Below are 447,808 nucleotides of genomic sequence, written 5' to 3' on the forward strand. Positions count from 1 at the left end.
GGCGCGCGCCGCCGCATCCTTCCGCCGGGCCTCGTCGATGACGATCTGCGTGATGTCGTCGCGGCCGGCCAGCCGCTCGCGGATCTCCAGCCCCGTCGTACCCGCGCCGCCGTCGATGAAGACCGAGACGGTCATGCGTCCGCCGCTCCCAGCGCCGCGGCCGGCACGTACCCGACCAGGCCGAGCGACGGCGCCACGCCCCAGGCGGTATCGCCGATCAGGTCGAGCAGCTCGAACGAATCCCCCACGGACAGCGTCGCCAGCACCTCCGACGCCGGCTCGCGCGCGGCCCGAAGCGGCGACGCGGTCGTCAGCCGGTGGGGAACATGCGCGGCATAGTGCGGCGCGAACACCTGGTCGGCCAGCCGCACGTCGGCCAGATCTGGGCGGACGGCGTTGGTCCGGGGATCGAGCGTGACCGAACGCCCGGCCAGCGCGAACGACTTACGCGACGGCGTGTGCGCGGGCGGGCTGGGGGCCGACGGCGCCATCGCCGATGAAATGCCCGAACTCTTCAAGAAACTCTGCCCCTTCGGAAGTACGCGCCACGAAGATGTTGCGCTTGTCCGCGTCGTCGCGCTGACGGCGCAGATAGCCGAGCGCCCCTAGCCTGTTCAAGGCGCGCGTGACGACGGGCTTCGATACGTTCAACGCACGCGCCAAACCGCGCACGGTATGGGGGCCGGGTTTCAGGTAGACGAGGAGCAGCAGCGCCATCTGCCGGTTCGTCAGATCTGGCTCGCCCGACCGGACATAATCGACCAGGGCGGTCATCCAGATCGACAGCGAATGGGGATCGGCAGTAGCCACGTTGTTGCGCTTCCGTCGGTCGCTTCACCCATCGGGAGAATGGGTTTCGTTACGTCGGCATAACGCCCGGGAAGCGGCAGGTTTCCGTCCTGATTAACCCTTTGTGCGAGCGACTCGCGAGAAGACGGGGCACGGCCCGAGTTGATCGCGGCGACCGCCTCGCCTATGTGCGCCCCGCTATCCTCGATTAACGGAATTGCCCCGGCCCATGTTTGCCTTCCTGCTCGTCGTCCACGCCATCATCGCCGCCGCTCTGGTGACGGTGATCCTGATGCAGCGGTCGGAAGGGGGCGGGCTGACCACCGGCGGCAGCCCCTCGGGCCTGATGTCCGCCCGCGGCGCGGCCAATTTCCTCAGCCGGGCGACGGCGGTGCTCGCCGGTACCTTCATCGCCTTCTCGATCGTCCTCGCCTTTGTGGCGGCCGGTCATCGCGGTACCCAGTCGATCGACACCTCGCTGGCGCGCAGCGTTCCGGCACCGAAGCAGGATGCCGTTCCGAACACGCCCGCCGACGGTCCGGTGACCACCGGCGCCGGCGTTCCCGCGTCGGTCGGTCCGGGCAGCCCGGCCGACAATTCGTCGGTCCCGCTCGCCAACTGATCTCGCTTCATCGCAAACATCCCTCACCCTGCGACGATGATCGCGGGGCGAAGGGGTGTTGCGGCTTGTCCTTCCTCCCCCATCCAAGCTAGGCGACTCCTCCCATGGCGCGGTATATCTTCATCACCGGCGGCGTGGTCTCGTCGCTCGGCAAGGGCCTCATGGCGGCCTCCCTCGCGGCTCTGTTGCAGGCACGCGGCTACCGCGTCCGCATCCGCAAGTTCGATCCCTATCTGAACGTCGATCCCGGTACGATGAGCCCGTACCAGCACGGCGAGGTCTATGTGACCGACGACGGGGCGGAGACCGACCTCGATCTCGGTCATTACGAGCGTTTCACCGGGGTTGCGGCGCACCAGTCGGACAACGTCACCTCGGGCCGCATCTATCAGACCATCATCCAGCGTGAGCGGCGCGGCGACTATCTGGGTGCGACGGTTCAGGTCATCCCGCACGTCACCGACGCGATCAAGGCGTTCGCGATGGCGGACACCGACGATCTCGATTTCGTCCTGTGCGAGATCGGCGGGACCGTCGGCGACATCGAATCGCTGCCCTTCATCGAGGCGATCCGCCAGCTGAAGAACGAGATGGGCCGCGGCCAGTCCATCTCGATCCACGTCACGCTGGTCCCCTACATCGCCGCGGCCGGCGAGCTGAAGACCAAGCCGACCCAGCACTCGGTCCGCGAACTGGCCGCGCTCGGCGTCGCGCCCGACGTGCTGGTCTGCCGGTGCGAGCATCCGTTGCCGGTCAGCGAGCGTGCCAAGATCGCGCTGTTCTGCAACGTCCCCGCCTCCGCGGTGATCCCGGCCCTCGACGCGAAGAGCATCTACGCGGTGCCGCTGCAATATCATGCCGAGGGTCTCGATTCGGAGGTCATGCGCGCCTTCGGCGTCGAACCGGGCGTCGCGCCCGACCTGTCGCGCTGGACCGAGATCGTCGACCGCCTGACCAATCCGGAAGGGGAGGTCACGATCGGCGTGGTCGGCAAATATGTCGGGCTGCAGGACGCGTACAAGTCGCTGAACGAGGCGCTGGTCCATGGCGGCATCGCCAATCGGGTGAAGGTCAACGTCCGCTGGATCGATGCCGAGCTGTTCGAGGGCGACGACGACGGCAAGATCGCCGCGCAGCTGGAGCCGTGTCACGCGATCCTCGTCCCCGGCGCCTTCGGCGAGCGCGGTGCGGAGGGCAAGATCAAGTCGGTCCGCTTCGCCCGCGAGCATCGCGTGCCCTATTTCGGCATCTGCTTCGGAATGCAGATGGCCTGTATCGAGGGTGCGCGCGACCTGGCCGGGATCAATGCCGCTTCCTCGACCGAGTTCGGTCCGACGCCGGAGCCCGTGGTCGGCCTCATCACCGAGTGGATGGGCCGCGACGGTCTGGAGAAGCGCGAGGAGCAGGGCGATCTAGGCGGCACCATGCGCCTCGGCGCCTATGAGGCGCGGCTGGACGGCAACAGCGTCGTCTCGTCGATCTACGGCGGCACCAGCATCTCCGAGCGGCATCGCCATCGGTACGAGGTGAACACCAACTACAAGGAACGGCTGGAGCAGGGGGGGCTGGTCTTCAGCGGCATGTCGCCCGACGGCACCTTGCCCGAGATCGTCGAGCGCCCGGATCATCCCTGGTTCGTCGGGGTTCAATTCCATCCGGAACTGAAGTCGAAGCCGTTCGACCCCCATCCCCTGTTCGCCAGCTTCATCCAGGCCGCCGTGCGGCAGAGCCGCCTCGTTTGACGACCCCGGGCGCCGCATGCCGGCGCCCGTCCTGTCCTACAGCGCCGGTTCCCTGTAGGGGCGTCGCCAGCTGTTTGACATCGCTGCACTTCATGCTCCCGGCACGCCGCCGCGGAAACATGTTCTTGGCCTTACCTTAGCCTTACCTTCCGATCCGCGGTCGGGATCGCCGGCCGCTCAACCGGCAAGAAAAAAGCGCCCGGGCCTTGCGGCCCGGACGCCCCACAGCGCCTGGAAAAGGGAGCAACAGGCGCCGAGCTGTTAGGCCGCCTGCGCCGCGTCGGCGGCAGGCTGCGCATCGACCGCGGCGAGCGGAGCGCCCGTCTTGATCGCGATGCTCTTCGGCTTCATCGCCTCGGGCACCTCGCGCACCAGCTCGATCACGAGCAGGCCATCGTTCAGCCGCGCATCCTCGACGAACACGAAGTCGGCGAGTTCGAAGCGCCGCTCGAACGAGCGATTGGCGATCCCGACATGGAGGAAGTTGGCGTTCGCCGCCTTGTCGTCCTTCTTGCCGGTGACGAGCAGCAAATTCTGCTGCGCGGTGATCTCGATCTCGTCGCGGCTGAAGCCGGCCACCGCCAGGGTGATCCGGTAACGGTCGTCCGCGATCCGCTCGAGGTTGAAGGGGGGATAATTCTCGGCCGACGACGCACGGGCGTTCGTCTCGAGAAGGTCGAACAGCCGATCGAAACCGATGGTCGAACGGCGATAGGGGGTAAGGTCGAGTCGCATATCAAAACCTCCGACAGAAGCGAGTTGACGATCGATGCCCACCAACCGGTGCGGCATCCGATGCGCGGCCCGGAAGCGGCGCCGCGCATCGTCAATCTGGGTTTTTCACCATGACTTTCAAGGGCTCCGGCAGCCGCCATCGCGCGGCGTGAAGCTGCGCTACGTCGCGCGAAAGACCTGCCTTGTTGATCGCCCACCAAAACAGTGGAGTTTAGCGTCAACGAGAAAAAGGGAGCTCCCGAATGACGATGACGCTTGCGCTGCTGATCGCGGCCCAGATCGCCGCTGCGGCCGATCCGGCGGAACAGGGCGCCACGCCGACTGCCCCGGTCGCGACCGCCGATCAGGAAACCGGCGACGACACCCGCACCGGCGGCACGATCAGCGCGGTCAGCAGCGACATCGTCGTCACCGCCCGCCGGCGGGCCGAACAGGCGCAGGACGTGCCCATCCCGCTGTCGGTCATCGGCGTGAAGGAGCTGGACAATACCGGCAGCTTCAACATCGGCCGGCTCCAGCAGCTGCAGCCGACGCTGCAATTCTACTCGACCAATCCGCGCAATTCGTCGGTCAACATCCGCGGCCTCGGCGCCCCGCTCGGCCTGACCAACGACGGCATCGACCAGGGGGTCGGCGTCTATATCGATCAGGTCTATCTCAGCCGGGTCGCGGTCGCCACGCTCGACTTCCTCGACGTCGCCCAGATCGAAACGCTGCGCGGTCCGCAGGGAACGCTCTACGGCAAGAACACCGTCGCCGGCGCGATCAACATCACCAGCAAGGCGCCCAGCTTCGACCTTGAGGGGCGTGCGGAGGTGACGCTGGGCAATCTGGAGTTCAAGCAGGCCAAGGCGTCCATCTCCGGCCCGCTCGCCGACGACGTTGCCATCCGTCTCGGCGTGGTCACCACCAGCCGGCGCGGCACGATCTTCAACGTGCGCAGTGGCAACTACGTCAACGAACAGGACAATCTCGGCATCCGCACCGCGATCCTGTACAAGCCGACCGACGATCTCAGCTTCACCCTGTCGGGCGACTACAGCCGCCAGAACCCCGAATGCTGCGCCCAGATCTTCGTGCGCGTCGGCGCCACGCAGCGCCCGCTCAACCGCCAGTTCGATGCCCTCGCCAGAGCGCAGGGGTACGAGCCGCCCAGCCGCAACCCTTTCGACCGGCTGACCGATCTGGATGCCGACCTGAACGCCCGCAACGTCCTGGGCGGCCTGTCTCTGCGCGGCGAGTACCAGCTGGGTTCGGGCACGCTGACCTCGGTCACGGCATGGCGCTTCTGGGACTGGCTGCCCGCCAACGATCGCGACTTCACCGGCCTGCCGATCACGACCCTGTCCCAGAACCCCACCCGGCAGGACCAGTATACCCAGGAATTCCGCTACGCCGGCGGCGGACAGCGGCTCGACTATGTCGTCGGCCTGTTCGGCTTCTACCAGGACATCCACACCACCGGCACCCAGCGTCAGGGTCCGGCGGCCAGCCGCTGGCTGATCAACCCGTCCAGCGCGCTGGCGAACGATCCCACGGTTCTGGACGGGCTGACCGCCAGCAACGACATCCGCCTCAAGAACTTCTCGGGCGCGGTATTCGGCAAGCTGAACTGGAAGGTGTCGGACCGCTTCACCCTGTCGCCGGGCGCGCGCCTCAACTATGACGACAAGGTCGGCAGCTATGTCAGCATCGTCCGCGATGCGCAGGGCAATCTCGTCCCCTATTCGGGCGGCACCGCCCGCCAGGCAGCGCAGCGCGATGCGATCCAGCCCCAGGCCTTCAATGACGAGGCGTTCCGTGAATGGAACGTCACCTACGACCTGACCGCCTCGTACAAGCCGTCGCGCGACCTGATGATCTTCGGCACCTATGCCCACACCTTCAAGTCCGGCGGGCTCAACCTGAACGGCGTGCCCGTCGTCAACGGCGTGGTGCAGACCCAGCTGGCGCAGATCGCCCCGGAAAAGGTCGATCACTTTGAGCTCGGCGTGAAATCGCAGTTCTGGGATCGCCGGATCACCCTGAACCTCGCCGGCTTCTGGACCGAGATCAAGGACTACCAGGCAGTCGTCAACAACAGCTCGACCTCCACGCTGCGCGGCTATCTCGCCAATGCGGGCAAGGTCCGGGTGAGGGGTGTCGAGGGCGACTTCGCGGTCCGGCCCAGCGAGCGGCTGAACCTGTACGTCAACGCCGCCTTCACCGACCATGAATATGTGGACTTCCGCAACGCTCCGTGCCCGCCGGAACTGTCGGGCGGCGGCACGCCCACGGCCGCCAATCCGTCGATCGGCGCACCCGGTGCGCCGGGCACCAACAGCCCGATCGTCTGCGACATCTCGGGCCAGTGGCTGCCCGGCATCTCGCGCTTCGCGGTGTCCTATGGCGGCGAGTACAACCTGCCTGCCCGCGTGCTGGGAAAGCCGGGCCAGGCCTATCTCGGGGTGGACGCCAATTCGCGTACCAAGTTCTCGTCGAACGCCTCGCGCTCGATCTACACCGATGTCGACGGATACACGCTGACCAACGCCCGTGCCGGGTTCCGGACCGATTCGGGCGTCAATGTCTTCGCCTGGGTCCGCAACCTGTTCGACACGCGCTATTACGAGGTGCTCGCGACGACACCGGGCAATACCGGCCTGATCGCCGGCAATGTCGGCGATCCGCGCACCTATGGCGTGACGCTGTCGTCCAGCTTCTGATCGGTCATGTCCGGTTAAGCCCCGTCCAATGAAAAGGGCGGGGTGCCGACGGCGGGTCGCAGTGTGGAAGCTCCCGTCCCGCCGCCGGCATCCTCCCGGCGATCGGGGGCGGCACGCCTGTCGGCCGGAAACGGCAAACGCCCGGACCGTTTCCGATCCGGGCGCCTGCGTGACGATCGCTCGTCAGCCCCCAATTTTCCCGCTCTCGCCCCGGCCTCTATGGGCGGGCGTAAGAGCATTCCCCGAACCACGGCCTTGCCTGTGTTCCAGCAAGTTCGTGCTAGGTCGCCGAACCCGTTTTGTCACGGGGCGAGTGGCTCCGCCAACACGATTGCGTCGCGGATGTGGATTCCATGCAACAACGCCGCCGGTGTTGCGTCGCTCCGGCCCGCCACGTACAGCCGACGGCGATGATCCTTTCCCGATATGAGCGAATGATCGCCCGACGCTATCTGCTGCCGGGAAAGGGGGAGGGGTTCATCTTCCTCGTCGCCTCGATCAGCCTGGTGGCGGTGATGCTCGGCGTCGCCGCGCTCATCATCGTCATGAGCGTGATGAACGGCTTCCGGGCCGAGCTGTTCGACAAGATCGTCGGCCTGAACGGCCACGCGGTCGTCCAGGGCGTGGGCGGCCGGCTGCCCAACTGGCGCGAGGTGGTGGAGCAGGCCCGCGCCACGCCGGGCGTCACCCGTGCGGTGCCGCTGATCGAACAGCCGCTCGCCGCCACCTATGGCGGCCGGTCGGAGGCCGTGCTGGTCCGCGGCATGCGCATCGCCGACATCCGCTCGAACGCGACACTGGGCGGCAAGGTGATCATGGGATCGCTGGCGGGCATTACTCCCAACAGCGGCACGATCGCGATCGGCAGCCGCCTGGCGGAGGCATTGGGCGCGCAGGTCGGCAGCGAGATATCGCTGTTCAGTCCGCAGGGGCAGTCGACGCCGTTCGGCACGGTTCCGCGGATCGTCAGTTACCGGGTCGGTGCGATCTTCGAGATCGGCATCTACGATTACGACAAGGCGTATGTCGTCATGCCGATCGAGGACGCGCAGACACTTCTGCTGATGGGCGATGCCGCGGGCATGGTCGAGGTGCAGACCGTCGATGCCGATCGCGTCGCCGACATCCTCCGCCCGCTTGCCGCCCGGATCGGCGGCAACGCGGTCATCAGCGACTGGCGCACCATGAACGCCCAGCTGTTCGAGGCGCTGGCGGTAGAGCGGGTGGCGATGTTCACGGTGCTGTCGATCATCATCCTAGTCGCGGTCTTCAACATCCTGTCGTCGCTGATCATGCTGGTCCGCGCCAAGACGCGCGACATCGCCATTCTGCGGACCATGGGTGCGACGCGGGGCGGGCTGATGCGCATCTTCATGGTGGTCGGCACCACCATCGGCGCGCTCGGCACGCTCGCCGGGCTGGCGCTGGGCGCGGTGTTCCTCTTCTATCGCCAGGGCGTGGTGAACTTCGTCCAGCTCGTCACCGGCCAGAACCTGTGGGATCCCTCGATCCGCTACCTGACCGAACTGCCCTCCAAGACCGATCCGGTCGAGGTGATGGTGATCGCCGGCATGGCGCTGGTCTTCTCCTTCCTCGCGACGCTCTACCCGGCGTGGAAGGCGGCGAGCACCGATCCCGTACAGGTGCTCCGCTATGAATGACGCCGTCCTCCAGCTGACCGCCCTCTCGCGCAGCTTCACCCAGGGCGGCGAGACGATCGAGGTGCTGCGCGGCGTCGACCTGACGATCGCACCCGGAGAGATCGTGGCGCTGCTCGGTCCGTCCGGGTCGGGCAAGTCCACCCTCCTCCAGGCGGTCGGCCTGTTGGAAGGCGGCTTCGACGGATCGATTCGCATCATGGGGGAGGAGGCGGCGAAGCTCGATGCCCATGGCCGCACCGTGGTGCGGCGCGACCGGCTCGGCTTCGTCTACCAGTTCCATCATCTGCTGCCCGACTTCAACGCGACCGAGAACGTGGTCCTGCCGCAGCTGGTCCACGGCGCGCAGCGGGCCGCCGCGGACGATCGCGCCGCCTCGTTGCTGACGGCGCTCGGCCTCGGCCATCGCCTGACCCACCGTCCCAGCCAGTTGTCCGGCGGCGAACAGCAGCGCGTCGCCGTCGCCCGTGCGCTCGCCAACCGGCCCGCGCTGGTGCTTGCCGACGAACCCACCGGCAATCTCGACGAGAACACCGCCGATATCGTGCTGGCGGAGTTCCTTCGCCTCGTCCGCGGCGAAGGATCGGCGGCGCTGGTCGCCACCCATAACGAGCGACTCGCCCGCAAGATGGACCGGGTCGTACGGCTACACGAAGGAAGGTTGCAGTGACCGACTGGCGCACCGCCCCGACGCTGACCGGACGCCACGTCACCCTGCGTCCGCTCGATGCCGGCGATCTGGAGGCGCTGACCGCCGCGGCGCGGACGGACGATCTGTGGGACACCTTCTACGCCAACGTGGCCCAGCTGAAATCGCCAGCCCGCTGGTGGGATGCCGCCCGGCCCCAGCAGGATGCGGGCCGCGCGCTGCTGTTCGCCGTGCTCGACGCCGATGGGGAGGTGGTGGGCACCACCCGCTTCATGCGGATGAACGAGGCGCATCGCCGGCTGGAACTCGGCGGCACCTTCTACGCCACCCGCGTCCAGCGGACGGGCGTGAATACCGAGGCGAAGCGGCTGCTGCTCGCCCACGCGTTTGACGTCCTTGGCTGCCAGTGCGTCCAGATCCGCACCGACGCGCTGAACCTGAACAGCCAGCGCGCGATCGAGCGGTTGGGCGCGAGGAAGGACGGCGTGCTGCGCGGCCACCAGATCGTCGATGGCCGGCTGCGCGACAGCATCGTCTACTCGATCCTTGATCGCGAATGGCCGGGCGTGCGCCAGAACCTCGACTTCCTGATGCGCCGTCACGATCGGTGACGATCACCGACTTCACCGTTCGCACGCCCGCCGGCAGCGCCGATCTGGCGACCTATGCGGGCCGGGTGCTGCTCATCGTCAACACCGCATCGCAATGTGGCTTCACGCCGCAATATGCCGGGCTGGAGGCGCTCCACCGTCGCTATGGCGAACGGGGTCTGGCGGTGCTGGCGTTCCCCTGCAACCAGTTCGGCGCGCAGGAGCCCGGCGATGCTGCCGAGATCGCCGGCTTCTGCTCGCTGACCTACGGCGTGACCTTCCCGATCTTCGCCAAGGTCGACGTGAATGGCGCCAACGCGGATCCCTTGTTCGAGGCGCTGAAGACGGCAGCTCCCGGGCTTCTCGGGTCGAAGGCGATCAAGTGGAACTTTACCAAGTTCCTCGTCGACCGCTCGGGGCGGCAGGTCCGCCGCTATGCCCCGACGACCAAACCGGAGGAGCTTGCCGCCGATATAGAGGCGCTGCTGTAGGCGACGATCAGCCGGGCACGGCGAAGGCGGCGGCACCCCGGCGATCGCCCATTCCCGCGACGATCGATGTGATGCCGCCGAACAGGAAGCTGATGCCCAGGATATATCCCGGCAGGGTCAGTGCCGAATAGGGGAGGGTCGCGAAAACGAATGCCGCCAGGATCAGGTTGACCACACCCAGCGCGATCATCATCCCGCGTCCGCGCCGCATCCGCATTCCCCACGCGATCTCCAGCGCACCGCGCACCGCCAGCCACGTGGTGATCAGCAGCGTCAGCGACAGGGCGCCGGTCGCGGGTTCGAACGCCATGATTGCGCCGATCAGCAGCGATACGATACCGAACCCGATCGCATAGCCGCGGCCGTCATGGCCCCGGCCGAACGCCCCGGCCGCGATCGACACCACGCCTGCCGCCATGAAGAAGGCGCCGATGACCAGCGTCGCTGCCAGTGTCGCGGCGAACGGCCAGACGAACGCCGCCACGCCGAGCAGGACGGACAGCACTCCATAGGCGATGATCCATCCCCATCCCGCACCGGCCGTGCCGGTCGTGTCGCGCATCATGTCCGTCATCGTTCGCAGCCCTGATCGTTCGGCCGCGCAACGGCCTGCCGCAACCACGGTTCCGTCGTCCGCTTCGCCGCTGGTCGAATCGGGTGCCCGCGCCTAGGTTGTGGCGATGCATTCAGGGTTCGTGCCGCTCCGTATCTTCTCTTCCTTCACGATGCTGGACGGCGCGATCGATCCCAAGGCGATCGCCACCCAGGCGAAGAAGCTCGGCTTCCCCGCCGCCGCGCTCACCGATCGCAACGGCCTCTATGCGGCGATGGCCTTTTCCGATGCAGCGAAGAAGGGCGGCGTGCAGCCGATCATCGGCACCATGCTGGGCATCTGCCGCCCCGACATGCCCGAGGGCGTGTCGATCCCGCTCGACTGGATCGCGCTCTATGCGCAGGACAAGCGTGGATACGACAATCTGTGCGCGCTGGTGTCGGCCGCCCATCTCGACCGCCCGATCGAGCAACTGCCGCATGTCTCGATCGACACGCTCGCCCGTCACGCGGACGGCCTGCTGGCGCTGACCGCCGGCGGGGAGGGGGCGATCGCCCGCCTGTTCGCCGAGGACCAGCCGGCCCGCGCCGCATCCTATTGCGACCGGCTTCAGGCGATCTTTGGCGACCGCCTGTTCATCGAGATCTGCCGCCGCACCGACCCGGTCGAGATCGCCGCGGAGGCGGCACTGATCGACCTGGCCTATGATCGCAATCTGCCGCTGGTGGCGACCAACCCGTGCTGCTTTGCCGAATCGAGCTTCGGCGACGCCCATGATGCCATGCTCTGCATCGCCAACTCGACCTATGTCGAAACGGAGGAGCGTCCGCGAAGCTGCCCCGATGCCTGGCTGAAGCCGGCCGACCAGATGAAGGCGCTGTTCGCCGACCTGCCCGAGGCGATCGCCAACACGCTGGTCGTCGCGCAACGCTGCGCGGTGATGGCGCCCAGCCGCAAGCCCATTCTGCCGACGCTCGCCGGCGATCTCGCCGGGGAAGCCGACATGCTCCGCCGCGATGCCGAGGCGGGCTTGGAGGCGCGGCTGGACCGCATCGCCGAACTCCGCACGCTGAAGGGCGAGCCGGACGGTGCACCCGGCTGGCGCGACGGGTATCGCGAGCGGCTGGCGTTCGAGGTCGACGTGATCGTCCAGATGGGCTTTCCCGGCTATTTCCTGATCGTCGCCGATTTCATCAAATGGGCGAAGGATCACGACATCCCCGTCGGCCCGGGCCGCGGTTCGGGTGCCGGCTCGGTCGTCGCCTGGGCGCTGACCATCACCGATCTCGATCCGCTCCAGCTCGGCCTATTGTTCGAGCGGTTCCTGAACCCCGAACGCGTGTCGATGCCCGACTTCGACATCGATTTCTGCGAAACCCGGCGTGGCGAGGTCATCCGCTACGTCCAGGAGAAATACGGCCGCGATCAGGTCGCGCAGATCATCACCTTCGGTAAGCTGAAGGCACGCGCCGTGCTGAAGGACACCGGCCGCGTCCTCCAGATGAGCTACGGTCAGGTCGATCGCCTCGCCAAGCTGGTGCCGAACCACCCCACCGATCCCTGGGACCTGAAGCGCGCGCTGAACGGCGTGCCCGAGCTCGCCAAGGAGTACAGCAACGACAATCAGGTTCGCCGCCTATGGGATCTGGCGACCAAGCTGGAGGGGCTGCCGCGCCACTCGTCGACGCACGCCGCAGGCGTCGTCATCGGCGACCGGCCACTGGCCCAGCTCGTCCCTCTCTACCGCGATCCCCGGTCGGACATGCCCGTCACCCAGTTCGACATGAAATATGTCGAGGGCGCCGGACTGGTGAAGTTCGACTTCCTCGGCCTGAAGACGCTCTCGGTCCTCCAGAAGGCGGTCCAGCTCCTCGCCAAGCGCGACATCCACGTCCAGCTCGACGCGCTCGAGTGGGACGATCCCAAGGTCTATCAGCTGCTCCAGCGCGGCGACACGGTCGGCGTGTTCCAGCTGGAATCAGAGGGGATGCGCCGCACGCTGTCGGCGGTCCGCCCGACCAATTTCGGCGACATCATCGCGCTCGTCTCGCTCTATCGGCCGGGACCGATGGACAACATCCCCAGCTTCGGTCGCCGCAAGCAGGGGACGGAGCCGATCGTCTACCCGCACAAGCTGCTCGAGGGGATCCTGTCGGAAACCTACGGCATCTTCGTCTACCAGGAACAGGTGATGCAGGCGGCGCAGGTGCTCGCCGGCTATTCGCTGGGCGGCGCCGACCTGCTGCGTCGCGCGATGGGCAAGAAGATCAAGGCCGAGATGGACGCCCAGCGCGCCACCTTCGTCGAGGGGTGCGAGAGCGCGAACGGCATCGCCAAGGGCAAGGCGAACGAGCTGTTCGACCTGATCGACAAGTTCGCCGGCTACGGCTTCAACAAGTCGCACGCCGCCGCCTATGCACTCCTCGCCTATCAGACCGCGTGGCTGAAGGCGCATCATCCGCATGAATTCTACGCCGCGTCGATGTGCTACGACATGGCGCTCACCGACAAGCTCGGCATCTTCGTCGAGGATGCGCGCCGCGCCGGCGTGGCCATGCTGCCGCCCTGCATCAACGCCAGCCAGCCCGATTTCGACGTCGAGCAGGACCCCGCCGGCGAACTCGGCGTCCGCTTCGCGCTGGGCGCGCTGAAGTCGGTCGGCGAGGGTGCGATGGAAAAGCTGGTGGTCGAGCGTGCCAACGGCGCCTTCCTCACGCTCGACGATCTGTCCACCCGTGTCGATCCGCGCCTGCTCAACAAGCGCCAGCTCGAAACCCTCGCCGCGGCCGGTGCCTTCGACGGGATCGAGCCCAACCGCGCCGGCGTCCATGCGGTCGCGGAGACCATCCTGGCCGTCGCGGCGCGTACCCATCAGCAGAAGATCAGCGGGCAGGGGGGCCTGTTCGGCGATTCCAGCCATGCCGGCGACACGATCAAGCTGCCGCTGACCGCACGCTGGTCGCTCGCCGAGCGGATGGAGCAGGAGAAGGAGGCGTTCGGCTTCTACTTCTCCGCTCACCCGGTCGACCGCCACGCGCATCTCGCCCGCATCCACGGCGCCCGCAGCTTCGCCTCGCTGACCAAGCTGATCATCCCCGACGACGGCAGCCGCGCCGGCGCGACGATGGCCGTCCTGGTCGAGGATGCCCGCTGGCGCACCTCTGCCCGGGGCAAGCGCTACATGATGGCGCAATGCTCCGATGCCAGCGGCCAGTTCATGGCGACGTGTTTCGACGACATGGTCGCCGGTGACCTGGAAGAGGCCGCGCGGGAAGGAGGTTGCGGCCTCGTTACGGTCGAACTCGATCGTCGCCCCGGCGAAGAGGCGCCGCGCGTCTCGATCAAGCGCATCCAGCCATTCAACACCCTCGCCAACACCGCCCGCTTCGTGCTGGAGGTGGAGGTGGCAGACTCCGCCGCCTTCGCCGCGCTGGCCGCCCTGCTCGCCGATCATCGCGGCGCCCGCGGCGAGGTGAGGGCGATGGCGCCCGATGGTTGTGCCCTGCTGCTGGGCCGCGACTTCCTGCTCGATGCGGAACTGGTCGGCCATGTCGAGACGATACCCGGCATCGCCCGCGCCGCGATGAAGGCGTCGGAAACACGGCTCGCGCTGGTCGGGTAAGGGGGATCGATCCCGGCGGAAGCAGCGGCCGTGACCCGTCCGCGCCGCGCAAGGTCGAAGCACAGCCCGTCAGCGGACGTCTATATCGACTGCGCTAAGCGCCAATGGCTATGCTTCGATCCTGGCAGGCCGTTCTAGAGTCACCGTCGATCAGCTTTATACAGTCGTCATCCCGGACTTGATCCGGGATCCCGCTGAACGGGGGACCAGCGGGACCTCGGATCAAGTCCGGGGTAACGATGCTGTTGACCAGATCTGATCGAAATCCAGTCTAGAGTGTGAGTCATCAAAGATGGAGCGCCACCCCGGCGAAGGCCGGGGCCCAGCTGGGATGGCCAGCTTAACGATGCGCAACGACCGTCTCCGCGGCTCCTCCGCTGGACCCCGTCCTCCGCCGGAATGGTGATTGCGAGTGGTTGAACCTAGAGGGATCAGGCCCCACCGGCCGGATCTTTCCAGCCAGATAGTCCGACCTCTCACAATCCAAACGTCTCAGGCGAAGTCGCCGATGTCCTCGTTCTCCGCCGGATCCTTCTTGCCACCGACATCCGAGACGCCGCCCTGCTCACCGGCGTTGTTGCCGTATCCGGCACCTGACTCCTCGCCGTCTTCCATGCCGCCGGCGCCACTGCCGGCACCACCCGCTGCACCCTCGCTCGTGCCCTGATCCCCGTTCACCGGCCGCGGATCCTCGTTCCGGTTTGCGTCATCGCCATTCTGTCCCACGACATTCTCCTGTCCGTTCACGGCGCGGTACGCTCCGCCACATCGACGACAACCAACCAGGTCGGCGAACGTGCCTCAGAACAACTCGCCCTGCGGCCCTGCCGGCGCACGGAACAGGTCGCAGCGCAGCGTCAGCCTCTCCCTGTTCAGCCCATGCTTGCGGCAGGCGATCTGGAAACGGGTCCGCAGCAGGTCCGCCCACGGCCCCGATCCCTTCATCCGCGTATGAAATCCCGGGTCGTTGTCGCGCCCGCCGCGGATCGACTGGACCGTCGCCATCACCTTGCCTGCCCGATCAGGGAAATGCTCGTTGAGCCACGCGCGGAACAGCGGCGCGACCTCCCATGGCAGCCGCACCGGAATGAAGAAGGCGTGCGTGGCACCGGCCTGCGCCGCGCGTTCGATCAGATGCTCGATCTCGTGATCGGTCACCGCCGGGATCACCGGCGCGATCGAGACATAGACCGGCACGCCCGCATCGGCCAGCCGCCGCACCGCCGCCAGCCGCCGCTCCGGATGCGGCGCCCGCGGCTCGACCGTGCCGGCGATCCGCGGGTCGAGCGAGGTGATCGACATGCACACCGCCGCCAGTCCCTTCGCCGCCATCGGCGCGAGCAGGTCCAGATCCCGCACCACCCGGTCGGATTTCGTCGTGATCGTCAGCGGATGATCGGCCGCCGCCAGCACTTCGACGATGCCCCGCGTGATCCGCCACTCCCGCTCGATCGGCTGGTACGGATCGGTGTTGGTGCCCAGCGCCATCGGCCGCACCTCGTACCCCGGCCGCCGCAGCTCTTCGCGCAGCAGCGCCGCCGCGTCGGGCTTGGCGAACAGCCGGCTTTCGAAATCGAGCCCCGGCGACAGGTCGTGAAACGCATGGCTCGGCCGCGCGAAACAATAGATGCAGCCATGCTCGCAGCCGCGATACGGGTTGATCGAGCGGTCGAACGGCACATCGGGAGAGGCGTTGCGGCTGATGATCGTGCGCGGCCTCTCGACGGTTACCGTCGTACGCAGCGGTGCCAGCGCGCCGTCGATCCCTTCGCGCTCGTCGAGCCAGTCGCCATCCATCTCGATCTGCGGCAACCCGAACCGGTCGCTCTCCGCATTGACGGTTGCCCCTCGACTCGGGCGCGTGGGGCGACGCTCGCGGATCATGCGACCAGCGTAGCGTCACACGGGAACATATCAAGAACAATACGCCAGCCGCATGCAGCTCGTACATGTCTCGCCGGGATCATCGCCGTCGGTAAAGCTAACGAGCCTCGTCGGCGGCGGTGGACCTATCGCTCGAGCAGCCGCGGCATCAGCTCGACGAAGTTGCAGGGGCGATGCCGGCTGTCCAGCTGGTCGCGGAGGATACCGTCCCACGCATCTTTCACCGCCCCGGTCGATCCCGGCAGTGCGAAGATGTAGGTGCCACGCGCCACGCACGCACAGGCGCGCGATTGCACCGTCGAGGTGCCGATCGTGGCATAGCTCAACCACCGGAACAGTTCCCCGAACCCGGGGATCATCTTGTCGGCGACCCGCTCGACCGCCTCGGGCGTCACGTCGCGCCCGGTCACGCCGGTGCCGCCGGTCGTGATGATGCAGTCGACCGCCTCGTCGTCGATCCAGCGGTGCAGCTGCGCGACGATCGCGTCGGTATCGTCGCGCAGGATGACGCGGTCGGCAAGGACGTGGCCCGCCTCCTCCAGCCGAACGACCAGCGTATCGCCGGACCGGTCGTCGGCCATTCCGCGCGTGTCGGATACGGTCAGCACCGCGATCCGCACCGGCAGGAAGTGCCGGCTCTCGTCGATCGGCATCAGTTGGCGGCGGTCATCGTCGGCGGGGCGGCGGCGGCAGTCGCGGTGGCGCTCGGCCGTGCGTCCATCCGCACCGCCGCCGCGCCGGGCAGCCCCGGAAAACGCGGCCACATGCCTTGGGCCAGCGCGTTGCGGCTGACCGACTTCGCCTTGCCGCCCTGCGCCTCGTACATCCAGTAATTGCGCAGCACCGTCGTCACGTAACCGCGCGTCTCCCAGTACGGGATGCTCTCGATATACAGCAGCGGGTCGCCCCCGTCATGGACCAGGCTGTTCCACTCGCCGACCGGCTTCGGCCCGGCGTTGTAGGCGGCGATCACCTTGGGCAGCAGCCCGCCGGTCAGCCCCATGTCGCGCAGCCGCTCCAGATGGCGCTGGCCGATATCGATGTTGGTCGATGGCTTGCCCAGCGCGGCCTTGTCGATCGTCAGCCCCCGCTCGCGACCGAAGTCGGTCGCCGCCGCGGGCATGATCTGCATGAGGCCGTATGCGCCGGCCGGGCTCGTCACCTTGGCGCGGAACCGCGACTCTTCCAGTGCATGGGCATAGACCAGCGCCTTGTCGACGCGCCAGCCGCTGTCGGGCGTCCAGTTCGGGGTCGGATAGCGTGCCTCCGCGGTCGCGGTCACGCCGGCGGGGCAGTTGTGCGCCAGCCAGATCGTCGTCGCCGGCAGGTCGAGCATCTCGGCGACCCGAACCAGGCTGCCGAATTCCGCAGGGCTGCCGATCTTCGCCTGCTGGCGCATCACCGTGTCGGCCAAGTCGGTCTCGCCCAGTTCGGCGAGCGCGGCGGCGACGCGGATGTTGGGACGCCGGTCGATCGCCGCCCAGTCGGCTGCGACCAGCCCGATCTGCGGCTTGCCCCGATCGCGCAGCCCCAGTGCCTGCCGGGCCAGCTGGCCGTAGAAGCTCTCGTCATACTGCGCCGCTGCCTTCAGTCGCGCCTCGACGCGGTCGGGCCGCGCGCACGCCATGTCGGCCCGCGCCGCCCAGTAGAAGCCGGCCGCACGCAGGTCGACATCGCCGGCCCGCGCCGCCACGCCGGCGAACGCATCGCCCGCCGCACGGCAGTCCTGCTGCCGCCACGCCGCCAGTGCCGTCATCCAGCGGCCCTGCACCGCCCAGTCGCCGGCGCCCAGCGCAGCGCGCCCGCCGAGTTCGCGCACCTTCTGGTCGTTGCCGGCGAGGTAGTACATCCAGGCGACCTTGGCCTGCCACTCGGTCGCGGCTTCCGGCGTCAGCCCGCCCGTGCCCGCCAGCAGCGCCTCTGCGCCGACCCCGTCGTCGACCTTCACGAACGGCTGCATGCGGTTGGCAAGGTCGGCGGCGACCAGATCGCTGGCGGTCGCCTTGGCGCGCACCCGGCGCGGTGCGCCGTCCTGCCAGATCAGTCGCTGCGCGGCGGGCAGCGGCGGCAGGTCGCTCGCCCCGCGGGCCAGCGCCAGCCGGCGCAGCGCCTCTGCCTGCGGCAGTTCGGGCGCCTCGTTCAGCAGCCGGACCAGCGCGTCCAGCTCGACCCTGGGCGATCCCTTGGCGGTATAGAGTTCGGCGCGAGCCACCGAGTGGAGCGGCCCCGGCGCCATCGCGTCCAGCCCGATCTGCGCATCCTGCCAGCGCTGCTCGCGGATCGCCGCGAACACCGATCGGTACGCCGATTGCTGCGCCGGCTCCAGCAGGGCAGGCGGGCGTATCGCGGGCGTCGTGCGGGCGTCCACCGACGCCGCGTCGACCGCGGCCGCATCGCCCAGGTCCGGCGTCGCCGCCTGTGCCGCCATGGGCAGTCCGGCCAGGGTCACCGCGATCAACCAGCTACGCATCATGCCGTCTGTTCATCCCGTGTCGTTGCACTCATGTCCGCCACCAGCATCCGCAGGTCGCGCCAGCTTTCCGCCTTCAACGCCGGCCGTTCCATCAGCAGGCGCGGATGCAGGCTGGCGATCACACCGGTTTGTCCCTTCTTATGGTTGAAGGGCTGTAAACGTCCGCGCACCGACTGTCGGTCGGCCGACAACACGGCACGGCTCGTCGCATCGCCCAGCAGCAGCAGCCGTTCCGGCGCGACCAGCTCGACATGGTGGCGGGCGATCTCACCCAGCCGCGCCTCGACCTCCCGGGCAATCCGTCCCGCCGCCGGTCGCCGCGCGCAGACCGCCGCCAGGTGCACCGTCTCGCGCGACAGTCCGATCGCCGCAAGCATCCGGTCCAGCAGCCGCCCGCTCGCGCCGGACAGCAGCGCGCCGGCATCGCCATCCTCCCGCTCGGGGCAATCCACCAGGACCATGACGCGCGCGTCGACGGGCCCGCTCGCCGCTACGGAAATGCCGCTCCATCCCGCTTCCGGCGCCTCCGGTCCCAGCCGCCACGCGGCGAACGCGGCGATGCTGTCGGGCAGGGGATCACCGGGCACTGGGGCATCGGCCGGCGCGGTATCCGCCGGTACCGCAGGCGTCGCCACCGCCAGCCAGTCGCGCACCGCATCGTCGACCAGTACGTCGACGCCGGCGTCGCGCCACCATTCCAGGGCGCTGGCATAATGTGCCGGATCGATGCTTTGATATGCCCCCACGCCGGCTTCATGCTGCAAGGTTGACGGGGCGGTCAACTTGTCGGATCGGCAGGAACGACGGGAAGGTGCCGGGCCGCGCCCGGTGGAGCCCCGGTGAAACGAAGTCCCGCGCGGCTGGAGAAGATGCGATGAGTGAACGCGAGTCGATGCCCTACGACGTGGTGATCGTCGGTGCGGGCCCCGCCGGCCTCTCCGCCGCGATCCGGCTGAAGCAACTGGCGAACGATGCCGGCAGCGAGCTGTCGGTCTGCGTCCTCGAAAAGGGGTCGGAGGTCGGCGCCCACATCCTGTCGGGCGCGGTGATCGATCCGCGCGCGATGGACGAACTGATCCCCGACTGGCGCGATACCGACTGTCCCATGGCGGAAACGCCGGTCGTCGAGAACCATCACTGGGTCCTGACCGAGCGCCGGAAGTTCAACCTGCCGCACCTGTGGACGCCGCCCTTCCTCCATAACAAGGGCACCTATACCTGCTCGCTCGGCAATCTCTGCCGCTGGCTGGCGGGCAGGGCGGAGGAACTGGGCGTCGAGATCTTCCCCGGCTTCGCCGCCGCGGAGATCCTGTTCGACGAGCAGGGCAGGGTGAAGGGCGTCGCGACCGGCGACATGGGCGTGGCGCGCGACGGCACGCACAAGGGCGACTGGCAGCCGGGCCTCGAACTGCACGCTAAGTACACCTTCTTCGCAGAGGGCGTTCGCGGCCATCTGACCAAGGAGGTCATCCGCACCTTCGATCTCGCCCGCGACAGCCAGCCCCAGGTGTACGGCCTGGGCGTCAAGGAATTGTGGGACATCGCGCCCGACAAGCACGTGCCGGGCAAGGTCGTGCATACGCAAGGGTATCCGCTGGGCGACGACGCCAATGGCGGCGGCTGGATCTATCATCAGGCGAACGGCCAGGTGTCGATCGGCTTCGTGACGTGGCTGGGCTACACCAACCCGTACCTGTCGCCCTTCCAGGAAATGCAGAAGTGGAAGACCCACCCTGCCGTCGCCGAGCTGCTCGCCGGCGGCAAGCGCGTCTCCTACGGCGCGCGGGCGATCAACGACGGCGGGTTGCAGTCGATCCCGAAGCTGGTCTTTCCGGGCGGCGCCCTGATCGGCTGCTCGGCGGGCTTCCTCAACGTGCCCCGTATCAAGGGCACGCACGGCGCGCAGAAATCGGCGATGATGGCGGCGGAGGCGGCGTTCGCGGCGGTGCAGGCCGGGCGCGAGCATGACGAGCTGACCGCCTATCCGCAGGCGTTCGACGCCAGCTGGCTCAAGAAGGAACTGTCGGTCGTCCGCAACGTCGTGCCGCTGGTGAAGAAGTTCGGCGATTTCGTCGGCTCGGGCCTGTCGGGCGTCACGATGTGGCTGGAGCATTTCGGGCTGAAGATGCCCTTCACGATGAAGCATCATCCCGATCACGAGAGCCTGTGGCGCAAGGACCTCGTCAAGCCACCCGTCTATCCCAAGGCGGACGGCGTCCTCACCTTCGACCGCCTGTCGTCGGTGTTCCTGTCGAACACCAATCACGAGGAGGATCAGCCGGTCCACCTGACGCTGCGCGATCCGAACATCCCGATCGACTACGACCTGCCGCTCTACGACGAGCCGGCACAGCGCTACTGCCCGGCCGGCGTGTACGAGGTCGTCGGCGTCGAGGAGGGCGATCCCCGGTTCGTCATCAACGCCCAGAACTGCGTCCACTGCAAGACGTGCGACATCAAGGATCCGACCCAGAACATCAACTGGGTCGTGCCGGAGGGCGGCGGAGGACCGAACTATCCGAACATGTGACGGTAGAAGCGACGGCGGCAAAGCTGCACGTCGCTTCTACCGTCCGGCCGGCGGCGCCCGGGCGCCGACCGACGGCGCGGCTTCGCCGCGACGCCCCTTCTGCTATCGCGCCCCGATGATCCAAGAACCCGCCCCCGCCAAGATCAACCTCGCTCTCCATGTCCGCGCCCGCCGCCCCGACGGCTATCACGATCTGGAAACGCTGTTCGCCTTCGCTACCGACGGCGACCTGATCGCGCTCAACATCGCGGCGACAGACCGGTTCGACATCACCGGACCGTTCGGCGATGCACTCGACGCCGCGGGCGACAATCTCGTCCTCCGCGCCCGCGATGCCTTTCGCGATGCCTTCGCCATCGACGCGCGCCATGCGATCACGCTGACCAAGAACCTGCCGATCGCCTCCGGTATCGGTGGCGGCTCGGCGGACGCCGCCGCCACGTTGCGCGCGCTTGCCAGGCTCCACCGGATCGACTTGGCCGACGACCGGCTGATCGGGATGGCCCGCCGCCTCGGTGCCGACGTTCCGGCCTGCCTGCTCGGCCGCACCACGCTCGGCACCGGCACCGGCACCGCACTGGCGGTCCTCGACGGGTTGCCGGGCCTGCCGCTACTCCTCGTCAATCCCGGTGTCGCCGTGTCGACGGCGGCGGTGTTCGCCGGCTGGGACGGGATCGATCGCGGCCCGCTTGCCGGTGGAACGCCGCTGGCGCGCGCACTGGCCGGGCGCAACGATCTGGAGCCGCCCGCCCGCGTGATCGCCCCGACGATCGCCGGGGTGCGCGACCTGCTCGACGCCAGCGCGGGTACCGTACTCTCGCGTATGTCGGGCTCTGGCGCGACCTGCTTCGCGCTGTTCGACAGCGAGGCGGCGCGCGATGCCGCCGCCACCGCGGCGCGTGCACGGGGCTGGTGGACCCTCGCCACCCATGTCGCGAGCGACGATCAGCGGGTACAGTAGAACTTGCCGTCCCGCTTGGCATAGGGGCGGTATCCGGTCGGGCATTCGCGGATCGCGATCACGGTCTGCACGCGCGCCGTCGTGCTGACCCGCTGCTGCCAGCCGACCGGCGCCGTGGTGAAGTTGTAGGTGCCGGTCATCGCGTTGCACGCCGGCGGGTTGCTCTGCTGGTACACGCTCGACTGGCACCAGAAGAACCCGACCGCACTGCCGCAACGGTTGACGTACTGGACGTACGAACTGTCGTAGACGCCGTTGACGATCCGGACGATCTCCGTCGAGATGCACTGCTGCCCGCCGGCCAGTACCTGTGCCTGCGCGGCCGCGGGGGTCGCCGGTACCAGGGCACCGGATGGCAGCAACGCTGCGACGGCAAGTATCGTCTGAACGGCGCGGTACATGGCTGTCTCCCGTCGGGGTCGTCGACCGGCCGCTCCCACGACGCGCCTGCCGGAGCAACCGCGATCATGTCCGTATCGGAGCGACCGGCGATGCTGAAGTTCCCTACTTGTTCTCGGGGAACAGATTGCGTACATAGCGTCGGACGCGTTGCCCCGGCGGCGCACTTGCTCTAGCGATGGGAGCCCCATATGGCCGCCAGTCTGAAAGTGATCGATTCCGTGGCAGTAGCAGCAACCGACCGGCAGAAGGCGCTTGACGCCGCACTGGCCCAGATCGACCGCGCCTTCGGCAAGGGCTCGGCGATGAAGCTGGGTGCGAAGGAGACGATGCAGGTCGAGACGATCTCGACCGGCTCGCTCGGCCTCGACATCGCCCTGGGCGTCGGCGGCCTGCCCCGCGGCCGCGTGATCGAGGTTTATGGTCCTGAATCATCGGGCAAGACCACCCTGGCCCTGCACGTCATCGCCGAGGCGCAGAAGGGCGGCGGCACCGCCGCGTTCGTCGATGCCGAGCACGCGCTCGATCCGGTCTATGCCAAGAAGCTGGGCGTCAACATCGACGAACTGATCGTCTCGCAGCCCGATACGGGTGAGCAGGCGCTGGAGATCGTCGACACGCTGGTGCGATCAAACGCGATCGACGTGCTGGTCGTCGATTCGGTCGCGGCACTGGTCCCGCGTGCGGAAATCGAGGGCGAGATGGGCGACAGCCATGTCGGCCTGCAGGCGCGCCTGATGTCGCAGAGCCTGCGCAAGCTGACCGGCTCGATCAGCCGCTCGCGCTGCATGGTGATCTTCATCAACCAGCTGCGCATGAAGATCGGCGTGATGTACGGCAATCCCGAGACGACGACGGGCGGCAACGCGCTGAAATTCTACGCGAGCGTCCGCCTCGACATCCGCCGTACCGGCCAGATCAAGGACCGCGAGGACATCGTCGGCAACGCCACCCGCGTGAAGGTGGTGAAGAACAAGGTCGCGCCGCCGTTCAAGCAGGTCGAGTTCGACATCATGTACGGCGAGGGCATCTCGAAGATCGGCGAGATCCTCGATCTCGGCGTGAAGGCCGGCCTGGTCGAGAAGTCGGGCAGCTGGTTCAGCTACGATTCGGTACGCATCGGTCAGGGTCGTGAAAACGCCAAGACCTATCTTCGCGACAATTCGGAGATGGCGGACCGCCTCGAAAAGGCGATTCGCCAGCGCACCGAAAAGGTGGCCGAGGAAATGATGACCGGCCCCGATGCCGACGACGATATCTGATCCTGCCCGGGCCCGCCCTCACCGGCGGGCCTTTTCGTATTCGTGCGCGACCGCGTGGCCGTCCGCGGCCTTTGCCGGATGACCGACGCGCTCGACTGGCGGACCCGCGTCGGCGACGTCTGGGCCGCGGAGTGGCACCGGACCGATCGCAGCCTGGCCGATCTCTCCCGCCACCTCGACGCCGCGATCCTCGCTGCCGCGCCCGGCGCGGGCACGGCGCTCGACATCGGCTGCGGTGCCGGCGCCACCAGCCTCGCCCTTTCGACCGCCCGGCCGGACCTGCAGCTGACCGGTGTCGACCTGTCGCCCGCGCTGCTCGCCATTGCCCGGCAGCGGGTGCCCTCCGCCCGTTTCCGCATCGCCGACGCGTCGACGGACCCGATCGGGCCACCGCCCGATCTGCTCGTCTCGCGCCACGGCGTGATGTTCTTCGCCGATCCGCTCGCCGCCTTCACCCGTCTGCGAGCGCAAGCCGGCACGGGCGCCCGACTGGTCTTCTCGTGCTTCGGCCCGGCCGATCGCAATGCCTTCGCCTCCGATCTCCCCGCCGCCCTTTTCGGCATGCCCCCCGCGGCCCCCTCCGGCTATTCGCCCGGTCCCTTCGGGTTCGCCGATCGCGAGTGGGTCGCCCGCATGCTCGCCGATGCGGGCTGGACCGGTGCCACGGCGGACGCCGTGCCGTTCGACTATGTTGCGGGCGCCGGCGTGAATCCGGTCGCCGATGCGGTGTCGTTCCTCACCCGCATCGGCCCGGTCGCGCGCGGCCTTGCCGCGTCGGGCGACCGGCCGTCGCTCGTCGCGCGCCTGACCGACATCCTCGCGCGTTACCGCACCGGAAATCGCGTCGTCCTGCCCGCCTTCGCATGGCTGTGGCAGGCGCGGACGTAGCAGCAAGGGCAGGGGAGCCGTCATGACCATCATCGTCCACCACCTCGAAAACTCGCGCTCGCAGCGCGTGCTCTGGATGCTCGAGGAACTCGGCCTGCCGTACCGGGTCCATCGCTACGAGCGGAACAGGGAAACGATGCTCGCCCCGCCCGAGCTGCGTCAGGTCCACCCGCTCGGCAAGTCGCCGATGATCGAGGACGAGGGCAGGGTGATCGCCGAAACGGGCGCGATCGTCGAATATCTGGTCGAGAAGGCCGATGGCCGGCTCGGCCCGCCGCCGCACCGCGACGCCGCGCTCCGCTACCGGTTCTGGCTCCATTATGCCGAGGGCTCGCTGATGCCGCCGCTTCTGGTCAAGCTGATCCTCGGCCGCGTCCCGCTGATCGGAAAGAAGGCCGCGCAGAAGATCCAGCCGATGATCGACCGCCATCTCGACTATGTCGAGGCCGAGCTCGCCGCCCGTCCCTGGTTCGCCGGCGACGCGATCACGGCCGCGGACATCATGATGAGCTTTCCGCTGGAGGCGGCACGCAGCCGCGCCGGCCTCGACGCCGCCCGGCCCGCCACCATCGCCTGGCTCGCCCGCATCCACGCCCGTCCGGCCTATCAGGCGGCGTTGAGGGCCGGCGGCCCCTACGCCTACGCCTGACCGGCCGTCATCAGGGCCGGGGCGGCGTCTGCCCCGGCTCGATCGCGTCGAAGCTGTCGACGGCCACCGCCGGCCCGCCGCCGCTCGGCGCGGCCGCGGCGACGATGTCGGGGGCCTCGTGCTCGTCCAGTCCGCCCTCCCATTTCGCCACGACGGAGGCCGCGATCGCGTTGCCGACCACGTTCGTCGCCGACCGTCCCATGTCGAGGAAATGGTCGACCGCCAGGATCAGCAGCAGCCCCGCCTCCGGGATCTTGAACAGCGACAGCGTCCCCGCGATCACCACCAGCGATGCCCGCGGCACCCCCGCGATCCCCTTCGACGTCACCATCAGCACCAGCAGCATGGTGATCTGTTCGCCCAGCGACAGGTCGATGCCATATGCCTGCGCGATGAACAGCGACGCGAACGTCATGTACATCATCGACCCGTCGAGGTTGAACGAATAGCCGAGCGGCAGCACGAAGCTGGCGATCCGCGGCGGCACGCCGAACTTGTCCAGCGCCTCCAGCGTCCGCGGATAGGCCGCCTCCGACGAGGCGGTCGAGAACGCCAGGATCAGGGGATCGCGGATATACCGCACCAGCAGCCGCGTCCGCGGCCCGATCAGCGCGAACGCGATGCCGATCAACGCCAGCCACAGCACCCCCAGCCCCAGGTAGAAGCTGCCCATGAAATAGGCCAGGTCGCCCAGCACGCCCGGCCCGCGCTCGGCCAGTGTCGAGGCGACCGCCGCGAACACCGCGACCGGTGCGAAGCGCATGACGTAGTTGGTGATCTGCAACATCACCGCGACCAGCGCCTCGACCGCGCGGACCAGCGGCGCCGCCTTCTCGCCCACGGCGGTGATCGCCACGCCGACGAATATCGAGAAGACGACGATCTGCAGGATCTCGTTGGTCGCCATCGCCTCGATCATCGACTGCGGCACGATGTGCCCGACGAAGGTCTTCAGGTCGAATGCGGTCCGCTCCACCCCGCTCGCCGCGATCGCGGGCGGGATCGGCAATGCCAGCCCGACGCCGGGTTGCAGCACGTTGACCAGGATCAGCCCCAGCGTCAGCGACAACAGGCTGGCGCACACGAACCAGCCCAGGCTCTTGGCGCCCACCCGGCCCAGCGCCGCGGTATCGCCCATATGCGCGATGCCGACGACCAGCGTCGAGAACACGAGCGGCGCGATGATCATCTTGATCAGCCGCAGGAACAGCGTCGTCAGGATCGAGAAATAGCCGGCGATGTCGGTCAGCCGTGCCGCCGACGCCGCCCCGCCGTCGTCGATCGCCAGATGCAGTCCCCATCCGACCACCAGGCCCAGCACCAGCCCGATCATAATCCAGTAAGTGAGCCGCGTGGCCATCCGATACTCCCGACAATCGGTGCGAGCGAAGGGGATTGTCGCCGCCGGGTCAAGCGCCGTATCGATCGCCGATGCCCTTCGCGCCCCCCGGCATCACCCGCCGCTCGCTCCTGTCCGCCGCCGCCGCGGTGCCGCTGCTGGCGACATCCGGCATCCTGCGCGCCGCCGGGCCGGACCTGTCGGCGCTGCGCGACATCACCACCGGCGCCCGGCCGATCGACGCCGCGGAGCGCGCGCGCCGGCTGACACGGGCCCAGGCGCTGATGAAGGCGAACGGCATCGGCGCCGTCCTGATCGAACCGGGATCGTCGCTCGTCTATTTCACCGGCGTCCGCTGGGGCCGGAGCGAGCGGCTCACCGCCGCGATCCTCCCGGTCGAGGGCACTCCCTGCATCGTTACCCCCTTCTTCGAGGAGCCGTCGGTCCGCCAGACGCTGGCGATCCCCGCCGAGGTCCGCGTCTGGCAGGAGGATCAGGATCCGCTCCGCCTCGTCGCCGGCTTCCTCGCCGATCGCCGGCTCGCCGGCCGCCCGGTCGGGATCGAGGAGACCGCGCGCTTCTTCGCCTTCGACGGTCTCGCCCGCGCGTTGCCCGGCGCCAGGCTGGTGTCCGCCAGCCCGGTCGTCCGCGGCTGCCGCCTGATCAAGACGCCGGCGGAAATCGCGCTGATGCAGTGCGCTACTGACGTCACCATCGCCGCCTATCGCTGGACGCAGCCGCGCGTCGAGAAGGGGATGACGGGTGCGGAGATCGGCGCGCTGATGAACGCCGCGACCAGCGCACTGGGTGGTGATCCCGAGTTTGCGCTGGCCCTGATCGGCCCGGCCGCCGCCCTGCCGCATGGCAGCCGCGAGGTGACGCGCATTGCCGATGGCCAGGTCGTCCTGATGGATTGCGGCTGCACGGTGCAGGGCTACCAGTCCGACGTGTCGCGGACCTGGGTCCACGGCACCGCCACGCGGGAACAGCGCACCGTCTGGAATCACGTCGCCCGTGGCCAGCAGGTCGCCTTCGCCGCCGCCCGCATCGGCACCCCCGCCGGCCGCGTCGACGACGCCGTCCGCGCCTTCTACGAAACGCTCGGCTATGGCCCCGGCTACCGCCTGCCGGGCCTGTCGCACCGCACCGGGCACGGCATCGGCATGGACGGGCACGAGCCCGTCAACCTCGTCCACGGCGAGGCGACGCCGCTGGCAGCCGGCATGTGCTTCTCCGACGAACCCGGCCTGTACCTGCCCGGCCGCTTCGGTGTCCGCCTAGAGGACTGTTTCCACATGACCCCCGCCGGCCCGCGCTGGTTCAGCACCCCGCCGGCATCGCTGGACGCGCCGGTTTGATACCCCATGTCGCGCCACCGTGCTGGCAGTTTCGGCGGCCGACCGCTGTCCTACGACCCGCGATCCGCGGTATCCTCCGCCAATGCCTCATGCATCGCATCCGACCGGCGACCTGACCCGCCCCCGCTTCATCGCGTTCGTCGAATCCGCGCGTCTGACGCCGTTCCGCCACCCACAACGTTCGCGCCCGGCAACCCGCAACATCCTCAACATTCGCCGGGAGCCCGCCTCAACATTCGCCGCCCGAACCCTCCGCAACCCGAAACTTCCTCAACATTCGCGCCGTCCCACTCCCTCGTGCAGCACCCGCTTGAGGCAACCGGCGCTCTCGCCTAAGCCGACGCGCATGACCTCGCCCTCCTTCGTGTCGACCAACGACATTCGCCGCGGCTTCCTCGATTATTTCGGCCGCCACGGCCATCAGGTGGTGCCCTCGGCGCCGCTGGTGCCGCAGAACGATCCGACGCTGATGTTCGTCAATGCCGGCATGGTGCCGTTCAAGAACGTCTTCACCGGGCTGGAAAGCCGCCCCTACGTCACCGCGACCAGCTCGCAGAAGTCGGTCCGCGCGGGCGGCAAGCACAACGACCTCGACAATGTCGGCTACACCGCGCGCCACCACACCTTCTTCGAGATGCTCGGCAATTTCTCGTTCGGCGACTATTTCAAGGAACAGGCGATCGTCCACGCCTGGGCGTTGCTGACCAAGGAGTGGGGCATTGATCCCGCGCGTCTGACCGCCACCGTCTATCACACCGACGACGAGGCGTTCGACCTGTGGCGCAAGGTCGCCGGCCTGCCCGACGACCGGATCATCCGCATCGCCACCAAGGACAATTTCTGGGCGATGGGCGACAGCGGCCCGTGCGGTCCCTGTTCGGAGATCTTCTTCGATCACGGCGACCACATCCCCGGAGGCCCGCCGGGCAGCCCGGACGAGGATGGTGACCGCTTCGTCGAGATCTGGAACCTGGTGTTCATGCAGTACGAGCAGGAGGCGAACGAGATCGTCGCCGAACTGCCGCGCAAGTCGATCGACACCGGCATGGGGCTGGAACGGATCGCCGCGGTGCTGCAGGGCGTCCACGACAATTACGATACGGACACGTTCCGCGCGCTCATTGCCGCGTCGTCGGCGCTGACCCACAGCGATCCGGCCGGCGACATGAAGGCGTCGCACCGGATCATCGCCGATCACCTGCGCTCGGCCGGCTTCCTGGTCGCCGACGGCGTGCTGCCGGCCAATGAAGGCCGCGGCTATGTCCTGCGCCGGATCATGCGCCGCGCGATGCGCCACGCCCATCTGCTCGGCGCGAAGGAGCCGCTGATGCACCGGCTGGTCCCCGCGCTGGTGGCCGAGATGGGCGCCGCTTATCCCGAGCTGGTCCGCGCACAGCCCCTGATCGAGGCGACGCTGCAGCAGGAGGAGACGCGCTTCCGCCAGACGCTCGATCGTGGCCTGAAGCTGCTCGACGACGCGACGGCGACGCTACCGGCCGGCGGCACCCTGTCGGGCGAGACGGCGTTCCGCCTCTACGACACGTTCGGCTTCCCCTATGACCTGACGGAGGACGCCTTGCGTGCGCAGGGCCTCGCCGTCGACCGCGCCGGCTTCGACGCCGCGATGGCCGAACAGAAGCGCGCCGCCCGTGCAGCGTGGAAGGGATCGGGCGCCAAGGCGTCCGACGATATCTGGTTCGACATCGCCGAGCAGCACGGCTCGACCGAGTTCACCGGCTACGCCAACGATGTCGGCGAGGGCGAGGTGCTGGCGCTGGTCAGGGACGGCCAGCGGGTCGATGCCGCCCAGACCGGCGACACCGTGTCGGTGGTCGTCAACCAGACGCCCTTCTACGGGGAGAGCGGCGGCCAGGTCGGCGATGCCGGCACCATCTCCGCCGACAACGGACTGCGGGCGCAGGTCACCGATACGTCGAAGCAGCTCGGCCGGGTCTGGGTCCACCACACGCTGGTCGAGGCGGGCGAGATCAAGGTCGGCGACCCCGTCCGGCTCGCCATCGACCTGACCCGTCGTGCCGCGATCCGCGCCAATCACTCCGCGACCCACCTCCTGCACGAGGCGCTGCGCCAGCGGCTGGGCACCCATGTCGCGCAGAAGGGTTCGCTGGTCGCGCCCGACCGCCTGCGCTTCGACTTCTCGCAACCGGTCGCGATGACCCCGGCCGACATCGCCGAGGTAGAGCTGCGGGTGAACGAGCAGGTCCGCGGCAACGGCCCCGTCGTGACCCGCCTGATGACCCCCGACGAGGCGATCCAGGAAGGCGCCATGGCGCTGTTCGGCGAGAAATATGGTGACGAGGTTCGTGTCGTATCGATGGGTCAGGACGCTGACGGCACCTACTCCCTCGAACTCTGCGGCGGCACCCATGTCGGTGCGCTGGGCGAGATCGGCCTGTTCAAGGTGGTGGGGGAGGGGGCCGTCTCCTCCGGCGTCCGCCGGGTCGAGGCGCTGACCGGCGAGGGCGCCCGCGCCTATCTGTCGCACCGCGACGAGACCCTGCGCGAGGCGGCGTCGGCCTTGCGCTCGACGCCCGACGAGGTGCCCGGCCGGATTGCCGCTTTGCTCGACGATCGTCGCCGGCTGGAACGCGAACTGGCCGAGGCCAAGAAGGCGCTGGCGCTCGGCGGCGGTCAGGGCGGCGCGCCCGCCGGTCCCGAGCAGGTCGGCGGCGTTTCCTTCGTCGGTCAGGTCCTCGAAGGGTTCGAGGCGAAGGGGCTGCGCGGCGCGGTCGACGATGCCAGGCAGCGGATGGGCTCGGGCATCGCCGCGATCGTCGCGGTGAACGACGGTCGTGCGTCCGTTGCGGTCGGCGTCACGCCCGATCTGGTCGCGGCGCACAACGCTGTCGATCTGCTCCGCACCGCGGTGGCCGTACTCGGCGGGCAGGGCGGCGGCGGCCGGCCGGACATGGCGCAGGGCGGCGGTCCCGACGGCGCGAAGGCGGCGGACGCCGTCGCGGCGATCCGCGTCGCCCTGTCGACGGAGCCGGGCGGCGCCTGATCCGTTTGGGTCATGATGCCTGCCCTGTCATGCGGCACAATAGGCGCGACGATAGAGGATGATGGATGCGGTTTGGATCGACGTGTGCGCTGATACCGCTGTTCGCCATCGCCCTGCCACAGGCCGCCGCCCCCCAGAGCGCGCGCGACCTGCTGACCCAGGCCGCGTTCCAGGACCGCAGCGGCCCGGTGGCACTCGCCCGCATCGACCGGGCACGTGCCGCCTCGCTGGCCGCCGCCGCCCGCGACCCTGACGATCAGGACGCCGCCGTCCTGGCCGTGATCGCGCTCGGCTACCGTGCCAAGCTCACCGGCAACCGGTCGGAGGCGATGACCGCCCGGCGTCAGTTCGAACAGGTCGTCGGCCGTTTTCCCCGCAATGCGGAGGCGCAGGCCGGCCTGGGCGCCTGGCACCTCGGCATCATCTCCCATGTCGGCCGCTTCGTCGCCCGGGCCGTCGCCGGAGCGCGGGAGAATGTCGGCATGGCCGCGCTCGACCGCAGCGTCGCACTGGGTGGCGATCGTGCCTTCTTCGCCGGGTTGTCGGGGCTGCTCCGGATCAACTTCGATCCCGGCGACGCCCGCGGTTTTCAGCTGCTCGAGGCCGCAGCCCGCGCGCCGACGCCGACACCGCTCGACCGGATCATCCAGCGCTCGGTCATCGCCGTCCTCGCTCCGCTCCGCCGTGGCGACCGGGCAGGCGCCAAGGCGCTGGCCGATCGCCTGCTCCCGTTCGGCTGGTACGACGACAAGGACAAATAGGCCCGCCGATCAGGTCGGTATCTGCCCCTTGCGCACCCGCCGGATGCGCGGCTCACGCTCCAGGGCAGCCTCACGCCGGATCAGCTGGCGCAGCTCGTCGCGCTTCTCGTGGATCGATGCGATCACCGGCCCCATCGCCACCCCCAGGTCGACCAGCACCGCTTCCGACAATTGCAGGGAACTCTCCAGTGTCTCCGGGACGGCATCGGTCACTCCGGCGCGATACAGCTCGGCCGCATGGGCGGCATCGCGCGCGCGGGCGATGATCGGCAGCGTCGCCGACAGCGCCCGCATCCGCCGCGCCAGCCGCACCGTCAGCACCGGATCGTCCATCGTCAGGATCAGGGCGCGCGCTTCCGCCAGGTTCAACCGGTCGACCAGTTCGTTACGCGCGATATCGCCGAACATCACCGGATACCCCGCCGACCGCGCCTGCGACACCGTGTCGATATCCGCCTCGACCGCCAGATAGGGCTGGCCATGCGCCGTCAGCATGTCGGCCACCATCCGGCCGACCCGCCCGAACCCGATCAGGATCGTGCCCGGCCCCTCGACGGGGGCGATGTCGATCGGCTCCAGCGATCGCGCCTCGATCCGCCGCGCCACCAGCCGGCCCGCCTTCGCCAGCAGCGGCGTGATCGTCAGGCCGATCGACGTCACCGTCTGCCAGAAGGCCGCGGTCGACGGCATGATCAGCTGCGCCTGCGCCGCCGTCGCCAGCACGATCAGTGTCGTCTCCGACGGGCTGCCCATCAGCAGCCCCGTCTCGGCCGCCGTTCCCAGCCGCGCCTGTCCGACCCTCAGCAGCAGGAAGGTGACGATCGCCTTCACCGCAACCACGCCGACCACCGCCAGCAATAGCGGCGACCAGTTCGCCGCGATCGATCGCAGGTCCAGGTCCATGCCCACCGTGATCAGGAACACGCCCAGCGCCAGCCCCTTGAACGGCGCGGTAATTACCTCGACCTCGCTGTGATACTCCGTCTCGGCGATCAGCAGTCCGGCGAGCAGCGCCCCGACGATCGGCGACAGCCCCGCAGCCGTGGTCGCGACCGATGCAACGATCACCACCAGCAGCGATGCCGCCAGGAACAGCTCCGGGCTCTTCGTTCGCGCGGCCTGCGCGAACAGCCTGGGGAGCACGATACGTCCGCCGATATACATCCCAACCACGGTCAGCGCGCCGCTCAGCGCGACCCCGCCGATGCTGTTCCAGCCGTCGCCTCCGGCCGCAGCCGGTGCCATCGCGCCCAGCACGAAGATGATCGGCACCAGCGCCAGATCCTCGAACAACAGCATGCCGAATGCTGACCGTCCCACCGCACTGGTGGTCCCGACCAGCGGCAGTACCAGCGCCGTCGAGGAGAGCGCCAACGCCAATCCCAGCCCCGCAGCGCCGGCGCCGCCCTGGCCGAGCAGGTGCAGCGCCAGCCCGATCAGCACCGCCGACCCGGCCAGTTCGGCAAAGCCCACGCCGAACACCAGCCGCCGCATCGCCCACAGACGCTTGAACGACAGCTCCAGTCCGATCGAGAACAGCAGCAGCACGATGCCGAACTCGGCAAAGGGCGCGATCGACTCCCGGTCGCTGATCGTGACGTAATATAGCCAGGGAAATCGGTCGGTCAGCGTTCCCAGACCCGCCGGCCCCACGGCCACGCCGACCAGAATGAACCCGATGACCGGGCTGATGCGGAACCGGGCGAAGGCGGGGATCACCAGCCCGGCCGCACCCAATATCACCAGCGCATCGCTGAATGCCGCATTGTCTAACCCGATCGCCATGACATCGACCTTAGCGTCAGTCGCATCGGATTGTCAGTACGGTGCCGGCGCCAGCGGCATCACCTCCACGATCAGGCTTGTTGCCTGACCAGCCGCGCCGCGCGAAGACCGGCATCGTCGGTATGCAGCAGCCGTCAGTTTTCGGATCGCGGTAAGGCGGAGCAAAGGGTGCCGGCACCCGACCATAGAGCTGCGCCGCTCTGGACAGAGCGGGTCTGCCGCGGCCATTTGCCGCAGCAGACCCGGCCGGGGTTCAGGCCCAGCTGCCCATCGCAGTTTCCAGGTTCAGGCGGACCTGCTCGAAGAACTGCTCGGTGGTCATCCACGGCTGGTCCGGGCCGATCAGGATCGCCAGGTCCTTGGTCATGTGGCCGTTCTCGACCGTCTCGATGCACACGCGCTCCAGCGTCTCGGCGAAGCGGGTCACGTCGGGCGTGTCGTCGAACTTGCCGCGATACTTCAGGCCGCCGGTCCAGGCGAAGATCGAGGCGATCGGGTTGGTCGAGGTCGCCTTGCCCTGCTGGTGCTGGCGATAATGGCGGGTAACGGTGCCGTGCGCCGCCTCCGCCTCGATCGTCTTGCCGTCGGGGGTCATCAGCACCGACGTCATCAGCCCCAGCGAGCCGAAGCCCTGCGCGACCTGATCCGACTGCACGTCGCCGTCGTAGTTCTTGCACGCCCACACGAACTCGCCGTTCCACTTCAGCGCGCTGGCGACCATGTCATCGATCAGGCGGTGTTCGTAGACGATGCCGGCGGCGGCGAACTGGTCCTTGAACTCCGCCTCGAAGATCTCGGCGAACAGGTCCTTGAAGCGGCCGTCATACGCCTTCAGGATCGTGTTCTTGGTCGACAGGTACAGCGGCCAGCCGCGCCCCAGCGAATAGTTCATGCTGGCGCGCGCGAAATCGCGGATCGATCCGTCGAGATTGTACATGCCCATCGCGACACCGCCCGCCGGGAAGTCGAACACCTCGTGCTCGATCTTTTGGCCGTCCTCGCCTTCCCACTTCATCGTCAGCTTGCCCTTGCCGGGCACGACGAAGTCGGTCGCCTTGTACTGGTCGCCGAAAGCATGACGACCGACGACGATCGGGTGAGTCCAGCCGGGGATCAGCCGGGGCACGTTCTTGATGACGATCGGCTCGCGGAAGATGACGCCGCCCAGGATGTTGCGGATCGTGCCGTTGGGCGACTTCCACATCTTCTTCAGGCCGAATTCCTCGACCCGCGCTTCGTCCGGGGTGATCGTCGCGCACTTCACCGCGACGCCGTATTTCTGCGTCGCATGTGCCGAATCGACCGTGACCTGGTCGTCGGTCGCATCGCGGTTCTCGACGCCCAGGTCGTAATAGTCGAGCTGGATGTCGAGATACGGCTTGATCAGACGCTCGCGGATCCACTCCCAGATGATCCGGGTCATCTCGTCGCCGTCGATCTCCACGACGGGCGTCTTCACCGTGATCTTGGCCATGCGTTCTCGGTCCTTGGCAAATGGGAAAAAACAGGATGGCCCGCGTCTAGGCAACAGACCTGCCACTGGCAACGGGGCAGCGGCAGTCCGCCGCCGGAACGCGAAGGCTCCGGAGCCGTTGCAGGCCGGTAACCATGATCGACAACATGGGATGGCCGCGTGGCCGGATAGAGGAGAGGACGATGCGTTCGATACAGATCGGATATGGCGCCGCGCTGGCCCTGTTGCTCGGTGCGACGGCGGTACCGGCGACGGCCCAGGAACAGCCGTACAGCCGGCTCTTCGTGTTCGGCGACAGCCTCGTGGATTCCGGCAACGCGCAAACGTTGCGTGCTCTGGCGAAGGGAGAGGATCCGGCACCGGCCAGCCTCGGCTATTTCGCCGGACGCTTCTCCAATGGCTACAACTTCGCTGATTATCTGTCCGTCGGCATCAACGGCGGCCCAGCCACGGCGTCGGAGAGAGGCGGGCTGAACTTCTCGGTCGGCGGCGCTCAGGCCGCAGAGGTCGCTGGCGACGCAAGCCCCAGTTTTCTTGAGCAAATCGCCTCGTTCAGGTCGAGCGGTCAGCAATTCGGTGACGACGCGCTCGTTCTGGTGACGCTGGGCGGCAACGATGTCCGCGCGCAGTTGAGCGCTTTGGGCACCACGCCGGGTTATCAGCCGACGCTCGCGCCCGCCGTCGCGGCACTGACCGCCGGTCTCGGTGAACTCTACGCGAGTGGCGCGCGGAACTTCGTCGTCACGGGCCTTCCCGATATCGGCCAGATTCCCGCCGTGACGAGCATCGGATCGAGCGCGCTGGCCACCGCCGGTACGCAATTGTCCTCCGGCCTGAACGACGCGTTTGCCCAAGTCGTCGCGGGGTTCGGCCGGACGACGGGCGCCAATGCCAGCTTCTTCGACCTCTTCTCGTATCAGAAGACGCTCTACGCCGATCCCGGCGCCTATGGATTGCCGGTGGCGCTCGACCGCCGCAATCCCTGCCTCGTACCACCGTCCCCCGCATCGGGATGCGAGGACAATGTCTATTTCGACTCCATCCATCCCACCTCGCAGATCCACTTCGCCATCGCCCAGGGGATCGGCAACCAGATCGGCGTCGCGGTAGTGCCCGAACCGGCTACCTGGGCGATGATGCTGCTCGGCTTCGGCATGGCAGCCACGGCCCTCCGCTACCGCCGACGGCAGATGAGGGTGGCCTTTGCCTGATGTCAGCGGTCGCGCGATTGTCACGAGGCGCCGGGGCAGGTACACCCCGGCGCCATGACCTCGCTTGAAAAGCCGCCGGTGGCGACCACGACGGTGAAGTGGCGCTTCCCCACCGTCCACCCCGAAGGCCGCAAATACGCCGCCATCTCCCTTGGCATCACCATGTTGCTGACCATCGTCTCGAACGTCCTGTTCTGGCCGATGATCGGCGTCACGATCTGGGTACTCGCCTTCTTCCGCGATCCCGTCCGTACCACGCCTCAGGGGGACGGACTGATCGTCGCTCCGGCGGACGGGCTGGTGACGATGATCCAGCGGGTGCCCGTTCCACGCGAACTGGTCGGCGATCTGGGAGAGGCACCGCTGGTCCGCGTGTCGATGTTCATGTCGGTGTTCGACGTCCATATCAACCGCACGCCGATCGCCGGCACCATCCGCCAGGTCGTCTATATCTCGGGCAAGTTCCTCAATGCCGATCTCGACAAGGCATCCGACGAGAACGAGCGTCAGCACATCGTGGTCGAAGGCCGCCCGCTCGCCGACGGCACTGTTCGCCGCGTCGGCTTCACCCAGATCGCCGGGCTGGTGGCGCGCCGCATCGTGCCCTTCGTGAAGCCGGGCGACATGGTCGCGACGGGCCAGCGCATCGGCCTGATCCGCTTCGGCAGCCGGGTCGACGTCTACCTGCCCGACGATTGCGCTCCCCAGGTTACGCTCGGCCAGCGAACGATCGCGGGCGAGACGGTGATCGGTCGCGTCGACGGTATCGTCGTCGCAGGCATCTCGCAGTGAGCGATCCGGCCGCGCAAGGAGCCGACGACGCGGAGCCGAGGCGGGCCGACAAGATCAAGGGTATCGGCCCACGCACCGCCGCCTTTCGCGCCGGCGGCCGCTTTTCCCGTCCGCCGCGCGGCCTGCCGCTGCGCGCGATCGCGCCCAACGCGGTCACCGCACTGGCACTCTGTTCCGGCCTGTCCGGCGTGCGTTTCGCCATTGCCGGTCAGTGGGAACAGGCCGCGGCGATGATCATGGTCGCGGGGGTACTCGATGGCATCGACGGCCGGATAGCCCGGCTGTTGCGTGGGGAGAGTCGCTTCGGTGCCGAACTTGACTCGCTCTCCGACGCGATCTCGTTCGGCGTGGCGCCGGCCCTCATCATGTATTTGTGGTCGCTGGCAGCGCTGCCGCGGATCGGCTGGATGTGTTCGCTGCTCCTGGCGGTCTTCTGCGCGCTCCGACTGGCGCGGTTCAACGCCAAGATCGACGAGACCGAACAGCCCCACAAGTCCGCCGGTTTCCTGACCGGCGTTCCGGCACCGGCGGGAGCGGGGCTGGCCCTGTTGCCGCTGTTCTTCTGGTTGTGGACGGACGAGCCGCTGTTCACCAATCCCTATATCGTCGCGCCATGGGTCGCGTTCGTTGCGGTGCTGATGGTATCCAGCGTGGCGACCTTCTCTTGGTCGTCGCTGCGCCTGCGTCGAAGCATCCGGTTCGAGGCGCTGGCCGGAGTTGTCCTGCTGGGCGCGGCGCTCACCACCGCTCCGTGGCACACGCTCAGCATCATCGCCGTTCTCTATCTGGCGACGCTGCCGTTCAGCATCGCCAGCTACGGCCGGGTCAGGCGGCTTCGCGCAGGTGACGGATCGCAACAGGAACCGGCGTCGCCGCCCACCGCCTGACGGCGATCCGCCGCTCTGCCTGCGCCAGTTCGCGCAGCGGAGAGAAGGATGCCTCGACCTGGCCGGAGGCCAACCGCAGGATACGGCGCCACTGCGGCAATACCGACGCCAGGATCACCGACGCCGCCAACCCCATCGCACCTGCAAAAACCAGAACACTGATGACCGCCATGTTCGCCTCCCTGACGCGAACGCCATTCAATCGACGTTCGAAAACCGGCAGACGCACGTTCAGGTTCCGAAAAACGACGGATAAACGCCTGTTTTTACGGCATTTAGCACCGAAATTGCGGTGTTTGACCCGATGTGCCTCTGTTGAACACCTTATGTTCCACTTGCGTTCCCGGTGTCAAGCAGTTGCGTACGGGATGGCTCTGCGCTAAGCCGCGCGCCTCAACTCCGCATGGGAAGCATCATACACCGGTGCGCAGGCTTTCAGCCGCCGCGTCATCCGCTTCCCAGAGGCTTTAACCGGAAGGAATTATCTATGGCGGCACCTGTCGTCACCATGCAGCAGCTTATCGAGACCGGCGCGCACTTCGGCCACCAGACCCATCGCTGGAACCCGAAGATGAAGCCTTACATCTTCGGCGACCGCAACGGGGTCCATATTCTCGATCTGTCGCAGACCGTCCCCCTCTTCGCCCGCGCGCTCGAGTTCGTCTCGTCGACCGTCGCCGGCGGCGGCAAGGTCCTGTTCGTCGGCACCAAGCGCCAGGCGCAGGAGCCGATCGCCGATTCGGCTCGCCGCGCCGGCCAGCATTTCGTCAACCATCGCTGGCTGGGCGGCATGCTCACCAACTGGAAGACGATCTCGAACTCGATCAAGCGCCTGAAGAACCTCGAGGAGCAGCTGTCGGGCGACACCCACGGCCTGACCAAGAAGGAAGTGCTGCAGCTGACCCGCGAGCGCGACAAGCTGGAGCTGTCGCTGGGCGGTATCCGTGACATGGGCGGCGTGCCCGACGTCATGTTCGTGATCGACGCTAACAAGGAAGAGCTGGCGATCAAGGAAGCCAACACGCTCGGCATCCCCGTTGTCGCCATCCTCAATTCGAACGTGTCGCCGGACGGCATCGCCTTCCCGGTTCCCGCCAACGACGATGCCGCCCGCGCCATCCGCCTGTACTGCGAGGCGATCGCGATCGCCGCGACCCGTGGCGGTCAGGAGCAGCAGCAGCGCCGCGGCGTCGACTTCGGCGCGATGGCAGAGCCGCCCGCCGAGGAGCAGGTCGAGGTTGCCGCCGAGGATACCGGTGCCGCCACCGTCGAGGGTGCGGGCGCCGAGACCGAGCGCCAGATCGACGCCTGAAGCGTCAACAGATCGTCACGCGGGCGGGGCAGGGCGAAACGCCTCGCCTCGCCCGCAGGCATATTCAGACTGGAAGGATTGAAGACATGGCCGATATCACGGCAGCGATGGTCAAGGACCTGCGCGAGAAGAGCGGCGCCGGCATGATGGATTGCAAGAAGGCGCTGAACGAGACCGCCGGCGACATGGACGCCGCACTCGACTGGCTGCGCACCAAGGGGCTTGCCGCCGCGCAGAAGAAGTCGAGCCGTACCGCCGCCGAGGGCCTGGTCGCCGTCGCGACGTCGGGCACGAAGGGCGCTGCGGTCGAGGTGAACTCGGAGACCGACTTCGTCGCCAAGAACGACCAGTTCCAGCAGTTCGTCCGCGAGGTGACGCAGATCGCACTTGCCACCGGTGACGACATCGAGGCGCTGAAGGCGGAGACGATGCCGTCGGGCACCTCGGTCGCCGACGTGCTGACCAACAATATCGCCACGATCGGCGAGAACCAGTCGCTGCGTCGCGCCAGGCGCCTCGAAGTGACGAAGGGCGCCGTCGTCAGCTACGTCCACAATGCGCAGGCGCCCGGTCTCGGCAAGATCGGCGTGCTCGTCGCGCTCGAATCCGATGCGTCGGATGAGGTGCTGCAGGGTCTCGGCAAGCAGTTGGCGATGCACATCGCCGCCGCGTTCCCGAAGGCGCTGAACGAGGCCGACCTGGACGAGGCCGAGATCGAGCGCGAGCGCGCGATCGCTGCCGAGAAGGCGGGCGAGAGCGGCAAGCCGGCCGACATCGTCGCCAAGATGGTCGAGGGATCGATCGCCAAGTACCGCAAGGAGCACGCGCTGGTCAGCCAGCTGTTCGTCATGGACGGCAAGACCAAGATCAGCGACGTCGTCGCCAAGGCGGGCAAGGACGCCGGTACCACGATCGTGCTGAAGGACTATGTCCGGTTCCAGCTGGGTGAGGGCATCGAGAAGGAGGCATCGGACTTCGCCGCCGAAGTCGCCGCCGTCTCGGGCGTGCCGCAGGGTCAGTGATCGCGAAGCGGGGAGGGGGCGATGTCCTTTCCCCGCCATCGTCGCCAGCGTCCATGCGCCGGCATGGGCGTCGCGGCGGATCCGTATGGGTGAGCCGATCACACGGAATCCGCGGGCCGACCGCGCCGGCAACCCATCCGCCATGAATTTCCGGTGCAGTGGCGGCACTCGGCTTGCCCGGTCATCGCCCCCCGCCTAAGGTCCGCGCCGCTCCCCCGAATTGACCGAGACGCATGACCGAACCCCGCTACAAACGAATCCTGCTGAAACTCTCCGGCGAAGTATTGATGGGGGAGGGTGGCCTCGCCATCGATCCCGTCATCACCGCTCGCGTCGCGGGTGAGATCGCGGATGTCCGCGGCGCCGGTTATGAACTCTGCGTCGTCGTCGGCGGCGGCAACATCTTTCGCGGCCTGTCCGCCGCGGCCAAGGGCATCGAGCGCGCGACCGCCGATTACATGGGCATGCTTGCCACGGTGATGAACGCGCTGGCGGTGCAGAACGCGCTGGAGCAGATCGGCGTCGATACCCGTGTGCAGTCGGCGATCCCCATGGCCTCCGTCTGCGAGCCCTTCATCCGTCGCCGCGCCGAGCGGCACCTGGAAAAAGGTCGCGTGGTGATCTTCGCGGCGGGGGTCGGCAGTCCGTTCTTCACCACTGATTCTGGCGCGGCCCTGCGGGCGGCCGAGATGAAGTGCGACGCCCTCTTCAAGGGCACCAGCGTCGACGGCGTCTACGATGCCGATCCCAAGAAGGTGCCCGGCGCCACCCGCTACGAAACGGTCAGTTTTTCGAAGGTGCTGTCCGATGACCTGAAGGTCATGGACGCCTCCGCGATCGCGCTGTGCCGCGACAACGATATCCCGATCGTCGTTTTCAACATCCGCGAACACGGCAATTTCGCTGCCGTGCTGCGCGGCGAAGGCATCTCGACGACCGTTCAGAACCAGGAGACTATCGATGCCCGCCTATGACAAGGCCGATATCCAGCGCCGCATGACCGGCGCCGTCGACGCGCTGAAGCACGATCTGGGCGGGCTGCGTACCGGCCGCGCCTCGATCACGCTGCTCGATCCCGTCAACGTCGAGGTCTATGGCAGCCACATGCCGCTGACCCAGGTCGCGACCGTGTCCGCGCCGGAGCCGCGGATGCTGTCGGTACAGGTGTGGGACAAGTCGAACGTCGGTCCGGTCGAGAAAGCGATCCGTTCCGCCGGGCTCGGCCTCAACCCGATCAACGACGGCCAGACGCTGCGGCTGCCGATCCCCGACCTGACCGAGGAGCGTCGCAAGGAACTGGCGAAGCTTGCCAGCCAGTATGCCGAAAAGGCCCGGATCGCCGCTCGCAACGTGCGCCGCGACGGCATGGACAGCCTGAAGACCGACGAGAAGAAGAACGTTTTCGGCGAAGACGAGCGCAAGCGTCACGAGACGGAGTTGCAGAAGATCACCGACGCGACGATCGCCGATATCGATGCGGCGGCCGGATCGAAGGAAAAGGAAATCCTGGGCAAGTGACGGGCGGGCAGCGCCAGCTGTTTGGCTCATCCTGCGGGCATGAGCGGCCCGGCGCTCCTGTGGAGCACCGGCGGGACGGAGGGGCCTCGCCCTGCCTGTCCGAATGGCGCGCCTCGGCATGAGCACCGCGCCCGTCCTTGCGCCCGCTGACGGCACCGTTCCGCGCCATGTCGCCATCATCATGGACGGCAACGGTCGCTGGGCGAAGCGCCGGCACCTGCCTCGTGCGGCCGGGCACAAGGCGGGGGTCGACGCCGTCCGCCGCGTCACCCGCGCCGCGCGCGCGATGGGGATCGAGGCCCTGACCCTCTACGCCTTCTCGTCGGAGAACTGGCGGCGGCCGGAGGAGGAGATCGGCGAATTGATGAAGCTGCTGCGCTTCTTCATTCGTTCCGACCTCGCCGAACTGGCACGAGAGAATGTCCGGTTGCGGGTAATCGGCAACTATCGCGCATTCAGCCCCGATCTGGTCGACCTGATCGATGACGCGATCGCGCGGACCGCATCGAACAGTGGCCCGCTACTCGTCATCGCCCTGAATTACGGCGCGCAAGCGGAACTGGCGGCTGCCGCCCGTCGCCTCGCCGCACGCCTGCCCGCCGACCAGATCGACGAAGCCGCGATCGAGGCCGAACTCGACACCGCCGATCTGCCGCCGCTCGATCTCGTCATCCGCACGTCGGGGGAACAGCGGCTGTCCAACTTCCTCCTCTGGCAGGCGGCGTATGCCGAACTGCTGTTCGTCGACACGCTCTGGCCCGATTTCGATGCGGACGCCCTGGCCGACGCCGTCGCGGTGTTCGGCCAGCGGCAGCGCCGCTACGGAGGCTTGTGACCGCGCCTTTGCCCACGCCCGATCTGCCCACGCCCGACCAGAAGCTGCGGACCCCGTCCAACCTCCGGTTGCGGATGATGGCCAGCGTGGCGATGATCGCCGTGGCGCTCGTCGCGCTAACCGCGGGGGGTATCCTGTTCTGGCTGCTCGCGGTCGTCGCCGCGCTGTTCATGATGGCGGAATGGGCGAACCTGTCCGGTGCGTCGGCACGGGAAAAGCGAATTGGCCAGTTTGCCCTGTCGGTTCCGCTGGCATTGATGGCGCCGGCTTCGGTGATCCTGGAAGTCCATGACTTCTTCACCCTGGGCCTGCTCGTGGGCGCGGCGTTCTTCGTCGTGATCGTCACCAACCGGCGTCAGCTGGCGTTGGGCATCCTCTATTGCGGGCTACCCGTTCTGTCCCTCGTGGTACTGCGCCGATACGAATCGGGGCTGGTGCTCGCGCTGTGGACGCTGGCGCTGGTCTGGGCGACGGACATCGGCGCCTTCTTCGCTGGCCGTTCGCTCGGCGGTCCGAAATTGGCGCCCCGGATCAGTCCGGCCAAGACCTGGTCCGGTTTGATCGGCGGCATCCTCCTCGCCACGGCCTTTGCCTTCGTCATGCACCTGGCGGCAGGACTGCCGTTCCGCCTGGTGATCGCCACGCCGCTGCTCGCCGTCGTGGCACAGGGCGGCGATCTCTTGGAAAGCTGGATCAAGCGCCGCGCCGGCGTGAAGGATTCGGGTAATGTCCTGCCCGGCCATGGCGGCGTGCTCGATCGCCTCGACGGCGTGGTGCCGGTCGCGCCGCTCGCCGCGCTGCTGGTCCTGTTGGCGTGAAGACCATCACCGTCCTGGGGGCGACCGGCTCAGTCGGCAGCTCCACGCTCGATCTGGTCGAGCGGGAGCCCGATCGCTTCCGGATCCGCGCCCTGACGGCCAATTGCGACGTCGCCAAGCTCGCCGCTGCCGCCCGCCGCACGCGGGCGGAACTGGCGGTCGTTGCCGACGAGGCCTGCCTGCCCGCGTTACGCGAAGCGCTGGCCGGAACCGGCATCCGCGCGGCGGGCGGCGCCGCGGCGATCGTTGAGGCCGGCGCCTCGGGGGCGGACTGGACGATGGCGGCGATCGTCGGCTGCGCAGGACTGGCGCCGACGATGGCGGCGATCCGCGCGGGCGGCACCGTGGCACTGGCCAACAAGGAGGCGCTGGTTTCCGCCGGCGACGTCGTGATGGATGCGGTGACCCGGCACGGCACCCGCCTGCTGCCGGTCGACTCCGAGCATAACGCGATCTTCCAGTGCTTCGACTTCGATCGTCCGCATCAGGTCCGCCGCATCGTGCTCACCGCCAGCGGCGGGCCTTTCCGCGACGCCACGCTGGAGCGGATGGCACGTGTCACCCCGGCGGAAGCGGTCCGGCATCCCAACTGGTCGATGGGCGCCAAGATCTCGATCAATTCAGCGACGATGATGAACAAGGGGCTGGAACTAATCGAGGCGGCACGGCTGTTCCCGGTCAGCCCCGACCGGATCGAGATCGTCGTTCACCGTCAGTCGGTGATCCACAGCCTGGTCGATTATGTCGACGGATCGATGCTCGCCCAGCTCGGCCCTTCCGATATGCGTGTGCCCATTGCCCATGCACTCGCCTGGCCGGAGCGGATGGTGACCCCGATGGAGCCGCTCGATCTGGTCAAGCTCGGCCGGCTCGACTTCGAGGAGCCCGATCCCGCCCGCTTCCGCGCCCTGTCGCTGGCGCGTAGCGCGGTGAACGCCGGCGGAGCCGCGCCGGCCATCCTCAACGCCGCCAACGAGATCGCCGTCGCGGCCTTTCTGGGGGGGCGGATCGGCTTCCTCGAAATTGCCGCAATCGTCGAACATATATTGCAGCGCTACGATCCGCCATCGCCGGACACGCTCGACGCGGTACTCGCCGTCGACGCGCGGGCGAGGGAACTGGCGGCAGAGCGGGTAGAGGATTGCGTCCGTTGATCGAGGCTCCCGGTATTCTGCTGACCCTGATCGCGTTCGTCGCGGTCATCGGCCCGCTCGTGTTCGTGCACGAGATGGGTCATTACCTTGCGGGCCGCTGGTTCGGGATCAAGGCCGATGCCTTCTCGATCGGCTTCGGGCGCGAGGTCGCCGGCTATACCGACCGGCGCGGCACCCGGTGGAAATTCGGATGGCTTCCGCTCGGCGGCTATGTGAAATTCGCCGGCGACATGAACCCCGCCGGCCAGCCCAGCGCCGACTGGCTCGCCTTGCCGGTCGCCGAACGCGCACGGACGTTCCAGGCCAAGCCGGTGTGGCAGCGCGCCATCGTCGTCGCGGCCGGACCGGTCGTCAACTTCGTGGTCGCCATCCTGATCCTGGCCGGATTCGCCCATTTCTACGGCGTCCGCTACGCCCCCCCCATGGTCGGCGAGGTGGTGGCCGGCAGCCCCGCTGCGGCCGCCGGGCTCCGTGCGGGCGATCGCATCGTGGCGCTGGGCGGTCGTTCGATCGAGAGCTTTGCCGATATTGCCCAATACGCGATGATGCGCCCCGGAGAGGCGATCCGCGTCGATCTCGTCCGCGCCGATCGTCCTGCCAGCACGACCGTAAAGATCGGCACGCTGAAGCAGCGCGATCGCTTCGGCAACGAATACCAGATCGGCCGCGTCGGCATCGGCAGCCCGCCGGTCGAGTACCGGCCCGTGTCGATCCTGCGCGCACCCGTCGTCGGTGCCGAGCAGGTGGTCTCGATCGTTCGCGGCTCGCTCGACGCGATCGGCCAGATCATCAGCGGCCGACGGTCGGTCGACGAGCTCGGCGGGCCACTTCGCATCGCCAAGGTGTCCGGCGAGCAGATGACCCTCGGCTGGCCCGCCTTCATCGGCCTGATCGCCCTGGTTTCCATCAATCTCGGGTTCATCAATCTGCTGCCAGTGCCGATGCTGGATGGCGGCCACCTGCTCTTCTATGCGATCGAGGCAGTGCGGCGCCGGCCGGTCGATGGACAGGTGCAGGAATGGGCGTACCGGGGCGGTTTGGCGGCGATCCTGGCGTTGATGATCCTGGTGACGTTCAACGATCTGGCCCAGCTGGGACTGTGGCGGAACCTCGCCGGGTTGATTGGTTGAGGAAGCTGGGGCAGGGCGAAATCGACAGGGGTCGGTGTCACGTTATCCTGGGGTGGTTTTCTAGTGAAGAATAATGGTCTTTCGGTCGCGGCGGTCGGCGCGACGCTGCTGGCGAGCACGATGCTCGCAGGCGTCCCTGCGCTGGCGCAGTCGGGCAGCGGCCCGGCGCGCGCTCCCGCGGCCGGCACCGGCACGCCCGACACCGCAGCGTCGCCCGGCACCGGGCGCATCGCTCCCGTGCCGACGCCGGCCGGCACGCCGACCCCGGCTCCCGCCGGTACCGCGACTCCGGCCACCACCGCACCGGTCGCCGCCGGCACCATCAAGTCGCTGAAGGTGGAAGGCTCGCAACGGATCGAGCCCGAGACAGTGCTGTCCTACACCAAGCTCCGGATCGGCATCCCCTACACCACCGCCACGCTCGATCAGGCGCTGGTCGATCTGCAGGCGTCGGAGCTGTTCGCCGACTACTCGATCTCCGGCGTGGAGGACGGAAACATCGTCCTGCGCATCCGCGAGAACCCGATCATCAACCGGGTGATTCTCGAGGGGAACAAGGCGATCAAGAGCGACAAGATCCAGAAGGAACTGAAGCTCGCTCCGCGCCAGATCTTCACCCGGACGGCCGTGCGGGCCGACGTCGCCCGCATCATCGAGCTGTATCGCCGCGGCGGCCGCTTCGCGGCGATCGTCGAGCCGAAGATGGTCAACCTCGACCAGAACCGCGTCGATATCGTCTTCGAGATCAGCGAGGGATCGAAGTCGAAGGTCCGCCAGATCAATATCCTCGGGAACGAGAAATTCTCCGACGACGAGCTGCGCGGCCAGATGGCGACCAAGCAGTCGCGCTGGTTCCGCCTGCTGTCTTCCGGCACCAGCTACGACCAGGATCGTCTGAACTATGATCAGCAGAAGCTGCGGCAGTTCTACCTGACCGAGGGCTATGCCGATTTCCGCGTGACCAGCGCGGTCGCCGAGCTGACCCCGGACAAGCGCGATTTCATCATCACCTATGTCGTCGAGGAGGGGCCGCGCTACAAGTTCGGCGACGTCACCGTCGACAGCGAGATCCGCGACTTCGACAATACCCGGCTGGCCGCGTCGCTGCCGATGAAGAAGGGCGACTGGTACAACGCCAAGCTGGTCGAGGATTCGATCGACAACCTGTCCCAGTCGGCGGGCCTGTTCGGCTATGCCTTCACCCAGGTCGATCCGGAATATCAGCGTGACCGCGAAACGCTGACGATGGGACTGAACTTCCACATCGCCCAGGCTCAGCGTACCTATGTCGAGCGGATCGACATCAATGGCAACACCCAGACGCAGGACAAGGTCATCCGTCGCGAAATGCGGCTGGGCGAGGGCGATGCCTTCAACGATTTCCAGATCAAGCGCTCGCAGGATCGCATCAACTCGCTGGGCTATTTCCAGGACAAGTTCGAGATCAAGCGGACGCAGGGCTCCTCGCCCGACCGCATCCTGCTGGAGGCGCCGGTCGAAGAGAAGTCGACGGGCGAGCTGCAGCTGTCGGCGGGTTTCTCCAGCCTCGAACGCTTCATCATCCAGGCGAACGTCACCCAGCGCAATTTCCGCGGCAAGGGGCAGGAGCTGCGCTTCGGCGTCAACTATTCCAGCTACCAGAAATCGGTCGAGGCGGGCTTCACGGAGCCCTATCTGTTCGACAAGAACATCGCGGTCGGCGTCGATGTTTTCCGTCGCGATTTCAATCAGTTCAACTTCGATCTGAACGGCAATCGCAACACCATCTACAACCAGGTGTCGACCGGGTTCCAGGTGCGGTCGGGCGTGCCGCTGACCGAATACTGGTCGCTGTCGGCGCGCTACGGCCTGTCCTATGACGAGGTCGGGCTGGACGACAGCCTGCTGGTCAACGGCCAGTGCACCAACGCGACCGTCGGCCGCTATCTGTGCGAGGCGCTGGGCAATCGCTGGACCTCGTCGGTCGGCTATTCGCTGATCTACAACAGCCTGAACAGCAACCTGCGGCCGACCGCGGGCATGCGCTTCAACTTCAGCAACGATTTCGCCGGCCTTGGCGGCGACGTGAAGTACATCCGCGCCCGTGCCGAGTTCGCCAAGTACAAGGGACTGGGCAGCGGCTTCGTCCTGTCGTTCCTGGGCGAGGGCGGCTACATCAAGTCGCTGGAGAAGAGCCGCGGCGAGGGGATCGACAAGGTCCGGATCATCGACCGCTTCTATCTCGGCGAGCCGAACTTCCGCGGCTTCGATATCCGCGGTGTCGGCCCGCGCATCCAGCGCGTCCCACTGGCTGGTGATCCCAGAACCGGTACGCAGCTTCTGGTCACCGATCGCAACCAGATCTCGGACGATCCGCTCGGCGGAAAGGCCTATTATCTTGGCCGCATCGAGCTGGAATTGCCATTGGGTGCCGGTGCCCGGGAAATGGGCTTGCGCCCGTCGATCTACGTGCAGGCGGGCAGCCTGTTCAGTTTGACGCGTCCGTTGCCGACCACGGATTTCACCCAGTTGCGCAATCCCGATGGATCGCTGCAAACGAACAAGGACGGCTCGCCAAGCCTGATCGGCGCTCCGATTACCACGAGCGTCAACGGGCAGACGCTGGCGCTCTACTCGGTGTCGGCGGCAGACACGGTCAACGCCGGTCGTCCCACGACCTGTGCGATCGGCTATTCGGCAACGCTCGGCGGCACCTGCTCCGGTACGTCGACCAACATGCCGCAGGAAACCTCGCCCTTCGTCGAGAATTTCCTCGGCAACTCGCCGCGTCCGCGCCTATCGGTCGGCATCGGCGTCAACTGGAATTCGCCCTTCGGTCCCCTGCGCATCGATCTCGCCAGGGCATTGATCAAGCAAAAGGGCGACGACGACAAGCTCATCACCTTCAACGTAGGAACCCAGTTCTGATGACCCGTATCACCGCACTCCTCCTCGCCGCGGCGGCGCTGCCGCTGGCCGTCTCGTCCGCTTCGGCACAGGTGAACGGCGTCGCCGTTGCCAATCCGGAAGGGGCCGTCGCCAATTCGCGCGCCTGGGCCGCCGCCCGCACGCAGATCGAGACGACCTACAAGACGCAGATCGATCAGGCGAACGCCCGCCGCGAGGCGATCAGCAAGGAGTTGCAGCCGCTCGTCACCGCGTATCAGACGGCCGCGCGTGCGCCCAACGCCAACCAGGCCTCGCTGCAGAGCCAGGCCCAGGCGATCCAGACCCGCCAGCAGGCTGCCGAGCAGGAGCTGGGCCGCCTGACCCTGCCGGCCCAACGCGCGCAGGCCTATGCGATCGAGCAGATCTCGGGTCGCCTGAACGAGGCGGTGCAGACCGTGGTCCGTGCCCGCAACGTCAGCCTGCTGATCCGTCCTGACGCCGCGCTGTTCACCCAGCCGACGGCAGACATCACCCCGGCGATCACGACCGAGCTTGACCGTCTGGTTCCCAGCGTCGGCATCACGCCTCCCGCCAATTGGCAGCCGGGCCAGCAGCAGCAGGGCGGCGCTCCCGCCGCTGCGCCGGCGGCGACGACCACCACGCCTGCGCGTCCGGCGCAGCCCGGCGGCCGGTGACCGACGCCGCCGCCGGGGGCGGCACGGAGGTGAACCAGGGCCCGCTCGATATCGGGCGGGTCATGGCCGCGCTGCCCCACCGCTATCCCATGCTCCTCGTCGATCGTGTCGAGGAGCTGGTGATCGATCACCGCATTGCGGCGATAAAAGCGGTGACGATCAACGAAGGCTTCTTCCAGGGCCATTTCCCCGGGCGGCCGATCATGCCGGGTGTCCTCATCGTCGAGGCGCTGGCGCAGGCGGCCGGCATCCTCGCGGTGGAGAGCCTCGGCCTTGCCGGTTCGGGCAAGCTCGTGTACTTCATGGCGATCGATGGGGCCAAGTTCCGCAAGCCTGTGGAACCCGGCGTCCTGCTCCGGCTGGAAGCATCGTTCGTCCAGAAGCGCGCGTCGGTCTGCAAGTTCGCAGGGATTGCAAGGATCGACGGCCAAGTGGTTGCAGAAGCTAACTTTACTGCGATGATCGCCGATCCGCCAAAGGCAGGATGAACGCGATTTATCCCTTACCTTAGCCTTACCTTAGGCGGCGGTTTTGACTTTGGGCGCTCCGTTGGATAGGGGGCGCCCTTCTTTTCCGGCTGGTCGGAACCAGCCACTTGGAAGGCAAGGCAATGAAGCAGGACACCCACCCCGACTATCACATGATCAAGGTCCAGATGACCGATGGCACCGTGTTCGAGACTCGCTCGACCTGGGGCAAGGAAGGGGATCTGATGACGCTCGACATCGATCCGCTGGCGCATCCGGCCTGGACCGGCGGTCGCGGCACGATGCTCGACACGGGCGGCCAGGTGGCCCGCTTCAACAAGCGCTTCGGTGGTGGTCTCACGCTCCGCAAGTAACCTGAAATTAGGCATGGCGGCGTTAGCAACGTCGCCATGTTTGTCGCGGAATTCGAGCAGGTTGATCCAAAGGGGCGCCGTGCCTCGCCGCGCGCTCCGCTCGCCATTACCGCCAGTCTCGATCACCGCCGGCTCGGCCGCGCGGTTTGCCGTGTCGTTGACCTGTCGACCACCGGCGCCAGGCTTCAGACCTACTCGGCCCTGCGCCGCGGCAGCATGATCTGCCTGCTCCTTCCGGGCCTTGCCGGTGTCGAGGCGGAGGTGATGTGGTCCAACGACTTCCTCGCCGGCTGCCAGTTCCGCCGCCCCATCCTCCAGACCGTCGTCGATCGCCTGGCCGGGAACGACGGATAGCGGCTGTGGCGGAGAGAGTGGGATTCGAACCCACGGTGAGCGTGAACCCACGGCGGTTTTCAAGACCGCTGCCTTAAACCACTCGGCCATCTCTCCGGGCGCGGCCCTACCTAGCGTCCGCGTCGGGTCGTGCAAGCCCGGCGACGATCCGACTTGCCGCGCCGCTTCCAACGCCCGACAAGCAGCCATGCTCAGATCACTCGGTTATCTCGCCTCTCTCCTGTTGGCATCATCGGCCGTCATCATCCCACCCGCTGCCGCACAGGACGGCACGGTCGCGGAAGCGCCCGTTTCCGTCATAGATCCCTTTCGGCAATATCTCGATCAGGTCCGCACCCGCGCCATCGCGCAGGGGGTGAGCGGCGCAACGATCGACCGCGAGTTGGCCGGCCTTACCGTCAACCAGCGTGTCATCGATCTTGATCGCCGCCAGCCCGGCAACCCGCAGAGCACCAGCTTCTCACCTTTCGCCCCCTACCGGGCTGAGCATGTCGATATGGCGCGGATCACCCGCGGGCAGGCCGTCTATCAAGCTCAACGGGCGCGGCTGGCCAGCATCGAGCGGCAGAGCGGCGTCCCCGAATCGATCATGGTCGCGATCTGGGGGCACGAGACGAACTACGGCAGCTACACCGGCAACTTCGACCTCATCCGCTCGCTGGCCAGCCTGGCATTCGACGGCCGCCGCCGCACGCTGTTCGAGGGTGAGCTGATCGCCGCCCTGAAGATGATCGACCGCGGCGTACCGCGTTCGCAGCTGAAGGGCAGCTGGGCCGGCGCAACCGGCAATCCGCAGTTCCTGCCCTCGATCTACCTGCGCCTCTCGCGCGACGGCGATGGCGATGGCCGCGCCGATATCTGGAGCAGCGGCGCCGACACTCTGGCGTCGATCGCCGCCTATTTCGTCGATGCAGGCTGGCGCCCCGGCCAGCCCTGGGGAGTGGCGGTGGGGGTGCCGGCCACCTTCGACCGTGCCGCCCTGCGGAACCGTCTCGTCAGTCCGCGCTGCCCCCGCGTGTTCGAACGGCACAGCGCGTGGCGATCGATGGCCGAGTGGCGGGCGCTGGGTATCACGCCGCTCGGCCGGCCATGGCCCGGCGACGATGTGCAGGCCGCATTGATCGAGCCCGACGGGCCTGGAGCCACCGCCTACCTGCTGACGGGCAACTACCGGGTGATCCTCGATTACAACTGCTCGAACTTCTACGCCCTGTCCGTCGGGCTGCTGGCCGACGCGGTCGAGGGATGAAGGCGTGACGCGCCGTCGTGGCGGCGCTATGCCCATGATCCAGCCACCTGCCGACATTCACCGCCGACAACGGACCATCCCATGAAGAAGCTGATCCTCGCCCCCGTCATGGCCGCGCTGCTCGCGTGCCCGTCCATCGCCGCCGCCCCGCAGTTCCAGACGCCGGCGCCCGTCGCCTTCCTCCAGGACCTGTCGACCGGCGCGATCCTCTTCTCCCGCGATGCCGAGCGCCGGATGCCGCCTGCGTCGATGGCGAAGATGATGACGGTCTATGTGGCCTTCGACCTGGTCCGTCGCGGCGAGCTGAAGCTGACGGACATGGCGACGGTGCGGCCGGAGACGTGGCGCCGCTGGCACGGCCCGGCCGCCGGGTCGACGATGTTCCTGTCGGCCAACGAGCAGGTCAGCGTCGCCAATCTGCTCTACGGGATCGTCACATTGTCCGGCAACGACGCCTGCGTCGTTCTGGCCGAGCATATCTCCGGCTCCGAACAGGCTTTTGCCGAGCGGATGAACCGGGTGGCGCAGCAGATCGGGCTGAACAACAGCCACTTCGGCAATTCGAACGGCTGGCCGGACGAGGGGGTGACGTACGTGACCGCGCGCGACCTGGCGAAGCTGGCATCCGCGACGATCGAGAATTATCCCCAGCTCTACAAGCAGTTCTACTCGCGCCGGGATTTCACCTGGGGCAAGACGATGGGTGGATCGGAGATCACGCAGGCCAATCGCGACCCGCTGCTCGGCCGGGTTGCCGGTGCGGACGGCCTGAAGACCGGCCACACAGAGGAGGCCGGCTACGGCTTCACCGGATCCGCGATCCAGAACGGGCGCCGGCTGGTGATGGTGATGGCCGGGCTGAACGGCTTCAACCAGCGGATCGAGGAGTCGGTGCGCTTCATGGACTGGGGCTTCCGCGCGTGGCAGGCCAAGCCGATCGCCGCCAAGGGCAAGCAGGTGGAGACCGCCGAGGTGCAGATGGGCAGTGCGAGCAGCGTGCCCCTGATCGCCGGCCAGGATCTGAAGGTGACGCTGCCCGCAGGGCTGGCGCCGGAACTGAGCGCCAAGGTGGTCTATCAAGGGCCGATCAAGGCGCCGATCAAGGCGGGTCAGCATATCGCCGATCTGGTCATCAGCTCGCCCGACGTGCCGGAACAGCGCCTGCCGCTGGTCGCCGGCGCGGACATCGCGGAGGCCGGCTTCTTCCGGCGGGCCTGGAACGGACTGACATCGTTCTTCGCCTGAGCGGACGACCGGCACGATGACGTATCGGCCGCTGGGCAACGAGGCGGCGCACGCCGCCTTCCTGGGCGCGCTGGGCACCGGGACGCTGCATCACGCCTGGCTGCTGGCGGGGGCGGAGGGGATCGGCAAGGCCGGCTTCGCACTGGCAGCGGCCCGGCGCATGCTGGCCGAGGGCGCGAGCGAGACGCTGCCGCCCGGTCTCGACGTTCCCGCGAGCAGCCGCACCGGGACGCTGATCGACGCCGGATCCCATCCCGACCTGCGCATCCTTGCGCGGCTGCCGAAAGATGCCGAGAAGCCGGACGGCGAACTGGCGCGGTCGATCAGCATCGCGCAGGTCCGAACCCTGCAGCCGCTGTTCGCTACGGCACCGTCGATGAGCAGACGACGCGTGGTGGTGATCGATGCGATCGACGATCTGGAGCGCAACGCCGCCAATGCCCTTCTGAAGAATCTGGAGGAGCCGCCACAGGGAACGATCTTCCTGCTGGTCAGCCACATGCCCGGCCGCTTGCTGCCGACCATCCGGTCGCGATGCCGGCTGCTACGGTTCGAGCGGCTGTCGGACGAACAGGTCGGCGGGATCCTGCGACAGGCACTGCCCGACGCGGACGAGACGGAAATCGCGGCGCTGGTGGCAGCGGCCGATGGCGCGCCGGGGCGGGGGATCCGGTTCGCCGGGCTGGATCTGGCCGGCGTCGATGCGGCGATCGCGGCGATCGCGGCCGAAGGCGATCCCGACAACCGTCGGCGCGCATCGCTCGCGAAGCAACTGGCGGGCAAGGCAGCACAGCCGCGGTACGAGGCGTTCCTGGATCGTGTGCCCGCCTACATCGCCAGGGCAGCCAGATCCCGACAGGGCGCCGGGCTGAAGATCGCGCTGGAGGCCCATGCGGCCGCCCGCGACGTCGCCGGCGCGGCACGCGGACTGTCGCTGGATGCCGGCGGAACCGTTTGGGAAATGGCGGAATTGCTGTCGCGGCTGCGGTAAGTTGAGGCGCGAATGTTGAGGAAGTTGCGGAATGCGGGCCCTCAACCTTCATCCCTCAATTAACCGCACCGACAGACCCGATTGCGGCGATGAGAAAGAGCGATGCCGTTATCGCAGGCAAGGGTGACGTAGGACAGCGCCACCCACCGCAGCCATTGCCGATCAGCAGTGCGGACCGTAGAGCGTCGGCCATGTCCGCCCCCTATTACATCACCACCGCGATCCATTATCCCAACGGCCGGCCGCATATCGGCCATGCGTACGAGATGGTCGCGGCCGACGTGATCGCCCGTTTCCAGCGGCAGGCGGGGCGCGACGTCCTGTTCCAGACCGGTACCGACGAGCACGGACTGAAGATGGCGCAGGCCGCCCGTGCGCGCGGGCTGCCGACGCGCGAGTTCGCCGACGAGATGTCGGCCTGGTTCAGCCAGATGGCCGACCGGTTTGACATCTCGTACGACCGTTTCATCCGCACCGTCGACACGGACCATTATGCGGCCAGCCAGGCGATCTGGCAGGCCATGGTCGACGCCGGCGACCTGTATCTCGACCGATACGAAGGCTGGTACTCGGTCCGTGACGAGGCGTTCTACGACGAGAAGGAACTCGTCGAGGGAGAAGGGGGGGCCAAGCTGTCGCCCCAGGGCACGCCGGTGGAGTGGACGGCGGAGGAGACATGGTTCTTCCGCCTGTCGAGATACCAGCAGCCGCTGCTCGACCTGTATGCGGCCGAACCCGACTTCATCCGGCCGGAGAGCCGCCGCAACGAGATCATGCGCTTCGTGGAGGGCGGGTTGAGCGACCTGTCGGTATCGCGGACCAGTTTCGACTGGGGCGTGCCGGTGCCGGGCAGCCCCGGCCACGTCATGTACGTGTGGGTCGATGCACTGACCAACTACCTGACGGGAACGGGTTATCCGGACACGAGCGGGGAAAAGGCACGCTTCTGGCCGGCCGACCTGCACCTGATCGGCAAGGACATCGTCCGTTTCCACGCGGTCTATTGGCCGGCGTTCCTGCTGTCGGCGAAGCTGCCGCTGCCCCGATCGATCTTCGGCCATGGCTTCCTGCTGAGCCGCGGCGAGAAGATGTCGAAGTCGGTCGGCAACGTGGTCGATCCGATGGATCTGGCCGATGCCTTCGGCGTCGATGCCCTGCGCTACTTCTTCCTGCGCGAGGTCAGTTTCGGGCAGGACGGCAGCTACTCGCCCGAAGCGATCGTGACGCGGGTCAATGCGGAACTGGCCAATTCGTTCGGCAACCTGGCGCAGCGGACGTTGTCGTTCATCGCCAAGAACCTGGCAGGTACGCTGCCGGAAGCCGGTCGTGCCGATGAAGCCGATGCCGTCCTGATCGAGGAGGTCGTGGTCGCCTGCGCGGGGCTGAAGGCGGCGTTCGGCGACCTGATGCTGAGCCAGGGGATCGAGGCATGGATGCGCGGCGTCTATGCCTGCAACCAGTATATCGATGCGCAGGCGCCGTGGGCGTTGCGCAAGACCGATCCGGAGCGGATGCACGCGGTGCTCGGCACGCTGGTTCGGGCGATCCGCATGCTCGCCATCGCGATCCTGCCGGTCGTGCCGTCCGGCGCCGGGCGGATCCTGGACGTACTGGGCGCCGACGCCCGCGATCATGCGGCGGTCGACGACGATGGCTGGTATGCGCGCCAGACGGCTGCGGGTTACCGGATCGACGCACCGACGCCGGCGTTTCCCCGACTGGAAATGCCCGTGGAGGACGCCTCCTGATGCTTGCCGACAGCCATTGCCACCTGAACTACGAAGGGCTGGTCGACGATCAGGCCGGGGTGCTGGCGCGGGCGCGGGCGAGGGGGGTGACGGCGATGCTGAACATCGCCACGCGCGAACGCGAGTGGGATGCGGTGGTCGCGACCGCCGAGCGGGAGCCGGATGTCTGGGCGACCGTGGGTATCCATCCGCACGAGGCCGACCAACACGCGCATGTCGATACTGCCAAGCTGGTCGAGCGGGCCCGACATCCACGCGTGGTCGGCATCGGTGAATCCGGCCTGGATTATCATTACGACCATTCCGACCGCGCGCGGCAGCGCGAGAGTTTCCGCGCGCACATCGCCGCGTGTCGCGAGACCGGCCTGCCGTTGATCGTCCATACCCGTGACGCCGAAGAGGATACGGCCGCGATCCTGGCGGAGGAAATGGGGAAGGGGACCTATAGCGGCGTCATCCACTGCTTTACCGCCAGCGGAGATTTCGCCGACAAGGCATTGGATCTGGGCCTCTATATCTCGATCTCGGGGATCGTGACGTTCCGCAACGCGATCGACCTTCAGGCGGTGGCGGCCCGGCTGCCCGCCGAACGACTGCTGATCGAGACGGACGCGCCGTTCCTCGCCCCGGTGCCCCATCGCGGCAAAACGGGTGAGCCGGCGTTCGTCGCCGACACGCTCGCGTTCCTGGCCAAGCTGCGGGGCGACGATCCGGACATGCTGGCGGCGCGCACCGCGGCCAATTTCCACGACCTGTTCGCAAAGACCAGGGCCGACGCGTGAAGGCACATATTCTCGGCTCCGGCACTTCCTCCGGCGTACCGCGCATCGGCAACGACTGGGGTGCCTGCGATCCGGCCGAGCCGCGCAACCGGCGATCGCGCGCGTCGCTGCTGGTCGAACATCAGGGCGTGCGGGTGCTGGTCGACACCAGCCCCGACATGCGCGAGCAGTTGCTGTCGGCCGACGTGGCGGCGGTGGATGCGGTGATATGGACGCACGATCATGCCGATCACTGCCACGGCATCGACGACCTGCGGCAGGTGTATCACGCGCTCGGCCATCCGGTACGCGGCATGGCGCGCCCGGCCACGCTGACGACGCTGGAGACGCGGTTCGCCTATGCCTTTCGCGGACGACCCGGCTATCCGCCCACGATCACGGCGGAACCGCTGACCGATCGGTTCACGATCGGCGGGATCGACATCGCCGTCGTCGACCAGCCGCACGGTAACACGTCGAGTGCGGGACTGCGGTTCGAAGCGGGTGGCAAGTCGATCGGCTATGCGACTGATTTCCATGATCTGACCGCAGAGATGCGGACGCTATATACTGGCGTCGACCTGTGGATCGTCGATGCGCTGCGCCGCGCACCGCACCCGTCACACCCGACCGTCGACGCGGTCGTCGGGTGGGTGGACGAGTTGCGTCCGGGCCGGGCCGTCCTGATCCATATGGACCAGAGCATGGATTATCGATCGCTGTGCGCCGAACTGCCGGACGGTATCGAACCCGGGTTCGACGGGATGGAGATTGCGGTATGACGAACGGTCCCGCGCTGGTCTTCTACCTGCTGGTGCTGATCCTGCCGATCGCCGCTTTAGTGTCGCGCCGTATTCCGATGAAGACGACGGCGTGGATGGTCGCGGCCTGGGTGGCGATCTTCGGGATCAGCTATCTGCTGCTCCGCAATTTTACATAATATGTATTATCGGACTTTGTGATGGACGATGCGAGCGGGTCCCCTGCCAACCTGACGCGGCTGATCGCGATCATGGCGCGGTTGCGCGATCCGGTCGGCGGCTGCGAATGGGATGTCGCGCAGCGCTGGGAAACGATCGCGCCCTATACGATCGAGGAAGCCTATGAGGTTGCCGACGCGATCGAGCGCGGCGTACCGGCGGAGGTGCGTGACGAATTGGGCGACCTGCTGCTCCAGGTCGTGTTCCAGAGCCGGATCGCGGAAGAAAACGGCCTGTTCACCTTCGACGAGGTGGCCGCGGCGATCGCCGACAAGATGGAGCGACGGCATCCCCATATCTTCGGCGATGCCGCCGAGCGACCCGATTGGGAGGCGATGAAGGCTGAAGAGCGCGCCGTGGGCGGTGCGCTGGACGGCGTGGCCAGGGGACTGCCGGCCCTGCAGCGGGCGGAGAAGCTGCAGCGGCGGGCCGCCCGGGTCGGGTTCGACTGGCCCGACGAGAGCGGGCCTCGCGCCAAGATCGACGAGGAACTGGCGGAGGTGGACGCCGCGCCGACGAACGAACTGGAAGGCGAGATCGGCGACCTGCTGTTCAGCGTCGTCAACTGGGCACGCCATCGCGGCATCGATGCCGAACAGGCACTGCGAACGGCGAATGCCAAGTTCGAGCGCCGCTTCGCCGCGATGGAGGATGCCGCAGGTACGGGTTTCGACGCGCTGCCGCTCGACGCCAAGGAAGCCCTGTGGAGTGCCGTCAAGCGAAGCGGCGGGTGAAGCGGGCGTGATCCTCCGGCGACAGGCGCACCTCGACGTGCATCATGTCGCCCTCTCCCTCCTGCCCCATCACTTCGCCATGCGCGTGCAGCCACGCCATGCCGGCACCGTCGCCCGCGGGCAGGTCGATGTGGTAACGACGATGCGCCTCGGTCAGGCGGGCCGCGACGGCCGCGACGAGATCGTCGATCCCCTCGCCGGTCAGCGCCGAGATGGTCATGACCCCTGCCCGCCGCGCGGCGTCGCCCAGCACATCCTCGCGCCCCTCCGCATCGAGCAGATCGAGCTTGTTCCACGCCTCGAACCGCGGTGTCGACTCGTCGACACCGAGTTCGGCCAGCACCTCCTCGACATCGGTGCGCTGGGCCTCGGTATCGGGATGGGCGATGTCGCGGACGTGGATCAGCAGATCGGCGGCCACGACCTCTTCGAGCGTCGCCTTGAACGCGGCGACCAGCTGGGTCGGCAGATCGGAGACGAAGCCGACGGTGTCGGACAGGATCGCCTTGTCGACCCCGGGCAGCGAGATCTGGCGCAGCGTGGGATCGAGCGTGGCGAACAGCAGATTCTCTGCCATGACATCGGCCCCGGTCAGCCGGTTGAAGAGCGTCGACTTGCCGGCATTCGTGTAGCCGACCAGAGCAATGATCGGCCACGGTGCGCGCTGGCGCCGCTCACGGTGCAGCCCCCGCGTGCGGCTGACCTGTTCCAGTTCGCGACGCAGCCGGGCCATGCGATCACGGATCAGCCGGCGATCCGCCTCGATCTGGGTCTCGCCGGGGCCGCCCAGGAAGCCGAAGCCGCCGCGCTGCCGCTCCAGATGGGTCCAGCTGCGCACCAGCCGGCCGGACTGATAGTCCAGATGGGCGAGCTCGACCTGCAACCGCCCCTCTGCGGTGGCGGCGCGTTCGCCGAATATCTCCAGGATCAGGCCGGTGCGATCGATGACCTTCGCCTTCAGCGCGGTTTCCCAGTTGCGCTGCTGGATCGGGGTGAGCGGCGCATCGACGACGACGAGGGCGGCGTCCTCCATCGCGACGCGCGTCGCCAGCTCCTCGATCTGGCCGCTGCCGATCAGAGTCGCGGCGCGTGGCTGGCGAACGCGGATGGCGACCCGGTCGACGACGTCGATACCGATCGCCGCCGCCAGCCCGGCACTCTCCTCCAGCCGGGCGTCCGCGTCACGCGTCGACTCGCCACGGTCGGGCAGGACAACGATGGCGCGGGCGCCGCGGGTGAACTCGTCCCGATCGCGTTCGAAACCGGTACTCAATCCTCGTCCGCCGGGCCGTTCTGTTCCTCGGCCAGGTTCAGCGGGCGGGCCGGCTGGATCGTCGACACGGCGTGCTTGTAGACCAGCTGCACCATGCCCTCGCGCTGGAGGAGCATGCAGAACAGGTCAAAGCCGGCGATCTGGCCCTGCAGCATGACGCCGTTGATCAGGAACATGGTCACGCTGTCTTCGGACTTGCGGACCGCGTTCAGGAACAGCTCCTGCAACAGCGGCGTCTTGCGCTGGTTCTCGCCCACCTGATCGACGATCGCGTCGGCATCGAAGGTGCCGCCGGGCATGATGGTGGAAATGGCGTGCTTGTAGATCAGCTGCGACTGACCGTCGCGGCGGAGCAGGACCGAGAAATTGTCGAACCAGGTCACGATGCCCTGGAGCTTGACGCCCTTTACCAGGAACATCGTCACCGGCACCTTGGAACGGCGGAGAGCGTTCAGGAACAGGTCCTGCAGCGAAGTCTGCTTGTCGGCCATTGGCAAAGCCTTCTTGTTGGCGGGCCATGGCCCGCGACTGCACCGTTTACCGGCGTCGGCAGGCCGCCCCGACGGACGACCGCTGCCTATCTAGGGATGCGGCGGTGCGGCGTCCATGGGTTAGGTCCGAAAGCTCCTCAATCCTCGCGCGTCTCGGTGATGCCGAGCAGCTTCAGCTTGCGATGGAGGGCGGAGCGTTCCATGCCGATGAAGCTGGCCGTGCGGGAGATGTTCCCGGAGAAGCGCCGGATCTGAACGCGCAGATACTCCCGCTCGAACGTCTCGCGCGCCTCCCGCAAGGGGGCGCCCATGATTGCGCTGGCCCCGCGATCGCCGCCCCCTTCCCCGCCCAGCACCTCGGCCGGCAGCATGTCGAGGTCGATCCGGCCGATCCGGTCGCCGGGAGCGAGGATGACGGTGCGCTCGACGACGTTGCGCAACTGACGGACGTTGCCCGGCCACTCATAGGATTGCAGCGCGACCATCGCGTCGGCGGCGATCTCGGGCACCGGCACCCGGCGCTCTCCGGCGTAGCGGCCGAGGAAGTGCAGGACGAGCGGGGGAATGTCCTCGCGCCGGTCGGCCAGCGGCGGGATCAGGACCGGCACGACGTTCAGGCGGTAGTACAGATCCTCGCGAAACCGCCCCGCGGCGATCTCGTCGGTCAGGTCGCGCGCCGTGGCGGAGACGACGCGGACGTCGACCTTCACCACCCGGCTGCCGCCGACCCGGGTGAAGCTCTGGTCGGTCAGCACGCGCAGGATGCGTGCCTGGGTTCCGAGCGGCATGTCGGCGATCTCGTCGAGGAACAGCGTGCCGCCATGGGCCTGTTCGAGCAGGCCGGGACGAACCAGGTCACCCCCCTCCTCGATCCCGAACAGCTCCTCCTCGACGCGTTCGGGCGCCATGTTCGCAGCGCTGACGATGACGAAGGGAGCGGCGGCACGCTGGCTCCAGCCCTGGAGCAGGCGGGCGGCGACCTCCTTGCCGACGCCGGCAGGGCCGACGATCATCACCCGGCTGCCGGTGGCCGCGACCCGTTTCAGGGTTGCACGAACGCCGTTGATCGCCCCCGACGTACCCGTCAGGTCGACATCGCCACCCACCGACGCGCGCAGCGAGGCGACCTCGCGGCGCAGCCGCTCGCTCTCGGTCGCGCGCTCCACCATCAGCAGCAGGCGTTCGGCCTCGAACGGCTTCTCGATGAAATCGACCGCGCCCTTGCGGATCGCCGCGACCGCCGTGTCGAGGCTGCCGTGGCCGGAGATGACGATGACCGGGATCGACGGATCGCGGCGCTTGATCTCGTCGAGCAGCTCAAGCCCGTCGAGGCGGCTGCCCTGAAGCCACACGTCGAGCAGCGCGAGCGACGGCCGCCGTGCGGCGATCGCCTCCAGCGCAGCATCGCTGTCCGCGGCGCTGCGGGTCTCGTACCCCTCGTCCTCGAGCACCCCCGCGACAAGCTCACGAATGTCCAGCTCGTCATCTACTACGAGAATGTCTAACGCCATCAGTTCATGTCCGATTCTGTGTGAGTGCCGCGAGTTGGCCCTCCCCTGCCAACTCGGGTTCGGGATCCCCTTGGTCGAGCGAGGCGAGCCGCGCCGCATCGAACGTCATGGTCACGATCGTACCGCCGCCGGGGCGATCGGCGAACGCGATCGTGCCACCATGCTCCTCGACGATCTTCTTGACGATGGCGAGGCCGAGGCCGGTGCCCCGCGCCCGCGTTGTCATATAGGGCTCGACGATCCGGTCCCGCGCTTCGGGCAGGCCGACGCCGTCGTCCGCTACGGTCAGCACGACCTGATCCGGCGAGGGCTCGGCCAGGGTCAACACCACCTCTCCGCCTTCCCCGCCCCTCGCTTCGATGGCTTCGACAGCGTTCTTGACGATGTTGGTCAGTGCCTGACCGATCTGGCGCCGGTCGCAGACGAGGCTGGGCGCCGTGTCGGCATGGACCAGTTCGAAGCGGATGGCGGGATGCGCGACCTCGTGCAGGAACATCACCTGACGGGCGGTATCGATCAGCGCCTCGCTGCGGAACACCGGCTTGGGCATGCGGGCAAAGGACGAGAATTCGTCGACCATGCGGCGCAGGTCGCCGACCTGACGAACGATCGTCTCCGTCAATCGCTGAAAGGTGCCGTCATCCGCCTCGATCTTGCTGCCATAACGCCGCTGCAACCGTTCGGCGGCCAGCTGAATGGGTGTCAGCGGGTTCTTGATCTCGTGCGCGATGCGCCGGGCGACATCGGCCCAGGCGGCGCGGCGCTGGTCGGAGAGCTGCTGGGTCACGTCGTCGAACGTCAGGATCGGGCCGCGATCGATCTCGGCACAGCGGACCGCCAGCGTCCGGGCACCGGCACCCTGCCCCACCTCGACGACCGCCTCCCGCACGCCACCGCCGACCAGCGCATCGAGCGCGGGCGCGACATCGCGCAGCTCGCGACCGACGACGCCGTCGGCATTGGCGCCGAGCAGCCGGCCGGCCGACGCGTTGGCGATGCTGATCGTACGGTCGGGCGTGGTGGCGATGATGCCGGCCGACACGCCGGCCATCACCGCCTCGATCAGGGCGCGACGGCTCTCCAGCTGATCGTTGGCGGTGCGCAGCTCCGTATTCTGCTCCTGAAGTCGCCCCGTCATCTGGTTGAACGCGTTGGCAAGCGTGCCGACCTCGTCCCGGCTGCGCGGGTCGGGAACGCGGGCCGACAGATCGCCCGCCGCGACACGACGGGCGGCGTCGACCAGCTCGCCGACCGGCCGGACCAGACGATCGGCGACAGCCAGCGCGATCCACACCGCGATGCCGACGATGAGGAACGAGATGGCGAGCAGGGCCGCGTTGAACTGCAACTGCAGGCTGCGCGCCCGCGCCAGCAGGGCACGGTAATCCTGCAGCACCGTACGCGCGCGGACCGACTGCTGGTTCATGAAGCGAAGATTGCTGAACCGTCCGGCGTAGAGATACGCGTTCTCGACACCGGGCAAGCGGGTGACCACCTGGATCCGCTGGCCCGTATCGGTCACCACGAACGCCTGCCCCCGCATCAGCGCGGCGATCTTGCCGGCATCGATGACCTGGCTGAGATCGCGGTCGTAGGGATTGACCAGCGCGATCGTCTGCACGCCATTGCGCGCGCCCGCATAATAGATTGCTGCCTCGTTCAGGTTGCGGTTGTACACCTGCCGGGCGAAATATTCCTGGAACTGGCGCGAGTCGGGCGACATCGCGGACAGGCCATCGGCCAGATCGCTCGCCATCGCCGTCGCCTCGCCGGTCCAGCGCTCCAGGCTCATTTGATAAGCGGTGGTCGCCAGCTCGGTCGCGTTGTTGATCATGCCGCGCGCCTGATCCGAGTACCAGAACTGCACACCGTACTGGAACAGCAGCGACGCGAAGATGGTGACGAGCAGCATCGGCACCGCCGCCACGACGGAGAACAGCGCGACGAGCCGCACATGCAGCCTGCCCTCCCCCCAACCGGCGACCGGGCAGCGCGGCGACGGGCGATACGGCGGCCCAGCAACATCAGCAGGAGGATGCCGGGGACTAGGTTGGCGATCAGCAGCAGCGCCACGAACGGCGGCGGGATCAATCGCTGGGGATCGTCGAGCCGGGACAGGAGCGCGTAGCTGGCGACGGCGATCGCGATAGCGATGACCAGCACCGACAGCTCCACAGCCGGCGTGACCGTGAAGCGCCGTTCGAGGGCGTCATCGCTTCGGGATGGGGCCGCGCTGGCGATCATCGACGCCGCCGTACAGCCTCCATTGTTGCATTAAAACCACATAATTCACGTAGCGGTCAGCTTTTCGTCCCGCGGGCGGGCGCCTCGCGCGACTGGTCGCGGGCCGGATCAATGCCCAGCACATCGAGCCGTTTGCGCAAGGTGTTGCGATTGATGCCTAATGCCCTGGCGGCACGCAGCTGGTTCTGCCCGTGACGCGCCAGCATCGCCAGGATCAAGGGTCGTTCTACTTCGCCGATCACCCGCTCGTACAGCGAACCATCATCAAGCGCGCCGGGACGTTCCCGGCCGACGCGTTCGATCAGGGCGCGTACCGCCGCATCGATCCCGCCATCGGGCGTGACCGTATCCGCGGCGGCGGTGCCGAGCATCAGGCGGACGCCGTCACCGTCGATCACCTCGTCCCGCGCCAGCACGGCAAGGCGGCGCATGAGGTTCTCGAGCTCGCGGACGTTGCCCGGCCAGTCATGCGCCTCGAGCACGCCGACCGCATCCGGCGACAACCGCCGGCGGGGCAGCCCCTGCTCGGCCGCGGAGGCGAGGAAATGCTGGGCGAGGAGCGCGACATCCTGTCGCCGCTCACGAAGTGCAGGCAACGCGATCGGTACGACGTTGAGGCGGTAGAACAGATCCTCGCGGAATTGGCCCGTCCGCACCTGATCGGTCAGGTCGCGATTGGTCGCGGCGACGATGCGGACGTCCGCCCGGATCGTGCGGGTGCCGCCGACCGTGGTGAACTCACCGGTCTGGAGGACGCGGAGCAGCCGGGTCTGTGCCTCCAGCGGCATGTCGCCGATCTCGTCGAGGAACAGCGTGCCGCCGCCGGCCTGCTCGAACCGGCCGGATGTGCGGGCGGCAGCGCCGGTGAAGGCGCCGCGTTCGTGCCCGAACAGCTCCGCCTCGATCAGCTCGCGCGGGATGGCGGCCATGTTGATCGCAACGAACGGCCCGGTCCGGCGGGTGCCGAGATCGTGGACGGCGCGGGCGACCAGTTCCTTGCCGGTGCCCGATTCGCCCGAGACCAGCACGGTCAGGTCGTTCGACACCACGCGGGCGATCACCCGGTACACGTCCTGCATCGCCGGCGAGCGACCGATCAGTGGCAACGCTTCCTCTGCCGCCTGCTCCGGCTCTGCCGTGCCGCCGCTGCGGGCGAGCGCGCCGGCGACCGCCTGAACCAGGATGTCGAGGTCGAACGGCTTGGGCAGATATTCGTAAGCGCCGACCTCCGCCGCGCGGACCGCGGTGGTCAGGGTGTTGCGCGCGGACAGGATGATGACCGGCAGCGTCGGAAACCGTTCCGCCACCTCACGCATCCGGTCGATGCCGTCGCCGTCGGGCAGGACGACGTCGCTGATCAGCACGTCCGGCGCACCGGCCGCAAGCTGGCGATCTAGCTGGGTAAGGCTGTCCGCCGTGGTGACACTGTGCCCGGCACGGCGCAGCGCCTGTGCCACGACCATGCGGATCGCGGCATCGTCGTCACAGACCAGAATGGTGCTCATGTCGCGGCCCGGGGCAGCAGAAGGCGGAAGACGGTGGCGGCCGGCTCGCCTTCGCGCGCATACTGGACCATGCCGCCCATGTCGCGGACCAGCTTGTCGACCAGCGAAAGGCCGAGGCCCTGTCCCTCGGGATTGCCCGACACGAAGGGGTCGAACAGATGCTCGACGATATCCGCCGGCGCGCCGGGTCCGTTGTCGATGACGCAGATCTCGATCGGCAGGGGGACCCGCAACCCACCCTCCGACCGGGTGATGCCGTGGCGGTAGCCGGTGGTGATCGTCAGCAACGGATTGCGTTCCCCCCGAACGGCCTCGCGCGCGTTCTTCAGAAGATTGATGAGAACCTGGGTCAGCGCGTCGCGGTTGACCAACGCGAGCGGCAGCGAGGGATCGTAGCGCTCGTCGATCCTGACGCCCCGTGCGAACCCCGCCAGCGCGACGCCCCGGACATGTGCCAGGAGCGGATAGATATTCTCGCCTGCCAGCGGCAGCGGCCGGGTGTCGCCGAACTCCTGCATCCGGTCGATCAGGCCGGCGATTCGATCCACCTCGGTCGTGATCAGGCGGGTGAGTTCCCCGGCTCCCAGCAACTGCGCCGCGCCACGGATGCCGGAAAGCGGATTCCGGATTTCGTGGGCGAGCATCGCCGCCGCCCCCACCGCTGCACGGGCTCCGGACGACCGGTCGCTGGACTGCGCCAGCCGCCGCGAACTGGCCGCATTGTGCAGGGTGACGACGTGCCAGCCGGGATGATCGGAGATGCCGGTCTCGACGAAATCGACGCGCATGCGGACACCGCGCACCGTCTCGATCTCGGTATCGTAGACCGCGAAGCCGAAGCCATCGCGCGCCTCCAACCCCTGGGGCGGCGGCAGGATGGCGGCAAGCGGCTGGCCGACCATCAGCCGCTCGGACACGTACAGCATCTGCTCGGCGACGGCATTGGCGTGGGCGATCCGATCGTCCGGGTCGATAACCAGCACCGCGACCGGCATGGCGGAAAACAGCTCCGCAAAGCCGGGGCGGCCACGATGCGACCGATCAGGCTGCGGCAAGGCGGCGCCAGGGTGCGTAGAACTCGGCCAGCATCGCCTTCACCCGTGCGGCATCGGGCTCCTGGTTGACGGCGTTGCGGAACTCGGCGGAGCCGGGCAGCCCCTTGGTGTACCAGCCGATATGCTTGCGGGCCATGTTTACGCCGGTGAAGCTGCCGTAATGCGACAGCATCGCATCGTAATGCTCGACGATGGTGCGGTACTGCTCGTCGAGATCTGGGTCGGAGACCCGGCGTCCATCGGTCAGCCAGGTCATCACCTGACCGAGCAGCCAGGGCCGGCCATAGGCACCGCGACCGATCATCAGGCCATCGGCACCCGACTGGTCCAGCGCGGCCTCCGCATCCTCGATCGAGCAGATGTCGCCGTTGACGATCACCGGGATCGACACCGCCTCCTTCACCTGCGCGATGAATCGCCAGTCCGCCTGGCCCTTGTACATCTGGTTGCGGGTGCGGCCGTGGACGGTGATCAGCTGGACGCCGAGATCCTCGGCGATGCGGGCGAGTTCGGGTGCGTTCAGGCTGTCGTGGCACCAGCCCATGCGCATCTTCAGCGTCACCGGTGCCGCCACCGCCTTCACCACCGCACGGACCAAGTCGGCGGCGAGTACCGGATCGCGCATCAGCGCGGAGCCGGCGTCACCATTGGTGACCTTGCGGACCGGACATCCCATGTTGATGTCGATAATGGCGGCGCCGCGATCCTCGGCCAGCTTCGCCGCCTCGCCCATTTCGTACGGCGTGCAGCCGACCAGCTGCATCGAGACCGGCTCCTCCGACAGGTGCCATGCGGCCTTCTGGATCGACTGGCGCGTTTCGCGGATCGCGGCCTGGCTGGCGATCATCTCGGTGACGTTCAGCCCGGAGCCGTAGCGCCGGACCAGCGTGCGGAACGGCATGTCGGTGACGCCGGTCATGGGTGCGAGCACCACCGGACATTCGATCCGGACGGGGCCGACCTGGATGGGAGAGAGTGTGCGCATCTATTTGCCCGAAAAACAGGCAGGGTCCCTACCCTTTGCTCCGGGTGCTGGCAAGCCGAGGCGGGGCGCGCTAGGCGCCGCCGCCATGAACACCGCCCCTCGCACCGCCGCCATCATCGTCGCCGCCGGCCAGGGCCTGCGCGCGGGAGGCGATCTGCCCAAACAGTTCGCCTCCATAGCTGGCCGGCCGCTGCTGGCGCATGCGTATCGATGCATGGCCGATCATCCGGCGATCGGCACGGTGCTGGTTCTGGTGGCGGAGGGACAGCAGACGGCGGCACGAGCGATCCTGGGCGAGGACGCATGGGTGGCCGTCGGAGGTGCCTCGCGACTGGAGACGGTACGGATCGGGCTGGAAGCGCTGGACCAGTCGGTCGAGCGGGTGCTGATCCACGATGCCGCGCGACCGTTCGTGCCGCGGGCGGTGATCGAGCGAGTGATGGGCGCGCTGGACATCGCCGATGGCGCGGTCCCGACACTGCCGGTCGTCGACACGCTGAACCGCGACGACGGAACACTGGTGCCGCGCGGCGGATTGCACCGGGTACAAACGCCGCAGGGTTTCCGCAGGGCGACCCTCGCCCGGGCGCATGCGGCCTGGCCCGCGGCGGAAGACGCGAGCGACGATGCGCAGATGGTACGGGCGCTTGGCGGGCGCGTCGAGTTGGTGCAGGGCGATCCGATGCTGGAAAAGGTCACGTATCCGGAAGACTTCGCGGCGGCGGAGGCCCGTGTTCGCTGGGAAAGCCGGTCGGCGAGCGGGTTCGACGTCCATCGGCTGGAGGCAGGCGAGGAATTATGGCTAGGCGGGCTGCTGATCCCGCACCACCATGGCCTGTCCGGGCATTCGGATGCCGACGTGGTGCTGCACGCGCTGACCGATGCGCTGCTCGGCACCATCGCCGCCGGCGATATCGGCACCCATTTCCCGCCCAGCGACCCGCAATGGCGTGGTGCCGCCTCCGACCAGTTCCTGCGCCATGCGGCGACGTTGATCGCGGAGAAGGGTGGCCGGATCGACTTCGTCGACATGACGATCATGTGCGAGGCACCCAAGATCGGCCCATATCGGGCGGCGATGACTGCCCGGATCGCGGCTATCCTGAACATCGACCCTTCACGGGTGAGCGTGAAGGCGACGACGACCGAGCGGCTCGGCTTCACCGGTCGCGAGGAGGGTATTGCAACGCAAGCGATCGCCACGATCAGCCTGCCGGAGCAGGCACGATGATGCGCGTCGTCGGGACGCTGGCCATGCTGGTGCTGGTCGCGCAGCCGGCGGCGGCGCAGCGCCGCTGCGTCACCGATGCGGAGGCCGAATCGCTGGCGCTGGTCGCCCTGCCCGAGATCATTCGCGAGACCGGTCGGGTTTGTGCCGCTCGGCTGCCCGACGCCAGCCTGATCCGCAGTCCGGCCAGCGATCTGCTTGCCCGGTATCAATCGGCCGCGGACCGTGCGTGGCCTGCGGCACGCAGTGCGATCGCGCAGCTGAGCGACCCTGCGGTCGAGTTGCTGCTGCAGTCCGACTATGCCCGCCCCGTGATCGCCAGCGTGGTGGTGCCGCAGATCGTCGGACGCATCGATCTGGCGGATTGCGGCACGATCGACCGTCTGGTCACCCAGTTGGAGCCAATGCCGCCGCGCAATACCGCATCGGTGATCGTGACGGTACTGCGCTACCTGAAGGTCGACAAGGCACGCGCCGGCAAGGCAGCGGTGCCGCAATTGCCGCTATGTCCGGCCCGCTGAGGAAATGGTGATGGACACGCTGCTCCCGCCCGCATTGATCGACCTGGCCCGCCGGGTGGTCGAGGAGAACCGGGCTGCCGGCCGCCGGATCGCAGTGGCGGAAAGCTGCACCGGCGGCCTGGTAGCCGCCGCGCTGACCGAGGTGCCGGGATCGTCCGACGTGCTGGAGGCATCGGTCGTCACCTATTCCAACGAAGCGAAATCTTCGTTGCTGAAGGTCAGTCGCGACGTGCTGGAGACGTTCGGCGCGGTATCGGTCGCGGTCGCCTGGAGCATGGCGCGCGGCGTGCAGGAGGCGACAGGCGCCGATGTGGCCGTGGCGATCACGGGAGTCGCCGGGCCGGGCGGCGGATCGGAGAAGAAGCCGGTCGGCACGGTCGTCTTCGCGGTGGCGGAGAAGGGTGCGGATCCGTCCAACGTCCATGCCGATCGACGCCAGTTCGATCCGCTGGCCGGGCGCGGCGAGATACGGCTTCAGGCGGCGCTGTGCGCACTCGAACTGCTGCTGCCGCCCCCTGCCCCGTAAAGGGCCGCGGCGCGCGTCTCGAACGCACCGATCATCCGCCGCAGCGCCTGGCCGAACACCTGCCCCGCCAGCATCTCGAACACACGATTCTTGAACGCGAAATCGACCGAGAAGTCGACCGCGCAACCACCCGGTTCGGGACGGAAGCGCCAATCGTTCCGCAGATATTTCAAGGGGCCGTCGACGTAATCGACGCTGATCCGCTCCGGCCGATGCTTCTCGACCCGGCTGGTGAACGTCTCGCGCAGGCCCTTGAAGCCGACGATCATGTCGGCAAGCGTTTCGGTATCCCCGTCCTTGCGCACCCGCATCGCAGTCACCCAGGGCAGAAATTCCGGATAGCGCCGGACATCCGCGACCAGATCGAACATCTGCTCGGGCGTGTACGGCAGATGGCGGGTTTCCTGATGCTGGGGCATAAAGGCGTTACGCCGGCACGGACGCCGTTACCGAGGAGCGGCCCAGCTTCGCATCCCGGGCGGCGCGCAACCGCTGGAAATCGTCACCGGCATGATAGCTGGACCGGGTAAGCGGCGAGGACGCGACCAGCAGAAATCCTTTGGCGCGGGCGATCCCGGCGTAGGCATCGAACGCCTTGGGCGTCACGAACTCGGCCACCTTCGCGTGGCGGGGCGTCGGCTGCAGATACTGCCCCATCGTCAGAAAATCGATGTCGGCGGAACGCATGTCGTCCATCACCTGATGCACCTCCAGCCGCTCCTCGCCCAGGCCGAGCATGACGCCCGATTTGGTGAAGATCGACGGATCGTGGCGCTTCACGCTCTCGAGCAGGCGCAGCGACGCGTAATAGCGGGCACCGGGACGGATCGTCGGATACAACCGCGGCACCGTTTCCAGATTGTGATTGTAGACGTCGGGCCGTGCCTCGACGATCGACTCGATCGCTGCCTGCGCCTTGTTGCGGAAATCGGGCGTCAGGATCTCGATCGTCGTCGCGGGATTGCTGCGACGGATCGCCTGGATGACCTTGACGAACTGCGACGCGCCGCCGTCGGGCAGGTCGTCGCGATCGACCGAGGTGACGACGATGTGGCTCAGCCCCATTTGGGCCGCCGCGTCGGCAACGTTTTGCGGCTCCATCGCATCCACCGCGCGCGGCATGCCGGTCTTCACGTTGCAGAACGCACAGGCGCGGGTGCAGGTGTCGCCCAGGATCATGACCGTCGCGTGCTTCTTGGTCCAGCACTCGCCGATGTTCGGGCACGCCGCCTCTTCGCACACGGTCGTCAGGCTCTTAGAGCGCATCAATGCGCGCGTCGCAGCGAAACCTTCAGACGTAGGCGCTTTTACGCGGATCCAGTCGGGCTTCCGGAGGCGTTCCGGACGGGCGAGCGGCGTCATGTCGTTCATGCCGGCGAGATAGGGCCGTGCGGGACGAATGTCACGGCACGTGCGACTTTCCCCAACAAACATGACAGACTTGTCATGTTCCGTCGCACTGCGGTATCGACCTGTCGCAGATCATGGAACGGCCCGCCGCGCGGGCAGTTCGGTGATGATGGGCCGGTTCGGCCGTACATACATGGAGCAATGAATTCGATGACCGACTTCTCCAACCTGATCGACGGCTATTACAAGTTCCGGGGCACGGAATGGCTGGAGGAGAAAGAACGCTGGAGCGAACTGGCCACGGGCCAGTCCCCCAAGGTGATGGTGATCGCCTGCTCCGACAGCCGGGTCGATCCCGCGACCATCTTCGGCAGCCGCCCGGGAGAGGTGTTCGTGGTACGCAACGTCGCCAACCTCGTGCCGCCTTTCGACGAATCGGGCGGCTTGCACGGCGTGTCGGCGGCGGTCGAGTTCGCTGTCACCAAGCTGAAGGTGAGCGAGATCGTCATCCTGGGGCACGGCGCCTGTGGCGGCATCAACGCCGCGCTGACCCGCAGCCTGGCCGATGCCAAGCCCGGCGAGGGCGGGTTCGTCGCCGAGTGGATCGGCTTGCTCGACGACGCGCGCGACCGGGTCGCCGAGCAGTACGGTACCGGCCCGGAGGGTCAGAGCGCGCTGGAGCAGGAAGGCGTGAAGGTCTCGATCGAGAACCTGAAGACCTTCCCATTCATCCAGAAGGCACTCGATGCCGGCGAATTGAAGATTCATGGCGCCGTCTTCGCAATTGCGGACGGCAAGCTGCGCGTGATGCAGGACAGCGGCCAGTTCGAATCCGCCTGAATTTCAGCGGGGCGGGGCGCCGGCAGCCGGCGCCCCGCTCCATCCGACCGTCACCCTGCCGAAGGTGAGACGGCCTTGTCGACGTCCTTCTTCGCCTCGACCGCGGTCGAGCGGAGATTCAATTCCCGCAGCTGCCGGGGCGTGGCGAAGTTCGGCGCGCCCATCATCAGGTCCTCGGCGCGCTGGTTCATCGGGAACACCACGACCTCACGGATATTGGGCTCGCCGGCGAGCAGCATGACCATGCGGTCGATGCCGGGCGCCGATCCGCCGTGCGGCGGGGCGCCGCACTTGAATGCATTGATCATGCCCGCGAAATTCTGGTCCACATCTGCCTGGGTGTAACCGGCGATCTCGAACGCCTTGTACATGATCTCCGGTTTGTGGTTCCGGATCGCACCGGACGACAGCTCCACGCCGTTGCAGACGATATCGTACTGATAGGCGAGGATATCGAGCGGATTCTTTGTCTCCAGCGCCTCCATCTCCCCTTGCGGCATGGAGAAGGGATTGTGGCTGAAGTCGACCTTCTTGTTGTCCTCGTCATACTCGAACATCGGAAAGTCGACGATCCAGCAGAACTCGAACCGGTTCTGGTCGATCAATCCCAGAGTCTCGCCCACACGCGTACGGGCGAGCCCCGCGAGCCGGGCAGCCTGCGCCTCTTTCCCGGCAGCGAAGAACAGGCCGTCATCGGGACCGAGGCCGAGCGCATCGGCCATCGCGGTCATCTTGTCCTCGCCATGGTTCTTGGCGATCGGCCCGCCCCACTCGCCACCCTTGCGGGTCGCGTAGCCGAGACCGGCGAACCCCTCGCCCTGCGCCCAAGCGTTCATGTCATCGAAGAACTTGCGGCTCCTGTCGGCCGTGGCGGGCGCAGGAATGGCGCGGACGACATCGCCCGCCTCGACGATGGAGGCGAAACGGCCGAAGCCGGAGCCGGCGAACTGCCCGGACACGTCGCTGATGACGATCGGATTGCGCAGGTCGGGCTTGTCGTTGCCGTATTTCAGCATCGATTCGCGGTAGGGGATGCGCTTGAACGGCAAGGCGGAAACCTGCCGACCCTTGCCCTGCCAGTCGGCGAACTCCTCGAACACGCCGTGCAGCACGGGCTCGATCGCCTGGAAGACATCCTCCTGGGTGACGAAGCTCATCTCGAAATCGAGTTGATAGAATTCGCCGGGCGACCGGTCGGCACGGGCATCCTCGTCGCGGAAGCACGGCGCGATCTGAAAGTAGCGGTCGAAGCCGGCCACCATCAGCAGCTGCTTGAACATCTGAGGCGCCTGCGGCAGCGCGTAGAACTTGCCGGGATGGACACGGCTGGGCACCAGATAGTCGCGCGCGCCCTCGGGCGATGACGCGGTCAGGATCGGCGTCTGGAACTCGGTGAAATCCTGCTCGATCATCCGCCGGCGGATTGATGAGATCACCTTCGATCGCAGCATGATGTTCGCGTGCAGCCGCTCGCGGCGCAGATCCAGGAAGCGATAGCGGAGGCGGATGTCCTCGGGATATTCCGCATCGCCGGCGACCGGCATCGGCAGCTCGGCGGCGGCGGACTGGATCGTGATGGCTTGGGCGAATACCTCGATCTCGCCGGTCGCGAGGTTGCCGTTCACCGTCGCCTCCGACCGGGCCTTCACGACGCCGTCGATCGTCACGACCGACTCGGCACGCAGGGATTCCAGCGCCGGAAGCGCGGGCGAATCGCTGTCGGCGACGATCTGGGTGATGCCGTAATGGTCGCGCAGGTCGACGAACAACACGCCGCCATGATCGCGCTTGCGATGCACCCAGCCCGACAGACGGACGGTGGTGCCGACATCGTCCGCGGTCAGCGCGGCGCAGGTGTGGGAGCGATAGGCGTGCATAGCATTCGTCTTTCTTCGTCATCCCGGCCGGGTGCCGGAGCCCCGCGTCTCGTCACCGAGCAGAAGCAGGATCCCGGATCAGGACTGGGGTGACGTGGAGGGCAATGGCGAGGCGCATCCCCTTCCCGCCCCCTATTTGTCAAGCCGCGCGGGCAGTCTATGGGATGGCGATGCATATCCACCCGCTCATTACCGACAGCGCCACCCTCGCCAATCTGTGCGCCCGGCTTTCCGAGGCAGACTTCGTCGCGGTCGACACCGAGTTCATGCGGGAAAGCACCTATTGGCCCGAACTGTGCCTCATCCAGATCGCCGACACACAGGAAGCGGCGGCGATCGACCCGCTGGCGCCGGGGCTGGACATGACGCCGCTGCTGCAACTGCTCACCGAGAATGAGGACGTGCTGAAGGTCTTCCATGCGGGCGGGCAGGACATCGAGATCGTCTACAACTTGACCGGCAAGACCCCCCACCCGCTGTTCGACACGCAGGTCGCGGCGATGGCATTGGGACAGGGCGAGCAGATCGGGTATTCGAACCTGGTCGACAGCTGGCTGGGCATCCAGGTCGACAAGGGAGCGCGTTTCACCGACTGGTCGCGGCGGCCCCTGGACGCCCGGCAGATCGAATATGCGATCGGCGACGTGACGCACCTGGCGCGCATCTTCCCCAAGATGCTGGAACGGCTGCGCACCACCGGGAGGGGCGCGTGGCTGGACCAGGAGATGGAGCGGCTGGCCGATCCCGCGAACTATGCCAACGAGCCTGATCTGGCGTGGAAACGGGTCCGCATTTCCAGCCGCAAGCCCGAGGTACTGGGCCGGCTGAAGGCGCTGGCGCGGTGGCGCGAGCTGGAGGCACAGGCGAAGGATCTGCCGCGCGGCCGCATCGTCAAGGACGAGACGCTCGGCGATCTGGCGGGAAATCCGCCGCGGAAGCAGTCCGATCTGGCGAAGGTCCGCGGCTTGTCTGCGACATGGGCGGGCAACGACATCGGCGGCCGCCTGATGGCGGCGCTGGACGGCGCGGAGCCACTGTCGGCCGACGAGCTGCCGCCGCGCGACGATCGCAAGCCCGGGTTGGGCAAGGACGGATCGCTGGTCGCCGACCTGTTGAAACTGCTGCTGAAGATCCGGGCGCGCGACATCGATGTCGCCTCGAAGCTGCTCGCCCGGAGCGACGAGCTGGAGGCGCTGGCAGCCGGCACCCGCAAGGGACTGCCGATGCTGGAGGGGTGGCGATACGATCAGTTCGGGCGGGATGCGGTGGATCTGGTTGAGGGCCGACTGGGTTTCACGGTCAAGGGTGGTCGATTGACGATGACCCGCGCGGAGGAAGTGGCATGAAGACGCGGTTTATCGCCGGCCTGTTGCTGGCCGCAGGATGCACGCCGACGGCTCCGGTCGAATTGACGCGCGGACCGTGCGTCGTCGACGAGGCGATGCGGATGCGGCTTGCCGGGGTCAAGTTCAACATGGATATGCGCGACGCCATCCAGCGGGGGGCGAACGCCCGTACCGTACGGATCCTGCGGCCGGACGATGCCGCGACGATGGATTACCGGGAAGACAGGCTGAACATCATGCTCGACGACAACGGGCAGGTTAGCGGGCTTCGCTGCGGCTAAGGCCGAAAGCCGTTCACCGAAAGCCGGCCTTGCCTCAGCCCAGCGCCGGTTTCCGGTTCATGACGTTTGCCAGCGCCACGTGCCGCCGCTCGGTCGTCTCGGCGTAGAGCGGACGGTCGGCCGCCTTCAGGATCAGGGTGACGGCACCCTCGCTCAATGCGAGCGAGGAGCGCGTCAGCGGGCCAGCCAGGCCGCTCGACAGACGCTGGCCCAGCCGCATCGCCAGCCCCCAGACGACAGCCCGTCGGAGTTCGTCGGCACCCGCCAGCCTCTGCAGCGGATCGGCGATCGCCGTGCCTCCGCCCAGACTGGTGAACAGCGCCTGTGCCAGCATCGCCCGTTCCGCCGCCTCCATCGCGACCCAATTGCCGTGGAGCGCGATTTCCAACCCGCGTTCGGCACGAAACTCCGGATTGGCGCGCCAGCCGACATCGGCCAGCAGACAGGCAGCGTGGCGAATACGCGCCAGTTCAGCCGGCTCGGCGGCGAACAGCGGCGCGATCCATCGGTCGAGCAGATCGCCATGTTCCGGGAAGCGGCCGAGGATGCGGCCTTCCTCGCGCGCGGCAACGATCAGCGGGTCGAGCGCCCGCGTCGCCTTATCGAGCGCCTCGTAGAGGAGCCCCTCACGCAGGCCGTAAGCGGAGACGATCGTCGTCCGGCTTCCCAGACGGCGGACCAGTACACCGAGCAGTGCCCCAGCGTCGGCCAGCGTCCCGGCCCGCGCCGAGGAAAGACCCGAGACGGCGCGCAGCTTCGCCTTTGCGAGGTGCGACACGCTGCGGCCCAGCCGCAAGATCGTCTCCGGTGGGAGCGGATACTGGTGCGCGATCGGCAGGGGATAGTCGGACTGCGCCATGTCCAGCCGCGCCAGCGCTCGCCACGACCCGCCGACCAGATAAAGGGGAAGGCCCGCCCCGCGACCCGTCCAGCCGGCGTCCTCGATCAGACGGGTGACCTTGCGGTCGAGCGGCTTGCCACGCGTGCCGGCGATGCGCAGAACGCCCAGCGGGAACGAGACGCGATCCTCGACGCTGCCGGCGCGAACCCGCACCAGTTCCAGGCTGCCACCGCCCAGATCGCCGACGATGCCGTCCGCATCGGGGATCCCCGACAGCACGCCCAGCCCGGCCGCCATCGCCTCCTGCTCGCCGGTCAGTATCTCGACCCGCAGGCCCAGTGCTTCCGCGGCGGAGATCAGCATATGGCCGTTCTCGGCGTCGCGCACCGCCGCGGTCGCCACCGTGCGGATTGTTTCAACCTCCATCTCGCGCGCCACGGCGGCGAATCGGGCGAGCGACTGGTTGGCGAGCGCCAGCGCCGCAGGATCGATGCTGCCGGTGGCGGCGAGCCCCCGCCCCAGCCCCGCCATCACCTTCTCGTTGAACAACACGGCGGGAACGCGCCGCTGCCCCTGATAGACGACGAGGCGTACGGAATTCGAGCCGATGTCGATGATCGCAATCCGGGGCGTCGCGGATCTGGCGGAACCGTCGCCCACCAGCCGGCCGAGCAGGCTCATGAAATCGTCCGCAGCAGCAGCGTCGGCACCTTCTCCAACGCCGCCCCCCGGCCAGAGAGCGAAGGATTGGTCATGAAATAGCGATGCAGGTTGAACGGCCGCTCGCCGGGGACGATGCGGGTATATTCGCCGTCTGGACCCAAGATCCAGCTCTGCTCGTCATCGAGCAGGTTGGCGACCATCACCTGATCGAGGATCTGGTCGTGAACCGTTCGATTGGTGATCGGCAACATGTATTCGACCCGCCGGTCGAAGTTGCGCGGCATCCAGTCCGCCGACGAGATGAACAGTTTGGCGCCATCGTTGGGCAGCGCCTTGCCTGCACCGAACGCCCAGATACGGCTGTGTTCGAGGAAACGGCCGACGATCGATTTGACCCTGATATTCTCCGACAGGCCGGTCACCTGCGGTCGCAGGCAGCAGATGCCCCGGATGATGAGGTCGATCTGCACGCCGGCCTCGCTCGCCTCGTACAGCTTGTCGATGATGGCGGAATCGACCAGCGAGTTCATCTTCGCCCAGATCGCCGCGGGCTTGCCGGCCCGGGCTGCCGCGATTTCGTCGTCGATCAGGCTGGTCAGCCGGCGTCGCAGCCCCAGCGGCGACAGGCTGATGCAGTGCATGTCGCGTGGCTCGACATAGCCGGTGACGTAGTTGAACATCTGCGCCGCATCGCGGCCCAGCGCCTGATCGGCGGTAAAATAGCTGAGGTCCGTGTATATCCTGGCAGTGACCGGGTGATAGTTGCCGGTGCCGAAGTGGCAGTAGGTCCGCACGCGGCCATTCTCGCGCCGGATGACCATCGACACCTTGGCATGCGTCTTCCAGTCGATGAAGCCATAGACGACCTGCACGCCGGCGCGCTCCAGCTGCGAGGCCCAGAGCAGGTTCTGTTCCTCATCGAACCGCGCTTTCAATTCGACGACTGCAGTCACCGACTTGCCGGCCTCGGCAGCGGCGACCAGCGCGTTGATGACGGCGGACTGCTTGCCGGCACGATACAGCGTCTGCTTGATTGCGATGACGTCCGGGTCGGCGGCCGCCTGTTTCAGGAACGCGATCACCACCTCGAACGACTCGTACGGGTGATGGACGACGATGTCCTTGGCGCTGATCGCGGCGAAACAGTCGCCGTCGAATTCGCGGATGCGTTCGGGAAAGCGCGGCGTCATCGGCGGGAATTTGAGGTCCGGCCGATCCTCGTCGACCAGCGCGTCGAGATCGGTGATGCCGAGCAGATGGCCGCTTTCGGTGATGATGGCGTCCGCTCCGCCCAGTTCGCCCTTCAACACGGTGGCGAGAGCGTCGGGCATGCCCGTCTCGAGCTCCAGCCGGATGACGCGGCCACGGCGGCGGCGCTTGATCGCCTTGGCGAAGTAGCGGACGAGGTCCTCCGCTTCCTCCTCGATCTCGATGTCGCTGTCGCGCAATACGCGGAACGCCGCGGCGCCGTTCACGACGTAGCCCGGAAAGATCAGGGGAGCGAACCGCTTCACGATCGTCTCGATCGAGACGTACCGCGCGTCATCGCCCGGCAGGCGGACGAAGCGGGGCGTGGTGGCGGGCAGCATCACCAGTTCACGGATCGGTTCACCGTCGGACACCCGTTCCAGATCGAAGATCACCGACAATCCGCGGTTGGGGATGAAGGGAAATGGGTGTGCCGGATCCAGCGCCTGCGGGGTGAGGATCGGAAAGATCTGGTGCCGGAAATGATCTTCCAGCCAGATGCTCGCATCGTCGTCGATCGCGTCGCGCCGGAGGACCCATACGCCGGCCTCGTCGAGCAATGTGCGAAGGTCGCCCCAGACCGCCTGCTGGCTTTCCATCAGGCGATCGGCCTCGGCGATGATCGCGCCCAGCTGCTGCCCTGGTGTAAGCCCGTCGGCGGAACGACGGTCGACATCCTGCGACTGCTGCCCCTTCAGCCCGGCGACCCGCACCATGAAGAATTCGTCGAGGTTCGACCCGCAGATAGAAAGGAAGCGCAGACGTTCCAGCAAGGGATGAGCGGCGTTGCATGCCTCCTCCAGCACGCGGCGGTTGAAGGCGAGCCAGGACAGTTCGCGGTTGAAATAGCGATCGTTGGGCTCGGCGACCGCATCGTCGTCGTCGGCAGCCACCAGGGGTGCGATATGCGCGGGGCGGTTCATGCGTCCTCCAGATGGCCAGGCGTCGGACCGGTATCGATCAGCCCGGCCTCGATCAGCAGCGATCTCGCCAGGGGAATGGTCAGGCGCCGTCGTCGTTCCAGCGAGGCGCGATCCAGTGCCGCGACGATCCGTTCGATGGCGACATGGCTGCGCTCCGTACGGGCGGCGAGCCATGCGACGAGATCGGGCGGCGCGGGCAGTCCGCGACGCTCGAAGTGACGGGCGAGCAGCGCATTGGCGAGCGCGTCGTCGGGGGCAGCGATGCTGGCGAGTGGACTGGCGGTCAGCCGCGTGCGCAGATCGGGTAACGCGACCGGCCAGATCGGCGGCGCGGCGGCAGCGACAAGCAGCAGCGGACGGTGCCGTTCCTGCGCGGCGTTCCACGCGTGGAAGAGCGTCTCCTCCGCCTCCCCGGCCGCGTCGTCGATCACCCGGCCACCGGTACGCTGCATGAACAACCGGGCGAGGGTGCTGCGCCCGGACCGCGGCGGGCCGACCAGCAAGGCGGTGCCGACCGGCCAGTCGCGCCACCCCTCAAGCGTCCGCACCGCCGCCTCGTTGGACGGCGTGACCAAGAACGCAGCATCGCCGGGCTCCGTCGGCTGGGCGAGCGGCAGCGCCATCTGGCTCATCAGCCCGGACCGTCCTCGGCGGAAGCGGCGCGACGGATGCGCAGCGTCGTGCCCGACGCGCCGACCTGATAGCCGCGCGCCTCCAGTTCCCGTTGCAGAGCGGCGGGATCGCCGTCGATCACCACCCGCATCAGCGACACGCCGCCCAGCGCCAGACTGCTGGTCGCGGCGCTGCGGACGCCGGGTATCGTGCGGACGAGCGCCTCGGTGTTGGCGACGCTCGTCACGCCGGGCGTATCGTACTGGACGGTGAAGGTGGTGCCGGTGGATACGGCCAGCCCGGCCGCCTCCCCGCTCTCGGCCAGCAGTTCCGCCTCGGGCACGGGCGTTGGCGTCGCGTTCGGGTCGGGAGGCGGCGACAGCGACGGATCCGTACCCAGCCGACCCTGACGCAAGGCCTGCTGGTAAAGCGCATCGAGGCGGCCGACACCGACGTCGAGCAGTTGCGGAATGCCCTCGGTACTGCCGACGCGCAGGGTGAAGCTGCCCAGCACCTCGTCGTCGGGGCCGTGCCGAGCCTGGAACACGCCGATGACCGGGCCGCCGGGCCATTGCCGGAACAGCCGCACGCTGGGAACGAGCACGTCGGCGGCGCCATATTGATCGATGATCGTCCGCCACCAGCCCCGGCCCGGCCTGGTGACCTGGCCGAGGTTCAGCAGGAGCGAGTCAGGCCCGGTACCCGCGGGACGGACGTAATCCACCGTGCTGTTGCCGGTGCGGAACCGGGCCCAGGCCTGCTGCCATTCCGACCGCGCCTCGAAGATCTGGCCGACGCCGGCCGACCACTGCACCGGCAGCACCAGCATCGGCAGCGACCGATCGGCATTGGGGGCGATGCCGAGCAGCGAGCCGGCCCGGTTTCGATCGAACAGAACGCCCAGCCTGGCGATGTAGCGATTCGGGCCGATCTGCTCATTCTCGACGACGATGCCTGACACCAGCTGGTCCAGCGTACCGTCGGACACCAGCGCGCCGCCACCACCCAAGCGGCGCGACAGCTGCACCCACGCCTTGCGCTGCGCCAGCCGCCAGCCGGCCAGACGCGCGGTTTCCGCGGTCTTGCCCCCGACGTCCACGATGACGCCGCCGACCTCGAACGCGCCGCCGCCGTCGACGGGCGCGATGCCGCGGCTGCCACCCTCGATCTGGGCGAGCGTGGCGCTACCCGCGGCAAAAGCCGCGATGGCGACGAGGACGATCGACGAGCGGCGCATGCGAGGCGCCTTTTGCAGAAGCGGGCGTGGAAATCCAAGCGCGATATCGGTAGGCGCATCGGTCATGAGCCAGAACGACGACGCAGCGACCTCCTACACCTATGCCGATGCGGGCGTTTCGATCGCCGCGGGCAACGCGCTGGTACGCGCCATCGCACCGCTTGCCCGGTCGACCAGGCGACCGGGCGCGGATGCCGACCTTGGTGGATTCGGCGGTCTGTTCGACCTGAAGGCGGCGGGCTTCACCGACCCCCTGCTGGTCGCCGCCAACGACGGGGTCGGCACCAAGCTGAAGCTGGCGATCGAATGGGACCGGCACGAGGGCGTTGGCGTCGATCTGGTCGCGATGTGCGCCAACGATCTGATCGTTCAGGGTGCGGAGCCGCTGTTCTTTTTGGATTATTACGCCAGCGGCAAGCTGGAGGCGGGCATCGCGGAGCGGGTGATCGCATCGATCGCCGAGGGATGCCGACAGGCGGGTTGCGCGCTGATCGGCGGCGAGACGGCGGAGATGCCGGGCATGTACGCGCCGAGCGATTACGACCTGGCCGGGTTCTGCGTCGGCGCGGTCGAGCGGGAGCGTCTGTTGAGCGGCGACCGCATCTCGCCGGGCGACGCGATCCTGGGGTTGGCGTCGACTGGCGTGCACTCCAATGGCTTCTCGCTGGTGCGGCGACTCGCGAGCGACCTCGGCTGGAAGCTCGACCGGCCGGCGTTGTTCGATCAGGACCGGCTGCTGATCGACACGCTGATGGCGCCGACGCGCATCTATGTCGCCAGCCTGCTGCCCTTGCTGCGGACGGGCGCGATCAACGGGCTGGCGCACATCACCGGCGGCGGCCTTCTCGAGAATGTACCGCGCGTGCTGCCGACGGATGTCCATGCCGTCATCGACGCCGATGCGTGGCCGCTGCCGCGGCTGATGGCGTTCCTGCAAGCGCAGGGCCGAATCGAGCCGGAGGAAATGGCCCGCACGTTCAACACGGGCGTAGGAATGGTCGCCGTCGTCTCGCCGGAGCGTGTCGACGCCGTGACGACGGCCCTCGAGGAAGCGGGCGAGACGGTATTCCGGATCGGGCAGGTCGAGGCGGGAACGCGCGGCTGCACCGTGCGGGGGTCGGCCGAGACGTGGAGTGCGCGCGCCGACTGGTCGGCGACGCACCATGGCTGACCGCCCGACCAGGGTCGGCATCCTGATTTCGGGACGCGGATCGAACATGATGGCCCTGGTCGAGCAGGCGCGGGGTTATGAGGTCGTGCTGGTCGCATCGGACAAGCCGGATGCCCCCGGCCTCGAATGGGCGCAGGCGCGCGGGATCGCGACGTTCGCCCTCTCGCCGAAGGGCATCGGCAAGCCCGCTTACGAAGCGGCGATGGATGCAGAGATGCTGCGTTCCGGCGTCGAGGTGATCGCGCTCGCCGGATATATGCGGCTGCTGTCCGACGACTTCGTCGCGCGCTGGCGCGGCCGCATCCTGAATATCCATCCCTCGCTGCTGCCGAAGTACAAGGGTCTCGACACCCACCAGCGCGCGATCGTGGCGGGCGACGCCGTCGCCGGCTGTTCGGTACATGTCGTGACCGAGGAGCTGGATGGCGGCGCGGTACTGGGGCAAGCCGAAGTGCCGATCCTTGCCGACGAAACATCCGCCTCGCTGGCGGCGCGCGTCCTCGACGCCGAGCACGCGTTATATCCCCGGATACTGGCGGAGTTCGTGAACCGATGACCGATGACACTGCCCTTCGCCGCGTCCGCGATCTCGCCCTGCTTCTTCCCGAGGTGGAGGAGAGGGTCAGCCACGGACAGCCGACCTTCTTCGTCGCCGATCGACAGTTCGCGCAGCTGCGCGACGATCACCATGGTGACGGCAGGCTGGTCGTCTGCGTGCGGACCAGCGGCAGCGACGAGCAGGCGATGCTGATCGACAGCGCGCCGGAAACCTATAGCCGTCCCGCCTATCTGGGCCCCGCCGGTTGGGTGAGCATCGACCTGTCCACCGATCCGGACTGGGCGCTGGTCGAGGATCGTATCGCACGCAGCTGGGAACTGGCTGCACCGCAGCGTCTGCTGGAAGCAGGCGGGCGATGAGCGGCGAGACCCCGCAGGAGCGCAGGGAAGCAGCGGCAACGCGGCGGCGCTGGGTCTCGCTGGCCGAAATCGTGGCGGTGGCCGGGCTGCTGATCGGGGCGCTGACGCTCTGGATGAACTGGTCGGACCGGCGGGCCGATCAGGCGGACAAGACGGCGGCACAGACTGCGGAGGCGCGCGAGAAAGCGCGCGTCGAACTGGCGGCGACGGTCGAGGATGGCGGGCGAACCCTGGCATTGAAGGACGAGCGCCACGACCTGTCGGATGCAGTCGTCGCCTTTCCCCGGCCTCTCGCCATCGCCACCCAACGCCCGTCGGGCGACCCGGCGATCGACGCGGGATGGTTTTCGGACCAGCTGCTGGCACTGACCGACGGCGGCGCCGACGAACGGGCGGGACGACTGCCGATCCTGCTGACCGTCCGCTACTGGGACGGGGACACCGCGCGGACCGCGACGGGCATCTACGATGTCGTCTGGAAGACCGAGGGACGGATGCTGCGCGGCCGGACGCTGTCGTTGCAGGGGCTGCGCCTTCGCCAGCGCGGCGGCACGCAGGCGCAACTCGATGCGGCGTGGGCGCGAGAGAAGCCGAAGGTCTGACGCGTTCAGATCGGGCGGGCGTAGACCAGGTCGTCGTGCCAGGTTTCGCCGACCTTGAAGCGGCGCCGTTCGGCGATCGCGAAGCCATGCCGCTCGTAGAAGGCGCAGGCACGGTGGTTGCGCGCGAATACGCCGAGCAGCATGCGTGTCGAGCCCAGCGCCCGCGCGTCGTCCAGTGCCCTTTCCATGAGCGCCGCGCCCAAACCGGTGCCCCGGGTCGGCGACAGCGTGTAAATGCGACGTAGCTCGATATCGCCGGGGCCGGTGTCGCCGACCTCGTCCGGCGCGGTCAGCACGGTGTAGCCGACCGGCGCGCCACCCCGGACATGCTCGGCCAGGGTCACTGCGCTGCCCGGATCATCCGCCCATGCGGCGAAGGCCGCCGGCGAGCTCTTGTTCGCGAGATGCGCGACGATGTCGGCCCCCGGCAGGATCCCGGCAAAGGTCTCGAGAAAGCTCGCCGCCGCGACCAGCGCGACCGCGGGCCCGTCCGCCGGGGACGCGCGCCGCAGCCGCCAGTCGGTCATCAGCCGACGATCTCTTCGGGCTTGAAGAAATAGGCGATCTCGATCTCGGCATTCTCGTCCGAGTCCGAGCCGTGGACGGTATTCGCCTCGATCGATTCCGCCAGTTCCTTGCGGATGGTGCCGGGTTCAGCATTGGCGGGGTTGGTCGCGCCCATGATGTCGCGGTTGCGCTGCATGGCGTTCTCGCCCTCCAGCACCTGCACGACGACGGGGCCGGAGATCATGAACTCGACCAGATCATTAAAGAACGGACGTTCGCGGTGAACGGCATAGAAGCCCTCGGCCTGCTCCCGGCTCATCTGAATGCGCCTGGACGCGACGACGCGCAGACCGGCCTCCTCCAGCATCTTGGTAACGGCGCCGGTGATGTTGCGGCGGGTGGCATCGGGCTTGATGATCGAAAAGGTACGGTTCGCGGCCATGACGGTCACGGGCTCCTGTGGATTGAGGGCTTTCGGAATGCGCGCCGCCCTAGTCGCAGGGACGGGGATTGGCAACTAGGCTGCTTGTTCCCAGCGACCCGTGTCGCCCTGCTTCCAGTACCGCCGCTCGACGCCGTCCCGCACGGACAGCGCCTTCCAGGCAAGCCGTGCCTCCTGAATGCGATCGTCGTCGAAGAAGTGGAAGGCGCGATCGAATGCCAGCGCCTCGTCGCGCCAGAAGCCGTCGACCATCGCGATGTGACGGGCACCGTTGGCAGCCGCCGGAGTATCGCCGATCAGGATCGGCTGGTCGCCAGCGTCCGGCGCGCCCGCCTCGCCGTGCGGCAGGAAACTGTCCGCCGCATAGCTCCAGAGCAGCCGGTCGAGATGATGCCGCTGTTCCGCCCCTTCCGCCACGATCAGGAGCCGGTCGCCGCCGGCGATGATCCGCTCGGCGATCCGTGGCAGGGCGCGGTCGAGCGGCGTGACCGTCAGATGATAGAAGTCTACCTGCATCGGCCCGGCCTAGCGTGATCGGACGAGGTCGTCACCCCGTCCGCCCGGGTCGGCGGCCGAGCGATCTACCGCTCGAAATTGTCCGCCACGAACCGGTCGAGCAGTTTCACGCCATAACCGGTCGCCCCCTTGTCATAGGTGGTTCCGGCCTTGTCCGCCCAGACCATGCCGGCGACATCCAGGTGCGCCCACTTGACCCCGTCGTCGACGAAGCGCTGGATGAACTGCGCCGCCGTGATCGATCCGGCGCCGCGCGGCCCGACGTTCTTCATGTCGGCGATGGGGCTGTCGATCAGCTTGTTGTAGGTATCCGATAGCGGGAAGCGCCACAGCTTGTCGTCCGTCGCGGTGCCGGCGGCGATGAGTTGATCGGCGAGCGCATCGTCGTTGGCGAAGATGCCGCCATATTCGCTGCCCAGGCTGACGATCATCGCACCGGTCAGCGTGGCCAGATCGACGATCACCTTCGGCCGGTACGTCCGCTGGGTCCAGGTAATGGCATCGGCCAGCACCAGACGCCCCTCGGCATCGGTATTCAGGACCTCGATCGTCTGGCCCGACATCGAGGTAACGACGTCACCCGGCCGGGTCGCCGCGCCGTCCGGCATGTTCTCGACCAGACCGCACACGCCGACGACGTTCGCCTTCGCCTTGCGTCCGGCGATGGCCTTCATCGCGCCGACGACGGCGCCCGCGCCGCCCATGTCCCACTTCATGTCTTCCATACCCGCGGCTGGCTTGATCGAGATGCCGCCGGTATCGAAGGTGACGCCCTTGCCGACCAGCGCCAGTTCGGGATCGCCCTCTCCTGCCCCCTGCCAGCGGAGCGCCAACAGCCGCGCCTCGCGCGCCGAGCCGAGGCTGACGGCGAGCAGCGAACCCATGCCGAGTTCCTCCATCGCCGCTTCGTCGAGGACCGTGATCTCGAGGCCCAGGCCCTCGACCTCGGCCCGCACGCGTTCCACGAACGTTTCGGGATAAAGGATGTTGGGCGGCGCGGCGACCAATGTGCGGGTCAGCTCGAGCCCCCTGGTCACCGCCTCCTGTGTCCGCCACGCCTCGTCAATACCGGCCGGCGCGCCGGCGATGGTCAACGTCGTCAACGTCGGCTTCTGGTTCTCGGGCAACTTGGTGCGATAGATGTCGTAGCGCCAGGATCGCTGCGCCGCCGCCGCGGCAAAGCGCGCGACTGCCATCGCCGGCGGTGCCGCGGACAGGACCGACAGGTCCAGCGTCGCCTCGGCCGTGCCCGACGTCAGCAGGCGGGCGACCAGCGCACCGCCGGCCTTCGCCCAGTCATTGTCTCCACTGCCCCCGACGCCGATCAGGATGACCCGGCGTGCGCCACCCTTTCGCGGGACGACCATATCGACGATCGCTCCCGCTTCTCCGGTGAAACGCTGCGCCGCCGCCGCCACCGTCGCCAGCTCCGCCGCATTGTCGGCATCCGGCCCCCAGCCGACCTGCGGCAAGCCGTCCTTGAGTACGGGATAGACGAGCAGCGCCGTGTCGGCAGACGCGGCGGCGGTGAACTGGATGTGCATGGAAACCTTTCGTGCGTTGTCCGCAATCTAGGGTGCAGGCGGGCGACCGGCAACCGTTGCGCGTCGTACGGAGGGACGACACACGTTGCCCCGGACCCGGCGGTGCGATAGGCGCTGCTGCAAGGCGGCCGTATCGGGGCGGGCGCATGGCCTAAAGGGGTCGAGCAACACCGTGTCGCGTACCTGCCTGCCATCGGGCGGCATTGCCCTCGTCGTCGCCCTTGTCGCTGCCGCTTGTCCCGCCGCGGCACAGGACCTGCAGGATCGCGATGTCGGGCCGGCCGCTCCGGTAATCGATGGCGGAGTTCCGACGACGGCGGCTCCGGTCGGGGCGGATCAGGTTCAATTCAGCGCCGGCAATCTCGAATATGACTATGAGGCGGACATCGTGACCGCCACCACCGATGTGCGCATGCTGCGTCGCGACGATCGCCTGCGCGCGGACAAGGTCGTGTGGAACCGCAAGACCGGCAAGGTCGTCGCCAGCGGCAACATCGCGATCGCCAATCCGCAGGGCGATGTCGCCTATGGCGACGAGATCGAACTTACCGACTCGCTGAAGGACGGCGTGGTCGACAACATGCTGCTCGTGCTGAAGGAGGGCGGCCGGCTCGCCGCGGCACGCGGCACGCGGGGCAAGGACGGAACGGTGACGCTCGATCGTGCCGCCTATACCGCCTGCTCGGTAGAGACGAGCGAGGGCTGCCCGAAGGAGCCGAGCTGGAAGATCACCGCCGTGCGCGTCACCTATCGTCCCGATCGGCAGCGGGTCTATTACGACGGTGCGCGGATCAATCTCTTCGGCCTGCCCACCCTGCCGCTGCCGCGCTTCTCGCATCCGGTGGGCGGCGGCAGCGACAGTGGCCTGTTGAGTCCCAACGCCCGTTACAGCCGGGTGAACGGGCTGGAGCTCGCCCTGCCCTACTACTTCCGCCTGGCGCCCAACCGCGGCCTGACGGTTACTCCACACGTCTATTCCGGCGTACTGCCGATGATCGAGGCGGACTACTCGCAACTGAGCGGCACGGGCGCGTTCCGGGTTCACGGCTATGCGACCGAGAGCCGGCGCAGCGACGACCTTCAGACGCTGGATCCGACCGACACCAGCATGGCCTTTCGCGGCTATATCGACGGCATCGCACGTTATCAGTTCACGCCGGAGTGGAGCGCCAGCGGATCGCTGCGGCTGGCGACCGACCGGACGTTCCTGCGCCGCTACGACATTTCCCGGGACGACCGGCTGCGCAACACCGCCACGCTTCAGCGCATCGGCACCGATAGCTATTTCGCGATCACCGGCTGGGCGGTGCAGACGCTCAGGGTCAACGATGCCCAGGGGCTGCAGCCGATCGCGCTGCCCGAGATCGATTACCGGCGGCGAATGGCGGAAGGTCTGCTCGGTGGTCGACTGGAATTCCAGCTGAACAGCCTCGCCCTGACGCGGACCGAGGGACAGGATACGCAGCGCGCCTTCGCCAGCGTCCGGTGGGATCTGCGCAAGCTGACAAACTGGGGCCAGGAAGTCACATTCACCGCCTTCGCCCGCGGCGATGCCTACAATGCGAACGATACGCTCGCGACGGCGGTGGCGAGCTATCGCGGTACCGAAGGATTCCAGACGCGGGCGATCGGGGCGGTCGCGATCGATGTTCGTTGGCCGTTCGTGGGTCCGCTCGGCGGCGGTAACCAGCGCTTCACGCCGCACCTTCAGATCGTGGCGGCGCCGCGGGTGGCGAACCTGTCGATCCCCAACGAGGATTCGCGCGCGGTCGATCTGGACGATTCCAACCTGTTCGCGCTCAACAGGTTCGCCGGCTATGACCGGTTCGAGGATTCCACCCGGGCGACCTATGGCGCGGAATACGGACTGGTGCTGCCCGGCTTCACCCTCGATGCGGTGATCGGGCAGAGTTACCGCCTGTCGGCTCGGCCGACGATCCTTCCGGAGGGGACCGGCCTGTCCGATCGCTTCTCGGATTATGTCGGGCGCACCGAATTGCGGTTCCGCGACTTCGTGTCGCTGGTCCATCGCTATCGCCTCGACAAGGATAGTTTCGCCGTGCGGCGCAACGAGGTCGACGCCACGATCGGGTCGCGCAGCACCTATGCGCTGGTCGGCTATCTCAAACTGAACCGCAACATCACGACGGTAGAGGATCTGCGCGATCGCGAGGAGGCACGGGTCGCAGGCCGCGTGCAGTTCGCCCGCTACTGGTCGGTGTTCGGATCGGCCATCGTCGACCTGACCGACCGGGCCGAAGATCCGCTGTCCGTTGCCGACGGGTTCGAACCGATCCGTCACCGCCTGGGCCTTCAATATGAGGACGACTGCCTGCGGCTGGGCGTGACGTGGCGCCGCGACTATCGCCAGATCGGAGACGCGCGGCGCGGCAACACCTTCCTCTTGACGCTGGCCTTGACCAATCTCGGGCGCTAAGCGCTGGTTCAGCATGTCGCGATTATCGGCGACGGCGCCCGGTCGATCGGCGCCCCATGGGAACGGACATATACGTGAAGCATAAGAGTCGATTGGCCAACCGCAGCGGCCGGCTGCTGGCAGCAATGATCCTGGCGGCGATCGCCGGTGGCGCGGGCGCGCAGCAGGGTGGCCCGGCGGAACAGCCCGACATGGGCGGGCTCGATTTGCCGGCCAATCTCGAGATTTTCGGCAAGCTCGACCCCAACGTCCGCAAGCCGACCGCGATCGTCAACGACACGGTCATCACCGGGACCGATGTCGACCAGCGTGTCGGCCTGATCCTCGCGGCGAACAACTCTGCCAATCTGGCGCCGGCAGAGCGCGACCGGCTGAAGCTGCAGGTATTGCGGCAGCTGATCGACGAGACACTGCAGATCCAGGAGGCGAAGACCGCCGACATCACGGTCACGCGCGACGAACTGCAGCAGAGCTACGACCGGATCGCCCGCAACTTCAATCGCACGCCGGCCCAGATGGCCACGTTCCTTCGCGAAGCGGGATCGTCGGAGCGGTCGCTCAGGCGGCAGATCGAGGGCGAACTGGCATGGCGGCGTTATCTGGGCCGCAAGGTCGAGCCGTTCGTGAACATCGGCGATGCCGAGGTGAAGGCGATCCTCGACCGGCTTGAGGCGGCCAAGGGCACCGAGGAGTTCAACGTCCGCGAGATCTACCTGTCCGCCAACGACGCGACGGCACCCCAGGTGCTCGCCCGGGCCAAGCAGATCATCGCCGAGATCCAGAAGGCGCAGCAGCCGTTCGGCTTCTTCGCGCGGCAGTATTCCGAAGCGTCGACGCGCGCGGTCGACGGTGATCTTGGCTGGGTGCGCGCTGCGCAGTTGCCGACGGAACTCGCCACCGCCACCCAGCAGATGCAGCCCGGCCAGGTCGCCGGGCCGATCGCCGTGCCGGGCGGCTTCTCCATCCTCGCACTGGTCGACAAGCGGCAGGTCCTGACCGCTGATCCACGCGATGCGCGGCTCAGCCTGAAGCAGCTGACCCTCGCCTTCCCGCCTGGCCACACGGAGGCGCAGGCGGCAGCGAAGGCGGCGGCTTTCGGCAAGGCCCTGCAGACCATCCAGGGCTGCGGCACTGTCGAGAAGGTGGCCGGAACGATTGGCGCCGAAGTCGTCGACAACGACACCATCCGCATCCGCGACCTGCCGCCGCAGTTGGCGGAGATCATGACGCAGTTGCAGGTCGGTCAGGCGACCCCGCCGTTCGGATCGCGGCAGGAGGGGGTTCGCGCGCTGGTGCTGTGCGGCCGCGATGATCCCAAGGGCGGGCAGCTGCCGTCGTCCCAGCAGGTCGAGAACCAGCTTCAGTCGCAGCGCGTGAACCTGCGCGCCCAGCAGAAGCTCCGCGATCTGCGTCGCGACGCGGTTGTGGAATATCGCTGACATGCCCGGGCCGCTCGCCGTCTCGCTAGGCGATCCGGCGGGCATCGGACCCGAGATCGTCGCCAAGGCATGGGAGGCCCGTGGTGCGCGATCGCTGCCGCCTTTCTTCGCGGTCGGCGACCCGCGATCGGTCGCACGTGTATGGAGTGGACCGGTCACCGTCATCGACAGCCCCGGGGCCGCGGCGAACGTCTTCGATCGAGCATTGCCGGTCCTCGGCATCGAGAGTGAAGGTACGATCGTACCGGGGCAGCCCGATCCGGCAGGTGCACGTTGCGCGCTACGGAGCCTGGAACTGGGCGCCGACCTGACGATATCCGGCGCGGCGGTGGCGTTGGTGACCGGCCCGGTGTCCAAGGCGCAATTATACGCGATCGGCTTCCTCCATCCCGGCCAGACCGAATTCGTCGCGGATCGCTGTGGCGTGGCGACGGCGGATGCGGTGATGATGCTGGCCGGACCGGGGTTGCGCGTCGTCCCGATGACGACGCACGTACCCTTGCATGAAGTGCCCGCGCTACTCACCGAAGACCTGATCGTCACCAAGGTACGTGCCACGCTCCACGGCCTCCGGACGCTGTTCGGGATCGACTGTCCGCGCCTCGCGCTGGCCGGGCTCAATCCCCATGCCGGCGAGAATGGTGCGATCGGACGCGAGGAGATCGCCGTGATGATTCCGGCCGTCTCGCGCCTGCGGGCAGAGGGCGTCGATATCGCCGGGCCGCTGGCGGCCGACACGATGTTCCATCCACGGGCCCGTGCACGCTACGATGCCGCGCTCTGTGCCTATCACGATCAGGCGCTGGTTCCGCTCAAGACGCTGTTCTTTGACGACGGGGTCAACATCACCCTGGGCCTTCCGATAGTCCGCACCTCGCCGGATCACGGCACGGCCTTCGCACTGGCGGGGCGCAACGAGGCGGAGCCCGGCGCCATGATCGCGGCGATCGTAATGGCCGCAGAGGCGAGCGCCCGGCGCGCCGCCGCCTCGTGAGCACGAGTCCGGACCTGCCACCGCTGCGAGAGGTGATCGCCCGCCACGGGCTCACCGCCTCCAAGGCGCTCGGCCAGAATTTCCTGTTCGACAGCCAGTTGCTCGCGCGGATCGCCGCCGTCCCGGGCGATCTGACCGATGCCGAGGTGCTGGAGGTGGGTCCGGGCCCCGGCGGACTCACCCGCGCCCTGCTGGCCGCTGGTGCGCGCGTGACCGCGATCGAACGCGACCGGCGCTGCATCCCGGCGCTGGCCGAACTCGGCGACGCCTATCCCGGCAAGTTGCGGGTGATCGAGGGTGATGCGCTCGCAGTTGACGCGCCGTCGCTGTTCGATGGTGCGCCGCACATCGTGTCCAACCTGCCCTACAACGTCGGTACCGCACTGCTAATCGGTTGGCTGTCGGCGGAATGGATGCCGTGGTGGCGATCGTTGACGCTGATGTTCCAGCGCGAGGTAGCCGATCGGATCGTCGCGACGACCGACAGCGACGCCTATGGCCGGTTGGCGGTGCTGGCACAGTGGCGCTCGACCGCCCGGATCGCGATGCCGGTCCACCGATCCGCCTTCACCCCGCCCCCCAAGGTGATGTCGGCGGTGGTCCACCTTGTCCCCGTCGAAGCGCCTGCCGATGTCGGGCTGGCCACGCTGGAGAAGCTGACCGGCGCCGCCTTCGGCCAGCGGCGCAAGATGCTGCGCCAGAGCCTGAAGGGAGTGCCCGGTGCCGCCGCGGCGATGGAGGTGTTGGCGATCGACCCCACCCGTCGTGCCGAAACCGTGTCGGTGGTCGAGTTCGTGGCGCTGGCTCGCACGATGGATGCCGCGCGCGAAAGAGGCTGATGGGCCGGTAGGTCCGTAGGGTCGCAACTGCCGGAGTTGCGTCATTCGAAAAAGCGCCGATACGGCTGACCGTTCGCGTTACGGCTTGCCCGTCGGGTTCGGCTCGACCTGCGCGGTCGTCACCGGCGGGCCCTTGACGATGCTCGCCGCAAGGCTCGTCGCCTCGGGGCAGCTTCCCTTGCAGATCGTCTTCAGCCGCGCCAGGTTCGCACGGGCGCGGTCTAGGGCCCCCTTGGCCACGAGCGCTTCGCCCTGCCCCTGCAACGCGACCCTGTCGTCCGGTTCCAGCAACAGCGCCTCGCGATACAGCCGGATCGCCTTGCCCGGCAGGCCCCTCGCTTCCGCGACCTGAGCGAGGGTGATGAAGGCGCCGCCGTTTCGCGGATCGACCAGCGCCGCCGTCTCCAGCGTATCGGTCGCTGCGTCCAGATTGCCTGCGGCCTTCAGCGCCCGGCCATCCGCCAGCAGCTGCATCGACCGCGGATCGATGCGGGTATCGGCGCGCTGCCCCTTCAGCGAAGTGGTTACGCTGACCGTCGCCAGCACGGCGACCAGGGCGACCGAGGCGAAGCGCATCATTATCTCCTGACGGGACACAGATGCCCGGCTAGCATGGCGCGATGAGGCGCGCGACGAAAAATCCGTCGGTGCCGTCGCTTGCGGGATCGAGCCGGACACCCGCCCCGTGCGGCCGACCGGCCGGCAACGTCGGCGTATCGGCCCGCCAACCCGAATGTGCCGACAGGAAACGGGCGACCTGCCCCGTTCCTTCATCGTCGAGCAGCGAGCAGACGACGTACACCAGACTACCACCGGGCCGAACCAACGGCGCCGCTACCGCCAGCACGTGCGCCTGCGTCTCTACCAGCCGGGCCAGCCGTTTGGGGTTGAGGCGCCAGCGCGCCTCGGGATTGCGCCGCCAGGTGCCCGTGCCGGAACAGGGCGCGTCGACCAGAACGCCGTCGGCCGTGGCGCGCCAGCCGACCAGCGCGTCCGCTTCGTGCCCCGGATCGAGCAATCTGGTCTCCACGATCGACACGCCCGCGCGCTCGGCGCGGGGCGGCAGCCGCGAGAGGCGGCCGCGATCGGTGTCGCAGGCCAGCAGCGCCCCGTCGTTCGCCATCCTCGCCGCCAGCGCCAGCGTCTTGCCACCGGCGCCGGCGCAAAGATCGACAACCCGCTGTCCGGGCTCGACCGGCAGCGCCAGCCCGACGATCTGGCTCCCCTCGTCCTGCACCTCCACCGCGCCTTCGCGAAAGGCGGGTAGCTGCTCGACCACGGTGCCGCTCGGCAAGCGGAGGCCGCCGGGCATATGTGGAAGCGGCTCGGCATCCGCGATCTCCGGACTACCCTTCAGCGTGTTGATCCGCAGGTCCAGCGGCGCGCGTGACACCAGCGCGGCCATCGACGCAGGGGTGAGGCCGGATGCGGCGAGCGCATCGACCAGCCAAGCGGGTGCGATACCGGTCGCGGCCCGCTTCTCGCCCGGGCCGATCGGGGCGGGTCCATGGGCCGATCCGTCGAAGGTCGCGGCAATCGCCGGATCCTCGTCGGCGAGCAGCAGTATCGCGGCCCGGCCGCTCGGCGGAATGTCCCCTGCTCGCCGGATGGCGGCATAGACCAGTTCGCGCACCGCGCGCCGATCTTTTGACCCCGCATAGCGGCGCGTCGCGAAATACCGGGCGACCAGCGTGTCGGCCGCCGCCCCGCCCTCTCGCGCGGCATCGACGATGGCATCGAGCAGCTCGATCGCGGCCTCGGTCCGCGCGGCCGGCGTCATGATTCAGCGCGTCGGGTAATTGGGTGCTTCACGCGTGATGGTGACGTCGTGGACATGGCTTTCCTTCAGGCCGGCGCCGGTGATCTGGACGAATTGCGCCCGCTGCTGGAGATCGGCGATGGTGGCGGCCCCGGTATAGCCCATCGCCGCCTTGATGCCGCCGACCAGCTGGTGGATGACGTCGCGCGCCGGCCCTTTGAAGGCGACCTGCCCCTCGATCCCTTCGGGTACCAGCTTCATCTGATCCTTGATATCGCCCTGGAAGTAGCGGTCGGCCGAACCGCGGCCCATCGCCCCGACCGAGCCCATGCCGCGGTAGGACTTGTAGGAGCGGCCCTGATACAGGAACGTCTCGCCCGGCGCCTCCTCGGTGCCGGCCAGCAACGATCCCACCATGCACGTGGCCGCACCCGCGGCCAGCGCCTTGGCCAGATCGCCCGAGGTACGCAGGCCACCGTCGGCGATCACCGGCACCCCGGCCTTTGCGCCCGCCTCGGCGCAATCCATCACCGCGGTCAGCTGCGGCACCCCGACGCCGGCGACGACGCGCGTCGTGCAGATCGATCCCGGCCCGATGCCGACCTTCACCCCGTCCGCGCCCGCATCGATCAGCGCGCGGGTCGCCTCGCCCGTGGCGACGTTGCCGGCGACGACCTCGACCGCGTTCGACAGCTTCTTCACGCGGCTGACAGCGGCAGCCACCTCGGCATTGTGGCCATGGGCGGTGTCGATGATGATCAGGTCGACGCCGGCATCGACCAGTGCCTCGGTCCGTTCGAACCCCTTGTCCCCCACCGTGGTCGCGGCGGCGACCCGCAGGCGACCTGCCGCGTCCTTCGTGGCATCGGGATGGATCGCCGCCTTCTCGATGTCCTTGACCGTGATCAGGCCGACACAGCGGTACGCGTCATCGACCACGACCAGCTTCTCGATACGACGCTGGTGGAGCAGGCGGCGCGCCTCTTCCTGCCCGACATCGGTCGATACGGTCGCCAGATTCTCGTGCGTCATCAGCTCGGCGACCGGCTGGCGCGGATCGCCGGCGAAGCGGACGTCGCGATTGGTCAGGATGCCGACCAGCCGGCCGTCGCTCTCCACCACGGGGATGCCGCTGATCCGGTGCTGCGCCATCAAGGCCTGTGCCTCGGCCAGCGTTGCGGTGGGCGCGATCGTAATCGGATTGACGACCATGCCGCTCTCGAACCGCTTGACCTGGCGGACCGCAGCGACCTGTTCGGCCACGGACAGGTTGCGGTGGAGCACGCCGATGCCGCCAAGCTGCGCCATGACGATCGCCATGTCGGCCTCGGTCACCGTGTCCATCGCCGCCGACAGAACCGGGATGTTGAGCGCGATGCCGCGCGTCACTTGCGTGCGCGTGTCCGCCCGGCTGGGCAGCACCGACGACGCCGCCGGCACCAGCAGCACGTCATCGAAGGTAAGGCCGAGGCGAATGTCCATGGAGCTGCCGAATCCTGCATGTGGGGCAAGTGGCGGGCCATGTAACCAAGATGGTCGCCCGCGGCTAGTGCCGCCGAGGACGACAGGGCTAACCGCTTTCCTTTGCTAAGCATGCTTATTATATGCGGCTGATGAACGACGATATGGCATTTCTGATCGGCGACGTGTCGCGACTGATGCGTCGGCGCTTCGACGAGCGGGCGCGGCGGATCGGCGTGACCCGTCAGCAATGGCGAGTCCTTCTGAAGCTCGGCCGACACGAGGGCGCAACGCAGGGGACGCTGGCGGAGCTGCTGGAGGTGGAGCCGATCACCCTCTGCCGCATGGTCGACCGCCTGGTAGAGGCCGATCTGGTCGAGCGCAGGCGCGATCCGGCTGATCGGCGGGCCTGGAACATCTATCTTACCGATCGCGCCTATCCGCTGATCGACAAGCTTCGCGGCGTTGCTGACACGTTGTTTGCCGAGGTGATGGACGGGATAGATCGCGATGCGTTGCAGGCGATGAGCAACACGTTGGCGCAGCTGCGCACCAATCTGCAGGCGGCGACGCCGAAGGAAGAGGCCCATGGCTGACGCGGATCCGCAGCGTACGCTCCGGGCGGATGGCGACGACGCGGCCGCACTGCCGGCACGCCGTCGCTGGCGCCCCCTGTTGATGATCAGCGTGCCGTTGCTGGCGGCGCTCGTCGCGGGATGGTTCTGGATGACCAGCGGGCGCAGCGTCTCGACCGACAATGCCTATGTCGCGCAGGACAAGGTGTCGGTGTCTGCCGACGTCGCCGGCCGCATCGTCGAGGTCGGCGTTGCCGAGAACCAGCGCATCAAGGCCGGCGACCTGCTGTTCCGCATCGATCCCGATCCCTATCGGATCGCCGTTGCACAGGCGGATGCCGCGATCGCCGGCGCTCAGGTGCAGGTCACCTCGCTACGGTCAGACTATCGCGGCACCAGTGCCGACATCACTGCCGCGCGCGACGCGATCCAGTCGGCGAAGGAGGATTACGATCGCCAGACCGAGTTGATGCGCAGGGGCTTCACTACACGCGCAAGGTTGCAGCAATCGGAACACGCCCTTGAACAGGCACGGGCACAGCTCGGCAATGCACAGGCGGAAGCGGACAAGGCGCAGGCCAAGCTGTCGACGGGGGCCGCGGTCCCCGGCACAAATCCGGCCATCGCGGCAGCGCGCGTCGGCCGCGACAAGGCTGCGCTGGACCTGTCGCGCACCGTCGTGCGGTCTCCGGTGGGCGGCACCGTCAGCCAGACCGATCGGCTTCAGGTAGGACAGATGATGATTACCGGTCTGCCCGCCATGACGATCGTCGCCAGCGACCGGTCATGGGTCGAGGCGAACTTCAAGGAGACCGACCTGCAAAACATGCGCGTCGGTCAGCCGGCCGAAATCACCTTTGACGCCTTCCCGGGCGTCGCGCTGAGGGGGCATGTCCAGTCGATCGGCGCCGGCACGGGATCGGAGTTCTCCGTGCTCCCGGCGCAGAACGCCACGGGCAACTGGGTGAAGGTGACGCAGCGCATCCCGGTGCGGATCGCCATCGACCAGAAAAGCACGCGCCAGCTGATCGCGGGCCAGTCGGCCGATGTGACAGTGTACATCCGTTGATGTCGACCGGCACTCGTCGGCACCTTGCGGATGGCCGATAGCATGGCTGCATCCGGGCCGGCCGCGGCTCCTGCTGACGAGCCCGCCCTGCATACCACCAATCGGCCTCTGCTGACGCTGGGGGTGATGGCGGCGACGATCATGCAGATCCTCGATTCCACCATCGCGAACGTCGCGCTGCCGCACATGCAGGCATCCCTGGGCGCGACCGCGGACACGATCACCTGGGTTCTGACCAGCTATATCGTGGCATCGGCGGTGGCGATCCCGGTAACCGGCTGGCTGTCCGACCGGATCGGAAGTCGCAACCTGTTCCTGTGGTCCGTGGTCGGTTTCGTCGCGGCATCGATGCTGTGCGGGCTGGCGCAAAACCTGCCCGCGATGGTCTTCTTCCGGATTCTCCAGGGTATCGCGGCCGCGTTCATGAACCCGCTGAGCCAGACGGTCATGCTCGACATCAACCGACCTTCGCGCCAGGCCGGAGCGATGGCGGTATGGGGCATGGGCGTCATGGTCGGGCCGATCATGGGGCCGGTGCTGGGCGGCTGGCTGACCGAGAACTACAACTGGCGCTGGGTGTTCTATGTCAACGTGCCGATCGGCATCGGCTGCTTCGCGATCCTGTGGTCGCTCCTGCCCGGTCGGCCGATACTAAAGCGCGGATTCGACCTGTTCGGGTTCGCGACGCTGGCGATCGCGATCAGTTCGCTTCAGCTGATGCTCGATCGCGGCCAGTCGGAGGACTGGTTCGCATCGTGGGAGGTGTGGCTGGAGGGTCTGATCGCCCTTTCCGCCGCCTGGATGTTCGCGGTGCATCTTGCCACCGCCGATCGCCCGATGTTCGAGCGCGACCTGCTTGCCAACCGCAACCTGATGACCGGGATCGGCTTCATGCTGGTGGTCGGCATGCTGATGATGGCGACGATGGCGCTGCTGCCGCCGATGCTGCAGAACCTCTATGGTTATCCGGTGCTCGATACCGGGCTGCTGCTGGTGCCGCGCGGCGTGGGCATCATCTTCAGCATGGCCATCGCCGGGCGGCTGGTGGCGCGGGGCACCGATCCACGCTGGCTGGTCGGGATCGGCCTTGCGATCGCCGCCATCTCGCTGTGGGAAATGACCGGATGGACGCTGGTCATGGGTGCGCGCCACTTCATCCTGACCGGGCTGATCCAGGGTGCGGGGCTGGGCCTGATCTTCATCCCGCTCAACATCACCGCCTTCGCGACGCTGGGCCCGCACCAGCGGACCGAGGGGTCGAGCCTGATGAACCTGTCGCGAAACATCGGCGCGTCGGTCGGCATCTCGATCGTTGTCGCCATGCTGGCCCGGAATATCCAGACCAGCCACATGGAACTGGCGGCACACGTGACCGCCGGCGGCTTGACGGGACAGGACCCGATCGTCGCCTCTGCCATGGGATCGAATACCGACATGGCGCTGTCGGTGATCGACGGCCTGGTCAACCAGCAGGCGGCGATGATCGCGTATCTGGACGATTTCAAGCTGATGATGATCCTGACCGCGTGCGCGATCCCGCTCGTCCTTCTGATGAGGCGCCCGCGTGGCACGGCGGCAGCGAAGGCGGGTGCCGACGCGATGGGCCATTGACGATCCCGGTCAACCTGCCGAGAGGCTGACGGTGGAGGATGCCTGGTTCAGCCAAGGAACCGGGATTTGGACGATCATCACACCCCGCCGCGTGGACGCCCGCATACCAGGCTGGAGGACGGCTACGGGCTGGCGATCGGCTGCGTCCTGATCGTGCTGGGATTGATGTTCCTCAAGGCCGCCGGGCTCGTCACCGGGGGCATTGCCGGCGTCGCGCTGTTGCTGTCCTATCTGGTTCCGCTGCCCGCGGGCGTATTGTTCACGCTGATCAACATACCGTTCTTCGTTTTTGCGCAGCGAACGATGGGCCGGGCATTCGCGGTGAAGACCATGCTGGTGAACGCCGGCATCGCCGCCTTCTCGGCACTGTCACGACTGTCGATCAGGGTGGTGGAAGTTCACCCGGCATTCGCCGCGCTGGTCGGCGGTACGGTCATCGGGATGGGCATCCTCTGCATCGCGCGCCATCGCGCCGGCGTCGGCGGCACCGGCGTCGTCACACTGTGGCTGCTGCGGACGCGCGGATGGAATGCCGGCGTCACGCAGATGGCGCTCGACGTCGTCGTCCTGGCCGCGGCGGCGCCGGTCATCGGCGGCGCGGCACTAGGCTGGTCGGTCCTGAGTGCGCTGGCGATCAGCCTGATCCTGATCGCCTGGCACCGGCCGGGCCGTTACATCGGCCACTGACCGAACGGATCAGTCCTCGTCGGCCACGGCGCTCTCGCGGGCGTCCTGCTCGTCGGCGATCAGCGCTGCCTCGTTTCCCTTTTTCAGGTGACGACGACCCAGCAGTTCGGCGATCTGCACCGCGTTCAGCGCGGCACCCTTGCGGAGATTGTCGCTGACGCACCACAGCGCCAGCCCGTTCTCGACCGTCGGATCCTCGCGGACGCGGCTGACGTAAGTGGCGTCGTCGCCCGCCGCCTCGATCGGCGTGATGTATCCGCCGTCCTCGTGCTTATCGATCAGCATGATGCCAGGCGCCTCGCGCAGGATGCGCTTGGCATCCTCCGCTGAAATCTCGTTCTCGAATTCGATGTTCAGCGCCTCGGAATGGCCGACGAACACCGGCACGCGCACGCAGGTGGCCGTCACCTTGATCTTGGGGTCGAGGATCTTCTTGGTCTCGACCACCATCTTCCATTCCTCCTTGGTCGATCCGTCGTCCAGGAAGCTGTCGATGTGGGGAATGACGTTGAAGGCGATCTGCTTGGTGAACTTCTTCGGCTCGGCGGGATCGCCGACGAAGATGTTTCGGCTCTGCTCGAACAGCTCGTCCATGCCGATCTTGCCCGCCCCGGATACCGATTGATAGGTGGCAACCACGACCCGCCGGATCGTCGCCGCGTCGTGCAGCGGCTTCAGCGCGACGACCATCTGCGCGGTCGAGCAGTTGGGATTGGCGATGATGTTCCGCGCCTTGTACCCGTCGATCGCCTCGGCATTCACCTCGGGCACGATCAGCGGCACGTCGGGGTCCATCCGGTACAGCGACGAATTGTCGATCACGATGCAGCCGGCCGCAGCGAAGCGTGGCGCATGGACCCTGGTCGCCTCGCTCCCGATTGCGAACAGCGCCATGTCCCAGCCGGCGGGATCGAAGTTCTCGATGTTCTGGACCTTCAGCATCTTGCCGGTGTCGCCATATTCGATCTGGTCGCCCTGGCTGCGGCTGGACGCCAGGACGGCGATCTCGTCGGCCGGAAATGCACGCTCGGCCAGGATGTTGACCATCTCGCGCCCGACATTGCCCGTCGCGCCCGCGACCACCACCCTGTAACCCATCGTACTTCTCCGCCTTCGACCGGGCCCGCGCCCTAACGCTATTGCGTCAGGGGGTATACCGTCTTTCTGGTTGTTGCGGACGATAGCTCTGCTTCACTTCGCGTCGCTCGCGGCGGGATCCTCCGCTGGCGGCGCGGGTTCGGGCCGGTCCTTCACGGTCCGGTCCAGGAACCGCAGGATCGTTCCCCACAGATGCTCGCTGACGCCCGCACCGCCGACCCGGTGGGTCTGCCCCGGGTAGAACATCATCTCGAACGGCGTCGCGCTCTTCTGGAGTTCCGCCACCAACGCCGTCGAGTTGTCGAGGAACACGTTGTCGTCGGCCATGCCGTGGATCAGCAACAGCGGATCGCGGATCTTCGCGGCCTCTCCCAGCGCGTTCGATGCCGCATATCCTGCCGGATCGAGGCGCGGATCGCCCATGTAGCGCTCGGTATAGTGGGTGTCGTACAGCTTCCACTCGGTCACCGGCGCGCCGGCCACCGCCGCGGCATAGACGCCCGGCGTCTTCTCCAGCATCTTCACCGACATATAGCCGCCATAGGACCAGCCATAGGTGGCGATCCGGGCCGGATCGACGAAGGACAGCGTCTTCAGGTATTCGGCACCGGCGAGCTGGTCGGCCACCTCCACCGATCCCATCGCGTGGAAGATGTGGTCCTCGAACGCCTTGCCCCGGTTGGGCGAGCCGCGATTGTCGATCTGGAAGAAGATCCATCCCTGATCGACCAGCAACTGCGGCAGCGGGCCCTGCCATCCCCGCGTCACCGTCTGCGATCCGGGGCCGCCGTAATGCTGGAAGAAGACCGGGTAGCGTTTGCCCGGCTCCAGCGGCGGCGTGATCATCTCCCAGTGCAGCACCGATCCGTCCGCTGCCTTCAGCGTGCCGAACTTCGTCTCCTGATGGCTGGCGAGATAGGGAAAGTACGGGTGCCCCGCGACGACCGCGTTCTCGTTCAGCCATGCCAGCCGCATGCCGTCCGCGTCGGCAAGATAGCTCTGCGCAGGTTGCGCCGGTCCGGAGCGCGAGACGATCAACCGGCTGGCGGCACCGTCCATCGTCGCCCCGTTGGTGAAGCCTCGTTCGGTCAGCCGGGTGATCGCATTGGGCTTGGCGATGTCGACCCGATAGACGTGCTGCTCCAGCACATCGTCCTTGTTGGCGGTGAAGAAGATCCGGCCGCCCTTCTCGTCGACCCCGATCAGGTCGGAGACGACCCAGTCGCCCCGCGTCAGCTGCGTCCACCTGCCCGCGGCGAAGCGGTACAGATGGCCGTAGCCTGATCGCTCCGATCGCCAGACGATGCTGCCGTCCCCCAGCACCCGGTAGGCATCGGACAGGTTCAGCCAGCTCTTCGCCCCGGCACGCTCGCTGAACAGCAGCGTGGCGCGGCCGGTGGCCGGATCGACGCGCAGCATGTCCAGCCGCCGCTGGTCGCGGCTCTGCCGCTGGACGAGCAGCGCCGTTCCGTCGGGCACCCAGTCCACCCGGGCCAGATAGATGTCCGGCTCCGTCCCCAGATTGACCTTCACCGCACCGCTGCCGTCCGGCTTCATGATGTGCAGTTCGACCAGGACGTTGGGGGTACCGGCGGCGGGATAGCGCTGTTCGTAGACGCTGGTGCCGGTGGCACCGATGGCGGCGCGGACGGCCACCTTCACCGGCGCCTCGTCGAAGCGCTCGACCGCGATGTACCGCTCGTCCGGGCTCCACCAGTATCCGGTGCGGCGATCCATCTCCTCCTGGGCGACGAACTCCGCCTCGCCCCAGTGGACGGTGCCCTTGCCGCCGCTGGTGATCGCCTTCGCCGTCGCACCGGCGCGCAGTGGCTGGACGTAGAGGTTCTGGTCGCGCACGAAGCTGACCGACGTGCCGCGCGGGCTGATCACCGGGTTCAGTTCGCCTCCCGCGGCCTGGGTCAGCCTGGTGGTCTGCCCGTTGAGCCCGGCCAGGTACAGGTCGCCGTCCAGCGGAACCAGGATCGATTTGCCGTCGGGGCTCCAGTCATAGGCCACGATCCCGCGGCTGCCGCCGATACGGCTGCGCTCGCGCTGCATCTTCTCCGCCTCCGACAGCTCGCTGCCGGAGCCGATCGCGTGCGAATCGACCAGCATGCGCTCGACGCCGGTGCCGGTGTCCATGGCCCACAGGTCGAACCGTTCCTTCTCGTCGGCCCGCGCGCGCAGCATCGTCACCATCCGGCCGTCGGGTGACAGGCGGACCGCGCGCAGCTGCGCTCCGGCCAGATCGGGATTGCCGAAGACGCGGGACAGCGTCAGCGTGCCCGGCTGCTCCACCGGCGCGGCCGGCACGACCGGTGCCGCACCGCCGACCGCAGATACCGGCGTCTCCTGGTCAGCGGCCATCGCGGCGCTCCCGCTTGAGGCCAAGGCAAGTCCCAGCAACCATGCACGCATCCCGTCATCTCTCCGGATCCCGGCGCCGGCAGCGCGGGTCAAGCGGCCGTTATCGCGGCCACCGTCCGCCGCATCAAGGGCTGCGGCGCTTTCGTGAACCGTCATGCCGCCGATCTTCATCGACATGGACCGAAGCTTAATGCCGCGTACACCCTGTCTTTACGCGCTTCGTATAGCTCGGGAGGCAATGGGTATCCGTACGGGCGGGCTGCCCGGCGACGACCGGCGGCTGTGGCCGGGAAAGAGGTGACGTGGACAAGTCGATGAACGGCGCGATCGATGGACGGCGGGGTAGCGCGTTCGACCTGCTGGCCGGCCTGGTCTCGACCGATGGTAGCGCGGGGCACCCGCATGTCCGTCGCCTGATCGCACCGCGCGCGCCCAATCGCGATCTCGCCGATGCGGTCCATGCCCTTTGCGCCGTCCATGGCCGCCATCCCGGCATGATCGACGAAGCGCACGATCACTGCGCCCAGCCGGAGGCATGCGCCTGGCTGGCGGATGCCGGTGCCGGCTTCGTCGTGGAACGCGGCGCGCTCGTCCAGCTGGCCGCCGCGGTCGGGCCGCTTCCCTCCACGCCGCGACAGGCGGAGAGCGAGGCCGCGTTGGCCGGTGTCCGCCATGCGGTGTCGATGCTGGCCCATTCCGATCGGGGGGGATGCGCCACCGGTGCAGCGGCGGCGCTGGTCGGCGACTGGGCCGTTATCCGTCAGGTGCTGGAGGCAGGAGCCATAGGGGCCGGGATCGTCCTGTCTCCGGTCATGTGGCCGTCGGCATCGGCGACCGAGGAGGCGATCACGATGCTGGGCGCGAAACCCGCGACCGAGCGGGCGATGGTCTTTGGCGCTCGACAGCTCCTCGCTCAGCATCGCGGGCTGTGGGATCTGCTGGAAGCCCGTGCGGCAGCGCGGGATCGCGGCTGACCGGTTGCAACCCGGCGGCGCGTCCGCCACACCGGCGCGATGAAGCGCTTCGAGAGTACCGACACCTATGTCGCCACCGACGACCTGAAGGTCGCCGTGAATGCCGCCGTGCGCCTGCGCCGGCCGCTGCTGGTCAAGGGGGAACCCGGTACCGGCAAGACGGTGCTCGCGCACGAGATCGCCGCGGCGATCGGTGCACCGCTGATCGAATGGACGGTCAAGTCGACCACCAAGGCCGCGCAGGGCCTGTACGAATATGATGCGGTCGCCCGGCTCCGCGACGGTCAGCTGGGCGATCCCCGCGTCAACGACATCGGCAATTACATCCGCCGCGGCAAGCTATGGGAGGCGTTCACCCACCCCACGCCGCCGGTGCTGCTGATCGACGAGGTCGACAAGGCGGATATCGAGTTCCCCAACGACCTGCTCCACGAACTCGATCGCATGGAATTCCACGTCTATGAGACGGGGGAGACCGTGCGCGCCGCCGAACGGCCCATCGTCGTCATCACGTCGAACAACGAAAAGGATCTGCCCGACGCGTTCCTGCGCCGCTGCTTCTTCCACTATATCCGCTTCCCCGACCGCGCGACGATGCAGGCGATCGTCGACGTGCATTTCCCCGGCATCCAGAAGCTGCTGGTGTCCCGCGCTCTCGACCTGTTCTACGAGGTCCGGGACGTACCCGGACTGAAGAAGAAGCCGTCGACCTCGGAGCTGATCGACTGGCTGAAGCTGCTGCTGCACGAGGACATGCCGCTGGAGGTTCTCCAGAACCGTGATCCCACCAAGGCGATCCCGCCACTTCACGGCGCATTGCTGAAGAACGAGCAGGACGTGATGCTGTTCGAGCGACTGGCCTTCATGGCGAGGCGTCAGGCCCGGCCCTGATCGCCATGTTGCTGAACTTTCTCGACGAACTTCGTGCCGCCGGCATCCCCGCCGGGATCAAGGAACATCTGGTGCTGATCGAGGCGCTCGACGCCGAGGTGATCGATCGCACGCCGGAGGACTTCTACCATCTCGCCCGCGCGACCTACGTCAAGGACGAGGGGCTCATCGACCGGTTCGACCAAGTGTTCGCCCGCGTCTTTCGCGGCGTGCTGCCGCCCGAGGGCGAGACTCGGCCCGATATTCCCGCCGACTGGCTGAAGGCGGTCGCGGAAAAATATCTGAGCGCCGAGGAAATGGCCGCGATCAAGTCACTCGGCTCGTGGGACGCGATCATGGACGCCCTGCGCGAGCGACTGGAGGAACAGACCGGTCGCCATCAGGGTGGCAGCAAGTGGATCGGCACCGGCGGCACCAGTCCGTTCGGCAACGGCGGCTACAATCCCGAAGGCGTGCGGATCGGTGGCGAGGGACGCCACGGCCGTGCGGTCAAGGTCTGGGACAAGCGCGAATTCCGCAATCTCGACAACACACGCGAACTCGGCACCCGCAACATCAAGGTCGCGCTCCGCCGACTGCGACGGTTCGCGCGCGAGGGTGCGGCCGATGAGTTCGATCTGGATGCCACCATCACCGGCACCGCACGTCAGGGATGGCTGGACGTGCGGATGCGGCCGGAGCGGCGCAATGCCGTCAAGCTGCTGCTGTTCCTCGACGTTGGCGGGTCGATGGACCCGTTCGTGAAGCTATGCGAGGAGCTGTTCTCTGCCGCGACGGCCGAGTTCCGCCAGCTCGAATTCTGGTACTTCCACAATTGCCCGTACGAGGGCGTGTGGAAGGACAACCGACGCCGCTATCAGGAGCGCACTCCGACCTGGGACGTGCTGCACCGCTTCGGCCCCGATTACAAAGCGCTGTTCGTCGGCGACGCATCGATGAGCCCGTACGAGATCAGCCATGCCGGCGGCTCGGTCGAGCATATGAACGACGAGCCCGGCGCGCTGTGGTTGCAGCGATTAACGACCGCATATCCGGCCGCCGCCTGGCTCAATCCGCTTCCCCAGGAGCAATGGCAATATGGCCAGTCGATCAGGATGATCCGCGATCTGATGAACGATCGCATGTACCCGCTGACCCTCGCCGGCCTGGACGATGCGATGCGGCAGTTGGTGCGGAAGAAGTAGCCGGGCAGACGTCCCGGGTGGCCGGGTCAGCCCCCTAGAGCTGCCAGCTTGCGGGAATAGCTCTCGACCAGACGCAGGCGGCGTTCTCGCGCCTCGGCGGTGACGGCGCGCTCCGCTGCAGCACGCTCCATGCTCAGCCGGCGGGCGTAATAGCGCAGATCTGACTCCAACGTGGCGGCCCTCCCCGGTTCACCGTTCGACATGGTATACAACCTAAATTGTAATATGAAGGTTAACACTGTTTGGCGGTGAAATGGTGGTCAGCCGCGATGGATCACACCGCCGGTCGCAGGTTCCGGAACGCCGGTCGTCCCGGGAAAGCTGATCGGCAAATTCCTCAAGCTTCTCACGGCCATATAGGCGAAACCTTCGGCTTCCATCGCATCGCCGTTCCACCCCAGCGCGTCGGATGGTTCGGGCACCAGACCGGTTGCCTCGGCGATCATTCGCAACATCGTCGGGTTGTGCCTCCCCCCGCCCGCGACGATCAGCCGCGACGGCGACGCGGGCAACTGGCGGAGCGCCAGCGCTACCGTCTCCGCGGTGAACGCCGTCAGCGTCGCCGCGCCGTCGATCGCGGACAGGCCACGCGCCGGCTGGATGGTGAAATCGCTGCGATCCAGTGACTTGGGCGCGGGTGCGTCGAAGAAGGGATGGTCCAGCATCGCCGTCAGGACGGCTTGGTCGACCCGCCCTGCGGCGGCCAGCGCACCATCGGCGTCGAAGCGTGCACCGGTCGCCTCCTCGACCCAGTGATCGATCAGTCCGTTCGCCGGACCGGTGTCGAACGCGATCAGCAGTCCATCCGCACCCGCCAGCGTCACGTTGGCGACACCGCCCAGGTTCAACACCGCTACCGGCCGGCTCAGCCCGGCGGTCAGCGCGTCGTGATAGACCGGCAGCAGCGGCGCCCCCTGCCCGCCAAGCGCCACGTCGTTGCTGCGGAAATCCGATACGGTGGTGATGCCGCATGCCGCCGCCAGTTGCGCGCCGTCGCCGATCTGCCACGTCCATCCGCGGTCCGGCCGGTGTGCAACCGTCTGCCCGTGAAAGCCGATGACGTCGACATCCGCAGGCTGCACACCCGCCTCGCGCAGCAGTTTGTGGACGGCGAGCGCATGGGTCCGCACCACCAGGTCCGACGCGGCCGTTAGCTCCTGGCTCATCCGCGGTCGGTCGTAGGTCAGCGCGATCCGCGTCGCCTCCGCCAGTTCGGCGCGGGCGGCGTCCGTATAGGCCTCTCCGCGAAAGGCGATGGAGCGCACCGCACCCTCGCCATCGGTCTCGATCAGGGCGGCGTCGATGCCGTCCAGCGACGTGCCGGACATCAGGCCGATGGCTAACATGGTGGTTCCTCCCGCGTGCCTCGACGAAGCACGATTGCACGCGACTGGCAAATCGCGCCGTCGCGCATTATGTGCGCGCCGTCCCATGGCAACGAAACTCCCCTCCCCGCCGCGTGTCGGCATGGTGTCGCTCGGCTGTCCGAAGAACCTCGTCGACAGCGAACGCATCCTGACGCAGCTCCGCGCCGACGGCTATCAGATGTCGGCCGACTATGCCGGCGCCGATGTCGTGCTGGTCAACACCTGCGGCTTCCTCGATTCGGCGAAGGAGGAAAGCCTGGAGGCGATCGGTGAGGCGATCGCCGAAAACGGGCGCGTCATCGTTACCGGCTGCATGGGCAAGGAGGCGGAGGTGATCCGTGCCCGCTTCCCCCAGGTGCTCGCCGTCACCGGTGCCCATCAGTACGAGCAGGTGGTCGAGGCGGTGCACGAGGCGGCGCCCGCCAACCTGTCCCCGTATATCGACCTGATCCCCGATGCCGGGCTGAAGCTGACGCCGCGTCATTACAGCTATCTGAAGATATCGGAGGGATGCAATCACCGCTGCTCCTTCTGCATCATCCCGTCCCTGCGCGGCGATCTGGCCAGCCGGCGCCCCGACGCGATCCTGCGCGAGGCCGAGAAGCTGGTCGCGGCGGGAACGCGGGAACTGCTGGTCATCAGCCAGGATACCAGCGCCTATGGCCTGGACCTGCGCCACGCCAGCTGGCCGCTGAAGGGCGGCGGCGAGGTCCGCGCCCATATGACCGATCTCGCCCGCGAGCTCGGCAGGATCGCACCCTGGGTGCGGCTCCACTACGTCTATCCCTATCCCCATGTCGATCAGGTCGTACCGCTGATGGCAGACGGGCTGGTCCTGCCCTATCTCGACATTCCGTTCCAGCATGCCGCCCCTGCCGTCCTCAAGCGGATGAAGCGTCCGGCCAACGATGCCAAGGTGCTGGGCCGCATTCAGGCATGGCGCGAGATCTGCCCCGACCTGGCGATCCGGTCGACCTTCGTCGTCGGCTTTCCCGGAGAGACCGAGGCCGACTTCCAGTATCTGCTCGACTGGCTAGACGAGGCGCAGCTCGATCGCGTCGGCGCCTTCCGGTTCGAGCCGGTCGAGGGGGCCACCGCCAACCTTCTTCCCGATCCGGTGCCCGAGGAGGTGAAGGAGGAACGCTATCAGCGCATCATGACCAAGACGGCTGCCATCTCTGCCGCGCGCCTTGCCGCCAAGGTCGGCCGTACACTGCCCGTCATCATCGACGAGGTCGGAGAAGAGGGAGCGACCGGTCGATCGCAGGCCGACGCGCCGGAAATCGACGGTCAGGTCTTCCTGCGCGATGCCGCCCATCTGACGGTCGGCGACATAGTGCCGGTCGTGATCGAGGATGCCGACGAGCACGATCTGTACGGCGTGCCCGTCGGCGCCTGATCGTCGCCTACACCCGGCGTCCGGTGAAGAGCTTCACCAGTCCGACGATCAGCGCGACGATCAGCAGGATATGGATCAGCCCGCCGGCAACGTGCAGCGAGAATCCGAGCAGCCACAGGATGAGAAGGATGACGACGATCGTCCAGAGCATGTGGTTAACTCCATGAAGTAGAACGCTGGAAGCGCGAGACCGGTCAGGTCCGGACGGGCGGCACCGCCGGCTTTCGCGGCTGCGACCGCATAATGGGACCTTCGCCCGGCATCCATCGAACCCGACAGAATCGCCGATGTTCCGCTGCGGCATTGCACCGCGCTGGCCCTTCTGCTTGGTGGCCGCATGAACCGTTTCGATGCGATGCTGCTTCCCGACCGCGGCCAGCCTGCCCACCAGATCGAGCTTGTCGCGCCGGGCGGCTATGATGCGTGGCTGTCGATACAGCCTCCTGCCAGCCGCAGCCTGCTCGCGGCGCAGCGGTTCGCCGGCAAACCGGGAACGCACGCGATCGTCGCGGGCGACGGCGGGGACTGGCGCGTGGTGGCGTGCATCGCCGATCCCCGCTCGCCCTGGGCCCTGTCCGCGATGGCGGCGGCGCTCCCCGCCGGAACCTATCGCGTCGACGCGTCGGGGGAAGCCCTGCTCGGCTGGCTGCTCGGGCAGTATCGGTTCAGCCGGTACGGCAATGCCGACGATGCCGGTCCGCGCGTCCTGCTGACCCGCGATCCCGCCGCCATCGCCGAGACGCTGCGGATCGCCGCCGTCACCGCGAAGGTCCGCGATCTGGTCAACACGCCGGCCAACGATCTCGGTCCCGCGGAGCTGGAGGCAGAGGCGACCGCGCTGGCCGGCCGCCACGGCGCGGTCGTCACCGTCCGCCGCGGCGACGAGCTGGAGCAGGGTTACCCGATGATCCATGCGGTCGGCCGCGCCGCCTCGCGCGATCGCGCGCCGCGCCTGATCGAGCTGACATGGGGCGACACCCGCCATCCGCGTATCGTCCTCGTTGGCAAGGGGGTATGCTTCGACACGGGCGGTCTGGACATCAAGCCGTCGAGCGGCATGCGCCTGATGAAGAAGGACATGGGCGGTGCCGCGCACGTGCTCGGGCTGGCGGAACTGGTCATGGCCGCGCGACTGCCCGTCCGGCTCCACCTGCTGATCCCTGCGGTGGAGAATGCGGTGGACAGCCGCGCCTTCCGCCCCGGCGACGTGCTGCGCACCCGCAAGGGACTGACCGTCGAGAACACCAATACCGATGCGGAGGGCCGGCTGATCCTCGGCGACGCGCTCACCCGCGCCGGCGAGGAGCACCCGGAACTGATCCTCGATTTCGCCACGCTGACCGGCGCTGCGCGGGTGGCACTGGGGCCGGACCTGCCGCCGCTGTTCACCGACGACGAGGATCTGGCCGCCGACCTCCTCGCCGCCGGCACCGCACTCGGCGATCCGCTATGGCGCCTGCCGCTATGGGATGGATATGACGAGATGCTGAAATCCGATGTCGCGGATCTCGTCAACGCGCCGGACGGCGGCTTTGCCGGGTCGATAACCGCCGCGCTGTTCCTGCGTCGGTTCGTTCCTGCGGAAACATCATGGGCCCATATGGACGTATTCGCGTGGCGACCGGCGGCAAAGCCGGGGCGGCCGAAGGGCGGCGACGCCTTCGGCCTGCGTGCTGCTTTCGACGTGCTGAAGCGGCGCTATCCCGTCTGACCGGTCACGCCGGAGCGAGCGGCGTTCCGGACCGCGCGCAGATGAAGACGCCCAGATCCTGCCGCAGCGGCAATCCGTCCATCGATCGCAGTGGCCCGTCCGGGGTACGCGCCACTTCCGCGGTGGCGCGCGACGATCCGACACCCAGGATGTGGAACCGCCGCTGGGCGCAATCCACCTCGGCGCGCGCATAGACGATCCGGTCGCCGCGCTCCTCGCGAAGGATCGCGATGATGTTGCCACCGATCGCCCGCCGTTCGCGAAGCAGGTAATAGGTCGACCGCGTGTCGGAGGGGGTCGGGATCACCGTACCCTTCAGCCGGAAGTCGCGCTCGCCTGCCGGGACGGCCAGATTGCTTTCCGTCAGATTGCGCAAGGTCAGCTCGTTGTTGGCGACTTCCTCCACGCCGCTCGAGCAGCCACCGAGCATCGCACCCGCCACGGTGGCCAGAATCATAACCCTCTTCAGCATTCGTCACTCCCCGATCGATGTCGATCGGCGAACGCCCCGGCACGCCGATTGATCCGGAACGGTCCTGCCCTGCGGGGATCAGGCCTGGGCAGCCGCCTCGATGATCGGTACGAACTTGGCCGCGGTCAGGCTGGCGCCACCGACCAGCGCACCGTCGACATTCTCGGTACGCAGTATGTCGCGTGCATTGGTCCCGACCACCGATCCGCCGTACAGGATGCGAACGCCGCCGGCGGCATCGCCGATCATGTGGCGCAGCTTGGCGCGCGCGATCGCATGGATCGCCGCGATCTCGTCCAGCGTCGGCGTGCGTCCGGTGCCGATCGCCCAACGCGGCTCGTACGCAAGGGTGAACCAGCTGCCATCGGCGTGATCGGGGACGGACTTCTCGATCTGCGCCTGCACCACCCGCTCGGCCCGGCCGGCGTCGCGCTCGGCTTCCGTCTCGCCGCAGCACAGGATCACGGACAGGCCCTGCCGCCGCGCCGCCGCCGCCTTGGCCCAGGCATCGTGGCTGGTCTCGCCCTGGTCGGCACGGCGTTCGGAGTGGCCGGCGATCGTAAAGCTGGCGCCGGCCTCGCGGACCATGCCGGCGGAAACGCAGCCGGTATGCGCACCCGCCTCGGCCTCGTGCACGTCCTCCGCACCGATCGCCAGGCCGGGCGCGCGTTCGGCGGCGGGATGGATCAGCGTGAACGGCACCGCCATCGCGACGTCGATCCCCGGTGCCGCCGCGGCCGCCGCGGCGATCGCGTCCAGTTCGGCAAGCGCCGCGATCGACCCGTTCATCTTCCAGTTGCCCGCCACCAGCTTGCGCCGCATTCCCGTCTCCTGTCGTCCGTTGCCGCTGCCCTAGCGTGTCTTGAAGCGGGCGCGCCACCCTCCTAAGGCTGCGCATTCGCTTTCGAACGGTTGTCCATGCTCAGCTTCTTTCGCCGTGTCATCAACTCCAGGGTCGGCATCGTCGTCACCTTCATCGTGCTCGGGGTGATCGCCCTCGCCTTCGCCGCGGGCGACGTGTCGAACCTTGCGGGGTCGGCAGGCGGCCTGGGCGGCAACGACGTCGCGAAGGTCGGGTCGGAAGAGATCACGGTCGGCGAACTGCGCCAGCGGGCCACCGACGAGGTCGCGGCCGCCCGCCGCACCCAACCGACCGCGGACATGGCCGCCTATCTTCAGGCGGGTGCGCTGGAGCAGGCGCTCGACCGCATGATCGCCGCCACCTCGCTGGCGGTGTTCGGGCGTGACCAGGGCATGGTCGTCAGCAAGCGTCTGGTGGACGGCCAGATCGCCAGCATCCCCGCGCTGCAGGGCCCGACCGGCAAGTTCGACGAGAATCTGTACCGCCGGATCCTGGCCGAGCGGCGGTTGACCGACGCGGGCATCCGCAAGGATATCGCGCTGGAACTGCTCGCGCAGCAGCTCACCGCCCCCACAGTCGGCGCATCGCTGATCGGCGAACAGGTGGCACGTCCCTACGCCGCGCTGCTGCTGGAGCGTCGCCAGGGTCAGGCCGGCTTCATCCCGACCGCGGCGCTGCCGGCCGGTCCCGCGCCGATGGCGGCCGAACTTCAGACGTTCTACGCGCGGAACCTGTCCCGCTACCGTCTGCCGGAACGCCGTTCGCTCCGCTATGCTTTGGTGACGCCGGAGCAGGTCAGGGCGTCTGTTACCCCTACCGAGGCGGAGATCGCCCAAGCCTATCAGCAGAACCGCGCCACCTACCAGGCCAGCGAGAAGCGTACGGTGTCGCAGGTCATCGTTGCCGACAAGGCCGGTGCGGACGCCCTTGCCGCGCGTGTCCGCGGCGGTGCCTCGTTGCAGGACGCGGCGCGCGCCGCCGGGCTGGAGGCCGCCACGCTGACGTCGCTCGACAAGGCGGCGCTCGCCGCGCAGTCGTCGCCCGCCGTCGCCGATGCCGCCTTCGCGGCGCAGCGCGGCGCCGTGATCGGGCCGATCCGCAGCCCGCTCGGCTTCGCCGTGGCCCGTGTCGATGCGGTCGAACAGGTCGCTGCCCGCACCCTGGATCAGGTTCGCCCCGCGCTGGTCGCCGAAATCGCCCAGCGCAAGGGCACGGATGCTCTGGCCACCCTGTACGACAAGATCGACGACGGCCTGGGTGGCGGCGCCACCTTCGACGAGGCGGTGAAGGATGCGAAGCTCCAGCCGCGCTCCACACCCGCCCTGACGGCAGAGGGCATCGATCCCACCGCGCCGGGGCAGCCCGATCCGGCGCTTCGGCCGCTTCTTGCCGCGGCATTCTCCGCCGCGGAGGGCGATGCGCCGCAGCTCGTCCAGACCGGCGCCGACGGCGGCTTTGCGATCATCGCCGTGGGTCAGGTGACGCCGGCCGCCCCGCGGCCTCTGGCGGACATCCGCGACCGCGTGACCGCCGACCTGATCGCCGATCGCAAGCGGCAGGCGGCACGCCGGATCGCCGCGCAGGTTCTCGCTGCCGTCAACAAGGGGACGCCGCTGTCGCAGGCGATGGCCATCGCCGGCAACGGTTCGGGTCAGGTCCGGACGCTCGCGGGCACCCGTGCCGACCTCTCTCGCCAGCAATCGCCCGATCCGGCGATGGCAACGCTGTTCAGCATCACCCCCCGCTCCACCCGCGTGCTGGAGGCACCGGACGGCAGCGGCTGGCTTGTCGTCCGGCTCGATGCGACGCAGCAGGTCGATCCGGCGTCCAACCCGGCGGCGATCGCCGGCGTGCGGCGCGATCTGGGCCGTCTGACCGGCAACGAGTTCGTGCAGCAGTTCGCCCGCGCCGCGCGGATGCAGGTCGGCGTGAAGACCGATGCCGGCGCGATGGCCAAGCTGAAGGCTGAACTGGCCGGCCAGGGTGGCTCCGATAACTGATCGGGACCAGGCGACGGCGGCGCTCGCGGCGGGACGGCCGGCGCTCGTCTGGCGTCGACGCATCGCGGATACCGAAACGCCGGTCGCCGCCGCGCTGCGCCTGATCGAGCCCGGCCGTGGCGACTTCCTGCTCGAATCGGTCGAGGGTGGCGCGATCCGCGGCCGCTACAGCCTGATCGGTCTCGCCCCCGATCTCGTGTTCCGCGCGCACGGGCAGCGGGCGGAGATCAACGCCGACTGGGCGCACGACCGGGACGCCTTCCGCGCCTGCGCCCTTCCCACCCTCGACGCGTTGCGCGCGCTCGTCGCCGACTGTCGGGCGGAGGTACCGGCCGCCCTGCCCCGCGCGCTCGCCTGCCTTGTCGGTTATTTCGGCTACGAAACCGTCGGCCTGGTCGAGAAGCTGCCCCAACCCGTCGCCGATCCGCTCGGCCTGCCCGACATGATGTTCGTTCGCCCGACGGTCCTGCTGGTGTTCGACCGGCTTGCCGACGCGCTGTTCATGGTCGCACCCGTCTGGCCGGACGCGGACAGGGATCCCGCCACGATCGTCGCGGCGGCGGAGGAGCGGCTGGACGCCGTCGCCGCCCGCCTGCTCGCCGCTCCCCTGCCCGCACCCGTCCGCGCCGTCGAGCCGGAGCCGGTCTACACGCCGGCGGTCGCGCCCGAGCGCTATGCCGCGATGGTGGATACCGCCAAGGAGTACATCGCCGCCGGCGATATCTTCCAGGTGGTGCTCGCGCAGCGCTTCACCGCGCCCTTCGCGCTTCCCCCTTTCGAGCTCTATCGATCGCTTCGGCGCATCAATCCCTCACCCTTCCTCTACCATCTGGACCTGCCCGGCTTCGCGCTGATCGGCTCCAGTCCCGAAATCCTAGTGCGGGTTCGCGACGGCGAGATCACGGTACGCCCGATCGCCGGCACCCGCCCCCGCGGCGCGACCGCCAGCGAGGACGAGGCGAACCGCACCAGCCTGCTCGCCGATCCGAAGGAGCGGGCGGAGCACCTGATGCTGCTGGATCTCGGTCGCAACGACGCCGGCCGTGCCGCGGCGCCGGGCAGCGTGCGGGTGACCGACAGCTACACGGTCGAACTCTACAGCCACGTGATGCACATCGTGTCGAACGTCACCGCCCGCCTCTCGCCCGATCGTGACGTGCTCGATGCGATGTTCGCCGGCTTTCCGGCCGGCACGGTCAGCGGCGCGCCCAAGGTCCGCGCCTGCGAGATCATCGCGGAACTCGAACCGGAGCGTCGCGGCCCCTACGCCGGCGGCGTCGGTTATTTCTCGCCGGACGGATCGCTGGATTCCTGCATCGTGCTACGCACCGCCATCGTGAAGGATGGCATGATCCACGTCCAGGCCGGCGCCGGCATCGTCGCCGATTCGACGGCCGCCTACGAACAGCGGGAATGCGAGGCCAAGGCCGGCGCGATACTCGCCGCCGCGCGCGAGGCGGTGTCCCGCGCGCGCGACAGCGACGTCGGTCAATAACCGCCCGTCAGGGCACCGACTCGTCTGCCCTACGCTGGGCACGCTTCTCCGCCGCCCATTGCCGCGCGGCCAGCACGCCGCATCCGGTCTGCCCGCCCGTGCCGATCGGCGAACAGGTATTCGGCAGGCCGCCGGCGACGCGGCTGGTCTGGTCGATGTCCGCCGCGCGGTTCACCCAGCTCTGGTTGGGCGCCGCGATGGGGCCGGTGTCGCGCAACGCCTTGGGAATGCGATAGGGCTCGTCGTTGCGCGAGCAGACGACGATCTCGTCGCCCTGCGACTTGGGACACGCCTGATCGCCGGTCAATGTCACGCTGCGAACGCGCTGCGGCGGCCGTCCGCTCGCGGACCCGTCGGCATTCTGCTGCGCCAGCGCCGCCAGCGGCGTCGTCAGCAGGATCAGGCTCAGCGGCAGGGCGATACGCATCGGGTTACTCCTTCTCGGGCTACAACGTACATCCGGCATCGCGGCTCCGGGTTGCGGGAATGTTTCAGGCGGCTATGGCGACCGACATGATCCTCGTCGTCGACAATTACGACAGCTTTACCTGGAACCTCGTCCACTACCTCCAGGAACTGGGGGCGGAGGTCGAGGTGGTCCGAAACGACGCTATTTCCGCCGGGCAGGCGCTGTCGTCCGGGGCGGAGGCGTTCCTGATCTCGCCGGGCCCGCGCACGCCCGACGAGGCGGGGGTCAGCCTCGATCTGGTCGCGGCATGCGCGGCGGAGCGGCGGCCGCTGCTCGGCGTCTGCCTGGGCCATCAGGCGATCGGGCAGCATTTCGGCGGCAGGGTTGAGCGTGGCGGGCTGATGCACGGCAAGACATCGCCGGTGCTGCACGATGGCACCGGCATGTTCGCCGGACTGCCGACGCCGTTCACCGCCACCCGCTACCACTCGCTGGTGGTCAACGACGTTCCCGACACGCTGCTCGTCAATGCCCGGGCGGACGACGGCATGGTCATGGGGTTCCGCCACGCGACGCTGCCGATCCACGGCGTGCAGTTCCACCCCGAAAGCATCGCGACCGAACACGGGCATGCCATGCTCGCGAACTTCATGCGCGATGCCGGCATGGCCGTGCGGGAGCCGGCATGACCACGCTGGCGCTGCTGCCCGATCCTTCGACCCCCCTGTCGCGGGAAAGCGCGGGGGCGGCGTTCGCCGACATTCTAGACGGGCGTGCCGGCGAGGACGCGATCGCCGCCTTCCTGATCGGGCTGACCGAACGGGGCGAGACCTCGATCGAGATCGCCGAGGCCGCCCGCGCGCTGCGTGCGCGGCTGCTCCCGATCGCCGCCCCGCCGGGTGCGATCGACGTCTGCGGCACCGGGGGCGACGGGCATCACACGCTCAACGTCTCCACCGCCGTGGCGCTCGTGGTCGCCGCCGCCGGTGTCCCCGTCGCCAAGCACGGCAACCGCGCCGCATCGTCGAAGGCGGGGGCGGCCGATACGCTGGAGGCGCTCGGTCTCGACATGATGGCCGCCGGGGCATCGGCGGAGCAGAGTTTGGCCGAACTCGGCATCTGTTTCCTGTTCGCCGCCAACCATCATCCCGCGATGGTCCGCATCACACCGATCCGCCGCCGCATCGGTCGACGCACGATCTTCAACCTGATGGGCCCACTGGCCAATCCAGCGCGCGTGGGGCGCCAGCTGATCGGCATCGCGCGTCCCGACTACGCCGGCGTCTATGCGGAGGCGCTGGCGCAGCTCGGTACCGAGGCGGCGATCGTCGTCTCCGGCGAGGAGGGCCTGGACGAAATTTCGGGTGCCGGCGCCACCATCGTCCGCTGCGTGGGATCGGCGGCGATGCCCACCCGCATCGTTCCCGAGGATGCCGGCCTCCCGCGCCATCCCGTGGAGGCGATCCGCGGCGGCGATGCGGCGCACAACGCGCTGGCGTTGCGGTCGCTGCTCCGCGGCGAAACCGGCGCCTATCGGGACGCCGTCCTCCTGAATGCCGCCGCCGCCCTCGTTCTCGCCGGAACCGCCGACGATCTACCCGCAGGGGTCGCGATCGCCGCCGGATCGATCGACACCGGGGCGGCCGACGACCTGCTCGATCGCTGGATCGCCTTCGCATGACCATGCTCGACACCATCATCGCCACCAAGCGGGACGAGGTGATCGCCCGCCGCGCGGCCGTTTCGCTCGCCGATCTGTCGGCCCGCGCCGCCGCAGCGTCGCCGCCGCGCGGCTTTCGCGCCGCCCTCGATGCGAAGGCAGGACATGCCCTCATCGCCGAGGTGAAGAAGGCTAGTCCCTCCAAAGGGTTGATCCGCCCGGATTTCGATCCGCCCGCCCATGCCGCCGCCTATCAGGCCGGTGGCGCCGCGTGCCTGTCGGTGCTGACCGACGAGCACTATTTCCAGGGTGCCGACGCCTATCTGGTCGCGGCGCGCGCGGCCGTCTCGATCCCCGTCCTCCGCAAGGATTTCACGATCGATCCGTGGCAGGCGGTAGAGGCGCGGGCGATCGGCGCCGATGCCATCCTCCTCATCGTCGCCGCGCTGGACGACGGGCTGCTCGCCGAGATCGAGGCGGCGGCGATCGATCAGGGCATGGATTGCCTGATCGAAGTCCATGATGAGGCCGAACTGGCGCGGGCGCTCCGGCTCCGGTCGCGCCTGATCGGCGTCAACAATCGCGACCTGCGTGACTTCTCGATCGATACCGGGCGATCCGCCCGATTGAAGGCGCTGGCTCCCGCCGACTGCACCTTCGTTGCCGAGAGCGGCCTGTCGACCCGCGCCGATCTCGACGCACTGGCCGCGCAGGGTGTCCACTGCTTCCTGATCGGCGAGGCGTTGATGCGTCAGCCCGACGTGGAGGCGGCGACCCGCGCCCTGATCGGATGACCGGCCTTACCCATCTCGACGAGAGTGGCGCCGCCCGCATGGTCGATGTCGGCGCCAAGGCTGCGACCGCGCGGGAGGCTACCGCCCGCGGACGCATCATCCTGTCGGCAGAGGCGCTCGCCCTGGTCCGCGACGCCGGTGCCAGGAAGGGAGATGTCCTCGCGGTCGCTCGCGTCGCCGGCATCATGGCGGCGAAGCGTACCGCCGACCTGATCCCGCTCTGCCATCCCCTGCCGCTGACGCGCGTCGCCATCGATCTGGCGCTGCTCGACGACGGAGTGGAAGTCACCGCGACCTGCGCCACCACCGGCCAGACCGGTGTCGAGATGGAGGCGCTTACCGCCGCGACGGTCGCGCTGCTGACGGTCTACGACATGGTGAAGGCGGTCGATCGCCACATGGTGATCGACGATGTCCGTGTCGTCGCCAAATCCGGGGGCAAGTCGGGCGACTGGCAGCGGCCATGACGCTGATCCCGGTCGCCGAGGCGCAGGCACGCCTGCTCGCGCTGGTCACGCCGGTCGCACCGGAACGGGTGCCCATTCGTGGCGCGGCGGGACGATGGGCGGCAGACGATGTCCTGGCGCGGCGAACACAGCCTGCCGCCGACCTCTCGGCGATGGACGGTTACGCCATCCGCTTCGCCGACATGCCTGGCCCTTGGCAGGTGATCGGCGAAAGTGCGGCCGGCCGCCCGTTCGCCGGCACCGTCCTGCCCGGCCAGGCGACCCGCATCTTCACCGGCGCGGCGCTGCCGTCCGGCGCGGACACGGTGCTGATCCAGGAAGAGGCGGCTCGCGATGGCGACGCCCTGACCCTGACCGGAGAAGGACCGCTCCGCTGCGGGCGCAATGTGCGCCCGCGGGGGCTCGATTTCTCATCCGGGGATCTGCTGATCAGGGCCGGCGACCGGTTCACGCCCGCTCGCATCGCCGTCGCTGCGACCGGCGGCGTCGCCGATTTGCCCGCCCGCCGCCGGATTCGCGTCGCCATCGCCGCTACCGGCGACGAACTGGTCGCACCCGGCCCCGCGAACGATCCCGCCGCATTGCCCGAATCCAACGGCGCGATGCTCGCGGCGATGCTGATGGCGCTGCCGGTCGACCTGATCGATCTCGGCATTCTGCCCGACCGGCTGGACGTGCTGCGCGACGCGTTCGCCGCCGTCGATGCCGATCTGCTCGTCACGACCGGCGGCGCGTCGGTGGGCGACCATGATCTGGTCCGGCCCGCGCTGGAGGCGGCGGGCGGCGCGATCGATTTCTGGCGCATCGCTCTCCGTCCCGGCAAGCCGATGATGGCCGGGCGACGCGGCGACATGCTGGTGCTGGGCCTGCCGGGCAACCCGGTGTCGGCCTTCGTCACCGCCACCCTGTTCGTCCTGCCGCTCGTGGCGCGGCTGGCCGGTGCGGCCGATCCGCTGCCCGCGATCGGCCACGCGATTCTGGGCGAGGATCTGCCCGCCAATGGCGGCCGGACCGATTATCTTCGTGCCGAGTTGCGGGATGGCCGCGCCTATGCCTCGACCATTCAGGACAGCTCGATGCTCCTGACCCTGGCCCGTTCGACGTGCCTCGTCATCCGGGCGGCGTGTGCACCGGCGGCGATCGCCGGCGAATCGGCGGAAATCCTGATGATCGCTTGACGCAAGCCGGATTGTTCCATATCGGTTCCTCGTCTGTTCCCCGACGGAGGCTCGGCATGCTCACGCGCAAGCAGCACGAACTGGTCTGCTTCATCAACGATCGCCTGAAGGATACGGGCGTCTCCCCCTCGTTCGAGGAGATGAAGGAGGCGCTCGACCTGAAGTCGAAATCCGGCGTGCACCGCCTGATCTCGGCGCTCGAGGAGCGGCAGTTCATCCGTCGCTTGCCGAACCGCGCTCGCGCGCTGGAGGTGCTGCGGATGCCCGACCGGCCCGAGAAGGTCGAGAAGAAGGCACGTGGCCGCGTCAACGTTGGTGGTGCCAATGTTGGTGGTCAGTCGCAACTTCCTCAACATTCGCGGGCTCCCGCGAACGATGTCGTCGAAATTCCGCTGCATGGCCGCATCGCTGCCGGTGTCCCGATCGAGGCGTTCGAGGGATCGACGATGCTGTCGGTACCCGCGGCGCTGCTCGGCCAGGGTGATCATTACGCGCTGGAGGTCTCCGGCGATTCGATGGTCGAGGCGGGCATTCTCGATGGCGACTATGCGCTGGTCCGCCGGACAGAGGTCGCGCGCGACGGCGAGATCGTGGTGGCCCTGATCGACGAGGCGGAGGCGACGCTGAAGTTCTTCCGGCGAGAGGGCACGATGGTTCGCCTCGATCCCGCCAACCGCTCCTACGATCCGCAGCGCTACGCACCCCAGCAGGTCCGCATTCAGGGCAAGCTGTCGGGCCTGCTCCGCCGGTACGACTGACCGGCGGGCGACTGCGCCGACGGGATCGGCGCGGCGCCGGTTCGTGGTGGATCGATCCAGGGATGCTCGTCGCCGGGGTCGCGCACGGTGACGACACGGCCGGTCGCGAAGGTGACCGACACTCCCCCGGTGCGGGCCAGCGTCTCGCGGTCCAGCTTCAGCCAGCGTGGCCGGCATGCGCCCGGCAGTCGCCGTTCGCTGACCGCGACATCGGCCTGCCGGCATGCTGCGATCAGGTCGCCGGCGGGAACCATGTCGGCGCTCCTCGTCATCAGTATGCGCCAGCGGTCGTCGATGGTGGCCAGGCACAGGTCTCGCGTGCATCGAACCCCTTGCGTCTCGGCCATCAGCACCGGTTCGGTCGCCGTGCCGCCGTTCGCCGCCAGAACGTCGCGCATGTAGTCGCCGGTGCGGTCGCGCAGGATCGCGACCTCACCCCGCGCCGTCCTGATCGCCGCGTGCCGGCCGTCGCCGGTCACCAGCAGGTCCGGCACCGGCGTCGCCATCGCCCACGCGATGCCTAGCACCAGCGGCAGGACACCCCACCGGCGCACCCGCGTCTGCCACAGCGCCAGCCACAGCCCACCGGCGACGATCGCGGCAAAGGCACCGTCCGGCATGGCCGGCCACGCCGTGACCGCCCCCGGCGCCGCCGCAACGGTCCGTGCCAGCCATAGCAGCAGCGCTAGCGCCTGTTCCGTCCCCCACCACGCCGGCGCACCGAGCCCTGCGACGTCGAGCAGCAGGGCGAGCAGTTCCAGTGGCATGATGATGAACGTCGTCAGCGGGATCGCGACGATATTGGCAAGGGCGCCGTACAATCCGGCGCGGTGGAAATGATAGACGGCGATCGGCATGAGCGCCGCCTCCACCACCACGCCGGTGATCAGCAGCATCGCCAGCGCTCGTGCCGGCCGCCGCCAGCCCCGCTCGCGTCGATCCGCGATCTGTCGCAGGGCGGGATGATCGTGCACCGCGACGATCGCGGTGATCGCCGCGAACGACAGCTGGAAACTCGGCCCTGCCAGGGCCTCGGGCCATGCTGCCAGCACGACCATCGCCCCCGCGGCGACCAGTCGCAACGTCATCGCCGCTCGTCCCAGCGCCAGTGCCGCCAATACCAGCAGCGCCGCCACGCACGACCGTATCGTCGGCACCTCGGCCCCGGTCAGCAGGGTATAGGCGATGGCCATCAACGCCCCGGCCGCCGCGGCCACCAGCGGCAGTCGCCAGCGTAGCGCAAGCGGGGGGAACAGCGCCAGGACGCTCAACACCAGAAGCATCGTCGCGCCCACGACCGCGGTGATGTGCAGCCCGCTGACCGACAGCAGGTGCGCCAGACCCGCCGCCCGCATCGCCTCCGCATCCTCCTCGTCAATCGCGCCCGTGTCCCCGGCGGCGAGCGCCGCGGCGATGCCGCCCGCGCTGCCGGGCAGCCGCGCCTGGATGTGGGCGGTAAGCGCCGCGCGCAATCCCGGTTGCGAACGGCCGGCGGCGATCACCTGGACAGGCGCGAAGCCCCGCCCCGTCGCGCCGATCTGCGCGAACCATGCGACCCGCGCATAGTCATAGGCGCCGGGAACCGCCGCGGTCGGCGGCGGCATCAGCCGCGCGCGCAACCGTACCACCCCGTCGTTGCCCAGGGCCGCCGGCATGTCGGCAACGGCCAGGTTGACGCGCATCCTGCCGGGAAGATCGACCTGCCGCCCACGTCCGTCTTCCGCCTTCCCAGCGGGAATGAGGGTCAGGCGGACCAGATTTCTCGCCACCAATGGCTCGACCCGTTCAACGCGGGCCGTAAAGGTCGCAATCATCGGCCGAGCCAGCACCGGTGCCGCCACTCGCTCGGCTCGCCATCCGGCCAGAACGAGCCCGGCCGCCACCGCGAGTGCGGCCACGGCGATTACCCGGGCGAACCGCCCGCCCCGGCCCACTGCCGTCGCGCCGGCGCTCGCCGCCAGGCAGAGCAGCGTGGCCGCGACCCATTGCGGTGCGCGCGGCAGGACGAACCATGCCGCCACACCCGTCCCGAACATGACCGGCACCCACAGCGGCAACTGGTCGCGCTCCGCTTCCAGCCAGCGCTCCACACCATCCCGCGCCGCGACGACGCGCGCAATTTGTCGTCCCCAAGGGCGCGTGCTAGGGGCTTCCGCGGCTGAACCGGCCATCAATCATCAAGTCTGGGAGCATGCGCGCTTGGGCGCAACAACCAATCAAGGCGGCGTTCCGTCGGCCGCCACCACCACGACCGCCAGCACCGGCTCCGGTGCCGCGATCGTCACCCGTTTCGCCCCATCGCCCACCGGCTTCCTCCATCTGGGGGGTGCCCGCACCGCGCTGTTCAACTTGCTCTTCGCGCGCCATCACGGCGGCCGCTTCCTGTTGCGGATCGAGGATACCGATCGAGCGCGCTCGACCCAGCCAGCTGTCGACGCAATCCTGAACGGCATGCGCTGGCTCGGCCTCGACTGGGACGGCGATGCCGTCATGCAGTTCGCCCGCAGCGCCAGGCATGCCGATGTCGCCCACCAGATGGTCGCGAACGGCCACGCCTATCGCTGCTACATGACCGCCGAGGAGATCGCCGCCCAGCGCGAGGCGGCACAGGCCGCGAAGCAGCCGCTGCGCATTCGCAGCCCGTGGCGCGACCGCGCCGTGGAGGAAGGCCCGGCCGACTTTCCGTTCGTCGTCAGGCTCCGCGCGCCACGCGACGGCGCGACGACGATCGACGACAGGGTACAAGGCAGCGTGACCGTGCAGAATGCCGAGCTGGACGATCTGGTCCTGCTCCGGTCGGACGGTACGCCGACCTACATGCTGGCGGTTGTAGTCGACGACCATGACATGGGCGTCACTCACGTCATCCGCGGCGATGACCATCTGAACAACGCCTTCCGGCAGCTTCCGATCTACACCGCCAATGGCTGGCCGCTGCCGGTCTACGCCCACATACCGCTGATCCACGGGTCCGATGGTGCCAAATTGTCGAAGCGGCATGGCGCGGTGGGGATCGAGGCGTATCGCGACGAGCTCGGCATCTTGCCGGAGGCACTCGACAATTATCTGCTCCGGCTCGGCTGGGGGCACGGCGACGAGGAGAAGATCAGCCGTGAACAGGCGGTCGCCTGGTTCGACCTCGACGCCGTCGGCAAGTCTCCGTCCCGCTTCGATCTGAAGAAGCTGGAGAACCTCAACGGCAAATACATCCGCGAGGCTGCCGATGACCGGCTGGCCTCGCTGATCGCCAAGCGGCTGCCGGACCCGGATGTCGCGCTGCTCACCGCCGCGATGCCCGCGCTGAAGGAGCGCGCCGCCAACCTGAACGAGCTTGCCGACGGTGCGGCATTCCTCTTCGCCGCCCGGCCGCTCGAAATGGATGCAGCGGCGTTGCCGTTGCTGGCGGGCGACGCGCCGGCGATCCTCGCTGCGGTCCATGCGGCGCTTGACGCGACCGACGGCTGGGATACGGAGCATCTCGAAGCTGCGGTACGGCGCGTGGCCGAGGAGCGGGGCGTCAAGCTCGGCCAGGTCGCACAGCCGCTGCGCGCAGCCCTGACCGGGCGCAAGACGTCGCCCGGCATCTTCGACGTTCTCGCCCTTCTAGGGCGCTCCGAAAGCCTCGGCCGGATCGCCGACCGCATGGCTGACGGGAACGACATCTAACATGAAGGATGGTGGAATGACCGACCCCGCAACGCTCTCCCTCGGCGGCAAGAGCTACGATTATCCGGTCATGTCGGGCACGATCGGCCCGGACGTGGTCGATATCCGCAAGATGTACGGGCAGACGGACGCCTTCACCTACGATCCCGGCTTCACCTCCACAGCGTCGTGCCAGTCCAAGCTCACCTATATCGACGGTGACCAGGGCGTGCTGCTCCATCGCGGTTACGCGATTGGTGACCTGGCCGAGCAGTCGAGCTTCATGGAGGTGGCATATCTGCTGCTGAACGGCGAGCTGCCGTCCGCCGACGAACTGAAGACGTTCGACAACACGATCACGCGCCACACCATGGTGCACGAACAGTTGGCGACGTTCTTTCGCGGATTCCGCAGGGACGCCCATCCGATGGCGATCATGTGCGGCGTCGTCGGCGCGCTGTCGGCCTTCTACCACGATTCGACGGATATCCACGATCCTGCGCAGCGGGTCATCGCCTCGCACCGCCTGATCGCCAAGATGCCGACGATTGCGGCGATGGCGTACAAGTACAGCGTCGGTCAGCCATTCCTGTACCCGGACAACTCCCTGTCCTACACCGGCAACTTCCTGCGGATGACCTTCGGTGTTCCGGCGGAGCCCTATGAGGTGAACCCGGCGGTCGAGAAGGCGATGGATCGCATCTTCATCCTGCACGCCGATCACGAACAGAACGCGTCGACATCGACCGTTCGTCTCGCCGGATCGTCGGGCGCCAATCCGTTCGCGTGCATCGCGGCCGGCATCGCGTGCCTGTGGGGGCCGGCGCACGGCGGCGCGAACGAGGCGGCGTTGAACATGCTGCGCGAGATCGGCACGCCGGAGCGGATTCCGGAATACATCGCCCGCGCAAAGGACAAGAACGATCCGTTCCGGCTGATGGGTTTCGGCCACCGCGTCTACAAGAACTACGACCCGCGCGCGACGGTGATGCAGAAGACCGTGCGCGAGGTGTTCGGCGCGCTGAAGGTCAACGATCCGCTGTTCGATACCGCCTTGCGGTTGGAGGAACTGGCGCTGAACGACGATTATTTCGTCGAGAAGAAGCTGTTCCCCAACGTCGATTTCTACTCGGGCGTGATCCTGTCGGCGATCGGCTTTCCGACCTCGATGTTCACCGTTCTGTTCGCCCTCGCCCGTACCGTCGGCTGGGTTGCGCAATGGAACGAGATGATCACCGATCCCGATCAGAAGATCGGTCGCCCGCGCCAGCTCTACACCGGCCCGACGCAGCGCGATTACGTCCCGGTCGAACGGCGCTAGGAGCGAAGCGATGCGCCGCCTCCGGCCGATCTTCCTCGCTGTCGGCGTCCTGATGACGTTGATGGGCATGCTGTGGATCGGCCAGGGGCTAGGTTACGTCCACTGGCCATCGTCCAGTTTCATGCTCGATCAGAAGGTCTGGGCAGACTACGGCGCGGCACTGGCCGTCGTTGGATTGCTCATCGTACTGGCGGCGCGGCGAATGCCGCGCCGCTGACGGCGATCAGGCGCTTGCGAGTGTTCCGGTAGGCAGCGTCAGGGTGAACCGCGCGCCCTCTCCCGGCGCGCTGGCCAGCGTCAGATCGCCACCCATCGCCCGCGCCAGTCGACGTGCGATAAACAGACCGAGGCCGTTGCCGCCGATCTCGTTGGGATCGACCCGCTCGAACTTGCCGAATACGCGCTCCTGATCCTGGGGAGCGATACCCTTTCCATGGTCGGTGACCGTCACTCGCGCCATCGGACCGCTGATCGCCACATCCAACGCCACCGCCCCGCCATTGGGCGTGTAGCGGACGGCATTGCCGATCAGGTTGACCAGGATCTGCAATACGCGGCGCGCATCGCCGACCGCCGGCGCCCGCTCGTCGGAAGCCGGCTTAAGGATTGTGACCCCGGCGTGATCGGCACGGACGGACAGCAACGCAACCGCGCGCCGGGCGCCTTCCGCCAGGTCGATCGGAACGCTGGCCGGCGTGAAGTCGGGCCGTTCGATTGCCTGGAGATCGACCAGATCGTCAACGAGCGCCATCAGATGACGGCCGGCGCTGGCAATGTCGGCGGCGTAGTCGACATAGTCTGCCGCCACCGGACCCTCTGCCGCCGCACCGATCGCGTCGGCATCCGCCACGATCCGCGACAACGGCGCACGCAACGCCTTGTCCAGGCCAGTCGTGAATACGGAGGACAGCGGATCGCTCCGCTCGACTACCTCCGCAAGCCGGGCATTGCCGGTCAGTCCGCCGAAGTCACCTTGCACGTCGGGCCTGATCGATGCGGATAGCATGACCGGCTGCCCGGTCGGTCGTAGCATGGCGGGCTGATCGCGGAACGGACGTCGCCGTGCTAGCGCATCGAGGATCGGCATCGCCCCGCCCGTTCCCTCGTCGAAGCCGAACAAGGCGGTAAGCGGCAGCCCCAGCAACGACGTCGCATCGAACCCCTGCAGATGGGTGGTGCCGGGGGCGACGAAGGTCAGGCGCAGGGCCGCATCCGTTTCCCACGCCAGCCCGACATCCGGCAGTGGCGGCAGCCCGTCGCGGGTAGGTCGCCATGCCGGGCGCTCCGTCCATCCGCTAGCCGCGATCCTGATCCGCTCGCCTTCGGGCTGTACCCGGATCCATAGTTCCAGATCGCTGTCGTCGTCGGCCACGATGACACGCCGACAGACGGTGATGCCCAGCCGCGTGGCCAGCCACGCCGCTGCGGCCAGTTGCGGCACTGCCAGCCTGCTGCCCAGCACGCCGCCAGCGCGGCTATTCAGCGTGGCGATCGCTGGATCAGCGGACAGCAGCACGCCGTCCACACCGATCACCGCATGCGCCACCGCGCCGCCAGTCGCCGCGTCGGGAACATTCATCGCACGCCAGCCTCGACGACACGGATGGCGGCCAGGAAGCGACGATCGAGCGTCAAGGGCATCAGCGCGGCGTGCGCTTCCTCAGGCAGGATCGCGACGATATCGTCGAGCGCCTCGGCAAATGCCTCGACATCGCGGGCGGGATCGGCATCGCCGAGCGCCAGACCGATCCGCGCGATCGCCGCCTGATCCAGCTTCAACGCCCTGAGAGCGAGCCACAAGCGATCACCGCCCGGCTCCAGCGTCAGGGTGCGGGACTGTTCGAACGGCAGATCGAGCGTATGCGCCAGCAGTGCGATGAAGAAGCCGATACGTCGGTCGCCGATCGCCTCCACCAACAGGCTGGGGATCTCGGCCGGACGCGGGTCGATGGCGCCGGCCAGCCGCATGGCAAGCATGTCGGCCCTCTCGCCATCCTCATGGGCGCTCAAGCAACGCCCGGCTGCTTCCGCCAGGGCCTGATCGCGGGCGGCGTCATGGGCGTCGCCGCGCATGGCGGCAGCGACCCACCAGACCAGCTTGTCGTACACCGATCGCGGCAGGTCGGCACCATCCGGCTGCCCCCGTTCGAACTGATCGCGACGGCGGCTTTCCGCCAGCAGCAGCGCTCCTGCAGCACGCGCGACCGGCACATCGGGAGCCAGCGACAGGCGAACGAGCAGGCTCGGCTCGTCGGGACCACCCGCCGCCATCGGCAGGGCCGCCGCCAGCATGTCCTGTCGCACCCGCGCGAGCATCTCGCCGACCAGATCGGGATCGCTCAACAGTCCCGCCGCCGTCAGCCGCGCCGGGAGTTCATCGGCAGAACGCAGCAGCCCTTCGGCTCGAGCGGCCGTCATCTGGTCGGCGAGCAAGCGCAGGGTATGGCGGCGGATCGCCACCTCCACCGCCGACATCGCTGCCCGGCAATGCGCACCCAAGGCCAGGCGAATCTGCTCGTCCAGCCGTCCGTTTTCACCGATCGCCAGATCGGCACCGGCGATCACAACAGTCGCGCGCGCACGTCGATCGGCGGCAGCGGCACGCGCTGCCAGCCCGTGCGGTGTCCAGTCCCCCGCCTCTGTCCGATCCGTCTGCTCCACCATGATGCCGAAGGCCTATTGTTCCCGTAGTTAAGGTGGCCCTAAGCCTCCCGCCGCATCGACTCGACCGCCGCCGTCAATGTCGCGCTACCATATAGGAGGGCCGCGGCGATCCCCCACTCGGCATGTCCTGCCAGCGCGGATACTGTCAGCACAAGCAGATAAGCTTGCGGCGTCCCCCACCAAGCCCAACGGTGCGGTCGCCGTATCGCACGCATGCCCAGCCCCGCCACGAACAGCAGCATGGCGACTCCGGCGGCGGCAAGCGGCGTCGCCACTTCTGCCGCAAGCGCCACTGCCGCGCCGGCCGGAACCAGCGCCGCCGCACCCGTCTGGACGTGATCCAGCCGGTCCTCGTCACGAAGCCGCGCCAGCACCGCACCCAGATTCAGCACCAGGCTGCCAACGAGGGCGACAGTCAGGCCCGTCGCCGCCATTCCCATCGCCACGCTCATCACGCCGCCGATGCCGACGATCAGGCCGGTCGCAGCGATCAGCCCGGTCGCCACGCCGCGGGCGACGAGGGGCGGCACGGCGGCCCGTGCGAGCGGCGCGATCAGGGCCGTGTTGAACCAGTTCCTGCGATCCGCCACCGTCGCCGCCAGCACGGCGCGCCCCCGAGCGGCCATGCCCGCGCTCGAATGCTCGATGCCATGACCGTCATGTACCGCGCTCGGCGGCAGCGGCAGGTGTGCGGCACGCGCTTGTTCCGCCAGCCGCAGCGTTGTCGATTGCAGATCGTAATCGCGCGGAAGCGCCGCCACCTCCGCGATCCGGCGCGGATCCAGCCGCGCGACGCCGGCCCAAGCCATGCGCCCGCCCAGCCGCTCGTATTCCGGCGGCGACTCCACGTCCGGCATGACCAGCAATACGTCCGACGGCTCATGGGCGAGCGCGTCGACGATGTCCTGGGTGGTGATCAAGCCATCGGCAAGCATCAGGACGCGCGACAGCGGATGCAGCTTCTCGGTCGCTTCCGCTGCCGATCGCACGGCATCGACGGCGATACCGCGACGACCTATCCGTCCGAGGGCACCGAGCAGTTCCGGCGTCAACCGGCCGACCGACACGATCAATTGCGATGCACCTGCCCTGATCAGCAGCCGGGCCTGATATTCGATCAACGACACGCCGCCGAACGGCAGCGTTGCGGTCAACTGACCGGGCCGGTCCAGCGCTTCATGGTCGGCGAAGAGGAGCCCTGCGAGCATCGTCCACGCTGTTAGGGGTCATTGAGGCGAAGGACAACGGCCGGTATCGCCGATCGTCCGTCGTGATCAGAGCCGCTGCACGGCTCGACGAAGCTTTGCCAGCATCTGCTGGTCGCCCGGGCGCCCGTCGACTGCACCCGCGGCCAGCGCCATCAGCCGCACCGCGCCGAAACTCGCAGCCAGGCCGCGCAACCGCGCCGCGGCGGTGCGCCAGGTATCGAGCTCGTCGGCCTTCTCCATGGCGGAAAGCGCCTTCTCGGCACTGGAGACGAATGCCATCCTCAGCTCCACGATCAACGCGGGATCGTCTCCCACGGTCGCCGCCAATGTCGCATCGATTGCACCGGGATCATACGCCATAGGCACCCGATAGGGGTACGATAGTTACCAGGTGGTTAGCAACCTCGGCATTTACGCTTCCTCCAAAGATGGTACACGGGATCGATGATTGGGGGGCCGGCATGATGGGCGCACGCATCGACGCGCATGACGATCTCTGGCCGAGAGCCGAACAGGATTGGGTGGAGGACGATGTCCTCGACCTGGTCGATGCCGAGCCGCTGGACGCCTCCGGTGGCTGGGGATGGGCGATGCCCGCATCTGCCCTGGCGCTGACGCTGGCATGGATCGGCGGCATGGTGTGGCTGTCGCTGCCGACGCTTCCGGCATTGCTTCCGGTAGAGCTCGCGCAATTCATCGCTGCCCTGGCGGTGGTGCCCGCGTTGATCGGGATCGTCTGGCTGCTCGCCCGCCGCACCAGCCGGGCCGAAGCTCGGCGGTTCGGCGCATCGGCCCAGGCGATGCGGACGGAGGCCGCAGCCATGGAACGGCGGATCGCCTCGCTGTCGCGCACCCTGGCCTCGCATCGCGAGCAGATCGCGGTCCAGCTCGACGCCGGCGGTGCGGCCGCTGCCCGGCTTGCGTTGATCGGCGATGCCATGGCCGAACGGATCGAGGAGGCAGAGGCGCAGGCCGAAAAGCTGTCGCAGACGGCCGAACGGGCACGAGCGACGGTCGGCGAGCTGATCGCAGCGATGCCTCGTGCCCGCGCCGAGAGCGAGGAGGTCGGACGGCGCCTGGACCAGGCCGGCCTGACGGCCGCCGCTCAGGCCGCCGCGTTGGACGCCCAGCTCGCTGCGCTTGGTGAGCGGTCGCGACTGGTAGACAGCGGTACCGCGATCGCCGCCGAGCATCTGGCCGAGCAGGTCATCCGCATCGACGCGGCCGGCGACGCCGCCAGTCGGCGGCTTGAACGAGCAACCGCCGAAACTGCCGCTGCCCTGGCGCAGCAGGGTGAGGCAGCCGCACGCTTGCTCCACGAACAGGCAGAGCGGATCGACGCCGCCGGCGAGGATGCGGGGCAACGATTGCAGCAGTCGGTCAGCGGCATGACCACGGCAGTGGACGTGTTCGCGACGACCGCGGCCGCCCGCCTCGCCGAACAGGTCGATCGGCTCGATACCACGGGGGGCTCCGCCGGAAGTCGATTGGCCCGCGTTGCCGCCGAGTTGGCCGAGACGGTGGAGGCCCTGATCGGCCGAACCGAACAATCGACGGACGACGCCCGCCTCCGCCTGACCGAACAGGCCGAGGCGATGCTGGCGATCGTAGCGCGTCATCACGCGGCGCTGGACACGGCGGCAGGCGAGAGCGTCGACGCTCTGGCTGAGCGGCTCCATGCGGTCGAAGACGTGGTCCAGCGGATCGCGGTGCGATTGGCTGACGAGGGTGGAGTGGCCGCACAGATGGTCGGCGGGCTTACCGACGGTCTGCGCGATGTAGACGACCGGTTCCGGGTGCTGCACAGTCAGGGTGTCGAGCGGACGCAGATGCTTGCCGCGTCGATCAGCGCGCTGGGTGGCTCTGCCGATGCCATGACCGAGGCGCTCCGCGCCGGTGACACGATGGCGAAGCAGACGATGGGCTCTACGGAGGCATTGCTCGTCGCCCTCGATGCCGCCGCGCGTGAGATCGACGAGACACTGCCCGACGCGCTCGATCGACTCGATGCCCGGGTAGCGGACAGCCGCCGCTCTGTCGGCCAGGCTAAGCCGGAACTGCTCGCCCTTGTCACCGCGGCGGAGAGCACGCACGACGCGATCGAAGCGGTAGCCGGCGTGATCGCCGATCAGCGCCGGACGCTCGATCAGTTGTCGAGCAACCTGCTCGATACACTGACTCAGGGCCGTGCCAAGGCCGATGCACTGGGTGAAATGGTGGACGAGACCATCGATCGCAGCCACCGGTTCGCCGATGAAGCCGCGCCGCGGCTGCTCGATGCGCTGCTCCGCGTCCGCGAAACGGCACAGGTCGCCGCCGATCGGGCGCGCGAGACGCTGGAAGCCGTGATCCCCGAGGTCGCCGGCACCCTCGAACAGGCGAGCGCCGCAGCGATGCGCCGCGCCGCGAGCGACACCGTCCAGCGACAGATCGCCGCGATCGGCGAAGCCGCCGACGCAGCTGTCGATGCCGCCACCCGTGCCACCGAGCGGCTGGCGGGACAGGTGAGGATCATCAGCGAGCAGAGCGCGCTCGTTGAAACCCGGATCGAGGACGCACGGACCGAGCGCGAGACCGCGGATCACGACTCGCTGTCCCGCCGCGTATCGGTGCTGATCGAAGCACTCAATTCGGCGTCGATCGACATCGCCAAGGCATTCGCGCCGGACATCGCCGACAGCGCGTGGGCGGCGTATCTGAAAGGCGACCGGGGCGTCTTCACCCGCCGTGCGGTCCGATTGATCGACGGCGGCGACGCACGAGACATCGCCAATCTGTACGACGGTGACCAGCGGTTTCGCGATCAGGTCAACGGCTATATCCACGACTTCGAAGCCATGCTGCGCACCATTCTGGCTCAGCGAGACGGATCGCCGCTGGGGGTGACGCTGCTCTCCTCCGACATGGGGAAATTGTACGTGGCGCTGGCGCAGGCGATCGAGCGATTGAGGTAGGTAAACGCCTGATTGCGACGGCGATAAAATTGGTCTCGCTCGCAATCGGGAGAGCTCGACGAAGTTGGAAGTCGATCCTCGAACGGTCCTGTACCAATCGGCAAACGCCATCGCGCCGGATGGGCCGATCTGTCACTCGTCGGCGCTTCCACTGTGGGAAAAGGCTGGGCTTACGCACCCGGCTATGCCACGGAGCCGCCTACATCACGGCCGCCCAGCGAGCCCAATGGGTGAGGATACCCGATCTCCTCAGCTTCCCGTCGGGCAAGGCGCATCGGGAGCGACGGGTGATCGACGAGGCGGAAGCCCGTGCCTTGCAGGAGCGAATATCGCCCGTGACCCACCGCCTGTCGTCCAAGCTCGCCGAGATCCGCCGGAAGCTGGAACACTGACGCCTCAGCGCGTTTCCATGTTCATCCGGTCGAAGAAGTCGACGTCGCGCGCCTCGATCCAGCCATAGCTGTAGTTCAGCTGGAACAGCACGAACAAGATCGTCGCGACGACGGTCACACGTACAGCGGTTCGGCCCGCACGAAATTCATGCGGGGCGCTGTCTGCCTGTCCGGCGATCCGGTCGCCCCCGGCCTCATCCGTGGTCCTAACGCCGAACGGCAGGACGAGGAAGACCGAGAACGACCAGAACAGGATGTAGATCGCGAGCGCCGACGTCCACCTCATGGCGATCAGGCGTCGATGACCAGCACGTCGACCACGGGCTTCTTGCCGGTCCAGCGGGTGGCGACCTTGCGTACGGCTAGCCGGACATCCTCGCGCAGGCGGTCCTTGCCGCGCCGGTTGCCGCCACGTGCAGCTTGCGCCGCCGCGTCGACGGCATCGTCGATGAACGCATCGCGCTCATCCTCTACCGGCACCCCTTGCAGGCGAACCTGTGGCGTTCCGAACAGCCGCCCTTCCTTCATCGCCAATGCGATGGAGATCTGGCCGTTCAACGCCAGCTTGCGCCGCTCGTTGATCGTCGAGCCGTCGGATGGCAGGATAACGTCGCCGTCAAGCACCAGACGGCCAACCGGCGCATGGCCGATCTTCTTCGCGGCGCCCGGCAGCAATCGAACGATATCGCCATCGGCTTGGACGATCGCCTGCGGCACTCCTTCGGCAAGTCCGAAACGGGCCTGTTCCATCATGTGCCGCATCTCGCCATGGACAGGAACCAGCAGGTCCGGTCGCAGCCACGAGTAGATCTTCGCCAGCTCCGGTCGGCCGGGATGACCGGATACATGGACATGGGCCTGACGCTCGGTCACCATCTCGACGCCCTTGGCCGCCAGAAGGTTCTGGATGCGACCGATTGCCACCTCGTTGCCGGGAATTTGCTTGGACGAAAAGACCACCGTGTCGCCCGCATCCAGGCTGATGGTGTGCGACCCCTCCGCGACGCGCGACAGCGCCGCACGCGCCTCGCCCTGGCCACCCGTTGCGACGATCAGCACCTTGTTCCTCGGCAGGCGCATGGCGGTGTCGGGGTCGACCGTTTCCGGGAAATCCTGGAGATATCCGACGGAACGAGCGACCTTCAGGATCCGATCGAGCGATCGACCCGTCACGCACAGCTTTCGCCCCGTTTCGCGCGCCACCTGACCCAGCGTATGCAGCCGTGCCGCGTTCGAGGCGAAGGTGGTGACGAGCACGCGCCCCTTCGCCTTCGCGATCGTCTCTGCCAGTCCGGTACGGACACTGGCTTCAGAGCCCGATGCTTCCTTGTTGAACACGTTGGTCGAATCGCAGACAAGCACATCAATGCCCTCGTCACCGATCGCCGTCAGCTGCGCCTCGGTCGCTGGATTGCCGATCACCGGCGTCGCATCGAGCTTCCAGTCGCCCGAGTGGAACACCCGGCCGACCGGCGTATCGATCACCAGCGCCGACGCCTCCGGGATCGAGTGAGACATCGGCACGAACGTGAACCCGAACGGCTTCAACTCGAACCGCTCGCCGGGCTGGATGACGCGCAGCTTGACGCGATTGGCGATCCCCTCCTCCTCGAGCTTGCCGCGGATGAGACCGGCGGTGAACGGCGTCGCGTAGAGCGGCACACCCAGATCCTCGGCCAGATACGGCAGTGCGCCGATGTGATCCTCGTGGCCGTGGGTAAGGACGATGCCGAGCAGGTCGTCGGCTCGCTCTTCGATGAATTGCAGGTCGGGCAGAATCACGTCGATGCCGGGATAGGCCGGGTCCGCGAAGGTGATGCCGCAATCGACCATCACCCATTTGCCGTTCGAACCGTACAGGTTCACGTTCATGCCGATCTCGCCGGAGCCGCCCAGGGCACAGAAGAGAAGTTCGTTCTTCGGAGTCATTCAATACTTTCGATTATGGGAGCGCCGGATGGCCGCCCGGCGCGGGCGTGGTCTGATGGATATGGGCCTTCTGCCACATCATCGCCAGCCCCTGGATCGTCAGGTCGGGCTCGATATGGTCGAAGACATTGGTATGCTTCTCGAATAAGGTCGCCAGGCCGCCCGTTGCGATCACCTTCACGGGCCGTCCGACCTCCGCTCGCAACCGGGCGACCAGCCCTTCGATCATCGCGACATAGCCCCAGTAGATGCCGATGTGCATCTGATCGACGGTGTTGCGGCCGATGACGCTGGTGGTCGAGGGCGATTCGATCGCGATGCGTGGCAGTTTGGCTGCCGCCGTCACCAGCGCATCCAGCGAGAGATTGATGCCGGGCGCGATGATACCGCCCTTGTACGCACCCGTATAATCGCTGACATCGAAGGTGGCGGCGGTGCCGAAATCGATCACGATCAGATCGCCTGGATGCAGCGCATGCGCTGCGATCGTGTTGACGGCCCTGTCGGCCCCCAGCGATCCGGGCTCGTCGATGTCGAGCGAGATGCCCCACTCGACGGGTGCATGGCCGGCGATCAGCGGGGTAGTGCCGAAATACTTTGTCGCCAGCACTTCCAGATTGTGAAGCGCGCGCGGCACCACCGTGGCGATGATGACACCGTCGACATCGCTACGGTCGAAACCCTCCAGCGCCAGCAACTGGCTGAGCCACACCGCATATTCGTCGGCGGTTCGTCGCGGATCGGTCGCGATCCGCCACCGTGCCCTGATGATCCGTACATCCGCCTCGATGGCAACCAGGGCGAAGACGATGTTGGTGTTGCCTGCATCGATCGCGAGCAGCATGATCTCTGACCCTTACAACAGGAAGACGTCGCCGGCGTGGATGACACGTCGCTCTCCGGACGCCAAACGGAGGTTGAGCGCTCCGTCGGCATCAAGTCCCTCGAACAGGCCATCGATCGCGCTATCGTCCGCCAGTCGCGCCGTCAGGGCCGTGCCAATCGGATGCGCGCGTTCCAGCCAGCGCGCCCGCACCGGTGCCATCCCCTCCCCGCGCCATCGGGACAGCCAGCTGGCAAAGAATTCGGCCAGCACCTCAGTGAATGCCGCCGGATTCGTCGCGACACCGTGGGACGCCAGGCTCGTGGTGCGACGACCGGGAAGCGTGGGATGATGCATCAGGTTGACGCCGAATCCGATCACCACAGCATCGCCGCTGCGTTCTAACAGGATGCCGGACAGTTTGGCACCGTCGATCATCAGATCGTTGGGCCATTTAAGCTGCGCGCCGATCGGCAGATACATGCCGACTGCCTGTTCAAGGGCAACGGCCGCGACCATCGCCAGGGTCGCGGCGGGGGGATCGCCGGCTCGGAGCCTTACCAGCGTGCTCGCATAGAGATTGCCGGCCGGCGATGCCCAGTCCCGCCCCTGCCGTCCGCGCCCTGCGGATTGACGATCGGCGCGGATCCACGAGCCTTCCGCGATGCCCGAACGAGCCAGCGCAACCATGTCGGCGTTGGTCGACCCGGTCTCCTTGACGGTTCGGACGATCGTAGAAGAGCCCTGGATCAGAACAGTGCCTGTGCTGCTGCCATGCTCCATGCCGCCAGTAGCGGGATGGCGAGATAGCCGAGCGGGGAGACGATCACCGCCGCTACCGCAATCAGCCCACCCTCGATCACACCGTTACCCTCGCGGGTATATTCCGGCGCGGGCTCGTCGAAGTACATCGTCTTCACCACGCGCAGGTAGTAATAGGCGCCGATCACCGATGCCGCGATGCCCACCGCGGCGAGCGGGAACAGTCCTGCACGTACTGCCGCGTCGAACACGGCGAACTTTGCGTAGAAGCCGAACAGCGGGGGGATGCCGGCCAGCGAGAACATGAACATCGCCATCGCCGCGGCAAGCCCCGGCCGACTGCGTGACAGGCCCGACAGGCTGGCGATCGCCTCGACCGGTTCGCCCGCCTGATCCCGCATGCGCAGCACCACCAGAAAACACCCCAGCGTCATGGCGACATAGATCGCCATGTAGGTCATCACGCCAGCCACACCTTCCGGTGTACCTGCCGCCAATCCGATCAGGGCAAATCCGACATTGTTGATCGACGAGTAAGCCAGCAGTCGCTTGACGTTGGTTTGACCGATCGCACCGACGGCACCGAGGACGATCGAGGCCAGCGCCGCAAAGATCACGATCTGCCGCCACTCGCCCAAGGCAGGCCCCATCGCCTCGATCGCGACGCGTACCGCCAGCCCCATCGCCGCGACCTTGGGCGCGGAAGCGAAGAAGGCAGTCACCGGCGTGGGCGCCCCCTCGTACACGTCGGGCGTCCACATATGGAACGGCACCGCCGCGATCTTGAAGGCCAGGCCGGCGAACACGAACACCAGCCCGAACGTCAGGCCGAGCGATCGAACGGGTGCATCGACGTTCGCCGCATAGGCGTCGGCGATCCCGTCGAACATCGTCGTTCCGGAGAAGCCGTAGACCAGGCTGACACCGTACAGCAGGATGCCGCTCGCCAGCGCTCCGAGCACGAAGTACTTCAGCCCCGCCTCGGCCGAACGCAGGTCGCGGCGGACGAAGCTCGCAAGCACATACGCCGCTAGGCTCTGCAACTCGAGCCCGACATAGAGCGTCAGCAGGTCGCCTGCGGACACCATCATGCCCATGCCCGTTGCCGACAACAGCATCAGCACCGGATATTCCGGTCGCAGGTCATCGCCCGCAGACCGCTCGAAGAAACCCGGCGCCAGGATGATCGACACCGCCGTAGCGAGATAGATCAGCACCTTGGCATAAGCAGCGAAGGCATCCGCCCGGTACAATCCCTGGAAGGCGGCTCCACCGGACCCGGCCGGGCCGAGCAACGCCAGCCCTGCACCGAACAGGATGACGACGGCGGTCCAGGAAACCGCCCGCGTCGAACCGGGACCGCCCCAGGCGGAAACCATCATCAACAGCACCGCCCCGACGCCCAGCAGAACCTCTGGCAGGGTCATGGCGAGATTGGCAGCATAGTCCATCAGTGTGCCTTCCCCGGCATCGCTTCATGTCCGGCGGCGGCGGCCCCGTGTTCGCCGCCATGCTCGCCTGCCGCAGCCTTGGCCGCCGCCGGGTTGCCCGGCGTCGGCCGGGAGTCTCCAGCCGGCGCGGCCCGATCGATCCGCTCCAGCAGCACGGCGACATCGTTCCGCATCGGCGCCATGAAGCTCTCGGGATACACGCCCATCCACAGCACCACGGCTGCGATCGGCGCCAATAGCCACATTTCGCGGCTCGACAGGTCGGGCATCGCCCGCACCTCTTCCGACGTGATCTCGCCATAGGCGATGCGACGATAGAGATAGAGCATGTATGCCGCGCCGAGAATGATGCCGGTCGTGCAGATCAGCGCAGTCCAGGTCGACACCTGGTATGTGCCCATCAAGGACAGGAACTCCGCGACGAACCCGCTGGTGCCCGGCAGACCGATCGATGCCATTGTGAAGAACAGGAACAATACCGCATATTTGGGCATGTTGATGCTCAGTCCGCCGTAGCGGGCGATCTCGCGGGTATGCAGCCGGTCGTAAATCACGCCGACGCAGAGGAACAATGCACCGGATACCAGGCCGTGGCTCAGCATCATGATCATCGCGCCCTCGATCCCCTGCCGGTTGAACGCGAACAGGCCAATCGTGACGATCGCCATGTGCGCCACCGACGAATAGGCGATCAGCTTCTTCATGTCGGCCTGCACCAGCGCAACGAGCGAGGTATAGACGACCGCGATCGATGACAGGGCGAAGATCAGCCAGGTGAACTCGCCCGAAGCCTCCGGAAACATTGGCAGGCTGAACCGCAGGAAGCCGTAGCCGCCAAGCTTCAGCAGCACGCCGGCCAGGATCACCGAGCCGGCGGTCGGCGCCTGCACGTGCGCATCGGGAAGCCAGGTGTGCACCGGCCACATCGGCATCTTCACCGCGAATGAAGCGAAGAAGGCGAGCCATAGCCAGGTCTGTACCCCGGCCGGGAAGTCATAGGCCTGCAACGCCGGGATACTCGATGTACCCGCCGTCTGTGCCATGTACAGCATCGCCACGAGCATCAGGAGAGAACCGAGCAGCGTGTACAGGAAGAACTTGTACGACGCGTAGATGCGGTTCGCCCCGCCCCAGATGCCGATGATCAGGTACATCGGGATCAGGCCGGCTTCGAAGAACAGATAGAACAGAAACAGGTCCTGCGCCGCAAACGTGCCGATCATCAGCACCTCCGTCAGCAGGAACGCCGCCATGTACTCGGGCACGCGGTTCGTGACCGAGCGCCAGCTTGCACCGATGCAGATCGGCATCAGGAAGACGCTGAGCATGATCAGCAACAGCGCGAAGCCGTCGATGCCGAGCGACCAGCTGAAGAAGCCGAACCTCGGTCCGGCCTCGACGAACTGCCACTGCGCACCGCCGATGTCGAATCCGGTCCACATGACTATGCCGAGGGCCATATCGACCAGCGTCGCGGCCAGAGCCGTCATCCGGGCGCCGCCAGCCGACAGAAACAGACAGGCGACGGCGGCAACCGCGGGGACCACCAACATCAGCGACAGGAGAGGAAAGCCGTTCATCAGCCGATCAACCCGCGATGGCCCAGGTGACCGCGGCGGTCAGCCCGATCAACATGACAAAGGCATAGGAATACAGATACCCCGATTGAAGCTTGGCCGCACCACGCGAACCCAGCTGGACCAGCCATGCAGAGCCGTTGGGCCCGAACCGGTCGATCGTCTGCTCGTCGCCACGATGCCAGAGCAGGCTCCCGATGGCGAAGGCAGGGCGGACGAACAGCAGGTGGTACAGCTCGTCGAAATACCATTTGTGCAGCAGGAAGTCGTAGAGGACACCGAACTGCTCTGTGACCATCGCGGGAAAGCGCGTGTTGCGGATATAGCTGTACCAGGCGGTGTAGAGCCCCAGCAACATGGCGATGGTTGCCGACAATTTGATCGGCACCGGAACCTCATGCATCGAGTGCATCAGATGCTCGCGGAACGCGATGGCACCCTTCCAGAATTCCGCACCTGCCTCCGGTTCGATGAAGTAGCCGTGGAACAGGAACCCCGCCGCGATGGCACCGATCGACAATATGCCGAGCGGCACTAGCATCGGCCACGGGCTCTCGTGCGGGTGATACCCGGCGGTACCGACGGCAAGCTCGCGCTGCGCCGGACCGTGAAGCGACGGTGCATCGCCGGCGTCTTCCGCAACGGCAGGATTGCCATGCACTTCATCGACATGATGCGCGTCGTGCCCGCGATCATCGACATGACCATGCCCGTGCGCGTCATGCATCGCGTGCTGGATATGCTCCGAATTGATCCAGCGCGGTTGCCCCCAGAAGGTCAGGAACATCAGGCGCCAGGAGTAGAAGCTGGTCAGCAACGCGACAAGGACGCCAACGAACCACACACCCGGATTGCCCGACGCCCAGCCCGCCTCGATGATCGCGTCCTTCGAGTGGAAGCCTGCGAAGCCGATGTTCGGGAGGCCGAAAAGACCGGGGATGCCGACACCGGTGATCGCCAGCGTTCCCATCATCATCGCCCAGAAGGTCAGCGGGATCTGCTTCCGCAACGCTCCGTAGTAGCGCATGTCCTGCTCATGATGCATCGCGTGGATCACCGATCCCGCACCCAGGAAGAGCAGGGCCTTGAAGAAGGCGTGCGTGAACAGGTGGAACATCGCCGCGCCATACGCGCCGACACCGGCGGCGAAGAACATGTAGCCGAGCTGCGAACAGGTCGAATAGGCGATGACGCGCTTGATGTCGGTCTGCACCAGACCGCACGTGGCCGCGAACAGGCAGGTCGCGGCCCCGACAAAGCGTACCACGTCGAGCGCGACCGGCGCCGCCTCGAACATCGGTGACAGGCGGCACACCATGAAGACGCCGGCGGTGACCATCGTCGCCGCATGGATCAGCGCCGACACCGGCGTCGGCCCCTCCATCGCATCGGGAAGCCAGGTATGAAGGCCAAGCTGCGCCGACTTGCCCATCGCGCCCACGAACAGCAGCAGGCACAGCACCGTCAGCGTGTCGTAGCGATGGCCAAGGAAGCCGATCGTCGATCCTGCCATGCCAGGCGCCGCCTGAAGGATCTCGGGAATCGACACGGTACCGAACACGAGGAAGGTGCCGAAGATGCCGAGCATGAAGCCGAGGTCGCCGACCCGGTTGACCACGAAAGCCTTGATCGCCGCAGCCTGCGCGGTCGGCTTCCTGAACCAGAAGCCGATGAGGAGGTACGACGCGAGACCGACACCCTCCCACCCGAAGAACATCTGAACGAGGCTGTCGGCCGTCACCAGCATCAGCATCGCGAAGGTGAACAACGACAGGTAGGCGAAGAAGCGCGGCTGATCCGGGTCCTCGCTCATATAGCCCCAGCTATACAAATGGACGAGTGCCGACACGCTGGTGATGACGACCAGCATGACCGCGGTGAGTGCGTCGACCCTTAGCGCCCAGTCGACGTTCACGCCGCCCGAGACGATCCAGGTCAGCACCGGCGTGACGGTCGCCGTCTGCGCACCGGTCATGAAACCGATGAATATCGGCCACGACAACGCACACGACACGAACAGCGCGCCTGTCGTGATAAGCTTGGCGGGTACGAAGCCCAGCGCCTTGTTGCCTAGCCCCGCGATGGCGGCAGCGAGCAACGGCAGGAAGACGATCAGAAGGATCAACCGTTTACCCCTTCATCCGGTTGACGTCGTCGGTCGCGATAGTGCCGCGGCCACGATAATAGATCACGAGGATCGCGAGCCCGATCGCCGCTTCGCCGGCCGCCACGGTCAGCACGAACATCGCGAATACCTGCCCGACCAGGTCGCCCAGATAGGCAGAGAAGGCGACGAGGTTGATGTTCACCGACAGCAGGATCAGCTCGATCGCCATCAGGATGACGATCAGGTTCTTGCGGTTGAGGAAGATGCCCGCGGTGCCCATTGTGAACAGGATCGCGGACACGACCAGATAGTGGATCAATCCAATCACGTGCGTAGAACTCCGCTGATCCGCGTTCTCCGAGCCTGGCAAAGGATCACAGCTCCACCCCCTGGCCGATCGCCGGCTTGACGTTGCGGGTCGCATCCTGCGGGCGGCGCGCCACCTGACGCGACACGTTCTGCGGCCGCGTGCCCGAGCGCTCCCGATGGGTCAGTACGATCGCCCCGATCATCGCCACCAGCAGCACGAACCCGGCCGCCTCGAACAGGAACAGATAGCGCGAGTAGAGCAACTGCCCCAGCGCCTGGATGTTCGGAACGGTCGCGTCGATCGGCGCGGCGCGCCGGCCGAGATCGAACTTGCCCTCTCTCCACGCGAACGCCGCGATCATCACCTCGACCGCGAGCAACCCGCCGAGCCCAAGGCCGATCGCCGCATAGCGGACGACCTCGGTACGCAATTGCGCGAAATCGATATCCATCATCATGACGACGAACAGGAAAAGGACCGCGACAGCGCCGACATAGACGATGACGAGCAGCATCGCGATGAACTCGGCGCCGACCAGCACCATCAGTCCGGCCGCGTTGAAGAACGCCAGGATCAGCCACATCACCGAATGGACCGGATTGCGCGACGATATCGTCAGCGCCCCCGACAGCACCATGACGGCAGCGAACAGGTAGAAGGCGATTGCCTGGATCACGCGGTCAGGCCCCCTTGCCTTGCGTATTGACGAAGTCGGCGCGCATTAACGGTACGGCGCATCGGCGGCAAGGTTCGCCGCGATCGTCCGCTCCCATCGGTCACCGTTATCGAGCAGCTTGGCCTTGTCGTAGATCAGCTCCTCGCGGGTTTCGGTCGAGAATTCGTAGTTTGGCCCCTCGACGATCGCGTCCACCGGGCACGCCTCCTGACAAAGACCGCAATAGATGCACTTCGTCATATCGATGTCGTAGCGCGTCGTGCGGCGGCTGCCATCGTCGCGCGGCTCCGCCTCGATCGTGATCGCCTGCGCGGGGCACACCGCCTCGCACAGCTTGCACGCGATGCACCGCTCTTCACCATTGGGGTAACGGCGGAGAGCATGCTCGCCGCGGAACCGCGGGCTGACCGGGTTGCGCTCGAACGGGTAGTTGATCGTCGCCTTCGCCTTGAAGAAGTAGCGCAGCGTGAGGGCATGCGCCTTCACGAACTCCCACAAGGTGAACGCCTTGACGTACTGCGCGATACTCATGCGCCAACTCCCACGCGCATCCACATCAGGACGCCGGAAACAAGGAATACCCAGAACAGGGACAGCGGCAGGAACACCTTCCAGCCCAACCGCATCAGCTGGTCGTAGCGGTAGCGCGGCACCGTGGCCTTGATCCAGCTGAATACGAAGAAGAAGAACATGATCTTGGCGAACAGCCAGACGATGCCCGGTATCGCGTACAGCGGCGCCCAATCGACCGGTGGCAGCCACCCACCCCAGAACAGTGTCGCGTTCAATGCGCACATGAGGAGGACGTTGGCATATTCGCCCAGCCAGAACAGCGCGAAGCTCATCGACGAATATTCGGTCTGGTACCCGGCGACCAGTTCCGATTCCGCCTCGGTCAGGTCGAACGGGGGACGCTGCGTCTCTGCCAGCGCCGAGATCAGGAATACCACCGCCATCGGAAACAGCAGCGGATTGAACCCGAAGCCGTTGACCGGGATGATCGGCCATACCGCCCGTTGCGCGAGCACGATCGTCGAGAGATTGAAGCTCCCTGCCCACAACACCACCGAGATCAGAACGAAGCCGATCGCGACTTCGTAACTGACCATCTGCGCCGCCGCGCGGAGCGCGGAGTAGAAAGGATATTTCGAGTTCGACGCCCAGCCGGACAGGATGACGCCGTACACACCCAGCGACGATGCCGCGAGAACGTACAGCAATCCAACGTTGATGTCGGCCAGCACGACGCCCGCCTGGAACGGCACGACCGCCCACACGATCAGTGCGACCGTAAAGGTGATGATCGGTGCGAGCAGGAAGAGTCCGCGGTTCGCCGCGGCGGGGATGATCGTTTCCTGAAGGAAGACCTTCAGGCCGTCAGCGAACGACTGAAGCAATCCGAACGGGCCGACCACGTTCGGCCCGCGACGCAGCGCCATCGCCGCCCAGATCTTGCGATCGGCGTAGATCGTCATCGCCACGGCCAGCATCAGCGGCAGCGCGATGGCGAGAATACCGATGATCGTGGCGACGAACCATGCCCAGTCGTACGACAGGCCGACAGTGGTGTTGAAGAACGCGGTCACTCTGCGGCCTCCGCGAAGCTCTCACCATGGACGAGTTCGGCCGAGCAGCGCTGCATCGTCGGGCTCGCCCGGCAGATCGCATTGGTAAGGTAGAAGTCCTTGATGGGATAACCCTCCAGTTCTCCACCCGCCGCGACGTCGAGCGCCGGCGGGTTCCACTCGAATGCGACCAGCTCCTGCTCGCGCAGCGCCGGCACGTCGGTGAACATGGCTTCGCGCAAGCCGGCGAAGCTGTCGAACGGCAGCGTGGCCCGCATCGTCTCGGACAGGGCGCGAAGGATGCTCCAGTCCTCCCGTGCATCGCCCGGCGGGAACACCGCCCGCTCGCCCCGCTGGACGCGACCTTCGAGGTTGACCCATGTGCCCGACTTCTCGGCATAGCTGGCGCCGGGCAGCACGACATCCGCGGCCGCCGCACCCTTGTCGCCATGATGGCCGATGAAGACCTTGAAGCCGGAGAATTGCGTGAAGTCGACTTCGTCCGCGCCCAGGAAGAAGGCGAGCTTCGCGTTCGTCAGATCGGCGATACCGCCCTTCTGCGCGTAACCGAGCATCAGGCCGCCCATCCGGCTTGCCGCCATATGAAGGACGTTGAAGCCGTTCCAGCCATCCTTGATAAGGCCGAGCGTCTCGACGAGCTTCAGGCTCGGCCCATGGCCGTTCTTCAGCGCGCCGCCACCGACGATGACCATCGGCCGCTTCGCCTCGGCAAAGGTCTTCAACACTGCCTCGGGCAGATCGCCCAGCAGCTTCAGGTCAGAACCCAGCCACTGCGCCTTGTAGGTCAGGTCGGTTTCCGGCCCGATCGCGAATACCTTGGCACCGCGCTTGATGGCCTTGCGGATGCGGGTGTTCACCAGCGGCGCTTCCCAGCGCAGGTTGGTGCCGACCAGCAGGATCGCGTCCGCCTCCTCGGTGCCGGCGATCGTCGTGTTGAAGTTCACCGCAGCCATGCTGGACGTATCATAGTCCATGCCCGTCTGCCGCCCCTCGAGCAGCGTCGATCCCAGCCCGCGCAGCAGCACCTTGGCCGCATACATCGTCTCGCAATCGATCAGATCACCGGCCACGGCCGCAACGCTGCCGCCGTGATCGATGGCAGCGATCGCCGCAAATGCCTCGTCCCAGCTTGCCGGCTGGAGCTTGCCGTTGACCCGCACGAATGGCTGGTCGAGCCGACGACGAACCAGGCCGTCGATCGCGTGGCGCGTCTTGTCCGACGCCCACTCCTCGTTCACGTCCTCGTTGATCCATGGCACGCAACGCAGGACTTGGCGTCCACGGCTATCCAGGCGAATATTGGTGCCTACCGCGTCCATCACGTCGATGGTCAGCGTGCGGCGCAGCTCCCACGGGCGAGCCTCATACGCATAGGGCTTCGACGTCAGGGCTCCCACCGGGCAGAGATCGACGACGTTGCCGCTCAGCTCGCTGGTGACGGCCTCCTCCAGATAGGAGGTGATCTGCATGTTCTCGCCGCGATAGATCGCGCCGATCTCCTCCACGCCCGCAACTTCCTCGGCGAAACGGATGCAACGGGTGCACTGGATGCAGCGGGTCATGATCGTCTTGACGATCGGACCCATGTACTTCTCGGTCACCGCCCGCTTGTTCTCGCCGAACCGGCTCTGGCCGCGGCCATAGGCGACCGATTGATCCTGCAGGTCGCACTCGCCGCCCTGATCGCAGATCGGGCAGTCGAGCGGGTGATTGATCAGGAGGAATTCCATGATGCCCTCGCGGGCATTCTTCACCATCGGCGTGGTGGTGAAGACCTCCTGATTGTCGGCTGCGGGCAGCGCGCACGACGCCTGCGGCTTGGGCGGTCCGGGCTTCACCTCGACGAGGCACATGCGGCAATTGCCGGCGATCGACAGCCGCTCGTGATAGCAGAAGCGCGGGATTTCCTTGCCCGCCGCTTCGCATGCCTGCAGCACCGTGGCGCCGGCCGGCACCTCGACTTCGATCCCGTCTACTTTCAGCTTGGGCATTACTCTGCCGCTTCCTGCATCGGCGCGAGGTCGCCCCCGCGCTCGTTGATCCGGCGCTCCAGCTCGGGCCGGAAATGCTTGATGAGGCCCTGAATCGGCCATGCCGCCGCGTCACCCAACGCGCAGATCGAGTGTCCCTCGACCTGCTTGGTCACCTGCTGCAGCATATCGATCTCTGACAGGTCGGCATCGCCGGTGCGCAGCCGCTCCATCACCCGCCACATCCAGCCGGTGCCCTCGCGGCATGGCGTGCACTGGCCGCAGCTCTCGTGCTTGTAGAAGTAGGAGATGCGACTGATCGCGCGGACGATGTCGGTGGACTTGTCCATGACGATGATCGCCGCCGTGCCCAGCCCCGATCCGACCGCCTTCAACCCGTCGAAATCCATCGGCGCGTCCATGATCTGCGCCGCCGGCACCAGCGGCACCGACGATCCGCCCGGGATGACCGCGAGCAGATTGTCCCAACCACCGCGGATGCCCCCGCAATGCTCCTCGATCAGCTGGCGGAAGGGAATGCTCATCGCTTCCTCGACCACGCAGGGCTTGTTCACATGGCCACTGATCTGGAACAGCTTGGTCCCGCGATTATTCTCCGCCCCGAAGCTGGAGAACCAGTCGGCCCCGCGCCGCAGGATCGTCGGCGCGACCGCGATCGATTCGACGTTGTTGACCGTCGTCGGGCAACCGTACAGGCCAGCGCCCGCCGGGAAGGGCGGCTTCAGCCGCGGCTGCCCCTTCTTGCCCTCCAGGCTCTCGAGCATCGCGGTCTCTTCGCCGCAGATATAGGCACCGGCGCCGCGGTGAACGAACACGTCGAAGTCGTAGCCGGAGCCGCAGGCGTTCTTGCCGACCAGCCCGGCCTCATAAGCCTCCGCCACCGCCGCGAACAGCGTCTCCGCCTCGCGGATATATTCGCCGCGGATGTAGATGTAGGCGGCCCGCGCCCGCATCGCGAACCCGGCGACCAGCGCGCCTTCGATCAGCTTGTGCGGATCGTGGCGGATGATCTCGCGGTCCTTGCACGATCCGGGCTCGGACTCGTCGGCGTTGATGACCAGGAAGTTCGGCCGATCGGCCTTCGGCTCCTTGGGCATGAACGACCATTTGGTCCCCGTCGGGAAGCCGGCGCCGCCACGGCCGCGCAGGCCCGACGCCTTCACGATGTCGATGATCTTGTCGTTGCCAAGCTCCAGCAGCGCCTTGGTATTGTCCCAGTCGCCGCGCGCGCGCGCTGCCTGCAACGTCCAGGGCTGGAAACCATAGACGTTGGTGAAGATGCGATCCTTGTCAGCCAGCATGAGCCGTTCCCCACTGCTCGCGATAGTCATGATTGGCGTCGACCATCGCCTTCAGCGTGGTGGGGCCACCCTCCGGACAACTCGCGCGCCGGCCGATCGTCGATCCGGGCGCCGGCGCGTCGCCCCGGGCGAGCGCCTCCAGCACCGCGACCGTCCGGTCGTAATCGAGGTCTTCGTAGTTGTCGTCGTTGATCTGGACCATCGGCGCGTTGGCACAGGTGCCCAGGCACTCGACCTCGGTCAGCGTGAACAGCCCGTCCGGCGTCGTCCCGCCCTTCACCAGTCCGCGGTTCTTGCACGCGGCCAGCACATCGTCGCTGCCTGCCAGCATGCACGGCGTCGTTCCACAAACCTGGACGTGATAGCGGCCAACGGGCGCCAGGTTGAACATCGTGTAGAAGGTCGCGACCTCGTACACGCGCATGTACGGTACGCCGATCACGCGCGCGACGAACTCGATCACCGGTACCGGCAGCCAGCCCTGCGTATGGGTTTCCGCTCCGACCTGGCGTTGCGCCAGATCGAGCAGCGGGATCGACGCCGACTGCTCGCGCCCCGCCGGATAGCGGCCCAGCACGACCTTCGCCTTTTCGGCATTCTCGTCGGTCCACGCGAACCCGCCCCAGCGCGCACGGGTTTCGGCTTCATCAGGAATATGAACGGCGTCGGCCATCAGCGGTCACACTCACCAAAAACGATGTCCATCGAACCCAGGATCGCGGTCGTATCCGCCAGCATATGCCCGCGGCTCATGAAATCCATCGCCTGCAGATGCGAGAAGGCGGTAGGCCGGATCTTGCAGCGATACGGCTTGTTGGTTCCGTCGGACACCAGATACACGCCGAACTCGCCCTTCGGGCTCTCGGTCGCGACATACACCTCACCGGCCGGCACGTGAAAGCCCTCGGTATACAGCTTGAAGTGGTGGATCAGCGCTTCCATCGAACGCTTCATGTCGCTGCGCTTCGGCGGCACAACCTTGCGATCGTCCGACGCGATCGGTCCTTCGGGCATATCGGCCAGGCACTGTTTCATGATGCGCGCTGACTGGCGAACCTCCTCGACGCGCACCATGAACCGATCATAGCAGTCACCGCGGGTACCGACCGGAACCTCGAAATCCATCCTGGCATAGGCATCGTACGGCTGCTGCTTGCGCAGGTCCCAAGGAATGCCCGCAGCGCGGATCATCGGTCCCGAAAAGCCCCAGGCGATCGCATCGTCGCGGCTGACCGTGGCGATATCGACGTTCCGCTGCTTGAAGATGCGGTTGTCGGCGACCAGGCTGATCGCATCCTCGAACAGGCGCGGCAGGCGGGTGTCGAGCCAGTCGGCGATATCGGTCAACAACTTCAAGGGCACGTCCTGATGGACGCCGCCCGGCCGGATATAGTTGTGGTGCATCCGCGCGCCCGTCGCGCGTTCGAGGAAATTGTAGCAATCCTCGCGAATCTCGAACAGCCACAGGTTCGGCGTCATCGCGCCGACGTCCATCACATGGCTGCCCAGGTTCAGCATGTGATTGGAGATGCGGGTCAGCTCGGCGAAAAATACACGCAGGTACTGCGCACGGATCGGCACTTCCAGATCCAGCAGCTTCTCGATGGCCAGCACGAAGGTGTGCTCCATGCACATCGGCGAGCAGTAATCGAGGCGATCGAAATAGGGGATCGCCTGCATGTACGTCTTGTACTCGATCAGCTTCTCGGTGCCGCGATGGAGCAGGCCGACATGCGGATCGATCCGCTCGACGATCTCGCCGTCCAGTTCCATCACCAGCCGCAGCACGCCGTGTGCGGCCGGATGCTGGGGACCGAAGTTGATCGTGTAGTTTTGGATCGTGACGTCGCCCTCGGTCGGGTGCGACGGGGTCTCGATGCCAAGCACTTCGCCGACATACGGATCCATCTCCGTCGTCGCGGGTGCCATGGTGGGTGCGTCGTGATCGCTCACTGGTTCTGCCCTCCGTCCTTCGAGGGAGTTACGTCGGGATGGCCGGGTTTGGGCGTGGCATCCGTTTCGTTCGCTCCCTTACCGGTATCAGCCGTGCTCTCTGCCGTCGCCTTGGCATAGGGCTCGCTCGACGCCTTGGGCGTATCCTTGCCGCTCTCCGCCGCGCCGGCCTTCTGGACGGCATCGGCACTGACCGGGGTCTGCGCGCCCTTCTCCTGCGGCAGCTTGGCCTTTGCGGCCTCGGGCGCCTTCTCGTCGCCGGGAAGGACGTACTCGCCCCCCTCCCATGGCGACAGGAAGTCGAAGGTACGGAAATCCTGCGCCAGACTGACCGGCTCGTATACCACCCGCTTCTCCTCCTCGGAGTAGCGAAGCTCGGTATAGCCCGTCATCGGGAAATCCTTGCGCAGCGGATGGCCGCGAAAGCCGTAATCGGTCAGGATACGGCGCAGATCCATATTGCCGTCGAACAGCACGCCGTACAGGTCGTAGACCTCGCGCTCCAGCCATCCCGCCACCGGCCAGAGACCCGTTACCGACGGAACCGGATGAGCCTCGTCGGTGGCGACATGTACCTGGATGCGGTGATTACGCGTCAGCGACAACAAATTGTAGACGACGTCGAATCGCTCCGTCCGCTGCGGGTAATCGACGCCGGCGATTTCCATCAACTGCTGATATTCCAGACCCGGGGTGTCGCGCAGCGCGGCGAGCGCACCGACGATGCCGCTGCGATGGACGTGGAGCTGGACCTCGCCGACCCGCTCGCATGCATCCAGCAACGCCGCGCCGATCGCGTCGCGCGCAGCGTCGATCGTCGCCTCGTTCAGGTTCGATGCCCAGGCGGGTGCCGGCGCCCTCACCGTTCGATGCTCCCGCTACGGCGGATCTTCCGCTGCAACTGCATGATCCCGTACAGCAGCGCCTCCGCCGTCGGCGGACAACCGGGGACATAGATGTCCACCGGCACCACACGGTCGCAGCCCCGAACCACCGAATAGCTGTAATGGTAATAGCCGCCGCCATTGGCGCAGCTACCCATCGAGATGACGTATTTCGGCTCCGACATCTGGTCGTATACCCGGCGCAGCGCCGGTGCCATCTTGTTGCACAACGTGCCGGCAACGATCATCACGTCGGACTGGCGCGGCGATGCACGGGGCGCCGCACCGAACCGCTCCAGGTCATAACGCGGCATGTTGACGTGGATCATCTCGACCGCGCAACAGGCCAGTCCGAACGTCATCCACCATAGCGAGCCGGTACGCGCCCACTGGAACAGATCCTCGGTCGAGGTGACCAGGAAGCCCTTGTCGGTCAGCTCGCCGTTCAGGCTGTCGAAAAAGCCCTGGTCGGGCGGCACCAGCGAACTGGCACCGGCGGACCGGTCGAGCTCGACGGGACCGGAGTGCATTTCTACTCCCAATCCAACGCTCCCTTCTTCCACGCATAGGCGAGGCCTAGGGCCAGTTCGCCGATGAAGATCATCATTCCGATCCATGCGCTCCAGCCGATCGAGAAAACACTGACCGCCCATGGAAAGATGAACGCCGCCTCCAGATCGAAGACGATGAACAGGATGGCGACCAGATAGAAACGCACGTCGTACTGGCTGCGCGGATCCTCGAACGCGGGAAAGCCGCACTCATATTCCGACAGCTTCTGCTCGTTCGGCTTGTGACTGCCGGTCAAACGACCGACCGCCATCGGCAGGAACACGAACGCCGACGAAAGGATGAGCGCGACCCCGAGAAACAGCAGGATCGGCAGGTATTGCGACAGATCGACCAAAGGCTTTCTCGCAGGTGCGAACGGATGGGGGACGCTTTAGGCCTGTGACCCTCAACGGGCAAGGTTCTGAGGCGGTGAGAATAACTCGCAACTGGCAGCGTACTCTCCCGCCGATGCTGGCGCCGGGTGGGTCTTCTTTCGTCCGGGCGACCGATGGCACGAGCCCAGCCCGAACCGGCCATCGGGACAGGCTGCCCTTACCGCAATGCTCCGGCCACCAGCTTGTGCAGCTTGGAGTGCAGGCCATCGTTGGCCGCCAGGAACTCGTTGCGCTCCATCGGCCGGTCGCCGCCGCGATAATCGGTGACGAAGCCGCCCGCCTCCTTGACCAGCAGCATGCCGGCAGCGACGTCCCAGGGCTTCAACCCGCTTTCCCAGAAACCGTCGAAGCGGCCGGCCGCCACCCACGCGAGGTCCAGCGCCGCCGCACCGAACCGGCGGATGCCCGCGACTTCCGGAGCGACCGCCCCGAAGATGCGGCTCCACTCCGCAAAATCCCCGTGGCCCAGAAACGGGATGCCGGTGGCGATCAGCGCCTCCGACAGGTCACGCCGGCCGGATACGCGCAGCCGCTGATCGGTATGCCATGCACCCCTGCCCTTCTCCGCCCAGAAACTCTCGTCCGTCATCGGCTGGTATACCAGTGCCGTCGTGATCTCGCGCTTCCCGTTCGGCATCGGCTCCTCGACCGCGATCGAGATGCAGAAATGCGGGATGCCGTGAAGGAAGTTCGATGTCCCATCCAGCGGATCGATGATGAAGCGTGGCTTGTCCGGATCGCCGGCGACCTCACCCCGCTCCTCCATCAGGAAGCCCCAGTCGGGCCGGGCACGCGACAGTTCCTCGTACAGGGTCTGCTCGGCACGCTGGTCGGCGATGGTGACGAAATCGGCCGGCCCCTTGCGGCTTACCTGAAGGTGCTGGACCTCGTTGAAGTCGCGCCGCAATCGCGGACCCGCCTTGCGGGCGGCACGCTCGATGACGGTGAAGAGGCCGGAATGGCTGGGCATTGGATAAGCTCCTCCCCTCACCACAAGGGGAGGGGTTGGGGTGAGTGCACCGCCAGGTACCGCGAACAAGGCCCGCGTCGTCGGTCGGGCCGTGTCAGTCGCGGGCCGGGCGACGGCCTGTGCGGATCGCTACGCTGTCCGTCTCAGTCCGCGCGCCGCACGTATGTTTGCTCGTACACATCGACGACGATCCGCGTCCCCGCCCCGATATGCGGGGGCACCATCACGCGCACGCCGTTGTCGAGGATCGCGGGCTTGTAGCTGGACGAGGCGGTCTGCCCCTTAACCACCGCGTCCGCCTCGACGATCATCGCCTCGATCGTGCTCGGCAACTCGACCGAGATCGGCCGCTCGTCATACAGTTCGAGCACGACATCCATGCCATCCTGCAGGAAGGCGGCGGCGTCGCCGAGGATCCCGGCGTCGAGCGTGATCTGCTCGTAATTGTCCTTGTCCATGAAGGTCAGCTGCTCGCCGTCCTTGAACAGGAACTGGAAGTCCTTGGTATCCAGCCGCACGCGCTCCACCGTCTCGGCGGAGCGGAAACGAACGTTGTTCTTGCGCCCGTCGATCAGGTTCTTCATCTCGACCTGCATGTACGCACCGCCCTTGCCGGGCTGCGTGTGCTGGATCTTCACGGCCCGCCAGATGCCGCCTTCATACTCGATGATGTTGCCGGGACGGATGTCCACGCCGCTGATCTTCATGGGGAGAACCCTGCTGGAAAGAGCCTGGGAGCCTCGCCGGCTCCGATGCCCGGCGATCTAGCGATCCGCGGCGCGTCCGGCAAGCAGCGGGTAGGGATCGATCGGCTCACCGTCGGACCAGCGATCGCCCGGCACCATCCGCGACACACCGAAATGCAGGTGCGTGTTGCCCGCCCCCGCATTGCCGGTATCGCCGACGAAGCCGATCCTGTCGCCGGCCCGCACCACCTGCCCCTCTGCCAGGCCGGGTGCGTAGCCGGCAAGGTGGGCGTAGTAATAGCTCCATCGACCATTGGGGGAACGGACATAGGCGGTGATCCCCCCGGCATCGCTGAAGAACAACTTTTCGACGCGACCCGGCGCTGCGGCGAGGACCGGGGTACCGCCAGGCGCCATGATGTCGGTGCCGTGGTGCGGCCGGTCACCGCCGTCCCGCGCGTCGCCCCAGCTGCCGCTGATCGCCGAACGCCCGACGCCTGCGACGGGAACCTGCAGCAGGCCCCCGTGGTCCGTGTCAGGTATAGCCGCGGCGATCGACGAACGTGATTGAGGCTGGTCCGATGAGCCGAACGACAGCATCGATCCGAACACGACCGCCGCCAGGACGACAAGTGCCAGAAAGATCCACCCGATCCGGCTCATCGTGTCAGGCCTGGAAGATCACCGGCGTGCCGCCCTTCACCATCAGCGCCACGCGTGCCGCGTCCCAGTTGGTCAGGCGCACGCAGCCGTTCGATTCGGCCCGCCCGATCTGGTCCGGCGATCCGGTGCCGTGGATGCCGTAATGCTCCTTGCTCAGGTCGATCCAGACCACGCCCACCGGATTGTTGGGCCCTGGCGGGATGATCTGCGCCTTCTTGCTGTCGTCGACACCCTTCAGGATGGCCGGATTCATCTTCCAGTCGGGATTTGGCGAGACGTGCAGCACCTTCCAGTTGCCCAGTGGCAGCGGGTCGCGCGACGATCCCATCGTCGCGGTATACTGCCCGATCAAGCGGCCCTCGCCATCGATCAGCCGCAGGACGCCGTCCGACTTATCGACGACCACCTTGGCCGCCTGCGGCACCTGCGCCTCGACGTTCAGCGATGCCAGCGTGGCGCGCCACTCTGGCGTGGAGTCGGAAGGATAGGCGCGCGAGCGGGGGAAGGTGTTCGGCACGACGATCTTGCTGCCGACGCCGATCTGCGCGACGCCGGGGTTCAGCTCGACCAGCACGGCCGGCGTCGTGTGGAACCGCTCCGCCAGCTTCTCGAGCGGCCGGGCATAGGCCATGCTGTCGAGCTTGGCCTGCTCGGCGTAATCCTTGGGCATCGGATTGACATAGGGGCCGCGCATGGCGCCGGCATCCAGCGTCACCGTCATCGTCGGCTGCATCGATCCGGCCGCCCCCAGCGCCCGTACCGTCGCCGCGTCGGGCCGACCCGTGACCGGCAGCCCGCGGCTCTCCTGAAATCCCTTCAGCGCGTTGACGAGCGACTCGCCGCCACGCCCGTCCAGCACACCGGGGCCGAACCCCAGCTTGTCGAGCACCACCTGCATCCGGAGCACGCCCGGGTCGAGCGCCGGCCGGGAAGATCGCGAGGCGACCGGCGAGGCCGGCGCGCGGGCAAGGACGGGGACGACGACGGTCGCAGCCAGGGCGCCGACGATCAGGGAACGCAACACAGGGATACTCTCCTCCTTACGGTGCCGGAACAACGCCTCGACCGGGAGAGAGGGTCCGTCATCCCAGCAGGTCGGCAAATGCCTTCACCGCCGCCGCCTCGTCGCCGTTCCACACCGCGCCCGACGCGGCGATGAAGTCGGCGCCAGCCGCCACCAGCGGCGCGGCGTTGGCGGGGGTGATGCCGCCGATCGCCACCGACGGGATCTCGAACAGCGCGGCCCACCACGACAGGATCACCGGCTCGGGGCGATGCCGCACCTCCTTGGTCGTGGTCGGGTGGAAGCTGCCGAACGCGACATAGTCCGCCCCCGCCTCGCCCGCTTCCATCGCCAGGTGCCGGCTGTCGTGGCAGGTCACGCCGATCTGCGCGGCGGGCCCGAGTTCCGCGCGCGCCTCGCGCGGGTCGCCGTCTTCCTGGCCCAGATGGACGCCGTCGGCGCCCAGCCGCTTGGCGAGCGCGATCGAGTCGTTGACGATGAACGCCACCTCGCGGTCGGCGCAGATCCGCTGCAGCGGTTCGGCCAGGCGGGCCGCCTCGTGCTGGTCGACATCCTTCACCCGGAACTGGAACGCCGCGACCGGCCCCGCGTCGAGCGCCCGCGCCAGCCGGCCGGCGAAGCCGCCGGTCACGTCCAGCGGCGACACCAGATAGAGCTGGCAGGGCGGGCGGCGGTCGTCGCGGCGGAACGAGGCGGCGAAGTCGGGGTCGAGCGGCCCCAGCGGATCGATGATGTCCATGTCCGCGCCTCTATCCGGATCGGCGGTGCGGGTCACGCCCGCTCCGCCGATCCGGCATCCTCACTCGCCGCCCTGGTAGATCGACACGATCCGGTCGAGCATCGCGATCGCCTCGTCGCGCGGGCGCTGGAAGGTGTTGCGCCCGATGATCGAGCCGTTGCCGCCGCCGGCCCGGATGTCGCGCGCATCCTGGTAGACCGCGTCCGACCCCTTGGCGGCGCCGCCCGAGAAGACGACGATCCGGCGTCCGGCGAAGCAGGACTGGACGACGTGCTTCACGCGGTCGGCCTGGCTCGACCAGTCGGTGCCCTCATATGCCTTCTGCGCATCCTTCTGCTCGATATGGGCGGTCGGCAGCTTCACCTTGATGATGTGCGCGCCGAGCAGCGCGGCCATGTGCGCGGCATAGGCGCCGACATCCAGCGCCAGTTCGCCGTCCTTCGACAGGTCGCCCCCGCGCGGATAGCTCCAGATCACCGTCGCCAGCCCGGCCGCGGCCGCCTCCTCGCGCAGGGCGCGGATTTGCTCCATCGCGTCGAAGATGCCGTCGGAGCCGGGATAGATGGTGAAGCCGATCGCGGCGCAGCCCAATCGCAGCGCATCCTCGACACTGCCGGTCTGCGCCTGGGTGATCGAGGTCGCCCAGTTGTTCGAGCTGTTGACCTTCAGGATGGTCGGGATCTGCCCGGCGAAGGTGTCGGCCCCGGCCTCCAGCATGCCGAGCGGCGCGGCGAAGGCGGACAGGCCGGCATCGATCGCCAGCTGGTAGTGATAGTGTGGATCGTACGCCGGCGGATTGATCGCGAAGCTGCGCGCCGGTCCGTGTTCGAACCCCTGATCGACCGGCAGGATCACCAGCTTGCCGGTGCCGCCCAGACGGCCGTGCATCAGGATGCGGGCGAGGTTCGCCTTCACCGCCGGGCTGGTCGCTTCATACTTGTCGAGGATGGTCTTCACGATCGGTGTCATGGTCGTTTCCTGTGGCATGATGGTCAAAGTGCTAGCCAGCGACGCAGCGCCTGGTCGATCTGCTCCATCCGCGTGGCGGAGGCGTGACCGATGACGCGGGTGATGCGATCGCGCCGGATCGAGGTGATGCGATCGACCTGAACCTCGCACTCGATGGTCAGGCCGGTATGTTCCTGCGGAGAGATGGCGACGCGGAACAGCGCCTCGCCGCCCACCACGTTCGTCAGCGGGCACAGGGTGATGGTGGCATGCGCCTCGTTGAAGAGGTCGGCCTGCACGACGACGCAGGCGCGACCGTCGCCGGTGGATGGCTCACCGGTGGGCGGCGCGACCAGCACGATGGCGCCATGGGCTATCTCCATGCCGCATCCTCGTGCTCGATCGTCTCCCAGAAGGCGTAATCCGCCGCGACATCGCGGCGGGAAGCGCGCAACGACTGGCGCCGCGCCTCGCGCCGGAACGCCTCGTCATGCAGGTCGACGTAGCGGCGCACCGCCTCGCGCGCGATGTCGCTCTTGCTGCGGCCCTGGGTGCGCGCAACGGCGGCGAGGCGCTCCTCCAGTTCCGAATCGAGCCTTACGCCGAGCATTCCACCTCCGTTTAACGTGTTTAACATAGCGACGCGGAACGATCGCGGCAACCGCTGTTCGACGCGCGAATGTTGAGGAAGTTTAGGGATGCGTGCGTCTGGCGCCCGGTGGTGAACGGGAATGTTTAGACAGTGAAGCTTACCTGTTTGATCCACGTGCGGCATGATCCCGCACCATAGCGTGTCGGCGGGCACGTAGGACAGCGCTTGACCGCTCTGTGCAGGGCGCACAGCATGATCGCGGGGGATCCGGAGACGATGAAGCGTTCGCTGCTGATGATTGCGCTGGCCGTGGCCGCCGCGCCGCTGCCCGCGATGGCGGGCGACATGCGGGTCGGCCAGCCGGCCCCCGATGTCGAGCTCACGCTGGTCGACGGCAGCAAGGTCCGTCTCGCCGACCTGAAGGGCGAGGTGGTGGTCCTGAATTTCTGGGCGACGTGGTGCGGCCCCTGCAAGCGCGAGCTGCCGCTGCTCGACGGCTTCTATCGCAAGCTGAAGCCGTTCGGGCTGCGGGCGTTCGCGATCACCACCGAGAGTTCGCTGCCGTTGTACCGGCTGAAGCCGCTGTTCGCGGTGCTGGCCATTCCCTCGGTCCGCCGGGTGAAGGGCATGCCGGTCGACGTCGAGGCCGTCCCGACCAATTACATCATCGACCGATATGGCATCGTTCGCCATGCCAAGGCGCAGGCACTGGAGGCGGAGGATCTGAAGGCGCTGATCGTGCCGCTGCTGAAGGAGGAATATCAGCCAGGGTGAGGTCAGGACGGCTCCTACTGATCGTTATCCCACCCCGTTCCGCTTTCTTCGTCCGTACCCTGCGCGAGGAGGGAAAGCGGGATCCCGGCTCAAGGCTCAAGGCCGGGATGACGGTAAAGACGTAGGCGGCGGTTATCCCGCCAGCGCGGCGACACCGGGCAGCTCGCGTCCCTCCATCCATTCCAGAAACGCGCCGCCGGCGGTCGACACGAAGGTGAAGTCGCCTGCCACCCCGGCATGGTTCAACGCCGCGACGGTGTCGCCGCCCCCCGCGACCGACACCAGGCTGCCATCCTTGGTCAGGGCCGCCGCCGTCCGCGCCAGTGCAACGGTGGCGGTATCGAACGGCGTCATCTCGAACGCGCCCATCGGCCCGTTCCACACCAGCGTGCGGCAATTCTTCAGCACGTCGCCCAGCGATTCGACCGCCGCCGGCCCGACGTCGAGGATCATCTCGTCGGCCGCGACCTCGTGCACGTTGACGGTGCGGGTCGGCGGATCGGCGCGGAATTCGTTTGCGACGATCACGTCATAGGGCAGGTGGACGGTGCAGCCGGCCATGTCGGCGGCATCCATGATCGCATCGGCCGTGTCCGTCAGATCGTGCTCGCACAGCGATTTGCCGACATCGACGCCGCGCGCCGCCAGGAACGTGTTGGCCATGCCGCCGCCGATGATCAGGTGATCGACGCGCGCCACCAGATGCTTCAGCACGTCGAGCTTGGTCGAGACCTTGGCGCCGCCGACCACCGCGGCGACCGGATGCTCGGGATTGCCCAGCGCCTTTTCCAGCGCGGCCAGTTCCGCCTCCATCGCGCGGCCTGCGAACGCCGGCAGCCGGTGCGCAAGCCCCTCGGTCGAGGCATGCGCGCGGTGCGCGGCCGAGAAGGCGTCGTTGACATAGAGATCGCCCAGTCGCGCGAAGCGCTCGACGACGGCGGGGTCGTTCTTCTCCTCCCCACCGAAGAAGCGGGTATTCTCCAGCACGGCGATATCGCCCGGCTGCAGCGTCGCGACCGCCTCGTCGACACCCTCCCAGTCGATGTAGCGCACGGGCCGGCCCAGCACCTCCGCATAGGGGCGGGTCACCGGCGCGAGCGAGAATTCGGGGCTCGGCTGACCCTTGGGACGGCCGAAATGGGCCAGCACCAGCACGATCGCGCCGCGATCGGCCAGCTCGGCGACGGTCGGCACGGTGGCGCGCAGGCGGGTGTCGTCGGTGACCGAACCATCGGCCATCGGCACGTTCAGGTCCTCGCGCACCAGCACGCGCTTGCCGCGCACGTCGCCCATGTCGTCCAGCGTCTTGTATGGCTTGGTCATGCGTCTTCGATCCTGATGCTGTCGCCGATGGCGATGGTGCCGCCGGCCAGAACGCGGGTACAGGCGCCGCCCCGCCAGTCGGAGGTCAGGGCCGCGCGCAGCCCGGGGGCGATCGCCTCCATGCGCTCGCACGGATCGGTCTCGCGCGTGATCTCCAGCACGACGTCGGCGCCGATGCGCAGGCGGGTGCCGGGCGTCTTGGGCAGGTCCAGCCCGTCGACCAGCAGATTGGCGCGGCGTTCGGACCAGGCGATGTTGTGGCCGACCTCGGCCATCGCGGCGTCCCAATCGATACGCTCGATCAGGGTCACCTGCCGCCGCCCGCGGCCACCCGGCTTCACCGCACCGCGATAGTCGCCGTGGATGCCGCCATCGACCGTCACCTCGACATGCGTGACGGTTTCCATCGGCGCCTTGGGAAAGGCGTGGCGGGCGATGCCGGCGAGCGTGCCCTGCGAAATACCGTCACCCCGGCGCAGGCCGGGGTCTCCCCGATCGCAGGAGATGCCGGCCTGCGCCGGCATGACGGACGACGACATTACAGGAACTTCGCCATCGCCGTGGCGGTGTCGACCATCCGGTTCGAGAAACCCCACTCGTTGTCGTACCAGCTGACGACGCGGACCAGCTTGCCATCGAGCACCGCGGTTTCGAGGCTGTCGACGGTCGACGAGGCGGGCGTGTGCTGGATATCGATCGAGACCAGCGGCTCGTCGGTATATTCCAGCACGCCCTTCAGCGGGCCGGACTCCGCGGCCGCCTTCAGGATCGCGTTGACCTCGTCGCGGGTCGTGTCGCGCTTGGGCGTGAACGTCAGGTCGACCAGGCTGCCGTCCGGCACGGGCACGCGGATCGCCGATCCGTCCAACCGGCCCTTCAGCTCGGGCAGCACCTCGCCCACCGCGCGGGCGGCGCCGGTGGTGGTCGGGATCATCGACATGGCGGCGGCGCGGGCGCGGCGCAGGTCGGGGTGGATCTGGTCGAGGATCTTCTGGTCGTTGGTATAGGCGTGGACCGTGGTCATCAGGCCGCGCTCGATCCCGATCGAGTCGTTCAGCACCTTGGCGACCGGGGCCAGGCAGTTGGTGGTGCACGACGCGTTCGACACGATCGTGTGATCCGCCGTCAGCTTGTCGTGGTTGACGCCGTAGACGACGGTCAGGTCGACATCCTTGCCGGGCGCGGAGATCAGCACCTTCTTCGCGCCCGCATCGATATGCTTCTGGCACGACGTACGGTCGGTGAAGAATCCGGTGCATTCCAGCACCAGATCGACGCCCAGATCGCGGTGCGGCAGGTTGGCGGGATCGCGCTCCGCCGTCACGCGGATGTGCTTGCCGTCGACGACCAGGTCGTTGCCCTCTGCCGTGACGGTGCCGGGCCAGCGGCCATGGACGCTGTCGCGGCTGAACAGCCAGGCGTTCGACTTGGCGTCGGCCAGGTCGTTGATCGCGACCAGCTCCAGGGCGTCACCGCCCCGCTCCAGCATCGCGCGCGCCACCAGGCGGCCGATCCGACCGAAACCGTTGATCGCTACCTTGACCGTCATCGCTGGCTCTCCATGATTGGCGGCCTCGGGATTGCTGGGGCCGGGACGGTGCGGCCTTTGCGGGGCGGAGCGCCTTCCTGTCAACCGCCGGGAAACGCCGTCGCCGTGCCGATGCGCCACTTGCCGCGCCGGGGCGGCGTGCCTATCCGACACTGATGACCGAGACTCCTCCCGCCAGCGACAGACCGGCCGTCGACCGGATCGAGCAGGCGATCGCCCGGATCGAGGCCGCGGTCGCCGCGCGCACCGCGGGTGCCGACGCGCTTGCCCGTCGCCATGCCGCGCTGAAGGCGCGGATGGCCGACGCCGTCGCCGCGCTGGACGAGGTGATCGCCCGGACCGGAACCCGCTGATGGCGACGGTGACGATCGAGATCGGCGGTCGCGGCCACACCGTCGCCTGCCGCCCGGGCGAGGAGGCGCGGGTGCAGCTGCTCGGCCGGATGCTCGACCAGCGCTGGGCCGCCGCCGATCGCGCGGCTTCCGGCCAGCCGGAACGGGCGATGCTGTTCGTCGCGCTGATGATGGCCGACGCGCTGGAAGAAGCGGAGTCGCGCCCGCCGGTGGGGGCGGCGATCGCCGAATCGGCGCTGGAGCGGATCGCCGACCGGCTCGAAAGCCTGGCCGATGCCCTTGAGCAATCGGCTCCGGCATCCTAGATCGGTGGCGACGGGTACTGCCCGGTACGAGCCTTTATTATCCCTGAGGCTATTCATCATCCAAAGGGGGCTGTCCCTGCTAGGACCCTGGTCCCAAGTATATGGTCCCCACCTGACGTACCGTGCGTCAGTGGATAACCCGGCACACGGCCATGGCGGTCCCGTCACCCGCCCCCTGCCCCGCCGATGACCGACAAGCGGCCGCTCCGCGCCCGCCTGCGCGCCGTTCGCGATGCCGTCGACGGCGCACCCTTGGCGGTACCCCGGGCCTTTGTCGACCGGCTGCTGCCGGGTCTGGTCGTCGCCAGCTATCTGCCGATCGGCGGAGAGGCGGATCCCGCGCTGTTCGCCCGCGCGGCACGGCAAGCCGGCTGCATCCTCGCCCTGCCCTTCGTCGTCGACCGCCCGACCCCGATCCGCTTCGTCGAGTGGCGGGAGCCGCTGGTCGCCGGCCCCTTCGGCCTGCGCCAGCCCGCCGGCGATGCGCCGGCCGTCGCGCCCGACATCGTGCTCACGCCGCTGCTGGGCTTCGACCGCCGCGGCAACCGGCTGGGCCAGGGTGCCGGGCATTACGACCGCGCCTTCGCCGATCATCCCGCCGCGTGGCGCGTCGGCGTCGCCTGGAGCGTTCAGGAGGTCGACACCCTGGTCGCCGATCCGTGGGACGTTCCGCTCCACGCCATCGCCACCGACACCGAATGGATCACGCCATGACCCCCGACGCACCCGAGAACGGGCCGAGCTGGCGCAAGCCGGCGGGCATCTTCATCATCATGGCGCTGATCGCGATATGGGCGGTCATGATCGCCAGCCTGTCGGGTGTCGTCGGCGGCTGGCACTGGGTGCTGCAGCTGGCCTTCTACCTCGTGACCGGCATCGTCTGGATCACGCCGATGCGACCGTTGCTGAGCTGGATGGAGACCGGCCGCTGGCGATGACGATACGGCGCGTCGCCTGTCGGTGGAGGAGTGCTTCGAAGGCCGGAGCGGACCAGGCAGACCGCCAATCCCCTCGAGAAATGGCGCGAGTGACGGGGCTCGAACCCGCGACCTCCGGCGTGACAGGCCGGCGCTCTAACCAACTGAGCTACACCCGCTTGGAAGCGAGGCCGGCCAACTAGGCGAGGGTCCGTGGGCTGTCAACGATCCATTCGTCGCTTTTTTCACGACGGCGTCTCGGGGGTCCGCCCGCGCCGTCCGCGCTGCTGCTGCACCAGCGTGCCGTGCTCGAACAGGAAGCCCGCGATGTCGGGCTTGCCCGCGGCCCCCAGCACGGTCTGGATGATGATGAGGAGCGGCACCGCCAGCAGCGCGCCCAGCGTGCCCCACACCCATCCCCAGAAGCTCAGCGAGATCAGGATCAGGAGCGGACTGATCGTCAGCCGGTGCCCCACGATCAGCGGCGTGATCGCGTTCGCCTCGACCAGATGGAGCCCGTACATGATCGCCGGCGGCAACAGCGCGACCCAGATGTCGGAAAAGGTCATCAGCCCGCCCAGCCCCAGCAGGAACGCACCGATCACCGGCCCGAAATAGGGAATGTAGTTCAGCAGTGCGACGATCCCGCCCCACATCGCCGGATAGGGCATACCGATCGCCCACAGCGCGGTGCCGGTCACCACGCCCAGCGTCAGGTTGATGACGGTGATCGTGCCCAGATAGGCGGACACGTCGTCCACCACGTCCTGGATTACCCGCGCGGTCGCCATCGCGCCGTCGAAACTGGTCCGCCCGGTGATCGTCCGCTGGCGCAGCCGGGTCCAGCCCGACAGGAAGAAGAAGACGATCAGGATGCCGAACAGCACCTGCACGATCACGGCCGGGGCAGAGGTGGCAGCCAGTTCCAGGATCGATCCCGGCGCGGCCACCGCGCTGGTGCTGGGCCGCTTGATCGGCGTCGACGCGACCTGCCGCAGCGCGCGGTTCACATAGGCCTCGAGGTTGGAATACAGGTCGAGCAGCGGGGCGAGGTTGTGCTGGATCCGGTCCAGCCGGGTCGGCAGCAGTCGGAAGAAGTCGGTCGCGGGCACGATGATCGCCGCCAGGGCGACGTTGGCCACGACGATGAACGCGACGAGGCAGATCAGCGCCGCCAGCGGCGATGGCACCCGCCGCCGCTCCAGCCATTCCAGCACCGGCACCAGCGCCACCGCGATGACCAGTGCCGTGGTGAGCGGCAAAAAGAACTCGGCCCCCGATTTCAGCGCGAAGGGCAGCGCCAATGCCAGTCCGGCGCCCGCGGTCAGTGTCAGGGCGGCGAGCAGGCGATCCCGGCGCAATGCGATGCGCACGGCGTCATCCGCCCCCACCCCGACCGGCAGGCCCAGGATGTTGTCGCCGGGCGTGTCGTGCGCATCGACCGTGCGGGTTTCTTGGTCCACCATGGCGCCAGCGTAGAGGGCCGGCCGCATGGCAGCAACCGATGATCAGGCGGCCTCGATCGCCATCAGGACGGTGCCGGCATATCGCTTCTCGGCAGGGTTGTAGAGCGCATTGCGCGCGAACCGCCGCGGGGTGACGCGCAGTCCGGCAAGGCCGGCCAGCTTGAACGACCCCATCTTCTCTTCCTTGGGCGGCTTGCCGTCGCGCTCCAGCGTCACCGCATCGACATAGATCTCGTCGTGGCGCGTGTAGATGACGTGCGGCGCCAGCGTCACCTCGCCGCGATTATAGGTCGCCGCGACGGCGAGTTGCTTCACGATCGCCTCGAAGACGATCGCCGGCGAGGGTGGCGGCAGCGTGGCCGTGCGTTCGCCCGTCGAGATCATGTCAGTCATCCGGACCATCTTTGCCGTTTTTGCCGCATCGCAGCAACAACGATGTCGGCAACGGATCGTTTCACCGCGGCACCATCGGCCACGGGAGCATTCGTCGCGATCGACGAACGCTCCCGCCCGTTCACTTCGCGGCCGCCTTCGCCGTTGCCGGATCGCCCATCAGCTTCTGCGCGAAATAGGTCATCTGCAGCGCCTGCATCCGCGCCTGCTGCTCGATATCGGCATCGCCCGAATGGCCGCCGGCCGTGTCCTCGTAGAACAGGTACGGCGCGCCATATTCCTTCAGCCGTGCGGCGAACTTGCGCGCGTGCTGCGGGCCAACCCGGTCGTCCTTGGTCGTCGTCCAGATATAGGGTTCGGGATAGGCCGCGCCCTTCCGCAGATTGGCATAGGGCGAGATATGGCGCAGGAACGCGGCCTCGTCCGGCTTGTCGATCGATCCGTACTCGTCCTCCCACGATGCGCCGGCGGCGATCTGCTGGTAACGGACCATGTCGAGCAGCGGCACGCCAATCGACACCGCCTGCCACAATTCCGGGTGCTGCGTCATCTCGACACCCATCAGCAGGCCGCCGTTCGACCCGCCATAGATGCCCAGCTTCCGCGCACTGGTGATCCGCCGGGCGAACAGGTCGCGCGCGACCGAGGCGAAATCGTCGTAGATCACCTGCCGCTTGGTCTTGCGGCCAGCATCGTGCCACGCCGGACCGAACTCGCCGCCGCCGCGAATGTTGGCGAGCACGAACGCACCGCCATTTTCCAGCCACAGCTTGCCCGTCGCCCCCAGATAGGTCGGCAGCCGCGAAAGCTCGAACCCGCCATAGGCGGTCATCAGCGTCGGCGTGCTGCCGTCCAGCGGCCGGTCGCGCCGGTGGACGACGAAGTACGGCACTTTGGTGCCATCGGTCGAGGTCGCCTCGAACTGCTCGACCACCTGACCGGTGGCATCGAACTTCGCCGGCAGCGCCTTCACTGTCTTCGGCGCGGCAGGTGTGCCGGCGTCGATCGACTGAAGCGTCGTCGGCGTGATGAAGCCGGTGACCGACAGATAGGCCAGGTTGCTGCGATCGGTTTCGCTGACGACGCCGACCGCGATGTTCTCCGGCATCGGGATCGCCCGGCTGGACCAGCCCTGCCCCGCCGGCGACAGCACCGATACGCGGCCACGGACATTGTCGATGTAGGCCACGATCACCCGGTCCCGCGTCGTAGCGACATCCTGCACCGCCTGACGTGCGGTCGGCGCGAACAGGACGCGCGGGGTCAGCGCCCCGCTCTCCACCTCGGCCAGCGGAACCCACGCGGCCGCGCCCGCCGGGATCGCGCCCCATGGATCGCTGGTCTGGAAGATGACCCGGCCATCGACCATGCCGACCGGCTGGGCGCGGCCCGGTATGTCCAGCTTGCGCGTGCCCTTCGGCGTCCACACCAGCGTGTCTCCGCCGAAGAACTGCTGCCGCCGCCCGATCATCACCAGCCGGTGGCCGGCCGCATCGGTCATCACCCGGGCGTAGCTGCCGAGCTGGTCGGTCTGCTCGCCCCGGAACACCTCGGTCGCGGCGGTCAGCGGCTGGCCACGCTTCAGCAGCTTGACGACGAAGGGATAGCTGGAGTTGGTCAGCGTCCCCTGCCCCCAGTCACGGCTGACGAGCAGCGTATCGCGATCGATCCACGCCGCGCCCTGCTTGCTCTTGGGCAGGTCGAAACCACCCTGGACGAACTGGCCGGTCTGCAGATCGAATTCGCGCAGCGTCACCGCGTCCTCGCCACCCTCGGACAGCTGGACCAGGCAATAACGCTTGTCGGGCTGTAGGCAGGTCGCTCCCTTCCACACCCACTGCTTGCCCTCGGCCTTGCCCAGCGCATCGACGTCGAGTGCGGTGGTCCATTGCGGGCTGGCGGCGGCGTAGCCCGCCTCCGTCGTCCAGCGCCAGATGCCGCGGGGATGCTGCGCGTCGCGCCAGAAATTGTAGATCCGGCCGAACCGCTGCTCGGGCATGGGGATGCGATCCTCCGCGGCGGCGATCGCCAGCGCGTCGCGGTAGAACCCGGCATAGCGCGGGTCGGCGTTCAGGCGCGGCAGCGTGCGGGCATTCTCCGACCCCACCCACGCCAGCGGCTTGGCGCCGTCCTTGTCTTCGAGCCAGATATAGGGGTCGTCGGTCATCGGTGCCGTTTGCGCCAGCGCGCTACTCCCCGCAAGCAGGCCGGCGGCGATCGTGGCAGCCCAGCACAGTCCAGAACGCATGACGTCATCTCCTTCGCGATGCCCGGCGTCCTATAAGCCGGCGGACCACATGGGAAGCGGCGCCCGGCCCGATCCATCGCCGCCGCTGCGTGGAACGCGCCTTCGGCCGGGTCGTTGAACGGCCACGTTTCCACCGGAGATCGCAATGCCTTATATCAAGACTCGCGACGGCACCGACATCTACGTCAAGGATTGGGGATTGGGCCGCCCCGTCATCCTGCTGCACGGGTGGCCGCTGAACGCCGACAGCTGGGACGTGCAGGCAATGGCGCTGGCCGAGGCCGGCTTCCGCGCGATCGCCTATGACCGGCGCGGGTTCGGCCGGTCGGGGCAGCCGTGGAGCGGCTACGACTACGACACGCTGTCGGACGATCTGGCCGATGTGATGAAAGAGGCGGGCGCCGATCAGGACGCCACGATCGTCGGCTTCTCGATGGGCGGCGGCGAGGTCGCCCGGTACATGAACCGGCATCAGGGCAACGGCGTGGTGGCGGCGGGGCTGATCTCGTCGGTCGTGCCCTATATGCTCAAGACCGACGACAATCCCCATGGCACGCCGCAATCGACCTTCGACCAGATCGCCGAGGGTATCCAGGAGGATCGGGCCAAGTTCTTCCGCCACACCTTCACGCCGCAATTCTACGGAGCCGGCTATATCTCCAGCCCGGTCAGCGACGACGTGCTGGACTGGTCGACCTCGATGGCGCTGATGGCGGGGCTGAAGCCGACGCTCGCCTGCGCGCAGGCGTTCAGCCATACCGACTTCCGCCCCGATCTCGCCTCCTTCCGCGTACCGACCCTGATCGTGCACGGCACCGACGACAAGACGGTGCCGATCGACGCCGCCGGCCGTGCCGCCGCCGCAGGGATCGCGAACAGCCAGCTGGTGGAATATGACGGCGCGCCGCACGGCCTGAACGTCACCCATGCCGATCGGCTGACGGAGGATCTGCTGACGTTCCTGGGTGCCGGTCAGCGCGACCGCGGTGATCGGCCCGTCTTCGACTGAGGCCGGTTGCCCACAGCTTCCCGACCGGCCCAAAGCCGGTCGGGAAGCAGGCATATCACGTCACCTCAGCGGGACGATGACCTCGTCCGGGTGCGTCACGTTCAGTTCCTTGCGCACCATCTCGTCGACCATGTCCGGATTGGCGTGGTCCGGATCGAGCAGCGCGACGCGATTGCGCAGCACCTCGCGCCGCTTGTCCAGCACCGCGAAATCGCGTTCGCGTTTGGCCAACTGGCGCTTGTAGTCGCCGTAAGCCAGCACGCCGTTCGGCCCCAGCACCGCATAGGCGCCGAAGAACGCCATCACCGTGAACACCAGCGCCGGGATGGCGGCGCGGCGCAGCGTGCGCCGGAAGGCCGACGGCTTCTTCACGCCCCTAGCCGCGGACCAGCACGTCGCGCCCGGCATAGCGGGCCGCGTCGCCCAGCTCCTCCTCGATCCGGATCAGCTGGTTGTACTTGGCGAGCCGATCCGACCGGGCGAGCGAGCCCGTCTTGATCTGACCGCAATTGGTGGCGACCGCCAGATCGGCGATCGTCGCATCCTCCGTCTCGCCCGACCGGTGGCTCATCACCGCGGTGTAGCGCGCACGCTGCGCCATCGACACCGCCTCCAGCGTCTCGGTCAGCGTGCCGATCTGGTTGACCTTGACCAGCAGCGAGCTGGCGAGCCCGTCGGCGATACCCTGCTTCAGCCGCTTCGGGTTGGTCACGAACAGATCGTCGCCGACCAGCTGGACCTTGTCGCCGATCAGGTCGGTCAGCGCCTTCCAGCCCTCGAAATCGTCCTCGGCCATGCCGTCTTCGATCGACAGGATCGGATAGCGGCGGGTCAGGTCGGCGAGGTACTCGGCCATCTCGTGGCTCGACAGGATACGGTTCTCGCCCGAGATGTCGTACTTGCCGTTCTTGAAGAACTCGGTCGCGGCGCAGTCCAGCGCCAGCATCACGTCGTCGCCCGGCTTGTACCCGGCCTTCTCGACGGCGCGCATGATGAAATCGAGCGCGTCGGTGGTCGACGCGATGTTGGGGGCAAAGCCGCCCTCGTCGCCGACGCCGGTCGCCAGCCCCTCGTCGTGCAGCGCCTTCTTCAGGGTGTGGAAGATCTCGGACCCGCAACGGACCGCCTCGACGATGCTCGACGCACCGACCGGCATGATCATGAATTCCTGGAAGTCGATCGGGTTGTCGGCATGCTCGCCGCCGTTGATGATGTTCATCATCGGCACCGGGATCAGATGCGCCGCGACCCCGCCGACATATTTGTACAGCGGCAGGCCGCGAGCCTCCGCCGCCGCCTTCGCCGCGGCCAGGCTGACGCCCAGGATCGCGTTCGCGCCCAGCCGGCCCTTGTTCTCGGTGCCGTCAAGATCGATCATCGCGCGGTCCAGATCGGCCTGGTCCTCGGCATCCATGCCGATCACCGCATCGGCGATCTCGTCGTTGACCGACTCCACCGCCTGCTCGACGCCCTTGCCGCCCCAGCGGCTCTTGTCGCCGTCGCGCTTCTCGACCGCCTCGTGCGCGCCGGTGGACGCGCCCGACGGCACGGCGGCACGGCCGAAGCTGCCATCCTCCAGCAGCACGTCGACCTCCACGGTGGGATTGCCCCGGCTGTCGAGGATCTGGCGGGCATGGATGTCGATGATGGCGGTCAAGTCGTCGCTCCTGAAGTCGCTGCACGCGCCTCCTATAACGCGGCGCGGCGGCGGGCAATCGCCGGCTGACGGCGATCGGCAGCGTTGCGCAAGTGGAACCCTCGCCCTTAAGACTGGTTGACTGGCACGGAACAGCCGAGGACCAACGATCATGGCCGACAACGATCTCACGCCGATGACGGACGGCGACATCGCCCCGCCGCCGACCACCACCCGCTTCGAGCCGGCAGCGCCGCTGAAGAACGAAGGGGTCGACTTCTCTCCGGCCGATGCCGGCACCGACAGTGGCAGCCGCACCGGCGACGCGCGCCAGGCGATCCGCGACGGCGCCGGCAAGGTGGGCCAGCAGGCCACCGAGAAGCTGCGGGCGCTGGCCGACGACGGCAAGTCGCGCGCCGGATCGGCGCTCGACCAGTTGTCGCAGCTGCTGACCGACGCGGCAGGACAGGTCGACGACAAGCTGGGCGACCAGTACGGCCAATACGCCCGCTCCGCCGCCGATCAGGTGTCGGGCTTCGCCGATACCATCCGGCAAAAGGACATGGACGAGTTGCTCGAGGATGCCCGTGGTCTGGTGAAGGCCAGCCCGGCCGTAGCGATCGGCATCGCCGCCGCGCTGGGCTTCGTCGTCGCCCGGCTGGTCCAGTCCGGCGTGGACGCGCAGCAGGACTGACGGCGGATGGCGTCCCTGCTCGATCCCCTGCCGCCCGAACACGAAAGCGTCGCCGCGCTAGTTGGCCGTCTGGTCGACGACAGCCGTTCGCTCGTGTCGGCCGAAGTCGCGCTGTACAAGGCCAAGGCGAGCGAGCGGATCGGTGCTTATCGCTCGGCACTGGTGTTCTTCGCCATCGCGGGGGTGCTGGCGCTGGCGGCATTGATCGCGCTGCTTGTCGGCCTGATCCTGTCGCTGGCCACGCTGATCGGGCCGCTACTGGCGACGATCGTCGTGGTCGGCGCCGTCCTCGTCGTGGCAGCGATCCTCGCGGTCGTCGGCAAGAAGCGGCTTGCCGCACCCGTGCTGCCGGGAACTGGCGCATGAGCGATCCCGCCAAGATCGACCTCGCCGCCGCCGAGCTTCAGGCCGCGGCCGCGCGTCAGCAATTGTCGGGCACCGTCGACCGTTTGCAGGCGCGGCTGGATCCAAAGCTGTTGGCTGCCGATGCCCGTCAGGCCGGAATGCAGGCCGCCCGCGCAGGCGTCGAGGGTGCGCGCCGCAATCCCGGCATCGTCGCCGGCGCCGTCGCGGCGACCGGCCTGCTGCTCGCGCGTCACCGCATCGCGGCCCTGTTCGGCCGCAAAAAACCACATCCTCCCGAAGGAAGCTGATCATGACCGCACCCAAGCCCGATCCCGCGACCGGATCGCACACGTACGACAAGGCCCGCGCGACCGCGTCGAAATCCTACCACGAAGCCCGCGACAAGGCGGCAGACACGGCACAGCGCACCGCCGCCGCGATCGAAGCCAATCCGCTCGCGATCCTCGTCGGGGGTGCCGCGCTGGGCGCACTCGCCGGCGCGCTGTTGCCGCGGTCGGCGCGGGAGAAGGAATTGCTCGCGCCGCTCGGCCAGCGGCTAGGCGAAACCGCGCGTCAGGCCTTCTCGGCTGCGCGGGAAGCGGGAAAGCAGGAACTCAACAGCGCCGGTCTCACCCCTGATGCGGCGCGCGAGCGGGGTCGTGCCGTCATCGACGGCGTCGCGAAGGCGTTGTCGAGCGCGGGTTCGGCCGCGGCGCATACCGCGAAGTCGCCCACGAAAGGCAACGCAGACGCCTGACGCGCCATAATGCAGCATCGGGGTACGCGGTACCCCGATGCTGCGACTGCGAAGGATTGCAGCGCACGGCCCCGCCGCCTAGAAGATGCGGCATGAGCAAACTTCATCTCGTTTTCGGCGGCCGCGTCCGTGATCCGCAGACGCTGGACTGGGTCGATCCGGCCAGGCTGGAGGTAGTCGGCATCTTTCCTGACTATGCCAGTGCGGAAAAGGCGTGGCGCGCCGCCGCGCAGCGTACCGTCGACGATGCCGAGATGAAGTTCGTGGTGGTTCATCTCCACCGTCTGCTCGAGCCGGCACTGCCCACCGGATAAGCGGCTGGCGAGCGCGGGTCAGGCCCGCCGGTACCGCCAGCGCAGCAGCGGCCGGGCAAGCAGCAGCCCGACCACGAATCCGCCGATATGTGCGCCGATCGCCACGTTGACGCCGCCCATGCCGGCAAAGCCCGTCAGCAACTGGATGCCGATCCACGTCGCACCCAGCCACATGACGTGGAGCGCATGGCCGGAAATCGGGCCCCACCGCTTCGGGCGACGTTCGGCGAACAGCAGGGAGTAGGCGCCGATCACCGCGGCGATCGCGCCGCTGGCGCCGATCATCGGCTGCGGCGACGCCGGATCGGTGGCATATTGAGCCGCGGCCGCGGCATAGGCGCCCAGCACGTACAGCAGCGCCATCGACCCGCCGCCCAGCGCCTTTTCCAGCCGCGGGCCGCAGAAGCACAGCACGACCATGTTAAGCAGCAGGTGCGCGATCCCGCCATGGATCAGCGTGGCCGTCAGCGGCGTCAGCGAATTGGGGACCAGCCACGACACGCCGGCCGGCACCGCCCCGAGCAGACGGACGGGAATGAACCCGCCAGTCACCGCGCCCAGGGGCAGCGTGCCGGTGATCACCAGCAGGAGCGATATGGTCACCGTTGCCGCGGCGATCGCCGTCGTCACCGGTGCGGCGCGCAGCGCCTCCACGTCAGATAAAGGCGATCTTCGAGACGACGTAGTAACGGTCGCCCGCCGGCACCGACACCTCGACCTCCTCGTCAACCTTGCGCCCGATCAGCGCGCGGCCGAGCGGCGAGTTGTAGCTGATCCGCCCCGTCTTCGCGTCCGCCTCGGTCTGGCCGACGATCTGGTACGTCACCGGCTTGTCGTCGTCGTCGAGCAGCGTCACCGTCGCGCCGAACACCACCTTGTCGCCCGACAGTTCGCGCGGATCGATGATCTGCGCGCGCGACAGCTTGTCCTCGATGTCGGCGATCGACGCCTCGATCTGGCCCTGGCGCTCCTTTGCGGCATGATATTCGGCGTTTTCCGACAGGTCGCCGTGCGCCCGCGCTTCCTCGATCGCATCGACGATCTGCGGCCGTTCCTCCTTCAGACGCTTCAGCGACGCGGTGAGGGTTTCGTAGCCCTCTTGCAGCATCGGCATCTTATCGACGGTGGCCATGTCTCGGTCCCCAAATTCCGTTTACCCCGCGCGACCCCGTCCGGGGCCGCCCGCACCACGATGATGCTGTCGGGATCAGTTGTGCGACTGCGAATAATAGGACTGTAGCGGGCGCACTTCAAGCGTGCCCCCCGCCGCAATCGCCTTCGCCGCCTCGACGCTGGCCGGCGCCGTGGTGAAATAGGGGATCCGCGCGGCCAACGCCGCTTGCCGGATCGGCGTCGAGTCCTTCAGGCTCTGCCATCCTTCCGTGGTGTTGAAGATCAGATCGATCCCGCCATCGACGATCCGGTCGACGATGTGCGGACGACCCTGCGCCACCTTGTTGATCCGCTCGACCGGCAGTCCGGCGCGCGACAGGTGGTCCGCCGTGCCGCCGGTAGCGACGATCGTGAAGCCCGCATCGGACAGCGCCCGCGCTGCGGGCACGATATGGTCCTTGTCGGTGTCCTTCACGCTGATGAACACCGATCCCCCGGTCGGCAACACCGTGCCCGCGCCCAGCTGCGCCTTCATGAATGCGTCGGTGAACAGCGGCGCGATGCCCATCACCTCGCCCGTCGACTTCATCTCCGGGCTCAGCACGGGATCGACGCCAGGAAAGCGGTTGAAGGGAAAAACCGCTTCCTTAACAGCGTAATAGGGGATGTTCCGATCGATCGATGGCAGGTCGGCCAGCTTCTCGCCGGCCATGACCCGTGCCGCGATCTTGGCGATGGGAACGCCGATCGCCTTCGCGACGAACGGCACCGTCCGCGAAGCACGCGGGTTCACCTCGATCAGATAGACCCGGCCGTCCTTCACCGCGAACTGGATGTTCATCAGCCCGACGACGTTCAGCCCATGCGCCAGCGCCGCCGTCTGCCGTTCGATCTCGGCGATGATCTCGGCCGGCAATGAGTAGGGCGGGATCGAGCAGGCGCTGTCGCCCGAATGGACGCCTGCCTCCTCGATATGCTGGAGCACGCCGGCGACCACGACATCGGTACCGTCGCAGATCGCATCGACGTCGACCTCGATCGCGTCGCGCAGATACTGGTCGATCAGAACCGGCGCATCGCCAGACACTTGCACGGCGGTCTGGATATAATCGTCGAGCTGGATCGGCCCTTCGACGATCTCCATCGCCCGCCCGCCCAGCACGAAGCTGGGCCGCATTAGCACCGGATACCCGACCCTCTCCGCGACGATCAGCGCCTCGTCGCGGCTGCGCGCGATGCCGTTCGACGGCTGGAGCAGGCGCAGCTTGTCGACCAGTGCCGCGAATTGCTCGCGATCCTCGGCCAGATCGATCGCGGCGGGCGAGGTGCCCAGGATCGGGATGCCGGCGGCCTCCAGCGCACGCGCCAGGTTCAGCGGGGTCTGCCCGCCGAACTGCACGATCACGCCGACCAGCTCGCCGCGCGATTTCTCGACGTCCAGGATAGCCAGCACATCCTCGGCGGTCAGCGGCTCGAAATACAGCCGGTCCGACGTGTCGTAATCGGTCGACACCGTTTCCGGATTGCAGTTGACCATGATGGTCTCGTATCCCGCATCCGCCAGCGCGAAACAGGCATGGCAGCAGCAGTAATCGAACTCGATCCCTTGCCCGATCCGGTTCGGCCCGCCGCCCAGGATCACCACCTTGCGCCGATCGCTGGGCTGCGCCTCGTCCTCGGGCTCGCCGAAGCTCGGCGCTTCATAGGTCGAGTACATGTACGGCGTCTTCGCGTCGAACTCGGCCGCACAGGTGTCGATGCGCTTGAACACCGGTCGCACGCCCAGCTTGTGGCGATGCGCGCGCACCTCCTCCTCGGTGACGCCGCCGGTCATCGCCTTGACCACCTCGTGGATCAGCCCGCTGCCGCGCGCGATGCCGCGGGTCATGCCGCGCAGGTTTGCCGATTGCAGCGCCAGCCACGCCAGCCGCTTGTCGGAAAAGCCCATCGCCTTCAGCCGGCGCATGCCCGGTGCGTCGATCGGCAGCCCCTCTGCCATCACCTGGTTCTCGGCCGCGACGATCTCCGCGATCCGCTCGAGGAACCAGGGATCGTACTTGGCGATCGCGCTCACCTCGGCGACGGTGAAGCCCTCGCGCAGCGCCTGCGCCGCCACCAGCAGCCGGTCGGGCGTGGGGCTGGCCAATGCCGCCTCGATCTGCGCGCGCGGCGCTCCCGCCAGCCGCTCGACCTGGTTGAAGCCGGACAACCCGGTCTCCAGCCCGCGCAGCGCCTTCTGCATCGATTCCTGGATGTTGCGGCCGATCGCCATCACCTCGCCGACGCTCTTCATCGCCGTGCCCAGCACCGCCTCGGCACCCTTGAACTTCTCGAAGGCGAAGCGCGGGATCTTGGTGACGACATAGTCGATTGTCGGCTCGAACGACGCCGGCGTCGCGCCGGTGATGTCGTTCTCGATCTCGTCCAGCGTGTAACCGACCGCCAGCTTCGCCGCGACCTTGGCGATCGGGAAGCCCGTCGCCTTCGATGCCAGCGCCGAGGATCGCGACACGCGCGGGTTCATCTCGATGACGACCAGCCGGCCGTCCTTCGGATTGACCGCGAACTGTACGTTCGAACCGCCTGTTTCCACACCGATTTCGCGCAGCACCGCGATCGATGCGTTGCGCATGATCTGGTATTCCTTGTCGGTCAGCGTCAGCGCCGGCGCGACCGTGATCGAGTCGCCGGTGTGGACGCCCATCGGATCGACATTTTCGATCGAGCAGATGATGATCGCGTTGTCCTTGCGGTCGCGCACCACCTCCATCTCATATTCCTTCCAACCGAGGAGCGACTCCTCGATCAGGACCTCGGTGGTCGGCGACAGGTCCAGCCCGTTGCGGACAATATTGAGGAATTCCGTACGGTTATAGGCGATACCTCCACCGGAACCGCCCATCGTAAAGCTCGGCCGGATGATCGCTGGCAGCCCAACCTTGTCCAGTCCCTCCAGCGCCTCCGCCTCGGTATGCGCGATCGCCGAGCGCGCGCTCTCCAGCCCGATCCGGTCCATCGCGTCGCGGAACTTCAGCCGGTCCTCCGCCATGTCGATCGCGTCGGCATCGGCGCCGATCATCTGGACGCCGAACTTGTCGAGCGTGCCGTCGCGGAACAGCGCCAGCGCGGTGTTGAGCGCGGTCTGCCCGCCCATCGTCGGCAGGACCGCGTCGGGCCGCTCCTTCTCGATGATCTTGGCGACCACCTCCGGCGTGATCGGCTCGACATAGGTCGCGTCCGCCAGTTCCGGATCGGTCATGATCGTGGCGGGATTGGAGTTGACGAGGACGATGCGATAGCCCTCCTCCTTCAACGCCTTGATCGCCTGCGTGCCCGAATAATCGAACTCGCACGCCTGCCCGATGACGATCGGCCCCGCGCCGATGACGAGGATGGAGGAGATGTCGGTGCGTTTTGGCATTAGTTCTGGTCCGTCCCACAGATCGGGGGGTCAAATCGGCTGGTGAGATCGAGCTTCAGGGTCTGCGCGACATAGATGAAACCGCCGACCCCGCGATATTCCGCAGCGGGGTTCAACTTCAGAACCATGCGCCGTCGACCGTCCTTCGTCTCGTCGACCAGCGGCGTCGACCATGCTCGCGGATCGGCCCGGCCAAGCAGATCGTTCATGGCAGCGGTCGGCCCCGCCACGTTCCAGATCACGCCGGAATGGAGGGCGGCAGGCGAGCCCGCCACGACGCATTGCTCGATCGCTGGCGGAGGCAGCGTCATCACGCCGCCTTCGCCAGCGACCCAACAAACCGCTCGAACAGATACAGGCTATCCTGCGGCCCCGGGCTCGCCTCCGGATGATACTGAACCGAGAACGCGCGCCCGCCGTCCAGCTCAAGCCCTGCGTTCGACCCGTCGAACAGCGACACATGCGTCTCGGTCACCCCCGCCGGCAACGAATCCCGCTCCACCGCGAAGCCGTGGTTCATGCTGGTGATCTCGACCGCGCCATCGCTCAGCCGCTTGACCGGGTGGTTGGCGCCGCGGTGTCCCTGGAACATCTTGGTCGTGCGCGCCCCGACGGCGAGCGCCAGCAGCTGATGGCCGAGGCAGATGCCGAACAGCGGCAGCTTCGCCGCCAGCACCTGCCGGATCACCGGCACGGCATAGTCCGCGGTCGCCGCCGGATCGCCGGGGCCGTTCGACAGAAACACGCCGTCCGGCGCCAGCGCCATCACCTGCTCGAACGTCGCCGTCGCCGGCAGCACCGTCACCTTCGACCCGGCTTTAACAAGATTGCGGAAGATATTGCGTTTGCTGCCATAATCGATGGCGACGACATGCGGCCGCTGGTCGCTTTCCGGCTGGTCGTCCGACGCGCTATAGCCGAAGCCCAGCCGCCAGACGCCACCCGGCGCCTCCGCGCCCCAGCCGTAATGCGTCTCGGTCGACACGGTCTTCGCGAGGTCCATGCCCTCCAGCCCCGGCCAGCTGCGTGCCATGTCGAGCAGCAGCGGCACGTCGAACGTCCCGCTCGCCGAATGGGCGATCACGCCGTTGGGCGCGCCCTGCCCACGGATGCGCCGGGTCAGCGCACGCGTGTCGACCCCGGCCAGCCCGATCCGCGCGTGGCGCCGCATCCAGCCGTCCAGATTCTCCATCGCGCGGAAGCTGGACGGCGCGGTCGGCACCTCGCGCACGATCATGCCCAGCGCGTGCGGCCCGTCCGCCTCGACATCGTCGGGATTGGCGCCGACATTGCCGATATGCGGGAAGGTGAAGGCGATCATCTGCCCCGCGAACGACGGGTCGGTCATGATCTCCTGATAACCGGTCATCGCGGTGTGGAAGCACACCTCGCCCACCGCCTCGCCTTCCGCGCCGAAGCCATGGCCCCAGATCACCTCGCCGCTGGCAAGGACGAGGCAGCCGGTGGCGCCTTCGGGTTTATCGGGCGCAGCAGGAAGCGTGGCGTCGGCCATGATGCGGCGGGCACTCCAGTTGGTTTGTCGGCGATGTCGCTAAGTCCCGCCCGCTAGACCTAGGCCTCCCCCGCGTCAATAAGAGCGCCATGATTCGAGACGACATCAAATCCGCCCAGCTCGCCGCCATGAAGGCCGGCGACAAGGAAGCCCGCAACGCCATCTCGCTGATTCAGGCGGCGATCAAGAACCGCGACATCGAGGCGCGGACCGGCAAGGCGCCCGACGACGACGATGCGCTGGTGGTCGAGGTGCTGCAGAAAATGGTCAAGCAGCGCCGCGAATCGATCGCCATGTACCAGCAGGGCAACCGCCCCGAGCTGGCCGAGGCGGAGGGCAAGGAGGTCGCCGTGATCGAACGCTTCCTTCCCCAACAGATGAGCGAGGACGAGACCCGCACCGCGATCGAGGCGATCAAGGCCGAACTGGGCGCCGCGGGCATGAAGGACATGGGCCGCGTGATGGCCGAACTGAAGGCGCGCCACGCGTCGAGCCTCGACATGAGCAAGGCCAGCGGGCTGGTGAAGGCGGCGTTGTCGTAAGGCAAAAAGCTCCCCTCCCGCTCGCGGGAGGGGCTGGGGGAGGGCAGCGCAACCGTGGAGCCACGCACTAGGGCCCGCCTCCTCCGCAACAATCCCACGGAAGCGGAAGTTCGACTCTGGCGCGCGATCAGCGCCCGACAGGTGGCCGGCATCCGCTTCAATCGACAGGTGCCGATCGGCCCCTATATTTGCGACTTTGTCGCGCGCGGCATCAAGCTGGTGGTAGAGGTCGACGGTGGCCAGCACGCGAGCGACGATCCGGCCGAGATGCGTCGGACGGCGTTCCTGCAATCGCAGGGGTTCCATGTCGTCCGCTTCTGGAACCATGACGTCCTGTCCAATCTGGCCGGCGTCGTGGCTGAAATCGAGCGGGTGATTGCGGCACTGCCCTCCCCCAGCCCCTCCCGCTCGCGGGAGGGGAGCGAGGACGGCCTGCCGGGGTGAGCGCACCCCTGTCCTACATCAAGCCCTTCGGATTATACGAGAAGTCGCTCCTTCTCATTCCGGCGCCCGATCGTGTCAGCGACACGATTTACGCCTTACCTTAGCCTTACCTTCCACCGCGACGTTGCAGCGACACGCGTATTTCGCCATGGTACAATCGCGCGATGTCGCTGTCCCCCGCCTTCCTCGACGAGCTGCGCGCCCGCACGTCGCTGTCGGCGCTGATCGGCAAGACGACCAAGCTGCAAAAGGCCGGTCGCGAGATGCGCGGCTGCTGCCCGTTCCATAACGAGAAGACGCCCAGCTTCTATGTCAACGACGACAAGGGCTTCTATCACTGCTTCGGCTGTTCCGCGCACGGTGACGCGATCCGCTGGCTGACCGACCAGCGCGGCCTGCCCTTCATGGATGCGGTCAAGGAGCTGGCGCAGGCCGCCGGTATGGAACTGCCCGCGATGGATCGCCGCGCCGCCGAAAAGGCCGAACGCGCCAAGGGCCTGCACGAGGCGATGGCCGATGCCGCCACCTGGTTCGCCGAGCAGCTGAACGGCCTTGCCGGCAACGAGGCGCGGGCCCTGCTCGACCGGCGTGGCATCACCGCGGAGACCGCCCGCACCTTCGGCATGGGCTTCGCTCCCGATTCGCGCGGCCGGCTGAAGGCGGCGCTGGGCGAGTACGGCGATGCCATGCTGGTTGAGGCGGGCATGCTGATCCAGGTCGAGGGCAAGGAGCCGTACGACCGGTTCCGCGGCCGCCTGATGATCCCGATCCGCGACGCGCGTGGCCGGACCATCGCGTTCGGCGGCCGTATCCTGGACCAGGGCGAGCCGAAATACCTGAACAGCCCCGACACCCCGCTCTTCGACAAGGGGCGGACGCTCTACAATCTCGATCGCGCCGCCCCCGCCGCGCGCAAGGCCGGCCGTTTGCTGGTCGTCGAGGGATATATGGACGTCATCGCCCTGTCGCAGGCGGGGATCCACGAAGCCGTCGCCCCGCTCGGCACCGCGCTGACCGAGCATCAGCTGGAGCGGCTGTGGCGGATCGTCGACGTGCCGATCCTCTGCTTCGACGGCGACGCGGCCGGGCAGAAAGCCGCCCTGCGTGCCGCCCACCGCGCACTGCCGATGCTGGCGCCGGGTCGCAGCCTGTCGTTCGTCACCCTGCCGGCCGGGCAGGATCCGGACGACGTAGTGAAGGCCGGCGGGTCCCCGGCGATGGAAGCGCTGCTTCGCGCCACCGAGCCGTTGGTCGACCGGCTCTGGGCGGCCGAGCTCGCGGCAGAGGCGCTGGACACGCCCGAACAGCGCGCCGGTCTGAAGAGCCGGTTGCAGGAGCTTGCCGGCGGCATCGCCGATGCCGGCGTTCGCGGCGAGTACCAGTCCGAGTTCCGCCGTCGGTTCGATGCACATTTCACGCCGCAGCGTCGCCCCTTCCGCCCGCTGGGGAGCGGCAAACAGCCGTGGCGTCCGCCGACCCCGGTGACGGAGGATGCCAAGGCGTTCCGCGCCGCCGGGATCGACCGCGTGCTGGCCAAGGCGGTGCTCGCCGGCCTGATCCGCCACCCGGCGGAGATCGCGCGGCACATGGAGGTGCTTGGCAGCCTGCGCATGGCCGAGGGTGCGCTCGGCCGGCTGTTCGAGGCGGTGGTCGACGTCGCGCTGGAGGACGGCCGACGCGCCCACGCCGCGCCCGCCCACTCCGCGCTTGATAGCGAGCGGCTGGTCACCATATTGGCACGGTCCGGTTTCGAGGCGATCGCCAGCGATCTGCTTCGGGCCGATGCCATGCCCTACACGTTCACGCAGAAATCCGGCGACGAGGCGCGTGCCCGCGAAGACCTCGACGAAGCGATCGCCATCCTGATCGCGCGTCCAGAGGTGGATGCCCAGCTCGCCACGGCGACCCAGGCGATGCAGGCGCGCTTCACGGATGAGGCGTTCGAACGGCAGGTAGCATTGGTCAGAGAGAAACAGGCGTTGGAATTGCGGCTTGCCAACCTATGTCAGGCACACGAAGACGCCCGAGCGTTGGGACCCGAGGGTAATTGATGGCGAAGGCTAATATGGCGGACACGGCCGAGGCACCGGACACGGGCGATGCGCCGCTGATCGACCTCAACGATGCATCGATCAAGAAGGTGATCGCCCGCGCGAAGAAGCGTGGCTACATCACCTATGATCAGCTGAACGAGGCGCTGCCCCAGGGCGAGATGTCGTCCGATCAGATCGAGGACATGACCTCGGCCCTGAACGAGATGGGCATCAATATCGTCGAGAACGAGGAAGCCGGCGAGGACGGCGAGCCCGAGGAGCGCGCCGACGACGGCGACGAGGCCGAGGCGCCCGAGGGCGAGGCCGATGCCGCCCTGCCCGAGAAGAAGAAGGAAACCGTCGATCGCACCGACGATCCGGTCCGCATGTACCTGCGCGAGATGGGAGCGGTCGAGCTGCTGTCGCGCGAGGGCGAGATCGCCATCGCCAAGCGGATCGAGGCCGGCCGCGATACGATGATCCTTGGCCTGTGCGAATCGCCGATCACCTTCAACGCCATCATCGACTGGTCGACCGCGCTGAACGAGGGCACGATGCAATTGCGCGAGATCCTCGATCTCGACGCGATGCTGTCCAAGGGACCGTCGGCGGAGCAGGTCGAGGGCGCCGAGGACGAAGGCGACGAGATTTCGGAGAAGAGCGCCGGCCCTTCCTACAAGGAAGAGGACGACATCAAGGAAGAGCCGTCGGCCGACGAGGACGACGACATGACCGAGCGGCGGGCGCCGCGGCCGTCCGACGACGAGGAAGAGGACAATACCCTCTCACTCGCGCAGATGGAGGAGCAGCTCAAGCCGCAGGCACTGGAGCGGTTCGCCAACATCACGGCGCTCTACAAGAAGTTCGCGAAGCTCCAGCAGAGCCGGCTCGACGCGATGGCGGCGGGCGGCGAGCTGACGCCGGCGGATGAGCGCAAGTACCAGAAGCTGCGCGAGGAGCTGACCGCCGAGGTCGAGAGCGTCCAGTTCCACAACGCCAAGATCGAGTATCTGGTCGACCAGCTCTATGCCTTCAACCGCCGGCTGACCGCGCTCGGCGGGCAGATGCTGCGGCTGGCGGAGCGCCACAAGGTCAACCGCAAGGACTTCCTGGACCGCTATGTCGGCCACGAGCTCGACGATACCTGGCTGCAGACCGTCGGCAAGCTCGACAAGAAATGGACCGCCTTCGCCACCAACGAGGGCGACGCCGTCGACCGGATCCGCATCGAGATCGGCGAGATCGCCCAGCAGACCGGCATGGCGCTCACCGAGTTCCGCCGGATCGTCAACATGGTCCAGAAGGGCGAGCGCGAGGCGCGCATCGCCAAGAAGGAGATGGTCGAGGCGAACCTGCGCCTCGTGATCTCGATCGCGAAGAAATACACCAACCGCGGGCTGCAGTTCCTGGATCTGATCCAGGAGGGCAATATCGGCCTGATGAAGGCGGTGGACAAATTCGAGTATCGTCGCGGCTACAAGTTCTCGACCTACGCGACGTGGTGGATCCGTCAGGCGATCACCCGCTCGATCGCCGATCAGGCGCGCACGATCCGCATCCCGGTCCACATGATCGAGACGATCAACAAGCTGGTCCGCACCAGCCGCCAGTTCCTCCACGAGCAGGGCCGCGAGCCGACGCCGGAGGAGATGGCCGAGCGCCTCTCGATGCCGCTCGAGAAGGTCCGCAAGGTGATGAAGATCGCCAAGGAACCGATCAGCCTCGAGACGCCGATCGGCGACGAGGAGGATTCGCACCTGGGCGACTTCATCGAGGACAAAAACGCCGTCATCCCCGTCGACGCGGCGATCCAGGCCAATCTGAAGGAAACGGTGACCCGCGTCCTCGCCAGCCTCACGCCCCGCGAGGAGCGCGTGCTGCGCATGCGGTTCGGCATCGGCATGAACACCGATCATACGCTGGAAGAGGTCGGCCAGCAGTTCTCGGTCACGCGCGAACGCATTCGCCAGATCGAGGCGAAGGCGCTCCGAAAGCTGAAGCATCCAAGCCGCAGCCGCAAGATGCGCAGCTTCCTCGATCAGTAACCGCAAAGGCCCGACGATGACGATGACGGCCGCCGGCCGCATACTGGCGGAGACGTTCGACCGGATCGTCATCGTCAACTTGGCCCGACGTCCGGATCGTCGGCGCGAGATGGTGGAACAACTGGCCCGAATCGGGCTGTCGTTCGATCATCCGAAGGTGCTGCGCTTCGACGCTTGTACTTTCGACGACCCCGCGGGCTTTCCCACGCCGGGCACCCGCGGCTGCTTTCACAGTCATCTCGGCGTGTGGCGGGACGCGGCCAAACGGGGCGACCGGTCCGTCCTGCTGCTGGAGGACGACCTCGACTTTGTCGATGACATCGACCGGCGGCTGCCGGCGGCCATGGCGGCGCTAGCTGAGCGAGACTGGACCATGTTCTATGGCGGGGTCTTGCAATGGACGCCCGCAGCGGAGGCCACGTCGCCGCTCGCACTGGCTGGAGCGGATGAACCGATCATGGGCGGCCATTTCGTCGCGGTTCGCGGTGACGCCATTGCCGACCTTGCCAGCTATCTGACGGCGATCCTGACCCGTCCTGCCGGCTGCCCCGACGGCGGCCCCATGCATGTCGATGGCGCCTATGGCTGGTTCCGCAAGGCCAACCCCTCGCTCCAGACGTGGGTCGCGCATCCGGACCTCGGCGTGCAGCGATCCTCCCGAACCGACATCCACCAGCTTGGCTGGAAGGATCGCCTGCCGGGAGTCCGGCAGCTGACCTCGACCGCAAGGCGCCTGCGCCGCGCGTTGCGGTAACCGTCCTTGGGATGGGCGACTGCCCGAACGGAAAGCCCCGCTCCTTCCTGCGAAGGGCGGGGCTTTCGTACGTCAAGGCTGACGGGACACTGCCCCCGCAGCGATCACTCGGCGGCGGCAGTGCCCTTGGCAGGGCGCGTATCGCGGCGCTCGGCGATGCGTGCCGACTTGCCGGTACGGCCACGCAGGTAATAGAGCTTGGCGCGACGGACGGCACCCTTGCGGACGACCTCGATCGAATCGATGTTCGGCGAGTAGAGCGGGAACACGCGCTCGACGCCTTCGCCGAAGCTGATCTTGCGGACCGTGAAGCTCGATCCCATGCCCTTGTTCGAGCGCGCGATGCAGACGCCCTCATACGCCTGGACGCGGGTCCGCTCGCCCTCGACCACCTTCACGCCGACCTTCAGCGTATCGCCGGGGCGGAACTCGGGGATCGCGCGCTTCTCGGTCAGCTTCTGGATCTGCTCGGCTTCGAGCTGCTGGATCAGGTTCATGTCTCAGTCCTTCGTTCGCCGCGCGCCAGAGGGCGGCTGGACCCGAGCGCCCTCGTGGCGCTCCCAAAGGTCCGGCCGCCTTAGCCGTGTATCGGTCTCGGCCATGGACTTGCGCCAGGCCGCGATCCTCGCATGATCCCCCGATCGCAGCACTTCGGGGATCGTGCGCCCTTCCCATGTCACTGGTCGGGTATAATGCGGATATTCGAGGAGCCCGCTTTCGAAGCTCTCATCATCCCCGCTAGAAGCCGCGCCCATTACACCGGGGAGCAGCCGAACGCAAGCGTCGAGCAGGACCAGCGCCCCCATCTCCCCGCCGGAGAGGACATAGTCGCCGATCGATACTTCTTCGATCCGGCGGCCTTCGAACAGGCGCTCGTCGAAGCCCTCGAACCGGCCGCAGAGGACGGTCACTCCCTGCCCCGCCGCCAGCGCCCGGATGCGCGCCTGCGAAAGCGGCCGCCCCCGCGGGGTCATCGCCAGAACGTGTCGGTCGTCGGCGACGCTGTCGAGGGCAGCCGCCACGACATCGGCGCGGAGCACCATGCCGGCGCCGCCGCCCGCCGGAGTGTCGTCCACCGAACGGTGCCGGTCGGTGGCGAAGTCGCGGATCTGGACGGTGTCGATCGCCCAGCGCCCCTCGCGCAGGGCGCGGCCGGCGAGGCTGTGACCAAGGGGTCCCGGGAACATCTCCGGGTAGAGAGTGACGACGGTGGCGCGGAACATGGTCATGACGCCGGCGCGAAGTCGAGGACCTGAAGCGACAGCGACGGCGTCGGTGCCCGCTGGACGCGGCCGGCCACCTTGCCCGTGTCGCAGGTCCAGACGAAACGGCCCTCCATTGCCGAGACGGGGACGATCGGCTCCGTCATCGGACAGCGACCCACCGTCCGCCCGAGCTCCGCAATCTCGGCGCGGCGGCGTTCGCGGCTGCGATCGAGCAGGACGTTGCCGGCGAGTGGGGCTGCCGCCGCGTCGCCCCGCCGCCATGCCGCTCGTGCCGCGTCGTAGGCAGCGGCAAGACCGCTGGATACGGCCAGCGCGCGCGGCGTCGCCAGGCCGGCGGCGTGCAGGACGAGCAGCGCCTGCATCGCCGGTACCGACGGGGCGGCGTAGGTGCGGTTGGCGAAGGCGAAGATGCCGATGCCGGCATCGGGCAACAGCGCCACGACCGACCCGTAGCCCGGATAGCCGCCGGTATGCGTCACCACCCGCCCCAGGTCGCAGTCACCTATGACGAACCATCCCTTGGCATAGGCAACGGGCTGGCGGCAGGCGGTGCCGAGCGCCGGGTACCGGTCGCGGACGGCGACGAAGTTGGCTCCCTCGACGATGCCGCGCACGGTCGAGCGGCGGACCGGGGCATCGTCTGCGCCGTCCCGCGCGGGCCAGCCGGAAAGGAGGAAGGCGACCCACCGGGCATAGTCGTTGGCGGTGGTTTGCAGGCCGCCCATCGCGCCGAACGCACCGTCGGCCATGTCCGGCTCGCGCAGCCAGGCGCCGTCCTGCCACCGATAGCCGAGCGCTCGCTGCGCCTGCGGGCCGGTCAGTACGTCGTAGCCGGTCGACGTCATGCCGAGCGGGCCTAAGAAGGCGCGGGTGATCCAGTCCTGATAAGGGGCGCCGCCGACGTTGGACACGATGCGCCCGAGGGTCGCGTAGCCGAAGTTCGAATACTCCATGCCGAGCCCCGGCGCCTGCGCGAAGGGAACTCCGGCGGCGAGCATGCTGGTGAAGGCGGGTTCGGACAGCGGCTGCTGGCGATCCCCCCATGGGTTGTCCTCGACATAGCCGGCGGTGTGGTGGAGCAGGTCGGCGACGCGGACATGGGGAGAGTCGGTCGTCGGATAGCGCCAGCGGGCCATTTCGGGGACATAGCGCTCGGCCGGCGCCTCCAGCGACAGCTTGCCCTCGTCGCGCAGCTTCAGGATGGCGAGCGCGGTGAACGCCTTGGACATGGAGGCGATGCGGAAGCGGGTATCGGCGGTGACCGGGCGGCGGGTGTCGACGTCCTGTACGCCCAGGCCGCGGACCAGCACCAGACGCCCGTCGCTGACGATGCCGTAGACCAGCCCGGGGATGTGGCGGTCGCGCATATCCGTCTGGAACAGGGCGGTGAGCCGCGGCTCCATGGCGGCGATGGCCGGCGCAGGTCGGGTTGCGGCCGGGGCGGGGGCGGCGAGCGCAGCGGCGATCGGGAGGAGGAAGCGGATCATTCCCGCTTCCTAAGCATGCCGGTCGCCGATTGCATCAGGAACCCCGACCGGCCGATGCGCGCTTCACGCGCATGGATGACTGCATCATCATCGGCGCGGGGCCGGCCGGACTGACGGCGGCGATCTATCTGGCGCGGTTCCGGCTGGACATCCGGCTGTTCGATTCGGGGGACAGCCGGGCGGCGTGGATCCCCCGCACCAACAACCATGCCGGCTATCCCGAGGGCATCCCCGGCCGCGACCTGCTGGCGCGGATGCAGGAGCAGGCGGCGCGGTTCGGCGCGGTGCGGGAGGAGGCGGAGGTGACCGCGATCGAGGTGATCGACGGCGGCTTCGCGGTGCGGGCGGGCGAGCGGACGGCGCGGGCCCGGTCCGTGCTGCTGGCGACCGGCGTGGTCAACAACCGGCCACAGATGGACGTCGGCCTGCACAGCCGGGCGCTGGCGGCCGGGCTGCTGCGGTACTGCCCGATCTGCGACGGGTACGAGGTGACCGACAGGCGGGTGGGCGTGATCGGGCGGGGGCAGCACGGGACCAAGGAGGCGCTGTTCCTGCGCAGCTACACCCGCGACGTGACACTGATCAGCCCCGAGGAGGAGCTGGACCTGGACGCGAGCTGCGAGGCGGCGCTGAACGAGGCGGGGGTCGTGCGGGTGCAGGGCCCGTGCGGCGGCTTCGCGATCGAGGACGACCGCTTCGCCTTCGACACGGCGGAGGGGAGGATGGCATTCGACAGCGTCTATCCGGCGATGGGATCGGTGATCCGGTCGCAGCTGGCGGTGAAGGCGGGTGCGGTGGCCACGGCGGAGGGGTGCCTGGAGGTGGACGACCATCAGCGGACCAGCATCCCCGGTCTGTTCGCGGCGGGCGACGTGGTGAAGGGGCTGGACCAGATCAGCCATGCGATGGGCGAGGCCGGGGTGGCGGCGACGACGATCCGGAATATGCTGAACGATCAACGACCTATGCGGCGTTAGCGGCGGAAGGTAAGGCTAAGGTAAGGCGTAAACACGGTCGTCGCGGCGTGGAAGGTGAGGCTAAGGTAAGGCCTGAACGCGTTTTGGAATGGGTTCGACGACGGCATTCTGCCGCACGGTACGACGTGGGCGAACGTACCACGCTCGACCGACGATCTCAGGGTTTTGGATCATCACCCCGGCGACGGTCGGGTGAAATTCGCATTCGATCACCACGGACGCTCCGGCTGGACCCCGGCCTTCGCCGGGGTGGTGAAGAAGGGTGTGCGACGATCCTTCTCCGGGCGGTGATGTACAGGAAGCGCGGCCGTGTAGGACAGGCGGTCCTTCAATCGAGCCAGGCGGGATCGACGACCAGCCGGCTGGCGTCCCACTCGGGTACCGCTTCGATCCGCATCGGGATCATGAAGCGCTTGCCGGTCGGGCGCTCGATCTCGACGACGTCGCCGGCGCCGAAATTGTCGATGGCGACGACCGTTCCGATCGCCGTGCCGTCGGTGGCGACGGCGGGCAGGCCGAGCAGGTCGGCGTGGTAATATTCACCCTCCGCCAGCGGGGGCAGCGCCGTTCGCGGGACGGTGAGCGTCGTGCCGCGCATCGCCTCTGCAGCGGTGCGATCCTTCACCTCGGCAAAACGGGCGATCGCACCGTTGCCGCCGTGGCGGAGCGAGGTGAGCGTCAGCGCGCCATTGTTGAAGCTTCGGTGCGCCGACAGATCGTCGGCGAACACCTTCAGCCGCACCTCGCCCGCCACGCCGTGCGCGCCGATGACGGCGGCCAGCGTGACGGGCGGCAGTGCATTTTGCCCGGCGACGGTATCAGCCTTGGGGAGAGCCATGTTCCTCCGCTGGCGCATCGTCGGCGCCTTCGGCCGGGTCCAGCGCGGACTGGCCCTGGTTGGTCGCATCCTCGAGATCGTCGGGCGCGGTACGGGGATCGGGATCCTGGATCATCATGCACTCCCTTGGCGGAACGAACATCGGGAACGCATGACATCCGGATCGGCTGCGACGGGACGAAGCGCCGAGGCCACGTCCCGTCGCAGACGGTCGCTGCTTACTGCTCGGCCGTCGCGTCGGCGGCCGGCTCTGCCTCGGCAGCGGGTGCCTCGGCCGGCGCCGATGCCGCGGCTGCGGCCTCCGCCTCGGCGTCCTGCTGCGCCTTCAGCTTCTCGGCACGCTCCTCGGCGCGCTCGGTCGCCTTCTCGCCCGGCTTGCCCTTGTTCGGGTTCTGGCGGGCGGCGCGCTCACGAACGCCGGCGACGTCGAGGAAGCGGGCGACGCGGTCGGTCGGCTGGGCGCCGTTCGACAGCCAGTGCTTCGCACGATCGGCATCGAGGACAATGCGCTTCTCGTCGTCCTTGGCGAGCAGCGGGTTGTAGTTGCCGATCTTCTCGATGAACTTGCCATCGCGCGGGCTGCGCGCGTCGGCGACGACGATGCGGTAGTAGGGGCGCTTCTTGGAGCCGCCACGCGACAGTCGGATGCTGAGTGCCATTATCGGTATTCCTTCTTCATGTTCGTCACCCCGGCACTGGCCGGCGCTTTATGGTTGATGTTTCGCCTGACCACCGGGTGGCCCCTGCCTGCGCAGGGACGACGATGGAGGCGTGTCGTCACTTCTTCTTGATGAAGTTCTCGAAGCCGGGGGGAAGCTGGGGCATGCCCCCCGCCCCGCCGCCCAAGCCAGGCAGGTTTCCGGGCAGACCGGCACCGCCGGCCTTGCCCATCATGTCGCCCAGACCCGGGCCGCCCAGCGCGTTGCCGATGCCGGCCATGCCGCCGGCCGGACCGCCGCGGCCCAGCATCGCCATCATGCCCTTGATCCCGCCCATCTTGCGGATCTTCTTCATGGCGGTGGACATCTCCTGGTGCATCTTCAGGAGCTTGTTGACCTCCTGCACCGTGGTGCCCGACCCCTTGGCGATGCGGATCTTGCGCTTGGCGTTGATCAGCTCGGGCTTGTTCCGCTCCTTCACGGTCATCGACCCGATCATCGCGTCCATGTGGATCAGGACCTTGTCGCCACCGGCCTGCTGGAGTGCGCCCTGCGCCTTCTTCATGCCGGGCATCATGCCCGCGAGCGCACCGAGCCCACCCATGCGGCGCATCTGCGCCAGCTGGCCACGCAGGTCGTTCATGTCGAACTGACCCTTGGCCATCTTGGCGGCCATCCGCTCGGCGTCTTCCTGCTGGATCGACTCCGCGGCACGCTCGACCAGCGAGACGACGTCGCCCATGCCAAGAATGCGGCCGGCGACACGCTCGGGATGGAAGGCCTCCAGCGCATCCATCTTCTCGCCGGTGCCGGCGAACTTGATGGGCTTGCCGGTGACCGAGCGCATCGACAGCGCGGCGCCGCCGCGCGCGTCGCCGTCCATCCGGGTCAGCACCACGCCGGTCAACGGCACCTGATCCGAGAAGTTCTGCGCGACGTTGACCGCGTCCTGACCGGTCAGCGAATCGACGACGAGCAGGATTTCCTGCGGCCGGGCGATGTCGGCGACCGCCTTCATCTCGTCCATCAGCGCCTGATCGACATGGAGACGACCGGCGGTGTCGAGCATCAGGACGTCATAACCCTGAAGCTTCGCCGCCTGCATCGCGCGGCGGGCGATCTCGACCGGCTGCTGGCCGGGAACGATCGGCAGCGTCGCGACATCGACCTGCGTGCCGAGGGTCGCCAGCTGCTCCTGCGCATTGGGGCGATTGACGTCGAGCGACGCCATCAGCACCTTCTTGCGCTCGCGGCCCGTCAACCGCTTGGCGATCTTGGCGGTGGTGGTGGTCTTCCCCGAGCCCTGAAGGCCGACCATCATGACGACGGCGGGGGGCGTGACGTCGAGCAGCAGCGTCGATTCGTCGGCGCCCAGCATCGCGATCAGCGCGTCGTGGACGATCTTGACGACCTGCTGACCCGGCGTGACCGAGCGCAGCACGCCCTGGCCGATCGCCTGCTCGGTCACCTTGTCGACGAAATCGCGGGCGACAGGCAGCGCCACATCCGCCTCGAGCAGCGCGACGCGCACTTCGCGCATCGCGCCGCGCACATCCGCCTCGGTCAGCGCACCGCGACCGCGCAGCCGGTCGAAGACGCCGCCAAGCCGGTCGCTCAAGCTCTCGAACATCGCCTATCCAGCCTCTTGTACCCGCCAAACGCAAAAGCGCCGGCGGGCGAAACTCGCCGGCCAGCGGGCACGCCGCGCCGGGGCGGTCGTGCTGATCTTCAGCGTCCGGCTAAACGAACGTGGGCGGCGGTATAGGTTAGTTTAACTCGACGCACAACCCGAGCACCTCCCGTCACCCCGGACTTGATCCGGGGTCTCGCTTTACCGGTCACCGGAACAGGAAGCGGGATCCCGGCTCAAGGCCGGGATGACGATGAAGGACGCTACCAGCCTCCGCCCGTTTCCTCCAGCCACGCCTGCTCCTCGGCGGTCGTTTCCCGGCCGAGCGCGGCGTTGCGGCCGGGGAAGCGGGCGAAGCGGCGGAACACGTCGCGGTGATCGCGGGCGAAGGCGGCATTCTCCTCGATCCCCAGCGCCTCGAACCGTTCGACGCTCATGTCCTGCAAGGGACCGTCCTCGGCATGCATGAGCGGCATGTAGAGGAAGACCCGGCGTTCGGGCGACAGGCGTGCGCCCCCCCCCGTCGCGGATCGCGGCCAGCGTCAGGCGCACCGCGAGGTCGTCCGCCTCGAACGCGCGGGCGGTGCCGCGATGGATGTTGCGCGAGAACTGATCGAGCAGGATGATCGCGGCGAGGAGCGTGTCGGGATCGCTCCGCCAGGCGGCCGCATCGCTCGCCAGTACCGCGTCGCGTGCGGTGCCGAAGCGGTCGGCGATCACACGGTCGCGGGCCGCATCCTTGCCGAACTGCTGTTCCTTCGTCAGGGCGAACCAACAGTCCAGCACGGCGCGCGCCATGTCATGGACTTGAGGGCCGCCGGTCACTAGATCGCTCGCCATGTCTTTCCCCGAGCCGGAGGTCGTCAGCCTCGGCTGTCGGCTGAACATTGCCGAGAGCGAAACGATCCGTACGCTGGCCGCCGGGCGCGACATGGTGGTGGTGAACAGCTGCGCGGTGACCAACGAGGCGGTCAAGCAATCGCGCGCCGCCATCCGCCGCGCGGCCCGCCTGCGGCCGGATGCCGAGCTGGTGGTGACGGGCTGCGCGGCCGAGATCGATCCCGCAGCGTTCGCGGCGATGCCGGAAGTGTCGCGGGTGGTCGGAAACGTCGCCAAGCTGCGCCCGGACAGCTGGGGCGCGGCCGCGGCCGCCGTGCCGACCGTCTTTGCCGGGCACGCCCGCGCCTTTGTCGAGGTGCAGAACGGGTGCGACCACTCGTGCACCTTCTGCATCATCCCGCAGGGCCGCGGGACCAGCCGGTCGTCGCCGGCGGGCGCGGTGGTCGACCGGGTCCGGGCGCTGGTGGACGCGGGGCACCGCGAGGTGGTGCTGACCGGCGTCGACCTGACCAGTTACGGCCCCGACCTGCCGGGCGCGCCGACGCTGGGGATGCTGGTGGAGCGGATCCTGCGCCACGTGCCGGCGCTGGAGCGGCTGCGGCTGCGGCTGTCGTCGCTCGATTCGGTCGAGATCGACGACCGGCTGTTCGCGATCGTGACGCAGGACGAACGGGTGATGCCGCACCTGCACCTGTCGCTGCAGGCGGGCAGCGACCTGATCCTGAAGCGGATGAAGCGGCGGCACACGCGCGGGCAGTCGGTCGCGCTGGTCGATCGGCTGCTGGCGGCGCGGCCGGCGATCGCGATCGGGGCGGACCTGATCGCCGGCTTTCCGACCGAGGACGAGGCGATGTTCGCCGATACGCTGGCGCTGATCGCCGATGCGCGGATCGTCCACGCGCATATCTTCCCCTTCTCCCCGCGGACCGGCACGCCGGCGGCGCGGATGCCGCAGGTGGCGCCCGACGTGCGGCGCGAACGGGCGGCACGGCTGCGCGCGGCGGCGGCGACCGCGCGGCGGAGCTGGCTGGCGACGCTGGTCGGCACCCGCCAGGCGATGCTGGTCGAGCGGCCCGGCGACCGCGGCCATGCGCCCAACCACGCCGCCATCACCTGTTCCACCGTGGCGGAGCCCGGCAGCGTCCGGGACGTTCGGATCACCGGCGCCACCGATACTGGCCTGATCGGATCAATGACATGAGCACGACACCTTCGTGGCACGAGAAGCTGCTGGGCGGATTCCGCCGGACGTCGGACCGGCTGGTCGGCAATCTCGCCGGGCTGGGCGGCGCGCGGCTGGACGACGACACGCTGGACGAGATCGAGGAGGCGCTGATCGCGTCCGACCTGGGCCCCGCCACCGCGGGGAATATCCGCACGCGCCTGGCCGAGGGCACGTTCGGGCGCGACATGGAGGAGCTGGGCATCAGGCTGGTCGTGGCCGAGGAGGTCGAGAAGGCGCTGGCGAAGGTGGCGACGCCGCTGGAGATCGATGCCTTTCCGCGACCGCAGGTGATCCTGGTGATCGGCGTGAACGGATCGGGCAAGACGACGACGATCGCCAAGCTGGCGCACCTGTTCATGGAGCAGGATTACGGCGTGATGCTGGCCGCCGGCGACACGTTCCGGGCGGCGGCGATCGGGCAGCTGAGGACCTGGGCGGACCGCGTGGGCGTGCCGATCGTGACCGGCAAGGAGGGCGGCGACGCGGCCGGCATCGTGTTCGAGGCGGTGAAGCAGGCGACGGCGACGGGGATCGACGTGCTGATCGTCGACACCGCCGGCCGCCTGCAGAACAAGCGCGAGCTGATGGACGAGCTGTCCAAGATCCGCCGCGTGCTGGGGCGGCTGAACCCCGAGGCGCCGCACGACGTGGTGCTGGTGCTGGACGCGACCACGGGGCAGAATGCGCTGAACCAGATCGAAGTGTTCCGCGACGTGGCGGGGGTGACCGGCCTCGTCATGACCAAGCTGGACGGGACGGCGCGGGGCGGCGTGCTGGTCGCGGCGGCGGAGCGGTACGGCCTGCCGATCCACGCGATCGGCGTGGGCGAGGGCATGACCGACCTGCGGCCGTTCGACGCCAACGAGGTCAGCCGCATCATCGCCGGCGTCGAAGGGGTACGGAAGTGACGGTTTCCCGCGACATCACCGACGATGCGGCCCTGCGCGCGACCGAGCTGCGCGAGGGATCGGCGGGGGTCCGCATGGCGGTCGACTATGCGCCGCTGATCGTCTTCTTCCTCGTCAATTTCCTGGCGCCGGCCGAGCCGATGATGCGGCTGGTCGCGGCGTTCAGCGGCATATTGAGCGACATGGACCGGCTGGGAGCGCTGGTCATCGCGCGGGTGATCTGCGCGACGGGCGCGTTCGTGATCGCCACGGTGATCGCGATCGTCGTGTCGCGGGTGAAGCTGGGCCATGTATCGCCGATGCTGTGGATATCGGGCGTGCTGGTCGTCGTGTTCGGCGGGCTGACGATCTATTTCCACGATCCACGCTTCATCCAGATGAAGCCGACCATCGTCTATGCGACGTTCTGCGCGGTACTGGTGTTCGGACTGGTGACGGGGCGGCCGCTGCTGGAAGGGCTGCTGGGCACCGCCTATCCCGGTCTTAGCGCGCTTGGCTGGCGCAAGCTGACGCGCAACTGGGCGGTGTTCTTCGCCGGCATGGCGGTGCTGAACGAGGTGGTGTGGCGCAACGCCGGCTGGAACTTCTGGGTCGGCTTCAAGCTGTGGGGCGCCATCCCGCTGACGCTGGGGTTCGCGATCGCCAATCTGCCGATGCTGTTGCGGCATGGCCTGCAGGCGGGCGATGCCGATGCGGCAGCGAAGGAATTGCCGCCGGAGTGATCCCGACCCGTCACCCCGGCCATGGCCGGGATGACGGGAGGGAACTTGCGTTTACTTCGCGACGGCGTCGTAGCGCTGGCCGACGGTGTCCCAGTCGACCACGTCCCACCATGCCTTCAGATAGCCGGGACGGTCGTTCATGTAGGTGAGGTAATAGGCGTGTTCCCACACGTCGTTGCCAAGCAGCGGCGTGCCGGGATCCTTGGCATCGTCCATCAGGGGATTGTCCTGATTGGGCGTGCTCGTCACCTTCAGCTTGCCCGACGCATCAGCGATCAGCCACGCCCAGCCCGAACCGAACTGGCCCGCGCCCTTGGTGTTGAACTCCTCCTTCAGCTTGTCGAGCCCGCCGAAATCGCGGTCGATCGCCTCGGCGAGCTTGCCGGAGGGCTGGCCACCGCCCTGCTTCATGGTCTTCCAGAAGAAGTCGTGGTTCCAGTAGCCGCCGCCATTGTTGCGGATGCCGGCCGGCAGTGACGAGATCATGCCGAGGATGTCCTCGATCGACTTGCCCGCCAGCTTGTCGTCGGCGGCGACGAACTCGTTCAGCTTGTTGGTGTAGGCGGCGTGGTGCTTGTCGTGGTGGAACGTCATCGTCTCCTTCGAGATCGTCGGCTCCAGCGCGTCATAGGCATAAGGAAGGGGTGGCAATTCGAACGCCATCTGGCTTCTCCTGATTGGGTCGCACGGCAAACGCGCGGCACCCCCAATTGGTCCGTCGCCGGCAGTTACGCAACCGTTCCGATCAGATCGTGGCGGCGCAGCGCGTGGCGCAGCTGGTCGTAGGACAGGCCGAGCGCCTCGGCGGTCTGGCGCTGGTTGAACCGATGTTCGGCCAGGCTGCGGGCGAGCAGATCCCGCTCGAACGAGGCCACGCGCGACTTGAAGTCCGACGGACCGATCTCGCAGGCGGTAACCTCTTCGTCGTCCGAAGCGGGCTGCACCGGCTGCGGCGGGGCGGCAGCCTGATCGGCGCGGGTGACGGCCGCCGCCTGCGGCTGCGGACGATAGGGCGAGGCGAAGGGATCGATCTCGATATGGTCGATCGGTCCGCGATCCTCCCACCGGTACACCGCGCGTTCGACGACGTTACGCAGCTCGCGGACGTTGCCGGGCCAGCGATGCCGGGTCAGCTGCTCGAGCGCGGCGGGGCCGAAGCCGTGCCAGCGGTCGCGGCTCAGCTCGGCCGCCATTCGCCGCCCGAAATGATCGGCGAGGACGTGGATATCGCCGGCGCGGCTGCGCAGCGGCGGCAGCGTCACCACCTCGAACGACAGCCGGTCGAGCAGATCGGCGCGAAACTCGTGCCGGTCGACCTTGTCGGGCAGGTGTTCGTTGGTGGCCGCGACGATGCGGACGTCGACGCGCAAGGGCCGCGACGAGCCGATGCGGGTGATCTCGCCATATTCCACCGCGCGCAGCAGCCGCTCCTGCGCGCCCATCGACAGGGTGCCGAGCTCGTCGAGGAACAGCGTGCCGCCGTCCGCCTCCTCGAACCGGCCGACGCGCGCCTTGGTCGCGCCGGTGAAGGCGCCCGCCTCGTGCCCGAACAGCTCCGCCTCGATCAGCGTCTCGGGCAGCGCGGCGCAGTTCATCACCACCAGCGGCTGGTCCCAGCGGGGCGACAGGCGGTGCAGCCGCTCTGCGACGAGTTCCTTGCCGGTTCCCCGCTCGCCGATCACCAGCACCGGACGATCGAGTGCCGCCGCGCGGCTGGCGCGTTCGAGAGCGTCGAGAAACGCCCCCGACTGGCCGATGACCTGGCTTGCCCGTTCCATCGCCGATGATTGGCGTAGAATCCCAACGCTTGGCAAGCCCCGGTGTGACGGAGGCAGTATTCCGCGCATAGCAAGATCAGCGAGCGCGATCCACAAGCCGTTGTTTCAATTGGGTAAGTTTCGACTGCTGCGCAACGATGGTGGGTGGTTCCCGGATTTGGCACGCCCCCTGCAATACCTCGGACATACCGCCCCGGCGGACACACACAGCATCACGGAGGACACCATGTTCAAGGATTTCGCCAGCAAGTTCGCCGCCCTGACCCTCACCGTCCTGACCAGCGCGACGCTGATCGTGAGTGCGGTCGGGCCCGCGACCGCACAGGACGGCAAGGCAGCTGTCGCCAGCGCCACCCGCTTCATGGCATAAGCGCATGAACGCCATTCCCGCCCCTCAGGAGTTCATGATGGGAATTTTCAGCCGAACCCGCGACATCGTCGCCGCCAACTTCGCCGATCTGCTCGACAAGGCGGAAGACCCGTCGAAGATGATCCGGATGATCATCCTCGAGATGGAAGAGACGCTGGTCGAGGTGCGCGCCTCCGCGGCGCGGACGATCGCCGACCAGAAGGAGATGCGGCGGCACATCGGCAAGCTGGAACAGCTGCAGACCAATTGGACCGAGAAGGCGGAACTGGCACTGTCGAAGGACCGCGAGGACCTGGCCAAGGCGGCGCTGGTCGAGCGGCAGAAGGCCACCGACATGGCCGACCAGCTGAAGGCGGAGATCCAGGTTCTGGACGACGCGCTGCGCGCCTCCGAAGAGGACATCGCCAAGTTGCAGGGCCGCCTGCGCGAGGCGCGGAACAAGCAGTCGTCGATCCAGACGCGGCTGGAGAGCGCCAACAACCGGTATCGCCTGCGCGACATGTATGCCGGCCCCAAGACGCAGGAGGCGTTCAGCCGCTTCGGCGAGCTGGAGCGCCGCGCCGACGAGGCCGAGGGCCGTGCCGAGGCGATGGGCCTGGGCGTGTCGAAGAGCCTGGAGGACGAGATCGCCGAGTTGCGCCAGAGCGACCGGGTCGATGCCGAACTGGCGGCGCTGAAGGCCCGCCTGAACAAGTCGGAGGGGTGAGATGCTCGATGAAGTGCTGCTCCCCGTCCTCATCTGCGGCATGCTGTTCATCGGCCTGCCCTGGCTGATCCTCCACTATGTCTCGCAGTGGAAGCGGGCGCCGAAGATCACCGAGGAGGACGAGCGGATGCTGGACGAGATGTACAATCTCGCCCGCCGCCTGGAGGACCGCCTGAACACCGTCGAGCGCATCGTCGCCGCCGACAATCCCGAGTGGAAGCCGGGACTGAACGCGCCGCAGACGCCGACCCAGTATCAACTCGACCGCAACCTTGACCGGAGCAACTGAGATGGCCGCCCGTACCCAATTCTACCTGAACAAGCAGGACGCCAAGTGGAAGGGCGTGTGCGCCGGGATCGCCGATTACACCGGGGTCGAGGTGCTGTGGGTCAGGCTCGGCATGGCCGGGATGACCGTGATCGCCCAGCAATGGTGGCTGATCGCCGCGTACATGATCGTGGCGTGGATCGTCGATCCCAAGCCCGCCGGCCTGTACGAGACGCAGGACGACGCCAAGTTCTGGCAGGGCGTGCGATCGAACCCGCAGCGCTCCAGCGCCGAGGTGCGGTCCAAGCTGCGCGACATCGATCGCCGGCTGGCCGACATGGAGACGCATTTCACCAGCCGGAACACCCAGCTGGCCGACGAGATCGACGCGCTGCGCTGAGCCGGACGGGCTCGCGACCGGCGCTCAAGAGGGAGAGTTGCAATGGAATGGGGTGGACCTTTCTTCGTCCTCGCGATCATCGCGATCTCGACGGGCGGCTGGATCATCAACAACTGGATCCGCGCCAAGCACGGCTATGCGCCCACCGACGACTGGGGCAGGGTCGATGCCAGCGGCAGGATCGACGACCGGCGCACGGTGCAGCTGCTCACCAGCGAGAACGAGAAGCTGACCGGTCAGGTCGGCCGGCTGGAAGAGCGGATCGCGGTGCTGGAGCGGATCGCGACCGACCCGGCGGAGCGCACCGCGCGCGCCATCGACTCGCTGCGCTGAAGGGAGCGACGACATGCCCTTTCCCTTCGAGGCCTTTGCGCCGGTCGCGGTCATCGTCGGCCTGTCCGGTGTGGGCGGCTGGGTGCTGACCACCTGGATGCGGATCAAGAACGGCTATCCGCTGGACGGCGCCTGGGGCCAGGCGGTGTATCCCCGCAAGGATGCCGAAACGGCCGAGCGGATCAAGCTGCTGAGCCAGGAGAACGCGCAGCTGCGTGCCGAACTGGGCTCGGTCAAGGACCGGCTGGTGAATGTCGAGCGGATCGTGACGGACAGCGGCAACCTGCTGAGCCACGAGATCGACCGCCTGCGCAGCCCCGCCAACTGAGGAGCGGCCCCGATGGACAAGTATAGTTTCGTCATCGCCTTCTTCTTCATCGTCGTCGGCCTGCCGGTGATCGTGGGGGTCGGCGGCGACACGCTGAAGCGCTGGCTGAAGCACAAGGAGAAGATGGCCGAGGCCCTGAGCGCACAGACGGCGGAGAAGGCAGCGCAATATGCCGCGCATACCGAACGGCTGGAGCAGCGGGTGCGCGTGCTGGAGCGGATCGTGACCGACAAGGGTCACGACCTGTCCGACGAAATCGAGCGGCTGCGCGACGACGGCGCGGTGCCGCGGATCAACTGAACCTCATCCTTTTCGGGGAGTGGAGAACATGAATCCCTTTTCGATGGTCGTCGCGATCATCCTCATCGTATCGGTCAGCAAGATCATCTCCCGATACATCACCGCCAGAAGCACCCAGCAGAACACGGTCGTCCAGAGCGCCGACGCGATGCGCGCGCAGGAAGAGGTACGCCTGCTGAAGGAACGCGTCGCCGTGCTGGAGCGCGTCATCACCGACAATCACGGCAGCCTCGGCCTCGATCGCGAGATCGAGCGGCTGCGCGACCGCTGAAAGGAGGCGGACCATGAACCCCGATCCCTTCACCACCGTCACCCTGTCGCTGTCCGGCCTGGCCGGGCTGGGCATGATCGTCGGCGGCGGACTGGCCGGCTGGCGCGGCTGGCTGCAGCTGAAGCGCAGCGAGTTCGACCGCGTGCCCGGCGGCATGGCACAGCCCCAGGCGGGTGCCCGCATCGAGATCGCCGACCTGAAGGAGCGTATCCGCAAGCTGGAGGCGATCGCGGCCGGGGTGGACCTGTAGGGCGCGCTTGCCCGCCCTTCCCCACGCCTGTACCCGCAGGCGCATGCAGAGCCTCGCCGACATCCACGAGGAATACGACTTCCTAGACCCCGACGACCGTTACCGGCTGCTGATCGACCTCGGCCGTACGCTGGAACCGATGCCGGAGGCGTTGAAGACCGACGCGACGCTGGTCAGGGGATGTTCGGCATCGGTATGGATCTATCCGACCACCGGCGCGGACGGCACGCTCCACTTCATGGCGGATTCGAACGCCGCGATCACCAAGGGGATCATCGCGCTGGTGCTGATCGCGGTGCAGGACCGGGCCCCCGCGACGATCCTGGCGACCGACGTGACGGCGGCGCTGGCGCCGTTCGACCTGTCCCGCCAGCTGAGCTCCAACCGGACGCAGGGCATCCCCAACATGATCGCGCTGATCCGCGAGACGGCGACGCGCTACGCCTGAGGCGGGAGGCCGAGCCGGTCGGCCAGTGCGTCGATCGGCTCACCGGGTGGAACGACCAGCCACTCGTCCGGGCGGCGCGCGTCGACAACCGTAACCGCACCTCGCGGGCAGAGTTTCAGGCAGCGTACCTCGACGACGCCGGCCGCGGCCTTGCGCCCCTTGCCGGCGCGGCGGCGCAGCGCCTTGACCAGCGACTGGTCCTCCTTCTCGCCGAAGCGCCGGCCGACCTTCTTCGAGCATTTGGCGCAGACGAGAACGACGCCCGCCCACCGGCTCTTCGCCTGTTTCGTCACGCGGCGCGGCGTTCTTCGGCGGCGCGCAGCACCTCATAGGCGGCCTGCACCGCCTGGAAGCGGACGGCGGCGTCGGGGTCACCCGGGCGCACGTCGGGGTGGTTCTCCTTGGCGAGGCGGCGCCAGGCGGTGCGCACGGCGTCGAAGTCGGCATCGTCGTCGAGCCCCAGGGCGGTCAACGCGCGCTGCTCGTCGCGCGAGCGGGTGCCGTCACCGGGACCGGCCCAGGCATAGTGGCGCGACTGTTCATAGCCCTTCGCGCCCCGCTGCTCGTCGGCTTCGCGGGCCGCCGCCTCCTCGGCCGACAGGCCCTGGAAATAGTCCCAGCCGCGATTGTACTCGGCGGCGTGGTCGCGGCAGAAATACCAGCGATCGGGATTGTTCGGCGACTTCGGGGCGGGACAGTCGCCTGGTTCCTCGCAACCGTGCCGGTCGCACAGGCGCACGGGCTTCGCCTCCCGCCCGCTGCCATAGCCGCGCCAGCGGGGAAAACCCCAGTCGTTCGATCGTGTCGGGCGATAGGCCATCGGCATCGACATAAGGAGCACGACGCCTCGCGCAACCGCCGGCAGGCGCTGCCCTTCCGGATTGCAGGCCGAAACCCGATCCTGTACGCAGACGAAGATGACACGAGTGTCATGTTGCGTTCACGTCCGTTTCGGGACAAGTGATCCGTCGTGAAGCCATAGGAGCCCCGGTGACCACTTCTCCCCCGACACAATCCCGATCGCTGCTCGCCACGGCACGTGCCGACATTCCGTCGTCGATCGTCGTGTTCCTGGTCGCCCTGCCCCTGTGCCTGGGCGTCGCGCTGGCGTCGGGGGCGCCGCTGTTCGCGGGGATCATCGCCGGGGTGGTCGGCGGACTGGTCGTCGGCGGACTGTCGAAATCGCCGCTGTCGGTCAGCGGCCCGGCCGCCGGCCTGACGGTGATCGTGCTGGCCGCGATCGAAAGCCTGCCCAGTTTCCAGGTGTTCACGCTGGCGGTGATGCTGGCCGGCGTCCTGCAGCTGGGTTTCTCGTTCACCCGCGCGGGCATCCTGGCCGAGTTCGTACCGTCGTCGGTCATCACCGGCATGCTGGCGGCGATCGGGTTGATCCTGATCCTGAAGCAGATCCCCCATGCCGTGGGCTACGACTCAGAGGCGGAGGGCATTTTCGAATTCACCACCGGCGACGGCGTCAACACCTTCTCGCGCCTGTGGAACAGCGTCACGGGATCGGTGACGCCGGGCGCGATGCTGATCGCCGGGATCAGCCTGGCCTTCCTGTTCTGGTGGGATGGCGCCCGGCCCAAGGAAGGCCCGCTGCGCTTCGTACCGGGGCCACTGGTCGTGGTGGTGATCGGCGTGGCCGGCAACGCGCTGCTGGGCGTGTTGAAGCCCGAGTGGAAGCTGCTGGACCGCCATCTGGTGCAGGTGCCGATCGCGGCCAATCCATCCGAATTCGTCTCGTTGTTCTCCCTGCCCGATTTCTCCGCGATCGGGATGGGCGCGGTGTGGACGACGGCGATCACGCTGGCGATCGTCGCCAGCCTCGAATCGCTGCTGAGCGTGAAGGCGGTCGACGAGATCGATCCCCAGCGCCGCACGACCGACAAGAACTGGGAATTGATGGCGCAGGGCGGCGGCAACATCGTATCCGGCCTGATCGGTGGCCTGCCCGTCACCTCGGTGATCGTCCGCTCCTCCGCCAACGTCGACGCCGGCGCCGAGAGCAAGCTGTCGACGGTGCTGCACGGCACCTGGCTGCTGCTCTCCGTGGCGCTGATCCCGGTGTTGCTGAACCTGATCCCGCTGTCGGCGCTGGCCGCGGTGCTGATCGCCACCGGGTACAAGCTGACCAAGCCGAAGCTGTTCCAGGAGCGCTTCAAGCAGGGCTGGACGCAGTTCGTGCCGCTGGTCGTCACGGTGCTGGCGATCCTGTTCACCGATCTGCTGGAGGGTATCCTGATCGGAATGGTCGTCGGCTTCGGATTCGTGATCGCGCGCAACTTCCGTACCGCGATCACGGTGGCGCACGACGGCGACGACTGGCTGGTCCGCGCCCGCCGCAACCTGTATTTCATCCACAAGTACGAGCTGCAGAAGGATCTGGCGATGGTGCCGGACGGCGCCAACCTGATGATCGACCTGACGTCGACCAACTATGTCGACCTCGACAATGTCGACATCATCAACGCCTTCATCAAGAACGCCGAGTATCGCAACATCAACGTGATCATCCGCGGCGACATCGCCAATCGCACCGCCCTGATGATCCGCGCGCCCCTGTCCGAGGTTCTGTTCTCATGAGAATGTCCAAGCAATTGCTGCTGGCCAACCGTGCCTGGGCAGCCGAGCTGACCGACGAGAACGCCGATTTCTTCAGCCGCCAGGTCGCCGGGCAGCGGCCGCAGTTCCTGTGGATCGGCTGTTCCGATAGCCGGGTCAGTCCCGAGCAGAAGACGCAGTCGCTGCCCGGCCTGATGTTCATCCACCGCAACATCGCCAACCTGGTGCATGGCGACGACCTGAACCTGCTGTCGGTGCTGCAATATGCGGTCGACGTGCTGGAAGTGCCGAACATCGTCATCTGCGGCCATCACGGCTGCGGCGGCATCAAGGCGGCACTGGCGGGTGGCGTCACCGGCCCGGTCGACAAGTGGCTGGAGGGTGCGCGGGCGGTGAGGCACGCCCATGCCGACGAACTGGAGCCGCTGGACGCCGCCCAGCAGGTCGACCGCCTGGTCGAGATGAACGTACGCGACCAGCTGATCAACCTGGCCAATACCGAGACGGTGAAGAACGCCTTCGCCGCCGGCCGGGAGCTGACGCTGCACGGCTGGGTGTACGACATTCGCGACGGACTGCTGAAGCCGCTGATGGAGATCGACCGGACGACCCGTCTGGAAGAGGTCGGGCGGCCGGAGCCGGTGCTGATCTGACCGACCGGCGGCGCGCGGACCCGACGTACGCCCGCCGCCGGTCAGTCCGGCATCCTGAAGACGATCCGGTGGGTCGTTCCGCCACATCCGAGCTGGCCGTCGGGCCGGAACGTCTTGGCGAAACGGGCCCTGGTGACGAAGTCGCTACCGGCCTGCGAGAAGATGAAGGGCGGATAGCTCAGCAACGTGCGGGCATTGGCGGTCCGCCCATCCGCCGCGATGTCGTACTGCACCATCGTCCAGCCTTCGAAGCCCCAGCGCAGCGCTTCCATCGGGAAGATGCTGGCGCCCGGATCAGCGATCATCTTCGGGGGCGCATCCAGGATGGCGCACTGATCGGCGGAAAGGCCGCTGGCCGCGAAGGTGGCCCGTGCGGCATCGACGGCGCCGCGGCGTTGCTCCAGCGACGCGATGCGGATCAACGCACCGACGCGGAACGGATCGTTCCGCGCCAGCCGACCGTCGGCCGCGATCGGCCGTAGCAGGTCGAGCACGGCGGACTCGCTGTTGCGGCTACGCGAGCGACTGTCGGCGATCATCAGCCCGATCGCCGCCTGAACCTGCGGATCGGCGGCATAGGACGCCTCCCTCGACAACGGAACGGCGACGCTGGCGAAGGCGCCGTCCTTCCACTCGTCGACCAGCAGGCGGGTGCGACCGGGCAGGTCCAGCGCCAGCCGCGCGAGCGGTGGTGCCTTGCGGCGCGCGGCGATCGCCGCGGCCTGTGCGTAGAGCGCCGCGCTCTCCTCGCGCGGGATGACCCGGTTGCCGGCGAGCCGATAGGCAGCGCCCAACGTCGCGAGCGAGTCGGGCGACACCGCCATGGCAGCAGCGAGGGCGGTGCGCTGGCCAGGGAGGGCTGCGGCGTCCGCCACCTCGGGCAGCAACGGTGCCGGCGTTCCCTGCTCGACCAGCCATTGTTCCAGCCGGGCATCCAGGCTGTCGGCGATCGACGGCCGGGAAAAGGCGGTCGAGCAGCGCATCTCGACCCGAGCACCGCGGCGGAAGAAGGGCGGGATCGCCGCCACCTCGCTCGCCGGCCACGACCAGCCGCGCACCGCCCGCGCGAATTCGAGCGCGACGTTGCCGCCGCCGGCCGCGTAGATCGGCTGGACCGCGACGACCCGGCCGTCGTCGCCGATCCCGAATTCGACGATCGCCATGTCGGCGGGCTTCAGCCCCGCCTCTCCACCGCAATCGGGTGCCTGCATCTGGGCGGCGGGATTGAACTCGCCCTTGGACAGCCGGCCGGCACCGGTCATCGCCATATATTCGCGTGCCTTGTCGCGGTTGCCGGCCAGCAGATAGGCGATCGCCGCATCGGACCGGGCAGCGACATCGTTCCACCGGGTTCGCGAGGTCAACCCGCCCAGCGTACTGACGGCGTAGCTCGCCTGCGTCCGTGCACCGGCGGTGTCGCCGGTGTTCATCATCAGTGCCGCATGCCGCCGGGCGATCAGCGCCTTCGCATCGCTGTCGAGCGTCAGCGTCGCGGCCAGCGCGTCGACACGGGCGAGCGTGCGCGCCGCCGCAGCGGGATCGACGAACACCTGCACCTGCGCCAGCGACGTCGCCGCCGACAGCTTGGCCCCGGTGTCCGCAGACAGTTCCTCCGCCTGCGCGAACCATCGCGCGGCACCGGCATAGTCGAGCACCTCGCGCGCAAGCGCGCCGAGCAGCAACGATGCCCTGGCCCGATCGTCGCGCAAACTGGCATCGCCGACCGGCAGCGCGGCGAGCCCCGCCTGCAGCGCCGCCGACGCCTCGTCCAGCCGATGCAGGCGGAACAGGGCATCGCCCATCCTGACGGTGACGATCGCGCGATTGCGGCTGCCGGGCGCGGTCCGCCGTTCCAGCGCCTGCCATGCGGCAAGGGCGGGCGCCGCGTCCGGCGCCGTATCGAGCGCCGCCGCCGATTCGAAATCCTGCTGGATGGTGCGGACCGGCGCCTGCGCGGTAGCTATCGCCGCCGTGGACAGCCATAGCGCCGCCCCGATACCCATCGTCATCGCGTTCCCCACCCCTCAAGGCGGTGAGGTTGGCGGACGGACGGCGATTTGGCCAGAGGATCTGTAAGCCGGGTTCTGTCCCTTCCGCACAGTGCGGAAATGGGCGACCATTCCTCTACGACGACGCTTGCGCGCCGCCTCCAGCAATCAACCCGGGTAGCGGGCGGGAACACGCCCCGGAGCCCGAGGGCTCCATGCCACCCCTATTCGATCTTGCTCCCGGTGGGGTTTACCTTGCCGCTTCCGTTACCGGTCGCGCGGTGCGCTCTTACCGCACCCTTTCACTCTGACGTCACCGAAGCGGTCGCCGTCTGCTCTCTGTGGCACTGTCCCTGGGGTCGCCCCCGCCGGGCGTTACCCGGCACCGTCGTTCCGCGGAGCCCGGACTTTCCTCGCCCTCCACCTGCGTGGAGGCCGCGGTCGCCCGATCCTCTGGCCGCCCTCCCCCTACTCGTCCCCCAGGGGTTTGGGAAGGAGCAGCGCGAGCAGGATCATCCGGCACTCGGCATCGATCTCTCCGTCGATCAGCTCGGGCCGGAACCGGCGCTGGAACGCCATGATCGCGGCCATCCGGTCGGTGACGTCGTAGCCGAACCGCTCCAGCGCCAGGCAAAACCCCGCCTCAGTCCATTGCGGATCCATCAGGTTGCGGGTCGGTCGCGGCAACGCCAGCCGAAGGCGGGCCAGGCTGTGCCACGGAAACAGCTCGCCCGGATCGCGTTTGCGGGCGGGCGCCACGTCGGAATGGCCGACCACGTTGCCGCGGGTGATCTGATGCCGGTCCTTGATGTCGGCGACCAGCCGGATCACCGCATCGACCTGATCCTTGGGGAAATCCCGGTACCCCCAGTCATGGCCGGGATTGACGATCTCGATCCCGATGCTGGCGGAGTTGACGTCGTCGATGGTGCGCCAGTGCGAGCGGCCGGCGTGCCAGGCGCGCCGCTCCTCCGCCACCAGACGATGGATGCTGCCGTCCTCGTCGACGACATAGTGGCTGGAGACCTTCGCATCGGGATCGCACAGCCGGCCGATCGCGTCGCGCGCGGTCTGCATGCCGGTATAATGGAGGACGATCATCGAGACCGGCAGCGTGCGCTCGTCCCAATTGGGTGACGGGGTCTCGATGAAGGTCATGGCACCCCGGTGGTTGGCCGATGTGGCGCCGCGTCGCAAGTCATGACCGCCGCGGGTCAGGCAGGGATCCGGCCGGAGGCGGCACCGGCCCGTTCGTAGAGGCCGCGAAAGCTGCGGCTGGGCTCGAACAGGCCGGTCTGGCCGATCACCGTCTCCCCCGCCCCCAGCACCAGGACGCCGCCGGGCACCAGCACGTCGGCCAGGTTCACGAAGACGCGCGCCTTGATCGCCGGCGCCAGATACAGGAGCACGTTGCGGCACAGCGCCGCGTCGAACCGCCCGGGCGGGAGCTGATCGCCGACCAGGTTCTGGCGGCGATACTGGACCATGCGCACCAGATCGGGTTTTGCCACCCACTCCGCCCCGTCGCTGTCGAACCAGCGCATCATGCGCCGGATCGGCAGGCCGCGCTGGATCTCGAACTGGGTGTAGCGCCCCTCGCGCGCGCGGACGAGCGCGGTCTCCGACACGTCGGTGGCGACGATCTCGGGCATCGCGATGCCGTGCTGCTCGACCATGTCGGCGAACATCATCGCCAGCGACAGCGGCTCCTGACCGGTGGCGCAACCGGCACACCACAGGCGCAGCCGCCGGCCCGGCCGCAGCGCCTTCGCCCGTGCCAGCATGGCGTCACCGATCAGGTCGAAGACCGGCTGGTCGCGGAAGAACGAGCTCTCCCCGTTCATCAGCGCATCGACGATCCGGTCGCCGATCGCGGCGTCATGACCCTCCAGCAGCAACGCGACGAGCTGGTCGAGCGTATCGAGACCGCGGTCGCGGACCAGGGGCTTCAGCGCGACGTCGAGCCGCCACGAGCGATAGCTGGCGAGCTGCTGGCCGGTCCGCGCCTCCAGCAGCGCGGACAGGACGGTGATCGCGTTCTGCGAGATCACCGGTGGTGCCTGCACCCGCGGCGTCATGCGCGCTGTCCGGTCACGAGGAGGCGCGCAATGGCGTCGGGCGGCAGCACCGCATCGGCCAGGCCCAGCGCGGCGACAGCGCCCGGCATGCCCCAGACGACCGAGCTTTCCGCATCCTGGACCACCACGCACCCGCCGGCGTCCTGAACCCGGCGTGCGCCCTCGGCCCCGTCGCGGCCCATGCCGCTGAGTACGATGGCGAGGGTGCGGGCGCCGAACGCCTCCGCACCGGAGGCGAACATGGGATCGACCGAAGGCAGGCAGCCGCTGCTCACCCGCTCACGGGTCAACCGGACCGCGCCGGTGCCCTCACCGGTCGACACGCAGCGTACATGCGCGTCGCCGGGCGCGACGACGATATGGCCGGGGCGCAGCCGCATCCGATCGGTCGCGACCTCGCACGGGCGGCCGGCGATCGTAGTCAGCTGCGCGGTGAAATAGGGCATGAACGACGAGGGCAGATGCTGGGTCACCACGATCGGCTGGCGAAGGCTGGCGGGCAGGTCGCGAAGGACGACGCTGAGCGCATGGATGCCGCCGGTCGACGCGCCGATCAGCACCACGTCGAACGCCGCCGGCTCGATCGCCGTACGCGCGGGCCGCGGCGTGACGGGCGCGAAGTATGGTGGCGCGGCCCCGCCGCTCAGCCGCTCCATGCGATCGAGCAGCGAGCGTTCGAAATTGCCCGACATCGCCGCGGCCGCCGGCTTCTCGACGGTATCGGCGGCCCCCAGGGCGAGGGCCTTGAGCGTCGCGGTGGCACCCTGCGATGTGGACGATGATACGATGATGACGCGGGCGCCCTGCCCGATCGCCAACAGTTCGGGAAGCGCGGTCAGCCCGTCCATGCCGGGCATCGCGACATCGAGAAGGATCAGGTCGACCCGCTCACGCGCGGCGAAATCGATCGCGGCGGCGGCGGACCCGACGACGCCGGCCACCAGAAACCGGCCGCTGCCCTCCACCAAACGCGCGATCACCGCGCGCGCGACAACCGAATCGTCGACGATCAGGACGCGCGGCAGGGGTGCATCGCCGGCAAGCGACAGGGCGGGCATGGCCGTGCGGCCTGTGATATCTTGCGGTTCAGGCCAATCCGACGATCTGGAGCTTGCTCTCCAGCGTATCGCGGTCGAACGGTTTCATGACATATTCGTCGGCGCCGGCTTCGATCGCGGCGCGGATATAGGCCATGCCGTTCTCCGTCGTGCAGAACACGACCTTCGGCCGGGAGGCGACCTCCGATTCCTTCAGCGCGAGGAGGAATTCCATTCCGCTCATCACCGGCATGTTCCAGTCGAGCAGGATCACGTCGGGCGCGGAGGACAGGCAGGCATCGAGCGCCTCTCGCCCGTCGCACGCCTCGCGCACCTCGAAGTCGAGCGTTTCCAGAATGTGGCGGGCGACCTTGCGGATCACCTTCGAATCGTCGACCACCAGACACGTCTTCATGAAACTGCCTTCCTTACCGTCGTCACCCTCCATGCACCGGAAGGGTAAGCGTCCGCTTAATTGCCGCGACCGGATCGCCGTTCCGTCATGCCGCCAGCGCAGTGTTGCCGGGCACCAGCCGCGACAGATCGAGGATCAGCAGCGGCTCACCCCCGCGATCGACCATGCCGCACGCAGACGCCGCCCAGGCCCCGTCGAGCGCCAGTCCGGGAGACAGGGGCAGGCGCTCGAGCGCGAAGACATCGTCCAGCGCATCGACCAACAGGGCGTAGTGATGCCCCTGCACCTGCGCGATCACCGCGCGGGTCGCCTGCGATCCGGGCGACAGCCCGAGCGCGGCGCCGGTATCGATCACGGTGACGACACGGCTGCGCAACGCCGCCAGCCCGCGGATCGTCGCCGGCGCACGCGGCACCGGCACGATGGTGCCGATATCGACCGCCGATTCGACCTGGGTGGCCGGCAGTGCGATCCACCGTTCGGCGATGCGGACGATCAGGAACAACTCGGTCACGCGGTTCGCCCCCCGGCACTGGCGGCGACCGCGGCGATCAGCGCGGCGCGGTCGTATCGGTAGATGGCATCGCTTCCGGCGGTACCCGGCTGGCGGCTGAGATAGACGACGGGAGACGATGGTGCCGTTTCGGCCGGGCGATCGCCGCCATCGGCCATCGCCAGCGTCACGTCGGCCAGCTCCTCATCGGCGAGGCGGCTGGTGCAGCGATAGCCCGATGCCTCCAGCACCGGCCGCAGGAAAGTGTCCATCCAGCCGGAGCCGTCGCAGCGCAGCAGGCAGAGCGGCCGTTCCGCCGGCGGGGCCAGTTCGCCGGCGAACAGCGCGTGGACGTCGACCAGTTCCACCTGCTCGCCGGCGATCATCACGACCGCGGCGATACCGGGGCGGCCGCTGGCCGGCGCCGCATGGGCAGGCAGCGTGACGATCTCCTGCGCGTCGCCGATCAGATAGCCGTATTCGCTCGATCCATCGGTGAGGCGGACGACCGCGACGGTGCCCGACACCGGCATGTCGCCATTCGAGAACACCGGGATCACGCCCGCGTCCAGCGACAGGTGAAGCCGGCCGCCGGTGCGCCGGATGGCGGCACAGGGCACCGTCTCCACGCGGTCGACGGCAACCAGCGGCAGGGCACGACGCATCCCGTCCAGATCGTCGAACAGCAGCGCGGCGATGCCGCGTTCCTGCTCCACCTCCTGCGCGTCGGCGTCGTGGGTCATGGGCGAGAACTGAAGTCCGGCCGCGGCCGCAACGCCCGTGCCATCCAGCAACAGCAGCGGATCGCCGCTGTCCGGCAGCGTCTGGCCGGCGTAAAGTCCGGTCGCCATCACTGCTGGCGCCACCGGCTTGACCACCAGTTCCTCGGTATCCAGCACCTCGTCGATACCCAGCGCATAGTGGCCGTCGCGGGTCGCGACGATCGCCAGCGCGGTCATCCTCGTCCCCGCGATCCCCAGCAGCGTGCCCAGCCTGACGACCGGAAGGCGGCGCCCGCGGACGGTCGCGATGGTCGAGTCGCCCAGCGTGTCGAGCCGCACCGCCGAGCCGCCGAGCGCGACGATCTCCTCGATCGACTGGCGCGGCAGGGCGAAGTTCTGGCCGCCGATCGCCACGACGATGGTGGGAATGATCGAAAGGGTCAGCGGCACCTGCAGCTCGATCGTCAATCCCGAGCCCGGCCGATTCCGCAGCGCGACCCGCCCGCCGATCCGCTCGATATTGGCGCGGACGACGTCCATGCCGACGCCGCGACCGGAGATGCTGGTCACCACGTCGCGACTGGACAGGCCCGGCTCGAAGATCAGCTCCAGCCGCTCGGCATCGCTCATCGCGGCCAGCTGGCGCTCGGTACGCAAGCCGGTCGCCGCGGCCTTGGCGACCAGCCGCGCCTCGTCGATCCCGCGGCCGTCGTCCTCGATCTCCAGCACGATCTGGTTGCCGGTCTGGCGGGCGGAGACGATCAGCCGTCCCGTATCGCGTTTCCCCACAGCGCGGCGGTCCGCCGGAGCCTCGATGCCATGGTCGACCGCGTTGCGGATGATGTGGACGAGCGGATCGCGAAGCAGTTCGATCAATTCGCGATCGAGCTCGACATCGGCTCCCTCGATATCGAGCGCGACGTTCTTGCCGAGCGAGTTCGCGGTGTCGCGTACCATCCGCGGCAGGGCGGAGAAGAGCGCACTGATCCGCTGCATGCGGGTTCGCGTAACCGTATCACGCATCTCGCCGACGGTCAGCGACAGGCGTTCCAATGCGCCCTCGACGCGGGGATCCAGCGCATGTTCGCGCAGGCGGCGGGCCAGTTCGTTGCGGGCCAGCACCATTTCCGACATGCCGACCATCATGCGATCGAGCAGGTCGACGGCCAGGCGGACACTGCTGCTCGCCACGCGCGCGCCGTTGGCGGCGACGACCGGCGCGACGATGGCGGCGGGCGTGGTCGCATCCTCCGCCAGGGCGGCGATCAGCAAATCCTCGGTCATGTCGTCGAGCGGCTGGCCGCCGGCGATCGCCTCCGTCAGCTCGCCAATGCGATCGACGATGGCGAGGACCGCGCTGACCAGTGCCGTGTCGGGCATGCGCCGCCCCTCACGCACGGCCGACAGCACGTCCTCCGCCGAATGCGCAAGCCGGCCGAGGCGCGGCAGGTCGAGGAAGCCGCAGCTTCCCTTCACGGTGTGGACGAAACGGAAGATCGCATCCAGCCGCGCGCGATCGGCGGGGTTCGCCTCCCACAGCACGATCTCCCCCGACAGCGCGTCCAGCGTCTCTCGGGTCTCCGCGATGAATTCCTGCAGCAGGTCGTCCATGGGCCTCCGGGGCGGTCTTGAACGCCCATGACGCAGCCCATGGCCGGGAAGGAGTTAAGGCGGACTTTACCCCGCCATCGCCGGCACCGCCGCGAGCGAGCCTGTGGGCGGTCGAAGGACGGCACCGAAGATCATCACGCCCTCGGCCGGCTCGGACACCAGCACCTCGCCGTTCGCCTCCGCGACCAAGGTGTGGACCAGGAACGCCGCCGCCGAGCGCGAGCCGACCGGCTCGTCGCCCGGACCTTCGACCAGCATCGAGCGCAGGACCGGATCGAGCATGATCCGGGGGCCGGCGATGCGGACGACGATCTCCAGCTGGGCCTCCCCCTGCTCGGCGCCGACGTCGAGCGTACCGCCGCGCACCAGCGCCTCGTTGGCGATCAGCGACAGGTTGAGCAACGCCTTCACCGCCGTCTTCGGGAGCGACGCCGCCTCGACCAGCCAGCCCAGCGTCGTGCGCCGGGCATCGGACAACAGCCCCTCGATCGCACCGCGCGCCTCGGCCGGATCCACGCTCTCGCCGAAGCTGCCCGCCGCACCGAAGGCGAGGCGGAAGAACTTGAGCTTGTTGGCGGACGTGCGCGCACTGTCGGCGAGCAGCTCCATGCAGCGCTGGCGCATTGCCGGATCGGTCTCGTCGGCCAGCAGTTCCAGCCCGTTGTTGAGCGCTCCGACCGGCGACAGCAGATCGTGGCACAGGCGCGAGCAGAGCAGGCTGGCGAAATCGACCGGGCTGATGGTCATCGGTTTTCCTCGTTCATCAGGGCCGTACTGGCCGCTCCCGCTTCGCAGTGCAACGCCAGCGGGTCGAACCGGCCATGCAGCGCGCCGTCCGGTACGGCGCGCCAGGCCCTGACCTCGTCATCGATGGCAATCAACCAGATCGCTCCGTCTGCCGCTGCATCGGCCGCATCCCGCGGCGACGGATCGGCGCGCCCGGCCGGGTGCGAGTGATAGCAGCCGACGATACCGGGACCACCGGCGCGAGCGCGGCGATGCGCGGCGAGCAGCGCAACGGGATCGATCTCGAACCGGGTGGCGGGATCGGCGGCGACGTTGCGGCAGGGTTCGGCTGCGACGATGGCGTTGCCCGCGCCGAGCAGGAGGCCGCACACCTCGCGGTCCGGTTCCACCGCCACAGCCGTGCGGATGCAGCCCATCGCAGCGCTTGAAATCGTTACCGTCGCCACCATCTTCCTCTCCATGGACCGGGGGGTCTCCATTATCCAGGCAGTGATCGCACCGATAGCAGATGGCTGGCGGCTGGATCGCGCGCTGGCGGACGCCGTGCCGACGCTCTCTCGAGAGCGTCTGAAGGTGCTGATCGCCGGCGGCCGCGTGGAGCGCGACGGCATCCTGTCGCGCGATCCGGCGCGCAAGGTCGTTTCGGGCGAGGCGTTCGCCATCGCCGTCCCCAATCCCGAACCCGCGCACAACGAGGCGCAGGCCATACCGCTGGTCGTCGCGTACGAGGACGAACATCTGATCGTCGTCGACAAGCCGGCCGGGCTGGTCGTTCATCCTGCCGCCGGCAATCTCGACGGTACGCTGGTCAACGCGCTGCTGCATCACTGCGACGGGTCGCTGTCGGGGATCGGCGGGGTTGCCCGGCCGGGGATCGTCCACCGGATCGACAAGGACACATCGGGGCTGATGGTGGCGGCGAAGACCGACCGGGCGCATGTCGGCCTGGCCAGGCAGTTCGCCGACCACTCGATCGATCGTCGCTATCGCGCGATCGTGGGCGGCATGCTGCGCGATGCGAGCGGCAGCGTCGATGCGCCGCTGGCCCGCAGCCCGCACAACCGCAAGAAGATGGCGATCGTCCCGGGCGGCAAGCGTGCCGTGACGCACTGGCGTCTGCTGGAACGGCTGGATGGAGCCGCGCTGGTCGAGTGCCGGCTGGAGACGGGCCGCACGCATCAGGTGCGGGTGCACATGGCATCGATCGGTCATGCCCTGCTCGGCGATCCGGTCTATGGCAAATCGGGCGGCCGGACGCGAGCGACGCTGGAGACGCTGGGTTTCCGGCGGCAAGCCTTGCACGCCGCCCGGCTGGGGTTCATTCATCCGATAACCCATGATGCCCTGGCGTTCGAAAGCATCATGCCTGCCGATATGCAGGAACTGTTCACCACGCTTCACGTATAGAAACCAGGAGCCCCGACCGCTGCACTGCGGCAGGGTGCGTTCCGACCAGAAAGGGATCGATCATGGCAAAAGGCAGCAACGTCCCGGCGACGATCCCTGCCCTTGGCGGGGAGCAGAGCCTCAACCGCTATTTGTCCGAGATACGCAAGTTTCCGCTGCTCCAGCCGGAGCAGGAATATATGCTCGCCAAGCGCTTCCAGGAGCATGGCGATACCGAGGCCGCGGCGCAGCTGGTGACGAGCCATCTGCGGCTCGTCGCCAAGATCGCCATGGGTTACCGCGGATACGGCCTGCCGACGTCCGAGCTGATCAGCGAGGGCAATATCGGCCTGATGCAGGGGGTGAAGAAGTTCGAGCCCGATCGCGGCTTCCGTCTGGCCACCTATGCGATGTGGTGGATCCGCGCGTCGATCCAGGAATATATCCTGCGGTCGTGGAGCCTGGTGAAGATGGGCACTACCGCAGCGCAGAAGAAGCTATTCTTCAACCTGCGGCGCATGAAATCGAAGCTCGACGCCTTCGAGGACGGCGATCTGCGTCCCGAGGACGTGACCAAGATCGCGACCGATCTGGGCGTGGCCGAGAGCGACGTCGTCAGCATGAACCGTCGCATGGCGATGGGCGGCGACACCTCGCTGAACGTGCCGATGCGCGAGGATGGCGAGGGGCAGTGGCAGGACTGGCTGCAGGACGACGCCCCCTTGCAGGACAAGGTGGTCGCCGACCAGCAGGAGGCCGACGTGCGTCACGGCATGCTGGTGTCGGCGATGGACGACCTGAACGACCGCGAGAAGCACATCCTGACCGAGCGCCGCCTGACCGACGATCCCAAGACGCTGGAGGAACTGAGCCAGGTCTATGGCGTCAGCCGCGAGCGCGTGCGCCAGATCGAGGTGCGGGCATTCGAGAAGCTGCAAAAGGCGATGATGCGGCTGGCCGGCGAGAAGCGGCTGCTGACGGCCGCCTGACGCGATGCCGGCCACCGTCGTCATCGGCGGCGGCGCGGCCGGCATCGCCGCTGCCCGGCGGCTGCACGATGCCGGTGAGGACGTTCTGCTCGTCGAGGCGCACTCCCGGCTAGGCGGACGGGCACGTTCGGTGGCGATCGGGTCGCCGGCGGCGATCGTGGATGTGGGATGCGGCTGGCTTCACTCGGCGGCCCGCAATCCCTGGACCGGGATCGCCGAAGCGCAAGGCATCGCCATCGATCGCTCGCCGCCCAGTTGGGACGTGCAGTGGCGCGATCTGGGCTACCCGCCGCGCGAGCAGCAGGTATTCGGCGCGGCGTGGGACCGGTGGGAAGCGTCGGCGCGAGCGGCGCTGGATGGGGCGGATCGCCCCCTTTCCGATTTCGTCGCCGCCGACGATCCTGGCCGGCCGCTGATCGATGCGATTTCCGGTTTCGTGAATGGTGCTCCGCTGGACGCGGTCTCGCTGCATGACTGGGCGGCGTATGAGGACGCGGCCGGCGAGGATAACTGGGCACTGCCGGGCGGGTACGGCACCCTGATCGTCAGCCATGCCGCCGGCTTGCCGATACGGCTGGACACACCCGTCACCCGGATCGACCGGCGCGATCGGCTGCTGCGACTGGACACACCGGCTGGCACGATCGAGGCAGGCCGCGCGATCGTCTGCGTGCCGACCACCGTGCTGGCGACCGAAGCGCTGGTGTTCGACCCTCCCCTGCCTGACAAGCACACCTCCGCCGCCGCGCTGCCGCTGGGGTTGGCGGACAAGGTGTTCCTGGCAGTGAACGGGCCCGAATGGCCCGCCGATGCGCACCTGATCGGCAACCCGCGATCGGCATGCACCGCGAGCCATCGCCTGTCGCCCTTCGGTCGGCCGATCATCGAAAGCTTCTTCGGCGGCCGCTGCGCCGAGCAGCTCGAGCGGGCAGATGCGGCCGCCTTCGCGATCGACGAACTGGTCGCGTTGCTCGGAAGCGGGTGGCGTCGTCGCCTCTCGCCGCTCGCCGTCACGCGCTGGCGGCAGGAACCGTGGATAGGCGGCAGCTACAGCCACGCGAGGGTCGGCCGGGCGAGCGAGCGAAACGCATTGGCTGCCCCGGTCGACGAGCGGCTGCACTTCGCCGGCGAGGCGTGCCACGCCAGTGACTTCTCCACCGCCCATGGCGCCTATGAGACGGGGATCGCGGCAGCGGACGCGGTTCTGGCGCTCCGCCCCGCTCCCTTGTAGGACGCAGGCGATGTTCATGCTCCGTTGGCTGTTGAAGGCCGCCCTGGTGTTCGTCGGCGTGTCGCTGCTCTGGGTCGGCATCTACCGGTTCGTGCCACCGCCGTTCACCTTCACGATGCTGGGCGACGTGATCGGCGGCCGCAGCGTCACCAAGGACTGGATGCCGCTGTCGACGATGGACCCCGACATGGCACGGGCCGCCATCGCGGGCGAGGACGCGCATTTCTGCCAGCATGGCGGGTTCGACATGGGCGCGATCGCGAATGCGGCATGGCGCAATGCGCAGGGCGGCCGCATTCGCGGCGGATCGACGATCAGCCAGCAGACGGCGAAGAACGCGTTCCTGTTCCAGGGTGGCGGCTATTTCCGCAAGGCTTTCGAGGCCTATTTCACCGTCCTGATCGAGGCGTTGTGGGGCAAGCGGCGGATCATGGAAGTGTATCTGAACATCGCCGAGACGGGGATCGGCACCTATGGCGCGAACGCCGGCGCGCTCCGTTATTTTGGACACGATGCGTCGCGGCTCTCGCCCACCGAGGCGGCGCGGATCGCGGCGGTGCTGCCGCTGCCCAAGAAGCGCGCGGCGATCGATCCGCGCGGGTTCGTGCGGCGGCATGGCAATGCGCTCGGCCGCTATGTCGGGGTGGTACGAAGGGCGGGGCTCGATTCGTGCGTGCGTTGACGCTGATGCTGGCGGCGATCGCCGCGCCGGTGGCGGGGCGGGTACCGGATGAGGCGGCGGTTCTGGCGGTACTGAACGAGGTGCGGCAGGACCCGCGCGGCTATGCGTCGTTCCTGCGCCGCGCGGCGGAGCGGTTCGACGGGTCGACCTATGCGGAGCAGGACGGCACCGAGCATGGCAGCTATGAGGGGCCGGAAACGGTCAGGGAGGCGGCGCGCGCACTGGACGATGGTCAGCCGGTGACGGGGCTGGCGATGGATCCGGTGCTGACCGCGGCGGCGCGGGACCATGTCGAGGCGCAGGGGCGCAGCGGGACGATCGGGCATGTCAGCAGCGCGGGCCGATCGCCCGGCGAGCGGGTGAGGCGGCGGGGCGGCGACATCTATGTCGTCGAGGCGGTGAGTTACGGCATGCGCACGCCCGAGGGGGTGGTTCGGCAGTGGATGGTGGACGACGGGGTGGCGGGGCGCGGGCATCGCAAGCTGCTGATGACCGGATTCTACCGCTATGCCGGCGTGTGGTGCGGGCCGCATGCGACGCGCGGCACGATGTGCGTCATCGACCTGGCGGCGACCCCGGGCGGGAAACCGGTGATCCCGACGGAGCGGTAGTGGCCGACCCGGCCACCGGAGGTGGCGGGCCGGCCGTACGCAACGCTACGCTTACTTGCCGTCGCCGGTGACGGCGTCTCCGACCTTGTCCGCGGCACCGCCGATGCTCTTGGCGGCGGAGGTGATCGCCGCATCCTTCTGGTTCTGCGCGCCCTGACGGCCGAACAGGTAGAAGCCGCCGATGACGACGGCGATCAGCAACACGACCGCGATCAGAATACCGCCGCCGCCGCCACGACGCTCGATGATCGTCGTCTGCGGATGACCGTCGGTGGTGGTGATGCGTTCTTCGACCATGACCTCACTCCCTTTCCTGTATGGAAGGCGCAACGCCATGCCCGAAGTATTTGTTCCTCAACCGAAACGGTGTCGCGGGATCAGAACGGCAGCTTGAACCCCGGCGGCAGCGGCAGGCCGCTGGTCATCTTCGACATCTCGGTGCCGGACACCGCATCCGCCTTCGCCCGCGCATCGTTGAAGGCGGCGGCGAGCAGATCCTCGAGCATCTGCTTTTCCGACGGCTGCATCAGCGAATCGTCGATCGCGATGCCGATGATGCGGCCCTTCGCCGACGCCTTCACCTTCACCAGGCCGCCGCCCGAGGCGCCCTCCACCTCGATCGTGTCGAGATTGGCCTGCGCCTTTTCCAGCTCGCTCTGAACATTGGCAGCCATGGCGAGGATTTCGTCGATGTTCTTCATGCGTTGCTCCGTTTGCCCGGCCAGTCCACGAGTTCGGTCCCGGGGAAAGCCTCTCGTGCGGCGCGTACCATGGGAGAGTCCCAGGCCGCGAGCCGCTTCGCCTCCTCCGCCTGATCGTCCCGCTCCTTGAGCGATGGCGCGCCGGGGACATCCTCGAAGGTAATGCGCCACACCGCCTTTGTCAGCGTCTTCAGCGCGCCGGCCAGTTCCGCGATCATGTCGGCGGTGAGCGGCCGGCTACCACTGAGCACCAGTTCCGGCGGATCGTAGCGGACGAGGCGGGCGCTGTGATGGAGACGCGCCGCCAGCGCCTGTTTCTGGTTGTTCTCCAGCAGCGTCACCAGCCCCTCGAAATCGGCGGGTATCAGGTCAACGGGAGCTGTCGGTGCGGGCACCGGCGCCGGAGTCGCCGCAGGCGCCGCTTGTGCCGGCGCCGGTGCGGTCGCGCCACCCTCTGCCAGTCGCCGCGCCAGATCGCCGGGATCGGGCAGTTGCGAGGCGTGGACGATGCGGAGCAGCGCCATCTCCGCCGCCTCGATCGGCAGGGCCGCGTGGGCGACCTCGTCATGGCCCTTCAGCACCAGCTGCCACAGGCGGTGGAGGACGGGGAACGACAGCCGGGCGGCCCATTCGATGCGCGCGGCACGCTCCTCGACCGGCTGGGCGGGGTCGTCCGCCGCCCCGACCTTGGTCAGGGTGATGCCGTGGACGGTCTCCAGCAGCGCGCGCAGCACCGCCACCGGATCGACGCCGTAATCATATTGGCGACGCAGCGAATCGAGGGCGGTCAGCGAATCGCCCGCCAGCAGCAAGGCGAAGAGGTCGCGCACCGCGCCGCGATCGGACAGGCCCAGCATCTGGCGCACCGCCGTCGCGGTGACGCCGCCCCCGTCGCCGGCGTCGAGCCCGGCATGGGCGATCGCCTGATCGAGGATCGACAGGCCGTCGCGGGCCGATCCCTCCGCCGCGCGTGCGATCAGCGCCAGTGCCTCCGGCTCGGCGGTCACGCCCTCCTTGCCGCAGACATCCGCGAAATGATCGGCGAGACGGTCGGCCGGGATGCGGCGCAGGTCGAAACGCTGGCAGCGCGACAGGACGGTGATCGGAACCTTGTTCACCTCGGTCGTGGCGAACAGGAACTTCACATGGGCGGGCGGCTCCTCCAGCGTCTTCAACAAGGCGTTGAAGGCGTTCTTGGACAGCATGTGGACCTCGTCCACGATGTAGATCTTGAAGCGGGCGGAGACCGCCGCATAGCGCGAGGCGTCGATGATCTCGCGCACGTCGTCGACGCCGGTGTGGCTGGCGGCGTCCATCTCGATCACGTCGATATGCCGTCCCTCGGCGATCGCGCGGCAAGGTTCGCAGACGCCGCACGGATCGATCGTCGGACCGCCCTGCCCGTCCGGACCGATGCAGTTCAGCGCCTTGGCGATCAGGCGCGCGGTGGATGTCTTGCCCACGCCGCGCACGCCGGTCATCAGAAAGGCATGGGCCAGCCGGTCGCGGGCGATGGCGTTGCCCAGCGTGCGGACCATCGGCTCCTGTCCGATCAGCTCGGCGAAGGTCTGCGGACGGTATTTGCGCGCGAGGACCCGGTACGCCTCCGCACCGGTGGAAGGCTGTGCCGCGGGTGGCGGCGCAAGGTCGAAACCGTCAGCCACCCCGTCAGCCACGGCCGCGAATGTTGAGGAAGTTGCGGGTTGCGGAGGGTCGAACGTTGAGGGTGTCAACATCCGGGATGGCGACGCACGCACGGTCAACGGGAATCGGGGCGGGCGGCGGATTGTGCATGGCGCGGTTATGCCGGATCGCGGGGGATTAGGACAGGGGTTTGGCGGGTGGGATGCGCCGTCTGGGTCGGTTGGACAGCGGCGGCTGGATGCTGTTGGGGTGAGCGGGGAGATGGTTGTGGGCGTTCCGCCCGCTTTGCGGCCGGCATGACATCCATCCGCGATGAAGTGCTTTCCACTTACGAGGAAGGCACCCGGCCGGAATGGCCCTCGTGATGGCGCGCAATGCGCCTCTTCGCCGTCATCCCACCTGGGCCCCGGCCTTCGTCGGGGCGGTGCTTGTGGGCGGCTCACCGCACGATGGCCCTTAGCCTTGCAGGGAACTCGGCGATGCGCTGTTTCGATTGTCGCCGTCTGGCGGTTGTGGTGGCGAGTGGGCCGCGGCGAAGCCGCGGCATGACGTCGAACGGTGCTAGGCACCGCCGGCCGCGCTTGGCAGCGTGTGCGGCAGTGCCGCATCTCGCTGCCTGCGCGGTGGGAGCCGGGACGACCCGTGGCGGAATCGTTGCGGCTGCTTCCTTCCGGACCTGACCGGGTTGGCGACGACCACGTCCGCCCGACTCCCGACAGCGCCTATGGCGGAGCCGGGCGGCGCGATCAAGCCGGCACGTCGCCTCCGGTCAGCGACGGACCTGGAAGCAGCGACGGACCGGGCCGTAATAGCTGCGCTCGACGCGACAGACGGTGCGGTAGCGGGCGCGGTAGCCGCCGTGCCAGCGCCGGCCGCGATCACCGCGCCAGCCGCGATCGTCGCGGTAGCCGCGGCGATGGTCGCGCCAGTCGCGGCGGGCGCCGCGCCAGCCATCCCCGTGGCCATAGCCATAGCCCGCATTGTACCCGTAGCGACCCTGCGCCTCGGCAGGGACGGCGGCGAAGGTAGCGGTGGCGAGCAAGCCGGCACCGATGGCAGCAATGATCTTCATGATCCTACTCCTGTACGCACCCGCACGAACCGGTGCGGGAAGGATGACGGAATAGTCATGGTCGCGTGCATCGGTGCTGAACCGGCGGTTGTGAAAACGTCAGCTTCGCAGACGATCGCCACCGTTGCCTCGAGGCCGTCAGGGAATGCGCACGCGCAGGCCGTCGAGCGCGTCGGTGAGGACGATCTGGCAGGACAGGCGGCTGGTGCGGGTGGCGCCGGGGGCGAGATCGAGCATGTCCTCCTCCTCCTCACGCGCGGCCGGCAGGCGGGGGAAATCAGCAGGATCGACGATGACGTGGCAGGTCGCGCAGGCGAGATCGCCATTGCACGTCCCCTCCAGCGGCTGGCCGTTGTCGCGGGCGAGGTCGAGCAGGCGCTGGCCCGGCCGCCCGGCCACCTCGATCGCCTGTCCGTCGGCGCCGGTGAAGCGGATACGGATCATGCCTGCGCCTCCGCCGCGGCGACGATGCGGTCGAGCGCCTCGGCCAGTTCCGCTCCGGTCGTGTAGCGGCCCCAGCCGAGGCGGATCGAAGACCGCGCCTCCGCCTCGGTCAGGCCGATCGCGCGCAGGACGTGGCTGGAGCGGCCCGACCCGCTGGCGCATGCGGAACCGGCGGAGAAGGCGATGTCGCGACAGTCGCTCATCAGGCGGGCGACATCGAGGCCGGGACGGCGGACGTTGAGGTTGCCGCGGTAGCGATGGTCGGTCGAGCCGTTGATCGTCCAGCCGGCGAGGCGTTCCGTGGCGATCGCCCACAGTCGATCGACATGGGCGGCATCGGCGTCCGCCCGTTCCGCCATCAGCTGCGCCGCGACGCCGAAACCAGCGCACAGGGCGGGCGAGAGCGTGCCGGAGCGCCCGCCCTCCTGATCGCCGCCGTGGAGCAGCGGCGCGAGCGTCACGCCGTCGCGGATCCACAACGCGCCGATACCCTTCGGGCCGTAGATCTTGTGGGCCGAGATCGCGACCAGATCGACCGACGGCGGGATGGGCACGCGGCCATAACCCTGCACGGCATCGCAGAGCAGCAGCGCGCCGGCCGCGTGGGCGGCATCCGCCAGCGCGGCGATCGGCTGGATCGTGCCGATCTCGTTGTTGACCAGCATCGCGGCGAGCAGCTGTCGGCCGATGCGCGGCGTGAACATCGCATCGACATGTTCCGGATCGGCGATGCCGCCAGCCCCGACGGGCAGGATGCCACGCGCGCCAGCCTCATGGGAATTCACCGTGTCGAGCACGGCGGCGTGCTCGACCGACAAGGCGACCACCGTGTCGGCGCGACTGCCCTTGATCGCCCAGTTCAGCGCCTCGGTCGCGCCGCTGGTGAAGACGACGCGGCCACCGGGCGGCAGCAGCGCCGCCACCCGTTCGCGGGCCAGCTCGACCGCCGCCTTCGCCATGCGGCCGGCGCGATGCGGCGAATGCGGGTTGCCATGCTGGTCGCGCAGCCAGGGCAGCATCGCCTCCAGCGCCTCCGGCGCCAGCGGGGTGGTCGCCTGGTAATCGAGATAGGTCATGCGGCGAAGCGGCCGGTGGCCCGCGCGACGACGCGCCAGGCGGCGACGAACGCCTCCACCTCCGCCATGGTCGTCGAGCGGCCGAAGCTGACGCGGATCACCTCTCGCCCGGCGGCCTCGCTCCAGCCGAGCGCGGCGAGGACGTGGCTGGGCTTCATGCTGCCGCTGGCGCAGGCGCTGCCCGCGGAGACGGCGAAGCCCGCCATGTCGAGGCGGATCAGCTGCACCGTCGCCGCCGTGCCGGGCAGGCGGTACGATCCGATCGCGGGATGGCGCGGGGCGGTGGCGGCGACGATCTCTCCGCCGGAGCGCAGGACCGCGTCGTCGAGCCGGGCGCGAAGCGGGATCAGGCGGGCGACATCCTCCGGCTCGTCGAGCGCGGCGGCATAGCCCAGGATCGCGGGCAGGTTTTCGGTGCCGGGACGATAGCCGCGCTCCTGCCCGCCGGTCGGCATCAGCAGGGCAAAATCGCGGATGAGCAGCGCGCCGGTCCCGGGCGGGCCGCCGCGCTTGTGCGCGGACAGCGCGACGAGATCGGCGTGGCGGCTCACCTCCGGGTCGTGGCCGGCGGGCAGCTGCGCGGCGTCGACGAGGAGGATGCCGCCGGCGGCGTGGACCAGATCGGCGATCGCGGCGACCGGCTGGCGAACGCCCGTCTCGCTGTTGCACCACTGGACGCAGACGAGCGGCCGGCCCTCACCCGCCGCCAGCCAGGCGGACAGCGCCGACAGGTCGAGTAAGCCGTCCGCCGCGACGGGCAGGACCGTGGCCGACGGTGCGGCGCGCAGCACGGCGTCGTGCTCGACGGCGGTGATCGCGATGCGGCCCGCATGCGTGCGGCCCAGCGCGATCGCCAGCGATTCGCTGGCGCCGCTGGTGAACAGCGCCTCGCCGTTCCAGCCCCAGAGCGCGGCGACCCGTGCGCGGGCCGCCTCCAGCGCCGCCTTCGCCGCGCGGCCCTCGGCATGGGGCGAGGAGGGGTTCGCCCAGTGCGGCGACGCAGCCGCCATCGCCGCGCGGGCGGACGGCAGGATCGCCGTGGTGGCGGCGTGGTCGAGATAGATGCGCGGGGGCTGGGACAAGGGTGTGGGTCGTTTCGATTGCGAAAAATGGCTTACCGCCTATATAGCGCGCGCTTTCCCGCGCTCCACCCGGAGCGCCGACCGATTGGCGAGTTCCATGCCCGAAGTCATCTTTCCCGGCCCCGAAGGCCGTCTGGAGGGGCGTTTCGCCCCCGCCCCCCGCCCTCGCGCGCCCGTCGCGATGATCCTGCATCCGCATCCGTCGGCCGGCGGGACAATGAACAACCGGATCGTGCAGGAGCTGTACAAGACCTTCCAGCGACGCGGCTTCGCGACGCTCAGGTTCAACTTCCGCGGCGTGGGCAAGAGCCAGGGCGTGTTCGACAACGGCATCGGCGAGCTGTCCGATGCGGCATCGGCGCTCGACTGGGTACAGAGCTTCCACCCCGAGGCATCGCAGACCTGGGTGGCGGGTTCGGGCTTCGGCGCGTGGATCGGGATGCAGCTGCTGATGCGGCGGCCCGAGATCCGCGGCTTCATCTCGATCGCGCCGCCGGCCAACATGTTCGACTTCACCTTCCTGGCCCCCTGCCCCTCGTCCGGGATCATCATCCAGGGCGAGAACGACGAGGTGGTGACGCCGGGATCGGTGCAGAAGCTGGTCGACAAGCTGCGCACGCAGAAGCACATCACGATCCACCACGACACCATCCCCAAGGCGAACCATTTCTTCGAGCACGAGATGCCCGAGCTGATGGGCTCGGTGGACCGGTATCTGGACATGCGGCTCGATCCGAACTCGCCGATCCGCTAGGCGCTGCGCCCGGCGGGGAGCGCCGTCGCCTACATCGTCCAGACCAGGACGTTGCCGACCAGCACCGCCGCCATCACCAGCATCAGGGCGCCCTTGAAACGCTGATCGCCCCGGCGGATCAGGGCGATGCCGCCGAAGGTGCAGGCGAACGCCGCCAGCATCGCGATCGCGGGGGCGGCCTGGCCGATGCCGGCCATCAGCGGCCCGCCAGCGCGCGGGCATAGGCCGCGAGGTCGACATTGCCGCCGGACAGCAGGATCAGCAGCCCCGGCACGACCTCGACCCGGCCGGCCAGCAACGCCGCGAGCGCCACTGCGCCGCCGGGCTCGACCACGATCCGGAACCGCTCCGCCGCCCAGGCCTGCGCGCGGGCGACCTCCTCCTCGGACACCACCAGCCCCTCCGCGCCGCGACGTGACAGGACGTCGAAGGTCAGCGGCGAGACCCGGGTCGCCTGCAGCGAGTCGCAGGCGGTGGGGGGCGGAGCGTCGCCGACCGGCTCGATCCACCCCGCCTCCAGGCTGCGGCGCATATCGTCCCAACCCTCCGGCTCGACGACGGTCATCCGGGCGTCGCGAAGCGCCAGCGCGAGACCGGCGGCCAGCCCGCCGCCGCCACACGGCGCCACCACATGCGCCGGCGCGGGCAGGCCGAGCGCGGCCATCTGCGCCGCTGCCTCGATCCCCGCCGACCCCTGCCCCTCGATGATCCAGGGATCGTCGAAGCTGGGCACCAGCGTACTGCCGCGCGCCTCGGCGAGGCGACCGGCGATCTGCTCGCGGCTCTGCGTGGCGCGGTCATAGTCGACGACCTCGGCGCCCATCGCCAGCGTCGCCTCGCGCTTCACCCGCGGCGCATCGACGGGCATGACGATCGTCGCCTGGATGCCGAGTCGCCTCGCCGCCCAGGCGACCCCTTGCGCATGGTTGCCGCTGGAGAAGGCGACGACGCCGCGGCGGCGCTGATCCTCGTCCAACGCGGTGAGCCGGTGCCAGGCGCCGCGCAGCTTGAACGAGCCGATCGGCTGGAGGCATTCGGCCTTGAACGCGATCGGAATGCCGCGGAAATCGGCGGTCAGCAAAGGGCTGGGCGGCAGCACCGCGGCGATCTTGGCGGCGGCGTCGCGCACCCCCGCCGCCGTCGGCTGTCGCAAAATCGTCACATCTGGTCCTTCAACGCAAACAGCCACTTTACATCCGGGTCCGGCGACCATAGATCGCGCCTCCGCTGCCCCATGGGACTTCCAACCGCAAGGCAGCTTTTCACCGTTCGGCGCAAGCCACTTGGAGGTCCCTTGAATTGCACAAGCACCATAGCGCGCTGGGGCTAGCCCCCCAATCGACAGCCCGTATTGTCGCGGGCCTCGACATCGCCAAGCGCAAGCCGGTCGATCCGGTGACGCTCGTCCGCCCGCACGCCGCTGCGCGCGCCGCCCGATTCTTCGTCGAGAAGTTTCCGGGCCGCTCGATGTATGCCGTGAAGGCGAACCCGTCGCCCGAGCTGCTGCGCGTCCTGTGGGACAATGGCATCACGCATTACGATACGGCATCGATCGCCGAGGTGCGCCTGGTGAAGGCGACCCTGCCGGCCGCGACCTGCTGCTTCATGCATCCGGTGAAGTCGGCGGAGGCGATCCGCGAGGCCTATGTCGTGCACGGCGTGCGCACCTTCTCGCTCGACAGCATGGAAGAGCTGGCGAAGATCGTCGACGCGACCGCCGGCGACGACGGCAGCGCCGCGACCGACCTGACGCTGTGCGTCCGCATGCGCGTGTCCTCCGAATACGCCAAGCTGAGCCTGGGATCGAAGTTCGGCGTCGGGCTGGACGAATCGAAGGAACTGCTGATCGCGACCCGCCAGGTGGCGGACGCGCTCGGCATCTGCTTCCACGTCGGCAGCCAGACCATGTCGCCGGACGCCTATGCCAACGCGATGGAGCGGGTGCGCACGGCGATCGTCGATGCCGGCGTCACCGTCGATGTGATCGATGTCGGCGGCGGCTTCCCCTCGGCCTATCCGGGCATGACCCCGCCGCCGCTGGAGCGCTTCTTCGAGACGATCCACCGTGCGTTCGAGAGCCTGCCGATCAGCTATTCGGCCGAACTGTGGGCCGAACCCGGCCGGGCACTGTGTGCCGAATATGCGTCGGTCGTGGTGCGCGTGGAGCGTCGCCGCGGGGCGGAGCTGTTCATCAACGACGGCGCGTACGGCACCTTGTTCGATGCGGCGCATATCGGCTGGAAGTATCCGGTCCAGCTGCTGCGCGAGCCCGATTCGAACGCCCGCGACATGGACTTCGCGTTCTGGGGCCCGACCTGCGACGATATCGATTATATGAAGGGCCCGTTCCCGCTGCCCGCGGACGTGCAGGCCGGCGATTATTTCGAGATCGGCATGCTGGGCGCGTACGGCACCGCGATGCGGACGCAGTTCAACGGGTTCGGCACCGGCGACACCGTGGTCGCAGGGGACGAGGCGATGCTGTCCGTCTACCTGGACGACCGGAACGTCGCACCGGCGCGGACGAGCAACGTCGTCAAGCTGTAACGACTGGCTTCTACTCCTTCTTCTCCCCTCCCGTTCGCGGGAGGGATCGGGGAAGGGCATGCCTCGCAGGGCTAGCCTTGCGGCACTCCCCTCCCCCAGCCCCTCCCGCACGCGGAAGGGGAGCTAGACAACGGGTTTCCGCGTCCCCTTGAATGACGACGGGTTCTGGATAGCCAAGGGCGAACCATGACCGACACGCTGACCAAGACCGCCGGCGCCAACGCGCCGATCAACGACACCCGCAAGGCCGAACTGCTGTCGAAGCAGGTCAAGCATATCGACATCAAGAGCTTCGACGCGCGCCCGATCGTCGATGCGATGGCGGACATGAGCTTCACCAGCCGCGACCTCGGCCGCGCGACCAACATCTACAACCAGATGCTGGCGGACAAGGATTGCTCGATCTTCCTCGTCATCGCCGGGTCGACCTCGGCCGGCGGCTGCATGGACCTGTATGCCGAGCTGGTGCGCAACAACATGGTCGACGGCATCGTCGCGACCGGCGCGACCATCGTCGACATGGATTTCTTCGAAGGGCTCGGCCACAAGCATTATCAGGCGCTGGAGATCCCGGACGACGACACGCTGCGCTCGCTGTACATCGACCGCATCTACGACACGTATATCGACGAGGAAGCGCTCCAGAACGTCGACCACACGATCTTCGAGATCGCCGAATCGCTGGAGCCGCGCGCCTATTCCAGCCGCGCCTTCATCCGCGAGATGGGCAAGTACCTGGTCGAGCACGGCAAGAAGGACAACAGCCTCGTCAAGCTCGCCTATGAGCATGACGTGCCGATCTTCTGCCCGGCATTCGTCGATTCGTCGGCCGGCTTCGGTCTGGTGAAGCATCAGGTCGATGCCGCCAAGGAAGGCCGTCCGTACCTGATGATCGACGCGGTCGCCGACTTCCGCGAGCTCACGCAGATCAAGATCGAGGCCGGCGTCACCGGCCTGCTGATGATCGGCGGCGGCGTGCCGAAGAACTTCATCCAGGACACCGTGGTCTGCGCCGAGATCCTGGGCCATGACGACGTGCAGGTTCACAAATATGCCGTGCAGATCACCGTCGCCGACGTGCGCGACGGCGCCTGTTCGTCCTCGACGCTGCAGGAGGCGGCGAGCTGGGGCAAGGTGAACACCGGCATCGAGCAGATGGTGTTCGCGGAAGCGGGTTCGGTCATGCCGCTGCTGGCGTCGGACGCCTATCATCGCGGCCTGTGGAAGGACCGCCCGGTCCATCGCTGGGGCAAGCTGTTCGACAAGTAAGGTCGGGTCCGTCGCCATCCGGCTGATGCCGGATGGCGGTGCCGGTCCCGTTTGCCGGCTGAAGGCCGGGTGACGGAAGCTAGGGGTTAGCGACGATCTCCGTCGCGGGCGGGTGCCCCAGAAACGCCGCCGGGCTCGCCGTCGCGCCATAGGCGCCGGCGAGGAAGATCGCGATAAGGTCTCCCGGCCCGGCGCGGGGCAGAGCGATCCGGTCACCCAACCGATCGAGCGGGGTGCAGAGCGGGCCGACGACGCTGACGGTATCGTCGGCCTGCTCGCCCATCCGGTGGGCGACGGCAACCGGGTAGTTGCGGCGGACGACGGTGCCGAAATTGCCCGAGGCGGCGAGCTGGTGGTTGAGGCCGCCGTCGACGACCAGGAAGGTCTCGCCGCCGCTCTCCTTTCGATCGATCACGCGCGCCAGGTAGACGCCCGCCTCCGCGACCAGCCAGCGGCCGAGTTCGATCGCGAACCGGCTGTCGGCGAGGATCGCCGGGCGGACGGCAAGCGCGTCGGCCAGCCGGGACCCGATCAGATCGACATCGACCGGGCGGTCGCCGGCGAAATAGGGAACGCCGAAGCCGCCGCCCAGATTGACGAGCGGCGGCGCCTGTCCGGCCGATTCGGCAAGCCGCCCGGCCAGCGCGAGCGTCGCCCCTTGCGTGTCGGCGATCGCCGCCGCGTCGAGCGCCTGACTGCCGGCATAGATGTGGAAGCCGCGCCAGTCGGCTCCCGCCGCGATCAGCCGGCGAACGAGTGCTGGCACCCGCACCGCATCGACGCCGAAGGGCGACGGGCGGCCGCCCATCTTCATCCCCGATCCCTTCAACTCGACGTCGGGATTTACCCGGACGGCGAGGCGCGGACGAAGGCCGAGCCGGGCGGCGATCGTCAAGGCACGATCCCCCTCCCCCTCCGATTCGATATTGAGGGTGGCGCCCGCCCGGATCGCGGCGGCGAGTTCCTCGTCGCGCTTGCCGGGGCCGGCGAAGCTGATCGCGGCCGCCGGCTTGACGGCCAGCGCCGTCGCCAGCTCGCCGCCCGACGCGACGTCGAGGCCGTCGATCATCGGTGCGATGGCGGCGAGCAGGCCGGGATGCGGATTGGCCTTGATCGCGTAATGAAGATCGATGCCGGGCAGCGCCGTGCGGAATCGGGCCACCTGCCCGGCGACGATCGCGGGATCGTAGACGAAGACGGGGGTCTGCGTCGCCCATGACGAGGCGGGCCGGCCGGCGACGACCAGCATGCCGTGCTGATCGGCGAAGGCGGCGGGGATCGGGCCGATCGGTTTCATCGCAACAGGTCGGCGCGGATGGCGGCGCGATCGAGCTTGCCATTGGCGTTGCGCGGCAACAGCGGGTGCCAGACATAGCGGGCGGGCTGCATGAAGCTGGGCAAGTCCGCCTTCAGCCGGCGGACCAGCGCCGGCTCGGCAGCGGGATCACCCCCGACGACCGCGACGATGACCTGGCCGAGCCGCTCGTCGGGCATGCCGATCGCGACCGCCTCCGTTGCCTCGTCGCCGGCGAGGATCGCTTCCTCGATCTCCTGCGGACTCAACCGGTTACCGGCTGTCTTTATCATCTCGTCATCACGGCCGACGAACCGCAGCAGCCCCCCGGCGTCCATAACGACGGTGTCGCCCGACCAGACCGCGGTACCGCCCGATGCGGCGAAGGACGGTGCGGGGCGGAAGCGCGCGGCGGTGCGCTGCGGATCGCGCCAATAGCCCCCGGCGACGAGCGGACCGGCATGGACGAGCTCGCCGGGCTCATCGGGCGCGGCGCGGCTCCCGTCGGGGCGGACGACCATCACCTCCGCGAACGGGATGGCGCGGCCGATCGAATCCGGGTGCGCGGCGACCAGTGCCGGTTCGAGATAGGTCGACCGGAACGCCTCGGTCAGGCCGTACATCGGATAGAGGTCGGCAGCGGGGAAGCGGCGGCGCAGCGCCTCGATCAGGCGCGGGGTCAGCGCACCGCCCGAGTTGGTCAGGCGGCGCAGGCGGTGCGCGACTTCTCCCCATTCCAGCTCGACCAACTGCGTCCATAGCGGCGGGACACCGGCAAGGGTGGTGGCGCCGACGCGCTCGACCGCCTTCACCACGTCTCGCGCGACCAGATAGTCCAGCGGCGAGACCGCCGCACCTGCCGCCCAGCTGGATAGAAGCTGGTTCTGGCCATAGTCGAACGACAGGGGCAGCACGGCCAGCACCCGGTCGGCGGGCTCGATGCGGAGATAATGGGCGACGGAGATGGCGCCGAGCCAGAGATTGGCATGGCTGAGCATCACCCCCTTCGGCCGGCCGGTGGAGCCGGACGTGTAGAGGATCGCGGCGAGTTCCTGCGGGTCGCGGCACGACGGCGACAGGCCGTCGCCGGTCAGGTCGACAGCCGCCTCGTCGACCAACGCGCATCCGGCCGGGCGGTCGGCATCGTCGAGCGTGGCGGCGCGGGCGGGCTGGGTGACGAACAGCGCGGCCGCGCTGTCGTGTAGGATGTGCGCGACCTGCGTGCGACGCAGCGCCGGATTGATCGGGACGTGGATCAGCCCCGCCCGCGCGGCGGCCAGCGGCATGATGCAGGCGAGCCGCGTCTTGGGCAGCCAGGTGGCGACCCGGTCGCCGGGTGCGAGCCCCTGCCCGACGAGCCATGCCGCGGCGGCGGCGGTCGCCGCCTCCAGCGCGGCATAGCTCATCGTGCCGGCGCGATCGATCAGCGCCGGCGCGGCAGGATCGCCGCGGAGCGACAGGCGATCGATCGTGCACGGCCGGGGATCGAGCGGGATCATGACGCCGCCATAGCAGGGCCGTTGCCGTTTTCATCCCCGGACGGTAACGCGGCGCGTCCTGCCCGCCGGCAGGCGGCGAACGGGGGATGGCATTGGATCTGCAAAGCCGTGGCGAGATCGAGGATCGCGTGCGCGCGGTGCTGGCCGATGTGCTGGGACTGGCACCGGAACGGGTCGCTGCCTTCCAGGCGGACACGCCGCTGTTCGGCGCGCTTCCCGAACTCGATTCGATGGCGGTCGCGGGCGTGCTGACCGAACTGGAGGACCAGCTGGGGATCGTGATCGATGACGACGAGGTCGACGGCGACATGCTGGAAACCTTCGGCGCGCTTGCCGGCTTCGCGGCCGGCAAGCTGAAGGCCTGACGCTCCCCTACTCCGCCGCCTCGCGCATCTCCTCGAACTCCATCGCCGCCAGAAAGCGTTCGGCGTCCAGCGCGGCCATGCAGCCGGTGCCGGCGGCGGTGACGGCCTGGCGATAGATCTTGTCGGCGACATCGCCGCAGGCGAACACGCCGGGCACCGAGGTGCGGGTCGACCCGGTTTCGACCGCGATATAGCCATCGTCGTCGAGGTCGAGATGACCGCGGAACAGCTCGGTCGCCGGATGGTGGCCGATCGCGACGAAACCGCCGTCGACGTCCAGCCGGCTATGCTCGCCGGTCGCCGTATCCTCCAGATCGAGCGCGACGAGGCCGGCGGTGCCGCCGCCGTCGACGAAGCTGCGAACCTCCTTGTTCCACAGCACCTTGATCCCCGGATGGGCGTGCAGCCGCTCCTGCAGGATACGCTCTGCCCGCAGGGTGTCGCGGCGATGGATCAGGGTGACGTCGGGCGAGTGGTTGGTCAGGTACAGCGCCTCCTCGACCGCGGTGTTGCCGCCGCCGATCACCGCGACCTTCTTGCCGCGATAGAAGAAGCCGTCGCAGGTGGCGCAGGCGCTGACGCCCTTGCCCTTCATCGCCTCCTCACTCTCCAGCCCCAGCCACTTGGCCTGGGCGCCGGTGGCGATCACCAGCACCTCGCCCTCGTACACGTCGCCGCCGTCGCCGATCAGGCGGAAGGGCCTGCGGGTCAGGTCGACCTCGACGATCGTGTCCCACATCAGGGTGGTGCCGACATGCTCCGCCTGCTTCTGCATCTGCTCCATCAGCCAGGGGCCCTGGATGACATCGGCGAAGCCGGGATAGTTCTCGACGTCGGTGGTCGTGGTCAGCTGGCCGCCCGGCTGGATGCCCTGCACCACGATCGGCTTCATGCCCGCGCGCGCGCCGTAGATGGCCGCGGACAGCCCGGCGGGACCGGAGCCGAGGATGAGCATGCGGGTCGAATGGGTAGCCATGGAATTATCCTGTGCGAATCTTTCCCTCATCTAGGCGCGACGGACGCAGAATTGAACCTGATCCGTGCCGATTGGGCGGCACCGGTCGCGCTCCGCTTCGTTGAGCGTGCGAGTGGAGAGCATGATGCGCGACGAAGAGACGGGCGAAGAGATCGTCATCAAGGAATATACCGGGCCGGCGGGCGGCTGGGGGTCGATGAAGGGCATGGTGCAGATCGTGCCCGGCGAGCATCCCGGACCGGAGATGCTCGACACGCTGCGCCGGCAGAACAAGCCGGAGGGTTTCATGTGCGTATCGTGCGCATGGGGAAAGCCGGCGAAGCCGCACGTCGCGGAATTCTGCGAGAACGGCGCCAAGGCGACGGCGTGGGAGCTGTCGAGCAAGCGGGTGACCCCCGCCTTTTTCGAGCGGTACACGGTCAGCGAACTGGCCGGATGGCTTGACCACGATCTGGAGCAGGCAGGCCGCCTGACCCAGCCGATGCGGTACGACGCCGGCACCGACAAATATGTCGCGGCAAGCTGGCAGGAGGCGTTCGATTCGATCGGAACGACGCTGAAGGCATGCGATCCGACGAAGGTGGTGCTGTATGCGTCGGGCCGCGCCAGCCTGGAAACATCGTTCATGTACGGGCTGTTCGCGCGAATGTGGGGGCAGCAGAACCTGCCCGATTCGTCCAACATGTGCCATGAGACGACCTCTGTCGGATTGAAGAACGCGATCGGATCCCCGGTCGCGACGATCCAGATGGAGGATTACGAGAAGTGCGACGCGATCTTCTGCTTCGGGCAGAATGTCGGCACCAACAGCCCGCGGATGCTCCACACGCTGAAGGATTGCCGCGACCGCGGCGTGGAGATCGTGACGTTCAACCCGCTGCGCGAACGCGGGTGGGAGAGCTTCGCCGATCCGCAGAACCCGTTGCAGATGAGCAAGGTGCAGAAGCCGACCATCATCTCCACCCAGTATCATCAGGTGCGTGCCGGCGGCGACATCTCCGCACTGCTCGGCATGTGCAAGCTGGTGATCGAGGCGGACGACCGGGCGCTGGCAGAGGGCGGCGAGCGGGTACTGGACCATCACTTCATCGGCCAGCACACGACGCGCTTCGACGACTTCGCGACGTTCTGCCGCAATGCCGACTGGGACCGGATCGTTCACGAGAGCGGGCTGAGCCGAAGCGCGATCGAGGGCGCGACCAAGGTCTATATGCGGTCGAAGGCGGTGATCGTCGTGTACGGCATGGGCATCACCCAGCACCGGTACGGGATGGACAGCCTGTACATGCTGGTCAACTTCCTGTTGCTGCGCGGCAATATCGGGCGCGAGGGCGCAGGGCCGGGGCCGGTACGCGGGCATAGCAACGTGCAGGGACAGCGCACGGTCGGCATCACCGAGAAGACCGAACTGGCGCCGGTCGAGCGTCTGAAGGAACTGTTCCAGTTCGCGCCGCCGACCGAGAAGGGCTGGGACACGGTGGAAAGCTGCCGCGCGATCATCAGCGGCGAGTGCCAGGGGTTCGTGCAGCTGGGCGGCAATTTCCTGCGCGCGACGCCCGAGCATGCGGCGATGAAGGAGGCGTGGGCCAGGCTGCCGATCGGCGTCCACATCGCCACCAAGCTGAACAAGAGCCACCTGTATCCGGGGAAGGAAAGCTGGATCCTCCCCTGCCTGGGACGTTCCGAGCGGGACATGCAGGCGACCGGCCCGCAGACGGTGTCGATGGAAGACTCGTTCAGCCACATCTATGGGTCGGTCGGCAAGGCGACGCCGGCGGCCGACACGCTGCTGTCCGAACCGGCGATCGTCGCGGGGATCGCCAAGGCGGTGCTCGCGCCCAATCCGAATGTGCCATGGGACGACTGGGTCGGCGATTACGGGCTGGTGCGGACGGCGATCGAGAATTGCTATCCGGACAAGTTCGCGAACTTCAACGATCGCCTGTTCGAGCCGGGCGGGTTCTGGAAGGGCAACCCCGCATCGCATCGCCAGTGGGAGACGGAGAGCGGCAAGGCCGAGTTCAACGTGCCCCGCGCGCTGAATGCCAGCGGCTTTGCGGAAAAGGAGGGGCGATTCCGGCTCGTCACCCTGCGCTCCAACGATCAGTTCAACACCACCATCTACGGGTACGACGATCGGTTCCGCGGTATCCGGGGAACGCGCATGGTGGTGATGATGAACCGTGCCGATATCCTGAAGCTGGGCCTGAACGACGGCGACAAGATCGCGCTGGAAAGCGACGCGGAGGATGGCGTCGAGCGGGTCGTCGAGGGATTGCGGGTCGTGGAGTACAACATCCCCGAGGGATGCCTGGGCGGCTACTACCCCGAACTCAACTACCTCATTCCGCTGGAGCATCACGCACTCGAGAGCCATGTGCCGGCAGGAAAGTCGGTGCCGGTCAGGGTGAGGCGATGACCGGGCTGCTGGGTGCGGTGCTGGCGGGTGGCCGGTCCAGCCGGTTCGGGTCGGACAAGGCGGCGGCCCTGCTGGATGGACGAACCCTCCTCGCCCATGCGCGGCAGGCGCTGGCGGGGCATGTCGACGATGTCGTGGTGATCGGCGGAGCAGACGGCATCGCCGATCTGCCGCGCCCGGGACTGGGGCCGCTGGGCGGCATCGCGGCGGCACTGGATCACGGCGCGACCCACGGCCATCGCTGCGTCCTGACGATCGGATGCGACATGCCGGTGCTGCCCGACGAACTGGTACAGGCGCTGCTGCGGCGAGCGCCGGCCTTCTGTGCGGAGGCGCCGATCCTCGGTTTGTGGCCGGCGGCGCTGGGCGCTCAGCTGCTGTCCTATCTGGAGGTCGCACCGGAGCGGTCGGTGAAGGGCTGGGCGCGCAGCGTCGGCGCGCTGCCGATCGCCTCTCCGGTATCGATCCCCAACGTCAACACGCCGGCGGATCTCGCCGTCCTGACCGGTACGATGCTCGTCGCCTCGTGATCGGCCGCGACGAGGCCGTCGTCGTCTTGACGCGCGACGGCGCCGTACCCGGCGAGCGGACGATCGCGATCGAGGTACCGGTCGCGATCGAGGTGGACGGCATCGGCTATGCGGTGATGATGATGACGCCGGCCGACCTGGAGGCGTTCGCGACCGGATTCATGCTGACCGAGCGGCTGGCGGATTCGGTCGACGATATCGTCGATATCGATGCCTTCGCGGCGGAGAGCGGGTGGATCGTGCGGGTAGCGCTGGCGGCGCGATGCCGCGATCGCATCCAGGATCGGGTGCGGCACCGGACCAGCGACACCGGCTGTGGATTGTGCGGGATCGCGAGCCTGGAGCAATTGCACAAGCCTGTCGCCGCAGTGCCACCGCGGCCGGAGGTCGATGCGACGGCGCTGTTCCGGGCACTTGGCAGCCTGCGCGATCATCAGCCGCTGAACCGGGCGACCGGCGCGGTACACGCCGCCGCCGCCTGCGACCGCGACGGACGGATCGTGGCGGCATGCGAGGATGTCGGACGCCACAATGCACTCGACAAGCTGGTGGGACGACTGGCGCTGGATCGGCAGGAGACCGGGTTCGTGCTGGTCACGTCGCGGATCAGTTTCGAGATGGTGGACAAGGCGCTGGTGTTGGGCACGCCATTGATCGCAAGTGTGTCCGCGCCGACCAGCATGGCGATCGATCATGCCCGGGCACACGGCCTGACGCTGATCGCGCTGGCCCGCGCCGACGCGATGCTGGTGCTGAATGATCCGTGGAACGCCTTCGGGCTGGTAGCGAAGGAGGGACTTGAACCCCCGACCCCAGGATTATGATTCCCGTGCTCTAACCAGCTGAGCTACTTCGCCTCAGCCCGAAGGAGCGGCGCCTATAGGCAGCGACGCCGGACCGGTCAAGCGAACATGTGGCGAGACAGCGGCTCCCACGGGCCACCGCGATACCACCATGTCGCCAGCCCGGCGAGTTCGACCGGGCGAGGACGGAAATCCTTCGCTAGCCCTTCCATCAGCAGGCGCGCGACAGAGGGCTGGACCTTGTTCTGGATCGTCACGTGCGGGCGCCAGCCGCCGGCATCCTGCGGCGTCAGGAGCGGGGCGAAGGCGTCCGCCAGCGCGTGGCGGATGGTCGCCAGGCCGGGAGCGTCGATCCGGTACGCGACGCCGCGACCGAGCGACATCAGCCCGGCGATACGCGCATCGGGCGCACGGATACCGCGCGTCTCCTGGTTCAGGCGGTGCTTCAGTTCGTCGGCGCAGGACGGCGGCAGATGATGGAAGAGCGTGCAGTGCGCCGCCAGCACGTTGCGTTCCGGCGGAAAGTGCCGGGCGCGCTGCGCATCGAACCATCCCTGGTCACCGCGACCGAACAGCGCCGTGACGATGATCGGCGCCGGAACGATCGGGTCGCCGCTCAAATCTCCACCTGGCTGCCGAGCTCGACGACGCGGTTGGATGGCAGGCGGAAGAATTCCATCGCGCTTTCGGCGTTGCGCAGCATCCAGGCGAACAGCTTCTCGCGCCATAGCGCCATGCCCGGCCGGTCGGACGCGATCAGCGTCTGGCGCGAGAGGAAGAAGCTGGTGTCCATCATCTTGTATTCGGGGCCGCCGCCCGCGGCGTGCTTCAGCGCGGCGGGCACGTTCGCCTCCTCCATGAAACCGAACCGCAGGACGACGCGGTAGAAGCCGTGGCCCAGATCCTCGCGCTTCACGCGCTGGTCCTCGGGCCAATAGGGCTGGTCGGCGATCGCCACGGTCAGCAGGACGATGCGGTCGTGCAGTACCTTGTTGTGCTTCAGGTTGTGGAGAAGCGCGTGGGGTATGCCCTCTGCGGTGGAGGTCATGAACACCGCGGTGCCGGGAACGCGGCTGGCCGAGGTGGCGGCGCTGGCGATGAAGACCTTGATCGGCATCGCCGCCTCGCGCAGCCGCTCGATCATCAGCTGTCGGCCCTTCGACCAGGTGGTCAGGACCGTGAAGACGACCGCGCCGACCAGCAGCGGGAACCAGCCGCCATCGGGCACCTTGGTGATGTTCGACGAGAAATAGGCGCCGTCGATGAACAGGAACAGCCCCTCGAACAGGCCGACCGCCCAGAACGGCCACTGCCACACCCGGCGGATCAGGACGCCGACCAGCAGCGTGCTGATGAACATCGTGCCGGTGACCGCGATGCCATAGGCCGCCGCCAGGTTCGATGACTGCTTGAAGCCGAAGATCAGCAGCAGCACCATCACCATCAGCGCCCAGTTGACGACGGGGATGTAGATCTGCCCGGCCTCTGCGGCACTGGTATGTTCGATGCGCAGGCGCGGCATCAGGCCGAGCTGGACCGCCTGCTGCACCACGCTGAACGCGCCGGTGATGACGGCCTGGCTGGCGATCACCGTCGCCATGGTCGACAGGATGACGAGCGGCAGGCGCCAGTCCTCCGACGCCATCAGGAAGAAGGGATTCTCCGCCGCGCCAGGCTGGTCGAGGAGCAGGGCCCCCTGCCCCAGATAATTGATCATCAGGGCGGGGAAGACGAGGTACAGCCACGCCACCTCGATCGGGCGGCGGCCGAAATGGCCCATGTCGGCGTAGAGCGCCTCCGCACCGGTCACCGCGAGCACGACCGAGCCGAGCGCCAGGAACGCGAGCATGCCGTCATCGGCGACGAAGCGGAACGCCCAGCGCGGATCGATCGCGGCGATGATCTCCGGCCGGCCGGCGATGTTGATGACGCCCAGCACCGTCAGGACGATGAAATAGACCAGCATGATCGGGCCGAACAGCTTGCCGATCCCGCCGGTGCCGCGCGACTGGATGTAGAACAGCGCGACCAGGATGACGACTGCGATGGGGATGACGAAGGTGCTGAAGCTCTGCTCCACCGTCGCCAGCCCCTCGACCGCGGACAGGACCGAGACGGCGGGCGTGATCATGCAGTCGCCGAAGAACAGCGCGGTGGCGAGAACGCCGAGGATGACGAGGCTGGCGCTCCACCGCCCCTTCGCGCCGCCGGTCCGCCGCTGGATCAGCGCCAGCAGAGCCAGGCTGCCGCCCTCTCCGTTATTGTCGGCGCGCAGCACCAGCAGCACGTATTTGACCGTGACGATCAGCAGCAGCGACCAGAAGATCAGGCTGACGACGCCGAAGATGTGGAGCTGATCGACCGCCAGCGGATGGTGGCCGACGAAGACCTCCTTCATCGCATAGAGCGGGCTGGTGCCGATATCGCCATAGACGACACCGATCGCACCCAGTGCCAGCCGGGCCAGTCCCTGCCTGGGATGGTGGTGATACGTCGTCGCGTCCGGCGCCGGCGTGTCGGGCAGGATTGCCGCCCGTTCCGTGCTCACGACCACGCGATCTCAGCACGATAGGGGCGCAGTCGCCCACTCACGCCCTTGTCCATCATTTCGGGGCCCGTACACCCGCTGATGAGCGCACGCAACGGGACTTGAAGAGCGGGCGTGGCACAGCCGGTGGAGGTGTGCGCATTGTGCCGCTATAGCGCGCGCTATCAACGATTTGCACCAGGAGCGGAACGCATGAAAGTCGGTGTCCCACGGGAGATCAAGAACCACGAGTACCGGGTCGGACTGACGCCGCCATCGGTGGCGGAACTGGTTGCAAACGGGCACGAGGTGGTCGTCGAGACGAGTGCCGGGGACGGCATCGATTTCGATGATTCGTCCTATGAGGCGGTCGGCGCCACGATCCTGCGCGACGCCGCCAGCGTGTTCGCCGCCGCCGAGATGATCGTGAAGGTCAAGGAGCCGCAGCAGAGCGAGATCGCGCTGCTGGAGCCGCGCCACCTGCTGTTCACCTACCTCCATCTGGCGGCCGACAAGCCGCAGGCGGAGGGGCTGATGAAGTCCGGTGCGACGTGCATCGCTTACGAGACGGTGACGGCACCGGGCGGCGGCCTGCCGCTGCTGAAGCCGATGAGCGAAGTCGCCGGGCGCATGTCGGTGCAGGTCGGCGCGCATTACCTGGAGAAGGAACAGGGCGGTCGTGGCGTGCTGCTGGGCGGCGTACCGGGCGTGGCGCCTGCGCGGGTGGCGATCCTGGGTGGCGGCGTGTCCGGCATCAACGCCGCGCAGATGGCAGTCGGCATGCGCGCCGACGTGACCATCTACGACGTCAACATGAGCCGGCTGGCGGAACTCGACATGTTCTTCTCCAGCCAGATCAAGACGGCCTATGCATCGAAGGCGGCGATCGCCGCGGCGGTGGAGCGGGCGCATCTGGTGATCGGCGCCGTGCTGGTACCCGGCGCCGCAGCACCGAAGCTGGTGACGCGCGACATGCTGAAGACGATGAAGCGGGGCAGCGTGCTGGTCGACATCGCTATCGACCAGGGCGGATGTTTTGAGACCAGCCATGCGACGACGCACGAGGATCCGGTGTTCGAGGTGGACGGCGTGATCCACTATTGCGTCGCGAACATGCCGGGCGCGGTCGCGCGGACCAGCGCCTTCGCGCTCAACAACGCCACCCTGCCCTTCGCGCTCAAGCTGGCGAACCAGGGCGCGCAGGCGGCGATGGCGGCCGATCCGCACCTGGCGGCGGGGCTGAACGTTTCCGACGGCAAGATCCGGCACCAGGCGGTCGCCGAGGCGCTCGACCTGGCGTACGAGCCGGCCTGACGGGAACACATTGGGAACGTTGGGTGTTGGTCGCGATGAAGGAGATCACCGTGACCGACACCCCCAACCCTAAGTCAGAGCCCTTTTCGAACGCCGAGAAGGACCCGGACGACTGGACCACCGGCGACGAGAAGATGACCGGTGCGCAGGCGAGCTACCTCAAGACCCTGAGCGAAGAGGCGCATGAGGAATTCGACGAAACGCTGACCAAGGCCGATGCGTCGAAGCGGATCGACGAGTTGCAGGCCAAGACCGGGCGCGGTGCCGCCTAGGCACTTATTGCCCAACCGCCGCGCGCAAGCGGCGCAGCATATCGAGCCGGCTGGCAATCGCCGGCCGGTATGCTGCATCGGCGGGGGTCATGGCCAGCGCACGAGCCCATGACGCCTCCGCCTTGTCGAAATCGTTCATCCGCAACTGTGCCAGCCCCCGGAAGAACGCCGGCGCCGGGCTACGCGGATCGAGACTGGCGGCGCGATCGAACGCCAGCGCTGCGGCGGGCGACAGCTGTCGATCGTGCCGGGCAATCGCATCGCCCAACGCCGTCCACAGCTGGACGCTGGTGCCGTCGCGCCGCAGGCCGCCGAGGATCGCCTCCACCTCGTAACGAGCCGAGCCGGAGCGGGCGAGTGCGTCGGCCGCGGTCAGATAGGCACCGTCGATCCCGAAACGCCCGAACATCCGGCCGCGCAACTCCGTGATCGCCTCGTCGCTGCCCAGCAATCGCGTATCGGGCGCGGCGGGGCTGGCCGGCAGATCCGGACTGCCCTGCAGCGCGTATCCCGTCGCCGCCAGCATCAGCGCCGCACCCGCCAGCGACCACAGGGGGCGGCCGACGCGAAGCAGCAGCAATGCACCAAAGGCAATGCCGGCAAGCAGCAGGAGCGCGATCCAGCCCATCAGCGCCGCCGCCGGAAGCTGCTGCGCGCAAGCCAGGCGCCGATGCCGAGCAGCACGACGGGCGCGAGCCAGAGAGGCCAGGTGACGGGGGACAGTGGCGGATCGTAGCTGATGTAATCGCCGTACCGACTGATCAGCCACTCGCGGATCGCGTCGGGCCGCTCGCCCTGCTGGATCCGGCCTCGGACGAGGGCACGCATGTCGCCGGCCATCGTCGCGTCGCTGTCGGCGATCGACTGGCCCTGGCACACGACGCAGCGCAGCGTCTCCATCAGCGTCCTTGCCGCCGCCTCTTGCCGGGGATCGGCCAGTTGCGTGTCGGCCAGCGCGGCCGGCACCCGGGTCTGGCCGGCGAGCGACAGAAGCAGCAGGGCGGCAGCGATCCGTTTCATCGCAGCGCCTTCCACTGGGCGACGATGTCGTCGACCGCGTCCTCGCGGATGTCGCCGACGAACTGGCGGACGACGTGCCCGTTGCCGTCGATCAGGAAGGTTTCGGGTACTCCCGATGAGCCGAGCGACAGCTGCACCGCGCTGTCGCGATCGTCGCCGATCCGGCGATAGGGGTCGCCGTTCCGCCGGAGGAACGCCTGCACGTCGGCCGGCGTATCGCGGATCGCGATGGCGTCGATGGGGACACCCGCTTGCTTCAGCCGCAGCAGCTGCGGCGCCTCTGCGATGCAGGGGATGCACCAGCTGGCGAAGACGTTGAGGAGCCGGGGACCAGCACCCTTCATCGTCGCGCTGGATACGCCGGGCTTGCCGGCGACCAGGGGAGAGAGCGTGAAGTCGGGCAGCGGCTTGCCGACCAGCTGCGAGTGGACGACGCGATCGGCGGGGCTGAACAGCCCGGTCGCGACCACGGCGAGCAGGACGAGGAAGCCGGTCAGCGGCAGCCAGAGGAGCGCCCGCTTCACGCCGCGACCTCGTGCCGGCGCCGGACGAGCCGGCCGACCAGCGACAGCGCGCCACCCAGCGCGATCAGAACGCCGCCCAGCCAGATCAGCGTCACGAACGGCTTCCACCACAGGCGCACCTGCCAGCGCCCCTGCCCGTCCGGCTGACCGAGGACGGTATAGAGCTGCCCGTCCATGACCGTCGCGATGGCCGACTCGCTGGTCGTCGTCGGCGGGTCCGAGAAGGTGCGCGACTGTGGATAGAGCCGCCGCGTCGCCCCGTCGCGTTCCACCGTGAGCCGTGCCTGGAGCGCGGACCAGTTGTCGGACACGACCGGCGAGATGCCGTCGAGCGCGACGTGCCATGGGCCGACGCGTGTCGCCTGACCCGGTGCGAGTGCCACCAGCCGTTCTGCCGTGAAGGCGGAATCGCATGCCATGCCGGCGAGCGAAACGGCGATGCCCAGATGCGCGACGACCATGCCCCAGGTGAAGAGCGGGGTGCGGCGCAGGTTACGCTTCCACAAGGGCGCGACGCTGGCGACGGCCAGTCCGGCCGCCAGGCTGAGCCCCATCAGCGGCAGCACACCGATCGGCATCGCCGCAAGGAGCGCGGCAACGAATGCCGCACCCGTCGCGACGAGCGGCCACACGATCCGGTCGGCAATGGCGGCCAGCTCGTCACGACGCCAGCGAAGCAGCGGCCCGACCGCCATGATCGCCACCAGTAGCAGGGCGATCGGCCCGGCCGCCTTGTTGAAGAAGGGGGGGCCGACCGACAGCTGCACCCCGAACCCGGCAGCGACGATCGGATAGAGGGTGCCGATCAGGACGATACCCAGGATCACCGACAGCAGCAGATTGTTGGCGACCAGTCCGCCCTCCCGGCTGACCAGCTCGAACGTCCGCCCCTGCCGCACGGTGCCGACGCGCGCGGCGAACAGGGTGAGCGCGCCACCGATGTAGAGCGCGAGCAGCACCAGGATGAAGGCACCACGGCGTGGATCGACGGCGAAGGCATGGACGCTGGTCAGGATGCCGGAGCGGACCAGGAAGGTGCCGATCATCGACATGGAAAAGGCGACGACCGCCAGCATCACCGTCCAGGCACGCAGCCCGTCGCGGGTGGCGAGCACCGTCACCGAGTGAAGCAGCGCCGTCGCCGCCAGCCATGGCATCAGCGATGCGTTCTCGACCGGATCCCAGAACCACCAGCCGCCCCAGCCGAGCTCGTAATAGGCCCAGTAGCTGCCCGCGGTGATCCCGATGGTCAGGAACACCCAGGCGCCCAGTACCCATGGCCGCATCGCCCGTGCGAACTCCCGCCCGACATCGCGGGTGACGAGGGCGCCGACGGCGAAGGAGAAGGCGACCGACAGGCCGACATAGCCGGCGTAGAGCGTCGGCGGGTGGAAGGCGAGCCCGGGATCCTGCAGCAGCGGGTTGAGCCCCGCGCCGTCGGCCGGTGCGGGCGACAGGCGGGCGAAGGGGTTCGAGGCGAAGAGCAGGAAAGCGTAGAAGCCGAGCGCGATGGCCGCCTGCGCACCCAGCGTCGCGATCAGCGTCGGCCCGGCCAGCCGCCGCTCGAAGATCGCGACCGCGCCGCCGGCGAGCCCCAGGATCGTCACCCAGAGCAGCATCGAGCCCTCGTGATTGCCCCACGCGCCGGCGATCTTGTAGATCCAGGGCTTGGCGGAATGGCTGTTCTCGGCGACCAGCTTCACCGACATGTCCGATTGCTGGAAGACCGCGATCAGGAACAGCATGGCCGCCGCGGCGAGCACCCCCTGCACGATCGCGACCGGACGAACCGCGCCGGAGACCTCGACCGCCGCGGGACGATGCAGCGCAAGGGCCGCCAGCGCGAGCTGGAGCGCGGCGAGCGCGGCGGCGATCCACAGCGCGGCGAGACCGGCCTCGGCGATCACTGTTCCAGCGACTTCGTCTCGTGCATCTTGCCCGCCAGCTCGGGCGGCATGTACTTCTCGTCGTGCTTGGCCAGGAGATTGGTCGCGATAAAGGCGCCGGAAGGCTGGAACTGCCCCTCTGCGACGACGCCCGACCGCTCTCGGAACAGGTCGGGGACGATGCCGGCGAAGGTGACGGGCGTGGTCGCCCGCCCGTCGGTGACGACGAACCGGACGGTGACGCCGTCGGCAGCGCGATGGACCGATCCAGCCTCTACCATGCCACCCAGCCGCACCGCCTTGCCGAGCGGCAGGCCGTTCCTGGCGACATCCGACGGCGCGTAGAAGAACGCCGCCTGGTCGCGCAGCGCCGACAGCGCCAGCACCGCCGCCGCGGCCACGGCGGCAAGGGCGAGCAGGACGAGGATCAGCCGCTGGTTCTTGGCCGCCATGCGCGGGGCGGTCATGGTCGCTCCGCCCGGCGCATCGCCACCCAGCTGAGGAGCGCCAGCAGCGCCGCCCCGACCAGCGTCACGGCATAGGCGGCGGTGACGAAGGGCCAGGGGTTCATGCCCGGGCCATCCGGCGCTGACGCGCCTCCGCCTTCGCAGCGGCGAGCATGGCGCGCATCCGCATCAGCACGATGGCGGCGAACAGGAAGGTGAAGCCGGCCAGCATGATCGGCAGCGGCCACAGGATGGCCGGATCGATCGACGACCGGGTCAGCCCGATGCTGGGCCCCTGATGCAACGTGTTCCACCAGATCACGGAATAGCGGATGATCGGCAGCAGCACGGTGCCGGCGATGCCGAACACGGCAGGCACCCGTCCGTCGCCGCCGCGGTCGGCATCCGCGCGGGCGAGTGCGATGAAGGCGCAGTAGACGAAGAACAGCAGCAGCATCGAGGTGAGGCGTCCATCCCACTGCCACCACGTACCCCAGGTCGGGCGGCCCCAGATCGATCCGGTGATCAGGCAGATGGCGGCGAACACCGCTCCCGGCAGCGCGATGGCGCGGGCGGCGATGGCGGCGATGGGATGGCGCCACACGAGCAGCGCGATCGACGACAGGGCGATACCGCTCCACCCGCCCATGCCCAGCCAGGCGGCGGGGACATGGATGTAGAGGATGCGGACGGTTTCCCCCTGCAGATAGTCGGGCGGCGTCCGGGTCAGCCCGGCCCAGCAGCCGATGCCGATGCCAGCGACGCCCAGCCACAGCAGGATCGGGGTCAGCGGACGGGCGACCTTCAGGAAGCGGGCGGGATTGGCGAAGGCGTGGAGGCTGGGCACGGTGGTCGCCTGATATGGCAAGTTTCGGTCCGCGTCACGCGCGACATTCGATCGGAAGGTAAGGCTAAGGTAAGGCTTGCGCCTCATCCCTTCCGATCACAAGGCATTGGACGGCAACGACTGTTTCTATCCGCGACCGATCAGCCCGCGTGCCAGGCGATCGGCGACGTCGGCGGCGGGCTGGCCGGACCGGTCGCTCTCGTCCCACACCTCGACCAACCGGTCGGGAATGCGGGCGATGCGCGCCATCACCTCCGCCTCGTCGCCATGGCCGAGATACTCCAGCCCGACATTGATGATGCCACCGGCGTTGATAACATAATCGGGTGCATAGAGGATACCACGATCGTGGATCCGCTGCCCGTCGACCGGAGTGGCGAGCTGGTTGTTGGCACCGCCGGCGACGACGCGCGCCTTCAGGTCGGCGATGCTCGCCTCCGTCAGGATGGCGCCGAGCGCATTGGGGCTGACGAGGTCGACGTCCTGCGACAGGATCGCCTCCGGCGCGACGGCGGTGGCGCCGAGTTCGCCGGCCATCGCGTTCGCCCTGCCCTCGTCGACATCGGCGAGGGTCAGCACCGCGCCGTCGCGGGCGAGTAGCCGCGCGAGACCGCCGCCGACCGAGCCGAGGCCCTGCACGGCGACCCGCACGCCGCGCATGTCGGTGGCACCCAGCCCCCGCGCGGCGGCGGCCTTCACGCCCAGATAGACGCCGTGCGCTGTATAGGGACCGGGATCGCCGCCCGCCGCGCCGCTTTCGACGGGCAGGCCGGAGACATAGCGGGTTTCGCCGGCGATCACCTTCATCCGGTCCTCGGACATGCCGACATCCTCGGCGGTGACGTAGCGGCCGCCGAGCGATTCGACGGCACGGCCGAACGCCTGCAATTGCGCGGTGGTGATCGTCGCGCCCGGCCGGTCGGCCAGCACCACGCCCTTGCCCCCGCCCAGATCGAGCCCGGCCATCGCGTTCTTGAAGCTCATGCCGCGCGACAGGCGCAGGGCATCGGTCAGCGCCCGCTCGTCGGAGCCGTAATGCCAGAACCGGACGCCGCCCGCGGCTGGCCCCAGCCTGGTCGAGTGGATCGCGACGATCGCCCGCAGCCCCGAATCGGGATCGCTGAACAGGTGAACGCCCTCATGCTCGTCGAAGTCGGGAAGGCCCCACGCGGTCGCCATCGCTCACTTGCCTCGTAATTTCTTAACCAAGGCACGAAATATTATTATTCGCGGCGGTTGACCACCCCGAATGTAGGTCGACGTGAAATATCGGGGAAGAAGTGGGGCGACCGACGGGACTTGAACCCGCAACTTCCGGCATCACAAGCCGACGCTCTAACCAATTGAACTACGGTCGCCGCGAAGGCCTGCGCCCCTAGCGGACGGGGCCGATGATCGTCAAGCTATCAGAAGCCGCCTTCGACCGAAAGTGCATAGCCATTGGGTCCGTTGACGAAGCCGGCCGCCTCCAGCCGCTGCGCCGCGACCGCATCGGCGGGGCGGACCGCCAGTTCGGCGGCATAGCGGCCGTTGCCGGTGATGCGCAGGTTGACGACCTCGGTCCCGGCCGGGCCGCTGAGCGGAAGCAGCAGGGCACCGGCATCGCAGCGGGCGACGCCAGCGACCGACGGGGGTACGCCGATGCCGGCGACCTCGCCCGACAGCAGGGCGCGCACCCGCCCCTCGGCCGCCTTGCAGCGATCGTCCTCGAACCGGACCGTCAGGTCTTCCAGATCGATACCAGTCACCGGCAGCGGCTGGAATACCCGGCCGGTGGCGACCCGGCCGGTAATGTTGCCGACGCCGAAGCCGTGGCGGCTGACGAAGGCGTCACCCGACAAAGGCGGCGCACCGATGCTGCCCGGCCCCTCCAGCGACAGCGAGGCGCGTCCGACGAACAGCGCCAGCGGCGACAGGCGCGCGCGCAGGTCGCCGACCGCCAGATCGCCGAACCGCGCCTCGCTGAGCGTCGCGCCCCAGATGGTGCCGGTGACCGATCGGGCGCGCAGCCCCTGCTCGCCGGCGCCGGCCATGCCGAGCACGAGCCGCATCGGCAGGAAGACGATCAACGCGACGACCAGCATCGCGCCGAACAGGGCGGCGGGGCCGGTGGACAGGCGTATCCGCTTCACGATGCGCGGCTCCTAAGGACCAGGCGGCCGGCAACCGTGCGGTCGCCATTGTCGGTCAGGGTCGCCGACTGGACGACGATGCCGCCACGTTCCAGCCGGGCGAGCCAGGCCGTCAGCGCAGTGCCGCGTGCCGACTGGATGGACACCCGCACGCTGCCGCCGGCATCCGGATCAAGGCTGGCGAGCGGAAACCCCGCCTCTTCGGCACGCACGCGAACGGTGTCGGCCAGCGTGCCGGTCAGCGGCCGGACGCGCTGTGCCTTTGCGTCGCGCAGCGCCTCTACCCGCGCCGCCGTCTCGCCCAGGCGGACGACGGCGGTCGTGTGGCGCTCACGCGCGCTGGACAGCGCATCGCCGAGGGGACGCAGGATCAATCCCCAGACGATCGTGACCGCCAGCAGCGCGGCCATGACCAGCAGCAGCCGCTTCTCACGCAGCGAGCGACCGTCAAACCAGCTTCGCAAGCCACTCATCGCCGGCTGACCGTCAGGTCGCCGGTGACCCGGCCGCCGCTAGACTGGAACACGCTGGCCCGTACCCGGAACCCGGCGGCTTCCAAGGCGGTCTTGAGATCGGTGGCCAGCGCCTCCCGCTCGGTCGCGAGGGTCAGGCGCAGGTCGCCGTTCTCGGTGAAGTCGATGCCCATCACTTCGGTCCCCGGCACGCTGCGAACGGCCGCGAAGGCCGCCGCCGTGGTGGTGGTGAAGCCCAGGCCGGGGCCGATGACGCGGCGACCGCGCTCGTCGAGCTGGCGATCGGGATCGGTCAGCGTCTCGCCGCGCGGCAGGCTGGTGGCGGCGAGCGCGTCCGCGCGCGCATCGACGGCATCGGCGGCAAGATCGTATTTGGCGAGCCGGACCAGCGAGGTGGCGAACGAGACCAGCAGGATCGCTCCCCCCAGCATCGCCAGCCGACGGATCAGCCGCCAGTCGATCGCCAGCCGCCGCCGCCGGGCGAAGGCGCCCTGGCGCAGATCGAGCGCGGGGGCCGCCGCCGCAGCCGCCAGCGCCCGTTCCAGCGGATCGCGGACGAGCGGCTTCATCGGCTGGCCGGCGGTGACCAGATCGGTCAGCTGCGCCTCGTCGGCGAAGCCGCTGGTCCGGCCGCGGATCACGCCGACCCCGGCCAGCGTGGCGCGGAAATAGCCCTCGTCCGGCCGGGGCAGCAGCATCGGCGCGGGGACGAGCGCGACGGGATCAACGCCGGCGGTGGCGAGCAGCGACAGCCATTCCCGCATGGCGCCGGCACCGACGACGGCGATCGGGCGGTCGGTCGAGCCGTCCTCCCCATCGCCCACCGCGACATGGAGTTCGCCGGCGGGCGCCGCGCTGGCCTCCGCCGCCAGGATGCGGGCGGCGGCGGTCGCCTGCGCCACCGAGCCGCCGGGCAGTTCCGCCCAGTGCAGCGTCACCGAATTGGCCGGGGCGACCGCGACGACCGGATCGCCCGCCGGCGGCGCGCCGTCGCCCCGCGCCATCATGCCGGTATCGCCGAAACGCATCCAGCGCATCCCGACCGGCGTGTCGGGATCGGGGTTACCGGGAGGAAGGAAGAGCAGGGTCGTCATGTGTCCTCCCCCCATTGCCGCGACACGAGGCCGACGGGAAGCCTTGTCGCATCGATCAGCGAACGTTCTTCCACCTGCGCGCCCGGCATGTCGACGTCGATCGCCAGTGCGAACCAGTCGGTCGACACCGCGGTCTGCGCGCCGGCATCGGTCGGGGCGGCCGTTCCGGTCCATACCGCAGCGGGATTGCTCCACCCCTGAACCGGCCGGCGCATGAGCAGCTGTCGCGCCGCCTCCACCGTCACCGTATCGGGCGCCAGCATCGCCAGAAGCGGCGCCTGTTCGGGCGACAGCGTGTTCACGTTCAGCCGCGCCGGCTCCGACGTCGGCAACGTGCAGACCCACGGGCGGATCTGGGCATAAAGCTCAGGCGTCATGCCAGCCAATGCGCGTAACTCACTGCGATCCGACATCAATGTGCCCGCCGTGCGATAGGGCAGCTGCTGACCGGTGTAGCGTGGGTCCTCGGCACCGTCGACCTGTTGCTCCGCATCGGTGTCCATCCAGTCGGCGGCGGTACCGGCGACCTGGTTGCCGATCTGCGGCGGAATGCCGATCAGGCGGAGCAGCCGGGTGAACTGCACGCGCTTGGCGAAGTCGGTGACGTAGACGCCGGGAGCCACCTGTCGCACCAGACTGTTCAGGTTGAAGCAGTTGCCGCCGTCGCTGACCCGCGCCGTCGCCGTGCCGCCGCCGGGCAGCGGCAGGCCGAACGGCCGATTGCTCCAGTTGCCCTTCAGGGTGACGCGCTGGTTTCCGCTCGTCAGCAGATCGCCGACGCGCACCATCGCCAGCGCCTCTGCGGCCACGGCATAGGCCCGCGCCTGTTCCACGGCCGCCGCGTTGCCGGCCAGACGGGTGGACAGGCGCAGCTTCTCCAGCCCAGCCCCCGCCATCACGGCGATCACGGCGACCAGCATCAGCACCGTCAGCAGCGCCGCGCCGCGTTCCCGGGGGCGGGGCTCAACCGGCATTGTCAGGCTGCTTGGGCGGCGGCGGCACATAGCCGGTGCCGACGAGGAACATGGCGCGATAGTCGGCTCCGTCGGTGCGGATCAGGCGCACCTCCATCGCCTGTGGCAGCGGGATGCCCGCGCCGCCATCCCACCGATCGCTCCAGGCACCGTTGTACCGGTAGCGGAAGACGATCTGACGAACGCCGGCCAGCATCGGCGTGGGCGGCAGCGGCGGCGCCCCGTCGAGCTGGGGGTAGCCGGTGCGGACCAGATTTTCGCCGATCATGGTCCAGGCGACCTTCTGTCCGGCGGAACGCGGCGCGGCATCGATGTTGGTCCAGCCGCCGCGGACCAGCAGCAGCGTCGCCTGTTCGCCGACGAAGGCCGGGCGCAGGATACCGCCCTCGTCACGGGACGGCCGGACGACCGCCTGGGCCAGATCGGAGGACAGGACGGAGATGGTCCGCGCCAGCGCCGCACCGTCGTCCAGGCGGCCGGCGGTGGCGGCCTGGGCACGGATGCTGAACGACAGGATCGCGACGCCGGCCGCGGCGATCATGCCGAAGATCATCAGCGCGACCATCACCTCGACCAGGGTGAAGCCGCGTTCGGCCGCGGGGCGGGGATCGGCGTGCATCACGGCGTGGCGCCCGGCGGGGGTGCGGGGGTGCGGGTGGGAGTACCGGTCGGGGTGGCCGTGGGGCGGGCGCCCGGTGCGGGGACGGTTCCACCTGCCGCGGCGACCGGTGGCCGGATCATCGTCATGCGGCCGACCTGCTGCCCGGCGAGATCGGTGACGACGACGTCGACGCGCACGACCCGGGCGTCGCCGGCCGTGGAGATCTGGCGCGTCCAGTTCCAGCTGCGGCCGCCATTGACCTCCGACCCCGACGTCCGGCCGGGCGCGGGCGGCTGCGCCTCGGTCAGCGCACCCACCGCGACGTTGCGCGCGACGAGCTGGCCGACCAGAGTCTCGCCGATCAGCCCGGCGCCGCGCGCGGTCGCCCCCTCGAGCCGGACGAGCGCGAGCACCGCGAGGCTGAAGACGGCGAGCGCGACCATGATCTCGATGAGGGTGAAGCCGCCCTCTCGCGCGTCACTGCTCATCGGTGCGCACCTCGCCGTCGGCGCCGACGCGGACCAGCGCGTCGACGCCGCTGCGCGACAGCTGCAGGTCCAGCCCGCGATCGGCGATGCCGGTGGGATCGAAGGTCAGGCGGACGCGGCCGCCGGGATCGGGAATGGCGGCGCGCGTCCCCTCCTCCCACCGCTCGACCCGCAGCGGCTTGTCGGCGACCGGGCTCCAGCGGCCGGCGACGCGACGCTCGAAGCCGTAGCCGCCGCTCGTCACCCACAGGCTGACCGGGCGCGCCTCGACCACGGCGATGTCGCGGGCGGCGCGGACCCGGGCGGCGAAGCGCAGTCCCTCGTCGAACACCCGGCCGCGCGGATCGGGCATGTTGAACGCCGCGATCGCCGCGGCCAGGCCGATGATGACGATCACGACCATCAACTCGACCAGGGTGAAGCCGTGTTCGGCATGACGCCTCACGGGCGTGAAGCCGTGTTCGGCGGGCTTTCCGGCGGGCATAGTCCTACCTCCCGTCATCCCCGCGCAGGCGGGGATCCAGACGCGCTGACGTTCCGGATGATCGCGGACGGCAGCGTGTATGGATCCCCGCCTGCGCGGGGATGACGAAGAAGAAGGGTCGTAACCGTCACCTTACTGCCAGCTGCCGATGTCGGCGTTGATCCCCTCGCCGCCCTCCTTGCCGTCGGCGCCGTAGGTCCAGACATCGGCCTCGCCATGCTGGCCGGGCGATGCGTAGAGATAGGCGTTGCCCCACGGATCGTCGGGCAGGCGCTTCAGATAGCCGCCACGCTGGTAGCGGCTGGGATCGGCCAGCCCGTCGGGCTGGGTGACCAGCGCCTGCAACCCTTGCGCGGTTGTGGGATAGTTGACGTTCTGGAGCTTGAAAAGCTCCAGCCCGCCCTCGATCTGGGCGATGTCGGCCTTCGCCTTCTGGATGCGCGCGGTGTCGCCGGACGGCAGCACGTTGAGCGCCACGATGGTCGCCAGCAGGCCGATGATGACGATCACGACCATCAGCTCGACCAGGGTGAAGCCGTCCTCGCCGCGCCGGCGCTTCTTGGAATCGGTACGCATGTAACCTCTCATTCGCTCTCAACCCCCCGCCAGCGTGTTGAGCTGGAGGATGGGCAACAGGATCGCTAGCACGATCGTGGCGACTATGGCGCCCATCACCACGATGATCGCGGGTTCCAGCAGCGAGAGTGCGGTGGCGGTGAAACGGTCGAACTCGCGCTCCAGGTAATCGGCGGCGCGCTCCAGCATCTCGTCGAGCCGGCCTGCCGCCTCGCCGCTGGCGGCCAGATAGGTCAGGAGCGGCGGGAAAACGCCCGCGCGCCGCATCGCTGCCGACAGGCTGCCGCCACCGCGGATCGCGTCGACGATCTCGTCGGACGCGACCCGCAGGCGGCGATTGTGGATCGTGCCGGCGGTCAGCGTCAGGCCCTCGAGAAGCGGCAGGCGGCTGGCGACCATCGTCCCCAGCGTACGGGCCATCCGCGCAGCGTGAAGATCGCGCAGCAGGCGGCCGAGCAGCGGCAGGCGCAGCAGGCGGGTGTCGAACGACAGGCGCATCGCGGGATCCTTCAGCAGGCGCCATGTCCCCAGCCCGAGCAGCACGACCGCGATCAGCATCACCCACCACCAGCCGACCAGAAAGTCCGACAGCGCGATGACCATGCGGGTGAGGAGTGGCAGTTCCTGACCGACCGTGTCGAACTGCTCGACCACCTGCGGTACGACGAACATCATCAGCGCGGTGACGACCCCCATCGCGACGACGGCGAGGATGGTCGGATAGGCGAGTGCAGTGATCAGCTTGCCGCGGATCTCCGCCTGTCTTTCCAGCAGCGCGGCAAGGCGATCGAGGATCGTCGGCAGCGTGCCCGAACTCTCGCCGGCGGCGACCATCGCCCGGTACAGCGGCGGGAAGCTCTTCGGTTCGCGCGCCATCGCATCGGCGAGCCGCCGTCCCTCCACCACGCCGGCATGGACGATGCGGACGATCGCCTGCACCCGTTCCTGCTCCGTCTGGCGGGTGATGGTGCGCAGCGACTCCTCCAGCGGCGACACCCGGTTCAGCGTCGCGAGCTGGCGGGTGAACAGCGTCAGCTGCTTGCCCGACATCTTCGGCCGGCCCAGCTGCAGGCCGAACAGCGGACGGCCCCGCGTCTGCGGCGGCGCGCCGGGTTCGATCCGGACGACGTAGAGCTTCTGCCGGTCGAGCGTGGTGCGCGCGGCATCGATGTCGGCGGCCGCGACATGCCCGCGACGCTCGTTGCCGCGGGTGTCGATCGCCAGATAATTGAAATCAGCCATCGGCCGGCAGCGCCAATCCCTCGGCGCGGCGATCGACGGGCGGATCGGGCATCGGCTCCTCGACATCGGTAGCATCGCGGCGAGAAACGCGGATCGCCTCCTCTGGCGTGGTCTGGCCGGCGATCACCAGATCGCGGGCCGCGGCGGCCAGGTTCGGGGTGCGCGCGAAGGCGTGGGCCGAAATCGCCGCCTCGTCGCCGCCCTCGTTGATGAGGCGGCGGATGGTGTCGTCGACGCGCACCGCCTCGAACACGCCGATACGGCCTTTGAAACCGGTGTTGTTGCACTGGTCGCAGCCGACCGGCTCGTAGATCGTCGCGCTGGAGGGGATGCCGAGCAAGGTCGCCAGCGTGTCGCCGGCGCGGACCTTCACGCCCGGCGCCCGCTCGCCCGCCGGCACTGCACGCCGGCAATGGGGACACAGGCGCCGCACCAGCCGCTGCGCGATGACGGCGCGCAGCGTCGAGGCGAGCAGGAACGGCTCCACCTTCATGTCGCGCATGCGGGTGATCGCGCCGACGGCGTCGTTGGTGTGGACCGTCGACAGGACGAGGTGGCCGGTCAGCGACGCCTGCACCGCAATCTCGGCGGTCTCGCGATCGCGGATTTCGCCGATCATTACTACGTCGGGATCCTGGCGCAGGATCGCGCGCAGGCCGGCGGCGAAGGTCAGCCCGACCTTGGCATTGACCTGCGTCTGGCCGACACCCTCGACCGCATATTCGACGGGGTCCTCGACGGTCAGGATGTTGCGGCTGCCGTCGTTCAGCAGGCGGAGCGCGGCGTAGAGACTGGTCGTCTTGCCCGACCCGGTCGGACCGGTGACCAGGATGATGCCGTTCGGCTCCGCCAGCGCCCCCTTCAGCAGCGCGTACATCGGCGGCGTCAGGCCCAGCGCCTCCAGATCGATGCCGGCATTCTGCTTGTCGAGGATGCGCAGCACCACCCGCTCTCCCGCACGGCTGGGCAGCGTCGACACGCGCACGTCGAGCAGCTTGCCGCCCAGCGTCAGCCCCATGCGCCCGTCCTGCGGCACGCGGCGCTCGGCGATGTCTAGGCGCGCCATCACCTTGACGCGGCTGACCACGACCGGGGCGACGTGCGGCGGCATCCGGAGCGTCTCGCGCAGCACGCCGTCGATGCGCATGCGGACGACGAGGCCGGTCTCGTACGGCTCGATATGGATGTCGGATACGCCGTTGCGCGCAGCATCGGCGATGATGCCGTTGATCAGCCGGATCGCCGGCGCGTCGTCGGCGGTGTCGAGCAGGTCCTCCGCGGTCGGAATGCCGTCCGCCAGCATGTCGAGCTCGTTACCCATGCCGACCGCGGCGAGTGCGTTCGCCTGGCCGTCCATCGCATAGGCGTCGGAGAGGAGCCGTTCGAAGGCAGGTGCCTCGATCACCGCGATCTCGAACGGACGGGCGAGGAAGCGCCGCGCCTCGATCAGGGCACGCGGGTCAGCACCCTCGCGCAGGGCGACGGTCAGCGGCCCGTCCGGATCGCCGGGGCGCACCGCCACGCCGAACTTGCGCGCGAAACCATAGGGGAGCACCATCTGCGGAACGACGGTTCGATCGCCCTGGGCGGGCGGAGGCGGCGCGATCGCCTGCTCGCCGTTCGCGATCTTCATTTCCGCTCCGGCCGGATCGACATGCTGGGGCGCCCCTGAACGGGTACGGCGATGTTGGGGTCCTCGATGTTGCCGGGCATCGGCGACGACGGGATCGGCGGCGCGGCGTTCATGTAGTCGCGCACCAGCTGGTCGATCGAGGGTTCGACGCCGGGCTGCGCATAGCCCTGCGTCGCGCGCAGATAACCGTAGCGCTGCTCGGTGACGCGGCGGCTGTCCTCGGGCGTGCGCAGGATGGTCGGGCGGATGAAGACCATCAGGTTGGTCTTGGTGCGGCTGCGCGCCTTCGAGCGGAACAGATTGCCGAGGAGCGGGATGTCGCCCAGCACCGGGATCTTCTCGATCGTCCGCCGTTCGGCATCGTCGAGCAGGCCGCCGATGACGGTGATCTGACCGTCGTCGGGGGTGAAGACGTTCTCGAACGCGCGCTTGTTCAGGATCAGCTCCGAATTGCTCGCCGAGACCGGGCCAGCGATCGAGCTGACCTCCAGCCGGACGTAGAGCTTCAGCGAGCCGCCGGCATTCACCTGCGGCTTGACGTCGAGCTGGATGCCGACATTCTGGCGCTGCACCGTACGGAAGGCGTTGTCGAAATTGTTGGACAGCGCCTGGCCGGTGGTGACCGGAATCTCCTGCCCGACCAGGCTGTGCGCCTGCTGGTTGTCGAGCGTGATGATGTGGGGGACCTGGAGCAGGTTCGACGTATTGTCGCTCTTCACCGCATTGATGATCGCGCCGAAGATCGTGTCGCCCACCTTCCCGCCCCAGCCGGCGAAGCCGCCGGCGGTGCTCAGGATGGAACTGATCGCCGACTGGGTCAGCTGGTCCGACGCGGCATTCTGCGTGCGCGTCTCGGTGCGGGTACCGTCGGGTGCGATGACGGTGGTGGTCGTGCCGCCGATCTCGCGCGCGCCGACCGCGCCGGCGATCTGCAGGATGTTGGGCGCCGTGTTGGTGTAGGTCGACGCGGCGAAGGCACCGCCCGAGAGGTTGCCGAGCAGGAACTGCGCGCCCAGCCGCTTCACGGTAGCGTCCGACACCTCGGCGATGATCGCCTCGATCAGCACCTGCTCGCGCCGCGTATCGAGCTGGCGCGTCACCTCGGCAAGCTGGCGCTGGATGTCGGCGGGCGCGGCGATCACGATAGCGTTGGCGCCGGCGAAGCGGGTCACGACCGCCTGGGTGCGGCTGCTGGCCGAGGAGATCGGCGCCTGCTGCCCGTTCGCCGTGGTCGTACCGCCACCGCCGCCGCCGGACGACTGGGTGGCGGGCTGGATGATCTGCGGCGTGATCGTGCCGCTGGAACTGCCGGTGGTCGAGTTCGTGGTCTGGAAGCTGCCGCGCGACAACGTGGTTTCCTGCACCGGATCGGGCGTCTGCCCGACAAGGCGCTGAAGAACCGGGAGCAGCTGCTCGGCGTCGGCATTCTCGAGGAAGACGACCTTGATCTCGGTACCGCTCTTCGCCTTGCGATCGAGGTCGGCGGCCACGGCGGCGAGCCGCGCGACGCTCGCCTGATCGCCGCGCAGGCCGATAGAGTTCGAGCTTTCGATGGCGACCACCGACACGCCGGTGCCACCCGTGCTGGGCGCACCGCCGCCGCTGCCGCCGGTCGCGCCGCCGCCGCCCGCCAGCGACTGGAGCGCGGTGGCGACCTCGCGCGCGGAGGCGTTCCGCAGCGTCACGATGCGGGTCGACGAGCCATCGGTATCGACGCGTCGCAGCACCTCGCGGATGCGGCGGATATTGTCAGCGAAATCGACCACGACCAGGCTGTTGCCGCCACGATTGGCGGTCACCGCGCCCTGCGCGCTGACCAGCGGGCGAACCGTCTCGACCGCCGCCGCCGCGTCGATCGAGCGGAGGCGGACGATCTCGGTCACGAAGCTGTTGCGCTGCGCCCCGGCCGAGCCGATCCGGCTGGGCTGCGACGCGGCGTTGTCGATCGGCTGGATGCGCAGCACGCCGTTGCCGGTCGGGACGGCGACGAGGCCGTTGGCCCGCAGCGTCGAGAGGAACACCTCGAAATACTCGGAACGCGACAGCGGACGATCGGTGACGACGGTGACCTTGCCGGCGACGCGGGCGTCGACGATGAAGGTGCGCCCGGTCACCCGCGCCGCATCGGCGATGAAGGCGCGGATGTCGGCATCGCGGACGTTCAGGGTCGTCTGCGCGACCACCGGGGTCGCCAGCGCCAGGGCGGCCAGGGCAACCGGAACGGAGAAGGAGGTACGCATCATTTATTGGGCGCCGCTATCGTGATGGCGAGGGGCAGCGTTTCCTGTCCGCGCTCGACCGTGATGGAGATGTTGCCGCCACCGGCGACGTCGACGGCGACGCGATCGAGATCGGCCGGGCCGGTGACGGGCCGTCCGCCGATCGACGTGACCACGTCGCCCTCGCGCAGGCCGGCCCGGCGGAATGCCTCGCCCGACCCCTGCGGCCGGACCACGAGGCCGCTGACCCGGCCATTGTCGAGCCGCGGGATGAACCCGATTTCCTGACGCAGCTGACCGATCTGGATGCCGGTGCCGCCGGGGGCAGCGCCGGGCGTTGCCGCAGTGGGCACGCCGGGTGAGGCGGCGCCGTTGGGCGGTGGCGGCGTTTGGCCGGACTGGTCGAGAAACAGGTCTTCGCTGGCACCACCGCGGTCGAGCGTGATGTGATCGAAGGCGACCGACTTCAGCCGGACGCCGGGCTGGATCTCCTCACCCACGGCGACGCTCTGCTGCACCCCGGCGGGCCCGGCGACGATCGCCGACCCGCGCCCGGTCGCCTCGTCGAGGCGGATGCCGAAGACGGTCAGCTGGAGCGCGGTGACGGTGGTGGGCGCGCTCTGCGCCTGTTGCAGCCGGAAGAAGGGATCGAAGCTGGTCAGCAGCTCGACGGGGGAACCGGGCACGGAGATGGCCGCCGGACGCCAGTCGCCGACCGGGCCGATCGGCGTCACGACCACCCAGACCAGCCGCGCGACCTGCACGGCCAACCCCGCCATCAGGGCAAGTTCCGCGATCGAATAGACGTTCACGACCGGCAGGCGGCCGATCAGCCGACGCGCGCGCGGGTCGAGCTTCAATCGCATCGCGTCATCATCCCGCCCGCTCTACCGCCATTAACTATGCCCTGTCGCCCCATGTATCAGCGAAGTCCCGGCCTGCCGATCAAAAAAGATGCTTTCCGCCGCATGCACGATGCTGGCACGATGGCGCCATGGCCAGTTCGTCCCCGTCCCCGTCGTCCGCCCTTCCCCCGTCGCCACTGGGATCCGGCATCGACGGCGAGGCGATCGCCGCCCATATCCTTAAGCAGCCCGGGGTACAGCGCATACCCAGCCCCAAGCTGACGCTGTTCGTCCATCGCGGCTTCCTGTCCCCTGCCCTCTGCGCCGCGTTGGTCGAGCGGATCGACGCGGTGCGCCGTCCATCGACGATCGCCGACGCCAATGGCGACACCGCGTATCGCACCAGCGAGACCGGCGACCTGGCGGCGGACGATCCTGTCGTAGCCGAGGCGGATGCCCGCCTGCTGGCGTTTACCGGGCTGGACCCGGCGCATGGCGAACCGATGCAGGGCCAGCGCTATGCCGTCGGGCAGGAGTTCAAGGCGCATACCGACTATTTCGAACCCCGGGGCATCGATTTCGACCGGTATTGCGGCATCGCCGGCAACCGGACCTGGACGGCGATGATCTACCTGAACGAACCCGACGCCGGCGGCGCGACGCGGTTCAAGGCGATCGACAAGATCATCCAGCCGGAGACCGGCAAGCTGGTCTGCTGGAACAATCGACGGTCGGACGGGACGCTCAACCCCGCCACGCTCCATCAGGGGATGAAGGTGCGCGGCGGGGTGAAGTACGTCATCACCAAATGGTATCGCGAGCTGCCGTGGCGCTGACGCGGAACCCGGTTCAGAACCGGACGCTGGCCCCCAGGCTGAGGATACGGCCCAGCTTGTACCGGTTGATGAAGACCGTCGCCGTTTCGAACGTCTGGAACTCGCGATAGCTGGTGCCGGTGAGATTGCGGGCCTCTGCCTTGATCTCGACATTCTGCCCCGCGAGCGTGATCTCCTGCCGGGCGACGAGATCCAGCCGGATGCCGGGCCGCTCGATGATGTCGGGCTGGAACCCGACGCCGCCGGGCAGCGACGGACCGCGATTGGTGACGCGGTTGCTGGCATAGTTGAACAGCAGCGTGACCTGCGCCTTGTTCTCCTTGTCCTCCAGACCGAGCTGGAGATTGACGAGGTGATCCGACTGGCCGGTCAGCGGCGCGCCGTCGCGGAACAGCGTGTTGGCCGGCTGGAAGTTCGTCGGACAGCCGCCCAGCGTCGTCCCCTCCAGCGCGCCCGGAACGCACTCCGAGTTCGCGGTGATCTTCGACTGGGTATAGGTGTAGTTGGCGACGACCAGCGCACGCTTGCCCATCAGCGCGTCGCCGAGGAAGTCGAGGTCGAAATATTTCTGCACCTCGAACTCGCCGCCGTACAGGATCGCGCGCGGCAGATAGGTGAAGCCGGTCTGTAGCCGCGAATCGAGCGTCGGGAAGAAGCCGACCTGCTCGGTCGGACGATCGATCCGCTTGTAGAAGCCGGCCGCGGTGATGCGCTGGTCACGCCCGAAGAACCACTCGTAGCGGGCCTCGAGATTGTACAGCTCGCTGTCCTGCAGCCGCGCATTGCCGAGGAACAGGCGGTCGCTGTCGAAATCCTGATACAGCTGCGGCGCCAGTTCGCGGAACTGCGGGCGGGCGATCGTCTTCGCGGCGGCGAAGCGAAGCTGCATGTTGTTCGTGAAGTTCCAGGTCAGCGTGGCGGCCGGCAGGAAGTAATCGTTATTCAGGCGCGTGCCGTTGGCATTGATCGGATCGACCGTCTCCTTCGCGGTCTCGTACCGGACGCCGATGGTGGCGCGCAGGCCGTCGGTCGCCTCCGCCTCTGCCTGGATATAGCCGGCATGCACCAGCAGCTTCGCATCATAGGCGTAGGAGCCGTTCTGCCCGGCGTCGAAGCGCAACTGGACCGAGTTGTCGGCAGTGTTGCCACCCGAGACCGCGCAACCGTTCAGTACATCCGGCGACAGCAGGTAATCGGGGCGGAACAGGTTGCAGGGCAGCGGGATCGCACCGCCGGTCCGCGTCTGGTACGCGAAGGGCAGACGGATCGAGGTCCGCTCGCTCTGCGAATAATAATAGCCGCCCGACAAGGTGAACGGGCGTGCGCCCGGCAGCTTGTAGGCGACATCCGCCTGGCCCGAGTAGAGATTCTCGTCCAGCTCGCTGAACACCACCGTGGCGAAGCGGCCGAAGGCGTTCGTCGCCTGATAGGCGGTCGGGCAGTTGATGCCGGAGCTGGCCAGCGGCGTCGACGCCGTGATGTTGAGCGAACCCGGACCGGCGCAGACATAGGTGAACTGGCGCTCGTACGGTGCATTGCGCTGCGAATTGGCATAGGCGCCGCGCAGGTCGATCGACAGGTCGTCGATCGGCTTGAACTCGCCGACCAGCTGCGTCTCGACCAGCTGCCGCTCGAACCAGCTGGTATTCTGCTGGAAGAGGGGGTTGCCCTGCGAGTTGTTGTAGACCGTCGCGGCCGAGCCACGGCCCTGCTTCAGCGTGTCGTGGATGTAGACGTTGGTCCAGCGGATACGGTTCTCGCCGAATTCGGCGCCGAAGCCGAGCAGACCGTTCACCACCGCGCGATTGTCGGTGATGAGGGTGCGGAAATCGTTGCGCAGCGATCCGTCGGTGCCGATCGTGTCCTGCTGCGTGACGTCGCGCGTGCGCCAGGTGTTCGACAGGTTGCCGGTGGCGATCATGCCCAGGCGCACCGCCCCCGCATCGCCGGTGATGCCCAGGCTCATCTCGCCCGAGTAATTGCCGGGGATGTCGCGGTTGCGCTGGAGCAGCGTGGTCCGCGCGTTCGACAGCTGCGCCACCTGCTCGGTCGGGATGATGCCGGTGCCGGTCGGCGCGGCCTTGATGAAGCCGGGTACGTTGCGCTCGCCGCCGTCATAGCCCAGCCAGTCGGTGGTCGAGCCGTAATAGGTATAGCCGAGATGGCCGGTCGTCTGCGTGTCGATGGCGCCGGACGCGCCGACGGTGAAGAAATTCTCGTCCGGGATCGCCTTCGTCGTCAGGTTGATGACGCCGCCGCCGAACTCGCCGGGATAGTTGACCGAATAGGTCTTCTGCACCAGCGCCGAGCCGATGATCGCGGTCGGGAAGATGTCGAGCGGAACGCTGCGGCGCAGCGGTTCCGGGCTGGGTAGCGGAGAGCCGTTCAGCAGCGCCGAGGAGTAGCGGTCGCCCAGGCCGCGCACGAAGACGAACCCGTTGCCGACGACCGACAGCCCGGTGACGCGGGTGAGCGCACCGGCGATATCGCCCTCGCCCGTCCGCGCGATGTCCGCGCTCGACAGCACGCTGACGATCTGGGCGGTCGAGCGCACGGTGTTGGGGATGTTGCGCCCGACGACCACGATGTCCTCACCTGCGCTGGCATCGACGCCGGGAGCCGAAACCTCGACCTGCTCCTCCGCAGCCGGATCGGCGGCGGGGTCGGCCGGGGCACCGGGCGTCTGTCCGGTGGAGGGCGTGCTGACCGGCGGCGGCGCCGGCGTGGCGGTGGCGCCGCCGGGAGCCTGCGCCAGCGCTGCCGGGGCGACCAGCGTGGTCGTCAGCAGCAGGAGGGATGAATAGACGGTGCGCTGGCGCATGGATGGGCCTTCGAAGCGAGGGGCAAACGGACGGGCCGGGGCGGCGCGATGCGCTCTTCCCCGACCCGCCATGCTCATGGAAGCTGGCCGAGCCTCAGCGGCCCTGGCACTGGAAGTAGACCGAGTTGAAGGTCGGCGGGCCAACGTCCTGCAGATTGTCGTCGCGGGTGCGGATGGTGCTCCGCTCGTTGCCGGTCGCCGCGCGTGTCGCGCCGTTCTCCGTCACCGTGTTCCCGGCGATGATGTTGATGCAGCTGGCGCCCACCGCCGTCTTCACGATGCCGTTGACGAAGGCGAAATCCGCACCGCCACGCAGGCGGATGGCCGACGGAGCCGAATTGGTCTGGACGAATGTGAAGTTGGCGTAGCGGCCATAGGTGCGCGGCAGCAGGTCTTCCGCACCGTTCGAGTCGATCTCGGTCGCGAACGAGTCCGCCGTCGAGCCACCGGCCTTCTGCGCGGCGATGATGAACTGCATGAACCCGCGCCAGCCATTGTCGACGTCGAAGCCGTCGTCGTCGGCGCCGGTCACCACGAAGTAGCGCAGATTGGTGGTGCCACCGAAGATCTCGACGCCGTCGTCGGCCGAGTTGTGGCTCTGGACATGGTCGATGGTGGTGCCCGAACCGGTGCCGCCCAGCGTCAGGCCCTGCAGCTCGTTGCCCTCGCTGATGGCGATGCCGGTGTAGCGGATCTGGACGTACTGCAGCGTACCGGAATTATCGGCCTGGTTCGCGCCGCCGTAGAAGCGGTTGGCGACACCCTCGATCTGCTGCTGGCAGGTCGTGCTGGTACCGCCGGCATTGTTCGGCCCCGTCCCCGTGGCGCACACCGCGGTGGGTGCACGGCCCAGAAGAATGATGCCGCCCCACAGGCCCTGGCTCGAGTCCGACGTGCCGTTGCTGACCAGGTTCTGCTGCGCGGTGAAGATGATCGGCGCATCCGCCGTTCCCGTCGCATTGATCCGGCTGCCACGATTGATCAGCAGGACGTCGTTCGATGACTCGTTGGCGTTCGCGAACACGGTCACGCCCGGCTGGACGGTCAGCGTGACGCCAGAATCGGCGCCGGTCGAACCGACGTCGCCGCCGACTTCGGTCAGGCCGGTGAAACGGTAAGCGATGCCGGCGATGCGCGGCAGCGTCAGACTGGTGGTGATCTGCTGCGGTATGTCGCACACCTTGAACCCGCCGATGGTCGCGGCCGTCGCGCTATTGGCCGCGCCCGTCGCCGTGGTCGTGCCGGTCGGGCAGGCGGCGCCGCTCGCCGCCGTGCCGATCGCCGGGACCGCGGTGCACGCGGTGCTGCCGACGAAGGTCGCGCTCGACGAGTTGCAGGTCCAGCCGGAGAAGGCGTTGTCGTTGGGGCCGCTCAGCGCACCGACATAGCTGGTGTTCTGGAAGAAGCTGCCCAGCGTCGTGGGATTGCTGGCCGTGGCAAGCGACGTGCCGTTGACCGGATAGACGCCGCTCAGCGTCGTGCCGAAGCCGTTGACGACATTGTTCTGGCCGGCATTGACGAGCGCCAGCTGCTCGTCTGCGGTGATGGTGACGCCGTTCTGCGTGGTGGCCAGCGCGAACTGTGCGGCGGTCAGCGGGGTCGGCGTGGAGGGACCGGTCGGGGTCGGCGTGACGGCGGGCGGGTTGATGATCACCCCGATCGAGCCGGCGCCCGGCGAGGCGACGTCGTCAGCACCTCCGCACGAGGCGAGGAGCATGCAGGCAGTGCCCGCCATGAGCAGGCGGGTGGTGCGCGAAAAGCTGGACATCGGAAACTCCCGGTCGGTCGTGGTTGGTCAGGCTGTTGCCCTGCGATCGACTCGGGTCCCCCTGCCGATCTCAAGGAGCGCGACTAGGACGGTTGCGTGACGGTTCCGTGCGACTTCCGCGTCACGTTCGTGACGGTGACGTGACGTTTTGATGACGAAGGGCGCGGGCGTGTTCAGGAATGCGACAGGGTGGTGATCTCGATGGCCTGCGTGCCGCCGCGAGCGACGATCAGGTGATCGTGAAGCCTGATGCCGAGACAGTCCCCCGCCGTCGCCAGCCGCTGTGTGAAGCGTCGGTCGGCGGGGCTGGGGCTGGCATCGCCACTGGGATGATTGTGGACCAGGATCACGCCACTGGCCGCCAGGGCCAGCGCGCGTGCCAGTACCTGGCGTGGTTCGACGACGACGGCGGCCGGGCTGCCACGGGCGATCTCTTCCTCGACGATCAACTCGCGCCGGGCGTTGACGAACAGGGCGCGCAGGCTTTCGACGGTGTCGAACGCCATCGCCTGACGCAGATAGTCGAGAAGCTCGTACCGGGTGGTCAGCAGGGCTCCCGCCATGGCGGGCTCCCGCAGGGTCCATAGCAACGCCCGTCGGTGCGCGGCGATCAAGGAAAGGCTTGGCTCATCCAGCAGCGGGCGAAGCTGGGTCGTGTCGGCGGCGAGCGCGGTGGCGATGCCGCCGAACCGTGCGATCAGGCGATCGGCGCTGGCTTCCGCGTGGACGGCATCGACGATGGCCAGCAGATCGACCAGGACCTGTCGTGCCCCTCCGTCGCCAGCCGCCGCCGATGCCAGCGGGTGGCGGCGATCAGCAGGAGCAGCGCAGGATAGGCCGACAGGGCGTGAGCCGCCTTGTAGACATCGGTCAGGATGTCCGGCGCGATCAGCCTGGCAATATGGCCGACCACACCGAACCCGTGGATCGCCGTCAGCCACAGCGGCCAGAACCGGTCTGCGGACAGGCTAAGCGCCAGCAGCGCGAGCAGCATGGTGGCGTCGACGGCAAGGATGCCGAGCTCCGCACTGCGGAACTGGCCCGCATAATAGCCGCGCCCGGCGATCGCGACGACCCATGTCGCGACGGTACCGAGCAGGAGGATCGCCGCCGCCACCCGCTCCGGCGCACCACCGGCAAGGGCGGCATAGCTGCAGGCGAGGAGCAGAAGGCCATAGAAGAACAGGACATGTGCCATGACGCCGACGGGACCACCCGGAGGCGATCCCGTCAAGCGCGTGCCTCAGGCAGCGAGGCGGACGACGTCGGCGGCCGCGGCGTCGGCCAGCGACTTGACCACGCGCTCGCAGGGGAACTGGTCCCCGAACGCCTGGATCAGGCCCTGCTCCCTGGCATAGGTGAGGAGGAGGCCGTGGGTGCGGGCGACCTTGCCGCGCGCCTCGACGAGCGCGGCGAAGGTCTCCGCGGCGGCGTCGAGCATGCGCTGGCCCTCGATCGGTGCGGCGCCGGCGGCGGCGAGTTCGTCGAGGAGGTCGGCGGGCAGCCGGGCGCTCGACCGGGCGGCGAGATCGATCTCTTTCTCCAGCGTTTTCAGTCGAGTGGCGATCTTGTAGGCGGCGGCGGGGGCGATGCTGGTCATGCGTTCGGTCTCCATGAGCGCCGGCGAAGGAACGGCGCGGACTGGAGGGCGGAACCCCCTTAGAACCGTAGTCCCCGGCTGGCCTCGACGAAGAAGCCGACGGCTGCGACCAGCAGCACGATCAGCCCCGCGACGATGGCCAGCCGGGCACCGATCCCGAGATCGTTCCGCTGCCCCCTTCGCGTCGGAAACGGCAGCGGAACAAGGGGTTGCCGGGGCCAAGGCTGCATGCCTCCACCATCCGCCAGCCCGTCGACCTGCTGTTCCGGTTCCGACCGGCCCGGCGTTTCAACATCGAGATACGACCGATCTGCTATCCCCGGCGGGGTAGTAGTACCCCGGGTATGAGTCGCCTCCGCCGCGGCGAGCAGGCGCGCGGCATCGATGCTGCGGGCGACCCCCAGGGCGGTGCGAGCGGCCGTCAAGTGACTCTTGACCGTCAACCCGGAGATGCCGAGCGCGCGGCCGATCTCCTTGGCCTCCATCCCCTGTCCGACCAGCCGCAGGCATTGCAGCTGGCGGGGACTGAGGGTGGACAGTGGATCGGGCATCACCCGATCGCGCCTAGCGTTCGGCGCCCGAGCCCGCAGAGGCAGAATCATCCGATCCGGATGAATGCCGCACGGGATTGCCAGCCGACGGGATTGCGGACAGACGGCGGACGACATTTCGAAGGGGACAAGACAATGCCATCGGGCCTGGCCGCGCTGCTGGACGACGTCGCGGCGATCACCCGGCTGGCCGCCGCATCGCTGGACGATGTCGGTGCCGCCGCGGGCCGGGCCGGGGCGAAGGCCGCGGGCGTGGTGATCGACGATGCGGCGGTCACCCCGCGCTACGTCACCGGCCTGTCGCCGGCACGCGAACTGCCGATCATCGGGCGGATCGCGCTGGGATCAATCCGCAACAAGCTGCTGATCCTGCTGCCGGTCGCGCTGCTGCTGAGTGCGTTCGCGCCATGGGCGCTGACCCCGCTACTGATGATCGGCGGCGCGTATCTGTGCTTCGAGGGCGCGGAAAAGGCGTGGGAGGCGGTTGCCGGCCACCCGGTAGAGGCGGCCGCCGCGGAGGAAGCGCCGAAGACGCCCGAGGAGCTGGAGAAGCAGACGATTTCGGGCGCGATCCGGACCGACTTCATCCTGTCGGCGGAGATCATGGCGATCGCACTCGCCGAGGTCGCGGGCGGTGGCATCGTGTCGCAGGCGGCGGCGCTGGCGCTGGTCGCGCTGGCGATCACCGCGGGGGTGTACGGCGCGGTCGGGCTGATCGTGAAGCTGGACGATATCGGGCTGAGCCTGGCGAAGCGCGAATCGGCGGGCGTGCAGGCGCTGGGGCGCGGCATGGTGAAGGCGATGCCGATCGTGATGACCGCCCTGTCGGTGATCGGCACCGCCGCGATGATCTGGGTCGGCGGGGGCATCATCGTCCACGGTCTGGCCGGGTTCGGCGTGGACGCGCCGGAGCATCTGATCCACGACGCCGCGGAAGCGGTAGCGGGCGCGGTGCCGGCGCTGCACGGGGTGATCGCGTGGATCGTGACCGCCATCGGATCGGGCATCGTCGGGCTGATCGTCGGCGGCGCGATCGCGGCGGCGATGCACGCCCTGCCGCGGCGGGGCGGGCATTGAGGACCCCTGCCCCCTCCTAGAACATCTCGTCGAGCATGAGGTGGAAGTCGAGCTTGCGGCGATCGAGCCGCGCGATGCCGTAGCGGGCGACGAACCGGTCCTGCAAAGCGGGATCGAACTCCGCCAGGCAATTCCACATGATGGCGACGTCCTGATACCGGTCGGCGATCCCGACGCGGCCGACATCGATGCAGCCGGTGACCGCGCCGTCCGCGATCAGCAGATTGTCGAGCGAATAGTCGCCGTGGGTGACGACCGGATCGGGCGCGAACGGCAGGAGCCGGTGCATCGCCGCCCAGACCCGCCCGGCAGACCAGCCCTGCCGCTCCTCATCGAAATCCTCCTCCTCGACGAGGCCGGCGTCGATTCGCACGCGGGCGCGGGCCAGCCGGAACGGGTGATCGGCGACGAAGGGACAGGAGGCTGTCGGGATGGCATGCAGGCGCCGCAGGAAGTCCGCCAGCATGTCGACGATGGCAGGCCGCGCTCCGGGCGAAGCAGCGTCCAGCAGCTGCCACGCGGTCGCGCCCGGCAATGACGTGGTCAACAGCCATGCATCGTCAGGCATAGCGGCGAAATGCCGGATGGCGGGCACCGCGACGCGATCGGTCAGCCAGCGCAGCCGGACCATCTCGTCGATGACGTCATCCGCAACGCCACCGCGGCCATGTTTCAGGAAGAGATCAGGGATGCCCGGCCGGTGCAGGCGGTAAACGGCCGCGCCGGACTCGCCGACGGTGTCGCGCGACCACGCTTGGCCCTGAAGCAGCGCTGCCATGTCCGGGGGCATGGCCGGCGCCGGACAGGCGATTTCCCGATCATCGCTCATCGCGTCAGCCCCGGCGGCAGGACGGTCGTGCCGCGCGACATATGAAAAAGCCCGCCGCTCGGGATCGAGCCGCGGGCCGTTTGCATCGTCGGAGATGGTGGGCGCGACAGGGATTGAACCTGTGACCCCACCCGTGTGAAGGGTGTGCTCTACCGCTGAGCTACGCGCCCATCCCGACGGCGAGGCGGTGCCCTAGTCGACGGCCGCCCCGCTTGTCCAGCCCTTAAGGTTCCAAATTTAACCGGAACAGGGATCGTGATCGTCCGCGAAAGACCGCCGACAAGGAGCACAGCGCAGACGCGCAGCCGAAGCTACGCGCAAGCAAGCGACGCCGCTCGGTTAAGTTTGGAACCTAGTTGACCGAATCCTTCAGGATCTTGCCGGCCTTGAACTTGGGCTGGGTCGACGCCTTGATCGTCATCGGTTCGCCGGTGCGCGGATTGCGCCCGGTCGACGCCTTCCGCTTGGAAACCGAGAACGTCCCGAACCCCACCAGACGTACCTCGTCCCCCTTTTTCAGGCTGGTGGAAATAGCGTCGAAAACCGCCTCCACCGCCCGCGCCGCATCGCTGCGCGCCAGCCCCGACGTATCGGCGACCGTCGCAATCAGCTCCTGCTTGTTCATCGATCATTCCCCCGCAGCTTATGAATCGGTGCGCGCACCCCGCGGACTCGCGGAGGCGCAACGATCCACACTAAGAGCCGCAGTTTGGGCCAAGTCAACCGGCACATGGTCGGCAATTGATTGCGGGAGGCGAGCACGGCGACGGAGCGTTGGCGGGCCGGGACAACGGGGCGGGCTGGATACCGAGGCCACCAATTACCGTGCGGGGCGAAGCGGGATCCCGGATCAAGTCCGGGATGACGGGAGAGGGCGTGAGCCGAGAGGGTATACCAGCCATTTGGCCGGATGCGGCGTTTTCGGGTGGCAGGGCGACGGTGCGCCTGTCGCGCGCCGTCGCCCTGCCCGGCCGATCAGTGGTGCAGTTCGCCGCCCGCCGGCGCGACGCCCGGCGGGGGCAGCGCGGCCAGTTCGTCGGCATCGGTCCAGTCGATCGCCTCCAGCGGCTGGGTCAGCGCCAGGCGCAGGACCTCGTCGACATGGGCGACGGGCACGATCGTCAGCCCCTCCTTCACGTTCGCCGGGATGTCGGCCAGATCCTTCTCGTTCTCCTGCGGGATCAGCACCGTGGTGATGCCGCCGCGCAGCGCCGCGAGCAGTTTCTCCTTCAGCCCGCCGATCGGCAGCACGCGGCCGCGCAGCGTCACCTCTCCGGTCATCGCCACCTCCCGCCGGACCGGCACGCCGGTCAGGGTGGAGACGAGCGAGGTGACGAGGCCGATGCCCGCCGACGGCCCGTCCTTCGGCACCGCGCCCTCGGGCAGGTGGACATGGACGTCCTTGCGATGGAACACGCTGGGCTTGATGCCATAGCTGGGCGCGCGCGCCTTCACGAAGCTCCAGGCGGCCTCGACCGACTCCTTCATCACGTCGCCCAGCTTGCCGGTGGTCTTCACCGCACCCTTGCCGCCGACGGTGACCGACTCGATCGTCAGCAGTTCACCGCCAACCTCGGTCCAGGCGAGGCCGGTGACGGCGCCGATCTGGTGCTCGGTTTCAGAGAGACCGTGACGGTATTTCTGCGTGCCCGCGAACTCGTAGAGGTTCGCCGGGGTGACGACGACGCTCTCCGCCTTGCCCTCGAGAATGCGGCGCAGCGCCTTGCGGCACAGCTTGGCGATCTCGCGTTCCAGCGTCCGCACACCCGCCTCGCGCGTGTACTGCTGGATCAGCGTACGCAGGCCGTCGCGGGTCAGCTCGAACTCGCCGGCTTTCAGGCCGTGCGCCTCGATCTGCTTGGCGATCAGATGGCCCTCGGCGATCTCGACCTTCTCGTCCTCGGTATAGCCCTCCAGCCGGATGATCTCCATCCGGTCGAGCAGCGGCTGGGGCAGGTTCAGCGTGTTGGCGGTGCAGACGAACATCACGTCGGACAGATCGATGTCGATCTCGAGATAATGATCGTTGAACTTGGCGTTCTGTTCCGGATCGAGCACCTCGAGCAGCGCCGACGCCGGATCGCCGCGGAAATCCTGGCCCAGCTTGTCGATCTCGTCGAGCAGGAACAGCGGGTTCGACGTGCCGGCCTTTTTCAGGTTGGTGACGATCTTGCCCGGCAGCGAGCCGATATAGGTGCGGCGATGGCCGCGGATCTCGGCCTCGTCGCGGACGCCGCCCAGCGACTGGCGGATGAACTCGCGCCCGGTCGCCTTGGCGATCGACTGGCCGAGCGAGGTCTTGCCGACGCCCGGCGGGCCGACGAGGCACAGGATCGGCCCCTTCAGCTTGTTGGTGCGGGCCTGGACGCCGAGATATTCGACGATCCGGTCCTTCACCTTCTCCAGCGCGTAGTGATCCTCGTCCAGCGTGGCCTGAGCGGCGGCGATATCCTTCTTTATCTTCGACTTCTTGCCCCATGGCAGGCCAAGCAGCACGTCGAGATAGTTGCGCACCACGGTCGCCTCGGCGCTCATCGGCGCCATCGTCTTCAGCTTCTTCAGCTCGGCGGTCGCCTTGATCCGGGCCTCCTTGGACAGCTTCAGCGTGGCGATCTTCTGCGTCAGCTCGGCGATCTCGTCGCCATCGCCTTCCTCGTCGCCATTCCCCAGCTCGCGCTGGATCGCCTTCAGCTGCTCGTTAAGGTAATATTCGCGCTGCGACTTCTCCATCTGGCGCTTCACGCGGCTCTTGATCTTCTTCTCGACCTGAAGGACGCCCAGCTCGCCCTCCATCAGGGCGAACGCCATCTCCAGCCGCTTGGCCGGATCGAGCTCGACGAGCAGCGCCTGCTTGTCGGCGACCTTCACCGCGATGTTGGCGGCGACCGAATCGGCGAGGCGCGAGGCGCTGTCGATCTCCCCGACCTGCGAGACGGTCTCGGGCGGCAGTTTCTTGTTGAGCTTGGCGTAATTCTCGAACTGGCCGACGACCGAGCGCATCAGCGCCTCGACCTCGGTTCCCTCGGCGGGCAGATCCTCGACCGGCTCGACCGAGCTGGCGAGATAGCCGTCGGCGGGCTGCAGCTCGCCCAGGCGACCGCGCTCCTTGCCCTCGACCAGGACGCGGACGGTGCCGTCGGGCAGCTTCAGCAGCTGGAGCACGGTGGCGGTGACGCCGATCTCGTACAGGTCGGCGCGCGCAGGATCGTCCTCGTCCTTGTCGAGCTGGGCGACGAGGAAGATCTCCTTGTCGGCGGCCATCGCCGCCTCCAGCGCGGCAACGGACTTGTCGCGGCCGACAAACAGCGGAACGATCATCTGGGGGAACACGACGATGTCGCGCAGCGGCAACACGGGATAGGTCTGGTTCATGCACACTCCGTCGGCCCCCTCCACGCGGCGGCCCGTTACGGCGATGTATATGGGGAGTGTTGGGGAACCATCAATCGGGTTCGCGGATCGTGCCACATCGCACTCAGCCGCGATGCGGCACCTGCCTGTCGCGAGCGGCACCCGCATAGGAGCGAACCGCCAGCATCAAGGGCCGCGCAACCGCTCGCGCCACCCGTTTCAACGCCAGGCTGCCTCGACCCCAATCCTTACCGTCCATGCCGCGTCGACCCGACACTTTGGGATCCACGGCAAAGTAGGTTCGGACCGGAACTCCGACCGATTGCAGGACTTGCGCGGACAAGATCATCTCCGGCGGCAATCGGTTCACATCATCGCGCAGCAGCAAGTAGCGATCACGGAGGATCGCCTCGAAGCCCGCCGACGTCCACATGAACACCCGCATGTCCAGCCATGGCCGTCGACGATTCCAGATGTCGCCAGCGAAATCGACCCCGCGCCCGGCGGCGATCACCGCTGTCAGATTCGAGACCAAGTAGCGGCCAGTGACCTTCACGACCATGCCATCGCGTAGCCCAGGCACATGATCCATGGCATGCTGGATCAGCGCCAACTCACCATAGCCATAGCCATATTCGGGAGGATAGCGAATGCCCTCATATGCAAGCAGTTCGATCGGATAACCCGCTGCAATCTCCTCGAAGACTGCCATGTCGCTCGCCGAATTGTCGACGAGGACGATGCGATCGATGCCTCGACCAATCATTGCGCGGTAGAAGCGCAGGGCTCGCGCATACTCGTCACGGCGGGCTTGGACATCCGCCAGCACGGTCTTCATTCCCCCGGCCGGCGCGATCGTTGCCGTCATGAGCAGGGTTACCGATCGTCCTGCCGTCATTGCCTCATCCCGTCCATCGTCGGCACGGGCCAGCGCGGTACGCCTGCCGTCCGTCGAATTGTTGCTCCCGCCGAACCCGACTGCTAGCAGACCAGCGATCCGGCAAGGGGTAGGTCATGGTTCCGCGCGTATCAATCGCAATGTGCACCTATAACGGCGCGCGACATTTGCGGGAACAGCTGGACAGCTTCGCGGCGCAGACCCGGTGTCCAGACCAATTGGTCGTCTGCGACGATCGGTCGACAGACGACACTGCAGCCGTGATCGAAGCGTTCGCCCGCACCTCGCCGTTTGCCGTCGATCTGTACCGCAACAGTGAGAATTTGGGCTTTGCACACAATTTCGAGAAGGCGGCGTCGCTGTGCTCGGGTGATATCGTCTTCTTCTCCGACCAGGACGATGTCTGGCTGCCGACGAAGATCGCCGCCATGGTCGAGCGCTTCGTGAGCGATCCGCGAGTGGGGCTGGTCTTCTGCGATGCCGATCTTGTCAACGAAGATCTCTCGCGGCGCGACGTGCGCTATTGGCAGAAGCAGGGCTTCACGGAGGCGCTCCAGCACCGGATGGAAAGCGGCCGGGGTGCATCGCTGCTGCTCCGCGATCCCGCGCAGATGGCTGCCGGGGCGACCATGGCGTATGCTGCGCGTTACACACCAGCCATCTTCCCGCTACCCGAAGGCTGGACACACGATGCGTGGATCGCGACGATGGTGGCGGCGCAATCGCGCGTGGCCCTCGTCCGTCAGCCTCTCAACCTTTATCGTCAGCACGAGAGTCAGGTTTACGGCGCTTCTTCGACTCCGGCGACGCGGCGCGAACATGCTCGCCAACGTTCCGGATCGATGGAGCACTTCCTTGCCACGGCAAAGCGATATCAGGCGTTATTGTCGAGGCTGGACGACCTGCCGACGGAGGATCCGCATTTTGGCCGACGGGTCGCGGGCAAGATTGCGCACTGGCGAGCACGGGCGAATATGCGTCGGCTCCCGCGAGTCGCACGGTTGCCCAGCATTGCGTCGGAATTTATCCGCGGCCGCTATGCGCATTATTCGCAAGGCGTACGCAGCGCCGGCATGGACTGCCTATATTGAACCCGGCGTAAGTCAGATCAAAGCGCCTTGAATCAGGCCACGAAGCCGGTTCTCGCCAGTATGCGCGCCGGCAAGCGTACGCAGCTTCGCAATCGGCCCTCCATCCAGAATCGCTGTAAAAATGTGTTGAGCTTCATCCGGCATGATCTCGTCGTACCGGTCACGAAACGCTACCAAGGTGCGCCGCGCCGCCTGCGATTGACGTCGATAGTCAATGATCCGGTCGCGAGGCGCCCGCAGACGCTCGATCCATTTCGCCACACTCCCAGTTCCGGCCTGCGCACCCAAGGTATTGCCACCATGCTGGCGGTAGAGAACCAGTGGCTCCTCGATCCGGCCGACGATCCCGAACGTCACCGCCACAAGCGCCAGCCACCAGTCATGCATCATCACGGCTGAGGGGATCGGCAAGGCAAGGTCCAGCAGGCTGCGATTTACCATCATCGAGCAGCCAGGAATATGATTGCTGACGATGAAATCCTGTAGATGGCAGGCATTGATACTCTTGTGACCAGAAGCGAAGAAACTCCTGTGAATGATCTCCAGGTCCCGATCGACCACATTCAGATCCGAAAAGACCAGCGCCGGTCCGAGTTTTTGGCCTTCCAGGGCGGACAGCAGCGAGGACAATCGGGACAACTTGCCTGGAAGCCAAACATCGTCTTGATCCGCAAGAGCAACGTGGTCTGCCGCCGTCAGGGTCAGCGCGGTATTGAAGTTGCCGATGACGCCCTTGTCACCTTCGTTGGGGAATATTTTCGCCGAAGGCCCTGATCGCCGGCGAAGCAATTCGATCGTCCTATCCGTCGAGCCGTCGTCCGCCACGACTAACGACACATCCGCATAGTCCTGACGATCAAGGGAGTCGAGGAAGGCATCGAGATATGCGGCGCCGTTGAAAGTCGCTAGCGCAACATCGATCTTCATCATTGCCCCCCGGTCGTGCTTGTTGCAGACGATTATCGCCGTGCCCATCTAAAAGCTGACTTGTTCTGCCGTCGCTTCGGCACGCTTACGAGGTGAGCTTCTCAGCGCTCCCGAGCCCATGCCATCAATGCCAGTGGAAGGCCCCGAAGTGCAACGTTGCCAAATGCCAGCATGTTGAAAACACGCGCCATGCGGGTTCGGCGCGTCAACCATCGCGGGTTACCCATGGCCGCCGCATAGCGAACGCTGACCGCGTGGAACAAGGAAAGCTCGAAGAAGATCATCTGCAGATATTTCTGACGCTCTGTTTGACGATCCGGCACCTCATCGAACGACCAGGGCTTGTAGCCGCCGAGCATATGAATGAACGCCACCCGACCGGCTCCGAACACGTGCCCCAGACGCTCGAGCGCATGATAGCCATTAGCGCCACAATGAACGATCATTTCCTTGCCAGCTCGGAAATACTGTACCTGCAGATGTGAATATTGCTTTGAGGCGATCAACGCCCAAAGGACGTCCTGATCTCCCAAAAGGTGGATAGCCCGTTGATCGAGAGGCTGCGTTTGAGCCGTCCGATACGCCTGGGTCTCGAGTGCCGCTCTCCATGCTTGCAACAGGGCACGATGCGTTGAGGTGACACGCACCGATCCCGAATTCACGTGATGAGGGACAAGATTGCCTACTTCAAAGCCCCAGCCCTCCGCGCGCAACCGGCCTCCCTCCGCTTTAATACCCCGAAACTCTTGGCCCACCACGATCGAGTCGGGAGCAAGGCCCTCCAACGCACCAGTCAGATCGCCCGCAACGACGACATCCGTATCAAACCACAGGACCGATGCGCTGTCGGCCAATCCCCACAGCATGACGGTAGGCTTTACATCCCAACCGCGGCCGACGAGTTCGGCGGTCAAACTAACTTCAAGGTTGTCCAGTTCGGCTGCAAGATCCGACACCTCTTCCAGTGGCGTGTACACCCGCATCCGCATCTTCGGCGCATGATACGCCAGCGATCTAGCAAGCAATTCAATCCCGGGAATGGCGGACTTGCGATCTTCGTAGGTCACCACCAGCGGAAGATCAGCCGCACCCCTACGCGGCATCCCCGGCCTGCTTCTTCTTCTCCGCATAGACGCGGATCGGTTCCTTGCGGCCCTCGACCACGTCCTTGTCGATCATCACCTCGTCGACGCCGTCCATACCGGGCAGGTCGAACATGGTGTCGAGCAGGATCGCCTCAAGAATGGAGCGCAGGCCGCGGGCGCCGGTCTTGCGTTCGATCGCCTTCTTGGCGATCGTGACCAGCGCGTCGTCGGTGAAGTCCAGTTCCACCTGCTCCATGTCGAACAGCTTCTGGTACTGCTTGACCAGCGCGTTCTTCGGCTCGGACAGGATCTTGACCAGCGCGGGGATGTCGAGATCCTCGAGCGTGGCGATCACCGGCAGGCGGCCGACGAACTCGGGGATCAGGCCGAACTTCAGCAGATCCTCGGGCTCGGTCGAGCGCAGCACCTCGCCGGTGCGGCGCTCCTCGGGGCTGGCGACATAGGCGCCGAAGCCGATCGACTTGCCCTGCAGGCGATCGCCGATGATCTTCTCGAGCCCGCTGAACGCACCGCCGCAGATGAACAGGATGTTGGTCGTGTCGACCTGGAGGAATTCCTGCTGCGGATGCTTGCGCCCACCCTGCGGCGGCACCGAGGCGGTGGTGCCTTCCATCAGCTTGAGGAGCGCCTGCTGCACGCCTTCGCCCGACACGTCGCGGGTGATCGAGGGATTTTCGGCCTTGCGGCTGATCTTGTCGATCTCGTCGATATAGACGATGCCGCGCTGCGCCCGCTCGACATTGTAGTCGGAGGCCTGAAGCAGCTTCAGGATGATGTTCTCGACGTCCTCACCGACATAGCCTGCCTCGGTCAGCGTGGTCGCGTCGGCCATCGTGAACGGCACGTCGAGGATACGCGCCAGCGTCTGCGCCAGCAGCGTCTTGCCGCAACCGGTCGGGCCGACCAGCAGGATGTTCGACTTGGCGAGCTCGACATCGGCACCCTTGGCGCCGTGGTTCAGCCGCTTGTAGTGATTGTGGACGGCCACCGACAGCACGCGCTTGGCCTGCTTCTGCCCGATGACGTAATCGTCAAGGACGTTGCAGATCTCCTGCGGAGTCGGCACGCCGCCGTCCTTCTTGGACACCAGCGCCGACTTCGTCTCCTCGCGGATGATGTCGTTGCACAGCTCCACGCACTCGTCGCAGATGAAGACCGTCGGTCCGGCGATCAGCTTGCGCACCTCGTGCTGCGACTTGCCGCAGAACGAGCAGTAGAGGGTGCTCTTGGAGTCGCCACCGCTCAGCTTCGTCATTCAGATAACCCTCATTGCCGCCGTGCCGCACGGCAGCTCTCAACGCATGCACGACCGTGAACGGACCGCGCCGGACGACAGATATGGCCTTAGCCAACGCGCTCTACAAGCCGTTACGCACGGGTGCCGCCCCGTCCGGCTCTTCCCGAGGGCCGCCCCCGCAGGCGATCAGCGCCGGCGCCAGGTGAAGAGCGACGACATGGCGTAGTTCCAGACGACACCGACCAGCACGCCGGCGATAGCGGAGAACACCCAGAAGGTCTGTCGTTCGAACAGCCAGTCCGCGATGCCGACGTTCGCCGCCGCGCCGACCCCGCAGACGATGTTGAACGTCAGCCATCCGCGCAGCAGCGCTAGGCCTCGCAGCCGCTGGTCGCGGTACGTCAGCAGGTTGTTGAGGACGAAATTGTTGGTGATCGCCACCAGCGTCGCGATCGACTGGGCCGGAACGAAGCCGAACCCGAGCGCGAGATAGCACATCGACAGGACGATGAAGTGAACGAGCAGGCCGACGCCGCCGACCAGCGCGAAGGCGATGAAGCGCACCGGCACGATCCGGCCGAACGCCTTGTCGAGGATCAGCTGCGCATATTCCCACAGGACCAGCGTATCGAGCTTGCTCTCGCCGTGCTGCCGGGTGCGGAAGGTGTAGGGCACCTCCGCGATCCGCAAGGCGGCCGGCGCGCTGGCGGCGATGTCGAGCAGGATCTTGAACCCGACCGACGACAGCCGCGGCAGCGAGCGTTCGAATGCGGCGCGGGTCAGCATGAAGAAGCCGCTCATCGGATCGCCGATCGGGGTGCGCGTCAGGCTGGTCGCCAGGCGGGTGGCGAGACGGCTGGCGGCGATCCGGCCGCGGCTCCATTCGCCCATGCTGGCACCCTCGGCATAGCGGCTGCCGACGACGAGATCGGCCTGGTCGGCGCGCAGCATGCGCAGCATGACGGGCAGCAGGCGTTCGTCGTGCTGGAGGTCGGCGTCGATCACCGCCACATAGGGCGCCGCGCTGGCCATGATCCCTTCGACGCAGGCCGACGACAGGCCGCGGCGGCGGAAGCGGTGGACGATGCGGACGCGCGGGTCGCGCCGGGCAAGCGCCCTCACCGCGGCTGCGGTACCATCGGGCGAATCGTCGTCGACGAAGACGATCTCCCATCGCTCCCCGGCCAGTGTCGCGGCCACCGCGTCGACCAGCAGCGCGACGTTCCCCACCTCGTTGAAGCTGGGCACGACGATCGCGAGATCCGCGGGGAGGAGAATGCGTGGTGGCGTGGCGGCCGTTTGATGCGGAGCGATCACCTGCATGGCGGTGCTCCTTACGCGACTGGGGCGGAGCAGCGCCAGACGCTGCCCCGCCCTCGTCTTGCGGTCATCCCGACGCGGTCGCTCAGGCGGTCGTGTCGTCGCTGGGCACCGGGCGCTTGTCGAACACCTCGTCGATCAGGCCGAAATTCTTGGCCTCGTCCGACGAGAGGAAGGTGTCGCGGTCCATGCGGCGTTCGATCTCCTCGATCGGCTGACCGGTGTACCTGGCGTACAACTCGTTCATCCGCGCGCGGATACGCAGGATTTCCTTCGCCTGGATCTCGATGTCGGACGCCATGCCCTGCGCGCCGCCCGACGGCTGGTGGATCATGATCCGGGCGTTGGTGAGCGCGACGCGCATCCCGGGCTCGCCCGAGGCGAGCAGGAAGCTGCCCATCGACGCGGCCTGACCGATGCACACGGTGCCGACGCGCGGGCGGATGTACTGCATGGTATCGTGGATCGCCATGCCCGCCGTGACGACGCCGCCCGGCGAGTTGATGTACATGAAGATGTCCTTCTTCGGGTTCTCGGACTCGAGGAAGAGCAACTGGGCGGTGATGAGGCTGGCCATGCCGTCCTCGACCCCGCCGGTGACGAACACGATCCGCTCGCGCAGCAGGCGCGAGAAGATGTCGAACGAACGCTCGCCGCGATTGGACTGTTCGATGACGATGGGGACGAGACCGGCCTGGGTCTGATGCAGGCCGACACCGGCACCCGCCAGCGGGCTCGCGAAATCACCGGTCTCGAATGGATTGTGCATGGGGAACTCTCTGAAGCCCGAAAGAGCCGCCTATGTCGCGCGGCCTGCGGGGGAGTTCAAGCCCTGCCCGATGGCGCCGGCTGCGCCAGATAGGCGAGCCGCCTTACCTCGCGCCGGCCGCGCACCACCGTGTCGAGGATCAGCCCCGCAAAGAAACAGAGCGCAGCGACGATCATCAGCCCCGTGACGAGGATGGCGGTGGGCATCCGCGGGACCAGCCCGGTCTCGACATAGGTGACGACCAGCGGAATGCCGAGCGCGATCGCCGCAAGCGCGAGCGCCAGCGCGACGGCGCCGAAGAACCACAGGGGCCGCTCGAACCGGTAGAGCGTCATGATCGTGTTCAGGATGCGCCAGCCATCGGCGTAGGTGTTGAGCTTCGACGCCGACCCTTCAGGCCGGGCATGATAGGGCGTCTCGATCTCCGCACAGGGCATCTTCAGCTCCAGTGCGTGGACGCTGATCTCGGTCTCGATCTCGAACCCTGCAGATAGCGACGGGAAGCTCTTGACGAAACGGCGCGAGAAGACGCGGTAACCGGACAGGATGTCGGTAAAGCTGCGCCCGAACAGGCGCCCCAGCATGCCCGTCAGCAGCGCGTTGCCGAACCGGTGGCCGCGACGATAGGCCAGATCGACCTGGGTCACGCGGCTGCCGACGATCATGTCGAGCTGCTCGGCGAGCAGATGGTCGACCAGGCGGCGGGCGGACGCCGCGTCATAGGTGGCGTCGCCATCGGCCATGACATAGACGTCGGCATCGACATCGGCGAACATGCGACGGACGACGTTGCCCTTGCCCTGGATCCGTTCGTGGCGAACGATCGCACCGGCCGCTTCAGCGACTTCCACCGTCCGGTCGCGGCTGTTGTTGTCATAGACGTAGACCGTCGCGCCGGGCAGCGCCGCGCGGAACCCGGCCACCGTCTGGGCGATCGCCGCCTCTTCGTTATAGCATGGCAGCAGCACCGCGATGCGCGATTCGTTTCCCGTCATTCGTCATCCCCGGCGTGCGGCAGTGATGGGGCATGCGCGGGCCGCTGGCCAGCCCCGGCGCGCGCAGGCGGCAAAAGGCCGGGGAGAGCGGATGCTCGTCCCCGGCCACTTCACCGCCGCAGCGCGGACACGCTCAACCCTCGGCGGACGCCTTCGGCTTCTTCGCCCGGGGCTTCTTCGCCGGTGCTGCGTCCGCGGCTTGCGCGCCTTTGGACTCCTCGGCCGCTTCCGGCGAGGATTCGAGGACCTGGGTCTCGGCCTCGACCGGTGCACCCTTCTTGGCACGAGCCTTTTTCGGCGCGGCTTCGGGCTCGGCTTCGGCGCCGGCATTGTCGTCCTTGGCCACCGGCTTCTTCCTGGTCGCCTTCTTGGCAGGCGCCGCCTCTACCGGCTCTGCGCTACCGTGATCATGATCATGGTCGTGATCGTGATCGTGCCCGTGATGGTGATGGTCATGATCGTGGTCATGGTCGTGATTGTGGACGTGGGTGCCGGTGGCGAAGCCGTCCTCGCTCTCGATCGCGGCCTCCAGCTCCTCGCGCGTGGTCTCGCGGTCGGTGATCTCGGCCTTGTCGAACAGGAAGTCGACGACCTTGTCCTCGTACAGCGGCGCGCGCAGCTGGGCGGCAGCCATCGGCTCCTGCTGGACGTACTGGATGAAACGCTGGCGATCCTCGGGGCCGTACTGCTGCGCGGCCTGCGCGATCAGGCGGTTCATTTCCTGCGCGGTCACCTCGACGCCGTTGGCCTGCCCGATCTCCGACAGCAGCAGGCCCAGGCGCACGCGACGCTCGGCGATCTTGCGGTAATCGTCACGCTCCGATTCCATCTCCTCGCGCGCCTTGGCGGGATCGGCCTCGTGCGTGGTCTCGTGCTCCAGCTGGGCCCAGATCTGGCCGAACTCGGCCTCGACCATCGACGGCGGCACCGGGAAGTCGTGATCGGAGGCCAGCTGATCGAGCAACTTGCGCTTCATATGGGTGCGGGTCAGGCCGTTATGCTCCTGCTCGATCTGACCCTTGATCAGACCGCGCAGCTGCTCGAGGCTTTCGAGACCGAGATTCTTGGCCATGTCGTCATCGATCTTGGTCTCGCCGGCGGTCTTCACCGACTTGACGACCAGATCGAAGGTGGCGGGCTGGCCGGCCAGTTCCTTGGCCTGATACTCCGCCGGGAAGGTGACGGCGATCTGCTTCTCCTCGCCGGCCTTCACGCCGACCAGCTGGTCCTCGAAGCCAGGGATCAGGCGGCCCGAGCCGATCTCGACACCCATGTCGGTGCCGGTACCACCCTCGAACGCGACGCCGTCCGCGGTCTTGCCGACGAAATCGACGGTGACGAGGTCGCCCTGCCCGGCCGCCTTGTCGCCGGCATCGTCCCAGCTCTTCTGGCCTTCAGCGAACTTGCCGATCTGCTCGTCGATCGCGGCATCGGCGACCGGGACGGTCAGCCGCTCCAGCTTCAGCCCGTCGATCGCGGGGGCGGGCACGTCGGGCAGCACTTCCAGTGCGACCTTCACCTCGGCATCCTTGCCGCGCTCATAACCGTCGGCCAGCTCGACCGAAGGCTGCATCGCGGGGCGCAGCTTCTTGTCGGTGACGAGGTCCTGGATACCCTGCTGGATGGCGCTGTTCAGCGCGTCCTGCGCCAGCGATTCGCCGTGCATCTTGCGCACCAGATTGGCGGGCACCTTGCCGGGGCGGAAACCGGGCATGCGCACCTGCGGGGCGACGCGCTTCACCTCGGCATCGACCTTGGCATCGATATCCTTGGCGGTGATGGTGAGCGTGTAGGCGCGCTTCAGCCCCTCGTTCAGCGTCTCGACAGTCTGCATTGCTGGCCTTCGATCTGGAGAAATTTCTTGTCGGCACCCCGCCTTGCGCAGGGCGGGACTGGTGCGGGCGAAGGGACTCGAACCCCCACATCTTGCGATGGCAGGACCTAAACCTGCTGCGTCTACCAGTTCCGCCACGCCCGCAACTTGGACCCGCCGTTGGGCGCGCGTCTATACCAGCCAGGCCCGCACTAGCAAGCAGAGAGGCAACCAGCGTGCGACCCGGGACGTTGACCACGCGAAGGAGAGACCATCATGGCGACCCAGCCTCCCCCCGAAAGCCCGATCCCCGACAGCCAGCCGGTGCAGCCGACCGCCCCGCCACCCGAGATAACGCCGCCCGCGCCCGATATCGACCAGCCCTCTCCCGGAACGCCGATCGGCGATCCCGGCACCAGCCAGCCGGCGGAGATCTGAGGCATGGCGGACGAGATCGATCGCAATGCCGACACGCTGCCGGAGAACCATGCCGGCACTGATCCGAATACTCCGCCCGAGCGCCGCGACGACGATGCGCGGAGCGACATCGAACAGGCGGTGCAGGCGCGATCCGATGCCGTGGAGCGCGGCGAAGGCGGCACCGAGCCGGAGACGTTCACGAAAACCGGTCAATTCGACGGCAATTCCGGCACCGGTGGCGAGGTGAAGAACCAGGACCTGACGCAGCAGTGATCCCGTTCAGCGCGCGGGGGTGAGCCGCCGCGCGCTGACGATCCGGACCCGCGCCACCGGTACCTCTCCCCTGAATGCCCCGCGCACCGTGGCATTGGGCGAGACCGGCGCGTCGAAGATAGCCATGACCACCTCCATCCCCTCGACGATGCGCCCGAACGCGGCGTATCCCTGATTGTCGCCGGGCTTTGTCGGATCCGCATCGAACGACGGCTGATCGCCGACCGACACGGTGAATTCGCCGCGTGCCGTGCCCGGCGCCAGCCGCGCCGTCGACAGCGTTCCATCGAGGTGTTTCAGACCCGTGGCGCTTGTCGGCTCATGCCGGATCGGCGGCAGCGAGCGTTTCGGATCGCCGTTCGATCCGAACTGCACGAAGCCGAAATGGTCGGCGACCTTCACGACGCGGTAGAAGTCGGTGCCGTCGAGCCGCTTCTGGTCGACATAACGCAGGAAGTTGCCGGCGCTGACCGGCGCATGCTTGGTATCCGCCTCGACCACGAAGCGGCCCTTGTCGGTGACGATCGCCACCCGCGGCAGGTCGGAGGCGGTCGGTGCGGGCGTCGGCACCGGGACGGGAGCCGATCCCGGCACCTGCGCGATCGACGGCCCCGCGAGCATCAGCGCCGCCACCATCATCAGCTTCATCGAACGCCCCTCCGCCTTCCTGCCGCGTCAGCCGGCCAGCATCGCCTTCAGCCGGTCGTTCACTACGCCCGGGTTCGCCTTGCCGCCCATCGCCTTCATCGTCTGACCGACGAAGAAGCCGAACAGCGCCTCCTTGCCGCCGCGGTACTGGGCGAGCTGGTTGGGGTTGCGGGCGATGACGTCGGCGATGACGGCATCGATCGCGCCCGTATCGCTGGTCTGCTTCAGCCCGCGGTCGTCGACGATCTTCGCCGGCGCCTCGCCCGTCTCCAGCATCACCTCGAACACCTGCTTGGCGAGGCTGCCCGACAGCGTACCGTCGGCGACGAGTGCGAGCAATTCCGCGGCATGCGCGGGGCTGACGGGTGACTCCTCGATGCTCCGGCCGAGCCGGTTGAGCGCGCCGAACAGTTCCGACGATACCCAGTTGGCCGCCTGTGCGGCCGGGGCACCGGCCTCCAGCAGCGTATCGAACCAGCGGGCCGTCTCGACCTCCGCCGTCAGCACACCGGCCTGATAGGGCGAAACCCCCGCCCCTTCATACCGCCGGCGTTTGGCATCGGGCAGTTCGGGCAGCGAGGCGCGGCAATCGGCCAGGAACTCGTCGTCCAGTTCGAGCGGCAACAGATCGGGATCGGGGAAGTAGCGATAATCGTGCGCATCCTCCTTCGATCGCATCGACCGCGTCTCGTTGCGATCGGGGTCGTAGAGGCGCGTTTCCTGGGCAATGCGTCCGCCGGATTCCAGCAGCTCGACCTGACGCCGCGCCTCCTGCTCGACCACGTTCATGACGAAGCGGACCGAGTTGACGTTCTTCGTCTCGGTACGGGTGCCGAGCGGCTCGCCGGGCTTGCGCACGCTGACGTTGACGTCGGCGCGCATCGATCCCTCTTCCATGTTGCCATCGCACGAGCCGACATAGCGCAGGATCGCGCGCAGCTTGCGCAGATAGGCACCCGCCTCCGCCGGCGAGGCCATGTCGGGACGGCTGACGATCTCCATCAGCGCGACGCCGGAGCGATTCAGGTCGACATAGGAGCGGGTCGGATGCTGGTCGTGCATCAGCTTGCCGGCGTCCTGCTCGACATGGATGCGCTCCACCCCGATCCGCTTGGTCGCGGCATCGGGGTTCTTCTCGTCGAGCGCGATCTCGATCGCGCCCTCGCCGACCAGCGGGTGGTAGAGCTGGCTGATCTGGTAACCCTGTGGCAGATCGGCGTAGAAGTAATTCTTGCGATCGAACCGCGACCATTTGTTGATCTGCGCCTCGATCGCCATGCCGGTGCGCACCGCCTGACGGATGCACTCGCGGTTCGGCACCGGCAGCATGCCGGGCATCGCCGCATCGACCAGGCTGACCTGCGTATTCGGCTCCGCCCCGAACGCGGTTGCCGAGCCGGAGAACAGCTTGGCGTTGGAGGTTACCTGGGCATGGACCTCGAGGCCGATCACGACCTCCCACTCGCCCGTGTCGCCCTGGATACGATAGTCGGTCATCTTACCACCATGCCTCTGGCCGTGCCGTGAAGCCGGCGCGTTCCTCGATCGCCAGTCCGGCGTTCAGCACGCCCTGCTCGTCCAGCGGTTTGCCGATGATCTGGAGGCCGAGCGGCAGGCCGGTGCCGTCGAGCCCGCCCGGCACGCTCATCGCGGGCAGGCCGGCGAGCGACGAGGGCACGGTGAAGACGTCGTTCAGATACATCGCGATCGGATCGGCCGACTTCTCGCCCAGCGCGAACGCGGCGGAGGGCGCGGTGGGTGCCAGGAGGATGTCGCACTGCTCCCACGCCCGTTCGAAATCACGGGCGATCAGCGCGCGGACCTTCTGCGCCTGGGTGTAGTAGGCGTCGTAGAAGCCGGCCGACAGGACATAGGTGCCGATCATGATCCGGCGCTTCACCTCCGCGCCGAAGCCATCGGCGCGGGTCGCGGCGTACATGTCCTGCAGCCCCGCGCCATCCGGAAGGTCGCGCAGGCCGTAGCGAACGCCGTCGTAACGGGCGAGGTTCGACGACGCTTCCGCCGGCGCAATGATGTAATAGGCGGGCAGCGCGTATTTCGTATGAGGCAGCGAGACCTCGACGATCTCTGCACCCGCATCGCGCAGCCAGTCGATACCCTGCTGCCACAGTGTCTCGATCTCCGCGGGCATGCCGTCGACGCGGTATTCGCGGGGAATACCCACGCGTTTGCCCTTCAGGTCGCCGGACAGGTTCGCTTCCCACTCGGGCACATCGAGCTGGAGCGAGGTCGCGTCCTTGGCATCGAAGCCGGCCATCGCCTGGAGCATGATCGCGCAGTCGCGCACGTCGCGCGCCATCGGCCCGGCCTGGTCCAAGCTGGAGGCGAAGGCGATCGTGCCCCAACGCGAACAGCGGCCATAAGTGGGCTTGATGCCGCTGATGCCGGTGAAGGCGGCGGGCTGGCGGATCGAGCCGCCGGTATCGGTGCCGGTCGCGCCCGGACAGAGCCGCGCGGATACAGCCGACGACGATCCGCCCGACGATCCGCCGGGTGCCAGCGGGGCATTGCCGCCATCGTTGCGGCGCCAGGGCGAGATGACGTTGCCGAACGCCGACGTCTCGTTCGACGAGCCCATCGCGAACTGGTCCATGTTCAGCTTGCCGAGCATGCCGGCGCCGGCATCCCACAGGTTCTGCGAGACGGTGGATTCGTACGGGGGCGTGAAGCCGGCGAGGATCTCGCTGGCCGCGGTGGTCGGCACGCCGTTCGTGCAGAACAGGTCCTTCATGCCGATCGGCACGCCGGCAAGCGGCTTGGGCGCTTCGCCGGCCGCACGGGCCGCATCGGCGGCATCGGCCGCGGCGAGCGCGTGGTCGGGCGTCTCGACGAGGAAGGCGTTGAGCGACTTGGCGGCGGCGACGCGGGCATTGAACGCCTCGGCCACGTCGCGCGCGGAGAAGGTGCCGGCGCGGACGCCATCGCGGATGGCGGCGATGCCGAGATCGGTCAGTTCGGTCATGCTACAACACTTTCGTCATCCCGGCGCAGGCCGGGATCTCGTGCCGCGAGGGCACGATCGACAACGGGGAGACCCCGGCCGTCGCCGGGGTGACGGCAAGGGGAGGCGCTCACTCGATCACCTTCGGCACCGTGAAGAACCCGTGTTCCGCCTGCGGCGCATTGGTCATCAGCTTGTCGCGAATGCCGCCACCGGTCAGCGGGTCGGCATCGATCACGTCGTCGCGCAGCCGCAGCGTGTTGGGGATCACCGCGGTCATCGGCTCGATCCCGGTCGTATCGACCTCGCCGAGCTGCTCGATCCAGTGGAGGATGTTGCCGAGTTCGGGCGCCAGCCGGGCGGCGTCCTCCTCGGTGATGGCGATCCGGGCGAGGCTCGCGATCTTCTTGACGGTTTGGGTGTCGACGGACATGCCGCGCGGCTAGCATCCGACTTCGCCCGCGCGCAACGATTTTGCGGTCCCGCGGCGAAGCGAACAGTCCGGAGTAGATGGTTGGCCCGCAAGTTTCTCTATGTCATGGCGGCATTGATCGTGCTCGCGATCGCTGGAGCGTTCGCCTATCGCTTCTATGGCAACGACCTGATCCGCATGGCGCTGGTGCCCGGCGAGGAGTTCCGCGCGCAGCCAAAGGCGGAGAGCCACGTCTACGACGATCCGCGGCTGTGGCTGGCACGGCCGGACAAGCCGGGCAACCCGGCGCTGTGGGTGCCGGCGGGCTACACGCCCGGCCCCGCGGGCAAGGGTGCGGCGATCTTTTTCATCCACCCCACCTCGTACGTCAGCCGCGACCACTGGAACGCGCCGATCAACGATCCCGAGACCAACGACCGGGCCGCCTTGTTCCTGCGCGGCCAGGCGAGCGCGTTCAACTCCGTCGGCGACATCTGGGCGCCCCGCTACCGCCAGGCGACGTTCGGCGCGTTCCTGACCAGCGCCGAGGATGCCGAGCGGGCGTTGCAGGCGGCGTACCGCGATATCGAGGCGGCGTTCGCCAGCTTCCTGCGCCAGGTCGGGCCGCGGCGGCCGATCATCCTGGCCGGGCACAGCCAGGGCGGGCTGCACCTCACCTGGCTGCTGCGCGACAAGGTGGCGACCGATCCCCGGCTCGCGCGGCGGATCGTGGCGGCGTACGTGGTGGGCTGGCCGGTATCGCGCACCGCCGACCTGCCGAAGATGGGGCTGCCGGAATGCCGGGCGCCGGGGCAGACCCGCTGCATCCTGTCGTGGCAGACCTTTGCCGAGCCGGCCGATCCGTCGCTGATCGTCGACACTTACGACACGACGCGCGGCTTCGACGGCCAGCCGCGGCGCGAGACGCCGATGGTATGCACCAACCCGCTGACCGGCACCGCCGACGCGTCGGCACCGGCGACCGCGAACCTGGGCACGCTCTATCCCTCGGCGGACCTGTCCACTGCCGAGATCACCGCCGGGCGGGTGCCGGCGCGGTGCGAAGGGCGCGGGTTCCTGCTGATCGGCGAGGGGCCGGACGTCGGCCCCTATGTGCTGCCGGGCAACAACTACCACGTCTATGACTACAGCCTCTTCTGGGCGAACGTGCGGGCGGATGCGGAGCGCCGGCTGGCGGCGTTCCGGCGGTGACGCTGGTCACCACCGACGCCGCGACCTTTCGCGCGGCCCTGCCGGCGGGGGGACGGCTGATCGGGCTGGACGTGGGCACCAAGACGATCGGGACCGCGCTGTGCGACGCCGGCTGGAGCTTCGCGAGCCCGGCGACGCTGATCCGCCGCACCAAGTTCGCCAAGGACAAGCTGCTGCTGGACCAGATCGCCACGGCGCAGCAGGTGAAGGGTGTCGTCGTCGGCCTGCCCCTGAACCTTGATGGCAGCGAGAGCCCGCGCAGCCAGTCGTCCCGCTCCTTCGCGCGGCTGGTCGCCGACCTGGGCCCGGTGCTGCTGTGGGACGAGCGCTGGTCGACCGTCGCGGTCGAGCGGGTGATGATCGAACAGGACATGAGCCGCGCCAGGCGGGCCGAGCGGATCGACAACCTGGCCGCCGCGCACATCCTGCAGGCGGCGATCGACGCGCTGGTGGCAACGCATCTTTAACAAGGCGCCTGCAAAATGGCGCCATGGCCGTAAACCTCTTCGAAGAAATCGTCCGCTCCGCCGTTCAGGCGCAGGGTTATCTCACCATCGAGAATGTCTGCTACCGTCGGCATGAGAACGCGAAAGGAGTTGTCGGAACCTCCGATGCCCATATCGCCAGCGACATCGATCTGATCGCCATCGCTCCTCATCGGCAGGGGCATCGGCGGGTTCTAGCGGTAAACATCAAGGGAGGTCGTGAGGAGTTGCGGCTACCAACTGCCAGAGATCGAATCCTCAACCGCAGCACTGCATGTGTTGCGGGATCACCTGCGAAATCTGGCTATCGGGAATTAGTAGATCCAGATTGGCGAGCGGCGTTCAAGCATGCCGTCCATGGCGCAACTCGCGAATCCGTGTTCACGCACGTCACGGTCTGCAAGCGGATCAGCGGCGATCGCCGTTTGTGGACCGAGGAGCCCGAGTTTCGCCTGCTGACGCCCCATCTGTTGCTGTGCGATGTCGAAGATTTGCTTCGCTGGATTGGCCGGCGGCAAGACCGACTGTTCGCCAACAGCACCGCAATTCATTTGAGCGATCTTGCAAGCGCGGTGCGGGCGGCCTGATCCCACGGGGTTGATGATCGGCGACCCGCCCGCTACCCCGCACCTCCGATGCCACAGTCCGACCACCGCCCCGCCGCCATGATCGCGGGCGGCGCCGTTTTCCCGCATCGTCACCTGACCGGGATCGACGGGCTGCAGCCGCACGAGATCGCCTTCCTCCTCGACGAGGCAGAAGTGTGGGTGGAAGCGAACCGCACCCATGCACGCGGAACGGCACCGCTCGCCGGGCTGACCCAGATCAACGCCTTCTTCGAGAACAGCACGCGGACGCTGCTGTCGTTCGAGATCGCCGGCAAACGGCTGGGTGCCGACGTCGTCAACATGCATGCCGCGCAAAGCTCGGTGAAGAAGGGCGAGACCCTGATCGACACTGCGCAGACGCTGAACGCGATGCGCGCCGACGTGCTGGTGATCCGCCACATGGCGTCGGGCGCGGTGAAGCTGATCGCGGACAAGGTCGACTGCGCGGTGCTGAACGCCGGCGACGGGCGACACGAGCATCCCACCCAGGCGCTGCTCGACGCCCTGACGATCCGGCGGCGGCGCGGCGCCATCGCGGGACAACGGGTAGTGATCTGCGGCGACGTGCTGCACAGCCGGGTCGCCCGGTCGAACATCCTGTCGCTGACCGCGCTGGCCGCCGAGGTGCGGGTCTGCGCGCCCTCCACGCTGATGCCGCCCGCGATCGAGCGGATGGGGGTGACCCCGTTGACAGACTTCGATGCCGCACTGGAAGGCGCCGACGTGGTGATGATGCTGCGTTTGCAGAACGAGCGGATGGAGGGGGCACTGGTCCCCTCCCCGCGCGAATACCGGTTGCGATACGGCCTGACAGCGGAACGGCTGGCGCGGGCGGTGCCGGGCGCGCTGGTGATGCATCCCGGCCCGATGAACCGGGGGGTCGAGATCGATTCGGCCGTGGCGGACGGCGCCCAGTCGGCGATCACCGAACAGGTGGCGATGGGTGTCGCAGTACGGATGGCGTGCCTCGACGTACTGACCCGGCGTGCCCGCGGCGTGGAGGGCTGGGCATGACGCTCGCGATCGTCAATGCGCGGCTGGTGGGGGCGGAGACGGTCGAGGCCGGCACGCTGCTGGTGCGCGACGGGACGATCGCGGCGACCGGGACGGTCGACGTGCCGCAGGATGCGACCGTGGTCGACGCCGCCGGCAAGCTGCTGGCACCGGCGATCGTCGATCTGGGCGTGTTCGCGGTGGACGGCGAGGCGTGTCGCCGCGGCGGGATCGTGCGAATCGGACTGATGCCCGACCAGTCGCCGGTGCTCGACGAGCCGGGCATGGTCCAGCGGGCGGCATTGGTGGGCAAGCCCGACCTGTGGATCCACCCGCTCGCCGCCGCCACGCGCAAGCTGGCGGGACAAGATCTGGCCGAGATCGCGTTCTGCCGACAGGCGGGTGCGCGGGCAGTGGCGACCGGGCGCGGCTGGATCGCCGATGCCGCGGTGATGGCACGCACGCTGGCCTATGCCCACGATCTGGGGCTGGCGGTGGTGAGCCATGCCGAGGACGGCGGCATGACCGCGGGGGCGGTCGCGACCGCGGGCGAGACGGCGACGCGGCTGGGCCTGCCCGCGGCGCCGGCGATCGCGGAGGCGCTGGCGGTAGCGCGCGACCTGATGCTGGCGGAGGAGACCGGTGCGCGGCTGCATGTCCGTCAGGTGACGACGGCGGCGGCACTCGATCTGGTGCGCGCGGCGAAGCGTCGCGGCGTGCGGGTCACCTGCGGGATCACGCCCGCCCATCTGCTGCTGTCCGACATCGCGATGAGCGATTTCCGCACCTTCGCCCATCTGTCGCCACCGCTGCGCGGCGAGGCGGACCGGCGCGCCTGCCTGGCGGCGGTGGCGGACGGGACGATCGACGTCATCGGATCCGGCCACGATCCGCAAGGTCCGGAGGCGAAGCGCCTGCCGTTCAGCGACTCGGCACCCGGCATGGCGGGGGCGGAGACGTTGCTGCCGCTGGCGCTGACGCTGGTGCGTGACGGCATCGTGACGCTGCCGCGGCTGTTCGCGCTGCTGGCCACCAACCCGGCGGCGGTGCTGGGGCTAGACGCCGGGCGGCTGGCCACGGGGTACCCCGCCGACCTGCTGCTGTTCGACCAGCATGCGCCGTGGCAGATCGAGGGCGAGCGCTTCGCCTCGGCCGGCAACACGCCTTTCGACGGCATGCCGGTGCAGGGCCGCGCGCTGCGGGTGTGGAAGGGCGGGCGCGAGCTGCCCGGGATAACCGGGCGCCCCGCGTAGGGTGGTGCCGGCTCCGCGAGCCGGCTGTCGGCCAACCTAGCGCGCGGGACGATCGGCGAAGGCGACGGACACCGGCTTGCGTGCAGCCGCGACCCTGGCGCGCTTGCCCGGAACCGCTGCGTGGTCGACGACGGGCAGGCGCTGCACCACCTCCTGCCGCGGGCCGAACACGATCTTCACGGCGCGCGGGGCGGGCGGCGGCACGTCCTGCACCACGACTGCCGCCGCGGCGACCTGTGGCGCCGGGACGGCCGGCGCAGGGGATGTCAGGGCGAGTGCAGTCGGTTGACCCATGTCGGTCGCCGCCGGCTGTACCCCCAGCAATACCGCGACCTGCGACCGGGCGCTGCGCGGCTGCGCGAAGGCGACCCAGTCGAGCATGCGCTGGTCGAGATCGGCCGGCGACACGTCCACCGCCGCGACCGCGCGTGCCATCTGCCACTGGCCTGCCAGCGCCAGGCTGAGCGCCAGGTTCTGGCGGGTGCGGGCGGTGGCGCCGGGCTTGCGGATCGTGTCCATTAACAGGGCGACGCCCCGCGCCGGATCGCCGGTCAGCGCCAGGGCAAGGCCCAGATCGGCTGGCGCAATGATCGCCGCATGGGTGTTCAGCGTGCCACGCGCACCCAGCCAGTCGTCGCAGGCGAGTTGCGTCAGCGCGAGGTTCAGCGCCGCCCGGGCGTTGCCGCCGTCGAGCCGCAGCACGTCGCCGAACGCCTCCCGCGCGGCGGCGAAGCGGCCGGCCGCAAGGTAGCTCTGCGCCAGCAACATGCGGTAATCGGCCCGTGCCGGCGCCGCCTGTACCGCTGCCTCGGCGAAGGTCACGGCGGCAGGGTCATGCCGGGCGAGCGCCTTGGTCGCCTGACGCGCATAGGCGGTATCCTTCACCGCGCGGGTGCCGGCGGCGGCGACGCCGCCGGGGCCGGTCATGGCGCACCCGGCGGTGAGGCTGCCGAGCAATGCCGCGGACAGGGCGAGCGAGAGGAGCGAACGCGTGGTCATCGACGACGACTCCGGGTGGCCGGCGCCGGCAGCTGGGTCGCCAGCTGCTCGACGGTCGGCATGGTTTCGAGGAAACGGTCCAGCGCCTCGACGACCAGCGCCTGCGCCGACCGGTCGTTCACCGCGCTGGCCAGCCGCAGCCGCAGATGGCGGTCGCCGTCCAGCCGCAGCGTGAAGGCGGCCTTGCCCTTGGCGGTCTGCGCCGCGCTCTCGCGGCCGATCCGGGCGGCGGTGGCGAGCGAGACGCCGCGCGGCTTGCGGGCGGGCGGTGGGGCCGGCTCCACCGGCACCGTCTCGACCTGCTCGCGCAGCGCGGCGCGCTGGGTGAGGACCGGCGGCACCTCCGCATCGGCCGTGGTCAGCGGCGTCAGCTTGGCGACGGCGATCGTCGGGCGATCGTCCCAGCCCATGTCGTTCCAGCCGAGGTCGTCCAGCGCCGCGGTGGCGACGACGGTCGCCGGCTGCATGTCGGCGAAACCCTGCGGGCGCATGGCCGGCCGTGCCTGACCCTTGCGGGCGAGCAGGCCGGAGCTGAGCGAGGCGAGCGGCTTGGCGGTTCCGAGCATCGCCACCTCAACCCACCTGGCGCCGGCCGAAGGTCGCAGCGGCGCCAACGCGCGGACCGACACCGGGCGCCGCGAACGGCGTGGCGAAGACGGTGCGGCGGAAGTTCTTTTCCAGCCGATCGGCGATATAGGTCCACAGCGCGGTGATCTCCGCCGCCGATTTCCCCTTGGGATCGCACTCCATGACGGTGCGCCCGTCGATCATCGACGCGGCATAGTCGTTGCGCTGCTGGATGGTGATCGGCGCGACCGTACCGTGCTGCGACAGGGCCACCGCAGCCTCGCCCGTGATGCGCGCCTTGATCATGGCGGCGTTGACGACGAAGATCAGCGGCTTGCCGGCGCGCTCGCACAGGTCGACGGTGGCGCCGACGGCGCGCAGGTCGTGCGGGCTGGGCCGGGTCGGCACCACGACCAGCTCGGCCACCTGGATGACGCTCTGGATCGCCATGGTGATCGCCGGCGGCGTGTCGATGACGGCCAGCTTGAAACCCTGCTGGCGCAGCGTGTCGAGATCGGCGGCGAGGCGGGCGACAGTGGTCTGGGCGAAGGCGGGATATTCGGCCTCGCGCTCGTTCCACCAGTCGGCCAGCGACCCCTGCGGGTCGATGTCGATCAGGACGACCGGACCGGCACCGGCGCGCTGCGCCTGGACGGCGAGATGCCCGGACAGGGTCGTCTTGCCCGATCCGCCCTTTTGCGAGGCCATCGCGAGTACGCGCATAGCTTGGTCACACCTTCCGTAATTTACGGACGGCAGGTGGCACGCGTGACGCTAAGAAGCGGTTAATGGCAGGCCGGTTGCGATCCGCGGCGCGAAGGTGAGGCCAAGGTAAGGCAAGCGAAACCCGGTGGTTCCTCCAACTTTCCCCGCCGACCAGTCGCTTGCGGTCAGCCCGGTGAGGGCGACCAGTCGGCGCGGGCGATACCCTGGGCATAGAGGAGCGCGGTGAGGTCGCCATGCTCGATCCGCGCCGCCGCCGCCGCCGCCACGACCGGCTTGGCACGATAGGCGACGCCCAGCCCGGCGGCGCGTACCATCGGCAGGTCGTTGGCCCCGTCGCCTACCGCAAGCGTCCGGGCGAGCGGGAGCCCCCGCGCCGCGGCGGTGGCGCGCAGCGTCTCCTCCTTGGTCGCGGCGCCGACGATCGGGCGGGCGACCTGCCCGGTCAGCCTGCCGTCGGCGATCGACAGCACGTTGGCGATCGCCCGGTCGAAACCGATCGTCCGTGCGACCGGCTCGGCGAAGCGGGTGAAGCCGCCAGAGACGAGGATCGCCGTCGCCCCGCGCGACCGCATGGTGCCGACCAGCGCGTGCGCACCGGGCATGATGCGCACCCGCTCGGCCAGGCAGCGATCGATCGCGCCCTCGTCCAGCCCCGCGAGCAGCGCGACCCGCGCGTCCAGCGCCCCCTCGAAATCCAGTTCGCCGCGCATCGCCCGTTCGGTCACCTCCGCGACCTGCGCCTTGATCCCGGCATAATCGGCCAGTTCGTCGATGCATTCGACGGTGATCATCGTCGAATCCATGTCGGCGACCAGCAGCGCCTTCTCACGGCCCTCGGTCGGCTGCACTACCACGTCGGTGCGTGCGAACACGCCCTCCAGCGCGCCGCGCGCCGCGGCGGGGTCGACGGCGAAGGCGATATCGGCAGCGACCCCCCGATCGATCCAGCGATGTGCCGACGGCGCGCATCCTGCCCGGGCGAGCCGGTCGGCGGCGGTCGATACGTCTCCCTCTGCCAGCCCGTCTGCTGCTATCAGCGTCGCCGTGAACATCGAACTTCCCCCTGCCTCGCGGGTCGCGCTCATCGCAGGGCCGACCGCCAGCGGCAAGTCCGCCGCCGCGATCGCCTTGGCCGTGCGGCATGGCGGCACCGTCATCAACGCCGACGCCAGCCAGGTCTATGCCGACCTGCGCGTCCTGACCGCACGGCCCTCGCCCGAGGAGGAGGCTCTGGCTCCTCACCTCCTGTTCGGCCATGTCGACGGTGCCGACACCGGCTATTCCGCCGCGCGCTGGGCCACGGAGGCACGCGTCGCCATCGCGGGGACGCTGGCGGCCGGACGCCTGCCGGTCCTGGTCGGTGGTACCGGCCTGTATCTCCGCACGCTGCTGGACGGGATCGCACCCGTTCCCCCGATCGACCCCGCGGTGCGCGCCGCGGTGCGCGCGCTGCCCGTCGCGGCGGCCCATGCCGCGCTGTCGGTGGAGGATCCCTCCGCCGCCGCCCGGCTGAACGCCGCCGACACCACGCGGGTCGCGCGCGCGCTGGAGGTGGTCCGCGCGACCGGCCGGCCGCTGGCCGCGTGGCAGCAGGAACGGGTCGGCGGGATCGGCGATCGCATCCGGCTCTGCGCTGTCCGCCTCCTGCCCCATCGCGAACGGCTACTGGAGCGGATCGACCTGCGGGCAGCGGGCATGATGGAGCCGGCGCTGGACGAGGTTACGGCGCTGCTCGCCCGGGACGACATCCCGCCGGATGCGCCGGTCCGCCGCGCGATCGGCGTCGCGCCGCTGGCGGCGCATCTTGCGGGCATGCTCAGCCGCGACGGGGCGCTCGCCCGGCTTCGTCTCGACACCCGTCGCTATGCCAAGCGCCAGTTTACCTGGTTCCGCAATCAACCGCCGTCCACCTGGATAGCTGCGCAAGAAAGTAACGCAGCAGAGACTTCTCTGGATGTTTTATTATCAGAAAGCGGGTTGACGCCGCCCTCCCTGCCCTCTAGCGCCCCGCTCGACTTTCCCGACAGCAGCGGAGCGACACCATGACCGAGAAGAGCGGAGCCGACATCCTCGTCGAGGCACTGTGCGACCTCGGGGTCGAGGTGGTGTTCGGCTATCCGGGCGGCGCGGTGCTGCCGATCTACGACGCGCTGTTCCGCCATTCGAAGGAGCGGGGCGGCCGCATCCGCCATATCCTGGTCCGCCACGAACAGGCGGCGACGCATGCGGCGGAGGGCTATGCCCGATCGACCGGCAAGCCCGGCGTCGTCCTCGTCACCTCCGGCCCCGGCGCGACCAATGCGGTGACCGGCATCACCGACGCGCTGCTCGATTCGATCCCGATGGTCGTCATCACCGGCCAGGTGCCGACCGGGCTGATCGGCACCGACGCCTTTCAGGAAGCGGACACGGTCGGCATCACCCGTCACTGCACCAAGCACAATTATCTGGTGAAGGATCCGGCACGGCTGGGCGCGGTGGTTCACGAGGCGTTCCACATCGCCACCTCCGGCCGGCCCGGCCCGGTCGTGATCGACATCCCCAAGGACGTCCAGGTCGCGACCGCGAAGTACAGCAAGCCGGGGCCGATCCAGCACAAGACCTATCGTCCGCAGGTGAAGGCGGATCGTGCCGCGATCGAGGCGGTGGTCGACATGCTCGCCGCAGCGGAGCGCCCGGTCCTCTACACCGGCGGCGGCATCATCAATTCGGGCCCGGCGGCCTCGCAGCTGCTGCGCGAGCTGGTGCGGCTGACCGGTGCGCCGGTCACCTCGACGCTGATGGGACTGGGCGCCTATCCGGCGACCGGGCCGCAGTGGCTGGGCATGCTGGGCATGCACGGCACGTACGAGGCGAACATGGCGATGAATCAGGCCGATCTGGTCGTCGCGATCGGCAGCCGCTTCGACGACCGCGTCACCGGCCGGCTCGACGCGTTCAGCCCGAACAGCCGCAAGGTCCATATAGATATCGACCGGTCGAGCGTGAACAAGAACGTCCGCGTCGACCTCGCCGTGATCGCCGATGCCGGTCATGCGATGGAGGACATGGTCCATATCTGGAAGTCACGGCAGCATCCCCGGCCCGACCTGACCGAGTGGAACAGCCGGATCGAGGGCTGGCGCGCGCGCCGCTGCCTCGATTTTCCGGAGGGCAACGGGACCGAGATCATGCCGCAGCGCGCCGTCCGCGCACTGTACGAGGCTACGAAGGCGCGCCAGCCGATCATCACGACCGAGGTGGGGCAGCACCAGATGTGGGCGGCCCAGCATTTCGGGTTCGAGCTGCCCAACAAGTGGCTGACCTCCGGCGGGCTCGGCACGATGGGCTATGGCCTGCCCGCGGCGATCGGCGCGCAGCTGGGCAGCCCCAATGCGCTGGTCATCGACATCGCCGGCGAGGCGTCGATCCAGATGAACATCCAGGAGCTGGCGACGGCCACCCAGTACCGGCTACCGGTTAAGATCTTCATCCTGAACAACGAATATATGGGCATGGTCCGCCAGTGGCAGGAGCTGACCTATTCCTCCCGCTATGCAGAGAGTTACAGCGAATCCCTGCCAGACTTCGTGAAGCTGGCCGAGGCCTATGGCTGGAAGGGTATCCGGATCGAGACGCTCGATCAGCTGGACGGCGGCATCGCCGACATGCTGGCCCATGACGGACCGGTGCTGGTCGACTGCATGGTGTCGAAGCTGACCAACTGCTTCCCGATGATCCCGTCGGGCGCGGCGCACACCGACATGATCCTGCAGGCCAACGAGGTGTCGGGCGAGATGGACGACGAGGCGAAGGCCCTAGTCTGACCTCCCGAACTCCTCCCCTCCCGCTTGCGGGAGGGGGCTGTCCGCCGACGCCGCTCCCTGCAACCCGCCCTCCCCCGACCCCTCCCGCAAGCGGGAGGGGAGAGAGATCGAAATGCACATCAAGACCGAGACTGCCGAACGCCACACGCTGGCGGTGATCGTCGACAACGAGCCGGGTATCCTTGCCCGCATCGCCGGCCTGTTCACCGCGCGAGGCTATAACATCGAGAGCCTGACCGTGTCCGAGATCACCGAGGACAAGGCGGTCAGCCGCATCACCATCGTCACCAGCGCCTCACCGCCGGTGATGGAGCAGATCATGGCGCAGCTCGACCGGCTGGTGCCGGTCCACCGTGTCACCGACCTGACGCTGGCCGGCGATCATGTCGAGCGCGAGCTGGCGCTGGTGAAGGTGGCCGGCGTCGGCGACAAGCGGATCGAGGCGATGCGCCTTGCCGAGGTCTATCGCGGCCGCGTCGTCGATGCGACCACATCAAGCTTCGTGTTCGAGGTGACGGGCGGGCGCGACAAGATCACCAAGTTCGTCGAGCTGATGAGCGAGGTCGGGCTGGTCGAGGTCGCCCGTACCGGCATCGTCGCCATCGGCCGCGGGCGCGAGGCGGCATAGTCCCCGGCCAATTCTTCTTTCGTCATCCCCGCGCACGCGGGGATCCATCACCACTAGCGTCTGCGGGTCTGGATTCCCGCCTGCGCGGGAACGACAAAGGGTAGTGCAATGAAGGTCTATTACGATCGCGACGCCGATCTGAACCTGATCACCGACAAGAAGATCGCCATCGTCGGCTACGGCTCGCAGGGGCATGCCCATGCGCAGAACCTGCGCGATTCGGGCGTGAAGCAGGTCGCGATCGCGCTGCGCGACGGCTCGCCCACCGCGAAGAAGGCGACCGACGCCGGCTTCCAGGTGATGTCGAACGAGGCGGCGGCGGGCTGGGCCGACATCCTGATGATCCTGGCGCCCGACGAGCATCAGGCCGCGATCTGGGAGAACGACCTGAAGGGCAACATGAAGCCCGGCGCCGCCCTCGCCTTCGCGCATGGCCTGAACGTCCATTTCGGCCTGATCGAGCCGCCAAAGGACATCGACGTCATCATGATCGCGCCCAAGGGCCCCGGCCATACCGTGCGCAGCGAGTATAGCCGCGGCGGCGGCGTGCCCTGCCTGATCGCGATCCACCAGGATGCCAGCGGCAACGCGCACGACATTGCCCTCGCCTATGCCAGCGGCGTCGGCGGCGGCCGTTCCGGCATCATCGAGACCAATTTCCGCGAAGAGTGCGAGACCGACCTGTTCGGCGAGCAGGCGGTGCTGTGCGGCGGCATCACCCACCTGATCCAAGCGGGTTTCGAAACGCTGACCGAGGCGGGCTATGCCCCCGAGATGGCGTATTTCGAGTGCCTGCACGAGACGAAGCTGATCGTCGACCTGCTGTACGAGGGCGGTATCGCCAACATGCGCTACTCGATCAGCAACACCGCCGAATATGGCGACATCGTCACCGGTCCGCGGATCATCACCGACGAGACGAAGAAGGAGATGAAGCGCGTACTGGCCGACATCCAGTCGGGCCGCTTCGTCAGGAATTTCGTGCTCGACAACCGCGCCGGCCAGCCCGAGCTGAAGGCGGCGCGCAAGCAGGCGGCGGCGCACCCGATCGAGAAGACGGGATCGGAGCTGCGCGCGATGATGCCGTGGATCGGCAAGAACGCACTGGTCGACCGCGAGCGGAACTGAGCCGAGCCGCAACCTCCCGGACGCGGCCCCGCCGCGTCCGGGAGACGGAACAATGGGGGCCGCCCGCCCCACTCCGCGAAACGCACCGTTGCGGGTTGCGCGTTTGACGTCGCGACGGCGACCGGGCACCACTCCCGCTACACACAGGGAGTCCCGAACATGCGCCTGCTCGTCCTAACCGCACTCGCTCTATCCGCCGCCACGCCGCTCGTCGCGCAGGCGCCCGGCCTGCCCGGCACCGCCGACCGCTCCCAGGTGAAGGCCGGCACCTATCAGGTCGATCCGAACCACACCCAGGTGACGTGGACCGTCAACCATATGGGCTTCTCCATGCTATCGGGTCAGTTCGGGGCGGGCTCGGGGTCGATCACCGTCGATCCGGCGAAGCCCGTCGCGACCAAGGTCGAGGTGACCTTCCCCGTCGACCAGTTGTCCGCGACCAGCGCCCAGTTCGCCAATCACCTGAAGTCGAAGGATTTCTTCGACGTCGCGAGCAACCCGACCGCCAGGTTCGTCTCGACCGGCGTCACGCCGATGGGCGATCACTGGATGCTGAACGGCAACCTGACGATCAAGGGCGTGACCAAGCCGGTCCAGCTGACCGCACGGTTCGTCGGCGCCGGTGCGAACCCGATGAGCAAGAAGACCAATTTCGGCTTCCTCGCCACCGGCTCGATCAAGCGCAGCGATTTCGGCCTGGGCATGGCGGTGCCGGTCGTGTCGGACAAGGTCGACCTGACGATCAACGCCGCCTTCCAGGCGAGCTGATCGTCCGACGGCGCGCCCGCGTGGTTCAGGCCGCGCGGCGCACGCCGGCGAAACTCGCGAACGTCGCCTGGACGCTGGGCGGCGCGTGTACGGTCAACTCGCGCAAACGCTCGACGACGGCGCCGCCATCGTCGCCGGGCTGGCGATAGGCCATCGCCCATTCGCCGAACTCGCGCGTCTCGATCGTGCGGTGGGACAGCACGACCAGCGCGCGGTGACGCGGGTCGTGCTGGATCCGGGCGAACGTCTGCTCGACCGCCTGCGGCTCGCCCTCCAGCACCTGAAGGAACCGCTTGCCGTCGAAGAACAGCAAGCCGGTGACGCCGACCCGGGCGTTGTTGCGCCGCGACGCGTGCAGGATCCCCGCCGCATCGATCGTCGCCGCCGCACCGGGATGCACCGAACTGATGTAGAGCAATTGCTGCATAGTAATCCGCGTTCCTGGCAGCCCCCGCCGCAAGGTGATGCTAGGTCGCTGAAGCTTAACGTCCGGTTTTTTTCGCGTTCACCGAATTCGGCGTGAAGTATGGACTTGGCGCCGGGCGTGGGGCATCACGCCGTCGATGACGATCGCGCTGCCCGGTCTGCGACTTATCCGCCCTTAGGGTGGCAGTGCACGCATGCGCGCTTCCCTAAGGGCCGATCCGCACCCATAGGCGCCATCAGGCCGCGCGCACGACCAGCGCCGGCAAAGACCGGGAACGACCATGCTCCGCGATCCTTCGACCAAGTACCGCCCCTTTCCGCCCATCGCCTTGCCCGACCGGCAATGGCCGAACGCCGTCATCACCCGTGCTCCCCGGTGGCTGTCGACCGACCTGCGCGACGGCAATCAGGCGCTGATCGACCCGATGGACGCCGAGAAGAAGACGCGGTTGTTCGACCTGCTCGTCAAGGTCGGGCTGAAGGAGATCGAGGTCGGCTTCCCCTCCGCCGGCGCGACCGAATTCGATTTCATCAGCGGTCTGGTGAAACAGGATCGCGTTCCCGACGACGTGGTGATCCAGGTGCTGACACAGTCGCGCCGCGACCTGATCGAGACCAGCTTCGCCAGCCTGGACGGGGTGAAGGCGGCGATCGTCCACCTCTACAACGCGGTCAGCCCGGCCTGGCGCAAGATCGTGTTCGGCATGACCCGCGACGAGGTGAAGGCGATCGCCATCGCCGGCGCCAAGGTGCTGCGCGACGAGGCGGCGAAGCGACCGGGTACCGCCTGGCAGTTCGAGTACAGCCCGGAGACCTTCTCGACCGCGGAGCTCGATTTCTCGGTCGAGGTCTGCGAGGCGGTGATGGACGTGCTGCAACCCACGCCGGACCGGCCGATCATCTTCAACCTGCCCGCCACCGTCGAGTGCGCGACCCCCAACGTCTATGCCGACCAGATCGAGTGGTTCGGGCGGAACATTCGCAACCGCGACAGCGTCGTCATCTCGCTCCACACCCATAACGATCGCGGCACCGGCGTGGCGGCGGCGGAGCTGGGGATGATGGCGGGCGCCGACCGGGTCGAGGGGTGCCTGCTGGGCAATGGCGAGCGGACCGGCAATTGCGACCTCGTGACGGTCGCGCTCAACATGTACACGCAAGGGGTCGATCCCGGGCTCGACCTGTCGGACATCGACCAGGTGGTGAACACCGTCACCTATTGCACCAACCTGCCGGTCCATCCGCGCACGCCCTATGCCGGCGACCTCGTCTTCACCGCGTTTTCCGGATCGCACCAGGACGCGATCAAGAAGGGCTTCGCCGCCCAGCAGGCGCGCAACGACGGCCTGTGGGAAGTACCCTATCTGCCGATCGACCCCGCCGATCTCGGCCGCAGCTACGAGGCGGTGATCCGCGTCAATTCGCAGTCGGGAAAGGGCGGCGTCGCCTGGGTGATCGAGCAGGACAAGGGACTGAAGCTGCCCAAGCGCCTGCAAGCCGATTTCAGCCGCCACGTTCAGGCTCTGGCCGACGAAACCAGCCGTGAACTCGGCGCCGCCGACATCTGGCAGCGGTTCGAGCATACCTACCTGCCGCGCCCCGAAGACCGCTTCGCGCTGCGCGATTACGAGGAGAGCGGGACGGCAGGCCAGCGGCTGTTCGTCGGCCGGGTGTCGGTGGACGGCGAGGAACGGTCGATCTCGGGACGCGGCAACGGCCTGATCTCCGGCGTGATCGCCGCACTGGGAGAAAGCACCGGCCCGCTCCTCGACGTCGTCGACTATAACGAGCACGCGATCGGCCACGGCGCCGACGCGCAGGCGGCCGCCTATGTCGAGTGCCGGACGGAGGACGGGCGGACCGTCTTCGGAGTCGGCATCGACGCCGACATCGCCACCGCCAGCGTCCGCGCCGTCCTGTCCGCCGCCAACCGGGCAGGCTGAATTCCCGATGTCGCTACCCCGGCCGCGTGCCGGGGTGGCGACAGGTCAGAGATGCACGAAGTCGCGCTCGAACGGTACCAGATGCGCGCCGCCGTCGACGAAGATCGTTTGCCGGTCCAGGCCCGGCGTCCGCGCGCAGAACAGCACCGCCTCGGCGATGTCCGCCGGGGTCGGCAAACGGCGAAGCGGCATGTGGCTGGTCAGGGCCGCCATCTGCGCCTCGCCATAATCGCCGGTCGGCAGGGTCAGCCCCGGCGCCACGCCGTTCACCCGCACGCCCGGCGCACCGATGCGGGTCAGCCCCGCCAGCCCCAGCTTGGCGAGCGTATAGGCGAGCTGGTCGCGATGCGGGTGGGCGATCCGCTGGTCGAGGATGTTCACCACCGACCGATTCACCGCGTCGCCAGCCCGGCGCGCCGCCGCGAAGGCGCGGGTCAGCAGCACCGGAGCCGTGCAGTTGACCGAATAGGCGAGGGCCAGGTCCTCCTCCTCGACGTCGTCCAGCCGGTCCTGCCCGAATACCGACGCGGCGTTGACGAGCAGGTCGGGAGCGCGGCCGAATGCGGCGGCGACTTGCCCGAAGAGATCGGGCGCCACCGCCGGGCGGGCGAAATCGCCGACGAAGCCGCGCCATGTCCGCCCCGCCGCCGCGACGACGTCGATCAGGGCCGCTTCGGGTTCGGCATCGTGGCTGCCGTGTAGCGCGAGGTCGTAGCCGGCCTGCGCCAGCCGCGCGGCGATCGCCGCGCCCAGACGGCGGCACCCGCCCGTCACCAGCGCAAGGGGAGCCTGCACGATCAGGAGCGGCCTTTCATGCCCATCAGGTCGAGCACTTCCTTGCGACTGCGCTCGTCCTCGCGGAACACGCCCATCATCCGGCTCGTCACCATCGACACGCCGGGCGTGCGCACGCCGCGCGCGGTCATGCAGGCATGCGTCGCCTCGATCACCACGGCGACGCCCTGCGGCCTCAGGTGCTCCCAGATGCAGTCGGCGACCTCCGCGGTCAGCCGCTCCTGCACCTGCAATCGCCGGGCGAAGCCATGGAGCACGCGGGCAAGCTTCGAGATGCCGACGACATGGTCGCGCGGCAGGTACGCGATGTGCGCGCGACCGATGATCGGCGCCATGTGATGCTCGCAGTGCGACTGGAACGGGATATCCTTCAGGAGGACGATCTCGTCATAGCCGCCAACCTCCTCGAACACGCGCGCCAGATGGACCGACGGATCGTCGGCATAGCCGGCGCAATATTCCCGCCACGCGCGCGCCACCCGCCGCGGGGTATCGACCAGCCCCTCGCGCCCGGGATCGTCCCCGGTCCAGCGGATCAGCGTGCGGATCGCTTCCTCGACATGGGCGGGCACCGCCGGCTTGCCGTCCGTCCCGACCAGATCGCCATCGTCGGGGCCGTTATCCTGGGTATCCGTCACTCGATCCTCCTCCGCAACCAACCTGCGGCTGCCGCGCTTGATCCGCTTCGATCAAGGAGAGACTGCGATGGCCGATCTGAAGAAGGGCGACAAGGTGACCTGGAACTCGCACGGCGGGAAGGCACATGGCGAGGTCGAGAAGAAGCAGACCAGCGACACCGAGATCAAGGGCCACAAGGTCCGCGCGTCGAAGGACGATCCCCAGTATATCGTAGAGAGTGACAACGGCGGAAAGGCGGCGCACAAGGCGTCCGCGCTCAAAAAGGCGTGAGTTCGCGAGGGCGGACTGCCAAGATTTGATTGGAAGGAATGACATGGCCACTGCCAAGACCAAGGAAGGCACGGGGATCCACGCCCCGGTGAAGCCGTCCCCCGACCTGGGCGCGATCGTCGGCAACGACGCGCTGCCGCGCAGCGAAGTCATCAGCAAGGTCTGGGACTATATCAAGAAGAACAACCTCCAGAATCCCGAGAACAAGCGGGAAATTCTGGCGGATGCCAGCCTTGCCAAAGTCTTCGGCAAGGACAAGGCGACCATGTTCGAGATGAACAAGTATATTTCGGCGCACCTGACCAAGGCGTGACGAATAGCCGATCGGGGGTGCCGAGTGGTGCCCCCGAGAGGACTCGAACCTCCGACCTGCGGTTTAGGAAACCGTTGCTCTGTCCGGCTGAGCTACGGGGGCACTGGCGCTAGACCGGATAGTCCGGGCAGCCCGGATGGTCAACGACAAGGCGGGCGCAGCGCGACCGTTTGTTGCGGCACCGATTCGGTTCAGTCGGACGAAAGCCCGCGAGACGCGTCCGCCGCGTGCGTGCTGCCGGAGCCGGGGCGCTCGCCGCGGACCACGACGATGCTGCCGGCGACGATCAGGATGCCGCCCAGGATCAGCGGCAGGCCGGCGGGATCGCCGAACAGCCCGATACCCAGCGCGGCCCCGATCAGCGGCTCGATATTGATGAAGACGCCGGCGCTCGCGCTGTCGACGCGCGCCGCGCCATATTGCCATGCCGCCGTGGCGACGAAGGTCGACAGCAATCCCTGCCCCAGGATCCCGCCCCAGGCGGCCGCGCTCAGCCGCACCGGCGGCACGCCGTGGAGCGCCAGTGCGATCGGCAGGATCGTCAGCATCGCGACGACCAGCGTGACCGCCGGCACCGCCAGCGCCGAACGGGTAACGGGTGCGCGCTTCAACACCAGCAGCCAGCCCAGGAAGATGACGAGCGACGCGAGCGACAGGGCGATGCCCCACGGCGTTCCGCCACCGCCGGGCTTGCCCGCGATCAGCGCCGCGCCGACCGTGGCGCCGATCACGCCGATCCACGACGTGCCGCTGACCCGCTCGCCCAGCAGCCGGGCGGCGACCGCGACCAGTGCCGGCATCGCGCCGACCAGCAGCGCCGCCAGCGTGACCGTGACGCCGGCCAGCCCCTCGAACTGGACCATGAAGGCCAGCCCGTACAGCACGCCCGACAGCAGCACCGGCGGCGAGCGGAACAGTGCCCGCGCCTCCGCGCCCAGCACGAACGGCAGCGCGGCAGCGCTGGCGACGGCGAAGCGCCAGAGGACGAGGTGCGCCGGCTCCACCTCGCGCAGCGCCAGCTTGCCGAGCGGAAAGCCCAGTCCCCAGAACAGCCCGGCGAGGGTCAGTGCCGCGAACGCGAAACCACGCCCGCTGCCGGTGCGGGTCAATTGACCTGATCCGGCGGCGCTACCGGCAGGAGCAGCGGGGCGACCGGCACGCCGTCGTCGACCAGCGCCCGTGCCTCCGCACGGCTGGCCTGGCCGTGGATGGTGGCGTGCGGCTCGTCGCCGACGTGCATCGCCCGCGCGCGCTTGGCGAAATCGCCGCCGACCCACTGCGATCCATCGAGCAGTTTGGCCTGGTGCGCCGCAATCATCGCCGCTGCCTGCTTGATCGCGGCGGGCGTCGCCGCTGCGGCGCGGTTGCCCTTGGCGGCGACGGCGGGCGCCATCACCGCCTTCTCGATCGTGCGATCCTCGCAGAGTGGGCAGGATACCTGGCCGGCCGCGCGTTGATCCTCCCACGCGGCGCTGGAGGCGAACCACGCCTCGAAAACATGGCCGTGCCCGCAACGCAGGTCGAAGACGATCATGCGATCCGCTCGACCAGCGGGATCGGGCGGCGATGGTCAAGCGCGGGAATACGCCCGCGAACGTCGGCGACGCGATCGGGATCGAGGTCGACGAACGCCAGCCCCGCCTCCTCGCCCATGTCGAGCAGCACGTTGCCCCAGGGATCGACCGCCAGCGAATGGCCAAAGGTCGCGCGCCCGTCCTGATGCAGGCCGGTCTGCGCCGCGGCGATCACGAAGGCACCCGCCTCGATCGCGCGGGCACGCAGCAGCGTATGCCAATGGGCGGCGCCGGTCGGGCGCGTGAAGGCGGCGGGCACCGCCAGCAGCGTCGCGCCGGCATCGCTCAGCGCCCGGTACAGGTCGGGAAAGCGCAGGTCGTAACAGATCGTCGGGCCGAGCATGCCCAGCGGCGTATCGACCACCACCGCGGCCTCGCCCGGCGCATAGCTGGCCGATTCGCGCCATTGTTCGCCGGTCGGCAGGTCGACATCGAACAGGTGAAGCTTGTCGTACCGGGCACGGATACGGCCGCCCGCATCGATCACGAAACCGCGGTTGGCGAAGCGGCCGTCCGCCCTGCGGATCGCCAGCGAGCCGAGATGGACCCAGATCCGGTGCCGTGCCGCCGCAGCCCGGACGGCGGCGAGAACGCGGTCGTCCTCCTCCGCGACGATGGCGGCGGCGGCGCGCGCCCGGTCGCGATCGATCAGGCCCGACATCTCCGGCGTGAACAGCATAGCCGCTCCCGCATCGGCCGCCTTCCCGACGGCGGCGACCAGCGCTGCCGCGTTGACGGCCGGATCGATCCCGGCCGTCATCTGCAGGATGGCGGCTTTCACGCCGCCAGCAGCGGGTCGAGCCCCCCTGCCCGGTCGAGTGCCGCGAGATCGTCGGAACCGCCGATGTGCCGCCCGTCGATGAACACCTGCGGCACGGTGGTGCGGCCAGCGGCGCGCTGGATCATCTCCTGCCGGCGCGGCCCGCCCATGGTGATGTCGACCTCCTCGACCTCCACCCGCTTGCTCGCCAGCAGCTTCATCGCGCGCGAGCAATATGGACAGAATGCTTTCGTGTAGATTTCAACCTTGGCCATGACAGGGAGGTGTGGTGCCGGCCCGCGCTTGTCAATCGGCGTCGCCGTCGGGCAGCACCCGGGCCCAGCACAGGATCGTCACCGATCGGGCACCTGCCGCGCGCAGCGCGCGGGTACAGGCGGCGGCGGTGGCGCCGGTGGTATAGACGTCGTCGATCAGCACGACCGATCGTCCCCGCACCTGCTCGCGCCGACGCGCGGGCACCAGGAACGCACCAGCCACCGTCCGGGCGCGGGCACGCCGGCCCAGGCCGCGCAGCAGCGGGGTCGCGCGCCGCCGTTCCAGCGCGCTCACCTCCTGCGGCAGGCCGGTCAGCCGGGAAAGTGCGGCACCCACCAGGACGGACTGGTTGAACCCGCGCCGCCACAGCCGGCCGCGATGCAGCGGCACCGGCACCAGCAGCTCGGCCGTATCGGGCATCAGCCGCGCCATCGCCCGCGCCATGGTGCCGGCCAGCGCGATCTGCCCGCCATGCTTCAGCCGTACCGCCAGCCGGCCCGCTACCGGGCCATAGGCGACCGCCGCCCGCACGCCCGCGTGTCGCGGTGCCGAGCGGGCACAGACGGCACACACCGCCTCCGCCCCGCGATCATGCTCGAACGGCAGATGGCACGCCGCGCACCAGGGCGGCCCCAGGAAGCGCAGCCCGCCCCAGCAGGCCGCACAGAACAGATGGTCCGCCCCGACCGGCAGGCCGCAGCCCGGACAGCGCGGCGGCAGCGCATAGTCCGCCGCCCATCGCAACGGCTCCAGAAGGGTGCGGAACATCGCTCGCTTGTCGCCGCCGGCCGCGCGCGGCACAAGCGCCGGCATGAGCGTCCCCCAGATATTCGACCGCACCGTCCGCCGCCGTCGCCGCGACCGGGCCGCGCCGCTCTATCCCGATCACGATTTCCTGCGGACGGCGATGCTGGACGGGATCGCAGAGCGGCTGGATGCCGTGACCCGCGACTTCACCGACATCCTCGATCTGGGCAGCTTCGACGGGGCGTTCGCGCCGCCGCCGGGCGCGCGGGTGGCGCGGGTCGATGCCGGGTACCGGTTCGCGCGATCGAGCGGTGGCGTGCAGGGGGACGAGGACCGCCTGCCCTTTGCCGATGCCTCGTTCGATTGCGTGGTCAGCGTCGGCGTGCTCGACCAGATCGGCGATCTGCCCGGCGCACTGGCGCTGGCGCGGCGCGTGTTGCGGCCCGACGGGCTGTTCCTGGCGGCGTTCGTTGGTGCCGGATCGTTCCCGGTGCTGCGCCGCGTGCTGGGTATGGCCGAGCAGGACCGGCCGGTCGCGCGGCTGCATCCGCAGGTCGATGTGCGCTCCGCCGGCGACCTGCTGGTCCGCGCCGGCTTCGCGTTGCCGGTCGCCGACATCGAGACGCTCGACATCGGCTATCCGGACCTGTTCCGCCTGATCGGCGACCTGCGCGGCATGGCGGGCACCAGCATCCTCGCCGATCGCCACCCGCTGTCGCGCGAGGCCGTCGCCCGCGCCGTGCAGGCCTTCGCCGCCGCAGCCGGACCGGACGGCCGGACGCGCGAGCGGATCGAGATCGTCTACTGCACGGGCTGGTCCCCCGATCCCAGCCAGCCGCTGCCGGCGAAACGCGGCAGCGGCAAGGCGTCGCTGGCGCAGGCGCTAAGGCCGGGCGGACCGGCCTGACGCCGTCACACCGCGTCGGACAACGAGGTAAAGGTGAAGTCGCGCAGCTTCATCGGCGGGATCATCATCGGCATCTGACCACCGTCGACGCGCACCGGCCGGCCCAGTTCGTCGATGTTGCTCAGCATGATGACCGGCGATTCGTTGAACCTGAAGTTCTTGATCGGATACCTGATCTGCCCGTTCTCGATGAAGAAGGTGCCGTCGCGGGTCAGGCCGGTCAGCAGCACGGTCTGCGGGTCGACCATGCGGATGTACCAGGTCCGCGTCACCAGCACGCCCCGCTCGGTCCCGCGCACCAGATCGGCGGTCGTCTTCGTACCGCCCGACATCACCAGATTGCCCGGCGCGCCGACCGCGGTCTTGCCCTGCTTCTGCGCCCAGAACCGCGAATAGTTCAGGTTGGCGACCTTCCCGCCCTCGACCAGCGGCTGGCGGACGCGCGCCAGCCCCTCTTCGTCCCAGGGCAGCACCGCCAGTTCGGGATGCCACGGGTCGGCGACCATCGTCACCCGCGGGTCGTATACCTGCTCGCCGACCTTGTTGCCGCCGCCCTTCCTCGACAGGAAGCTGCGCCCCTCGTCCGCCTGCCGCGCATCGAAGAAGCGCGCCATGAAGCTGATGAGGCCGGCCGCCGCCGCGGGTTCCAGGATGACGGTGTACTTGCCCGGCTCCAGCGCCCGTGCCTCGACGCTCGCCGATGCCTTGCGGATCGCGGTGGCGATGTCGGTGCCCGCGTCGAACCGGCCGACATCCTGCAGGTTCCGCCCGACCCAGCCCGATCCGCGTCCGTCCTCGGTCCGGACGGTGCAGGTATAATCCAGGTCGGTCGTGCGCTGGTATCCGCCATTGCCGCGGCTGTTGGCGAAGGCGCTGAAGCCCTGTCCGTCCTCCAGGAACCCCGCCGCCACCAGCTTCTGCGCGCGGCATGGCTGGATCGAGGCGGCGGCGATCGCCGCACGCTGGTCGGGCGTGATCGCCGCGGTCGCCGGGCTGAACGTGTCGCTCGGCCGGTACTGCTGCGGGCCGATCGCGGGCATGAACTCGGGGTTCTCGGGTGCCAGCTTCGCCAGCGCTTCCGCGCGGCGGACCACCCGTTCCAGCGCCGCATCGGAGAACTCGTTGATCGATGCGGTCCCCACGCGCCGTCCGTACGCGACCCGCACGGCCAGATCGGTATCGCTGACCACGCCGCTGGTCGACACGTTGTTCAGCGCGAAACGGATATTGCCGCGCGTGCTGCCGGTCAGCTGCGCCGTGCATTCGTCGGCGGTGGAAAGCGCCACCGCCCTGGTCAGGATCGCCTTCGCCTCCGTCTCGGTCATCATCGCCATCGCCCCTCTCCCTTCCTCAACCGAGCGAGCGCGCGGTGTTGATGACGTTGATCCCGTCGAAACGGGTCGTCGCCGATCCGTGGCTGACCGCCGACACCTGGCTCGGCTGTCCCTTGCCGTCGAAGAACGATCCGAACAGGCGGTAATCCCGCTCGTCGCACACCGCGGTGCAGGCATTCCAGAATTCGGGCGTGCGCATCTGATAGGCGACATCGGCCAGCGGCCGCGTGATCTTGCCGTTCTTGATCTCGTAGAACAGCTGCCCGCCGAACTGCGCGTTGTAGCGCTGCTGGTCGATCGAGAAGCTGCCCCGGCCCATGATGTAGATGCCGTTGTCCACCCCGCCGATCATGTCGGCCAGGCTCAGCCGCGCCTTGCCGGGTTGCAGCGAGACGTTGGGCATCCGCTGGAACTGCACCGTCGACCAGCTGTCGGCATAGGAACAGCCATCGGATTCGGTCTTGCCCAGGATATGCGCCTGATCGCGCGTCGCCTGGTAATCGACCAGCTTGCCGTCCTTGATCAGGTCCCAGCGCTTGGTCCTGATCCCCTCGTCGTCATACCCCACCGCACCCAGGCTGCCGGGCTGCGTCTTGTCCGCGACCACGGTCACCTTGTCGCTGCCGTACTGGAAATGCGCCGCCCGCTTGTCGAGCGTGGCGAAGCTCGTTCCGGCGTAGTTCGCCTCGTACCCCAGCACCCGGTCCAGCTCCAGCGGATGACCCACCGACTCGTGGATGGTCAGCCCCAGGTGATTGGGATCCAGCACCAGATCGTACCGCCCGGGCGTCACCGACGCCGCCGTCAGCTTCTCGCGCGCCTGCTTCGCCGCGGCGACGGCATCCTCCTTCATGTCATAGGAGTTGCCATAGGCCACGATGCCGTTGGGCGAGGTCGTCTTGTCCGCCGCCTTGCCCGCCAGATACTCGTACCCCAGCCCCATCGGTGCCGACAGTCCGTCGCGCGTGCGGAACTTGCCCGATGCCTTGTCGATGGCGGTGACGGTGAACGGCGCCCAGATCCGGTGAACATCCTGGTCGATGTACGAACCGTCGGAACTGGCGAAATATTTCTGCTCGTTGACCAGGAACAGCTGCGAATTGACGAAGCTGGCGCCGGCCGCCATCGCCGCGGCGTTCACGCCCAGCAGCAGGTCGACCTTTTCCTGCAGCGGCACCTCCATCGCGTTGCGTACGATCGGCGTCCGCCAGCCGACCTCGCCCACGCCCTTGGCCGGCGCCAGCCGCACCGGCGACGTCTGGCTGCGGCCGTTCGCCCTGGCGATCGCGACCGCCAGCCGCGCGGTGTCCGCCACCGCCTCCGCCGTCATCGTGTTGGTAGCGGCGAAGCCCCATGCCCCGTCCGCCAGCACGCGCACGCCGATCCCGCTCGATTCGGTATTGACGACGTTCTGCACGGTCGCCTCGCGCGTCATCACGAACTGGCGCAGGTATCGTCCAACGCGCACGTCGCAGTAATTCGCCCCGCCCTGCTTCGCCGCCGCCAGCGCCGCGTCGGCCAGCCGCCGCTTCACCGCCGCCTCGATCGGCTCCCCCAGCTGATCGGCCGCGATCGCCCGTCCCGCGAAACCGGGCATCAGCACGCCGCCCGCACCGATCCCGCAGGCTGCAAGAAACTGACGTCTATCCAAGGGCTTTCTCCATCCGGCCGACACGCGTGGTCGCCCGCCACCATCGCCAGTTCACCGGCCGCGGTCAAACGCGCAGGGGGATCGCCGACAGGGGCAATGGCCCCCGGTGATCGGCTACGCTCGAGCCTGACGATCGAGGAAAGGGTGAACAGCCGGCATGGCCGCAAACCCCGGATCACCAACGCGGCTCAGGCGACCTGCCTGGCACGGCAAAGATCTTCGTCGCCATCGTACGCGAACGGATAGCCGGTCGGCCCGGCTCCGGCATTCCGTCGCAGCGAAACGGTCCCGACGCTTGATCACGTGGTCTTCGCCGCCGATCGCGTCGGGACAGGACCGACGTCGAACTCGCCGTCGCGCAGCAGATGTTCCCGCTTCGACCATTGATCATCACCCCTCGCGCGTATCGGGAAGACCGCTACTACAGATCGTATCCAGCGCTCCCTTCGTCGTCGGGCCAGGGCAGGTAGACGATCGGCTTTTCTCCGAAATGACGCAGCAGCGCTCGCTGGCGCCGTTCGATCACGTCCTCCTCGGGATCGATGTCATCGGGGTAGAAATAGCCGACTTCGAACTTGCCATCGCGCAGCACGTATTCCAGCTCTGACCACCGACCCTGTTCTTCTTGCGCCTCCCATAATTCGAGAAGAGCATAGGGCAGGCGCTTGTTGACCGGCCATTGACGTGCTCCCCTGAAACTCTGCCAGTTTGAGCTAGAGTCCGCCTTCGTGAGGAGACGGACGTGAAGAAGACCAGGTTCAGCGAGGAGCAGATCATCGCGGTGCTGCGCGAGCAGGAAGGTGGGATGAAGACCGCCGATGTGTGTCGCAAGCACGGGATCAGCAGCGCGACGCTGTACGCGTGGAAGGCCAAGTATGGCGGCATGGACGTGTCGCAGGCGCGCAAGCTGAAGGTGCTCGAGGAGGAGAACGGCCGGCTCAAACGGCTGCTGGCCGACGCCATGCTCGACAATGCCGTGCTGAAGGAAGTCGCGGCAAAAAACTGGTAAAGCCCGCCGCTCAACGGAAGGCTGTCGAGCATGCTCGGCAGTTGTTCGGCATCAGCGAGCGTCGGGCGTGTACCATCTTCAGCGTGGACAGGACGTCGGTGCGCTACGCGCCCCGGCGTAGTGATGATGGCGACCTTCGGTCGCGGCTGCGCGAGATCGCGGCGGAACGTCGGCGCTTCGGCTACCGGCGGCTGGGGATCATGCTGGCTCGCGAGGGTCTGGTCATGAACCACAAGAAGCTGCTGCGGCTTTACCGCGAGGAGAACCTGCGGGTCAGGCGTCGGCGTGGCCGCAAGCGAGCGATAGGCACCCGAGCACCCATGACGCTGCCACAGGGACCGAACCAGCGCTGGAGCCTCGACTTCGTCAGCGACACGCTGATCAGCGGCCGGCGCATCCGTATCCTGGCGGTGGTCGACGACTTCACGCGCGAGTGCCTCGCGCTGGTGGCGGACACCTCGCTGTCAGGCGCGCGTGTCGCTCGTGAGCTCGACGCCATCATCGCGCTCAGGGGCGTACCGCCGCTGATGATTGTCAGCGATAACGGCACCGAGCTGACCAGCCTGGCGATCCTGAGATGGACGCAGGAACGGCCTCTCGAGTGGCACTACATCGCGCCGGGCAAGCCGCAGCAGAACGGCTACGTCGAGAGCTTCAACGGTCGTCTGCGCGACGAATGCCTCAACGAGACGCTGTTCGTATCGCTCGGCCATGCCCGCTCGGTGCTGCGGCTCTGGCGCGACGACTACAACCATGTGCGGCCGCATAGTGGTGTTGGCGGGCTGACGCCCGCCGATGCTGCCAGGCGGGTTGTGCAACACCGCCCCGAGGGGCACCATACCAACCCCGGACTCCAGTTATGACTGGTAGGGCTTTGGGGAGCACGTCACCATCGATAGAGAAACTGGTTACCAAGCTCCTTGAATATCGACTCTCCCACCACGTTATAATCGAGTTGAGCGTAAAGCAGCGTCGGCTCGGACGGATATTCGTCATCCTCCATCAATAATCGACCGATCTCGTTCAGCAGATTCTCTGATTCACTTTCCGCCACGGTGCTTCTCCGCTCTTTGATTGGAAGATTTCGTGCTTTTTTGCTGCCATCGACCGTCCACCACACGTCGATCGTCGCTGGTCGAAAGGACGCGAACTGTCCGCGGTGCCATTTCCGCTGCTGGAAGATGCGCCTTCCCGTCGGCTATCATGTCGTCCGGCACCGGCGAGGGTGAACCGAGCGCCCTTCGGATCATGCCAGGGATCGAACTTCAGTTCTGCGCCATCCGGATGTCGGGGAATCGGCAGCAATCCTGTCGGCACACCGCGAAGACCATTGCTTTGCTGATGACCCGAACCCAGTGCCATGTTGCCTCACCAACTCCGTTGGCAAGAACATTTGCAGAACAATATCGAATATTGCAATGCATGACTTAAGCAACATTCGGGGGTGCCAACTAGCACTTCACGGTCAGTGTCTGAAAGGAAGGTGGTGCCCCGTGGGTGGAGCAAAGATGGACACCCGGATCATCGGATAATTTCGATCGACAGTTAGCGATGTGAGCATCGACGCTGAAATATGCGGCATTACGATTCTACGAGTCCAGATCTCGCCTTTCAGTTATTCGCGTCGCGCAACGCTTCCAACTCCGCCAGCTTGACGGGGTCGTCAGCTGCCAGCACCTCGTCGAGGTAATAGCCGCAAGATATGTTGCGCACCACCTCGCGCGCCTCGCCACTATATTTTTCCGCTATGATCGGGAACGCGTCTACCAGTTCACGAAGGAAACCCTTGTCCATCTCTTGAAGATGGCCAGCCAAGGCCTCCATCATCTTCACGGCGGTGTCGAGGTTCAGTTCCTCTTCGTCGGTTAATTCGAGGAACACGGCGTACTCTGCGATAATCTCGGCAACCTGCATCGCGATCATGGCTTTACAACCTTCACGTGGATGTTGGTGATATTCATCTGCTTGAGAAGCTTCAGCGCCTTGGTTTTCTGGACAGGCGTGGGAACCTCCCATGTCCCGATCGAGCGATGTTCTGCCAATGCTTCCGATTGGCGCAAAATCTGGGCGCGTGACCGCGGCCTGTCTACGACAGACCATTTCCGGTCGATCATCTAATCGCCCTGAATGCCGTCAAACTTCACCGGTCGCTTCGAACCATCGGCCATCGTCCGCATCAACGTCGGCGCCTGACCAGCGCGCGCGCCCGGCGCAGAGTCGTTATAGGATTTCCAAGGCCTTTCCGACTTGGTCGTCTCCCTCACCCAGCCGATTTGCGGCGGATCAAAGGTTATACGCGGGCTCGCGGTGCGGAGTGAGCGCAATGCGGCAGCCTTGGAGAGCGCCGCCGCCGGCGCTGCCGCCAGCACAACGTTCCCGACGACCATCCCGGTGGAGCGACCGAGGTCCCGCGCCGAAGTGTTGGCGATGGCGCTTGCCGCGTCGGAAACCTGGACACGGGCGGGCGTATCCTCAGCGGCAATCGCGGCATCGATCATGCCCGCTATTCCGCGTCCGACGTTGCGAACGTTGGTCGCCGGATTTGTTGTCAACGCAGCATGAACTCCGGCCAACGCTCCTTTCCCGACATCATAGAGTCCTTCGCCAACGCCCCCGACGAATTCAGCGAGAGGACTTGACTCGTAACCGGGCCACCTCCCTTCCGTGCGCTTGGATTGCAGCACGAGCGACGCATGCTTCACCGGCTTTCGGTCCTCACCGGTCGGCGCTACAGCAGGGGTTCTCGCAATCGGCAGTGTCGCGGTCTGCGATTTGCTACGTTTCCCCAAGGGCGGCACGGAGCCAGTGCTGGACGACGCCCGATGGTTCTCCTCGCCAAGTGCGTCGACCCCGCCCGCGCCGTAACGGCGCCCGGCGCCGGCAACGGTGAACCGGCCATCCGCCGGATCGTGCCACGGGTTGAATTTGAGCTCGAGACCATCAGAACTTAACGAAGGCAGGAGTTTACCAGTTCGCAGCCACTATGAAAAAGCGCTCGATTTATTGCTGCCAGATATCTCGAACATGCCGCCTCGCCCCAGCTAATACGGCTGGAACATTTGAGCAACATTCTCCAACAAGTCAAGGCTGAAGCACGACAGCCCCGCGCGCTGGTGCCCACTCTTTTCCTCTGAGAGGTGCCATTTCACGAAGTGGTGCCCCTGGCCGGACTCGAACCAGCACGCCTCTCGGCAACCGATTTTGAGTCGGTCGCGTCTACCATTTCGCCACAGGGGCAGCGCCGCCGGACGCGCTAGCGAAGGTGGCGCGTCGCGGCAAGCCCATGCACTCAATTGCGGGGCGGCTGCCGGCGATAACCGAGCGCCTCGGCGATGTGGATGCGGGTCACCGCGTCGGTGCCGGCCAGATCGGCGATCGTCCGCGCGACGCGCAGGATCCGCGTGTAGCCGCGCGCCGTCAGCCGCATCGCGGTCGCCGCCTGGGCGAGCAGCGCCTGGCCGGCGTCGTCCGGCGAGCAGACCGTATCGAGCAGGGGGCCGTCGGCCTCGGCATTGGTGCGCACCCCGTGTCCGGCGTAACGCCGGCCCTGGATCGTCCGCGCCGCCGCCACCCGCGCGGCGACCTCCGCCGATCCCTCGGCCGGCGGCGGCAGGACCAGGTCGGCGGCACTCACCGCGGCGACGTCGACGTGCAGGTCGATCCGGTCCAGCAGCGGCCCCGACACCTTCGCCTGATAATCGGCCGCGCAGCGTGGCGCGCGGGCGCAGGCGAGCGCCGCGTCGCCCAGATGGCCGCACCGGCACGGGTTCATCGCCGCGATCAGCTGGACCCGCGCGGGAAAGGTCACGTGCGCGTTCGCCCGCGCCACGCTGACCGTACCGGTCTCCAGTGGCTGGCGCAGTGAATCGAGCACCGCCCGGTTGAACTCGGGCAGTTCGTCGAGGAACAGCACGCCCAGATGCGCCAGGCTGACCTCGCCGGGCCGCACCTTCAGCCCGCCGCCGGTCAGCGCCGCCATCGAGGCGGAATGATGCGGGCTGCGGAACGGCCGCGCCCGGGTCAGCCGCCCGCCGGTCAGCGTGCCGGCGACCGATTGCACCATCGACACCTCCAGCACCTCCTCGGGCCCCAGCGGCGGCAGGATGCCCGGCAGGCACGCCGCCATCAGCGACTTGCCCGATCCGGGCGGGCCGCAGAACAGCAGGTTGTGGCCGCCCGCCGCGGCGATCTCCAGCGCCCGCTTGGCCGTCTCCTGCCCCTTCACCTGGCGCAAGTCGGGTCCGGCCACCGCCTCCTCCTCCACCCCGCCGGGCTGCGGCGCGGCGAGCAGGCCGTGACCCTTGAAGTGGTTGATCAGCGCCAGCAGATCGGGCGCGGCGACCACCTCGATCGATCCCGCCCACGCGGCCTCCGCCCCCTGTGCCGCCGGACAGATCAGCCCCTGATCGCTCTCCGCGGCGTGCAGGGCGGCGAGCAGCACGCCCGGCGATGGCGCGATCCGCGCGTCGAGCCCCAGCTCGCCGACCACGACATAGCCCGACAGCGCCTCCGCATCGACGACGCCCATCGCCGCCAGCAGCGCCATCGCGATCGGCAGGTCGAAATGCGAACCCTCCTTGGGCAAGTCGGCGGGCGACAGGTTGACCGCGATCCGCTTGGGCGGCAGCGCCAGCCCCATCGCGGCGATCGCGCCGCGCACCCGCTCGCGGCTCTCGCCGACGGCCTTGTCGCCCAGCCCGACGACGTTGAACGCGGGCAGGCCGGCGATCAGCTGCACCTGCACCTCGACCGCGCGCGCTTCCAGCCCCAGATACGCCACCGTCGACACGATCGCCGCCATCGTTCACCCCCGGCGGGTGCCCTACCCCCTTTGTCGTATCGCGAAGCGGACGAACCGGCCGTCGAAAGCGGACATCGCGATCGACCCGGCCCGGCTCGGCCAGCGGTCTCGCCGATTGACTTGGCCGCCCCCCTTGCCTATGCGCACCGCCAGCAAGGCCGTCCCTCGGGCGGCCCTTTTTGTGTTACAGTGATATTTGTTAGGGAATGAACGATGAAGCGGACCTTCCAGCCGAGCAACCTGGTGCGGGCGCGTCGTCACGGCTTTCGCGCACGGATGGCGACGGTCGGCGGCCGCGCGGTGATCCGCGCCCGTCGCAACCGCGGCCGCAAGAAGCTGTCGGCGTAATCGATCCGCACCGCGACGCGGCGGCGACCCCGCCACTCGCGGTGCTGACCCGCCGCCGGGATTTCCTGGCGGCGAATGGCGGCCGGCGCGCCCCGATGCCGGGCTTCGTCCTGCTGGTCCGGTCCCGCGACGATGGCGATGCGACGATGCGCATCGGCTACACCGTCACCAAGAAGATCGGCAATGCGGTCGTCCGCAACCGCATGAAGCGGCGCCTGCGCGCGCTGGTCCGCGACGTGCTGCCCGCCGGTGGGATCCATGGCGCCGACCATGTGCTGATCGGCCGGGCCGGCGGGATCGAGCGGGATTACGCCGCCCTCCGCACCGAACTGGCCAAGGCGCTGCGCAAGGTGGCGCGGTGACCGCCCGGCCGGACCGGGTCGGCCCGTGCGGCTGTGTCGATCCGGCTCCCGCAGAGGCCACCGACACGCCCTCGCCGGGCCTTGCCGCCCGCCTTCTCATCCTCCTCGCGCGTGGCTGGCAATGGGGCCCGTCCGCCATCCTTCCCCCCTCGTGCCGCTTCGATCCGTCCTGTTCGGCCTATGCAATCACCGCCGTTCGCCGCTATGGCGCGCTGAAAGGGGGCTGGCTCGCGGTGAAGCGGATCGCGCGCTGTCGTCCCTGGGGCGGGTTCGGCCCCGATCCCGTTCCGTGACCGCGCTGCCCAATCCCGTAGGAATTTCGACGCCGTGAAAGACGACCGCCAGAATTTCGTGCTGTTCGCGGTGATCGCGGCGCTGATCCTGTTCGGCTGGCCGCTGGTCCAGAACCGCTTCTTCCCCACTGCCAATCCGCCTGCGACCAAGATGGTCGACGGCAAGCAGGTCGCGCTGCCCAAACCCGGCGCCGATCCCACCGCCGACAGCCCGGCGGCGATCCGCGACCGGCAGCAGGTGCTGGCGGAAACCCCGCGCGTCCGGATCGAAACGCCGCGCCTGCGCGGGTCGATCAACCTGCGCGGGCCCCGCATCGACGATCTGGTGCTGGTCAAGTATAACGAGACGGTCGCGAAGAACTCCGCGCCCATCCGCCTCCTCTCCCCCGCCGGGGCGCCGGAGGCCTATTTCGCCGGCTTCGGCTGGCGCGCGGAAGGGCTGAGCCCGCCCGGCGCGGACACCGTCTGGCGCGCCTCCGCCTCCGTCCTGTCGCCCGGCAAGCCGGTCCGGCTGGAGGCGGCGAACGCCTCCGGCCAGCGCTTCCGGATCGAGGTCGCGATCGACGACGATTACCTGTTCACCATCCGCCAGACGGTGCTGAATGCCGGCGATCGGCCGGTCACCGTCGCACCGTACGGCTTCGTCAACCGCGTCGGCGTATCGAAGGACCCGGACAGCTGGACGATCCACACCGGCCCGATGTCGGTCAACAACGGCGCCGCCCACTACGCTCCCAACTTCAAGGACGTGGACGAGGCGACCCAGCGCTTCACGACCAATAACGGCTGGCTCGGCTTTGCCGACAAATACTGGCTGACCGCGCTCGTCCCCGATGCCGCGCAGACCTTCGACGGCCAGTTTCGCGCCGGTGCGAACAAGAGCTACCAGGCCGATTACAGCGTCCAGCCCCGCATCCTCCAGCCCGGTCAGGCACTGACCGAGGGCGCTCGCTTCTTCGCGGGTGCCAAGGAAGTCCGCCTGCTGGATCGCTATACCGACGACGGCATCGTGACGAAGCTCGACTATGCGATCGACTGGGGCTGGTTCCGCCTCGTCGAGAAGCCGATCTTCTACTATCTCGACTGGCTGTTCCGCATGGTCGGCAATTTCGGCGTGGCGATCATCCTGCTCACGCTGACGATCCGGCTGATCCTGTTCCCGATCGCGCAGCGCCAGTTCGCCTCGATGGCGGCGATGCGCGCGGTGCAGCCGAAGATGAAGCTGCTGCAGGAGCGCTACAAGGACGACAAGCCCCGCCTCCAGCAGGAGGTGATGGCCCTGTACAAGGCGGAAAAGGTCAATCCGCTCGCCGGCTGCCTGCCCACGTTGATCCAGATCCCGATCTTCTACGCGCTGTACAAGGTGCTGCTGCTGACGATCGAGATGCGCCACCAGCCGTTCGTGCTGTGGATCAAGGATCTGTCCGCACCCGATCCGGCGACCATCCTGAACCTGTTCGGCCTGATCCCGTTCACCCCGCCGCACTTCCTGGCGATCGGTGTCGTGCCGGTCCTGCTTGGCATCAGCATGTACTTCCAGTTCAAGCTGAACCCGCAGGCGATGGACGAGACCCAGCGTCAGGTGTTCGCCTTCCTGCCGTGGGTGCTGATGTTCGTCATGGCGCCGTTCGCGGTCGGGCTGCAGGTCTACTGGATCACGACCAACTGCGTCTCGATCCTGCAGCAGCGCCTGCTCTACGCCCGCCATCCGGGCCTGAAGGAAGCTCCCGCCAAATGAGCGAGCCATCGGCACCGGACGGGGAGCAGCCCCGCGACGAAGCAGTTCCGGTGCCGGCTGGGGTAACGGATCAGGCCGGTGCCGGTGCGTCGTTCGCCCCCGAACTGGTCGAGCAGGCGCGCAAGATCTTCGCCGGCCCGGTCGCCTTCCTCAAATCGGCGCCGAAGCTCGAACATCTGCCCGCGCCCGTCGTGCCGGAGGTCGCCTTTGCCGGCCGTTCCAACGTCGGCAAGTCGTCGCTCCTGAATGCGCTCACCAACCGCAACGGCCTTGCCCGCACCTCGAACACGCCGGGCCGCACGCAGGAACTGAATTTCTTCGACGTCGGCCAGCCGCTCGCCTTTCGCCTCGTCGACATGCCCGGCTACGGCTTCGCCAAGGCGCCCAAGGACATGGTCCGCCAGTGGCGCTATCTGGTGAACGACTTCCTGCGCGGCCGCGATGTGTTGAAGCGGGCGCTGGTCCTCATCGACTCGCGACATGGCATCAAGGAGGTCGATCGCGAGATCCTCGGCATGCTCGACAAGGCGGCGGTCAGCTATCGCATCGTCCTGACCAAGGCGGACAAGGTGAAGGCGACCGAGCTCGCAGAGGTAATGGCACGCACCGAGGAAGAGGCTCGTAAGCGGCCCGCCGCCCACCCCGGCATCATCGCCACCTCGTCCGAAGGGGGCATGGGCATCCCCGACCTGCGCGCCGCCGTGCTGGAAGCGATCGGCTGACCGGACCGACGCGATGACCGACGCACCCGCGCCGCTCTTCTCCTACGGCACGCTGCAGGATCCCGCCGTCCAGCAGGCGACGTTCGGCCGGCTGCTCGCGGGTATGCCCGACACGCTGACCGGCTACCGCGTCACCACCATCGTCATCCGCGACCCCGGCGTTCTGGCGGTCAGCGGGTCGGCGACCCACCTCGCTCTGGTGCCCGATCCCGCGGCACCCCCGATCACGGGCACCGTCTATACCCTGACCGCGGCGGAGATCGCCGCGTCGGACGAGTATGAGGGCGACAACTACCGCCGCGTGTCGGTGCGCCTGCGATCGGGCCACGACGCATGGGTTTATGTGAAGGCATAGGCTCCGCGCCCGGCAGGCAGTGATCTAAGAGTAGTCCGAACCGTAGCAACGCCGCGTAACATATTGTCATAAGATGATTTTTACGGCTTGATACATTCAGGCTAAACCGCCCATATCGATCACCCCGGCGAAGGCCGGGGTCCAGTCGGTGTGGCCGGCTTGGCAATGCGCAACGCTCCTCGCTGCCGCCCCTCCGCTGCACCCCGGCCTTCGCCGGGGAGGTGCTTCGTCCTGGGTGGATCGCACTCCGATCCTTCACCCGCATCGCCACCCTTCAACCGATCACGACAGGGGTACGCACAGTCGTGCACGGAACTGAACGGGTCCACGCGCGCTGGCCCTTGCATGGTGTGGGAGGACGATTCGTTGCTGATGGAGACCAGTGGTCCCGAAACGGATGCCGTGATCGATCGCCTGCGCACCCTCGCCGCCGACTGGGACGCAGCCAACGGCGATGAAGGCTTCCCCACCGCGCGGCTCGCGATGCTGGCCGATGCGGGCGCGCTGGGTGCCTTCACGACGCTCGCCGGTCCATCCTCCACCCTGTGCCTGACGACGGCGTTGCGGCTGATCGGTGGCGTCGACCTCAGCCTGGGGCGCGTGTTCGAGGGGCATGTCAACGCCGCGCAACTGGTCCACGCCTATGGCGACGCGAATCAGCGCGCGACGCTGACGCGCGATCTGGCCGCCGGGCGCAGCTTCGGCGTCTGGAATACCGAGCCTGCGCCGGGGATGACGATCGTGTCCGGCGGCACCGGGCATCGCCTCGGCGGCGCCAAATGCTTCGCCACCGGTGCCGGCCATATCGACCGCGTGCTGATCACCGCGCGCCTGCCGGACGGCGGCAAGCAACTGGTGCTCGTCGATATCGCCGATGCCGCCGGGCGGGTCGACAATGGCGCGTGGCAGGTTCGCGGCATGCGCGGCACGATGAGCGGTACGTTCGATTTCGACGGCATGATCGTCGGGGACGATGCCCTGATCGGCGCGCCGGGCGATTACGAGCGGGAGCCGCGCTTCTCGGCCGGCGCGTGGCGGTTCACCGCCGTGCAACTGGGTGCGGCCGAGGCGCTGGTCCGCCACTGGCGGGACCATCTGGTGACGACCGGCAAGGGCGCCGATCCGATCCAGCGCAACCGCTTCGCCGCCGCGGCCGTCGCGGTCCGCTCGGCCGGGCAGTGGGTCGCCCGCGCCGCCCGGCTGGCGGAGGCTGCCCGGCCGGAGGCGATCGCCCATGTCCTGATGACCCGTGGCGTCGTCGAGGAGGCGGCGTTGCTCGCGATGGAGGGCGCCGCGCGGTCGGTCGGCACCGCCTCCTTCTTCGATGGCAGCCGCATCGACCGGATCACCCGCGACCTGGGCCTCTATTTGCGCCAGCCGGTACCCGACCAGGCGCGCGACCGGGCGGCGGCGGCGTGGCTGGAGGCGGATCGCTGGGGCGACGATCCGTGGTGGTGACCCCGGGGCGACGCAGCTGGGCTCGGCTGCACCGCCGTGCCCGCCCGCTGTCGCCGCGCGAGGCCGCCGGCGCCGGCGGCTGGCTGGTCCTGGCACCGCATCCCGACGACGAGACGCTCGGCTGCGGCGGCCTGATCGCGGCGCTGGCGGCGCGCGGCACGTCGCCCACAGTGGCGTTCCTAACCGATGGATCGGGCAGCCATGTCGGTGCGCCGGGTTGGTCACCGTCGCGCATCGCCGCCGTCCGCGCGCAGGAGGCCGCCACCGCGCTGCGCTGTCTGGGCGTGACGGCCCCGTCGATCGCGCTCGGCTGGCGCGACGCCGCCCCCTTCGCGCCGGGAACGCCCGCGTTCGACCGCACGCTTCGCCGCCTCGTCGCGCTATGCCGCGCCCGCCGCATCCGCACGATCGTCGCCAGCTGGGAGGGCGATCCCCACTGCGATCACGAGGCCGCGGCCCGTCTCGCGACCGCCGTGGCCGGGCGCCTGCGTATCGCTTGCCGCTTCTACTGCGTCTGGGGATGGACGCGCCCCGATCTGGACCGGCGACTGGCGGGCATGCGCGTCTCGGCCATGCCCGTCGCCCGGTGGCGCGGCGATCAGCGGCGCGCGCTCGACCGGCATCGCACCCAGCTCGGCGGCCGGATCGCCGGCGCACCCGATCGCTTCGTCCTGCCCCGCGCCATGCGGCGGCTGGTCGACGCCTCCCACCTCCTGCTGCTGGAGCCACGACATGCGGCGTGACCGCTCGATCGACCCTGACTGGTTCGAGGCGCTGTACCGCGATCGGGGCGACCCCTGGGATTTCGAGACAAGCCCCTACGAACGCGCCAAGTACGACCACACGCTCGCCCGCCTGCCGGAGGAGCGGTTCGGATCGGCGCTGGAGGTCGGCTGTGCCAACGGTGTCCTCACCGAGCGGCTGGCCCCCCGCTGCGACCATCTGCTGGCGGTCGACGTATCGGCCACCGCCCTCGCCGCCGCGGCACGGCGCTGCGCCCGCCTGCCACAGGTCGTGCTGGAGCAGCGGCGCCTGCCCGCCGACGCGCCGTCCGGGCCGTTCGACCTCATCCTCCTGTCGGAGGTGATCTATTACTGGGACCGGCCCGACCTCGCCCGCTTCGCCGCGTATCTGCCCGGCGCCGTCGTGTCAGGCGGCCACCTGCTGCTGGTCCACTGGCTGGGCGACACCGACTATCCCCAGTCCGGCGACGAGGCGGTCGGCGGTCTCGCCACCCTGCTGGGCGATACGATCGACATCCTCGTGGAAGAGCGGCGGGACCAGTATCGGCTCGACCTGTGGCGCCGCCGCTGAGCGGCGGGCGCGGATCATCGCCCCCGCGGTCGCGATCGCCCCGGGCAGCGTCCCGAAGCTGAGGCAGTCGCCGACGCCCGCCCGCGCCGGGTCCAGCGCGACCGGCATCGCATAGGTCTCGTGCAGCGGCTCGCCCTCCGCCTGCCCGATCCACCGGGCGAAGGCGTCGGCCATGCCCCCCGGTGCTCGCCCCTGCGTGCGGCTGGAGGTGAAGACCCGGACGTCGAGCGGATGGCGTACCCTGCCGCCCGCCGCCCTCACCGCCTCGAACAGCGCGCGATCCTCGGCGACCGGCGGCGTCGGCGCACCACCGATCCGCCGGTACAGGTCCAGCGTCAGCCCGATGCTCGCACCCCCCTCGTAGTAGTGGCGCGGCCACGGATCCGCTGCTGACGGCAGCATGTCCGCCCGCAGCCAGTCGAGCGCCGTATAGTATCGACCCAGCAGGTTCAGCCGCCGCACCGCGACCGCACCCAGCGCCGCCCGGTCCGTGCGGCGGGTCAGCGCCCTGCCCGCCACCGCCTCGACGCCCGCGTCCAGATGCGCGGCCATGCGGGCGATCCAGTCGGGCGCCACCCCGGTATCGGCATCGGTCGACGCCAGCAGATCGGTCGGCTGCTCCAGCAGCGCCGCCGCTTCATCGAACGCCAGCCGCCGCGCCCAGCCGGCATGACGCGCACCCGGCAGCAGCGATACCGCCCGCCACACCAGCCGCGCGTGCCGCAGCCTGCTGCCCTCCAGCACCGCCAGCGTTCCGTCGCTGCAGTCGTTCGCCAGCACCACCACCGTCACCGGCCCGTCATATCGCGCCGCCGCCCGGTCCAACGCGGCGAGGCAATCGGGCAGCTCGCCCGCCTCGTTCTTCGCCGGCAGCGCGATGGCGACATGGCGGGGGCGGAGGTTCATCGCAGACGATAATTCCCCAACCGACGCCCGCGTTCCGCCCGGGCCGCTGCAAGTCCCTGATAAATCTGTCCGCTTTCCGATCGTCCACCGGCCGCATCCGCGGCCGGCCGGCCTTCGTGCGCGACGGGCCGTTGGAATCGATGGCAGGAACGTTAACCGTATCGCCGCTACCGTTCCCCGCGCTTGGCCGGCATTCGCGCGTGATGCCGCCACCAGTTCGGGGAAATATCGTGCTGCAGGATCAGCATAACGACGTCGTCACCGGTACCGCAGACGACATCACGGCGGAGCGGCCGGACGCCCGGTCGACACCGTCCGCCGCCATCCTCGCCCCGGCGCTGCTGCTCGCGGCTTGCGGCGGCGGCGGTGGCGAGACCGCGTCCGGCCCCGCCGCCACCACGCCCGTCGCCGTCGTCCGCGTGCCCCCGACCGAGGCACAGGCCAGCCGCTTCCTCTCGCAGACCACGATGGGCGCCACGCGCGACACGATCGCAGAGGTGGTCGCGCAGGGGTACGAGGCGTGGATCACCGCGCAGTTCGCCCGGCCGCGCGCGATCAGCCACTGGGACTGGCTGGTCGCCAACGGCTATGCGGTCGACGCCAACATCAACAACACCGCCGGGTTCGATACGACGATGTGGCGCCAGCTGATCGTCGAGCCCGACCAGCTGCGCCAGCGCGTCGGCATGGCGCTGCTCGACATGCTGGTGGTCGGGATCGACGGCGTGAACCTGAACTGGAAACAGTTCGCGATGGCCGCCTATGTCGATGTCCTGCTCGACAACGCGTTCGGCAACTACCGCCAGCTGATGGAGGCGATCACCTTCAACGCCGCGATGGCATCGTTCCTGACCTTCCTGAACAACCGCAAGGCCAACGCGAATACCGGCGCGCTGCCCGACGAGAATTACGCGCGCGAGCTGATGCAGCTGTTCACCCTCGGCCTGTACCAGCTGAACGGCGACGGCACCGTCAAGGGTGCCGCCGCCCAGCCGCTCGAAACCTATACCCAGGCCGATGTGGCCGGGCTGGCACGCGTCTTCACCGGCCTGTCGCTCGCGACCAACATCGGCACGACGCCCGATCGCTACCGCGTGCCGCTGGTGATGAACGCCGGCATCAACGAAACCGGCAGCGCCAGCTTCCTCGGCACCAGCGTCTCGGGCGGTGGAGTCGCGGCGGTGAAGACCGCGCTCGACACGATCTTCGCCCACGCCAACCTGCCGCCGTTCGTGTCGAGGCAGCTGATCCAGCGCCTCGTCACGTCCAATCCTTCCCCCGCCTATGTCGGGCGGGTCGCGGCGAAGTTCGTCGACAACGGATCGGGCGTGCGCGGCGACATGAAGGCGGTGATCACCGCGATCCTGCTCGATGCCGAGGCTCGCGGCGACGCCGCCCTCACCGCCGCGAATGCCGGCAAGCTGCGCGAGCCGGTCATGCGGCTGACCGGCTGGGCGCGCGCCTTCGCGGTCGGCTCGCCGTCGAACGCCTGGGGCTTCGGCGATACCAGCAGCCAGTCGAACCGGCTGGGCCAGGCGATGGGACGCAGCCAGACCGTCTTCAACTTCTTCCGCCCCGGCTACAGCCCGCCCGCCACCGCGATCGCGCAGGCCGGGCTGGTCGCCCCCGAATTCCAGATCACCAACGAACAGTCGGTCGTCGGCTATATCAATTACATATACGCACTGGTCGCCAACGGCACCGGCGATACCAAGGCCGATTACACGGCGATCCTGGCCAGGGCCGCCGACACCAACGCGCTGGTCGACGAGGTCAATTTGCTCCTCGCCGCCGGGCAGCTGTCCGCCGCCACGATCGGCGCGATCCGCACCGCAGTCGACAGCGTCGCGGCGACCGCCACCAACGGGCCGACCAACCGGGTCGGCATCGCCATCATGCTGACCCTGGCCTCCCCCGAATTCCTGACGGTGAAGTGATGAGCTGTTTCGAACACGACCAGTCCCGCCGCGCCTTCCTGAAGCGGTCCGCCGCGCTCGGGCTCGCCGGGGTCGCCACGCCCTTTGCCACCACGCTGGGCGCGATCGGCGAGGCGGCGGCGGCGACCGCGACCGATTACAAGGCGATGGTCTGCGTCTTCCTGTACGGCGGGATGGATTACGCCAACACGCTGACCCCGTACGATCAGGCGAGCTACGACCTGTACCGCGCCGCGCGCCCCAGCATCGCGCTGACGCGGGAGGCGCTCGCCGGCACGCTGCTCACCCCGTCGCAGGCGCTCGGCAACGGGCGGCAATATGCCCTGGCCCCGACCATGGGCGCGCTGTCGCCGCTGTTCGATCAGGGCAAGCTGGCCGTCGCCCTGAATCTCGGCACGCTGGTCCAGCCGACCACCAAGGCGCAGTACCAGCAGAATGCGGTGCGGCTGCCCCCCAAGCTGTTCAGCCATAACGACCAGCAGAGCTATTTCCAGGCGTCGAGCCCGGAGGGTGCGACCTCCGGCTGGGGCGGGCGCATCGGCGATGTCTTCCAGAACGGCAACGGCACCGCCGCGCTTACCTGCATCAACGCCAGTGGCAACGCCGTCTACCTGACCGGGCGGAACGCCGTGCAATATTCGGTCGGCACCGGTGGCCCCATCCCGCTGATCGGCAACAGCCGCACGCTCTACGGTTCGGCCGCCGCCGCGCAGACGCTGCGGACGTTGATGACCGGCGCCACGGGCGGCTTGCTGGCCGACGAGCATGCCCGCGTCTCGAAACGCTCGCTCGACACCTATGCCCAGGTCGCCGGGGCGCTTGCCGGCGCTCCTGCTGCCAACTTCCCGTTGTTCCCCGCCGGCAACGGGCTTGCCGACCAGTTGCGGATGGTCGCCCGGCTGATCTCCGTCTCCTCGGAACTGGGGGTGAAGCGCCAGGTCTTCTTCGTGTCGGTCGGCGGGTTCGATCTGCACGACAATCTCGTCGCGCAGCACGGTCCGCTGATGGGCCGCGTCGCCGCCGCGATGCGCGCCTTCTACGACACCACCGCCGCGCTGGGCGTCGCCGACAAGGTGACCAGCTTCACCGCCTCCGATTTCGGCCGCACGCTCCAGTCGAACGACGACGGGTCCGACCATGGCTGGGGCTCGATGCACTTCGTCATGGGCGGCGGGGTCAATGGCGGGCGCTTCTATGGCACCCCGCCGGCGATCGGCAACAACACCGCCGACGATGTCGGTCAGGGCCGCCTGCTGCCGACCATGGCGGTCGACCAATACGCCGCCACGCTGGCCCGCTGGTTCGGCGTGTCCGACACCGACCTGCGCACGGTCCTGCCCAACATCGGCAACTACAATCCGTCCACCTGGAACCTCGGCTTCGTCTAGACGGGGTGCGTATCCCCTATCCGCCTTGACGAGGCATCTCCCGGCCATCCCGGGTTCGTTCCGGCATCCACCGCTTTCAAACGCATGGGCAGGAGGGCGTGTGTGACGATGGTCCTCGGGATGTGATCCTTCCACAAGCACCACCCCGGCGAAGGCCGGGGTCCAGTGGAGGGAGGCAGAAAGAGGCGTCGCGCGTCGCCAGGACCGTCATGCCAACTGGGCCACGGCCTCCGCGCAACCTTTGCAAAACTCTTCCGTCATCCCGGCCGCCCCACGTTGACGTCGACCTGTCGACACACCGACATCGATTGCACCACTTCTCTTCATCGCCGCATGCGGGCAGGTGAAATCCCGGCCAACGCAGCGAAAGGACACCGCGCCGATGAAGATGATCGCCTTGCTGCTGGGCGGCACGCTCTACTGGTATGCTGTCGCCCGGGCGACCGGGACGGCGGAGCCGTGGGACGCCGACGCCTATTGGCGCCTCTGGTACCCCGTCTCGCTCGCGCTCTCCGCCGTGGCCGGATCGTGGCTGCGGCGGCGCGGGTGGGCGGCGGGCGCGATCCTCACCGCCGCACAGCTTCCCGTGATGTGGCTGAATACCGGTACCGGCCCGCTATGGGCGGTCGGCCTGCTGATGGTCGCCGCTCTCGCCGTGCCGGCCGTCATCGTCTCGGCGCTGGCCGGGCGGCTCGCCTCGCGCCGGTCACGGTAAACCGTCCGGACGGCCGCTGTCCTACGACCGCGCGATCCTGTATCATCGCCGCCGACCGCTCTTTCTCAGCGCAGGCCGCCTCGTGGTGCCGTCCATCGACGATGCGATGTACGCCTTACCTTAGCCTTACCTTCCGATTACCGACCGGCGCGATCGCCGCCCTGCCTCAGCTCTCGTCCCCCATCCTCAGGGCCGCGATGAACGCCTCCTGCGGGATGCTGACCGATCCGTACTCGCGCATCTTCGCCTTGCCTTTCTTCTGCTTGTCCAGCAGCTTGCGCTTGCGAGTTGCGTCACCGCCGTAACATTTCGCTGTAACGTCCTTGCGCATCGCGCTGATCGTCTCGCGTGCGATCACCTTGCCGCCGATCGCCGCCTGGATCGGGATCTTGAACAGGTGCCGCGGGATCAGCTCCTTCAGCCGCTCGCACATGCCCCGTCCCCTCACCTCGGCGGTGCCGCGGTGGACGATCATGCTCAGCGCGTCGACCGGCTCCTCGTTGACCAGGATGCTCATCTTGACGAGGTCGCCCTCGCGATAGCCGATCTGGTGATAGTCGAAGCTGGCATAGCCCTTCGACAGCGATTTCAGCCGGTCGTAGAAGTCGAAGACCACCTCGTTCAGCGGCAGCTCGTACGTCGCCTGCGCGCGTCCGCCGACATAGGTCAGGTTCTTCTGGATGCCGCGGCGGTCCTGACACAGCTTCAGGATCGATCCCAGATACTCGTCGGGGACATAGATCGTCGCCTCGATCCACGGCTCGCTGATCTGCGCGATCTTGTTGGGATCGGGCATGTCGGCCGGATTGTGCAGCTCGATCTGCCCGCCGCCGTGCGTCAGCTCGATCTCGTACACCACCGATGGCGCGGTCGTGATGAGGTCCAGGTCGTACTCGCGGGTCAGCCGCTCCTGGATGATCTCCAGGTGCAGCAGCCCCAGGAACCCGCAGCGGAAGCCGAAGCCCAGCGCGGCCGAGGTCTCCATCTCGAACGAGAAGCTGGCATCGTTCAGCCGCAACCGGGAGATGCTCTCGCGCAGCTTCTCGAAATCGGCGGCATCGACCGGGAACAGGCCGCAGAACACCACCGGCTGCACTTCCTTGAACCCCGGCAGCGCCTCAGTCGCGGGACGCTTCGTATCGGTTAGCGTGTCGCCGACCCGCGCCTGCGCCACGTCCTTGATCTGGGCGGTGATGAAGCCGATCTCGCCCGGTCCCAGGTCGGCCAGCTGCTCGATCTTCGGCCGGAAACAACCCACCCGGTCGATCAGGTGGGTGGTGCCGGCCTGCATGAAGGTGACCTGCTGCCCCTTCTTCAGCACCCCGTCGATCACGCGGACCAGGATCATGACGCCCAGATACGGGTCGTACCAGCTGTCGACCAGCATCGCCTTCAGCGGCGCCGCCGCATCGCCCTTGGGCGCCGGGATCTTCCGGACGATCGCCTCCAGGATGTCGGCGATGCCGATCCCCGACTTCGCCGATGCCAGCACCGCCTCCGACGCATCCAGCCCGATGACGTCCTCGATCTCCTTGCGCACCTGCTCGGGCTCGGCGGCGGGCAGATCGATCTTGTTGATGACCGGCACGATCTCGTGATCGTGCTCGATCGACTGGTACACGTTGGCCAGCGTCTGCGCCTCGACTCCCTGCGCGGCATCGACGACCAGCAACGCCCCCTCGCACGCCGCCAGCGACCGGCTGACCTCGTACGCGAAGTCGACATGCCCCGGCGTGTCCATCAGGTTCAGGGTATAGGTCTCGCCGTCATTCGCCTTGTAGGCGAGGCGCACGGTCTGCGCCTTGATGGTGATCCCGCGCTCCTTCTCGATGTCCATATTGTCGAGCACCTGCTCGCTCATCTCGCGCTCGGTCAGGCCGCCGGTCTGCTGGATCAGCCGGTCGGCGAGCGTGGACTTGCCGTGATCGATATGCGCGATGATCGAGAAATTGCGGATCTTGTCGAGGGGAGTGGCCATAGGCGACGGCGCCTAGCCTACCGTCATCGCGCGGGCTAGCCCCGCCCGCGGGCGGCGCGCATCGCCGATGTGCATGGGATCCAAGAAAATGGTCGGGAAGAGAGGATTCGAACCTCCGGCCCCTGCCTCCCGAAGACAGTGCTCTACCAGGCTGAGCTACTCCCCGACGGAGCCCGGTCGTTCAGCTCTCGGGAGCCGACCGGAATGCTTGGAGGCGCGCCTATAACCACCGCCACCAACGGGTGCAAGCACCCATATGTCCGTTTTCAGACGATCATGCCGCCGTCGCCCGCTCCCTTGGCAAGCACGCGGCCCATTGCCTCGAACAACGCGTCCATCGCCACGGGCTTGAAGATCACGTCGTCCGCTCCGGCCGCCAGGCAGCGCTCGCGCAGATCGAGCGCCGCATCGGCCGTCACCACGATGATGGGTACCGTCGATTTCGGGTCCGGGCGGCTCCGGATGTGACCGATCGCCGTGATGCCGTCCATGCCGGGCATCCGCAGATCGATGAGAATTACCTGAAAATCCTGTTCTTCGATCAGGCGCAGGCCGTCCTCGGCATTCTCCGCCTCGACCATATCAACGCCCGCAACACCCAGCATATCGTTGACAACACGGCGATTCATCCGGTCGTCCTCGATGAACAGGACGTTCATTGCCCTGCCCTACCCTTTGCGGACCATGGCGAGTTTTCGCACTTCATGCACTGCTCTATGCATCAAGCAGCCTGTGATACAAGCGGCGATACCGGCGCTTCGTCGCAGCCACCCGCGAACAGGGCCGCCACCAGGTCCGATCCGGCTATCGGCTTGGCGATCAGCCGGGTCATTCCCGCCGCCAATATCGCGCCGCCCTCGCGCGATTGCGTCCACAACAGGCTGGTCTCCGCGTCCACCTTCCGCGCCGCCTCCGCCAGCGACGCCGCCGCCGATGCGGGCTCCGCCTCGGCGCACAGCGTCGCCTCGTCGATCATCACCCGCGTGACCCGCTCCTGTCCCAGCAGTGCGAGCGCCTCGTCGACCGTGCCGGCGAACAGCAGGCGCCCGGCCCGGCGCTCCAGCAGCGTCTTCCACATGCTGCGGGTGATCGGGTTGCGGTCCAGCACCAGCAGCGCATCGGGCTGTTCCGGAAGATCGGCGACCGATGGGGCCGCGACCACGTCTTCCAGCGGCAGGGTCACGGTGAAGACCGCACCCTCACCCAGCCGGCTGTCGACCGTGATCTCGCCGTCCATCGCCGTCGCCAGATTGCGACAGATCGCCAGTCCCAGCCCGGTACCGCCATATTGGCGCGTCGTGCTGGTGTCGGCCTGGCGAAACGACTCGAAGATCGCCGCCTGCTTGTCCGGGGCGATGCCGATGCCGGTGTCGGCGACGCGGATGCTGAACCGCGATCGATCCTCGGACGCACCGACCACCAGCTCGATCCTGCCCTCGCTGGTGAACTTGACCGCGTTCGACAGCAGGTTGAACACGATCTGCCGCAGCCGTGCGGCGTCCCCGACGATCGCCGGCGGACACGCGGAAAGCTCGACGTCGAACGCCAGCCCCTTGTGCTGCGCCTGATCCTCCCACAGCCGGCACGCCGTCCTCATGGTCGCTGCCAGATCGACCGGTTCCCGCTCGAGAGTGAGGTTGCCGGTTTCCATCTTGGCGACGTCCAGAATGTCGTCGACCAGCGCCCGCATGGTCTGTCCCGCCCCCTGCACCACGGCCAGTCGATCGCGAGCGATCGCCGGCAGCTGCGCATCGGCCAGCATCACCTGCGTCATGCCCAGAATGCCGTTCAGCGGCGTCCGGATCTCGTGACTGGTCGTCGCCAGGAACTCGGTCTTCGCCGCCAGCGCCTTGTTCAACGCGGCATTGGTCAGCGCCAGCCCGTCGCGGGCATCGCGCACCTCGTTGCGGCTACGACGGATCGTGAACAGCCCGATCGCCAGAATGACGATGACGATACCCGTCGCCGCGGCGGTAGCCATCAAGACGATCTGCTGGATCCGCGTCCGCGCCTGTTCCAGCGCCACGCTGCGCCGCAATTCGTCGGCCTTCAGCTTGGCGATCCGCAATTCCTGGTTCGCGAAGTCGAAACGGGCGGCCATCAGCGCGTTGCTGGTCGTCGTGGCGAGCGAAGTCGCATTGTCGTCGATGCGCTTGACGGCAGCCAGATGCGCCAGGGCACGATCGTAACGGCCGGCCCGCGAGAAGATGTGGTACGCCGTGATGTGCGGCTCCAGCCACATATTTTCCGTCGACCTGACATCCACGCCGGCGAAGCTCTGCTGGATCAAGGTTTCCGCCTGGCCGAGGTTTCCGCGCTGGAAGGCGGCTTCCGCTGCGAGAGCAAGCAACTGCGGCCGCCAGCTGGCGGCCTCGCCGCTCGCCGCCACGATGAGGCTGCGCCTGATCGCCCGCTCGGCCAACCCGACCTGTTTGGCTTTCAAGCGATTTCGGGCAATGTTGCGGAGGACCTGCGCGGTCAGCACCGGGCTGCGCATCTGCTCGGCATAGCGAAGAGCGATCTCCAGCTGCTTCTCGGCTTCGGCATACCGCGCGACATCCTGCAGAACGCCGCCTCGGATGTTGTGAAGCGCCACCATCAGGCCGGGATCGCCCTTATAGATGTCGGATGCTTGAGCGAGATAACGTAGCGCGCGCGTAAAATCCTTGCCGTCGCTACACAGGGAGGCGATCAGCATGAGCGCGATCGCTTGGCTCCGCGCATTCCCGTTGCGCCGGAATATCTCGAAGGCTTGCTGATAGTCCGCCAACGAACCCGCAACCTGCGTCTTCGCGTTGCGCAAGCCTCCCCGCGTCAGCAGGATTTCCCCTGCCAACATCGAGTTCGGATCGTCACGCAGTACCACGCGCGCCGCCGCCTCGATCAGCGGCTCCGCTTCGGTAATGGCGCCGGTCCGCGAGTAGGCTTCGCTTCGGAGCCACTGTGTCGTCGCGATCAGAAGGCGCCGGTGACGGGTGTCCGCAACCCGGGTTGCCGCCTCTGCTGCCTCGATCGCCATCTGCTGGGTTGCGACCGGATCGACCAGCATCGACGCTCGAGCATCCGCGATCTGCTTCTCCACCGCTTTCGGCGACACCGACGCCGCTGGTGCCGCTATGGTCAGAAGCGCTCCCGCGACGATCGCGAAGCAGGTTCTCACTGACTGCCCGTTCGTTTCACGACGCTCGTCAATCCCGGGATCAGCGGATGCTGCGCGGGTCCTTGAAGTCTGTAATCATCCATGAACTTGATCAGTGCAGCGAGAGCGATCGGGCGGCTGATGAAATAGCCTTGTACCACGTCGCAGCCCATCACGGAGAGCAGCGCCAGCGCAGCAGCGGTCTCCACACCCTCGGCGACGACTTCCATCTCGAGAGCGTGGGCCAGATCGATGGTCGAACGGACGATCAGCGGATCCCGGTTGGAGCTGGTCAACTGGGTGACGAACAACTTGTCGATCTTCAGTTCGCGCGCCGGCAGCTGCTTCAGATAGGCGAGCGACGACAATCCCGCGCCGTAATCGTCGATGGCAATGACGATGCCGATCGCGGCAAAGGTGTGGAGATGGGCGATGGCGCTGTCGGGATCACGGATCACTGCCGTCTCCGTGATCTCGAAACCGATCTTGGCACCGCTGTTCTCGACCAGTGCACTTGCCCTGCGGACGAATCGCGCATCCGACAGCAACATGCCGGATACGTTGACGAACATCGTCACGTCGTGACCCTTGGCGGCGAGCACGCGCTGGTCCCGGATCGCCTGCTGAATGGTCCAGATCGTCAGGTCGACGATGTCACGCGATTCTTCCGCCAGCTGGATGAAATCACCCGGCAACACGAGCCCGCGGGTAGGATGCTGCCACCGGACCAGTGCCTCCACGCTGGTGATCTCCTGCCGCCGCACATGTGCCTTGGGCTGGTAATGCAGGAACAATTCACCATTGCCGATCGCCGAGCGCAGGTCGCGCGCCAGGCTGACGCGATCCAGCGCCCCGGCGTCCGCACCGACCCGGCGGATTACCGGCTCACGCGAATCACGCGCTTCTTCCAGTGCCCGCTCCGCTTCGTCGACCAGCCGCACGTCGTCATGCGGGCCTGCCATCAGGACCGCGGCGCCCAGCAGCAGCTCGATCGCACAGGCCTCTTCGCCGACCTGGAACGGGGCCTCGAAGGCGACGTCGATCATCCGCAAGACATGGCTGACGAGATGATGATCTTCGTTGAAGGTCAGGTCGATGCGATCGCGTGCGACGGCAGAGATGGCGGCGCCAGGGACCAACTGGCCCATACGGGCGGCCACGTCGTCGGCCAGTCGGTTGGCCCGCGCGAGCCCCAGATGGCGGCGAAGAATGGCGAAGTTGGCGATCCGTGCGATCGCGACGACCTCGCATCCGTCCGCACCGGTGGATGGCACGCGCGACGGGTCCGTCGCGCAGATCGCACCCGATTCGGACTGCTGGCCAGGGCCGGGCTCCGTTCGCTCCATGGCACCGGAGGTAAGCGCCGAGGTTAAACAATTGGTTAAGGATGTCTGACCACCGACTTTTGTCGGAGCGCCGGCACGTTGAGCTATGGTTAAAAATCGGTTAACACCTTCAGTGCGTCCAACGAGGCGCATTGAAGGAGATAAACATGCTTCGGTTCATTCTGGCCCTTATCGGCAACGAGAAAATCCGCCCCTGGTGAGCGGTTGGTCGACCCGGCGACAGTCACGGTGAACGGGAGTGTCGTCGGGTCGGTTTTCGTTACAGTTCAACTCTTTACCTGATGAACCGCATCTTCCTTCTTACCCTTCCGAACCGCAGGGCGAGGACATCCAGCAGGTAGTTCTGATGCAGTCGCCACGGGCTGCGCGTTCCCTGTAAGGGTAAACGATCCGCGACACGTTCGATGTAGGTCGAGGTGAACGGGAGAAATGCTTCGATACGGATGGCGGGATCGTCGTTCATCGGCACAACCACTCTCGCGCCGCGCCGTCGCATGGCATTCAGCAGCCTGCAGACATACAACGCGGTCAGGTCTGCCTTCAGCGTCCAAGATGCATTGGTGTAGCCGAAGGTGAATGCCAGGTTCGGCACGCCATCGAACATCATTCCGCGATATTGCAGTCGCCCCGCGAAATCGATCTCTCGGCCATCAAGGGTGAACGAGATGCCACCCGCCAGCTTGATCGACAATCCGGTCGCAGTGATCAGAATGTCGACCGCCACCTGCTGCCCGTCGGCCATGCGGATGCCACCCATTTCCAGGCGATCGATCGTCCCGGTCACCACCGACGCCCGCCCGCTGCTGATCGCCGCAAAGAAGTCGCCGTCGGGTGTCAGGCACACACGCTGATCCCACGGCTTGTACCGCGGCGTGAAGTGGGTGGCGGTGTCGTAGTCAGCCCCTAGCGCCTGCTGCACCATGCCGATCATGCGTCGTGCCATCGCCCTCGGCCAGCGACGCGACGCCTGGAAGAAGATGATCGATAGCAGCACGTTCTTGGCGCGCACCATCCGATAGGCGGTGCGAATACCGAACAGCCGCCGCAGCCGGGCCGCCGTCCCGTCGCGTAACGGCTGTGCCACGACATAGCTGGGCGAGCGCTGGACCATCGTTACATGAGCCGCCCGGTCTGCGATGGCGGGGATCAGTGTCACCGCCGTGGCGCCGCTGCCGATCACGGCGACGCGCTTGCCCCGCATGTCCAGGTCGTCCGGCCAGAGCTGGGGGTGGACGATCGTGCCGGCGAAGTCCTCGCTTCCTGCAAACGCCGGAGCATGACCGGCGTCATAATCGTAATAGCCCGCGCAGAGGTCGAGGAAAGAGCAGGTAAACACCAGATCGTCCGTCCTGCCGACCGCCTTTACCGTCCACCGCGCGTCTCGCTCCGACCAGTCTGCGGATTTCACGCGGATGCCGAAGCGGATATGCCGGTCGATGCCGTGCTCGCGCGCGGTCTGTTCGATGTAGCGACGGATCGAGGCACCGTCGGCGATCGACGCCTCGCCCGTCCAGGGCTGGAAGGAGAAGCCGAGCGTGTGCATGTCGGAGTCTGACCGCACGCCCGGATACCGGACCAGATCCCACGTACCGCCGATCGCGTCGCGCGCTTCCAGGATCAGGTAAGACCGGTCCGGGCAGCGCGTCTGCAAATGCCAGCCTGCGCTGATTCCGGAAATGCCGGCGCCCACCACCAGCACATCGACATGCTCGTGATCGGCGCGGGCCGGCGTTCCGCTCAATAGTCCTTCCGGTATCGCACCGATCCGCTCGATCCGCCGAACGAGCCGGTTGAGGTCAGCACGCTCAACGCCTTGGTCAGCGCGATCTCCAGCTGAGTGGCCGTAAAGCCGCGGGCGTCGGTGACGATCTCGACATAGATGTCGTCGGTCAGATACTTGCCCGCCGCCAGGCTGGTGCCGCGTCCGCTCGCTTCATCGGCACCCAGCACGCGCAACCGGTCGAACCCGATGGCGGAGCGCAGCTTGCCCAGCGGGTTCAGTCCGCCCCCGCCCGATCCGCGCAGCGAGTTGAGCGCGGAGGCCAGCTGGATCGCCTCGGTGGCGGACAGGTTCTCCGGGTTAGTGCCGAACAGCAGGCGGCTGAGTACCTCGTCCTGCGGCAGGGTCGGCGTGGAGGTGAAGCTGATCTGCGGCCGCTGGCCCGTACCCGTTACGTTGATCACCGCCGTGATGCCGTCGGTCGTCGTGGTCGCCTGGATGTTGATGTCCGGATCGGTCAACGCGCCCCCGCGGAAGCGGATCGTGCCGCGGTTCACCTCGAACCGCTTGCCCGCGAACGAATAGGTCCCGCGCACCAGATCCAGTCCACCGGTGATCACCGGCGCGGCGGAGGTGCCGCCAATGCGTAGGTCCATCTCCCACTCGGATTCGAGCCCCATGCCCGACACGAACAGCTGGTTGTCGGCCCGCACCCGCAGGTCGAGCCTGAACAAGCCGGCCGGCGCCGCTGCGGGGCGATCGGTCGGGCGCGCCACCCGGATCTCGCTGCGACGGCGGATGCCGGTCAGCTCGGGCACCTCGGCCGCACCCTGCCGGATGATCTGGTACCGGGCGTTGGGGATGGTCAGCTCGCCTTGGATCAGGCCCCCGTTAGGCCCATTGGTCAGCCGTACCGTGCCGCTGGTGGTCGCGGCCAGGGCATCGCTGTTCGCCAGCCGCGCATTGTCCAGCGTGGCGCGCAGATCGATCGGATACCCCGAGTCGGCGGCCAGCCCGATCGATCCCTGCGCCTGCACCGTACCGTCGCCGGCCCGGGCATTCAGCGTCGTGATCTCCAGCCGATCGTTGGTGAAGCGGCCGGCCAGCTGCATCCGCGACAGCCGGGTGCCATAGGTCTCGTTGTCGTAAGTCAGGCTGTCGGCGCGTACCAGGCCGGTCAGCTGCGGCGCCGAGACGCGTCCGCCGAAGTCGGCCGCCAGGGCGATCGGTCCGGTCAGCTGCTGGTTCGGCAGCGCCGCGAACGAGAAGAGCAGCGACGAGGGACCGTTGTAACGGATGCCGCCGGACAGGGGCGCCGACATCAGCCGCGTCGTCCACGATCCGGCGCCTGGTGGCAGCGGCCGCAGGCTGGCGAGCATGCGCCCGACCACGGTCTGACCGCTTTTCACCAGCGCCCGCGCTTCGCCGCCATCGGCAAGCAGCCGGCCGGCGAAGACGATATCGACCGGCGTCGACACCGCCGCAACGCCGGTGCGGCGGAACTGCGCGATCGTCACCCGGGCGTCAGCCGTGGGGAAGGAGGAACTGGCCGCCTGTGCATAATCGACGCTGCCCGTGGCCTGTCCCGACAAACCCAGGTTCGGAACGAATGCGTTCAGGATCGACAGGTCGAGCCAGTCCAGCCGCAACTGCGCACTGGTCGCACTGCCGAACGCACCGGCGATTCGCGCCGAGCCCTGATTGAAGTCGATCCGGGTCGGCGCCAGTCGGTACGTGCCGCCAGCGGCACGGATATGCGCCGGATTGGCGGTCCGGAAACCGATGCCGTTCGCCTGCCCTTGCAGCGCGACGAGATAGTCGTCCGGCGCGAGCCGTCCGTTCAGGGCGATCCGGAACGGCACGCCGTTCGATCCGGTCAGCAGCGCCTGCGCAGTTCCGCGCCCGCCGACATAGTTCACCTTGGCACGGGCCGACTGGATCACCGTCGGGCCATATCGGGTATCCGCCAGCTGGACGTCGGCGACCACCTGCGGCGCACGGGGCAGCAGCACGACGCTAGCATCGACGATGGCGCGCCCGATGGTGAAATCCACCTGCCCCGGGATCCGCGCATTGTAGGCGCGCGCCTTCACGTCGGCACGCTGGTTGCCGCCCTGGTTCGCCAGCTGGACATTCCCGGTCAGCCCCGATCCGTTGAAGGCCAGCGCGCCCGCGAACGGCCCGGCTGCGGTCTGCACGATCCTGCCATTGGCGACGATACCGGCGAAGACGACCCGCCGGACATCGACGGCAAGCTGGTTCCCCGGCCGCACCAGCACGTCGGCGGTGAAGGGACCGTAACTGGTGCCGCCGCTTGCCGTCACGGCATAGGCGCCACCCCGTCCGACGACGCGGGCGTTCAGGTCGACCAACCCGACGCCGACGCCCGGCCGCGGTGCACGCAGCACCACGACGGGGTTGGTCGCGGATCCCGCGACGCGGGCGAACAGCGGACCATATTGGCTGGAGAGCGCATCCGCCTCCACCGCGACGGCACCGGTACGCGGATCGAACCGCCCCTGCCCGCGGGTGATGCGGAACTGCGGCGCGGTCAGCCTCAGGCCGCTGAACGTCACCACACCCTCGGGGCTGTATCCCACATCCGCGCGGACGATCGCGTTGCCGCCCAGGAAATTGCGGGCACCATCGTTGAACAGCTGGGTCGTCTGCGCGACCACGCGACCGGTGATCCCGAACCCGCCGTTCGGCCCCGGCACCAGCTTGGCATCGGTGGACAGGTTGACGATACCGATCGAATCGACACGGTAGTTGTTGACCCTGCCTTTCAGCGCGCCGGTGTAGCGGCCCGTCTGCACGTTCGCGACGACGATCGCGGTCGCGTCGATGTTGTCGGATCGGATGCGCAGATTGTCCGACAGGATGTTCGGCATCGAGATGGCAAAGTCGCCCTGGAGGGCGACATTGTTCGCCAGCCCGCCCACCGCGGCGTTCAGCCCCGCGACACGCCGCGCACGCGCGTTCACCGGCACCAGTATCCGGTCCGCGTTCACCCGCGCCAGTCCTTCGGCATACAGGTTCTCGACCGCCATCTCGCCGAAGCCCAGCCGGGCGGCCGCGATCTTGTAGTCCAAGGTGGGAGTGGCGAACGCACCGTCCAGCACCAGGCGCGCGGTCACGTCGCGGCCGTTCAGGTTGGACGCGATCGCCCCCGGCGTCAGCAGCTTGGCGTCGACGGCGAAGTTGCCGAACCGGCTGTTCGCCAGATCGAGCAGCCCGCCCGCGTCGATCATCAGCGCGTCGGAGCGCAGCTTGATCCGGCTGTCGGCACGTCGCTCGTTCAGCGTCGTGTCGATGCCGACCTGCAGGGCCGGTGCGGTCAGCCGTTCGACCGGCCCTTCCAGATACAGGCCGGGCCGCGTCGTCCCGCGGACTTCAATGTGGCCGGAGCGCGCCGTTACCCCCAAATTGGCGAGTTCGCCGCCTCCCAGCGTGGCGAGCGCACGGCCCTGCCATGCGGCCCAGCCGCCGCGTCCACCGATCGCCAGCGTCAGCGGCTGCTTCAGCCCGCCCATCGTCGCGACCACGCCACCCGTCGGTGCGGTCAGCCGCACGTCGACATCCAGCTTGTCGTCATCGGGCACCGCATCGATCTTCAGCGTCAGCCGATCGCCGCCGGCGACGCCCGGCGCACGCAGCGCCGCCGCATTCGCCACCAGCTGCGCGCGCCGGTCCGCGATGTGCACGCCGCCGTCGATCGATACGATATGCGCCTGCCCGGTCACCGGTGCGGCCAGAACGAACCGGCTGACGCGCAGCCGGTTAACGTCGATGTCCAGATCGGGCAGCAGCGGCGCGTTGGGGTCGCTGGGCTCGGTCGCCTTCAGCACCGGCTTGCGCCGCATCGTCACGGTGCCCGCCATCAATTCGCGCACGTCGACGTGATTGCGTGCGAACGCAAACGGGCGCCAATCTACCTCCAGCCGCGGGCTGTCGAGGAACACGCCCTGCGGATCGCTGACCCGCAGGTCCGACAACACCATCCGCCCGTACAGCGACCCGTCGATCCGGCCGACCTTGATGTTCAGCCCGGATGCCGTCGTGTAACCGCCGATCTGGTCCGCCACCAGACGGCGGCCCGGATCGGTGTTGATGCCGAACAGCACCATCAGCACCAGCGCGACGAGACCGACGACGGCGATGCCCAGCCACTTCAGGATACGTTGCCACAATGGCCGCTTCTGCGTGGCGACGACGGTGTCGGGGGCCGTGTTCTCGACCATCAGAATGCCTGTCCGATCGAGATGTACAATGCGACCTTGCCGTCGCCCGGCCGCGGGTTCAGCGGCGTCGCCACGTCGACCCGGAACGGGCCGAAATTGGTGTAGAACCGCCCGCCGATGCCGGCGCCCCAGCGCAATGCCGAGAAGGTCGGCAGGCTGTCCTCGTAACTGTTGCCGGCATCGATGAACGGCACGATCCCGAAATTGCCGAAGCGATACCGCGCCTCTACCGCGAACTCGTTCAGCGATCGCCCGCCGACCGGGTTGCGCCGCGCGTCGGGGTCGGCCGGATCGACCGGTTCGAACGGGCCCAGTCGCTGGAAGCCATAGCCGCGCACCGATCCGCCGCCACCACCGTAATAGCGGCGCGACGGCGCCAGATCGTTGCGGTCGATACCCTGTATCGATCCGGCGCGCACCCGCCCCGCGATCACCAGGCTGTCGTTGATCGGGTAATAGGCGGTACCTTCCACCATCGTCCGAACATACGGGCGCACCCCGCCCCGTACCGACGTCTCGGGGCTGAGGTTCAGTTTCAGGCGATACCCCCTGGTCGGGTTCAGCAGGCTGTCCGACTGGTCGAACACCACCTGCCCGGGCAGTGCCGCGATCCCGAACGTGCCGCGCCGCCGCCGGCCTTCGGTAAAATCGTACACGTCCTCGTTCGTGCCGGTCAGTTCGACACCATAGGCATAGGTGAATTTCTTCTGCCAGATCGGTGTCGAATCATAGCTCCAGCGCATGGCGAGCGTGCCGATATAGGCCTCGTACGCGTCGTAATTCTGGTGGCTGGCATTGGCGATGATCGAGAAGGTCCGGTCGCGCCGCCCCGCGTTGGAACGGCGGAAGGTCGCACCCGCGCCCTGCTCCTGCGTACCGGCGACCAGCGTCCCGATCAGCGCGCCCTCGTCGGGGAACAGGTTGCGATGCGTCCAGCTGCCCTCGATCCGGGTGCCCTGCCCGGTCGAATAGCCGGCGGTTGCCGCCAGCGACCGCGCCGGTCCCTTGCTCTGGCGAACCAGCAGGTCGACCGCTTCGGTGCCGTCGGGGCCCGTTCGCCCCGTCCGCTGCGGCTCGACCGCCACGCTGTTGAACAGACCCGTGCCGACCAGTGCGTCGCGGAGATCGTCGGTCAGCCGCGCGTCGTACAGCTGGCCTTCCTTGTAGCGGGGGAAGACGTTCAGGTGATCGAGCCCGAACACCTCGTCGCCGGTCGTCACGATCCGCCCGAACGAGGATCGCGGCCCGGTGTCGACCGGCAGCGTGTACGCGCCGACCGGGTCGGGCGCCTGATCCTCCAGCAGGATATCGCGCTCGCCGACCTTGACGAAGGGGTAGCCCTGTTGTGGCAGGATCAGGCTGACATTCGCCTCGGCGCCCTGGATCCGCGCGGCCTCGATCGGGTCGCCGACCTTCAGCGGCAGATTGCGGCGCAGCAGGTCCTGGGGCACCGCCGGCTCGGCCCGGATGGTCACCGAGGACAAGGTGTACAGCCGTCCCGGCGTCGCCGTCAGGATCGCGCGGATGCGGCCGGCCTTGTCGCCCGCCGGTACTGCCGCGCCGTCGGCCGGTGCCGCCTGACCGGGGGCGGGAGCCGCTACGGTCGTCGGCGTCGGCTGCTCGATCGTCGAGACGGCGGTTGCGTCGTAATAGCCCAGCGAGCGCATCAGGCGCACCGCCAGCCCCTCGTCCTCACGCGCCCGTGCCGCCACCTGCGCACCGTTGGCGGCCTTGCCGCCACCCTCGCGCAGCGCCGACAGCGACTTGAACTCGTCGTCCAGGCCCAGCGGCTCCAGGCCGCGGACCACCGTGTCGTACCGGATCTCCGGCGCGTCGGTGCTGGCGACGACCGAATCCTGCAGCGGCGTCGTGTCGAAGCTGCCGAGCGGGGTCAGCGGCTGGGCCAGCGTCGGATCCTCGGGGCCAACCGGTCCCAGCGTGTCGCCGGTGTTCAGCGCGGCTCCGGTTGTCGCGCCGGGGGGCGTCTGCGTCGCGGGCACTGCCGGTGTCATCGCCTCCAGCGGCGCGTCGATGTCGCCGGACAGGGGCGGCAGCGCTGCATCGAACTCCGCCTCCGGCACGATCGGCGCGTTGCCCTGCGGGTCGGAAACGGGCGCGGCACCCGGCGCCTGGCTGGCCGCCGCCTCCGCATCGGGCCGGGGCGCGTCGGGGCCGCGCGCCGGCGCCGTACCGGGCTGAGCGAGCTGATCGGCCGCGAACGATGCGGAGGACGGGGCAGCGACCAGCGCGACGGCGAGCCAAAATTGCCGGCGATCTGAGGCGGTCACGCTAGTCTGGGTCCCCTTCACTCGGGGGCGGTCCGTATGCGGATCGGCCCCCTTCCAACCCCGGCAACGCGCAACGAGCCGCCGGGTTCATTCTCAACCTGATTTTACCGCATCTTTTACCGCGCCGCAGCACAGCCGACGACGCCGGCAATGGGGATCAGTACCGCATCCGCGCCACTACGCTGGACGGTGAGCATTCCCTGCTGGACCAGCCCGCCATCGGTCAGTTCGGTCTCGGTCGAGATGGCCATGTCGAGCGTGAATGCCATGTCCTGGGCACCGTACCGCGTGGTCGCGGCGAACCCGAACCCGCCCGTGCCCGACTGGCCGGTACGCGCATAATCCACCGCCTTCCCGTCGAACGCGATGCGCAGCGTCGCCGCCTCGGCAGTGGCGACGGCGATCAGCTTGCGGTCCGACACGCTCCACAGGAACGCCGCACATCCCTGACGCGGCATCGATTGCGGCGGCAGGGCGGACGGCAGCGGTGGCGCGGCAGGCACGGTGGCAGCCTGCATGCCCAGCATCATGAGGGGAAGCAGCACGATCATGCCGCCAACATTATCATCATCAGCCATGCCGGGTAAGCCGCCAGCGCCATCAGCGTGCCGAGCGGGAGCACGTCGGTCGCCGCCATCGGTCGCCCCGTCAGCTGCCTGAATATCACCACGCCCAGTCCGATCAGGCCGGCGCACAGCAGCACCGCCGGCAGCAATCGCCAGCCCAGCCACAGCCCGATCGCGCCGAACAGCTTGGGATCGCCCCCCCCCATGCCCTCGCGTCCCCGCCAGCGTCGATACCCGGCCGCGACCAGCGCCAGCAGCGCGAAACCGGCGATGCCGCCGATCGCGCGCTCGGCGGGCATCGGTGCCAGCCCGATCGCGCCGCCCGCCAGCCCCAGCACCGCCAGCGGCGCCACCAGTCGATCCGGCAGCCAGAACGCGCGCGCGTCCAGTGCGCCAAGGGTCAGCAGCAGCCAGCCGAACGTCGCGCCCGCCACCCCGGCGATGCCCGGCGCCACCCAGCCGGCACTCATGCCGATCAGCGCCGCCATCGCCTCGATCTGCCAGTGCAGTGGATCAATCCGCCCGCCGCATCGCCGGCACCGCCCCCGCAAGACAAGTGCGCTGACGAGCGGCACCAGTTCGAACGGCCGCAGCGGCCTTCCGCAGCCGTCGCAGGCGGATCGCCCCCGCATCACCGACCTTCCCCCGGTCCAGCGCAGCACCAGCGCCGCGGCAAAACTGCCGATCAGGGCGCCGAGCACCCCCAGCCCGACCGCCCAGACCCAGCCGTGCACCACTCCGTCAGTCACCCTTCTTCCGGATCAGGTAGCGATAGACGCCGAGCAGGTTGATCGCGAACAGCACGCTGTTCTGCGTGCCCAGCGCCCAGTCCTCCGTCAACCACGCCCCCGCGAACCACGCGACCGACGACGCGACGAAGATCACGAACGCCCACCCTGTCGGGCGCCGGCCCAGATCGAGCGAGACCAGCAACGCGGCGGTCATGCCGGAGATCGAGGCAAACCATTTGATCGCATCGGCAAATGTTTCCATTCACCAGGGTCGTAGCGCGCCGCCGGGCTTTTGCTATCGCGGACCTTCGATACTAGATCAAGATCAATCAGAATAACGAGAGGCCCGTCCGCCATGGCATCCGATCCCGTCGTCATCCTTTCCTATGCGCGCACGCCGATGGGCTCGTTCCAGGGCACGCTGTCGGGCGCCAGCGCCACCGACCTCGGCGCCGCCGCTGTCCGCGGTGCGGTGGAGCGGGCGGGCGTGCCGGGGGAGGCGGTCGAGCGCATCTATATGGGTTGCGTCCTGCCCGCCGGCCTCGGCCAGGCACCGGCGCGGCAGGCGGCGATCGGTGCCGGGCTCGGCACCCATGTCGAGGCGACGACCGTCAACAAGATGTGTGGATCGGGCATGCAGGCGGCGATCATGGCCGCGGATGCGCTCGCGGCCGGATCGGTCGACCTTCTCGTCGCCGGCGGCATGGAGAGCATGACCAACGCGCCCTACCTGTCGAAGAAGCATCGCACCGGCGCCCGCATCGGCCACGACACGATGTACGACCACATGTATCTCGACGGGCTGGAGGACGCGTACGAGCCCGGCCGCCTCATGGGCAGCTTTGCAGAGGAAACGGCGGCCGAGTACCAGTTCACCCGCGCCGCAATGGACGACTATGCGATCGAATCGCTCCACCGGGCGCAGCGGGCCCAGACCGGCGGTGGCTTCGACGACGAGATCGTGCCGGTCGCGATCGCCACCCGGAAGGGGGTCGATACCGTGACGCTCGACGAGCAGCCCGCCCGCGGCGACGTCGCCAAGATCCCGACGCTGAAGCCCGCCTTCTCGAAGGACGGCACGATCACCGCCGCAAACGCCTCCTCCATCTCGGACGGCGCCGCCGCGCTCGTCATGACCCGTGCCAGCGTGGCGGAGGGGCTCGGCGCGCGTCCGATCGCCCGCATCGTGGCTCACGCCGCCCACGCCCATGCCCCGGCGCTGTTCACCACGGCGCCCGTGTTCGCGATCCGCAAGGCGCTGGACAAGGCCGGCTGGACCACCGGCGATGTCGACCTGTTCGAGATCAACGAGGCGTTCGCCGCGGTGGCGATGATCGCGATGCGCGACCTCGACCTGCCGCACGACAAGGTCAACATCCATGGCGGCGCCTGCGCCCTCGGTCACCCGATCGGCGCCTCGGGTGCGCGCGTCATCGCGACGTTGCTGTCGGCGCTGCGCAAGACGGGCGGCAGACGCGGTGTCGCCGCCCTCTGCATCGGCGGCGGCGAGGCGACCGCGATGGCGGTGGAGCTGATCGACTGAATGACGCATCCCGCCGCACCGGCCTGGGCGTCGGTGCGGCTACATCAGTGCGGCGCGCGCCAGGTCCTTCTCGCGCCCGAACTCGATCAGCATCGCTCGCAACTCGGCTCGTGCGGGAATGAAGATGGGGGCACCGGCCACATCGATTTCCTCGCGGGTCGCAAGCTCCACCGGCCGCCACCCGGACGGGCGATTGATCGCAAAGCCGGCCATGAACTCGACAGGCATCCCGTCGATGCTCCACCTCAGGAACCGGGTCGATCGAAACAGGCGATCGTCATCGGCATCGGCAAAGGTCAATCTTAGTCCGGTCGCGAGCGATTCGATGTCGCGCACCGACAACAGCACATCGACGTCGCGAACGTCGATGCCCCGGTCGACGTACAGGGCGACCGCGGCGCTACCGATCACCCACCATGGATCGCGCGCGGCTGCCATCACCGCCGATACGGCGGACAAGGTCGCGGCAAGATCGTCGTTCAGGGCAATTCCTCGCCCGCATCCACGCCCCAGAGCGCGCCGACCTCGACGAAGCCGGCCTTGCCCTTTACATCCAGCCGGCACCAGCCGCCGCCGCACTCGCTGATCCGCCCGACCACGCCCGGCGCCGCGCGCCACGACACCGCCGCACCCGGCGACGGGCTGACGCGCATCTCGGCCGCATCGGGGCCGCGGACGTAAGCGGTACGCGTCCGGCGCAGCAGGTTGACGAGCATCCATCCGCCGGTGCCGTCCGGATCCTCCACCCGTCGCCATTCCTGGAAAACGCCGACCACCTTCACCGGCAGGTCGGCCCGCTGGTACAGCCAGGCGCCGGGATAGGTGCGCGCTGGCCCTGTCCGCATCAGCGCGCGACCGGCACCGATCGACATCCAGTAGGGCGGCTCGCGCGGTCCCTCCTGCGCCGCGCCGCCGGTGGCGGGCAGCGTCGAGCCGATAGCGACGAGGACGATGAGCGCGACGCTCGCGAAACGCATGACGATAATCCCTAGGCGGCGCTTTCCCGAACGCCGCGGCGATCCCTCCATCCACCAAAGTCGCCGTCCGATCAATCGCCCGCCCCGTCGTCCGCGCAGGGAAGTTCGCGGGGTTGCCCGTGTTGACGCGCCCCCCGGCGCGCGCCAAGCATCCGGCATGTCCGATCCGCGCCGCTGTCCCCACCCGCGGGTGGCCGTCACCCGCGAACTGCCCGATGCGGTCATGCGCCGCATGGACGATCTGTTCGACGCGCGGATGAACCGCACCGACACGCGGCTGTCGCCCGATGGCCTGCGTGCCGCTGTGGCCGATTGCGACGTGCTGGTTCCCACCGTCACCGACGCGGTCGATGCCGACCTGATCGCCGCCGCCGGACCACGACTGCGCCTGATCGCCAATTTTGGTGCGGGGGTGAACCATATCGATCTCGCCGCCGCCCGTGCGCGCGGCATCATCGTCACCAATACGCCCGGCGTCCTGACCGAGGACACGGCGGACATGACGATGGCGCTGATCGTCTCGGTCCCCCGTCGCCTGGCGGAGGGCGAGAAGCTGGTCCGTTCCGGCGAATGGCACGGCTGGAGCCCGGGCGGCATGCTCGGCCACCGGATCGGCGGCAAGGCGCTGGGCATCGTCGGCATGGGCCGGATCGGACAGGCGGTGGCGATGCGCGCGCGCGCGTTCGGGCTGTCGATCCATTATCACAACCGCCATCGCCTGCCGGCGGTGCTGGAGGGACAGCTCGGTGCCACCTTCCACGCCGATCTCGACGACCTGCTCGGGGCCGCCGACATCGTCACCGTCCACACGCCGCTGAATGCCGACAGCAGGATGCTGATCGACCGGCGGCGGATCGGGCTGATGAAGCCGCACGTCTTCCTCATCAACGCCAGCCGCGGCGGCATCGTCGACGAGGAGGCGCTCGTCGACGCGCTCAAGGGGGGCAGACTGGCCGGCGCCGGGCTTGACGTGTGGGAGCATGAGCCGCGGATCGATCCCCGCCTGCTCGCACTGCCCAACGTGGTCATGACCCCGCACATGGGCTCCGCCACGATCGAGGGTCGGGTGGCCTCCGGCGAGAAGGTGATCCAGAATATCCGGATGTGGGCAGACGGTCACCGCCCGCCCGATCAGGTCCTCGAAGGCTGGGTCTGATTTAAGTTACGCGTCCGCAACGGCGGGAACGATCGCTGCACTGCGGCATTCGCTGGACACCCCCGAGAGAACAGGAGTGTCCCATGAAGAAGATCGTGATGTCCGCAGCCCTGATCGCCTGCGGCCTGTCGATGTCGGCGTGCTCGACGCTGCGTGGTGCCGCGATCGGCGGCGCCGGCGGTGCTGGTGTCGCGGCGGCGACCGGCAACAGCGTCGAAAAGGGTGCCGCCGCCGGTGGTGCGGCCGGTGCGGTCGTTGGAACCGTCGTCGACTGACCTCAGCGGTCGATCGCGGGGCGGCGCGGCGCGTCGCCCCGGATCAGCCCACCGCTCCCTGCTGCTCGACCGGCACCGGCGTCAGTTCGTAAACCTGGAACTCGCTGCCGGGCAGCACCAGTCGCCAGCGGAACGGCCCGACCCGTTCGACCACGCCCACCAGGTCGCGCGCCTGATCCTCGCCATAACCCAGCGACGTATCGCCCGCCCGCTTCTGCCTGGCGCCCAGGAACACGTAACGCTGGTCCTCGTCCGGGTAGAGCCAGCCACCGGGCAAGGCGGTGCCGGTCTGCTTGGTGAAACTGACCCGCTCGCCGCTCTCGCTCCCCACATAGCAGAAGAACGGCGGCGATTTGCGGACGCCGGCCCGGTTCATCGTGATCGAGCGGCACTTGTACGATCCCGGTGGCAGCGCGGGGTGGTTTAGCGCGGCGTCCGGCTTCAGCAGGTCGCCTTCCGCCTTCAGCGATCGGGTGCCCCGCCGCCCCGCCTGCGCCCAGGCCGCCGCCCAGCCCGCGGGCAGCGCCTCGATGCGCTGGGCGTCGGCCATGCCGATGGTTCGGCGCCACGCCGGCTCCGGCGCCAGCGTGACCGTTGGCGCGGCTCGCAGCGGCTCCCGACGATGTCCGGCACAACCCGCCAGCGTCGCTGCCAGCGACAGTGAAAGGATGATGATGGTGCGCGACATGGCTTCCTCCCGCACCATGCCGGTCGCGGCAGGTGCTTTCGGCTGACGGTCGCGTCGGCGGGTCATCCACCGCCGCGATCCATGCCATCGGGAATGCGCCGACAGGGTTGACGAAAGGTTAAGCGCACGGCCAACCGACTGGTCCGGCGCGATGAAACGGGCAACCGCGCGATGCCGCCGCTCGTGAATGTCCGCCGCCTCGAACGGCGGCAGTCGCGCTCAATCGCCAGTCAGAATGCGGTCGACCAGCTGCCGCACCGTCGGCACGAAGCCGTTCGAATAGAATGGATCGCGCTGGAAGTTATAGGCAGCGTGCCCGGCGAACATCAGGTTCTGGTCGGTATCGCCACCATGCGCGATGTCCTGCAGCGTCTTCTGGATGCAGAAGCTGCGGGGATCGGCCAGCCGGCCGGTCGAGTTGGTCTCGGTATCCGCCCAGCTCGAGAACAGGCACTGCGACAGGCAGCCCATGCAGTCCGCCTGGTCCTTGCGCACCACCTTCGCCTCGTCGGGCGTAACGAACACCAGCGTGTTGTCGGGCGTCTTCATCGCCAGCTGGAAACCCTGGCCGAACCACTCGCGCGCGCGCAGCAGGTCGCCCTGCGTCACCCAGAAATTCTTGCCCTTCACCCCCACGTCGAGCTGGAAGATGTGGTCGCCCGCCTCCTGCGTCGAGAAAGCGATCTGCCGCTCCGATCGCGACTCCAGCGCGCGCAGGAACGGATTGCGCACCGCCGACGAGTAGAAGCCGGTCGGCGAGAAGCGGTGGAGCAGCACGTCGCCCTCGGCGATCGTGGTCAGCTTCTGCTTCCACCCGTCCGGGATCGGGCTTTCCTGCGTCAGCAACGGACGGGTGCCGTACTGGAAGGCGATCGACCCCAGTTCGGGATTGTCGATCCACTCGTTCCAGTCGCGCAGGTACCAGACGCCGCCGGCCATCACGATCGGCGTGGTGTCGGGGATGCCGCCTTCGCGCATCGTCTCGCGCAGCGCCTTCACGCGCGGATACGGGTCCTCCGGCTTCAGCGGATCCTCGGCATTGGACAGGCCGTTATGCCCGCCCGCCAGCCACGGATCCTCGTACACCACCGCCGCCAGCCACTCCGCCGCCTTGGAATAGGCCCGCTTCCACAAGGCGCGGAAGGCGCGACCGGAACTGACGATCGGCAGGTACGACACGTTGTAGGACGAGGTGATCTCGGACAGCTTGTACGGCATGCCCGCGCCGCAGGTCACGCCCGCCACCATGCCGCGCGTCCGCTCCAGCACGCCGTGCAGGATGCGGGGCGCGCCGCCCATCTCCCACAGCACGTTGATGTTGATCGCGCCCTTGCCGCCGGCGATCTCGTACGCCCGCTTCACCTGCTCGACCGCACCGTCGATGGCGTACTGCACCAGCTCCTCGTGCCGCTCGCGGCGGGTCAGCGCGCGATAGATCTGCGGGATGATCTTGCCGTCGGGATCGTAACTGTCGGCGTTGACTGCGGACACGGTACCGATGCCGCCCGCCGCCGCCCAGGCGCCCGCCGACGCGTGGTTGGTCGCGGCGACGCCTTTGCCGCCTTCCACCAGCGGCCACACTTCGCGGCCGTTGTAGACGATCGGGGTAAGGCCTTTGAACACGACTGGGGTAACCTTCGGCGGATGAAAGTCGATCCCTATAGCGAATGCCCGCGCCCACGCGAGCGAAACATCGACCCGCCCCACCGTGTCAGCCGAGCGCCCCCGCCTGGCCCAGCGCCGCTTCGTACAGCGCCCGGTACCGCACGATCATCGCGGCCTCGTCGTAATGCGCCGCCGCCAGCACGCGATTGGCCGCACCGACCTGCCGGCGAAGCGCGCCATCGTCGACCAGCGCCTGGATGGCGTCGCGCAGCCGCACCTCGGTCGCCCATTGCGCGATAAACGGCCGGTTTTCGGCTGCGACCATCTCGGCGATGTCGCCGGTCGGCATCGCCGCCACGGGCAACCCGGCCGCCATCGCCTCGACGATCGCGGTCGGGAACTGCTCGCTGACCGACGGCAAGGCGACCATGTCGAACAACCCCAGATATTTGTACGCGGGCACGTCGGCGGCCAGCACCGTCACCCGTTCCTCGATCCCCATCGCCGCCGCGGCGCCCATGATCGCCTCCCGCTCGGGCCCCTCTCCGATGAAGACGATCCGGAACCTTCCCGCCAGCCCCCCGGCGGCACGGATCAGCGCGGTCGGGTTCTTCGCGGCCGTCAGCGGCGCCGGCACGGCGATCGCCACCTCGCCGTCGGTCTTGGCGAAGCCGGGCAGCGCACGCGGCTTCGGCTGCGCGGCATAGGCTGCGGTGGCGATACCGTTGACGATCCGGTGAACGCGGGACCGCTGCTGCTTCCACGGCCCCAGCGCGATGCGCTCCAGCGTGCCGGACGGCACCACCAGCGCATGCGCCGCCGGCATCGCCATGCGCCGGTACAGGTTCCGCTCCAGCTTCAGGCCGGTCGCCTCTTCCGGGCCGAACCCGTCCTCGTGATGGACCAGCGGCGGCAGCGCCGGCCGCTTGCCCGTCCCGAACACCCGCCGCGCCATCACGCCGTCGATCGCATCCCAGCCATAGGTCAGGACCAGGTCGAACCGGCGCATATATCGGGCGATCGCCTCGTATCGCGCCACCGAAGGACGGCCGGCGAGCGGCGGCGCATTCTGCGCCACCTCGTACGAGACACCCGCCGGGATCGTCGCCACGCCGCCCAGGGCAGCCGGGTCGGCGGAGACGATCACATGCCGTGCTTTCCCCCCGAATGCGGCCATCAGCCGTGCGGTGCGCGCCGCCTTGCCCGAAGGGCCGAAGGAGCCGTGGAGGTGCAGGATCGAGATCGGAGCCGTCATGCCCTTCCCGATAATCGTTCCGGCGCGACTTGACACTCATTTGCGTTCTGGGAACCTGTAGGCGCCTGCTGCGTTGCGGAAGGTCAGGTTGAAAAAGGGAGTTCAATCATGCTGAAGAAGCTTCTCGTGTCCGGGTGCGCCGCCGCATTGTGCGCCGCGCCTGCCCTCGCCGCTCCGGCTGCCAACCCGGCATCGTCGCTGTCGATCAAGTCGGCTGCCCGCGCCTCCACCTCTTCCCGCCAGTCGCAGAAGCTGGCCGCACCCGGCGCGATTGTCGGCCTGGTGCTTGCCGCCGCCGTGATCGCAGGCGGCGTCTTCATCGTCGTCGATGACGACGACGATTCCGACAGCAACTGATCGCACGACCCATCGTAACGAGGGGGCGGGTTCGAAAGAGCCCGCCCTTTTTCGTGCCGACGATTCGACATGGCGGGGCCATTCCGGCGGCCACTGCCGAGCCTACGCCACCCCAGCGCACCCATCCCGAGCTCCGCTCGCCTAAAGTTTGACGGGCTACGACCTCCGTACCGACGGCGAGCGAAACGGAGGCTCATCGAGCAGGCAGGTAAACCGTCCGCTCGATCACACCTGATACCTCGAGCGATCGGCGAACTGCCCCGCGCGCCGGAATGCCACCGAGCCGGAAATTAGCGGCGGCGCGCATCCCCAAACGGCCGTCCGGATCCGACCTTCGGGTGTGATCCATCCAGACTGAACCACTCACGGCGAACACCCCGGCGAAGGCCGGGGTCCAGTGGAAGGGCGGCAGAGAGGGCCGTTGCGTAACGTCAAGCCGGCCGTCGCAACGGGACCCCCGCCTTCGCCGAGGTGGTGCTTCGTCCTGGATGAATGGCAGTCCAGCTCTTCGTCGGACAATCGCTCCGGCAACTATCCACCGCGCCCGCCGCCCCCGGCCCGGCCGCCGGCAACCGGCGCGTAAGTCAGCCGGCCTCGCCCGTCGCGATACGTCGCACCCGCTCGGTGAAGCTCGCCTCGGAAAGGCGGATCCGCCGGCGGATCATCGCCGCCATCACCACGAAGCCGCTCAGCAGCATCGCCCAGGTCGCCGGTTCCGGCAGGCGCGATCCGGTCTTCACCGCCGCGAAGCTCAGGTCGGCGACCGCCACCGGCCCCCGTCCGCTGACATGCACCCGCGCAATGTCGCCCAGTCCGGTCAGCGTCAGTCGCTCCGCCGCGCCGCCCGTGTCGCTGCGATCGGCCACGCCGAGCATTCGACCGGAAGCGTCATAGGCGGTGATCATCGCCCGCGATCCCGCATCGACGTCGATCGATACCGAGTCGGTCCAACCCTTTTTCGTCGGATCCGCCGGATCGACGAACATCAGATCGTAATCGGTCGCAGACGGCGTACACGCGACCGCAGCCGGGTCGCAGCGCAATGCGGCGCTGCGCACCACCATGCCCGCGGGTACCCGGTCCAGCCCGATGGCGGCCGTCGCCGGCACGGCGATCGCCGCCGCCGCCACTGCCATCGCCACCCCGACCGACCGCACCTGATCCATCCCGTCCATCATAACCGGGACGCATCTTAATCCGGGGTTCATCCGATCTCAAGACGGCTACGGGGCTCAGGCGAACGCGTCCTTCCCGATATGGGTCACGCGGCACGCCAGGTCCGCCTCTCCACTGGCGACGACGTAATGCCCGCCGGCGTCGACGATCCCGGTCGTGAAGACGACGTTGTCCAGGTACATCAGGTCCTTGATCGGCTCGGTCAGGTGCGGCGCCGGTTCCAGCAGCGGCTCGTGCCGGTTCCGGATCACGCGGGAGGGATCGGCCGCATCCAGGATCGTCCAATAGGTGCGATAGATGCCGACCATGCCGGCCGGCTCCACCCCGTGCCACAGCGTCAGCCATCCCCCGTCCGTCCTGACCGGCGGCGCGCCGCCGCCCATCCGCGCGGTTGCCACGGTCGCCGCATGAGGTCGTATGCCCGGCCGGTCGCATGGCTTCCAGTGAAGCGCATCGGGCGACGTCGCCAGATTGATCGACGGTCCCGCCCGCCACTCGCTGCCCGGGGGATAGGCGAAATACAGATCGCCCAGCGGCCGCGTCTGCGCCCAGTATCGGCCGTCGATCAGCCCTTCGAAGATCAGCATGTCCTTGTTCTGATGGTCGAGGACGATGCCCTCCAGCGTCCAGTCCACCGCATCCCGGCTGGTGTAGAGCGTCGTCGAGTGTCGCTCCGGGCTGACCGAGCAGGTCGTCATCAGCCAGCGTCCGTCCTCCCCGTCGCCCACCCGGCTGATCCGCGCGTCCTCGACGCCGTAGCATTGGTAGTCCGCGGCCGGCACGATCGCGCGCTCGTAATGGATCGCCTCCACCCGGGTGCCGTCCGCCGACAGCTCGACCGGCAGCAGCCACGACAGGCTGGTCAGCGCCATCACCTTCCACCCGCCGCCCCGCATCATGAACTTGCGCGGATCGGCGGTGTCGACCAGCTGCAACGGCCAGGGATCGAGGACATAGCCCTCCGGCGTCCAGCGGATCGCGTGGACATGGCCGTCGCGGATCGGGTGGCGCAGCGCCTCCGCCACCCGGACCATCATCAGCAGGTTGCCGTTCGGCAACCGCGTCAGCCCCGGATTGAACGCCCCCAGGATATAGGTTTCGGCATCCACCTTCCCGGCCAGCGGGGATCGGGACAGGTCGATGTCGTGCGGCGTCAGCACCAGTGCGTCGAAACTCATCGCGGGTCTCCCTACTCGGCCGGCTGCGCCCGCGGTACGATCACCAGCTGCTGGACCACCGTTCGGGTTGGCTGGGTGAGCAGGTACTGCACGCCGACCGCGATGTCCTCGGCGCGCAGCATCGTCTCGTCGGCGATCTGGCGGCGCTGCTCCTCCGGGGACACGTCGGGCATCTGCATGTCCGATCCCGTCTTGCCGGGCTCGACCAGCGCGACCCGGATGCCCTTGGGCCCGAGTTCGCGGCGCAGCGCCTCCGAAAGGCCGGCGATGCCCGCCTTGATCCCGGCATAGACGGTCGATCCCGGTCCCAGCACATGCGCGCTCATCGACCCGATCAGCACCAGGTCGCCGCCCTGGCCCATCCGTTCCGATGCGGCCTTCGCGCCCATCAGATAGGCGGTGAAATCCAGCGCGATGGCCTGCTCGATCGCGCCGGCGCTCATGTCGCTCAGCCCTTCCGCGGCGGTCGCGGCGTTCATCACCGCGATGTCGATCCCGCCCAATGCGGCGACCCCTTCCTCGATGAAGCGCGCGGGCGCGCCCGGCTCTGTCAGGTCGATCGTCGCGCCGCTGCCCTCGCCCACTTGCCCGATCCGCACGAGCGCGTCGGCGAGATGGTCGGGATCGCTGCCGCCGATGAAGACCCGCGCACCCTCCGCCGCCAACAGCACCGCGATCGCCCGCCCGATGCCCGTGGTGCCGCCGGTCACGACCGCGCGTCGCCCTTTCAGGCTGCGGACGGCGGTATGGGCATCGCTTACGGGCACTTCGGGATTCATCGGCAGTAATCCTCTTACTGTTCGGCATTCGAGACGCGCTGCGCTGGACGCGGTTCCGCCGTCCCCCAAAAGGACCATGAAGCCGCGACGTCCGCGGCCTAGCAGGATGTCCGATGATGAGGATGCCATGAACTGCGCGCGGTGGAGCATCCGGTTCGCACCCGCGATCCCCATCCTGCTCGGCGCAGCGGCGGCAGCCCCGGCGCGGGTCGATCCGCCGCGGCAATGGCCGTTGCCGGCGGCCGACGAGGTCGATCTGGCGGCGGTATGGCCGATCGATCGCCAGCCGGCGGTGGGTGACTCCTTCGACGCGGCGACCCGTCCGGCGCCGTTCCCGCTGCTGCCGCTGCGCCACTGCGGCATCGCCGATTGCCTGCGCCCGGCGCCCGATGCCCGCTTCGTCGAGCCCGCCGACGACGCACCGCGCCTGGCCGAGCTGCTGACGACGCTGCCGGTCGCCACGCCGCTCGACCGACGTCACGCCGTCATCGCCCTGTGCGCACTCGTGCTGACCGCGCTGGTCTGGCGCAACCGCAGCCGCCGGTCGCGCGCGACCTACTGACCGTCGGTTACCGCTCGCCGTCGAGCCGCGCCAGCAGCCGCCCGACCGCCGCCTCCACGTCCGGCTCGGCCAGCGTCGGCGTGTGGCCGATCCCCGCCACCGTCACCAGTTCCGCGCCGGGCAGGCTGGCCGCCATCCGCGCCGCCGTCTCCGCGCCCAGCAGATCGGATCGCCCGCCGCGCACAATCGTCACCGGCAATCCGCTCAATCCCGCCAGTGCCGACCACATGTCGGGCCCCGCCTCCGCGCCCGGCACCCGGAACGGCTCGGCGATGCGCATGTCGTAATCCAGCACCACCCGCCCCGATGAGCTCAGCCGGTGCGTCCGCTTCGCCATGGCCAGCCACTGCTCCAGTCCCCAGTCCGGATAGACGTCGCGGTTGGTGTCCTGCACCGCGCGCGCCGCGTGCAGCCAGGTCGGCCAGCTCGATGCCTTGCCGACATAGCTGCGGATGCGGGTCAGCCCGCCCGCCTCGATCGCCGGACCGATATCGTTGATCAGCGCCCCGGCCAGCCGCCCCCGCGCCGGCCCCGCCAGCAGCATCGTCACGATCCCGCCCAGCGAGGTGCCGACCATCGCGAACCGGTCGATCCCCTGCTCGCCCAGCAGCGCCTCGATGTCCTGCACGTACGTCAGCGGGACATAGGTCATCGCGTCCTTGGCATAGCCGCTCTCGCCGCGCCCGCGCAGGTCGACCGCGATCACCCGCCGCTTGCCCGACCAGCGCTGGCCGAACTCGGCGAAGTCGCGCGCATTGCGGGTCAGTCCCGGCACGCAGACCAGCGGTATCGCATCGGCATCGCCGGGATAATCGCGCGCGTGCAGCCGCACCCCGTCGTTCGACCACCAGTGGATATCTGCGTAAGCGGCCATGTTGCACCCCGGTCTGCGGCGCCCCCATATCACCGCATGCCCGTGACCCCGCAAGCTTATGCGCCCGCCGCCCCGCTCCTGTCGCTCGGGCCGGACTTCTGGGATCCGGTGACAGCCGCCGATTTCCCGCAGGCACGGCTCCGATTCCGCAACGATCGCGCCGCGGCGCAGGTCGGGCTCGACACGCTGGACGACGCGGAATGGGTCGCGCACATGGCCCGCTTCGTGCCCCTGCCGGATACGCTGCCGGGCCCGCTGGCGCTCCGCTATCACGGCCACCAGTTCCGCCAGTACAATCCCGACATCGGCGACGGCCGCGGCTTCACCTTCGCGCAGTTGCGCGGTCACGACGGCCGCATGATGGATCTCGGCACCAAGGGTTCGGGCCAGACGCCGTGGAGCCGCTTCGGCGACGGTCGCCTGACGCTGAAGGGCGCCGTACGCGAAATCCTGGCGACCGAGATGCTGGAGGCATTGAACGTCCCCACCTCGCGCACCCTGTCGGTGATCGAGACCGGCGAGGAACTGCATCGCGGCGACGAGCCGTCGCCGACCCGCTCCGCCGTCCTCGTCCGGCTAGGCCACGGTCATATCCGCATCGGCACCTTCCAGCGGCTGGCCTGGCTGCGTGACGAGGACAACATGCGCCGCCTCGTCGCCTATGTCCTCGCCAGCCTCTACGATCGGCCCGGCGACGATCCGGTCGAGCTTCTCCATCTCGTCGTCGCCCGCGCCGCGACGCTCGCCGCGCGCTACATGGCGGCCGGGTTCGTCCACGGCGTGCTCAATTCCGACAACATCAACGTCACCGGCGAAAGCTTCGACTACGGCCCATGGCGCTTCGCCCCGACCTGGGATCCCGCCTTCACCGCCGCCTATTTCGACCATGCCGGCCTCTACGCCTTCGGCCGCCAGCCGGAGGCGATCGGCTGGGACGTCGCGCAGCTCGCCGCCTCGCTGCGGCTGATCGCCGACAGCGATCCGCTGATCGCCGCGCTGGAGGGATTCGCCCCCGCCTTCCAGTCGGCACTGCCCGCCGCGATCCTCTGGCGGCTCGGTCGCAGTTCCGTCGACGATGCCACCGATCGCGCCACCGCGCGCACCGTCGAATCGGTGCTGCGCGAGACGCAGGCGCCGCTCGACCGCTTCTTCTTCGACGCGTTCTCCACCAATCTGCCGGCCGGCTATGGCCCGGAATGGGACACGCTGCGCGCCGCCATCGCGATGCATCCGCCGCGTCGCGCCCGCACCGGCGGCTACTGGTCGGGTGCCCCCGCGGCCATGCTGATCGACGAGGTGGAGGCGCTGTGGAGCCCGATCGCCGAAGCGGACGACTGGGGCCCGCTCCATGCCAGGATCGCCGCCATCCGCACCATGGGCGCCGCCCTCGCGTGAACCGAACTCCCTTGCTACAGCAGCGGCCATGGCCGAACTGATCTCGTACGAACCGGCGACCGATGCCGAACTCGCCCGCCTGCCTGTCGGCGATGCCGATACCGAAGTCGCGGCGGCACGCGCGGGCTGGCCGGAATGGGCGGCACGTCCGCTCGCCTTCCGTGTCGAAACGATGCGCCGCTTCGCCAACATCGTCCGCCAACGGCACGAACCCTTCGCCGACCTGATCGCACGGGAGACCGGCAAGCCGCTGTGGGAGGCGCGGACCGAGGTGGATTCGGTGATGGCGAAGGTCGACATCTCGGTCGCCGCCTATGCCGATCGCACGTCGCAGCGCCGGATGGAGGGTCAGATGGGCGCGCGCGTCGCCGTCCGCCACAAGCCGCACGGCGTCCTCGCGGTGCTCGGCCCCTATAATTTCCCGGCGCACCTGCCCAACGGCCACATCGTCCCGGCGCTGATCGCGGGCAACGCCGTCGTCTTCAAACCGTCCGAGAAGACGCCGGCGACCGGCGCCTTCCTCGTCGAATGCCTGCACGCCGCCGGCGTCCCGGAAAACTGCGTCCGCCTGCTGATCGGCGGCCCAGAACAGGGCCGGGCCCTCTCCGAGCATCGTGGCATCGACGGGCTTCTGTTCACCGGCTCGGCCCGCACCGGCCTCGCCCTGAACCGCCAGTTCGCCGACCGGCCAGAAAAGATCCTCGCGCTCGAGATGGGCGGCAACAACCCGATCGTCGTGTGGGACACGCCCGACATCCACACCGCCGCCGTCCTCGTCGTCCAGTCCGCCTTCACCAGCGCGGGCCAGCGCTGCACCGCCGCCCGCCGCCTGATCGTCGACGAGAAACTGTCCGCAGCCCTGCTGGCGGAGATCGACGCGATCCTCGCCCGCCTGATCGTCGGCGCGCCCCACGACAGTCCCGCCCCCTTCATGGGCCCGGTGATCGACAACGAGGCCGCCGACCAGCTGACCGAGGGGTTTCTGGCGCTGCTGATGCGCGGCGCCCGCCCGATCCGCCACCTCGAACGGCCGGTGCCCGATCGCCCCTTCCTGCTGCCCGCGCTGATCGACACCACCACGCTCGCCGACCGTCCCGATGTCGAGCTGTTCGGGCCGATCCTGCAGGTCATCCGCGTCGCCGATTTCGACGCCGCCATCGCAGAGGCGAACGCCACCCGCTACGGCCTGTCCGCCTCGCTCGTCAGCCAGACGCCGTCGCTCTACGACCGGTTCTGGGCGGGCGCACGCGCCGGCATCGTCAACTGGAACCGCCCGACCAACGGCGCCGCGTCGAACGCGCCGTTCGGCGGCATCGGCCATTCGGGCAACCACCGTCCCTCGGCCTATTACGCCGCCGACTATTGCGCCTATCCGGTCGTCTCCAGCGAGGCGGAGGCGGCGCGCGCCTCGATCGGTATCGGCCTGCGCGACGGCTGAATTTTAGTTCGTGACACTTCGGTGACGGTCGGGGCAAGGGAGCAGCCATGTTCCGCCGCCTTTTCCTGCCCGCCGTGCTGGCTGCCACGCCCGGCCTCGCCGCCGCCCAGACCAGCCAGGACGAACAGGCCTGGATCAACCTGACCGTCCAGGGTCCGGTCGCCGGCGACATCGTCTATTTCGCTGAGGTGCAGCCGCGCCTTGGCGACGGCGTCTCCCGCCTCGACCAGCTGATCCTGCGCGGCGCCGTCGGAGTGCGCGTCACGCCCCGCCTCACCCTTTTTCAGGGCTATGCCCATGTCGCGCAGCCGATCGCCGGCGGCCGCGACCGGAACGAGGAGCGCAGTTTCCAGCAGGTCACGTGGCTGCCCCCCGTGGCCACCGGCGAACTCACCTCGCGCACCCGTCTCGAGCAGCGCTTCCGCTCCGACGGCGACGACACCGGCTGGCGCCTGCGCGAGATGCTGCGCTACGAACTCCCGCTGAAGGGCACCGGCGTCCGCCCGCTGGGCTCGGTCGAAGCGTTCGTCCATCTGAACGACACCGACTGGGGCACCCGCCACGGCTTCGACCAGGTCCGCACCTTCCTGGGCGTCGAGGTGCCGATCTTCGGCAAGTCGACCGCCGAACTCGGCTATCTCAACCAGGTGATCGACCAGACCGGCGGGCGCACCGCCGTCAACCACGTCGCCTCGATCAGCGTCTTCATCCGCCACTGATCGCGGGGGCTGGCCGCCGCCGCCATTCCCCTCTAGACCGGGTGCGATCTCCGCAGTGCAGCACCTCGCGGCGAGCCGGCCCCGGCCGCGCTCCGCCGCCACCGTCGCGTGCGCGGATCACGATGCAACCACCAGATCCGGACGACCGAGTGCTGAGCCAGGAAGATATCGCTGCGATGACGATCGAGGATGGCGCGTTCATCGACGGCAGCTGTACCGTCGTCGAACCCCATGGCCTGATCCTGCGCCGCGGTGCCTATGTCGGTGCGGAGGGCTTCATCGACGCGACCGGCGGCGTCGAGATCGGCGAGGCCGTGCGGATCAGCTATCGCTGCATGATCATCTCGAACACCCACCATATCAGCCGCTCGGTCTGGCGCCGCAGCCGCGAGGGCGATCGCCACCGCCCCGTCCTGATCGAACGCGGCTGCTGGCTGGGTGCCGGCGTCACCCTCTATCCGGGCGTGACCGTGCGCGAGGGGTGCGTCGTCAACGCCGGCGCCGTCCTGTCGCACTCGACCGAGGCGAACGGCCTCTACTGCCCCCCGTCCGCGACCCGGATCAAGGACCTCGACATCACGCACGACCTGCCCCTCGAACTCGCCGCCGAACCCGCCTGACGAAACCGGGCGAGGCCGCATGGGCGCCGGTCGATCCGCTCAATCCTCCCCCGCCAGCGCCGCCTCCACCTCCGCCACGGTCACGCCGAACGCAGCGGCGAGGCCGCTGACCGACGCGCCCCGCCGCGCCAGTTCGCGCATCCGCCCCAGATCGACGATCGTCGCATAGGTGCGCGTGTCGCGCTGTTCGCGCACCACGTCCTTGCGTCCCGACGACCGCGGGCGCCGCGCCGCGTCGGCATGCGGATCGCTGGTCACCCGGCGCTCCTCGTCGCGCCGCTGCTCCCGCGCCTGCTCGCGGCGCCGCGCCTCCGCCTCCCGCGCGGCGGCCCGCGACTCCAGCCGTTCGCCCGCCGTCGCCGTTCGCTCGCGAACGCGCAGCTCGCGCGCCGCCGCCCGCTCCGCCGCGCGGTCGCCCTGGGTCAGGTTCGATCGCACGCGCAGGTTGCCGGTCGGCGGCCCGCCCCAGCTCTTGTCGACCATCGCCCTCAGGCTCCCGGCTGCTTCGCCATCCAGTCGCGCAGCTTCTTCTCCAGCACCGGCATCGGCAGCGATCCCGTGTCCAGCACCTCGGCATGGAAGGCGCGCGGGTCGAACCGGCTTCCCTGCTTCGCCTGCGCCTCGGCCTTCAGCTTCAGGATGGTCAGCTGGCCGATCTTGTACGCCAGCGCCTGGCCGGGAATCGCGATATACCGTTCCACCTCGGCGGTCGCGTCGGTCTTCCCCATCGGCGAGTTGGCGAGCATGTACGCGATCGCCTGGTCACGGCCCCATCCCTTGGCGTGGATGCCGGTGTCGACCACCAGCCGCATCGCGCGCAGCATCTCGTCGGACAGGCCGCCCATCCGCTGGTACGGATCGGTCTCCAGCCCCAGCGGGCCGTACAGCGTCTCCGCATAGAGCGCCCATCCCTCGACATAGGCGGTGTTGCCGCCGAACCGCATGAACGCCGGCAGCGCGACATTCTCCTGCGCCAGGCTGATCTGGAAATGATGCCCCGGCACCGCCTCGTGCAGGTACAGCGTCTCCATTCCCCACAGGTACCGGGTCGGCAGGTCGTAGGTGTTGTAATAGAAGATGCCCGGCCGCGATCCGTCGGGCGATCCCTGCTGGTACGATCCGCCCGCATCGGTCTTCGCGCGGAAATCGGGTACCGGCCGGATCTCCAGCGGCGATTTCGGCACCAGCGAGAATTGCGTCGCGATCTTCTGGTCGACGCGCTTGCCGATCGCCTCGTATCCCTCACGCAGCTGCGCGGCCGTCTTCGGCTGGAACTTCGCGTCGGTGCGCAGATAGTCGAAGAACTGCGCCAGCGTTCCCTTGAAGCCGACCGCCTGCCGCTGCGCCTCCATCTCGCGCGTGATCCGCGCCACTTCGGACAGGCCCAGCCGGTGTACCGCGTCCGCCTTCATCGCCAGCGTCGTACTCGCCTCGATCCGGTAATCGTAGAGCGCCGCACCGCCCGGCAGCGCCGACAGCCCCACCGTGTCGCGCGCCTTCGGCAGATACTCGTTCGCCAGGAAATCGCGGAACTTGCGATGCGCCGGGGTGATCACGTCGCGCACCTGCGCGGCATAGGCCGCGGTCAGCGCGGCGCGCTCCCCCGCAGGCACCGTGTCGGGGAACATCGTCACCGGTGCGTAGAACACCGATTTCTCCACTCCCTGGTCGATCAGCGCGTCGAACTGCGCGATCATGTTGGTCACGACCAGTCTCGGCTGCACCACGCCCTTCGCCATGCCCTCGCGCATCAGCGCGATCGCCCGGTCGTACAGCGCGGCATAGCCGGCGTTGCGAGTCAGATTGTTGCGGTAATCCGCCACCGTCTTGAACGGTGCACCGCCCTTGCCGCTCGCGAAATCGGGATAGAAGGTCTGGAACCCGCCGAAATGGTTCAGCGGCAACAGCCGCGTCACCGCCAGTATCCCGGGTGCGAAGCCACGCAGGTTGATCTCCGCCTGGTTGCGGAACACGTCGTACGCGATCTGGTCGACCGGGGTCAGCTTCGCCCGGTCGATCGCCTTCAGCCCGGCCAGATCCGCCTCGACGTTGCGCTTCTCGGTCGCGGTCCGCTCGTCGGTCAGATACTCGCCGAACCGGTCGGCATAGCGCATGTCGCCGCGGAAGATCGCGCTGATCGGGTCCAGCTTCAGGTCGCGCTCGTCGCTGTCGTAGAACAGCCGCTTCAGCTTCGCGTCCTCGGGTCCGTCGCCCGGCAGCGGCGTCGGCGGCGGCAGCGCCTGGCCGATCGCGGGGGCGGCGGTGCAGAGAAGCAGGGCGGCGAACAGGATGGAACGCATGAAGGTCCTTCGGCAACGGCATGTCGCTTGATGGCAACCGCTTATCGCGGGGCGACGCCCCGCGAAAGCAGGACTAGCGGCGGGCCAAGCATATGTCGCTTTCGCCGGCGCGGCGGCGGGGCCATCTGCCGATCATGGCGACGCTCCTCGATCCCACAGCGCGCGGCCGGGTCATCCTGGTCGGTGCCGGCCCCGGCGACCCCGGCCTGCTCACCGTCCGCGCGGTGGAGGCGCTGCGCGCCGCCGACATCGTCGTCCATGACGGCCTGATCGACCCGCGCGTGCTCGACATCGCGCCACCCGCGGCGCAGCGCATCTCGGTCGCCAAGCGCCGCGCCCGCCACACCTTGCCGCAGGAGGCGATCAACGCGCTGATCGTCGCGCATGTCCGCACCGGCGCGCTGGTCGTCCGGCTGAAGGGCGGCGACCCGTTCATCTTCGGCCGCGGTGGCGAGGAGGTGGAGGCGGTCCGCGCCGCCGGCCTGCCGGTGGAGGTCATCCCCGGCGTCTCCGCCGCGCTCGGCTGCGCGGCAGAGGCGATGCTGCCCCTCACCCACCGCGACCACAGCTCGGCGGTGTCGTTCGTCGCTGGCCAGTGCAAGGGACTGGCGGAGCAGGACTGGTCCGGCCTCGCCGGGCAGGGTCGCACGCTCGTCATCTACATGGGCGTCGCGACCGCCGCCGCCATCGCCGACAAGCTGATGGCCGACGGCGTCGCGCCCGACATGCCCGTCGCCGTGCTGGAACGCGGCACGCTGGAGGGGCACCGCGCTCTGCGCACGCTGCTCGCCGATCTCGGCCAGATGGTCGACCGCGAAAAGGTCGGCAGCCCCGCGATCATCGTCGTGGGAGAGGTCGTGATGCTGTCCGATGCACAGGACAGGCTGGGTCGCTGGGCCCGCGTGGCGGAGGGGATGGAGGCATGAAGATCCTGACCGGCAACGATCTGGCGTCGGGCGACGTGACGTGGTGGACCGGCACCGGCTGGTCCCGCCATATCGAGGACGCGACCGACGTCGGCGACCAGGGGGAGGCGATCGCCCGTGCCGAGGAGGGCGCCCGCCGCGTCAACGTCCCCTATGTGATAGAGGCCAGCCTGACCGCCGACGGCCCCCGCCCCGCCCACATCAAGGACCGCATCCGCGCCCTCGGCCCCACCGTCCGCGCCGACCTGACCCTGAAGCCCGCAGACCCGACCGCGGGCAGCTGGGTCATCTAGATTGCTCCCCTCCCTGTCAGGGAGGGGCCGGGGGTGGGTGGCGGCCTGGTGATACGGCCCCGCCTGCGAAGACCGATCCGTATCACGAGCAAGATGCCACCCCGACCTCTCCCTGTCAGGGAGGGGAGTGAGGACCAGAATGTACAGATACGACCAGTACGACCAGTCGATCGTCGATGCCCGCGTCGACGAATTCCGCGATCAGGTCGCCCGCCGCCTGTCGGGCCAGCTGACCGAGGACCAGTTCAAGCCGCTCAGGCTGATGAACGGCCTCTATCTGCAGCTGCACGCCTATATGCTGCGCGTCGCCATCCCCTATGGCACGCTGGACGGCCGCCAGATGCGGATGCTGGGCTCGATCGCGCGCCGGTACGATCGCGGCTATGGCCATTTCACCACGCGCCAGAACCTGCAGTTCAACTGGATCAAGCTGGAGGATACGCCCGACATCCTCGCCGACCTGGCGACCGTCGAGATGCATGCCATCCAGACCAGCGGCAACTGCATCCGCAACATTTCGTCCGACCAGTTCGCCGGCGCCGCCGCCGACGAGGTCGCCGACCCGCGCCCCTGGGCCGAGCTGATCCGCCAATGGTCGACCTTCCATCCGGAATTCAGCTACCTGCCTCGCAAGTTCAAGATCTGCGTGATCGCCGCGGGCGAGGATCGCGCCGCGATGCGCCTGCACGATATCGGCATCCAGCTGGTCGAGCAGGACGGCGTGCTGGGCGCCCGCGTCTATGTCGGCGGCGGCATGGGCCGTACCCCGATGATCGCGCCGCTGATCCGCGACTTCGTCGTCGCCGACGACCTGATGAGCTATCTTGAGGCGGCGCTGCGCGTCTACAATCGCTATGGCCGGCGCGACAACATGTACAAGGCGCGGATCAAGATCCTCGTCCACGAGATCGGCGCCGACGAATATCGCCGCCAGGTCGAGGAGGAGTTCCACGCCGTAAAGGCGCTGGGCATCGATCCGCCTGCCGCCGAGCTCGCCCGCATCACCGCCATGTTCGCGCCCCCCGCCTTCAATGCGGCGGCGCCGGCCGACATCGACCGCAGCGACCCCGATTTCGCCGTCTGGCTCGACCAGAACGTCCGCCCGCACAAGCAGCCCGGCTACGCGATCGTCACGATCAGCCTGAAGCCGGTCGGCGGCATTCCGGGCGACGCCACCGCCGACCAGATCGACCTGATGGCCGAGCTGGGCGAGCGCTACTCGTTTGACGAGCTGCGCGTCACCCACGCCCAGAACATCGTCCTGCCGCACGTCGCCGTCCGCGATCTGGCCGCGGTGTGGCACCGGCTGGCGGAGGCGGGTCTGGCAGAGGCGAACCTCGACCTCGTCACCGACATCATCGCCTGCCCCGGCCTCGATTATTGCAGCCTCGCCAACGCCCGCTCGATCCCGCTGGCGCAGAAGCTGGCGGTGCGCCTCGCCCCGCAACAGCGCGATCTGGGCGAGCTGAAGGTCAAGATCTCGGGCTGCATCAACGCCTGCGGCCATCATCACGCCGGCCACATCGGCATCCTCGGCGTCGACAAGAAGGGGACCGAGAACTACCAGCTGTCGTTCGGCGGATCGGGCGCGGAGGACGTGTCGCTCGCCAAGATCACCGGCCCCGGCTTCGACGAGGACGGGGTGGTCGACGCGGTCGAGCGTGCGACCGACACCTATGTCGCCCTCCGCCAGCCCGGCGAACGCTTCCTCGACACCTATCGCCGCGTCGGCATGCAGCCGTTCAAGGAGGCGATCTATGGGTGATGCCCCCAATGATCGTCGCCCCAGCGAAGGCTGGGGCCTCCCGCGGCTCCTGCCCCACACTCCCCACAGAGACCCCAGCCTACGCTGGGGTGACGGTACCCGGATATGACCGCCGACAACCTCCTCCGCTTCCGCGACGACGCCGCGCACGACGAACCCGCCGTGACGCTCGACGCGTTCCTTGCCGAACAGACCAACGCCACCGCCGTCCGGCTGGAAGCGGGCGAGGATGCGCGCGCCCTCCTTCCCCATCTCGACCGGCTGGCGCTGGTCGAGGTCAGCTTCCCCACCTTCCGCGACGGCCGCGGCTATTCCGCCGGCCGCATCCTGCGCGAGGCCGGATACACCGGCGAGCTGCGCGCGCAGGGCGACGTGCTGGTCGACCAGTTGCCGCTGATGCGCCGCTGCGGCTTCGACAGCTTCGCGCCCGAAGCGGAGATCGACGGCGACGCGCTCCGCCGCAGCCTCGACCGTTACGATTTCCGCTATCAGGCCGCCGCCGACGCGGCCGTTCCCGTCTGGAAACTGCGCCATGGGTGAACCCGCCCGCATCCTCGACACGATTGATACCGCCCCCGCCTTCACCGCCGCCGATGCCGCCGCGATGCAGGATCGCTTCGCCGGCGTGCCCGCGCCTGCGATGCTGCGCGAGTTGCTGACCGGCGACCTCGCCGGCCGCATCGCCTCGGTCTCGTCCTACGGCGCCGAATCCGCCGTCCTCCTCCACATGGTCGCGACGATCGACCCGGACGTACCCGTCATCTTCACCAATACCCAGAAGATGTTCGGCGAGACGCTGGCCTATCGCGACGAGCTGTCCGAGCGCCTCGGCCTCACCGACCTGCGCGTCTTCCGCCCCGATCCGCACGTGCTGGCGGCCAAGGACCGGACCGGCCTGCGCTGGTCCTACGATCCCGACGGCTGCTGCGAGATCCGCAAGGTAGAACCGCTGCGCCGCGCCCTCGCCCCGTTCGACGCGTGGATCTCCGGCCGCAAGGGCTTCCAGTCCGGCACCCGCCTCGCCCTCCCCCGCTTCGAGGAGGACGAGGGCCGGCTGAAGATCAACCCGCTCGCCGACTGGAAGAAGGACCAGCTCGAGGCCTATTTCGACGAGCACGACCTGCCCCGCCACCCGCTGGAGGCGCAGGGCTATCTCTCGATCGGCTGCGCCCCCTGCACCAGCAAGGTCCGCCCCGGCGAAGACCCCCGCGCCGGCCGCTGGCGCGGCTGGGACAAGGTGGAATGCGGCATCCACCAGCCTGTCCAGCCGGGCGAGGATCCGGTGTTCTGAGGCATTAGCAAACCAACGTTGCCGCGCGGCTCTGTCGAGACACGCGGCTGCGGCAGTCATCGATCGCAGTCAGCAGTGCAACCGACGCTGAAGCTCAGACTGTGGTCCGGCGATGGAGCAATCTGATCGACAGCCATCGTCGAACCGGACGATCATACCAGCGGTCAAGCGCCAACGCTGTCGCCGCCAGGATGATGACGATGATGATGCCCGCGGTTGGCCTGATGGACGACGGATCGATCCGCGTAACCGTCATCACTCGCTCGATGAACTGAAGCGTAGGGATGTGGATAACGTAAAGAGGGTATGAGAGGGTACCCAGCATGATCATGGTCCTGGCAGCTGGCGGCTCGACGCAAGCTGCCAGTCCGATGATCAACGGGAACAGGAAGATGATGGCGATCAAATCGCCGGGAGTTCCACCAAAGCCCATCATCGGCGGCAGGACCAGTAGCGGCAAGGCGTACGCCCATCGCGTGATCACGCAAGTACCCGTGAACACACGGCGGATTGCCACACCCAAGAAGAATGAGAACGTCACCCGTATGGCTCCGACCCATCCCAAGGACCACGCCATGCCATGATCGATGCTGCCGTATGCATAGGCTGTCCAGCACAGGCACAATGCAGCCACGGTGGCGATCACGAGCAACACCCGCGTCGTCAACCACCGGAAGGTCAAGGCGAAAATCACATTGACCGCCAGTTCGAACAATAGCGACCACGCCGGATAGTTGAGCGGCACGAGCGCGACATCGTGCGTCGCTGTGGACGACGGAAGCATGAATAGCCCAGTGATCGTGGCAACGGCCAGCGACGCCCCGCTATGAACGCCTTGCCCCATCGCCAAGGATATCCCTGCTCCGGCGAAACCGATTGAAAGCCCGATCAAGTACAGCGGATATAGCCGTATATACCGTGCGATGATGAACCGGCCAGGCGTCAGTTGCCTGGCCAGCTTGTCACTGTAGGCGTGATCGATCACGAAGCCGCTCAGGAGGAAGAACAGGTCCACCGCCAGATAGGCGTGCGGCACCAGCACCGGTGCGATCAGCTTGCTGGCATGGATGGTGAAGACGGACAGCGCGGCGATGCCGCGCATGGCGTCAATCGTGACGAATCGGCGCGAGTGCAAGAATGGGATCCCCTTCACCGCGCCGATATCAGCAACACCTTAACGATGGTACTCTATCGGATCGGCGACCGAAGCGGAACCGGCGTTAGCGCCGCGACGTGAGACGCCATGGCGCTCGCTCGATGTACCCGCGTCGACAAGGAACCGGCGCCTCCCTGTCGAACTCGTTCGTCGAACCCTGATCCACCCGCGGTCTCTGGTGTATGCCGAATGTAATGGATCCCACTCCGTCAGATGGCGCGTTACCACCGGTGGATCACCCCCATCAGAACCGCCACCCGCTGGAGGCGCAGGGCTATCTCTCGATCGGCTGCGCCCCCTGCACCAGCAAGGTCCGCCCCGGCGAAGACCCTCGCGCCGGCCGCTGGCGCGGCTGGGACAAGGTGGAATGCGGCATCCACCAGCCCGTCCAGCCGGGCGAGGACCCGGTGTTCTGAGGAACGGGGATGGTAGGCGATCCGTGGCTGTCAGGCATACGGCGACCACATTGCCCATGCCAAGCCTGGTCCGGGTAGGTGCCTTTGCTCGATAGGGGATGTTACCGATCGAGCGGGGTAGTCGATATAAGTCGCTCTACCACCACCTCATGCGTAGACATGCCCATGTGCCCGTAAAAGCCGGGTAGCAGGGTTCGTCTGCCGAGGAATTCTATGACATAGGTTTTGCCCGCCGAGCGCTTTGCCGTCGGACGAGAGCCATCCGCAAAACTGATCCAGATGTGACCCTCCTTGCCGTCATCGAGGCAAGACGTTGCAGGTGCTGGGCAGAAACGCTGCCCCTCAAAGGCGTCAAGCCATAATCCTCGCCAACGTCGTGGCTTTGTCATCGCGAAACATTGTTCTGTGCGATTGGGCATTGCTTGAATACCGCCGGCTTGTATCTTGGCGAGGCAGCCGGCCGTGATTCCGGGGAAAGCCTTGCGGAGCCTCTCCGTTGATGTGCCGATCTGCGTGGTTTTCAGCGTGTCTGGCGTGCTGTTGCTCACGAGAGACGATGTCGCCATCGGCGCCAAAAAAATTCCAATGAGCATTGCGCAGATGTGATCTTACTCAACCAGCCGCGCAACGATTATCATTACCCTGCGATTTGGCCGAAGGCGAACGGCCCATCAAACACCAACAACATCCCGACCCCGACAAAGAACCGGCCCCCGCACCCGTCAGGATGCGAGAGCCGGCCCCTCCCTGTTGAGCTCGTCAGTCATCGTGTCGGGCGTTCGATCCCGTCCGTTCGTGCTGGGTGCAGCCGCAGGACAAACGGGAACGGGTCGATCCCTTCAGCGGAAAGGTCCCGAAATCCGTTTCGTCATTCCGGCGCAGGCGGGAATCCAGACACGCTGCCGCTGTGTGCAGAGCCGCGGCGCTGGTGTCCCGAAAGACCGCCCGTCGATCGGCTCTAGAACCGCCACCCGATCGACGTCTGCAGGATCGGGTACACCTTGTAGTCGTTGACGTCGTCCTGCACGTTCCGGCGCTCCTGCTCCAGCCGCGCCTGGAAGGTCGGGTCGTTGCGCAACGATCCCGTCGCGGTGAACTGCTGGATGCGCACCGATCCCTGGAACAGCGCGCCGATCTCGGCGCCGAAGAAGAAGCCGTGGCGGTTTGATCCGCCCCAGCCCAGCGTCAGCGCGGGCGCGAACTTCTTCACCCGCGCCCGGCCGCTGATCACGCCGACCTGCGCGCCGGTATAGGTGGTGTCGTCGATCTCCACGCTGCCCTGGCCGGTGAAGTCGCCGTCGATCCCCGCCCGGTTGCGGTTGATCCGCGCCCCGCCCGAGATCCGGAACGAGCCGCCGAACGGATAGATGTCCACCATCGCGCCGAACGACTTCAGCTTCAGGTCGGCATCATAGTCGTTGTCGTCGACCGTCAGGTCGGTGCCGATGCCCAGGAACGTCGCATTGCTGCGCACGCCGACATGATCGGCGAAGCGGAAGCCCAGCTCCGGCCCGATCCCCAGCGTGCCCCCGGTCACCGCCGCGGTGATCGTCGAGGCCGGATCGTTGGCGCTATCCTGCGCGGCGGCCGGTGCCGCGGCGAGCGCGAGCAGAACCAGCACGCCCATGCCCGTCGCATGGCGCGCCATCGTGAAACTGGCAGTCATCATTACCCCTTTTGCTGATGTCCACCGCCGCCCGGCCGCCCCCTCCCTGTGAACGGCGGCCGGCCGACGATGTCCCTCCGCACCGGTTCCCCCCGGTACGAGCGACGCTGTGGACGATCCGGCACCGCCCGGCATGCCCAGTTCAGGCGATGCGCCGCGAATTTTCCGCAATGCGGCAAAACTTCTTTCCTGCTCCCCTTCCTGGACAAGGGAGGGGAGCAGAAGGGCCGCTCAGCCTACGCCCTCAATACCCGGCATAATCCGAGAACCGCGTGATCGTCGGGTCGAACTTCAGCACCACCTTGCCCGTCGCGCCGTGGCGCTGCTTGGCGACGATCAGCTCGGCGAGCCCGTACACGCGCTCCATGTCGGTCGCCCATTTCTGGTGATCCTCGAACACCTTGCTGTCATCGCCCTCCACCGGCCGCTTCGGCTCGCGCGCGGCGGTGTAGTAATCCTCGCGGAACACGAACCACACCATGTCGGCGTCCTGCTCGATCGATCCCGATTCGCGCAGGTCCGACAGCATCGGCCGCTTGTCCTCGCGGCTCTCGACCGCGCGGGACAGCTGCGACAGCGCCAGCACCGGCACGTTCATGTCCTTGGCCAGCGTCTTCAGCCCGCGGCTGATCTCGGAGATTTCCTGCACGCGGTTCTCCTTCGATCCCTTGCCCCCGCCGGTCAGCAGCTGGAGGTAATCGACCACGACCAGCCCGATCTCGTTGTTGTGCCGGCGCTGCAACCGGCGAACGCGGGTGTGCAGCGCGCTGATCGAGAGGCCGCCGGTATCGTCGATGAACAGCGGCAAATTCTCCAGCTCGGCGGCCGCGGCGGCCAGCTGCGCGAACTCGGTGCGGCTGATCTTGCCCATGCGCAGCGATTCCGAACTGATCTTCGACTGTTCGGCGAGGATACGTGTCGCCAGCTGGTCCGCGCTCATTTCCAGCGAGAAGAACGCGACCTTCGCGCCGACCGAATCCGCCGGCGCGATCCCGTCGGCCATGTCGCGCATCCAGCGCCGCGCCGCGTTGAACGCGATGTTGGTCGCCAGCGACGTCTTGCCCATGCCCGGCCGCCCGGCCAGGATCATCAGGTCGCTGTGGTGCATGCCGCCGATCTTGGCGTTGACCGAATCGAGCCCTGTGGTCACGCCCGACAGGTTGCCGCCGCTGTTCAGCGCGCGCTCCGCCATCTTCACCGCCATCGTGGTGGCCTGCGCGAAGGTCTTGGTCGCGTTCTCGGCACCGCCGTCGCCGGCCACCTTGTACAGCTCCTCCTCCGCCGCCTCGATCTGGGCGCGCGGGTTCACCTCCTCGGACGTGTCCATCGCCCGGTCGACCAGCGTCCGCCCGACGGTGACGAGCGCGCGCAGCATGGCGAGGTCATAGATCTGGGTCGCGAACTGGCGCGCGCCGATCAGGCCCGCGCCGCTGCCGGTCAGCCCGGCCAGATAGGCGGGCCCGCCCAGCTCGCGCATCCCCTCGTCCGCCTCGAACATCGGGCGCAGCGTGACGGGTGTCGCCAGCATGTCGTTGGCGCGCAGCGTCTTGATCGCGGCAAAGATGCGGCCGTGCACCGGCTCGAAGAAATGCGCCGGCTCCAGCCGGTCGACCAGGTCGTCGGCCAGCCGGTTGTCGATCATCATCGCCCCCAGCATCGCGGCCTCCGCCTCGACGTTGCGGGGCAGCTGCTGGGGTTCCGCCGGGGCGGCAGGAGTCGGGAATGCGAGTGTGGCCATCGCCCGCTTCTACGCGCTGGCGGTAGGGCTTCAAGCGGCATGAGACGGTTCGGTCCGCCATCGATGGCGGATCAGTGACAGCCTGCACCGGGCCGGCTAATCGGGGCCATGGCCGACCCGCGCATCATCCATGTCGAGCTCGACGAGAAGAGCATCGGCTGGCGCTCGGCCGATGTCGAGCAGGAGCGGCGGATCGCGATCTTCGATCTGATCGAGGACAATCACTTCGCCCCCCAGCGCACCTATGCAGACGGCTATGCCGGCCCCTACCGTATCAAGCTCGAGACGGAGGAGGGCCGGCTCGGCATCCACATCCATCGCCACGACGGGTCGCACCTCGAAACGCTGGTTCTTGCGCTCGGCCGCTTCCGCAGGCCGATCAAGGACTATTTCGCGATCTGCGACAGCTATTACCAGGCGATCCGTCAGGCGACGCCGCAGCAGATCGAGACGGTCGACATGGCCCGTCGCGGCATCCACAACGAGGCGGCGGAGTTGCTGAAGGAACGTCTGGCGGGCAAGATAGAGGTCGATTTCGACACCGCACGCCGGCTCTTCACGCTGCTCTGCGTCCTGCATCTCCGGAACTGACGCCTGTGAACGATCTGGCATGAACTTTCTGGCAAAGACCGCCGCGATCCTGATCGCGGGCGGCGCCATCGGCATCGGCGGCTGGCACTATGCCACCGGCTGGGCCCCCGCCCCCACCACCTATCCGCTTCAGGGGATCGATCTGGGCGAGGCACCGGGAGAGGTAGAGTGGGGCACCGTCCGTGCCGGCGGGGCCGACTTCGCCTATCTCGCCGCCACTGCCGGCGCCGATCGCCGCGTCCCCTCGTTCGAGGCGAACTGGAACGCGCTGCCCGCCGCCGGCCTGCGTCGCGGCGCCGTCCACCTCTATTCGCTCTGCCAGCCGGCGGTGGCGCAGGCGAACGCGTTCAACACCACCGTCCCCCGCCTCGCCGACGCGCTGCCGCCGGCGGTCGACGTCGACCTGCGCGAGGATTGCGCGGCGCATCCCGAGCCGGCTGCCCTCGCCGCCGACCTGCGCCGCTTCATCGCTCTGGTCGAGGCGCATACGGGAAAGCCCATCCTGCTGCGCGTGTCGCGCCCGGCGGAACAGGCCTTCGCCCTGACCGCCGCGATCCGCCGGCCGGTCTGGTCCGCCGGCAACTTCCTTTCGCCCGACTATGCCGCCCGCCCCTGGTCGATGTGGCGCGCCAGCGACATGCGCCGGGTCGACGGCATCGCCGGGCCGGTCAACTGGAACGTGGTACGATGAACGACGAGACGCAGACCCTGATCGCCGCCGCCCGCGCCGCGGCGCTCCACGCCCACGCGCCCTATTCGCGCTTCGCGGTCGGTGCCGCGCTCCTGATGACCGACGGCAGCATCGTGACCGGCGCCAATGTCGAGAATGCCAGCTACGGCCTGTCGCTCTGCGCGGAGACGGTCGCGATCGCCACCGCCAGCGCGCAGGGGCGCCTGCGCGAGGTCGCGGCGGTGGCGGTGATCGGCGGCGCGATGGACGCCGCCGGCCGGCCCACCGGCACCACCCCCGTCAGCCCGTGCGGCCGCTGCCGACAGGTGCTGAACGAGGCCGCGCAGCTGGGCGGCCGCGATCTCCCCGTCCACTGCGCCGCGGCGGAGGGCGATGCGGTGACCAGCCATCGCCTCTCCGACCTCCTCCCCCACGCCTTCGGCCCCGCCGATCTGGGCATCGGCTGAGGGGCAGGCCGTCGCCGGGGTTCCGTGCCTCCGCACTGGCGGGGGTACGGCAGGGATAGCGGCCCTGCCAACCCATACTTGCCATCCCCCCGAACCCCGCCTAAATGCCGCGTCTATCCGACAGCGAGGATGGACCCCCGCGCCGGCTTCCCTCGGGAAGGCGGCGGAGAGCCCATGCTCCGCGAAGGTCGGCCCATTTATTGACGGGTACGGACGGCACAGTGGCGAAGACGACCCCCATCGAGTTCATCAACCAGGTCAAGGCGGAGACCAAGAAGGTCACCTGGCCCACCTGGAAGGAAACGTGGATGACCGGCCTGATGGTCGTGATCATGACGACGATCCTCGCGATCTTCTTCCTCGGCGTGGACTCGTTCTTCAACGCCCTCGTCAACGCCCTCCTCAAGCTCGCGCAGTAAGGATCGCTATCATGGCGCGCTGGTACATCATCCACGCCTATTCCGGTTTCGAGGGCAAGGTCCGCGATTCGATCATGGCAGAGGCGACCCGCATGGGCCTCGACCGCCTGGTCGAGCAGATCGAGGTGCCGACCGAGACCATCACCGAGGCGCGCCGCGGCAAGAAGGTGGCGGTGGAGCGCAAGTTCATGCCCGGCTACGTCCTCGCCAAGCTCGACATGAACGACCAGGTCTATCACCTGGTCAAGAACACCCCCAAGGTCACCGGCTTCCTCGGCAGCATGGGCAAGCCCCAGGCGATCAGCGAGGCGGAAGCCGCGCGGATGCTGAATTCCAAGGAAGAAGCCGCCGCCGCGCCCAAGACCAAGGTCAAGGTCGATTACGAGATCGGCGACGCGGTCAAGGTGCTGGACGGCCCCTTCGCCAGCTTCAACGGTACCGTCGAGGAGCTCGATTTCGACAAGTCGAAGGTCAAGGTCTCGGTCTCGATCTTCGGCCGCGCCACCCCGGTGGAACTGGACTTCGAGCAGGTCGAGCGCAGCAAGTAACGCCGGGGGCCCGGGCCCGCCCGCCGATTGCGCGGCTGTCAGCGGGACGGTGAGAGTGGGTAGCGCCGGCGTCTCCGGCCAGCGTCGGGCGCGGGGATCCGGTTCTGCGCCGTCGGGGCCGGTCGTCATCCTGCTACCCGGAATGGATCACCGCTCTTGGCACGCCGCGCCACTGCGGCCAGGACGCGCGCCGCCATGTCCACCCTCCAGCCATCCCTGCCCTACCGGCTGGTCTCGCGCCTGACGAGCGAGATGCATCTTCAGGCGACGCTGGCGATCGTCGCGCTGATGCCCGCCGATTACGACCGCGCCGTAATCCTCCTCACGCTGATGCGGCGGTCGGCGCCGGACTGGAGCGGCACCGGCACGATAGCGCCGCCCGCCCGGCCGACCCGGTTCGGCTCGATCAACGCGCTCGCCACCTCGCTCGGCCGCCCCTATGAATCGGTGCGCCGCCATGTCCGCGCGCTCGTCGCGGCGGGGCTGTGCGTCGAGACCGCGGCCGGTGTCGCGATCAGCCCGGATCCCGCCACCGCGCAACGCTTCTGCGACACCTATGTGCGCCTGCACGACATCTACCTGCGTCTGGTGCAGGATCTGGCTGCCGCCGGCGTGATCGATCGCGGCGAGGGTGATGGCAGCGGCCCGGTGTCCGACGCCGTACCGCTCGACACGATCGTCGCCACCGCGATCGACGCGATGCTGGTCCCGTTCGAGCTCTTCGCCGCCTTCGGCACCTGGCAGGCCATGCCCGTATGGCTGGTCGTGACCGTGGCCTGCGTGCGGCCGATCACCACCGATCCCGCGCTCGCCGCCTGCTACGCCTTCGCCTCCACGCCGGACGCGCTGCGCCAGCCGATCTCGACCCGGGCCGTGATGCGCACCCTGGGCTTCAGCTACGGCACGGTCTGGCGCCACTGCACCGCGCTGGAGGCACGCGACATGCTCGTCCGGACCCCCGGCGGCTGGATCGTCGGCATGGGCCAGTTGCGCGATCCGCAGATCGAGGCGCGGGTGGTCGACAGCATCCACTATTACTGCCGCCGCGCCGCCGCACTGGTCGGGGCCGGGCTGTACGCCGCCGGCCCGCCCTATATCGGCGGTCGCCCCCCGCTCGTCGTCATCGGCTGACCGCTTCCGTCCCGAAACGGCACTCGCCCGCGCGGCCGATCCAGAACGGGTAGGCAGGTCGATGACAGGGCGGAGCGGCGCGCTTAACCCGCCGTTCATCAAGCGCCGCCGGTCGCCGCAGGAGCGAACGTGCCGCCAAGGGGGAATAGATGATGAAGACGATACCCCGCCTGCTGGCGGCCGCGACCCTGTGCGCGCTGCCCGCGACCGCCGACGCGGCGGTGACCTATGACGTGCAGGGCGGCCGGCTGGTGGGCGCCAGCGGCGTGGTCGTCGATGGCAGCACCTATGACGTGGCGTTCGTCGATGGCTCGTGCGCCACCGCCCATGGCACGTGCACCGCCGCCAACTTCGCATTCACGGACAAGAACCACGCGACGCTGGCGGCACAGGCGTTGCTCGACCAGGTCTTTCTCGACGGATCGGCGGGGGCATTCGACAGCGATCCGGCCCTGACGATGGGGTGCGGAAACGAAAGCGGCTGCGAAAGCTACGTCGTCTACGCTGCCGGCCTCGCCGATGGCTTCGGAACGTTCCAGTCGATTGCCGCAATCAACACGGCCACCGGGAACCGTACGCCGGACCAGATCGGTGCGTCCGGCTCCCTCTACCAGACATTCTTCGACACCGGCGAGAACCCGGCGGCGACCTTCGCCCGCTTCACGCCCGCCGGCGCCGTCCCCGAACCCGCAACCTGGGCGCTGATGCTTGCCGGGTTCGGCCTGACCGGCGCCGCGCTCCGCCGCCGCCGTGTCGGTGTCGCGCAGGTCCTCGCCTGAGTGATCGCAGCGGCGCCGTGTCGCCCGGCACCGCTCGTTCCACGACCTTCCCGCACCAGCTGAAAGACACGACCATGACCAAGACGATCACCCGCCTGCTGGCGGCCGCGACCCTGTGCGCGCTGCCCGCGACCGCCGACGCGGCCTCCATCATCAAAAAGATCCAGACGGTATCGACGTTCGACAAAGGGCCTCGCGCCAAGATCACCAACACCGTCGAATTCTCGTTCGACCCCGATGTCAGCGGCAGCGCCAAACTGATCTCGTTCACGTCGGACGGCGGATCCAGTTTCGCCGATCCCGTCATCCAGTTCTTCTCTGATGGTGAGGACTATCGCCGTCTCGATCTGGGCCGCGGCGTCGCCGATGCACTCGACCCCGCCACGTCGGACTTCGATCTGCAGTTATACTTCGATGCGACCGGCGGTATCGAGCAGCAAATCCTGACCTACGCCCTTCCTTCGGAGCGGTTCATCCTGCGCTCGTCCACGGTGCTGACCGATCTGTCCGTCTCGACGGAGACCGGAACCGGCGCCGTCCCCGAGCCCGCCACCTGGGCGCTGATGCTCGCCGGCTTCGGCCTGACCGCCACCGCGCTCCGCCGCCGCCGCGTCCGCTTCGCAGCGGTATCAGCCTGACCGATCGACGGGGCGGCACGCCGCCCCTCACCCACCCGCGATAACTGAAAGACCAGACGATGACGAAGACGACGACCCGCTTGCTGGCGGCTGCGATCCTGTGTGCCCTGCCGGCAACGGCGAACGCCGCGGCGACCTTGAAAATTGAAAACGGCAAACTGACCGGCGCCAGCGGCGTCGTAGTCGATGGCAAGACCTATGACGTGACATTCGCCGATGGGAAATGCGCCACCGTTTATGGCAAGTGCGACGCCAGCAACTTCACGTTCACGACCCGGGCCAGCGCGACGCTGGCCGCACAGGCGTTGCTCGATCAAGTGTTTCTCGATGGATCGGCAGGGGCGTTCGACAGCGACCCCGCACTGACCGCGGGTTGTTCATTCGTGAGCAGCTGCGAAAGCTACATCGCCTATGCCACTGGGCCTATCGGCACCTATGAGACGTTCGAACCCGTGGTTGCCCTCAACACGAAGGACAGGCTGGCGGATGAGGTCGTCACGTACGAGATGAAGGCCCAGAAATTTTTCGACACCGCGCCGGCCAGCGCCGCGAACTTCGCCCTCTTCACGCCCACCGCCGCCGTCCCCGAGCCCGCCACCTGGGCGCTGATGCTCGCCGGCTTTGGCCTGACCGCCACCGCGCTCCGCCGCCGCCGCGTCCGTTTCGCGGGCGCCGCCGCCTGACCCTTGCCGGAACGGGCGACGTCCGCTAAGGGCCCGCCTTTCCGTCCACCGATGGGAAGCTTGCGGGAGGGGGTCTTCATCGGCCCCCGTCACCACCGCTCGACTTGAAACGAGGCCGCCCGCCCTGCCGGGTGCGCGGCCGAATTGAAAGAGTGACATGGCAAAGAAGATCACAGGTTACATCAACCTGCAGGTTCCTGCCGGCGACGCGAAGCCCGCGCCGCCGATCGGCCCCGCGCTGGGTCAGCGCGGCGTCAACATCATGGAGTTCTGCAAGGCGTTCAACGCCGCGACGACCGACATGGCCAAGGGGACGCCGATCCCCACCAAGATCACCGTCTATGCCGACCGGTCGTTCAGCTTCGAGACGAAGACGCCGCCGGCCACCTTCCTGATCAAGCAGGCGATCAACCTGAAGTCGGGCTCGAAGGAGCCGGGCAAGTCGGTCGCGGGCAAGATCAAGATGTCGCAGCTGTCGGAGATCGCGCAGGTCAAGATGAAGGACCTGAACGCCAACGACATCGAGGCGGCGACGAAGATCATCGCCGGCTCCGCCCGCGCGATGGGCCTCGAAGTGGTGGAGGGCTGATAGCATGGCCAAGCTGAGCAAGAAGCAGAAGTCCGTCTCGATCAATCCCGAGCAGCTGCACGGCATCGACGAGGCGATCGCGCTGGCCCGCACCAACGCCACCTCGAAGTTCGACGAGACGATCGAGGTCGCCCTGAACCTGGGCGTCGATCCGCGTCACGCCGACCAGATGGTCCGCGGCGTGGTGAACCTGCCCAAGGGCACCGGCAAGACCGTCCGCGTCGGCGTGTTCGCCCGCGGCGCGAAGGCCGACGAGGCGCGTGAGGCCGGCGCCGACGTCGTCGGTGCCGAGGACCTGATGGAGACCATCCAGGGCGGCACCATCGATTTCGATCGCTGCATCGCGACCCCGGACATGATGGGCGTCGTCGGCCGCCTCGGCAAGGTGCTGGGTCCCAAGGGCCTGATGCCGAACCCGAAGCTCGGCACGGTCACGATGAACGTCGCTCAGGCGGTCAAGGACGCCAAGTCGGGCCAGGTGGAATACCGCGTCGAGAAGGCCGGCATCATCCATTCCGGCATCGGCAAGGCGAGCTTCCCGGCCGAGGACCTGCGCGCGAACTTCGACGCGCTGGTCGATGCGGTGGTGAAGGCCAAGCCGTCGGGCGCCAAGGGCAAGTATGTCCGCAAGATCGCCGTTTCCTCGACGATGGGCCCCGGCATCCGGGTGGACACGGCGGAAGTAGCAGGCGCGTAACGCAGTTACGGGCCGGTGCGCGCAAGCGCAGCGACCCGCCCGGCCGGCGCGGCACCGCCGCGACCGACGGCATGGGATTTACTCCCATGCCGAAGCGAGGCGCGTAGCGAATGCTACACGCCGCTCCGCCGAAGGCGGACGCGACCGGCCGGCCAGCGCGGCACCGTCCGCCCCGACAGAAAAAGGCCGGAGGAGCGATCCTCCGGCCCTTCTCCGTTTCCGACCCCGGAGCACGAAGCAAACCACACCCTCCCCGCCACAGACGAAGTTCGCAAAACACTTCCGTCATCCCGGCAGACGCCGGGGCCCATCTCTCCGCGAGCGTCCGAACCGTTGATGTTCCCGTGTCCATGGGTCCCGGCGTGCGCCGGGATGACGGAAAATGGAGTGGAAGGGGACTTTCGCAGAGGTCTCACATTCGCCGGGATGACGAAGGAACCGGAGCGCTTGAGAGACTTTCGCAGGGGTCTCGCAAAGGCCGAAGTCCGACGCAAATCACCGTCGTAACCAGCCGCAACGCACCTCGCCGCCCGTCCCCAACTGGGCCCCGGCCTTCGCCGGCGAGGCAGAGGAGGGGTTCAGCACGAACCGAATAGAAACCGACCGCCCCAAGCCCCTCCCCTTCAGGGGAGGGGTTGGGGTGGGGCGTCTCCACGGGTGCCACGTCCGCAGAAAGGCCCAACCCCCGCCACCTAACCTGAAGAAGAGAAAAGCAGAGCGCAGCCCGCACTCCGCCACACCGCTTGCACCCCGATAAAAAGTCCGACAAATACCCACCAACGATCGTTGCCAAGAACCGCGGTCTAGGGAGAGCAACCGATGAAAGCCGCCACCGCCCTGACGATCGTCGCAGCCGGCATGACCGCGCCCGTCATCGCCCAGGCGCCCTCGCCCGCCCGTCCCCAGCTCGAAATCGTCCGCACGCTCGCCGCCCCCGCGGCCGCCCCCGGCGAGGCCGCGAAATCCGCCTATCTGCTCGTCTATTTCAAGGACGAAACCCACTCGCTCCATTTCGCCACCTCGCGCGACGGATACAGCTTCACCGACGTCAACGATGGCGAGCCCGTCCTGTCCGGCCGCGCGATCGCCGAGCAGCGCGGCATCCGCGATCCGCACATCATGCGGGGGCCCGACAACGCCTTCTACATGACCATGACCGACCTTCACATCTACGCGAAGCGCGACGGGCTGCGCAGCACCGAGTGGGAGCGGCCGGAGGCGCAATATGGCTGGGGCAACAACCGCAACCTGCTGATGATGAAGAGCACCGACCTGCTCCGCTGGACAATCGCGCGGGTGAACGTATCGCGCCTCTTTCCCGCCTATCGCGACGCCGGCAGCGCCTGGGCGCCGGAGACGATCTACGATCCCGGGGCCAGGCGGATGATGGTCTATTTCACCACCCGGATCGGCAACGGCCCCAACTACATGGTCTCGTCGCACGCCGATCCTGCCTTCACCACGCTGACCACCGCGCCGCGCAGGCTGCTCGACTATCCCCGGCCGGGCGTGAACACGATCGACGCCGACATCACCCGCGTCGGCGGCAAGTACCGCATGTTCTACGTCGCGCACGAGAAGCCGGGCAACATCCGCCAGGCGGTGTCGGACCGGATCGCGACGGGCTATGTCTTCGATCCGGCGAAGGTCGATCCGGAAACCGTCGCGGCCGAGGCGCCGACGTTGTGGCGGCGCCACGGCACCGGCACCTGGGTGCTGATGTACGACGTGTTCGGCGCGAAGCCGAACAATATGGGCTTTTCGGAGACCGCGGATTTCCGTACCTTCCGCAACATCGGCCGCTTCAACGATCCCGGCTCGCCGATGAAGGCGACCAACTTCACCGCGCCGAAACACGGCGCCGTGATGGCGATCACGCCGGCAGAGGCGGCCCGGCTGGCCGGCTATTTCACCCGCCGATGACCGGCGCACCCGCCCCCTTCGCCCGCATCCTGGTCGATGCCGATGCCTGCCCGGTCAAGGACGAGATCTACCGGGTCGCGTGGCGGGTCGGTGCGGCGGTCACCATCGTCAGCAACCAGCATCTGCGCGTGCCGCAGCATCCGCTGGTCGACCGGGTCGTCGTCGGCGACGGCTTCGACGCGGCCGACGACTGGATCGCAGCGGCGGCTGGCCCGCGGACGGTGGTAATTACGGCCGACATCCTCCTCGCGGATCGCTGCCTGAAGGCGGGGGCGACCGTGCTGTCCCCGACCGGCAGGCCCTTCACCGCCGCCTCGATCGGCGGGGCCATCGCCACCCGCGCGATCATGGCCGACCTGCGCGCCGGCGGCGACCAGATCGGCGGCCCCGCCCCCTTCGCGAAGGCCGATCGCTCCCGCTTCCTCTCCGCCCTCGACGCCGCCCTGGTCAAACTCGCCCGCGGCTGACGCCCCGCCAGCCCGGCCATGAACAAGCCCTCTGCAAAAACTCCTCCGTCATCCCGCCGTACGCCGGGAGATGAAGCACCACCCCGGCGAAGGCCGGGGTCCAGTTGGAATGGCCGGCCTGACGATCCGCAACGCCCCGCTCTGCCGTCCCCCTGCTGGACCCCGGCCTTCGCCGGGGTGGTGGATCATATCCCGGGGGGCCTTCGCAGAAATCTCGCCTCCGCCGCGATCTCGATTATCCCACGACTGATGACGTCGAGGGAAGACCTGGCCGGGGACAGCGCGCACGGGGGCACCCGTCGCCACCTTCCCCTTCACACCGCCCGATCCGGCGCTACGCTGCCCGCCATGACCCAACGTACCGGCGGCCGCCTCCTCGTCGACCAGCTCCTGATCCAGGGCTGCGAGCGCATCTTCACCGTTCCCGGCGAGAGCTTCCTCGCCGTTCTCGACGCGCTCCACGACACGCCCGCGATCGATCTCGTGACCTGCCGGCAGGAGGGTGGCGCCGCGTTCATGGCCTGTGCCGACGGCACGCTGACCCACCGCCCCGGCATCGCCTTCGTCACCCGCGGGCCCGGCGCCACCAACGCCTCGATCGGCGTCCATGTCGCGATGCAGGATTCGCAGGCCATGATCCTGTTCGTCGGCGACGTCGATCGCGCCACCCGCGACCGGGAGGCGTTTCAGGAGGTCGATTTCGCCGCGATGTTCGCGCCGCTGTGCAAATGGGCGGCACGGATCGACGACGCCGCCCGCATCCCCGAATATGTCGCGCGCGCCTATGCCGTCGCGATGAACGGGCGTCCCGGCCCGGTGGTGCTGGCCCTGCCGGAGGACATGCTGCTCGACACCGTCGACGCGCTCGATCGTCCCCGCATCACCCGCACGCCGCAGGGCTGCGACGAGGGGGCGATGGCGCATCTGGCCGACCTGCTCGCCACCGCCGAACGCCCGGTGGCGATCGTCGGCGGCGCCGGGTGGGACGGCGTCGCCGCGCAGGATCTCGCCGCCTGGGCCGATCGCACCGGCGTGCCCGTCGTCGCCGCATTCCGCCGGCAGGACGCGGTGCCCAACGACTGTCCCGCCTATGCCGGCAATCTCGGCTACGGCCCCAACCCTGCCTTGCTCGCCCGCATCCGTGCCGCCGACCTGCTGCTGGTCGCCGGGCCGCGGCTGGGGGAGGCGACGACCGACGGCTACACCCTGATCACCCCCGATCATCCCGGCCAGCGGCTGGTCCATGTCCATCCCGATCCGGACGAGCTCGGCAGCACCTATCGCACCGATCTGGCGATCTGCGCAGGGATGGCCGAATTCGCCGAGGCGCTGGTCGCGGTAGACGGACCGCCCCGCGCCGGCGGGGAGGAGGCGCGGCGCGACTATCTCGCCTGGTCCACACCCGCCCCGCGCGACGGCGTCACGCTCGATCTGGGCCAGTGCGTCGCCGCGATGAGGGCCGCGCTGCCCGCCGATACCGTCATCTGCAACGGTGCGGGCAATTACAGCGGCTGGTGGCACCGCTACTGGCGCTATGCCGGTCCGGGGACGCAGCTGGCGCCGACCGCGGGGGCGATGGGATACGGGCTGCCCGCCGCGATCGCCGCGTCGCTGCGCGATCCCGCCCGCAGCGTCGTCGCGCTGGCCGGTGACGGCTGTTTCCTGATGAACGGGCAGGAACTGGCGACCGCGGTCCAGCACGGCGCCTCGCTCATCGTGCTGGTGATCGACAACGGTGCCTATGGCACGATCCGCATGCATCAGGAGCGCGAGTTTCCCGGTCGCGTCGCCGGCACCCGGCTGGCCAACCCGGATTTTGCCGCGCTCGCCCGCGCCTATGGCTGCTGGGCGGAGCGCGTCGAGAGGACGGAGGATTTCGCCGCTGCGCTGGGCCGCGCGCAGGCGATGTCAGGGGTCCGGCTGCTGCATCTGGTAACGGATGTCGAGATCACGACGCCTGCCACGACCCTGTCGGCAATCGCCACCCGCCCGCGCGCCTGATCTGGCCGACAGCAGACAAAGAAAAGGGGCCGCACCGTTTCTACGGTGCGACCCCCTTGTCCAGTGATCGTCAGCAATCAGATCTTGTCGCCGAGCGCACCCTTGACACTGCCCTTGACGTCCTGGCCGGTGCCCTTGACCTGCTGGGCTTCGCCCTCGGCGCGCAGCTGCTCGTTATCGGTGGCCTTGCCGATCGCTTCCTTGACGTTGCCTGCGACCTTGTTGCCCGCTGCTGCGACCTTGTCGGTGAATTCGCCCATGATGGCCTCCGTTGCTGTCCGCTGGCCGCCGACCGGCCTGCTTCGACATTCGGATATTCCAACGGATGCTGACCGGACCGGTTCCGTGACAATCCCGTAACCTGATCGAAAATACTGCTTCAGATCAGCCCGGCCAGCGGGCTCGACGGATCGGCATAGCGCCGCTGCCCCATCCGCCCGGCGCGATAGGCCAGCCGCCCGGCCTCCACCGCCGAGCGCATCGCCGCCGCCATCATCACCGGATCCTTGGCCTCGGCGATCGCGGTGTTCATCAGCACGCCGTCGCAGCCCAGCTCCATCGCCACCGCCGCATCCGATGCGGTGCCGACGCCGGCATCGACCAGCACCGGCACGCCTGCCCCCTCGACGATCAGCCGGATGGTGATGCGGTTCTGGATGCCCAGGCCCGACCCGATCGGCGCGCCCAGCGGCATGATCGCCACCGCCCCGGCATTCTCCAGCCGCTTCGCCGCGATCGGATCGTCGACGCAGTAGACCATCGGCAGGAACCCTTCCTTGGCCAGCACCTCGGTCGCGCGCAGCGTCTCGTACATGTCGGGGTACAGCGTCTTCGCCTCGCCCAGCACCTCCAGCTTCACGAGGTCCCAGCCGCCCGCCTCGCGCGCCAGCCTCAGCGTCCGGATCGCGCTCTCCGCATCGAAACAGCCGGCGGTATTGGGCAGGTAGGTGAAGCGCTTGGGATCGATAAAGTCGGTCAGCATCGGCGCATTCCGGTCCGACACGTTCACCCGCCTGACCGCCACCGTCACGATCTCCGCGCCCGATGCCTCCAGCGCGGCGGCGTTCTGCGCGAAATCCTTGTACTTGCCGGTCCCGACGATCAGGCGGCTGCGGAACGTCCGCCCCGCCACCGTCCAGCTGTCGGTATCCACCGCGCCCGCATGGTCGCCGACGCCCCCCGCGATCGGATGATCGCCGCCGCCGACAAAGTGGACGATCTCGAAATCGTCGCCATCCTCCACCTGCACGTCGGCCAGCGTCGATCGCGGCACCACCTCCATGTTGCGCTCCACCGCCACCTTCTCGGGCACCAGCCCCAGTTCGCTGGCCAGCTGCGCGATGCTGATGCCGGCCGTCACCCGCTTGTGATCGCCGTTGACGGTGATGGAGACGGTGCCGTCGCTATGGGGCATGGGGTCGGGTCCTCGACTTGGCACGGGGCATGGGGGTAGGAACGGGCTCGATCTAGGTGCCGATGCCGGGCGCCGCAACCGGAACCCCGTGATGACCGACACCATCTTCGTCCTGAACGGCCCCAACCTGAACCTGCTCGGCACCCGCGAGCCGGAGATCTACGGCCACGACACGCTCGACGACATCGCCGGCCAGCTCGAGGACCGCGCCCGCGAGCTGGATCTCGACATCGACATGCGCCAGTCCAATCACGAGGGGCATCTGGTCGACTGGCTGCACGAGGCGCAGGCGCGCGGGGCAAAGGCCGTGATCCTGAACGCCGGCGCCTTCACCCACACCTCGGTCGCGGTGTACGATGCGATCAAGGGCATCCGCACGCCGGTGATCGAGGTCCATCTGTCGAACCCGCACCGGCGCGAGGAATTCCGCCACACCAGCTATGTCGCGCGCGCCGCTCACGGCACGATCGCCGGCTTCGGCGCGCATTCCTATGTGCTGGCGCTTGAAGCGGCGGCCCGGTTCTGACAGACGCGCGCGCTTGAACAGGGAAGTTTCCATGACCGATCCGACACCGAACGACCCGATGCAGATCGACGTCGACCTCGTCCGCCAGCTCGCCGAGCTGCTGGACAACACCCAGCTGACCGAGATCGAGGTCGAGGACAAGGACCGCAAGATCCGCGTCGCGCGCAAGGCCGCGCCCGTCGCCGCCCCGGTCCAGTACGCGCCCGCGCCCTCCGCCGCCCCGCTCGCCAGCCCCGCCGCCGGCGCCGCGGTGATCGCGGAGGTCGGCGCCGCCGCCGCGCCGCCCGTCGCCGATGCGGTCCGCTCGCCGATGGTCGGCACCGCCTATCTGTCGCCCAATCCCGAGGCGAAGGCGTTCGCCCCCGTCGGCGCCCGCGTCGCCGCCGGCGACACGCTGCTGATCGTCGAGGCGATGAAGGTCATGAACCCGATCGTCGCGCCCACCGCCGGCACCGTCACCGCCATCCTGGTCGAGAACGGCCAGCCGGTGGAGTTCGACCAGCCGCTGGTCGTGGTGGAATAACCATGCCCCAGATCCGGAAGCTCCTGATCGCCAATCGCGGCGAGATCGCGTTGCGCATCCACCGCGCCTGTCACGAGATGGACATCCAGACCGTCGCGGTGCATTCCACCGCCGATGCCGATGCCATGCACGTCCGCCTCGCGGACGAGGCGATCTGCATCGGTCCGCCATCCGCGACCGACAGCTACCTCAACATCCCCAACATCATCTCCGCCGCGGAGATTTCCGGCGCCGACGCGATCCATCCCGGCTACGGCTTCCTCAGCGAGAATGCCCGCTTCGCCGAGATCGTCGAAAGCCACGGGCTGCTGTTCGTCGGACCCAAGCCCGAGCATATCCGCACCATGGGCGACAAGGTGGAGGCAAAGCGCACCGCCGGCGCGCTCGGCCTGCCCCTCGTCCCCGGCTCCGACGGCGCGATCACTGACATCGCGGAGGCGACCGCGCTGGCCGAGCGGATCGGCTATCCGGTCATCATCAAGGCGGCCTCTGGCGGCGGCGGTCGCGGCATGAAGGTGTGCGAGCGGCCCGACCAGCTCGAATCGCTGATGCAGCAGGCCGGCAGCGAGGCGAAGGCGGCCTTCGGCGACGCCACCGTCTACATGGAGAAATATCTCGGCAACCCGCGCCACATCGAATTCCAGGTGTTCGGCGACGGAGAGGGCAACGCGATCCATCTGGGCGAGCGCGACTGCTCGCTCCAGCGCCGTCACCAGAAGGTGCTGGAGGAGGCTCCCTCCCCCGTCATCTCCGCCGAGGATCGAGCGCGCATGGGCGGCGTGGTGGCAAAGGCGATGGCCGACATGGGCTATCGCGGCGCCGGCACGATCGAGTTCCTGTGGGAAAACGGCGAGTTCTACTTCATCGAGATGAACACCCGCCTCCAGGTCGAGCATCCGGTCACCGAGATGATCACCGGCATCGATCTGGTCCGCGAACAGATCCGCATCGCCGAGGGGTATCCGCTATCCTGCCGCCAGGAGGATATCCACTTCCATGGCCACGCGATCGAATGCCGCATCAATGCCGAGGATCCGCGCACCTTCACCCCCTCGCCGGGCAAGGTCACGCAGTTCCACGCGCCCGGCGGCATGCACGTCCGCGTCGATTCCGGCCTCTACGCCGGCTACAAGGTGCCGCCCTACTACGACAGCATGATCGCCAAGCTGATCGTCTACGGCACCACCCGCGAACGCTGCATTGCCCGCCTCCGCCGCGCGCTGGAGGAATTCGTGATCGAGGGCATGAAGACCACCATCCCCCTCCACCGCGCCCTGATCGAGGACCCGGAGTTCGCCGAGGGCGCCTACACGATCAAGTGGCTGGAGGAATGGCTGGCGAAGGAGACGCCTTAGCCGAGCTACGGCGCACCAGCGCCAGCCACGGCCAGCGCGGCGAAGCAGCGCCACAAGGCGCGATGACCTGTCCTGAGCGCCTGCCTTGGCAAGCAATCGAAGAGTCGCGATTGACGGCGCGGCGGGCGTGAGTCGGCCGCGATATCCGGCACCGACACCCCGTCGCCCCTGCGCAGTCAGGAGCGTCTCGCCGCTCCTGACTCGCCCGCTGCCAGCAAGGCCCCTGCCCACGCGGGGGCGACGAATCTATCCTACGACGGCACGCACCGATGGGGACCACCATCTACCGTAACCCACACCGTTTGAAATCACCCGCCATCTTCGTCGTCGTGACAAGTGCCAACACCCCGTTTCTTGGTCATCAGAACACGTTCTGACGAATGACATTTGAAGATTTTTCTGAAGGTATTACCTGGCCAAGCTTTCAACGGACTGCGTGAATTTCGGGATTTAGCCGCTAGCTAGACTCAACTTGATGTAAGATCGATTCGTAATCTGGTGAAGGATTTACCTCCCTCATTCTGGCTATGTACTGCTCTCTATCCCGGTATCTACCTGTCAGACGCAAAAGTAACGGAACACGCAAAGAATTATGACCACCAGGAAGATTTAGTTCCTGAGCTCCCAAATCAGCAATGTCATCCAATGTTATAAATCTACCCTCAATCGCCGAGATAGCATTACTTATCTCATCTATCTGAGAAATTGACGTACTATCCACATCGAACGATCGCGCCGACTTAATACCAGCCCATGCTGCGATAGTATCGATATATCCCATTATGGTAGGCACGTGCTTCCCAGTCGCAGCATTTTGCGCCGCGATATAGTCACTGTTACATATCTTTTGATCAATCTCTTTTATTCGGAAACCAAAGACGAATGTGGCTCGAACTAGCGCCTGGCCTGCAACGGATAATCTGACTTGATAATCAAATTTAGCGCCGGGTTTGTCAAAAACACCTTGGACAACTTCTGAGTATCCAGACGCGGTAAGCATTGATCGAACGACATTTACAAAGTTTTTCGTGACAGTCACAGCCTTTTCTCCAAGCTACTTGCATTGACTGGCGACATTTACCGTAGCTACCGCAAATTTCATGGGCCGGCCAATAGGCTGACCAACTGTAAATCCAGCTAACGCGGCGTTCTGCCCATAAGGGATCGCTTGGCCATTTACGATGCCCTCGGCAACAATCGGTTGATTTCGCACAAGAAGATCTTCTGACGCACCTTCATAGTCCAGAATAGTTTTGATCTCGGTTACTCCGGTAGGAAAACCATTGACCGACTCCACAATGTCAAAGCGGGCCCTCACGCCCATATATTCAAAGGTTACCTCTCTTTGCGTTGAGAGGGATGGTAGATCCTGCTCCATAGCGCGAGCGATGCCGTCAGCAACACAATCATGAATGCGTCTACGCTTGTTTAACTCGTCTTTTCGTGCAACCTGATTATACGGCGAAGGCAATGCAGCAAAATCATCCAGCGCAGATGGATCATAGAGCGGCGTGATATATCGATAGAAAAAATCTGTATCAAATCCGTTGTGACCGTATACTAAGATCTCTGGAGATAAATCCGTTGGTACGCACTGTCCTCCTTGCCAGTACCAATCTCCGTTGCAAGATAGTTCGCTGGTTCCATATCCGGCCTCCGCAGAGTCATAAATAAGAGGTTCTGATATACTTGTTAGCGCTATTAACATTGTAATCAGTAGTACTTTTATGAATTTCGCAATGCCATTGTATGTAGCCATTTTGACAATCCTTTTAGTGAAAAAAATCATATGTTTCTCTGAAATGACAGAGATACTTGGTAATTACCACTAATGGACTTAGTTGATACTAAACTGCCTGGTCGTATACCGGCATTTGCAAGCTCGCTGTTCATCGCGCCTGAGTCGAGCCTTACGCAAACTGCGATCACGTCATGCGAAACAGCATCAGCGCCGGGAGTTGCAGTCATTGTGCAGCCGGTAATCTGGCACAAGAACTGCAGCCCACTCCTAAACAGTGCAAGATCATCTATAGTTGATCGGCCAAAATCTTGCTTATCTATTGAGAGTTTTGTTCTTCTATCGATGAATCTCTGCAGTACAATAAGTTCTAAGACTTTCTCTTGAGCTCTAAACTGCTTGCCATGGATAGAAGTATCTATCTTATAATCGGATGAACTCCATTCTTGTTGATTGGTTCGATTACTCTGAATAACCTGTACTTTTGCCGTTTGAACCGAATTAAGCTTATCTTCAGGCCAAATTGATCGTTGAATTTTTGTCCAATTGATCAGTGAGAGGATAACAAGTATGCTTATTAACAATCTTGTGTATCGCATCTATTCTTTCTCTGACATTGTCAGTTTATCTCTAGTATAAGAGCTGAACAGCATGCCACAAGCGATTGTTTAAAGTGGACACGTGAAGCAACCGATCAATGGTTACACATAACCAGATGAAACTGGCCGTAAAAATAGAGAAAGGAATGGCGCATCTATCAGAGTACTATTGGCAGAATGGTCCAAAATGGATCTAACCTGCGGCTTTCCGAGTCATGGATGCCAAGTCCGAGCAACTTATTTCCTCAACACAATCCTCGCCGTCCTGGCCGAGGCCAGCGCCAACGTGACGATTATCGATTGTCTCGGCACGCTGCTTGCCGCGGTCGAACTTGCCCGCTCCCAGCAAGGCCCCGGTCTGCGCAGCGTCAGAATTAACCCACCCCTGCCCCCGAACCGGGCACCCCAACCCCGCCTGCCCGTTTTTCCAGCACCATTTCCCCCCACACCGGGGTTGCCCCGAGGGGCACCGAATGGCACGCTGCGTGCATCGTCCCACGCGGGCGAGGGTTCTAATCGCGTACCGGGGGAAGCCGTGAAAAAGGTCGAGGCCATCATCAAGCCGTTCAAGCTGGATGAGGTGAAGGAAGCGCTGCACGAGATCGGCGTGTCCGGCATCACCGTGACCGAGGCGAAGGGCTTCGGCCGGCAGAAGGGCCATACCGAGCTCTATCGCGGTGCCGAGTACGTCGTCGACTTCCTGCCCAAGGTGAAGCTCGAGGTCGTCGTTGAGGACGGGCTGGCCGAGCGCGTGGTGGAGGCGATCGCCGCCGCCGCGCAGACCGGCCGGATCGGCGACGGCAAGATCTTCGTCATCCCGGTCGAGACCGCACTCCGCATCCGCACCGGCGAACGCGACGAGGCGGCGATCTGACTTTCACCCCTCCCGCTGGCGGGAGGGGTCGGGGGAGGGCAGTGCCGCACTCCCCGCACCATCCATCAACGCCCACCTGCCCCCTTCCGTCGAGCGGGAGGGGGATCAAGAAGGAACAAGTGACATGGCCGCGACTGCCAACGACATCCTGAAGCGCATCAAGGAAGAGGAGATCGAGTGGGTCGATCTTCGCTTCACCGACCCCAAGGGCAAGTGGCAGCACCTGACCATGGTCGCCTCGCTGCTGGGTGAGGACGAGTTCACCGACGGCCTTATGTTCGACGGTTCGTCGATCGAGGGCTGGAAGGCGATCAACGAGTCCGACATGACGCTGAAGCCCGATCTGGACGCGGTCTACACCGATCCGTTCTCGGCCACGCCGATGCTGATCGTGTTCTGCGACATCGTCGAGCCTTCGACCGGCGAGCTCTATGCCCGCGATCCGCGTTCGACCGCGAAGCGCGCCGAGGCGTATCTAAAGACCACGGGCATCGGCGACACCGTCTATGTCGGTCCCGAGGCCGAGTTCTTCATGTTCGACGACGTGCGGTTCGAGAACAGCTACTCGACCAGCTACTACAAGATCGACGACATCGAGCTGCCGGGCAATTCGGGCCGCGAGTATGAGGGCGGCAACCTGGCCCATCGTCCGCGCGCCAAGGGCGGCTATTTCCCCGTCGCGCCGGTCGACTCGGCGGTCGACATCCGCGGCGAGATGGTCTCGACGATGATCGAGATGGGCCTGCCCTGCGACAAGCACCACCACGAGGTCGCCGCCGCGCAGCACGAGCTGGGCCTGACCTTCGGCACGCTGACCACCACCGCCGATCGCATGCAGATCTACAAGTATGTCGTGCACCAGGTCGCCCACGCCTATGGCAAGACGGCGACCTTCATGCCCAAGCCGATCAAGGAAGATAACGGCTCGGGCATGCACACCCACTTCTCGATCTGGAACGGCAAGGAGCCGCTGTTCGCCGGCAACGGCTATGCCGGGCTGTCGGACATGTGCCTCTACTTCATCGGCGGCATCATCAAGCATGCCAAGGCGGTCAACGCCTTCACCAACCCGTCGACCAACAGCTACAAGCGGCTGGTGCCGGGCTACGAGGCGCCGGTGCTGCTCGCCTATTCGGCGCGCAACCGCTCGGCCTCGTGCCGTATCCCCTACGGTACCGGTCCGAAGTCGAAGCGGGTCGAGGTCCGTTTCCCCGATGCGCTTGCCAACCCCTATCTCGCCTATGCGGCGCTGATGATGGCCGGCATGGACGGCATCCAGAACAAGATCCATCCGGGTGAGGCGATGGACAAGAACCTGTACGACCTGCCCCCGGCCGAGCTGGCCCAGGTGCCGACCGTCGCCGGTTCGCTCCGCGAGGCGCTCGACTGCCTCGAGGCCGATCACGACTTCCTGCTGAAGGGCGACGTGTTCTCGAAGGACCAGATCGAGGCGTTCGTCGAGATCAAGCGGTCGGAGGTCGCCCGTTGGGAGATGACCCCGTCGCCGGTCGAATACGACATGTACTACAGCGGCTGATGCGCAGGGAACGCGCAGGTAACCCGAGCTGCCTGCGCGTTCCCAAGCCCGGCCGGCGGGGCACCGCCCCGACCGACGACGCGGCTTTGCCGCGCCGCCACATCCGAACGAAACGGGGCGCCGCGCCCACCTGCCTCTCGTCAACCGATCATTGACGATCAACGTACACTTGACGCAGGTCCGGCGCGGTTCAGACCATCATCACGGTGCTGCCGTGCGTCTGTCCGGCCTCCATCGCCCGGTGCGCCGCGGCGGCTTCCTCCAGCGGAAACATCTGCCCGATCACCGGGTCGATCGCACCCCGCGACAGCATCTCGAACACCCGGTCCGCCATCGCCTGGCGCTCGCCTTGCGTGGTCGCATAGTCGAACAATGTCGGCCGCGTGACGAACAGCGAGCCGTGCGCCGCCAGCGCGCCCAGGTTCACGCCGTCGACGGGTCCGCTTGCATTTCCGTAACTTACGATCATCCCGCGCCGCGCCGTCGCGGCCAGTGACGCCGCCCAGGTCGCCTTGCCGACCCCGTCCAGCACCACCGCGGCACCCTCGCCACCGGTGATCTCGCGCACCCGCGCGGCGACGTCCTCGCTCCGGTGCAGCACGACGTGGTCCGCTCCGGCATCGCGTGCGATCGTCGCCTTTTCCTCGCTGCCGACGCTGCCGATCACCACCGCGCCGATCGCCTTCAGCCATCCGACCAGCAGATGGCCCACCCCACCGGCCGCCGCATGGACAAGAATTGCCTGTCCTGCCCGTATCTTGGCGCATTGTTCGATCAGCATCGCCGCCGTCCCGCCCTTCAGCAGGAGCGCCGCGGCGGTGCGGTCGTCGACGCTGTCGGGCAGGTGGACGAGCTGGTCGACCGGCACGTTGCGCGCCGTGGCATAGGCGCCGCGCGACGGCCCGAACGTGCCGACGCGATCCCCGACATGGAACCCGTCCGCCGGCCCCCCGACCGCCTCGACCACGCCCGCCGCCTCGGATCCCAGCGCGCCGGGCAGGTCGATCTTGTACAAGCCACTGCGATGATAGGCATCTATGTAGTTCAGGCCGACCGCGGTGTGGCGGATGCGCGCTTCTCCCGGGCCCGGTGGCGGCAGGTCGACATCGACCCACTCGATCACCTCGGGTCTGCCGGTCCGCTCAATCCGGGCGACGCGTGCTGGCTGGTTCATGCAGGCCTCCTTGATGCCGCCCGACCCTACAGCGGCCAGACGAGCAGGATCAACGGCGTACCGACCAGCAGCACCAGCACCGACAGCGGCGCCCCCAGCCGCGCATAATCGCCGAAACGATAGCCGCCCGGCCCTAAAACCAATGTGTTACACTGGTGCCCGATCGGCGTCAGGAAATCGCACCCCGCCCCCACCGCCGTCGCCATCAGAAACGCCTCCGGTCGATAGCCCAGGTCCCCCGCGAACGTGGCGGCGATCGGCGCCATCACCAGCACGGTCGCGGCATTGTTCAGGAACGGCGTCACCGCCATCGCCGCCGCCAGGATCAGCGCCACGGCCCCCCAGGCAGGCAATGTCGCGGCAAGCTGCGACAGGCCGGTCGCGATCACGTCCGATGCGCCGGTGGTGCGCAGCGAATCGCTAACCGGGATCAGCGCGCCGAGCATGATCAGGATGGGCCATTCGACATGGTCGTACGCCTCGCGCACCGGCAGCAAACCGGTCGCCATGATGACGCCCGCGGCGGCGAAGAAGGCGACGGCGACCGGCACCCACCCCATCGCCCCCATCGCAATGCCCAGCACCGCGATCGGCAACCAGCCGCGTCGGCTGCTGCCTAGCCGCACGGTCCGCTCCGCCAGCGGCAGGCAGCCGAGCAGCCGCAGCCGCTCCGGCATGCGCGGCAGCACGCCCTGCAACACCATCACGTCGCCGGCGCGCAGCACGGTCTCCGACAGGCGTCGCGACAGCCGCTCCCCCTGCCGGGAAATGGCAATCAGGCTGACACCGAAACGCTGGCGCAGCGCCAGGTCGGCCGGCGTTTCGCCTGCGATCGGAGAGCCCTGGTTGATCACCGCTTCGATCACCCCGACCTCTTCGTCGCCGTCCTCCTCGCGCCGGTCGTGCTCGCCTTCCAGCCGCATGCGATCCCCCGCGATCACACGCTCCAGCGCATCCGGCTCGCCACCCATGATCAGCGTGTCGTTCTCGTGCAGATGCAGATGGCCGTGCGGCATCGTCCGGATGCCGGCGCGCACCAGCTGGGTGATCGTCACCTCCTGCTCGTGCCGGTCCAGGAACTCCGACACGGTCTCGCCGATCGCCGGGGAGCCGGCCGGAACCGCCGCCTCGGTCACATAGCCCCGGATGTCCAGCGCCTCGCCCATCGTCGGCGCGCCGCGCCGGTCCTGCGGCAGCAGGCGATAGGCGATCGGCAGGTAGATCAGGCCCAGCGCCATCATGCCGAGCCCCACCGGCGTGTAATCGAACATGCCGAACGGATGCCCCGTCATCTGCTCGCGCACGCGACTGACGATGATGTTCGGCGACGTGCCGACCAGCGTCATCAGCCCGCCGAGCAGCGAGGCGAACGCCATCGGCATCAGAAAGACGGAGGGGCTGGCGTCGTTCTTGCGCGCCAGCTGGAACGCGCCCGGCATCAGCATCGCGAGCGCACCGATGTTCTTGACCAGCGCCGATGCGAACCCGACCGAGGCGACCAGCACCAGAAGCTGGGTCCGAACGCGCGTGACCCGGCGCGACATCCGCGCCAGCACCCGCTCGATCACCCCCGATCGCTGTACCGCGGCAGAGATGACCAATGCCGATCCGACGATGATCACGATATCGTCGGAGAATCCGGTGAATGCCTCCTTGGGCGAGACGATGCCCAGCGCCAGCGCCGCGAGCAGCGCGATGATCGCCACCACGTCGTAACGGAATCGACCCCAGAGGAAGAGGGCCATCATCCCGATCAGCGTCGCGATCGAGAGATATTGCGGCAACGTCATTCAGTCCCCCGGCCCCAGTCCGTGGATAAACCCTCGAGATGACTATGGTGTCCGTCGGGGCGGGCGCCGTCGTGCGGACGGCGCACCGATGACGTCGTGGCTCAGTAATCCCGCGATATACGGACGTTGGCGCTCTGGCGGCCCAGCGTCGAGATGCTCGACAGGAGCGACAGCCAGCGGGTCACCTGAAACTCGACCTGCGTTGCGGAATATCCCTGCCCGTCAGTCACGATCTCGGCGTACAGGCGCCGCGTCACGTACTTGCCGGCGGCGATCGACGTACCCTGGCCGGTCTGCGGGTCGGCCGGCAGGATGCGCAGCCGGTCGAGCCCGGCGGCACGGCGCACCGCGTTGATCGGGTTCAGCCCGTTGCCGCCATCCTGCAGCGCGGCGACCGCGGCGGCCAGCTGCAACGCCTCCGGAGCGGACAGGTTGGTGATCGAGGTGCCGAACAGCAGGCGGGACAGCAGTTCGTCCTCCGGCAACGCCGGGACGCTGGAGAAGCCGATCTCCGGCTTCAGGGCGTTACCGGTGACGCGGATCGTGGCGTTCAGTCCGGTCGTGTCGGCGTTCGCCTCGATATCGAGCGCCGGGTTGGCGGGCACCTCACCGTCGAAGCGGATCACGCCGCGTTCCAGTTCGAACTCGCGACCGGCGAACTCGTAATCCCCGCGGATCAGATTGGCCCGCCCGGTGATGGACGGATTGTCCGGCGCCCCGCCGATCTTCAGGTTGGCGGACCACTCGCTGGTCAGGCCCAGGCCGCTGACCATCACGCCGGTGCGTGCGCGCGCGTTCAGCGCCAGCACCCAGGGGGCGGCCGGGCGTTCGTCTTCGCCGTCCCCGCCGGGCACGTTGATCTCCCGCACGTTCAGCTGCGGCGCGACACTCGCCGCCGTCGCGCGACCGAGGCGGTAACTCGCCCGGTTCAACGTCACGTCACCGGAAATGGTGCCACCGCTGCCGTCGGACCGGAAGAGAAGCGGGCCGGTGACCGTCGCTGCGATATCGTCGCGCGCGATCATCACCGCACTGTCGGCCTGCAGGCGGATGTCGAGGCCGATGCCCTTGGCTGCGGCGAAGTCGAACTGGCCGGTTCCGGTCACGCGGCCGCCACGTCCCGCATCGGCGCCGAAGCGATCGATCGCCAGCCGCGATCCGGCGAAACGGCCGCTCGCCTGGACGTTGGTCAGGAGGGTGCCGGTCGTGGCGCTCTCGATCCGTGCACCGGCCGTCTGCACCGCTCCGCGGATCAGCGGCGCGGAAACACGCCCGGTGACGTCGGCTCCGATCGAGACCGGACCGGAAAGGTCGAACAGCTCCACGCCGGTCAGTCGCCACAGCGCGTCGGCCGGCCCGGCGTAACGAAGCTGCGCGAACAGGTTCGCACCCGACAGCCGCTCGACGATCGATCCGCCGGCAAGTGTCGTCAGCCTCGCCTGCGCGCGGCCCACCGTCTTGCCGCCCGATGCGATGACTGCCCGCATCCCCGCCCGCTCGCTGCCCAGTATCGCCGCGACGCCGACGTCGATCGGAGCGGAAGTCAGGACGAGCCCCGACCGGGTGACGCCGCGCAACGTCAGGTCGGCACGGCCCGTCGGAACGCCCGCGGCATCCTGGGCATAGCGGACTGTCCCCGACGCGCTGCCACCAAGGCCGAGCCCGGGGAAACCGATGTCCAGAATGGTCAGCGGCAGGCGCTGGCTGCTCGCCTCGACGCTCAGACCATTGCCGCTCCACGTGCCCGCGAGCCGCGCCTCCCCGCCCGCGAACGATAGCCGGGTCGGCCGCAGTCGCCAGCCGTCACCCTCCGCGACGATGACGGCGGGCTCCGCCAGGGAGAGCGGTCGGCGATCCAGCGTGCCTTGCGCGTTGATGGTGAAGCCGTCGGTGCGGATCCGGGTGACGGACTGGATGTCGAACGCACGGCCGCGTGATCCGGCGATCGAGGCACGCACCTCCCCGGTACCGCCGGCCAGACGCGCCGTTGCGGCGAACCGGGCGAGCCGCACGCTGCCATAACGCAGCCCGACGCCCCGTGCCGTCCCGTCGACGACCGGACCTGCGGGGTCGAGCACGATCGATCCGTCGATCCGTCCCTGCCGTAGGGCCGCGGCGCCAAATCGGGCACCGCGCAGATCCAGATGCGCCTCGATGCGCTGCACGTCGCCGACGGGCCGGAACAGCAGGTCACCGGTGATCGGGCCCGTGACCTTGATCGCACCGTCGAAGCCGCCGTCGACGATCGCCAACCGTCCGCTTCCGCGGGAACCGGCGATATCCAGGGCCGCTATCGCGATCGACGCCTGTCCCCCGTCCGGCAGCAGGATGGCACCGTTGCCGCGAAACGGCCCCAGCCGCGATCCGCCCGCGGCGGTGAAGGCGAATCCCGTCGGCGTCGGATCGAGGTGCGCGCGAACCTCGCGCAGGCCGAGCGCCTCGTTGGGGCGGGACAGGCGCAGATCGATCGTCGGCTTCTCGATCGGCCCGTCCAGCACGAGCACGACCGGGCCATAGGTCGCCTGCCGCCCACTACCCTCGAAATGGAAGCTGCCGTCTCGCCGGCGATAGCCGTTGCCGGTCAATGTGAGCGCGGGCGAGGTCAGCCGGGCGTTTCGGAAATAGAGTACGCCGTCGCTACCTCGCTCGAGCCCGGTGGCGATGCGCGGCAGACCGCCGGTCAGCGAACGGAAGAACGCATTGTCGAGCCGGCGCACGATCGCCGTGCCCTGCCCGACGATCCGGCTGCCCCGACCGCCGGGGCCGGGCACCACCTGTAACGCCGAATTGACATCGACGATGCCGATGCCGGGGATCAGGTAGCGCCCGAGTTGCCCGCCCAGTCCCACGCGGTACTGGCCGGTGCGCAGATCGAGCGACAAAGCGGTCGTCCCCCGCAATCGATCGGATCGGAGGACGAGGCCGGTGCCGGTGACGAGCGGCGGCGCGATGCGCAGCGCACCGTCGACGGACAGATTGCGCAGGATGCCGCCGGCGACGGTGCCCAATCCCGTAACCCGTGCCGCCGTCACCCGGACGGGCAGCGTTGCGGGCCATCCGGACAGGCGTCCCTTCCCCGCGGCACGCGCCGCCTCGAACCCGGTATCGTCAAATGCCAGCCGGTCGGCAGTGATGCGATAGTCGTATCCGGCCGACGCGAACGGGCCATCGACGATCGCCCGCAACGCGATGTTGCGTCCTGTCATGTTCGGGAAGAGCGCGGTGGGCCGCGCCAGCCGCGCGTCGATGCGAACGTTGCGATACTGGCTGGCAGCCAGATCGATCTCGCCGGTGGCCTCGACGCTCAATGCGGCCGACCGCAGCCCCAGGCGACCGTCGAGGCGGCGGTGGCGAAAGCTGGCCTCGCCAGATACGGCGACGCGCGGTGCGGTAAGACGCTGCCCCTTGCCGGTCAGCAGCGAAGACGGGGCGACGTGTCCGCCAATCGCATAACGGCCATCGGCAGCGGTGAGTGCCAGATCGGCGAGGGTGACCCCCGCCACCTTGCCCCGCGCGCTCCCACGCCAGCGAGCCCAGCTGCCATCGCCGTCGACGATCAGCGCGACCGGCCCCCGATCCCCCGTCAGTCCGGCGAGCAGCCCCCCGCGCTGCCCCCTCGCACGCAGGTCGATATCGAAACGGTCGCGGTCGGGGCGCGCATCGATCGACAGCGCCAGCCGGTCGGTTCCCCCGACCACCGCCGCGAGCCGGACGACTGCATGTCCCGCACGGATGTCGGCCGCCCCACGAGCATGGACGACGCGCGGCCGGCCGGATACCGGCGCCGCGAGCTCGAGACGACCGATCGTCAGGCGGCCGATATCGATGTCGAAATCGGGCAATACGGGACCGCGCGTTCCTGACGGGCGCGTGCGCGGCAGGCGCGCCAGCCGGGCGATCGGAACGTCGAGCCGACGTATCGTCAACTCGTTCGACAGCCAGCGCCAAGGCTCCCAGTCGAGCATGACCTGCGGCGCAGCGAAGACCTGTCCGTCGAGGTCGTAGACGCGTACATCGGTGAGCCGCGCCTGTGCGTAGAGGGAACCGTCGATCCGCCCCACCGCGAACCGCAAGCCATTGGCCGTGCGGATCGTGCCGATCCGCTCCGCCACCAGGCGATGGCCCCACGGCGTATCGACCGCGACGAGCGCGCCGACGGCGATCGCGATCGCTGCCAGCAACAGCCCCGCGACGACGCGCCACGACCGGCGGAGCAGGCGCCGCATCAGAAGGCTTGTCCCAGCGAGACGTAGACGGCGATACGCGAGTCACCCGGCTGCGGGTTGATCGGCGTACCGACGTCCAGGCGGATCGGACCGAAGTTCGAATAGTACCGCACGCCCAAGCCGGTTCCGAAACGCAGCTTGCTGAATTGCGGCAACGCATCGGTATAGATGTTGCCGGCATCCAGGAACGGAACGATCCCGAACGATCCGAACAACTTGATGCGCGCTTCCATCGCGAACTCGGTCAGGCTGCGGCCGCCGATCGGATCGTTGTTGGGATCGCGCGGGCCGATCGACTGATAGCCGTAACCGCGGACCGACGCGCCACCGCCCGCATAGAACCGCCGCGACGGTGCCACCGCGTCGCGCGGCGCGCCGACGATGGTGCCCAGCCGGGTTCGCCCGGCGAGCACGATGTCGGGAGTGACGCTGCGATAGATGCTGGCGTCGAGCTGGGTTCGGGCGTAGCCGAACACCGAATTCTGCAATGACGCCTCCGGACTGAGCCGGCCGCCGAGGCGAAAGCCGCGCGTGGGGTTCAACAGATCGTCGGTGCCGTCGTAGATCAGGCTGGTGGGCAGCGCGGCGATGAAGAAGGTGCGCCGCCGCGGCTCTCCCGTCGATACGATCACGTCGCGCTCGTCCGATGTCAGCAGTTCGGCGCCCAGCGACCACGTCCAGGTCTTCTGGAAGAAGATGTTGGTCTGCCGCTCCAACGTGCCCGATAGCGAGTAGGTCTTGGCATCGTATGCGTCGCGGTTCTGGTGGGCGGCCGCAGCCTGCAACGTCAGCACCCGGTCGCGGGCGTGGAAATTGTTGCGGCGGTAGACGAGCGAGGACAATTGCTCGCGCGTGCCGAGCACGCTGCGGATCGTCAGCGCCCCCTCTGGCGGGAACAGGTTGCGGTGCGTCCAGCTGAGTTCCAGCCGGGCGCCCTCGCCGGTGCCGTAACCGAGTTCGCCGGCGACCGTATGGGGCGGTGCCCGGTCGAGCTTGACGGCCATGTCGACCGTGCCCGGCGTCCGCCCCTCCACCGGCGTCAGGTCGACCGACGAGACCAGCCCGGTCTGGATCAGGGCGCGGCGCAGATCGTCGACCTTCACCTGATCGTAGCGGTCGCCGCGGGAGAAGCGGGCGATCTCCGCGACGTGATCCGGGCCGAAGACGCGGTTGCCGGGTAAGGCGACGATATCGCCGAACGTCTTCTGCCCGCCGGGCGCCACGTCCAGGGCAAGGGTCGCGGTCTTGGCGGCCCGGTCCACGACTATCGCAGGCTCGCCTACCTTCGCGAACGGAAAGCCTTCGCGGCCTGCCGTCCTGGCCAACGCGGTCGTCCCGTTGACGATCGCGTCCGCGTCTGCCGGATCGCCCTCTGCAACGCCGAAAGCGCGGGTCAGGTCGTCGGCCTTCATCCCGGCGGCGGCGACGCCGGCCAGTGTCACCCCGGTCAACCTGTACAGCCCACCCGGCGTGGCCTCCAGCACGACGACGGAGCGGGACGCGGCGGCGGTAGGCGGGTCGATCCGCGTTGCCACCTGCGCGTCGTAATACCCTGCGGCCCGCAACAACGTGGTGAGCAGGTCGGCATCCTCGCGCGCGCGCCGATCCAGCTGGGCGGCGTTGGCGGACGATCCGTCGTTGGCGTTCAGCGTCGAGTTATCGGCGAAGCGCTGACGCAACAGCGGTGTGGCGACCGCATCGATCCCGTCGATCCGCCAGCTGTAACGCCGCTGCGCGACCACGTCGGTGCCGGCCGATGCCGTGGCGGCGTCCGCCGGGGCGCTGTCGAGGTCCGGCCAGTCCACCCCGATGTCGGGCAACGGCGCCATCGGCGCGTCGGGATCCAGCGGCACCGGATCCTGGCGCATGACGGGCTGCTGAGCCCATGCGACGGCCGCCGGCGAGACGACAAGAAGGATGCTGGCGCCGACCGCCCACCGGCCCGCTCGCCGACCGAAGCGCGACATTTCCGCCCTCTAGCCTGACGCGACGCAGGGGGACAGCCCCGTTTGCGCGAGAAGACCGGCTGGCGCGGCGGTCGTCGACATGGCAGTAGCCGGGGATGGCCACTTCCCCCGACCCACGCCGACCGAACGCCGCCGGCGGGCCGCTCATCGCCATCGGCGCGCTGCTCGGTGCAGCGATCGGGTTCGCATTCGGAGAGGCGACGCCGGGGTTCCTGATCGGACTGCTGGTGGGGATCGCCGGTGCAGTGCTGATCTGGATGCGCGACCGACCCCGCCGATAACGCTATCGCACCGCGCGCATCTGCCACACCACACGGCCGATCACGGCAACGGGCCCGGTCGGGACAGGCGCGGCCGCCGGATTGTCGCTGCTGACCTCCAGACCGTCAACGCCGCTGCGGACCCGCTTCACCATCAGCACCTCGCCGATGCGGATGACGAAGACCGCTCCGCCCCGGGTGGGTGTCCGCGACGACAGATCGACCACGATCTGGTCGCCATCGACCAACCCCGGCTCCATCGACGATCCCCGCACCCGGATCATCGCCGCCTGACCACGGGTCAGGCCCAGTCGCCGCCCCAATGCTGGATCGATCAGGTCGCTGCCCAGCGCCAGTTCCGTATCGACGAACGCGCCCGGCCCGGCGGCGGCGGCGACATCCAGCCGCGGGATGCGCCATCCGGCCGCCGCCGGATGCACCGGTCCTCCCAGCCGCGCCTCTTCGACACCGAAGAAGCCGGCCAGCCGACGCCTGTCATCGTCCTCCAGCCGCTTCGGGCTGCCCCGCCGGACATATTGCTGAAGATAGGCGACGTTCCGTCCCAGCATCCGCGACAATGCCGATAGGCTGACGCCACGCTCGTCGGCGAGCGCCGCCAGCGCGGTGCGGGGATCGGTCGTCGCCATTCCGGATCATTAGCCTAGGAAATTATCCTAGACAAGTTGGAGATTGAAGAACAGATCGGGAACATGTTGAGCGAATTGGAGAAGAGCCATGACGCTGTTGGGAAGGATCGAACGCTACCGGGAAGCGCACGCCATACCGGCAACGACCTTTGGGCGTCGTGCGGTGAACGACCCGCGACTGGTGCTCGACATGCGCCGCGGCCGTGTGCCGCGCGCCAGGGTCACGGCGCGGGTGGAAGCGTTCATGGCGGAGCACGGAGCATGAGGTCGCGCCACCCCTCTGCTCCGCTGATACGCGCGCTGCTCGCCGACGCGGCGGCCGCCGGATGCCGGGTAACATCCGAATCGGCAGTGACGACCGACTGGTCCAGCGCGACCTTCATCGGCGCCCGCCACCACGTGGTCCTGTCTGCGCCGACCGGGGCGGCCTTGTCGCACTGGCTTGCGAGCATCTCGGCCACACCGCTGTCGTTGCCCCGCGAACTGGTCGGCGAGCTGCGGGTCGAGCGGGTCGCCCCGGTCGGAACGCGCAAGACGATCGCACTGTCCGCTCTGACGATCCAGGAGGCTTGACGCTTGCTCCCGCCCGCCCGTGTCCCTACCGCTTGCTGCAAAGAGGAGAGCGTAATGGCGGGCATGGGGCAGTATGATTGGGCGGACCCGTTCCTGCTCGATGACCAGCTTAGCGACGACGAGCGGATGATCCGCGACACGGCGCGCGCCTATGCCGACGACCGACTGGCACCGCGGATCGTGGAAGCGTTCCAGAACGAACACACAGATCCGGCGATCTTCCGGGAGATGGGCGAGTTGGGGCTGCTGGGCCCGACCATCCCCGAGGAATATGGCGGTGTCGGTGCCAGCTATGTCGCCTATGGACTGGTCGCGCGCGAGGTCGAGCGGATCGACTCCGGTTACCGCTCGATGATGAGCGTGCAGTCGAGCCTCGTCATGTATCCGATCAACGCCTATGGCTCGGAAGAGCAGAAGCGCGCCTTCTTGCCCGGCCTCGCCGCGGGCGAGCTGATCGGCTGTTTCGGCCTGACCGAGCCGGATGCCGGGTCGGATCCCGGCGGCATGACGACACGGGCGCGCAAGGTCGACGGCGGTTACCTCATTTCCGGCGCCAAGACCTGGATCAGCAACGCACCGATCGCCGACGTCTTCATCGTCTGGGCGAAGTCGGACGCGCATGGCGGCGCGATCCGCGGCTTCGTTCTGACCAAGGGGCTCAAAGGGCTGGAAACACCCAAGATCGAAGGCAAGCTGTCGCTGCGTGCATCGATCACCGGCATGATCATGATGGACGATGTCGCAGTCGGCGACGATGCGCTGCTGCCGCACGTCGAGGGGTTGAAAGGCCCTTTCGGCTGCCTGAACCGGGCACGCTACGGCATCTCGTGGGGCGCGATGGGTGCGGCCGAGTTCTGCTTTCATGCAGCGCGCCAGTACGGGCTCGATCGCAAGCAGTTCGGCACGCCGCTCGCCGGGCGGCAGCTGTTCCAGAAGAAGCTCGCCGACATGGAAACCGAGATCGCGCTGGGACTGCAGGCCTCGCTGCGGGTCGGCCGACTGATGGACGAGGGTCGGTTTGCCCCGGAAATGGTTAGCATGATCAAGCGCAACAATGTCGGCAAGGCACTCGATATCGCCAGGATGAGCCGGGACATGCACGGCGGCAACGGCATTTCGGGCGAGTACCAGGTCATGAGGCATCTGATGAACCTGGAGACCGTCAACACGTACGAAGGTGCGCACGACGTACACGCCTTGATCCTTGGTCGGGCGATAACGGGCATCGCCGCGTTCTAATTCTGTGCAGCGGAATCCCATTTCTGTACCGAGTTGCTGATTGACCGGGATCAGCGTTCGGCAGCATATATGCGAACAGGCTTTTACGGTTGACCGCTATGATGCTGCCGCTTTCTGAAGATCGCCGTATGGGAACCGCTGGTGCGATAGGACGCCTGCGATGAGCGCAGGCCCGTCACTGGTTCATGTCGTCGATGATGACGCGACGACGCGGCAGCAGACTGTGTCGCTCTTGCGGGGCAGGAGCTTCTCGGTCGAAGCCTGGCCGTCGACCGCGGATTTTCTCGGTTACGCGACCGGCATCGCACCCGGCGTGATCCTGATCGATCTCTGCCGCACGGACATCGACCGCAGGGCCGCACAGGCGCACCTTACGGATGCCGAGATCGCACTTCCATGCTTTGTGCTGACCGCATCGGACGACCGCGACATGGCGGTGGAGGCGATGCGCGGTGGTGCCATCGACGTGCTCACCAAGCCGGCCGAACCGGAGCGCCTGTCGGCTGCCGTCACTATCGGTCTGAACCGGTTGACCAAGGCCCAGCGCCGCGCCGCGACGATGCGCCGCGTCCAGGCCGTGCTGGACCTGCTCAGCCCACGCGAGCGCGAAGTGTTGTTCGGCCTGACCCGCGGCTGGTCGAACAAGGAAATCGCACGCGAGATGGGCATCTCCGCGCGGACGGTGGAGATCCATCGGGCCAGCGTCATGGAAAAGCTGGACGCGGAATCGCTGGCGCAGGCGCTTCGCATCGCCTTCATCGCCGAAGTGTGCCGGATGGTGAACCCGGCGTTCCACGTCGCCTAGATCCGGTCTTCAGGCGGCGGCGATCGGGCGCCGTGCGTAGAGACCGTAAGCCAGGATCAGCGCGTAGCATATCGCCGGCAGGATCAATGCGAAGTGCAGCGATCCGGTGCTGTCGGCCAGAGCGCCGGTTAGCGGCGGGATGATCGCTCCGCCGACGATCGCGGTGGCGATCACGCCCGATCCCTCGGCCGCGCGCTTGCCCAGCCCTTCGCTCGCCAGCGAGAAAATGGTCGGGAACATGATCGAATTGACCAGGCCGATCGCCAGCAGCGACCACGCCGATACCGCCCCGGTCGTGTTGGCGGAAATCAGGATCAGCCCGATGGCGGCCGCGGCCACGCCGGCCAGCACCTTGCCGGGCGACACACGGGTCAGGACATAGGCGCCGATGAACCGCCCGATCAGCGCGCCGCCCCAGTAGAACGGAACATGGTCGCCCGCGGCCTTGTCGCTGAGCCCCAGAACGCCCGGCTGCATCAGATAGTTGACGATCAGCGATCCGATCGCGACCTCTGCGCCGACATACAGGAAGATGCAGGCCGCGCCCGCCGCAAAGCGCCTGCGCGACAACAGCGTGAATGCCTGGAACATGCCGCCGCCATGGTCCTGCTCCTCCTTCAACCGGTTGCGCCGGGTCCACACGACGGCGGCGATCAGCAGCAGGGCGACGGCCAGTCCCAGATAGGCATGGACGATGGCACGCGACGCTTCCACGCGGTACGCATCGAGCGCCGGCCCGGTCAGCGTCTCGGCACTGACACTCGCCAGCCCGCCCAGGATCAGCGCCGATCCGGCCAGCGGGAAGAGCGTGGTGCCGAGAGAATTGAACGCCTGCGCGAAGGTCAGCCGCCCCGCCGCGGTCTGCGGCTTACCGAGTAGCGAGATCAGCGGATTGGCGACCACCTGCACCACGGTGATACCCGCTCCCAGCACGAACAGTGCGACCAGGAACAGGCCGAACGCGGCGTTGCTGGATGCCGGGATGAACAACAGGCACCCGGCCGTCATCGTGACCAGCCCGATCGACGCCGTCTTCATGTAACCGAAGCGCCGCACCACGGCCGAGGCGGGGATCGAGAACAGCGCATATGACAGGAAGAACGCCGTCTGAACGAGCATCGCCTCCGCATGGCTGAGGCTGAACAGCTCGCGCAGCTTGGGAATGATGATGTCGTTCAGGCTGGTGATGCCGCCGAAGATGAAGAACAACGCGAACACGAAAACGCGCAGATCCGGCGCATCATAGCCATGGGCCGCATCGCCCCCCGCGGCATGATCGGTCGAGAGCGGTGCACTGACGTTGATGGCCACAGGTGCGAAATCCTAGCAAATTTCGGCGGGGTATGACGGCCGGTGCGCAGGCTGGCAATGCCTTGCGGCTCATGCGATACCACCGGTCAAACATCAGAGAGGAGTGTCCGATGGCGAGCGCCGTTCCGATCCGCCCCCATGCCAGCGATGCCGAGTGGCAGGCCCGTCAGCAGCTCGCCGCCTGTTACCGAATCTTCGATATGCTCGGCTGGTCGGAGATGATCTATAATCATATCACGCTGAAGGTGCCGGAAGAGGAAGGCGCCTTCCTCATCAATCCTTTCGGGCTGCACTTCTCGGAGGTGACCGCGTCCAGCCTGGTGAAGATCGACATCGACGGCAACAAGCTCGACGACAGCCCCTATCCGGTCAACCGCGCCGGCTTCGTCCAGCATGCCCTGTTCCACCGGCACCTGCCCGACGCTCACTGCATCATGCACACGCACACGACCGCTGGCATGGCGGTCAGCTCGCTGGAGGGTGGGCTGCAGCCGATCAACTTCTACGCCTGCAACTTTGCCGGGCAGATCGCCTATCACGATTTCGAAGGCGTGACCGTCCGCGATGAGGAAGGCGAGCGACTGCTGGCGCATCTGGGTGACAAGCGGGTCATGCTGCTGCGCAATCACGGCATTCTGGTGATGGGGCGCACCCTGCCCGAAGCGTTCGTGAAGCACTGGTCGCTGCAGCGTGCGTGCGAGATCCAGCTGGCGACCTTGTCGATGGGCCAGCCACTTCGGGTCAGCGACGAAGTCGTCGCGGTTCACCAGCGCGATCTGCACATGGCGCAGGTGCCGGGCGGCCCGGGTGCCGCGGACTTCGCGGCGATGGTGCGTCTGGTCGACAGACGCGACACCAGCTGGCGGGACTGACGCGCCGATTCGTACGTCCCGGACATCGACAACGTCTCACGAGCAACGACGCGCCGGGCGTGAGCCTGTCGCCCGATCGCATCTCAGGCGAAGGCGATGAACGGAAACGACCGTTTGCTGTCAGTCCGCCTTCGCCTACAACGATGCCCCGATGACCCGCTTCACCGTCAACAACCAGTCGGTCGAGTACCTGCTCGACCCAGAAACGCCGCTGCTGTGGGCTCTGCGCGATGCGTCGAACCTGACCGGGACCAAATACGGCTGCGGCACCGGCCATTGCGGCGCCTGCACCGTCGACGTCGATGGTCGCGCGGTGCGATCGTGTCGGATGACCATCGCGGAAGCGGAGGGCACCTATGTGACGACGATCGAGGGATTGTCGCGCGATCGCTCCAACCCGCTGCAACTGGCGTTCCTGGCCGACAATGTCGTGCAGTGCGGCTTCTGCGTGCCAGGCATCGTCATGGCGGCGCAGGCCTTGCTCCGTCGCAACCCCGATCCCGATGAGGCGACGATCCGTGGAGCGATCACCAATCTGTGCCGCTGCGGGATATATCCGCGCCTCGTCGAGGCGATCGGACGGGCAGCCCGAGCGGCGAAAGGCGAGGAGGTGATCCCCGCCGGCGCGCGGCCGGACATCAATCCGGGGGACGCGGCGCATGCGATCCCCGCATTGGTCGCACCGCCTGGCAAATAGCGCATGCTCGCAGACCCGCGGCGACCTATGCCGCGGTCCAGCCCCCATCCATCGACAGGTTGGCGCCGGTTATCTGAGCGGCCTCGTCGCGGCACAGGAACACCGCCAGCGCCGCAACCTGCTCGGGCGTCACGAACTCCTTGGTCGGTTGGGCGGCGAGCAGCACGTCGTTCATCACCTGCTCCCGCGTCATCCCGCGCGCCTTCATCGTATCGGGAATCTGGCCCTCGACCAACGGCGTCCAGACATAACCGGGCGAAATGCAGTTGGCGGTGATCTTCGCCTGCGCGACCTCCAGTGCCACTGCCTTGGTCAAACCGACCACGCCATGCTTGGCCGCGACATAGGCCGACTTGTTTGGGCTTGCGACCAACGAGTGGGCGGAAGCGGTGGAGATGATCCGTCCCCAGCCCCGCTCCTTCATCGCTGGGATCGCGGCCCGCATCAGGTGAAAGACGCTCGACAGGTTGATCGCCAGGATCGCGTCCCACTTGTCGACCGGGAAGTGGATCACGGGCGACACATGCTGGATCCCCGCGTTGGCGACGGCGATGTCGCACCCGCCCGTTTCCGCCACCGCACGCGATATCATCGCCGCGATCTGATCGGGGCGGGTCATGTCGGCCGCATCGTACAGCGCCGTCGCCCCGCTCGTCTCCGCAAGCTCCGCGCGCGCGGACTCGATCGCCCCGGCCTCACCGAAACCGTTGATGACCACGCTGGCCCCTTCCGCTGCGAACGCACGCGCGATCGCCAGCCCGATTCCGGAGGTGGAACCGGTCACCACCGCGGTCTTGCCCTTCAGGAACATGCTTCACCTCTCTTGTCGCCGGATCGCGCGACCATGCGGTCAGCCACGGCAACGATCAACCATGGACCCGTCGCCGGGCTTCGCGCATTTCACCAGCGCAACGATCGACCGCGACGAAGCGATGAAGGGGAGCCGGCCATGCGTCTCGACGATTTCGACCCGAATGACATCAACGTCGAGGATCAGCGCGGCCAAAATTTCGGCGGCGGCGGCGGTGGAGGTCTGTTGTTCGGTCTTCTGCCTCTCATCGGCAGCCGCTTCGGTTGTGGCGGGATCGTCGTGGTCCTGTTGCTGATGGCGGTGTTCGGCGGATTGGGCAATCTCGGCGGGATGCTGGGTGGTGGCACCGGCGGAACCGGGCAGGTATCGGCGCCGCGTAGCCAGACCGGCGGCAGCAGCGTGGCGGAAAGCTGCAACCTCAATCCGGAAAGCAAGGCGTCGTGCAATGCGTTCCAATCGGCCGAGAATACATGGGAGGCGCTGTTCCGCCAGTCGGGTCAATCGTTTAAGGAACCGAAGCTCGTCTTCTACGGCGGAACCGGCCGATCCGGATGCGGCGCGGCGCAATCGGCCATGGGCCCGTTCTATTGCCCGACCGATCAGGGCATCTATCTGGACACCAGCTTCTTCAACGAACTGGCGACCCGGTTCGGGGCGCAGGGCGACTTCGCCCAGTATTACGTGATCGCGCACGAGTTCGGCCATCACATCCAGAATTTGCTCGGCACCTCCGCACAGGTTCAGCAGGTCCAGGCACGCGGCAGTCAGGTAGAGGGCAACGCGGCCTCGGTCCGGCTGGAATTGCAGGCAGATTGCTTTGCCGGCGTGTGGGCCGCGGCGAACCGCAACCGACTGGATCAGGGCGATATCGAGGAGGGCATGACTGCGGCCCGCGCGATCGGCGACGACACGTTGCAGCGTGAGAGTCAGGGTCGCGTGGTTCCTGACAGCTTCACGCACGGCACGGCGGAGCAGCGCATGCGCTGGCTGCGTCGCGGACTGGAAAGTGGTGATCCGGCGCAGTGTGACACGTTCTCGGGCGCGATCTGACCGGCTAGCCGGTTGTGGGCGGCGGAGGGTCCTCGCTCACGCTCTTGTCCGATGGAAAACGAAAAGGCCCGGCCACTTCATGGTGACCGGGCCTTTCACGTTGGCGATCGAGACGATCAGTACGTGCCGGAGAAGCTCCGGTTCAGGTTCGTACCCGTGCTGCGATCGTCGTCCGATCGGTTGGACGAGCGGCCCGAGCGGTCGTCGCCATACCCGAACATGGCCGAATTGCGATCCTCGTCGCGCCAGGCCTGCTTCGCCTCGTCCGACGATTTCGACAGCGTCACCTTGTCGTCGACCGACGTGATCCAGCTGGACGGTATCGAGTGATGGCGTCCACCGGCATCGGCGTCGTTCTTGGTCAGCAGGATGCGATCGCCGCGCACCTTGTCCACGGTGCCGACGTGTACGCCGTCGGAACCGACCACCTCCTGATGCTCGGTCACCTTGGTCAGCAACTCCCGCTGACCTTGGCGACCCGTCCGCCAGGTCGCGAACTCCTTCTCGAACCGCGAACGGTTTTCCTGGCGATACTCGTCATAGTCCCGGTCGAGCGCCGCGATCTGGCTGGAGCGCCAGCCATGATAGTCCTCGTCATGACGGCCGCCGCCATAGGAACGCTCGTCGTAGCGGGCATCCGCCTCGCGCCGGCGCTCGGCATCGTCATCACCGAACCACGACCGGACTTCGTCGCCCGCGCGCTGGAAGAAGCCCCGATCCTCATAGTCATAGCCCTGGGGCTGGCGCCCATAATTGCCGCGCTGCTGCTGATGCGCGCGATGCTCGCCATCCGGATGGCGACCGTAATTCTCGAACCGTCGGCCGTCCGAACCATAAGATCCGCGATAGTCGTGCGATCGCGCCTGCGCTCCGTAACGCTCGTTACGGCTATCGCGCCCGTAACCACCGGATCGACCCCCATCCTGGCGACCGTAATCGCCCTGCTGGACGTAGCTGCCCTGGCGACCGAACGAGCGATCCTGCCCGCCAGAGCGCTGGTTGCCATAGTCGCGGCGGCCATACCGGTCGTCGCTGCGATCATCATTGTCGAGGCGTCCGGCAGCGGCATAGTCGCGCGCACTGGAATAGGTGTAGTCGCGACCGGTACCGTAATCGCGTCCATAATCCATCGCATCGGACCGATTATAATAGTCGCTCTGGGAGTCCGCGTCCCGCGGATAGCGTTCATAGCCCATGATCGTCTCCTGTGTCTGCGGCGCCGGCACCTTCTCTTTGGAAGCGCCCGGATCCGCACGGAAAAACGGGCAGTAGAAAGCGATGTTCCAGTATCCGCAGCACCGGCGTTTCGGCTCGTCCCACGTCCTTTCCGGGCCGCCGCAGATGCTGCCGGAGCCTGGCGATGCCTTGTCGAACATGGCGGCAGAGCCGTGTTGCAATGCCGCCGACAGGCCGCTAATGGCGACGCTTCCGGCGCTGCCGGGATCGAAGGTGCGGGGCCGTAGCTCAGATGGGAGAGCGCTGCAATCGCACTGCAGAGGTCAGGGGTTCGATTCCCCTCGGCTCCACCACCCACCTTCGACGTGCTTCGCCGACATCGCCGCGACGAGTCCCGCATGTGGTGCCTCGCCCGTCATCGTGCGTTGATCGCGGATGAGCCAGTCACGCCCGATGCCACCGAATGCCATTCCTGCCAGTACCGTCGTCATCTTTCGCGAGGGCAGCGGCATCCTGCCGGAAGTACTGATGGTCGAGCGGTCGCGCGCCATGGCGTTCGCCGGTGGAGCGCTGGTGTTTCCCGGCGGCCGGATCGATCCCGGTGACCATCTGCTGGCGGCAACGTTGCAAGTAGAGGATGCCGACGAGGCTGCGGCCCGGATTGCCGCGATCCGCGAAACGCTGGAGGAAGCCGGGGTCGCGATCGGGCTCGATCCCCTGCCCGATCCGGTCGCCCTCGCAACGATCCGTGCCGGTCTTCACGCCGGCGAGGGTTTTGCAGAACTTTTGTCGGCAGCAGGCGTGTCGATCGCCCTCGACGCACTTGTCCCCTTTGCCCGCTGGCTGCCCAATCATCCCATCGCGCGCGTGTTCGACACCCGCTTCTATCTCGCGCGATTGCCCGACGACGCCGAACCCGCCAGCGTCGATCACACCGAGAATGTCAGGCTGATCTGGACCACGCCGCGCGACATACTGGATCATGGGGCCGCCGGAGCCGTGAAGCTGATCTTCCCGACGCTTCGCAACCTGGAGCGGCTGGCACAACATGACAGCTTCGACGAAGCGGTGGCGGATGCGTTGTCGCACCCAGTCCGGACGATCGTACCCACGATCGAGGTTCGCGACGGGGTTGAACATCTCTGCATTCCGGACGGGCTCGGCTATCCCGTCGTCTCGTTCGAACTCGACCAGGCGATGCGCGGTTGAGCCGTCGTGGCAGGCCGTCGAGGCTTGTTGCAGTCGCGTCGTCGCTGATGCGCGCAACCCGCCGGATCGCGGCCGTCTTCGTGTTTGGTGGAGCGCTGATCGTCATGCTTTTCATCGGATGGTCGACGATCCGCGGTCGTCCCCAGGACCTGCCGTGGACGCCGCTGGATCTCGGCCAGCCGATCGGAGTGTTCACCGGGCGCAAGATCACGGCGCTCACCGACGATTTCCGCGGTTGTCGCGCCGCGCTCGATCGAGCGGGCGTTCGCTACACCGTACTCCCGGTCATAAGGGACGCCCAAGGCGAGGCGGGCAGGGCTTGCGGTTACGCCGACGGCGTTCGGTTCACCGGCGGGGGTGCCAGGCGGATAGCGTTCATGCCGGCCGGCCTCGGCGTTGCCTGCCCGGTAGCGGCCGGACTGGTAGCATGGGAGTGGAACGTGGTGCAGCCCGCGGCGCAGCGCCTGCTGGGTAGTCCCGTCGTCGCGGTCGACCATTTCGGCAGCTACAGCTGCCGTCGCCTGTATGGCCGGGATGCCGGCAGCTGGAGCGAGCACGCGACCGCCGATGCGATCGATATCGCAGGGTTCAGGTTGGCGGACGGACGCCGGCTGACGATCGTAAACGACTGGAAACGTGAAGGTGGCGGCGCGAAAGCACAGTTCTTGAGGACAGTACGCGACGGCGCCTGCACACTGTTCGCCACCACCCTTTCACCCGATTACAATGCGGCCCACCGCGATCATCTGCATCTCGATCAGGCGGAGCGGGGCGCCGCCGGCTGGCGGGCATGCCGATAACGGCTGCCCGGCCCCGTCAGTTCGCCAGCGATTGCCCCGGCTCGACCTTCTCCACCCAATAGGGGAAGAACGCGGGCTGGCGGTTCGACCATCCGGATGCCGTCGCCGCCGCTTCGCTGATCGACTGGAGCAGCTTGCGTCGCAGTTCGGGATGCAAGTGAGGCAGCGCCGCCGCAGCGCAGAACGCCGCCAGCAGCCATGGTCGAACCTCCGCTCCGATCAGCCGTTCGTAAAGGAAGCGGACGGCGGAGAAGCTGGGCAGTCGCCCCTGCCCCATATCGAAGGCAACGATCGTGACCAGGGGAGCCAGAAACGGTTCGATTGCATCGAGTCCGCTGTCGTCCGGGACCAGCTCCCTGACCGACGGCAGCGCACGATAGAGCCGGGCCTGGGCGCGGATGCTTGCCGCCTCGACGACGTCACGTGACCAGCGAACCATCGCATCGTCACGGTCCAGACCGATATCCAGAGAGCGGCGAATGTATCGTTGCGTCGCAGCTGGAAAGCTTGCGAATTCCTTGATCTCGGCGAGGGTCATACTGCCCTCGGCCGGCTTGCTCCTGGCACCCATCGCGTTCACCCCGCCCAGCCATGTCCAACCGGGCCACCCTAGCGAAGGATGGTTAACACCAACCTTAACGCAGAGGGGCCCGGTTTCGCGAAGGAACGCCGAAATTCATTGCGCCGCAACATTATATGCGACGAGCCGAGCAGGCTGTTGCATCATCCTCGCCTTGTGATGCGCCGACGCAACATTTGCCCATGCCCAAGGCTCAGGCGTCGCGCTGTCGCTCGGCCTCATCGTCATAGCCGGATGACGGCGCGGGATCCGAGCGGGAGGGATCGGAGATGGAGACCGGATCGCTGCCATCCATGCTCTCGTCCAGTCCATTGTCGAGCCGGGCATCGACGCTATCGGGATTCTTCTGCAGGCGCTTGGCGATCGATCGATCCTGTCCAGCATCACCTCGCGGATCGCGACCGCTGCTGTCGTCCGGCTTGTCCTGTCCGTCCGGAGCGACCGACAGGCTGTCTAGCGCACGATCGTCGATGGTCATGGTCAATCCTCTCGAACTTGGTCCAACCTAGAACGAGCAGGCGCGATGCCCGTTCCGGGTAGTCGATCAACGCATACGGGTGACGGTCACCTGCTGACGCTGCAGGAAGGCGCTGCCGAAGACGGTCATGAACGCGATATCGGTCGCATCACGACCGACGACGACGCCGGCGATCTCCTCCGCCCGGGCCATGCCGGTGGCATCGACCAAGCGCCACGCACCGTCCAGCCACAGTTCTGCTACGGCATGGAAGTCCGGCGGCTCTACGCCGGGTGCATAGGCGGCAACGCAGCGCGCCGGAATCTCGGCGGCCCGCGCCAGTGCGACGAGCAGGTGCGCATAGTCGCGGCATACGCCCGATCGACTGGCGAATGTATCCAGCGCCGTCGTATCGCCGGTGCTGCCGTTGCCGCCGTACGACAGTTCGCTCTGCACCCAGTTCGCCAGCGACGCGGCCATCGCGCCGCCGGCGAGCCCGGCAAAACGGCGGCCGACAAAACCCTCCAGCCGGTCGGACTGGCAATATCGGCTCGGCAGCAGATAGGCGACGACCTCGCCCGGCAATCCGCGTGGCGGAGTCTTACCGAACGCCGCCAGCGATACGGGGGCGCGATCGACCGTCACCTCCGCGCGGTAGCGGGCCTGAAGCAGATTGGAGGCCCGTACCCAGCTGCGTTGCCCGATACCATCCTGCCCGGGCACGGCCGCGATCGGGTGATCTGACCAGATCGTCAGCGATTGGCTATCCAGCCGCTGCTCCGCCGTCGCCGCCGCTTCGATCTGCAACAGGATATCGACCTCGGCAGGCAGGTTGTAATCCAGGTCGACCTCGATCGACAGGCGGACGGGCATCGGCGTTCCTCGACGGCAAAGAGAAAGGGGCCCGACGGTTGCCCGCCGAGCCCCTGTAGATCGTTGATCCGAAACGATCAGTCGCGGCTGGAGCCGAACAGACGCAGGATGAAGAGGAACATGTTGATGAAGTCGAGATACAGGCTGAGCGCCGACATCACGACGACCTTGCCCTCCATGTCGGTGCCCGCGACCTGATAGTACAGGCTCTTCGTGCGCTGCGTGTCATAGGCGGTCAGACCGGCAAACAGGAGCACGCCCACCGCGCTGATCAGCATGCCGAGCGGCCCCGACTGCACGAACAGGTTGATAACGCTCGCCACCAGCAAGCCCACGACACCGATGATCAGGAAGGTGCCGAAAGCCGACAGATCCTTCTTGGTCGTGTAACCGTACAGGCTAAGCGCGGCGAAGCCGGCGGCAGTCGCGAAGAACGCCTGCGCGATGGCGACCGGGCTGTACTGAAGGAAGATCGTCGACAGCGACAGTCCCATCAGGACCGCAAAACCCCAGAACATCATCTGCAGCGTTCCGGTCGACATTCGGGCCTGGCCGAAGCTCATCCCGAAGACGATCGCGAGCGGTGCGAACATGATCACGTACTTCAGGATGCCCGGACCGGTGAACACCGCTTCCGCCTGCCCGCTGATCGCGAACAGCAGCGCAACGATGCCGGTGAGCAGCACGCCCGACGCCATGTAGTTATAGACCGACAGCATGTACGAGCGGAGCCCCGCGTCGTAGGCCGCGTCACCCGTCCGCGCGCGCGTCGCTCCGAACGGCGCGGCGGTTGGCCGAGGATCAGACCAGTTAGCCATCTCTTCAAACTCTCCTTCTTCCAGCACGACCCGAAAGGGGTCTCCGGACAGGTTCAATATCGGCTTGCCTCGCGCCATTTTCAAGCGAAAGCACCAGCTGGATTGCAACGTGCCGGGTTTCGCTGGTTAACATCATACGCATGATACGCCTGTTCGTTGCCCTCCGTCCGCCGCCGTTTGTCCGGGAGGCCTTGTCGGACCTGATGGACGGGGTAGGTGCGGCGCGCTGGCAAGACGACGAGCAGTTGCACATGACGTTGCGCTTTGTCGGCGAGGTGGAGCGGCATCAGGCGGAGGACCTTGCGGCCGCGCTCGGCAAGGTGTGCACGCCGCCGCCCGTCGTCGCGCTCTCCGGTGTCGGCAGCTTCGATCAGCGAGGTCGCGTGGATACGCTCTGGGCGGGGCTGGCGCCGGTCGGACCGCTGGCGCATCTCCACGCAAGTGTTGAACAGGCCTGCGCCCGTGCCGGGCTGCCACCCGAACGGCGCGCCTATCGCCCGCACATCACCGTTGGGCGGCTGCCCCGGTCGGCGGGCTCTTCCCCGGACATCGCAGCCTGGGTGGTCCGGCACGCCGGCCTGACCAGCGAGGCCTTCGTCATGCCGCACCTGATCCTCTACCAAAGCCATTTGGGGCGCTCGGGGGCCAGTTACGAACCGGTGGCACGTTGGCCGCTGGAGCGGTGATGCGGGAACCGGCGGGCGCACTGCTGGTTCGCTGCCCTGTAGTTTTCAAGGGAGAAGACGATGCTGATGCGATCGACGACTATGGCGGGCCTCACCCTCCTGGCGGCAACGGCGCTGGCCGGGTGCCAGACCGACAAGGGTGCCAGCCGCGCCGATGCCGCGAGCTACCGGACGGCGACGGCAATGTTGCGGACGGCGGCCAATGCCGATGCGGGCCGGGCGACCGCCACCGAAGTAGAGGGCGGGTTACGCTTCACCCTGGATGCGCGCGGCCTTCCGCCCGGCACGCACGGCGCCCACGTCCACATGGTCGGCCGCTGCGATGCGCCCGATTTCACGACCGCGGGTGGCCACTGGAACCCGACCTCTCGCCAGCACGGCACGATGAACCCGCAAGGTCCGCATGAGGGCGATCTGCCGAACCTGATCATCGGCACCGATGGCCGCGGCACGATCGGCGTGACGATCCCGGGTGCGACGATGGCCGGGCTGCTCGACACCGATGGCGGTGCCATGGTCGTACATGCGAACCCTGACGATCTGAAGACCGATCCGTCCGGCAACAGCGGTGGCCGCATCGCCTGCGGGGTATTCCAGCCGGCGTGAGGCAGCCAGCCGTCACCCCCGATCGGGGGTGACGGCCCTTCGTTCAGGCGATCACCTCGCCCACCGCGCGCGCCCGTGCTTCGCGCGACGCTTCGGCGGCCGGCACCAGCCGATATGCCGCGATGGCTGCAGTCAGCGTGATCGGCACGCTCAGTAACAGCGACAACATGCCCGTCGACAGGCTGCCGCTCAGCGTCGATACCCGTCCGGCGAGATACGGTCCCATCGCCAGACCCAGCAGCGTCGTACCGAGGAAGAAGGTCGCCGTCGCCGTGCCGCGCATCCGCGGCAGCACCAGATCCTGCGTCGTCGCCGCTGCCGCGCCCAGCGCACAGGCGGCAGTCACCTGTGCCATGAAGAGCATGGGGTACAATGTCGCAGTACTATCGGCACTGAACGCCAGTGCCAGAAACGGAGCAGGTGCCACGGCTCCAAAGATCACGACCATCAGCCGACCGGCGGGATTTCGCTTGTGCAACCGGTCGGCCACCATGCCGCCCAGCGTTACGCCCAGAAACCCGGCGCCCGCGCCGATGGCGCCGATCGCCAGCCCGGCCGATGCCGGCGGCGCGCCCAGCACGCGTAGTGCGTAGGGCGCCGCCCAGAAGCTCGCCGCATAGGCCATGAACGCATTCAGCCCGTATGCCACCACCGTGCACAGGAAAGCCGGCGTGCCGACGATCAAGGCGAACGTCGCGGCATCCCGCCGCTTCAGTGCGCAAGCCCAGGAGAAGACCGCATAGACCCCGATGCCGACCGCGGTCCATTGCGGCCATGGCTCGCCGATCGCGATGAGCCCCGCCACGACGCCGATGGTGATCGCCGCGGCGAGAAGATTCACCGCAAGCGCGCGGATGCCGCCTTGCGCCGCGCCCCAGATCGTCAGCGGCGGGATGATCGTGACGAGCTCGCCACCGAACGCCCTGAACGGGGCGGGATGCCGCGGCGGCGGCGGCAGTCCCTCGACCGCGCCGCGTTGCGGCTCGCGCAGGGTTGCGATCCATCCTGCGACAAGCAGGCCGGGGATACCGACGGCGAGGAAAGCAGCCTGCCAGCCGACCAGTCCGAATGGGCCGCCGCCTGGATAGGCGCGGTTCCAGTTCTGGACGATCAGACCGCCGATGAACAACGATACCCCGCCGCCGACATACAGACCGGCAGAGTAGATCGACAGCGCCGTCGCGCGGAGATGCTTGGGAAACCAGTCGGAGATCAGCGAATAGGCGGAAGGACTCGCCGTCGCCTCGCCGATCCCGACGCCGATCCGGGCCGCGGCAAGGTGTGTGCCGCTTCGCGACAGCCCCGAAATGGCGGTCATCGTCGACCACAGCGCCAGGCCGATCACCATCAGCCGCCCGCGATGCCAGTTGTCGGCAAGTCGGCCGAGGGGAATACCGAATAACGAGTAGAAGACGCCGAACGCCGTTCCATAGAGGAAACCGAGATCCTCGTCGCGCAGCGACAGGTCGCGCTTGATGTCCTCCGCAAGGATCGAGATGATCTGCCGATCGACGAAATTGAGCACATAGACGACAAAGAGGATGCCGAGCACATACCAGGCATATCGGGAGGCTTGCGGACGCCCGTCGATGGGCGCAGCAACGGCGTCTGGCATGGTCTCTCCCGACGATTATGTTCGTTGGTCGTCAGGCTATCAGATACGCATCGGGGAACAACCCGTTTAGTATCTCAGCGCAGCCGGCGCCGGTAGAAGTCGATCGCTTCCGGGTCGAACGCGGACAGCGGCTGGTCGAGGTCGCTCGGCAGCGGTTGCTCGCGCGGGGGTGGCGGGCCGAGATCGTCGTAGGAGAGCGGCCGACGCGATATCTCGCCGCCCTGCCGGACATGATCGAGCCAGCCGCCCCGTCCCCAGACGAGGTAGAGCGCAGCCCAGCCGATCACGCCGACGACGATACCACCCACCACCACGAAACCCAGCGGATCGGCCGTCCCTGGCAGGCCTGCGATCGCCATCGTGGCCGCGACATCCCGTGCGGACCACTGGGCCAGGGCCATCCCCGTCGCCAGCCCGATCGCCGCGCCTCCTGCCCCCGGCAGGCGCCGCATCGGGTGGCTGCGATCGGCGTCGGGACGTGCAGGATCGACGGCAGGAGGACTCATGTTCCGCATGGAGACGAGCGAGGGCGTTCAGGTCAAGTCCGCAACCGCGGCAGGCGTTCCCATCCCGGAACATCTGCCGCGCTGCGGGTATGGTCAGGCGGGTTCTTCGGCAAGTTCCGCCACCAGTGCGTCGATGATCGCCCGATTGAAGGCGGGCAGATCGTCCGGGTTGCGGCTGGTGATCAGGTTGCCGTCGACGACGACCTCCTCGTCGACCACGTCGGCGCCGGCATTTTCCAGATCGGTCCGGATCGAGGGATAGCTGGTCATCCGGCGGCCATCGATCGCATCCGCCTCCGCCAGCAGCCATGGGCCGTGGCAGATGGCGGCAACGATCTTGTCGTCCTCCATGAACTCAGCGACGATCTCGACCGCGCGATCCTCCTGCCGCAACTTGTCGGGGTTGCAGGTGCCGCCGGGCAGCACCAGCGCGTCATAGTCGTCGGTATCGACCTGATCGAGCGTGATGTCGGGCGTGGCCATCTCCGCCTTGTTCAAGTCCTGCTCCATGCCCTGGATCGGATCGACCCTGATAGAGGCTAGCGTGACGGTCGCACCGGCGGCTTCCAGTGCCTTTTTCGGTTCGAAGAGCTCCACCGTCTCGAACCCGTCGGCAGCGAGCATAAGGACGCGGGCGTTACTGAGGTCGGCCATGGGAGACTCCTGTCGTGCAGTCGGGGGAGCCGCATGAACCCGCGCCGACCGTCCACGTTCCGGAACGAAGCGCCACCCTGCGCATTGGCCGAGACGAAGCGAGGAGCGTCAATGCCTGTCAGGATCGTCTATTCCGATGACTCGAAGCCGGGGATAACCCGCCGCAAGATCAGGGAAAAATGGGCCTACTACCTGCCGAACGGCGACCGGGTGACCGACCGCGACGAGATCGATCGGCTGAACGGCATCGGCTTGCCGCCCGCTTATCGCGATGCATGGTTCAACACGCGCGCCAACGGCCATATCCAGGCGGTCGGCTGGGACGAGAAGGGGCGCAAGCAGTATCGCTACCACCCCGATTTCCGCGAGGCGCAGGAGGCGTCGAAATACGAGAAATGCGCCGACTTCGGTCACTGCCTGCCCAAGCTGCGCCGCCAGGTCGAGGCCGATCTGGCGAAGCGGGCCCTGTCGCGCGAGCGGGCGATCGCCGCCGTCATCCGCCTGCTCGACGGGGGTCACATCCGCGTGGGCAACGAAGCCTATGCCGAGGCGAACGAGAGTTTCGGCGCCACCACGCTGCGCAAGCGACATGGCGAGGTCAAGGGCGAGACGCTGAAGCTCCGTTACAAGGGTAAATCGGGCAAGATCCGCGACCTGAAGGTGACCGACCGGGCACTGGCCCGCACCGTCCGCAAGATGCAGGATCTGGACGAACAGCACCTGTTCGCGTGGGTCGGCGACGACGGCGAGGCGCATCCCGTCACCTCGTCGGACGTCAACGAGTATATCCGCAACGTTAGCGGCACCGAGTTCACCGCCAAGCATTTCCGTACCTGGGCAGCCAGCGTCGCCGCATTCGAGGCGCTCGCCAAGGCGGAAGCGGACCTGAGCCTGAAGGCGATCCTGGAACCCGTCGTCGAGCGGCTGGGCAACACCGCCGCGATCGCCCGCAAGAGCTATGTCCACCCTGCCCTGATCGCGCTCGCGAAGAAGGGCCAGGCGGCGTTCCGTCGCGGTATCCGCCTGCCCCGCTCCTCGCGCTATCTCAGTCGCGAGGAACGGGGGCTGATTGTCTTTCTCGAGGAACTCGCTCCCGCATCGACATCGGCACCGGTGCTCGCCAAGGCAGCCTGACATGGCCAACCCCAGCAACGCCGCCGCCCGGCCGCTCTTCGATCCCTCAGGCTTTCAGGACCAGTTCGCCGGTCTGCTGACTTCCGGCATCGACTGGCTGCAAGGCAATTGGCTGCGCATCGTGATCGCCTTCGCGATCGGTGCCTTGATCGTCGTCGTGCTGCATTGGGCCAGGGGCCTCGGCCAACGACTCTGCGCGCGTGACCGGACGGGCGCTGGCTGGGGCCGCATCCTCGGCAAGGCGGTAACGCGAACGGGCAACTTCTTCATCGTCATGCTCGCCGCCAAGCTGGTGCAGGGGTACGCCGGCACGCCCGGACCGGTCAGCAGCACGATCGAGTTTCTGTGGATCGTCGCATCGGTGTTCCAGGCGGCGATCTGGGCGCGCGAGCTGATCCTGGGTGCGGTAGAGCACCGGACCAGCGCCGAGAACTATCAGGGAGAGGCGCTGCTGTCGGCGATGGGCCTGATCCGCCTGCTTGTCACCGTCGCGCTCTTCGCCGTTGCCCTGGTCGTCGTCCTCGACAATCTTGGGGTGAACGTCACAGGTCTCGTCGCCGGGCTGGGCGTCGGCGGCATCGCCATCGGCCTCGCGGCGCAGGGCATCTTCGCCGACCTGTTCGCGGCGCTCGCCATCATCTTCGACCGCCCGTTCCGTCGCGGCGACAAGGTTTCGTACGACCAGACGACCGGCGTCATCGAGTCCATCGGGCTGAAATCGACCCGCATCAGGTCGTTCGGGGGCGAGATGCGGGTGATCTCCAACCGCCAGCTGCTCGACAAGGAGATCCAGAACATCTCCAACCGTGATCACGTCCGGATCGCCCTGACGATCGGCGTCGCTTACGAGACACCGCCCGACACGCTCGCCCGCATGGGCGACATCCTGAAGGAGATCGTCGAGAGCGAAGGCGCCAAGGTCGCCCGCGCCAGTTTCGAGAGCTTCGGCGCGTCCTCGCTCGACTTCGTTCTGCAGTTCGACATCCCCGGAGACGACTGGCCGACCGCACACGCCACCCGCGACCGGGTGATGGTGGCAGTGATGCGGCGCTTCTCCGCCGAGAAGATCTCCATCCCCTATCCCACCCAGACGACCTTCACCGCGGCTCCGAATGGCGATCTCGTCATGCCGTACCCGCAGGTGCAGCCGGTTCACGTCGAGAACGAAGCGACCCCAGTCGGTCGATGACATCGGCGACACGGATGACGGCCATGCTTGTCGCGCCGGACCGTCCCGCGTAACGGACGCGCCGACATGGCGTCGTCCACCTATCGTCCGGCGGGTCGCCAAACCGGTTCTCCCTTGCGCCGCGCCGCGTCGTTCGCGCTGGCTGTCGTGGTACATCTGGCCATCATCTGGCTGTTGTTCCACCTGGGCACCAGAGCGCCGAGGCAACCCGACGAACCGCCTCTCAGCACCTTCGCGCTCGATGCCGAGCAGCCGGCCGCTCGCGCCGCCGCCAAGGCGGCGACGAGCCGCCGCGCGCCCAGCCGGCCGCGCAGCAGCAGCGCAGTCACGGTTCCCCCGCCCGTCCGGACACCGCCGGTCCCGACCGATCAGCCGGCGGCAGTCTGGCCGACGATGCTGTCCGACTCGTTCGATCTGGCGAAGATGCCGAAGGGCAGCCGCGCCGGCGACGAGGGACGCGGGGATGACGACGCCCGGGGCGACAGCCGGACAGCTTATGGGCCCGGTGCCGGCCCCGGCGGGCAGCGGCTCTACAATGCCGACTGGCAGCGCGAGCCGACGGATGGCGAGATCAACGGCTACATCCGGACGGCCAGGCCGCCTGGCAGCTGGGCGATCATCGCCTGCAAGACGGCGCCTGACAATCAGGTCGAAAACTGTCGGACGCTGGGCGAATCGCCGATCGGGTCGGGCTTCGGCAACATGATGCGGCAGGCGGCATGGCAGTTCCGCATTCTTCCGCCTCGCATCGGTGGCAAGAAGATCATCGGGGCATGGGTCAGCATCTGCATCGACCTGCGCCCTGACGAGGCGGGGCGGCTCAGATGCCCCCCTCGTCAAGACTGAGCAGCGTCGCGTTGCCGCCGGCCGAGGTCGTGTCGACCGACACCGCCCGCTCCGCGCAGAAACGGTACAGGTAATGCGGGCCGCCGGCCTTCGGCCCGGTTCCCGATAGTCCCTCGCCGCCGAACGGCTGGGAGCCGACCACCGCACCGATCATCGACCGGTTGATGTAGAGGTTGCCGACCGCCGCCTCCGCCTCCGCGACCTCGGCAGCGCGAGCGATGCGGCTGTGCAGGCCCATGGTCAGGCCGTACCCCTTGGCGTTGACGCGTGCGATCGCCTCCGACAGCTTGCCGCCTTCCCAGGTGGCGACGTGGAGGATGGGGCCGAACCACTCCTGGTTCAGGTCCTCGATCCGGTCGATCCGGATCAGCGTGGGGGGCACAAAGAGGCCGTCGGCCGGCACATCCACCGTCTTCAGCCAGCGGTCGCGGACGGTTTCACGATAGCCCATCAGCCGGTCATAGGCAGTCCGATCGATGACGGGACCGACGTCGGTTGCGGGATCGCCGGCGTTGCCGATCCGCAGCGTATCCATCGCGCCGCGCAGCATTTCGATCACGGTATCCGCGACATCCTCCTGCACCAGCAGCAGGCGAAGCGCCGAGCAGCGCTGACCCGCCGAGCGGAACGACGAGGCGACGACATCGGCCACTACCTGTTCCGGCAGGGCGGTCGAATCGACGATCATCGCGTTGATCCCGCCCGTTTCCGCGATCAGCGGCACGATCGGGCGATCGTCGTCTGCGACGAGCGCACGGGCGATCCGCTTGGCCGTGCCGGTCGATCCGGTGAACGCAACGCCCGCGATCCGGACGTCGGCAGTCAGCGCCGCGCCGACCTCCGGTCCGCCCGGCACCAGCACCAGCGCATCGCGCGGCACGCCGGCCCGGTGGGCGAGCTCGACCGCCTTCGCGGCGATGCGCGGCGTCTGCGGCGCGGGCTTCGCGACGACGGTGTTGCCCGCAACGAGCGCGGCAGCCGTCTGGCCCAGGAAGATCGCCAGCGGGAAGTTCCAGGGCGCGATCGTCGCCCAGACACCACGACCCTCGATATGCAGCGTGTTGCGCTCGCCGGTGGGGCCCGGCAGCTCCACCGGGCGCAGCCGTGCTCGAGCCTCTCCGGCATAATATCGGCAGAAATCGGCAGCCTCGCGAACTTCGCCGATCGCATCGGGAATCGTCTTGAACGCCTCCTGCACGCAGATCGCCATCAGCTCGTCGCGATGCTCCTCGAGCAGGTCGGCCAGCCGCTCCAGGCAGGCGGCGCGCTCGTCGACCGGGGTCGCCTGCCAATCGGCGAAGGCGGCGTGCGCACGACCGACGGCATCGGCCACGACCGGCTCGGCCGCAGGCGCGCGGTCCGGAAGAGGCCAGGACACGGCACGGACGGTGGCGTCGAGCGTCGCGACGTCGCTCAGGTCCAGACCTTGCGAATTGCGATGGCCGGGCGCGAACAGATCCCTCGGCAACGGGATCGAGGGATGCCGCTGCCCGCCGACCGCGGCGATCTTGGCGACCGGATCGGCCAGGATTTCGGCCTCGGTCAGTCGCTCGTCCGCCAGCTGATGGACGAAGGACGAGTTGGCGCCATTCTCCAGCAGTCGACGGACCAGATAGGCCAGCAGGTCGCGGTGCCCGCCGACCGGCGCGTAGATGCGGCAATGATAGCCGTTATCGCGGACCAGCCGCTCGTACAGCCCGTCGCCCATGCCGTGTAGCCGCTGGAACTCGAAATCGCGGTCGTTGCCGGCCCATTCCAGGATGGTGGCGACGGTCAGCGCATTGTGGCTGGCGAAGGCGGGACGGATGTTATCCGCGGCCAGCATGTCCTTGGCCACCGCGAGATAGGAGACGTCGGTCGCTGCCTTGCGGGTGAAGAGCGGATAGTCGGACAGCCCCTCGACCTGCGTGCGCTTGATCTCGCTGTCCCAGTAAGCGCCCTTGACCAGTCGCACGTTCATCAGCCGGTCGAGCCCGTTCGCCCAGGCGACCACCGGCCGGGCGCGTTTGCCATAGGCTTGCACCGCCATGCCGAACCCGTCCCAACCCTTCAGCGACGGCAGCGCGGCGACGGTACCGATGATGTCCAGGCTCATCTCCAATCGCTCGGACTCTTCGGCATCCACCGTCAGGGCGATGCCCTTGGCCGCCGCCTGCACCGCCAGCGCCTCCAGCATGCCCGTGAGCGCCGGAACGCACTCCGACCAGCGCGCGACTTCATAGCGGGGGTGCAGCGCCGACAGCTTGACCGACACAGAATGCCCAGCAGCCGGATCGCTGCCGACCGCATCGATCGCGCCGACGTAAGCCTGGAAATAGCGATCTGCGTCGGCGAAGGTCCGCGCCGCTTCCCCCAGCATGTCGAAACTGGCGGTGAACCCCTTGTTCTCGGGCTTCTTCATGCGGCGCATCGCCTCGTCGATGGTGCGGCCCATCACGAAGATCTCACCCATCATCTTCATCGCCGCGCCGACGGCCTGGCGCACGAACGGCTCGCCCGCGCGGCTGATCAGGCGGCGCAGCGGGCCCGACGGCCCCTCCCCCACCAGCACGCGGCCGACGACCAGGCCCCAGGTCGCACTGTTGACCAGCTTGCTGTTCGACTTGCCCGCGTGCGAGCGCCAGTCGGCGTCGCCCAGCTTGTCGGCGATCAGCAGATCGGCGGTTTCCGGATCGGGCACGCGCAGGAACGCCTCCGCCAGACTGAGCAGCGCGATCCCCTCCGAGGAGTTCAGGCGATATTCCTGCAGGAACTGGTTCACCCACCCACGACCCTGTGCTGCGCGCAGGTCTGCGAGCAGGCCGCCGGCATGGCCCATGATCCGCTCCCTCGAATCGGCACTGGTCGCTGCCCGGTCCAGCAGCGGCTTTAGAACATCGGGTTCGGGCGCGCGGTACAGCTTTGCCATCGTTTCACGGGCGGCGGACGTTACGGCTTGGGTCATCGTCGAACTTTCGGTGCGGCAAGGCTTGCGACACGGGGGTGCCACAGCCTACAGGATGACACGCGCTTAGCGCCAAACACGCGTCGAGGGGAATGCCGTGGCGACGATCGCCATCGACCAACTGCCGTCCATTGTCGGCCGGTCGTTCACGTCCGACTGGGTGATCGTCGATCAGGCGATGATCGACGCCTTCGCCGCGGCAACCGGCGACCACCAGTTCATCCATGTCGATCCGGTCGCCGCGGCGCGAACTCCGTTCGGCGGGACTGTCGCCCACGGTTTTCTGACGCTGTCGCTGATGCCGATGCTGATGGAACGGACGGACATGCCGCGGCCCGAGGGGATCCGGATGGGCGTCAACTATGGCTGCAACTCTCTCCGGTTCATCACCCCGGTCCGCGCGGGATCGCGTGTCCGCGGCCATTTCACGCCGCGCTCCATCGTTGAGAAGCGGCCCGGCCAGTATCAACAGACCACCGAATTTACCGTCGAAATAGAGGGGGCGGAGAAACCTGCGCTGGTCGCCGAGTGGATCGGCCAGTTCTTCGCCTGATTTTCGTTCCGGTGTGACTTTCACCGATCATCATAAGGATCACGTCATGCGCTCCGCCGTCATCGTCTCCACCGCCCGCACGCCGATCGGCCGCGCCTATCGCGGTGCGTTCAACAACCTGCCTTCGCCGACGCTCGCCAGCCACGCGATCAAGGCGGCCGTCGAACGGGCCAAGCTGTCGGGCGGCGAGGTCGACGACGTCGTCTGGGGCGCCGCGCTGCAGCAGGGGCATCAGGCCGGCAACATCGCGCGCACCGCCCTGTTGCGCGCGGGCCTGCCCACGACCGTGTCGGGCATGTCGCTGGACCGCCAGTGTGCCAGCGGCCTGATGGCGATCGCCACCGCTGCCAAGCAGATCGTGGTCGACGGCGTGGACATCGCGATCGGCGGCGGCGTCGACAGCATCAGCCTGGTGCAGACGCCCAAGATGAACGTCGCGCCGGATCCGGAGCTGGTGGCGATGCACAAGGACATTTACATGCCGATGCTCCAGACCGCCGAGGTGGTCGCCGAGCGCTACGGCATCAGCCGCGAGGCCATGGACGAATACGGCCTCCAGTCGCAGCAGCGCACTGCCGCCGCGCAGGCCGCGGGCCGCTTCGACGACGAGATCGTCCCGGTCTCGGCGACGATGGCGATCGTCGACAAGGAGACCAAGGAGGTGAGCCACAAGCAGGTGACCCTGTCGAAGGACGAAGGCAACCGCGCCGACACCACGATCGAGGGGCTGGCGTCGCTGAAGCCGGTGCTGGGGCCGAACTACACGATCACCGCCGGCAACGCATCGCAGCTCTCCGACGGCGCGTCGGCGTCGGTTCTGATGAGCGAGGAAGAGGCGGCCCGTCGGGGTCTTGCCCCCCTTGGCCGCTATGTCGGCATGGCCGTAGCCGGCACGGAACCAGACGAGATGGGTATCGGCCCGGTCTTCGCAATTCCCAAGCTGCTGGAGCGTAAAGGGCTGAAGATGGACGACATCGGCCTGTGGGAATTGAACGAGGCGTTCGCGGTGCAAGTCCTCTACTGTCGCGACAAGCTGGGCATTCCCAACGAGCTGCTGAACGTCGACGGCGGCGCGATCTCGATCGGTCATCCCTATGGCATGTCGGGCGCGCGGATGACCGGTCATGCCCTGATCGAGGGCAAACGCCGCGGCGCGAAATATGTGGTGGTCACGATGTGCGTGGGCGGCGGCATGGGCGCGGCAGGCCTGTTCGAGGTATTCTGATCATCCGCTCGGCCGCGAAGTTTCCGATCGCCGGAAGCCTGCTGCCGAAGTCTGGAAATCCGGGGCTCCGATCACGCCGGTGATCGGAGCCCTGTCTGCTCTGCATGCACACCGCCGCAACCAAGTCCGTCGTCACATCGTTTCCCTGCCGACCCCATCAGGAGAGACGCACATGGCCGACCACGACAGCCCACAGGAAATCGCCGCCAAGTTTCTGGCGAAGGTGAAGGAAAGCCCATTCATCATGCTGGGCCTGACGGACGGCCAGCATTCGGAGCCGATGACGGCGCGGCTGGACGACGATCAGCCGAACGCCCTGTTCGTGTTCGCCGGCAAGGACAATCGTGCCGCCAAGGGTGGAGCGGCGATGGTACAGTTCGTGGGCAAGGGGCATGATTTCTTCGCTTGCCTCGCGGGTACGGTCAGCCAGGACAATGACCGCGCCCTGATCGACAAGCTGTGGGACAACCATGTCGAGGCCTGGTTCCCGAACGGCAAGGAAGATCCCAACCTCGCCCTGCTCCGCTTCGACGTGGAATCGGCCGAACTGTGGGAGACCGACGTGTCGCTGTCCGGTCGGGTAAAGATGCTGTTCGGCGGGACGATCACCTCGGATGAATCGTCGAGCCATGCCAAGGTCAATTCGATCGGCTGACCTGAACCGTTTACCTGTCCAGAGCGGCGCCGGTTCCGACGGGAACCGGCGCCGCTTTCATATGGTCAGGCGGCGTTGGCAGCCATCCACTGCTCGACGATCGGCGCAATGCGATTGCGCCATTTCGATCCGTTGAAGATGCCGTAATGTCCGACGCCCTCGGCCATTAGATACTGCTTCTTGTCGTCCGGCAGGGCGGTGGCCAGCGTCAGCGCCGCCTTCGTCTGGCCAAGTCCCGAAATATCGTCCCGCTCGCCCTCGATCGCGAGAAGGCCGATGTCCTTGATCGCGGCCGGATCGATCCGCCTTCCCCGGTGGATATACTCGCCCTTCGGCAGAGCATGCGTCTGGAACACCACGTCGATCGTCTGCAGGTAGAACTCCGCCGTCATGTCACAGACCGAACGGTACTCGTCATAGAAGTCCTTGGTCGCGTCGGCGCCGTCTTCGTCGCCCTGAACCAGATGCTTGAACATGCCCCAGTGCGAGATCATGTGATTGCCCAGGTTCATCGACATGAAGCCGGCCAGCTGCAGGAACCCCGGATAGACTTGCCGGCCGGCACCCGGATAGGTCACCGGCACCGTGACGATCACGTTCTGCTCGAACCAGGCGTGCGGACGCTTCGTCGCCAGCGTGTTGACCGCCGTCGGCGCCTCGCGCGTATCGACCGGTCCGCCCATCATCGTCAGGGTCAGCGGGCGGAGCGGATGCTCGTTCGCCGCCATCAGCGCCGCGGTGGCATAGGCGGGAACCGAGGGCTGGCAGACCGCCAGCATGTGCGCACGGCCGGAGCCGTCCGCGCCCATCGCCTCGAGGAACTCGACCAGATAGTCGACATAGTCGTCCAGGTCGAAACGACCATCGGACAACGGCACCAGCTTGGCATCGCGCCAGTCGGTGATGTGGACGTCAGCGCTGGGCAGCATCCGTTCGACCGTGCCGCGCAGCAGCGTCGCGTAGTGGCCCGACATCGGCGCGACGATCAGCATCTTGGGCCCACCCTCGACACCGTCCCGCCGGAACCGCTTCAGCTGGCCGAAGGGCTTCCGCAGCACGATCTCTTCGGTGACCGCCACTTCGCGACCATCGATCTCGGTGCGATCAAGACCAAAGCCAGGCTTGCCGCGCGGTGCGGAGGCGTGTGCGAAGACCTCCAGCGCCGAGCCGACAATGGCGCCACCGCCCATATAGGCGAAAGGATTGGCCGGGTTCTGCAACAAGCCCGCGCCGAAATTTGCCATTGCGCTGGCACCGGCAAGCATCGAGCGCTGCATTTCATAAGCGTTGTAGAGCATTGGGCATCCTATACGCCGGAATGGTTGCCGGGTGGTAACGTAAACTTGTCCTCGCGCAACGCGTCAACGCGACGATCCGTTCAACCGCGCCCAGTCACCGCTACCATGCTGCGGCGTTGAGCCGGGCGCGTGGCGCTGCTACGCGGCCGCATGGCCGATCCCGATCCGCGCCCGCCCGTGTCCGCCGCCGTACCGATCGGCACGGACGCCCCTGCCGACCGTCGTCGCCTGGGTGACCTGGGCATCGTCTGGCACCATGCCATCCGCTATCCGGGGCGGATCGCCATCGCCTGTGCCGCGCTGGTCACCACTTCGGCGGCGACCATCGGCATCCCCTACGGCTTCAAGCGGGTGATCGACCGCGGTTTCGGCGGTGGCGCCACCACGTCGTTCGCCACCTCATTCCACTATCTGCTGATGATCGTCGCAGTACTGGCGATCGCGACGGCGATCCGCTTCTACTACGTGTCGTGGCTGGGCGAGCGCGTCGTCGCGGACATCCGCACTCGCACGCAGGCCCATCTGCTGAAACTGTCGCCCCGTTTCTTCGAAGAGAACCGCCCGTCCGAGATCGCGTCGCGCCTGACGTCGGACACGGCGCTGATCGAGATGGTCGTGGGCAGCACCGTGTCGGTGGCGCTGCGCAACTGCTTCACCGGCATCGGCGGCATGATCTATCTGTTCGCGATCTCGCCCAAACTGGCGGGCCTGCTGATGCTGGGCATCCCGCTCATCATCCTGCCGATGACGCTGCTGGGGAAGCGGGTGCGTGCCTATTCGCGTACGTCGCAGGACAAGGTGGCGATGGTCGGCACGCTGACCACCGAGACGCTGGGGGCAATGCGGATCGTGCAGGCGTTCGGACAGGAATCCCGTGAGGGTGCGCGCTTCGCCGATGCCGTGGAGGCGACCTTCGCCGCCGCCCGCCAGCGTAATGCGCTGCGTGCGGGGATGACCGCGATCGTCATCGCGCTGGTGTTCGGATCGATCACGCTGGTCCTGTGGGAGGGCGCGATCGACGTCGCCGCCGGGCGGTTGTCGGGTGGGTCGATCGCGGCATTCGTGCTGACCGGCGGCATCGTCGCGGGCGCGTTCGGCGCGCTGACGGAGGTCTATGGCGACCTGCTTCGCGGTGCCGGTGCCGCAAGCCGGCTGGCGGAGCTGATCGACGAGGTGCCGGCGATCGCCGCGCCCGCAACGCCGACCCCCCTGCCCCACCCGGCCCGTGGCGCCATCCGGTTCGAGGATGTACGCTTCCATTATCCGACCCGGCCGGAGATCGCGGCGCTGGAGGGCTTCTCCCTTGACGTCGCGCCCGGAGAGACGGTGGCGGTGGTGGGCCCATCCGGTGCCGGCAAGTCGACGCTGTTCCAGCTGGCCGAGCGATTTTACGATCCCGATGCCGGGCGGATCCTGGTCGATGGCGTACCGCTGACCGAGGCCGATCCGGCCGAGGTGCGGGCACGCATCGCGATGGTGCCGCAGGAGACGGTGATCTTCGCCGCCAGTGCGCGCGACAATCTGCGTTATGGCCGGTGGGACGCGCATGACGACGAGCTGTGGGCCGCGGCGGAGGCGGCGAACGCGGCGGAGTTCCTGCGCCGCCTGCCCGCCGGGCTCGACACCTATCTGGGCGAAGGCGGCGCGCGGCTGTCGGGTGGGCAGCGGCAGCGGGTGGCGATCGCGCGCGCGTTGCTGCGCGATGCGCCGATCCTGCTGCTCGACGAGGCGACCAGCGCGCTGGATGCAGAGAGCGAGCGGCTGGTGCAGGAGGCGCTGGAACGCCTGATGGAACATCGCACCACCCTGGTCATCGCGCATCGGCTGGCGACGGTGCGCGCGGCGGGGCGGATCATCGTGATGGACGAGGGCCGGATCGTCGAACAGGGCAGCCACGCCGCACTGATCGGGCGAAGCGGCCTGTACGCACGGCTTGCCAGCCTGCAGTTCAGCGAGGCAGCATAGCGACGAACAGCCGGGAGACAGGGTGTGCGTGACTTCGATCTGATCGTGTACGGCGCGACCGGCTTCACCGGTCGGCTGGTCGCTGAATATCTGGCTGGCGCGCATCCGGCGCATGGCCGCTGGGCGATGGCGGGACGCAGTCTGGCGAAGTTGCAGGAGGTGCGCGACGCGATCGGGACCTCTGCGGACCTGCCGCTGGTGGTGGCCGATGCCGATGATCCCACCAGCCTGGCGGCGATGGCGGCGCGCACCGCCGTCGTGCTGACCACCGTCGGCCCCTATCAGCTGTACGGCAGCGAACTGGTTGCGGCGTGCGCTGCGGCGGGGACCGGCTATGTCGACCTGTGCGGCGAGCCGGGCTGGATGCGGCGGATGATCGACGCGCATGAGGGCACGGCGGTGCGGACCGGTGCGCGGATCGTGTTTTCGTGCGGGTTCGATTCCATCCCCTTCGATCTGGGCGTGATGACCGTGCAGGAGGCGGCGACGGCGCGCTTCGGTCGGGCGGCGCCGCGGGTGAAGGGGCGGGTGCGGGAGATGAAGGGCAGCTTTTCCGGCGGCACCGCGGCCAGCCTGAAGGCGACGCTGGCGGCGGCGGCGCGCGACCCGTCGCTGATCCCGCTGCTCGCCAGCCCGTTCGCGCTGACGCCGGGTTTCGCCGGGCCGCACCAGCCGGCCGGGCTGCTGCCCGAGTTCGATCCGACGCTGAACTGCTGGGTAGCGCCGTTCGTGATGGCACCGATCAACACCAAGAACGTCCACCGCACCAACTTCCTGCTGGGTCATCCTTGGGGAGCCGATTTCGTCTATGACGAGATGCAGGTCGCCGGGCTGGGCGACATCGGCAAGGTCGCGGCGGAGGCGATCGCCAAGTTCAATCCCTTCGCCGGCGACAAGGGCCCGAAGCCCGGCGAGGGACCGACCCGGGAAGAGCGCGATAGCGGCCGTTACGACCTGCTGTTCGCGGCACTGATGCCAGACGGCGAGCGCATCGACGCGGTGGTGACCGGCGACCGGGATCCCGGCTACGGATCGACGAGCAAGATGATCGCCGAAACCGCGCTGCTGCTGGCCGAGGGCGAGCATGACGGCGGCGTGTGGACGCCGGGCGCGCTGCTGGGAACGGCGCTGAGGGATCGGCTGTGCGCGCGGGCCGGTCTGACCTTCACGGCCGGGTGAGCGCCCGTCACCGCTTCTTACCCTGATGACGGATATTGGCGGGGCGACCCCGCCGCTTGAGGACGCGGTGAGGTTTGCTGCCGCCCCGATGTGACGGCGCCGCACCCTTGCCGCCGGGCAGCTCGAAACGAAGCGCACCCGACACCGGGTTCGATTCCGCCAGTTTCAGGCGCAAGCGCTGCCCGAGCGCGTAGACGTCGCCGCTGTCCTGGCCGGTCAGCGTGCGGGCCCCCTCGTCGAACTGGAAATATTCGCCGCCCAGGTCGCGGACCGGCATCAGTCCGTCGCCTCCGATCCCCTCGACGGTAGCGAAGAAGCCGAAATTGGTGACGCCGGTGATCCGCGCATCGACCTCTTGCCCGACCCGCTCGGCGAGGAAGGCGGCGACGTAGCGGTCGACCGTGTCGCGTTCCGCCTCCATCGCGCGACGCTCGAACTGGCTGATGCTCGTGCCGATCCGCTCCATCTCGTCGTCCGCCGGCAAGGCGCCGCCGGGCCCCAGCGCATAGGCGCCGACCAGCGCGCGGTGGACGACGAGGTCGGCGTAGCGGCGGATCGGCGAGGTGAAGTGGGCGTAGCTGCCCAGCGACAGACCGAAATGGCCCTGATTGGCGGGCGCGTAATAAGCCTGGGTCTGGGTACGCAGCACCTGCTCCATGATCTGCGGACGGAAATCGGCGTCGCCGACCCGGTCGAGAATGTGGTTGAAGGTCGCCGGCTTCACGACCTGACCCAGGGCGAACGCGACGTCGAAGGTGGCGAGATAATCCTTCAGCGCGACCAGCTTCTCGCGGCTGGGCGGTTCGTGGACGCGGTACATGCACGGCGCCTTCTTCGCCTCCAGCGCCTTCGCGGCGGCGACGTTGGCGGCGATCATGTAATCCTCGATCAGGCGGTGCGCATCGAGACGCTCGCGCGGCGCGACCGAGAGGATGCGGCCCTTCTCGTCCAGCACGACGCGCCGCTCGGGCAGATCGAGGTCGAGTGGTTCGCGTGCATCGCGTGCCTTCGCTAGGGCGCGCCAGCAGGACCAGAGATGTCGCAGCGGTTGCAATAGCTCCGCTTCCGCCGGCGGGAGGGGAGAAGATGGGGCGGCGTCGATGATCGCCTGCGCGTCTTCGTACGCGATGTTCGCGGCGAGGCGGACGACGGCGCGGCTGAACCGCCACGTCTTCAGTTCGCCCGCCTTGCCGATCGTCAGGTGACAGGCGAGCGCGGCGCGGTCCTCCCCCTCCTTCAGCGAGCAGATGTCGGCCGACAGGATCTCGGGCAGCATCGGCACGACGCGGTCGGGAAAATAGACCGAATTGCCGCGACGCCGCGCGTCCTTGTCGAGCGACGAGCCCGGGCGGACGTAGAAGGAAACGTCGGCGATCGCGACGATCGCCCGCCAGCCGCCGGGATTGGCGGGATCGTCGTCGGGCGCGGCCCAGACGGCATCGTCGTGATCGCGCGCATCGGCGGGATCGATGGCGACGATCGGCAGATGCGTCAGGTCCTCACGATCCTCGCCCAGCGGCTGACGGGCGACCCGCTCCGCCTCCTCCAGCGTCTCCGCCTCGAACCGGTCGGGTATGCCGAGCTTGTGGATCGCGATCAGCGAGAAGGAGCGCGGCGCGAACGGGTCGCCGAGCCGCTGGACGACCCGCACGGTGAGGCGGGGCGGCCGCCCGGCCAGTTCGCACAGGACGAGATCGCCGGGTTCGGCATCGCCGGCGTCGGATACGGGAAACTCGCGCCGCTCCTTCTTGTCGACGCCGGTCAGCCACAGGCGTTCTGCTTCACCGCGCAAGACGCCCAGCACCTGTTCCGACGACTTCGCCAACACCTTCATCGGGTGGGCGGTCCAGCCGTTGCCGGTCTCCTCGGTCCGAGCGAGGATCCGCTCGCCGATGCCGAGGGCGCCGCGCTTGCGCTCACGGACGCGGATGCGCGGCACGGGCACGCCCTCCGCCTCCCACCGCTCCGGGCTGGCCCAGACGTTGCCGCCGTCGTCGACGTCGACGATGCGCAACACCGTCACCTTGGGCACGCCGCCCATCTTGTGGAAGGCACGGCCCGGAGCGCTGTCGATCAGCCCCTCGTCCGCCATGTCCTTCAGCAGCGCCTTCAGCGCGATCTTCTGCTGGGCGGTGAGGCCGAAGGCGCGGGCGATCTCTCGCTTGCCGGCGGGAGTGTCAGAGGACTGGATGAAATCAAGGACTTGTTCGCGAGTCGGAAGACCAGGCGTGAGATGGCGCGCCATCAGTTGGTCACGCGAATGTTGAGGAAGTTGCGGGATGTGGAGGGTCGAAGGTCAGAAGATGTTTCGACAGTGATGCTGTCGCATTCCGGTTGCGCCCATCGCCACCTCTCGTCACCCCGGCAAAGGTCGGGGTCCAGTTGGGGAACGTTGGCGATCAAGCAACCACGGCTTTCCCGACTGGACCCCGGCCTTCGCCGGGGTGAGTGAAAGGATGGAACAGGCAGGTCGGGGGTAAAGGACATCGGCATGGCCTGCCACAGATAGGGCGGGTAGGACAGATCGCTAGCGCCGGGCACCCGCCTGCACGACCTCGATGACGCTGTCGCCGCGTTCCAGCACCTGCGCTTCCGGTTCCCAGAAGCCGAGGACGCGGTCGCCGCGATAGACGCGGAGCAGCTGGCCGCCGACGATCTCGCGCGGGCTGCGGCCGATCTCGTCGTCGTGGACCGGGCGCTCGCGCAGCTCGACCCGGCCGCCGCGGGTGACGAGGTCGGCGACATAGTCGGCGATGTGCGGTCCCGACGTGCACTGCGCGAGCAGCTGCCCGCCGAAGCTGACCGGGTTGACGATGATCGTCGCACCGGCATCGCGGGCGAGCAGTTCGTTCTCGATCGCGGCGATTGACACCGCGACCTGGGCTTGCGGCGCGAGACGGCGGACGGTGAGGACGATCAGCACCGCGGTATCGTCGCGACCGGGGGCAACGATCACCGAGGCGGCGGCCTCCACCCTGGCGATCGACAGGACGGCATTGTGGGTGGCATCGCCCTCTACCGTGGCGACGCCCAGTTCCTCCGCCTCGCGCAGCCTGTCCGTGCGTTCGTCGACCACCACGATGCCGGCTGGCGCATGGCCGCGCGCCAGCAGTTCCGCCACCGCGGCCGCGCCGGAGCGACCATAGCCGCAGACGACGACATGGTCCTTCAGCTCGCGTCGTATCAGGCCCATGCGCCACCGCTCCCATCCCTGCCGCAGCATGAAGCTGTACGCGCTGCCGAGAAAGATGAGGAAGACGAAGATGCGGATCGGGGTGACGACGAAGGTGTCGAACATGCGCGCCGAGGTCGATACCGGAACGATGTCGCCGTAGCCCACCGTGGTGACGGTGATGACGGTGAAATAGACGATGTCGAGGAAGCTGACGGCATTGTCGCTATTGTCCTTCAGTCCGGCCCGATCGATCCAGTGGCCGCCGAGCGCGATGCCGACCAGCAGCAGCACGGCGAGCGCACGAAAGCCCAGGGTGGTGAGCGGGCCGAACCGCCCGGCGCGATAGAAGCGCGGCCGTGCCGCCTGCACCGCCGCGCGGGCCGCCATGCGGCCGGGCGTCAGCGCGCGGCGCGCGGGGGGTGGCAGCGGCGTCATGCGGGGGTGGTTGTATGAGCGCGGGGGGCGGGTGACAATCGGGCGGGGCGACCGTGCCGGATGCCGGGTCTGCCACATCCGTCATTCCCGCACCGTCGGGGCCCCTGTGAAAGTCTTCCAAAAGTGGTGCAGGCCCCGCGCAGGCAGGGATCCGGAGCCTTCGGCCCGTCGGAACTTGGCTCGATCCGGCTTGAGGTGCTCAAGGGCTAACCGGACCGTGTCCCCGCGAAGGCGGGGACCCAGTACTGGGCTCCCGCCGTCGCGGGAGCACATGAGCATAGTGCCGATCGACCTTGATCCTTCAGTCGCAACGACCGCGCGTCTGGATTCCCGCCTGCGCGGGGATGACGGATTAATGAGAAAGGCCGACGCTCCGCGACGTCGAACGTCGCCCGCCTCAGTACGCCCGGCCGATCAGCACCCGCTCCACCGCCGGTTCGCCGGTGAAGACGCATGGCCCCTCGTCGCAGCCGGTCTGGCCGAGCGGGGCGTTGCGGATCGTCAGTTTCAGCGCCTTCAGCCGCTCGACCACCTTGTCGAGCGCGGCACCGGTCGGTTTCGACCAGCGCACATCGACCCAGCCGGGGTTCTTCGCTCCCGCACCGAAGTGCGCCTCTACCCCGGCCCAGTCGTCGACCGGCGCGATGCGGGCGCGCAGGGCCTGCGTGGATTGATCGAGGAGGGTCGCCTGGATCCCCTCCAGCGTCGCGGCGACGGTGCCGACCAGCTCGTCGCGCGGCATCACTTGCGACTTCAGCTTGCCGCCGTCCTGGTACAGGTCGGTACGCAGGATGACCGAGACGTTGTTGCCGGCGACGTCGCGACCACCGACCTCGATCACCACGGGCGCCCCCTTCTTCACCCAGCCCCAGCGCTTGGTCGCGGCCTTGGCGGGCTTCAGGTCGAGCAGCGCGCGGACGGGTTCGCCCAGCGCGGACTGCGCCGCCAGCTCCTTTTGCAGGGTGCGGCAGTAATCGACCACGGCCGCGTCCTCGGGCTGGTCGCGCAGCATCGGGACGATCACGACCTGCCACGGCGCCACCGCGGGAGGAACGCGCAGGCCGTCATCGTCGCCGTGCACCATGATGACGCCGCCGATCATCCGCGTCGACACGCCCCAACTGGTGGTGTTGGCCAGTTCCAGCTCGCCGGCCGCGTTCTGGAAGCGGATGTTCTGCGCGTGGGCGAAATTGGTGCCGAGAAAGTGGCTGGTGCCGGCCTGCAGCGCCTTGCCGTCCTGCATCATCGCCTCGATCGAATAGGTCGCGACGGCGCCGGGGAAGCGCTCGTTCTCCGGCTTCTCGCCGGTGACGACGTGAAGCGCGAGGCAGGTTTCGGAAAACTCGCGGTACTCCTCGAGCATCTTCAGCGTCTCCTCGCGCGCCTCCTGCGCTGTGGCGTGGGCGGTGTGGCCCTCCTGCCAGAGGAACTCGCTGGTGCGCAGGAACATGCGGGTTCGCATCTCCCACCGGACCACGTTGGCCCATTGGTTGATGAGCACGGGCAGATCGCGCCACGACTGGATCCAGCGCGAGAAGGCGGTGCCGATCACCGTCTCCGACGTGGGACGGACGACCAGCGGCTCCTCCAGCTTCGCGGTCGGGTCGGGGACCAGCCCGCCCTTCCCGTCCGACACCAGCCGGTGGTGGGTGACGACCGCCATCTCCTTGGCGAAGCCCTCGACATGCTCCGCCTCCTTCTCGAAATAGCCGAGCGGGATGAAGAGGGGGAAATAGCAATTCTCGTGGCCCGTCGCCTTGATCCGGTCGTCGAGCAGGCGCTGGATCCGCTCCCAGATGCCGTATCCCCAGGGGCGGATGACCATGCAGCCGCGGACGCCGGATTCCTCCGCCAGATCGGCCTCGGCGATGACGGACTGGTACCAGGCGGCGAAATCCGCCTCGCGGGTGACGGGGAGTGCGTGCTTCATGCCGGGCGCTGTAGCGGCGGCGGCACCGCTCGTCACCCCGGCCGCGTGCGGGATGACGGACCGGGCTTCGGGCCGTAAGGACGCGCGATGTCCACCGACCGCCTCGCCCCCGCCATCGGCCTGCGCCTGCTGTCGGTGGGGCTGTTCGCGACGATGAACGCGTCGATCAAGCTGGCCGAGGAACATGGCGCGCGGCTGGGCGAGATCCTGTTCTTCCGCCAGTTCGGGGCGGCGCTGCTGGTGACCGCGGTGGTGGCGAGCGGGCCGGGCCTGGCGTCGATCAGGACCACGCGGATTGGCGCGCATGTCAGCCGCGCGATCGTCGGCACGATCAGCATGGCCTTCACCTTCGCCGCGCTGCTCGCCCTGCCGCTGGCGGAGGCGACGACGATCAACTTCACCACGCCGATCTTCGCCACCGTGCTGGGCGCGCTGGTGCTGGGCGAGGCGACCGGGTGGCGGCGGTGGAGCGCCGTCGCACTGGGGTTCGGCGGGGTGCTGATCGTGCTGCAGCCGGGTGGCCACGCGATCCCGCTGTACGGCGCGGCGTGCGGGATCGTCGCGGCGCTGCTGACCGCGGTGGTGTTCATCCTGCTACGCCAGATCGGGCGGACCGAGCGGGCGCAGACGACGGTCTGGTGGTTCTCGGTCCTGTCGCTGGTGCCGCTGGGTGCCGTCTATGCGGTACAGGCGCAGGCGCATCCGCCGCTGACCTGGGTCTTCCTGGTCGCGACCGGGCTGATCGGGGGCGGCGCGCAGCTGGCGATGACGGCGTCGCTCAGGCGGGGGGCGGTGTCGGTGGTGGTGCCGTTCGACTATACCGCGCTGCTGTGGGCGACCGCCTATGGCTGGCTGTTGTTCGGCGCGCTGCCGAGCGAGACGACGTGGATCGGCGCGCCGGTGATCGTGGCGTCCGGGCTCTACATCGTGTGGCGCGAGCATGTCCGCCGGCGGGGCGAAACGCGCGGTGCGCTCAGCGAGGAGTGAGGCGGGCGGCGCGCAGCAGCCGGCGGCCACGCAGGAACATTTCCAGCCGCTGCGCCGCGACCAGCCCGAACGCCAGCGCCAGCAGCATGTCCGACAGGGCGAGCGCGTCGAGATGGAGGAAGCGCGCGCCACCGGCGCGGGCGGCCTGGCGCAGCACGACGATCGCAAGGATCAGGACCAGCGCGGCGGGCGACGAGGTCTGGCTGAGCCGGTGCGTGTCGGGATCGACGTCGATCCGCATCATCCGCCCGCGCTGCCACCCGAGCGCCGCACCCAGCGCCGCGGCGATCAGGCAGAACAGCCAGCCCGCCCCCTGCGGCGGATGCGTCGCGAAGGTGGTGGCGACGGCCAGGGCGAGCACCGACGGCAGGATCCATAGCCGTTCCAGCTTCAGCGGCACGGCCCTGCCGGTCCGCCGCCAGCGGAGCGCCATGACGATCAGGATGACGCCGGCGGTGATCGCGTAGGTGACGAGGGGATCGGACTGCATGCGGCGACACTGTGTCGAAGCGGCCGGCAGTCGTCCAGACGGGAGCGATAGGCAGCCGCCAGCGACGCGACCGCCTTGCCCCTGCCCCGGCGATCGCGCAGTCTGTGCGGCATGCTACGCTCCCTGATCGCGCCCGTCGCGCTGCTCGCCGCCCTGCCCGCCGGTGCGACCCCACCCCCGACCGACACCACCGCCACAGTCACCAGTGCCGACCGTGCCTTCGCCGCGATCTGGCAGGCGGAATGGGCGTGGCGGCAGGGCGAGCGGCTGGCGGACGACGACCGCGACGAGGCGAACGCGCACCTGCCCGACGTGTCGGCGGCGGCGCAGGCGCGGCGTGCCGCCTATTGGCAGGGCGTGATGAAGCGCCTGGACGCGATCGACCAGCGGGCGCTGTCACCGGCGGCGCTGGTGAACTTTCAGGTATATCGCAACCAGATCGCCGCGTTCCTCGACGACCAGCGGTTCCGCGAGTGGGAGAAGCCGCTGAACGGCGACAGCGCGTTCTGGGGCGACCTGCAATATGTCGCCCGCGGGCAGTTCGCGAAGGGCGCATCGGATTACCGCAACTACCTGACCCTCTTGGGGGAGATCCCCCGCTATCTGGACCAGCAGACCGACAATCTGCGTGCCGGGCTGAAGCGCGGCTTCACCCCGCCCGCGGTGGTGATGAAGGCGCGCGAGGCACCGGTGACGGCGATCGCCGAGGCGAAGGACGCCACGGCAACGGTCTATTACGAGCCTTTCGCCAAGATGCCGGCGAGCGTGCCCGGCCGCGCGGCATTGCAGGCCGAGGCGAAGCGGGTGATCGAGACGGGGGTGATCCCGGCGCATCGCAAGCTGCTGTCGTTCCTCACCACCACCTATTTCCCCGGCCTGCGAAAGCCGCTGGACGCGACCAGCTATCCGGACGGCGCGGCCTATTACCAGAGCCGGATCCGCGTGTTCACGACGACGGACATGACGGCCGAACAGATCCACGCGCTGGGGCTGGCCGAGGTCGCCAAGATCCGCGCCGAGATGGAGGTGGTGAAGACCGACGCGAAGTTCACCGGCGACCTGCCGGCGTTTCTCCGGTTCCTGCGGACCGATCCGCAATTCTACGCGAAGACGCCCGACGAGTTGCTGAAGGAAGCGGCATGGGAGGCGAAGCGGTTCGACGCGGTCGCCTCGCGCTGGTTCGGGCGCAATCCGCGGGCGCGCTTCTCGATCAAGCCGGTGCCGCTCGACATCGCCCCCTTCTACACCGCCGGGCGCGGGGGGCCGGGCGGCTATCTGGTCAACACCTACGACCTGCCCTCTCGGCCGCTGTTCCAGCTGCCCGCGCTGACCCTGCACGAAAGTGCGCCGGGCCATGCGTGGCAGATGTCGCTGGCCAACGAGAACACCGACCTGCCGCCGTTCCGCCGCTACAGCTACATCTCGGCCTTTGGCGAGGGCTGGGCGCTGTACTGCGAGCGGCTGGGCGACGAGATGGCGTTCTACCAGACACCGTACGAGCGGTTCGGCATGCTCAGCTACCAGATGTGGCGCGCGGTGCGGCTGGTGGTCGACACCGGCGTCCATGCGAAGGGCTGGACGCGCGAACAGGCGCAGGGCTTTCTCCGCGACAATACCGCCCTGTCGGAACGCGAGATCGGGACCGAGGTCGACCGGTATATCGGCTGGCCGGGACAGGCGCTCAGCTATTATCTCGGCCAGCTGGCGATCCAGCAGGCGCGGGCCAAGGCGGAGAAGGCGCTGGGCGACAGGTTCGACATCCGCACCTTCCACGACACGGTGCTGTCGCTCGGCTCGGTACCGCTGCCGGTGCTGGCGGCACGGGTTGATCGCTTCATCGCCGAGGGTGGCAAAGGGCCCTATCCAGAGGAGAACGACGGATGATCGCCATCCTGCTGCTCGCGGCGGCGGCGAACGAGACGACGCTCGACGGCGCGTAGACGGTCGACCTCTCGACCGATCCGGGCAAGCCGTACGTCCAGCCGATGGAACTGCGCCTCGCTCCGGACGGGACGGTGAGCGGCTCCTTCTATCAGAGTGCTATCGAGGCCGGACGCTGGAAGACCGACCGCGGGCGCACCTGCGTCAGCTTCCGCACGACCGACGGCAAGGGCCCGTATCATACCGCCGCCTGCCTGGTGGGCGACCGGGTCGAGGGGCAGACCTGGGCCGAGCACCGCAAGTTCCTGTTCAACTGGAATGCGGTGCGCCGGCCCTGATCGCGACGGCCGGGGCGGATCGACATTCCGCGCTTTTGCCAGCTTCGGTCGCTCCCGCGGGGGCGGGAACCCATGGTCGCATAGCGTTCGGCTCTCACGACGACCTGCGCGTCTGCATCCCCGCCTGCGCGGGGATGACGATCGGAGCGATCGCGGGTCCCGATCAGCCAGAGGCCCGGCGCCCGATCCGGCATCCATCCCCACGGTCTGGACCGACCGACATTCAGGCTTCAAACGGCGATCAGGGGCCCGCAAAACCTCCGTAATCCCCGCGCAGGCGGGGATGCAGACGCGCAGGTCGTCGTGAGAGCCGCGACCGGCAAAGGTTCTGGCTCCCCGCCTGCGGGAAAGCCTTGCCAAAGTCTCCGACGCTACATTTTCCTCGTCATCCCGGCGGACGTCGGGACCCATGGACGCGGGAACATCAACGGCTTGGACGCTCGCGGAGAGATGGGTCCCGGCGTTCGCCGGGATGACGGAAAGGAGCGAGGCTTCCACTCCGCCGCCCTCCCCCTCCCCCTGCGCGGGGATGACCGCGCGAAGGGAAAGCCCGCTACTCCGCCGCTGCGGCCACCGGGGCGGGGTCCTTCCACACCAGCACCGGCTTGCGCGCCGCCTGCGTCTCGTCGAGGCGCGAGCGGGGGGCGAAGTGCGGGGCGCTCTTCAGCGCGGCGTCGCCGGCCTTCGCCCGTTCCGCGACCGAGCGGAGCGCGCCGATGAACTGGTCCAGTGCCGCCTTCGATTCGGTCTCGGTCGGCTCGACCAGCATCGCGCCGTGGACGACCAGCGGGAAATAGACCGTCATCGGGTGATAGCCCTCGTCGATCAGGCCCTTGGCGACATCCAGGGTCGAGAAGCCGTCGGCGAGGTTCGCGTCGCTGAACAGCGCCTCGTGCATGCAGGGGCCGGCACCACCGAACGGCGCGTCGAGCACGTCCTCCAGCGAGCGGAGCACGTAGTTCGCGTTCAGCACCGCATCCTCGGCGACCTGGCGCAGGCCATCGGCGCCGTGGCTGAGGATGTAGGTCAAGGCGCGGGTGAACATGCCCATCTGGCCGTGGAACGCGGTCATCCGCCCGAACGTGTCGGGATGGTCGTCGCCCGCGGTCTCTTCCTCGATCAGCTGGATGTGCCCGTCCGCCATGCGCGCGGTGAAGGGCAGCGGACCGAACGGGGCCAGCGCCTTCGACAGAACGACCGGGCCGGAACCCGGGCCGCCGCCGCCGTGCGGCGTGGAGAAGGTCTTGTGCAGGTTGATGTGCATCGCATCGACGCCCAGATCGCCCGGCCGCACCCGCCCGACGATCGCGTTGAAGTTGGCACCGTCGCAATAGACGTAGCCGCCGACCTCGTGGACCGCATCGGAGATCGCCTTCAGATCGCGCTCGAACAGGCCGCAGGTGTTGGGATTGGTGATCATCACCGCCGCAACGTCCGGGCCGAGCCGCGCCTTCAGCGCCGCCAGATCGACGCGACCGTCGGCGGTCGCGGGAATATCCTCGACGGTGAAGCCGGCGAAGGCGGCGGTGGCGGGGTTGGTGCCATGGGCGCTCTCGGGCACCAGCACGACCTTGCGCTGGCCCTCACCCCGCTTCTCCAGCGCGGCCTTGATGCACAGGATGCCGCACAGCTCGCCATGGGCGCCCGCCTTCGGGCTCATCGCGACGCCCTCCATGCCGGTCAGCTCGATCAACCAGACCGCCAGTTCGTTGATGACGGCGAGCGCACCCTGCACCGTGTCGACCGGCTGGAGCGGATGGACGTCGGCGAAGCCGGGCAGTCGCGCCATCTTCTCGTTCAGGCGCGGATTGTGCTTCATCGTGCACGAGCCGAGCGGGAAGAGGCCGAGGTCGATCGCGTAATTCTGGCGCGACAGCCGGGTATAGTGCCGCACCGTCTCCGGCTCGGCCAGGCCGGGCAGGCCGATCGGCGCGTCGCGGAAAAGCCCGCCGAGCCGGTCGTCCGTCGCATCGTCGCCGGCGTCGGCCAAGTCCACCCCGGTCGTCTCGCCGGTGCCGATCTCGAAGATCAGCGGCTCTTCCAGCATCAGCGCCCTGTTGCCGGTGAAGGTCGGGGCGGGGCCGAGGCCGGTGGCGGCCGTCATCTGCGGCCGCCAGCCGCTCTGGTTGATGCTCATGCCAGTATCTCCTGGAGTGCGGCGGCAAGGGTTTCGACGTCGTCCCCGGTCGTCGTCTCGGTCACCGCGACGATCAGGCCGTTCTCCAGCCCGTGCTGATCCGGATAGAGCCGGCCAAGCGACACGCCCGCCAGGATGCCGCGATCGGCGAGCGTGCGGACGACGGGACGCGCCTCGACCGGCAGGGTCAGGGTGAATTCGTTGAAGAAGGCCTGGTTCACCACCGATACGCCCGGCACCTGCGATAGCCGGTCGGCGGCGGCCACCGCCTTGCGATGGTTCAGCATGGCCAGCGCGCGCAGGCCCTTCTCACCCAGCAGCGTCATGTGGATCGAGAAGGCGAGCGCGCAGAGCCCGGAGTTGGTGCAGATGTTCGACGTCGCCTTCTCGCGGCGGATATGCTGCTCGCGCGTGGACAGGGTCAGCACGAAGCCGCGGCGGCCGTCGGCATCCACCGTCTCGCCGCACAGGCGACCGGGCATCTGGCGGACATATTTGTCCTTGCAGCCGAACAGCCCGACATAGGGGCCGCCGAACTGGAGGCCGACACCGATCGACTGCCCCTCGCCGACGACGATGTCAGCATCCATCTCGCCCGGCGACTTCAGCGCGCCGAGCGCGACCGGCTCGGTCACGACGACGATCAGCAGCGCCTTCTTCGCGTGCGCGGCATCGGCCAGCGGGCGCAGGTCGGCGACGCGGCCGAGGATGTCGGGATACTGGACGACGACGCAGCTGGTATCGTCGTCGATCGCCGCGATCAGCCGGTCGGTATCGGTCCGGGCGGTCAGTTCCGGGACGGCGGTGTCGAGCAGGTCGCCGGTGTACTTCGCCATCGTCTTCGCGACCGACACGTAATGCGGGTGCAGCCCCGACGACAGGATCGCCTTGCCGCGCCGGGTGATGCGGCGCGCCATGCCGATCGCCTCCCAGCAGGCGGTCGACCCGTCGTACATCGATGCGTTCGCGACGTCGGTGCCCAGCAGGCGCGCGACCTGCGTCTGGAACTCGAACAGCATCTGCAGCGTGCCCTGCGCGATCTCCGGCTGGTACGGCGTATAGGCGGTCAGGAACTCGCCGCGCTGGATCAGATGGTCGACCGATGCCGGCACATGGTGGCGATACGCGCCGGCACCCAGGAAGAAGGGCACCTCGCCCGCCACGGTGTTGCGACGGGCGAGCGCGGTCATGTGCCGCTCCACCGCCAGCTCCGACGCATGGGCCGGCAGGCCGCGGACGGGACCGTCCAGGCGGGCCTCTGCGGGCACGTCGACGAACAGGTCGTCGATCGTGGCGGCGCCGATGACCGACAGCATCGCGTCGCGATCGGGCTGGGTAAGCGGAAGATAGCGCATTCGGGGCATGCTCCTCCCCTCCCGCTTGCGGGAGGGGCTGGGGGAGGGTTGTCCGGGAATTCGGAGCCATATCACGCCGGCCTGGACCGTATCGTGGCACGCCCCTTCCCCGGCCCCTCCCGCAAGCGGGAGGGGAGAAGAGTTTACAGCTTGGCGACGAACGCCTCGTAGGCGGCCTCGTCCATCAGTTCTTCCAGCTCGGCCTCGTCGGACAGGGTGATGCGGAAGAACCAGCCCTCGCCCTCGGCGTCGGAGTTCACCAGATCGGGCGAGTCGGTCAGCGCCGGATTGCCCTCCAGCACCGCGCCGGACACCGGCGAGTAGACGTCGGACGCGGCCTTGACCGATTCGACCACCGCCGCCTCGTCGCCCTTCGCCAGGCTGCGGCCATCGGCGGGCACGTCGACGAAGACGATGTCGCCCAGCTGGCCCTGTGCGTAATCGGTGATGCCGACGGTGCCGATCTGGCCGTCGACTTCGATCCACTCATGATCCTCGGTGAAATAACGCACGGTCAGGCTCCTTTACGGACGTAGCGATGGGGGACGAAGGGCATCGCGGCGACGGTCGCTTCATGGACCTTGCCGCGCTGGATCAGGCGGACGCCGGTGCCGGGGGTGGCAAGCTCGGCGGGAACATAGGCCATGGCGATCGCGGCACCCATGGTGGGGGCGAACCCGCCGGAGGTGACGCGGCCGATCACCGCACCGTCCTCGGCCACGACCGAGGCGCCCTCGCGCACCGGCTGGCGGCCGGACACGAGCAGGCCGACACGCTTCACCGCCGGACCGCTCTCCCGCTCGGCCAGGATGCGGGCGGCGCCGGCGAAATCCGCCGCCTCGCGCCGCCGCTTCGACAATGCGAAACCGAGATCGGCCATCACCGGGGTCGTCTCGGGATCGAGGTCGTGGCCATAAAGCGGCAGCCCCGCCTCCAGCCGCAGCGAGTCGCGTGCGCCGAGGCCGATCGGCTTCACCTCAGGCTGGTCGAGCAGCGCATCGGCTAAGGCGGCGGCGGCATCGGCGGGGATCGACACCTCGAACCCGTCCTCGCCGGTATAACCCGACCGGCTGATCCACAGCGGCGTGTCGTTCCAGGCGAAGGCGCCCGCGGTCATGAACACCAGCGACTCGACGCCGGGCACCAGCCGCGCCAGCGCGTCGACCGCCTTGGGTCCCTGCACCGCCAGCAGCGCCTGATCGTCCTGCAGGTTCATCGTCACGTCGTCGGGCAGCGCGTCAAGCAGATGGCCGATATCGTCGTATTTGGTCGCGCCGTTCACGACCATGTAGATCTCGTCGCCCCCCGCGTCCGACCGGCGGCGCGTGACCATCAGGTCGTCGAGCACGCCGCCCTCTTCGTTCAGCAGCAGCGAATAGCGCATCCGCCCCTCGCCCAGCCCGGCGATATCGCCCGGCAGCACCGTCTCCAGCGCGGTGACGACGGTGGCGATGTCCTCGTCATGGGTGAAGACCAGCTGGCCCATATGGCTGACGTCGAACAGACCGGCCGATTCGCGGGTCCACAGATGCTCGGCCATGATGCCGTCGTACTGGACCGGCATCAGATAGCCGGCGAACGGCACCATCCGGCCACCGCGGGCGCGGTGCCAGGCGTCGAGCGGCAGGATCTGCGGCTCCTCGACCCCCTCGGGCGCATCCTCGACGTTCAGGTCGTCGGGCGAGGGAGCGGGCTGCTTCAGTTCGGAATCGGTCACGACCTACACTCCTGCGCGAAAAGGGCGACCGGCGGCGGAACGCGTCCGCTGTCGGTTCGGGGCCCCCTCTGTCACGGAACCTGAGAGCTTTCCCGCAGGGATCGCCCGCGGTTACCCCTTCGGTGGCCGGCCGCCTGAAAGGCAGCGGCGCTTTCCAGAGTGTCGTATATCCTCGCGCGGTCCCTGATGCCTGAGAGATTCCGGGGTGGTTGCTCCTTCGGCGGCCCCTCAAAGGGGCGCTCTCCCGCGCGGGGCGTCGACAAGGCCGGCTGTGGCCAGCGCAGCGCGCGCCGTCAAGCGCGATTGCGCGGGCGACCGGCCGTCAGCGGGTGACGTTGTACCGCAGCTGCGCATCGGTCAGCTGAAAGCCGACCAACGCCTCAAAACTGGCGGATAGCACGGCGGTGCGCACCTCCGGCTGGGCGAGCGGATCAACGGCGGCATCGTCGTCCCCCGCCTTGCGCTTTCTGGTCAGCCGCTCGCGGATCTCGGCGGGCAGCGTCGCGGCGGAGCGGGCGACGGTGGTGCTGCCGGTGCCGCTGGCCGTGGCGCGCGCCTGGCCGGCATCGAAATGGACGTTGACCGTCGCCACCCGCTTGGCGACGACGGCGGTGCCGCCGCGCACGACCGCGACGTAGAAGGGCAGTTGCACGTCGCGCGCGCCATCGGTGCGCGTCCGGCTGGCGAGCACGTCGAAGGTGATCGTGCTGACGATCTGGTCGCCCGTTTCCTGACAGGTGCCGCGCACATTGGTCATCGCCGCGGTCAGGTCGACCGCCGCCGCATCGGTGCTGGCGGGCGGGTTGAACAGCGTGACGTCGCCGGTGCCGGCGGGCTGGCCGACCACCGGGCAGGCGGAACGCACCGCGGTGATGCCGCCCGTGGCATCGATCTCGCCCGTGCGGGCGCATCCGGCGACGAGGGTCGCACCCAGCAAGAGGGGGACGATGGCGGGATGCGGTGCTTTCACGGGAACGCGTACCTTTGCTCGGGCAGCCGCAACCGCGGCCTTCGCCCGCAGCCATAGGAACCGGCTTGGACCCGCGCAAGCAATCGCGTAAGGCCGGCGGCATGCAGGCCCCCTCGCCCAAGCTTCCGCTCGACCTCCTGATCGCCGCGCCGCGCGGCTTCTGCGCCGGGGTCGACCGCGCGATCCGCATCGTCGAACTGGCGATCGAGAAACACGGCGCGCCGGTCTATGTCCGGCACGAGATCGTCCACAACAAGTTCGTCGTCGACCGGCTGAAGTCGATGGGCGCGGTGTTCGTCGAGGATCTGGACGAGGTGCCGGACGGCAAACCCGTCGTCTTTTCCGCGCACGGCGTGCCCAAGTCGGTACCCGCCGCGGCGGAGGATCGCGGGCTCGACTATCTGGACGCCACCTGCCCGCTGGTGTCGAAGGTCCATCGCCAGGCCGAACGGCTGGTCGCCGCCGGGCGTCACATCGTGTTCATCGGCCATGCCGGCCATCCCGAGGTGATCGGCACGTTCGGCCAGGTGCCGGCCGGTGCGATGAGCCTGATCGAGACGGTCGACGATGCGCAGGCGTTTGTGCCGCCCGATCCGGCGAACCTGGCGTTCCTGACCCAGACCACGCTGTCGGTCGACGACACCGCCGCAGTCGTCGCCATGCTGCAACGCCGCTTCCCGCTGATGCAGGCGCCCCGCGGCGAGGACATCTGCTACGCCACATCCAACCGGCAGGCGGCGGTCAAGGCGATCGCGGGGCAATGCGACGCGATGCTGGTGATCGGCGCGCCCAACTCGTCGAATTCCGTACGGCTGGTCGAGGTGGCGGAGCGCGAGGGTGTGCCGGCGCGCCTGATCCAGCGCGCGGCCGATCTGGACTGGCGCTTCCTCGACGGGGTCGGCACGCTCGGCATCACCGCCGGCGCCTCCGCTCCCGAACTGCTGGTCCGCGAGCTGGTCGACCGCCTGTCGGAACGCTACGCCGTCACCGAGCGCGAGGAAGAGACCACGCGTGAGACGATCGCGTTCAAGCTGCCCCGCGGCCTGGACGCCGCCGCCTGACGGCGGCACGGGGGGACGAGATGGCCGTCTACACGCAGGTATCCGCCGAGGCGCTGGATGCGTTCCTCGGCCAATTCGACGTCGGCCGGCTGGTCTCCGCGAAGGGGATCGCGGAAGGGGTCGAGAACTCCAATTATCTGGTCGACACCGACCGCGACCGGTTCATCCTGACCCTGTACGAGAAGCGGGTGGCGGCGGGCGACCTGCCCTTCTTCCTCGACCTGCTCGACCATCTGGCGCGTGAAGGGCTGGCGGTGCCGCCGGCGATCCCCGACCGGACCGGGCGCAGGATCCACGAACTGGAAGGGCGGCCTGCCTGCCTGATCCGCTTCCTGCCCGGCGTGTCGGTATCGCACCCGACGCCTGCGCAGGCGCGGGCGGCGGCCGATGCGCTGGGCCGGCTGCACGCGGCGGTCGACGATTTCACGCATGTCCGCCCCAACACAATGGGCGTCGACAGCTGGCGCCCCCTGTTCGAGCGATGCGGCCGCGCACTCGACGACATCGCCCCCGGGCTGCACGACGATCTGGGTGTCGCCGTCGACCGCGTCGTGGCGAACTGGAACGACGATCTGGATCGCACCGTCATCCACGCCGACCTGTTCCCCGACAACGTCCTGATGCTGGGCGATGCGGTGACCGGGCTGATCGATTTCTATTTCGCCTGCTCCGACATCCGCGTCTACGATCTGGCGATCATGCACACCGCCTGGTCGTTCGATGCCGCCGGCCGCAACCATGACGCGGCGATCGGCGACGCGCTGATCGACGGTTACCAGCGCCATTTTCCGCTGTCCGCCACCGAGCGGTCGCACTTCGCCACGCTGGCGAGCGGCGCCTGCGTCCGCTTCGCCCTGTCGCGGGCGTGGGACTGGCTGAACACGCCGGTCGACGCGCTCGTCACCCGCAAGGATCCCCTCGCCTATATGCGCCGACTCCATCACTACGACCCCGAACTGGCGACCCGCACGACATGACCGGGATGCAATCCGTCGAGATCGCCACCGATGGCGCGTGCAAGGGCAATCCGGGCCCCGGCGGCTGGGGCGCGCTGATCCGGTTCGGCACCGCGGAGAAGGAATTGTCGGGCGGCGAGCCGCTGACCACCAACAACCGCATGGAACTGACCGCCGCGATCGAGGGGCTGAACGCGCTGACCCGGC

Annotated in this window: 450 protein-coding genes, 10 tRNA genes, 2 other RNA genes, 4 pseudogenes and 1 riboswitch (2 of these 467 only partly in view); of the genes and pseudogenes, 215 read left to right on the plus strand and 251 right to left on the minus strand. The window is 67.8% G+C overall.

All coding sequences use genetic code 11. The features are described from left to right. The 3 genes in view from argC to ABC319_RS03635 are tightly spaced (each overlapping or abutting the next) and all read right to left on the minus strand, a layout consistent with a single transcriptional unit that may run on beyond the window. A protein-coding gene (argC, locus tag ABC319_RS03625; protein ID WP_413068924.1) for an N-acetyl-gamma-glutamyl-phosphate reductase crosses the window boundary here: on the minus strand, positions 1-135 show its 5' end (the start). The gene continues 792 nt to the left of window position 1, outside the view; only the first 135 of its 927 coding nucleotides appear in the window; it begins with the start codon at positions 133-135; its stop codon lies off the left edge, out of view. Continuing rightward, entirely contained in the window at positions 132-518 is a 387-nt protein-coding gene (locus ABC319_RS03630) for an SH3 domain-containing protein (RefSeq protein WP_413068925.1), read from the minus strand. The genes argC and ABC319_RS03630 overlap by 4 nt, the downstream gene beginning before the upstream one ends. After that, entirely contained in the window at positions 445-774 is a 330-nt protein-coding gene (locus ABC319_RS03635; RefSeq protein WP_413071598.1) for a MarR family transcriptional regulator, read from the minus strand. The genes ABC319_RS03630 and ABC319_RS03635 overlap by 74 nt, the downstream gene beginning before the upstream one ends. Before the next feature lie 244 nt (positions 775-1,018). Between ABC319_RS03635 and secG the strand changes: the two genes are divergently transcribed. Both secG and pyrG read left to right on the plus strand, forming a co-directional pair. Beyond that, positions 1,019-1,411, plus strand: coding sequence for a preprotein translocase subunit SecG (gene secG / locus ABC319_RS03640; protein WP_413068926.1), 393 nt, complete (start codon positions 1,019-1,021; stop codon positions 1,409-1,411). A gap of 104 nt (positions 1,412-1,515) precedes the next feature. After that, entirely contained in the window at positions 1,516-3,153 is a 1,638-nt protein-coding gene (gene pyrG / locus ABC319_RS03645; protein ID WP_413068927.1) for a CTP synthase, read from the plus strand. A 261-nt stretch (positions 3,154-3,414) separates the two neighbouring features. Here pyrG and ABC319_RS03650 read toward each other — a convergent pair whose 3' ends face one another. Beyond that, positions 3,415-3,888: an Hsp20 family protein gene (locus ABC319_RS03650; protein WP_413068928.1), complete on the minus strand. Its 474-nt coding sequence runs from the start codon at positions 3,886-3,888 to the stop codon at positions 3,415-3,417. Between the two features lie 248 nt (positions 3,889-4,136). On the opposite strand from ABC319_RS03650, the gene ABC319_RS03655 reads away from it, so the two are divergent. The 5 genes from ABC319_RS03655 (at position 4,137) to ABC319_RS03675 (ending at position 9,981) form a co-directional block, all read left to right on the plus strand. Continuing rightward, on the plus strand, positions 4,137-6,593 hold the full coding sequence (locus ABC319_RS03655) for a TonB-dependent receptor (protein WP_413071599.1): 2,457 nt from the start codon (positions 4,137-4,139) through the stop codon (positions 6,591-6,593). 410 nt (positions 6,594-7,003) lie between these two features. Then, positions 7,004-8,254 carry a lipoprotein-releasing ABC transporter permease subunit gene (locus ABC319_RS03660; protein WP_413068929.1) on the plus strand — a complete coding sequence of 417 codons (1,251 nt, stop codon included), beginning with the start codon at positions 7,004-7,006 and terminating at the stop codon, positions 8,252-8,254. Beyond that, positions 8,247-8,921: an ABC transporter ATP-binding protein gene (locus ABC319_RS03665; protein ID WP_413068930.1), complete on the plus strand. Its 675-nt coding sequence runs from the start codon at positions 8,247-8,249 to the stop codon at positions 8,919-8,921. Before ABC319_RS03660 ends, ABC319_RS03665 begins: the two co-directional genes overlap by 8 nt. Then, positions 8,918-9,511: a GNAT family N-acetyltransferase gene (locus ABC319_RS03670; protein ID WP_413068931.1), complete on the plus strand. Its 594-nt coding sequence runs from the start codon at positions 8,918-8,920 to the stop codon at positions 9,509-9,511. The genes ABC319_RS03665 and ABC319_RS03670 overlap by 4 nt, the downstream gene beginning before the upstream one ends. Continuing rightward, positions 9,457-9,981: a glutathione peroxidase gene (locus ABC319_RS03675; protein WP_413068932.1), complete on the plus strand. Its 525-nt coding sequence runs from the start codon at positions 9,457-9,459 to the stop codon at positions 9,979-9,981. Before ABC319_RS03670 ends, ABC319_RS03675 begins: the two co-directional genes overlap by 55 nt. A gap of 7 nt (positions 9,982-9,988) precedes the next feature. Here ABC319_RS03675 and ABC319_RS03680 read toward each other — a convergent pair whose 3' ends face one another. Then, on the minus strand, positions 9,989-10,555 hold the full coding sequence (locus tag ABC319_RS03680) for an HdeD family acid-resistance protein (RefSeq protein WP_413068933.1): 567 nt from the start codon (positions 10,553-10,555) through the stop codon (positions 9,989-9,991). A 106-nt stretch (positions 10,556-10,661) separates the two neighbouring features. On the opposite strand from ABC319_RS03680, the gene dnaE reads away from it, so the two are divergent. Further along, entirely contained in the window at positions 10,662-14,156 is a 3,495-nt protein-coding gene (gene dnaE, locus ABC319_RS03685) for a DNA polymerase III subunit alpha (protein ID WP_413068934.1), read from the plus strand. A 492-nt stretch (positions 14,157-14,648) separates the two neighbouring features. Here the strand turns inward: dnaE and ABC319_RS03690 are convergent, their stop codons facing one another. The 5 genes from ABC319_RS03690 to ABC319_RS03710 all read right to left on the minus strand — a co-directional run bounded on the left by ABC319_RS03690 (position 14,649) and on the right by ABC319_RS03710 (position 19,259). Next, positions 14,649-14,834, minus strand: a complete 186-nt coding sequence (locus ABC319_RS03690) for a hypothetical protein (RefSeq protein ID WP_413068935.1) — start codon at positions 14,832-14,834, stop codon at positions 14,649-14,651. 123 nt (positions 14,835-14,957) lie between these two features. Next, entirely contained in the window at positions 14,958-16,040 is a 1,083-nt protein-coding gene (locus ABC319_RS03695) for a PA0069 family radical SAM protein (protein WP_413068936.1), read from the minus strand. Between the two features lie 125 nt (positions 16,041-16,165). Then, positions 16,166-16,693 carry a molybdenum cofactor biosynthesis protein B gene (gene moaB, locus ABC319_RS03700; RefSeq protein WP_413068937.1) on the minus strand — a complete coding sequence of 176 codons (528 nt, stop codon included), beginning with the start codon at positions 16,691-16,693 and terminating at the stop codon, positions 16,166-16,168. Beyond that, positions 16,693-18,513, minus strand: coding sequence for a lytic transglycosylase domain-containing protein (locus ABC319_RS03705; protein WP_413068938.1), 1,821 nt, complete (start codon positions 18,511-18,513; stop codon positions 16,693-16,695). The genes moaB and ABC319_RS03705 overlap by 1 nt, the downstream gene beginning before the upstream one ends. Continuing rightward, entirely contained in the window at positions 18,510-19,259 is a 750-nt protein-coding gene (locus ABC319_RS03710) for a uracil-DNA glycosylase family protein (protein WP_413068939.1), read from the minus strand. Before ABC319_RS03710 ends, ABC319_RS03705 begins: the two co-directional genes overlap by 4 nt. Before the next feature lie 128 nt (positions 19,260-19,387). Between ABC319_RS03710 and ABC319_RS03715 the strand changes: the two genes are divergently transcribed. Then, positions 19,388-21,043: an electron transfer flavoprotein-ubiquinone oxidoreductase gene (locus tag ABC319_RS03715; RefSeq protein ID WP_413068940.1), complete on the plus strand. Its 1,656-nt coding sequence runs from the start codon at positions 19,388-19,390 to the stop codon at positions 21,041-21,043. Between the two features lie 115 nt (positions 21,044-21,158). After that, complete coding sequence (locus ABC319_RS03720; RefSeq protein WP_413068941.1) at positions 21,159-22,004, plus strand: 4-(cytidine 5'-diphospho)-2-C-methyl-D-erythritol kinase; 846 nt, start codon at positions 21,159-21,161, stop codon at positions 22,002-22,004. On the opposite strand, the gene ABC319_RS03725 is transcribed toward ABC319_RS03720, so the two are convergent. Further along, positions 21,989-22,405, minus strand: coding sequence for a hypothetical protein (locus ABC319_RS03725; RefSeq protein WP_413068942.1), 417 nt, complete (start codon positions 22,403-22,405; stop codon positions 21,989-21,991). The genes ABC319_RS03720 and ABC319_RS03725 overlap by 16 nt on opposite strands. A 189-nt stretch (positions 22,406-22,594) precedes the next feature. Between ABC319_RS03725 and recA the strand changes: the two genes are divergently transcribed. From recA to ABC319_RS03740, 3 genes are all read left to right on the plus strand, one after another. Continuing rightward, positions 22,595-23,665 (plus strand): recombinase RecA, encoded by a 1,071-nt coding sequence (gene recA, locus ABC319_RS03730; protein ID WP_413068943.1) that lies wholly within the window; start codon positions 22,595-22,597, stop codon positions 23,663-23,665. A 78-nt stretch (positions 23,666-23,743) separates the two neighbouring features. Continuing rightward, entirely contained in the window at positions 23,744-24,553 is an 810-nt protein-coding gene (locus ABC319_RS03735; RefSeq protein ID WP_413068944.1) for a class I SAM-dependent methyltransferase, read from the plus strand. A gap of 22 nt (positions 24,554-24,575) precedes the next feature. Further along, positions 24,576-25,202: a glutathione S-transferase family protein gene (locus tag ABC319_RS03740; protein WP_413068945.1), complete on the plus strand. Its 627-nt coding sequence runs from the start codon at positions 24,576-24,578 to the stop codon at positions 25,200-25,202. A gap of 10 nt (positions 25,203-25,212) precedes the next feature. Here the strand turns inward: ABC319_RS03740 and ABC319_RS03745 are convergent, their stop codons facing one another. Further along, a complete protein-coding gene (locus ABC319_RS03745; protein WP_413068946.1) occupies positions 25,213-26,562 on the minus strand; it encodes a dicarboxylate/amino acid:cation symporter in 1,350 nt (449 codons plus the stop codon). Between the two features lie 71 nt (positions 26,563-26,633). On the opposite strand from ABC319_RS03745, the gene ABC319_RS03750 reads away from it, so the two are divergent. The 3 genes from ABC319_RS03750 (at position 26,634) to ABC319_RS03760 (ending at position 31,682) form a co-directional block, all read left to right on the plus strand. Further along, positions 26,634-27,899: a M24 family metallopeptidase gene (locus tag ABC319_RS03750; protein WP_413068947.1), complete on the plus strand. Its 1,266-nt coding sequence runs from the start codon at positions 26,634-26,636 to the stop codon at positions 27,897-27,899. A gap of 346 nt (positions 27,900-28,245) precedes the next feature. After that, on the plus strand, positions 28,246-30,921 hold the full coding sequence (gene alaS, locus ABC319_RS03755; RefSeq protein WP_413068948.1) for an alanine--tRNA ligase: 2,676 nt from the start codon (positions 28,246-28,248) through the stop codon (positions 30,919-30,921). 65 nt (positions 30,922-30,986) lie between these two features. Continuing rightward, a complete protein-coding gene (locus tag ABC319_RS03760) occupies positions 30,987-31,682 on the plus strand; it encodes a hypothetical protein (RefSeq protein WP_413068949.1) in 696 nt (231 codons plus the stop codon). A gap of 9 nt (positions 31,683-31,691) precedes the next feature. On the opposite strand, the gene ABC319_RS03765 is transcribed toward ABC319_RS03760, so the two are convergent. Together ABC319_RS03765 and ABC319_RS03770 are read right to left on the minus strand one after the other, a co-directional pair. Continuing rightward, entirely contained in the window at positions 31,692-33,467 is a 1,776-nt protein-coding gene (locus tag ABC319_RS03765) for a cation:proton antiporter domain-containing protein (protein ID WP_413068950.1), read from the minus strand. Between the two features lie 253 nt (positions 33,468-33,720). Further along, entirely contained in the window at positions 33,721-34,941 is a 1,221-nt protein-coding gene (locus ABC319_RS03770; RefSeq protein WP_413068951.1) for an NADP-dependent isocitrate dehydrogenase, read from the minus strand. Positions 34,942-35,123: 182 nt separating this feature from the next. Between ABC319_RS03770 and ABC319_RS03775 the strand changes: the two genes are divergently transcribed. The 3 genes from ABC319_RS03775 to ABC319_RS03785 all read left to right on the plus strand — a co-directional run bounded on the left by ABC319_RS03775 (position 35,124) and on the right by ABC319_RS03785 (position 37,831). Then, positions 35,124-36,152, plus strand: coding sequence for an SGNH/GDSL hydrolase family protein (locus ABC319_RS03775; protein ID WP_413068952.1), 1,029 nt, complete (start codon positions 35,124-35,126; stop codon positions 36,150-36,152). A gap of 54 nt (positions 36,153-36,206) precedes the next feature. Then, positions 36,207-36,944 (plus strand): phosphatidylserine decarboxylase, encoded by a 738-nt coding sequence (locus ABC319_RS03780; protein WP_413068953.1) that lies wholly within the window; start codon positions 36,207-36,209, stop codon positions 36,942-36,944. A 128-nt stretch (positions 36,945-37,072) separates the two neighbouring features. Continuing rightward, entirely contained in the window at positions 37,073-37,831 is a 759-nt protein-coding gene (locus tag ABC319_RS03785) for a CDP-alcohol phosphatidyltransferase family protein (protein ID WP_413071600.1), read from the plus strand. On the opposite strand, the gene ABC319_RS03790 is transcribed toward ABC319_RS03785, so the two are convergent. Continuing rightward, positions 37,770-38,003 carry a hypothetical protein gene (locus ABC319_RS03790; RefSeq protein ID WP_413068954.1) on the minus strand — a complete coding sequence of 78 codons (234 nt, stop codon included), beginning with the start codon at positions 38,001-38,003 and terminating at the stop codon, positions 37,770-37,772. The two genes, ABC319_RS03785 and ABC319_RS03790, sit on opposite strands and share 62 nt — an antisense overlap. Before the next feature lie 315 nt (positions 38,004-38,318). Here ABC319_RS03790 and rpsB point away from each other — a divergent pair, with 315 nt between their 5' ends. The 13 genes from rpsB to ABC319_RS03855 all read left to right on the plus strand — a co-directional run bounded on the left by rpsB (position 38,319) and on the right by ABC319_RS03855 (position 50,378). After that, a complete protein-coding gene (gene rpsB, locus ABC319_RS03795) occupies positions 38,319-39,143 on the plus strand; it encodes a 30S ribosomal protein S2 (RefSeq protein WP_413068955.1) in 825 nt (274 codons plus the stop codon). 86 nt (positions 39,144-39,229) lie between these two features. Beyond that, positions 39,230-40,165 (plus strand): translation elongation factor Ts, encoded by a 936-nt coding sequence (tsf, locus tag ABC319_RS03800; RefSeq protein WP_413068956.1) that lies wholly within the window; start codon positions 39,230-39,232, stop codon positions 40,163-40,165. Between the two features lie 233 nt (positions 40,166-40,398). Continuing rightward, positions 40,399-41,139 carry a UMP kinase gene (gene pyrH / locus ABC319_RS03805; RefSeq protein WP_413068957.1) on the plus strand — a complete coding sequence of 247 codons (741 nt, stop codon included), beginning with the start codon at positions 40,399-40,401 and terminating at the stop codon, positions 41,137-41,139. Further along, on the plus strand, positions 41,126-41,683 hold the full coding sequence (gene frr / locus ABC319_RS03810) for a ribosome recycling factor (protein WP_413068958.1): 558 nt from the start codon (positions 41,126-41,128) through the stop codon (positions 41,681-41,683). Before pyrH ends, frr begins: the two co-directional genes overlap by 14 nt. Before the next feature lie 118 nt (positions 41,684-41,801). After that, a complete protein-coding gene (gene uppS, locus ABC319_RS03815; RefSeq protein WP_413068959.1) occupies positions 41,802-42,518 on the plus strand; it encodes a polyprenyl diphosphate synthase in 717 nt (238 codons plus the stop codon). A 74-nt stretch (positions 42,519-42,592) separates the two neighbouring features. Further along, a complete protein-coding gene (locus ABC319_RS03820) occupies positions 42,593-43,336 on the plus strand; it encodes a phosphatidate cytidylyltransferase (RefSeq protein WP_413071601.1) in 744 nt (247 codons plus the stop codon). Next, the gene (locus ABC319_RS03825; RefSeq protein ID WP_413068960.1) at positions 43,333-44,490 is read left to right on the plus strand and encodes a 1-deoxy-D-xylulose-5-phosphate reductoisomerase; all 1,158 of its coding nucleotides are present in this window, start codon (positions 43,333-43,335) and stop codon (positions 44,488-44,490) included. The genes ABC319_RS03820 and ABC319_RS03825 overlap by 4 nt, the downstream gene beginning before the upstream one ends. Beyond that, positions 44,487-45,620 carry a M50 family metallopeptidase gene (locus tag ABC319_RS03830; protein WP_413068961.1) on the plus strand — a complete coding sequence of 378 codons (1,134 nt, stop codon included), beginning with the start codon at positions 44,487-44,489 and terminating at the stop codon, positions 45,618-45,620. Before ABC319_RS03825 ends, ABC319_RS03830 begins: the two co-directional genes overlap by 4 nt. Positions 45,621-45,740: 120 nt before the next feature. Beyond that, positions 45,741-48,527 (plus strand): outer membrane protein assembly factor BamA, encoded by a 2,787-nt coding sequence (gene bamA / locus ABC319_RS03835; RefSeq protein WP_413071602.1) that lies wholly within the window; start codon positions 45,741-45,743, stop codon positions 48,525-48,527. Beyond that, positions 48,527-49,183, plus strand: a complete 657-nt coding sequence (locus ABC319_RS03840) for an OmpH family outer membrane protein (RefSeq protein ID WP_413068962.1) — start codon at positions 48,527-48,529, stop codon at positions 49,181-49,183. The genes bamA and ABC319_RS03840 overlap by 1 nt, the downstream gene beginning before the upstream one ends. Then, positions 49,180-49,671: a 3-hydroxyacyl-ACP dehydratase FabZ gene (gene fabZ, locus ABC319_RS03845; RefSeq protein WP_413068963.1), complete on the plus strand. Its 492-nt coding sequence runs from the start codon at positions 49,180-49,182 to the stop codon at positions 49,669-49,671. Before ABC319_RS03840 ends, fabZ begins: the two co-directional genes overlap by 4 nt. A 122-nt stretch (positions 49,672-49,793) precedes the next feature. Next, the gene (rpmE, locus tag ABC319_RS03850) at positions 49,794-50,024 is read left to right on the plus strand and encodes a 50S ribosomal protein L31 (RefSeq protein WP_413068964.1); all 231 of its coding nucleotides are present in this window, start codon (positions 49,794-49,796) and stop codon (positions 50,022-50,024) included. Between the two features lie 36 nt (positions 50,025-50,060). Beyond that, complete coding sequence (locus ABC319_RS03855; RefSeq protein ID WP_413068965.1) at positions 50,061-50,378, plus strand: PilZ domain-containing protein; 318 nt, start codon at positions 50,061-50,063, stop codon at positions 50,376-50,378. 6 nt (positions 50,379-50,384) lie between these two features. Here ABC319_RS03855 and ABC319_RS03860 read toward each other — a convergent pair. Further along, positions 50,385-50,474, minus strand: a tRNA-Ser gene (locus ABC319_RS03860). Positions 50,475-50,565: 91 nt separating this feature from the next. Between ABC319_RS03860 and ABC319_RS03865 the strand changes: the two genes are divergently transcribed. From ABC319_RS03865 to mazG, 8 genes are all read left to right on the plus strand, one after another. Next, on the plus strand, positions 50,566-51,627 hold the full coding sequence (locus tag ABC319_RS03865) for a lytic murein transglycosylase (protein WP_413068966.1): 1,062 nt from the start codon (positions 50,566-50,568) through the stop codon (positions 51,625-51,627). An 81-nt stretch (positions 51,628-51,708) separates the two neighbouring features. Continuing rightward, positions 51,709-52,872 (plus strand): D-alanyl-D-alanine carboxypeptidase family protein, encoded by a 1,164-nt coding sequence (locus ABC319_RS03870; protein WP_413068967.1) that lies wholly within the window; start codon positions 51,709-51,711, stop codon positions 52,870-52,872. 16 nt (positions 52,873-52,888) lie between these two features. Further along, complete coding sequence (locus ABC319_RS03875; RefSeq protein ID WP_413068968.1) at positions 52,889-53,863, plus strand: AAA family ATPase; 975 nt, start codon at positions 52,889-52,891, stop codon at positions 53,861-53,863. Positions 53,864-54,054: 191 nt separating this feature from the next. Continuing rightward, on the plus strand, positions 54,055-55,611 hold the full coding sequence (gene metG / locus ABC319_RS03880) for a methionine--tRNA ligase (RefSeq protein WP_413068969.1): 1,557 nt from the start codon (positions 54,055-54,057) through the stop codon (positions 55,609-55,611). After that, positions 55,611-56,393 carry a TatD family hydrolase gene (locus ABC319_RS03885; RefSeq protein ID WP_413068970.1) on the plus strand — a complete coding sequence of 261 codons (783 nt, stop codon included), beginning with the start codon at positions 55,611-55,613 and terminating at the stop codon, positions 56,391-56,393. Before metG ends, ABC319_RS03885 begins: the two co-directional genes overlap by 1 nt. Continuing rightward, on the plus strand, positions 56,390-57,154 hold the full coding sequence (locus tag ABC319_RS03890; protein ID WP_413068971.1) for an MBL fold metallo-hydrolase: 765 nt from the start codon (positions 56,390-56,392) through the stop codon (positions 57,152-57,154). Before ABC319_RS03885 ends, ABC319_RS03890 begins: the two co-directional genes overlap by 4 nt. Beyond that, entirely contained in the window at positions 57,151-57,312 is a 162-nt protein-coding gene (locus tag ABC319_RS03895; RefSeq protein ID WP_413068972.1) for a hypothetical protein, read from the plus strand. The genes ABC319_RS03890 and ABC319_RS03895 overlap by 4 nt, the downstream gene beginning before the upstream one ends. A gap of 21 nt (positions 57,313-57,333) precedes the next feature. Further along, positions 57,334-58,086: a nucleoside triphosphate pyrophosphohydrolase gene (gene mazG / locus ABC319_RS03900; protein ID WP_413068973.1), complete on the plus strand. Its 753-nt coding sequence runs from the start codon at positions 57,334-57,336 to the stop codon at positions 58,084-58,086. On the opposite strand, the gene hflX is transcribed toward mazG, so the two are convergent. The 8 genes and pseudogenes from hflX to dusB form a co-directional block, all read right to left on the minus strand. Then, positions 58,067-59,359, minus strand: coding sequence for a GTPase HflX (hflX, locus tag ABC319_RS03905; protein WP_413068974.1), 1,293 nt, complete (start codon positions 59,357-59,359; stop codon positions 58,067-58,069). The genes mazG and hflX overlap by 20 nt on opposite strands. Then, on the minus strand, positions 59,356-59,940 hold the full coding sequence (hfq, locus tag ABC319_RS03910) for an RNA chaperone Hfq (protein WP_413071603.1): 585 nt from the start codon (positions 59,938-59,940) through the stop codon (positions 59,356-59,358). The genes hflX and hfq overlap by 4 nt, the downstream gene beginning before the upstream one ends. 47 nt (positions 59,941-59,987) lie before the next feature. Then, positions 59,988-61,361, minus strand: a complete 1,374-nt coding sequence (gene ntrX, locus ABC319_RS03915; protein ID WP_413068975.1) for a nitrogen assimilation response regulator NtrX — start codon at positions 61,359-61,361, stop codon at positions 59,988-59,990. Between the two features lie 4 nt (positions 61,362-61,365). Further along, on the minus strand, positions 61,366-62,499 hold the full coding sequence (locus ABC319_RS03920) for a sensor histidine kinase (protein ID WP_413071604.1): 1,134 nt from the start codon (positions 62,497-62,499) through the stop codon (positions 61,366-61,368). Positions 62,500-62,538: 39 nt separating this feature from the next. Continuing rightward, positions 62,539-63,605 (minus strand): annotated as a pseudogene (locus ABC319_RS03925) (HAMP domain-containing protein); the annotation flags it as partial. 56 nt (positions 63,606-63,661) lie between these two features. Then, positions 63,662-65,110: a nitrogen regulation protein NR(I) gene (ntrC, locus tag ABC319_RS03930; protein ID WP_413068976.1), complete on the minus strand. Its 1,449-nt coding sequence runs from the start codon at positions 65,108-65,110 to the stop codon at positions 63,662-63,664. Then, positions 65,107-66,165: a two-component system sensor histidine kinase NtrB gene (locus ABC319_RS03935; protein ID WP_413068977.1), complete on the minus strand. Its 1,059-nt coding sequence runs from the start codon at positions 66,163-66,165 to the stop codon at positions 65,107-65,109. The genes ntrC and ABC319_RS03935 overlap by 4 nt, the downstream gene beginning before the upstream one ends. Beyond that, positions 66,152-67,150, minus strand: a complete 999-nt coding sequence (dusB, locus tag ABC319_RS03940) for a tRNA dihydrouridine synthase DusB (protein ID WP_413068978.1) — start codon at positions 67,148-67,150, stop codon at positions 66,152-66,154. Before dusB ends, ABC319_RS03935 begins: the two co-directional genes overlap by 14 nt. 85 nt (positions 67,151-67,235) lie before the next feature. On the opposite strand from dusB, the gene ABC319_RS03945 reads away from it, so the two are divergent. The 3 genes from ABC319_RS03945 to ABC319_RS03955 are packed head-to-tail and all read left to right on the plus strand — an operon-like array spanning position 67,236 to position 69,425. Next, complete coding sequence (locus ABC319_RS03945) at positions 67,236-68,381, plus strand: bifunctional 2-C-methyl-D-erythritol 4-phosphate cytidylyltransferase/2-C-methyl-D-erythritol 2,4-cyclodiphosphate synthase (RefSeq protein ID WP_413068979.1); 1,146 nt, start codon at positions 67,236-67,238, stop codon at positions 68,379-68,381. Further along, positions 68,378-68,899, plus strand: a complete 522-nt coding sequence (locus tag ABC319_RS03950) for a hypothetical protein (RefSeq protein ID WP_413068980.1) — start codon at positions 68,378-68,380, stop codon at positions 68,897-68,899. Before ABC319_RS03945 ends, ABC319_RS03950 begins: the two co-directional genes overlap by 4 nt. Before the next feature lie 10 nt (positions 68,900-68,909). After that, positions 68,910-69,425 (plus strand): CinA family protein, encoded by a 516-nt coding sequence (locus ABC319_RS03955; protein WP_413068981.1) that lies wholly within the window; start codon positions 68,910-68,912, stop codon positions 69,423-69,425. On the opposite strand, the gene ABC319_RS03960 is transcribed toward ABC319_RS03955, so the two are convergent. Beyond that, positions 69,374-69,844: a type II toxin-antitoxin system RatA family toxin gene (locus tag ABC319_RS03960; RefSeq protein WP_413068982.1), complete on the minus strand. Its 471-nt coding sequence runs from the start codon at positions 69,842-69,844 to the stop codon at positions 69,374-69,376. The two genes, ABC319_RS03955 and ABC319_RS03960, sit on opposite strands and share 52 nt — an antisense overlap. A 7-nt stretch (positions 69,845-69,851) precedes the next feature. Next, complete coding sequence (gene lipA, locus ABC319_RS03965; protein ID WP_413068983.1) at positions 69,852-70,796, minus strand: lipoyl synthase; 945 nt, start codon at positions 70,794-70,796, stop codon at positions 69,852-69,854. Between the two features lie 189 nt (positions 70,797-70,985). Here lipA and ABC319_RS03970 point away from each other — a divergent pair, with 189 nt between their 5' ends. Beyond that, on the plus strand, positions 70,986-71,615 hold the full coding sequence (locus ABC319_RS03970; protein WP_413068984.1) for a carbonic anhydrase: 630 nt from the start codon (positions 70,986-70,988) through the stop codon (positions 71,613-71,615). A gap of 50 nt (positions 71,616-71,665) precedes the next feature. Here ABC319_RS03970 and aspS read toward each other — a convergent pair whose 3' ends face one another. Beyond that, positions 71,666-73,492, minus strand: a complete 1,827-nt coding sequence (aspS, locus tag ABC319_RS03975) for an aspartate--tRNA ligase (protein WP_413068985.1) — start codon at positions 73,490-73,492, stop codon at positions 71,666-71,668. Positions 73,493-73,662: 170 nt separating this feature from the next. On the opposite strand from aspS, the gene rnd reads away from it, so the two are divergent. After that, a complete protein-coding gene (gene rnd, locus ABC319_RS03980; RefSeq protein ID WP_413071605.1) occupies positions 73,663-74,838 on the plus strand; it encodes a ribonuclease D in 1,176 nt (391 codons plus the stop codon). Continuing rightward, a complete protein-coding gene (locus ABC319_RS03985) occupies positions 74,835-75,119 on the plus strand; it encodes an I78 family peptidase inhibitor (RefSeq protein ID WP_413068986.1) in 285 nt (94 codons plus the stop codon). The genes rnd and ABC319_RS03985 overlap by 4 nt, the downstream gene beginning before the upstream one ends. Before the next feature lie 34 nt (positions 75,120-75,153). Here the strand turns inward: ABC319_RS03985 and ABC319_RS03990 are convergent, their stop codons facing one another. Genes ABC319_RS03990 through ABC319_RS04005 form a run of 4 tightly spaced genes read right to left on the minus strand, consistent with a single transcriptional unit; the run spans position 75,154 to position 80,643 of the window. Further along, positions 75,154-76,641 (minus strand): Ppx/GppA phosphatase family protein, encoded by a 1,488-nt coding sequence (locus tag ABC319_RS03990; RefSeq protein WP_413068987.1) that lies wholly within the window; start codon positions 76,639-76,641, stop codon positions 75,154-75,156. Then, positions 76,638-78,794, minus strand: coding sequence for an RNA degradosome polyphosphate kinase (locus ABC319_RS03995; RefSeq protein WP_413068988.1), 2,157 nt, complete (start codon positions 78,792-78,794; stop codon positions 76,638-76,640). The genes ABC319_RS03990 and ABC319_RS03995 overlap by 4 nt, the downstream gene beginning before the upstream one ends. Beyond that, positions 78,791-79,426, minus strand: coding sequence for an HdaA/DnaA family protein (locus ABC319_RS04000; RefSeq protein WP_413068989.1), 636 nt, complete (start codon positions 79,424-79,426; stop codon positions 78,791-78,793). The genes ABC319_RS03995 and ABC319_RS04000 overlap by 4 nt, the downstream gene beginning before the upstream one ends. Further along, positions 79,426-80,643, minus strand: coding sequence for a heavy-metal-associated domain-containing protein (locus tag ABC319_RS04005; RefSeq protein ID WP_413068990.1), 1,218 nt, complete (start codon positions 80,641-80,643; stop codon positions 79,426-79,428). The genes ABC319_RS04000 and ABC319_RS04005 overlap by 1 nt, the downstream gene beginning before the upstream one ends. A 64-nt stretch (positions 80,644-80,707) precedes the next feature. Here ABC319_RS04005 and purM point away from each other — a divergent pair, with 64 nt between their 5' ends. The 4 genes from purM to ABC319_RS04025 are packed head-to-tail and all read left to right on the plus strand — an operon-like array spanning position 80,708 to position 83,334. Beyond that, a complete protein-coding gene (purM, locus tag ABC319_RS04010; RefSeq protein WP_413068991.1) occupies positions 80,708-81,814 on the plus strand; it encodes a phosphoribosylformylglycinamidine cyclo-ligase in 1,107 nt (368 codons plus the stop codon). Beyond that, on the plus strand, positions 81,807-82,370 hold the full coding sequence (gene purN, locus ABC319_RS04015) for a phosphoribosylglycinamide formyltransferase (RefSeq protein WP_413068992.1): 564 nt from the start codon (positions 81,807-81,809) through the stop codon (positions 82,368-82,370). Before purM ends, purN begins: the two co-directional genes overlap by 8 nt. Then, positions 82,367-82,732, plus strand: a complete 366-nt coding sequence (locus tag ABC319_RS04020; RefSeq protein ID WP_413068993.1) for an MmcQ/YjbR family DNA-binding protein — start codon at positions 82,367-82,369, stop codon at positions 82,730-82,732. The genes purN and ABC319_RS04020 overlap by 4 nt, the downstream gene beginning before the upstream one ends. Then, complete coding sequence (locus ABC319_RS04025; RefSeq protein WP_413068994.1) at positions 82,729-83,334, plus strand: hypothetical protein; 606 nt, start codon at positions 82,729-82,731, stop codon at positions 83,332-83,334. Before ABC319_RS04020 ends, ABC319_RS04025 begins: the two co-directional genes overlap by 4 nt. A gap of 5 nt (positions 83,335-83,339) precedes the next feature. On the opposite strand, the gene ABC319_RS04030 is transcribed toward ABC319_RS04025, so the two are convergent. From ABC319_RS04030 to ABC319_RS04045, 4 genes are all read right to left on the minus strand, one after another. After that, positions 83,340-83,861, minus strand: a complete 522-nt coding sequence (locus ABC319_RS04030) for a GNAT family N-acetyltransferase (protein WP_413068995.1) — start codon at positions 83,859-83,861, stop codon at positions 83,340-83,342. Further along, the gene (ndk, locus tag ABC319_RS04035) at positions 83,861-84,283 is read right to left on the minus strand and encodes a nucleoside-diphosphate kinase (protein WP_413068996.1); all 423 of its coding nucleotides are present in this window, start codon (positions 84,281-84,283) and stop codon (positions 83,861-83,863) included. The genes ABC319_RS04030 and ndk overlap by 1 nt, the downstream gene beginning before the upstream one ends. 75 nt (positions 84,284-84,358) lie before the next feature. Continuing rightward, complete coding sequence (locus tag ABC319_RS04040; protein WP_413068997.1) at positions 84,359-84,799, minus strand: DNA polymerase III subunit chi; 441 nt, start codon at positions 84,797-84,799, stop codon at positions 84,359-84,361. A 65-nt stretch (positions 84,800-84,864) separates the two neighbouring features. After that, positions 84,865-86,343: a leucyl aminopeptidase gene (locus ABC319_RS04045; protein WP_413068998.1), complete on the minus strand. Its 1,479-nt coding sequence runs from the start codon at positions 86,341-86,343 to the stop codon at positions 84,865-84,867. A 172-nt stretch (positions 86,344-86,515) separates the two neighbouring features. Here ABC319_RS04045 and ABC319_RS04050 point away from each other — a divergent pair, with 172 nt between their 5' ends. The 4 genes from ABC319_RS04050 to rsmA are packed head-to-tail and all read left to right on the plus strand — an operon-like array spanning position 86,516 to position 92,052. Further along, positions 86,516-88,780, plus strand: a complete 2,265-nt coding sequence (locus ABC319_RS04050) for an LPS-assembly protein LptD (RefSeq protein ID WP_413068999.1) — start codon at positions 86,516-86,518, stop codon at positions 88,778-88,780. Between the two features lie 56 nt (positions 88,781-88,836). Further along, positions 88,837-90,219 carry a peptidylprolyl isomerase gene (locus ABC319_RS04055; RefSeq protein ID WP_413069000.1) on the plus strand — a complete coding sequence of 461 codons (1,383 nt, stop codon included), beginning with the start codon at positions 88,837-88,839 and terminating at the stop codon, positions 90,217-90,219. A gap of 1 nt (position 90,220) precedes the next feature. Continuing rightward, positions 90,221-91,213 (plus strand): 4-hydroxythreonine-4-phosphate dehydrogenase PdxA, encoded by a 993-nt coding sequence (pdxA, locus tag ABC319_RS04060; protein WP_413069001.1) that lies wholly within the window; start codon positions 90,221-90,223, stop codon positions 91,211-91,213. Beyond that, positions 91,210-92,052 carry a 16S rRNA (adenine(1518)-N(6)/adenine(1519)-N(6))-dimethyltransferase RsmA gene (gene rsmA, locus ABC319_RS04065; RefSeq protein WP_413069002.1) on the plus strand — a complete coding sequence of 281 codons (843 nt, stop codon included), beginning with the start codon at positions 91,210-91,212 and terminating at the stop codon, positions 92,050-92,052. The genes pdxA and rsmA overlap by 4 nt, the downstream gene beginning before the upstream one ends. Before the next feature lie 78 nt (positions 92,053-92,130). Here rsmA and ABC319_RS04070 read toward each other — a convergent pair whose 3' ends face one another. From ABC319_RS04070 to guaB, 3 genes are read right to left on the minus strand one after another with little or no spacing between them, the layout of a single operon-like run. After that, on the minus strand, positions 92,131-92,628 hold the full coding sequence (locus tag ABC319_RS04070; RefSeq protein WP_413069003.1) for a hypothetical protein: 498 nt from the start codon (positions 92,626-92,628) through the stop codon (positions 92,131-92,133). 31 nt (positions 92,629-92,659) lie between these two features. Then, the gene (locus ABC319_RS04075) at positions 92,660-93,832 is read right to left on the minus strand and encodes an RsmB/NOP family class I SAM-dependent RNA methyltransferase (protein WP_413069004.1); all 1,173 of its coding nucleotides are present in this window, start codon (positions 93,830-93,832) and stop codon (positions 92,660-92,662) included. A gap of 3 nt (positions 93,833-93,835) precedes the next feature. Then, complete coding sequence (gene guaB / locus ABC319_RS04080; protein WP_413069005.1) at positions 93,836-95,293, minus strand: IMP dehydrogenase; 1,458 nt, start codon at positions 95,291-95,293, stop codon at positions 93,836-93,838. 143 nt (positions 95,294-95,436) lie between these two features. On the opposite strand from guaB, the gene ABC319_RS04085 reads away from it, so the two are divergent. The 4 genes from ABC319_RS04085 (at position 95,437) to ABC319_RS04100 (ending at position 99,214) form a co-directional block, all read left to right on the plus strand. Then, positions 95,437-95,868: a MarR family winged helix-turn-helix transcriptional regulator gene (locus tag ABC319_RS04085; RefSeq protein WP_413069006.1), complete on the plus strand. Its 432-nt coding sequence runs from the start codon at positions 95,437-95,439 to the stop codon at positions 95,866-95,868. Then, on the plus strand, positions 95,861-96,916 hold the full coding sequence (locus ABC319_RS04090; protein WP_413069007.1) for an HlyD family secretion protein: 1,056 nt from the start codon (positions 95,861-95,863) through the stop codon (positions 96,914-96,916). The genes ABC319_RS04085 and ABC319_RS04090 overlap by 8 nt, the downstream gene beginning before the upstream one ends. Positions 96,917-96,958: 42 nt before the next feature. Continuing rightward, positions 96,959-98,527 carry a DHA2 family efflux MFS transporter permease subunit gene (locus ABC319_RS04095; RefSeq protein WP_413069008.1) on the plus strand — a complete coding sequence of 523 codons (1,569 nt, stop codon included), beginning with the start codon at positions 96,959-96,961 and terminating at the stop codon, positions 98,525-98,527. Positions 98,528-98,593: 66 nt separating this feature from the next. Then, positions 98,594-99,214, plus strand: coding sequence for a YitT family protein (locus ABC319_RS04100; RefSeq protein ID WP_413069009.1), 621 nt, complete (start codon positions 98,594-98,596; stop codon positions 99,212-99,214). Between the two features lie 9 nt (positions 99,215-99,223). Here ABC319_RS04100 and ABC319_RS04105 read toward each other — a convergent pair whose 3' ends face one another. Together ABC319_RS04105 and ABC319_RS04110 are read right to left on the minus strand one after the other, a co-directional pair. Beyond that, positions 99,224-100,312, minus strand: coding sequence for an aspartate-semialdehyde dehydrogenase (locus ABC319_RS04105; RefSeq protein ID WP_413069010.1), 1,089 nt, complete (start codon positions 100,310-100,312; stop codon positions 99,224-99,226). A gap of 93 nt (positions 100,313-100,405) precedes the next feature. Further along, positions 100,406-102,679, minus strand: a complete 2,274-nt coding sequence (locus ABC319_RS04110) for a S9 family peptidase (RefSeq protein ID WP_413069011.1) — start codon at positions 102,677-102,679, stop codon at positions 100,406-100,408. A 302-nt stretch (positions 102,680-102,981) separates the two neighbouring features. Here ABC319_RS04110 and ABC319_RS04115 point away from each other — a divergent pair, with 302 nt between their 5' ends. From ABC319_RS04115 to ABC319_RS04125, 3 genes are read left to right on the plus strand one after another with little or no spacing between them, the layout of a single operon-like run. Further along, positions 102,982-103,653 carry a DUF6975 family protein gene (locus ABC319_RS04115; protein ID WP_413069012.1) on the plus strand — a complete coding sequence of 224 codons (672 nt, stop codon included), beginning with the start codon at positions 102,982-102,984 and terminating at the stop codon, positions 103,651-103,653. A gap of 39 nt (positions 103,654-103,692) precedes the next feature. Beyond that, entirely contained in the window at positions 103,693-104,544 is an 852-nt protein-coding gene (locus ABC319_RS04120; RefSeq protein WP_413069013.1) for an AAA family ATPase, read from the plus strand. A gap of 5 nt (positions 104,545-104,549) precedes the next feature. Next, positions 104,550-105,728: a vWA domain-containing protein gene (locus tag ABC319_RS04125; protein ID WP_413069014.1), complete on the plus strand. Its 1,179-nt coding sequence runs from the start codon at positions 104,550-104,552 to the stop codon at positions 105,726-105,728. A gap of 26 nt (positions 105,729-105,754) precedes the next feature. Here the strand turns inward: ABC319_RS04125 and ABC319_RS04130 are convergent, their stop codons facing one another. Next, positions 105,755-105,898: a hypothetical protein gene (locus ABC319_RS04130; protein WP_413069015.1), complete on the minus strand. Its 144-nt coding sequence runs from the start codon at positions 105,896-105,898 to the stop codon at positions 105,755-105,757. Positions 105,899-105,988: 90 nt separating this feature from the next. Further along, the gene (locus ABC319_RS04135; RefSeq protein WP_413069016.1) at positions 105,989-107,074 is read right to left on the minus strand and encodes an anhydro-N-acetylmuramic acid kinase; all 1,086 of its coding nucleotides are present in this window, start codon (positions 107,072-107,074) and stop codon (positions 105,989-105,991) included. Positions 107,075-107,159: 85 nt separating this feature from the next. On the opposite strand from ABC319_RS04135, the gene rimO reads away from it, so the two are divergent. Beyond that, positions 107,160-108,494 (plus strand): 30S ribosomal protein S12 methylthiotransferase RimO, encoded by a 1,335-nt coding sequence (rimO, locus tag ABC319_RS04140; RefSeq protein WP_413069017.1) that lies wholly within the window; start codon positions 107,160-107,162, stop codon positions 108,492-108,494. A 7-nt stretch (positions 108,495-108,501) separates the two neighbouring features. Here rimO and ABC319_RS04145 read toward each other — a convergent pair whose 3' ends face one another. Continuing rightward, a complete protein-coding gene (locus ABC319_RS04145; RefSeq protein WP_413069018.1) occupies positions 108,502-108,645 on the minus strand; it encodes a lmo0937 family membrane protein in 144 nt (47 codons plus the stop codon). Positions 108,646-108,831: 186 nt separating this feature from the next. Between ABC319_RS04145 and ABC319_RS04150 the strand changes: the two genes are divergently transcribed. After that, complete coding sequence (locus ABC319_RS04150) at positions 108,832-110,205, plus strand: leucyl aminopeptidase family protein (RefSeq protein WP_413069019.1); 1,374 nt, start codon at positions 108,832-108,834, stop codon at positions 110,203-110,205. A 4-nt stretch (positions 110,206-110,209) separates the two neighbouring features. On the opposite strand, the gene ABC319_RS04155 is transcribed toward ABC319_RS04150, so the two are convergent. After that, entirely contained in the window at positions 110,210-110,677 is a 468-nt protein-coding gene (locus ABC319_RS04155; protein WP_413069020.1) for a hypothetical protein, read from the minus strand. 78 nt (positions 110,678-110,755) lie between these two features. Beyond that, positions 110,756-111,499, minus strand: coding sequence for a triose-phosphate isomerase (tpiA, locus tag ABC319_RS04160; protein WP_413069021.1), 744 nt, complete (start codon positions 111,497-111,499; stop codon positions 110,756-110,758). A 96-nt stretch (positions 111,500-111,595) separates the two neighbouring features. Here tpiA and ABC319_RS04165 point away from each other — a divergent pair, with 96 nt between their 5' ends. Next, positions 111,596-113,539, plus strand: coding sequence for a peptidylprolyl isomerase (locus ABC319_RS04165; protein WP_413069022.1), 1,944 nt, complete (start codon positions 111,596-111,598; stop codon positions 113,537-113,539). Beyond that, a complete protein-coding gene (locus tag ABC319_RS04170; RefSeq protein WP_413069023.1) occupies positions 113,523-115,034 on the plus strand; it encodes an anthranilate synthase component I family protein in 1,512 nt (503 codons plus the stop codon). Before ABC319_RS04165 ends, ABC319_RS04170 begins: the two co-directional genes overlap by 17 nt. Positions 115,035-115,041: 7 nt before the next feature. Here the strand turns inward: ABC319_RS04170 and ABC319_RS04175 are convergent, their stop codons facing one another. After that, a complete protein-coding gene (locus ABC319_RS04175) occupies positions 115,042-115,461 on the minus strand; it encodes a hypothetical protein (RefSeq protein ID WP_413069024.1) in 420 nt (139 codons plus the stop codon). 86 nt (positions 115,462-115,547) lie between these two features. Here ABC319_RS04175 and ABC319_RS04180 point away from each other — a divergent pair, with 86 nt between their 5' ends. The 6 genes from ABC319_RS04180 to lexA are packed head-to-tail and all read left to right on the plus strand — an operon-like array spanning position 115,548 to position 120,300. After that, positions 115,548-116,132, plus strand: a complete 585-nt coding sequence (locus ABC319_RS04180) for an anthranilate synthase component II (RefSeq protein WP_413069025.1) — start codon at positions 115,548-115,550, stop codon at positions 116,130-116,132. Then, entirely contained in the window at positions 116,129-117,124 is a 996-nt protein-coding gene (gene trpD, locus ABC319_RS04185; protein ID WP_413069026.1) for an anthranilate phosphoribosyltransferase, read from the plus strand. Before ABC319_RS04180 ends, trpD begins: the two co-directional genes overlap by 4 nt. Further along, positions 117,121-117,897, plus strand: coding sequence for an indole-3-glycerol phosphate synthase TrpC (gene trpC / locus ABC319_RS04190; RefSeq protein ID WP_413069027.1), 777 nt, complete (start codon positions 117,121-117,123; stop codon positions 117,895-117,897). The genes trpD and trpC overlap by 4 nt, the downstream gene beginning before the upstream one ends. Next, a complete protein-coding gene (moaC, locus tag ABC319_RS04195) occupies positions 117,894-118,364 on the plus strand; it encodes a cyclic pyranopterin monophosphate synthase MoaC (RefSeq protein WP_413069028.1) in 471 nt (156 codons plus the stop codon). The genes trpC and moaC overlap by 4 nt, the downstream gene beginning before the upstream one ends. Next, the gene (locus ABC319_RS04200) at positions 118,361-119,542 is read left to right on the plus strand and encodes a molybdopterin molybdotransferase MoeA (protein WP_413069029.1); all 1,182 of its coding nucleotides are present in this window, start codon (positions 118,361-118,363) and stop codon (positions 119,540-119,542) included. The genes moaC and ABC319_RS04200 overlap by 4 nt, the downstream gene beginning before the upstream one ends. Before the next feature lie 56 nt (positions 119,543-119,598). Beyond that, positions 119,599-120,300 carry a transcriptional repressor LexA gene (lexA, locus tag ABC319_RS04205; RefSeq protein ID WP_413069030.1) on the plus strand — a complete coding sequence of 234 codons (702 nt, stop codon included), beginning with the start codon at positions 119,599-119,601 and terminating at the stop codon, positions 120,298-120,300. On the opposite strand, the gene ABC319_RS04210 is transcribed toward lexA, so the two are convergent. Next, positions 120,261-122,336: a ComEC/Rec2 family competence protein gene (locus ABC319_RS04210; RefSeq protein WP_459565474.1), complete on the minus strand. Its 2,076-nt coding sequence runs from the start codon at positions 122,334-122,336 to the stop codon at positions 120,261-120,263. The two genes, lexA and ABC319_RS04210, sit on opposite strands and share 40 nt — an antisense overlap. A 241-nt stretch (positions 122,337-122,577) precedes the next feature. Here ABC319_RS04210 and gltX point away from each other — a divergent pair, with 241 nt between their 5' ends. Genes gltX through ABC319_RS04225 form a run of 3 tightly spaced genes read left to right on the plus strand, consistent with a single transcriptional unit; the run spans position 122,578 to position 125,483 of the window. Continuing rightward, complete coding sequence (gltX, locus tag ABC319_RS04215) at positions 122,578-123,966, plus strand: glutamate--tRNA ligase (protein ID WP_413071606.1); 1,389 nt, start codon at positions 122,578-122,580, stop codon at positions 123,964-123,966. Between the two features lie 16 nt (positions 123,967-123,982). Next, a complete protein-coding gene (locus ABC319_RS04220) occupies positions 123,983-125,266 on the plus strand; it encodes a citrate synthase (protein ID WP_413069032.1) in 1,284 nt (427 codons plus the stop codon). Positions 125,267-125,276: 10 nt separating this feature from the next. Continuing rightward, positions 125,277-125,483 (plus strand): hypothetical protein, encoded by a 207-nt coding sequence (locus ABC319_RS04225; RefSeq protein ID WP_413069033.1) that lies wholly within the window; start codon positions 125,277-125,279, stop codon positions 125,481-125,483. A gap of 6 nt (positions 125,484-125,489) precedes the next feature. On the opposite strand, the gene ABC319_RS04230 is transcribed toward ABC319_RS04225, so the two are convergent. The 4 genes from ABC319_RS04230 to ABC319_RS04245 form a co-directional block, all read right to left on the minus strand. Next, positions 125,490-126,845 (minus strand): PAS domain-containing sensor histidine kinase, encoded by a 1,356-nt coding sequence (locus ABC319_RS04230; protein WP_413069034.1) that lies wholly within the window; start codon positions 126,843-126,845, stop codon positions 125,490-125,492. Then, positions 126,842-127,930 (minus strand): DUF2336 domain-containing protein, encoded by a 1,089-nt coding sequence (locus ABC319_RS04235; protein ID WP_413069035.1) that lies wholly within the window; start codon positions 127,928-127,930, stop codon positions 126,842-126,844. Before ABC319_RS04235 ends, ABC319_RS04230 begins: the two co-directional genes overlap by 4 nt. 38 nt (positions 127,931-127,968) lie before the next feature. After that, positions 127,969-129,138, minus strand: coding sequence for a hypothetical protein (locus tag ABC319_RS04240; RefSeq protein WP_413069036.1), 1,170 nt, complete (start codon positions 129,136-129,138; stop codon positions 127,969-127,971). A 66-nt stretch (positions 129,139-129,204) separates the two neighbouring features. Then, a complete protein-coding gene (locus tag ABC319_RS04245; RefSeq protein WP_413069037.1) occupies positions 129,205-129,498 on the minus strand; it encodes an Hpt domain-containing protein in 294 nt (97 codons plus the stop codon). A gap of 101 nt (positions 129,499-129,599) precedes the next feature. Between ABC319_RS04245 and ABC319_RS04250 the strand changes: the two genes are divergently transcribed. Beyond that, a complete protein-coding gene (locus ABC319_RS04250) occupies positions 129,600-132,092 on the plus strand; it encodes a hypothetical protein (RefSeq protein WP_413069038.1) in 2,493 nt (830 codons plus the stop codon). Between the two features lie 230 nt (positions 132,093-132,322). Continuing rightward, positions 132,323-132,484 (plus strand): hypothetical protein, encoded by a 162-nt coding sequence (locus tag ABC319_RS04255; protein WP_413069039.1) that lies wholly within the window; start codon positions 132,323-132,325, stop codon positions 132,482-132,484. A gap of 4 nt (positions 132,485-132,488) precedes the next feature. On the opposite strand, the gene ABC319_RS04260 is transcribed toward ABC319_RS04255, so the two are convergent. From ABC319_RS04260 to ABC319_RS04385, 26 genes are all read right to left on the minus strand, one after another. Further along, entirely contained in the window at positions 132,489-132,770 is a 282-nt protein-coding gene (locus tag ABC319_RS04260) for a DUF1467 family protein (RefSeq protein ID WP_413069040.1), read from the minus strand. A 5-nt stretch (positions 132,771-132,775) separates the two neighbouring features. Continuing rightward, positions 132,776-134,413, minus strand: coding sequence for a ribonuclease J (locus tag ABC319_RS04265; protein ID WP_413069041.1), 1,638 nt, complete (start codon positions 134,411-134,413; stop codon positions 132,776-132,778). Positions 134,414-134,426: 13 nt separating this feature from the next. Further along, positions 134,427-135,257, minus strand: coding sequence for a type III pantothenate kinase (locus ABC319_RS04270; protein WP_413069042.1), 831 nt, complete (start codon positions 135,255-135,257; stop codon positions 134,427-134,429). 12 nt (positions 135,258-135,269) lie between these two features. Next, positions 135,270-136,019, minus strand: coding sequence for a biotin--[acetyl-CoA-carboxylase] ligase (locus ABC319_RS04275; RefSeq protein WP_413069043.1), 750 nt, complete (start codon positions 136,017-136,019; stop codon positions 135,270-135,272). Continuing rightward, positions 135,986-137,449, minus strand: a complete 1,464-nt coding sequence (gene nuoN, locus ABC319_RS04280) for an NADH-quinone oxidoreductase subunit NuoN (RefSeq protein WP_413069044.1) — start codon at positions 137,447-137,449, stop codon at positions 135,986-135,988. Before nuoN ends, ABC319_RS04275 begins: the two co-directional genes overlap by 34 nt. Further along, positions 137,449-139,029 carry an NADH-quinone oxidoreductase subunit M gene (locus ABC319_RS04285; protein WP_413069045.1) on the minus strand — a complete coding sequence of 527 codons (1,581 nt, stop codon included), beginning with the start codon at positions 139,027-139,029 and terminating at the stop codon, positions 137,449-137,451. The genes nuoN and ABC319_RS04285 overlap by 1 nt, the downstream gene beginning before the upstream one ends. Before the next feature lie 7 nt (positions 139,030-139,036). After that, on the minus strand, positions 139,037-141,151 hold the full coding sequence (gene nuoL, locus ABC319_RS04290) for an NADH-quinone oxidoreductase subunit L (protein WP_413069046.1): 2,115 nt from the start codon (positions 141,149-141,151) through the stop codon (positions 139,037-139,039). A 4-nt stretch (positions 141,152-141,155) separates the two neighbouring features. Then, positions 141,156-141,461, minus strand: coding sequence for an NADH-quinone oxidoreductase subunit NuoK (gene nuoK / locus ABC319_RS04295; RefSeq protein ID WP_413069047.1), 306 nt, complete (start codon positions 141,459-141,461; stop codon positions 141,156-141,158). Between the two features lie 46 nt (positions 141,462-141,507). Further along, complete coding sequence (locus ABC319_RS04300; protein ID WP_413069048.1) at positions 141,508-142,119, minus strand: NADH-quinone oxidoreductase subunit J; 612 nt, start codon at positions 142,117-142,119, stop codon at positions 141,508-141,510. A 45-nt stretch (positions 142,120-142,164) separates the two neighbouring features. Beyond that, positions 142,165-142,650, minus strand: coding sequence for an NADH-quinone oxidoreductase subunit NuoI (gene nuoI / locus ABC319_RS04305; protein WP_413069049.1), 486 nt, complete (start codon positions 142,648-142,650; stop codon positions 142,165-142,167). Next, positions 142,647-143,705 carry an NADH-quinone oxidoreductase subunit NuoH gene (gene nuoH / locus ABC319_RS04310; protein ID WP_413069050.1) on the minus strand — a complete coding sequence of 353 codons (1,059 nt, stop codon included), beginning with the start codon at positions 143,703-143,705 and terminating at the stop codon, positions 142,647-142,649. The genes nuoI and nuoH overlap by 4 nt, the downstream gene beginning before the upstream one ends. After that, the gene (nuoG, locus tag ABC319_RS04315; protein ID WP_413069051.1) at positions 143,702-145,696 is read right to left on the minus strand and encodes an NADH-quinone oxidoreductase subunit NuoG; all 1,995 of its coding nucleotides are present in this window, start codon (positions 145,694-145,696) and stop codon (positions 143,702-143,704) included. The genes nuoH and nuoG overlap by 4 nt, the downstream gene beginning before the upstream one ends. Further along, complete coding sequence (nuoF, locus tag ABC319_RS04320; protein ID WP_413069052.1) at positions 145,696-146,997, minus strand: NADH-quinone oxidoreductase subunit NuoF; 1,302 nt, start codon at positions 146,995-146,997, stop codon at positions 145,696-145,698. The genes nuoG and nuoF overlap by 1 nt, the downstream gene beginning before the upstream one ends. Further along, on the minus strand, positions 146,987-147,670 hold the full coding sequence (locus tag ABC319_RS04325; protein WP_413069053.1) for a complex I 24 kDa subunit family protein: 684 nt from the start codon (positions 147,668-147,670) through the stop codon (positions 146,987-146,989). The genes nuoF and ABC319_RS04325 overlap by 11 nt, the downstream gene beginning before the upstream one ends. After that, on the minus strand, positions 147,670-148,905 hold the full coding sequence (locus ABC319_RS04330; RefSeq protein WP_413071607.1) for an NADH-quinone oxidoreductase subunit D: 1,236 nt from the start codon (positions 148,903-148,905) through the stop codon (positions 147,670-147,672). Before ABC319_RS04330 ends, ABC319_RS04325 begins: the two co-directional genes overlap by 1 nt. Positions 148,906-148,946: 41 nt before the next feature. Beyond that, on the minus strand, positions 148,947-149,813 hold the full coding sequence (locus ABC319_RS04335) for an NADH-quinone oxidoreductase subunit C (protein ID WP_413069054.1): 867 nt from the start codon (positions 149,811-149,813) through the stop codon (positions 148,947-148,949). Then, complete coding sequence (locus tag ABC319_RS04340; RefSeq protein ID WP_413069055.1) at positions 149,810-150,364, minus strand: NuoB/complex I 20 kDa subunit family protein; 555 nt, start codon at positions 150,362-150,364, stop codon at positions 149,810-149,812. The genes ABC319_RS04335 and ABC319_RS04340 overlap by 4 nt, the downstream gene beginning before the upstream one ends. A 2-nt stretch (positions 150,365-150,366) precedes the next feature. Continuing rightward, positions 150,367-150,741 (minus strand): NADH-quinone oxidoreductase subunit A, encoded by a 375-nt coding sequence (gene ndhC, locus ABC319_RS04345; protein WP_413069056.1) that lies wholly within the window; start codon positions 150,739-150,741, stop codon positions 150,367-150,369. A 197-nt stretch (positions 150,742-150,938) separates the two neighbouring features. Continuing rightward, positions 150,939-151,751: an inositol monophosphatase family protein gene (locus ABC319_RS04350; RefSeq protein ID WP_413069057.1), complete on the minus strand. Its 813-nt coding sequence runs from the start codon at positions 151,749-151,751 to the stop codon at positions 150,939-150,941. A gap of 143 nt (positions 151,752-151,894) precedes the next feature. Then, on the minus strand, positions 151,895-152,458 hold the full coding sequence (gene efp / locus ABC319_RS04355; RefSeq protein ID WP_413069058.1) for an elongation factor P: 564 nt from the start codon (positions 152,456-152,458) through the stop codon (positions 151,895-151,897). 57 nt (positions 152,459-152,515) lie between these two features. Beyond that, positions 152,516-153,100, minus strand: a complete 585-nt coding sequence (locus ABC319_RS04360) for a M23 family metallopeptidase (protein WP_413069059.1) — start codon at positions 153,098-153,100, stop codon at positions 152,516-152,518. Positions 153,101-153,104: 4 nt separating this feature from the next. Next, the gene (locus tag ABC319_RS04365) at positions 153,105-154,124 is read right to left on the minus strand and encodes a L,D-transpeptidase family protein (RefSeq protein WP_413069060.1); all 1,020 of its coding nucleotides are present in this window, start codon (positions 154,122-154,124) and stop codon (positions 153,105-153,107) included. A 58-nt stretch (positions 154,125-154,182) separates the two neighbouring features. Then, positions 154,183-154,863: a thiamine phosphate synthase gene (gene thiE / locus ABC319_RS04370; RefSeq protein ID WP_413069061.1), complete on the minus strand. Its 681-nt coding sequence runs from the start codon at positions 154,861-154,863 to the stop codon at positions 154,183-154,185. A gap of 60 nt (positions 154,864-154,923) precedes the next feature. Continuing rightward, entirely contained in the window at positions 154,924-155,832 is a 909-nt protein-coding gene (locus ABC319_RS04375; protein ID WP_413069062.1) for a class I fructose-bisphosphate aldolase, read from the minus strand. Positions 155,833-155,855: 23 nt separating this feature from the next. Beyond that, on the minus strand, positions 155,856-156,194 hold the full coding sequence (locus ABC319_RS04380) for a type II toxin-antitoxin system PemK/MazF family toxin (protein WP_413069063.1): 339 nt from the start codon (positions 156,192-156,194) through the stop codon (positions 155,856-155,858). Next, complete coding sequence (locus ABC319_RS04385; protein WP_413069064.1) at positions 156,185-156,421, minus strand: ribbon-helix-helix protein, CopG family; 237 nt, start codon at positions 156,419-156,421, stop codon at positions 156,185-156,187. The genes ABC319_RS04380 and ABC319_RS04385 overlap by 10 nt, the downstream gene beginning before the upstream one ends. 234 nt (positions 156,422-156,655) lie before the next feature. Between ABC319_RS04385 and ABC319_RS04390 the strand changes: the two genes are divergently transcribed. Beyond that, a complete protein-coding gene (locus tag ABC319_RS04390) occupies positions 156,656-157,177 on the plus strand; it encodes a TlpA family protein disulfide reductase (RefSeq protein ID WP_413069065.1) in 522 nt (173 codons plus the stop codon). Between the two features lie 132 nt (positions 157,178-157,309). Here the strand turns inward: ABC319_RS04390 and ABC319_RS04395 are convergent, their stop codons facing one another. From ABC319_RS04395 to gap, 3 genes are all read right to left on the minus strand, one after another. Beyond that, entirely contained in the window at positions 157,310-158,500 is a 1,191-nt protein-coding gene (locus tag ABC319_RS04395; protein WP_413069066.1) for a phosphoglycerate kinase, read from the minus strand. Beyond that, positions 158,497-158,907 carry an MOSC domain-containing protein gene (locus tag ABC319_RS04400; RefSeq protein ID WP_413071608.1) on the minus strand — a complete coding sequence of 137 codons (411 nt, stop codon included), beginning with the start codon at positions 158,905-158,907 and terminating at the stop codon, positions 158,497-158,499. The genes ABC319_RS04395 and ABC319_RS04400 overlap by 4 nt, the downstream gene beginning before the upstream one ends. 131 nt (positions 158,908-159,038) lie before the next feature. Then, positions 159,039-160,049 (minus strand): type I glyceraldehyde-3-phosphate dehydrogenase, encoded by a 1,011-nt coding sequence (gap, locus tag ABC319_RS04405; RefSeq protein ID WP_413069067.1) that lies wholly within the window; start codon positions 160,047-160,049, stop codon positions 159,039-159,041. A gap of 155 nt (positions 160,050-160,204) precedes the next feature. Between gap and ABC319_RS04410 the strand changes: the two genes are divergently transcribed. From ABC319_RS04410 to ABC319_RS04425, 4 genes are all read left to right on the plus strand, one after another. Continuing rightward, positions 160,205-160,402, plus strand: coding sequence for a hypothetical protein (locus ABC319_RS04410; RefSeq protein ID WP_413069068.1), 198 nt, complete (start codon positions 160,205-160,207; stop codon positions 160,400-160,402). Then, positions 160,402-160,707 carry a cell division protein ZapA gene (locus ABC319_RS04415; RefSeq protein ID WP_413069069.1) on the plus strand — a complete coding sequence of 102 codons (306 nt, stop codon included), beginning with the start codon at positions 160,402-160,404 and terminating at the stop codon, positions 160,705-160,707. Before ABC319_RS04410 ends, ABC319_RS04415 begins: the two co-directional genes overlap by 1 nt. A 186-nt stretch (positions 160,708-160,893) precedes the next feature. Beyond that, complete coding sequence (locus tag ABC319_RS04420) at positions 160,894-161,421, plus strand: 5-formyltetrahydrofolate cyclo-ligase (protein ID WP_413069070.1); 528 nt, start codon at positions 160,894-160,896, stop codon at positions 161,419-161,421. Further along, the gene (locus ABC319_RS04425) at positions 161,418-161,645 is read left to right on the plus strand and encodes a DUF2842 domain-containing protein (RefSeq protein ID WP_413069071.1); all 228 of its coding nucleotides are present in this window, start codon (positions 161,418-161,420) and stop codon (positions 161,643-161,645) included. The genes ABC319_RS04420 and ABC319_RS04425 overlap by 4 nt, the downstream gene beginning before the upstream one ends. 81 nt (positions 161,646-161,726) lie before the next feature. Here ABC319_RS04425 and ABC319_RS04430 read toward each other — a convergent pair. The 4 genes from ABC319_RS04430 to ABC319_RS04445 form a co-directional block, all read right to left on the minus strand. Further along, positions 161,727-161,803 (minus strand) — tRNA-Asp (locus tag ABC319_RS04430). A gap of 66 nt (positions 161,804-161,869) precedes the next feature. Beyond that, positions 161,870-163,090 (minus strand): AI-2E family transporter, encoded by a 1,221-nt coding sequence (locus ABC319_RS04435; protein ID WP_413069072.1) that lies wholly within the window; start codon positions 163,088-163,090, stop codon positions 161,870-161,872. A gap of 42 nt (positions 163,091-163,132) precedes the next feature. Then, entirely contained in the window at positions 163,133-163,474 is a 342-nt protein-coding gene (locus tag ABC319_RS04440; protein ID WP_413071609.1) for a hypothetical protein, read from the minus strand. A gap of 130 nt (positions 163,475-163,604) precedes the next feature. Continuing rightward, entirely contained in the window at positions 163,605-165,731 is a 2,127-nt protein-coding gene (locus tag ABC319_RS04445) for a prolyl oligopeptidase family serine peptidase (protein ID WP_413069073.1), read from the minus strand. A 145-nt stretch (positions 165,732-165,876) separates the two neighbouring features. Here ABC319_RS04445 and ABC319_RS04450 point away from each other — a divergent pair, with 145 nt between their 5' ends. Continuing rightward, the gene (locus ABC319_RS04450) at positions 165,877-166,740 is read left to right on the plus strand and encodes an alpha/beta fold hydrolase (RefSeq protein WP_413069074.1); all 864 of its coding nucleotides are present in this window, start codon (positions 165,877-165,879) and stop codon (positions 166,738-166,740) included. A gap of 60 nt (positions 166,741-166,800) precedes the next feature. On the opposite strand, the gene ABC319_RS04455 is transcribed toward ABC319_RS04450, so the two are convergent. Both ABC319_RS04455 and eno read right to left on the minus strand, forming a co-directional pair. Beyond that, a complete protein-coding gene (locus ABC319_RS04455; RefSeq protein WP_413069075.1) occupies positions 166,801-167,148 on the minus strand; it encodes an FtsB family cell division protein in 348 nt (115 codons plus the stop codon). After that, the gene (gene eno, locus ABC319_RS04460) at positions 167,117-168,397 is read right to left on the minus strand and encodes a phosphopyruvate hydratase (protein WP_413069076.1); all 1,281 of its coding nucleotides are present in this window, start codon (positions 168,395-168,397) and stop codon (positions 167,117-167,119) included. The genes ABC319_RS04455 and eno overlap by 32 nt, the downstream gene beginning before the upstream one ends. Before the next feature lie 151 nt (positions 168,398-168,548). Here eno and ABC319_RS04465 point away from each other — a divergent pair, with 151 nt between their 5' ends. The 5 genes from ABC319_RS04465 (at position 168,549) to ABC319_RS04485 (ending at position 170,486) form a co-directional block, all read left to right on the plus strand. Next, entirely contained in the window at positions 168,549-169,070 is a 522-nt protein-coding gene (locus tag ABC319_RS04465) for a hypothetical protein (RefSeq protein WP_413069077.1), read from the plus strand. 6 nt (positions 169,071-169,076) lie between these two features. Next, positions 169,077-169,436, plus strand: coding sequence for a phage holin family protein (locus ABC319_RS04470; RefSeq protein ID WP_413069078.1), 360 nt, complete (start codon positions 169,077-169,079; stop codon positions 169,434-169,436). After that, on the plus strand, positions 169,433-169,723 hold the full coding sequence (locus ABC319_RS04475; RefSeq protein WP_413069079.1) for a phosphatase: 291 nt from the start codon (positions 169,433-169,435) through the stop codon (positions 169,721-169,723). The genes ABC319_RS04470 and ABC319_RS04475 overlap by 4 nt, the downstream gene beginning before the upstream one ends. 2 nt (positions 169,724-169,725) lie before the next feature. Continuing rightward, entirely contained in the window at positions 169,726-170,172 is a 447-nt protein-coding gene (locus ABC319_RS04480; RefSeq protein WP_413069080.1) for a hypothetical protein, read from the plus strand. A 92-nt stretch (positions 170,173-170,264) separates the two neighbouring features. Next, positions 170,265-170,486: a DUF4170 domain-containing protein gene (locus ABC319_RS04485; RefSeq protein WP_413069081.1), complete on the plus strand. Its 222-nt coding sequence runs from the start codon at positions 170,265-170,267 to the stop codon at positions 170,484-170,486. A gap of 18 nt (positions 170,487-170,504) precedes the next feature. Here ABC319_RS04485 and ABC319_RS04490 read toward each other — a convergent pair whose 3' ends face one another. The 5 genes from ABC319_RS04490 to carA all read right to left on the minus strand — a co-directional run bounded on the left by ABC319_RS04490 (position 170,505) and on the right by carA (position 176,533). Beyond that, positions 170,505-171,140 carry a rhomboid family intramembrane serine protease gene (locus ABC319_RS04490; RefSeq protein ID WP_413069082.1) on the minus strand — a complete coding sequence of 212 codons (636 nt, stop codon included), beginning with the start codon at positions 171,138-171,140 and terminating at the stop codon, positions 170,505-170,507. A 1-nt stretch (position 171,141) separates the two neighbouring features. Continuing rightward, positions 171,142-171,618, minus strand: a complete 477-nt coding sequence (gene greA / locus ABC319_RS04495; protein ID WP_413069083.1) for a transcription elongation factor GreA — start codon at positions 171,616-171,618, stop codon at positions 171,142-171,144. A gap of 75 nt (positions 171,619-171,693) precedes the next feature. Then, complete coding sequence (gene carB, locus ABC319_RS04500) at positions 171,694-175,020, minus strand: carbamoyl-phosphate synthase large subunit (protein ID WP_413069084.1); 3,327 nt, start codon at positions 175,018-175,020, stop codon at positions 171,694-171,696. Beyond that, the gene (locus tag ABC319_RS04505; RefSeq protein WP_413069085.1) at positions 175,020-175,331 is read right to left on the minus strand and encodes a hypothetical protein; all 312 of its coding nucleotides are present in this window, start codon (positions 175,329-175,331) and stop codon (positions 175,020-175,022) included. The genes carB and ABC319_RS04505 overlap by 1 nt, the downstream gene beginning before the upstream one ends. After that, positions 175,331-176,533: a glutamine-hydrolyzing carbamoyl-phosphate synthase small subunit gene (gene carA / locus ABC319_RS04510; protein ID WP_413069086.1), complete on the minus strand. Its 1,203-nt coding sequence runs from the start codon at positions 176,531-176,533 to the stop codon at positions 175,331-175,333. The genes ABC319_RS04505 and carA overlap by 1 nt, the downstream gene beginning before the upstream one ends. 89 nt (positions 176,534-176,622) lie before the next feature. Between carA and ABC319_RS04515 the strand changes: the two genes are divergently transcribed. The 5 genes from ABC319_RS04515 to ABC319_RS04535 all read left to right on the plus strand — a co-directional run bounded on the left by ABC319_RS04515 (position 176,623) and on the right by ABC319_RS04535 (position 182,351). Continuing rightward, the gene (locus ABC319_RS04515; protein ID WP_413069087.1) at positions 176,623-177,075 is read left to right on the plus strand and encodes a GatB/YqeY domain-containing protein; all 453 of its coding nucleotides are present in this window, start codon (positions 176,623-176,625) and stop codon (positions 177,073-177,075) included. 54 nt (positions 177,076-177,129) lie between these two features. Next, on the plus strand, positions 177,130-177,519 hold the full coding sequence (locus tag ABC319_RS04520) for an endonuclease domain-containing protein (RefSeq protein WP_413069088.1): 390 nt from the start codon (positions 177,130-177,132) through the stop codon (positions 177,517-177,519). A gap of 164 nt (positions 177,520-177,683) precedes the next feature. Next, a complete protein-coding gene (dnaG, locus tag ABC319_RS04525; protein ID WP_413069089.1) occupies positions 177,684-179,570 on the plus strand; it encodes a DNA primase in 1,887 nt (628 codons plus the stop codon). Continuing rightward, entirely contained in the window at positions 179,570-181,597 is a 2,028-nt protein-coding gene (rpoD, locus tag ABC319_RS04530) for an RNA polymerase sigma factor RpoD (protein WP_413069090.1), read from the plus strand. Before dnaG ends, rpoD begins: the two co-directional genes overlap by 1 nt. Before the next feature lie 16 nt (positions 181,598-181,613). Then, entirely contained in the window at positions 181,614-182,351 is a 738-nt protein-coding gene (locus tag ABC319_RS04535) for a glycosyltransferase family 25 protein (RefSeq protein WP_413069091.1), read from the plus strand. A 104-nt stretch (positions 182,352-182,455) separates the two neighbouring features. On the opposite strand, the gene rplS is transcribed toward ABC319_RS04535, so the two are convergent. Genes rplS through ABC319_RS04550 form a run of 3 tightly spaced genes read right to left on the minus strand, consistent with a single transcriptional unit; the run spans position 182,456 to position 185,064 of the window. Beyond that, on the minus strand, positions 182,456-182,848 hold the full coding sequence (rplS, locus tag ABC319_RS04540; protein WP_305171621.1) for a 50S ribosomal protein L19: 393 nt from the start codon (positions 182,846-182,848) through the stop codon (positions 182,456-182,458). A 3-nt stretch (positions 182,849-182,851) separates the two neighbouring features. Continuing rightward, complete coding sequence (trmD, locus tag ABC319_RS04545) at positions 182,852-183,580, minus strand: tRNA (guanosine(37)-N1)-methyltransferase TrmD (protein WP_413069092.1); 729 nt, start codon at positions 183,578-183,580, stop codon at positions 182,852-182,854. Beyond that, positions 183,577-185,064, minus strand: a complete 1,488-nt coding sequence (locus ABC319_RS04550) for a serine hydrolase domain-containing protein (RefSeq protein WP_413069093.1) — start codon at positions 185,062-185,064, stop codon at positions 183,577-183,579. The genes trmD and ABC319_RS04550 overlap by 4 nt, the downstream gene beginning before the upstream one ends. A gap of 71 nt (positions 185,065-185,135) precedes the next feature. On the opposite strand from ABC319_RS04550, the gene ABC319_RS04555 reads away from it, so the two are divergent. Continuing rightward, the gene (locus ABC319_RS04555) at positions 185,136-186,041 is read left to right on the plus strand and encodes an NAD(P)/FAD-dependent oxidoreductase (RefSeq protein WP_413071610.1); all 906 of its coding nucleotides are present in this window, start codon (positions 185,136-185,138) and stop codon (positions 186,039-186,041) included. A 328-nt stretch (positions 186,042-186,369) separates the two neighbouring features. Here ABC319_RS04555 and rimM read toward each other — a convergent pair whose 3' ends face one another. From rimM to ABC319_RS04585, 6 genes and pseudogenes are all read right to left on the minus strand, one after another. After that, entirely contained in the window at positions 186,370-186,879 is a 510-nt protein-coding gene (gene rimM, locus ABC319_RS04560; protein WP_413069094.1) for a ribosome maturation factor RimM, read from the minus strand. Next, a complete protein-coding gene (locus ABC319_RS04565; protein WP_413069095.1) occupies positions 186,860-186,994 on the minus strand; it encodes a hypothetical protein in 135 nt (44 codons plus the stop codon). The genes rimM and ABC319_RS04565 overlap by 20 nt, the downstream gene beginning before the upstream one ends. Before the next feature lie 103 nt (positions 186,995-187,097). Further along, positions 187,098-187,538, minus strand: coding sequence for a 30S ribosomal protein S16 (gene rpsP / locus ABC319_RS04570; protein WP_413069096.1), 441 nt, complete (start codon positions 187,536-187,538; stop codon positions 187,098-187,100). A gap of 118 nt (positions 187,539-187,656) precedes the next feature. Further along, a complete protein-coding gene (gene ffh / locus ABC319_RS04575) occupies positions 187,657-189,168 on the minus strand; it encodes a signal recognition particle protein (protein WP_413069097.1) in 1,512 nt (503 codons plus the stop codon). Between the two features lie 263 nt (positions 189,169-189,431). Continuing rightward, positions 189,432-189,644: a DUF924 family protein gene (locus ABC319_RS04580; RefSeq protein WP_413069098.1), complete on the minus strand. Its 213-nt coding sequence runs from the start codon at positions 189,642-189,644 to the stop codon at positions 189,432-189,434. A gap of 103 nt (positions 189,645-189,747) precedes the next feature. After that, positions 189,748-190,101: pseudogene (locus ABC319_RS04585) on the minus strand (DUF924 family protein); the annotation flags it as partial. Between ABC319_RS04585 and mtaB the strand changes: the two are divergent. The 3 genes from mtaB (at position 190,007) to ABC319_RS04600 (ending at position 192,863) form a co-directional block, all read left to right on the plus strand. Further along, complete coding sequence (gene mtaB / locus ABC319_RS04590; protein WP_413069099.1) at positions 190,007-191,209, plus strand: tRNA (N(6)-L-threonylcarbamoyladenosine(37)-C(2))-methylthiotransferase MtaB; 1,203 nt, start codon at positions 190,007-190,009, stop codon at positions 191,207-191,209. The pseudogene ABC319_RS04585 and the gene mtaB overlap by 95 nt on opposite strands. Next, a complete protein-coding gene (gene ftsY / locus ABC319_RS04595) occupies positions 191,206-192,141 on the plus strand; it encodes a signal recognition particle-docking protein FtsY (protein ID WP_413069100.1) in 936 nt (311 codons plus the stop codon). Before mtaB ends, ftsY begins: the two co-directional genes overlap by 4 nt. Before the next feature lie 74 nt (positions 192,142-192,215). Then, positions 192,216-192,863 carry an inner membrane-spanning protein YciB gene (locus ABC319_RS04600; RefSeq protein WP_413071611.1) on the plus strand — a complete coding sequence of 216 codons (648 nt, stop codon included), beginning with the start codon at positions 192,216-192,218 and terminating at the stop codon, positions 192,861-192,863. A 51-nt stretch (positions 192,864-192,914) separates the two neighbouring features. Here ABC319_RS04600 and ABC319_RS04605 read toward each other — a convergent pair whose 3' ends face one another. Further along, positions 192,915-193,526: a superoxide dismutase gene (locus tag ABC319_RS04605; RefSeq protein ID WP_413069101.1), complete on the minus strand. Its 612-nt coding sequence runs from the start codon at positions 193,524-193,526 to the stop codon at positions 192,915-192,917. Between the two features lie 65 nt (positions 193,527-193,591). Then, on the minus strand, positions 193,592-194,641 hold the full coding sequence (gene pspF / locus ABC319_RS04610) for a phage shock protein operon transcriptional activator (RefSeq protein ID WP_413069102.1): 1,050 nt from the start codon (positions 194,639-194,641) through the stop codon (positions 193,592-193,594). 226 nt (positions 194,642-194,867) lie between these two features. Here pspF and ABC319_RS04615 point away from each other — a divergent pair, with 226 nt between their 5' ends. From ABC319_RS04615 to ABC319_RS04660, 10 genes are read left to right on the plus strand one after another with little or no spacing between them, the layout of a single operon-like run. Beyond that, positions 194,868-195,011, plus strand: a complete 144-nt coding sequence (locus ABC319_RS04615; protein ID WP_413069103.1) for a hypothetical protein — start codon at positions 194,868-194,870, stop codon at positions 195,009-195,011. A 37-nt stretch (positions 195,012-195,048) separates the two neighbouring features. Further along, on the plus strand, positions 195,049-195,717 hold the full coding sequence (pspA, locus tag ABC319_RS04620; protein WP_413071612.1) for a phage shock protein PspA: 669 nt from the start codon (positions 195,049-195,051) through the stop codon (positions 195,715-195,717). A gap of 1 nt (position 195,718) precedes the next feature. Beyond that, positions 195,719-196,006 carry an envelope stress response membrane protein PspB gene (gene pspB, locus ABC319_RS04625; protein ID WP_413069104.1) on the plus strand — a complete coding sequence of 96 codons (288 nt, stop codon included), beginning with the start codon at positions 195,719-195,721 and terminating at the stop codon, positions 196,004-196,006. 1 nt (position 196,007) lies between these two features. Next, positions 196,008-196,385: an envelope stress response membrane protein PspC gene (pspC, locus tag ABC319_RS04630; RefSeq protein ID WP_413069105.1), complete on the plus strand. Its 378-nt coding sequence runs from the start codon at positions 196,008-196,010 to the stop codon at positions 196,383-196,385. A 42-nt stretch (positions 196,386-196,427) separates the two neighbouring features. Next, positions 196,428-196,718 carry a hypothetical protein gene (locus ABC319_RS04635; RefSeq protein WP_413069106.1) on the plus strand — a complete coding sequence of 97 codons (291 nt, stop codon included), beginning with the start codon at positions 196,428-196,430 and terminating at the stop codon, positions 196,716-196,718. Between the two features lie 13 nt (positions 196,719-196,731). Continuing rightward, on the plus strand, positions 196,732-197,046 hold the full coding sequence (locus tag ABC319_RS04640) for a hypothetical protein (protein WP_413069107.1): 315 nt from the start codon (positions 196,732-196,734) through the stop codon (positions 197,044-197,046). A 12-nt stretch (positions 197,047-197,058) separates the two neighbouring features. Further along, positions 197,059-197,346, plus strand: coding sequence for a hypothetical protein (locus ABC319_RS04645; protein WP_413069108.1), 288 nt, complete (start codon positions 197,059-197,061; stop codon positions 197,344-197,346). 28 nt (positions 197,347-197,374) lie between these two features. Continuing rightward, positions 197,375-197,617 (plus strand): hypothetical protein, encoded by a 243-nt coding sequence (locus ABC319_RS04650; protein ID WP_413069109.1) that lies wholly within the window; start codon positions 197,375-197,377, stop codon positions 197,615-197,617. A 13-nt stretch (positions 197,618-197,630) separates the two neighbouring features. Beyond that, a complete protein-coding gene (locus ABC319_RS04655) occupies positions 197,631-197,867 on the plus strand; it encodes a hypothetical protein (RefSeq protein WP_413069110.1) in 237 nt (78 codons plus the stop codon). 43 nt (positions 197,868-197,910) lie between these two features. Further along, entirely contained in the window at positions 197,911-198,315 is a 405-nt protein-coding gene (locus tag ABC319_RS04660; protein WP_413069111.1) for a SufE family protein, read from the plus strand. Here ABC319_RS04660 and ABC319_RS04665 read toward each other — a convergent pair. Both ABC319_RS04665 and ABC319_RS04670 read right to left on the minus strand, forming a co-directional pair. Further along, on the minus strand, positions 198,306-198,608 hold the full coding sequence (locus ABC319_RS04665; protein WP_413069112.1) for a (2Fe-2S) ferredoxin domain-containing protein: 303 nt from the start codon (positions 198,606-198,608) through the stop codon (positions 198,306-198,308). The genes ABC319_RS04660 and ABC319_RS04665 overlap by 10 nt on opposite strands. Next, entirely contained in the window at positions 198,605-199,135 is a 531-nt protein-coding gene (locus ABC319_RS04670) for a J domain-containing protein (protein ID WP_413071613.1), read from the minus strand. Before ABC319_RS04670 ends, ABC319_RS04665 begins: the two co-directional genes overlap by 4 nt. 170 nt (positions 199,136-199,305) lie before the next feature. On the opposite strand from ABC319_RS04670, the gene ABC319_RS04675 reads away from it, so the two are divergent. Further along, positions 199,306-200,901, plus strand: coding sequence for a SulP family inorganic anion transporter (locus ABC319_RS04675; protein ID WP_413069113.1), 1,596 nt, complete (start codon positions 199,306-199,308; stop codon positions 200,899-200,901). After that, positions 200,898-201,533: a carbonic anhydrase gene (locus tag ABC319_RS04680; RefSeq protein ID WP_413069114.1), complete on the plus strand. Its 636-nt coding sequence runs from the start codon at positions 200,898-200,900 to the stop codon at positions 201,531-201,533. Before ABC319_RS04675 ends, ABC319_RS04680 begins: the two co-directional genes overlap by 4 nt. A 41-nt stretch (positions 201,534-201,574) precedes the next feature. On the opposite strand, the gene ABC319_RS04685 is transcribed toward ABC319_RS04680, so the two are convergent. The 10 genes from ABC319_RS04685 to ABC319_RS04730 form a co-directional block, all read right to left on the minus strand. Then, positions 201,575-203,542, minus strand: a complete 1,968-nt coding sequence (locus ABC319_RS04685) for a hypothetical protein (protein WP_413069115.1) — start codon at positions 203,540-203,542, stop codon at positions 201,575-201,577. Between the two features lie 48 nt (positions 203,543-203,590). Continuing rightward, positions 203,591-203,978, minus strand: an RNA gene (gene rnpB / locus ABC319_RS04690) — RNase P RNA component class A. Positions 203,979-203,989: 11 nt separating this feature from the next. Beyond that, entirely contained in the window at positions 203,990-204,679 is a 690-nt protein-coding gene (locus ABC319_RS04695; protein ID WP_413069116.1) for an N-acetylmuramoyl-L-alanine amidase, read from the minus strand. 56 nt (positions 204,680-204,735) lie between these two features. Next, the gene (locus ABC319_RS04700) at positions 204,736-205,599 is read right to left on the minus strand and encodes a CheR family methyltransferase (protein WP_413069117.1); all 864 of its coding nucleotides are present in this window, start codon (positions 205,597-205,599) and stop codon (positions 204,736-204,738) included. Further along, positions 205,596-206,657, minus strand: coding sequence for a chemotaxis-specific protein-glutamate methyltransferase CheB (gene cheB / locus ABC319_RS04705; protein WP_413069118.1), 1,062 nt, complete (start codon positions 206,655-206,657; stop codon positions 205,596-205,598). The genes ABC319_RS04700 and cheB overlap by 4 nt, the downstream gene beginning before the upstream one ends. 28 nt (positions 206,658-206,685) lie before the next feature. After that, entirely contained in the window at positions 206,686-207,051 is a 366-nt protein-coding gene (locus tag ABC319_RS04710) for a response regulator (protein WP_413069119.1), read from the minus strand. 85 nt (positions 207,052-207,136) lie between these two features. Next, a complete protein-coding gene (locus tag ABC319_RS04715; protein WP_413069120.1) occupies positions 207,137-207,565 on the minus strand; it encodes a chemotaxis protein CheW in 429 nt (142 codons plus the stop codon). Then, positions 207,562-209,877, minus strand: coding sequence for a chemotaxis protein CheA (locus tag ABC319_RS04720; RefSeq protein WP_413069121.1), 2,316 nt, complete (start codon positions 209,875-209,877; stop codon positions 207,562-207,564). Before ABC319_RS04720 ends, ABC319_RS04715 begins: the two co-directional genes overlap by 4 nt. Before the next feature lie 66 nt (positions 209,878-209,943). Then, the gene (locus ABC319_RS04725; RefSeq protein ID WP_413069122.1) at positions 209,944-210,624 is read right to left on the minus strand and encodes a histidine phosphotransferase family protein; all 681 of its coding nucleotides are present in this window, start codon (positions 210,622-210,624) and stop codon (positions 209,944-209,946) included. Beyond that, the gene (locus ABC319_RS04730; protein WP_413069123.1) at positions 210,621-211,040 is read right to left on the minus strand and encodes a M67 family metallopeptidase; all 420 of its coding nucleotides are present in this window, start codon (positions 211,038-211,040) and stop codon (positions 210,621-210,623) included. Before ABC319_RS04730 ends, ABC319_RS04725 begins: the two co-directional genes overlap by 4 nt. Before the next feature lie 43 nt (positions 211,041-211,083). Here ABC319_RS04730 and ABC319_RS04735 point away from each other — a divergent pair, with 43 nt between their 5' ends. From ABC319_RS04735 to ABC319_RS04755, 5 genes are all read left to right on the plus strand, one after another. Next, on the plus strand, positions 211,084-212,031 hold the full coding sequence (locus tag ABC319_RS04735) for an RluA family pseudouridine synthase (RefSeq protein ID WP_413071614.1): 948 nt from the start codon (positions 211,084-211,086) through the stop codon (positions 212,029-212,031). 62 nt (positions 212,032-212,093) lie between these two features. After that, entirely contained in the window at positions 212,094-212,999 is a 906-nt protein-coding gene (gene rpoH, locus ABC319_RS04740; protein WP_413069124.1) for an RNA polymerase sigma factor RpoH, read from the plus strand. A gap of 4 nt (positions 213,000-213,003) precedes the next feature. After that, positions 213,004-214,230, plus strand: a complete 1,227-nt coding sequence (locus ABC319_RS04745; RefSeq protein WP_413069125.1) for a flavin monoamine oxidase family protein — start codon at positions 213,004-213,006, stop codon at positions 214,228-214,230. A 10-nt stretch (positions 214,231-214,240) separates the two neighbouring features. Continuing rightward, on the plus strand, positions 214,241-214,912 hold the full coding sequence (mtgA, locus tag ABC319_RS04750; protein ID WP_413069126.1) for a monofunctional biosynthetic peptidoglycan transglycosylase: 672 nt from the start codon (positions 214,241-214,243) through the stop codon (positions 214,910-214,912). Beyond that, entirely contained in the window at positions 214,900-215,523 is a 624-nt protein-coding gene (locus ABC319_RS04755) for a CAP domain-containing protein (RefSeq protein WP_413069127.1), read from the plus strand. The genes mtgA and ABC319_RS04755 overlap by 13 nt, the downstream gene beginning before the upstream one ends. 51 nt (positions 215,524-215,574) lie before the next feature. Here ABC319_RS04755 and ABC319_RS04760 read toward each other — a convergent pair whose 3' ends face one another. The 8 genes from ABC319_RS04760 to ABC319_RS04795 all read right to left on the minus strand — a co-directional run bounded on the left by ABC319_RS04760 (position 215,575) and on the right by ABC319_RS04795 (position 221,542). Next, on the minus strand, positions 215,575-215,820 hold the full coding sequence (locus ABC319_RS04760; RefSeq protein WP_413069128.1) for a hypothetical protein: 246 nt from the start codon (positions 215,818-215,820) through the stop codon (positions 215,575-215,577). An 80-nt stretch (positions 215,821-215,900) separates the two neighbouring features. Beyond that, positions 215,901-216,224: a YbaB/EbfC family nucleoid-associated protein gene (locus tag ABC319_RS04765; protein ID WP_413069129.1), complete on the minus strand. Its 324-nt coding sequence runs from the start codon at positions 216,222-216,224 to the stop codon at positions 215,901-215,903. Then, positions 216,221-217,888, minus strand: a complete 1,668-nt coding sequence (locus ABC319_RS04770) for a DNA polymerase III subunit gamma/tau (RefSeq protein WP_413069130.1) — start codon at positions 217,886-217,888, stop codon at positions 216,221-216,223. The genes ABC319_RS04765 and ABC319_RS04770 overlap by 4 nt, the downstream gene beginning before the upstream one ends. A gap of 600 nt (positions 217,889-218,488) precedes the next feature. After that, positions 218,489-218,584: signal recognition particle sRNA small type (gene ffs / locus ABC319_RS04775), an RNA gene on the minus strand. 53 nt (positions 218,585-218,637) lie between these two features. Then, positions 218,638-218,940: a hypothetical protein gene (locus ABC319_RS04780; protein ID WP_413069131.1), complete on the minus strand. Its 303-nt coding sequence runs from the start codon at positions 218,938-218,940 to the stop codon at positions 218,638-218,640. Between the two features lie 138 nt (positions 218,941-219,078). After that, on the minus strand, positions 219,079-219,384 hold the full coding sequence (locus ABC319_RS04785; protein ID WP_413069132.1) for a 2Fe-2S iron-sulfur cluster-binding protein: 306 nt from the start codon (positions 219,382-219,384) through the stop codon (positions 219,079-219,081). After that, complete coding sequence (locus ABC319_RS04790) at positions 219,381-220,460, minus strand: cysteine desulfurase family protein (protein ID WP_413069133.1); 1,080 nt, start codon at positions 220,458-220,460, stop codon at positions 219,381-219,383. The genes ABC319_RS04785 and ABC319_RS04790 overlap by 4 nt, the downstream gene beginning before the upstream one ends. Then, positions 220,457-221,542, minus strand: a complete 1,086-nt coding sequence (locus tag ABC319_RS04795; RefSeq protein WP_413069134.1) for a cysteine desulfurase family protein — start codon at positions 221,540-221,542, stop codon at positions 220,457-220,459. The genes ABC319_RS04790 and ABC319_RS04795 overlap by 4 nt, the downstream gene beginning before the upstream one ends. A 97-nt stretch (positions 221,543-221,639) precedes the next feature. Here ABC319_RS04795 and ABC319_RS04800 point away from each other — a divergent pair, with 97 nt between their 5' ends. Then, positions 221,640-222,296 (plus strand): alpha/beta hydrolase, encoded by a 657-nt coding sequence (locus ABC319_RS04800; protein WP_413069135.1) that lies wholly within the window; start codon positions 221,640-221,642, stop codon positions 222,294-222,296. A gap of 29 nt (positions 222,297-222,325) precedes the next feature. Here ABC319_RS04800 and ABC319_RS04805 read toward each other — a convergent pair whose 3' ends face one another. Both ABC319_RS04805 and ABC319_RS04810 read right to left on the minus strand, forming a co-directional pair. Further along, positions 222,326-222,493, minus strand: coding sequence for a hypothetical protein (locus ABC319_RS04805; protein ID WP_413069136.1), 168 nt, complete (start codon positions 222,491-222,493; stop codon positions 222,326-222,328). After that, positions 222,493-223,458, minus strand: coding sequence for a threonine ammonia-lyase (locus ABC319_RS04810; protein WP_413069137.1), 966 nt, complete (start codon positions 223,456-223,458; stop codon positions 222,493-222,495). Before ABC319_RS04810 ends, ABC319_RS04805 begins: the two co-directional genes overlap by 1 nt. Positions 223,459-223,595: 137 nt before the next feature. On the opposite strand from ABC319_RS04810, the gene ABC319_RS04815 reads away from it, so the two are divergent. Together ABC319_RS04815 and ABC319_RS04820 are read left to right on the plus strand one after the other, a co-directional pair. Then, positions 223,596-224,843, plus strand: coding sequence for a type III PLP-dependent enzyme domain-containing protein (locus tag ABC319_RS04815; RefSeq protein WP_413069138.1), 1,248 nt, complete (start codon positions 223,596-223,598; stop codon positions 224,841-224,843). Positions 224,844-225,029: 186 nt separating this feature from the next. Next, a complete protein-coding gene (locus ABC319_RS04820) occupies positions 225,030-226,112 on the plus strand; it encodes a 1,9-bis(guanidino)-5-aza-nonane synthase (RefSeq protein ID WP_163958260.1) in 1,083 nt (360 codons plus the stop codon). Between the two features lie 79 nt (positions 226,113-226,191). Here ABC319_RS04820 and ABC319_RS04825 read toward each other — a convergent pair whose 3' ends face one another. Further along, positions 226,192-227,409, minus strand: a complete 1,218-nt coding sequence (locus tag ABC319_RS04825) for a pyridoxal-dependent decarboxylase, exosortase A system-associated (RefSeq protein ID WP_413069139.1) — start codon at positions 227,407-227,409, stop codon at positions 226,192-226,194. Next, complete coding sequence (locus tag ABC319_RS04830; RefSeq protein WP_413069140.1) at positions 227,406-228,905, minus strand: acyl-CoA ligase (AMP-forming), exosortase A system-associated; 1,500 nt, start codon at positions 228,903-228,905, stop codon at positions 227,406-227,408. Before ABC319_RS04830 ends, ABC319_RS04825 begins: the two co-directional genes overlap by 4 nt. 86 nt (positions 228,906-228,991) lie before the next feature. Here ABC319_RS04830 and ABC319_RS04835 point away from each other — a divergent pair, with 86 nt between their 5' ends. Continuing rightward, positions 228,992-229,270, plus strand: a complete 279-nt coding sequence (locus ABC319_RS04835) for an acyl carrier protein (RefSeq protein ID WP_413069141.1) — start codon at positions 228,992-228,994, stop codon at positions 229,268-229,270. Positions 229,271-229,277: 7 nt separating this feature from the next. Here ABC319_RS04835 and trxB read toward each other — a convergent pair whose 3' ends face one another. Continuing rightward, positions 229,278-230,246 (minus strand): thioredoxin-disulfide reductase, encoded by a 969-nt coding sequence (gene trxB, locus ABC319_RS04840; RefSeq protein ID WP_413069142.1) that lies wholly within the window; start codon positions 230,244-230,246, stop codon positions 229,278-229,280. Between the two features lie 124 nt (positions 230,247-230,370). On the opposite strand from trxB, the gene ABC319_RS04845 reads away from it, so the two are divergent. The 3 genes from ABC319_RS04845 (at position 230,371) to fdhD (ending at position 234,019) form a co-directional block, all read left to right on the plus strand. Further along, positions 230,371-232,665 carry an FdhF/YdeP family oxidoreductase gene (locus tag ABC319_RS04845; protein ID WP_413071615.1) on the plus strand — a complete coding sequence of 765 codons (2,295 nt, stop codon included), beginning with the start codon at positions 230,371-230,373 and terminating at the stop codon, positions 232,663-232,665. Continuing rightward, positions 232,662-233,195 (plus strand): molybdenum cofactor guanylyltransferase, encoded by a 534-nt coding sequence (gene mobA / locus ABC319_RS04850; protein ID WP_413069143.1) that lies wholly within the window; start codon positions 232,662-232,664, stop codon positions 233,193-233,195. Before ABC319_RS04845 ends, mobA begins: the two co-directional genes overlap by 4 nt. Positions 233,196-233,311: 116 nt before the next feature. Then, complete coding sequence (gene fdhD / locus ABC319_RS04855) at positions 233,312-234,019, plus strand: formate dehydrogenase accessory sulfurtransferase FdhD (protein ID WP_413071616.1); 708 nt, start codon at positions 233,312-233,314, stop codon at positions 234,017-234,019. Here fdhD and ABC319_RS04860 read toward each other — a convergent pair. The 3 genes from ABC319_RS04860 to ABC319_RS04870 all read right to left on the minus strand — a co-directional run bounded on the left by ABC319_RS04860 (position 233,976) and on the right by ABC319_RS04870 (position 236,546). Next, positions 233,976-234,052: transfer RNA gene (locus ABC319_RS04860), tRNA-Met, on the minus strand. The genes fdhD and ABC319_RS04860 overlap by 44 nt on opposite strands. A 44-nt stretch (positions 234,053-234,096) precedes the next feature. Continuing rightward, the gene (locus tag ABC319_RS04865; RefSeq protein ID WP_413069144.1) at positions 234,097-234,618 is read right to left on the minus strand and encodes a 2'-5' RNA ligase family protein; all 522 of its coding nucleotides are present in this window, start codon (positions 234,616-234,618) and stop codon (positions 234,097-234,099) included. Further along, positions 234,615-236,546 carry a potassium transporter Kup gene (locus ABC319_RS04870; RefSeq protein WP_413069145.1) on the minus strand — a complete coding sequence of 644 codons (1,932 nt, stop codon included), beginning with the start codon at positions 236,544-236,546 and terminating at the stop codon, positions 234,615-234,617. The genes ABC319_RS04865 and ABC319_RS04870 overlap by 4 nt, the downstream gene beginning before the upstream one ends. A gap of 192 nt (positions 236,547-236,738) precedes the next feature. Here ABC319_RS04870 and ald point away from each other — a divergent pair, with 192 nt between their 5' ends. Beyond that, positions 236,739-237,839, plus strand: a complete 1,101-nt coding sequence (gene ald / locus ABC319_RS04875) for an alanine dehydrogenase (protein ID WP_413069146.1) — start codon at positions 236,739-236,741, stop codon at positions 237,837-237,839. 50 nt (positions 237,840-237,889) lie between these two features. Then, on the plus strand, positions 237,890-238,111 hold the full coding sequence (locus tag ABC319_RS04880; RefSeq protein WP_413069147.1) for a DUF3072 domain-containing protein: 222 nt from the start codon (positions 237,890-237,892) through the stop codon (positions 238,109-238,111). Positions 238,112-238,115: 4 nt separating this feature from the next. Here ABC319_RS04880 and ABC319_RS04885 read toward each other — a convergent pair whose 3' ends face one another. The 20 genes from ABC319_RS04885 to ABC319_RS04980 all read right to left on the minus strand — a co-directional run bounded on the left by ABC319_RS04885 (position 238,116) and on the right by ABC319_RS04980 (position 255,616). Then, positions 238,116-238,739, minus strand: coding sequence for a tetratricopeptide repeat protein (locus tag ABC319_RS04885; RefSeq protein ID WP_413069148.1), 624 nt, complete (start codon positions 238,737-238,739; stop codon positions 238,116-238,118). Then, the gene (locus ABC319_RS04890; protein ID WP_413069149.1) at positions 238,739-239,131 is read right to left on the minus strand and encodes a cytochrome c-type biogenesis protein; all 393 of its coding nucleotides are present in this window, start codon (positions 239,129-239,131) and stop codon (positions 238,739-238,741) included. Before ABC319_RS04890 ends, ABC319_RS04885 begins: the two co-directional genes overlap by 1 nt. Further along, positions 239,128-239,655 carry a redoxin family protein gene (locus tag ABC319_RS04895; RefSeq protein ID WP_413069150.1) on the minus strand — a complete coding sequence of 176 codons (528 nt, stop codon included), beginning with the start codon at positions 239,653-239,655 and terminating at the stop codon, positions 239,128-239,130. Before ABC319_RS04895 ends, ABC319_RS04890 begins: the two co-directional genes overlap by 4 nt. Continuing rightward, entirely contained in the window at positions 239,652-241,562 is a 1,911-nt protein-coding gene (locus ABC319_RS04900; protein WP_413069151.1) for a heme lyase CcmF/NrfE family subunit, read from the minus strand. Before ABC319_RS04900 ends, ABC319_RS04895 begins: the two co-directional genes overlap by 4 nt. After that, entirely contained in the window at positions 241,559-241,993 is a 435-nt protein-coding gene (gene ccmE, locus ABC319_RS04905; RefSeq protein ID WP_413071617.1) for a cytochrome c maturation protein CcmE, read from the minus strand. The genes ABC319_RS04900 and ccmE overlap by 4 nt, the downstream gene beginning before the upstream one ends. 115 nt (positions 241,994-242,108) lie before the next feature. Beyond that, on the minus strand, positions 242,109-242,834 hold the full coding sequence (gene ccmC / locus ABC319_RS04910) for a heme ABC transporter permease CcmC (protein WP_413069152.1): 726 nt from the start codon (positions 242,832-242,834) through the stop codon (positions 242,109-242,111). 126 nt (positions 242,835-242,960) lie between these two features. Further along, positions 242,961-244,013 (minus strand): Leu/Phe/Val dehydrogenase, encoded by a 1,053-nt coding sequence (locus ABC319_RS04915; protein WP_413069153.1) that lies wholly within the window; start codon positions 244,011-244,013, stop codon positions 242,961-242,963. A 102-nt stretch (positions 244,014-244,115) separates the two neighbouring features. Continuing rightward, positions 244,116-244,192, minus strand: a tRNA-His gene (locus tag ABC319_RS04920). A gap of 48 nt (positions 244,193-244,240) precedes the next feature. Then, a complete protein-coding gene (gene gspN, locus ABC319_RS04925) occupies positions 244,241-244,966 on the minus strand; it encodes a type II secretion system protein N (protein WP_413069154.1) in 726 nt (241 codons plus the stop codon). Further along, positions 244,963-245,439: a type II secretion system protein GspM gene (gspM, locus tag ABC319_RS04930; protein ID WP_413069155.1), complete on the minus strand. Its 477-nt coding sequence runs from the start codon at positions 245,437-245,439 to the stop codon at positions 244,963-244,965. The genes gspN and gspM overlap by 4 nt, the downstream gene beginning before the upstream one ends. Continuing rightward, positions 245,436-246,533 carry a type II secretion system protein GspL gene (gene gspL, locus ABC319_RS04935; RefSeq protein ID WP_413069156.1) on the minus strand — a complete coding sequence of 366 codons (1,098 nt, stop codon included), beginning with the start codon at positions 246,531-246,533 and terminating at the stop codon, positions 245,436-245,438. Before gspL ends, gspM begins: the two co-directional genes overlap by 4 nt. Further along, complete coding sequence (gene gspK / locus ABC319_RS04940; RefSeq protein ID WP_413069157.1) at positions 246,530-247,507, minus strand: type II secretion system minor pseudopilin GspK; 978 nt, start codon at positions 247,505-247,507, stop codon at positions 246,530-246,532. Before gspK ends, gspL begins: the two co-directional genes overlap by 4 nt. Then, entirely contained in the window at positions 247,497-248,126 is a 630-nt protein-coding gene (gene gspJ / locus ABC319_RS04945; RefSeq protein WP_413071618.1) for a type II secretion system minor pseudopilin GspJ, read from the minus strand. Before gspJ ends, gspK begins: the two co-directional genes overlap by 11 nt. Continuing rightward, a complete protein-coding gene (gspI, locus tag ABC319_RS04950; RefSeq protein WP_413069158.1) occupies positions 248,126-248,596 on the minus strand; it encodes a type II secretion system minor pseudopilin GspI in 471 nt (156 codons plus the stop codon). The genes gspJ and gspI overlap by 1 nt, the downstream gene beginning before the upstream one ends. Beyond that, positions 248,586-249,080, minus strand: coding sequence for a GspH/FimT family pseudopilin (locus tag ABC319_RS04955; RefSeq protein ID WP_413069159.1), 495 nt, complete (start codon positions 249,078-249,080; stop codon positions 248,586-248,588). The genes gspI and ABC319_RS04955 overlap by 11 nt, the downstream gene beginning before the upstream one ends. Positions 249,081-249,212: 132 nt before the next feature. Then, positions 249,213-249,656, minus strand: coding sequence for a type II secretion system major pseudopilin GspG (gspG, locus tag ABC319_RS04960; protein ID WP_413069160.1), 444 nt, complete (start codon positions 249,654-249,656; stop codon positions 249,213-249,215). 18 nt (positions 249,657-249,674) lie between these two features. Next, positions 249,675-250,898, minus strand: coding sequence for a type II secretion system inner membrane protein GspF (gene gspF, locus ABC319_RS04965; RefSeq protein ID WP_413069161.1), 1,224 nt, complete (start codon positions 250,896-250,898; stop codon positions 249,675-249,677). Further along, the gene (locus tag ABC319_RS04970) at positions 250,891-252,531 is read right to left on the minus strand and encodes a GspE/PulE family protein (protein ID WP_413069162.1); all 1,641 of its coding nucleotides are present in this window, start codon (positions 252,529-252,531) and stop codon (positions 250,891-250,893) included. Before ABC319_RS04970 ends, gspF begins: the two co-directional genes overlap by 8 nt. After that, on the minus strand, positions 252,528-254,774 hold the full coding sequence (gene gspD, locus ABC319_RS04975) for a type II secretion system secretin GspD (protein ID WP_413069163.1): 2,247 nt from the start codon (positions 254,772-254,774) through the stop codon (positions 252,528-252,530). The genes ABC319_RS04970 and gspD overlap by 4 nt, the downstream gene beginning before the upstream one ends. Then, complete coding sequence (locus tag ABC319_RS04980; RefSeq protein WP_413069164.1) at positions 254,771-255,616, minus strand: type II secretion system protein N; 846 nt, start codon at positions 255,614-255,616, stop codon at positions 254,771-254,773. The genes gspD and ABC319_RS04980 overlap by 4 nt, the downstream gene beginning before the upstream one ends. 128 nt (positions 255,617-255,744) lie before the next feature. Here ABC319_RS04980 and ABC319_RS04985 point away from each other — a divergent pair, with 128 nt between their 5' ends. Next, a complete protein-coding gene (locus tag ABC319_RS04985) occupies positions 255,745-256,431 on the plus strand; it encodes a prolyl hydroxylase family protein (RefSeq protein ID WP_413069165.1) in 687 nt (228 codons plus the stop codon). A gap of 13 nt (positions 256,432-256,444) precedes the next feature. Here the strand turns inward: ABC319_RS04985 and ABC319_RS04990 are convergent, their stop codons facing one another. The 6 genes from ABC319_RS04990 to ABC319_RS05015 all read right to left on the minus strand — a co-directional run bounded on the left by ABC319_RS04990 (position 256,445) and on the right by ABC319_RS05015 (position 263,171). Next, positions 256,445-259,252, minus strand: coding sequence for a TonB-dependent receptor domain-containing protein (locus ABC319_RS04990; RefSeq protein WP_413069166.1), 2,808 nt, complete (start codon positions 259,250-259,252; stop codon positions 256,445-256,447). 94 nt (positions 259,253-259,346) lie between these two features. Continuing rightward, entirely contained in the window at positions 259,347-261,020 is a 1,674-nt protein-coding gene (locus tag ABC319_RS04995) for a hypothetical protein (protein WP_413069167.1), read from the minus strand. A 173-nt stretch (positions 261,021-261,193) separates the two neighbouring features. Beyond that, the gene (locus tag ABC319_RS05000) at positions 261,194-261,583 is read right to left on the minus strand and encodes a JAB domain-containing protein (RefSeq protein WP_413069168.1); all 390 of its coding nucleotides are present in this window, start codon (positions 261,581-261,583) and stop codon (positions 261,194-261,196) included. A gap of 134 nt (positions 261,584-261,717) precedes the next feature. After that, complete coding sequence (locus tag ABC319_RS05005; RefSeq protein ID WP_413069169.1) at positions 261,718-262,254, minus strand: hypothetical protein; 537 nt, start codon at positions 262,252-262,254, stop codon at positions 261,718-261,720. A gap of 9 nt (positions 262,255-262,263) precedes the next feature. Further along, entirely contained in the window at positions 262,264-262,620 is a 357-nt protein-coding gene (locus ABC319_RS05010; protein ID WP_413069170.1) for a hypothetical protein, read from the minus strand. 59 nt (positions 262,621-262,679) lie between these two features. After that, positions 262,680-263,171, minus strand: coding sequence for a helix-turn-helix domain-containing protein (locus ABC319_RS05015; RefSeq protein ID WP_413069171.1), 492 nt, complete (start codon positions 263,169-263,171; stop codon positions 262,680-262,682). Between the two features lie 135 nt (positions 263,172-263,306). Between ABC319_RS05015 and ABC319_RS05020 the strand changes: the two genes are divergently transcribed. Then, positions 263,307-264,248 (plus strand): DUF808 domain-containing protein, encoded by a 942-nt coding sequence (locus tag ABC319_RS05020; RefSeq protein ID WP_413069172.1) that lies wholly within the window; start codon positions 263,307-263,309, stop codon positions 264,246-264,248. Positions 264,249-264,264: 16 nt separating this feature from the next. On the opposite strand, the gene ABC319_RS05025 is transcribed toward ABC319_RS05020, so the two are convergent. The 5 genes from ABC319_RS05025 to ABC319_RS05045 all read right to left on the minus strand — a co-directional run bounded on the left by ABC319_RS05025 (position 264,265) and on the right by ABC319_RS05045 (position 269,326). Further along, positions 264,265-265,077 carry an APH(3')-I family aminoglycoside O-phosphotransferase gene (locus tag ABC319_RS05025; RefSeq protein WP_413069173.1) on the minus strand — a complete coding sequence of 271 codons (813 nt, stop codon included), beginning with the start codon at positions 265,075-265,077 and terminating at the stop codon, positions 264,265-264,267. Between the two features lie 95 nt (positions 265,078-265,172). Further along, positions 265,173-265,247, minus strand: a tRNA-Val gene (locus tag ABC319_RS05030). Positions 265,248-265,429: 182 nt separating this feature from the next. Continuing rightward, positions 265,430-265,702 carry an HU family DNA-binding protein gene (locus ABC319_RS05035; RefSeq protein ID WP_305171536.1) on the minus strand — a complete coding sequence of 91 codons (273 nt, stop codon included), beginning with the start codon at positions 265,700-265,702 and terminating at the stop codon, positions 265,430-265,432. A 350-nt stretch (positions 265,703-266,052) separates the two neighbouring features. Then, the gene (gene lon, locus ABC319_RS05040) at positions 266,053-268,449 is read right to left on the minus strand and encodes an endopeptidase La (protein WP_413069174.1); all 2,397 of its coding nucleotides are present in this window, start codon (positions 268,447-268,449) and stop codon (positions 266,053-266,055) included. Positions 268,450-268,552: 103 nt separating this feature from the next. Next, positions 268,553-269,326 carry a hypothetical protein gene (locus ABC319_RS05045; protein WP_413069175.1) on the minus strand — a complete coding sequence of 258 codons (774 nt, stop codon included), beginning with the start codon at positions 269,324-269,326 and terminating at the stop codon, positions 268,553-268,555. Between the two features lie 116 nt (positions 269,327-269,442). Between ABC319_RS05045 and ABC319_RS05050 the strand changes: the two genes are divergently transcribed. Further along, entirely contained in the window at positions 269,443-270,417 is a 975-nt protein-coding gene (locus tag ABC319_RS05050) for a glycosyltransferase family 2 protein (protein ID WP_413069176.1), read from the plus strand. Between the two features lie 12 nt (positions 270,418-270,429). On the opposite strand, the gene ABC319_RS05055 is transcribed toward ABC319_RS05050, so the two are convergent. The 8 genes from ABC319_RS05055 to ABC319_RS05090 form a co-directional block, all read right to left on the minus strand. Then, positions 270,430-271,347 carry a glycosyltransferase family 2 protein gene (locus tag ABC319_RS05055; protein ID WP_413069177.1) on the minus strand — a complete coding sequence of 306 codons (918 nt, stop codon included), beginning with the start codon at positions 271,345-271,347 and terminating at the stop codon, positions 270,430-270,432. A 98-nt stretch (positions 271,348-271,445) separates the two neighbouring features. Beyond that, entirely contained in the window at positions 271,446-272,447 is a 1,002-nt protein-coding gene (locus ABC319_RS05060) for a hypothetical protein (RefSeq protein WP_413069178.1), read from the minus strand. Then, complete coding sequence (clpX, locus tag ABC319_RS05065) at positions 272,437-273,705, minus strand: ATP-dependent Clp protease ATP-binding subunit ClpX (protein WP_413069179.1); 1,269 nt, start codon at positions 273,703-273,705, stop codon at positions 272,437-272,439. Before clpX ends, ABC319_RS05060 begins: the two co-directional genes overlap by 11 nt. A gap of 168 nt (positions 273,706-273,873) precedes the next feature. After that, the gene (locus ABC319_RS05070; RefSeq protein WP_413069180.1) at positions 273,874-275,010 is read right to left on the minus strand and encodes a glycosyltransferase; all 1,137 of its coding nucleotides are present in this window, start codon (positions 275,008-275,010) and stop codon (positions 273,874-273,876) included. Positions 275,011-275,092: 82 nt separating this feature from the next. Continuing rightward, positions 275,093-275,776, minus strand: a complete 684-nt coding sequence (locus tag ABC319_RS05075) for an ATP-dependent Clp protease proteolytic subunit (protein ID WP_413069181.1) — start codon at positions 275,774-275,776, stop codon at positions 275,093-275,095. A gap of 56 nt (positions 275,777-275,832) precedes the next feature. Further along, on the minus strand, positions 275,833-276,771 hold the full coding sequence (locus ABC319_RS05080; RefSeq protein WP_413069182.1) for a glycosyltransferase family 2 protein: 939 nt from the start codon (positions 276,769-276,771) through the stop codon (positions 275,833-275,835). A 133-nt stretch (positions 276,772-276,904) separates the two neighbouring features. Further along, positions 276,905-278,605: a trigger factor gene (gene tig, locus ABC319_RS05085; protein WP_413069183.1), complete on the minus strand. Its 1,701-nt coding sequence runs from the start codon at positions 278,603-278,605 to the stop codon at positions 276,905-276,907. 59 nt (positions 278,606-278,664) lie between these two features. Next, positions 278,665-278,749 (minus strand) — tRNA-Leu (locus ABC319_RS05090). Positions 278,750-278,860: 111 nt separating this feature from the next. On the opposite strand from ABC319_RS05090, the gene ABC319_RS05095 reads away from it, so the two are divergent. Beyond that, the gene (locus tag ABC319_RS05095; protein ID WP_413069184.1) at positions 278,861-279,022 is read left to right on the plus strand and encodes a hypothetical protein; all 162 of its coding nucleotides are present in this window, start codon (positions 278,861-278,863) and stop codon (positions 279,020-279,022) included. A 3-nt stretch (positions 279,023-279,025) separates the two neighbouring features. After that, the gene (locus tag ABC319_RS05100; RefSeq protein ID WP_413069185.1) at positions 279,026-279,277 is read left to right on the plus strand and encodes a hypothetical protein; all 252 of its coding nucleotides are present in this window, start codon (positions 279,026-279,028) and stop codon (positions 279,275-279,277) included. 6 nt (positions 279,278-279,283) lie between these two features. Here the strand turns inward: ABC319_RS05100 and ABC319_RS05105 are convergent, their stop codons facing one another. The 4 genes from ABC319_RS05105 to gatC all read right to left on the minus strand — a co-directional run bounded on the left by ABC319_RS05105 (position 279,284) and on the right by gatC (position 283,320). Then, the gene (locus tag ABC319_RS05105) at positions 279,284-279,925 is read right to left on the minus strand and encodes a peptidylprolyl isomerase (protein ID WP_413069186.1); all 642 of its coding nucleotides are present in this window, start codon (positions 279,923-279,925) and stop codon (positions 279,284-279,286) included. Between the two features lie 27 nt (positions 279,926-279,952). Further along, positions 279,953-281,422 carry an Asp-tRNA(Asn)/Glu-tRNA(Gln) amidotransferase subunit GatB gene (gene gatB / locus ABC319_RS05110; RefSeq protein ID WP_413069187.1) on the minus strand — a complete coding sequence of 490 codons (1,470 nt, stop codon included), beginning with the start codon at positions 281,420-281,422 and terminating at the stop codon, positions 279,953-279,955. 1 nt (position 281,423) lies between these two features. Further along, complete coding sequence (gatA, locus tag ABC319_RS05115) at positions 281,424-282,908, minus strand: Asp-tRNA(Asn)/Glu-tRNA(Gln) amidotransferase subunit GatA (protein WP_413069188.1); 1,485 nt, start codon at positions 282,906-282,908, stop codon at positions 281,424-281,426. A gap of 109 nt (positions 282,909-283,017) precedes the next feature. Then, positions 283,018-283,320 (minus strand): Asp-tRNA(Asn)/Glu-tRNA(Gln) amidotransferase subunit GatC, encoded by a 303-nt coding sequence (gatC, locus tag ABC319_RS05120; protein WP_413069189.1) that lies wholly within the window; start codon positions 283,318-283,320, stop codon positions 283,018-283,020. Positions 283,321-283,401: 81 nt separating this feature from the next. On the opposite strand from gatC, the gene ABC319_RS05125 reads away from it, so the two are divergent. The 5 genes from ABC319_RS05125 to ABC319_RS05145 are packed head-to-tail and all read left to right on the plus strand — an operon-like array spanning position 283,402 to position 287,850. Further along, on the plus strand, positions 283,402-284,511 hold the full coding sequence (locus ABC319_RS05125) for a DUF3089 domain-containing protein (RefSeq protein ID WP_413069190.1): 1,110 nt from the start codon (positions 283,402-283,404) through the stop codon (positions 284,509-284,511). Continuing rightward, positions 284,508-284,978 carry a Holliday junction resolvase RuvX gene (gene ruvX, locus ABC319_RS05130; RefSeq protein WP_413069191.1) on the plus strand — a complete coding sequence of 157 codons (471 nt, stop codon included), beginning with the start codon at positions 284,508-284,510 and terminating at the stop codon, positions 284,976-284,978. Before ABC319_RS05125 ends, ruvX begins: the two co-directional genes overlap by 4 nt. Before the next feature lie 23 nt (positions 284,979-285,001). Continuing rightward, positions 285,002-285,583, plus strand: a complete 582-nt coding sequence (locus ABC319_RS05135; protein WP_413069192.1) for a hypothetical protein — start codon at positions 285,002-285,004, stop codon at positions 285,581-285,583. Between the two features lie 48 nt (positions 285,584-285,631). Then, positions 285,632-286,618, plus strand: a complete 987-nt coding sequence (locus ABC319_RS05140) for an aspartate carbamoyltransferase catalytic subunit (protein ID WP_413069193.1) — start codon at positions 285,632-285,634, stop codon at positions 286,616-286,618. After that, complete coding sequence (locus tag ABC319_RS05145; RefSeq protein WP_413069194.1) at positions 286,615-287,850, plus strand: dihydroorotase; 1,236 nt, start codon at positions 286,615-286,617, stop codon at positions 287,848-287,850. Before ABC319_RS05140 ends, ABC319_RS05145 begins: the two co-directional genes overlap by 4 nt. Positions 287,851-287,886: 36 nt before the next feature. On the opposite strand, the gene ABC319_RS05150 is transcribed toward ABC319_RS05145, so the two are convergent. The 4 genes from ABC319_RS05150 to serB form a co-directional block, all read right to left on the minus strand. Beyond that, positions 287,887-288,849, minus strand: coding sequence for a tetratricopeptide repeat protein (locus ABC319_RS05150; protein WP_413069195.1), 963 nt, complete (start codon positions 288,847-288,849; stop codon positions 287,887-287,889). Next, a complete protein-coding gene (locus tag ABC319_RS05155) occupies positions 288,846-289,415 on the minus strand; it encodes a hypothetical protein (RefSeq protein ID WP_413071619.1) in 570 nt (189 codons plus the stop codon). Before ABC319_RS05155 ends, ABC319_RS05150 begins: the two co-directional genes overlap by 4 nt. Before the next feature lie 7 nt (positions 289,416-289,422). Next, positions 289,423-290,139, minus strand: a complete 717-nt coding sequence (locus tag ABC319_RS05160) for an AAA family ATPase (RefSeq protein WP_413069196.1) — start codon at positions 290,137-290,139, stop codon at positions 289,423-289,425. A gap of 167 nt (positions 290,140-290,306) precedes the next feature. Further along, positions 290,307-291,194, minus strand: a complete 888-nt coding sequence (gene serB / locus ABC319_RS05165; protein WP_413069197.1) for a phosphoserine phosphatase SerB — start codon at positions 291,192-291,194, stop codon at positions 290,307-290,309. On the opposite strand from serB, the gene miaA reads away from it, so the two are divergent. From miaA to ABC319_RS05190, 5 genes are all read left to right on the plus strand, one after another. After that, positions 291,187-292,188, plus strand: coding sequence for a tRNA (adenosine(37)-N6)-dimethylallyltransferase MiaA (gene miaA / locus ABC319_RS05170; RefSeq protein WP_413069198.1), 1,002 nt, complete (start codon positions 291,187-291,189; stop codon positions 292,186-292,188). The genes serB and miaA overlap by 8 nt on opposite strands. Continuing rightward, entirely contained in the window at positions 292,185-293,948 is a 1,764-nt protein-coding gene (gene ilvB / locus ABC319_RS05175; protein ID WP_413069199.1) for a biosynthetic-type acetolactate synthase large subunit, read from the plus strand. Before miaA ends, ilvB begins: the two co-directional genes overlap by 4 nt. 112 nt (positions 293,949-294,060) lie before the next feature. Continuing rightward, positions 294,061-294,576 (plus strand): acetolactate synthase small subunit, encoded by a 516-nt coding sequence (gene ilvN / locus ABC319_RS05180; RefSeq protein WP_413069200.1) that lies wholly within the window; start codon positions 294,061-294,063, stop codon positions 294,574-294,576. 108 nt (positions 294,577-294,684) lie between these two features. Then, positions 294,685-295,704, plus strand: a complete 1,020-nt coding sequence (gene ilvC, locus ABC319_RS05185) for a ketol-acid reductoisomerase (RefSeq protein ID WP_413069201.1) — start codon at positions 294,685-294,687, stop codon at positions 295,702-295,704. Between the two features lie 159 nt (positions 295,705-295,863). Then, positions 295,864-296,472: a YceI family protein gene (locus tag ABC319_RS05190; protein ID WP_413069202.1), complete on the plus strand. Its 609-nt coding sequence runs from the start codon at positions 295,864-295,866 to the stop codon at positions 296,470-296,472. A gap of 25 nt (positions 296,473-296,497) precedes the next feature. Here the strand turns inward: ABC319_RS05190 and ABC319_RS05195 are convergent, their stop codons facing one another. Further along, the gene (locus tag ABC319_RS05195; protein WP_413069203.1) at positions 296,498-296,899 is read right to left on the minus strand and encodes a BLUF domain-containing protein; all 402 of its coding nucleotides are present in this window, start codon (positions 296,897-296,899) and stop codon (positions 296,498-296,500) included. A 280-nt stretch (positions 296,900-297,179) separates the two neighbouring features. Here ABC319_RS05195 and leuA point away from each other — a divergent pair, with 280 nt between their 5' ends. Then, the gene (gene leuA, locus ABC319_RS05200) at positions 297,180-298,841 is read left to right on the plus strand and encodes a 2-isopropylmalate synthase (RefSeq protein ID WP_413069204.1); all 1,662 of its coding nucleotides are present in this window, start codon (positions 297,180-297,182) and stop codon (positions 298,839-298,841) included. A gap of 45 nt (positions 298,842-298,886) precedes the next feature. On the opposite strand, the gene ABC319_RS05205 is transcribed toward leuA, so the two are convergent. Both ABC319_RS05205 and folE read right to left on the minus strand, forming a co-directional pair. Further along, positions 298,887-299,642, minus strand: a complete 756-nt coding sequence (locus tag ABC319_RS05205; RefSeq protein WP_413071620.1) for an SDR family oxidoreductase — start codon at positions 299,640-299,642, stop codon at positions 298,887-298,889. Continuing rightward, entirely contained in the window at positions 299,639-300,274 is a 636-nt protein-coding gene (gene folE, locus ABC319_RS05210) for a GTP cyclohydrolase I FolE (protein WP_413069205.1), read from the minus strand. The genes ABC319_RS05205 and folE overlap by 4 nt, the downstream gene beginning before the upstream one ends. Positions 300,275-300,341: 67 nt before the next feature. Here folE and ABC319_RS05215 point away from each other — a divergent pair, with 67 nt between their 5' ends. Together ABC319_RS05215 and ABC319_RS05220 are read left to right on the plus strand one after the other, a co-directional pair. Continuing rightward, complete coding sequence (locus tag ABC319_RS05215; RefSeq protein ID WP_413069206.1) at positions 300,342-300,545, plus strand: hypervirulence associated TUDOR domain-containing protein; 204 nt, start codon at positions 300,342-300,344, stop codon at positions 300,543-300,545. A gap of 43 nt (positions 300,546-300,588) precedes the next feature. Then, positions 300,589-300,858: an SWIB/MDM2 domain-containing protein gene (locus ABC319_RS05220; RefSeq protein ID WP_413069207.1), complete on the plus strand. Its 270-nt coding sequence runs from the start codon at positions 300,589-300,591 to the stop codon at positions 300,856-300,858. Between the two features lie 25 nt (positions 300,859-300,883). Here the strand turns inward: ABC319_RS05220 and ABC319_RS05225 are convergent. The 6 genes from ABC319_RS05225 to ABC319_RS05250 form a co-directional block, all read right to left on the minus strand. After that, a tRNA-Arg gene (locus tag ABC319_RS05225) sits at positions 300,884-300,960 on the minus strand. A gap of 89 nt (positions 300,961-301,049) precedes the next feature. After that, positions 301,050-301,967: a DMT family transporter gene (locus ABC319_RS05230; protein WP_413069208.1), complete on the minus strand. Its 918-nt coding sequence runs from the start codon at positions 301,965-301,967 to the stop codon at positions 301,050-301,052. Beyond that, the gene (locus tag ABC319_RS05235; RefSeq protein ID WP_413069209.1) at positions 301,964-302,392 is read right to left on the minus strand and encodes a DUF1178 family protein; all 429 of its coding nucleotides are present in this window, start codon (positions 302,390-302,392) and stop codon (positions 301,964-301,966) included. The genes ABC319_RS05230 and ABC319_RS05235 overlap by 4 nt, the downstream gene beginning before the upstream one ends. Then, positions 302,389-303,213: a carbon-nitrogen hydrolase family protein gene (locus ABC319_RS05240; RefSeq protein ID WP_413069210.1), complete on the minus strand. Its 825-nt coding sequence runs from the start codon at positions 303,211-303,213 to the stop codon at positions 302,389-302,391. The genes ABC319_RS05235 and ABC319_RS05240 overlap by 4 nt, the downstream gene beginning before the upstream one ends. After that, the gene (grxC, locus tag ABC319_RS05245) at positions 303,210-303,467 is read right to left on the minus strand and encodes a glutaredoxin 3 (RefSeq protein WP_413069211.1); all 258 of its coding nucleotides are present in this window, start codon (positions 303,465-303,467) and stop codon (positions 303,210-303,212) included. Before grxC ends, ABC319_RS05240 begins: the two co-directional genes overlap by 4 nt. 31 nt (positions 303,468-303,498) lie before the next feature. After that, the gene (locus tag ABC319_RS05250; protein ID WP_413069212.1) at positions 303,499-304,281 is read right to left on the minus strand and encodes a ComF family protein; all 783 of its coding nucleotides are present in this window, start codon (positions 304,279-304,281) and stop codon (positions 303,499-303,501) included. Between ABC319_RS05250 and ABC319_RS05255 the strand changes: the two genes are divergently transcribed. Further along, positions 304,280-305,122, plus strand: a complete 843-nt coding sequence (locus ABC319_RS05255; RefSeq protein ID WP_413069213.1) for a class I SAM-dependent methyltransferase — start codon at positions 304,280-304,282, stop codon at positions 305,120-305,122. The genes ABC319_RS05250 and ABC319_RS05255 overlap by 2 nt on opposite strands. Positions 305,123-305,127: 5 nt before the next feature. Here the strand turns inward: ABC319_RS05255 and ABC319_RS05260 are convergent, their stop codons facing one another. From ABC319_RS05260 to ABC319_RS05270, 3 genes are all read right to left on the minus strand, one after another. Continuing rightward, positions 305,128-306,456: a TldD/PmbA family protein gene (locus ABC319_RS05260; RefSeq protein ID WP_413069214.1), complete on the minus strand. Its 1,329-nt coding sequence runs from the start codon at positions 306,454-306,456 to the stop codon at positions 305,128-305,130. Between the two features lie 16 nt (positions 306,457-306,472). After that, complete coding sequence (locus ABC319_RS05265) at positions 306,473-308,107, minus strand: TldD/PmbA family protein (RefSeq protein WP_413069215.1); 1,635 nt, start codon at positions 308,105-308,107, stop codon at positions 306,473-306,475. Positions 308,108-308,528: 421 nt separating this feature from the next. After that, complete coding sequence (locus tag ABC319_RS05270; protein WP_413069216.1) at positions 308,529-308,699, minus strand: hypothetical protein; 171 nt, start codon at positions 308,697-308,699, stop codon at positions 308,529-308,531. Between the two features lie 150 nt (positions 308,700-308,849). On the opposite strand from ABC319_RS05270, the gene ABC319_RS05275 reads away from it, so the two are divergent. Continuing rightward, positions 308,850-309,979 (plus strand): IS3 family transposase gene (locus ABC319_RS05275; RefSeq protein ID WP_413068384.1). Its coding sequence is split into 2 segments (ribosomal slippage): positions 308,850-309,102 and positions 309,102-309,979, totalling 1,131 coding nucleotides; the frame shifts between segments, so codons are not numbered across the junction. 23 nt (positions 309,980-310,002) lie between these two features. Here ABC319_RS05275 and ABC319_RS05280 read toward each other — a convergent pair. The 6 genes from ABC319_RS05280 to ABC319_RS05305 all read right to left on the minus strand — a co-directional run bounded on the left by ABC319_RS05280 (position 310,003) and on the right by ABC319_RS05305 (position 313,917). Then, on the minus strand, positions 310,003-310,236 hold the full coding sequence (locus ABC319_RS05280; protein ID WP_413069217.1) for a hypothetical protein: 234 nt from the start codon (positions 310,234-310,236) through the stop codon (positions 310,003-310,005). 491 nt (positions 310,237-310,727) lie between these two features. Next, a complete protein-coding gene (locus ABC319_RS05285) occupies positions 310,728-311,039 on the minus strand; it encodes a hypothetical protein (RefSeq protein ID WP_413069218.1) in 312 nt (103 codons plus the stop codon). Then, entirely contained in the window at positions 311,036-311,230 is a 195-nt protein-coding gene (locus ABC319_RS05290; RefSeq protein WP_413069219.1) for a hypothetical protein, read from the minus strand. Before ABC319_RS05290 ends, ABC319_RS05285 begins: the two co-directional genes overlap by 4 nt. Next, positions 311,231-311,614, minus strand: a complete 384-nt coding sequence (locus ABC319_RS05295; RefSeq protein ID WP_413069220.1) for a hypothetical protein — start codon at positions 311,612-311,614, stop codon at positions 311,231-311,233. Positions 311,615-312,269: 655 nt separating this feature from the next. Beyond that, positions 312,270-312,353, minus strand: a tRNA-Leu gene (locus ABC319_RS05300). Between the two features lie 52 nt (positions 312,354-312,405). Next, positions 312,406-313,917, minus strand: coding sequence for a YifB family Mg chelatase-like AAA ATPase (locus ABC319_RS05305; RefSeq protein WP_413069221.1), 1,512 nt, complete (start codon positions 313,915-313,917; stop codon positions 312,406-312,408). A gap of 213 nt (positions 313,918-314,130) precedes the next feature. Between ABC319_RS05305 and rpmH the strand changes: the two genes are divergently transcribed. The 9 genes from rpmH (at position 314,131) to ABC319_RS05350 (ending at position 320,507) form a co-directional block, all read left to right on the plus strand. Further along, entirely contained in the window at positions 314,131-314,265 is a 135-nt protein-coding gene (gene rpmH / locus ABC319_RS05310; protein ID WP_183986409.1) for a 50S ribosomal protein L34, read from the plus strand. A 41-nt stretch (positions 314,266-314,306) separates the two neighbouring features. Continuing rightward, positions 314,307-314,627 carry a ribonuclease P protein component gene (gene rnpA / locus ABC319_RS05315; RefSeq protein ID WP_413069222.1) on the plus strand — a complete coding sequence of 107 codons (321 nt, stop codon included), beginning with the start codon at positions 314,307-314,309 and terminating at the stop codon, positions 314,625-314,627. Between the two features lie 98 nt (positions 314,628-314,725). Beyond that, positions 314,726-314,920 (plus strand): membrane protein insertion efficiency factor YidD, encoded by a 195-nt coding sequence (gene yidD / locus ABC319_RS05320; RefSeq protein ID WP_413071621.1) that lies wholly within the window; start codon positions 314,726-314,728, stop codon positions 314,918-314,920. Between the two features lie 34 nt (positions 314,921-314,954). Then, a complete protein-coding gene (gene yidC, locus ABC319_RS05325) occupies positions 314,955-316,658 on the plus strand; it encodes a membrane protein insertase YidC (RefSeq protein WP_413069223.1) in 1,704 nt (567 codons plus the stop codon). After that, entirely contained in the window at positions 316,655-317,380 is a 726-nt protein-coding gene (gene yihA / locus ABC319_RS05330; RefSeq protein ID WP_413069224.1) for a ribosome biogenesis GTP-binding protein YihA/YsxC, read from the plus strand. Before yidC ends, yihA begins: the two co-directional genes overlap by 4 nt. A gap of 13 nt (positions 317,381-317,393) precedes the next feature. Further along, positions 317,394-317,735: a gamma-glutamylcyclotransferase family protein gene (locus tag ABC319_RS05335; RefSeq protein WP_413069225.1), complete on the plus strand. Its 342-nt coding sequence runs from the start codon at positions 317,394-317,396 to the stop codon at positions 317,733-317,735. Positions 317,736-318,107: 372 nt separating this feature from the next. Continuing rightward, positions 318,108-319,193: an acyl-CoA dehydrogenase family protein gene (locus tag ABC319_RS05340; RefSeq protein ID WP_413069226.1), complete on the plus strand. Its 1,086-nt coding sequence runs from the start codon at positions 318,108-318,110 to the stop codon at positions 319,191-319,193. After that, positions 319,190-319,936 carry a PIG-L deacetylase family protein gene (locus ABC319_RS05345; RefSeq protein ID WP_413069227.1) on the plus strand — a complete coding sequence of 249 codons (747 nt, stop codon included), beginning with the start codon at positions 319,190-319,192 and terminating at the stop codon, positions 319,934-319,936. Before ABC319_RS05340 ends, ABC319_RS05345 begins: the two co-directional genes overlap by 4 nt. Then, on the plus strand, positions 319,926-320,507 hold the full coding sequence (locus ABC319_RS05350; RefSeq protein ID WP_413069228.1) for a class I SAM-dependent DNA methyltransferase: 582 nt from the start codon (positions 319,926-319,928) through the stop codon (positions 320,505-320,507). The genes ABC319_RS05345 and ABC319_RS05350 overlap by 11 nt, the downstream gene beginning before the upstream one ends. Positions 320,508-321,014: 507 nt before the next feature. Here the strand turns inward: ABC319_RS05350 and ABC319_RS05355 are convergent. Continuing rightward, positions 321,015-321,413, minus strand: a pseudogene (locus ABC319_RS05355) (glycosyltransferase family 2 protein); the annotation flags it as partial. Between the two features lie 230 nt (positions 321,414-321,643). Between ABC319_RS05355 and ABC319_RS05360 the strand changes: the two are divergent. From ABC319_RS05360 to ABC319_RS05370, 3 genes are all read left to right on the plus strand, one after another. Then, complete coding sequence (locus tag ABC319_RS05360; RefSeq protein WP_413069229.1) at positions 321,644-323,350, plus strand: DUF1800 domain-containing protein; 1,707 nt, start codon at positions 321,644-321,646, stop codon at positions 323,348-323,350. Further along, a complete protein-coding gene (locus ABC319_RS05365) occupies positions 323,350-324,738 on the plus strand; it encodes a DUF1501 domain-containing protein (RefSeq protein WP_413069230.1) in 1,389 nt (462 codons plus the stop codon). Before ABC319_RS05360 ends, ABC319_RS05365 begins: the two co-directional genes overlap by 1 nt. A gap of 382 nt (positions 324,739-325,120) precedes the next feature. Then, positions 325,121-325,453: a hypothetical protein gene (locus tag ABC319_RS05370; protein WP_413069231.1), complete on the plus strand. Its 333-nt coding sequence runs from the start codon at positions 325,121-325,123 to the stop codon at positions 325,451-325,453. A 166-nt stretch (positions 325,454-325,619) separates the two neighbouring features. Here ABC319_RS05370 and lepA read toward each other — a convergent pair whose 3' ends face one another. From lepA to ABC319_RS05425, 11 genes are all read right to left on the minus strand, one after another. After that, positions 325,620-327,431, minus strand: a complete 1,812-nt coding sequence (lepA, locus tag ABC319_RS05375; protein WP_413069232.1) for a translation elongation factor 4 — start codon at positions 327,429-327,431, stop codon at positions 325,620-325,622. Positions 327,432-327,520: 89 nt separating this feature from the next. Continuing rightward, positions 327,521-327,597, minus strand: a tRNA-Pro gene (locus ABC319_RS05380). 100 nt (positions 327,598-327,697) lie between these two features. Beyond that, a complete protein-coding gene (locus tag ABC319_RS05385; protein ID WP_413069233.1) occupies positions 327,698-328,090 on the minus strand; it encodes a response regulator in 393 nt (130 codons plus the stop codon). Between the two features lie 62 nt (positions 328,091-328,152). Continuing rightward, a complete protein-coding gene (locus ABC319_RS05390) occupies positions 328,153-330,591 on the minus strand; it encodes an ATP-binding protein (protein ID WP_413069234.1) in 2,439 nt (812 codons plus the stop codon). Further along, positions 330,588-332,048, minus strand: a complete 1,461-nt coding sequence (locus ABC319_RS05395) for an EAL domain-containing protein (protein ID WP_413069235.1) — start codon at positions 332,046-332,048, stop codon at positions 330,588-330,590. Before ABC319_RS05395 ends, ABC319_RS05390 begins: the two co-directional genes overlap by 4 nt. Positions 332,049-332,190: 142 nt before the next feature. Further along, positions 332,191-333,657 (minus strand): flavin-containing monooxygenase, encoded by a 1,467-nt coding sequence (locus tag ABC319_RS05400; protein ID WP_413069236.1) that lies wholly within the window; start codon positions 333,655-333,657, stop codon positions 332,191-332,193. Further along, entirely contained in the window at positions 333,654-337,877 is a 4,224-nt protein-coding gene (locus ABC319_RS05405) for a translocation/assembly module TamB domain-containing protein (protein ID WP_413069237.1), read from the minus strand. The genes ABC319_RS05400 and ABC319_RS05405 overlap by 4 nt, the downstream gene beginning before the upstream one ends. Then, positions 337,877-340,165, minus strand: coding sequence for an autotransporter assembly complex protein TamA (locus ABC319_RS05410; RefSeq protein WP_413069238.1), 2,289 nt, complete (start codon positions 340,163-340,165; stop codon positions 337,877-337,879). Before ABC319_RS05410 ends, ABC319_RS05405 begins: the two co-directional genes overlap by 1 nt. Positions 340,166-340,281: 116 nt before the next feature. Further along, entirely contained in the window at positions 340,282-340,743 is a 462-nt protein-coding gene (locus ABC319_RS05415) for a hypothetical protein (RefSeq protein ID WP_413069239.1), read from the minus strand. Next, positions 340,713-341,480, minus strand: a complete 768-nt coding sequence (locus tag ABC319_RS05420; RefSeq protein ID WP_413069240.1) for a prepilin peptidase — start codon at positions 341,478-341,480, stop codon at positions 340,713-340,715. The genes ABC319_RS05415 and ABC319_RS05420 overlap by 31 nt, the downstream gene beginning before the upstream one ends. Beyond that, positions 341,473-341,724, minus strand: coding sequence for a hypothetical protein (locus ABC319_RS05425; protein ID WP_413069241.1), 252 nt, complete (start codon positions 341,722-341,724; stop codon positions 341,473-341,475). Before ABC319_RS05425 ends, ABC319_RS05420 begins: the two co-directional genes overlap by 8 nt. A 93-nt stretch (positions 341,725-341,817) precedes the next feature. Here ABC319_RS05425 and ABC319_RS05430 point away from each other — a divergent pair, with 93 nt between their 5' ends. Then, a complete protein-coding gene (locus tag ABC319_RS05430) occupies positions 341,818-343,005 on the plus strand; it encodes an acetyl-CoA C-acyltransferase (RefSeq protein WP_413069242.1) in 1,188 nt (395 codons plus the stop codon). A gap of 39 nt (positions 343,006-343,044) precedes the next feature. Here the strand turns inward: ABC319_RS05430 and ABC319_RS05435 are convergent, their stop codons facing one another. Next, complete coding sequence (locus ABC319_RS05435; RefSeq protein ID WP_413069243.1) at positions 343,045-343,464, minus strand: hypothetical protein; 420 nt, start codon at positions 343,462-343,464, stop codon at positions 343,045-343,047. 20 nt (positions 343,465-343,484) lie between these two features. Next, positions 343,485-343,982, minus strand: coding sequence for an SH3 domain-containing protein (locus tag ABC319_RS05440; protein WP_413069244.1), 498 nt, complete (start codon positions 343,980-343,982; stop codon positions 343,485-343,487). 157 nt (positions 343,983-344,139) lie between these two features. Between ABC319_RS05440 and ABC319_RS05445 the strand changes: the two genes are divergently transcribed. Next, on the plus strand, positions 344,140-345,138 hold the full coding sequence (locus tag ABC319_RS05445; RefSeq protein ID WP_413069245.1) for a 2-hydroxyacid dehydrogenase: 999 nt from the start codon (positions 344,140-344,142) through the stop codon (positions 345,136-345,138). A gap of 83 nt (positions 345,139-345,221) precedes the next feature. Beyond that, the gene (locus ABC319_RS05450; RefSeq protein ID WP_413069246.1) at positions 345,222-345,413 is read left to right on the plus strand and encodes a YMGG-like glycine zipper-containing protein; all 192 of its coding nucleotides are present in this window, start codon (positions 345,222-345,224) and stop codon (positions 345,411-345,413) included. A 43-nt stretch (positions 345,414-345,456) separates the two neighbouring features. Here ABC319_RS05450 and ABC319_RS05455 read toward each other — a convergent pair whose 3' ends face one another. The 3 genes from ABC319_RS05455 to ABC319_RS05465 all read right to left on the minus strand — a co-directional run bounded on the left by ABC319_RS05455 (position 345,457) and on the right by ABC319_RS05465 (position 348,961). Continuing rightward, complete coding sequence (locus ABC319_RS05455; protein ID WP_413069247.1) at positions 345,457-346,167, minus strand: DUF4893 domain-containing protein; 711 nt, start codon at positions 346,165-346,167, stop codon at positions 345,457-345,459. 153 nt (positions 346,168-346,320) lie between these two features. Continuing rightward, the gene (locus ABC319_RS05460; RefSeq protein ID WP_413069248.1) at positions 346,321-347,724 is read right to left on the minus strand and encodes an NAD(P)H-dependent flavin oxidoreductase; all 1,404 of its coding nucleotides are present in this window, start codon (positions 347,722-347,724) and stop codon (positions 346,321-346,323) included. Positions 347,725-347,812: 88 nt separating this feature from the next. After that, entirely contained in the window at positions 347,813-348,961 is a 1,149-nt protein-coding gene (locus tag ABC319_RS05465) for a glycosyltransferase family 4 protein (RefSeq protein ID WP_413069249.1), read from the minus strand. A 108-nt stretch (positions 348,962-349,069) separates the two neighbouring features. On the opposite strand from ABC319_RS05465, the gene ABC319_RS05470 reads away from it, so the two are divergent. Beyond that, positions 349,070-349,318 carry a hypothetical protein gene (locus ABC319_RS05470; RefSeq protein ID WP_413069250.1) on the plus strand — a complete coding sequence of 83 codons (249 nt, stop codon included), beginning with the start codon at positions 349,070-349,072 and terminating at the stop codon, positions 349,316-349,318. Positions 349,319-349,902: 584 nt separating this feature from the next. Here the strand turns inward: ABC319_RS05470 and ABC319_RS05475 are convergent. The 3 genes from ABC319_RS05475 to ABC319_RS05485 all read right to left on the minus strand — a co-directional run bounded on the left by ABC319_RS05475 (position 349,903) and on the right by ABC319_RS05485 (position 352,451). Then, positions 349,903-350,484, minus strand: coding sequence for a PEP-CTERM sorting domain-containing protein (locus ABC319_RS05475; RefSeq protein WP_413069251.1), 582 nt, complete (start codon positions 350,482-350,484; stop codon positions 349,903-349,905). 66 nt (positions 350,485-350,550) lie between these two features. Further along, a complete protein-coding gene (locus ABC319_RS05480; RefSeq protein WP_413069252.1) occupies positions 350,551-351,672 on the minus strand; it encodes a glycoside hydrolase family 130 protein in 1,122 nt (373 codons plus the stop codon). Positions 351,673-351,683: 11 nt separating this feature from the next. Next, positions 351,684-352,451: an SDR family oxidoreductase gene (locus ABC319_RS05485; RefSeq protein ID WP_413069253.1), complete on the minus strand. Its 768-nt coding sequence runs from the start codon at positions 352,449-352,451 to the stop codon at positions 351,684-351,686. Positions 352,452-352,578: 127 nt separating this feature from the next. On the opposite strand from ABC319_RS05485, the gene ABC319_RS05490 reads away from it, so the two are divergent. Next, a complete protein-coding gene (locus ABC319_RS05490; RefSeq protein ID WP_413069254.1) occupies positions 352,579-353,013 on the plus strand; it encodes a hypothetical protein in 435 nt (144 codons plus the stop codon). 7 nt (positions 353,014-353,020) lie between these two features. On the opposite strand, the gene ABC319_RS05495 is transcribed toward ABC319_RS05490, so the two are convergent. Then, positions 353,021-353,887: an alpha/beta fold hydrolase gene (locus ABC319_RS05495; RefSeq protein ID WP_413069255.1), complete on the minus strand. Its 867-nt coding sequence runs from the start codon at positions 353,885-353,887 to the stop codon at positions 353,021-353,023. 36 nt (positions 353,888-353,923) lie between these two features. On the opposite strand from ABC319_RS05495, the gene ABC319_RS05500 reads away from it, so the two are divergent. From ABC319_RS05500 to ABC319_RS05515, 4 genes are all read left to right on the plus strand, one after another. Continuing rightward, the gene (locus tag ABC319_RS05500; protein WP_413069256.1) at positions 353,924-355,282 is read left to right on the plus strand and encodes a protein adenylyltransferase SelO family protein; all 1,359 of its coding nucleotides are present in this window, start codon (positions 353,924-353,926) and stop codon (positions 355,280-355,282) included. 28 nt (positions 355,283-355,310) lie between these two features. Next, complete coding sequence (gene astD, locus ABC319_RS05505) at positions 355,311-356,720, plus strand: succinylglutamate-semialdehyde dehydrogenase (RefSeq protein WP_413069257.1); 1,410 nt, start codon at positions 355,311-355,313, stop codon at positions 356,718-356,720. Between the two features lie 47 nt (positions 356,721-356,767). Further along, a complete protein-coding gene (locus ABC319_RS05510; RefSeq protein WP_413069258.1) occupies positions 356,768-357,439 on the plus strand; it encodes a DUF2490 domain-containing protein in 672 nt (223 codons plus the stop codon). A 176-nt stretch (positions 357,440-357,615) separates the two neighbouring features. Beyond that, entirely contained in the window at positions 357,616-358,059 is a 444-nt protein-coding gene (locus tag ABC319_RS05515) for an acyltransferase (RefSeq protein ID WP_413069259.1), read from the plus strand. Between the two features lie 39 nt (positions 358,060-358,098). On the opposite strand, the gene ABC319_RS05520 is transcribed toward ABC319_RS05515, so the two are convergent. After that, positions 358,099-358,542: a hypothetical protein gene (locus ABC319_RS05520; RefSeq protein ID WP_413069260.1), complete on the minus strand. Its 444-nt coding sequence runs from the start codon at positions 358,540-358,542 to the stop codon at positions 358,099-358,101. Between the two features lie 5 nt (positions 358,543-358,547). Continuing rightward, positions 358,548-360,359, minus strand: coding sequence for a DUF885 domain-containing protein (locus ABC319_RS05525; RefSeq protein ID WP_413069261.1), 1,812 nt, complete (start codon positions 360,357-360,359; stop codon positions 358,548-358,550). Between the two features lie 134 nt (positions 360,360-360,493). Between ABC319_RS05525 and cobA the strand changes: the two genes are divergently transcribed. The 5 genes from cobA to ABC319_RS05550 all read left to right on the plus strand — a co-directional run bounded on the left by cobA (position 360,494) and on the right by ABC319_RS05550 (position 364,634). After that, entirely contained in the window at positions 360,494-361,285 is a 792-nt protein-coding gene (gene cobA / locus ABC319_RS05530) for a uroporphyrinogen-III C-methyltransferase (protein WP_413071622.1), read from the plus strand. Then, complete coding sequence (locus ABC319_RS05535) at positions 361,282-361,578, plus strand: DUF2849 domain-containing protein (protein WP_413069262.1); 297 nt, start codon at positions 361,282-361,284, stop codon at positions 361,576-361,578. The genes cobA and ABC319_RS05535 overlap by 4 nt, the downstream gene beginning before the upstream one ends. Positions 361,579-361,717: 139 nt before the next feature. Beyond that, on the plus strand, positions 361,718-363,343 hold the full coding sequence (locus ABC319_RS05540) for a nitrite/sulfite reductase (RefSeq protein WP_413069263.1): 1,626 nt from the start codon (positions 361,718-361,720) through the stop codon (positions 363,341-363,343). Between the two features lie 105 nt (positions 363,344-363,448). Continuing rightward, the gene (locus ABC319_RS05545; protein WP_413069264.1) at positions 363,449-363,883 is read left to right on the plus strand and encodes a DUF934 domain-containing protein; all 435 of its coding nucleotides are present in this window, start codon (positions 363,449-363,451) and stop codon (positions 363,881-363,883) included. After that, positions 363,876-364,634, plus strand: coding sequence for a phosphoadenylyl-sulfate reductase (locus ABC319_RS05550; RefSeq protein ID WP_413069265.1), 759 nt, complete (start codon positions 363,876-363,878; stop codon positions 364,632-364,634). The genes ABC319_RS05545 and ABC319_RS05550 overlap by 8 nt, the downstream gene beginning before the upstream one ends. A 94-nt stretch (positions 364,635-364,728) precedes the next feature. Here ABC319_RS05550 and ABC319_RS05555 read toward each other — a convergent pair whose 3' ends face one another. Beyond that, complete coding sequence (locus ABC319_RS05555; protein ID WP_413069266.1) at positions 364,729-365,736, minus strand: acyltransferase family protein; 1,008 nt, start codon at positions 365,734-365,736, stop codon at positions 364,729-364,731. 305 nt (positions 365,737-366,041) lie between these two features. Between ABC319_RS05555 and ABC319_RS05560 the strand changes: the two are divergent. After that, positions 366,042-366,206 (plus strand): annotated as a pseudogene (locus tag ABC319_RS05560) (phosphoadenylyl-sulfate reductase); the annotation flags it as partial. Positions 366,207-367,164: 958 nt separating this feature from the next. On the opposite strand, the gene ABC319_RS05565 reads toward ABC319_RS05560, so the two are convergent. Then, entirely contained in the window at positions 367,165-367,872 is a 708-nt protein-coding gene (locus tag ABC319_RS05565; protein ID WP_413069267.1) for a hypothetical protein, read from the minus strand. A gap of 244 nt (positions 367,873-368,116) precedes the next feature. Then, complete coding sequence (locus tag ABC319_RS05570; RefSeq protein WP_413069268.1) at positions 368,117-369,610, minus strand: replicative DNA helicase; 1,494 nt, start codon at positions 369,608-369,610, stop codon at positions 368,117-368,119. 108 nt (positions 369,611-369,718) lie between these two features. On the opposite strand from ABC319_RS05570, the gene ABC319_RS05575 reads away from it, so the two are divergent. The 14 genes from ABC319_RS05575 (at position 369,719) to ABC319_RS05640 (ending at position 381,213) form a co-directional block, all read left to right on the plus strand. Next, positions 369,719-370,201 carry a UPF0262 family protein gene (locus ABC319_RS05575; RefSeq protein ID WP_413069269.1) on the plus strand — a complete coding sequence of 161 codons (483 nt, stop codon included), beginning with the start codon at positions 369,719-369,721 and terminating at the stop codon, positions 370,199-370,201. Between the two features lie 19 nt (positions 370,202-370,220). Next, positions 370,221-370,892 (plus strand): glycoside hydrolase family 25 protein, encoded by a 672-nt coding sequence (locus ABC319_RS05580; RefSeq protein ID WP_413069270.1) that lies wholly within the window; start codon positions 370,221-370,223, stop codon positions 370,890-370,892. Beyond that, complete coding sequence (locus ABC319_RS05585; RefSeq protein WP_413069271.1) at positions 370,889-371,338, plus strand: cytidine deaminase; 450 nt, start codon at positions 370,889-370,891, stop codon at positions 371,336-371,338. Before ABC319_RS05580 ends, ABC319_RS05585 begins: the two co-directional genes overlap by 4 nt. Before the next feature lie 221 nt (positions 371,339-371,559). Then, on the plus strand, positions 371,560-371,757 hold the full coding sequence (secE, locus tag ABC319_RS05590) for a preprotein translocase subunit SecE (RefSeq protein WP_413069272.1): 198 nt from the start codon (positions 371,560-371,562) through the stop codon (positions 371,755-371,757). A gap of 11 nt (positions 371,758-371,768) precedes the next feature. Further along, a complete protein-coding gene (nusG, locus tag ABC319_RS05595; RefSeq protein ID WP_413069273.1) occupies positions 371,769-372,305 on the plus strand; it encodes a transcription termination/antitermination protein NusG in 537 nt (178 codons plus the stop codon). A gap of 195 nt (positions 372,306-372,500) precedes the next feature. Then, positions 372,501-373,436, plus strand: a complete 936-nt coding sequence (locus ABC319_RS05600) for a hypothetical protein (protein ID WP_413069274.1) — start codon at positions 372,501-372,503, stop codon at positions 373,434-373,436. A 149-nt stretch (positions 373,437-373,585) separates the two neighbouring features. Next, a complete protein-coding gene (locus tag ABC319_RS05605; RefSeq protein WP_413069275.1) occupies positions 373,586-374,215 on the plus strand; it encodes a PEPxxWA-CTERM sorting domain-containing protein in 630 nt (209 codons plus the stop codon). A gap of 74 nt (positions 374,216-374,289) precedes the next feature. Further along, positions 374,290-374,853, plus strand: a complete 564-nt coding sequence (locus tag ABC319_RS05610; RefSeq protein ID WP_413069276.1) for a PEPxxWA-CTERM sorting domain-containing protein — start codon at positions 374,290-374,292, stop codon at positions 374,851-374,853. A gap of 59 nt (positions 374,854-374,912) precedes the next feature. After that, a complete protein-coding gene (locus ABC319_RS05615; RefSeq protein WP_413069277.1) occupies positions 374,913-375,536 on the plus strand; it encodes a PEPxxWA-CTERM sorting domain-containing protein in 624 nt (207 codons plus the stop codon). A 157-nt stretch (positions 375,537-375,693) separates the two neighbouring features. Continuing rightward, a complete protein-coding gene (gene rplK / locus ABC319_RS05620) occupies positions 375,694-376,125 on the plus strand; it encodes a 50S ribosomal protein L11 (protein WP_188658790.1) in 432 nt (143 codons plus the stop codon). A 4-nt stretch (positions 376,126-376,129) separates the two neighbouring features. Next, positions 376,130-376,822 carry a 50S ribosomal protein L1 gene (gene rplA / locus ABC319_RS05625; RefSeq protein ID WP_413069278.1) on the plus strand — a complete coding sequence of 231 codons (693 nt, stop codon included), beginning with the start codon at positions 376,130-376,132 and terminating at the stop codon, positions 376,820-376,822. 819 nt (positions 376,823-377,641) lie between these two features. After that, positions 377,642-378,745, plus strand: a complete 1,104-nt coding sequence (locus ABC319_RS05630) for a glycoside hydrolase family 43 protein (protein WP_413069279.1) — start codon at positions 377,642-377,644, stop codon at positions 378,743-378,745. Continuing rightward, positions 378,742-379,212 carry a YaiI/YqxD family protein gene (locus ABC319_RS05635; RefSeq protein WP_413069280.1) on the plus strand — a complete coding sequence of 157 codons (471 nt, stop codon included), beginning with the start codon at positions 378,742-378,744 and terminating at the stop codon, positions 379,210-379,212. The genes ABC319_RS05630 and ABC319_RS05635 overlap by 4 nt, the downstream gene beginning before the upstream one ends. Before the next feature lie 348 nt (positions 379,213-379,560). Then, positions 379,561-381,213 (plus strand): thiamine pyrophosphate-binding protein, encoded by a 1,653-nt coding sequence (locus ABC319_RS05640; protein WP_413069281.1) that lies wholly within the window; start codon positions 379,561-379,563, stop codon positions 381,211-381,213. A 77-nt stretch (positions 381,214-381,290) separates the two neighbouring features. On the opposite strand, the gene ABC319_RS05645 is transcribed toward ABC319_RS05640, so the two are convergent. Together ABC319_RS05645 and thiS are read right to left on the minus strand one after the other, a co-directional pair. Further along, a complete protein-coding gene (locus ABC319_RS05645; protein ID WP_413069282.1) occupies positions 381,291-381,473 on the minus strand; it encodes a CsbD family protein in 183 nt (60 codons plus the stop codon). Positions 381,474-381,592: 119 nt separating this feature from the next. After that, positions 381,593-382,627, minus strand: coding sequence for a sulfur carrier protein ThiS (thiS, locus tag ABC319_RS05650; protein ID WP_413069283.1), 1,035 nt, complete (start codon positions 382,625-382,627; stop codon positions 381,593-381,595). A gap of 91 nt (positions 382,628-382,718) precedes the next feature. On the opposite strand from thiS, the gene aroQ reads away from it, so the two are divergent. Genes aroQ through accC form a run of 3 tightly spaced genes read left to right on the plus strand, consistent with a single transcriptional unit; the run spans position 382,719 to position 385,031 of the window. Beyond that, positions 382,719-383,153, plus strand: a complete 435-nt coding sequence (gene aroQ, locus ABC319_RS05655; protein ID WP_413069284.1) for a type II 3-dehydroquinate dehydratase — start codon at positions 382,719-382,721, stop codon at positions 383,151-383,153. 31 nt (positions 383,154-383,184) lie between these two features. Further along, positions 383,185-383,676 (plus strand): acetyl-CoA carboxylase biotin carboxyl carrier protein, encoded by a 492-nt coding sequence (accB, locus tag ABC319_RS05660; protein WP_413069285.1) that lies wholly within the window; start codon positions 383,185-383,187, stop codon positions 383,674-383,676. A gap of 2 nt (positions 383,677-383,678) precedes the next feature. Continuing rightward, a complete protein-coding gene (accC, locus tag ABC319_RS05665) occupies positions 383,679-385,031 on the plus strand; it encodes an acetyl-CoA carboxylase biotin carboxylase subunit (RefSeq protein WP_413069286.1) in 1,353 nt (450 codons plus the stop codon). Positions 385,032-385,488: 457 nt separating this feature from the next. Here accC and ABC319_RS05670 read toward each other — a convergent pair whose 3' ends face one another. Further along, the gene (locus ABC319_RS05670; RefSeq protein ID WP_413069287.1) at positions 385,489-386,070 is read right to left on the minus strand and encodes a hypothetical protein; all 582 of its coding nucleotides are present in this window, start codon (positions 386,068-386,070) and stop codon (positions 385,489-385,491) included. A gap of 15 nt (positions 386,071-386,085) precedes the next feature. Continuing rightward, on the minus strand, positions 386,086-386,790 hold the full coding sequence (locus ABC319_RS05675) for a hypothetical protein (protein ID WP_413069288.1): 705 nt from the start codon (positions 386,788-386,790) through the stop codon (positions 386,086-386,088). Positions 386,791-387,903: 1,113 nt separating this feature from the next. Between ABC319_RS05675 and ABC319_RS05680 the strand changes: the two genes are divergently transcribed. Together ABC319_RS05680 and glnA are read left to right on the plus strand one after the other, a co-directional pair. Continuing rightward, a complete protein-coding gene (locus tag ABC319_RS05680) occupies positions 387,904-388,242 on the plus strand; it encodes a P-II family nitrogen regulator (protein ID WP_188658778.1) in 339 nt (112 codons plus the stop codon). Positions 388,243-388,366: 124 nt separating this feature from the next. Beyond that, the gene (gene glnA, locus ABC319_RS05685) at positions 388,367-389,779 is read left to right on the plus strand and encodes a type I glutamate--ammonia ligase (RefSeq protein WP_413069289.1); all 1,413 of its coding nucleotides are present in this window, start codon (positions 388,367-388,369) and stop codon (positions 389,777-389,779) included. A 190-nt stretch (positions 389,780-389,969) separates the two neighbouring features. Here the strand turns inward: glnA and ABC319_RS05690 are convergent, their stop codons facing one another. From ABC319_RS05690 to ABC319_RS05705, 4 genes are all read right to left on the minus strand, one after another. Continuing rightward, positions 389,970-390,953 carry a quinone oxidoreductase family protein gene (locus tag ABC319_RS05690; RefSeq protein WP_413069290.1) on the minus strand — a complete coding sequence of 328 codons (984 nt, stop codon included), beginning with the start codon at positions 390,951-390,953 and terminating at the stop codon, positions 389,970-389,972. 26 nt (positions 390,954-390,979) lie between these two features. Continuing rightward, positions 390,980-392,743: an SLC13 family permease gene (locus tag ABC319_RS05695; RefSeq protein WP_413069291.1), complete on the minus strand. Its 1,764-nt coding sequence runs from the start codon at positions 392,741-392,743 to the stop codon at positions 390,980-390,982. Between the two features lie 101 nt (positions 392,744-392,844). After that, positions 392,845-396,969 (minus strand): translocation/assembly module TamB domain-containing protein, encoded by a 4,125-nt coding sequence (locus ABC319_RS05700; RefSeq protein WP_413069292.1) that lies wholly within the window; start codon positions 396,967-396,969, stop codon positions 392,845-392,847. Continuing rightward, on the minus strand, positions 396,969-398,936 hold the full coding sequence (locus ABC319_RS05705; RefSeq protein WP_413069293.1) for an autotransporter assembly complex protein TamA: 1,968 nt from the start codon (positions 398,934-398,936) through the stop codon (positions 396,969-396,971). Before ABC319_RS05705 ends, ABC319_RS05700 begins: the two co-directional genes overlap by 1 nt. Before the next feature lie 95 nt (positions 398,937-399,031). Here ABC319_RS05705 and ABC319_RS05710 point away from each other — a divergent pair, with 95 nt between their 5' ends. Then, entirely contained in the window at positions 399,032-399,217 is a 186-nt protein-coding gene (locus tag ABC319_RS05710; protein WP_413069294.1) for a hypothetical protein, read from the plus strand. A 2-nt stretch (positions 399,218-399,219) separates the two neighbouring features. On the opposite strand, the gene ABC319_RS05715 is transcribed toward ABC319_RS05710, so the two are convergent. Beyond that, on the minus strand, positions 399,220-399,843 hold the full coding sequence (locus tag ABC319_RS05715) for a S24 family peptidase (RefSeq protein ID WP_413069295.1): 624 nt from the start codon (positions 399,841-399,843) through the stop codon (positions 399,220-399,222). An 88-nt stretch (positions 399,844-399,931) separates the two neighbouring features. On the opposite strand from ABC319_RS05715, the gene ABC319_RS05720 reads away from it, so the two are divergent. The 4 genes from ABC319_RS05720 (at position 399,932) to ABC319_RS05735 (ending at position 402,460) form a co-directional block, all read left to right on the plus strand. Then, a complete protein-coding gene (locus tag ABC319_RS05720; RefSeq protein WP_413069296.1) occupies positions 399,932-400,108 on the plus strand; it encodes a hypothetical protein in 177 nt (58 codons plus the stop codon). Next, complete coding sequence (locus tag ABC319_RS05725; protein ID WP_413069297.1) at positions 400,105-400,416, plus strand: hypothetical protein; 312 nt, start codon at positions 400,105-400,107, stop codon at positions 400,414-400,416. Before ABC319_RS05720 ends, ABC319_RS05725 begins: the two co-directional genes overlap by 4 nt. A gap of 54 nt (positions 400,417-400,470) precedes the next feature. Continuing rightward, the gene (locus ABC319_RS05730) at positions 400,471-401,655 is read left to right on the plus strand and encodes an acyl-CoA dehydrogenase (protein ID WP_413069298.1); all 1,185 of its coding nucleotides are present in this window, start codon (positions 400,471-400,473) and stop codon (positions 401,653-401,655) included. 160 nt (positions 401,656-401,815) lie between these two features. Then, entirely contained in the window at positions 401,816-402,460 is a 645-nt protein-coding gene (locus ABC319_RS05735) for a response regulator transcription factor (protein WP_413069299.1), read from the plus strand. A gap of 9 nt (positions 402,461-402,469) precedes the next feature. On the opposite strand, the gene ABC319_RS05740 is transcribed toward ABC319_RS05735, so the two are convergent. After that, the gene (locus ABC319_RS05740) at positions 402,470-403,771 is read right to left on the minus strand and encodes a sugar MFS transporter (protein ID WP_413069300.1); all 1,302 of its coding nucleotides are present in this window, start codon (positions 403,769-403,771) and stop codon (positions 402,470-402,472) included. Between the two features lie 110 nt (positions 403,772-403,881). Here ABC319_RS05740 and ABC319_RS05745 point away from each other — a divergent pair, with 110 nt between their 5' ends. Continuing rightward, positions 403,882-404,643 (plus strand): class II aldolase/adducin family protein, encoded by a 762-nt coding sequence (locus ABC319_RS05745; protein WP_413069301.1) that lies wholly within the window; start codon positions 403,882-403,884, stop codon positions 404,641-404,643. Positions 404,644-404,794: 151 nt separating this feature from the next. Next, the gene (locus ABC319_RS05750; protein ID WP_413069302.1) at positions 404,795-405,340 is read left to right on the plus strand and encodes a (2Fe-2S)-binding protein; all 546 of its coding nucleotides are present in this window, start codon (positions 404,795-404,797) and stop codon (positions 405,338-405,340) included. A 25-nt stretch (positions 405,341-405,365) separates the two neighbouring features. Here the strand turns inward: ABC319_RS05750 and ABC319_RS05755 are convergent, their stop codons facing one another. Beyond that, positions 405,366-406,151 (minus strand): 3-hydroxybutyrate dehydrogenase, encoded by a 786-nt coding sequence (locus tag ABC319_RS05755; RefSeq protein ID WP_413069303.1) that lies wholly within the window; start codon positions 406,149-406,151, stop codon positions 405,366-405,368. Positions 406,152-406,289: 138 nt separating this feature from the next. On the opposite strand from ABC319_RS05755, the gene ypfJ reads away from it, so the two are divergent. Next, positions 406,290-407,201 carry a KPN_02809 family neutral zinc metallopeptidase gene (gene ypfJ / locus ABC319_RS05760; RefSeq protein ID WP_413069304.1) on the plus strand — a complete coding sequence of 304 codons (912 nt, stop codon included), beginning with the start codon at positions 406,290-406,292 and terminating at the stop codon, positions 407,199-407,201. A 116-nt stretch (positions 407,202-407,317) separates the two neighbouring features. Here the strand turns inward: ypfJ and ABC319_RS05765 are convergent, their stop codons facing one another. After that, positions 407,318-408,397: a DUF2171 domain-containing protein gene (locus tag ABC319_RS05765; RefSeq protein ID WP_413069305.1), complete on the minus strand. Its 1,080-nt coding sequence runs from the start codon at positions 408,395-408,397 to the stop codon at positions 407,318-407,320. A 257-nt stretch (positions 408,398-408,654) separates the two neighbouring features. Here ABC319_RS05765 and ABC319_RS05770 point away from each other — a divergent pair. The 3 genes from ABC319_RS05770 (at position 408,655) to ABC319_RS05780 (ending at position 410,386) form a co-directional block, all read left to right on the plus strand. Beyond that, positions 408,655-408,730: transfer RNA gene (locus tag ABC319_RS05770), tRNA-Ala, on the plus strand. A gap of 82 nt (positions 408,731-408,812) precedes the next feature. Then, a complete protein-coding gene (locus ABC319_RS05775; RefSeq protein ID WP_413069306.1) occupies positions 408,813-409,586 on the plus strand; it encodes an NUDIX hydrolase in 774 nt (257 codons plus the stop codon). A 47-nt stretch (positions 409,587-409,633) separates the two neighbouring features. Next, the gene (locus ABC319_RS05780; protein ID WP_413069307.1) at positions 409,634-410,386 is read left to right on the plus strand and encodes an extensin-like domain-containing protein; all 753 of its coding nucleotides are present in this window, start codon (positions 409,634-409,636) and stop codon (positions 410,384-410,386) included. Positions 410,387-410,402: 16 nt separating this feature from the next. Here the strand turns inward: ABC319_RS05780 and ABC319_RS05785 are convergent, their stop codons facing one another. The 4 genes from ABC319_RS05785 to ABC319_RS05800 all read right to left on the minus strand — a co-directional run bounded on the left by ABC319_RS05785 (position 410,403) and on the right by ABC319_RS05800 (position 413,114). After that, positions 410,403-410,957, minus strand: coding sequence for a hypothetical protein (locus ABC319_RS05785; protein ID WP_413069308.1), 555 nt, complete (start codon positions 410,955-410,957; stop codon positions 410,403-410,405). 202 nt (positions 410,958-411,159) lie between these two features. Beyond that, the gene (locus ABC319_RS05790; protein WP_413069309.1) at positions 411,160-411,444 is read right to left on the minus strand and encodes a hypothetical protein; all 285 of its coding nucleotides are present in this window, start codon (positions 411,442-411,444) and stop codon (positions 411,160-411,162) included. A 66-nt stretch (positions 411,445-411,510) separates the two neighbouring features. Continuing rightward, complete coding sequence (locus tag ABC319_RS05795) at positions 411,511-412,296, minus strand: transglutaminase-like domain-containing protein (RefSeq protein ID WP_413069310.1); 786 nt, start codon at positions 412,294-412,296, stop codon at positions 411,511-411,513. 77 nt (positions 412,297-412,373) lie between these two features. Then, on the minus strand, positions 412,374-413,114 hold the full coding sequence (locus ABC319_RS05800) for a Bax inhibitor-1/YccA family protein (protein WP_413071623.1): 741 nt from the start codon (positions 413,112-413,114) through the stop codon (positions 412,374-412,376). A gap of 140 nt (positions 413,115-413,254) precedes the next feature. On the opposite strand from ABC319_RS05800, the gene thpR reads away from it, so the two are divergent. Further along, entirely contained in the window at positions 413,255-413,800 is a 546-nt protein-coding gene (gene thpR, locus ABC319_RS05805) for an RNA 2',3'-cyclic phosphodiesterase (protein WP_413069311.1), read from the plus strand. A gap of 66 nt (positions 413,801-413,866) precedes the next feature. Then, entirely contained in the window at positions 413,867-414,406 is a 540-nt protein-coding gene (locus ABC319_RS05810; protein ID WP_413069312.1) for a superoxide dismutase family protein, read from the plus strand. A 43-nt stretch (positions 414,407-414,449) separates the two neighbouring features. On the opposite strand, the gene ABC319_RS05815 is transcribed toward ABC319_RS05810, so the two are convergent. The 3 genes from ABC319_RS05815 to ABC319_RS05825 form a co-directional block, all read right to left on the minus strand. Further along, a complete protein-coding gene (locus ABC319_RS05815) occupies positions 414,450-416,021 on the minus strand; it encodes an MFS transporter (protein WP_413069313.1) in 1,572 nt (523 codons plus the stop codon). A gap of 74 nt (positions 416,022-416,095) precedes the next feature. After that, positions 416,096-416,527 carry a hypothetical protein gene (locus ABC319_RS05820; RefSeq protein WP_413069314.1) on the minus strand — a complete coding sequence of 144 codons (432 nt, stop codon included), beginning with the start codon at positions 416,525-416,527 and terminating at the stop codon, positions 416,096-416,098. Positions 416,528-416,620: 93 nt separating this feature from the next. After that, positions 416,621-417,181, minus strand: a complete 561-nt coding sequence (locus tag ABC319_RS05825; protein ID WP_413069315.1) for a type 1 glutamine amidotransferase domain-containing protein — start codon at positions 417,179-417,181, stop codon at positions 416,621-416,623. A 111-nt stretch (positions 417,182-417,292) separates the two neighbouring features. Here ABC319_RS05825 and ABC319_RS05830 point away from each other — a divergent pair, with 111 nt between their 5' ends. From ABC319_RS05830 to ABC319_RS05840, 3 genes are all read left to right on the plus strand, one after another. Next, complete coding sequence (locus ABC319_RS05830) at positions 417,293-418,315, plus strand: DNA topoisomerase IB (RefSeq protein WP_413069316.1); 1,023 nt, start codon at positions 417,293-417,295, stop codon at positions 418,313-418,315. A gap of 1 nt (position 418,316) precedes the next feature. Then, entirely contained in the window at positions 418,317-419,504 is a 1,188-nt protein-coding gene (locus ABC319_RS05835; protein ID WP_413069317.1) for a mechanosensitive ion channel family protein, read from the plus strand. Between the two features lie 66 nt (positions 419,505-419,570). Then, positions 419,571-420,350, plus strand: coding sequence for a hypothetical protein (locus tag ABC319_RS05840; protein ID WP_413069318.1), 780 nt, complete (start codon positions 419,571-419,573; stop codon positions 420,348-420,350). Here the strand turns inward: ABC319_RS05840 and ABC319_RS05845 are convergent. Then, the gene (locus ABC319_RS05845) at positions 420,325-423,294 is read right to left on the minus strand and encodes an L-glutamate gamma-semialdehyde dehydrogenase (RefSeq protein WP_413069319.1); all 2,970 of its coding nucleotides are present in this window, start codon (positions 423,292-423,294) and stop codon (positions 420,325-420,327) included. The genes ABC319_RS05840 and ABC319_RS05845 overlap by 26 nt on opposite strands. 97 nt (positions 423,295-423,391) lie before the next feature. Here ABC319_RS05845 and ABC319_RS05850 point away from each other — a divergent pair, with 97 nt between their 5' ends. From ABC319_RS05850 to ABC319_RS05860, 3 genes are all read left to right on the plus strand, one after another. Then, entirely contained in the window at positions 423,392-423,847 is a 456-nt protein-coding gene (locus ABC319_RS05850; RefSeq protein WP_413069320.1) for a MaoC family dehydratase, read from the plus strand. Positions 423,848-423,893: 46 nt separating this feature from the next. Continuing rightward, the gene (locus ABC319_RS05855) at positions 423,894-425,072 is read left to right on the plus strand and encodes an acetyl-CoA C-acyltransferase (RefSeq protein WP_413069321.1); all 1,179 of its coding nucleotides are present in this window, start codon (positions 423,894-423,896) and stop codon (positions 425,070-425,072) included. Positions 425,073-425,244: 172 nt separating this feature from the next. Beyond that, positions 425,245-425,727, plus strand: coding sequence for a pyridoxamine 5'-phosphate oxidase family protein (locus ABC319_RS05860; protein WP_413069322.1), 483 nt, complete (start codon positions 425,245-425,247; stop codon positions 425,725-425,727). 65 nt (positions 425,728-425,792) lie between these two features. On the opposite strand, the gene ABC319_RS05865 is transcribed toward ABC319_RS05860, so the two are convergent. Further along, the gene (locus ABC319_RS05865) at positions 425,793-427,025 is read right to left on the minus strand and encodes a polyhydroxyalkanoate depolymerase (protein WP_413069323.1); all 1,233 of its coding nucleotides are present in this window, start codon (positions 427,023-427,025) and stop codon (positions 425,793-425,795) included. A gap of 150 nt (positions 427,026-427,175) precedes the next feature. Between ABC319_RS05865 and ABC319_RS05870 the strand changes: the two genes are divergently transcribed. Both ABC319_RS05870 and ABC319_RS05875 read left to right on the plus strand, forming a co-directional pair. Continuing rightward, positions 427,176-428,990 carry an ABC transporter transmembrane domain-containing protein gene (locus ABC319_RS05870; RefSeq protein WP_413071624.1) on the plus strand — a complete coding sequence of 605 codons (1,815 nt, stop codon included), beginning with the start codon at positions 427,176-427,178 and terminating at the stop codon, positions 428,988-428,990. Between the two features lie 24 nt (positions 428,991-429,014). Further along, positions 429,015-430,169, plus strand: a complete 1,155-nt coding sequence (locus ABC319_RS05875; RefSeq protein WP_413069324.1) for a saccharopine dehydrogenase family protein — start codon at positions 429,015-429,017, stop codon at positions 430,167-430,169. A 7-nt stretch (positions 430,170-430,176) separates the two neighbouring features. Here the strand turns inward: ABC319_RS05875 and rnr are convergent, their stop codons facing one another. From rnr to ABC319_RS05890, 3 genes are all read right to left on the minus strand, one after another. Next, positions 430,177-432,414 carry a ribonuclease R gene (gene rnr, locus ABC319_RS05880; protein ID WP_413069325.1) on the minus strand — a complete coding sequence of 746 codons (2,238 nt, stop codon included), beginning with the start codon at positions 432,412-432,414 and terminating at the stop codon, positions 430,177-430,179. A 282-nt stretch (positions 432,415-432,696) separates the two neighbouring features. Beyond that, on the minus strand, positions 432,697-433,779 hold the full coding sequence (locus tag ABC319_RS05885) for a potassium channel family protein (RefSeq protein ID WP_413069326.1): 1,083 nt from the start codon (positions 433,777-433,779) through the stop codon (positions 432,697-432,699). Positions 433,780-434,176: 397 nt separating this feature from the next. Further along, entirely contained in the window at positions 434,177-435,709 is a 1,533-nt protein-coding gene (locus tag ABC319_RS05890; protein WP_413069327.1) for an aminoacyl--tRNA ligase-related protein, read from the minus strand. Positions 435,710-435,796: 87 nt separating this feature from the next. Between ABC319_RS05890 and ABC319_RS05895 the strand changes: the two genes are divergently transcribed. Continuing rightward, positions 435,797-436,696 (plus strand): DMT family transporter, encoded by a 900-nt coding sequence (locus ABC319_RS05895; protein ID WP_413069328.1) that lies wholly within the window; start codon positions 435,797-435,799, stop codon positions 436,694-436,696. Here ABC319_RS05895 and ABC319_RS05900 read toward each other — a convergent pair. Then, the gene (locus ABC319_RS05900) at positions 436,683-437,186 is read right to left on the minus strand and encodes a CcdC protein domain-containing protein (RefSeq protein WP_413069329.1); all 504 of its coding nucleotides are present in this window, start codon (positions 437,184-437,186) and stop codon (positions 436,683-436,685) included. The two genes, ABC319_RS05895 and ABC319_RS05900, sit on opposite strands and share 14 nt — an antisense overlap. 111 nt (positions 437,187-437,297) lie before the next feature. Between ABC319_RS05900 and ABC319_RS05905 the strand changes: the two genes are divergently transcribed. Both ABC319_RS05905 and ABC319_RS05910 read left to right on the plus strand, forming a co-directional pair. Beyond that, a complete protein-coding gene (locus ABC319_RS05905) occupies positions 437,298-439,070 on the plus strand; it encodes a DUF885 domain-containing protein (RefSeq protein WP_413069330.1) in 1,773 nt (590 codons plus the stop codon). Between the two features lie 101 nt (positions 439,071-439,171). Further along, positions 439,172-439,405 carry a hypothetical protein gene (locus ABC319_RS05910; RefSeq protein WP_413069331.1) on the plus strand — a complete coding sequence of 78 codons (234 nt, stop codon included), beginning with the start codon at positions 439,172-439,174 and terminating at the stop codon, positions 439,403-439,405. Positions 439,406-439,958: 553 nt separating this feature from the next. Here ABC319_RS05910 and gcvPB read toward each other — a convergent pair. The 5 genes from gcvPB to ABC319_RS05935 all read right to left on the minus strand — a co-directional run bounded on the left by gcvPB (position 439,959) and on the right by ABC319_RS05935 (position 445,584). Next, positions 439,959-441,542 carry an aminomethyl-transferring glycine dehydrogenase subunit GcvPB gene (gene gcvPB / locus ABC319_RS05915; RefSeq protein ID WP_413069332.1) on the minus strand — a complete coding sequence of 528 codons (1,584 nt, stop codon included), beginning with the start codon at positions 441,540-441,542 and terminating at the stop codon, positions 439,959-439,961. After that, positions 441,539-442,897 (minus strand): aminomethyl-transferring glycine dehydrogenase subunit GcvPA, encoded by a 1,359-nt coding sequence (gene gcvPA / locus ABC319_RS05920; protein ID WP_413069333.1) that lies wholly within the window; start codon positions 442,895-442,897, stop codon positions 441,539-441,541. The genes gcvPB and gcvPA overlap by 4 nt, the downstream gene beginning before the upstream one ends. 143 nt (positions 442,898-443,040) lie before the next feature. Beyond that, a complete protein-coding gene (gene gcvH / locus ABC319_RS05925) occupies positions 443,041-443,409 on the minus strand; it encodes a glycine cleavage system protein GcvH (RefSeq protein WP_413069334.1) in 369 nt (122 codons plus the stop codon). A 2-nt stretch (positions 443,410-443,411) separates the two neighbouring features. After that, the gene (gene gcvT / locus ABC319_RS05930; protein ID WP_413069335.1) at positions 443,412-444,614 is read right to left on the minus strand and encodes a glycine cleavage system aminomethyltransferase GcvT; all 1,203 of its coding nucleotides are present in this window, start codon (positions 444,612-444,614) and stop codon (positions 443,412-443,414) included. 167 nt (positions 444,615-444,781) lie between these two features. Beyond that, positions 444,782-444,871, minus strand: a riboswitch (glycine riboswitch). Positions 444,872-444,936: 65 nt separating this feature from the next. Further along, positions 444,937-445,584, minus strand: a complete 648-nt coding sequence (locus tag ABC319_RS05935; protein ID WP_413069336.1) for a hypothetical protein — start codon at positions 445,582-445,584, stop codon at positions 444,937-444,939. Between the two features lie 101 nt (positions 445,585-445,685). Here ABC319_RS05935 and ispH point away from each other — a divergent pair, with 101 nt between their 5' ends. The 3 genes in view from ispH to rnhA are tightly spaced (at most 20 nt apart) and all read left to right on the plus strand, a layout consistent with a single transcriptional unit that may run on beyond the window. Next, positions 445,686-446,645, plus strand: a complete 960-nt coding sequence (gene ispH, locus ABC319_RS05940) for a 4-hydroxy-3-methylbut-2-enyl diphosphate reductase (RefSeq protein ID WP_413071625.1) — start codon at positions 445,686-445,688, stop codon at positions 446,643-446,645. A gap of 20 nt (positions 446,646-446,665) precedes the next feature. Then, positions 446,666-447,622, plus strand: a complete 957-nt coding sequence (gene thrB, locus ABC319_RS05945) for a homoserine kinase (protein ID WP_413069337.1) — start codon at positions 446,666-446,668, stop codon at positions 447,620-447,622. Next, positions 447,619-447,808, plus strand: partial view of a ribonuclease HI gene (gene rnhA / locus ABC319_RS05950; RefSeq protein WP_413069338.1) — the 5' end (the start) only. 266 nt of this gene lie beyond the right edge of the window; the window shows 190 of its 456 coding nt (coding positions 1-190); its start codon is at positions 447,619-447,621; the stop codon falls past the right edge of the window. Before thrB ends, rnhA begins: the two co-directional genes overlap by 4 nt.

Origin of the sequence: Sphingomonas phoenicis, from assembly GCF_047238005.1 — a bacterium.
In the GTDB taxonomy this organism is placed as follows: domain Bacteria; phylum Pseudomonadota; class Alphaproteobacteria; order Sphingomonadales; family Sphingomonadaceae; genus Sphingomonas.

Bases quoted from the DNA above. Each gene is read 5' to 3' on its own strand.
- ABC319_RS03635 (WP_413071598.1), bottom strand. From the start codon at position 774: ATGACCGCCCTGGTCGATTATGTCCGGTCGGGCGAGCCAGATCTGACG.
- secG (WP_413068926.1), top strand. From the start codon at position 1,019: ATGTTTGCCTTCCTGCTCGTCGTCCACGCCATCATCGCCGCCGCTCTG.
- pyrG (WP_413068927.1), top strand. From the start codon at position 1,516: ATGGCGCGGTATATCTTCATCACCGGCGGCGTGGTCTCGTCGCTCGGC.
- ABC319_RS03650 (WP_413068928.1), bottom strand. From the start codon at position 3,888: ATGCGACTCGACCTTACCCCCTATCGCCGTTCGACCATCGGTTTCGAT.
- ABC319_RS03655 (WP_413071599.1), top strand. From the start codon at position 4,137: ATGACGCTTGCGCTGCTGATCGCGGCCCAGATCGCCGCTGCGGCCGAT.
- ABC319_RS03660 (WP_413068929.1), top strand. From the start codon at position 7,004: ATGATCCTTTCCCGATATGAGCGAATGATCGCCCGACGCTATCTGCTG.
- ABC319_RS03665 (WP_413068930.1), top strand. From the start codon at position 8,247: ATGAATGACGCCGTCCTCCAGCTGACCGCCCTCTCGCGCAGCTTCACC.
- ABC319_RS03675 (WP_413068932.1), top strand. From the start codon at position 9,457: ATGGCCGGGCGTGCGCCAGAACCTCGACTTCCTGATGCGCCGTCACGA.
- ABC319_RS03680 (WP_413068933.1), bottom strand. From the start codon at position 10,555: ATGACGGACATGATGCGCGACACGACCGGCACGGCCGGTGCGGGATGG.
- dnaE (WP_413068934.1), top strand. From the start codon at position 10,662: ATGCATTCAGGGTTCGTGCCGCTCCGTATCTTCTCTTCCTTCACGATG.
- ABC319_RS03695 (WP_413068936.1), bottom strand. From the start codon at position 16,040: ATGATCCGCGAGCGTCGCCCCACGCGCCCGAGTCGAGGGGCAACCGTC.
- moaB (WP_413068937.1), bottom strand. From the start codon at position 16,693: ATGCCGATCGACGAGAGCCGGCACTTCCTGCCGGTGCGGATCGCGGTG.
- ABC319_RS03705 (WP_413068938.1), bottom strand. From the start codon at position 18,513: ATGATGCGTAGCTGGTTGATCGCGGTGACCCTGGCCGGACTGCCCATG.
- ABC319_RS03715 (WP_413068940.1), top strand. From the start codon at position 19,388: ATGAGTGAACGCGAGTCGATGCCCTACGACGTGGTGATCGTCGGTGCG.
- ABC319_RS03720 (WP_413068941.1), top strand. From the start codon at position 21,159: ATGATCCAAGAACCCGCCCCCGCCAAGATCAACCTCGCTCTCCATGTC.
- ABC319_RS03725 (WP_413068942.1), bottom strand. From the start codon at position 22,405: ATGTACCGCGCCGTTCAGACGATACTTGCCGTCGCAGCGTTGCTGCCA.
- recA (WP_413068943.1), top strand. From the start codon at position 22,595: ATGGCCGCCAGTCTGAAAGTGATCGATTCCGTGGCAGTAGCAGCAACC.
- ABC319_RS03735 (WP_413068944.1), top strand. From the start codon at position 23,744: ATGACCGACGCGCTCGACTGGCGGACCCGCGTCGGCGACGTCTGGGCC.
- ABC319_RS03740 (WP_413068945.1), top strand. From the start codon at position 24,576: ATGACCATCATCGTCCACCACCTCGAAAACTCGCGCTCGCAGCGCGTG.
- ABC319_RS03745 (WP_413068946.1), bottom strand. From the start codon at position 26,562: ATGGCCACGCGGCTCACTTACTGGATTATGATCGGGCTGGTGCTGGGC.
- ABC319_RS03750 (WP_413068947.1), top strand. From the start codon at position 26,634: ATGCCCTTCGCGCCCCCCGGCATCACCCGCCGCTCGCTCCTGTCCGCC.
- alaS (WP_413068948.1), top strand. From the start codon at position 28,246: ATGACCTCGCCCTCCTTCGTGTCGACCAACGACATTCGCCGCGGCTTC.
- ABC319_RS03760 (WP_413068949.1), top strand. From the start codon at position 30,987: ATGCGGTTTGGATCGACGTGTGCGCTGATACCGCTGTTCGCCATCGCC.
- ABC319_RS03765 (WP_413068950.1), bottom strand. From the start codon at position 33,467: ATGGCGATCGGGTTAGACAATGCGGCATTCAGCGATGCGCTGGTGATA.
- ABC319_RS03770 (WP_413068951.1), bottom strand. From the start codon at position 34,941: ATGGCCAAGATCACGGTGAAGACGCCCGTCGTGGAGATCGACGGCGAC.
- ABC319_RS03775 (WP_413068952.1), top strand. From the start codon at position 35,124: ATGCGTTCGATACAGATCGGATATGGCGCCGCGCTGGCCCTGTTGCTC.
- ABC319_RS03780 (WP_413068953.1), top strand. From the start codon at position 36,207: ATGACCTCGCTTGAAAAGCCGCCGGTGGCGACCACGACGGTGAAGTGG.
- ABC319_RS03790 (WP_413068954.1), bottom strand. From the start codon at position 38,003: ATGGCGGTCATCAGTGTTCTGGTTTTTGCAGGTGCGATGGGGTTGGCG.
- rpsB (WP_413068955.1), top strand. From the start codon at position 38,319: ATGGCGGCACCTGTCGTCACCATGCAGCAGCTTATCGAGACCGGCGCG.
- tsf (WP_413068956.1), top strand. From the start codon at position 39,230: ATGGCCGATATCACGGCAGCGATGGTCAAGGACCTGCGCGAGAAGAGC.
- pyrH (WP_413068957.1), top strand. From the start codon at position 40,399: ATGACCGAACCCCGCTACAAACGAATCCTGCTGAAACTCTCCGGCGAA.
- frr (WP_413068958.1), top strand. From the start codon at position 41,126: ATGCCCGCCTATGACAAGGCCGATATCCAGCGCCGCATGACCGGCGCC.
- uppS (WP_413068959.1), top strand. From the start codon at position 41,802: ATGAGCACCGCGCCCGTCCTTGCGCCCGCTGACGGCACCGTTCCGCGC.
- ABC319_RS03820 (WP_413071601.1), top strand. From the start codon at position 42,593: ATGATGGCCAGCGTGGCGATGATCGCCGTGGCGCTCGTCGCGCTAACC.
- bamA (WP_413071602.1), top strand. From the start codon at position 45,741: ATGCTCGCAGGCGTCCCTGCGCTGGCGCAGTCGGGCAGCGGCCCGGCG.
- ABC319_RS03840 (WP_413068962.1), top strand. From the start codon at position 48,527: ATGACCCGTATCACCGCACTCCTCCTCGCCGCGGCGGCGCTGCCGCTG.
- rpmE (WP_413068964.1), top strand. From the start codon at position 49,794: ATGAAGCAGGACACCCACCCCGACTATCACATGATCAAGGTCCAGATG.
- ABC319_RS03855 (WP_413068965.1), top strand. From the start codon at position 50,061: ATGTTTGTCGCGGAATTCGAGCAGGTTGATCCAAAGGGGCGCCGTGCC.
- ABC319_RS03865 (WP_413068966.1), top strand. From the start codon at position 50,566: ATGCTCAGATCACTCGGTTATCTCGCCTCTCTCCTGTTGGCATCATCG.
- ABC319_RS03870 (WP_413068967.1), top strand. From the start codon at position 51,709: ATGAAGAAGCTGATCCTCGCCCCCGTCATGGCCGCGCTGCTCGCGTGC.
- ABC319_RS03875 (WP_413068968.1), top strand. From the start codon at position 52,889: ATGACGTATCGGCCGCTGGGCAACGAGGCGGCGCACGCCGCCTTCCTG.
- metG (WP_413068969.1), top strand. From the start codon at position 54,055: ATGTCCGCCCCCTATTACATCACCACCGCGATCCATTATCCCAACGGC.
- ABC319_RS03885 (WP_413068970.1), top strand. From the start codon at position 55,611: ATGCTTGCCGACAGCCATTGCCACCTGAACTACGAAGGGCTGGTCGAC.
- ABC319_RS03895 (WP_413068972.1), top strand. From the start codon at position 57,151: ATGACGAACGGTCCCGCGCTGGTCTTCTACCTGCTGGTGCTGATCCTG.
- mazG (WP_413068973.1), top strand. From the start codon at position 57,334: ATGGACGATGCGAGCGGGTCCCCTGCCAACCTGACGCGGCTGATCGCG.
- ntrX (WP_413068975.1), bottom strand. From the start codon at position 61,361: ATGGCGTTAGACATTCTCGTAGTAGATGACGAGCTGGACATTCGTGAG.
- ABC319_RS03920 (WP_413071604.1), bottom strand. From the start codon at position 62,499: ATGACGGGGCGACTTCAGGAGCAGAATACGGAGCTGCGCACCGCCAAC.
- ntrC (WP_413068976.1), bottom strand. From the start codon at position 65,110: ATGAGCACCATTCTGGTCTGTGACGACGATGCCGCGATCCGCATGGTC.
- dusB (WP_413068978.1), bottom strand. From the start codon at position 67,150: ATGCGCACACTCTCTCCCATCCAGGTCGGCCCCGTCCGGATCGAATGT.
- ABC319_RS03945 (WP_413068979.1), top strand. From the start codon at position 67,236: ATGAACACCGCCCCTCGCACCGCCGCCATCATCGTCGCCGCCGGCCAG.
- ABC319_RS03950 (WP_413068980.1), top strand. From the start codon at position 68,378: ATGATGCGCGTCGTCGGGACGCTGGCCATGCTGGTGCTGGTCGCGCAG.
- ABC319_RS03955 (WP_413068981.1), top strand. From the start codon at position 68,910: ATGGACACGCTGCTCCCGCCCGCATTGATCGACCTGGCCCGCCGGGTG.
- ABC319_RS03960 (WP_413068982.1), bottom strand. From the start codon at position 69,844: ATGCCCCAGCATCAGGAAACCCGCCATCTGCCGTACACGCCCGAGCAG.
- lipA (WP_413068983.1), bottom strand. From the start codon at position 70,796: ATGAACGACATGACGCCGCTCGCCCGTCCGGAACGCCTCCGGAAGCCC.
- ABC319_RS03970 (WP_413068984.1), top strand. From the start codon at position 70,986: ATGACCGACTTCTCCAACCTGATCGACGGCTATTACAAGTTCCGGGGC.
- aspS (WP_413068985.1), bottom strand. From the start codon at position 73,492: ATGCACGCCTATCGCTCCCACACCTGCGCCGCGCTGACCGCGGACGAT.
- rnd (WP_413071605.1), top strand. From the start codon at position 73,663: ATGCATATCCACCCGCTCATTACCGACAGCGCCACCCTCGCCAATCTG.
- ABC319_RS03985 (WP_413068986.1), top strand. From the start codon at position 74,835: ATGAAGACGCGGTTTATCGCCGGCCTGTTGCTGGCCGCAGGATGCACG.
- ABC319_RS03990 (WP_413068987.1), bottom strand. From the start codon at position 76,641: ATGAGCCTGCTCGGCCGGCTGGTGGGCGACGGTTCCGCCAGATCCGCG.
- ABC319_RS03995 (WP_413068988.1), bottom strand. From the start codon at position 78,794: ATGAACCGCCCCGCGCATATCGCACCCCTGGTGGCTGCCGACGACGAC.
- ABC319_RS04000 (WP_413068989.1), bottom strand. From the start codon at position 79,426: ATGAGCCAGATGGCGCTGCCGCTCGCCCAGCCGACGGAGCCCGGCGAT.
- ABC319_RS04005 (WP_413068990.1), bottom strand. From the start codon at position 80,643: ATGCGCCGCTCGTCGATCGTCCTCGTCGCCATCGCGGCTTTTGCCGCG.
- purM (WP_413068991.1), top strand. From the start codon at position 80,708: ATGAGCCAGAACGACGACGCAGCGACCTCCTACACCTATGCCGATGCG.
- purN (WP_413068992.1), top strand. From the start codon at position 81,807: ATGGCTGACCGCCCGACCAGGGTCGGCATCCTGATTTCGGGACGCGGA.
- ABC319_RS04020 (WP_413068993.1), top strand. From the start codon at position 82,367: ATGACCGATGACACTGCCCTTCGCCGCGTCCGCGATCTCGCCCTGCTT.
- ABC319_RS04025 (WP_413068994.1), top strand. From the start codon at position 82,729: ATGAGCGGCGAGACCCCGCAGGAGCGCAGGGAAGCAGCGGCAACGCGG.
- ABC319_RS04030 (WP_413068995.1), bottom strand. From the start codon at position 83,861: ATGACCGACTGGCGGCTGCGGCGCGCGTCCCCGGCGGACGGGCCCGCG.
- ndk (WP_413068996.1), bottom strand. From the start codon at position 84,283: ATGGCCGCGAACCGTACCTTTTCGATCATCAAGCCCGATGCCACCCGC.
- ABC319_RS04040 (WP_413068997.1), bottom strand. From the start codon at position 84,799: ATGCAGGTAGACTTCTATCATCTGACGGTCACGCCGCTCGACCGCGCC.
- ABC319_RS04045 (WP_413068998.1), bottom strand. From the start codon at position 86,343: ATGCACATCCAGTTCACCGCCGCCGCGTCTGCCGACACGGCGCTGCTC.
- ABC319_RS04055 (WP_413069000.1), top strand. From the start codon at position 88,837: ATGGGAACGGACATATACGTGAAGCATAAGAGTCGATTGGCCAACCGC.
- pdxA (WP_413069001.1), top strand. From the start codon at position 90,221: ATGCCCGGGCCGCTCGCCGTCTCGCTAGGCGATCCGGCGGGCATCGGA.
- ABC319_RS04070 (WP_413069003.1), bottom strand. From the start codon at position 92,628: ATGCGCTTCGCCTCGGTCGCCCTGGTCGCCGTGCTGGCGACGGTCAGC.
- ABC319_RS04075 (WP_413069004.1), bottom strand. From the start codon at position 93,832: ATGACGCCGGCCGCGCGGACCGAGGCCGCGATCGAGCTGCTCGATGCC.
- guaB (WP_413069005.1), bottom strand. From the start codon at position 95,293: ATGGACATTCGCCTCGGCCTTACCTTCGATGACGTGCTGCTGGTGCCG.
- ABC319_RS04085 (WP_413069006.1), top strand. From the start codon at position 95,437: ATGGCATTTCTGATCGGCGACGTGTCGCGACTGATGCGTCGGCGCTTC.
- ABC319_RS04090 (WP_413069007.1), top strand. From the start codon at position 95,861: ATGGCTGACGCGGATCCGCAGCGTACGCTCCGGGCGGATGGCGACGAC.
- ABC319_RS04095 (WP_413069008.1), top strand. From the start codon at position 96,959: ATGGCTGCATCCGGGCCGGCCGCGGCTCCTGCTGACGAGCCCGCCCTG.
- ABC319_RS04105 (WP_413069010.1), bottom strand. From the start codon at position 100,312: ATGGGTTACAGGGTGGTGGTCGCGGGCGCGACGGGCAATGTCGGGCGC.
- ABC319_RS04110 (WP_413069011.1), bottom strand. From the start codon at position 102,679: ATGGCCGCTGACCAGGAGACGCCGGTATCTGCGGTCGGCGGTGCGGCA.
- ABC319_RS04120 (WP_413069013.1), top strand. From the start codon at position 103,693: ATGAAGCGCTTCGAGAGTACCGACACCTATGTCGCCACCGACGACCTG.
- ABC319_RS04125 (WP_413069014.1), top strand. From the start codon at position 104,550: ATGTTGCTGAACTTTCTCGACGAACTTCGTGCCGCCGGCATCCCCGCC.
- ABC319_RS04135 (WP_413069016.1), bottom strand. From the start codon at position 107,074: ATGTTAGCCATCGGCCTGATGTCCGGCACGTCGCTGGACGGCATCGAC.
- rimO (WP_413069017.1), top strand. From the start codon at position 107,160: ATGGCAACGAAACTCCCCTCCCCGCCGCGTGTCGGCATGGTGTCGCTC.
- ABC319_RS04145 (WP_413069018.1), bottom strand. From the start codon at position 108,645: ATGCTCTGGACGATCGTCGTCATCCTTCTCATCCTGTGGCTGCTCGGA.
- ABC319_RS04150 (WP_413069019.1), top strand. From the start codon at position 108,832: ATGAACCGTTTCGATGCGATGCTGCTTCCCGACCGCGGCCAGCCTGCC.
- ABC319_RS04155 (WP_413069020.1), bottom strand. From the start codon at position 110,677: ATGCTGAAGAGGGTTATGATTCTGGCCACCGTGGCGGGTGCGATGCTC.
- tpiA (WP_413069021.1), bottom strand. From the start codon at position 111,499: ATGCGGCGCAAGCTGGTGGCGGGCAACTGGAAGATGAACGGGTCGATC.
- ABC319_RS04165 (WP_413069022.1), top strand. From the start codon at position 111,596: ATGCTCAGCTTCTTTCGCCGTGTCATCAACTCCAGGGTCGGCATCGTC.
- ABC319_RS04175 (WP_413069024.1), bottom strand. From the start codon at position 115,461: ATGCGTATCGCCCTGCCGCTGAGCCTGATCCTGCTGACGACGCCGCTG.
- ABC319_RS04180 (WP_413069025.1), top strand. From the start codon at position 115,548: ATGATCCTCGTCGTCGACAATTACGACAGCTTTACCTGGAACCTCGTC.
- trpD (WP_413069026.1), top strand. From the start codon at position 116,129: ATGACCACGCTGGCGCTGCTGCCCGATCCTTCGACCCCCCTGTCGCGG.
- trpC (WP_413069027.1), top strand. From the start codon at position 117,121: ATGACCATGCTCGACACCATCATCGCCACCAAGCGGGACGAGGTGATC.
- moaC (WP_413069028.1), top strand. From the start codon at position 117,894: ATGACCGGCCTTACCCATCTCGACGAGAGTGGCGCCGCCCGCATGGTC.
- ABC319_RS04200 (WP_413069029.1), top strand. From the start codon at position 118,361: ATGACGCTGATCCCGGTCGCCGAGGCGCAGGCACGCCTGCTCGCGCTG.
- lexA (WP_413069030.1), top strand. From the start codon at position 119,599: ATGCTCACGCGCAAGCAGCACGAACTGGTCTGCTTCATCAACGATCGC.
- ABC319_RS04210 (WP_459565474.1), bottom strand. From the start codon at position 122,336: ATGTTCGGGACGGGTGTGGCGGCATGGTTCGTCCTGCCGCGCGCACCG.
- ABC319_RS04220 (WP_413069032.1), top strand. From the start codon at position 123,983: ATGACCGACCCCGCAACGCTCTCCCTCGGCGGCAAGAGCTACGATTAT.
- ABC319_RS04225 (WP_413069033.1), top strand. From the start codon at position 125,277: ATGCGCCGCCTCCGGCCGATCTTCCTCGCTGTCGGCGTCCTGATGACG.
- ABC319_RS04230 (WP_413069034.1), bottom strand. From the start codon at position 126,845: ATGAATGTTCCCGACGCGGCGACTGGCGGCGCGGTGGCGCATGCGGTG.
- ABC319_RS04235 (WP_413069035.1), bottom strand. From the start codon at position 127,930: ATGGTGGAGCAGACGGATCGGACAGAGGCGGGGGACTGGACACCGCAC.
- ABC319_RS04240 (WP_413069036.1), bottom strand. From the start codon at position 129,138: ATGCTCGCAGGGCTCCTCTTCGCCGACCATGAAGCGCTGGACCGGCCC.
- ABC319_RS04245 (WP_413069037.1), bottom strand. From the start codon at position 129,498: ATGGCGTATGATCCCGGTGCAATCGATGCGACATTGGCGGCGACCGTG.
- ABC319_RS04250 (WP_413069038.1), top strand. From the start codon at position 129,600: ATGATGGGCGCACGCATCGACGCGCATGACGATCTCTGGCCGAGAGCC.
- ABC319_RS04260 (WP_413069040.1), bottom strand. From the start codon at position 132,770: ATGAGGTGGACGTCGGCGCTCGCGATCTACATCCTGTTCTGGTCGTTC.
- ABC319_RS04265 (WP_413069041.1), bottom strand. From the start codon at position 134,413: ATGACTCCGAAGAACGAACTTCTCTTCTGTGCCCTGGGCGGCTCCGGC.
- ABC319_RS04270 (WP_413069042.1), bottom strand. From the start codon at position 135,257: ATGCTGCTCGCGATCGATGCAGGCAACACCAACATCGTCTTCGCCCTG.
- ABC319_RS04275 (WP_413069043.1), bottom strand. From the start codon at position 136,019: ATGGAGCATGGCAGCAGCACAGGCACTGTTCTGATCCAGGGCTCTTCT.
- nuoN (WP_413069044.1), bottom strand. From the start codon at position 137,449: ATGGACTATGCTGCCAATCTCGCCATGACCCTGCCAGAGGTTCTGCTG.
- ABC319_RS04285 (WP_413069045.1), bottom strand. From the start codon at position 139,029: ATGAACGGCTTTCCTCTCCTGTCGCTGATGTTGGTGGTCCCCGCGGTT.
- nuoI (WP_413069049.1), bottom strand. From the start codon at position 142,650: ATGAGTATCGCGCAGTACGTCAAGGCGTTCACCTTGTGGGAGTTCGTG.
- nuoG (WP_413069051.1), bottom strand. From the start codon at position 145,696: ATGCCCAAGCTGAAAGTAGACGGGATCGAAGTCGAGGTGCCGGCCGGC.
- nuoF (WP_413069052.1), bottom strand. From the start codon at position 146,997: ATGCTGGCTGACAAGGATCGCATCTTCACCAACGTCTATGGTTTCCAG.
- ABC319_RS04325 (WP_413069053.1), bottom strand. From the start codon at position 147,670: ATGGCCGACGCCGTTCATATTCCTGATGAAGCCGAAACCCGTGCGCGC.
- ABC319_RS04330 (WP_413071607.1), bottom strand. From the start codon at position 148,905: ATGGATCCGTATGTCGGCGAAGTGCTTGGCATCGAGACCCCGTCGCAC.
- ABC319_RS04340 (WP_413069055.1), bottom strand. From the start codon at position 150,364: ATGCACTCCGGTCCCGTCGAGCTCGACCGGTCCGCCGGTGCCAGTTCG.
- ABC319_RS04350 (WP_413069057.1), bottom strand. From the start codon at position 151,751: ATGCCCAGCCATTCCGGCCTCTTCACCGTCATCGAGCGTGCCGCCCGC.
- efp (WP_413069058.1), bottom strand. From the start codon at position 152,458: ATGAAGATCAGCGGCGTGGACATCCGTCCCGGCAACATCATCGAGTAT.
- ABC319_RS04360 (WP_413069059.1), bottom strand. From the start codon at position 153,100: ATGAGCCGGATCGGGTGGATCTTTCTGGCACTTGTCGTCCTGGCGGCG.
- thiE (WP_413069061.1), bottom strand. From the start codon at position 154,863: ATGGACATCATCGATCCGCTGGGGCCGCTCGACCCCGACTTCGCCGCC.
- ABC319_RS04375 (WP_413069062.1), bottom strand. From the start codon at position 155,832: ATGACACCGATCGTGAAGACCATCCTCGACAAGTATGAAGCGACCAGC.
- ABC319_RS04380 (WP_413069063.1), bottom strand. From the start codon at position 156,194: ATGGAGATAGCCCATGGCGCCATCGTGCTGGTCGCGCCGCCCACCGGT.
- ABC319_RS04385 (WP_413069064.1), bottom strand. From the start codon at position 156,421: ATGCTCGGCGTAAGGCTCGATTCGGAACTGGAGGAGCGCCTCGCCGCC.
- ABC319_RS04390 (WP_413069065.1), top strand. From the start codon at position 156,656: ATGATCGCGGGGGATCCGGAGACGATGAAGCGTTCGCTGCTGATGATT.
- ABC319_RS04395 (WP_413069066.1), bottom strand. From the start codon at position 158,500: ATGACCAAGCCATACAAGACGCTGGACGACATGGGCGACGTGCGCGGC.
- ABC319_RS04400 (WP_413071608.1), bottom strand. From the start codon at position 158,907: ATGGAAACCGTCACGCATGTCGAGGTGACGGTCGATGGCGGCATCCAC.
- gap (WP_413069067.1), bottom strand. From the start codon at position 160,049: ATGACGGTCAAGGTAGCGATCAACGGTTTCGGTCGGATCGGCCGCCTG.
- ABC319_RS04410 (WP_413069068.1), top strand. From the start codon at position 160,205: ATGACCGAGACTCCTCCCGCCAGCGACAGACCGGCCGTCGACCGGATC.
- ABC319_RS04415 (WP_413069069.1), top strand. From the start codon at position 160,402: ATGGCGACGGTGACGATCGAGATCGGCGGTCGCGGCCACACCGTCGCC.
- ABC319_RS04420 (WP_413069070.1), top strand. From the start codon at position 160,894: ATGACCGACAAGCGGCCGCTCCGCGCCCGCCTGCGCGCCGTTCGCGAT.
- ABC319_RS04425 (WP_413069071.1), top strand. From the start codon at position 161,418: ATGACCCCCGACGCACCCGAGAACGGGCCGAGCTGGCGCAAGCCGGCG.
- ABC319_RS04435 (WP_413069072.1), bottom strand. From the start codon at position 163,090: ATGGTGGACCAAGAAACCCGCACGGTCGATGCGCACGACACGCCCGGC.
- ABC319_RS04440 (WP_413071609.1), bottom strand. From the start codon at position 163,474: ATGATCTCGACGGGCGAACGCACGGCCACGCTGCCGCCACCCTCGCCG.
- ABC319_RS04445 (WP_413069073.1), bottom strand. From the start codon at position 165,731: ATGCGTTCTGGACTGTGCTGGGCTGCCACGATCGCCGCCGGCCTGCTT.
- ABC319_RS04450 (WP_413069074.1), top strand. From the start codon at position 165,877: ATGCCTTATATCAAGACTCGCGACGGCACCGACATCTACGTCAAGGAT.
- ABC319_RS04455 (WP_413069075.1), bottom strand. From the start codon at position 167,148: ATGCCGGGCGCGACGTGCTGGTCCGCGGCTAGGGGCGTGAAGAAGCCG.
- ABC319_RS04465 (WP_413069077.1), top strand. From the start codon at position 168,549: ATGGCCGACAACGATCTCACGCCGATGACGGACGGCGACATCGCCCCG.
- ABC319_RS04470 (WP_413069078.1), top strand. From the start codon at position 169,077: ATGGCGTCCCTGCTCGATCCCCTGCCGCCCGAACACGAAAGCGTCGCC.
- ABC319_RS04475 (WP_413069079.1), top strand. From the start codon at position 169,433: ATGAGCGATCCCGCCAAGATCGACCTCGCCGCCGCCGAGCTTCAGGCC.
- ABC319_RS04480 (WP_413069080.1), top strand. From the start codon at position 169,726: ATGACCGCACCCAAGCCCGATCCCGCGACCGGATCGCACACGTACGAC.
- ABC319_RS04485 (WP_413069081.1), top strand. From the start codon at position 170,265: ATGAGCAAACTTCATCTCGTTTTCGGCGGCCGCGTCCGTGATCCGCAG.
- greA (WP_413069083.1), bottom strand. From the start codon at position 171,618: ATGGCCACCGTCGATAAGATGCCGATGCTGCAAGAGGGCTACGAAACC.
- carB (WP_413069084.1), bottom strand. From the start codon at position 175,020: ATGCCAAAACGCACCGACATCTCCTCCATCCTCGTCATCGGCGCGGGG.
- ABC319_RS04505 (WP_413069085.1), bottom strand. From the start codon at position 175,331: ATGACGCTGCCTCCGCCAGCGATCGAGCAATGCGTCGTGGCGGGCTCG.
- carA (WP_413069086.1), bottom strand. From the start codon at position 176,533: ATGGCCGACGCCACGCTTCCTGCTGCGCCCGATAAACCCGAAGGCGCC.
- ABC319_RS04515 (WP_413069087.1), top strand. From the start codon at position 176,623: ATGATTCGAGACGACATCAAATCCGCCCAGCTCGCCGCCATGAAGGCC.
- dnaG (WP_413069089.1), top strand. From the start codon at position 177,684: ATGTCGCTGTCCCCCGCCTTCCTCGACGAGCTGCGCGCCCGCACGTCG.
- rpoD (WP_413069090.1), top strand. From the start codon at position 179,570: ATGGCGAAGGCTAATATGGCGGACACGGCCGAGGCACCGGACACGGGC.
- ABC319_RS04535 (WP_413069091.1), top strand. From the start codon at position 181,614: ATGACGATGACGGCCGCCGGCCGCATACTGGCGGAGACGTTCGACCGG.
- rplS (WP_305171621.1), bottom strand. From the start codon at position 182,848: ATGAACCTGATCCAGCAGCTCGAAGCCGAGCAGATCCAGAAGCTGACC.
- trmD (WP_413069092.1), bottom strand. From the start codon at position 183,580: ATGACCATGTTCCGCGCCACCGTCGTCACTCTCTACCCGGAGATGTTC.
- ABC319_RS04550 (WP_413069093.1), bottom strand. From the start codon at position 185,064: ATGATCCGCTTCCTCCTCCCGATCGCCGCTGCGCTCGCCGCCCCCGCC.
- ABC319_RS04555 (WP_413071610.1), top strand. From the start codon at position 185,136: ATGGATGACTGCATCATCATCGGCGCGGGGCCGGCCGGACTGACGGCG.
- rimM (WP_413069094.1), bottom strand. From the start codon at position 186,879: ATGGCTCTCCCCAAGGCTGATACCGTCGCCGGGCAAAATGCACTGCCG.
- ABC319_RS04565 (WP_413069095.1), bottom strand. From the start codon at position 186,994: ATGATCCAGGATCCCGATCCCCGTACCGCGCCCGACGATCTCGAGGAT.
- rpsP (WP_413069096.1), bottom strand. From the start codon at position 187,538: ATGGCACTCAGCATCCGACTGTCGCGTGGCGGCTCCAAGAAGCGCCCC.
- ffh (WP_413069097.1), bottom strand. From the start codon at position 189,168: ATGTTCGAGAGCTTGAGCGACCGGCTTGGCGGCGTCTTCGACCGGCTG.
- ABC319_RS04580 (WP_413069098.1), bottom strand. From the start codon at position 189,644: ATGCCGCTCATGCATGCCGAGGACGGTCCCTTGCAGGACATGAGCGTC.
- mtaB (WP_413069099.1), top strand. From the start codon at position 190,007: ATGTCTTTCCCCGAGCCGGAGGTCGTCAGCCTCGGCTGTCGGCTGAAC.
- ftsY (WP_413069100.1), top strand. From the start codon at position 191,206: ATGAGCACGACACCTTCGTGGCACGAGAAGCTGCTGGGCGGATTCCGC.
- ABC319_RS04600 (WP_413071611.1), top strand. From the start codon at position 192,216: ATGGCGGTCGACTATGCGCCGCTGATCGTCTTCTTCCTCGTCAATTTC.
- ABC319_RS04605 (WP_413069101.1), bottom strand. From the start codon at position 193,526: ATGGCGTTCGAATTGCCACCCCTTCCTTATGCCTATGACGCGCTGGAG.
- pspF (WP_413069102.1), bottom strand. From the start codon at position 194,641: ATGGAACGGGCAAGCCAGGTCATCGGCCAGTCGGGGGCGTTTCTCGAC.
- ABC319_RS04615 (WP_413069103.1), top strand. From the start codon at position 194,868: ATGTTCAAGGATTTCGCCAGCAAGTTCGCCGCCCTGACCCTCACCGTC.
- pspA (WP_413071612.1), top strand. From the start codon at position 195,049: ATGGGAATTTTCAGCCGAACCCGCGACATCGTCGCCGCCAACTTCGCC.
- pspB (WP_413069104.1), top strand. From the start codon at position 195,719: ATGCTCGATGAAGTGCTGCTCCCCGTCCTCATCTGCGGCATGCTGTTC.
- pspC (WP_413069105.1), top strand. From the start codon at position 196,008: ATGGCCGCCCGTACCCAATTCTACCTGAACAAGCAGGACGCCAAGTGG.
- ABC319_RS04635 (WP_413069106.1), top strand. From the start codon at position 196,428: ATGGAATGGGGTGGACCTTTCTTCGTCCTCGCGATCATCGCGATCTCG.
- ABC319_RS04640 (WP_413069107.1), top strand. From the start codon at position 196,732: ATGCCCTTTCCCTTCGAGGCCTTTGCGCCGGTCGCGGTCATCGTCGGC.
- ABC319_RS04645 (WP_413069108.1), top strand. From the start codon at position 197,059: ATGGACAAGTATAGTTTCGTCATCGCCTTCTTCTTCATCGTCGTCGGC.
- ABC319_RS04650 (WP_413069109.1), top strand. From the start codon at position 197,375: ATGAATCCCTTTTCGATGGTCGTCGCGATCATCCTCATCGTATCGGTC.
- ABC319_RS04655 (WP_413069110.1), top strand. From the start codon at position 197,631: ATGAACCCCGATCCCTTCACCACCGTCACCCTGTCGCTGTCCGGCCTG.
- ABC319_RS04660 (WP_413069111.1), top strand. From the start codon at position 197,911: ATGCAGAGCCTCGCCGACATCCACGAGGAATACGACTTCCTAGACCCC.
- ABC319_RS04670 (WP_413071613.1), bottom strand. From the start codon at position 199,135: ATGGCCTATCGCCCGACACGATCGAACGACTGGGGTTTTCCCCGCTGG.
- ABC319_RS04680 (WP_413069114.1), top strand. From the start codon at position 200,898: ATGAGAATGTCCAAGCAATTGCTGCTGGCCAACCGTGCCTGGGCAGCC.
- ABC319_RS04685 (WP_413069115.1), bottom strand. From the start codon at position 203,542: ATGACGATGGGTATCGGGGCGGCGCTATGGCTGTCCACGGCGGCGATA.
- ABC319_RS04695 (WP_413069116.1), bottom strand. From the start codon at position 204,679: ATGACCTTCATCGAGACCCCGTCACCCAATTGGGACGAGCGCACGCTG.
- ABC319_RS04700 (WP_413069117.1), bottom strand. From the start codon at position 205,599: ATGACGCCGCGGGTGCAGGCACCACCGGTGATCTCGCAGAACGCGATC.
- cheB (WP_413069118.1), bottom strand. From the start codon at position 206,657: ATGCCCGCCCTGTCGCTTGCCGGCGATGCACCCCTGCCGCGCGTCCTG.
- ABC319_RS04710 (WP_413069119.1), bottom strand. From the start codon at position 207,051: ATGAAGACGTGTCTGGTGGTCGACGATTCGAAGGTGATCCGCAAGGTC.
- ABC319_RS04720 (WP_413069121.1), bottom strand. From the start codon at position 209,877: ATGGACGACCTGCTGCAGGAATTCATCGCGGAGACCCGAGAGACGCTG.
- ABC319_RS04725 (WP_413069122.1), bottom strand. From the start codon at position 210,624: ATGACCATCAGCCCGGTCGATTTCGCCAGCCTGCTCTGCTCGCGCCTG.
- ABC319_RS04730 (WP_413069123.1), bottom strand. From the start codon at position 211,040: ATGGGCTGCATCCGCACGGCTGTGGCGGTGGAACCGGACCGCGAGGTG.
- ABC319_RS04735 (WP_413071614.1), top strand. From the start codon at position 211,084: ATGGACCGGGGGGTCTCCATTATCCAGGCAGTGATCGCACCGATAGCA.
- rpoH (WP_413069124.1), top strand. From the start codon at position 212,094: ATGGCAAAAGGCAGCAACGTCCCGGCGACGATCCCTGCCCTTGGCGGG.
- ABC319_RS04745 (WP_413069125.1), top strand. From the start codon at position 213,004: ATGCCGGCCACCGTCGTCATCGGCGGCGGCGCGGCCGGCATCGCCGCT.
- mtgA (WP_413069126.1), top strand. From the start codon at position 214,241: ATGTTCATGCTCCGTTGGCTGTTGAAGGCCGCCCTGGTGTTCGTCGGC.
- ABC319_RS04760 (WP_413069128.1), bottom strand. From the start codon at position 215,820: ATGGTCGAAGAACGCATCACCACCACCGACGGTCATCCGCAGACGACG.
- ABC319_RS04765 (WP_413069129.1), bottom strand. From the start codon at position 216,224: ATGAAGAACATCGACGAAATCCTCGCCATGGCTGCCAATGTTCAGAGC.
- ABC319_RS04780 (WP_413069131.1), bottom strand. From the start codon at position 218,940: ATGAAGATCATTGCTGCCATCGGTGCCGGCTTGCTCGCCACCGCTACC.
- ABC319_RS04785 (WP_413069132.1), bottom strand. From the start codon at position 219,384: ATGATCCGTATCCGCTTCACCGGCGCCGACGGACAGGCGATCGAGGTG.
- ABC319_RS04790 (WP_413069133.1), bottom strand. From the start codon at position 220,460: ATGACCTATCTCGATTACCAGGCGACCACCCCGCTGGCGCCGGAGGCG.
- ABC319_RS04800 (WP_413069135.1), top strand. From the start codon at position 221,640: ATGCCCGAAGTCATCTTTCCCGGCCCCGAAGGCCGTCTGGAGGGGCGT.
- ABC319_RS04805 (WP_413069136.1), bottom strand. From the start codon at position 222,493: ATGGCCGGCATCGGCCAGGCCGCCCCCGCGATCGCGATGCTGGCGGCG.
- ABC319_RS04820 (WP_163958260.1), top strand. From the start codon at position 225,030: ATGACCGACACGCTGACCAAGACCGCCGGCGCCAACGCGCCGATCAAC.
- ABC319_RS04825 (WP_413069139.1), bottom strand. From the start codon at position 227,409: ATGAAACCGATCGGCCCGATCCCCGCCGCCTTCGCCGATCAGCACGGC.
- ABC319_RS04830 (WP_413069140.1), bottom strand. From the start codon at position 228,905: ATGATCCCGCTCGATCCCCGGCCGTGCACGATCGATCGCCTGTCGCTC.
- ABC319_RS04835 (WP_413069141.1), top strand. From the start codon at position 228,992: ATGGCATTGGATCTGCAAAGCCGTGGCGAGATCGAGGATCGCGTGCGC.
- trxB (WP_413069142.1), bottom strand. From the start codon at position 230,246: ATGGCTACCCATTCGACCCGCATGCTCATCCTCGGCTCCGGTCCCGCC.
- ABC319_RS04845 (WP_413071615.1), top strand. From the start codon at position 230,371: ATGCGCGACGAAGAGACGGGCGAAGAGATCGTCATCAAGGAATATACC.
- mobA (WP_413069143.1), top strand. From the start codon at position 232,662: ATGACCGGGCTGCTGGGTGCGGTGCTGGCGGGTGGCCGGTCCAGCCGG.
- fdhD (WP_413071616.1), top strand. From the start codon at position 233,312: ATGATGATGACGCCGGCCGACCTGGAGGCGTTCGCGACCGGATTCATG.
- ald (WP_413069146.1), top strand. From the start codon at position 236,739: ATGAAAGTCGGTGTCCCACGGGAGATCAAGAACCACGAGTACCGGGTC.
- ABC319_RS04885 (WP_413069148.1), bottom strand. From the start codon at position 238,739: ATGGGCTGGATCGCGCTCCTGCTGCTTGCCGGCATTGCCTTTGGTGCA.
- ABC319_RS04890 (WP_413069149.1), bottom strand. From the start codon at position 239,131: ATGAAACGGATCGCTGCCGCCCTGCTGCTTCTGTCGCTCGCCGGCCAG.
- ccmE (WP_413071617.1), bottom strand. From the start codon at position 241,993: ATGGCGGCCAAGAACCAGCGGCTGATCCTCGTCCTGCTCGCCCTTGCC.
- ABC319_RS04915 (WP_413069153.1), bottom strand. From the start codon at position 244,013: ATGGCGACCGCGTGGGGCCTTCCCGACTTCGACGAGCATGAGGGCGTT.
- gspM (WP_413069155.1), bottom strand. From the start codon at position 245,439: ATGAGTGGCTTGCGAAGCTGGTTTGACGGTCGCTCGCTGCGTGAGAAG.
- gspL (WP_413069156.1), bottom strand. From the start codon at position 246,533: ATGACGACCCTGCTCTTCCTTCCTCCCGGTAACCCCGATCCCGACACG.
- gspK (WP_413069157.1), bottom strand. From the start codon at position 247,507: ATGCCGGTTGAGCCCCGCCCCCGGGAACGCGGCGCGGCGCTGCTGACG.
- gspJ (WP_413071618.1), bottom strand. From the start codon at position 248,126: ATGCACGCCGATCCCCGCCCCGCGGCCGAACGCGGCTTCACCCTGGTC.
- gspI (WP_413069158.1), bottom strand. From the start codon at position 248,596: ATGAGCAGTGACGCGCGAGAGGGCGGCTTCACCCTCATCGAGATCATG.
- ABC319_RS04955 (WP_413069159.1), bottom strand. From the start codon at position 249,080: ATGCCCGCCGGAAAGCCCGCCGAACACGGCTTCACGCCCGTGAGGCGT.
- gspG (WP_413069160.1), bottom strand. From the start codon at position 249,656: ATGCGTACCGATTCCAAGAAGCGCCGGCGCGGCGAGGACGGCTTCACC.
- gspF (WP_413069161.1), bottom strand. From the start codon at position 250,898: ATGGCTGATTTCAATTATCTGGCGATCGACACCCGCGGCAACGAGCGT.
- ABC319_RS04970 (WP_413069162.1), bottom strand. From the start codon at position 252,531: ATGAAGATCGCGAACGGCGAGCAGGCGATCGCGCCGCCTCCGCCCGCC.
- gspD (WP_413069163.1), bottom strand. From the start codon at position 254,774: ATGATGCGTACCTCCTTCTCCGTTCCGGTTGCCCTGGCCGCCCTGGCG.
- ABC319_RS04980 (WP_413069164.1), bottom strand. From the start codon at position 255,616: ATGCGATTGAAGCTCGACCCGCGCGCGCGTCGGCTGATCGGCCGCCTG.
- ABC319_RS04985 (WP_413069165.1), top strand. From the start codon at position 255,745: ATGGCCAGTTCGTCCCCGTCCCCGTCGTCCGCCCTTCCCCCGTCGCCA.
- ABC319_RS04990 (WP_413069166.1), bottom strand. From the start codon at position 259,252: ATGCGCCAGCGCACCGTCTATTCATCCCTCCTGCTGCTGACGACCACG.
- ABC319_RS04995 (WP_413069167.1), bottom strand. From the start codon at position 261,020: ATGTCCAGCTTTTCGCGCACCACCCGCCTGCTCATGGCGGGCACTGCC.
- ABC319_RS05000 (WP_413069168.1), bottom strand. From the start codon at position 261,583: ATGGCGGGAGCCCTGCTGACCACCCGGTACGAGCTTCTCGACTATCTG.
- ABC319_RS05010 (WP_413069170.1), bottom strand. From the start codon at position 262,620: ATGACCAGCATCGCCCCCGCCGCCGCCTACAAGATCGCCACTCGACTG.
- ABC319_RS05015 (WP_413069171.1), bottom strand. From the start codon at position 263,171: ATGCCCGATCCACTGTCCACCCTCAGTCCCCGCCAGCTGCAATGCCTG.
- ABC319_RS05020 (WP_413069172.1), top strand. From the start codon at position 263,307: ATGCCATCGGGCCTGGCCGCGCTGCTGGACGACGTCGCGGCGATCACC.
- ABC319_RS05025 (WP_413069173.1), bottom strand. From the start codon at position 265,077: ATGAGCGATGATCGGGAAATCGCCTGTCCGGCGCCGGCCATGCCCCCG.
- ABC319_RS05035 (WP_305171536.1), bottom strand. From the start codon at position 265,702: ATGAACAAGCAGGAGCTGATTGCGACGGTCGCCGATACGTCGGGGCTG.
- lon (WP_413069174.1), bottom strand. From the start codon at position 268,449: ATGAACCAGACCTATCCCGTGTTGCCGCTGCGCGACATCGTCGTGTTC.
- ABC319_RS05045 (WP_413069175.1), bottom strand. From the start codon at position 269,326: ATGACGGCAGGACGATCGGTAACCCTGCTCATGACGGCAACGATCGCG.
- ABC319_RS05050 (WP_413069176.1), top strand. From the start codon at position 269,443: ATGGTTCCGCGCGTATCAATCGCAATGTGCACCTATAACGGCGCGCGA.
- ABC319_RS05055 (WP_413069177.1), bottom strand. From the start codon at position 271,347: ATGATGAAGATCGATGTTGCGCTAGCGACTTTCAACGGCGCCGCATAT.
- ABC319_RS05060 (WP_413069178.1), bottom strand. From the start codon at position 272,447: ATGCCGCGTAGGGGTGCGGCTGATCTTCCGCTGGTGGTGACCTACGAA.
- clpX (WP_413069179.1), bottom strand. From the start codon at position 273,705: ATGACGAAGCTGAGCGGTGGCGACTCCAAGAGCACCCTCTACTGCTCG.
- ABC319_RS05070 (WP_413069180.1), bottom strand. From the start codon at position 275,010: ATGCAGGTGATCGCTCCGCATCAAACGGCCGCCACGCCACCACGCATT.
- ABC319_RS05075 (WP_413069181.1), bottom strand. From the start codon at position 275,776: ATGCACAATCCATTCGAGACCGGTGATTTCGCGAGCCCGCTGGCGGGT.
- ABC319_RS05080 (WP_413069182.1), bottom strand. From the start codon at position 276,771: ATGACGGGAAACGAATCGCGCATCGCGGTGCTGCTGCCATGCTATAAC.
- tig (WP_413069183.1), bottom strand. From the start codon at position 278,605: ATGCAGACTGTCGAGACGCTGAACGAGGGGCTGAAGCGCGCCTACACG.
- ABC319_RS05095 (WP_413069184.1), top strand. From the start codon at position 278,861: ATGGCGACCCAGCCTCCCCCCGAAAGCCCGATCCCCGACAGCCAGCCG.
- ABC319_RS05100 (WP_413069185.1), top strand. From the start codon at position 279,026: ATGGCGGACGAGATCGATCGCAATGCCGACACGCTGCCGGAGAACCAT.
- ABC319_RS05105 (WP_413069186.1), bottom strand. From the start codon at position 279,925: ATGAAGCTGATGATGGTGGCGGCGCTGATGCTCGCGGGGCCGTCGATC.
- gatB (WP_413069187.1), bottom strand. From the start codon at position 281,422: ATGACCGACTATCGTATCCAGGGCGACACGGGCGAGTGGGAGGTCGTG.
- gatA (WP_413069188.1), bottom strand. From the start codon at position 282,908: ATGACCGAACTGACCGATCTCGGCATCGCCGCCATCCGCGATGGCGTC.
- gatC (WP_413069189.1), bottom strand. From the start codon at position 283,320: ATGTCCGTCGACACCCAAACCGTCAAGAAGATCGCGAGCCTCGCCCGG.
- ABC319_RS05135 (WP_413069192.1), top strand. From the start codon at position 285,002: ATGGCCGTAAACCTCTTCGAAGAAATCGTCCGCTCCGCCGTTCAGGCG.
- ABC319_RS05140 (WP_413069193.1), top strand. From the start codon at position 285,632: ATGCCACAGTCCGACCACCGCCCCGCCGCCATGATCGCGGGCGGCGCC.
- ABC319_RS05145 (WP_413069194.1), top strand. From the start codon at position 286,615: ATGACGCTCGCGATCGTCAATGCGCGGCTGGTGGGGGCGGAGACGGTC.
- ABC319_RS05150 (WP_413069195.1), bottom strand. From the start codon at position 288,849: ATGACCACGCGTTCGCTCCTCTCGCTCGCCCTGTCCGCGGCATTGCTC.
- ABC319_RS05155 (WP_413071619.1), bottom strand. From the start codon at position 289,415: ATGCTCGGAACCGCCAAGCCGCTCGCCTCGCTCAGCTCCGGCCTGCTC.
- ABC319_RS05160 (WP_413069196.1), bottom strand. From the start codon at position 290,139: ATGCGCGTACTCGCGATGGCCTCGCAAAAGGGCGGATCGGGCAAGACG.
- serB (WP_413069197.1), bottom strand. From the start codon at position 291,194: ATGTTCACGGCGACGCTGATAGCAGCAGACGGGCTGGCAGAGGGAGAC.
- ilvB (WP_413069199.1), top strand. From the start codon at position 292,185: ATGACCGAGAAGAGCGGAGCCGACATCCTCGTCGAGGCACTGTGCGAC.
- ilvN (WP_413069200.1), top strand. From the start codon at position 294,061: ATGCACATCAAGACCGAGACTGCCGAACGCCACACGCTGGCGGTGATC.
- ilvC (WP_413069201.1), top strand. From the start codon at position 294,685: ATGAAGGTCTATTACGATCGCGACGCCGATCTGAACCTGATCACCGAC.
- ABC319_RS05190 (WP_413069202.1), top strand. From the start codon at position 295,864: ATGCGCCTGCTCGTCCTAACCGCACTCGCTCTATCCGCCGCCACGCCG.
- ABC319_RS05195 (WP_413069203.1), bottom strand. From the start codon at position 296,899: ATGCAGCAATTGCTCTACATCAGTTCGGTGCATCCCGGTGCGGCGGCG.
- leuA (WP_413069204.1), top strand. From the start codon at position 297,180: ATGCTCCGCGATCCTTCGACCAAGTACCGCCCCTTTCCGCCCATCGCC.
- ABC319_RS05215 (WP_413069206.1), top strand. From the start codon at position 300,342: ATGGCCGATCTGAAGAAGGGCGACAAGGTGACCTGGAACTCGCACGGC.
- ABC319_RS05220 (WP_413069207.1), top strand. From the start codon at position 300,589: ATGGCCACTGCCAAGACCAAGGAAGGCACGGGGATCCACGCCCCGGTG.
- ABC319_RS05235 (WP_413069209.1), bottom strand. From the start codon at position 302,392: ATGATCGTCTTCGACCTGCGTTGCGGGCACGGCCATGTTTTCGAGGCG.
- grxC (WP_413069211.1), bottom strand. From the start codon at position 303,467: ATGGCCAAGGTTGAAATCTACACGAAAGCATTCTGTCCATATTGCTCG.
- ABC319_RS05255 (WP_413069213.1), top strand. From the start codon at position 304,280: ATGAGCGTCCCCCAGATATTCGACCGCACCGTCCGCCGCCGTCGCCGC.
- ABC319_RS05250 (WP_413069212.1), bottom strand. From the start codon at position 304,281: ATGCCGGCGCTTGTGCCGCGCGCGGCCGGCGGCGACAAGCGAGCGATG.
- ABC319_RS05260 (WP_413069214.1), bottom strand. From the start codon at position 306,456: ATGGCGATGATGACCGAGACGGAGGCGAAGGCGATCCTGACCAGGGCG.
- ABC319_RS05285 (WP_413069218.1), bottom strand. From the start codon at position 311,039: ATGATCGCGATGCAGGTTGCCGAGATTATCGCAGAGTACGCCGTGTTC.
- ABC319_RS05290 (WP_413069219.1), bottom strand. From the start codon at position 311,230: ATGATCGACCGGAAATGGTCTGTCGTAGACAGGCCGCGGTCACGCGCC.
- ABC319_RS05295 (WP_413069220.1), bottom strand. From the start codon at position 311,614: ATGATCGATGCCGCGATTGCCGCTGAGGATACGCCCGCCCGTGTCCAG.
- ABC319_RS05305 (WP_413069221.1), bottom strand. From the start codon at position 313,917: ATGGCGGCGATCGTGTCGACGGTGGCGTATCTGGGGCTGGAAGCGCGC.
- rpmH (WP_183986409.1), top strand. From the start codon at position 314,131: ATGAAGCGGACCTTCCAGCCGAGCAACCTGGTGCGGGCGCGTCGTCAC.
- yihA (WP_413069224.1), top strand. From the start codon at position 316,655: ATGAGCGAGCCATCGGCACCGGACGGGGAGCAGCCCCGCGACGAAGCA.
- ABC319_RS05335 (WP_413069225.1), top strand. From the start codon at position 317,394: ATGACCGACGCACCCGCGCCGCTCTTCTCCTACGGCACGCTGCAGGAT.
- ABC319_RS05340 (WP_413069226.1), top strand. From the start codon at position 318,108: ATGGAGACCAGTGGTCCCGAAACGGATGCCGTGATCGATCGCCTGCGC.
- ABC319_RS05350 (WP_413069228.1), top strand. From the start codon at position 319,926: ATGCGGCGTGACCGCTCGATCGACCCTGACTGGTTCGAGGCGCTGTAC.
- ABC319_RS05365 (WP_413069230.1), top strand. From the start codon at position 323,350: ATGAGCTGTTTCGAACACGACCAGTCCCGCCGCGCCTTCCTGAAGCGG.
- ABC319_RS05370 (WP_413069231.1), top strand. From the start codon at position 325,121: ATGAAGATGATCGCCTTGCTGCTGGGCGGCACGCTCTACTGGTATGCT.
- lepA (WP_413069232.1), bottom strand. From the start codon at position 327,431: ATGGCCACTCCCCTCGACAAGATCCGCAATTTCTCGATCATCGCGCAT.
- ABC319_RS05385 (WP_413069233.1), bottom strand. From the start codon at position 328,090: ATGAACGTCCTGTTCATCGAGGACGACCGGATGAATCGCCGTGTTGTC.
- ABC319_RS05395 (WP_413069235.1), bottom strand. From the start codon at position 332,048: ATGCGCCTCGTTGGACGCACTGAAGGTGTTAACCGATTTTTAACCATA.
- ABC319_RS05405 (WP_413069237.1), bottom strand. From the start codon at position 337,877: ATGGTCGAGAACACGGCCCCCGACACCGTCGTCGCCACGCAGAAGCGG.
- ABC319_RS05415 (WP_413069239.1), bottom strand. From the start codon at position 340,743: ATGGCTGATGATGATAATGTTGGCGGCATGATCGTGCTGCTTCCCCTC.
- ABC319_RS05425 (WP_413069241.1), bottom strand. From the start codon at position 341,724: ATGGAAACATTTGCCGATGCGATCAAATGGTTTGCCTCGATCTCCGGC.
- ABC319_RS05430 (WP_413069242.1), top strand. From the start codon at position 341,818: ATGGCATCCGATCCCGTCGTCATCCTTTCCTATGCGCGCACGCCGATG.
- ABC319_RS05440 (WP_413069244.1), bottom strand. From the start codon at position 343,982: ATGCGTTTCGCGAGCGTCGCGCTCATCGTCCTCGTCGCTATCGGCTCG.
- ABC319_RS05445 (WP_413069245.1), top strand. From the start codon at position 344,140: ATGTCCGATCCGCGCCGCTGTCCCCACCCGCGGGTGGCCGTCACCCGC.
- ABC319_RS05450 (WP_413069246.1), top strand. From the start codon at position 345,222: ATGAAGAAGATCGTGATGTCCGCAGCCCTGATCGCCTGCGGCCTGTCG.
- ABC319_RS05455 (WP_413069247.1), bottom strand. From the start codon at position 346,167: ATGACCCGCCGACGCGACCGTCAGCCGAAAGCACCTGCCGCGACCGGC.
- ABC319_RS05465 (WP_413069249.1), bottom strand. From the start codon at position 348,961: ATGACGGCTCCGATCTCGATCCTGCACCTCCACGGCTCCTTCGGCCCT.
- ABC319_RS05470 (WP_413069250.1), top strand. From the start codon at position 349,070: ATGCTGAAGAAGCTTCTCGTGTCCGGGTGCGCCGCCGCATTGTGCGCC.
- ABC319_RS05475 (WP_413069251.1), bottom strand. From the start codon at position 350,484: ATGGATCAGGTGCGGTCGGTCGGGGTGGCGATGGCAGTGGCGGCGGCG.
- ABC319_RS05480 (WP_413069252.1), bottom strand. From the start codon at position 351,672: ATGAGTTTCGACGCACTGGTGCTGACGCCGCACGACATCGACCTGTCC.
- ABC319_RS05485 (WP_413069253.1), bottom strand. From the start codon at position 352,451: ATGAATCCCGAAGTGCCCGTAAGCGATGCCCATACCGCCGTCCGCAGC.
- ABC319_RS05490 (WP_413069254.1), top strand. From the start codon at position 352,579: ATGAACTGCGCGCGGTGGAGCATCCGGTTCGCACCCGCGATCCCCATC.
- ABC319_RS05495 (WP_413069255.1), bottom strand. From the start codon at position 353,887: ATGGCCGCTTACGCAGATATCCACTGGTGGTCGAACGACGGGGTGCGG.
- ABC319_RS05500 (WP_413069256.1), top strand. From the start codon at position 353,924: ATGCCCGTGACCCCGCAAGCTTATGCGCCCGCCGCCCCGCTCCTGTCG.
- astD (WP_413069257.1), top strand. From the start codon at position 355,311: ATGGCCGAACTGATCTCGTACGAACCGGCGACCGATGCCGAACTCGCC.
- ABC319_RS05510 (WP_413069258.1), top strand. From the start codon at position 356,768: ATGTTCCGCCGCCTTTTCCTGCCCGCCGTGCTGGCTGCCACGCCCGGC.
- ABC319_RS05515 (WP_413069259.1), top strand. From the start codon at position 357,616: ATGACGATCGAGGATGGCGCGTTCATCGACGGCAGCTGTACCGTCGTC.
- ABC319_RS05520 (WP_413069260.1), bottom strand. From the start codon at position 358,542: ATGGTCGACAAGAGCTGGGGCGGGCCGCCGACCGGCAACCTGCGCGTG.
- ABC319_RS05525 (WP_413069261.1), bottom strand. From the start codon at position 360,359: ATGCGTTCCATCCTGTTCGCCGCCCTGCTTCTCTGCACCGCCGCCCCC.
- cobA (WP_413071622.1), top strand. From the start codon at position 360,494: ATGGCGACGCTCCTCGATCCCACAGCGCGCGGCCGGGTCATCCTGGTC.
- ABC319_RS05535 (WP_413069262.1), top strand. From the start codon at position 361,282: ATGAAGATCCTGACCGGCAACGATCTGGCGTCGGGCGACGTGACGTGG.
- ABC319_RS05540 (WP_413069263.1), top strand. From the start codon at position 361,718: ATGTACAGATACGACCAGTACGACCAGTCGATCGTCGATGCCCGCGTC.
- ABC319_RS05545 (WP_413069264.1), top strand. From the start codon at position 363,449: ATGACCGCCGACAACCTCCTCCGCTTCCGCGACGACGCCGCGCACGAC.
- ABC319_RS05550 (WP_413069265.1), top strand. From the start codon at position 363,876: ATGGGTGAACCCGCCCGCATCCTCGACACGATTGATACCGCCCCCGCC.
- ABC319_RS05555 (WP_413069266.1), bottom strand. From the start codon at position 365,736: ATGCGCGGCATCGCCGCGCTGTCCGTCTTCACCATCCATGCCAGCAAG.
- ABC319_RS05565 (WP_413069267.1), bottom strand. From the start codon at position 367,872: ATGACTGCCAGTTTCACGATGGCGCGCCATGCGACGGGCATGGGCGTG.
- ABC319_RS05570 (WP_413069268.1), bottom strand. From the start codon at position 369,610: ATGGCCACACTCGCATTCCCGACTCCTGCCGCCCCGGCGGAACCCCAG.
- ABC319_RS05575 (WP_413069269.1), top strand. From the start codon at position 369,719: ATGGCCGACCCGCGCATCATCCATGTCGAGCTCGACGAGAAGAGCATC.
- ABC319_RS05580 (WP_413069270.1), top strand. From the start codon at position 370,221: ATGAACTTTCTGGCAAAGACCGCCGCGATCCTGATCGCGGGCGGCGCC.
- ABC319_RS05585 (WP_413069271.1), top strand. From the start codon at position 370,889: ATGAACGACGAGACGCAGACCCTGATCGCCGCCGCCCGCGCCGCGGCG.
- nusG (WP_413069273.1), top strand. From the start codon at position 371,769: ATGGCGCGCTGGTACATCATCCACGCCTATTCCGGTTTCGAGGGCAAG.
- ABC319_RS05600 (WP_413069274.1), top strand. From the start codon at position 372,501: ATGTCCACCCTCCAGCCATCCCTGCCCTACCGGCTGGTCTCGCGCCTG.
- ABC319_RS05605 (WP_413069275.1), top strand. From the start codon at position 373,586: ATGATGAAGACGATACCCCGCCTGCTGGCGGCCGCGACCCTGTGCGCG.
- ABC319_RS05610 (WP_413069276.1), top strand. From the start codon at position 374,290: ATGACCAAGACGATCACCCGCCTGCTGGCGGCCGCGACCCTGTGCGCG.
- ABC319_RS05615 (WP_413069277.1), top strand. From the start codon at position 374,913: ATGACGAAGACGACGACCCGCTTGCTGGCGGCTGCGATCCTGTGTGCC.
- rplK (WP_188658790.1), top strand. From the start codon at position 375,694: ATGGCAAAGAAGATCACAGGTTACATCAACCTGCAGGTTCCTGCCGGC.
- rplA (WP_413069278.1), top strand. From the start codon at position 376,130: ATGGCCAAGCTGAGCAAGAAGCAGAAGTCCGTCTCGATCAATCCCGAG.
- ABC319_RS05630 (WP_413069279.1), top strand. From the start codon at position 377,642: ATGAAAGCCGCCACCGCCCTGACGATCGTCGCAGCCGGCATGACCGCG.
- ABC319_RS05635 (WP_413069280.1), top strand. From the start codon at position 378,742: ATGACCGGCGCACCCGCCCCCTTCGCCCGCATCCTGGTCGATGCCGAT.
- ABC319_RS05640 (WP_413069281.1), top strand. From the start codon at position 379,561: ATGACCCAACGTACCGGCGGCCGCCTCCTCGTCGACCAGCTCCTGATC.
- ABC319_RS05645 (WP_413069282.1), bottom strand. From the start codon at position 381,473: ATGGGCGAATTCACCGACAAGGTCGCAGCAGCGGGCAACAAGGTCGCA.
- thiS (WP_413069283.1), bottom strand. From the start codon at position 382,627: ATGCCCCATAGCGACGGCACCGTCTCCATCACCGTCAACGGCGATCAC.
- aroQ (WP_413069284.1), top strand. From the start codon at position 382,719: ATGACCGACACCATCTTCGTCCTGAACGGCCCCAACCTGAACCTGCTC.
- accB (WP_413069285.1), top strand. From the start codon at position 383,185: ATGACCGATCCGACACCGAACGACCCGATGCAGATCGACGTCGACCTC.
- accC (WP_413069286.1), top strand. From the start codon at position 383,679: ATGCCCCAGATCCGGAAGCTCCTGATCGCCAATCGCGGCGAGATCGCG.
- ABC319_RS05675 (WP_413069288.1), bottom strand. From the start codon at position 386,790: ATGGCTACATACAATGGCATTGCGAAATTCATAAAAGTACTACTGATT.
- glnA (WP_413069289.1), top strand. From the start codon at position 388,367: ATGGCCGCGACTGCCAACGACATCCTGAAGCGCATCAAGGAAGAGGAG.
- ABC319_RS05690 (WP_413069290.1), bottom strand. From the start codon at position 390,953: ATGAACCAGCCAGCACGCGTCGCCCGGATTGAGCGGACCGGCAGACCC.
- ABC319_RS05695 (WP_413069291.1), bottom strand. From the start codon at position 392,743: ATGACGTTGCCGCAATATCTCTCGATCGCGACGCTGATCGGGATGATG.
- ABC319_RS05700 (WP_413069292.1), bottom strand. From the start codon at position 396,969: ATGCGGCGCCTGCTCCGCCGGTCGTGGCGCGTCGTCGCGGGGCTGTTG.
- ABC319_RS05705 (WP_413069293.1), bottom strand. From the start codon at position 398,936: ATGTCGCGCTTCGGTCGGCGAGCGGGCCGGTGGGCGGTCGGCGCCAGC.
- ABC319_RS05710 (WP_413069294.1), top strand. From the start codon at position 399,032: ATGGCCACTTCCCCCGACCCACGCCGACCGAACGCCGCCGGCGGGCCG.
- ABC319_RS05715 (WP_413069295.1), bottom strand. From the start codon at position 399,843: ATGGCGACGACCGATCCCCGCACCGCGCTGGCGGCGCTCGCCGACGAG.
- ABC319_RS05720 (WP_413069296.1), top strand. From the start codon at position 399,932: ATGACGCTGTTGGGAAGGATCGAACGCTACCGGGAAGCGCACGCCATA.
- ABC319_RS05725 (WP_413069297.1), top strand. From the start codon at position 400,105: ATGAGGTCGCGCCACCCCTCTGCTCCGCTGATACGCGCGCTGCTCGCC.
- ABC319_RS05730 (WP_413069298.1), top strand. From the start codon at position 400,471: ATGGCGGGCATGGGGCAGTATGATTGGGCGGACCCGTTCCTGCTCGAT.
- ABC319_RS05735 (WP_413069299.1), top strand. From the start codon at position 401,816: ATGAGCGCAGGCCCGTCACTGGTTCATGTCGTCGATGATGACGCGACG.
- ABC319_RS05745 (WP_413069301.1), top strand. From the start codon at position 403,882: ATGGCGAGCGCCGTTCCGATCCGCCCCCATGCCAGCGATGCCGAGTGG.
- ABC319_RS05750 (WP_413069302.1), top strand. From the start codon at position 404,795: ATGACCCGCTTCACCGTCAACAACCAGTCGGTCGAGTACCTGCTCGAC.
- ABC319_RS05755 (WP_413069303.1), bottom strand. From the start codon at position 406,151: ATGTTCCTGAAGGGCAAGACCGCGGTGGTGACCGGTTCCACCTCCGGA.
- ypfJ (WP_413069304.1), top strand. From the start codon at position 406,290: ATGCGTCTCGACGATTTCGACCCGAATGACATCAACGTCGAGGATCAG.
- ABC319_RS05765 (WP_413069305.1), bottom strand. From the start codon at position 408,397: ATGGGCTATGAACGCTATCCGCGGGACGCGGACTCCCAGAGCGACTAT.
- ABC319_RS05775 (WP_413069306.1), top strand. From the start codon at position 408,813: ATGAGCCAGTCACGCCCGATGCCACCGAATGCCATTCCTGCCAGTACC.
- ABC319_RS05780 (WP_413069307.1), top strand. From the start codon at position 409,634: ATGCGCGCAACCCGCCGGATCGCGGCCGTCTTCGTGTTTGGTGGAGCG.
- ABC319_RS05785 (WP_413069308.1), bottom strand. From the start codon at position 410,957: ATGGGTGCCAGGAGCAAGCCGGCCGAGGGCAGTATGACCCTCGCCGAG.
- ABC319_RS05790 (WP_413069309.1), bottom strand. From the start codon at position 411,444: ATGACCATCGACGATCGTGCGCTAGACAGCCTGTCGGTCGCTCCGGAC.
- ABC319_RS05795 (WP_413069310.1), bottom strand. From the start codon at position 412,296: ATGCCCGTCCGCCTGTCGATCGAGGTCGACCTGGATTACAACCTGCCT.
- ABC319_RS05800 (WP_413071623.1), bottom strand. From the start codon at position 413,114: ATGGCTAACTGGTCTGATCCTCGGCCAACCGCCGCGCCGTTCGGAGCG.
- thpR (WP_413069311.1), top strand. From the start codon at position 413,255: ATGATACGCCTGTTCGTTGCCCTCCGTCCGCCGCCGTTTGTCCGGGAG.
- ABC319_RS05810 (WP_413069312.1), top strand. From the start codon at position 413,867: ATGCGATCGACGACTATGGCGGGCCTCACCCTCCTGGCGGCAACGGCG.
- ABC319_RS05815 (WP_413069313.1), bottom strand. From the start codon at position 416,021: ATGCCAGACGCCGTTGCTGCGCCCATCGACGGGCGTCCGCAAGCCTCC.
- ABC319_RS05820 (WP_413069314.1), bottom strand. From the start codon at position 416,527: ATGAGTCCTCCTGCCGTCGATCCTGCACGTCCCGACGCCGATCGCAGC.
- ABC319_RS05825 (WP_413069315.1), bottom strand. From the start codon at position 417,181: ATGGCCGACCTCAGTAACGCCCGCGTCCTTATGCTCGCTGCCGACGGG.
- ABC319_RS05830 (WP_413069316.1), top strand. From the start codon at position 417,293: ATGCCTGTCAGGATCGTCTATTCCGATGACTCGAAGCCGGGGATAACC.
- ABC319_RS05835 (WP_413069317.1), top strand. From the start codon at position 418,317: ATGGCCAACCCCAGCAACGCCGCCGCCCGGCCGCTCTTCGATCCCTCA.
- ABC319_RS05840 (WP_413069318.1), top strand. From the start codon at position 419,571: ATGGCGTCGTCCACCTATCGTCCGGCGGGTCGCCAAACCGGTTCTCCC.
- ABC319_RS05845 (WP_413069319.1), bottom strand. From the start codon at position 423,294: ATGACCCAAGCCGTAACGTCCGCCGCCCGTGAAACGATGGCAAAGCTG.
- ABC319_RS05855 (WP_413069321.1), top strand. From the start codon at position 423,894: ATGCGCTCCGCCGTCATCGTCTCCACCGCCCGCACGCCGATCGGCCGC.
- ABC319_RS05860 (WP_413069322.1), top strand. From the start codon at position 425,245: ATGGCCGACCACGACAGCCCACAGGAAATCGCCGCCAAGTTTCTGGCG.
- ABC319_RS05865 (WP_413069323.1), bottom strand. From the start codon at position 427,025: ATGCTCTACAACGCTTATGAAATGCAGCGCTCGATGCTTGCCGGTGCC.
- ABC319_RS05870 (WP_413071624.1), top strand. From the start codon at position 427,176: ATGGCCGATCCCGATCCGCGCCCGCCCGTGTCCGCCGCCGTACCGATC.
- rnr (WP_413069325.1), bottom strand. From the start codon at position 432,414: ATGGCGCGCCATCTCACGCCTGGTCTTCCGACTCGCGAACAAGTCCTT.
- ABC319_RS05885 (WP_413069326.1), bottom strand. From the start codon at position 433,779: ATGACGCCGCTGCCACCCCCCGCGCGCCGCGCGCTGACGCCCGGCCGC.
- ABC319_RS05890 (WP_413069327.1), bottom strand. From the start codon at position 435,709: ATGAAGCACGCACTCCCCGTCACCCGCGAGGCGGATTTCGCCGCCTGG.
- ABC319_RS05895 (WP_413069328.1), top strand. From the start codon at position 435,797: ATGTCCACCGACCGCCTCGCCCCCGCCATCGGCCTGCGCCTGCTGTCG.
- ABC319_RS05900 (WP_413069329.1), bottom strand. From the start codon at position 437,186: ATGCAGTCCGATCCCCTCGTCACCTACGCGATCACCGCCGGCGTCATC.
- ABC319_RS05905 (WP_413069330.1), top strand. From the start codon at position 437,298: ATGCTACGCTCCCTGATCGCGCCCGTCGCGCTGCTCGCCGCCCTGCCC.
- ABC319_RS05910 (WP_413069331.1), top strand. From the start codon at position 439,172: ATGGAACTGCGCCTCGCTCCGGACGGGACGGTGAGCGGCTCCTTCTAT.
- gcvPB (WP_413069332.1), bottom strand. From the start codon at position 441,542: ATGAGCATCAACCAGAGCGGCTGGCGGCCGCAGATGACGGCCGCCACC.
- gcvPA (WP_413069333.1), bottom strand. From the start codon at position 442,897: ATGCGCTATCTTCCGCTTACCCAGCCCGATCGCGACGCGATGCTGTCG.
- ispH (WP_413071625.1), top strand. From the start codon at position 445,686: ATGCAGGCCCCCTCGCCCAAGCTTCCGCTCGACCTCCTGATCGCCGCG.
- thrB (WP_413069337.1), top strand. From the start codon at position 446,666: ATGGCCGTCTACACGCAGGTATCCGCCGAGGCGCTGGATGCGTTCCTC.